This window comes from Aeoliella mucimassa (assembly GCF_007748035.1).
Lineage (GTDB): Bacteria > Planctomycetota > Planctomycetia > Pirellulales > Lacipirellulaceae > Aeoliella > Aeoliella mucimassa.
In genome coordinates this window covers 3,402,616-3,863,988 of sequence record NZ_CP036278.1, presented here as the reverse complement: position 1 = coordinate 3,863,988, position 461,373 = coordinate 3,402,616, and the positions used below count along the sequence as shown (strand labels likewise).

Genomic DNA, 461,373 nt, shown 5'->3' with positions numbered 1-461,373 from the left:
GTTCATGCGGACTTAAGTGCCCTGTGACCGCAATGCTAAGCACTTCCCACCAGTTGGAAGAGTCGGGAATCGAGATGCGTGGTCGCTCGGTTTCGTCGGGGAAGGTGGTAATTGTGTCGATGCGTGCGGTGACATCGTCCAGCAGCACGCGTAGATCGGTGCCAGGTTCTGCATCGATGAATAATCGACCTTCGCCTTGCCAACCATTCGCGTGAATGTCGCGAATGCCTTCGACACCCTCTAAAGCTTCCTCCATCGGGATGAGAATCGCACGCTCGACGTCTTTCGCGGTGCCGCCGCGATAGGTCATCGTGACTACCACGGTTTCAAAGCTGCGTTCCGGCGAGACCTCAAGCGGAATATTGTAGAGCGCCGTATAGACACCAGCGACCAGAATCGCCAGCATCATGAAGTTGGCAGCTATTCCGTTTGTGGCAAACCAGCGGATCATGAAGCAAGGCTAGTTGGTGGTGGTCTGTTCGGAATCGGGCGACGAGGTATCGGCAATCGTCGAGGTAGGATCAGCAGCCGGGATGATCTCGATCTTGGAGCCCTTCGGCGAGTACGGCATCGGAGTCGTTGCCAGCAGCATATTAGTAGGGATCGTCGAAGCGGCCACGATGACGTGCTTGGTATCCGACCAGATCGGCTTCACCTTCAGCGGTAGCAGGGTGTGCTCTTCGCGGGTGACTAGCACGACGCTATCGAGCTGTCGCACCGCCGCGCGTGGCAAGGCAACCACGTCGTGCAAGATAGTACCTTGAATCGAGGCGACCACTGGCTGCCCAATTCGCAGAGGAGGTTTCGATTGGGTGCGGCCGAACGGATCCTCTACTCTGGCAATCGCGTACAAATCGCGTGAGTTCTCGTCGAGCACCCCTTCGGTGCGTACGATGTTGCCACGCCAAACCGCGGTGTTGGTGTCTTGGATCCCATCGCGAAGCGTTACCGGCAACGGTTCGTCTTCGGGGAACTCCGGAAGATCCAGGAATGGGCGTTGATCACCGGAGATCGGGAGTCGCACTTCCACGTAGTCGATCGCGAAAATCTCACCCAGCGGGGTATTGGCTCCGGCCAGCTGTCCAATACCGATGAGCTTCGACAAGACTCGTCCGTCGAAAGGGGCCAAGATGCGGGTGCGAGTAAGATTGAGTTCCGCTTGTTCCACGCCAGTTTCAGCGAGGGCGACGTTGGCTTCGGCTTGTTCCCGCGTCGCCGTGGCTGCATCGACTTCGCCTTGCGACACGGCATTCGATCCCACGAGCTTGAGCTTGCGATCTTCCACCACTTTGGCGAGCTTCAATTCCGACTTGGCCGCTTCAAGTTCCGAGTTGGCGATGGATAAGGCGGTGTGATAATCGCGTTGATCGATTTCGACCAGCAAGTCTCCCTTGTTGAAATAAGCACCGACCTCAAAGTTCGCACTAACCGAAGTCACGACTCCAGAGACCTGAGCGTTCAAGGTCACTTGATTGTGAGCTTGCACCACTGCATTGGTTTCGATGGTCACCGGGAAGTCGACCACTTCCATCTCTTCCACACGCGACCGCAGCAACAGCTTCTTTGGTTCGGGAGCAGGTTCCTCTTCCACGTGCGACGCGAGAATCTGAAACCCAAACCACCCTGCTGCTAAGATCACGCAGGGAATCGCCACTCTGAGCAACAGCCCTGCGAGGCGGATCGGGGTGGAGGAAGTCGCTGACATAAAGAGGGCTTGCTCTAGAAGACAGTAGAGGGTGATCGTGCTGAAAGCTTAGGTCGATCGACGGAATTCGCACAGGAGGGGGGAAACGTCGTTGGTCCGCGGTCGCTGCAGCGTACCCTCCAGGCATTGGGAGGTTGCAACCGTCCGAGCGGGGGGCCGGCTGCCTGATTGGCGAGGGTAGGTACGGCGATCCGAGATTAACGATTATACCAAAGACGAAGACTGTAGTGTTGGAATCCGTCGGTATTTGTAAACCTTGCGGGTTGGTTTCAAAAGATTGTATCAATCAATCCGGATTCACCGATAGTTGGGCAGGAGTAAAATGTTCTTGTATTTCCGCTTTTTCGAGACTTGTGATGCGAAGCCCCCTGGATGCAATGGCGGCCAAAATTCTCCGCCGCGGCCAAGGGATGCTTGCTGTTTCGCTTGGCTGCTTGTTGCTAGCCGCAGTTGGATGCACCGGTCCCAGGCAATGGATTTCCAACGGATTCAAAGTCGGTCCCAATTATTGCCCACCAAGTACCCCGGTAGCACAAGGCTGGATTGATGCCGACGATGAACGGGTGATCGGCGATCCGGTCGATGCTGCCGCTTGGTGGTCGAACTCGTTTCGCGACCCTGTGCTGAACGAACTGGTCGCCGAGGCCTACTCGCAGAATCTCACGCTTCGGCAAGCCGGTAGTCGCATCATGCAAGCCCGCGCGTTGCGGGCGATTCAGATCGGCGAACTCTTCCCACAGCAGCAAACTGCGTCGGCCGATTACTCGCACAATCTCACAACCGGCTCGGGCTTCGACCGTCACTTCAGCTCCTGGCGAGGAGCGTTTCAGCTAGCTTGGGAAATCGACTTCTGGGGTCGCTATCGTCGAGCAGTCGAAGCCGCAGACGCCGACCTTGATGCAACGATGTTCGACTACGGCGACGTGGTCGTCACCCTGATCGCGGATGTTGCCTCTACCTACATCGAGATTCGTACTCTGCAGAAACGCCTGGAGTTAGTGAAGCTGAACGTCGAGAGCCAGAAGCAGACCTACGAGATTACAGAGATACGATTTGAAGGGGGCGAGTCGAGCGATGTCGACGTGCAACAGGCCAAGTCGAGCTATGTGCAAACGGCCGCGCTGGTTCCGCAGGTGGAGATCAATCTGCGACAGGCCCAGAATCGACTCTGCGTGCTGATGGGCATGCCGCCTGAGAATATCTTAGACATGCTAGGCGAGGGAGACATTCCGACCGTCGAACCGGAGATCGTGCTCGGCATTCCTGCAGCGACCTTGCTGCAACGCCCCGATGTACGTCGTGCCGAACGACTGGTCGCCGCACAGAGTGCTTTCATCGGAGTCGCGGAAGCGGACTTCTATCCTCGTATCACGCTGTCGGGCACTGTGGGGCGGAGTGCGAATCAGTTTAAGGATCTGTTCCGCAGCGGTTCGGGGTTCGGCTCGGTCGGACCGTCGGTCGACTGGAACGTGCTTAACTACGGGCGGATACTCAACAGAGTTCGCTTCGAAGACGCCCGCTTCCAGGAACTGGTGTATGCCTATCAGCAGTCGGTGTTGAATGCAAACCTGGAAGCCGAAAACGCGATCGTACGATTCTTGAAATCGCAAGAACTGCTTCGCCTGCAACTCGAAGCGGCCGAAGCCGCCGACCTGACCAACAAGCTGATTACCGAGAAGTTCGTCGCCGGCGACCAGATCGATTTCAACCGGGTGTTTGGAGTGCAGAACACCAAAACGCAGCAAGAGGTTGCCGCGGCTGCTGCCAAGGGCGAGGTCGCCCAGGGGGTGGTCGAGATCTACCGGGCGCTCGGGGGCGGCTGGCCATCGCCTTACCTGAACACCCCACCCGCGGTCCCCGCCGCACCAGTCGACACGCCGACAGATGCCGAAGAGATTCAGGTTCCCGCGGCAGAGCTGCCACCCGCAGCGGAGCCAGACCTGCAAAACCCGCTGGATCAGCTGGAGCAGTAGTAAGCGACGCTGCTTGTCGCAGGCGCAGCTTTCGCTCACTGCACTTGCAGTCGATGGTAAGTGTACTCCAGCTGCATGTTCGACCATAATGTGGTTCCGTACTTCAGGTCTGAAAGTGGAAGTGAACCAGGGATTCGACATGCATTGCGTGAGAGCGTCCATCCAGATTGTGATGTTGTTGCTAACAATGACGATTGCCAACCGAGCTATGACCCAAACCATTTCGACACCACTTAGCAATGAGCAAGTGGAACAGTTCGCCAACCTAGCTTTCTCTGGGATCACCCAGGAGTATCCGAACAAGCCATCGAACGTCATGGTCGGGGCCGAGTCGGTACTTGGCCCGAAAGCCATGCACCCGGTGTTCTATGGTTGTTTCGACTGGCATTCGTCGGTGCATGGTCACTGGATGTTGGTTCGCCTGGCGAAGGTCAAGCCCGACGCCCCGGTCGTGCCGAAGATCCTCGCGCTGCTTGATGAGCAACTCACCGAAGCGAAGCTGCTGGAGGAAGCCGAGTACTACGACCCAAGGAGAACAAAAGCTTCGAACGCATGTACGGCTGGGCGTGGACCCTTCGCTTGGCGGCCGAGCTGCGCACGTGGGATCATCCTCAGGCGAGCAAGTGGGCGGATGCTCTTCAGCCGCTGGAAACACGGATCGTCGCACTCACCAAGGACTATCTGCCTAAACTCACGTACCCGATTCGTACCGGGGTGCATCCCGATACCGCGTTCGCGCTGTCGCAGATCTACGACTACTCGCTGGTGGTCGAAGACAAGCAGCTGACCGCGTTGGTGCGAGAGTATGCGCTCACAAAGTACCAGAGCGATCACGACTATCCCGGGCACTTCGAGCCGTCGGGCGAGGACTTCTTCTCGCCGTCGTGGAACGAAGCCGATCTGATGCGACGCATGCTCCCGCCACAGGAGTTTGCCGAGTGGCTCGATCGCTTCCTGCCGGGGCTTGAATCCACCGATTCGAACGTGGCCAATCTGCTGCAACCGGTCGTGGTATCCGACGTGACTGATCCTAAGATCGTCCACCTGGCTGGGCTCAACTTGTCGCGCGCTTGGACGCAAAACGGAGTGCTCTCGGTACTGCCTGCTGCCGACCCGCGACGAACGGTACTGGCCGAGTCGGTTGACAGGCACACTCAAGGCGGACTCAAGTACGTGTTTAGTGGTCATTACGAGGGCGAGCACTGGTTGGCCACGTTTGCGGTCTATCGGTTGACGAACGTCGGCATCGCCGAGTAGCCGCGAGTGTGTCGATCGTCCAATAAACTCTTAACCTCCTATGCTCCTGTTGTGGAAGTGTAATCCTTTAGTGGTGCAGCACCACCACTCCATGGTTGGTGCCGAGTGCCAAGCTACTTCCGTCGAGCGAAGCTGGTTTCGACGAGAGTAGCAGTTCCTCCAGATGGTTTAGCGTACGTGTCGACTCGTCGGTCTGCGACACCGAGGCGAGTCGCACGTAGATGGCGATCGTCGTCCCGTCGGACTTTGGGTACTTCAACCAGTAGGCATCCAGCTCCTCACTGTACCCTGCAGTGAACTGCTCGGCGGCGAGCCATTGCTCTTGCAGCCCTTGTTTGCGAAACGCAATCAACTGCTGGTACCACTTGAGCATGTCGCCATCGTGCGTTGCCGAGTCATGGCACAGAGCGGAGTGAAACACTTGCGGGTGCGAGGGGGGCAGCGCATCGTCCCACACGTGGTGGGGGTACTCGTTTTGCCGTCCCTGATCGACGATGTCGCGCAGCTTCGGGTCTTCGAAATCCACAAAGAACGGGAACGGAGAGTCGGCCGCCACCTCTTCGCCCATGAACATCAAGGGGATGCTGGGATAGAGCATGGTAAGCGTAATCGCTGCGCGATGGTACGATTTGGAGGTTAGGTGATGGAGCCGCTTGCCTTGCGGGTGGTTGCCTACCGAGTCGTGCGTTTGCAATGCGGTGACAAACGACTCGATATAAGTGCGGGCGTGGTTGGTCGATTCGGGAGGGGCAGGCTGACGTTCGAACTTGTTGCCCGCGTAAATGAATCCATGCTGCAGCGACTGAATCATATCGCTCTGGCCATGGTAGCTGCGGGCAACCAGCCGCACTCCTATGTCGGCGACCGAATAAATGGAGTGCATCAAACAGTCGCACCAGATCGCATCGTAAGGCTCGCCCTGAACTGCTTCTCCCACCAGGCTGGGATCGTGGGCATTCGTCTCGGCGATCAGGTGAATTACTCGCTTCGCCTGCTCGGCAAAGTTGGTGGTTGCGTCCCGCAGGCTGGTGAGGAGATGCGGCGTGCTGTCGTCGATCATGAAGAACGCTGCGTCGAGCCGCAGCCCGTCGAGATGGAACTCGTCGAGCCAGTACAACGCGTTGTCGACCACGAACTGGCGAACCACTTCCGAATCGGGGCCATCGAAATTAAACGCATCTCCCCACGGAGTATGATGCTCGGCCGAGCTGTAAGGGCCGAACTGAGGAAGATAGTTCCCCTCAGGACCTAAGTGGTTGTAGACCACATCCAGCAGTACCGCGAGTCCTTGTTGATGGCACTCGTTGACGAACGCCTTCATGTCGTTGGGCGAGCCATAGGTATTGCGCGGAGCGAACAGGTTAACGCCATCGTAACCCCAGTTCCATTTGCCAGGCGTCTGGGCGACCGGCATGATTTCCACTGCGGTGGCTCCCAGCTCCTGGATGTGAGGAATCTGTTCGATCGCCGCGCGAAACGTGCCTGGTTCGGTGAACGTGCCGATATGCAATTCGTAGATCACCAGATCGCGGGTTGGCATGCCTTGCCAGGCTTGATCTTGCCAGGCGTAGCTTTGCGGATGAATCACCTCGGAGGGGCCATGCACTCCCTGCGGCTGGCTCCGCGATACCGGATCGGGATACGCCCCCGCGTCGCCCAGTTGGTAGCGGTAGGTTGTATGAGGGCCGGCCGATTCGACCGAGCCGCTGAACCATCCCGCCTGCTCACGCTCGGGCGCAAGGGGATGCGATTGCGACTTGTCGCTGTCGACGATCTTGACCGCGACGCTCGAGTGGCTTGGAGCCCAAACTCGGAACGCGGTCTGGTTATGAGTGAAAGGGAGGGCACCCTTCCACTCGCCGGTCGGTGGGGTAGGGCTTGCCAGCCCGAACCAGCGACATCCTTCCAGCACCCCGCTAGTGGCTGGCCGTTGCGCCAGGCATAAGCGGTTCTTCCAGCCCGACGTGCGATGCGACTCGTAAACGTCGTTCGCCACCGAGCGACTTGCGTTCGAAACCACGATGGCTCGATAGCCAGCAGTCAGGGCAGCGAGGTCGTTGCCCGAATCCCCTGCGAAGACGATTTCTTCCGGGGCGAGACCGCGCTGCTTGGTCCACCAGTCGAGCGCATGGGCTTTCGATACTCTGGACGGAAGTAAGTCGATCAACCCATCGTTGTTGAAGGGATCGACGCTGCCTATCACCGAGTAGGGAGCGCCGCTGGTCTCAATGGCATGAGTGACCTGCGATACGAGTTGGTCGAGCTGATTGCTATCAACATAGTAACTGAGTTTGAACGAACCTTGCTTCTCGTCTTCCTGAGGAGTCAGGCCGGTGATGGTAGATAGCCGTTCTCGCAACCGAGCGACTGGCATCTCTGCGACGATCCGACCGAGGTGCTCCTGGTAGGCGGCCACCGGTGTCCACGACCCGGTATCCGACCACGTGTAGATCGAGGTCCCGACGTCGCAGATGATTGCCGCGGGTTTCGGCAACGCGTACCGGTCCATGGCATCCAACACCGACGCCAAGTGTCGCCCGGTGACGAACAGCAGTTCGGCTTGGTGCTGTTGAAGTTCTTGCTCCAGGGTTCTCAGATCGCTCGCATTTTGCGTTTCATTTTCGAGAGGGATCAGCGTTCCATCCAGATCGGTAGCCAATAGTCGGCTGGTAATATCAGTCATCTTTTCTCGTGGTTGAAATGCAATGGCCAGTGCAACGGAGCACCGACAAGCGGGCGGGGAGCGAGGCTTCAGCACAGCAACGTAACAGGCTCTCCCAGCTTAGGAAAGGCGCGCATCGCCATCGTTCGGCAGGTAAACCAAGTTTCCGCACAACCTATCGCGATGCTCCCGTGCTAGTACTGCTTGGCTCGATGCGGAGTCGCCCCACCCATCCACCTGCGGGGGCCAGGCGAACGTGGAGCGTATCGTCGCGAGTCACACTCGCGGTGTGCTGAGCGAAATCCTCGCCGTTGCGGTCGGCATTCACTCCGTCGCCCCAGCTTTCGAGTTTGTAAGGCCCATCGGAAAGGAACGTGAGCGGCAAGTCGAGCTCACGACGATCCCAGTCGGTCATCACGCCGATGTACCATTCGTCTCCCGACCGGCGGGCGATGGCCACATAGTCGGAGAGCTTCGCGTCGAGCACAACCGTATCGTCCCACACGGTCGGCACCGCGGAGAGAAACTGCATGCACTCCGGCTCGTCTTGGTACGTCGTGGGGCTATCGGCCAGCATTTGCAGCGGGCTTTCGTACACCACGTACATGGCCAGCTGATGGCAGCGGGTGCCAAGCACCATGGGGTGGTCGACGATCCACCGCCAGTTAGTGTCGTTCGCATTGCGCATCGCGCCTGGCGTGTAGTCCATCGGACCGGCCACCATGCGAATGAAGGGGAGTATCAACTCTTGCTCAGGCGTCGTGCGTTCTTTGCCCCATTTATACTGCTCGAGCCCGTTGACCCCCTCGAAGGTCATCACGTTAGGATACGGCCGGCGGAGGCCCATCGGTTTGCACGCTCCGTGGAAGTCGACCATCAAGCGGTGTTCGGCTGCAGTGCGAGCGACTTGCCAGTAGTAATCGATCATCACCTGGTCGTCGCGTTGCATGAAGTCGACCTTAATGCCAGCGACGCCCCACTGCTCGAAGCGGGCCAGCTTGGAATCCATCTCCTTGTCGATGGCATTCCACAGCACCCACAACAGAACCTTCACCCCTTTTTGCTCCGCGTAGGCCAGGACTTCCTTGATATCGACATCGGAACGCGGCGCGGTCACATCGGTCGACGTCTTGCTCCAACCTTCGTCGAGCAGGATGTATTCAATCTTGTACTCAGCAGCGAAGTCGACAAAGTACTTGTAGGTCTCGGTGTTCACGCCAGCTCGGAAATCAACGCCCCGCAGATCGATGCCGTTCCACCAGTCCCATGAGACCTTGCCAGGCTTGATCCAGTCGGCCGAGTCGATCGCCATCGGTCGACCGAGTTGATAAACCAGCTCGGAGCGAAGAAGATCCGCATCGTCGTCGGCGACGAGCAGCACTCTCCAGGGAAACGAACGGGCGCCATCGGTCTTCGCCAGATAATCGGCATACTTCGTAACCACCTGATTGCGATCCCCTTGGAGCTCGGTTTCCAGGGGGTAGCCAGCGTATTTGCCAACCAGTCCCGGCTGACCGCTGTCGGTGCCGCGGAGGAACATGCCAGGGTAGCTAAACAGATCGGATTCGGAGATATAGACCTTCACTCCGTTCTGGCACTCCACCACACAGCCGGTCGAGCAGAACTGCTCGGGGCTTATCTCCGCGACAGGCGTTTGCTTGTAGACGCGTTCCTGATGCGTGAACATGCTTTCTTCCTCCGGGAAGTAGCACGTGCTGGAATCGGGGAAACGGAACTCGGCTAGCTCGCTTTCGACCGTGATCTGACCGGGGATGTTGGTTTGCCAGCGGTAAGCCACTCCTTCGTCGTACACGCGAAATACCAGCGTTGCCTGTTCGCTCAAATGAATCGTCGCTTGCGTGTAGGCGGTGTCGAGCGAACGATACTTGCGCGGAACCGGGAACTGGACCTTCTCTTTCTTCGATTCGACCACCACCTTGGGCTTCTGTTTGGTCTTACCAATCGCTCCCAGATCGGCAATCGTCAGATCGATGGCCGAAGGTTGCAGAACCTGCTTATCCCCTAAGTGGACGCTGTACTGGATCGGATTGTCGATCTGGAGTTCGACCGTCAAGCGATTCGATGGCGATGCGACCTCGATTTCTTCGGCAACCGAAACTTGGCTGCAGGAGCCAACGACAAGTAAATAGGTAAGCGCGATCGACGCAAGCGTTTGGGAAGACATGGCAGGAGCTTCAGGAAGGAGGGAAGCACGCACGGCTCATGCAAAGTCGAGCGGTGCATGCTGCGGTTTAGGTTGGTCGTTTAATATACCACCACCGAGTTGGAGACTGCAGTTGGGAGAGGGGGCTAGCCGATCTATCCCCCAACAGTGGTAGCTCGGCTTTTCCGGTGTCGCATGGTTGGGCGAATCGATCGGCGCGGATGTAATGGAGCTACTCGCTTCGAATCCGCGCAGGGCGGAATAGATTCCCACCGCTGGGCAAATAGATTCCCAATTTACCCACCGATGGGAAAATTGAATCCGCGCCCACACTGCAAAACCAGTGGTTTTCGCGCCTGAATAGATTCCCATTTCCCAAAACGCATCGAGTGGGAATCTATTTTCGCGGTGGGAATCAATCGCAAGTCGTTGGTAGTTATCGAGTTGCATCAACACCTCCGCGATAGTTGCCCAAAATAGATTCCCATGGGTGGGAAAGTATTTTGGGAGGGGGCCGATTGGGGATTTGTGATTGCGGATTGCGGAATGTCATCTTGAAGGAGCTTCCAACGACTGAAAGATCTCAGCCTACCGCTTACAGCCTAAAGCCTACAGCTTAGAAACCGCGCAGCAGCAAACGCCCACGCAAACGAACATTCGCCTGCTCGTCGCTGGTAATCTGACATTTAGATAGACATCACATCTCCATCAACTCCTTTCGTCAAAAAGCCAACAGCCGATAGCTAAAAGTCGACACTTTCCATTGCCTGTCCATTAGAACACCATCAGTGGCCAATTTCTAGCGAAAACTGGCAAGAACCCAAGTGTGCTTAAGGCCGAAAGTAGCACCATTTACCGGGGAGGGCAGATCGCCGTGGCTTGCTGATTTCTGGGCCTAAAATGCGATGCACTACTGAGTGAAGCGGAGTCGGATGATGCCCGCCTGTCAAAATAGGTAAACTGCGTCGGGCGTTCTTGCAGCGTGGCGATCGAATGGAGCGTTGCCCTGCAAGAATTGGCATGGGGCGGCACGTGCCGCACATTTCTGTGAGTCCGATCTGAATGCGAAACTTTCCAAAAAAACAATTTTGTTTGCCGGTTTCATGTCGGATAATGTCGCCAGCGGCTATTTGCCCTTAGCGGATTCGTGACAGTGCGGTCGTTTCTGCTCTTTTCTGGATACAAAACAGGCGCTATGGATAAAGCAACGGCAGAACTTGTCTCAAAGCTCACTGCCAGCCAAAACCGATTGCAAGGCTACATCTTCACGTTAACAGCAGATCGTGAAGCCACCCAAGACATTCTGCAATCGACCAACTTGGTGATTTGGGACAAGGCCGATCAATTCGATCCAGGTTCGAACTTCATTGCATGGGCATTTCAGATAGCTCGGCTGCAGGTGCTGGCCTATCGGAAGCGTCAAATGCGATGCAAGCTGGTATTTAGCGACGAACTGGTATCGGAGCTAGCGAAAGTGATCAGCTCCGAAGCGACCGAAGATTGGTTTGAAGTCCGGCAAGACGCGCTATCCAAGTGCTTGGCTGGAATCTCCGCCGAGCACCGCGACTTGTTTCTCCTGCGATATCGTAGCGGCTTGAAGATGCGCGACATCGCGACTCGTGTCGGAAAAACAGCCACGTCGGTCGAAAAAATGATCGGCCGACTGCGAGTCGCTTTGCTGCGTTGTGTAAAACACCGGCTGGGAGAGGAGGTATCGTCATGAGCTTTTCCCCAGTCATCCAGCGAGAACTGAATCAGCTGCTTGCAAAAGCCGTCGACTCGGAACTGGCGCCCGAAGAGCGGGAACGCCTTGAGCAACTGGTGCTGGGCTATCCCGATCGCTTACGCTACATGGTCGATTATCTGCAGCTAGAGGTTCAGCTGCAGGCGGAGGCCATGGTTCAGCAAGGAGTGGTACAAGACGATTTGGATCCGCCCCCAGTACTCGCTCCCCTGTGCCCGCTACCTGCCAAGCCGAGAAGGTGGCGGTACTTGCCCCACGCGATGATCATTGCGGTTTCGGTAGCGATCGTGCTCGGGATGATTCCACAGCCTTCGCCGCCAAAGCATCAATTCGAGTTCACACCGCCACGAATTACTCAGGTGGTTGCCACCTCCCGCCCACCAGCCCCTGTGGCCGCTCTCTCTATGCAAACCGGTGCGGTTTGGAAAGAAGAGCGTTGGGAAGAGGGAAAAATATTTCGCGAGGGAGATCGCATCGAACTCCTCGCCGGCGAAGCCCAAATTAGCATTGGGTGCGGAGCCGAAATCGCCTTGAAATCGCCTTGCGTGCTGGAGTTCGACGCCCACGACCGGGTGCATCTGGTCCGTGGCGAACTCGCGGTCCATGTCGCGGAATGGGCCCGCGGATTCACCGTGATTACCGAATCGATGGAAGTCGTCGACCTGGGGACCACGTTCACCGTTTCGGCTGGCGACGACAATCAAGACGAAACTCGGGTGATCGAAGGCCTGGTCCGCGTACACCCACGTAACAATCTTCCCAAGGAGCAGCGGGGATTGTTGGTCAGTAAGGGGGAGTCATTCGTGATCGCCCCGGATGGTGAGCATCAGAATCAGCCGCTATTGCCTGAAGTGCTTGCCGAAACATTTGATTTCTCTTCGGTCGTCCCTTATCATCCGATCACTCTTCATAACACGGGGCATGGTCTGGCGGTCGGAGACGAGGATCCGAACTGGCTTATTGTCGACGCCCCCGGCGGCGAAAGTGTGTCCCCGGAGTACGCAACCGTATGTCATCCCGATGAACGTTACGTTGCGAACGAGCCTGACTTATCGCAATGGGTCTCCGTACCAACCTGGCGGACTGCCGAACCAAATTCGAAATACACGTTTCAAACGCGGTTTGATTTAACGGGTTACAACCTCTCGACCATTCAATTATTTGGCCGGTTCTTGGCTGACAACGGCATTCAACAGGTCCGGGTGAATGGTCACGAAGTCGAAGTGCAAAGCTGGATTGATAATGTCCAGGGGCAGGAGTTTGGGCACGATCAGTTTCGTTTCGTCGACATCACCGACGGTCTCAAGCAGGGCGAAAACATCGTAGAGATCGACGTGTGGAATGGAACCTTCATGCCGGTCAGGTCGGCTAAAGACATCACTCCAAATCCTATGGCACTCCGCGTGGAGTGGTATGCGTTTGGAAAGCGAACCGAGGAGCACCCAGCGGTGAAACCTCGAGCAACTAACATGTAATCGTTTCGTCTCATTCAATATCGTTCCGTTGTGCAGCGCTCTTTTAGGAGGTGCATCTCGTCCCAATAACTTCAGAACGTGCTTCTTCGTCAGCGACTTCAGATTTTCTTTTCGGCTCAATCAGGTGGTATGCCGTTGCGAAACGACATGCTTATATTTGCTCTGGAGGACAACCTATGATTCGTATGCCAGCGGCCACGCTTGGAACGCTTCTTCTCGCAGTATGGCTCTCGCCAACCATCCATGCAGTCACAATCTATCAAGATGATTTCAGCGGCGACGGCACAAGTAGTCTCAATGGCGCCATCCCCGACGTCGCTCCCGGTGCAGAGACGTGGGCATCCGGTTCGCATTTGCTGAACAATGGTGTGCAAGACGGCGCAGGACGATTCACCTCGCTGTTGCCCTTCACTCCGCAGCAGGGGGCTGGGCTCTATACCTTGTCGGCCGACTTCAGCGTCACTGGTACGAACAATAGCTGGCTGGCGATGGGTTTTGCCGAGTCGCTCGCTCCATCCGGGGCAGGGCTCGAAGAACGCTGGCTCGACGGAAGCAACAATTCACGCCCATCACTCTGGGCGCTCATGCGAACCGCTGGTACCGACGGGGCCGACCAATCCTTCCTCGGATACGCGGGTGGTAACCACACTTTCGGCGGCGAGAACGCTCCCACCAGCAGTGCGACCTCCTTGGTGATCACGATTGATACAACGAATCCCGATTGGGAAGTGACTTGGGATTTTAATGGTGACGGAGTCGATCGGGCAGCAACCGTTTTGGCTGCCGATGTTCCAACCATCGGCTACGTGGGATTCTCTTCCACCGATGCTGCAGGTACTACTAGCATTACCAGCTTTCTGTTGGAGGGTCCTGCTCCTCCCAATCAGTGGAACGTGAATGGAAGCGGCAGCTTCAATGTCGCCGATAATTGGCTCGACGACGTGGTTCCCACAGGTTCGGCCGTGTTCGGTAGTGTGCTAACCGCCGACAATGCACCAGCAACTGTCACGATCGACACCTCGGTGTCGGTGAATTCTCTCGGATTTCAAAACGCGAACAGCTACATCCTCGAAGGACCTGGCACGCTCACCCTCAATGGCATGGCTAGCTTGGAAGCCACGCAAGGTACTCACACCATCAACGCTCAGGTGATGGGTAGCAGCGGATTAACGAAAAGTGGTAGTGGAACCATCGTCTTGGCTAACGGTTCCAACGGGTACACCGGCAACACCACCATCACCGGCGGCATCCTCGACGTCCCGAATCTTGCGGCTATCAATCAGTCGTCGGGATCCATCGACATTAGTGCCGGGGCAACGTTTCGGCTGAATGGCGACGGATAAGGTAACGGAGCGAGTGGTACCTTGAGTGAAGAAATCACTGGTGCTGGCATCTTGCGACTAGAAGGCATCGATATCAACGATCCCGAAACCGATGGACTGACGACCGAAGTCGTCTCGATCAGCAGGGCCAACAACAGCTTTAGCGGTCAAGTCAACGTTTCCGGTGGTACTCTCGCCATCTCTAACAGTGCTGCGCTCGGTACGGCCGACAATACGGCCGCTACTGGCACCCTTGTCGGTGGTGGTTTTGCCGAGAGTAAGCTGCAGCTCTCTAGCGTTACCGTAACGGATGAACGATTGGAACTCGCGGGTCGACAGCCCGACGTCACCGCTCCTCACCTCACCAGTACTGGTACGAGTGAGTGGACAGGCGACATCGTCGGCGCAGCCGGCGGAAACCAGTACAGCATCGAGTCGCAATCGGGTACGTTGACACTCTCGGGCAACATTGCCCTGCCAGATTCCACCGAGCGTTTTCTCAATCTCTCGGGCGCCGGTAACGGACGCATCGAAGGAGAGATTCTTGATCGCACCCTCACCATCGGCGATGGTGCCGAAAACGTTAACACTAGCGTCATGAAAACTGGCACCGGAACTTGGACCATCGCGACGGTTCCGCCAGCAGAGAATAGCGATCCCGACGACCTGTCGACTGCTCGCGATGGCTACCATCAGGGGCAAACGATCGTTGCCGAAGGCACCCTGGCAGTGCAAGCCACCGGTGGTGTAAATGGTGAACTCTGGAGTCGTACCATCGAGGTGCGTCAGGATGCAGTATTCGACGCGAGCAGCTTTAGCACTTATAGCTTGCAAGCGATCGACGATCCCGACGGCACGTTGTCGACCGGTGACGAGATAGGTCAAACTCTCGCTGGTAGCGGTACGATTAATGTAGGTGGAACTCTGCAGGCTTACGACGATTCCACCTTCTCGCCTGGCGATGGAGTGGGCACGCTGACGATTAATGGCAACCTTTCCTACTCTACGTTTGCCGACACGGCAGCAGGTTCGTGGAACTTCGACTTGGGCAATACCGTGGCCGCAGGCGACAGCGATCGCATCGTGGTCTCCGGGGCCACAACGATCAACGCGAGTGCGTCGAGCAATGTGATCAACGTGAACCTGACCCCTGTGGAGGGAACGCTAGCATCAGGTGCTTACACCTTGGTTCAAGCATCGAGTCTTTCGCAATCGGGCTCTGCAGGGAATGGCACCTATGTCGAGCGAGTATTCGATGCCCAAGGCAACGATATCACCGCGGGCATGCGTCAGACCGTTTCGGTAGCCAACACGAGCAATAGTGTGGTCCTGAACGTCACTGGCACGTCCGCCAACCTTAATTGGAATGGCCCTGCGAATGGCCTTTGGGACGTAAAGACGAGCAACAACTGGTCGGGCACCGGCGGTCCACAGTTCAATCAACTTGATAACGTGACCTTTGGCAATGCAACCAACAAGTCGGTGACGGTGAACTCGGACGTTGCCCCTGGTAGCGTAACCTTCAATGGCGGCGCCGGCACCACTTACACCGTGAGTGGTTCGGGAGGAATGACCGGTTTCGGTCCAGTGAACGTGCAAAGCGGAACCGTGCAGTTGAAGAACAGCGGTAATGCTTACGCGGGAACTACCACCGTGGCGAGCGGTGCAACCCTGGAAGTCGATTCGGCCACCACCGGCGATGTCGTCGTCGATGGTACGCTTTCTATCGGCGGTGCAGGCGTAACACTCGGCGGAGCACGTACGTTCTATGCCGACACGTTCGGCGGCAGCGGCAATCCTCTGAATGGCACGACGCCCGACACTTCGTTTGATGGCAAGACGTGGGTCGCCGCCCCGGTGTTCGAGGACGATGGCGATAGCGTTATCGGCCCAGACCTTGGAGCCACCGCGACATTCGGGTTCCAACCGGTCGATGGTTCGACGTATGTGCTAGAAGCATCCATCTCGAACATTGTGGGGGATGGCAACTGGTTTGGTGTTGGGTTTGCCAATGGCCAGTCAGCAGCTAGCTCCGACGCTGCCCGGTTTATCTCGGGCGACGTAGAAGGCCTGGCCTGGGCGTTGTACCGTGGTAATACCGACGGCAATCAAACGTTCCTCGGCGATGTCTCGGTCGAGCCTAACAGTGGTCTGGCTTCCCAAGCGGCCTGGGCGACCAGCGAAAACGTGGGTGGCGGCGACGTCTCCATTCGCATTTCGCTGGATACGACTGGCGGAACTGGCAATTGGATCGCCACGATGGAAGCCGACACTGGTAGCGGCTACCAGGTGATCCGCTCGGCGGAAGTGATGCTGGACGAGTCGATTACCTCGGTCGGTATTGCCAATGCGAGTACAAATGCCATTTCCGGTACCTTGGAGTCCTTCTCCTTGACCGGTACCGAGCCCGCTAACTCGAGATTGTTGGGGCAAACCCTCACGATCGATGGCGATTTGACGATGGGCACCGATGCGACCTTGGCCTTCGATTTCGCTTCGCTTGGTCAAGACTCGGTTGTGGTGTCTGGTGCGGCAACCCTCGACGGCACCGTGGAAGTGACGAAGCTCGGCGATTTCACTCCCGCTGCTGGTTCGCAGTACACGTTGTTGACTGCAGCCGAAGGCATCGCCGACCTGGGAGTCGATTACTTGCTACCCGAGGGATTCCGGATTGCGATTGTGGATACTACCGACTTGATTATGTCGTACGGGATCTTCGGCGACTTCAATGGCGATGGTCTCGTGAATCTTGCGGACTACACGGTGTGGAGAGATAACCTCGGCGCGGCCGACGAGTCGGCATTGCTCGGCAATGGCGATGGCTTAAACGGAGTTGATTTTGCCGACTACGAACTGTGGAAAGCCAACTTCGGCAATTCCATGGCGTCGGCCGGAGTGACTTCGGATCAAAATGTGGTGCCCGAACCAAGTTCGATAGCGCTGGGAGTATTGGGGCTCGCCCTGGTTGGTGTCGCTCGCCGGCGGCAGCAACGCTCTTAGTGCTCGAAGACTTGGTCGTAGGCAATGGATAGGCAGCCTGAAGCGGCGGTCGCTCCGACATAACCAAACTCGGTCGGCCGCTCCTTCAGAACAATGGCGGGCCTGGCTCGCACTCCTGTGGGGCAGTGATCTTTTTCTTGTCGTGGAGCTATACGATGAAAAGTAGGCAGAACGGATTTACATTGGTCGAACTGCTGGTGGTAATCGCAATCATCGGCATTCTTGTTGCACTATTACTGCCTGCGGTGCAGTCGGCTCGCGAAGCGGCTCGTCGGATGCAGTGTACCAACAATTTAAAACAGCTTTCCTTGGCAGCTTTGAACTACGAGAGTGCCTACGGCGAATTGCCCGCTGCAAGAATTGGCTGCGACGGCTTGCTCGCCCAGTGTAACGACATGCGTCAAACGGGTAACGTCGCAGGCGTGAATCTGCGAACCCAGGGAGCGAGCGTATTTGTGCAATTGCTACCCTACGTGGAACAGCAGGCGTTGTTCGATCTGTTCGATATCAAGAACAAAACGGTCTGGGATGCCGGCCAATGGAATGGGTGGCTGACCGACCCCAGCACGGTGACTGCGATTGGGACCACCGTGCCCGAGTTTCGCTGCCCTAGCGATGGTGAACTGAATGAGTACGCGGACTACGCGCATCAAGCTACAAATACCTCGGCACGCGCCGCCACCGGCAGCTACGCAGGCGTCGCAGGCGACGTGGGTCCTCCAAACGGTCCCGATCCATTGTTCAATGACCGAGCCGATCCACGCGGCAAGGCCTTTGATCTCAAGTGGAACAACACCGGTGTGTTTTTCTACGTGCGACGCATCAAGCTGCGTGAAATTACCGATGGTACATCGAATACCATGTTCTTTGGCGAAACCGTCGATGGTCATGGACGCCTTGCCGAAGATGGTAGCGGCGACCTGCTCGCAAGCAACATCTGGTCGAACGGCAATCGTTGCAACTCGTCGATGCGAACCACGGTGAATCCTTTGAATACGATCCCTGAGTTGGGCGAATCGATTCAAAACTCCGGAACCCGCACCCATTGCGGGTTCAACAGTCGCCATCCTGGTGGGGCGAACTTCGGCATGGGCGATGGTAGCGTTACCTATCTGACCGAAGATGTCTCGGAGGATGTCTATCGCCAGATGTCGACACGACTTTCCAATGCCGACGAGTACGTCGAGTCGGTTCCCACCTCGCCTGGACCACGCTAGTTGTTTCTCGAACTGGATAAAGCGGAAGATGATCTCTATGAATCACCTTAAGGTGGCGGTGTGTGTAGCTGTACTGTTTGTGTGCGTTGGTTGTCAGGACAAACATCCAGAAATCGTTCCTGTCTCTGGAAAGGTCACGATTGATGGACAACCACTGACCGTGGGGCAGGTGAAGATCCTGGCCAACGACCGTCGTACTGCCCAGGCAACGATTCAGTCGGATGGAACGTTCAAGATGTCGTGCTATGAGCTCAATGATGGTGCGCCGGTCGGTACGCATTTGGCAATAGTGTCGGCTGTCGAGTCGATTGACGAACGCTCCAACCGATGGCATGCTCCCAAGCGATACGCCAATAAGATTAGCTCTGAACTATGGGTCACGATTGATGGGCCTACCGATGATTTGGAAATTAAACTGACCTGGGACGGCGATAAGAACTCCGGGCCGTTTGTGGACAAGTTCTAAGATAGGACCATAGATCGATGCCTAGCGAAATCGTTTTAACCGAAGACTGTGAACCATGATCTCGATTTCCCGTTGCCGCGCCGCGTGTGTATGTTTGTCGTTATTCAGTCTGTTCGTTTGCTGCAGTGCTCAGGCTCAGACCGATCCACTTGACTATCTGCAAGTGAATCTGATCACAGACAACGATTCTGGCACGAACGAATTGGGGCGCGATCGCGTGTCGATCAACTCGACCGCCTTCAAAAACGAGTCGATGGTTACTTCGGGTAACTACCAATTCGTTGTCTATTATCGCGAAGATGGAAGGCTCATTGTATCGCGGCGTGATCTGACTGCTGCGACAAACGATTGGGATATCCGTGTTACCGAGTTCACCTCGTATAACATCAACGACGCCCATAATGTGCCGGTGCTAGGCATCGATGGCGATGGTTATTTGCACGTTGCGTGGGGCACTCATAATAACCCGTTGCTCTATACGCGAAGTACGACACCTGTCGACGGGGGTGAGCCACTGCAATTCACTGGCGACACCGTTGGCAACTCCGGTGCGCTCAATACCATGACTGGTGAGGACGAGCTGTCGACCACCTACCCTAACTTCATCCGGGTGCCAAACTCGGGAGATCTTCTCTTTAACTATCGCACGGGTAGTTCTGGCAACGGGGTCTACCGGATTGCCCGGTTCAACGACACGAACGACTCCTGGTCGTGGGCCGATCGAGTGTGGGTGGCCAATACCGATAGTTCCGGTTTGACCTACAACGCTTATCCCCACAATCTGAGCTACGACTCGAATGGCGGACTGCATGCCAGTTGGACGTATAGGTACAACAGTTCGTCGCCGACCGGGCACGTGGGATTTCAGACGAACCACAACCTGTTCTACGCCTATTCGCCAGATGATGGGGTGACTTGGTACAAGGATATCAATGGTACCATTCCCTATCCCGACGTGATCGACGAGCCGAATTCGCAGGTGATTGTCGACATCCCTGAGGGTTCGAGCCTTATCAACACTGGCACTCAGGCCGTCGACGCGTACGACCGCCCCGCGATTGCCACCTGGTGGTCCCCGGGGGCCAACGACCCGGTGCCTGATCATCGCCGGCAGTACATGTTTGTCGGCAACGATGGCAACGAGTGGTTTACCTCACGCATTACCCATCGGCGTTCCGATCCCAACACCCCCGTGCCCGAGACCCAACTCGGCAACAACCACATGGGGCGGCCCCAGATTGTTTTCGACGACTACAACCGCGCGTTCGTGGTCTACAAGGATAACGACAACGGCGGTGGTATCACCGTCGCCTACTCGCAAGCGGATTCGCGCGACGATTGGGAGTTCATCAAGCTTACAACCGACGATCTTGGCTACTTCGAGCCGACCATCGACCGCATGCAATGGGACTCGTCGCGTAACCTCCACATTCTGCAGCAGACGATCGATGGCAACAGCAGCAATGGCGGCAGTCCTATGTCGATCGTCGCATGGGACACCCAGGCGGCCTTGGGACGAGTGATTCACTGGACTGGGGCCGAAACTAGCACGTGGGATTCGGCGGCATCGAACTTCAAGCACTTTGACGATTCGACGTTGTTCGAAGCGTACGATAATGTAACCTTCGACGACGAAGCAACCGCGAGAACCATTGACTTGAGTTCCAGCATCCAAGCTGGCAAAGTGGTCGTAGATTCCACGGGGGACTATGTGTTTACCGGTAATGGTAGCCTGGCGGCAGGTAGTCTATCGGTAGTCGGCGGTGGTTCGCTGAATCTGGCGACCTCGAACAACACCTATAGTGGTCCCACGCGGGTGTCGAATGCAACTCTCACGATCACTGGCGACGCAAACGCGATGGTCAGCACCATCATTGCCGCCGATCAAGGAGTGGTAGTGATGGATGCCAGCAACGCGGCGGATATGGCAAGTGCTTTTGAAGTCTGGCCGCGTGGCGTGCTGGAAATCGGCACCGCGGAGTCGGTCGGTACGGTCTTTCCGACGAATCCTATAAGCATTCTCAACGATGGCGTAATTCGGGTGCATCAGCAAGCAAACCTGGAGAACATGTTGGGACAAGGTCGGGTCGAAGTGCTCAACAGCTCGACATCGCTGCAAAACAATGCTTTGTTTGTCGGCGAGGTATTCGTCGGTGCAAATGCTGGTGCAGAAGTGCTGAGTGCCGACGGGTTGGGTGGCTCTCAGGCTCATGTTCAGATCAATGCTGGGGGGCAGCTCCTGCTGCAACAGAGCGGAGTCTATCCGCAGGAAGTTCAACTCTCCGGCGATGGCGGTGGGCAAGGAGCACTGCAAGTAGCTTCCGATAGGTCGGTGACCCTTACCGACACAGTCTCACTCGAGGGCAGCACAAATGCGATACAGGTAGGCGAGAACTCGCAATTGATTGTCGACCGCGCGATCAACGGTTCGGGTGAGCTCATCAAACAGGGTGAGGGAACGCTGCGGCTGGCGGGCCTCAACTCCTACGAGGGAGAAACCCGTGTTCTCGCGGGTACACTCATTGTGGATGGCAGCACCGGCGTAGGACCGACCTGGGTGCAACCCAACGCCCGACTTGAGAGCGGTGGGCGGATTCAAGGTCATCTGACGATGGAGCAAGGTTCGATTCTCGAGGTCACACCATACACGAGTTTGGGCAACGGAGTGATCTACGAAGAGCGGTTTGGCCGAGACGGCTCTTCTCCGCTCAATGGTCTCTCGCCAGATACCATCTCGGGCGGCGAAGTCTGGTCGGCTCACTCTTCGATAACGAGCAACGCTGATGGGGTTAGCGTCGCGAGTGGCTCCTCGGCAACCTTGCCGCTGGAAATCGAAGAGGGGAATCGTTACGTACTCGACGCCAGCTTCCAAAATGTCTCGGGTGACGCCGATTGGTTTGCTATCGGTTTCCTGGAAGGGCTGATGGATGGAGGGGCAGGTAATGGCAACCGCTTTATCGCCGATCCAACCACTGGCAAAGCGTGGATGCTTTTCCGTGGCGATAATGGCAATGGACCGAATCAGGTGCTGTTGGGCAACGACTCCAGCGGTACCGTGGCGACCACTTCGTGGCCGACGCTCAACACCAACGGCGGCGACATGCAAATGCGCGTAGTGCTCGACACCACGGCAGGGCAGGGAGGCTATACCGCTAGCTTTTTTGCCAAGCTCCCTACGGATGTCGACTACACGCAGATTACGGGGCCATTGCAACTGCTGAGCGAAACGATTAGTGCGGTGGGCTTTGCCAACTCTCACAGCGATGTCATCGGCGATGTCGACTTCTTTCGCTTGCTCCGCGAATCCTATACGCCAGTCGCGCCCGACGCTTTCACGATCGAGGGCGATTTGACCTTACAGGAGAGTGCTCTTATCCAACTCGATCTCACCGATCCCACACTCTACGATCGCGTGGCCGTTACGGGAGCTATCTACGCCTATGGCAAGGTGGAAGTCACCCTTGCCAACGAGGCACCAACACCCACTGCTGGTGATTCCTACGACTTGTTCGATTTCACCTCCATTCAAGGTGTGTTCGAATCGCTCGCGCTCCCCGAACTGCCTTCAGGGTTGAAATGGGATAACTCGCAAGTGCTGTCCAGCGGGGTGATCGAAGTGATCGATGGGCTGCTAGGCGATTACAATGACGACAACGTGGTGAATCTCGCCGACTACACCGTGTGGCGAGAGTCTCTCGGAGCTTCGGGAGCAGGGCTCAAGGCGGATGGCAATGGCGATCTGCATGTCGACGAGCTTGATTACGAGCTTTGGAAATCGCATTTCGGCGAGCAACTCCCAGCAAATGCCGAGCAATCGGCCCGCGTACCAGAGCCAAATGCCGGGCTACTGATGGGCGGATTCGCTCTGCTCGGTGGTGGCCGACTCGCCCGCCATCGTTAATCGTAAGATACAATGGTACGACCGACCAACGGCGTTCCGCCGTTTGGAGATTCTAATAGTCACTCTACAGCAAGCTTGAACATGCATAACATGTTACGTCTATCCATTCCGATGATTTCTGCAGCGATCTTACTCTTCAGCAGCATGGCGTGTGGTGAGCAGCCTTCGCGGAACACTGTTCCTCCTCCGCCTGCAGAATTGTCGTGCGAGTTTCTAAAGCACCCCACTAAAACGGTGATCTTCGATCCGCAACCAGAGTTTGCCTGGATGTGTGGAACCGGCGAGACCGCATTCACACAGTCGGCCTATCGCGTTCAATTAAAGCAGGACAGCGCCGCCGATGATGCAGCAAGCGAGTTGCTGTGGGATACGGAGCGCGTAGCCAGCGATCAATCGATTAACGTCGAGTACGCAGGACCTCCATTGCTACCTGGTGGCAGCTACAGTTGGCGCGTCCAGGTGTGGAATAGCGAAGGACAGCCATCCGAATGGTCGAGCCCACAATCTTTCGTGATGGCGGACAAACTATCCCCAGAGCTCACATCCCGTTATCCAGTAGAAGCAACGACGGAATCTCCTGAGCAACTAAAATCGCTTGAGTCCGGTGGGGTGTTGGTCGACTTCGGCCGCGATGCATTTGGCTATCTGAAGTTGTCGTTCGAGTCGCCGGTGAAGGACTCTTTCACCATGACGGTCAATTTTGGCGAACGAATGGGCAAGGGACGAATCGATGCAAATCCAGGCGGGACGATTCGCTACTATTCAGTACAGGTCGAGGTGGAAGAGGGGGCCAGCGAAATCGAAGTCCGGCCTCCCGTCGATCATCGCAACACGCATGGCGACGCGGTGACGCTGCCCAAACAGGTTGGAGTGGTCGCTCCGTTTCGATATGTCGAATTGCTCGGTGCTCCTGATGCTTGGAAGTCCGAGCAGATATCGCGGGTGCGAATCGACTATCCCTTCGATATGTCGGCTTCGCACTTTGAGTCGAGCGATGAGGTGTTGAATGCGATATGGGAACTGTGCAAGTACTCCATTCGTGCAACTTCGTTCTGTGGGGTGTACGTCGATGGTGATCGCGAGCGCATCCCCTACGAAGCCGACGCCTACATCAATCAATTGGCTCACTACGGAGTCGATCAAGAGTACGCGCTGGCGCGCTATTCCCACGAGTACTTGATGAAGCACTCGACCTGGCCAACAGAATGGAAACAACATTCCGTACTGATAGCTTGGGAAGACTACATGTATACCGGCAACACGGAGTCCCTGCAGAAATGCTACGCTCAGCTCAAGAGCGAAAAACATTTGTCGGCCGCCGAGCGAGCAGATGGCCTGCTCGACACCTCTGGTGACGGCTATCGAGACATTGTCGACTGGCCCCAAGCCGAGCGAGATGGCTACGAAATGCTCCCGGTGAATACGGTGGTGAATGCATTCCACTTTGCCACGCTAGAGCGGATGGCCAGGATTGCCGAGGTGCTCTCGCTACCGGACGACAGCAAGCAGTTTGCAGACAAGGCGGCCGCTTTCAAGGAGATGTTTAACCGCAAGCTCTGGGATGCTCGGCGAAGGTGCTACCTCGATGGTGAGGGGAGCGAGCATGCTTCTTTGCACGCGAATCTATTTCCACTTGCATTCGAAGTGGTGCCGGAAGAGCAGGTGGCCAGCGTGGCCCGCTTGCTTGATCGACGAGGGATGCGATGCAGCGTGTACGCTGCCCAGTACTTGCTGGAAGGACTCTATCTGCATGGAGAGTCGGAGCAAGCGTTGAACCTGCTGCGTTCGGAAGACAAGCGTAGTTGGTTCAATATGATTCGAGTCGGTTCGACCATCACCCTGGAAGCCTGGGATCAGCAGTACAAACCGAATCTCGACTGGAACCATGCATGGGGTGCCGCCCCAGCGAATCTGATTCCCCGCTACCTGGTCGGTGTCCGCCCAGGGGAAGCCGGGTTCAAGAAGGTGATTATTCAGCCCCAGCCAGGGAGCCTCGAGAAGTTCGAAGCAAAAGTGCCGACCATCCGCGGCCCCGTGCAAGTGGAGTTCCAACGAACTGCTCAAGGATACACACTGAATGTCTCGGTGCCAGGCAACAGTACTGCTGATATTGGACTGCCCGAAATTGCAGGGCAACAAGTCGACTCAATTACACTGAATGGTAAGAAGGTGCAGGGAACCGAGCAGGGAGGGATCTTGTGGATCCAAGACGTTCCTCCTGGAGTCCATGCAGTTCAGGTCGGAGTTGACGACATTGCGATTCCCCAGTCGGAAGTCACCTTAAGCAGTGCAGCGGAGTAGATCGGCTACTCCTCGTCTCTTGGTGGATTGGGATGCTTTTGACGCGACTCTTTGAGTTCCGTGATCAGCGCGGCTGTTTGTTGGAGCGACTGCTGGAACGTTGCTTTCAACTCGTCAAATGTCTGAGACTGACGATCCGTGACGGTAAGTAGCGGAGCAATAGAGTCTTTCATCAGCTCAAACTGGCTCTCAATCACCCCGAGAATCGACTTAGGAACGCGATGGCTTACCGACACGCGTGTGTTGCGCGTGGGGTCGACTGGAACCGTGCTCGTGGTAAGGCTGCGCAGTTCGTTAGCCAGTTCGTGCATGGCTTCCACCGCTACGGCAACTGGTATCGCCCCTTCGGAGGGGACGGGCGTCGGTGCCGGGGTTGCCCGGTCGTTGTCGGCAAGTTCCGAAAGCGTGCGGAGTCCCGAGTCGATCGTTTTGTGGATGCCAGTAATCCCCGAGCTGAGTTGGCTCAAGCGATCGACGATCTCTTCGGCTCGCAGTTGTTCCGCTTCGTGCTTTTCACGCTCGCTGAGATCGCTTTCGCTTTCCGGAACTGCACGAGCAGAAAGTTCCGCAAAGCGGTCGATTCCATCGGCCATCGCCCGTTCGATCGCGTTAAGTCCGTCGCTGAACGAGCGTAGCTGCACTACAACCTGGCCGACTTGGTCGTCCTTGTCGATGCCCTTCATCTTCAAGTTTTCGCGGAACGTACGTTTGATGTTCTCCCAGCGAGCTGTTTCTTCCTTGGTGAGGATGCCAAGTAGCTCGCGAAGCTTCAGCAGATTCGACTCGGTGTCGGAGGTGAGGGTTTGCGCGTCGTTCTCGTAGCTCGACAGAATGAGCGACTGCAACTCCGCATCATTCATGATCGGCACTACCTTCTCGGCAATGCGATTCATATTGCGATAGGAACCTTGCAGCTTGAATGGGGGTTCGGTGCGGTAGTCGTCCGACTGGGCTGCGGAGGTGACATACTGCCGGTTCACAGCAAGAATCACATCGCGGACTCGCAGCAGTTTCTTCATCGTCGAGACGATTTCATCGAACTCTACCGAGGTGTAACTTCCCTCCAGGTCGGCCTGATCACGCTCGCCAGTTTCGGCGACTTTAATAAACGAGTAGATGTCTTTCTGGCTGCGACTCGCCAGCTTGCTGAGGGTGGGATTGCTCGAAAGGCAGTTCTCGATATAGCTCATTTCGAAGGCTTCGGCCGAATCGCCGATAATCTCTCCGAGATTGTAGATGTCGGCACGATTCGACAGCATGTCGGGAATCCGGAATCGCTCCCCACTTTCGGTGTAGGGGTTTCCGGCCATCACGACAACTACCTTACGACCTCGAAGGTCGTAGGTCCGCGTGCGGCCTTTGTAAACACCTTCGATCTTTCGGGTAGCATCGCAGAGCGAAATGAACCGCTGCAGGAACTCGGGGTTGCAGTGCTGGATGTCGTCGAGGTAGATCATCACGTTGTCGCCCATTTCGAGCGACAGGTTCAGCTTCTCCACTTCCTCACGTGCAGCGGCGTTCGGGGCTTCGGCGGGGTCGAGCGACGTGACCTGGTGGCCAATCGCGGGGCCGTTGATCTTCATGAAGATAATGCCAAGCCGATTGGCCAGGTATTCCATCAATGTGGTCTTACCATAACCAGGCGGCGACACCAGCAGCAGCAGGCCCATGCGGTCGGTGCGTTTCGATTCGCCAGCCGATCCAATCTGTTTGGCGAGGTTGTCGCCGATCAGAGGCAGATAGACTGTATCGATCAAGCGGTTGCGGACAAATGAAGTGAGCACCCGAGGTTTGAACTCGTCGAGTCGCATGTCGACGCGAGCCGCTTCGACAAGCTCCGCTTTGCGATGTTGAAAGGATTCGTAGCGAGGCACCACGTCGCGGCGGAAGTGCCCCATCTTCTTCATGAAGTGGTTGTAGTGAAGCTGATAGCCGCCCGACTTGATTACCGGATGCGCCCCGAGCATGTTCGAAAGGTCCGCGGTTACCTGCCCATCCACGATCGTATGGGCCTCGACCAGCGATTGCCCCTCGACAGTGCTGGTTGCGGACGAATCGTACTTCATGAGTACCGCTGCAATTTCATCGCGATACTCGGTGGGAACTTCGCTTGTGGGGAGGAAGGCATCGACCCAATCGCGAATCAGGGTAAACAGCGCAGACGGCGACTTTGCCAGCGATTCGACGCTGCGGCTGTAATGCACCTCGTAGTTGTGATGGCGAAGCAATCGCAGGAACTGATCGCACGCGTCCGCAGCAATGCGACTCACTGCAAAACTTGTATCGACGCGACCTTCGACCGGTTGCGTGCGTTCGGCAAACAGATAGCGGGCAGCCTCGTCCACCAGGTAGTCTTCAAACAATCGGGTGGTCGCAACAAATGCCTGAAGCTGGCCGGTCAGATCTTGGATGTAGTTGACATTCTGTCTCGATCCAGGGAATACCTCGTCGATGTACGACACGCCCCGCAGACGCGAGGCCATGAGCTTGCGTTCCGCCGAGTCCATGAAGTAGTCCCAGTACAAGCGGGCGCAAGCCCTGGCTTGGGTGTGATAGCGGAGCAGGCCAATCTGCTGATGCATCTTCAGCAGTTCATGCAAAATGGCGGACGAATCGTTGTCGGTCACGCCTTTGACGTACGACTCTTGATACCTGGGGCCCATGAATTGCTGCACGATCTTCAGCCGCTCTTCGTCGGTCGCGTGCAGAAAGGCCGCCCGCTCGTCGTCGTTACGAAGCAGATGGTCAAGCATCACGTGGGCGAGGAATTCGCCGCGGTAGACCTTGGGATTCTCCGAAATCACCTCCTGAGTCCACACATCCCGGCATTCCAGCAGCTGCTGGTCTTTGAGTGGCTCGAAGAAGTTCGTACCCGTCAGGTGCAAAGTAATTTGCTCGTCGCGTAGCACCGTCGTCAGATCAAGCGTCTGCACATTGACCGTGAATTGATGATTGCCCAGGCGAATCAAATTGTCGCCGCCGACAAATAGTTCCTTGCGATCCTTGAGCTGGCGAATCGCATCTTCTTTAACCGTTTTCAGGCGGCTTTGGATATCGTCGACCTTGACCGTATCTTCCAGCTCTTCGAGTTGGGCGATCAGGTCGCGGACCTTCTCAATCATCAGATCCGAGGCGAAGTACGAGTGAATCTCGTCGACTTCGTCGAAGTGCTCCACCCGGTTCTGGATGCCTTGCAGAATGCGTTCGGCCGCGCTCGCTAGCGTGCTCGCCCGGCGGTTGCGCTGCTCGACCAGGGCCATCTTGCGAGATTCAAACGCGTTGTAGATCTCATCGCGTTTGTCGCTCAGTTGGATGACAAACTCATCGAACTCCGCAAAGCGGCCTTCAAGTTCTTCGATCTGAACCAGGATCTTCGTTAGCAACTCTTCACACTTGGCCGGAGAATCGCACAGGTCGAGGTAGCTCACTACGCTCTGATCGAGCAGCTTCATCTGCGAACCAAACTCGGCAGCTCCCTCTACCGACATTAGTTCCTGGATTCGCGACTTGATCGAGGCGCGAGCGCCGTTGATGGTGCCGAAGATGCTGGAAATGCTGTCGATAATCGCGGTGCGATGGGTCGCATCGTCGATTTTCAGGTTGCTGACGATCTCGATCAGCATCTCGAGTTCGCGGGCCCCTTGGTCGATCTCGGCGAGCAGTGTCTTGGCGTCGGCGACACGATCGAGCTGAGCGATTTGCTCCGTCTGCTCCGCAATCCGTGTTTGGTAGGGGGCAAGTGCTGAGTCGCCGAGCAGAAACTCAACGCAACGCTCGGCAAGCCGATCCGACTGCTCGACAATCTCTTTCTCCAGCGAATCGATCAACGTCAGATCGGCGTAGCGGAGGTCGCGCAGCGAGATGGTCGCACCACGTACGGCGCGAAGATCGCCGAGTGCGGAGACAAACTCATCGATCGTCTCAAACCGCCCATGACCCACCGTGGAAAGGATCTCGTTCGCCCGGTCGCGGGTGCTAGCGGTTTGCTTGGCGGTCGCCTGGCGGACCTGACGAACCTTTTCGAACTCGTCGATGGCCGCCCCGGCGGCGGTCTGGATCTCCTTGAGAGGTTCGCTTAGTGTGAACGTCTCGGCATGGTCGATCCAGAAATAGGAGTCGAGGATGTCGCCGGTTTGCTTCGCCAGATCGATATAGAGCTCTGCGTAGGCTTGTTCCTTATCGATAAGCGATAGCACTGCGTTGCATTCGGCCATGCCGCGGACGATTTCACGATTGCCGATCTTGAAGAGCTGCGAATCGGTTTGCGTCGGCGGAACGTAGTCGATTCCCACGTAGGGTGTCTGCCAAACTTGCAGCGCGTGGTGCTTCTCGGGTTTTTCCGTACCGCGAAAGCAGACCAGTTCGCCCGCTTCGAACAGCGAGCTACCATTGCAAATGAGCGGTGTGTCGACACGTTGCTCGATGACGTTGTAACGCAACAATACGTAAACGCCGGTTAAACGGTTGTAGAAGACGTAAAGATAGTCTTCGCCATTCGGCGCCGCCACCCGGCGTTCGAACAGCATGTCGCGGGTGTCATGCTCAAACGTCTTGTGCTCGCCATTTTGCAGGTAATAGCCATTCGAGAAAATCAGCCCATGCCCGTCTGGCAGCAGCACGCACGCGTGCTCGATGGCATCGATGCGCCGGGCTTCCTGGATCTTCTCGTTGTAGACGATGTAGCGAAAGGCTTCTTCCTGATAAGGGCGGATCTTGAGTAAGATGATGTTGCCGATGATCGCGTAATAGATCAGGGCATCGTCGAGTGTCTGGTCGAGATTGTCGACCGGCTCGGCATAGATACCTGCACCCGAATCGGTGTTGTCCTCGATCTTGACCGTCAGGTCGCCGCCGACGGTTTCGACAAACACGCGATCTTCGATCGAGATATGCGGGTGGACACCACTTGAGTGCATATCGCGGGTAGTGCGGATCCACTTGAATTCGTGCTGCGGTGGAAAAGCCACTTCATGGTCGCTGCGGTTGTCGACATAGGTCAGCTGACCGTCGGACTGCAACCACTTGAAGGCCTTGATGTCGGAAGCATTTGTGCCGACGCGGAACACCATATAAAGGTGCGGTGTTTTGACGAAGAACTTCGCAAAGCGGGCGTCTTTGTAGTACTTGTAGAGTTCGCTGAACTCCCGCTCGAATCGCTCGTCTTTCAGTAGATCGAGCGACCCTTCGCGGAAAGAGTGGTCGCGAAACTCGTAGGCTGAGAAGACATCGGCCAGAACCGTTTCGCTTTTGAGCCCCATGTGTACGTTGTAGCCAAACAGAAACTGATCTCCGATCGACACCAGGTCGCGGGGAATACAGTTGTTCTGAGTGGTAATGCGCTCCGTCGCTACCAAAGTGGTAGCAATGGAGCCAAACACATCTTTGCGGGCGTCGTTTAGCTGGTCGAGACGCTTGCGTAACTCCTTGGCATGCTCGCGCAGGCGATTACGGAGTATCTCGTAGGCACCACTTTCAAGTTGCACCTCCTCAGGCGTGTCACTTGTCGGCGCAGCTTTGGACGGATCGGACGAAGCCATTGGATTGAACGCGCAGTGCTGAAAGGATCGAGGCTAGAGACAACTTTGCGAGTTGACGCTACTGTTTCGCTTTTGCCTGATTGATGCCCAACGCGGCAAGTCGTTTGTCCGACACACCGAGTTGATGAACCGTATCGAGCAAGCGATTGAGTTCGCTGCGTGTCTCGTCCGCATCGGTCATTCCAAGCATCTTCAAAATCAGTGCCGAGATCGACAGATCCTTCACGTCGTCGGGGCTTAAGTTGAATTGATCGACTAACTGCTGCGTCTTTTCCTTGAAGTATTCGGAGTTGCCATTAAAGAACGTGTTCTTCACGTCGGTCAGCACTTCGCTGTTGTGGATAAAGCGATCGACCGCTTTACCACCCTTGACCGAATCGACGATCTTGTCGAAGAACTCGCTCTCGCCGCCGACGATATCGATGCGGGCGCTCTTCAAGGCTTCGCCGACAAGTGTCGATTGGGCTTCGGCAATTTCTTGCTGCGCCTGGATGGCAGCGATCTCGATGTCCTTGTCTTTGTTCAGGCGTAGCTTGAACTCTTCGTGCTCGCGGCCGACGCCGTCGAACAACTTCATGGCCTTGGCCTTTTCGGTAATGCCGTTGGCTTCGCTGCTGAACTTCAGCTTCATCACGTTCGCCTCGGCGGTACCATCCTTCTCCTTCGCTTCGGCCATGGCACCGACGCCGGAAGCTTCGGCCATGGCTTTCTTCTCGATCACCGTGGCTTCGGCGGTACCGGTCTTCTCGATGGCATCCGCATTGGCGATCTGCACGTGCGCCTTGGCGAGACCTTCGGCCGCTTCCTCGGCGGTACGACCTTCGGCCAGCATCTTCATGGCCTGCGTCTTGCGTTCGGCAGCATTGCGTTGAGCATCCGCTTCGATCACCACCTGCTCGGCCTTCAACGAGGCCGCTTGTTTGGTCGCCTCGGCGGCCTTGACCTCGATCACCAAGTTTTGTTCGGCGGTCATTTCGGCCTTGGTCACGGTGACCTTCTTTAAACGCTCGGCAGCGGCGAATTCGTGGGTATCTTTGATCTTCTCTTGCTCTTCGACCACCGCACGTTCCACCATCACGCGCTCGCGAATCACTTCCTGGATACTGCGATTCTCGACTTCGATGGCCTTGTCTTTTTCCACTTCGGCGATGCCAACCAGACGATCGCGTTCGGTGACTTCGAGCATGCGGTCGCGTTCGACACGTTCGACCTCCACCGCTTCGGTGCGTTGCTTGTTTTTCTCAGCGACTATGATCTGGCGATCTTTGTTTTCTTCGGCGACGCGAAGTTCTTCCTCGGTTTGAATGCGAGCGGTTTCCGCTTTCAATCGCTCTTGTTCCTGCACCTTGCGGGCTTCGGCCTGTTCGCGAGCGCGGATTTCGGTCGACTCGCGCTTCATTTTTTCTTCCGCTTCAATCTGCTGACGTTCCAGATTGAGTATCACTTCGCGGGCTTCGACATCTTGCTTTTTGATGACCTTTTCTTTTTCCCGCGTGATGTCGTTTGATCGAACGTGCTCTTTGGCCGTGAGGTCGGTAATCTTCTTGATACCTTCGGCGTCGAGGATATTGTTCGGATCGAGCAATTCGACCGAAGTTTGCTCGAGATAGTCGATCGCTGCATCGTCGAGTCGGTAGCCATTGAGATCGATGCCAATGACTTTGATGATTTCCGCTTTGAACTGCTCTCGTTTGTCGTATAAGTCGACGAAGTCGAACTGCTTGCCTACGGTCTTCAGAGCTTCGGAGAACTTTGCATCGAAAAGGTCGGTTAGCGTGAGTTCGTCCGATGCGCGAGTGCAACCGATCGACTGAGCGACTTCCTTGATTTTCTCGTCTTCTTTGTCGACCCTCACGAAGAAGGCGACCTTGATGTCGGCGCGGATGTTGTCGCGGCAAATGAGGCCGTCGTTCCCTTGTCGAGCAATCTCGATGCGCTTAAGGGTAAGGTCCATGCGATCGACACGGTGCACGATGGGGAAGACCCACATGCCTTGCCCGGTGGCAACTGCCAACTGACCACCACCCGACCTCACGAGCGCTTCTTCAGGGGCAACCTTGCGATAGAACCGCGATAAGGCGAGCCCAATAATGATGACTGCCACGAGGGCAATGAAACCTATACCAATGCCTACTATTAGTGCATTGCTTGTGTCGGCGAGTAACATCATGGGATAATCTCAGTAGGTGGTTGCTTGATCTGGTAAGTCTTGGTTGCGGCATCGTAGGCTACGACCGTAGCGATGTCGCCTTTGTGAAGGGGGTCGTCTTCTGTTCGTACATCGATAAGTAGCGGGGCGGCATCGGTCTTGATGCGTGCCTGTCCCCCTTGGTCGGTGACTTCGTAAGTGGAGACTTCACAGAGTCGACCGATCAGTTTCTGGGGAGTGTATTGTTCGGTTTCGTCGAACATCTCACGCAGAGGTTCAGTAAGTCCCTTAGCCCCTAGTAGCGAGATGCCGGCATTGCGAAATACCAGGATCGCCCCGCCCCAGAACGTGAGATCTTCCGGCTGACCGTCGAAGAACACCCACAGAATTAAGGACAAGGACCACCAAAATAGTCCAAAACACGCCAGCCATATAATGATTGGAACATCGCCCAAATTCAAGAATTTCAGGACGACTAATCCCACGCTGGTGGCCGAACCCGCATGGCCATCGACGTCTACGTCGACATCCACGTCGAATTCAAACAAATCGAGGTCCGCGGCCCCAAGCAAGGCGATTAGGCCGTAAATCAAGATCAATGCCATCAGGGTCGAAGCCGGCATCACCGGCCAGGCCAGGCAGTACTCGAAGAACTGGAAAATTGCTGGATGCTCCTCTATTTGCACGAAATAGCAGCCCAAAACGTTTTATGATAACTGTTCGCCGGCCCCGGCCCAAGCTTCCCCAAAAAGAGGACGAGAAGGGTGGAAGTTTGTCAGAATCTGACTAAGCGGCTCGAGAGGGCCTTCGAGCGGAGAAGGGCAGCTGCTCTCGAGCTGCCCCCAGCAAGTTGCCAAGCCCCGGCCAACCCAAGCTGGCGATAAATGGCACTGCGGGGCTGGCCGCCATGTTGGCCGGACGACTGCGCGACTGAGGGTGCGACTGAAAGACTGAGTGGGGCGCTGGCAGATGCCCCGCAGAGCCTCCGGAGAACAGCCTCCGCGCGGCAATAGATGAGATCTGTCGGAGCGTCACTGCTGATCGAGTGCAAGGCAACTCCTCTGCATCACTTTGCAGGTTGCCTGCACAGTTCGGCATGATATCGACAGGCAGGTTGCGGGTTGCCTGCCGAATCGCACTTCGGTAGGCGGTTCTCGCTTAATTGACTTCAGAGAAGAGAACTATCCCTGTTTGGCCTTCGTAAGGTAACATGTTGAGGCCCCGAACCCACCGCCGCCTCACAGAAGCCCAGTAGGTCGGTGCCGAGACGCCAGACCGGCTCTTACGAGCCCCAGCTACGAGTGATCCTAGCTGCCAGCATCGACGTGCACTGCACCATGGGCTCCCGCCATTTACTTTCCCCCGCCGAAGGTCTAGGTGTGGCCTTACCCCACCTGTCTAAGGAATAGAAACCATGACTTCCGCCGATCAAGTGACCTACGAGTCCATCGAAGCACTCTCGCAAAACATTCAGGCCCAGAGCGAGCCGTTCCGCCAGCTGATTGCTGAGGTCGGTAATACAATCGTCGGGCAGGAGGTGTTGATTCACCGCATGTTGGTTGGATTGCTTGCGAACGGGCACTTGTTGATTGAAGGGGTACCGGGGCTGGCAAAGACAACCGCTGTGTCGTGCCTGGCGAAAGGCGTGCAGACTGGCTTCCAGCGTTTGCAGTTCACTCCCGACTTGCTACCGGCCGACTTGATCGGCACTTTGATCTACCGCCCGCAAGATCAGCAGTTCGTGGTGCAGAAAGGCCCGATCTTTTCGAACATCATCCTGGCCGACGAGATTAACCGCGCGCCAGCCAAGGTGCAGAGTGCACTCCTCGAAGCCATGCAGGAGCGGCAGGTCACCATCGGCAGCGAAACGTATCTGCTCGACGAACCCTTCCTAGTGATGGCCACGCAGAACCCGGTAGAGCAAGAAGGAACCTACCCACTGCCCGAAGCCCAGATGGATCGCTTCATGCTCAAGGTAGTCGTTGGGTATCCGAATCGCGATCAGGAACTGGCGATTCTGGAGCGGATGGCCTCGACCCGCCCGAAGATTGCCACCCAGGCGGTCGCCACCCCGGCCGATATCTTGGCAGCGCGGGCGCTGGTTGACCAAATCTATGTTGATCGCAAGATTCAGGAGTATATCGTCGACCTGGTGATCGCCACGCGCGAGCCAAAGTCATATGGTTTATCACTCGACGAGTTCATTCATTACGGGGCGTCGCCGCGGGCGACGATCAACCTCACGCTGGCGGCCAAGGCCAATGCGTTTTTGCATGGTCGGGGGCATGTGTTGCCTTCCGACGTGAAGGAAATCGCCCTCGACGTGCTTCGCCATCGAGTGATCTTGACCTACGAGGCCGAAGCCGAGGAAAAATCGGCAGACGACATTGTGCAGACCATTCTCAATGCGATCCCGGTGCCGTGATGCCGACAAGATCCAAGCGAAGGGAAGGGGTTCTCCATCACTCAACCAAGCTAACAACGAATGTTACCGCGCGAAATCATCAAGAAGATCCGACGAATCCAGATTCATACGACTCACATCGTCGATGAATTGCTGGCTGGGCAGTGGGACTCTGCCTTTCGGGGGAGTGGTATCGAGTTCGAAGAGGTCCGACCGTATCAATTCGGCGACGACATCCGCTCGATCGATTGGAACGTCACTGCCCGTACCGGTCATCCCTACGTGAAGTTGTTTCGCGAAGAACGCGAGATGGCGGTCATGCTGCTGGTGGATCAGAGTGGTTCGCAAGGCATGGGGTCGAACTGGCAAACCAAACGTGAGCAAGTGACCGAATTGAGCGCGACCCTGGCTTTCTCGGCGATCAAGGGTAACGACCGAGTTGGCCTGACGCTTTTTACCGATGGCATCGAAAAGTTTGTACCGCCCCGCAAGGGGACGCGTCATGTGTTGCGACTTATTCGCGAGCTGTTGTATTGCACTCCGATGGGAACTGGTACCAGTCTGTCCACTGCGTTAGAGCATTTGAATCGCACGATGTCGCGCCGCACGGTGGTGTTTGTGGTGAGCGACTTCCAGGATACCGGGTACGAAAAGGCGCTGAAGGTTGCTCGTAGCAAGCACGACATCATACCCGTAGTGGTCGCCGATCAGCGGGAACTCGAAATGCCGAAGGTCGGCCTGGTGCGACTTCGCGATGCGGAGACTGGCAAAGTGGTCACCCTCGATACCAATAGTCGGGCGTGTCGAGAAGCGTATCGGGAGTTCGCCGAACGCCGAATGCAGGAGCGAGATACTCTATTCCGCCGGCTGAACCTCGATCCGATCCATGTTTACACCGGCGAAGATTTTGTCGAGCCACTGCGTCGCTTCTTCCATCGAAGGGAGAATCGATCGTGAAAACTTCTCGACAAAGCATCGCTGTCCTTTGCCTCGTCTTGCTAGCTGCTGCTGCCAGTTGGAATGCGGGTCCCGCTCAGGCTGCTTCTCAAGCAGCTGGCTCGCTGGACGACGTTGCCATCCATGCGCAAGTCGATAAGTCCACCGCTCTGGTGGCCGATCCGATGGAGTTCGTGCTCGAAGTCACTGCTCCCAGTGGAACGCAAGTCCGCTTGCCCCGCTTGCCGGACAAACTCGGCGAACTCGACGTGCTGAGTCAAACTTCCGTAGAGGATATTCCCCTCGGCGATGGTTCGAACCAAAGGCTATGGAAGCTAACTGCGCTATTGGAATCGCTCAGAACCGGCGAGCAAACGATTCCGTCGCTCGATGTTCAAGTTGCTACGACTGCTCGTCCCGAGACGTTTTACGCTATGCAAAGCGAGCCGTTGGTGGTGACTATCGCCAGCTTGCTGGAAGACCAAACGGATCCCACGAAGTTGCACGATGTGAAAGACCCTGTCGATATCGAGATTCCATCGACGAACTCAGGCGGACAGATCGTGTGGTGGATTGTTGGGGCCGGCGTAGTTGGTGTCGCGGTGCTGGCAACAACGGTGCTATTGATGCGAAAGAAGACTCTCTCGCCAGCTAAGTGGGCTCTCTTGGAAATCGAGGACCTGCAGCAACTGCTGGCGGGGCCGTCGGTTGATGGTGCTCTCGTGTACAACGAGCTGGTCGAAATCGTTCGGCAGTACTTCGAGTTGCAGTACGCTCTGCCAATTCGTGCTCGTACGACGCCTGAGTTCTTGAGCATCGCGGCCCAGACGATGGAGCTTCCAGAGCATCCGGCCCAGCGACTCGAATCGCTCATGGCGATCGCCGACAACATAAAGTTCGCCCGTAGTGAAGTGGAACTGCCCGCACTGCAGCAAGCATTCGACGACGCCCGGGGGCTGATCGCCGAGTGCGAGCAGCCAATGCAGGCACAACCAACAGGAGGGCAGCATGTTTCATGATCCCTGGGTGCTCCTGCTACTACTCCTGCTTCCCCTGATCGCCTGGCGGTTGTGTGCGGGGGGGCGGAATACGGCGGTACCGTTTAGCTCTACCGAATCGCTGCAGCATCTACGCCCCACCTGGCGGCAGCGTCTCGCCTGGCTTCCTGCGGTGCTGACCTTGGCCGCTATTGCTGTGGCGATTGTCGCCTTAGCGCGTCCCCGCGAGGGTCGGGAGCAGACGGTGATCGATGCCGATGGCATTGCCATTGAGATGGTTGTGGATCGTTCGGGAAGTATGCGGGCGCTCGATTTTAAGATCGATGGCAAACAAGTCGACCGTTTGACCGCCATCAAGAATGTTGCCAGTCGATTCATCGTTGGCGACACCGATGCGGACGAGTCCGACGAATCCGATTCGCTGTCCGGCAGAGTGAGCGACCTGGTGGGGCTAATCACATTCGCGGGCTATGCCGACGCAATTACTCCGCCGACGCTTGATCATCCGTTTGTAACCAACCAGTTGATTCGCCAGGAGATCGTCAGCCAGCGATCGGAAGATGGCACCGCCTTGGGCGACGCGGTTAGCCTGGCTGTAGAGAAGCTCGCCTCGCTCGACGACCGGCAGGACGAAAAGGTGAAGAGCAAAGTGGTGTTGCTGCTCACCGATGGTGAAAACAATGCTGGTGAGGTCGATCCGCAACAAGCGGCCGAACTGGCGAAGAAGAAAGACATCAAGATCTACACCATCGGAGTCGGCACCCGCGGGCGGGCCCCAGTGCCAGTGATGAATCCCTTCACCGGGCGGCAACAGATTGAGTGGGCCGAAGTAAACATCGACGAGGACACGCTCAAGCAAATAGCCGAAGTCACCGGTGGTAAGTACTTTCGTGCTACCGATACCGAGTCGCTAACCGAGATCTATCACGAAATCGATCAGCTGGAGAAAACCAAAATCGAAGAGCGGCATTTTGTCGACTATCGCGAGCTTGCTATCCAAGGCGGATCCCTCGGTTCGTGGGCGTGTCCCCCCTTGGTGCTGGTCGCGTTGGGATTGCTCGCTTCGCGGGTGATTCTTGCTAACACCCTGTTTCGTGAACTTGCCTGACATTCCTCCCATGCTCAATTCAATGGACATCCAAATCGGCAATTCGGGCCAGCTCATCTGGTTATGGCTGCCAGCGGTCGTGGTGGTCGCCATGGTGCTGGCGGTCGTCGCCCGCAAGCGAGCCAGGGGGCGGTTTGTCACTGCGAATCTCGTTGGGCGGGTGTTTCCCGGCGGGACGAAATGGCGTAACCTGCTGGCATCGTGTCTGGTGCTGCTGTCGATGTGCTTGATGGTTATCGCACTCGTCGACGTGCGATGGGGCAAGGTGGCGCGCGAAGTACCGCAGAAAGGCATCGAGGTGATGTTCGTGCTCGATGTGTCGCGGTCGATGCTGGCCGAGGATGCCTCGCCGAGTCGGCTGGCGCGAGCCAAGCAGCAGATCATGGATGTGGTCGACGAGATGACCGGCGATCGCGTGGGGTTGGTTGTGTTTGCCGGCGATGCCAAGCAAGAGATCCCACTCACCACGCACTATGACGACTTCAAGCAATCGCTCGAAGAGGTCGGCCCGCAAAGCGTCCGCCGCGGAGGCTCGCGACTGGGCGAAGCCATTGAGGTGGCCTCGGAGTCGTTCTTGACCAAGCTGAACGCCCACAAGGCGATGGTGATCATTACCGACGGTGAAGACCAACAGAGCGATCCTGTGGCCATTGCCAAGAAGGTGCACGACGAGTCGGGCGTGCGCATCTTTACCATCGGGCTCGGCGACATGAATCAGGGCGCTCGGATTCCGGTGGCCGACAATCGTCGCAACACTTACGTGCAGTATGAAGGAGAGCAAGTCTGGTCGAAACTCAATGGCGACATCCTGCGGCAAGTCGCTGTCGAGACCGAAGGGGCTTACATTCCAGCAGGCACCAAGCAAGTCAACATGAGCCAGGTGTATCACCGATACATCGCCAGCGTGGAACAAACCGAGTTCGAGTCGGCAACCATCGAGCAGTACGAAGCTCGCTTCCAATGGCTGCTGGCTCCCGCACTGCTGTTGCTGCTGACCGAGGTGGTGATCTCCACCTGGCCTCGACGCCAAGTTGCGCAAGCCACTGCAAGCGCGGCTATGCTCGAGCGAGCCGAGTCCAGCACGTCGCAGAGATCCTCCGAAGTCAACGAACCATCGAATGCAGCGTGATCGATATGTCCACAAGAACACTCTTTATCGTCTTAGTTGTGCTACTGACTGCTGGCAGTCGGTCGGATGCGGCTGAGTTGCCTTCAGAGCAGGTAGCGAAACAGGCAGCCGAGCTGAATCAAGCGAACAAGTTGCTTGCCGATGGCGACTTGGCCGGGGCGATGGCTGGGTACGAGAAGTTGCAGGAGCTGGGCCCTCCGTCGCCGGTACTCAAATACAACTACGGCCTCGCCCACTACAAGCAGGGCGACATCGCGGCCGCTGCCGAGCAGTTCGAGTCGGTCGCCGCGGCCGACGACGATCGGCTCGCCGCTAACGCCCGGTTCAATTTGGGCAATTGCGATTACGTTACGGGGCTACAGATGGCCGAAAAGGATCGCTCGATAGCAATCGAGCGACTTCAGTCGGCGATTAGGCACTACCGTAGTGCTCTGGAGATCGATTCCACCGACGACGACACGCGGGCGAACATCGAGCTGGCCGCGCGGATGATCGATCGACTCCGCGAACAGCAAGAACAAGAGAAGCGAGAAGAACAGGAGCGACAACAGCAAGAACTGGAACAACAGGAGAAGCAAGAAGAACCGGAGCAGAAAGAGCAAGAACAACAAGAGCAAGAGCAAAACGAGTCTTCCAGCGACCAAGAAAATAGTCAGCAGTCCGACGGTCAGCAGCAGGAAAGCATGCAGCAGGAGAGTGACCAGGAGAACAAATCGCAGCCGTCGGAAACCTCGGCAAAGGAAGAGCAGCAAAACGAACAGCAGTCGCAAGACGCTCAAGAAGGAGAACAAACCAAGCAAGAAGAGTCGGCTGACCAGTCGTCGGATTCGCAAGAGGCTTCCGCCGAAGAGAACCAGCAAGCCGATTCTCGCCCTGACTCCGAGCAGAGGGCGAAGACGTCGAACAAGAAGCCCGCTTCCGAGTCGAACGAGGCGGAAGCGCCAGAGACTCAGGGCGACCAATCCGCGACGGAGGATTCCGCGAATGAGCGCAAGCAACCTCCGCAGGGCGAGCTGTCGGCTGCGGAGTCGCAGGAAGATTCGTCGAGCGAAGCTGCCGAAGGCCAGACCGTCCAAGGAGTGAAGGAAGGGGAGATGACCGAAGAAGAAGCCGAAAAAATGCTGCAAGCGATTCGCGACCGCGAAATGCTCCGCCGGCTGCGTCGTCAAGCGGCTGAGCGTGACCGCCACATCCCGGTCGATCGCGATTGGTAACGAATAGAAACCGAAGCATGACCCTCGATATGTATTACGCAAACAACATCTATCGAATCTCGGCGCTACTGGCCCTGGGGCTGGCGGCCAGCATGTTGCCCGCCTCGGCAGCCGATGTGCGTGTAGGAATCTCGTCCAAGGATACCTACGTGGGGATGCCGGTCCGGTTGCAGATTCAGATTCGCAACGCGAAGGACTTCGATCCCCCGGTGATGCCAACCGTGGATGGTGTCGAAATCCGCTCGCAAGGCGCACCTGGCAAGAGCACTCAAATTACGAGCATCAACGGAGTGACCACCCGAACTAGTTCGGTAACCTACAGCTACGAACTCACCCCGCTGCGGGTCGGGCGGTTTGAGTTGCCTGCCATTACTATCCGCGCCGATGGCGAGGAGCATCAGACTCGCAATATCGAGTTTATGGCTTCGAAAAGTGAGACCGGCGACTTGCTGTTTGTCGAGATCGCTGGCAAAGAGAAGCAAATCTACGTTGGGCAGGCGCTCGATCTCACCTTGAAGATCTGGCTGCGACCCTATCGCGACAGCGAGCGGCAGCTCACCTTGTCTGCCGGCGATATGTGGCAAATGGTCTCGCCGCGTTCGAGTTGGGGCATGTTCCAAGATCGCATGCTCGAGATGGCCCACAACCGCGAGCGGCCCGGCGCGAAAGAGGTGATTCGCAAAGACTCCGACGGCGTTGAGCATAGTTACTACTTATATCAGATCGAAGCGACCATCTATCCGCAAAGCCCTGGCAAGATCGATGCGGAGGATGTTCACGTGATCGTCGACTATCCCACCCAGCTGGGAGCGGCTCGCGATCCGTTCGGCACCTTCTTCGACGATTTGCCAGGGGGAATGCCAAGTCGAATGGGGCGAGACGACTTTCCCTCCCCCTTCGGGCAGCGACTCGTGGTGCGCTCCACTCGGCCGATCGTCGCCGACGCGGAGGTCGATCCGATCAACGTGCAACCGATCCCCAGCGAAGGCCGCCCGGATGACTATCGCGGAGCGGTTGGCGAGTACCAAATCGTTACCGAAGCTCGTCAGGTGGTCGTGAAAGCGGGCGATCCGATCGAGCTGCTCATCGGCATCGTAGGCACGGGACCGATGGAGCTGGTGCAGGCCCCACCGCTCGACGAGTTGCCAGAACTCACTGCCGATTTCAAAGTGCCACGTGGCCCACTCGCAGGCTTCGTGCAGGGTGACCGCAAACTGTTCTCCGCTTCGATTCGGCCGCGGAAAGCTGGCATCAAAGAAATCCCAGCTATTCCGTTTACCTACTTCGATCCACTGCAGCAGAAGTACGTTACCGTGCATAGCAAGCCGGTTCGTATTCACGTGAACGAGGCCGACACGTTGGCCATGGATGCGATTGTCGGCGGGCAGGCGGGGGCAGACGTACCCTCCGCGGACGATGGCATGTCGCCTGCAGACACGTCGGCGACGTTCCACAATGCTTCGGACAACAGCGTGCTCTCAAACGAATCGCCGCGCCGGGCGATTCCGTGGTCCGCCTTGGTGGTGATTGCGTTGCCACCGACGATCGTGGTGGGAATCGGAATTGCCAAGTACCGTAGCGATTGTGCGTCGCTCCTGGCTCGCTGGGGATGGGGCATGCATCGCATCGACGCTCGTTTGACGAACGCCATGACGATTCCAGAGGTGGCCGATGAACTGGCGCACTACCTCGGTGTGCGACTGAAGCTACCAAGCGGGCGCGGGGACACTTCGGCCATCCTGGGTCGGTTACGAGCCTGGGGAGAGCATTCTCTCGCGGTCCGCTGCGAACGTGTGTTTCAGGCCGCGCAGCAAGTGCACGCGAGCGGAGTCAGCCGACCGGTGCCGGTCGAAACCATCAAGCAAGAGGCACATGCAGTGGTCGCCGGGCTGCAGAGTCACTTGCTTCGCAGTCGTCGTACCCCCACGCCTGCGCGGCAGACGAAACAAAATGGCCTTTCTCCCCACCGGGTGGCCAATTTCCTGGTTCTGGCGATGGCCATGGCAGCAAACAGCCTGGCAGCCGCACCTTCAAACACGAGTCAAGCTGCTTTGCTCACGCACGATCAGCAGCTCGCCCTGTTCAACGAGGCGAACACTGCCTATCAGCAGGCCTTGCAGGTCACCAGCGACGACTCGGCCGAGGCCAAGCAAGGCTTTGCCGATGCGGCAGCCAAGTACGAACTGCTGGTCGACAGTGGCATTCGAAACAGCCAGTTGTTTACAAATACCGCGAACGCTTATCTGCAGGCGGGGGAACTCGGCAAGGCGATCGCTTACTACGAGCGGGCGCTAGCGATCGACCCCACCCATCCGACTGCGCTGACGAATCTGCAGCACGCCCGCAGACTGTTGGCCAGTCGTTCTTCAGAGTCCGCTGAAGCTACTTCGGTGGATTTGAACGATCTGCTGCCGCTCGCGAATCAGTGGTTGCTCGAGCGCATCGGTCTGCGAACGCTGGGGATGACCGCGCTGGCTGGGTGGTGCGCGCTGTGGCTCGTTATCGGCTTGCGGGTGATCGGCCGCCGATTCGCCTGGAAGTCGCTCGCGACGGTTTCGGCTTTGGTCACCGTACTGGCGGCCAGTGGCTATTTCGCCAACTGGCCTGCGACGAGTGAGTCGCAGGCCATCGTTACGGTTGCCGAAGTCAACTTGCGCGAAGGGGATGGTAATCGGTTTTCCGAGAGCGGTGCCAAGCTCTCCGAAGGAGACGCGGTGCAAGTGGTCAAGCAGCGTGGCGACTGGCTCAAGGTTCGCCAGGCATCGGGCGGGGATGGTTGGCTCCGCAGCGAACAGGTCGTCTGTCTATAGCATTGCTGGGTGGTACTCTTCCCTCGATTATTCAGTAGTCGAGTTCTGCGCTTTCTTGTAAACCACTGGTTCGTAGCGCGAACCTTTGCTGCGGCCAACGTCTCTTGCGATAGTCGTGCGTTAGCCGACTAGCGCTCTCCGCGTCATTCTTGCGCGATCGTGAAAAAGAATGTGGCTATCAACATTCGTAGCGTTCGGGCTCGCGTAATTCACATTTCAAGTGTGCCACTTAGGTGTAGGTGGATTGCACTATCTGTGGTTCGGCATGCCGATGAGTGAGTAACTCAGTAATCCGCAATTCAAAACTTTCTTCTGCTTGCATCGGGAATCCGTTCTGGTCGTTCCCTTCTGGGATTATATGATTAGTAGGCTAACCATTTGATGTCTAACTAATTAGAGGTCCCCCTTTGCTCAGGCACGACTTTACTACCGACATCGGGTACTGGTTGCACATGTGTGCCCATCGACTCGAAAGCATGATGAATGCCGAATTGTCGGAGGTCGGCATCTCGTACCGCCAGTTTCAGATCCTCGCCTGGCTCGCCTTGAAGGGCGATCTGTCGCAAGCCGAGCTAGCGCGTTGTTCGGGAGTCGAACCGTCGACCATCGTTTCGGTTGTCGATCGTATGCAGCGCGATGGACTGATTGAGCGGAAAACTTGCGAAGAAGACCGTCGGAAGTATCGCATTGTGCCGACCCCGGCCGCCGAAGACGTCTGGAAGCGGGTGCTGCAATGCAAGGATCGTGTGAAGAAGTGTGCCACCGACGGGATGTCGAAAACCGAACTCGATGGACTTCGCGACCAACTCATGCTCATCCATGAGCGGTTGGAGAAGCATCAGAACGCCAGCAAGTGATCGAGAAGTGTGCTCTCAAGAAAGAGAACCCCCGTATATGCCTTTTGTGAAGTTAATGTCAGCTATGAACTACCGATCTGTTTTGAGTGTGATAGCGTCGACCGTAGTAGTGGCCGTAGGGTGCGAGTCGTCCAACGAGTACGTCCCGCCGCCACCGCCGAAGGTCACGGTTGCCCACCCGGAGCAACGACAGGTGCAGGAGTATTTCCGCACAGTCGGGCAGACCCGGGCGGCGCAGACCGTCGAGCTTCGTTCGCGGGTGAGTGGTTACCTGGATGCCATCAAGTTCGTGGATGGTCAGCTCGTCGAGAAAGGGCAATTGCTGTTCGTGATCGACAAAGAGCCGTATGAGGCTGCAGTGCAGTCGGCCGAAGCCGCGCTGGCCAAGGCCGAAGCGAGCCTCGACCTGGCGAAGCGACAACTTGCGCGTACCGAGCCGCTCGTCAAGCGCGAATTGGACGAGGACATTGCCGACCGCGATTCGGCGATCGCCGACGTGCAAGCAGCCGAGGCCGCTCTGCGCGACGCGAAGCTCAATCTCGGATACACGGAGGTCACCGCTCCCTTCGCGGGGCGGATTGGTCGGCACCAGGTCGACTTAGGCAATCTGGTGCAGCCTGCGACTACGCTGCTGGCCACGATCGAGTCGGTCACTCCCATGCATGCTTACTACACGGTGAGTGAGGACGACCTGCTGCGATTCATGAAGATCAAAGAAGCAGGCGACATGCAGACAGCTCGCGAAGTAGAGGTCGATATGTCGATCGGCAACGAAGAGGACTACGCGTTTCACGGCCGGTTCGACTTTGGCCAGTTTGGGGTCGATCCCGGCACCGGCACGGCCGAGTGTCGCGCGGCTTTCGAAAACGAGCAAGAGAAGCTACAGCCGGGCTTGTTCGTGCATCTTCGCATTCCTGTTGGTGAGCCTCGCCCGCGATTGGTGATTCCCGAGAACGCCATTGGTACCAACCAGCGGGGCGATTACTTGCTGGTGGTCAACGACGAGAACGAAGTCGTCTTCCGCCCGGTCGAGCTGGGGGAGAGTTTGGAGAACGAGCGGGTGGTGCTCAGCGGAGTCGAAGCTGGCGACAAGGTAATCGTCGAAGGGCTGCAGCGTGCTCGGCCTGGAAGCAAGGTAGTGCCTGAGGAAAAAGGTGCCGCTGAGGCTACCACCCAAGAGGACTCATCCGCAGGCGACGATGCAAAAGCCGCGGAGCCCGCGGATACAGATGATGAGTCGGACGAAGGGGAGCCAACCCCCGCTGCTGAGTAATTGTTGCTTTAGACGCACTACCCACTGAGGTTTTTGTTAAATGCTTTCCAAGTTCTTTATTGAACGACCGGTGTTTGCCAACGTGATTGCGGTGGTCACGATGCTGATCGGTGCTGTCTGCTTGTGGGAGCTTCCCATCGAGCAGTATCCAGAGATCACGCCGCCGACGGTTCGTGTGACTACCAACTATCCAGGGGCGACCGCGAAGACGGTGGCCGACACGGTCGCCGCGCCGATCGAACAGCAGGTCAACGGCGTCGAAGGCATGCTTTACATGCAGTCGACCAGCTCCGGCGACGGTTCCTACTCGTTGACCGTGACGTTCGAAATCGGCACGAATCTCGACGACGCCCAGGTGCAGGTGCAGAACCGAGTTGCCATTGGCGAGCCGCAACTGCCCGAAGAAGTCCGCCGCCAAGGCGTTACGGTCAAGAAGCAGTCGACCAACATTATTCTCGTGTTATCGCTTACCAGCGACGATCCCGCGATGGATACGCTGTACTTGTCGAACTACGCAACGCTTCGACTTCGCGACGAGCTGAGCCGCATCAACGGTGTCGGCGAAGTCACCGTGTTCGGCACCGCGAGCTACAGCATGCGTATCTGGCTCGATCCCGAGAAGCTCAAGGCACGCAACATGACCGCCAGCGACGTTGTATCGGCTCTGGCGGAGCAGAACGTGCAAGTCGCCGCGGGACAGATCGGCCAACCACCCACACCCGATAGCCGGCAGTTTCAGTACTCGGTGCAAACTCAAGGTCGGTACAGCGATACAGAGCAGTTCGAGAACATCATCGTCAAGTCGGGCGAGGGGACTCGCATCGTTTACCTGAAGGATGTCGCCCGCGTCGAGCTCGGCAGTCAGTCGTACGATCAGTTCACCGAGAAGCAAGGCCAGTCGAACGCCAATCTGGGTATCTATCAGTTGCCAGGGGCGAACGCCCTGCAGGTGGCCGAAGACGTGAAGGCGGCCATGGAACGTCTGAAGCGTCAGTTCCCCGCAGGCATGGATTACGATATTCCACTCGATACCACCGAGTTTGTTGCCGCGTCGGTGCACGAGGTTTACAAGACGCTATTCGAAGCCGGCCTGCTGGTACTGGCGGTGATTCTGGTCTTCCTGCAGGACTGGCGAGCCATCCTGATTCCCGCGACCACGGTCCCGGTGACGATCATCGGAGCCTTTGCCGCCATGCTGATGCTCGGCTTCTCGATCAACATGCTCACTCTATTCGGGCTGATTCTGGCGATTGGCATCGTGGTCGACGATGCGATCGTGGTGGTCGAAAACGCGGTGCATCATATCGAACGCGGCGAACCCCCCAAGGAGGCCACGATCAAGGCAATGAGCGAGGTGCTCGGCCCGATCATTGGTATCACGCTGGTGCTGCTGGCGGTGTTTATTCCGGCTTCCACGCTGGGCGGCATCACCGGCCAACTCTATCGACAGTTCGCGCTCACGATTGCCGCAACCGCCTTGATTAGTGCGATTAACGCGGTCTCGCTCAAGCCAGCCCAGTGCGCGCTCTGGCTCAAGCCAACCAAGCAGAAGAAGATGTTCCTGTTCCGCTGGTTCGAAGCGGTATACAGCTTCTTCGAGCGAATCTACCTGGTGATCGTGCGACGGATCGTGAAAGCCGTATGGATCGGTCTCATGGTGTTTGCAGTGTTGCTCGGTTTGGCCGGCTGGTGGTACGTGAATCTACCCACGGGCTTTATCCCTACCGAAGACCAGGGATACATCTTCATGGCGGTGCAACTGCCTGATGCGGCATCGCAAACGCGAACGCGAGAAGTCATGGCCAAGATCGACGCCGCGCTGGCCGAAACCGAAGGGGTCTCGAGCTGGGTGACGATTGGCGGTCTCTCGCTGCTCGATAACAGTAGCGCTCCGAACGCGGGAACCGTGTTTGCCTCGCTCACCGACTTCGAGGAACGCGCGGAGAAGGGGCTGACGCAAGAGAAGATCATCGGCGAAATCCAGCAACGCGTGGGCGGCATCCGCGAAGCGGTCGCGTTTGCTTTCCCTCCGCCAGCGATTCGTGGTCTTGGCGTCCGTGGTGGCTTCGAGATGCAAGTCGAAGACCGCGGCGACGTTGGTATCGACGAACTGCAGTCGGCCGCCGAAGCAATCGTGCAGAATGCCAACTCGCAATCGGCGCTCACCGCGGTTCGTTCGTCGTTCCGTGCGGGAGTTCCGCAGTTGCGGGTTGACATCGATCGCGTGAAGGTTGAAACGTTGGATATTCCCCTGAGCGACGTGTTCATGACGTTGCAAGCCTACTTGGGATCGGCCTACGTGAACGACTTCAACAAGTTCGGGCGGACCTATCAGGTCCGGGTGCAAGCCGATCAGGAGTTTCGTGCCGAAGCCGAAGACATTCGTCAGCTGGAAGTACGCAATCGCAGCGGGCAGATGATTCCGATGAGTGCGATTGCCACCGTGCATCGTACGCTCGGCCCGCAGGTGATCAATCGTTACAACTTTTATCCTGCTGCCAGCGTGACCGGCGAATCAAAGCCGGGCCACAGTTCGGGCGACGCGCTCCGCATCATGGAAGGCTTGGCGGCCGAAACCTTGCCGGTAGGGGTCGACTACGACTGGACCGGCATGGCCTATCAGGAGAAGAAGGTGGGCGGCGAATCGATCTTCGTCTTCACCGTGGCCATCTTGCTGGTCTACCTGGTGCTCGCCGCGCAGTACGAAAGTTGGATTCTGCCGATCTCGGTGATCCTGGTCGTACCGCTCGGGTTGCTGGGAGCCGTGATCGCCGTGGCGGTGCGCGGAATGGATAACAACGTCTACACGCAAATCGGCATCGTGCTGATCATTGCCTTGGCCAGTAAGAACGCGATTCTGATTGTGGAGTTCGCTCGCGAACTGCGAGCCGATGGCAAGTCGATCCTCGAATCGGCCGTGAAAGCAGCCGGCATGCGTTTCCGCCCGATTATCATGACCTCGTTCGCGTTCATCCTGGGGGTTACCCCGCTGGTGTTTGCCAACGGACCAGGAGCGGCCGGGCAGAAAGCGTTAGGCACCGCGGTGTTCGGGGGAATGATCGCCTCGACCGTGCTCGCGGTGTTCTTTATCCCGATCTTTTACGTCGCGTTCCAGAACCTCGACGAGTTCTTCCGCGGCAGCAAAGAAACCACCAAGCAAACCGACTAGCAAGACGTTAGAATCTTGCGGTGTTGCCTGATGTTTCGCAGCCCCCGAAACTTGGGGGGCGAGTGGAAAAAGCGATCTGCAGCGAGTATCGAAGCAAGAAAGGAACCATTGCCATGCAAAGTACCGAAAAGATCACACTCAACAACGGTGTTGCGATGCCCGCCTTTGGGTTGGGGGTCTATCGTAGCGGTCCCGACGAAACTGTCGAGGCAGTGAAAACAGCCATCGACCATGGCTATCGGCTGATCGACACCGCGGCTATCTACGGCAACGAGAAGGAAGTCGGCGAGGGGGTGCGTGGTAGCACGGTTCCGCGGAATGGGGTGTTCGTGACCACCAAGCTGTGGATCAAAGACTTTGGTTACGACCAGGCACTGCGAGCCTTCGATACGAGTCAAGAGAAACTTGGCCTCGGTTACGTCGACCTTTACTTGCTTCACTGGCCGGTGCCAAAGAGCTTTGAAGCGACGATTGCTTCCTATAAGGCGGCCGAGCGGTTGCTCGACGAAGGTCGCGTGAAGGCCATCGGTGTCTGCAATTTCAATCCGCAGCATCTGGACGACTTGATTGCCGAAACCGAGGTGGTTCCCGCGGTGAATCAAATTGAACTCCACCCGTTCTTCACTCAGCAAGCCGTGGTCGAAGCCAACCAGCGACTTGGCATCGTCACTCAGGCGTGGTCGCCGATCGGCGGGGTGAATCGTTACTGGAGCGACAATCCCGATCCGGCCAAGGATCCGCTAACGCACCCCGTGATTGTCGAACTGGCAGAGAGGTACAACAAAACGCCTGCTCAGGTCATTCTGCGCTGGCAGCTCGACCACGGTTACTCGGCGATTCCCAAGTCGGCCAATCCGGGGCGAATCAAAGAGAACTTCGCGATCTTCGACTTCGCTCTGACGGAAGATGAAATCGCGGCGATCGATGCGCTTCACACCAACCAACGCGGTGGCCCCGATCCCGATGAGTTTGGCGAAGTCGCCGGCGAATAGTCGCCAACGAGTCGATTCGCCTAGCAATAGTAAAACCAAGTTACCATGGAGTAAGCAAATTTCTAACGCCGATGCATCCGCCTGTGCTAGTGAGTGTCCGCTCGATCGTTCGTATTCCGGAGCCGCCGAGGCTGCCTATCCGGCTGCGGATGTCGAGCATTACGTGCCGAGCAGTATTTGGTTGCTCGGCATTCTAAGCACGCTCATGGGGTTCGCGTCGATTTCGACCGACCTTTACTTGCCAGCGCTGCCGACGATCGCCCGCGAACTGCACACCAGCGCCGGGACGATGGAGCTTACCATTTCGACCTACTTGATTGGCTTCAGCCTTGGTCAATTGCTGTGGGGGCCAATCGGCGATCGGTTCGGTCGGCGGGGGCCGGTTGCGCTTGGGCTGGGGCTGTTCATTCTCGGATCGATGGGCTGCGCGCTCTCCACCGCTGCCTGGCAGATGATTGCTTGCCGCATCGTACAGGCTTCCGGCGCGTGCGCCGGCGTGGTGATCGGTCGCGCGATGGTTCGCGATCTCTACGAACACACCCGCGCCGCGCAGATGCTCTCGACATTGATGACCGTCATGGCGATCGCTCCCCTCCTGGGACCGGTGCTGGGGAGCGAAATCCTGCGTCATGGTTCCTGGCAGGCGATCTTCTGGACCCTGGTCGGCATTGGTACCGCCACGCTGATCGCGGTGTACACCATTCCCGAGACGCTGCCGACGCATCGCCGGCAGCCGCATCGGATTCACCGCGCGATGGCGGGATACGTGCACCTGCTTCGCGAGCCACGACTGCTGAGTCACGCGGGGGTAAGCGCGTTTTATTACGCAGGGATGTTTGCCTACATCGCGGGCACGCCGTTCGCGTACATGGAGTACTACCACATTTCGGCCCAAGCCTACGGGTGGTTGTTCTCGGCCGGTGTCGTAGGGATCATGATCGCCAACATGGTGAACGCCCGGTTGGTGCCGACCCTCGGCATCGCTCGATTGATGGCCATCGGTGCTGTCGGAGGAGCGGTGGCTTCGGTGGTGCTGGTCGCCAACGCGGTGACCGGTTTTGGTGGACTTTGGGGACTCGTGGTTCCGCTGCTGCTGTTCGTAGCCATGGTTGGGCTCATCGTGGCGAACTCCATCTCGGGCGCGATGGCCGACTTCCCCGAGCGCGCTGGCTCGGTGTCGGCTCTGGTGGGAGCCATGCAGTACGGCTCGGGCATCTTCGGCTCGGCGCTCGTGGGAATTCTTGCCGATGGCACCCCGCGGCCCATGAGCTACATCATCGGCATCTCCGCGATCGGCAGTCTGCTGTGCGCCGGCTACGTGCTGTACGCCGCGCGACTGCCGGCGAGCGAATAGGCTACCGACGGGCCATATTTGGCAGGCGTCGAATCTTTCAACGCTGCTGTCGGCCGGATCAACACCACCAGGGGGGCGGAATTTCCCTTAGGAAAGGCTAAAAGCACTGGTTTTTGAGCGTGGGAGCCCGCTTGGCAGATTTCACCGCAAGCGGCCCCCGATTTGCATTGTTGGTAGGCATCCACCGGACCATTCCGCCCGCTTACCAATGCCCCGACTCATGTCTCGACTGCTCATCGTAGACGACGATCATGCCATCTGCTGGTGCCTCAGCCGGCTCGCAGCGCGGATGGGGCACCAGACGCAAACCGCCTCGTCGGCCGAGCAGGCATTGCAATTCGTCTCGCGAACCCGCCCCGACCTGGTGCTGCTCGATCTTTGCTTGCCAGGCATGAATGGCAACCAAGCCCTTGGACTGCTACGACTGCAGGTTCCTCAGTGTCCGATTATCTTGATGTCGGCTTATTTCGAACGCGGGGCGACCCTGAGAGAGCAACCCCACGACAACGTCGGCCAGCTCGCCAAGCCCTTTACCCTCGACCAAGCCCGCCAGGCAATCACCCGCGGACTAGCCTGGGGATCCGCCCGGGCAAAGGCGACCTCCAGGTCCTGATGACGCCCTCTTTTAAGGTTCAGCATTGCCCTGGCAACCATCGCGAAGAGAGGTTACAATCAGGGTCGAATAGAGTGGTAAAAAACCACTAGTGTTCATGCCTTGTGTGAGTGCTGCCTTGAAAGTGTTGACTCCCATGTAGCGGTGGTTACACTCAGGTTGGTGTCGTCGACGAATCCTGGTGGTATCTCTGCCGGTCGACGATGAATCGGAGTATGGGGGGCGGGCGCTTGTGTATCCGTAAGTGTGGTCTGCGTGTCGATGCTGCGCGTATTGATAGTTGCTGGGGTTGTATTGCTGCTTCAGCTGGTGAGAGTCGCCCGCTTTTTCGTTTGAGGAAATCGGCCGCCATCGTTAGTGGTTGGATAGTTGCCTTTTCGCTGATGCTGTCGACTGCTTCGGCCCAAATCAGTGCGACTCCGGCCAATGGGTTCCAGGGTATCTGGTACGAAGTGACCTCTGGCGGCGGGTCCGCTCCTAATAAATACGGTGGTGGTCTCGGCACCTATCCTCAGCAGAACGCACCCATGGCGGTGTATTCGGAAGCTGCACAGAAAACATTTTTTGGGATTTCGCTCGATATCGATCCTAGTTCGACACACCGCATTGGGCATGCGATTTCTTATTACGACCACGTGACCGGTATGGTCGCCCGGCCTCAGATTTGGGTCGACACAGCGACTTCCGACGCTCACGACTCGCCAGTGTTATCGATCGACGACGAAGGGTACTTGTATTTGTTTAGCTCCACTCACGGCGAAGCACGTCGTTCCTACATCCATCGGAGCAGTGAGCAATATTCGATCGATAGCATTGATGAATTGCTCGACTACTCTGCTGAAGACATGGCTGTATTTGGCAGCACAGCCGGCGAGCCGCGGTTTAGCTATGCAGGCGGCTGGTATCTGCCGAATGCTCCAGGTGATGAGAAGTTCCTGTTGCTCCACACTCGCTATATCGATGGAGACCGCGACCTTTTTTATTCAACGTCGCCTGACGCTGATACCTGGACCACACGGCAGACGTTCTCCGAGATAGAAGCGGGGCAATACCAAACGAGTTGGGTGAAAGACGACGGACGAACGGTCGGCACCATCTTTAATATTCATCCCGAGATCGGCAATGGTTCCGACTATCGGACCGACCTCTACTATGCTGAAACAGGCGATCTTGGTGCCACCTGGCAAAATGCTGCTGGGCTCCAATTGAGCACGCCTTTTACGGAACGTTCAGCCGATGCTTTGGTGTACGACTCCGTCGGCGATGAGCGGGTGTACTTGAAGGACATTAATTACGATTCGGAAGGCAACCCAGTTATCCTGTTCGTCACATCGCCAACACACATTCCAGGCACGGAAACCAGAACTGTAAAAACCGCCTACTACGATGATGGATGGGTGATTCGCGATGTGATGACCACCGATCACAACTACGATCACGGTTCACTTTATGTCGAAGGCGACACCTGGCGGATTATCGCTCCCTTTATCGATGGGCCCCAACAGTACGGCACCGGCGGGCAGATTGGCATGTGGACCAGCGATAATCAAGGAGAGTCGTGGGTACTCGAACATCAGCTCACCAACAACGATTTATTCAACCAAGGTTACGTACAGCGTCCGCTGAACGCCCAAGCAGATTTTTACGGGCTGTGGGCCGATGGCGATGCGTGGGAACCCTCGCCAAGCAATTTTTACTTTACCACCCAAGCTGGTGATGTGTATCGATTGCCTTACGATATGACGACCGAATTTGCCCTGCCCGAGTTGATGTCGTATGGCACTCCTCCCATCTTGGCAACGGGAGCTTTGAACTTGTTGTACGATGGTATCACCATTCCCTGGCAAATCGAAAACGAACTGGTCGTAGCGGATGTTGCTGATGGCTCGCTAGAAGTACGCCTGGCAGCGACGGTGTCGAGTGCGAGCGGTGTGATTGCTGCGGATACGGGAACCACCGGCTCGGTGCGGATCTGCGATGATTCCTCCGCCTGGAACGTAAGTGGCGATCTAACGGTCGGCGATCTGGGCAATGGATCGCTTGTTGTCGAATCAGGTGGGTTATTAACCAGCAGTAGTGCGTATTTAGGGCGACAAAATGGTGCTTCGGGGTTGGTGCAAGTCGCTAGCGCACAATGGCAATCCACCGGTTCGGTCTACGTCGGCGGCAGTGACGTGGCGGGCAGTGTCGATGGTGCGAGCACACTTCGAGTCGAAGAGGATGGTCTGGTGCAAATCGCTGGTACTTTGCAAGTCTGGCAGACCGGTGCTGTCGAGCTCCACGGTGGTACTCTGCGCGTTGGAGCATTGGCAATCGATTCGACCGTCTCAGGCGACTGGCATTCTCACTTCAATTGGACTAATGGAATCTTGGAAGTGACAGAAAGCTCGCTAGTGGTGGATGCTGCGTCTACAAGTATGAACTCACAGCTCACTTTGGGTAGCGGAATGCAGCTGCATCTTGCCAATGACAACGCACTTGTCATCGGCGATCAAAATCAAGGCTCGGTCGTGGTCGACTCGGGCGGCCAAATCATTAGTGGTAGTGCCTATCTCGGTCGCCAAACGGGTGGTTCTGGAACCGTGCTAGTGACCGGCTCCGGCTCGCAATGGCAATCCAATGGTTCCGTTTACGTGGGCGGCAGCGATCTGGCGGGCAGCCTTGGCGGAGCGAGCACGTTACTCGTCGAACAGGATGGCTTGGTGCAAATTGCCGGTAATTTGCAAGTGTGGCAATCCGGCGCTGTCGGTCTTCATGGCGGCACTCTTCGAGTAGGCGGATTTGCCATCGAAACTTTGGGCGGTTCGAATCCTTCGTTCGATTGGACCAGTGGCACCCTCGAAGTAACCGATAGCTCGCTGGTAATCGACTCGGTCTCGTCAAGTCTAGGTTCGGAACTCACCTTAACCAGCGGAATGAAGCTTGTAGTTGTCAGCGAGCAAGACCTGATCATCGGCGATCAAGGCGAAGCATCACTGGTTGTTGAATCAGGCGGTAAAGTCACAAGCGGCACCGCCTATCTCGGTCGCCAGGCGGGGGCCTCGGCGAGCGTCCGTGTGACCGATTCTGGATCGCAATGGACTGCTGCGGGGGTGTATATTGGCGGTGATCAATCCAACTCGGGTGGATCCGGCGAACTCTTTATCGACTACGGCGGCGTGGTCGAGATCGCTGGTGCACTCCAACTCTGGAACAATGCATCCGTAGCCATCAACGGGGGGACGCTGATCTGCGAATCACTTACAGTCGAGTCGGGGGGAACCTTCGAGTTCAACTCTGGCAAGCTGGTGCTACCGGAGTCCACCAGATTTGCCGTTGGTGAAGCACTGGAGGAAGCCATGGGGGGGAGCTATCTGATCTCACCTGGGTGTGAACTACAAATCGATGGCACTGCTACACTGCAGTCCTCGTTCACCATCGCCGGCGGAACCCTGTCGGTAGGTGCCATCAGCAATTCGCAATTGCTTCGCTTCGAATCGGGCGTGTTGCACCTAACGCAGGATGACTTTGCCATCAGTAAGGCCTTGTTGACTAACTCCACTCGAACTGTGGAAGCCCGAGTTGGGTGAATTGATTGATGATTTTACAGCGCAAGCGGGCTTCCGTTTGTTGGTTTTCGAATACTCGGTTTTTGAGATGGCTCCCAAAGCTTTGTTTCACTCGGTACATGGTCGTTTCCGCCAAGCTTCTACGATGATAGCCCACTTCCTCTTTCCAACTCCTACGCCCCTTGCGTCGAATCTGACGAATTGCCTCGTCCCGGGGCAAAGGCTCCTCCGCAGAGTTGCCATGTTGTTTGATCTTGGCGTTGTGCTGCGGCGGAATCACCGGCTCAATGCCTTCGGATTCCAGCCCTTCATAAACCTTCCACTTGTCGTAACTACCGTCGCCGTGAAACTTTTTTACGGGCTGCTCCACCTGCTCCAGCATTTCGGGAACCGCATCGGCATCGTGGCAACTGTTCTCGGTCAAAATCTCCGCCACAATCTCGCGGGTGTCAGGATTCACCGACAAATGCAGCTTCCGCCATGTCCGCCGCTTCGACTTGCCATGCGTCCGCATCTTCCATTCGCCCTCGCCAAACACTTTCATGCCGGTGCTATCCACCACGATATCGATGTCGCCCCTCTTGTTAGCGATATCGAGCGAAACATTCAGCTTGCTGGCTCGCTTGGCGAGCGAAGAATAATTGGGAATCGCTGCCTCGACGCCCAACATCGCCACCAGCGAGCGGCCGAATCCCTCAGTCTGCCGATAGGGAAGTTTCAGCAGTTCGCGAATCGTCAGCAAGCACTCGATCGCCGTATCGCTGAAGACAAAAGGGCGACCGACTTTTGTCTGGTCGTTAGGATGTTCCCAGTTCTCCAACGCCTCGTCGCTAAACCAAATAGTGATGTTTCCACGCTCGATGAGCGACTTGTTATACTCCTTCCAGTTCGTGACTTTGTAGGTTCGTTTTTCTTTCGTAGCCATGTTCGATCTCCGTAAAAAAGGTACGTGGTTCCATTCCACGTTAGTTTTTACGGAGGTTTGTGACTAATTGTTCAACAAGGCCCATCAGTAACCAGAGTCCCTGGGGTCGTTATTACACGCTCGATGCTGATAAGCGGCTCGAGGTGGATGGAGCAACACTCGTCGAGTCAGGCGGTATTCTAACAGTCGATCAGAACGCTGCGCTCGTCACCAGCGCTCTACAAAACGACGGAGAGATTCAACTGCAAGGATCGCTGGCAAACATTCAGGCCGTCACGTTTACCAACAACGGAGTGATTCACGGACACGGGCGTATCGAAGGTAGCCTGAGTAACTATGGTTTTATCGAAGTGCTTGACGAAGCCGACGACCTGGTGCTGCTGGGGGACATCGTCAACCAAGCGGAGGGACTGTTTGCAGTTCGCAATTCCACGGTCCGTGCTTCTGGTGGACTGACCAACGAGGGGCAACTCTCTTTTGTGTCGGGCAATATCGATTGGCATGGTAATCTTTCGAACCATGGTACCATCGGCGTTTCACGCGATACACAGGTGTCGATCATTGGGGCACTGCATCAATTTGGTGCCTTGAATCTACTGGAAAACTCCCGAGTGCTGGTCTACAGCGATCTCGATGGTCCCGGCGGGACCGTGGGTACTGGTGCACTCGAAGTACTCGGCACCTTCTCTCCTGGAGCCAGCCCCGCGAGGGTAAACTTCGGCGGCGATCTTGTGCTAGGCGCGAAGACCGTGATCGAACTCGGCGGAACCGAACTGGGATCGTTCGACCAGTTGGTTGTCGCGGGCGATTTGTGGCTCAACGGCATCTTGCAGATCGATTTGATCGACGGATTCCTTCCTTCCGTGGGGCAGGTGTTCGAGATCGCCACGGCCGACATGATCCACGGCGACTTCCAGTTACAGATCTTACCGAATTGGGATGCGGTGTTGTCGCTGTTTGCATACTCTGACGATCATGCGTTCTCCTTGGTAGTGGTGCCCACCTTGCAGGGCGACTACAACGCTGATGGCTTCGTGAATCTCGCCGACTACACTGTATGGCGCGACAATCTTGGTAGATCGAATGCGATCCCGTTTGGTCTCGGCGATGGCAACGGCGATGGCCTGGTGAACCAGGAAGACTATCAAGTCTGGCGAAGCCACTTCGGTCAATCGGTCGATTTCAGCGTCACAACCAATCCGCAGCAGGTGCCAGAGTCCAGCTCTGCACTGCTGCTGTACTGCGGGGCGATGGTTGCAGCCGCGTTGCGAAGCAAGCGAGCAACGCTTCGCAATACCCGCTGCTAGTGTTGTGCTTACTAGCAATTAGCTGGCAAGACTCTATCGATACGAGTGTTGCTGCCTCGCAGCACCTTCTAAATGGCCAACTATTTTGCTTGCATCTCGGCGCCAATTTGCTCTAATGGTATCTGTACAAATGAACCTTAATGCCAGTGCTGAGAGAGAGTAAGTAAACGTATAACCAACCCTGGTTGTGCCCCCACCTGAGCGGGTGGGGGCAAAACGTCGTGAGCCTGTTTTGGAGTCGTCGATGCAACTCGTGTTACTCAAATAAGTTAGGAGAATGCCAAAACTGCCGAGGGAGTGAATAAAGCCCCCACGAATCGTTGTTCCGCTTTTTGGGGGTGGGGGCAAAATCGTAAGTCGTTATGTCCTAGTACGTCTTTCCTGAAATCCATTCCGCTGCTATATGCTGCGGAATGAAAAAGCACATTGTTTGCCTGGACCACCAGGCCCGTGGAGGTTTGGAGCAGCTAGCACGCTCAGGCGCCCGCGCGGCGCAAGTGGTGCGTCGCTGCCAGATATTATTGAAATCGGACTCGGGATGCACCGACGAAGAGATCGCCGAGCATGTGGGCTGCACGACGCGCAACGTCCGAGCCGTCCGAAAGCGGTTCTGCGAAGAGGGCGTCCAGCGGGCGGTGTACGATGCGCCTCGCTCGGGCCGCCCCCCAGAGTTCACCAAGCGGCAGCAGCAACAGGTAATCGCCCTGGCGTGCAGCGAGCCGCCCGAGGGACGGGCTCGCTGGACGCTGGAATTGTTGTGCGAGCACGCGGTGAAGGAAGGCTTCGTCGATTCGCTCAGCGTGACGGAGGTCTCGCTGTGGCTCAAGGAACACGACCTGAAGCCGTGGCGAAAAAAACTTGGTGCGTGCCCAAGCTGAACGACGAGTTCTGTGAGCGGATGGAGGACGTCCTCGAGCAGTACGAGAAGCCGCTCGACCCGAACGAGCCGGTCGTCTGCCTCGACGAGCAGCCCTATCAGAGGGTCGACGACGCGCGGCCGCCCGAGCCCGCGGCACCCGGCAAGATCGCGAAGCAGGACTACGAGTACCGCCGCTGCGGAACCTGCAGCGTGTTCGTGGCGGTCGAGCCGAAGGCGGGCAAGCGATTCGTTCAGGCCAAGCGTCACCGCAAGCGAGCCGACTTCGCCCGGTTCGTCCGCGACCTCTTGAAGCGCTATCCCGACGCAGAGCGGGTTCATCTGGTGATGGACAACCTCAACACGCACAACGAGAAGTCGTTGATCGAAACCTTTGGCGAGGAGGCGGCTCGGCCAATGCTGGAGCGGATTGTGTGGCATTTTACCCCCAAGCATGCCAGTTGGCTCAACATGGCCGAGATCGAAATCTCGGCCATACAGCGACAATGCCTGGGACGTCGGTTGGCTTCGCTCGACAAGGTTCAAAGCGAACTCTCCCACTGTTCACGCGACCGCAATCGGAAGAAAATCAAAATCAATTGGACCTTCCATCGAAAAGACGCCAAACGCGTCTTCCCTGAACTCTATAGGAAATGACTTCCGGGACGACGTACTAGGCAGTTAGAACAATCCGTTTAGCCCCCACTCGCGGTGGTGGGGGCAATTCTAAATCGAGCGGCTCAACGTGCCGCAATCGTTCCGCGGTGCTTCTGGCCGATTCAGGCATCCCCTCGGCGAATCAGGTAAGCTAAAGCCCTTTCGGAACCCCCATTCCGACGAATTGACGACGCCTGGTTTGAAGACGCTCGTCGAGCGTGATTTCAGTTGCGTAGCTTGCGTCAAACAACTTACGAAACCACTTACCAACCAACTTTGTCGAACGCACTCCTATAGGAATACGATAGCCTTGCGATACACCACACTCTGTTTGACTCTCTCTGTTTGTTTGATGGTGGCATCCTCTTTTGCGGGTGCGGAAGAACCGTTGTACGCGTACGTGGGCACGTTTAGCTCTCCGCTTCACGACCCGCTGCCGACTCAGGTCGACCTGCCCGAGGGCAATGGTCGCGGGATCCATATCTTCCGTGTCGATCGCTCGACTGGGGGACTTACCGCGGTGGGTGAATGCCGATTGGGCACCAGCCCCAGCCATGTGGCGATCAACTCCGCAGGCACGCGACTTTACACGGCCAACGAAACCGATCACGTCGGCGAGCAGCAGCATGGCACCGTGAGTGCGTTTGCCATCGATCGTGCGGATGGAAGTCTCACCAAAATCAACACGGTCAGCTCCGGCGGGGCAGGGCCCACCTACGTGAGCATCCACCCCAGCGGGCGGTACTTGCTGGTGGCCAACTACTTCGGGGGATCGATTGCCGTGGTGCCGATTCTGGCCAGCGGCGAGTTAGGCGAACCGACCGACGTGCAGGCCGCCACCGGAAACATTGGGCCGACGAAAGCAACGCACGCCCCTGAGGGGAGTTTTGCCATCAGCGGCCACGATCGGACGCACGCCCACATGATCGAGACCGATCCTTCGGGCCGGTTCGTGGTACATGTCGATCTCGGGCAGGATCGCATTTACGTTTGGCAGCTCGATCTCGAGTCGGGCAAGCTGTCGCCGGCCGAGCAACCGTTCGTCGCGTTGCCCCCCGGCGATGGTCCGCGGCATTTTTCCTTTCATTCCAACGGCCGCTGGTTCTATTCCATTCAGGAAGAAGGCTCCACGGTCACCTTGTTCGACTTCGACTCCAAGAGTGGTAGCCTGACCAAGCGACAGACCATCGCGTCGCTCGCGCCAGGATACGCGGGAAGCAACTTTTGCTCCGAGATTCTGGTGTCGTCCGATGGTAAGTTTCTGTATGCTGGTAACCGCTTGCACGATAGTATTAGCGTGTTTGCCATCGGCGAGCAGGGCGAACTGGAGTTTGTGAACTACCACTGGACTCGCGGCGACTATCCTCGGAGCTTCGCCTTCGAGCCGTCGGGGCAGTTCCTATACTCCTGCAACCAACGCGCCGATAACCTGGCCGTGTTTCGCGTGAACCGCGATACCGGCGAGCTAAAGTTCACCGAGCAATACGTACCGGTAGGTAATCCCTCGTGCATCGTGTTTCTCGATTTCGAAAACGTATCGCAACCCTCCACCAACGAGTAGCCAGCGTGGTGAACGGATCTCTTCAAATCAACCAAGCCAGCAGGTTGGGGTGTGCGTGTTGTCGCCGATGAGCGCGTGCAAACCTAGCGAGAGGATTCCATGCAAGTCAAACGCAATCGTGTGTTAGGTGGTCGACATTTCCTGGGTCTGATCGTGCTGGCCGGAGTGCTGGTGCCGCAAATTACAGTCGCAGCCGAGCGGCCGAACGTGCTTTGGATTACCAGCGAGGACAATTCCGATTTCTGGCTCGGTTGCTATGGCAACAAACAGGCCGAAACCCCTACGCTCGACCAGTTTGCTGCTGAAGGAGTGAAGTTCACGCGGGCGTACTCGAATGCTCCTGTTTGTGCGGTCGCGCGATCGACGCTGCTCAATGGAATGTATGCGGTATCGCTCGGCACGCAGCACATGCGAAGTCGCTATAAAACACCAGCCGACATCAAGCCGTATGTCACCTACTTGCGCGATGCGGGCTACTACTGCACCAACAGGTCAAAGACCGACTATAACCAGGCCGGCAAGGACGCTTCGTACTGGGACCAATGCAACGGCAAAGCCCATTACAAGAATCGTGCGGAAGGTCAGCCATTCTTTGCGATCGTGAATCTGACGGTCTCGCACGAAAGCTCGCTGTTCCCCGAGAATGTGAAAAACCGCCGGAAAAAAGGGCTAATTCCGGAATCGCCGCGGCTCGCACCGAGCGAGGTGACCGTGCCCGATTCGATACCCGACCTGCCAGAAGTCCGCGAGGATATTGCGATCTATCACGACATGATGACCGCGTTGGATCGCCAGGTCGGAGAGCTGCTAGAGGAGCTGGAAGACCGCGGATTGGCTGAAGACACCATCGTGTTTTATTACAGCGATCATGGGGGGACCATCCCCCGTGGTAAGCGTTACCTCACCGACTCCGGCGTGCGGGTACCACTGCTCATTCGGGTGCCAGAAAAATGGCAGCACCTGAGCACGCTCAAACCGAACGAAGAGACCGACGAACTCGTCGCGTTCGTCGACTTTGCGCCGACGCTGCTGAGTCTCTGCGGTATCGAACCGCCGGCAAACATGATGGGGCGGGCGTTCATGGGCGAGTACCAACAAGCAGCCCCCGAGGACGACATCGTCTTCCTGTACGGCGGTCGCTTCGATGGCATCCCCGGCATGCGTCGGGCGATCACCGACGGTCGCTACAAGTACATTCGCCGGTTCACGCCACACTTGCCTGCGTCGCCTTACAGTCTTTACACCTACTCGATGCCGTCGTGGGTTGCTTGGCGAACCGCTTGGCAACAAGGGCAGCTCACCGGCTACCACCAGCAGTTATGGGAACCCGATCAAGACGTCGAAGCACTCTACGATACCGAGGTTGACCCTTGGGAGGTGCACAACCTGGCCGGCGATGCCAACTTTGCGGACAAACTGCTGGCGATGCGGAATCGATTGAAGCAAAAGATGGTCGAGGTTCGCGACACCGGAGTGGTGCCGGAGTCGATGTTCGAAGATCTGGCGCAGGATGGCACCATGTTCGCGTATGTCCGCAGCGACGAATGTAGTTATCAGGAGTACATGGAACTGGCATTCGTTGCCAGCCAGCGCGATCCGGCATCGATCGGCGAACTAGTTGAAGCTTGCCAAGCAAAAGATCCCATCAAACGCTACTGGGGGGCCCTCGGTTTTGTCGTGCTGGGAAACCAAGCAAAGCCAGCCACCGATACGCTGCTGGGGCTATTGAGCGACGAATCGCCCGCGGTTCGCATCGTGGCCGCCCATGCGTTGTGCCGGTTGGATCACGCGCGGGGCAAGCAGCATCTGCTGAGCGAGTTTGAGAACTCACTTAGTCCCATGCAGGAAGTGTTGCTGCTCAACGCGGTGCAACACGTCCACCTGGAGCAGCAGATTCCCGATGCTTGGATGCAGCGTCAATTACAGAAGAACGCGAATCAGTACCTCCAGCGTACCGTTCAACAGATCACCGGCGGCTAGCAACCGCACTGGAAAGTGATGCTAAAGTGACCATGGTCAACGAATGAGATGCCATTTACGAATCGATAGAATAGAAGTGAGAAATGCGATGCAGGCGAAAATGCGATGGTGCTGCTTGATGATTGCTTTCACCACGATGACCACCATCAGTTGGGCGGCCGATCCGCAGGAGGAGCTACCGACTCCTCCCGAAGGACAGGATTGGAAACTCATCTGGAACGATGAGTTCGACGGCGACAAGCTCGACGAATCGAAGTGGGACATTCCCGAGTACAAGCGTCGCGCGGCTTGGTGGTCGGCCAAAGCGGTCGCCCTGGATGGCGAGGGGCATCTCGCCATCAAAACGCTGCGCGAGGGAGATCGCTATCTCAACGCCTGCATTCGCTCGCGGGATAAGTTCGAACATAAGTTCGGCTACTACGTCGCCCGCGTCAAACTACAAAAGGAGCCTGGGCACTGGACTGCGTTCTGGTTGTATAACGATAGCGTGAACAAGGTTGGCGACGACGGTCGCGATGGTACCGAGATCGACATCTTCGAGAAGATTACGCTCGACGATCAAGTGCATCACGCCCTGCATTGGGACGGGTACGGCGACGCCCACCAGAACGAGTTTACCGATGCCGAAGTGCCAGGCGTGATGGAGGGTTGGCACACGTTCGGGCTCTGGTGGAAAGCCGACGAATACGTGTTCTACGTCGATGGCAAACCAACCTGGACCACCACCGCCAGCGGTGTGTGCCAGGTGCCGCTCTACGTGAAGTTCAGCGACGAAATCGGTGAGTGGTCGAAGACCATCTCCACGGCGAAGCTGCCCGACGAATTTCAAATCGACTACGTCCGCGTTTACGACTTGGAAAAGAAGTAAGCAACGACGATCAACTGGCCGATTGCAAGGCCGCGTACTCACGACAACCCAAACGCCAGTCGGGTCGCTCCAGCGGCTTGCTGCTCGCCAGCACGCTGTACTGCGGGCGCTCGGCAGGAGTTGGGTATTCCGAAGTCGGAATCGGCGTCAGCTCGACGTCGAGACCCGCTGCGGAAAACAGTTCTTTGGCAAGTTGAAACCAGGTAGTCTGCCCGTCAGCGGTGGCATGAAACACACCGCGCTCGTTGCGCGCCAGCAGCTGAAAAATCATCTGCGAAAGATGCGGCACAAACGTCGGCGTGCACCATTGGTCGTCGACCACTCGCAGAGGAGTGTTGTTACGCCCGAGCGAGAGCATGGTGTCGCAGAAGTTGCGGCCGCGAATCGGACCATCCGGGTGTACCGAGTACAGCCCACAGGTGCGCACAATCAGGTGCTCGCGCCAGGTGGAAGCAGCCTGCTCGCCGGCGAGTTTGCTCTTCGCGTACACGCCTTGCGGATCGGGCGTGTCGTCCTCGAGGTAGGGAGTCTTTCGCTGTTTATCGCCGCCGAAAACATAGTCGGTGCTGATCTGAACCAGAGGGCAAGCAAGTTCTTCGCACACCTCGGCCAGGTTGGCCACCGCATCCGCGTTGACCGCGAAACAGTCCGATTCGTTTTCTTCGGCTTTGTCGACCGCCGTGTAGGCAGCCGTGTTGATCACCAAGTCGGGAGCCGCGCGAAGCAGGTGCTCGCGGGTCTCAGACGGTTCGGTCAAATCGAAGTCATCGCGATCAAACCCCAGACACTTCTCTCCTAAGGTAAGGGAGAGATCGGTTCCCAACTGGCCTTTCACGCCGGTCACGAGGATGCGTTGGTATGGAAGCGAGTCGATAGGAGAATCGGAAGGATTGGTCACGGCCTAGGCCTCGCTCTGGGAAAGTAGACGACGGAGATACTCGCCATAGGTGCTCTTCATGTCGGCAACTTGAGTAGCAAGCTGTTCGCGCGAGATGAAGCCTTGCCGCCAGGCAATTTCTTCCAAGCAAGCGATCTTGAGGCCTTGCCGCCGCTCGATCACGGCCACGAACTCGGCCGCGTCCAACAACGAGTCGGGCGTGCCGGTGTCGAGCCAGGCAAAGCCACGGCTGAAAGGTTGAACCGTTAGCTCGCCTTGATGCAAGTAGGTGAGGTTGAGGTCGGTGATTTCCAGCTCGCCGCGAGCCGATGGCTTTTGGTTGGCTGCGTATTCGCACACGCGGCTGTCGTAAAAGTACAAGCCCGGCACAGCGAAGTTCGACTTGGGAGTCTTGGGCTTCTCCTCGATCGACAACGCCTTGCCTTGGTCATCGAATTCCACCACACCATAACGTTCAGGATCGAGCACTTGATACGCAAACACGGTCGCGCCCGACTCTTGAGCATTGGCGTTACGCAGGAGTTGCTGAAAACCTTGGCCGTAAAAGATGTTGTCGCCCAGCACGAGTGCGGCCGGCGAGCCATCGAGGAAGTCCCGCCCAATGGTAAACGCCTGAGCCAAACCACCTGGCTCGGGTTGCACCGCGTACTCGACACGGATGCCAAACTGCTCGCCGGTGCCGAGCAGTTTTTCGAAGTGCGGAGTGTCGTGCGGAGTCGAGATGATGAGCACCTCTTTGATGCCAGCCAGCATCAGCACCGAGAGAGGGTAGTAGATCATCGGCTTGTCGTACACCGGCATCAGCTGCTTGCTGACCGCGAGTGTCATCGGGTGCAGGCGCGTACCCGCGCCGCCGGCCAGGATTATGCCTTTACGTTCAGAGCTCATCGAAAGCTGCCTTTTTTGGGGGGGGGCGAAACCGTGGAAGGTATCGAGAGCCTGTGAGCTAGCTGTTAGACTTCGGTTGGCCAAGCTGGTAGGGAGAATCTTCTTGATTCTCATGGCGGATTTCGTCGACTGGCTCGGTTTTGCCAGGCCCGGCGTACAAGCGGTTCGGCCCGTTGAACACCCAGCCCGGTTCGTCGCTGATGTTCTGGTAAGCGTGCACCACACCCGCTGGCACGATCACCGCGGTGGGGTTCGACGCACCATACACTTCGACCGAGCGATTGCCGTACGTGGGGGAGTGGGGACGGGAGTCCCACAGCCAGAGCTCGAAATCGCCAGGGCCAATAAAGGCAAAGTAGTCAGCCTGATCGACGTGCTCGTGAGGCCCCCGCGCCACGCCAGGTTCGGTCTGACTGACGTACGCCATGATCGGCGCATTGTCAGTTGGCAATTCGTCGTTGCGGAACAATTCGATCAGCCAACCGCGATGGTCGGAGAAAGTCTTCAACGATTTCGGCTCGATACCTTCGATGGGACCGTCGACGTATTTTTCGGCCGGCGTGGTCCAAGGGACATGAACCACTGGTCCGTCCTGCTTGGTCCGCAGACCGATACGCTCGCGCCCCTCGCCGCTGGTGACTTCTTCGATCCAAGTGGAGTTGGCCAAGTACCATTCGACGGTTTGGCGAATACCCTCTTCGAACGTGACCGAAGGGGTCCAGCCAAGTTCGTTGGAGATCTTCGAGGCATCGATCGCATAACGTCGATCGTGGCCCGGGCGGTCTTTTACAAACTCGATAAGCGACTCGCATGGCGAGTGCGCAAGGCCTTCGCAAAGCTCGTCGACAACACCGCAGATGGTTTTGACAACGTCGATGTTGGCTTTCTCGGCATTGCCGCCGATGTTGTAGACCTCGCCCGGTTGGCCTTTCTCGCCCAGAAGTTGCAAGGCCTTGCAGTGGTCGGTCACAAACAACCAGTCACGCACGTTCATGCCGTCGCCGTAGATCGGCAGCGGCTTGCCTTCCACGGCGTTAAGCACAATCACGGGAATCAGTTTTTCAGGAAACTGATAAGGCCCGTAATTGTTGGAGCAGTTACTAATGATCGTCGGCAGTCCGTAAGTGTGGTGGTAGGCTCGCACCAGATGGTCGGATGCTGCCTTGGATGCCGAATAGGGAGAGTTCGGTTGGTACTGAGTTTGTTCGGTAAACAGCCCAGTTGGGCCGAGCGAGCCATACACCTCATCAGTCGACACATGCAGGAAACGGAAAGCCGATTTGGCTTCGGGCTCGAGCGATTCCCAAAAATTCAGGCACTGCTTCAGCAGAACACCGGTTTTCAGCACATTCGTTTTAATGAACTCATCCGGAGCATCAATCGAGCGATCGACGTGCGATTCGGCGGCAAAATTGTACACGCGAGTGGGCGTGTATTTTTCCAGCAAATCAGCTACCAGACCAGCATCGCCAATACACCCACGTATGAAGTGCAAACGCTCTGGATAGTCACTCAAAGGGAGGGAACCTAGGTTTCCGGCGTAAGTCAATTTGTCAAGGACGACAACTTGGAAATCCGTGGATTCTAGGACCAGGCGGACAAAATTGGAGCCGATGAAACCGGCACCCCCAGTAACAATAATTGTTTGCATGTTGGGCAAGTGGATCTGTGTGATAGACTTGTAAAGTTGCAGCACGCGAAAAGCCAGCTGTAACCTGCGGACCACAAATAATGAACGCCTTATCGAATCATAACTGCACAAAGGGTAGTCCGCCAAACTGCCCGCAAACTTCTCTATTTATTATCACTTTGAGATAATTTACAGTTTTTCTATCAGTTTTTGTTGCCAAGGTTTCCCTGACGATTATACTGCGTCTTATTGTTAGTGAATTTTCGAATACACATCAATAATAACGGATTGATAATTCTCTCGGTGATATAAGCCCCTTGGAGGGGACGGAACAGATGATCATTGGGGGATGGAAGCAGGCTTACCATAAGTCAGGCGATTGACATCACACACCAGAGGGGGTGAAAGAGTCATGCATCCTAGCATACGTGGCTTGGAATCTCACGCTCTGGGCATTTTGCCATCGAGTTGATTGCGGGAGTATTGTTTGAGAGTGATGTAACAGTTGTCATTTTCGATCCTGAGTTTCCTTCTGTGTTGTACAGCGAAAGATTCGCACCTACCTGTTGGGTTCCCAACCCGACATACAACACACCTGTGAATATTTCTTAGGGGCCCAGCTCATATTGTATGCGGCTATTATTGCCGTATGTTATGCGAGCAGGAAGAAGAGTTCATGTCTACTATTGAAAAAACTGCTGAGAATCCGCGCCCAAATTGTGTCCATGAGCGTCCTCCAAGAGTGCTTTTGGCTGTCGATAATCAATCGGCGGCTGGGTCGCTTAAGGCGTTGCTGCACGAAGTGCATGGTGAGTGCGTAAGCATTCCTAAGATTAATGGGGATGCTGAGGCTGTTGGTCGGGAGTTAGGTCACTACGACGCGGTGATACTCTCTTTAACCGACGCCCATTCGAATAGTCTGATCTCCGATTGGAAGCAACGAGTCCCCGTGGCGGGGTGGTTGAATTCCACGGATAACAATGTTTCCGATGTGGTAAAGGCGTTGAAGGCGGGTGCCTTCGACGTGTATCACGGCGATTTCAGCTCCAAAGATATGGAGAGTTTGCTTTCGGAAGTGAGTACATTCCGAAAGACGAATAGTCGCTCCCTGGTTCACGAAGGTGAGTCGACCGTTCGGATTGATCGTGGTCTCAATTCTTCGCCGATCAATGGCAAGAATGGCAATAGCGAGAATGGGCATGCAAAGCCAAACTCTCCCTATATGTCAGGGCGTCGCCGAGGCAGTTCGTTCGACGGGCCATCTCAGATAGATAGCTCGCAAGAAATGATAGATCTGCGGTCGTTCTTAAGAGGAACAAGCCCAGCCATGCAGGCAGTACGCCGGCAGGTGGCTGAGGTTGCCAGCACGAATGCCACGGTAATGATCTGGGGCGAGAGCGGAACCGGCAAAGAACTTGTTGCTCAAGCGATTCACCGATTGAGCCCACGCAATGATTCGCCTTTTATTCCAGTGAATATGTCGGCCATCCCCGAAGGCCTGGCTGAGAGCCTGTTGTTTGGCCATTTGAAAGGCTCGTTTACGCACGCTACGCAAAATCAGTTGGGTTGGTGTCAGGCTGCTGATAAGGGAACTTTGTTCCTCGACGAAATTGGCGAGATGGAACTGACCCTCCAGCCCAAGTTGTTGCGTTTCTTGCAGGAAGGCAAGCTGCGCAAAGTTGGCTCACAACAAGAAGAAGCGGTGAACGTTCGCATCATTGGTGCAACCAACCGAGATCCTGTATCGATCGTCAATGAAGGGCGACTGCGGCAAGATTTGTTCTTCCGTTTAAATGTCGTCCCAATTCACTTGCCTCCGCTGCGAGAGCGTCCGGAAGATATTGCCGAACTTGCTGAATTGTTTTTGAAGCGTGCTGTTGAGAACCATAACCGTACCGTGGGTGGTTTTTCGCAGGACGCCTTGGATGTACTCGAAGCCTTCGATTGGCCAGGCAACGTTCGCCAGTTGGAAAATGCGATTGAACGGATCGCCATTTTCGCCAAAGGCGAAATCGTCGAGCCAATGGATATTCCGGCAGAGTTCCACTCTCCCAGCTTCCGTGCTAGTGTGCACTCGCCACTTGGTCTCAGCGCGACGAGTCCGATGCGGAATTACCACTCGCAAGCGACGAACGGCGGGCAGCCATTGCCGATTGCCAGTGAACGAGAGACTTCGATCGCGTTAGCGGAGTTAACACCGATTCAACGACGCGAACGAGCCGCGATCATCGAAGCACTTCAACATACTGACGGGCACGTCGTCGACGCGTCGCAGTTACTTGGTCTTGGGCAGGCGACCGTGTATCGCAAGATCAAGTTGTATGGTATCCCTCATGTTCGCAAACGCCGTAAATCACCAAGGTGATCTGCGGTTGAGCGAATACAGGCCCCGCCTTACTAATTCCCACCTTAAAATTACGCCTGCAAATATATATGTCTGACTCCCTTGCTGCCGAGCCAGAGCTGTTGCGAGATACTCCGTCCAGTCCCCCAGAACTGGATGGCTCGTCCGGCCAAGCCGACTCAACGATTGCTCCGATTGATGCCGACGCCGCTTACGATGGTGAGCCGCTTGTCATCGAACCGAAGAGTGGTTGGGTGCCGGTCGATTTTCGTGAGCTGATTCGTTATCGCGAACTGTTGTTCTTCCTAGTATGGCGGGATGTTAAGGTTCGCTACAAACAAACCGTCCTAGGGGTGGCTTGGGCGATTCTGGTTCCCATCTTCAGTGTTACCGTATTTACGATCATCTTCGGTAACTTTGCGGGACTTAAGAATACGCTACCTGAGTCGCTCATTGCTGCTTACCCAGTTTATGTGTACGCGGGGATGATGCCTTGGTTGTTTTTCTCAACCGGTATCTCCCAAGGTGGTATGTCGCTGGTGAGTCAGCAACAGTTGCTCACCAAAATTTACTTTCCCAGGCTGTTTGTTCCAACAGCTACGGTAAGTGGATCGTTGGTGGATATGGGACTGTCGTTTTGTGTTTTTCTCACGCTCATGGCAATCTATGGCGTGGCTATTTCGCCAACCATTGTGCTCCTGCCATTTCTGGTGTTGATGGTGTGGTGTGCCTCGTTGGGTATCGCCTACACGTTGTCGGCACTCACGGTTACCTATCGCGACTTTAGGTTTGTAGTGCCATTTATGGTGCAAGCCTGGCAGTTTCTGAGTCCGGTGGTGTATCCCACGACCATTGTTCCAGAGAAGTATCGACTGCTCTACGCATTGAATCCGATGGCGGGAATCATCGAAGGATTTCGTAGCGCGATCTTTGGTACAGAAGTTCCTTGGGGAATGCTGGGGATGTCGTTACTGACGACGGTAACGCTCCTGGTGTTCGGCATGCTTTACTTCCGCAAAACGGAACGACGTTTTGCTGATATTGCTTAATACGAACTGGGAGCTCTTAAATGACGCACATCAAAGATAGGTCGAGTAAAAATGTCCGGATGCTCTTTACTGGGTATCTGACTGGTAGGTCGCATAGTCACATTTGTGTAGAACTTGCCCAACATATGAATTCGCGGGACTTGAATGTTGAATTGTCAGCACCTCAAGGAAATCTTGAAAAACAAGGTTCACTGAATCTGAGATGGCAGTATTCTCCACTCGTGAACAAGCTCATCTATAGGTTTGGAGGTGATAGTAAGCAGCGAGAGCTCAGTGAACGCGCGCATGCTAGAAGGGTTAAGAAGTACGATGTGTGCTATCCCTGGGCTGGGTTTACTGTTAACTATCTGGAGAGAGTTCGACAGCGAGGTGCAATGATAGTACTAGAGTTGTTTAACTCCCATATTAACTACGCTGCGGATATATTAGCGCCCGTTTACGAGCGAGAGTCGCAGCCCTTGCCAAGTATTTATAAACATGGGATTGAAGAAGAGAACCGCAGATTAGAGCTAGCTGACGCAGTGTTCTCACCAAGTGCGTTTGTCACGAAGTCCCTTCTGGAAAATGGTGTTTCTGCAGACAAGATAATGGAAGCTAGCTATGGCTACTCGCCATCGCGAGTTCTTGCGGAAGCCGAGAGTAAATCTGGAGGTAAAAACACTGTCAACTTCTTGTTTGTTGGAAGTGTTGGTGTTCGGAAGGGCGTGCCGTATCTGTTGGATTATTGGGCCGAGGCGAAGCCAGAGAATGCAAAACTCACTTTCGTCGGCGAAATTAGTTCAGATCTGCCCGAGAAATATCGCCAGAAGCTCCATGATGATGATTCAGTGGAGTGGGTCAACTACACCACTGATATTAAGAAGTATTTCAGCGAAGCTGATGTCTTTATTTTTCCTTCTCATGAAGAAGGCGGCCCATTAGTTACTTACGAAGCAATGGCGAATGGATTGCCTGTGCTTGTGTCTAAGGCTGGTGCTGGCCGGGCAGTCAGAGATGGAATCGATGGTCTTGTAATCGACATAGATGATAAGGAACAGTGGATCGACGCTATTCGGCGGCTCAGTTCTGATAGTGAACTCAGAGAATCGATGGCTGCCAGTGCACATGAAGAAGCTAAGCACTACACGTGGACCGATGTAGCCGCGAAGAGAGCGAAACTTCTGCAAGAAGCATATGGCAAGTGGAAGGAGAACATTTCGGTATGAGCCGCCCCATTATTACTGTCGATAATCTCAGCAAAGCCTACCGACTTGGTCAGCAAGACGAGAAGTACCCTTCGTTCCGTGAAGCGTTGGTGGGGGCTGCTAAAGCTCCGTTCAAACGTTTTCAACGACTTAGCGGAAGAGGTAGTGAGGACGAACTGTTCTGGGCTTTGAAGGATGTCTCGTTTGAAGTCAATCAAGGAGATGTCGTCGGTATTATCGGTCGCAATGGTGCTGGCAAGAGTACGTTGCTAAAGGTGCTAAGCCGGATCACCGAACCGACGACCGGCCGAGCGGTATTGCGGGGCCGGGTTGCTTCGTTGCTCGAGGTCGGTACTGGGTTTCATCCCGAACTCTCCGGGCGGGAGAACATTTACCTCAATGGTTCGATTCTCGGTATGAAGAAGACCGAGATTGATCGCAAGTTCGACGAGATCGTCGCCTTCGCCGAAGTCGAGCGATTTCTCGATACTCCGGTCAAGCGTTATTCGAGCGGCATGTACGTTCGCTTGGCATTTGCAGTAGCCGCGCATCTAGAGCCCGAAATCCTGATTGTCGACGAAGTGCTAGCTGTCGGTGACGCGCAGTTCCAGAAGAAATGCCTAGGCAAGATGCAGGAAGTGTCGCAAGGCCAAGGTCGTACGGTGCTGTTCGTTAGCCACAACATGGCTGCTGTCGAAAGGCTTTGCAATCGAGGAGTGCTCCTCGCAAAAGGCCAAGTGGTATTGGAAGGTGGCACCGATGAGTGCGTGCGGCAATACATGGAGTTGCATTACGATGCGAATCGCACCTCGTATCAGGCCGACGAAAAAGCGGTTGCCGACGATGATAGTCGAGTTGTGCTCAAAGAGGCTCGGATTGAAAAGCATGCTAGCAGTTCCCCCTCCGTATTGTTGTTTGGGGAGCCGTTTTCTATCACGACGCGTTGGCATCATCGAGAGTATGTGCCCAACCTGAGTTATGGCCTTCGGGTGTTCGATACGCGTGAAAACCTGGTGGTGGTGTTGAACACGATTAGCGATAGTTCGATTGATCTGAGCGACGCCGGCGAACGCACGGTGAAATGTGCTGTTGATACAAATATTCTTCCCCCGGGCAAATATCGCATCGCGGTGGGAGCGTTTACTCGGCCTTATGGTACGGTCACTGACGTAAACGATTGCTTGTACATTGAGGTTTTGGAGACACCCTATTCTGAGGATTGGAAATTTACGGCAGCGAATCGACCCGCAGCAGCGGTGCCAGTTGCCTGGAATGTTGAATTGGAGCCGCAGCCACAGCCGTAGTGTGGGAGACCACTGACTGATTCGAACCGTAGTATTCCAGCAGGACTGCAACCCTACCGAGCCATGATTACTGAGTATCGTACCCCACTGCTTTGCCTACAGGAGTCTAACCATGCATAACGTTATTGTGCTGGGAACAGGCCGCAGTGGTACCAGTATGGTTACTGCGTGTTTCAGGGATACTGGAGCCAGTTTTGGTGATGAGTTGATCGAAGCGACTCCGGCCAATCCTTACGGCTACTATGAATGCAGAAGGATCAATACACTTAATAATAAGTTGATATTCAAGTTGCTGTATCCACCAGGCTGCTTTCACTTGCGGAAGTTTGTTTACCCCAAAACGCATGAGGATTGGAGATCGTTTTGGGCCGTGCTACCTCTGTCTGCCAGGCCGCTGGAATTGGACGAGGAGGATGATGATTTTGTGCGCAGCTTGGTCTCTCGAACTCCATTCTGTTTGAAGGATCCCCGATTCAACGCAACGTTGCCAAGTTGGATGCCTTACTTGCCTGATAGCGTGCGGTTTATCACTGTTTTTCGCTGTCCTTTGCGAACTGTTGACAGCATGTTGCGAGACGCATCCGAGACTTACTCGCCAGCCCTTCCGTTCGAACGGAATAAACTGTTGAAAATGTGGGTCCGAAGTTATGCGCGTCTGCTGAAATGGGCTCAAAACGATCCCCGTTTTCTCCTACTCGACTCGGAGTCGGTGATCAACGGAACTGGGCGTGATGCACTGGAAGACTTGGTTGAGGGGGAACTCAATTTTGATCAAGTCGATGGTTCCGTGCGAAGGTCGAAGAAGCAACAGGCAATTACCGATCCTACGGCAAAAACCGCTTTGAGAATGTATGACCGATTGCAGCAGGTTGCTGCCAGCTACCTGGAGCGTTACCAGTGCTCCAAGAAGTCAGTCGTTCACAACTAACTCTATATCGTCGATTTCCTATGCGTCCATTGATTTCAGTCATTATGCCTGTCTACAACGCTGAGCGATACGTCGCCGAAGCGGTAGAGAGCATCCTTGCGCAGACATGTGGTGACTTTGAATTCCTGATTGTCGACGATGGCTCGTCGGATCGAAGTTTAGCCATCCTGGAGAAGTACGCAAGCAAAGACAAACGCATTCGGTTGAAGTCGCGTGCGAATACGGGCTACGTCGTAGCGCTCAACGAGATGTTAGCGGATGCTGAGGGTGAATTTATTGCTCGCATGGATGCGGATGACATCTCGTTGCCCGAACGATTCGAGAAACAAATTGCCTATTTGCAGGAACACCCCGAATGTGTGGTGTTAGGGACGAACACGGTACTGGTTGATGACGGAGGCTGGGATATCCGGCCAGGCTTCCATCAATATGGCCATGAAGCGATTGACGGTCATCACCTAACCTCGTTGGGAGGATGTGTCTCGCATCCTTCGGTGATGATGCGAGCAGCAGCTGTCGCTCAGGTCGGTGGATATAGAGTTGAATGTTGCCCTGCGGAAGACGTGGATATCTTCCTGCGGTTAGGAGAAATCGGTCAGCTCGAGAATCTTACGGAGTGTCTGCTCAAGTATCGCATGCATCCTAAGTCGGTTTCGAGAACGAATGCGGCGCGGCAGCGGAATATCGTAGCGATCGCCCAGTCGCAAGCCCGTTCGCGGCGGAATCTTCCCGAAGTCTCCAGTGAACTCGCTGAGGATGTGACACTCGATCGTTATTCGTCGGAAGCGTTGAACACTAACATTAGTAGTTTCGACGTATTGGTGAATTGGGGATGGTGGGCTCTAGGTGCTGGCAATCGAAGCACCGCTGCGAAAATGGTTGCGAGATCATTAGTTCGCAATCCCTTTAGATACGATTCATGGGTTTTAGCGTTTTGCGTTTTACGAGGACGATAGCCAGGCTTGGAAAGACTTAGTCTTCAGATTTGTATGATCAGAATTTCAGTTATCACTTGTACTTACAATGGCGCTTGGTGCCTTGATCGCACGATTGCTGCGCTCGGGTTGCAGAGCTTGCCGGTGGAGCAGTGGGAACTGGTTGTCGTCGATAATGCCAGCAAAGACAATTCGGCCGAAGTTGCTTTGGAAGCCATTAAAGCGGCAGGCATCCAAGGTCGTGTGCTGCATGAAGCCCAACCTGGCAAGAGTTATGCACTTCAGAAAGCTTTTCGCGAGATTGAAGGGCGATACTTTTGCGTCGTGGACGACGATAACTTGCTTGATGCGGATTATCTGGAATCGGCTGTCCAATTCATGGACCAGAACGCGAATATCGGGATGATAGGTGGTAAGGTTCTTCCCGAGTTTGAACAAGAAGATGTCGACCTCGATGCTATCAGCCCATGGGCTAGTGGCATGCTCGCGGTGCGTGATTTTGGCGATGAAGTGGTGATGGGAAAAGCTCCTATCGGCGCCGGCATGGTCGGCCGTACACAATTGATGCAAGGCATTTACCAGCATATTGGTACACGACTCCCCGATCGTATCGGTGATGGTCCAGGTTGTTGCGAAGACCTCGAAAAAACCGCTGTCGCACGGATGTTGGGCTGGGAGGTTGCCTATGTTCCTATGCTGCAGTTGACCCATGTGATTCCAGCGAAACGCCTGGACGTGAACTACATTGAGTCGATCGTATTTGCCATGCAATGGGCGTGGGTGTGGCTCGAAATATTAAAGAAGCCCGCAACACACCGCTCGCGCGGGATTTACCTGCGTCGATCAATTGCGAATCGCCTGTATGCGTTTAGATACCGGTTGCTGAGCATGGTCTCCGCGGGGAGTCACGAGATGGGGGACTCAAAGTTCTGGTACCGCTTCTACAATGCAAGAGCCGTCGGTTATGTTTCGTTGATTAAGGAGTTTTCCGAGATCAGTCGCTTTCTCGCAAATGTCAAGAATGCCCCTGCTGAACTACGCCCCGGTGGACTATCCGGGGCAGAGGAAACTGCCAGTCCGGCTATAAGTCGTAACCCCGCAGTGGAGGCCTCCGTATGACTCCACTCGCTTACTTGGCGATGTTCGGCATCATGCCGCTTGGTATCGCTTTCTTTGGCTGGATGACCCCTCGTAAAGCTGCGGCACTTACACTGTTCGGAGCTTGGTTGTTCCTGCCAATGGCAACCATTCCGATTTCGGGCTTTCTGGACTTCAATAAAATGATGGCCGCCTGCTCGACCGTGATTGTCGGGGTGCTGCTATTCGATGCAAAGCGAGTAGCAAAGTTGCAATTTCATTGGGTCGACTTGCCGATCATCGCTTACTGCTTATGGCCCGGCGTATGCTCGGTTGCCAATGGAAATGGGGTGTGGGATGGTCTCAGCATTGTCGCGCAATATTTGGCTACGTGGGGAGGGCCCTACCTGGTGGGCAGAATGTACTTCTCGGATGCCGATGGCATTCGCTATCTCGCACGAGCTTTTTATCTGGCTGGAATCGCCTACATGCCGTTCTGCCTGTACGAAGTTCGGATGAGCCCCCAGCTGCATAGCATGTTTTACGGTTTCCACCAACATTCCTTCGCCCAAACGTTTCGGATGGGCGGGTGGCGCCCCATGGTGTTCATGCAACATGGACTCATGGTCAGCTTGTTTATGGTGCTCACCACCGTAATCGGCATCTGGCTCTGGCGCCGCAAAGAGCTTCCTCTGTTGTTTGGTTTCTCTACCAAGTACTTCTTGCCATTGATGGTGCTGACTACTGTCTTGTCGCGTTCAACAGGCGCGTTGGCCTTAGGAGTGGTTGCGATTAGTGCGCTTTTCGTGGCAAAGCACTTTGGTCCAAAAATAGTGATCTTGCCATTACTGCTGATTGCACCGTTCTGGGTGTCTGGCCGATTGAGTGGTGTATTCTCGGGCGAGATTGTCTCGCAAACAGCCGTCGCGATTACGGGCGATGCCAATCGTGGCGGATCGATGAATGCCCGGTTGGCTCAAGAAGATAAGGTTCGAGGGAGTGTACTAAGCAGCCCTGTGTTCGGATACGGACGATGGGGGAAGGGGTTAGACCAATTGTGGCTGTTAGAAGCAAGAAACCATGGCATTCCCCAAGTCGTGTCTTTAATTCTTGTGTGCAGTCTCCCCTCTCTGCTAGCGCTAATTAAAATGAGTAAAAAACAGATGAACACCGCAGGCGGGTTTGCCGTGTTGCTTGCGTTCTTGCCACTTCTTTTTTTGTTGGACTCGCTGGTGAATGGGATGGTGAATCCCCTTTACGTTCTGGCGGCAGGAGCCTCCACCTACTGCCTTTATGACTTGAAGGCGGTGGAAAGAACCACCGAGTCGAAGCACGCTTCCATTCCAAAAATGCACTTTAAAGTTGTTCGAGATTTACATCCTGGACATTCCCTATGATTTCCGCCACGCAACCTGATTGGAGCCGCGAAAGGGTGACCAAGTTCTGGCGTCCCTCGCAGCAACTTCTGCGCACTGTGCGCGGGTACCAATCAACCCAGCAAGGCGGGCCAGTCAATTGGTTGTTGAGAAAGTGGTATTTGTTGGGTCATCGTTTTTGGTCGGTGGTGTGTGGGTGTGACATCCCACTGAACGTTAATATTGCGGGTGGGCTGTTGTTGCCGCATCCGAATGGAATCGTAATTCACCCGCAAGCGGTTGTAGGTCCGAATTGTTTGTTGTTTCACCAAGTGACACTTGGAGAGGGTGGTTCGATACCTGGCTTTCCGAAGCTAGGGGGGCATGTGGATGTTGGCGCTGGCGCAAAGATACTCGGGGGCGTGATCGTCGGAGATCACGCACGTATTGGAGCAAATGCGGTCGTGCTGGAGGACGTACCTGCAGGGGCGACTGCCGTTGGCATTCCGGCGAGGATTGTGGGTGTAAGTGACTGTCCGGAGGAAAGCGTTGCCTGCGACGCCCTCTGATAAACGCATATAAACAAGTAGTACCAACTGGGTCTAACTGGTATTGAGATATGACAAACCGCGAGTTAATGCCAATTCCGGCAGGAAAAACCGTTCACACCGAACGCAATTCGTCGTCGGGCGACTACACCGCTGTGAATAGTCGTGTGGAGTTGGAGAAACCCCCTCTGCTGATCACCGTGATCAAACGCCGATGGTGGGCTTTCTTGATTGCCGCTGTACTGGCAGGGGGTGTTGCGTATTGGATTGCTGGTGAAAACAGCAAGCAAACTGCGCATGTCTCGGGAAGTCTGATTTACACGGGGCTGCCGATGCCTCCCGGCCCGCAGGTCTACCATCCACCATCGCTTCCTACCTACAAGGAAATCCTGTTCTCCGCAGAGAGCATGCAGCGATTGTCGCAAAAGCACGATTTAAACATCCCGCCAGATAAGCTGGCGAGCATGTTTCACATGAAGATCTCCAATGGATCGAGTGTGATGAACCTCGATCTAAATTGGCCGGACGCAGAGAAGGGCGTTGCGCTGGTGAACGACACCATGCAGCTGCTCATTGACGAAGCCGCTGAGCGTCGCAAGTCGATTCTTCGCGAGCACATGAAGCATGTTGAAGTTGCACAACTCGAAGCGAAGCGTCAGGTGGACGAAACCGGCGAACAGTTGCAAGCGGCCAGACGGCGCTATGACGAAGAGTTGCGATCCGGCGGCCTGGCCTCGGAGCGATACACCAGTGTACTTGCGAAAATGACCAACACTCAGGCTAGCATCGATGCAAAGAACGTCGAGAAGCTCGGCATGGAGCAACAGATTGAGCGGATTGAGGAATCTCAGCAAGCCGACGTCAACAATTATAAGGAGCAGGTGCTGGAAGCTCGCTTCGCGCAACTCCGGACATTAGGAAAAGCGTATACCAAAGATTCTGCTCGCTTTAAAGAACTGCAACGAATCTACAGTGAATTGGAGCAGTTCAAGAAAGACCAGGGGGAGTTGTCCCTGAATGAATGGGAGCAGACCTTGTCGGCCTTGGGCGAACAGGAGCTTGGACCTCTGTCGGTGGTCATGACCCCTGCGATGGCTACCTTGCAGAATTCGATTGTGAAAGACGCCGAAGCCATTGAGAAGCGGCGACTAGACATGATTCCTGTAACGAATCAGATCGCCATGCTCGAGGCACGTCTTCAAGAGTATCAAAAGGAAGCTACGGACGAAGCTGGTGGAGTGGCTGTTTCCAGTTCTTCGGAAGTCGCCGACTACGAACAATCGCTGACTGCGGCGGATGCTCGCTTGGAGTTAGTAAGTTCGCAGCTCGACAACATGAAGCAACTGGAGCAATGCCGGTCGCGTGAGTTCTCGTTGTTGGTGCCAGCCAGTCTGGAGACCGTCACGGTTGATTCGGACAAGAAGAAACTGTTCGTGATGTCGTTTGTCGCGGTGAGTTTGCTGCTGTCGGCACCAGTCGTTGGTCTCGAATGGTTGCATCAACGCGATACCCCGGTCATCGCCTTCAGCAAGCAATGGAACTTGCCTCTCATTGCAACTCGCGTGCTCGATCAAGCGATGCGTCGCGTCGAGGCGTCGTCGGATTGGCGTAATAATGAAGCGGTGCGTATGGCCGCCCTGCGTATTCAGCAATCGCTGCCTCAGTCGGCAAGCGTTGTGCTGGTGAGCAGCCTTGGTAAGTCGCCCACGCCGGCTTCGGTGTTTGCTAGCATCGCCGATTGCCTTGCCCACCGTGGTGAGCGGGTGGTGATTGTCGACGCCCTCGATCCTCGCGAGCATCGCACCAATATTGAGTCGATTAGTCTCTCGGCTCGAGGCGGAGAGATTGCCACGCAAGATGCCCATTTGCACGACAATCCCCACCAAGTCAAAGACAAAGATGGCAAGACGCTGCGACCTGGTCTCTCCGACTACTTGGCGGCCTCGTGTCACCTGAATAGCGAGCTGATTCAGTCGACGAGCAATCCGAATGTCGATCTTATTACCAGCGGCAATGCTGAGTTCCCGGTTGAAGCCATGGCTTCGAAGAATCTCACCGAGTTGCTCGACTATTGCCGTGACAGCTACAGCCTGATCATGGTGGCTGGTCCCCCTGCTGCTAACTTGGCCGACTTCCAGATGTTGGCAGCCCGAGCCGATGCCATCGTGCTAACTGCCGACAACAAGGCCGTGAAGGATCCGAGCAGCGTTGTTGCCATCCAAGACATGATCGATCTTCGGGCGCCTGTCGTCGGTATGATTGCCTAGGAGATCGATGCTGGTTTTCCACTCCATCCTGACCGCGTTTGGGCTGCTGAGCTTCTTGTTCAGTTTGCTGGCGGTATTCCTGTTGGTGGAGGTTGTCGCTGCTTGGATCTCGAGACTCCGCCAGCGAGGCGAATCGCTCGACCCTATTGTAGCGCATGGCTCGCAGCCTACGCGCTTGGCGGTGATCATGCCGGCGCATAACGAAGAAGCGGTGATCGAGCGTACTGTTTCGAAGATGCTCGAGCAACTAAACCAAGGCGATCAATTGATCGTGGTTGCCGATAACTGCACCGATCGGACTGCCAAGTTTGCGTTCCGAGCGGGAGCCGAAGTCATTATTCGCGACAATCCCGAGCAGCGAGGCAAAGGTTACGCACTGCAGTACGGGGTCGACCATCTGGCATCCGATCCCCCTGAAGTCATGGTGATCGTGGATGCCGATTGTGAAATCGTACAAGGGACGCTGCAGTCGCTCGCTCAGGCCACCGCGGCTAGGCAGTGTCCACTGCAAGCGGCCTACATCATGCCTGTGCCCGCGCAGGCGACGTTCCGCGATCGCATTAGTGCATTCGCGGTGATGCTCAAAAACGTGGTACGGCTCCAAGGTTTGGCGGCGATCGGTGGGCCCTCGTTGCTTACCGGAACCGGAATGGCTTTCCCTTGGGAACTTGCCCAACGCACTCAGTGGGCATCGGGCGACATCGTCGAAGACATGACCATCGGCATCGAGCTCGCCAAGCAAGGCGACTTCCCACGGTTCTATGCACCGATGACCATCTCGGCTCCGCTCCCCAGCACCAAGGCAGCTGCCACCACGCAGCGTACCCGTTGGGAGCATGGCCACCTCCGGAACATTCGTCGGTTCGTCCCGCAACTATTGATCTCGTTGGTCAAGCGCCCAAGTTGGTCGATGTTGCTGCTGGTCTTCGAACTCGTGGTACCTCCGCTATCGCTCTTCGCGGCGAGCCTGTTGATGTTGCTGTTCGTCGCGGGCGTAGTGGGTGTCATCGGGGCATCGCTCGTACCGCTCATGCTCTGCACGACAGCCTTCGTGGCGTTTACGCTTGCGATTATGGGCGCATGGCGGATGGAAGGTCGCAATCTCCTCTCTCTCAGCGACCTTGCGAGAGTGCCCGTTTATATTCTGGGCAAGCTGCCGATCTATTCGGCGGCCGTAAGAAAAGCCGAGACTCAATGGCATCGCACCGACCGTTCTGCGGGGCAAGTGGGTAAGCCAGCTCCTCACTTATCGAAGCAGCAAACCTTAGGTTCTGTGGATGTCATCGACTGATTCGTTGCAGATAGGGTACTTGATCAATCAGTACCCGATGCCCAGCCAAACATTCATCCGGCGCGAGATCAAAGCGCTCGAGGATCAAGGTTTCCGAGTGCAGCGATACGCCCTTCGCCCATGGCCTGGCAAGTTGGTCGATGCGCTCGATCAACGCGAGCACGAACAAACCCGTTACATCGCTACTCTCGGTGTAGCGAAGTTGCTGCTGGTGATGATCTCGACGATGTTTCGCAAGCCTGCGCGACTGCTGAAGGCTTTCTCGCTGTTACGTAAAGTCAGCCGCCGGAGCGATCGTTCGCTTTTCTATCACCTCATCTATCTGGCCGAAGCTTGTGTACTCGATAAGTGGTTGCAGAACGATGGTGTGAAGCATCTGCATGTGCACTTTGCAACGAATCCTACCGAGGTCGCCATGTACGCCCACGTGCTTGGGGACCATCCCTATAGCTTCATGGTGCATGGGCCTGAAGAGTTTGACCGCGCGGCCTGTGTCGCGTTCGACGAGAAAGCCTCGCGGGCGAAGTTCGTGGCGACTATCACCAGCTTTGCGCGAAGTCAGCTTTATCGGTGGGTTCGTTTTGAAGACTGGCCGAAGATTCAGGTCGTACACTGTGGGCTCGATCATCACTACCTTGAACGTGAGTACGAACCTCCGGTCTCGACGAATCGCCTGGTGTGTGTCGGGCGGTTGGGCGAGCAGAAGGGGCACATGACGCTGCTCGAAGCGGCTGCCATTGTCGCCCGTACGCATCCCTCGTTTGAACTGGCCTTGGTAGGGGATGGCGAGCTGCGCGGCGAAGTCGAAAAGTCGATTGCCAAGCATGGCCTGCACGAGCAAGTCAAGTTGCTCGGTTGGGCCGATGGCGAGCAGGTGCAGGAGCAATTGCGTCAGTCGACTGCGTTAGTCTTGGCCAGTTTCGCCGAAGGACTTCCGGTGGTCATCATGGAGGCCCTCGCGATGGGCCGCCCGGTGATCAGCACGATGATTGCTGGCATCCCGGAGTTGGTCGTCACGGGAAAGAATGGTTGGCTGGTCCCCGCGGGCGACGCCGAGTCGCTGGCCGCGGCCATTATGCAACTGCTGGAGACCCCGCAAGATACGCTAGTGCAAATGGGCCATCAAGCGATCGAGTCGGTGCAATCACAGCACAATGTGACGATCGAGGCCAAGAAGCTGGCCGCTCACATCCTCGCCTAGGCTGGCATCGCACCATCTCTTGCGAGATACTGGCAAGCGGAATCAATGTTGGGCTACTAGGTGCTCAGCTTCTGCCGCACCACCTATGTCCAACGAATTGTTAAGGCTTAGGACAGATAGTTTCTATTGAATCTTTTACGGTGTCACGATGAGCCTGCTTGAGTCTACGGATGTGCCTCCCGAATCGCCTGCACTAAAACCATCGAAGATGCATGTGCTGTTGTCGGTCCTTGTTCTCTTGGGGAGTCTATCACTTGCTGCTGCGTCGCTTGCCGCGTTGCTGGTGACGTGGGACGTGTGTTCGGTCATCAGCGGTGCCATCTTCTTGCCATTTCCACTCGTCGTGTCTTACTTGCAGTATCGCGGTGTTTTTGGCTACCCAGCCAAGTCGGCAATGGTTGCTGCGGGGTTTCTACTCGTTGCGGGGGGATTTTCCCTGTTTGTTTTTACTTCGCTGATGAAGGACTTTATCGTCGCAGGGGCCGAGATGTCGTGGATCATGCCACTTCTTCCGATGCTGTGTATCGGTCTGATCTGTATCGGCACTGGTTGGTTGAACATAGGCTGGGCACGCACACTAGAATCCCAACCAGAGGTGGTGGCAGTAACCGGGAAGGGGAGCGGAAAGGGACTGCTCGTTGCTGTACTGATGATGATCAGTGTGTTGCTAATGACACTCTACTTCCACTCGTCCACCCCGCCGGAATATGCGGAACACGTCGCGGCCAAAGATGTTCCATTTGGTTTGCCGAGCAATGCCCGCGATGTTTCTTATTGCCAAGGAGTACGAGGAATAATTGCCTTGGAGTTCAGCACCGACGAAGACACGTTCGTCGATTGGTTCGATTCGGGCATCGGCTCTTTGGAGTCCGAGGCCGCACACATTCCGGTGAAACCAATCGGCGACAAGTATACGATCACTCGTTACTATCGACTCACCCTGGATTTGGTCGGACCTAATTCAATCACGCTTACCGATGGGCTGTATTACCAGTGGAACAAGGAAGATCGGGGAGTCTATGCAGCCTATGACCGACAAACGGGGCGAGCCTACTATTACGCCCATTATCATTGAGCTGGCTGGTGCTGGATGATGAAGTTCTACTTTCTAAGGCTCGGTTATCCTTCCGTCGAAGTCCCTGGAGACGAGAGTGAGGGGGAAGTGTGAGCCACCAAACGTTGCGAACCTGTTCGATCTGAAGCCCGGTCATGCGTTGCTTGTGTGGAGTGAACGATTGGAAAGACCGATAACTCGATGTCTCGTTGGCGATCGATTCCACGATAGCTTGTGGGCGAGCGTGGCTGAAATTCTCCCTATGGGTGAAACGGCTCGTCGAAGAGCTCAGTCCAGACGATCTGCAGTGCTTGCGGATCCGTCTGGTGAACGATTCCGACAAGCCTATGAGGCCGACTTCGCGACGGTCCGCTTCGACTGCTGGAGTGAAAAATGGGGAGCGTGTTTCTCGCCAGGGGAATCTAGTCGAGTCACGATGTCTGCAATCCGCCTGGCCAAAGCTTCCTCGGTGCAGTTCTGATAAGCAAACTCCTTGGCCGCTTGCCCTTGCGTTGCGCAAAGCTCCGGATCGTTGAGATAGCACTGTAACTCGTGCGCCCATAGTTCGGGATCATTCGATGAGACTAGCTTTCCGGTAGTGCCATCGTGCACATAATCGACAATTCCCACTGACGAGGTCGCCAGGATGGGCTTGCCGAAGTACATTCCGGTAACCGCTGTCACATGCCCGCAACAGGTTTGTTCGCTCAACAATGGGATGGCCATGATGGTGCTTTGGGCAACAATGTGCATGACCTCAGCAAGAGGAATGTGAGTGCGAAGAATAACATTCTCCGGAAACTCCAGGCCTGACACATTCTCGGAGTGGGCAACAATCACCATCTTTAGTTCTGGATTCAGCTTGGCAGCTTCGCACAAAACGGAATAGTCGCGTCCTTGGCTACCGACAGCACAAATGTAGGGGCCCGATGGTAGATAGGAGGGGGGAGATCCAGTGAGACGAGGAGCCCCAACACCCCAGTGAACGAACTCAAGCTGGGCGGGATCGAGCTGAAAATGCTCAGCGTACAGACGTCGTTCGTAATTCGAAAATACAACTAGCTTATCGACTCGCTTGAATGCACTGCGCGCTTTTTGTAATCGTTTACCCTGTGGCAAGCGAGTAAAGTTGAACGCAAACGCCAGGTGTTTGGATTGGCTCCGCAGCAATCGCCGGAAAAACTCGCAGGCGTAGGTGTAAGATGGCCCGTGGGAAATCGTAAGGCAGTCGGATTTCCTGCTAAGAAAAGCTGCGGTCAGAGTGCCGCGCAGACGGGCGATCGGTAGCCGCTTGATCGACCGTTCCAGACGATTGAGTGGACTTGCATAAACATGCTGCCATTCGTATTCCTGCATTAGCGGAGCGAGCCGGTCCTCAATCCATCGCCACTCTGGTTTGCAGTCAGCAACATTCAGCACACGCCTAGTAGCCATGGGCTCCCCCTAATCGTGATTACTCAAGGTGTTGTTTGTCGTGGTCCGCCTATGGGTTAGAGAGAAGTTCTAGCGTGAAACAGTTCCAAGCAGCCACAAGACTAATGCTGTTCGATGCTGGTGTCTACTGGATTATTAATGAATCGGAGGAAGCCCTTCGGATATGCAGGGCACCATCGCCAGCGATTCAGAAGTGTTTACAGCAACACGATGTTTAAGCCGCTTCGAGTTACGAGGAAAATAGTCTGCTGCAGTAGATCGTCGAAGAACAGTCATGGTGACGCAAGCAAAAGAGCATATCTCGCATGGGGAATATGCGGTTTTTGGGTGTGCTGCTTAAGCTTGCACTACTCGACTAGAGAATAGCAGCAGAGGTCCGCCTGCGTGCCAACCATCGTAAGCGACGATTTCCTATGTGGGAAAGAAGCCCATCAAGAGACGCAGGCAATTCGTCCTCGGCGGGTAGCATTCAATGTCACCCAGCCGTAATGTCGTGTGAGCAACGGCCACGACGTCTTACCAATGTTATCCCCAGTTTCTTCTTGGAATTGGCCACCTTATGTGTTCTAATGAACAGGTGATGATGGCTGTCGGCTTTCAGCTATTGACTGTTGGCTTTTTGGGTGAAAGGAGGTGATGGAGATGTGATGCTTGCGATGAAATCGAATGCTTGACGACGCGCAGGCGGATGGTTGCTTGCGTGGGCGTTCGCTGCTGCGCGGTTGTCAAAGCTGCAGGCTTTAGGCTGTAAGCGATAGGCTACAGATCTTTCAGTCGCCAGTAGCTCCTTCAAGATGACATATTCGCATTCCGCATTCCCCAATCCGAAATCCACAATCCACAATCCACAATCCAAATTTGCCTCCCCAGAATAGTTTCCCATGGGTGGGAAGCTATTCTGGGCAACTATCGCGGAGGTATTGATGCAACTTGTTTCCTACCAACGACTTGCGATTGATTCCCAGCGGGAAAATAGATTCCCACTCGATGCGTTATTGGGAATGGGAATCTATTCCAGGGCGAAAACCACTGGTTCTGTAGAGTGGGCGCGGATTCAATTTTCCCATCGGTGGGAAAATTGGGAATCTATTCTCCGCCTCCATTCTGCGGGGGATGCGCAAGCTAGGTAGCGAGGTGATTACTTGTCGTACAGCTTGCCGACTTTGAACCGGGTGATTTGCGTGGCTTCCAGCCCGTTCAGCTTGCCGGCGACTCGCTTGCCCGCGCAGTGCCCGAGCAGCACGTAGTCGTCGACGAAGCCGATCGCGGTGTAGCAGTACCATTTGTCGACGTTGTCTTCGACCACCAAGCGGTGCTGCCAGGTTTGACCTTCGTCTTGCGAAATGGAAATGTGCAGCGGAGTTCGCTTGTTGCGGTACGCAGCGGCGACGTTCGCATGGTCGTTATAGACCGCCATGAGGTCGCCGGTCGAGGGGATGCGTTCGATCGACGCCGGAGAGATGGGACCAATTAAATCGGAAGATTGCAGGTCGGTCCAGGTGTCGCCTTGATCGCTGGAGTACGCGAGATACTGACAACCCGCGGAGGTGCGCATGAACATCATCAGTCGCCCGTCCTTCAGTTCAACGATTCCTGGTTCTTGGCGCACGACTGATTCATGGCCTGGCGAGTCGCGATCGACCTGGCCTTGAGAGCATCGCCAGGTGCGGCCGACGTTGTCCGACAGATAACAGACCATGTTCGCCCGTTTGTCCCATTTGCCGATTTTGCCATTCGTATGATTCGCCAACGGAACCACCAATCGCCCACTCGAAAGCTGCACGACGCGGTCGTTGTTCAAAACGTAATAACCAACCTCGCTGTCGGGAATGATCGGAACGGGCTCGCTCCAGGTTTGCGCCTCGTCGTGCGAAAAACGAACCACCGGTCGGCAGTCGGCGAGCGAGTTCTTCATGAGATAGAACAGCGCGATTTCAACGGGCTGGGTGCGAACCAGCGAGACCGACATCACGTTCATGTCGCCGTTGTTGGGGACGATTACCGTGTCGTCCGACGACCAGGTGTAGCCTTTGTCGTCGGAAATGCGAGCAGCGATATGAGCATCGGCATGATCCCCACGACCATTCGTGAAGTGAGTGTAAGCAAACAGGAGTCGACCATCAGTGAGTTCGATGAAATCGCCTTCGCTATTCCGCGGGTTCGATTCGCCTGGCGGGAGCAGGTCGATGCGATCGATGCCGTCGTCGCCAGTGACGGCGGTTTCGTCGGCTCGCAGCCCTCTGGCGGTGATTGTCCATGGAAGAACGACCAAGAAGAGAATCGTCACAACCAAAGCAAGTGGATGACGTGCGCGGCCCATGCGAGAAGCCCTATGCATACTGGAGGACGAGGTAGTGAGTGGAGGGAGGCAGGTGAACTAACGAGTGACCTCAGGCACCAAGCTTGTCGGGAAGCTGCTGAGGCGAACCAGTCGTTCAGGGGTAAGCCAGTAGTTGTGTTCGATGCGGACGCCGCCATTCAGGTCGGGGTGGTACAGGCCCGGCTGTACGGTGAATACGTCGCCGACTTGCAGCACGTCGTCCCAATGCGGATTCAACCGCGGTGCTTCATGAGGCTTCAAACCAAACCCATGCCCCAGGTGATGTGGAAACTCCCAGTCATGGCCCTCTTCTAACTCTGCTTTAACAGCGGTAAACAGATCGCGACAGCGAACCCCTTCGCGGGCTTCCTGCTCCACGTACTCCAACGCACTCAACACTCGATCGACGGCCAGTTGCTGTTTGGCTGTAGGCTGACGATCGACGGCAAACGTGCGGCAAAGGTCGCACCGATATCCACGATACACGACCGAGACATCCAGCGGAATCAGTTCCCCGCGTTCAATGGCGCGCATGCGCGGTGGACCACCGGTGGTGCCAGCTTGAAAGTCGTAGCCCATGTCGCCGAGGGGAAGACCAGCCTGCTTCGTGGCAGCTGCCAGCATTTCGGCGTAGATGTCGATTTCGCGCACTCCAGGAGCGAGTATCTGGGCCGCCCGGGCGTAGGCCGCTTCGCAGGCGCGGACCGCTGCTTTGATGAGTTCGATTTCATCAGGGTATTTCGACCGACGCATCCGCAGCAGCACAGTCGACAAATCGACTACCGCGTCGCTGCGAAACAGCGTTGCAGCCTGCATATCGCTCGCCAGACGACTGGTTCTGCGAAGGCCATCTCGCACTACCGACAGGGCGGCGGCCATCGGGTCGTCGACGGTCGTGCTCAAGTACTCCGCGTCGTAATGCCGTGCAGCGTCAACCGCTCCCTCAGGAGGATCTGTGCAGTTGGGCAGCACGATGAGCGACTGGCCAGCCGAAGTCACTACAACTACCGCCGCGTGATGAACCGCCGGCAAGTAACCGGTCAGGTAGTACACATGCTCGGGGGAGAGCACCACCATGGCATCGACGCCATGCTCCGAAAGGTGTGTAGCCAAGGTCCTCTGACGCTGTCGACACCATTCGGTACTGAGCTCAGCAGTTGGCATGCGTTAAGACTCGGCTCTGTTAAGCACTCGGGATCAAAAGGTCGTGTCCTCGAGCCGAGGCCGAAATGTCGAGCGAACACCTTCGACTGGTGGATTTCAGCTGTCTTGTACCAAGGCCAGGATCATTTCGACTTCCACCGACGAACCCAACGGCAGCTGCGCCATGCCGAGCGCGGTGCGGGCGTGCTTGCCAGCGTCGCCGAATACCTCACGAACCAGGGTCGACGCGCCGTTAATGACCAGGTGTTGATCGGTGAAATCCGGATCGGAGTTCACGTAGCCGGTGATTCGCACGACGCGTTGGATGCGATCGAGCGAGCCAACCGCATGGCGAACCATCCGCAGCACGTTCGCCGCGCACAAAGCGGCCGCCTTCGTCGCTTCGTCGGCCGACACTTGCGAGGGAACCTTGCCACAACTGACGAGCTGGTCGCCGTCGAATGGCACCTGCCCCGACGCGTAAACGATCGAGCCATCGATGGAAACCGCATCCACAAGTGCCCCTTCAGGCGTGAGCTTATCGACAGGAAAACCAAGGCTTTCCAGCCGGGCTTCGCGCGATCCTGTAGTTGCGTCCGACATTTGGCTGTATCTCCGAATGAGTGGGTGATGGATGATCGCGATAGATTAAGCGGAGATCGTGCGTTGCGTTTGTTCGCCCAGGCCTTCGATGCTAAGCCGCATGGTTTGTCCGGCGGTCAGGTACTGGGGAGGTTTCATGCCCAGGCCGACACCAGGCGGCGTGCCAGTCGAGATCACATCGCCCGGTTGCAGCGACATGAACTGGCTGAGGTAGCTCACCAGCTTGGGGACTTTGAACACCATGGTGCTCGTCGAACCATCTTGATAGCGGTTGCCATCGACTTCCAACCAGAGCGAAAGTGCTGCTGGATCGGGCACTTCGTCCTTGGTAACCAGCCAGGGGCCAAGGGGGGCAAACGTATCGCAACTTTTGCCTTTCACCCACTGCCCGCTCCGTTCGAGTTGAAATTCGCGTTCGGAGAGATCGTTGATCACGCAGTAGCCTGCGACGTAGTCCATGGCATCCTTTTCGTCGACGTACTTGGTGTGCTCTCCGATGACGACTCCAAGTTCCACTTCCCAGTCAGTTTTCTCGGAGTTGCGGGGGATCTCAACGTCGTCGTTCGGTCCACAGATGGAGCTAGTCGCTTTCATGAACACAACCGGCTCGGCTGGCAGTTCCATGCCCGACTCGGCAGCGTGGTCGGCGTAGTTCAGTCCGATGCACAGAAGTTTGCCGACATGCCCTACGCAAGGTCCGATGCGCGAATCGGAATCGAGCGAGGGGAGACTCTCCGGTTCAATCTTTTGCAAGCGATCGAGCGTTTGTTTCGACAACGTTTGCCCCGAAATATCATCCACGATTCCAGCAAGCGAGCGAGGATTGCCTTGCGAGTCGAGCATGGCAGGAACTTCCTGCCCCGGCGGACCGATACGGAGTAATTTCATGAATGATGCTTTCTACGACAAGCTGGAATGACTTGAAACCGAGTCGTTCGTCAAAACGACAGACGCGAGAGATAGATTTTTGTACTACCTTCGTGACTAGAATAGTAACTGATCCAGAGTTGGTTGTCATGAATCACCATGCCAGGATAACTGGAGTCGCCGCCCGAAGGCAAACGCACGAGCGGAACAATCTCGTCGGAATCGACTTTCAGCTCGAAAACTACCGTGTAGGAGCGGCCTTCCTCGGTCAATCGGCCGCAACCAATCCAGTGCCCCGAGGGGAGCTGAACGAAGTTGGGGCCGCCGACTCGTTGCTTGAGATCGGTCCAGGTCCACTCCGTGTAGGGTGCTTTCGACTTGCCGAGCAGCGACGTGGGGGTATCGCGATCGACTCGTTGCAGACAGAACGCGGACCCGTCTTCCGCAAAGCGAATCCGTGCTTCGGTGGGCCAGCCGGAATTGAGCAGCGAGTCGTTCAGTACGTCGTAGTGCAAACCGTCGGTGGTGCTCACCAATCGAGTGATTGGGTAATCGTCGTACGCGGAGTAAGTGATGCCGTAGCCGGTATCGCCTTGCCAGGTAACTCGCCAGAGCCAACGCCCTTGAGGGAAGATGCGCTGGGGAGTCGAGAAGGTCTTGCCATCTTCCGATACGGCAGCGAACGTGCCGGTGGAGCGTTCGCCGTTAACGGTTTGTTGACTACCAGCAATCACCAGCAGCTTGTCGTCGGCCGTGACCGAGAGTGCCGCGTCGCGCATGTCGAAGTCGTCGTGCTCGATCTTGGTAACCGTTTCCCATTTCGATCCATCGGTCGACGACACGATCCGCAACCACCCACGGTCACCAGCGTGTCCTTCGCCTTCGCGAAAACCGCAGTACCACTTATCGCGCCAGCGAATGAGGTCGGTGAATGCGCAATGGGGAGATTTATCCCAAATCAGCTTTGTATCGATGAGCTTCAGGCTTACTGCATCTTCCGCAGGTGCCTGGCTTGCGAAAGAACACCAGTTCAGGAGCGTTACGACGATGGTAAGTGTGATAGTGAGATGCTTCACCGGAATGCCATTCTATGGTTGAAGGAGGGTGCGCAGGCACGTATGGAGTGCCAAAGTGTGAGGTGGCGAATAAAAACTTCAGGAGGGCTATGTCGTCGCCATGCCGGCTTTTTTGTGTTGTCTGGCCAAATTACTTTCGTGATCGGCCCGGCCGGCGTTGTTCTGCTGGCAAGAGACCGCTTGAAACACCATGGCAAAAGCTCGTCGCTGGCGACTGGTCGAACGATTACTATCGGCGCGATGGATCGTCTCGCCATGGTGGACCAGCAAGTCGCCCGGACGCATGATTACCAGCTCTTCTTTCGAGGAGTCGTCGGGCGAGTAATCGGCAATGCCTTGCGAGAAGCCAACGACTTCGGTCGTGTGATGCGGCCGACGCCCTTTGCGGTGCGAACCTGGCACGTAGCGCAATCCACCATTCTCTTGGTCGATATCGTCGAGAGCCAACCACATGGTAAGCACTTGCGGAGGATCGAGTTGAAAGTAGTAGTTGTCTTGATGCGGTGGCGTAGCATGCCCGCCTGGCAGTTTATTGAACCACTCCGGCTTGCCCGGAAGCATCGGTTCGCCGAGCAAGGTAGTAGCCAACTCCATCCATCGTGGATGGGAACAGTAGTCTTTGAAAAACGAGTCGCGGTCCATCCGTTGCAGTTGCCGAAGCGAATCTTGCTGGCCGGGAATCTGATAAAACGCTTCACTGGGAGGCAGTGTGGGAACAACATCCGAAATGTAGCGAGCAAGATTCTGCTGCAAGAGGCTCAACTCCTCGGGGCTGAGAAAGTCTTGCAGCAACAGGTATCCATCCTCAGCGAAGGCTTGCCGTAGTTTGTCTGACATCGTCACTTCACACTCCTTTCAGGCAACGCATGGTGCTGCCTTGGAAGAAAGAAACGTCTACTTCATGATAGTCATTACTAGCCAAAGGCATTGCGCCCCGTTGCATGCGTGTCAACAGCGAGACAACCAGTTCGGCCACGTCGCGTTCTTGAATGATGACGCGGGCCATGCTGCCGCTCAGTGTACCGGTGCGACCTGCTCCACCAAAGCTCACGATCGAAAGATCTTCCGGGATCGAGAGACCTTCGTTCATCGCGCACAAATAAAGCGACTCGGCATCGGCATCCCACGGGTCAAACACCGCGGTGGGACGAAGATGTTCCGGCAGGCGAAGCAAGCGTCGGAGCGCGGATTCGATTTCCGAAGCACGCTGCGCGTTAGGGAAACCGGTGAGAGAATCGCGAGTGCCGGTGCCATAGTGAGTGCACTCGGAAATCAAGCGACCACCGCCGCGCTCGATGGTTTCGCGAAAACTGTTCTCGTACATCACCGAAGCACTACTGCGGTGACTGGCAATGTAGGCCACTCGGCGATGACCACATTCGAGCAGTTGCGTTGCTGCGAGTTCTGCAATCCGTTGGTATGGCAAAGCAACCACTGGCACCGACACCCCTTCGATCGCCCGATGTAACAGTACCAAAGGAATGCCATGGCTATGCAACTGTCGAATATGGTGGGCCGGAGCCTCGCTTGCCGTTGGCGGGGCCAGAGCGACTCCGGCAACTCGCTTGTCGATGAGTTGCAGTACGATGTCGCCTTGGCAACGCAGGTCGTTGCCGGTAGCGCACACCATGGTTTGATGATGTACCTTGCCAGCCGACTCGTCGAATCCCTGCACCAAAGCAGGGTAGTGGCCGGTGCCGAGTTCAGGCAGCACGATCGCAAACAAGTTGAGCGACGAATCGGTGGTGGTAACCGTAGTTTGCTGTTGATCCGGAACCCGGGTGACAACGGTTCCCTTGCCCGGAATCCGCTCGATCAAGCCTTCGTTCTGCAGTTCGTTCAACGCCTGACGCACGGTTCCTCGGGAAATCAAAAACTCCCGCGCGAGCGTTGGCTCCGAAGGAAGGAAGTCGCCGCCGCCGAGTGTTCCGTTGTGAATGCTCTCGGCAATATAGTGCCGCAACTGCGCATGCTTCGGCGCAGGCACTTTGGAGTTGGAACCAGGCTTGTGAAACTGATCGTTAGGCATGAAAAACTAACAGGGTGGCGGAGCCACCGCACTTGGAAGGTAGTCGGTGCCAGCAGGCTAGCAGCGACGGAAATTGCCTGTAACCACGGCACCAAACAGCACGATCGCCAAGCTAAGGTGAACGACCGAACGGCCTTCGGGCACTGCCTGCGAATTTGCGTTATCGCCGGCAATGCTCTGGCCAAACTGCGACTTCCATTGCTCGTACTGCGAGACTCCGATCGTCCCGCCTATCGCGTCGTTTGCGAGTGGTTGCTCCGAGCCAAGGTTGTCGCGCCACACGGTATAGTCTGCGAGGTCGACCTTGCCATCGTTGTTGTAATCGCCAACCAAGCCAGTGTCAGGGATCTCAGCAAACTGCATGGCAAACAGGTCGGCGTTCAGCAGTTCGAAATACAATTGAATCGACTGGCCCGACAGCGAACCGACCGACTGTCCGGAAGTCCAAGACACTTGCTGCCAGAGCTCGTCGCCAGTCAGAGTTTGCATGGATGCAAGCTCGAAACCTGGAATCACGACTCCGTTTTCATCGCGAATCTCGACCGCGATAAACCCGGTGTCGGTGGTTTGATAGTTCAGCAGCAGTTGTTCTCCCTCAAACTCAAACGTAGGGGTCGAGAACCAGCCGAGTTGGTCTTCGGCCGAAATCGACGCGATTCCATATGGGCGAAGCGTCAAACGTCGCAAACGATTGTCGCTGAGTCGATATTGCTCCGTGGAATAGGTCGACCACTCGTCGTCAGCAGTTTTCACGATTCCCCAAGCAGGCATATGGCTGCGAGTTGTATCGTACCCTTCAGGAATCCAAGGCTCAGTAAACTCACGATCCCAATGCACTCCGTCCCGACTTGTAATCAAAACCGCATCGCTCACGCCCGTCTGGCCAGGGGAAGGTTGATTGGTGCGCGTTGGGTCGAGACGCATCGGGAACCCAACGAATACGCCTTCGGCACCGGGGAGTTGTTCGATCGAGTTGGTGTAGAAGTGCTCCATATCATCTTCGTAAATGAATGGTTGGGGAGGAGTCCAGTTGATGAAGTCTTCGGAAGTGCTCATTTGGATCGCACGAACCCCATTCAGCCAAATGCGACTGAACGAACGATACACTCCCGCCTCGGCATCCCACATAGCGGTGTTTTGCGAGTCGAATTGTCCGCTGATATCCAAGGGCTCGTCTTGCATCAATTCCCAATGGATCCCGTCGGCGGACTTCATCGCGTACATCTCGCCGGTTCCTCCCAACGCTTTCCATTTTTCGTCCGCAGGAGCGTTGGGGTTCTTATCGATGAAGGGAGACAAGTTGTGCGATTGAGCGCCCTGCCAGACAATGTGGTTGTTGTCGGAGCCATCAACTTCGTACAACCCAAGTTCATGACGGGTGTAGTTGATGCCATCGTCGCTGATAGCCATCAACGTAACTTCTTGCGATCCCACGTATCCGCGATAGTAGAGACGGTACTTGTCGTCCTCGTCACGCAACGCAGTAAAGTAGGTGGAAGTTGTTGTTTCGTAGGGGCCATTGAGTTGCAGCGCAATCTCTTGGGCAACAGGGGCGTGGAGTTTGAGCTCGACGTTGTTCGACTCCGCGACCATGTAGCGGTCGACAAACATTTCGATCCGCGATCCAATATTCGGCGGAGGAAGCGGATCGGGCTCAGGCGGGGCCGAAATCCCAAAGAAACTCTCGGCGCCTTGTGTTCGGAGCGAGGCGATTTCGGTCGACGACAGGGCGCGGTCGTAAACCAGAATGTCGTCAGCGAATCCTTCGAACACCTCGTTTGTCAAGGACGTGGGAGCATAGTCTTCGCCGAAGCGGAGATTCTGATCAAGTGTAATCGCCCCCGACCCAGCGGTGGCAGACTCCCCCAGAGGACTTCCATCGAAGTAAAGCTGCACACTGCCGTTGTCGTAAGTCATCGCCAGGTGATGGTACTGGGAATCGTTGTACGCGATGTTGCGAGAAACCGAGGTGCCATTAACGATCGCCCGCAATCCAAACCCAATGTCTCCAGTCGTGTCCATGTCGAAGACAAACTCGTTGGCACCCACCGAGCCACCGTTGTAAGAGCTGAACAATCGAGTGTGATTGGCACCCAGTACTTTGGCCATGACCGACAGAGTGAAGGAGTCGCCAAGCATCGATGTGTCAGGGAGCTCCAGTGCACCGAAGGTGCTCAACCCGACTGGGAACTCAATCGCGCCGGCGCCAAAAGCAGCTTCGCCAGACTTATTGATATCGTAGATACCAAGGCCAATTGCATCCTGAGAGCCATCGCCGGTCAGCCAGTCAGCAATACGATAGTTCTCATCGGTGTCGAATCCATAGAGTACCTGTGCTGCATCAGCGGCACCCTGTGTCATTAAAAGTACGCCAAATAGGTAAACCATGGAGTACGGACGGAAGGTGCGAGCAAGCGAACGCAGACGAAGCTGCTGAACCAATCGAGAAAAAAAGGCAAAGTATGGCATCAATTCAAAGTTGCAGAACACGGTTTCGGTCATTCATTCACAATAGGAGTTGCGATAACTCCAATTCACTTGCTCGCTTGCGATTCGTTGATCGTCGCGTCGACTTCAGGCAAATGAATAGCATATAGATCGGCATCCTTCATTACAAAACGAAGAGTTACTGGTTTGTCGGAAAGTTCAAGCAGCGAAGACTTGCCTTTCCAGGTGACGACGGCATCGACCTTGTCACCCATCAATTCATCGCATTCTTCCAGCGAGAATCCAGGCAGGACTTTGCCCGCATCGTCGAGAATCTCGCAACGAACATTGCCAATCGCGGATGTCGCAAAATTGATGCGAAGTTCGGTAGGTGTACCTGCTTTGCTGAGAATCACTGGCTTTGTGGTGAACTCTCCACCTTCGGCGGAAGCGTCGATCGAGACAAAGCCATCGAGGCGAAGCGTGTAGCGACGCAGACGTGTACCTGGGCCTCGGTAGTACCCCTCCGTCATGTAAAGCGATAGCTGATTAGGCGCGTCGTCGGTGTCGGCCTCAGTCTCAACAATACCCCAGGCTGGTAGATTGTTGCGATTTACCCAGCGATTCGCTTGTTGACCAGGGCGAACGAACGCCTCGTTCCAGCGATGGAAGGTCTCGCCATCACGGCTCGACATGAACACGCAATCCGAAACACCACCTTGCGAATGATTCGAAGGGTTGCGGGAAGGATTGAAGCGTTTGGGAAGACCCACGAACAGTTGGGGGGCGCGATGATATGACACGATGCCATTGGTATAGAGATGTTGGGTAGGAGCCCCTTCGTAACTTAACCATTCAGCAACGGTCCAGTTAGTAAAATCGTCGGATGTGCAGGTCTTGATGTCACGCACTCCCTCGCGGAAGTCGCGATGGAAGTCGACATAATGCTGACGGTAGGAATCCCAGTAGGCGATGTTTAGCGAGTCGAATGCCCCATCGGTGATCACCGGCTTGCTCGATACCAGAGTCCAATGAATTGCATCCGGAGATTCATAGGCGACCAAACCACCGCGACTTCTTGTGAGTGCTTTGTACTTAGCATCAGCCGTAGCAGCAGGATTTGCATCTCTAAAGGGGGCAAAGCAGTGGGCGTGAGTTGGAGTAGCGATGACAATGTTATTGTCTTTGCTTCCATTGAACTCATGGAGTCCCAAGTTGGGCTTTACCCAATGAATGCCATCGGTACTTTCCGCGTAGCAAAACACCTCGGCATGTGGAGACTTGCCCGTGGACTCATCGAAGTGAGCACCACGATAGTACATGCGGTACTTGCCATCGTCGAAGAACACCGTGTGATAACAAGAGGTGTTGCCTTCCCATGGTTCGTCGTGGACGATGACCACTTCCTCTTCATTGGGCTTTTGAAGTTCCAGCTTCACTCCGTCCATCGTATCGATCATTTGCGAATCGACGAACAGCTCGCGTTTGCTTGTAAGGTCGGTCGGTGTGTCTGCCTGGGCGCTAAAGGGAATGACTGCCAGGGCTAACGCGACATACGCTACGCGCGCAGCGGTATCACAAAAACGTGTCATGGAATCCTCAGCAAAGATTATAGATTGGATTTATCGACTACCTCACCGCCGGCCCGAGTGCCGAGTGCGAAGTGCGTATCGAGATCGATGTCGTAACTAATCGACTGCGTGGAGCCATCGGCAAACATCACATTAAACACACCAGGATGGGCACTTCCCCAGTTTTCGTAGGGGTTGATGCCTTCGGTGTCGGGCAGGGGAGGGGAACCCGAGGAGCGAACATTATCGCCGTTGTGGCCGGTAAGCCATCCCTCGTCATCGCCGAAGTCGGGGTAGGTGGTCGTGTTCGATTCGTAGGCTTCCGGACGCACCGTCTTTTCGCCAACCATGTAGGTGTTAGAAGTACCATCCACTACCCGGCGGATCGAGATCTCACTACGCATGAAGATCATGCCGTCGAAGTGATCTTTCCCTGGCCAGCCTGCGTAGGAATCGTGATTCTCATAGGTCGGCGACATCGAAGGCCAGACCACACTCACTGAACCTACACAACCCACGTAGTCGCTACGGGCGAGTGCGCTGCCGTCGTGAATCCAGTTCTTGCCACCCAAAGTACCTTTCATACCGTACAGTCCAGGCGATCGTCGCGATGGGCAATAGAAGTGCTCAACCGGCATTTTCATGATGGAGAGCAACTCGCGACGTTTGCGAATGCCTACCGGCCAGCTTGGATCCCCTTTGCCGATATCGTGAATAGCTTGGGCTTCCATGAAAGGGAGAATGGAGAACATCCAAGCACCAGGTTGCGAACGACCATAACCTTGATCGGGGTCAGCCATCCAGCCGCTACCCCATCCGCCTGTGGGAAAGTAGCCATGCGTATCGTGGTGTTGATGGCAGGCGAGCCCTTGGTTGCGGAGTTGATTGATGCACTGAGTACGGCGGGCCGCTTCGCGAGCCGATTGAACCGCCGGAAGCAAGAGTGCGACCAGTATGCCGATGATGGCGATGACCACCAGTAGCTCAACCAAGGTGAACGCTTGGCGATTCCTCGGAGAAAGTTGGCTACGAAAGGCTTGTCGGTGGGATTCGGTAAAACGGAGTTCTTTCCGTTCGGTGTTCTTGCCGAAGTGGGGAGCTGCCATACGGGGCCCTTTATTAGGTTTCGTCCTCGCCTGTTTCTTGCAGCGCACTGGACAGCCAGTACGAACAGCCTGTATGCTACACGAACGATCGGTTGTTGCAAACATATTTATCCAAAAGATCCGGAATATTCGTCACCTTTAGCGGAGTAAGTGGACGGTATGCGAACCTTATTGAAAGCTATTTGTTCCCTGCGTTCGTCCTGCTACGAGTCGCTGGGAGCGGTCTGTGTGTCTCTACTGCTCTTGTCGATTGCCTGTATGACAGGTTGTTCAGATGGGGCTTCGCAGATCACTATGCCGGGGTTTGATCCCCAGGCAGCGGCCGCACGGGCGATCGAAGCGTACGACCAAGATAAGAATGGTTCTATTTCTAAGGCCGAAATGGCTGCGTCGCCCGCATTGCAGGGGGCAAGCAAAGAGATCGATCAGGATGGGGATGGGGCCTTGTCGTTAGCGGAGATCGAGTCGCGTGTCGAGCAATACGTTGCCTCAAATACGGGCCTTCAAAGCCTCTCGTGTAGGGCAACTGTACGTGGACGCCCTCTTGCCGGGGCAAAGGTGAAGTTCGTCCCGGTTGAGTTTCTAAACGAGGCAATTGGGCCGGCTGAGGCAACTTTGCGTGCGAATGGCTCGGGGGCTGTGATGGCCAGTGGTGGCAAATTGCCTGGGTTGTCGCCTGGGTTGTACAGGGTGGAGGTCTATGCTCCGGAAGGTTCTGGCCGAGAAATCGCCTCCGAGTACAACGCCGACTCGAAGCTCTGGTATGAGCTGAATCCTCTAGAACCCCCTGCATTAGCAGAGTTTAGTGTGGAGTTTCAGTAAATAGCCCGCTTCATCGCTTTTTTTCTAACAAACGCTTGCAAGCTCATAATGGGCATGTATCATACAGGCTGTATGCATGTGCTGTCCTGACTTGTCCGGCCTTGCTGTTCGACCGACCTGATAGCTCCACGCGAGTATTTCGGTCGCGAATCCACTTATTTTGCTGGCTGGTAGCGGTTTCGCGGCGCACATGCCATGGCATTTGAATGCCGGAGGAAGTTGTCTGACAGGAGGGGCCGGAGGTTGTATCTGGGGCCGTTTAGCTGAAATCGAGCGGTCAGGCGATCGAAGTGGTTGGGGCGAATTTACCAAGCCGAAGTTGGGCAGCGACTTATCGGCCAACGTAGAACTCGCCCCAGCCACTCGAGCTCGATTATCACCAACCTGAGGACACTTTTGACTTTCGATCAGGAACCGTTGGTTCGTTGACTTCTTGTTTTCCCTGCAACTGGAGTTGAGATCTCGTGAATTACAAACATTGGCTGCGGCCCTTTTTGTGTATTGCTTTCTCCTTGGGCGCAGTGCCGATGGCCTCGGCAACACAACTACTCTACAACTTTGAAGGCGATATCGGTACGACGGCTACCGACAAGCTTACTGGCGACGGTGTTCAGGATGGTACGTTGCTCGGCAATATTTCGCTCGTCAGCGGCCCGGAAGTTCCCTTTGGGGGGCAAGCGGCGCTGTTCGAAGTGCCGAGTGCAGTGAATCCGCCTTTCAGTACTGTGCAGGTACCAGGATCAACTGCTCTTGGGGACGTTTACACGCTGGCGGTTCATGCGAATATCAATGATCCAACTCCCTCGGCGTTTCGAATTTTCTCAAATTATCCCGGTACGGGTGGCGTTGGTGCGGACCGAATTATTTTCGATCATCAACCAACCTATTTGCGAGCGATTATCGGGGGTACTGTCATCTCGGCGCCCACGGCAACGTCTTTTCCGGACGCTGGTTATCATCACTATGCGTTAACTGTTGATAACGGAACCGCCACGATTTATATGGATGGAATGGCCCTGGGGAGCGGAGCCGTTCCCACCGGCAATGTACTAAGTACCGATTTGCTGGTCGGAGAAGATACAGGTGGTGCATCGAACGAACAAATCATGGGCAATATCGACGATATTCTGGTGATGGACGAAGCGTTAAGTGCTGCCGACATTATGCAGTTAGCTTCAGGGGCATCCGCAGCTTCAATGATTACTCCAACTGGTTTCTACGCCGCCAACTATGGCTTCGAAGGTGCTGCCCCATTGTCAGACTTGTTTGTCTCTGACGGAGTGCAGGATGCTGTGTTGACGCTGCCAATCGCGGCGACAGTGGATGCTGATCCTGCGAACGCAGCGGAAGGTTCGGGCTCGCTGTACTTGCAGGACGCCTCAACGATTGTTCATCGGTTCAGCCAAATTGAAACACCGGTATCAGGTACCGACTTGGGTAGCCAGTTTACCTTGTCGAGCGTGGTGAATGTCTCCAGCGGTGGCTATGCGAACGATGGTCTAATTCGTTTGTTTACCAACTATCCTGGCGGTGGTTCTGCAAGCAATTCGCTGATTGTGGACTTTAATCCAGACGCAGATCAGTCGGGTATTGGGATTCGTTTGCTGTTGCCCGGTTCGGGAAACACCACGGTTTACGGAGGGACTTTCAGTTACGACGAAGACCATCTGATTACCACCGTGTACGACGATGGTGAAGTAAGCATCTATCTCGATGGCGAACTAGTTGCTGAAAATATGGTTGCATCGGGAGGATTTGATCTTGGTGACACGAAGCTGCTGATCGGTGAGGACTCGGCTGGATCTGTCAATGAAAACTTGCTTGGTATTGTTGACGATGTATTGATCCTGGATCGGGCACTCACTGCAGCGCAAGTGCAGTACATGTCACTATTCGGAGCCGAGGCCATGTTAGCTGTTCCTGAGCCTTCGAGTGTTGTGATGATTGTGGGTGCCATGCTCGTTGGAGTTGTGGCAGTTCGTCGTCGCGAGAACTGTGTGTAATATGCAAGGTGGTGAACCTTTGCAGCAGGAAGCGGAGTAGAGAATCACAGGCGAGTGAACTGGAAAACTACCCTCTGGAGTTTTTGTATGTTGCGTTACCTTTTTACGTGCTTAATAGCAAGCGTGGCGATGATCGCCAGCAGTGCTAACGCCCTTGAGTTGTTTTACGACTTCGAAGGCTCAGAAACCGATACTGTGATCGACAAACTGACGACCGATGGATCGCAGAATGGAGTGATCTACCAGAATGTTGATCCGAATGATACCTTCGATCCGGCCTTTGGAAGTGAGTCGGCGTTGTTCGATATTCCTTCCCCTGGTGTTGTTGTGCCTCCCTACAGTACGCTGGAGATTCCAGATTCCACATTGGAGCCGGATTTCTCACTGACTCTAGCTGCTTTTATCAAGAACGACGAAGAAGTTCAGGACTTTACCCGTGCGTTCAGCAGTTACCGCGGTACTGGCGCGGTATCGGACAATCGCATTCTCTTGGACTTCGATTCAAGAGGTGTATCGATTCCGGGTATTCGGGCAATTGTTGGAAATACGCAAGTGCGTACCAGTGAAGTTCCCGCTGGAATAACGGATCCCGGGTACCATCACTACGCCATGACTGTCGAGCCAACCGCCGAGGGTGGTAGCGTGGTGGTCTACTTTGATGGAGCGGAAGTAGCGAGTGGTGTCGTGCCAGCTGGATACAGCAATTCCTTCAATATTCATCTTGGCGAGGATCCCCACGATGGTGGTGGTTCGGCAGCTGAGCAGCTGATTGGCAATATCGATGAAGTGCTCATGCTGGGGCGTGCTTTGTCGGCTAGCGACATTGCTACGCTCGCAAGTGGCACCGCTGTGTCCAACGTAGTTACACCGCTGGCCTCGGAGCGGGCTGTGTACTACAGCTTCGAAGGCGACTCGGGACCAACCGCCACGGATATGTTCACGCTGGATGGTTCCCAGAATGGCATCGGTCATGAATTGGCCATGGTAGACACGACTGCCGATAACGCAATGCTCGGTAGTTCGTCGTTTGCAACGCAAGACCCTCGGGTCGATAACCCCGACGTACTTCACAGTGTGATCGAAACCGAGCCAATCGGACTAATGGGCTCCGAGTTCACTTTCTCGGTAGTTATCAATCCACTGGCGGCTGGGTATTCGGGTAATCAGTACTCCCGAGTGCTCAGTACTTACGGTGGTGGTGGATCGACCTCGGGGCGGTTCATTATGGACTTCAATCTGAGTGCAGCAGATGGTAGCGATGCCATTCGTTTGTTCTTGCCCGATGGCACTCGGCTCAACAGTACTATTGTGCCGCAGGTGGGAGTCAACCAAACCTTGACAGCCGTTTACGACGATGGTGTGGTAACCATGTATCTCGATGGAGTCGAAATCGCCACGACCACGGTCGACGCGACGGCCATGGACTTTGGTGACCATGTATTGCGTGTGGGGGAAGACAACGCCGGTGGAGTGAACGAGAATTTCATCGGAAACATCGACGATGTGCTCGTGCTGCGTCGCGCTCTTTCTGGTGAGCAGGTTACTCAGTTGGCATCAAGCGGCGCAGCAGCCTTGCTGGCTGGTTTGCCCGAGCCCCTTCTCAAGGGTGACTACAACGACGACGGAATCGTGGACTTGGCTGACTACACGATATGGCGCGACAATCTGGGCTCGTCAGTCGAACTTCCTAACGATCTGACACCTGGTGTCGACGCAAGTGATTACGATGTATGGAAGCTTAACTTCGGACTCACTGGTCTTTCCGGTGCATCGATTGCCAGCGTGCAAGTGCCAGAGCCAGGTAGCGTGATGCTGCTTGCAGTTGGTGTGCTTGCAATGGCTTTGGTGCGCCGCCGTGGTTCAGCTAGCAAGAACTAGAGTCTTACTGCGAGTATGGAAAAGCATGGGGCCGTCCTTCGTGAAGGACGGCCCCTGTTTTATTGCGCCAAGCTGTATCAGCGGCTAATTGACGGACTTGAGGGTTTCGCCTTTGCGGAACCCAAGATCGGCCAGAAAGCGACTGTCGTCATTCAATCGCAGGTCGCCCTTCACCATGTTTTCGAGTAGTTCGACGGCTTTTAGGGCGAAGTGATGTTCGTCGAGTGTGATGCTGCTAATGCGACTGCTGAGGGTGCCAGTACCGCTTGCTCCACCAAAGCTAATGATAGAGAAGTCCTTGGGAATGCTCATGCCGCGTTGCAGCAGAGTAAGATAGATGGCTTCGGCGTCGGCATCCCAGGGATCGAAGGCCGCTGTGGGGCGACGATCGCCAGGCAGTGCCATCATTTTATCGAAAGCCACTTCGACCTCGTTGAGTCGCTGTGAATTGGGCGTTCCGGCTTCGGCAATCGATTGGTTGCCAATCCACACAAGCTCTTCCGGGAGACTTGCTCCGTGAGCTTCCAGGGTCTTTGCAAAGCTGTGGCGATAGCGCTCGGTCGAAGCACTGGCATGGCTGCCGATGAATGCGATACGACGATGGCCCTGTTCGAGTAGCACCTCAGCTGCTCTCTCGGCGACTGTCTCGTAGGGGATCTCAATGATCGGAGCCGTGATACCTGTAACACCACGGTGCAGTAGGACCACCGGAATGCCGTTTAACTGCAGTTGCCGAATTTGATGGGTAGGAACCGCACCGACCGTAGGAGGCGAAAGTGCAACGCCTGCAACGCGTTTGTCGATCAACTGCAGGATGATATCGCCTTGTCGGCGAACATCGTTGCCAGTGGTGCAGAAGATGGTCTGCCGCATCAGGTCGCTAGCAGCTTGTTCGAAGTGTTGAACAAGCGCTGGGTAGTGGCCTGTCTTTAGTTCCGGAAGTACTACCGTGAAGACACTGAGAGCTTGGGGAGTCGCTGATACAGTCGGAGGGACGGTGGGGCGTGAGGCCGCCGACGGCATTGGCCGTGGAGGGGCGAGTGCGCTGCTTTGCAGTACCAGCGTTCCTTTGCCTGGAATGCGTTCTACGAGACCGTCGGTTTCGAGTTCAGCAATCGCTTGACGAACAGTACTACGGGAGATCTCGAATCGTTTCGCCAGCACAGGCTCCGATGGGAGGAAGTCGCCTTTACTCAGCGTGCCAGTCGCGATCTGATCCGATATCAGATCGCGCAGCTTGGCGTACTTGGTCGTTCGCGTCGTATCCCGAAATGTGTTCGCACCCATCTAATCACCGCCGATCCTATGATTATGCCCGCAGGGGTTGCTTTGGACAGCCTGTTCGTACAATATACCATATTAATTCGGCGGTGCATGGCAGGCAAGTGGTCGGCTAGCGAGTGTCGTACTTCCGAGGCTTGTTTCCCTAGGGCTTGTGTAGGGTTTCATACAGGAGAGTACAGCCTGTATGGACAAGTGTGGTTTTAGCTGTTAGGGTGGTGCTCTACGACTGGCGAAACTCGCGAATCGCGTTTACCAAGGCGTTCTTGATGAATACCACATCAGCGCCCTGGAAAACGAGCTTGGCACCTGCCTCGGACATTTGCCTAGCGTGTTCAGGGCCTCTAGTCGTAATTGCCCAGTTCTTGCCGGCATTCTGGGCGGCTTCCACCACACGGCGCTGTGCTTCGGCAACCATCGGATGGTCCATTTGCCCGGGGTAACCCAGGCGGACCGACAGATCCGCTGGGCCGAGCATTAACATGTCGACACCATCGACCTTAGCAATGTCATGGGCAAGTTCCACGGTTTGGATGTCTTCGATTTGAATGATCACAAACGTGTTTGCATTGGCCCACTCAAGATACTCCGTCATCGGTCGACCCATAAAGTTGCTGTCGACATTCGATCCATCAAACCCACGAGAACCAAGAGGAGCAAACTTGGCCCAGCGAACCACTTCTTCCGCTTCGGCCACCGAAGTGCAGCCTGGGTACATGATGCCGTGAGCACCTACTTCAAGCAGGCGGGCCATGCGAGCGAACTCACCGCGGCCAGGGCGAACAATCACATCGGTTTGACCACCCGCGCGAGTCGCACGAATCAGCTCAGAGATATGAACTCCATTTTCACTATGATGTTCCAGGTCGAGCCAGATTGCATCGTAGTCAAGCGAGGCAGTCATCTCGAACAGGGAGGGGTCATGAAGATGCAGCGTAACGCCACATGCAGTTTCATTGTTGCGGATTCGTTCGAGAACTTTACTTTCGTGCACGGGTGATTCCTTATGTGCTCACGGCTGATGACGAACTACTGCTTAAGGAGCAATAGCTACAACTAACATTAACCAAGCTTTCACTTGACGCCAAGACGCAATCAGAGCGAATCGTTGTATCTATTTTCTGATTGTGGTTTACAACTAGGTCATGCGCAGACTTCACGTTCGATGGGTAAGTGTTTAGAGTGCTAGTCGGTAAACTGTACAAGTGGATTATTGGCTGTATAGCGCACACCGTAGGTGCAATTCAGCTTTGTGGCAACCAACACAATTCCAATTGCAATGGATAGTTATTATGGAGCTAAGTACCGTAGGGGTGATTGGCCTCGGCCTGTTAGGTCGCGGTATTTGTGCCGCTTTGGTGGGACGAGGTTTGCACGTTGTAGCCGTCGGTTTGACCGATGCGGAAGTCGATGCTGCCAGGGCGGAAGTGTTGCAAGGCATTCACGAAATGCAAGCCGAGGGAGTGATCGGTCCGGTCGACGACGAGACCATCCTTGCTTGCTTTCATGGCAGTTGTTCTATCGAGTCAGTAGCGGAGTGCGATTTTGTCATTGAAAGCGTGACCGAAGATCTAGCGATCAAACAAGAAGTCATGCAACAAGTGGAGGCCGTGGTCTCGCATGACACTCCGGTGGTCACCAATACGTCGGCGATTCCAATCGAGTTGCTTCAGTCGAAGTGCAAGAACCCCGAGCGAATTATGGGTATGCACTGGGCGGAGCCAGCCTATGCGACGCGGTTCTTGGAATTGATCCGCGGCGAAGCAACCGGAGACGATGCGTTTGAAAAAGCTGTATGGCTTGCTAATAAGTGCGAGAAGCAGGTAAGCGTTGTGCAGCGAGACGTGCCAGGCTTTATTGTAAACCGCATCGGTTATGCGATGTATCGCGAAGCAGCCTACTTGGTCGAAACCGGAGTGGCAGATCCCGAGACCATCGATCGGGCATGTCGCAATGCGATTGGTCTATGGGCTCCGTTCTGCGGGCCGTTTCGCTGGATCGATATCTCCGGAGGCCCAGCGTTATACGCGAAGGCGATGACGCCGGTGCTGCCGACGCTCAGCAGTAGTAAGGAACCGCCGGCGATGCTCACCGAAGCAGCGCGGGGTGACGCCGAATCGGATTCGGATCGGAAGGGCATTTATCAATGCACGCCCGAGGAGATTGAAGCCTGGTTGGAGCGGTTCAGGAAGCATGTTTGGGATACCTGGCGACAAGGCACCGAGAGTGGAGAGGACCAGTAAATGATTCCCCTGATTGATTCGCATCTTGATTTGGCGTGGAACGCGGTGTCGTTTGATCGCGACCTCACGGCCACAGCCGAGGCGATAAACGCTAGCGAAAGGCAATACACCGACTGTCAGGCGCGGGGCGGGGCTGTCGTAAGCTTTGAAGAAATGCGCCGTGGCGATTTGTGGCTCTGTTACGGAACATTGCTAGCTCGCAACAATGCGATGAAGAAGTATCCAGAGTCAGGTGCACTGCGGATCGATCTCGACCATCGCCAGTGGTGGGGGGCTTACTGTTCGGCACATGCCCAGTTGGCTTGGTATCGAAAAATGGTGTCGCTCGGGCATATCCGGATGATCAAAACGCGAGCGGACCTCGACGCTTACTGGAACGATCGGCAATCGCATCGCACCAAGGCACTCGGCATGGTGCTCGTAATGGAGGGGGCTGATCCGATCACCGATCGCGATGATCTGGTGGAATGGTATACCGCTGGGTTGCGGCAGGTAAATCTCGTGCACTACGGCACGAATCGTTATGCGGCCGGCACCGGGGCAGAGGGGGGCGTTACCCCCGAAGGTCGGCAGTTACTCCAGTGGTGTTCCGAGCTTGGCATGGCGCTCGACCTCACGCATCTGGCCGACCAGGCTTTCTTCGAAGCGTTGGATGCTTTCGACGGGCCGGTGCTCGCGAGTCACCAGAACGCCCGCTCGGTAGTGCCTGGCGGACGGCAGTTTACCGACGAGCAGCTGAAGCTTGTCATCGAACGACAAGGGGTCATCGGTGCGGCCTTTGACAATTGGATGCTAGTTGAAGGATGGAAGCTCGGGGTGACACCTCGCGAATCAGTAACGCTGGAGTCGGTAGCCAATCATATCGATCATATTTGTCAGTTGGCTGGCACGCACACCGCAATGGCGATCGGTACTGATCTCGATGGAGGTTTCGGCACCGAGCAATCGCCTTATGGTCTCGAGAGCATTGCCGACGTGCAGAACCTGGCGGAGGTGTTGGCCAATCGCAACTACTCCACTGAAGCCATCGAGGCGATCTTCCATGGCAACTGGTTGCGGTGGTTGCGAGCCAACTTGCCAGGCGAACCCTCGCAAGCGGCCGGCAACGAAGAGCAAACCCTCATGGAAGTGATCAGGGCCGACTCGCTCCCGAGGACCACCGAGCAGCCTCGCAAGTTAGTCGCGGTGATCGGGGCTGGTTCCATCGGTGAGCGGCATGCTCGTTGTTTTGCCAAGACCGGACGAGCTTCGATTGTGTTGTGCGACATCAACCGAGATCGCATGCAGGAGGTCGCCAGTCGGGTGGAGATTGCCTCGACGATCGACGACTTCTCTCGGCTTGCCGATTTGCCATTGGATGCAGCGGTGATCGCCACGCCGGCGCCGTACCATATACCCCAAGCCATCGAGCTACTGCAGCGGCGGGTGCCGGTGTTGATTGAGAAGCCGCTGAGCCTTACCACCGATGGCATTGCCGAGTTGGTGGAGCTAGCCGAAAAGCAAGCGGTGCCAACTGCGGTAGCCTATGTGTTGCGAGGCCATGCGGTATACGCAGCGGTAAAGGAGTGTGTACAGCGGGGCGAGATCGGCACGCCTGTCGAGTTGCTGCTGCAATCGGGCCAACACTTTCCGTTCTATCGCCCCGCGTATCGCGAAACCTACTACGCCAAGCGGGCATCCGGCGGGGGAGCGATTCAGGACGCACTCACGCATTTTGTGAATCTCGCAGAGTGGATCGTCGGACCGACCACCGCGATTCAGGCTGATGCGAGTCGATTGATGCTCGATGGCGTCGACGTGGAAGACACCGTGCATGTGCTCGCTCGGCATGGGCAGGTGATGTCGAGTCTCACGCTTAATCAGCATCAACCAGCCAACGAAACCAGCCTCTCGGTGATCGGAACCACTGGCATGGTGCGAGGCGAGGTGCATAGCAACTCAATCCACCTCGTGCATCGCCCTGACGAACCTTGGCAAGTCACGAAGTTCCCTGAGTTGGAACGCGATCATCTGTTTGTGAAGCAAGCTGACTCTTTCCTCGATCAGATCGAATTGGGAACACCTGCGGTCTGCTCGCTACTCGAAGCGGTGAGCACACTCAAAACCCAAATGGCGATCCTGCAGGCGGCCGATCATACAAGCTGGACCTCAGTGACACCTGGTAAACCCCGGGGGGCTGCTGAAATGCTGCTGTCCGAAGGTTAGGTGTTCGAAGGTTGTTTGCTACCCAGTCGCTACCCTCCAGAGATGTTTGTAACTGCTCGATGAACGATCTTGTGACTCTACCTTCCCTGGCATCTATCACGTCCATCGATGTGTCGATTGTGGTGGTCTATCTGCTGGCCATGCTCGGCATCGGTATCTATTACTCGCTGAGAATGAATAACTCCGACGACTACCTTTTGGGTGGGCGTCGGATGGCCAGCACCTCGGTAGGCATGTCGTTGTTTGCATCGATGCTCAGCACCATCTCGTTTCTCGGCTGGCCGGGCGAGATCATCCGCCATGGCCCGACGATCCTATCGCAGGTAATCGCTTACCCCATCGTGTTTGTGGTCGTGGGGTGGTTTCTGATACCACGCATCATGCGGTATCCGGTAACGAGTGCGTATGAAATACTCGAACTGAAGCTCGGCAAATCGGCCCGGTATTTGGCCTCCTGTATGTTTGTGCTGCTCCGTACGCTATGGATGGCTGTGGTGGTGTATGCCACGATTCACAAGGTGATTGTCCCAGTGTTCGATTTGCCTGCCAGTTCTACTCCTTGGTTGTGTGCAGTGCTCGGCGTGGTGACGGTGGTGTACTCCGTGCTGGGGGGACTTCGCGCGGTGGTGATGACCGATGTCATTCAAACACTCATTCTGCTAATGGGGGCAGTGGTATCGCTGGTTATCATTTCGTACAACCTCGGGGGATTGAGCGAGATCTTTCCCACGTCGTGGCCTGATCATTGGTCGGTATTCCGTGTGAACTTTCACTGGTCCGATCGCACGGTGCTCGGCTTCCTGCTGAACTTCATCTGCTGGTACATCGCAACGATGGGATCCGACCAAATGGCGATTCAGCGTTTTCTGGCGACTCCTACCGAAGTCACCGCTCGCCGAGTGCTGCGAACCTCGCTTTGTATCGATGGGCTCGTGTTCTGTTTCATGGGCTTGGTCGGACTGGCTTTGATGAGTTGGTTTACAAGTAATCCGAGTTGGCTTGCCGATGGCGAAAGCGTGTTCGAAACGCCCGATCGACTGTTTCCGCGATTTATCACCATTGGCTTGCCGGTCGGGCTCACTGGGATCGTAGTCGCCGGGTTGATGTCGGCTGCGATGTCGAGTCTGTCGTCAGGAGTCAACTCGACCGCTGCGGTGATTTCGACTGATTGGATGCAAGGCATCCTGGGATGGAAGTTGGCTCCCACCCAACAATTGGTGGCCGCAAGAGTATCGTCGGCTGTCATGGGGGCAGTCGTCGTGTTGCTATCGACCTTTATGCAGTACATCGAAGGCAATCTCTTTGAGCTGACCGTGCGGGTGGCGAACCTGATGACGGGGCCGCTCTTTGTGTTGTTCTTCATGACGATGTTCGTACCAAGGGCTAGCGCAGCTACTGCCATCGCGGCTGCGTTAACCGCGATGGGCGTGGCCGCTTCCATTTCGTTTTCTCAGAAACTCGATATCCCATTGCTCGAAGACATTAGTTTCTTGTGGATGCTCCCTGTCTCTTTAGCGATTGGTATCGTTGTTGGCGCTGTGTTGAGTCTGGTATTTCCTGCGTTACCCACCGCAGTGTCGGACGAACCATAGAGAGAGTTATTATGCAAGCAATTTCAAGCGAAAGCACCGCCAAGCTGTGCGACGTCGGCCCCTACGCCGAGTTGGCTGCGAAGCCATGCACATGGCCACAGGTGTTGGAATACGATCGACTGGCAACGCCGTATTTGGCGATTGATGGAGCGATGGTGCTGCAGAATATTCGTCGCTTGAGCGAATACTGCCAGTCAAAGGGAGTGAAGTTCCGACCTCATACAAAGACGCATAAGTCGCGCGTGTTGGCGCAGTTTCAATGCGATGCGGGAGCGATTGGACTTACGGTCGCGAAAGCTGGTGAGTTCGAGACATTCGCTAGCAGCGAGATCGATCGCTTAATCGCATATCCCGCGATTTCGCCTGGCGCGCGTCGCATTGCTGGCGATCCGCAGCAATCGGCCAGCGGCCTGTTCACGGTCGACTCGCAGCAAGCGGTCGAGTGCCTCATCGAAGCGTCTAGTAGTGCGAAGTTGCCGCTGCGGGTGCTGGTTGACGCGGATGTCGGTATGGGCCGCACCGGTGTTTCGACGCCTGCCGAAAGCCTGGCTTTGGCCGAGCAAGTCGACCGAGCGACCAATCTGCACTTGGCCGGATTGTTTGTATATCCAGGGCATGTGTGGGCACCGCCGGGTGAGCAGCAGCAGCCGCTTGAGGTGGTTGCGGACATCATCGACAGTCACCTGCAATTGTGGGCCAGTAAGGGATTCGCAGCCGAAATCGTATCTGCTGGTTCGACTCCCACTGCCTACCAGTCGCATCTAGTGAAGTCGGTCACTGAAATCCGCTCGGGCACTTATGTGTACAACGACATGAATACCGTGCGGGGCGGCTTCTGTGAATTCAATTCGTGTGCGGCCCGCGTGATAGCCACGGTGGTTAGCACTGCGGTGCCAGGCCAAGTGGTGCTCGACTCCGGCAGTAAGGCGCTAGCGATCGATCGCTGCATTCCTGCTCCCGATTCCGGACATGGCTTCCTGCCCGACTATCCCCAAGCGGTGATCACTGCACTGAGCGAAGAGCACGCGCAGGTCGCCATCGGTGAGTGCGATCGCGCGCCGAAGCTTGGCGAGCGCGTTCAGATCGTGCCCAATCATATTTGCCCTGTCATCAACCTTACCAATGAAGCGTGGTGGTTTGGCAGCGAACAATCTCCCATTGAACTACCCATCGACGCGAGAGGAAAATCACGATGAGTTCCCTATCTACTGCCACGAGTGCGGCTTCGTCGGCAACTGCTAGCCGGTCGCAGCAGCTATTAGAACGCAATAAACAATGGATCCCCGGCGGCATGGCCTCGGTCAACCGGGCAACGTCGCCTGCTATCGCTTTTGCCAAAGCAAGTGGTGCGTACATGTGGGATGTCGATGGCAAAAAATACATCGATTACCATGCTGGATTCGCACCTTACATCCTTGGCCATAGCGACCCCGACGTAAACGCGGCGGTCGTTGCTGCCATGGAGCAAGGGCTCAGCAATTATGGCTCCGGTCCGACCGAGCAGGAAGGCACCCTGGCCGAGCTGTTTCTGAAGTGCGTTCCAACGATGGAGCGAGTTCAGTTCTATAATTCTGGGTCCGAAGCCACTGCGCAGTCCATTCGTGTCGCCCGCGCGTTTACTGGTCGCGATCACGTGATCTTGATGCAAGGTGGTTATAACGGCAATCAAAACGTAGTGGCGATTAACTTGATGGACTCGGTCGAGGCTCTCGGCGGCAAACCCGTCGTGGGGGGCGAGTATCCCAAGTGCCCGATGACGGCCGGCATTCCTCAAGCCGAACTCGATTTGTTGCATCCAGTGGAGTACAACGATCTCGAAGCAGTCGAGGCGATGGTCAAGAAATACGCGATCGCCGCGTTGGTGATGGAGCCGGTGTTGCAGAACGTGGGGGTCATTCCTCCCGCTCCTGGGTATCTTGAGGGGCTGCGTCAGCTTGCCGACCAGTACGGTTTTGTGTTGGTGTTTGACGAAGTGAAAACCGGCTTCCGCGCTTCGCTCGGCGGCTACCAGGAAGTGGCCGGTGTCACGCCCGACTTGTCGACGTTTGGCAAAGCAATGGCCAACGGCTATCCAATTGCCGCCCTCGCTGGTAAGGCCGAATTGCTGGAGCTGGCAGTCGACCCCGATCCCAATCGCCGAGTATTGGTGGCTGGCACTTACAACGCGCATCCGATTCCGGTTACTGCGTCGCTGGCTTGTTTGAAGAAGCTCAGTGATCCTTCGTTGCAGCTGTACGCTCAGCTCGACCAACAGACCGAGACCCTGGTCTCCGGTATGCGCGACATCTTCAGTCGCCAAGGGGTTGAAGCCCAAGTTGTCCGTCAGGGGAGTGCCCACGTAGCGTACTTTGGCAGCCAGGCTCCGACCAATTGGTGGGAGTTGATTACGTCGCACGATTTTGCTTTTGATGCCAAGTACCGCCAGGCGTTGATCGAGCGTGGAATCTACCACTTCCCCAAACCAACCAAGCAAGGCAGCGTGAGCGCCGCGCATACTTCGACCGATATCGCCAATACCCTCGATGTGATCGATCAGGTGGTGCAATCGCTCGTTGAGCATGGAGAGTAAGTATGATTGTCGACGTCCATTCGCACGCGTGGGACATGGCTCAACATCTCACGCCCGACTTTATCAAGCAAGCAGCACGCGCCCGCGGGGGAGATACTCCCGAACTAACCACCGAGTTGGAGCACTATCGCGCGAGCCTGCCGGAAAACGAGCAGGTAACCACGATCGTATTCGGTGGCAAAGCCCGGCTCAGCGGCGTGTGGGTCGACGACGACTATGTCGCCAGCTATGTCGCCCAAGCTCCCTCGGAGCTTATCGGGTTCATGAGTCTCGACCTCGCCGAGCCGAACTGGGATCGTGAGCTTCGTCGAGGGCATCAGGAACTCGGGCTCCGCGGGGTGAAGCTCATGCCGATGTACGCAGGCTTCTCGCCCGACGATCCCGCCCTTGGTGCATTTTGGCAATACGTGCAAGAGCATCGCCTGCCAGTGCTCTTGCACACCGGCACAACGTTTGTCAGTCAGGCACCGATTCGCTATACGTTGCCTCAACTAATGGACGAAGTCGCCATTCGCTACCCGGAAGTGCAAGCCATCTTGGCCCACCTTGGCCATCCTTACGAAGGGGAGTGCATTGCTGTGATTCGCAAGCATCCCAACTTGTTTGCCGATATCAGTGCTCTTTACTATCGTCCTTGGCAACTGTTCCACAGCTTGATGCTGGTACAGGAATACGGGGTGTGGGATAAGCTGTTGTTCGGAACCGATTATCCCTTTGCGGGAGTGAAGGATACGATCGATGGATTGTATCGACTCAACGACATCACGGAAGGAACACAGTTGCCAAAACTATCCGTCGAGGCGATCGACGCGATGATCCACCGTGATTCACTCCAACTGCTCGGACTCAAGTAAGGCAATCCTATGTCGAAACCGACGGAACCCACTTCGCCATTCGATTTAGCGGGAAAGACTGCGTTGGTCACTGGAGGTAGCGGTTACCTGGGGCTCGCGTTCTGCAACAGCCTGGCGGCGGCCGGCGCTAGAGTAGTAGTCGGCAGTCGCAGTGAATCGCGAGCACAGCAAGTGGCCGACGCGTTGCAGAACCGATCAGGAGTCGAGCACCTAGGTGTCGCCCTCGATTATCGCGACGACCAGGCGATCGAGCAGGGATTTAGCGACGCAATCTCGCGCGCCGGCGCGATCGATGTGTTGGTGAACAATGGTCATATTCTCGACGCACGCGACTGGACCACTGTCGACGGACCCGGCTTCGACCAACAGATGCGAAACGCGACCGGCTACTTTTTGTTGGCGCGGTTGTTTCGCGATGCTGCGGTCGCGAAACAGATGCCAGGCAGCATCGTGATGCTCGGCTCGATGTACGGTCGCGTCGCTTCGTATCCCGAAGTCTACGACGGCATCGGCCCCGCTAGCTCGGTCGCCTACCAATGCCTGAAAGGGGGGGTCGCCCAGATGGTGCGACATCTCTCGGTGTACTGGGCCAAGGATCGCATTCGCGTGAACGCGTTGAGCCCTGGGCCGTTTCCTAATCCCGAGGGAGCCCCTGCGGAGCTAGTCGCCAGGCTCGAGCAGAAATCGCCGATGGGACGCATCGGTCGAGCCGAAGAGATTGGCGGTCCCTTGGTTTTTCTCTGTAGCGACGCGAGTTCGTACGTCACGGGGCATAATCTTATGGTCGATGGAGGTTGGACCGCATGGTAGAGCAACGTCGGCTGACAGACAAAACTCGGGCGGTATTCGAAGAGAATACGCAACTACTCCGTGAGGCCTGTCACGACTATCTACCTAGCACCTGCTTCGACTTCCACGCCCACCTGTACTATCGCGATCATGGGAGCAGCTCTCTGCCTGACCATCTCGGCAATCGTGATAGTTGGGTTGGAATCGAACATTGGCAGGCATCGCTCGACGAATGGATGGGGGAGTGCTCGCCAACCGCGGGATTGTTTTTCGCCTATCCAAAGCGTGGGATCGACATCGCCGCAGCCAACGATTTTGTGCTCTCCGAGGTCGCAAACTCCCGCGAGTCCAAGGCCTTGTTACTCGTGACGCCTAGCGACGAACGAAGAGAAGTTGAGTCGCAGATCGTCGAGCATCCGCAGTACGTGTCCGGCTTCAAAGTCTATCACTGCTATGCGGAGCGTCCGCAAACTCAAGAGGCCGAGGTGGGGGAGTTCTTGCCGGAGTGGTGTTGGGAGCTTGCCGACGCTTATAAGTTGGTGATCATGCTGCACCTGGTCAAGCAGCATGCCTTGGCCGATCGCGGAAACCAGGCGTACTTGTTGGAACACTCCGCCCGCTATCCCAACGCCCGGCTGGTGCTCGCCCATGCTGGGCGTGGATTTTGCAGCGACCACACCGTGCGTGGCGTCGCAGCACTTCGGGCGCTAACCAACGTTTACTTCGATACCTCCGTGATATGCGAAGCCCCGGCGTTCGATGCCATCCTGACTGAGTTCGGCCCAGAACACTTGTTGTTCGGTAGCGACTTCCCGGTGAGCGAGATGCTCGGTCGAGCGGTGAGCGTCGGCGACCGTTTCATTTGGCTGGACGAAACCGCGATTCAGCATTGCTCTGCAGGCGACGTGCACCCAACGCTTGTGGGAATCGAATCGCTAAAAGCACTGGTCACTGCGTTTCATCGCGCTGGACTGAGCAAGCATGAAGTGGAACTGGTGATGCAAGGTAACGCCCGCAGGTTGCTGGGGCTCGATGTGTCGTCGCCTACCGCTACGCACGATCTTTACCAGCACGCGAAGCAGTTGATTCCAGGCGGGACGCAACTGCTCAGCAAACGACCCGAGATGTTTGCTCCCAACGCCTGGCCGGCCTATTATCGTCAGGCTCAAGGATGCGAAGTGGTCGACCTCGGCGGTCGTAAATTTCTCGACTTCAGTACTTCTGGCATTGGTGCGTGCTTGTTGGGATTCGCCGATCCCGAGGTGAATGCAGCGGTGATCAACCGGGTGCGGCGGGGATCGATGTGTTCGCAGAATGCGCCTGAAGAAGTGGAACTTGCCGAACGACTGCTTGCGATCCATCCATGGGCCGAGCGGGCGCGGTTCACTCGCACCGGCGGCGAGGCAAACGCGGTGGCGATTCGTGTCGCCCGCGCATCTACCGGACGCGACCTCGTCGCGTTTTGTGGATACCACGGGTGGAGCGATTGGTACCTGGCGACCAACTTGCCAACCTCCGAGGGGAGTCAAAGCGACCGGTTGCAGCAGCATCTGTTGCCAGGGCTGGAACCGAGCGGGGTGCCAATCGGGCTGGCAGGCACCGTGGTGCCATTCGGGTACAATCAGTTGGAGGAGCTTCGGCAGATCGTCTCAACCAAAGGCGACCGCCTGGCCGCGGTGATCATGGAGCCTTTCCGCTACACCGAGCCGGAAGCAGGATTCCTATCAGGTGTGCGGACACTTTGCGACGAGTGCGGGGCTGTGCTGATATTCGACGAAATCACCAGCGGCTGGCGGTTCAACCTTGGTGGTTTCCATTTGCAAGCCGGCATCACGCCCGACATGGCGGTGTTCGCCAAGTCGATGAGCAATGGCTTTCCGATGGCTGCCATCATCGGCACGCAGGGCGTGATGGAAGCGTTTCAGCAGACGTTTATCTCGAGCACTTATTGGACCGAAGCCATTGGTCCAACCGCCGCGCTAGCGACCATCACCAAGCTGGAGCAACAGCAGGTCCACCAGCAGTTGGCCCACGTGGGGCGTGAGTTTCGTGGTCGGCTGTTGGAGCTTGCTGACCGCTACGAGTTGCCGCTACGCATCAGCGGCCGAGACGCCCTGCAGCACTTGAGTCTTGAGTGCGAACAAGCCGCGGCGGTGGGAACGCTGTTTACCGTCGAAATGCTCAAACGCGGAGTGCTAGCGGGCGCGGGGTTCTATCCCACCTTGGCCCACCGCGAGGAGCATGTCGAGCAGTTCATGCAGCAAGCCAACGATGCATTAAGCCAGGTAGCCGAGGCCTTGCGGCAAGGCGACGTCGAGCAGCGATTACCAGGAGGACCGCGGCAAACGGGGTTCGCACGGCTGGTGAGTTAGTGCGCAAATAACATGCCTGCAGCAGGCGTGAGGAGTTGGAAGAACGCACCAGGGTCGCCGCCTGTGCTTAAATTAACGTTTGTCGTCGTTCGACATGCGAATCTGAATGCGTAGCAGGGCGTGCGCCGCACTCACGCGCAAGTCGTCGTGGTCGGCCGCCAGGTATTTGAGCAACCGCTCGCGATCTTCCGGGGAACCAAGCTCGGCCAGCGTGTCGGAGAGAATCTTGGCGACTTCTTGCGACTGATCGGCACCTTGCTTCAAGGCGGTGCTGAACTTCTGAATGCTGGCCTCTTTGCCCGCTTCGATGTCGTCGTCGACTCCAAACAAGCGTGCCACTTTCCAGGCGGTAGCCATGTTGCGGGCGCCGGCCATTTTCTCGAGTTCGGTTTTGAGTTCCTGTTCGGCCGATCGCACGCCGGCGTCGATGATGATGTCGCGGACCATCGGCGACTCGTTCGATAGGCTCCACAAGGCGTAAGCCGAGCGGAGCTTTGTGATCTGGTCGTCGCTCAGCATCAGCGAGGCAAGTTGCTCCTGCAGTTGCTCGCGATTGCCGTTATCGCGCTGAACGACCGCGAGCCAAAGTCCGAACGCGTGCTCATCAGTGCCTGCTTCGCGAGTGATGGCGAGGATGCCCTGCAGTTCGCTCTCGGGCAATTGAATGTTGAGCTTCGCCAGGGTTTCGACCGCGTGCAGATGATCGGTCGCTGAGGCATCTTTGGCCACGCTTAGGATCTTGTGTTCAAAGATGTCGCGAGCCTGCGCGGAGTCGGCCATGCGATAGGCTAACCGCCAGGCGCCGATTCGCTCGGGGCTTTTCTGTCCGTTTTCTTCGAGCTCACGACTCACGGTGGCTTCGAGCGAATCGCTCTGCCCGAGGTCGAGCAGGAACTCGGCCGCATGCACGCGGACCCAGAACTTCTCGGCTTTCAGCCCCGTTTGCAGGGCCTTGATCGCCAGGTCTTGGATTTCGGCCGCCGTCCGGAGTAGTTGCTGCGAGGGCTCGGCCGCTGAGCAAATGGAACCGAGCGAGCAGAGGAACAAACTCAGAAAAACCGCACGTTTGACTCCGGGCATGGAGTGCCTCCTTCGAGTTGATGCGCGCCAGGCAGTGGGGCGTGAAAACGCATTGTGGACGAACAGCCTGTATGTGTCAATTTCGCCTGATCAGGACACGACTAGTTCCCCTTGAGCGAGCGAGAAGTTTCACGAAATGTTCGAGAAATACAATTTAGTCGACCAGTTCGTCCGGCCGGAGGTTTTTCCTGCTTTTGGGTTGAATCTCATGAAACGAACAGGTAGCGTACAGGCTGTATGGACATGGCGGAGCAGTAGTGTTCCACCTATATCCTGTCGCTACATTGGATGGTCTACAAAGGGTTCTTCATGGCTGCTTTGAGGTTGTTTCTGTTGCTGATTGTTGGCTCGTCGATCGCCCATCAAGTGTATGCCGAGGTGGTGCTGTTCGCCGACGATGCTCAGGTGAGCGAGCGAAACTCGCTGAAGCGGGTCGTCGAGCCAGCCGAGAAACTCCCGGAGCCGGTCATCCGTGGAGATCAACGTTGGGAGCAGAATCCCTACGCGTATGGTTCGTTCGCGTACGACGAAGCAGAGCAGACCTACAAGGGGTGGTACCAGTCCCTCAACGGCGGCGTCAGCATTCGCACTCCAGTGCTATACAACCTGAGCAAGGATGGCCGTGAATGGGTGCGTCCGCAACTCGGTTTAGTCGAATTCGAAGGTAACAAGGACAACAATATTGTGATGCCGCTGCAGCGTCTCTGCAGCCCATCGGTCATCAAGGTACCGGAGGAAGTCGGCGGCGAGCATCCTTATCGGATGGCTTTCTGGGACATTCGCAACGGCTCGACCTACGACGGCGGAGGCGGCACCTACACCGCCATCTCGAAGGATGGAGTGCACTGGCAGGAAGACTGCGAGTCCCCCCGGCTTGTCGCGGAGAAACGCAACGACTCGGCGAGCGACGTGCTCGACTTGATGTACGACGCGGAGCTGCAGAAGTACGTCGTGCACGCGAAGTGCTGGAAATGGCAAGGCGAGAAGGCGCTGTATCGGTTGATTTGCCGAAGTGAAAGCACCGACTTCCGCGAGTGGTCGACTCCCGAAGTGGTGTTCGATCCCCGAGCGGAGGATGAGTCGCAACCGCAAACGTATGGCATGCCGGTTTTCAAGTACGAAGGTCAGTACTTCGGGCTGCTGCGTATCTATCACAAGCCAGGCAACGAAACGATCGAGATCGAACTCGCACACAGTCGCGACGATAAGATCTGGCACCGCATCGCCCCTGGTACTGCGTTCTTGCCGGTCGGGGAGAAAGACACATGGGATGATGGAATGGTGTTTGCCGCCCCGCCGGTGGTGCGGGACGAGCAAATGGATTTCTTCTACGGCGGGTGGGATGGCCCTCACAACGTCGGCGGCCGCAAGGCCAACATCGGCCTGGCAACTTCGACGGTGGGGCGGCTGGTAGCCCTCACCCCAGAAGGTAATTCGGGCGCGGTGATTACGCAGCTTGCCGCTGGCGAGCATCAGCCCTTCTCGCTAAATGTCGACACCAAGCAAGGCACGGTGCGGGCGGCGTTGCTCGACGAAACTGGTGCCGAGGTCCCTGGCTACGGACTCGAAGACTCCCCCATCGTGCAAGGCGACCACGCGAACTACGTGCTTCGTTGGAATGGGACCGCGATCAATGCTCCGCTGCCCGACAAGGTGTTCCTCAAAGTCGAACTCTCGGGCGACGCTTGCTTGTACGAGATTCGCTACTAGCGCGGTGGCTGCGGCTTACGAAAATCCTTGATGCGGTGCAGCGTCAGGTAGTTGGCGTCGTGGTAGTTGTGGGCTCCCCCTTGGCCGTCGTCGGTCGCGGTGCGAACCACCGCAAGTAGGTCGTCGCCGTCGAAGATCCAGTCGACGTATTGATAGCCGTGGGTCAAATCGTCGTCGTCAATCACTAGTTGCTCGGTGGTCCACTCCTTCAAGTCGGGCGAGCTGACCAGTGCCAGGCGATTGCGAATCGACGAAGCCGAGCGGGTGCCTGCCAGTTCGGTGGGAACTTCGTTCACGAGCGACCAGTAGCGGTTTGTTTCGGCATCGAAGCGAATCGTGAACTTCTTCGATCCGCCAGGCAGGTCGACAAAACCAGTCTCGGGATCAAAGGCCACTCGGGTGCCATCGTCCGACACGGTAACCATGGCGGCCTTGCCGACCACGCTGTTGCCGCCGGCAACGCGGAGCATGTTGACGAGCTTGCCATTCGGCGCGACCACCAGATTGCCTTCGAGCCAGCCTCGCATGTCGCCTTGGAGCCACTCCTTATTCACCGGCAAGTAATTCGAGAAGGTCCAACTTTCGCGATCCAGCAGATCGGCGTCGAGCGGGGCCGACATCACAAACGGTCGGTAGCGCTCGCCCCAGCGACTGCCGCCGCCGGCATCTTCGATCGCCCGCCAGATGCGTCCCTCGTGCACCACCAGCGGTTGGGGAGAGCAGTGATACTCCCCCTCGGCGAGCAGTCCCGTGGCTGCGTCGTCGGGGCTGGTCCACGTGGCTCCCTGGTCGCTGCTGCGGCGAATAATCAAGTTGCCGTGATGCGCCCAAGTGCCGATCAAGTACAAGTTGTCGCGGTGCCAGAACAACTGCGACCAGAATTGTCCCTCGATCGACGCGATGCGCTTCCAGGTTTCGCCGCGATCGGTGGAGCGAAACACCCGCGTGGTCGCGCACTTGTGCTCGTTCGACTTGGGCCCGAACTCGTCGTGCGAGGCCACCAGCGTGCCATCGGGCAGTTCGGCGATGCTCGGCGAGCCAACGTACCTCCCGGTGCTGGCTGGAATGTGATCGATCACCGTGCCCGGGGGGTCGGCGAGTGTCTCCAACCAAGGGAGGCAACAAATGCAGGCAGTGATCGCGACGAGAAGGATCGGACGAGTAGGTGTCATGATGGCTAAAGCTGAAAACGAGTTTGCGAGTGATTCACGCCGCCCAGCGAGGTACGCAGAGATTCGAGTTCGCAATTCGACTCCGCACGGTCACGCGTCAGGCGACTAGCGCATTGTGAACGCGGGACGTAGCGCGCCGCCACCCCCGGTGGTGGGTGTCGCGTACCGATGGCAGCGCGGTCGTGCGAATCGAACACGCGGCGTCGCACTTGTTTACGAGATGCCGAGCTTCCGCTGGATTTGTTCGAGCGGTACCCCTTTGGTCTCGGGCACGAGGAACTGTACCCACAGTAGTTGAAGCACCATCATGCCACAGAAGAACAGGAACACCCAACCCGGAGCGAACAGGGTGACCATCTTCGGAAAGAACAGCGTCAGTAGCGCGGCGAAAATCCAGTGCGTAAAGCTACCGAGCGCCTGTCCGGCTGCGCGATGTTGATTCGGGAAGATTTCAGAGATCAGTACCCAGATTACCGCTCCTTGACCCACGGCATGCGCGGCGATGAACGCAAAGATGCAGGCCGGCACGATGTTGTAAGTCTCGGTAAAGAAGGCCCACGAGCAGAGCCCAAGGCTGCCGATGTAGCCGACCGAACCAATGAGCAGCAGTGTTTTGCGTCCTAAGCGGTCGATGAGCCATAATCCGACGAACGTGAAGATGAAATTGGTGACGCCGATGCCAATCGACTTTAGGAGTGCCGACTGATTCGCCAGTCCGGCGGCTTCGAAAATGCGCGGGGCGAAGTACAGGATCGCGTTGATCCCCGAGAGTTGATTGAAGAATGCGACAAAAAACGCGAGCATGATCGGCACTCGCAGACGGGGAGTCCAGAAGCCGTGCGTCGATTTCTGTTCTTCGTTCGAGGCAATTTCGATCTCGCCAACCAACGCATCGATTTCTTCGGCCGATGCGTCCGAGTTCACGTGCTGGAGCACTTCGATCGCCAAGTCGCGTCGATGGCGTTTGGCGATCAACCATCGTGGGCTCTCAGGCAGGCCATAGCAAAGCACCGTATAAACAATGGCGGGCAGGGCCTCGGCCCCGAGCATCCACCGCCAGGCTTCGTCGCCGACGTGTTGGATCAACCAGTTCGACAAATAAGCCATCAGGATGCCGAACACGATATTGAACTGGAACATGCCAGCCAGACGCCCGCGCGACTCCGGCGGGGCGATTTCGGAGATATAAAGCGGGGCGGCCACGGTGGAGATGCCGACCCCTAACCCGCCGATAAAGCGGGCGACCATGAACGAGTAGAAATCGGTCGCCAGGCCCGACCAAACGGCCGACACGAAATAGAACACGCCGATCCAGAACAGCGTTTTGGTTCGTCCATAGCGGTCGGTGGGCCATCCCCCGACCAGCGAGCCGACCACGGTTCCCCACAGCGCCATGCTCATGGCCAGGCCATGCTCGAGGTCCGATAGTTCCCAGAGCGACTGAATCGTCTGCTCCGCGCCCGAGATCACAACGGTGTCGAAACCGAACAAAAAGCCAGCAAACGCGGCGGTAACCGAACTACGAATGAGCGTGGACGACGAACGCATTCCAGGTTGTCCAATCAATTGCTTGGAGAAGAGGGGCCAAAGCTGTTACCCGCACACCACGCGTTACGAGGATGACCACCTGTCGAACGAATGGCGACTTGCCGCTCCACATTCACCGCGAGCGAAAAGTAGGTGACCGCTATCGTATCCGGAATGAGTCGCCAAGCCAATCGGACAACCTACCAGCCAGATGGGGGGAGTTTTCGACGCGCGCGGCGGCAAAAGAAAGTTGGTGGAGTTAAGCAGTTTGTTGTGGTTTTTGGCCACCTGGTCGGGGATAATCAGGCAGTGAACAAATGGATATGCAGTGTGTGTCGGCGAGTGCCGCCGAAAAATAAAGCCCCCACCCCAAAACGAGTTTCCCGACTTATGACGAGAAGCCTGACGATAACACGAGCTGCACGCACGAGTTACGACTCGAGGACGCGACGTAAGAATTGCCCCCACCGATCGATTTTGGCCAAGTGGGGGCAAAACAAACGACTTGCTACCACCGCTCGCAGGGGGCTATCGACGTCGGCGACGTGCGCTGGTCGAGAGGGTTCCACCAAGTACCGCCAGCAGGGTGATTGCCAGCGTCGAAGGTTCCGGCACCGTGGCAACCAAGTCGCTGAGCGAACGACTGGCGTCGCCGGCCAAGTAGTACTGCTTGAACAGAGCGAAGTCGAATTGGTTGTTCCATCCGTCGCGATTCAAGTCGCCGCGGAAGTAGGCTTGCGAGGCAGGGAGGTCGCGAAGGTCGCTATAGAGGTCCGCGTTCAGCAGTTGCCAGTCGAGTGCGTCCAAGGTGCCATCGTCGTTGAGGTCGCCTGCCAGCAAATTAGGCAGCGCTGCCGGCAACCCGGTAGCGACCACCGTGGGGACCTTCGCGTTAACGTCGAGCAACCAGTCGCGAAGCTCGTCGCCCAATTGATCGACCATCTCGGTTTCGGTAGTTGCCAGGTTAGTGGTTTCGCCGAGATCGGTAGCCAGATCGTACAGCTCGAAGCTCTCGTCTTCGTAGTTGTAGAGGAGCTTCCACTGATGGCCATCGGCATCCTGACGGAGGATCGACTGCGGGCGTTGGTTGCGACCGCTATCGAGCAGGTAGCCGGGGAAATGCCAGAACAGCGAGTCGCGGGTGAGCGAAGCCGATTCGTCGGCGAAGATTGGCATCAGGTCTTCGCCATCTATCGGGGTGTCGGCCGGCAAGTCGGCACCTGCTACCGCTGCGAACGTGGGATAGTAGTCGATGGTCGAAACAGGAGTATGGTTCACGGTGCCGGTCGGTACGACGCCTGGTTGCGACACGATCAACGGAACCCGAATGCCCCCTTCGGAGTATTCCCCTTTTTGTCCTTTCAGCGGAGCGTTCTCGGTGGCACCTTCGCTACCGCCGTTGTCGGAAGTGAACACGATCAGCGTGTTGGCTGCCAGCATCTGGCCGGGATGGTTCGGATCGGCCGTGGTGTTGAGGTACTGCACAATGCGGCCGACTCCTTCATCGACCCCCTCGACCAGCGCGGCGTAATCGTCGTCGTTGTGGTACACCCCATCGGTTTTCGCGGCGTATTTGTCGACCAGTTCGGTCCGGCCTTGACCGTCGATCGGCGAGTGCGGTGCATGGTAGGCTACGTTCATGAAGAACGGCCCGGTCGTGTGATCGGCCATGAACGCCAGCGCGGCGTTGGTGGTCGCATCGGTCAGATGCTCGGCCGGCGACGCGTACGGATCAAGCTCGGGGCCGATGTTTGGGCTGGCAAACACCCCCGTTGTGTCGGCGAAGTAGGTCGAGCCTGGATTGCCAGTACCGTTGCCGCCGAAGTTGTAGTCGAAACCTTGGGCGAGCGGGCCATTGTTGTACGTGCTATCGGGATCGCCGACGTGATATTTGCCGAAGTGGGCGGTCGTGTAACCAGCGGTCTGCAAGGTTTCGGCCAGCGTGATGGCAGTGCCAGGGATCTGATCCGATCCGTCCGGCAACCCCTGCGATGGGGCGCGAAGCGGGACGGTCTCGCCTGCAGGGCGATCGAGGCTTCCCACAGCGAACACGTTGTTGGTCGCCCGCGGGGCGTATTGTCCCGTGAGCAGTGCCGCTCGCGTGGGGGCGCAGTTCGCCCCGGCCGAGTAGGCGTTGGTGAAGGCCATACCATTGGTGGCCAAGAGTTCGAGATTCGGCGTTTCGTAGAAATCGCTGGAGTAGCCGCCGGTGCCGGCCGCGACGCTGGTGTCGGTCCAGCCGAGGTCGTCGGCAAAGATGAACACGATGTTCGGCGTCGCTGCCAAGCTCGATGCAGCGAGCAAGCCGAGTGTGCAGAACGCTACCAGGGTAGCAATGTCGCGCAGCCGCATGGCGGTCCTTTCCCATCGCGAGGTGATAAAAACACACCGAGGACCGGCGAGCTGCCCAGAACGCCCATCCCCGGTGTGTTCGCAAAGCGGCGCTCCCGACTACTTACGGCGGGCAATGCCCACCAGCACAAACGCCGCCAATCCGCTGAGCATAATCGTCGATGGTTCGGGAACCGCGGTGTTGGTCACGTCGATGCTGATGTTATCGACTCCGTTGGTCCGCGTTTGGCGATGGTAGCCGGTAAGGTCGAGCCCATCGAAGGCGAATTGCGTGCCTGCAATCGTGCCGGAGACGGTCTCGGTGCCGTTGGTGAGCGACACAAAGGTATCGGTGCCATCGGAGGTGAACGTGGCAACCAGCGAAGCGCTGCCGCTGCCGGACTCGACCAGCGTGGTGTAATCGTCGCCGCCGGCGCCGATGCTGCTGTGCACTCCGTTGGCCGACGCAGCCTGATTGATCTGCTTGCCGATGAATACCATCTGCGAGTTGGTGGAATCGGTTAGGTTGATGCCGACTCCGCGGCCGAGCTGCGTTTCGTTGACGATCAGATCGAACGACAAGGTGAGTGTCGTGTCGGTATCCACCATGACCGTGTCGGCAAATGGCCGGCTATGCGTGATGATCTCCTGGTTGCCGCCGGCGAGTTGTTCGTCGGAGTTACCCATCATCAAAGCGACGCCAGACACCACTTCGAACTCGTTGACCGGATCGTTGACCGAAGTGGTGGCCCCCCATGCGTCGCCCCAGCCGACCCCGTCGTTCTGCCCGCCGATCACTCCGTCGGTGTAGCTATCGAAATCTTCGGTGATCACCGCAGCGTTGGTCGTGGTTGCCAGCAGCAACGGCAAGCAAAGTGCGCTGAGAACCAAGTGGTGTTTCCAAGTCATTAGTCTCTCCCAGGTGAAAAGTCAGGATGCCAGTGTTCGAACCGGTGCCATCTTCGTGGTTAGCGACTGCTCCGTCGCAACAGCAGCAAACCGATGCCGAGCAATGCCAGCGTCGAAGGTTCCGGCACCGCCGAACCCGTGCCGACGGCTGCCAGGCTGGCGGCCGACATGCCGAAGTTCTGCTTCCAGGCGGTGTAGTCGCCGGTGTCGACGATGCCGTTGTCGTTGCCAGGATTGGCCAGCACCGATTCGGAAGCGCCGAGGTTGTCGCGCCAAACGGTGTAGTCGGCGAGATTCACGGTGCCGTCGCCGTTGTAGTCGCCGATCAAATCGGTCGGAGCAGCAACGAACTCGATGTAGCCGGTCACAAACTGGTTGAGCGTAGCGTCGTGGTAGGTGAAGGTCAGGTCTTCCGACTCGTCGACCGTAGTGAGAATGTCGCCCAGCTCGATAGTGGTGCCATCGTCTTCGAGGGTCGAGCTACCAAACGCGTACGATTCGCCAATCAGATTAGCTCCCACGTCGGTGCCTTGGGCTTTTTCCCAGCCGGTGCCGGCGCTTGGGCCGGTGCCTGGCCCGGCGGGGAATCCATCGGCCGACTGGTCGTTGCCTTGGATACCGGCAAAGTTCACGTCGAGATTCCCGTCGGGGCTCGCGATGTTGTAAAGATCGATGGTGATGGGGCTGCCGGTCGGGTTGACGAGCGTCGCGTTGCCATCGGGATCGATCTGCAGGTTGATCACGCTCTCGGCGATTTGTGTGACGTCGATCACCAGGTTGTCGATGCCGTTGCCGGTGGTCGACTGGTGATAGCCATTCAAGCGAACCGCGTCGAAAGTGATTTGCTCGCCGACGAACGTGTGCAAAATGGTATCGGTTCCGTTGCTCAGCGCCACCGAGGTGTCGGCTCCATCGTACTGCAGCGTCGCGGTCAGCGAGAACGTGCCGGCGGTGCCGCTGCCGAAGTTGCTGTCGCCGATGTTGCTCGAAGCTGCCTCGACCCCCAGATCGAGCAGGCCAAGGCGTTCGTTCAGGGCCTTGCCGATGCTAAAAGCGACGTCTTCGCCGTTGACGAAGTTCATGGCAATCCCGCGGCCGATCTGCGTGTCGTTCGGGCCGATGATCACATCGAGGTCGATGGTCACGATGTTGCCAGTGTCGACCGTCACAGCCGAAGTCAGCCCGCGCTGTTGGTAGTTGACGATCTGGCCGCCACTGTTGCCGTTGTAGATGGCCTGGTTGCTGATCACTTCGAAGTACCCGGTGGGATCGGCCGTGTCGCCGACGATCACTCCCCAAGGTTCGGAGAAACCAGTGCCGCCGTCGAGGCCTGCGACCACTCCATCGGCGTAGTCAAACATTTCTTCCACCACCACGACCGCTTGGGCCTGCTGGGCCATCGAGATACAAAGTACAGCGGCAAAGACTCCGGCAAAGCGACTCATGGAGCGATTCCTCCCGTTAACGGCGATGTGTTTGCGAATGCCGGCCACAAGGCCCACCATGGTGAGCATGCCGAGCAGGGCAAGGCTCGAGGGTTCGGGCACCGCGACCGACAGGAACGTGGCGAACGAGGCCCCGGTTTGCGTTTCGACAATGGTTTTGAACGCGACAAAGTCGAGCTCGTCGACTCGGCCATCGTTGTTGGTATCGCCGGCGTCAAAGCGGTCGGCCGCCGAGATGGCCGCCAGCGAGCTATAGAGATTCGCGTTGAGCACGAGCCAGTCCTGGTAGTCGACCGAGCCGTTGCGGTTGAAATCGCCAGGGCCGGCCGGGGTGACTCCCTGCAGGATGCTGACCACGGTTTCTTCATCGGCTTCGGTGTCGAAGTCGAGATCCTGGCCAACGATTTCGATGTTGCCACCAATGGCAGCGGTCACTCCGTCGACGGTGATCTTCGCAAGATGCTCGGTGACAAAATCGGCTGGACTTTCAAAGCTCTCGAACGTGGCGGTCGAGTCGCTGGAGAAGTTGATCGAGGCCCCGCTGGCAATCGGATTGCCGACGCCGGTCAGGCGGAGCGTTCCGGAATCGAGTTGCACGTTGAGGTCGATGCTCACAAACATCGACTCAAAGTAGCCACCGTTGATGAGGAGCGATTCGGTATAAGTCGCGTCGCCGTCGCCGCGGAGTCCACCACCATCTTCGAACTCGCCGAGAAACGGGTCGAAGCGGGCGAACTTCACCGAGCCTTGCGTGACCGTGATCGACAGCGGCCCTCCGGCGGTCAGCGAGTCGAGCGTGACGAACGTCATGGCGTCGAGCGCGGTGTCGCCATCGTAGTCGTAGTCGGTTTGCAGCAGCACGTCCGCGAACGGGCTGTTCACGACAAAGCTGTTTACCAATCCATCGGGGTTGATGATCATGGTGCCGCTGCTGGGGGGGACTTCAATCTGCCCCCCCGGGGTGGGATTCCAGTTAGCGGGGTCCGTAAACGAAATGCCATCGCCGAAGCCGGTCCAGTTGGCCGTGGTCTGGGCATTGGAGCTGCTGCACGCCAGAAGGCTTACCCCCAACGCGATAGTCCAAATGATTCGCGTCATCTTGTTATCCTTAGCTGTAAGGAGTTGGCAGATAGTGATTTACGCCGCCTGATGAGGTTGCGGTTCTCCCCGACCTGTGTTGGTAACCGCGGTCGTGCAGTCGTTTCGCAGTCGCTGCGCCAAGCCCGATGCACACCCAATAAAATGGCGAGCAACGCGGCTCTGTCATGCGAAATCGAAAAATCGGGAAAAACTTGCCAGGCGGGGGACGACTATTTCGCGGTTTCACGTATCAGCACACTTTTTTATGACAACCATCTGCCCGTCATCCGTTTGAATAGGTGGACCACCTACAATTTGCCGGCGGAACCACCCCCTGCGATGGAGTCGTGTATGGAGTCGAACGAGGATAAGACAGCAACCTTTGTCCGTTTGCTTCGAGCGAACGACCGGCGGTTGTCTACCTACGTGCATGCGTCGGTACCTTCGTGGGCCGATGCGGAAGACATCCTGCAGGAGACCAGCGTTCGGCTCTGGGAGCAGTTCGACCGCTTCGAACTCGGCACCAACTTCGGCGCGTGGGCGTGCACCATCGCGCGGTACGTGATCATGTCGCACCGCGAAAAGAAATCGCGCGACAAGTTGCACTTCAGCCAGGAAGTGCTCGATTTGATCGACGAGCAAATCGACAAATCGCTCGCTGAGTACGACGTGCGGCTCGAAGCTTTACCGAAATGTATTGATGAGTTGAGCGAGGGCAATCGTCAGTTGCTCGCGCTCTGTTACGATAGCGACATGAAAATCAAGGAAGTGGCCGATCTGCTGAATCGCACGGCCAATGCCACGTACCTGGCCGTTTCGCGGGTCAGGCAATGGCTTTATTCGTGCATCGAACGCCGTGTCGGTGGCCAACAGTCAGGTTAGGGATATCGCAGGCTAGGCATATGGAATCGAATCAACACAACCCGGCCGCTGGAAACTCCGACGAGCGCATGCTCGATTTGGCGCTCCGCGGCCAGCTCGAAGAGCTTTCGCCCGAAGAATTCGCCGCGCTCGAAGAGAAGCTCCGCACCGATCCGCAGGCCCTGGCCAGCTACGTAAAGCACGTGGCCGACACCGTGTCGATCGGTCAGTTGGTTTCGCCCGAAGGCAAGTTGGACCACGCCAACGAGGCCGCGACCATCGCCGGGGCAGGGGAGCGGCCGCACGAACTCCGCCCGCTGGGCCCCTCCGACCATCCCCGCGCCCGTTACATTGGTAGCATGCTGGCAGCCAGCCTGATTACCTTCCTGTTAAGCTGGGTTGCGTTTAAGGGAGCGGGCGACCCTCAGCCGATCACGCAGGCCGACCCGGGCGCGACCAATCCGACCGAATCGATTCGCGAGCTGGATTTTGTCGCGACCCTTACCGGCGCGGTCGACTGCCAGTGGGCCGGGTATCTAGAGGGTCCCAAGTATGGCGAACCGCTCGAATCGGGCCGCGAAGTAGCCCTGATCTCGGGGCTCGCTCAGCTGACGTTTGACGATGGGGCGAAGGTGGTGCTGCAGGGCCCCGCGACGTTTCGCGTCGAAGGTACCGGAGCAGCCAGTTTGACCGCGGGTAAAATGACCGCGCTGGTGCCGCGTCAGGCGGTTGGGTTCCGCATTCAAACTCCCACCGCCGAGATCGTCGACCTTGGCACCGAATTCGGCCTCGAAGTCAACGCGCAAGGCAAGACCGAGGTGCACGTATTCACCGGCGAAGTCGTGGTGTGGGATCGCGAACCGAACTCCCAGAGCACGACCGGCGTGCGACTCGAGCAGCAAGAAGCCGCGCTATTGGGCGAAGGCAAGATCCTTCCGATTCCCGTCGATTACGACGATTCGAAGTTCGCCTTTCGTGATTTCTCGCCCCGGCTTTCGGCCGAGGAACTACCCGCGATGAGTGTGACCCACGACCTGGCGCTCTGGCTGGCGGCCGACGTATTGCTGAAGACCGACGACTCGGGCCGCGTGATCGCCTGGCGCGACATTGCCACCGGCGACAACCAAACCGAAGAAGACGCCTGGCAGCACTCGCCGGAGAGTCGCCCGGAGTATGTCCGCAAATCAATCGGTGGATTACCGTCGGTTCGTTTCGATGGTAAGTCGTCGTACCTGACGACCACGCCGCTCTATTCGACGGAAGACCAAACGCTCTTCTTGCTGTTCGCCAGAGACAGCACGCCAAGCGGACGGTACCTGCGGCAACTGATCAACTACAACGGCCCCCCTTATCCGCTTGACAACGAAGAGTTGATGCGAGTGCTGCAAATCGGCGACCAGGACGTCGATGGCCAGTACTGGGCGCGTTATTTTGCCGGCGTCGGCGAAGGCAACCTGATCTACAACGTCGGCTCAACCACCATGAAGCGACCCGCGGAGCCAGGCGAACCGATACTGCTAGCGTATCGCTACGATACCGTGCACAACGAGACAAAGATGTGGATCAACGGCGAACTGCAGCAGGTCGATACCGCCCCGCGGTGGAGATCGTACACGTCGCGCAAGGTGATTGGCCGCCATCCACGGCAGGACTACTTTAGCGGCGACATCTCCGAAGTGCTCATCTACAACGGGGTGCTCGAGAACGAAGAAGTCGACGAAGTGACTGCCTATTTGACGAAAAAGTACTCTCTGAATTAGTGAAGGTTTCCTCGACAAGATTATCCCATTCACCGTTTCCTATAGCAGGCGAAGGAGTTTTGTGTCCTTCGTTTCACAGGCGCTGACGTTAACCCGATTTAACGGAGTAAACCTTTATGCGTGCTGCCACTCCAGCCTGCGGTCCACGGAACAGCGGGTTCACGCTGGTTGAACTGCTCGTGGTGATTGCCATCATCGGCATCCTCGTCGCGCTGCTACTGCCAGCAGTGCAAGCCGCGCGAGAAACTGCGCGGCGGGCCAGTTGCTCGAACAACATGAAGCAATTCGGCCTGGCGATGTTGAACTACGAGAGTGCTCAGGGGCAGCTTCCCGTGGGAGCACGCGGCGTGAATCCCGCCGACATGGAGTACGGCTTCGCCCCGCGAACCACCGTGTATACCTACATTCTCGACTACCTCGAGCAATCGGCCACGCTCGATCTCTACGATTTCAGTAAGCACGTGCAGTCGCAGCCAGCCGCGGTGCAGGAAGTATTGCGTCGTTACTACCCCGTGTTCCATTGCCCGAGCGACGAGTCGTTTCGTTTCGAGCAAGGCATCTACTCCGCCTACAAAGGCAACTACGGGGTCAACTGGGGAACCTTCTCCTACGATTGTCAGCATGGCAATCTCAATACCACCACCGGCATCACTCAACGCGGTTGTCCTGGAACCACCACGAACGCCAAGTGGGGCAATCGGGCGCCGTTCTGGGTGGAGTTTGGAGCGAAGCTCTCGCAGATCTCCGACGGTACCAGCAACACACTGTTGATGATGGAGATGGTGCAGATTCCTGAGTTTCCCGGCGACTCGGAATTCGATCGCCGGGGCCGACTATGGAACGACGACGGTGGCTGCTACCAGATCATGACGCGTTTTCTGCCGAATAGCGACGCACCCGACATCAGTCGCTGCGTGACCAACAATCCCGATTTCCCCTGCTACAACTATCAGGGAGCGAGCGGCCGCCGACTTCACGAGCTGGTGTCGCGGAGCCAACACGCAGGTGGAGTAATGACCGCGAACGTCGATGGTTCGGTGCAATTGGTGAGCGACGACATCGAGCTAATTGTCTGGCAGGCGATGAGCACCATGAATGGCGAAGAAGTGCTAGGAGACTCGCTATAATGATGAGTCGACTATTAGGCCTCACCTTGTGTGTGCTGGCGCTCGCTGGTTGCAACGGCTCGGGCCAAGGTAAGCTGCCGCTCGCTGGCTCGGTAGAGCTGGATGGGCTGCCGCTTGCCACCGGCGACATCTTGTTTACCAGCGTTTCAGGAGCCGTGGCCACCGCGTCGATCGTTGATGGCAAGTTTGCGATCCCGGCCGATCGCAGCGTTCCAGCAGGCACCTATGGCGTGCAGATAACCGGCTACGAAAAGACCGGAAAGATGATTCCCGATAGCGATGCTCCAGGGCAGATGGTGGAAGAAACCAAATCCATCGTGCCTGCGAAGTACAACATGGCTTCAGAGCTTACCCAAGACATAACCGCCGATAACGCCAGCTCGCTCGAGTTTCGACTCAGCAGCGATGGAGAGTGATTCGAATGAAGATTGAACGACTTTGCCTACTGTTTGTCTGCACGATGTTCGCCGCGCCGATTGCTTTCGGCCAGACCGCACCCGAGGAGCAGAAATCGCCGAACATCATTTTGATCGTCGCCGACGATCTCGGGTATGGCGAACTCGGTTGCTACGGGCAACAGAAAATCAAAACGCCGCGGATCGATCAGCTGGCCGACGAAGGGGTGCGATTCACTCAGTTCTATTGTGGCTCGCCGGTGTGCGCTCCGTCGCGGTGCGTGCTGATGACCGGCAAAAGCTCGTCGCACGCGTACATTCGTAACAACGGCCCAGCCAAGGAACTCGCGGGACTTAAAGAGAAGTATGGCTGGGAATTCCCGGGGCAGCGGCCCATCCCCGCCGAGGAAGTGACCATCGCCGAAGCGTTGAAGCAACAGGGCTACGCGACCGCAGCCATCGGCAAATGGGGGCTCGGTCACTTTGGCACCACCGGCGATCCTAACACGCAGGGCTTCGATCTGTTCTTTGGCTATAACTGCCAATGGCATGCTCACAACCACTATCCCACGTTCTTATGGAAGAACCGCGAGAAAGTCTACTATCCTGGGAACGATGGCAAGAGTCTGACCGGCGAGACCTTCTCGCAGGATGAGTTCACGCGAGTTGCCCAGGAGTTCATTCGCGAGCATCAACAGCAACCTTTCTTCCTGTACTTGCCGGTGATCATCCCTCACTTGTCGATTCAGGTGCCCGAAGAAACGCTCGCGCTGTACGACGGGATGCAGGAGGACGAGTACCAACACAAAGGTTACCTGCCGCATCCCAAGCCGCACGCTGGGTATGCAGCGATGATCACCCATTTGGATCAGGACGTCGGAAAGATTGTCGATCTGGTGGACGAACTTGGTCTGGCCGAAGATACCCTGATCATCTTCACCAGCGATAACGGGCCGACCTACAACCGACTGGGGGGATCCGATTCGGAGTTCTTCGATTCGGCCGCTGGATTACGGGGACTCAAGGGATCGGTCTACGAAGGTGGCATCCGCGTTCCGTTGGTCGCTCGCTGGACGGGACACACCACGCCTGGTAGCGAGTCGCCTTCGATCACCGCGTTTTGGGATCTGATGCCGACGCTCTGCGACGTGGCCGACGCCGACACGCCGGACGCTGCGAATGGCATCAGCATGCTTCCCGCCATTTCCGGTGAAGGGGACCTGGCTGAGCGCGACCACCTGATCTGGGAGTTTGCCGGCTATGGCGGCCAGCAAGCCGTTCGCATGGGCAAATGGAAAGGCGTGGTGCAGAACACGACCAAAGGCAACCGCAAAATCGAGCTTTACGACCTGGAAACCGATGCGGCCGAGTCGAACAACGTAGCGGCCAAGCATCCGAAGATCGTCAAGCAGATGCAAGAACTGCTGAAGAGCGATCGCTCGGAGTCGCCGTTCTATCCGATGGCCGCCAAGGCGAAAGCCCAAAAGTAACACCGCTTGCTGCTGGCCACCAGCCTCGACGAGCAAGTACACTCTTGAATGCTAGTCGTTGGTCGCCATCCTCTGGCCCGAGTGGCCCAGCGGGATGGCGGACCTTCTGTTTCATTGAATTCGTAGCATGAGATTCCACATGCCTAAGCTCCATTGGCTACTTATCACCACTCTGCTGTTGGGATTGCCCAAGATCAGTGCCGGTCAGCCGAACATCATTCACATCATGGTCGACGACGCCGGCACTGGCGATTTCACGCACTCGTGGGCCGACTCGCCGATTCACACGCCGAACCTCGATCAGCTGGCCAGCGACGGCATGCGTTTCACCCAGGCCTACACCGGGGCGGCCAACTGCGCACCGAGTCGCAGTTCGCTCATGACCGGTCTGCACGGCGGCCACACCTACATGCGGATCAATAGCGGTAGCAATAGCCTGCGCGACGCCGACGTCACGATTGCCGAGGTGCTGAAGTCGGCTGGTTATGCGACCGGTGGTTATGGGAAATGGGGACTTGGGGCTCCCGGATCGCCCGGCGCGCCGGAGCTACAAGGCTTCGACGACTTCGTCGGCTACTACGACCAGCGTCACGCCCACTATCACTTTCCAGATCGTATCTTCGATGCGGGCACGCCGCTGTTGATTCCGGAAAACGCGAACTTCAACGAGCCCGAAACCGGCTTGATTCCCAACGATCGCGTGCACGCCCACACCATAGTTTTCGATCGCATGCAGCAATTTGTGCGTGCGAACAGTCAGTCGGGCACGCCGTTTTACGCTTGGGGAGCGTGGACCCCGCCGCACCGTCGGAGCACGATCAACGAATCGGCTGCCGAGCCTGGTGGCTACTACGATCTGTATGCGAACAACGAAGATTGGGACGACTTCGACAAGATTCAAGCTGCGTTTGTGACCTGGATCGACGACCAGGTGGGGCAACTGCGGGCGACGCTCGCCGATCCCAATGGCGATGGCGACACCAGCGATAGCGTGCTGGAGAACACGGTAATCATTTTCACCAGCGACAACGGCGGCTGGCAAAGCGCCCACAATTGGGATCGCAACATCGAAACCCGCGACGGACAAACCGTCGATCTTCGGGGTGCAAAAGAGGGCTACTACGAAGGGGGCGTGCGGACTCCGATGATCGCCTTCTGGCCGGGAACGATCGAGGGGGGAACTACCAGTGATCAACCTGTCGCGTTCTACGACTACATGCAAACGTTTGCCGATCTGGCCGGTGTCACGCAGGTGCCGAGCAACGATGGAGTGTCGTTCGCCCCGACGCTTACTGGTCAGGGAACCCAAGCCGAACGCGATGGGCTGTACTTCGAAGGGTACGCTTACGACGCTGGACGCGTGCCGAATCAGATCGGCCGGCTCGGCGATTGGAAAATCATCCGCCGCGCGGGTTCGATTGAGATCTTCGACCTCAGTACCGATCCCAGCGAGACCACGAATCGCTACAACGATCCCGCAATCCAAGAGATCCAAGGGCAGCTGATTAGCTACATCACCCGCAATCATGTGCCGATGTCGTCGCAATTGGCCCTGGTGCCTCCCGACGTTGGTACTGGCCGGGCCGAACGCGATGGCATCGTCACCCAGGCCATCCGCCCCGCGGAGCAAACGCGTGCATGGCACGTGGATGGCAGCGGAGATCCCCGGAACTTCACCGGCGCGGTCCAAGACGAAGCCGAGGGCATCGCCCTGTACCTCGACGACCTGCACCAGTTGTACGACGTAACGCTCGATCTTACCCGCGCCGGCCAGGCGGCTCCTCTTTTGGAGCTTACGCTCAAGGGGCAGAGTGGTTTTACGTATCTGCAGGGAGCGATCGACACCGCCGCACTGACGGTGGGCAATTCCACCAGCACGAGCGTTCAGCTCGGCTACGTCGGCGACTCGCCGACGCAGGAGCAGCTGGCGGCGGACCTTGGGTCGCCTTTCACGCTGCAATTATCGTACGCCGGTGACGCGGGCCAACTGCAGTTCGATCACATCACGTTACAAGGCAAAGCACCAGTGATCGGGGCTCCGGCCGCCCTAGGGGATCTCGATGGAGATGGAACCGTAGGGGCCGCCGACTGGTTGATTTTTCGCGACAATCTTTACTCCGACCTGCGGATGTATCCCGTCGGCGAGCAGCGGGCGCGGGGCGATCTGACCGGCGACGGTCAGAACGATCAGTACGACTTTGTGCTGTTCAAGCAGATCTACGAAGGGCTGCACGGCGAAGGTTCGCTGTCGGCTATCTCGGCCGTGCCCGAGCCAGCAGGCATATGGCAGGCAGTGGCTCTGGCGATGCTTGGTTGCAGCGTTTGCGCAGTGCGTCGCACGTGGCTACGCTGCTCGTAGAGGGCTGGCTGATTAACTGCGACGCCACTTGGCACCGACCACGAACAATCCGATCGACACTAGCAGAAGGGAACTTGGTTCAGGAACCTGCGAGGCTTGCAGCAGGTTGGCAAGATCGAGCGAACCGCCATTCTCCAGCGACTCGACCAAGAGTTGCCAGTCGGCAATCGACGTGCGGTTATCGAGGTTGATATCGCCGTGCATCAAACGCTCGAGGTTCGTGCCATGCCCGGTGGTTCCCCACCCGGCAATGAACGCGGTGACATCGTCGGTCTCCCACGGTCCGGTGCCATCGCCGGCAATGATGCCATCCTGGTTGATATCGGTGGGGAGGTCGAACAAGTCGAAGACGTTTTCGAAAAAGTCGCCTCGCGCCCAGTTGGTGTACGACTGCCCTTCGATTTCGAAGCTGGTCAGCGTATCGGGACCTACGGTCGAGTCGTAGAGGCCCCACCATTCGGTGTGATGACCATCGAAGTTCTCGCCGGTGCGGAACACGGTGGAAACATCGGGGCTGCCTTGCGAAACGTGTTCGTCGAGTCCCCAGTCGGCCACCTGGCGAGGAGTAGCATCGGGGACGCCATCGCCATCGGTATCGATGGAAATGTCTTCGGTGTAATCGTGAAACAGCCAATTTTCAAACGTGACCCCAGCGGTTCCCAAGCCGTTTGCCTGAGATTGATGAATGTAGTATTTCTTCGGTTGCCAGGCATCGAGGCCGGCGATGTCGACCAACGGATCCATCGCCCGCTCGTAGGCTTCGAAAGCCGACTGCGAGGTCGCTCGGTGGTTGCTATGCCCGTACTCGCCATCGAGATCGGAAACCACGAGCACTTCGGGCTGGAAGCGGCGAATCTGCTCTGCCAGGTAGTTGGCAGCCAGCTCGCGCCCGGTTTCCGAGTCACCATTACCAAGAATTCCATCTGCCCAAATGTCGTACGTTTCGTCGACGGTGTTGGTGGGGTAGTCACGGAAACGAGCGAAGATTGGCTCGTTGCGGAATCCATAAACCCAATCGGCCGCACGAAGCTCTTCTTCTCTCCGCCAGTCGGGGGCGCCGTTCTCGGCCTGGTAGTCACCGCTGGTCATCGAGAGATGCAGCGCATTGACCTGCCGCACCTGAGTCATGTACGGGAGCACCGAACCCATGAAGATGCCTTCGTCGTCGGGGTGCGTGGAGATCACCAGCACGTCCACTTTGTCCGGCGTGGGATTCCAGTCATACACCTGAGCCTTGAGCGAGGCACTCAGTACGATGGAAAGAAACAGGGAGGAAACTAGCAGGCGAGGGTTCATCGGGACTCTCGTAGGTAAACAAAAGCCGCAAGCGAACGGATGGGTTCGCTTGCGGCGTATAGCAGGATTACAGACTCACAAGCGATTATCGCCGACGGATGGCTCCGCAGGTGGCCAGGCCAGCCAGGGCAAGCAGAGCCACCGACGATGGCTCAGGCACGGCATTGCCAGCCAGCAGCAGATCGAGATTCAGCGAACCCGACCCGGTGTAGTTCTCCACCAGCACTTGCCAGTCGTCGAGATCCACCGAACCGTCGATATTGAAGTCGCCGGAGAGTCGAGAGGACAGGTCGCCAACCAGGTAGTCGTTCACCATATTGGTCGATCCCCAATTCGAGATGAACAGCGTTACGTCCGACTCGTTGGTGACCCCATCGCCAGTCAGGTCGGCAGGACCGTAGCCCAACAGTGCATCGGCGACAAACGGATTGTCGGTCGTCAGATCGAACATCCCGTATTCAGTACCGCCAAGGCTAGTGCCCATCACGAACATGTTCATGTCGTCGACCTCACCAGCGTAGAAACTGCTGTTGCCGCCGGTGAATACTGGATCGGGTTCTAAGGCACCTGGGTCAAATGCACCGGTGTTAGCACCGAGCACGAGAGGGTTGTCGTTGCCTCCGCCGTATCCGCCAAGGCGGGCGGCGACGGCTTCGCCATCGACGTACATGATGCCGCCGGCAAAACCACTGTTGGGGTACACCACCATTACGTGCGACCAGCCGTTGTCGGTGCTATCGGTCTTGACGGCCACGCCGGAGTCGATGTTGGTGCTCGAGTAGCGAAGCACCCAAGTTCCTTCATCGCTGATAAGCAAGCCTTGCTGACTTGTATCCGCGACTACCGTTTGCTCGGCAGTGCCAAATTGAGCACTGTTCTCATCGGGATTCACCCACAGGTCGAAACCGCGACGAGTAATACCACTGTAGTCAAACGGACCGATGATTCCCGAAGTGGGAGGAACCGATTGCGCTTGCTGGCTCGATGCGGTGGTCTGGGGAAGACCCAGGCGGGCACCGATGAGCAAGTCGTTGGTGCCGTCGAACGAAACTCCGATCGGCGTGGAGTCAGCGAGTGGGCGCCCTGAGGTGCTGACGAATCGGGGGCCCGAACTCGTGCCGGGAATTGCTTTGGCGGCAACGGTGCCATTGTATTCCCAAGCGATCAGGTCATGGGCGGTCCCGCTTAGATCGCTGAAGTCAACCTCGTCGTCGTAGGTTGCTTCGTCGGCGCTATCGATTACGTAGACGCCGTTGGCGCCGCCGTCGCCGCCGCTGTTACCAAACAGGTACACACGATCGTTCGTCGTTTCGGCGACGGCCGCCCCTGCGACTGCCAGGCAACTGAGCATCGTCAGGCAAATGGCAGACGTGCGTTGCAGCGAACCGCGGCGCATTACTAGCAGGGCAACTGCTGGGAGGGCCAGAATCAGCAACGAGGAAGGCTCGGGAACCGATGTGACCGACTGTAGGCTGCCCGACACTACGTCGATCACACCAGTTCTCAAACCGGATTCACCAACCACGTGGTATTGGAACACGAGGTCCGTTGTCGGATCGGCAAAGCTTGCCTCATTCCAAAGTTCACCAAGGCTTACGGAGGTGCCTGAGTCGAAGAAGGTCGATCCCGTGAGATTCGACTCACCGATCAGGTTCTCCGTGAGAATGCCAGCTTCCGCCCAACTGGAAGCTCCGGTATCACCGAAGTTGTCCTTCCACAGGGTGTAGTCTGCCGAATCAACCACTTGGTCTCCGTTGCCATCGGCATCGAGATCGGTGCCGGTGCTACCGAGCGAATCACGCCAAATGGTATAGTCGGCGAGGTTTACGGAGCCATCTCCGTTGTAGTCTCCAGTAGTGGAGCCTGCACCGAAGCCAGTGTCGTCGAGGCTGGTCCATGTGCCGAGGGTCAATTCGCCATCGGCACTGGTGATCTGGTAGAAGTCGATGTCGCGACCGGCGCCCAGAACCACGTCCGTGGTGTGAGCCATGGTGACTTCACCAGTGGTGGTATTCACCTCCAGACGCATCGGCTCACCGGTGGTGCCGAGGTAGATCGATGGGTTGAAAATGTTGCCCTGGTTATACTCGCCGCCGCCACCGCCCCAGCGATTGATACCGATCTGCCGATCAAGGCTATCGCCGAAGCCGGTCTTGGTGACACCAAAGGCGGAGTCAACCACGACGCCGTCCATGTAGAGGTAAGCGTCGCCAAGCAGGTCGCCGTTCGCATCGGTTTGGTTACCGCCGCTCTCGAAGACCCCTTGCACGTGATACCACTGATTCGCATTGATGGGGGTTTGGAGAACAACCTGGCCATTGCTCAATCCGAAGATCATATTGCCGTCGAAAGTACGAATGCTCTCGGTGCCGGCGTAGTCGAGGATTTTGCGACCATCGCTGTAGTTTCCTAACCAGTTCACCCACACGTCCATGATGAACCCACCGTGATCGTCGATAATCGAGTTGTCGAGCAGGTCAATCGCATCGGTGGCACCATGGCCACCAGCCGAGCCGGTTAGCGACATCAACGACGAGTCGAACCCAGCGGGACGATCGTCGACAAGGGTGGTCGTTAGGTCCAACGTGGCGTTGTTGCCAGCCGAGGAGAGGTCGGTGACCGTCTCTACCGAGCCATCGGTGCTGGCGGGGAAACTGTACTCAAAAACAGGGGTAAGCTGAGCCACTGCAGTGTTGGCCAACGCTGCCAGACCCAACGCGAGGGCGAAGCAGGCAAGCTTGACACGGCGGTAGCCAACTCGGCAGCACAAGGCAACAGCAGCCATGGCAAACAGTCCCATGGTGGAGGGTTCAGGGATCGGAAGAGCACCCAAGGAAACCGATGGATTAAAAATGGCCCCTTGGTTCCAGTCGGCGGCATTGGCTCCGGCCCAGCGGTTGATGCCAATAGCGCGATCGAGGCTGTCGCCAAAGCTGCTCTTAGTGACGTTGAGTTCGTAGTCGACAAGACGATCGTTGACGATCAAGTAAGCGTTGCCCGTGAGACCACCCTCGGCATCGGTCTCATTCGTACCGGTATCGAAGATGCCTTGCACGTGGTACCACTCATCGGCTTCGATTGGGTAGCTAAGCACCACGGCCGAATCGTTGAAACCGAACTGGACGCTGCTGTCACGAGTGCGAATGAACTCGGTGCCAGCGTAGTCGATTTGCTTGCGGGTATCGGTGTAGGTGCCTTCCCACTTCAGCCAGACGTCCATCACGTAGCCACCGAAGTCGTCGATGATGGAATTCTCCAATAAATCGATGGCATCGGTCGCACCATGTCCACCAGCCGAACCAGTAAGCGACATCAACGACGAGTCGAAGCCAGCAGGACGATCGTCGACAAGGGTGGTTTCCCCATCGAGGGTTGCGTTGTTGCCAGCAGTCGAGAGGTCAGTAATCGTGAGATTGGTGCCATCGGTGCTAGCGGGGAAGCTATAGCTGAACACGGGAACCAACTCCGCTTGCGCTGGGCTGGCAATCATGGCGATTGCCGACAATGCCAGGCAAGGCAGCACGCGAGTCAGGCGGGGGAGCTTGGCGAATACCACAGTACCTAAGCCGATAAGCATCAGAGCGGTGGTTGAGGGTTCAGGGATCGGAAGTGCACCGAGGGAGACCGAGGGATTGAAGATGGCCCCTTGGTTCCAGTCGGCGGCATTGGCTCCGGCCCAGCGGTTGATGCCAATAGCGCGATCGAGGCTGTCGCCAAAGCTGCTCTTGGTGACGTTTAACTCGTAGTCGACAAGACGATCGTTGACGATCAAGTAAGCGTTGCCCGTGAGACCACCCTCGGCATCGGTCTCATTCGTACCGGTATCGAAGATGCCTTGCACGTGGTACCACTCATCGGCTTCGATTGGGTAGCTAAGCACCACGGCCGAATCGTTGAAACCGAACTGGACGCTGCTGTCACGAGTGCGAATGAACTCGGTGCCGGCGTAGTCGATTTGCTTGCGGGTATCGGTGTAGGTGCCTTCCCACTTCAGCCAGACGTCCATCACGTAGCCACCGAAGTCGTCGATGATGGAATTCTCCAATAAATCGATGGCATCGGTCGCACCATGTCCACCAGCCGAACCAGTAAGCGACATCAACGACGAGTCGAAGCCAGCAGGACGATCGTCGACAAGGGTGGTTTCCCCATCGAGGGTTGCGTTGTTGCCAGTGGTCGATAGGTCGGTAATCGTGAGATTGGTGCCATCGGTGCTAGCGGGGAAGCTGTAGCTGAACACGGGAACCAATTCCGCTTGTGCTGGGCTGGCAAACATGGCGATTGCCGACAAAGCCAAGCAAGGAAGCACGCGAGTGAATCGCGGGAGCTTGGTGAATACCACCGCGACCAGACCGATAAGCATCAGAGCGGTGGTCGAGGGTTCAGGAACCGCCACACCAAAGGCGAGGGCACCAGGGGCACCGCCATCAGCGATGAAAGCGTTTTTGAAGATCAGGAAGTCGGCAAAGTCGTTGTCGAGATCGCCATCGAGATCGCCGAGCAGATACGAATCGGTTGATTCAGGGTCGATGCCAGTGGTGAACAGACTCGCATTGTAAATTTGATAGTCGTCGAGGTCGACATCGTTATCGAAGTCGAGATCGCCCATGGCCTTGTTGAACAATTAGTCACAAACCTCCGTAAAAACTAACGTGGAATGGAACCACGTACCTTTTTTACGGAGATCGAACATGGCTACGAAAGAAAAACGAACCTACAAAGTCACGAACTGGAAGGAGTATAACAAGTCGCTCATCGAGCGTGGAAACATCACTATTTGGTTTAGCGACGAGGCGTTGGAGAACTGGGAACATCCTAACGACCAGACAAAAGTCGGTCGCCCTTTTGTCTTCAGCGATACGGCGATCGAGTGCTTGCTGACGATTCGCGAACTGCTGAAACTTCCCTATCGGCAGACTGAGGGATTCGGCCGCTCGCTGGTGGCGATGTTGGGCGTCGAGGCAGCGATTCCCAATTATTCTTCGCTCGCCAAGCGAGCCAGCAAGCTGAATGTTTCGCTCGATATCGCTAACAAGAGGGGCGACATCGATATCGTGGTGGATAGCACCGGCATGAAAGTGTTTGGCGAGGGCGAATGGAAGATGCGGACGCATGGCAAGTCGAAGCGGCGGACATGGCGGAAGCTGCATTTGTCGGTGAATCCTGACACCCGCGAGATTGTGGCGGAGATTTTGACCGAGAACAGTTGCCACGATGCCGATGCGGTTCCCGAAATGCTGGAGCAGGTGGAGCAGCCCGTAAAAAAGTTTCACGGCGACGGTAGTTACGACAAGTGGAAGGTTTATGAAGGGCTGGAATCCGAAGGCATTGAGCCGGTGATTCCGCCGCAGCACAACGCCAAGATCAAACAACATGGCAACTCTGCGGAGGAGCCTTTGCCCCGGGACGAGGCAATTCGTCAGATTCGACGCAAGGGGCGTAGGAGTTGGAAAGAGGAAGTGGGCTATCATCGTAGAAGCTTGGCGGAAACGACCATGTACCGAGTGAAACAAAGCTTTGGGAGCCATCTCAAAAACCGAGTATTCGAAAACCAACAAACGGAAGCCCGCTTGCGCTGTAAAATCATCAATCAATTCACCCAACTCGGGCTTCCACAGTTCGAGTGGAGTTAGTCAACAAGGCCATCGCCCATTATGAATGGCGAGTCGCCGTTGCCGGTGTACTCGACTACAGCACTCATGGTCGTACCATCGGCGAGCAGCACTTCGGCTTGAATGTCATTGCCCTCGAAAGGACCCTTGCGCCAGGCCGAGCCGAGCATCACGGATTGGCCGGTGGACAGCATAGTTTCGCCGGTGGTGCCTTCACTCAGGTCATCGGCAGTTTGGCTGAAGATGAGCCAGTCGTCATTGGTGTCGATGGAAGCCGATCCGTTGCCCTGGTCGTAATTCTCCGAAATCGATTGCCACTCACCACTATCGAATCGCGAAGCAGCAGACGTGAGCGAGTAGCCACGGATTTCGGTGCCGCTGCTGGTATCGTTAGTGAGCGAAATGTTGCCAGTACCACGATCGACGGTCACGACGAGACCCTTTTGACCACTGTCGCCAGGCGAAGCAAGGCCAGCAATCGTGGAAACGTCGAGCGCTTCGTTGTACACCCGCAAGTCGTCGAGCAAGCCAGCGTACGAGTCGCTGTTGCCGCCGCCACCTGCGCCGATGTGGTAGGGATTGGTGGTTGGATTGCCATTGTTACCGGTGTCGGTCGCAACGCTCACGCCGTTGATGAAGAACTCAGCGGCTCCTTCGGTCACGACCACGGCGACGTGTGCCCACTCGTCGTCGAGTAGCGGGTTAGCCAGCGTGTCGGGATTTACGTCGTAGTCTTTGACGGCAAAGGTGGTGAAACGCAGGCCAGCTTCTTCGCCGATGAGCTTCAAGCCAAAGCCATAGCCACCGCCGTCGCCAAAATAGACGCCGCCGGGCGAGTCGACACCGACCGAACCGAAGATGCGGCCGATGTTTACGCTGCCGCCGCCCCAGGTCACGCTATTCAGGTCGGGGCGTACAAACGCTGCAATCGTGAACGTCGTAAGCGATTGGAAGTCGGCTGGGTTATCGAGTCGCAACCCGAGGCCAGTGCCATCGAGCGCGAGTGCGCCAGATCCAACACGTGAGGTACCAGAGTAAGACGAGTCGGCTCCAACCGAGGTGCCATTGTTGTCGCCGCCGGCGGTGTCGAGTCCCACATTACTGGAATTATCGAACTCGTAGTGAGCTACCAACACCGCTTCGCATTGGCTAGCGCCAACTGCGAGGGCAAGTGTGAGTAGCAAGGGCGTGTAGCGAATCATTAGTACTCCCTCTCGTGAGTGAATCAAAAGTGGATGAACGAGATTTTCTTAAACGGTAGATAAGGGGAAAGTCAGGATATTGTGGGAAAGCAAAGTCGTGGGATTTTGGCCGAAATCAGCACCATGCGATCCGTGGAGTTGGGCCGGGCGCGACGTCGGTAGTGGGGGACGTTGGGGGACGCAAGATTGTGCCAGGGGTGGCACAAAGTGAGCGTGACGGGAGTCGCGACGACTCCGCGCCGAACCTTTCGTGCTGTTGTTGTAGGTAGTTAATCATGGGGGTATATCAATCAAGTACAGCAACACCGGGCAAAGCTAGGGACGTTTCAGCCCGGCCTGGTAGTGTTCTCCGATTTCTTCTGGCGTCAGTGGGCGATCAAAAATCGCCAGCTCATCAATTCCACCCCGCCAGCGTTCGGGCGGACAGTAGTCGTTCGAAGTGAGTGGATGGCAACCGATCGAGCAATTGTTTTTGCTGAGAATACCGCTAAGGTCGAGCGGCGAATCTGCAGGTAGCGGAGCGAAATCCATGACGCCATGGCCGGTAGCACGCAGCATTACGGGAACCGGACTGCCATCGATATACATCTGTGGGTGGCCCAGTTCGTTGACGGTGACCGCCACATGCGTCCAACGATCAAAAGGGATGGCCGTGGTAGAGATCGAGTCGTACACGCCATGGAAAGTAAATATCAATCCATGCCCTTCGTAATTGTCGTCGGAAGCGAATTGCGATCCTCCCACTCCCATCGCAAACCCACCCTCATCCGTCGCGTTGCGGTAGAAGCTAGAGATAATCCGCTTGGCACTCGTGGTGCTATCGTCTGTGAGCTTCACCCATGCTTCGATGCTAAAGCTCTTATTCAGTTTCAACTCGGGGAGGTCCTGTAACTGAATGCCCTGGTTATCGTTGCTAAACAGGGCATACGTATTCGAGGACTCCTGCATGTCGGTTCTTTGGTCGAGGAATACTCCGTAGTTCGGCGATGCCGAAAACTCAAGCTCCCCTTGGCTCTTCACCACCGGATAAGGTTGGTTAAACCGCCAGTAGCTCAAAGGAGCACTGTGAGTTACTGCCAATTCATACGACGATGCGGGAACCTTGCGTAAGAAAGACGACTTGTTGAATGTAATGTCGTTTACCGAGGCTCCATTGGCCGCGATTTGGCGAGCTCCCCCTTCGGTGAGTGTTTCGCGTGGCACGTTCACCGTGGTGCTGTTGGCAGCTAGCGCGACGGCTCCGTCGAGCACATGCACGTCGACGTTGCCCGACTCTTCGATGTCGACGCCGAACTCGGTGCCAAGGTCGACAATCGCACCCGCGCTAGTGGAAATCGTGAAGCCAATCGCTTCTTCCGGCACCCGGGCCAGTACTTTGCCTTTGTTGAGCAGCACTTTATTCGCCGAGAGCAAGTCCATCTCAAACGGCGCTTCGCCGACTAGGATCGAACCATCGTCGAGCAGGATCTCGACCACTCCTTGATCCAGTGCGAACTCACCAAGCGGTAGCCGCTGGTCAGCACCAATCGGACGGTTGTCGCCTGTCCAGATTGCGTTGAACGATTGGGTGACCTTGCCGTAGGTTTGTATTGCTGGGGTTGCCAGCGGGGGAGAGACCTCTGCCAGGTCGCCTTGGGACGACGATTGGCTGAGCATCGCCTGGGTGACAAACCCAATCAACACGATCACGGCCGTGGCTGCCAGCCAGACCGCGAACCGGGGAATCTCGATCGGCTGCGGCCGTCGGGGGCGGTTGAGTCGTTCGAGCTCTTGCTGGCGGAGCCGATCTTCTTCGGCTTCTACCAACGCTTGCTTCATACGACGCAGCGATTCGGCTTCGGCCTTTTTGCGGTCGGCTTCGGCCGACTCGTGAAGTAGTTCGCGAATGTTCGCTGGATCAACATCCAGTTTCAGCTCGCAAGAAGAATCCGAGGCTGCATAGAATTGGCACAGATCCCGCTGGTGGAGCTGGCTGTGGGTGCCGGAATGGATGAGCGCTACCTGGGCGAACCACCGGGCGTACGCGGGATTCTCCAGCAGCATCGATTGCAACACCGCGAACTGCGACTCGCTGAGTTGATCGTCCAAGTACCCATGGAACAGCTCAAGCACTCCATCGGGTGGCATCGGGTCGTGAATGGTTTGGCTCATTTGCTGGCCCCTCTTGGCATGTCGTCGGAGCCAAGTTGGCCATGAACACAATCGACCAGAGCCTTGCGAATACGATGCAAGGCCACGCGGACCGCGCCGGCGGTCATGCCGGTGGTCTCGGCCACGCGAGTGACAGATTGTTGTCGCAAGTATCTCATTTCAAGCAGTTGTTTCGCGCGGCCTCGAATGCGATTCAGGCAACTCTCCAGCGCAACTTGAGTGTCGCTCGCCGAAGGGGCCAGTTCATCGAATGCGGAAGTCAAAACCTCGACGACTTCGTCGTCGAAGACCAATTTGTCGCGAGAATTCGCTCGTAGCTCCTCCAACACCTTGTACCGGGCGATGCCTAACACCCAGGGCACGAAAGGTCGGGAGCGATCGTATTCTTCGAATTTCTCTGCAACCGTTGCCGCAGTTTCCTGCAGCACATCTTCCGCCTTATGGAAGTCGATTACCGTGGAGCGTATGAACCCCAGCACCACGCTGTGAGCCTGCGTCCAAAGGACGTTTAGCTCTCGACGCGATTGACGCGAGGATTCGGATTCGGATGTAGTCGTATCCCGGTGCTGGTTCATTCAGCCCACTTATCTACTCGGACGCACTAATGGAATAAGTAACTACAGGTAAGCTGCAATTAAACAACGTCCGCCTTCTCCGCCTCGAAGGTTATTTGAACCGCGGGAGCTGTCGCGTTACAAGAAAAAGCGATGAAATTTTCGCCAAAATTGCGTGAGCCCTGTAATAAAAGGACGTTTTGGGGAAATAGGCCGGCAAAAAGTTCGTGATTGGCTGAAGTGTCCCGTGGTGTTCGACAGACTTGATCTCGTTGTGCGGATGGCCGTAGTGGCAACTCGGTATCCAGTCCTGGCAAACTGAGGCGGTAAGAGATGGAAGTTAGGTTAGGGGGGCCTCCCACCTGCCAAAGCCCTCGTCGCAGCAGTGCCTGCCAGCAATGTATCGATGCGGAGTGACAACCAGCGCGGCGAAGTTGCTCGGTTGGGAGTGATCGCTCAGAGCACAACCGCTTTGATGTAGTTATGAGAGCTGAGTGAACAACCTCACTGGGCAATTCTGCAGGAGGTTGGCTAATGCGTGAGAGCTAAACGCTTCGATTTCAGCGATAGCGCAAAACATCGGCTCGACTTGCGCGGAGCAAATCGAGCCGATGAGGGGAAGTAGTGGAACTAAGCTTGGTAGCCTAGGCTCTGCGGAATACAGTAACTACGCCAAGCAGGGCGATGCCCGCCAGTAGGGCAGTCGCCGGTTCAGGCACCCGGTAGATTTCACCTGCTGCTACGGGGAGCACGGCTTTGTAGCCGGCAGTGCCGTCAATTTCGCCTTCGGTATTGGCACCCGCCGATCCATCGACTGTGAGGCCATGAATAACGATCTCACGAAATTCGAGCGGCAGTAGGTCATCGCCTACGTATTCGTTGCCGGTGACAGGACTCATGAACAGAGAGGAATCGTCGAGATCAAAGGTATCGCTGTAGATGAAAGTTCCATCTGGTGTGTTCATCGTGGTGAGTGGTAGCAGGATGTCGCCATAGGAGGGAACCCCTTCAATTACTTCAACGAAACCATCGCCATCACTGTCGTTGGCTAATGTTGGCGTCATCGAATCAAGTGCTTGGTTTCCACTCGATCCGTCGCCATCCAACAAACCATGGATGTGCATGATATGATCCATGTTTGGTTCGAGACCAATTACAGTCATATCAATAGTTAAGATCCGCGTATCGGGGTTAACTTCAAGAATTGCAGTACCAGATACACCGGAATCATTTAGCGTATTCACGTCAGCCTGATAGACGCTGTGGACCGCTTGAGCGGGGACTGCAGTCACCAGTGCGGCAACTCCAGCCAAGAGGGTAAGACTTCGCAACAGCATGAGTGTTCCTTCCAAATAGTAGAGAATCTAACAGCTACCTCAGACGCCCAGCAGATGACCGCGAGCCCACTGCCTGCCTCGCGAAATACTCTGTTAGCTGCCAATCAAGGATCAGCTTGCTTGCTCGGCTGCAGAAATAACTTTGGCGTCCTGGTGCAGTGTTCGTGTATAAGTGACTTACGTTGTCGCCAGGCAGACGGGCAGGGTGGAGCTCTAGGGGTCTTGCATCACCCATATCGCCTTGGGCCGCAACTTACATACCAGCTCGCCCGCGCAGTCGGTTCTGAGCTAGCAAATGTTTGTGCAGAGTTATTGCAGCAGTTTGGATAGAGTCGGTTGATGACGAGTTAAATCGGAGTTTGCAGAATGGCATGCTCGATCAGATATTCTCTTAAAAAATCTGTAATAGAGTTGAAGCTACGGCCATGTCGAACAGAGGCTGACCTCGAAACATACTGCCTAGCTGACCGCTCGGCGCTCAGTCCGACAGGTTCGCAACCAATCTCTCTGGCAGAGCATCGATTGCAACGGAATGGTAAGCGTAGCAGCCACCTGGTGATTACCAGGCCGGAGTTTGTTAGGGCAAGGCTTGCAAGAGAGTTCGTGTCGTGTGACAAGAAGCAAGACCATAAACCTGAGTGATGGCTAACCGCATGAGGTTATGAGTCGCTGGCCGACGCCTCCGGCTGCGGGAGGAAAAGGGGGAGGATAAAAGGGGCATTCTAATTTGTTGAAAAACTAGAATGTCCCCCTTTCAGCTGCTCGAAAGTCGTGAGCGATCGCGGAACTTTGTTCGTTTCGGGGGGTGAAACATGTCAGTGCGTCTTGCATTGGTTGCTATAAGTCTAGGAGTTGCGATTGCTGCTGGTGCGGCTCTTTTCGCACACTTCCTTTGGAAAGCGATTGATCATCCACTCTTGCAGTTAGCAATCTTTTGCTCAATAGGAGCGTTTCTAGCGTTCATGATGGCTTTTGTTACGAGTTGCACTAGACTGGCAGTCCTAGACTCGTGCTATCTTGCCGCGTTTATGGGGTTTTCGCTTTTCAGCATTCACTATTCGATACTCGATGCAAATGTGGCTCGTTTTGAGAAGTTTGGCTCAGTGTACGCTGTGGGGATAATCATCATGGTCGTCGGTGGTGCAGTCGGAAGCCTTCCAGCTGGGGTACCGCCTTCACCTGAAAAAAATCGACTGAGGATTTCGGTTATCCTAATCGCGATTTCGGGCTTGGCAGCTGTCTTGAGCTTGATTGCGATCTGTAAACATTGAGGCGCAAGAAACGGGGCAGGTCCAGTTATTGACTCGCAGTGGGCTGGATGTTTGGCGAGGCGTGTCGCGACACTCAAAGAACTGAGCAGCCAACGAACCCAAATACGGATCGGCGGTAGCGGGTAACTTGGAACGTGTGAAACAGTTTCGTTCTAGCCACGGACGCACACTGATTCTCACGGATGGGGGGCCTTTTGAGCTTCGCCCACCGATAACTGGGCGTGGTGCGTTCTGCGAAGTGGCAATTCGTGGTGCGCCCAGCTGTCGGTGCTACCCAGTTGCTCCGCGGGCTCGGCGACTCTGCCATGCTGGCTTGATTCTCACGCCGTTTTCTGGTGCTGCCCTCCCCGGGCCTGATAGCCCGAAGGTTGCCTCTTTATTGGCCACAAGCGGGAGGGGGATTTCGAATGATCTGCGGATCTCAGAGTTTCCATGGTTTTCGGCAGTGGTAGCAGTGGGAAAGTTCCGTTGCCAGCGATCGGCAGATCATTAAGCACGTCGTCAAGAAGTTTCTTATGAACAAAGAGCTGCAATGTATATTGCTTGAATGTATGCTAACAAAAGTGAATACCCCTGCAACGCCTGGTCAGAAACAAGAAAAAGAAGCGATTCTTGTGGCAATGGTTGTAAATGGCGGGACATCATGTTTGTGCTGTTCTCAGGGGGATCGTCGCGCTCAGTGCCAAGCGGTGTTTAGCTCAAAGCAGTGAGTTCCAGCAGTTCTTCGTACTGGAGGTGTTGGTCGCAACCGTGGTAAACGAAAACTGAGACACCAACAAGGTTCAGAAGGATGAAAATGTCGCTAGCGAGATTTCGCCATGTGAAGGCATTGCAGCCCTACGTTCATTTTGGGTTTTCGCCTGAGTGGAACGACGCTCGCGATGCCCCATCGTCCTTAAAACTCGCGCTAAATATGGCTGGGCTCTCACGGCTAAACGGACTGGGGCTAATCTTTCCTGTTAAGAACGTGCTGATAGATAGCTTTCGCGAGGAGGAACACCTGCTAAATCGACTGTCCTTGCTCAAGGAAGTAAGTGCTGCGGGGGTAATTGACTCAGAGATTTCGTCGATCACGCTCAATTATTTAACGTGCCTACCAGACCTCAAATACCTGTCGCTGGCGGGCACTAGTACGTCGTCCCGGAAGTCATTTCCTATAGAGTTCAGGGAAGACGCGTTTGGCGTCTTTTCGATGGAAGGTCCAATTGATTTTGATTTTCTTCCGATTGCGGTCGCGTGAACAGTGGGAGAGTTCGCTTTGAACCTTGTCGAGCGAAGCCAACCGACGTCCCAGGCATTGTCGCTGTATGGCCGAGATTTCGATCTCGGCCATGTTGAGCCAACTGGCATGCTTGGGGGTAAAATGCCACACAATCCGCTCCAGCATTGGCCGAGCCGCCTCCTCGCCAAAGGTTTCGATCAACGACTTCTCGTTGTGCGTGTTGAGGTTGTCCATCACCAGATGAACCCGCTCTGCGTCGGGATAGCGCTTCAAGAGGTCGCGGACGAACCGGGCGAAGTCGGCTCGCTTGCGGTGACGCTTGGCCTGAACGAATCGCTTGCCCGCCTTCGGCTCGACCGCCACGAACACGCTGCAGGTTCCGCAGCGGCGGTACTCGTAGTCCTGCTTCGCGATCTTGCCGGGTGCCGCGGGCTCGGGCGGCCGCGCGTCGTCGACCCTCTGATAGGGCTGCTCGTCGAGGCAGACGACCGGCTCGTTCGGGTCGAGCGGCTTCTCGTACTGCTCGAGGACGTCCTCCATCCGCTCACAGAACTCGTCGTTCAGCTTGGGCACGCACCAAGTTTTTTTCGCCACGGCTTCAGGTCGTGTTCCTTGAGCCACAGCGAGACCTCCGTCACGCTGAGCGAATCGACGAAGCCTTCCTTCACCGCGTGCTCGCACAACAATTCCAGCGTCCAGCGAGCCCGTCCCTCGGGCGGCTCGCTGCACGCCAGGGCGATTACCTGTTGCTGCTGCCGCTTGGTGAACTCTGGGGGGCGGCCCGAGCGAGGCGCATCGTACACCGCCCGCTGGACGCCCTCTTCGCAGAACCGCTTTCGGACGGCTCGGACGTTGCGCGTCGTGCAGCCCACATGCTCGGCGATCTCTTCGTCGGTGCATCCCGAGTCCGATTTCAATAATATCTGGCAGCGACGCACCACTTGCGCCGCGCGGGCGCCTGAGCGTGCTAGCTGCTCCAAACCTCCACGGGCCTGGTGGTCCAGGCAAACAATGTGCTTTTTCATTCCGCAGCATATAGCAGCGGAATGGATTTCAGGAAAGACGTACTAGGTTTCGAGACGACTGCGTAGGTGTCTTAGCGAGTCTTTCGCAACTTGAAACCTTGGTGCTAAGCGGCACGAACTTGGATGATGAGTCCGTGTCGTCGATACAGTCTGCCTTAACTAATTGCCAAGTGATTCACGATCCAGACTACTAAGAGATCGACGCGGCACGGCGACACTGCTACGGCGTCCGCTTCTCGAGTGCCACTGCTGGCTTGTCGCGGGCAGTCCTTCGAGATCGCACGGCAGAAAGAGCGGATCGCTCATGATCCGCCATGTTGCCCAATTGCCAGCAGTGGGTTGGATGCTTGGTGTGGAACGTGTGAAACAGTTTCCTTCCAGCCACGGACGCACACTTATCATCACGGATGGGGTGGCCTCTTGGGCTTCGCCCACCGACTACAGGGCGTGGTGCGTCTTGTGGAGTGGCAATGCGTGGTGCGCCCAGCTGTTGGTGCTACCCAGTTGCTCCGCGGGCTCGGCGACTCTGCCATGCTGGCTCGATTCTCGTGCCATACTCTGGTGCTGCCCTCCCCGGGCCTGATAGCCCGACCCGTGTCTCTTTATTGGCCGCAAGCGGGAGGGAAGGTGGGTGGCCTGAGTTTGCTTGGATCCTTATCACTATTCATTATCCATTTGGGTACTAGTGCTTCGTGACAGCTAGGAATTAGGGTTGGCTTTTCCGCCCATTGATGCGAGACTTCCTTGCGTTTTGCCCGTGCATTTCGACAAGGAGGTCGTCATGAGTAGAAAGAAGTATATCGTTGAACTGACCGAGGAGGAGCGTTCCGTTCTGCAAGATGTCGTGAAACGGCTCCAGGGGACCAGCCAGAAGGTGAAGCGAGCCAACATCCTTCTGAAGGCAGATATTGGGGGTGCGTGCTGGACGGACGCAAAGATCGCCGAGGCGTTGGATTGTCGCACGAAGACAGTGGAAAATGTGCGGCAGCGGTTCGTCGAGCGGGGCCTTGAGGAGACGCTCAACGGCAAACAGCGAGACAGCCCGCCCACCGAAAAGTTGCTTGACGGCGAACAAGAGGCAAAGATCATCGCCATGCGGCTGGGAGAGGCCCCGAAGGGCTACGGCAAGTGGACGCTGCGTCTCTTGGCAAGAAAGGCGGTAGAGCTAGAAATTGTCGACTCGATCAGCTACCAAACCGTGCGGCGCACGCTCAAAAAAACCGCATGAACACCAAACGCAACGTTCAATACTGGGTGATCCCTCCCGAAGCGAACGCCGAGTTCGTAGCCCACATGGAGGACGTGCTGGACGTTTATTCCCGGCCCTACGATCCGTGTCTTCCCGTCCTGTGCATGGACGAGCAACCGGTTCAACTGGTCGAAGAGATCAAAGCTCCCCTTCCGGCAACGCGTCATCACCCAAAGCGAGTGGATTACGAATACCGGCGATCGGGAGTGGCCAAAGTCTTCATGTTCGCCGAGCCACTTGCCTTGTGGCGTCAGGTCTCGGTGCGGGACAAGAAGACCAAGGTCGATTGGGCCGTCGAGATGGCGAACCTCCTGGAGGGCCGCTACGCAAAATGCGAGAAAGTGCTCGTGGTGTGCGACAATCTCAACACGCACACCATCGGCGCCTTCTACGACGCATTCGAACCGGAGCGTGCCCGCAGTCTAGTCCGCCGGATCGAATTCCACCATACGCCCAAGCACGGCAGTTGGCTGAACATCGCCGAGAACGAACTGAGCTGTCTCACCGGACAATGCGTTGCGGGGCGTCGCATTGGTAGTGCCGAGCAATTGCGCGAGCAGTCGGCCGCCTGGCACGAGGACGTCAATCAAATACAACGCGGAGTCGAATGGCAAATGAAGATCGACGACGCACGAACCAAACTGAAATCGGTGTACCCTGAAATCAAGGTGTAACAGAGCACTAGCCGAAGTCGGATTTGAAACAGTGAGGGGCGTTTTCCGCTTCCCACCTCCCCGGCCCTTAGAGGCCGACCCTCCGCCAGCGGAGGGTGAAATTGGTGTTTTTATTCTCTCCAGATTTCGCTGGGAATTGGCCACTCATGGTGTTCTAATGGATAGGTGTATTTGGTCCGTTGTTTGTGGTCAGTAGTCCGTAGTTGGAGGATGGAATGGTTTAGCTAATTCTGAATTCACTTGATTGCCAATGTCGACGCGCAGGCGAATGGTTGCCGGCGTGGGCGTTCGCTGCTGCGCGTGTGGGCAATGCGGTGGTGGGGCTGCGTCGCTGGAAGCTCCTGGACCCACCCTACCACCTTCAAGATGACATTCCGATATCCCCAATCCGAAATTCCCCAACTCCCAACGTCCAACCAAAAATAGTTTCCCATGGGTGGGAATCTATTTTGGGCAACTATCGCGGAGGTGTTGATGCAACTTGTTGCTGTCAAACGACTTGCGATTGTTTCCCACTGCGAAAATAGATTCCCACTCGATGCGTTTTGGGAAATGGGAATCTATTCGAGGCCGAAAACCACTGGTTTTGTAGAGTGTGCGAAGATTCAATTTTCCCATCGGTGGGTAAATTGGGAATCTATTCGCAAGCTGCTGCGCAACGGGAGTCTACGGGGCCTTTTTGTTTGGTTTTACTCGTCCTGGTGGGCGGTTGTTCTTGCCTTTCACCTTGGTAAGGCTGTCGCCCAGGTCGGCGCGGGCTGCCTGGCCGGCGGCTTGAAGTCGCTCGACGATTTCCGGGTGCTCCGCAGCGATGTTCGTGGTTTCGCTCGGGTCGGCCTTGAGGTCGAACAGCTCGAGGTCGATCTTGAGCTGCTTGTACCCGACCGGCGAACCGTTCGTGCCGCCGGGGCGGCCATCGAGCGAGCGATACTGGTGCGGGAAGTGGAGCTTGTACTGGCGGTCGCGGATCGCTTGGAGTTGCCCGCCGTAGTAGCAGTAGAACGCCTCGTAAGGCGACTTGGCATCGGGCTGGCCGGAAAGGAGCGGCCAGATGTTGTGCCCGTCGATGGTGCGATCGTCTGGCAGCTTAGCGTCGATCAGCTTGGCGATCGTCGGCACCAGGTCCATGGTGCTTGCCAGCTCGTCGCACTTGGTGCCGGCCGGAATGGTGTCGGGCCACCAGACGATGCAAGGTTCGCGATAGCCGCCTTCGAACATGGTGCCTTTGCCTTCGCGGAAGATGCCCGCCGAGCCGGCATGGTCGCCGTAGCTTAGCCAGGGGCCATTGTCGGAGGTGAAGACGACCATCGTATTTTTATCGAGATCAAGTTTGCGAATCGTGTTGAGGATTTCGCCGACCGACCAGTCGAGTTCCATGACCACGTCGCCGAACAATCCCGCGCCGCTTTTGCCTTTGAAGTCGTCGGAGGCAAACAGCGGAACGTGCACCATGGGATGCGGCACGTACAAAAAGAAAGGTTGCTTTTGATTGTGTTCGATGAAGTCGACCGCCCGCTGAGTGAAACGCTTGGTAAACTGCGCCTGCTCGTCGCCGGTGATGACTTCGTCGACAATATGGTCGTCTTCGTACATCGGCAGAGGAGGGTAACCCTGCTTGCGGTCGGCGGCGCCCTTCGAGAGCTTGGCATACTGTGGGTGGAGCGGCCACATGTCGTTCGAGTAGGGGATGCCGAGCCATTCGTCGAAGCCGTGAAGCGTCGGCATGAACATCGGCCTGTCGCCGAGATGCCATTTGCCGTAGATCGCGGTCGCGTAGCCTTTCGACTTGCAGAGTTCCGCGAGGGTGGTCTCGTCGGGGTTGATGCCATGGTTCGAGTTAGGCCCGAGCGCGCCGAGGATGCCGATGCGTTCGGGGTAGCACCCGGTGAGCAGCGCCGCGCGCGACGCACTGCAGACAGCCGTGGCTGCATGGAAGTCGGTAAACACCCGGCCCTCGCTCGCCATGCGGTCGAGGTTCGGGGTCGAGTAGTCCTTCGCTCCGAACGGTCCGATGTCGGCGTAGCCCATGTCGTCGATGAAGATCACCACGATGTTCGGTGGACGCTGAGCGTTGGTCGTCGAGTCGGGCGTGTCGTCGTCGGCTCGCAAGGTCGACGTGATCGAAGCAGCGAGCAATACAATCAGATGCAAACGAACAATAATTGGAAGCAGATGCGAAGATCGCATCGAGGAGGAGATTACCGAAAGCAAGCAAGGCATATTGAGGCTCATCAAAGGCAGAGGAATCGAAACAACGGATCGACCGGTGGCAATGCGCACCGGTCGATGCGGGGTGGTTCCGATTCTTGCACACTTTTGCCTGGAATGCGAAGAGATTCCTATGCGCTGCGGCGGTTTTTTCTCGCCAGGCAGTCGCTGTCAGCGAGCGCCGGGCGAGGGGACGACTCAGCCAGCGAAGTACGAACGCAGGAAGCTAGTGATGCGATACGGGCTGGCGATGCCAACAATTTTATGATCGAGGTTAATGACTGGAACATGCCGAAAACCGTGCACGGCCATCACGGTGAGCACCGCCGCGGCCGAGTCGGTGTCGTACACGAAGTTAGGATTGCTGGTCATGAAGTCGCGGACCGGCAGGTGTTTCTTCGCTTCGTACTCCAAAGCGATCTTGTCGAGCAGGTCGCGGTCGGAGAATACCCCGACGAGCTTCTCGTCTTCCTCCACCAGCAAGCAAGCAACCTGCAAGCCCGAGAGCTTCTTGACCGCCTGTTCGATGGTGGTGTCGGGCGAGACGCCGACGTAGGGGGTCGACTGAATGGCCGACGCCGGTTGGGTTGCGAGGGCTTCCTCGAGTGGATCGTCGTATTCTTTGGGGTCGTAATTCTCCAGAGGATCGTGAAATTCACCGGAGTCCGCGGGAAATGGTCGTCGCGATGTCATCGGTTAAGCTCCTTCGCGTTCGGCGGGCGGGCGGCTGCCAACTCGCTGTACCATGACTTGCTGCGGAAAATGCTCGGAGATGTACTCCATCAATCCTTTTTGCCCTGTGAGGCCAACGACTTGCCCATCGGTGTTGAGCACGCCGATGAAGCGGACGTTGTTCAACTGCATGTCTTCGAGCACCAGGGAGATGGGATCCGACTCCATGACCCAGGGCCAAGGTTTCTCGAGGTGGTTGCCGATGACGTCGTTGACCGCCTCGGGGTTGTCCGCAAGAAGCTGGGTAAGCTTGCTCTCGGTGAACATGCCAAGCGGTTTGCGGTAGATGTCGACCACGATGACACATCCCAGGCGCCGCTCGCGCATTTTGAGAATCGCATCGCGGACGGTCTCGGCCGGCCCGCAGAGAACTGGCTCACGGAGGTCCAGCTTGCTGACTGGCTCGCTTGCCATGTTTTGTCTTAATCCCATGCTCTCACCTTTCGATTGCGAACTGCCGGTGGGCAATCCTGAGATCAGGTGCTTCCTTGGAGTGATCGACTCTGCGAAACGCATGCCGGCGATTTCGACCGGCGGAATGGTTTCTCCGGTTCGTAGCCTCGGTGGTAAACCCCGTCGGGGCCAATGGGGGAAGAGCTTCCAAAGTAGTTGTGCTGTGGACTCGAAAAGGACCTCAATAAGGCTACTGCAGTATGCCCGAATTTATGCCAAATGCCAAATGCTAATTCCAACAAACATCGTGAGGGTATGGTTTGCCAACGAGTGTGCTGATGTGTCACTGAACCGTGCCGTGGCGCGCGTTAACGCACACGCAAACGGACGGTTTGATTTGCATGGGGGACAAAGTTGACTACTTTCAGATTTCCGAATAATGGCATTAGATGTGCTTGACAAAGTAGACAGCTTTTCTGCTTCGAGCCTCATCTCTTGCTCGAGCACCGTGCATAAAAACTCAGCTTGGAGGGATACGATGAATCGTGAAGTCGTCGTGTTGAGTGGAGTGCGGACCGCCATCGGCGGATTCGGCGGCAGCCTGAAGGATACCCCGCCTACGGAGTTAGCGGCCGCTTGCGTCCGCGAGGCGGTGAGCCGAGCAAATGTCCCTAAACAGGATGTCGGTCACTGCATTTTTGGCAACATTATTCACACCGATTCGCACGATCATTACCTGGCTCGAGTGGCCGGCGTGAAGGGCGGATTACCTTACGAAACCCCGGCTTTAACGCTGAATCGACTCTGCGGAAGCGGTCTGCAGGCGATTCTCACCGCAGCCCAGACCATCATGCTCGGCGATGCGGAGGTCGCCGTGGCCGGTGGGGCCGAAAACATGAGCCGTAGCCCCTACTTTTCGACCGCCATGCGCTTCGGTGCACGGATGAACGACAGCAAAATGGTCGACGCCATGGTGGGGGCCCTCTCCGACCCGTTTGAGGACTACCACATGGGTGTCACGGCCGAGAACGTGGCGAAGAAATACGCGATCTCACGAGAGGACCAAGACGCTCTGGCGGTGGAGAGCCATCGGCGTGCCGGAGCAGCCCTAAATGCAGGGTATTTTAAGGCCCAAATCGTTCCGATCGAGATTCGCGTAAAGCGCGAAACGGTGCCGTTCGAAGTGGACGAAACCGTGCGGTTCGGGCTAACCGTCGAGAAGCTCGCCAAGCTCCCCACGGTGTTCGATCCCGAAGGGACCGTGACGCCTGGCAATGCTTCGAGCATCAACGATGCGGCCGCGGCCGTGGTGGTGGCCGATCGCCAGTACGCCGAGTCGCACGGGCTACAGCCGATCGGCAAGTTGGTCGCGTATTCCTACGCGGGTGTCGACCCTCAGTACATGGGCATCGGCCCGGTGCCGGCGGTCAGGAAAATACTAGAAAAAACGGGTTTCTGCTACGACGACATCGACGTGTTCGAAGTCAACGAAGCGTTCGCAGCCCAAGCACTGGCAGTGGCTCGCGAGCTCGAATTACCGATGGATCGCACCAACCCGAATGGCAGCGGGATTTCGCTGGGACATCCCATCGGAGCAACCGGTGCCATCCTCGTTGTGAAAGCCTTGTACGAACTGCAGCGTACTGCCAAGCAGCGGGCGCTGATCACCATGTGCATAGGAGGAGGGCAGGGGATCGCGGCCATATTCGAGCGCGAATAACCGAGAGCGAATTGCAAAAAAGGCTTTTTTTAAGAGCCACAAACGAGAATCTACTTCAGCCTCAAGGAGTCAGTGATGGGAAGAGTCGACGGACGAACCGCCCTCGTGACGGGGGCCTCGCGTGGTATCGGACGAGCGATTGCTCTGGAGCTAGCTCGCGAAGGAGCAAAGGTAGCTATCAATTATTCGCACAACGAAGCCAAGGCCGTGGAGGTGGCCGACGCCGTCGCGGCGTTGGGAGGGCAAAGCATGATTGTGCAGGCCAATATTGGCAATTCGAGCGAAGCTCGAGGCATGGTTCAGCGCGTTGCCAATGAGTTCGGACACCTCGATGTGTTGGTGAATAACGCTGGCATTACCCGCGATTCGATGCTGCCAAAAATGACCGACGACCAATGGGTGGAAGTCGTGTCGACCAACCTGAATGGGTGCTTCTTCTGCACCTCCGAAGCGATTCCCATCATGACTCGTCAGAGCTATGGAAGGATCGTGAATATCAGCTCGATGAACGGTCAAATCCCGGCGATGGGCCAGGCCAATTACAGTGCCAGCAAAGGGGGCATTATTGCCTTTACGCGCACTGCGGCGGCCGAGCTAGTGCGGTCGGGAATCACGGTGAATGTCGTCTCGCCTGGCTACACCGATACCGACATGTTTAATGCGGTGCCGGACGTCATTCAGGCTCAAATTAAAGGTAAAATTCCAATGGGGCGGTACGCCCAGCCCGAGGAAATTGCCAAGGCAGTTCTGTTCCTGGTTGCCGATGGCGACTACATCACCGGGCAGCAAATCAACGTGAACGGGGGGGCCTTCATGCAGTAGCCGGAAGGTGTAGTCACACGCGGGAATACCTCAGGCGAGGGAAGTGATGCGAAGGGATTCATCGCACTTCCATGCAGGGAATGCATCCCTCGCCTGATGTTCCGCAAACAGGAGTCCAGTTGGCCGAAACAAAACTTGCAAGCGAGGCGATTATGAGTGCGAATTCCACTGAGTCGTTCAACCCGTTCGACCCGACGGGCATGCTGAAAGATGTCCGCGATGCAGGCATGCAAACGTGGGCCAAAATGATGGTCGAAGCGGTGAACACCGACGCCTACTCCGAGGCCACCGGCGCCATGCTCGACGCCTGGTTGGTAACGTCGGGGCCGTTCCGTGAAGCCACGCAGAAGGCGATGGAAAAGTCGCTGGCGGAGCTGAATATGCCCTCGCGGGAGGAGATCACCAGGCTGGCCGGCAGGCTCACCAACATCGAAATGCGGCTCGACGATTTGGACGCCAAGCTCGACGAGATGTTGCAATGCTTGCGTCCATCTTCCCCGACTCAGAACGGCTAAAGGAGCTACCGATGTCTGCGACTACCGATTCCGAATGCTCGGTTCAAGAAACGATTTCCTTTGCCGACGTGTGTGCGGAGTGGCACAAAACGTTTGAGCGTGCACAGCGATTTAATCGGTTTCTGACCACCGACGCCAAAATTGCACAAACCCCTAAGCAGTTGGTTTGGACCCTGAACAAGGCCAAGCTTTACCGGTACGTATCGCCTGTTCCGGCGAATGAGCGGAAGCCAGTTCCCCTGCTCATGGTCTTCGCCATCATGAACCGGCCTCACGTGCTTGATTTGAGGCCCGGGCACAGCTTTGTGGAATACATGCTGGCCGAGGGCTACGACCTGTTCCTGCTCGATTGGGGAGCCCCAGGGCCGGAAGACCAACAAATGCAATTCGACGACTACGCCCTGGAGTATTTGCCGCGGGTGGTCCGCAAAGTGAAGGCCCTGTCGGGCTCCGCCGAATTCAGCATGCTCGGCTGGTGTTTGGGCGCGTTGATTTCGACGCTCTACGCGGCACTACGGCCGAACGAAGGGCTGAAGAATCTAATTCTGCTGACCGCTCCGCTTGATTTCTCCGATAAAACCCAAGGGGGATTCACTCGTTGGTCGAGCGATCCTGCGTTTAACGCGGACATGATTGTCGAGAAGTTCGGCAACGTCCCCGGCGAGATGATCGATTCGGGGGCCAAGATGCTCAAGCCGGTCGAGAACTACGTCGGTAGCTACACGATGTTGTGGGATAACCTCGACAATGATGCGGCTACCGAAGCCTGGCACGCCATGAATACTTGGGTGCGGGACATCATTCCGATGGCCGGCAACGCCTATAAACAGCTGATCAACGACTTCTACAAAGAGAACCGCCTGATGGAAGATGCGTTGGTGATTCGCGGCGAACCGGTCCATTTAAGCGATATTCGGGCGAGTCTGCTGAATGTGATTGCCGAGTCGGATCACATCACGCCACCCTGTCAGTCGGAACGGATCATGGATATGGTCAGTAGTGGAGACAAGGAAGTGCTCCGCGTTCGTGGCGGACACATCGGAATCATGGCCGGCCGAGGGGCTGAAAAGAGCACCTGGCCTCATATCGAATCGTGGTTAGCGAGCCGATCAGCCTGATTTGCCTGCGTCCGCCCACTTATTGAGGGCTCGATTTATCGAGTAAGTACGTTGTTCGACTGGGGCACACTCATCGATCCCGCCGCGATTGCGTCGGTGCTGCCTGGAGAATATCAGCGATTCTCCAGGCCGGTAGCCAGTGCGCTTGGCTTGTTTCTCGAGCACTTGCCCGAAGCCCGTCAGCGGCAGATTTTGGCCGAACAACTCGCGATGTCTCCGTCGGCTACCATCTCGCAGCGGCTATCCGTGCTAGCGCGGGCGTGCCCGGTTCTCCACAAGCTGGGACAGGTGCTCGCCCGCGATTCGCAATTGGCGCAGGAATTGCGAGGGGAATTGCAACAACTCGAATCGTTACCTCCGAGCGTGCAACCCGACGACATTGAGCGAGCCTTGAGCGAAGAGCTGGGGCCGCTCGACCGCCTGGGGATCACGCTCACCCCGCCGGCGATTGCCGAGGCCAGTGTGGCCGTGGTCATTGGATATCGCCAACGCGGTATCCATGGCGACCGGCTCGGCGTGTTCAAGCTGCTGAAGCCTGGCATCGAACAGCGATTAGAGGAAGAACTTGCTCTGGCCAGCTTGGTTGGCGAGCACCTGGACGAAAAGTGTGAGGAGTATGGAATCCCTTCACTCGACTACCGGGAAACGTTTGAACAAGTACGCGACAAGTTGCAAGCGGAAGTGCACCTGGACAAGGAACAGCGAAATCTGGCCCTCGCCCACGAGTACTACGCCGACGACCCACGAGTACACATCCCAGAGCTTTACGAGAATTGCACGAGCCGCGTTACGGACATGGAACAGCTCCAGGGCATGAAGGTCACCGACTTCGAGACAGACAACCAGCACTCGCGACGAGCACTGGCGAATCTGGTAGTCGAAGCTTTGGTGGCCAAGCCGGTGCTGTCGGCTGATTGCCAGTCGCTGTTCCATTGCGATCCGCACGCGGGCAACCTCATGGTGACCGACGATGGTCGGCTCGGCGTGCTCGACTGGAGCCTGGTCGGTGTGCTCACCGAGCAGGAGCGTGTATCGCTAGTGCAGGTGTTGCTGGCCGCAGCAACGCTCAGCTCCACCGGAGTGGTGCGGGCTCTGGAGTCGATTGCAACTCGCATCGACGACGCACCAGCGCTGCACGAGGTCGCACAGCAATGGATCAAACGGGTTCGCCAAGGCGAACTGCCAGGCATGCGATGGCTCGTCGGCATGCTCGACGAAGCCTACCACTTGGCGGGTTTGCGATTGGGTGCCGACTTGGTACTTTTTCGGAAGACCCTGCACACCTTCGACGGGGTGCTAAACGATTTGAGTGGTGAAGACGATCGCCTGGACGAAGTGTTGTTCGGGCAATTCGTACAACAATTAATTGCGGAGTGGCCGCGCAGATGGGCCGTGATGCCTCACTGCCGCGACTTTGCAACGAGACTATCCAATTTTGACCTGACGCGGAGCTTGATGGAGATACCCAATACCGCAACACGCTACTGGCTCGGCCGGATTCGCGATTTGCTGTCAACTCTCCGTACGCCTCGCTGCCCAAGCAACTGAATAAACTAGGAGCTAACTGTGAAAAAACCGGTCAAGGCATTAAATCATGTTGGAATTGCCGTAAAGTCAATCGACGCCCAGCGTCCTTTTTACGAGGAACACCTGGGGGCCGAGTTTGAGTGTTACGAAGAAGTGGCAACCCAGAAGGTAAAAGTCGGATTCTTTAAAGTGGGCGACGTTCGGCTGGAATTGCTGGAACCGACTGATCCATCCAGTCCGATCGCGAAATTTCTAGAAACTAGGGGGGAAGGGCTTCACCATTTGGCCTTTACCGTGGACGATATTGAGGAGCGAATTGCCGACCTCAAAGAGTCCGGTCTGCGAATGATCGACGAGACACCACGCTTGGGTGCTCATCACATGAAGATCGCATTCGCTCACCCCAAGAGCACGCACGGCGTACTCACCGAGTTGTGCGAACCTGCTGAGTAATTGAACAAGAGCGCATGATGTGTTGATGTTCTTCCGTATCCGCAGCACCCTGCGATACGCTGGCTGCCGGTTCGGAAGCATGGCTCTACGACTCGTACTAACCAAGATGTGTTTGAACGATGGAAAACACTGAGTTTAGTGTCAGCGATGACTTTGCACCCGTAAGTTACGACGCCTGGCGGGAGCAAGTCGAAAAGGATCTTGCCGGGGCGCCGTTTGAGAAGAAGCTGGTCACTCGCACCTACGAAGGTGTGGATGTCCAGCCGGTCTACACCGCGCAGGATTGGAACTCCGCCGAAGACCCCAATGGTTTTCCCGGCTTCTCCCATTATCTGCGTGGATCCGCTCCCCTGGGGAATGCGGAAACCGGATGGGACTTGCGACAGGAGTTCAAGCACCCCGACCTGGCGACCACCAATAAGCAGATTCTGGCCGACCTCGAAGGAGGAGTGACCTCCATCTTGCTGCGGCTCGACTGTGCTGCTCGTGGCGGAACCGATGCCGACGATCCTGCGGCCGAAGAGCTGTCGGGACGCGACGGAGTGGCTGCCTATCATGTGGACGATCTTGATGCGGTGCTGAAAGACGTGGAGCTTGATATGGTGGGCCTCGCCTTGGAAGCTGGTGCGGCGTTCTTGCCGGCCGCTGCCCAGGTGGTCGCACTCTGGCGACGCCGAGGTCTGAGTGCCGAGCAAGCTTCCGGCGCGTTCAACGCCGATCCGCTGGCAGTGCTCGCCCGCGATGGTCAGCTGCCGACGACTTCGTCCGCGGCCTTGGAAGCCATGGCCGACTTGGCGAAGTGGACCAGCGAGAACTATCCCAACGTCACCGCTGTACGGGTCGGCACGGCTGCTTACCACCACGCTGGTGCGACGGTCGTGCAGGACATTGCGTTCAGCATGGCGACTGGCATCGAGTACCTGCGGTCGATGACCGCGGCTGGTATGAGCGTTGAAGACGCTGCCAAGCAAATCCTGTTTAGTATGAGTGTCGGCACGCACCAGTTCTTGAGCATCGCGAAGCTTCGCGCGGCCCGCAGTTTGTGGGCGCGGGTAGTCGAAGCGTGCGGCGGCAAGCCCGAAGCGGCTGCTATGAAACTGCACACGCGAGTCAGCAAGCGAGTGCTCACTGCCCGCGACCCTTACGTCAACATGCTGCGGAACACAGTTGCCGTGTTCGCCGCTGGTGTCGGCGGGGCCGAAGTCATTACTTCCGAACCGTTCGATGTGGTGCTCGGGTTGCCTGATGCCAACAGTCGGCGGGTCGCTCGCAACACGCTGCATGTGCTGCAAGACGAGTCGCATCTGAATCGCATTGTCGATCCGGCTGGCGGTAGTTGGTACATGGATTGGCTGGCCGATCAGTTTGCCAGGAAGGCGTGGGATCTCATGCAAGAGATCGAACGTCAGGGCGGCATGACCAAGGCCATCGAGAGTGGTTGGGTGGCCGACCAGATCGAGTCGGCATTCACTCCGCGGGCCAAGGGTATTGCCAGCCGCAAGGAAGGCATCACCGGTGTCAGCGAGTTCCCGAACGTAGCGGAAGACGCCATTGTCCGCGAAACGCCGGACCTGTCGGCCTTGCGAAAAGCGGCCTCCGACCGCTTGGCTTCCGCTCGGTACGCTGGCGACGGACTCGGCAGCCTGGCTTCGGCCAGTTGCAAGATTGCCGCTGCTTCCGAAGCGGCCGCCGCTGGAGCTTCCATCGGACAACTAGCCAAAGCGATTGGCTTCGGCGACTCGCCGACGCAGATCACGCCGGTTGCTCCCCATCCGTTTGCGGCTCCCTTCGAAGTGTTGCGAGACGCAAGCGACAAGTGGTTGGAAGAAAAGGGAAGTCGTCCCCAGGTCTTCCTGGCCAACCTGGGCCCGATTGCCCACCACACCGCCCGCGCGACGTTCTCGAAGAACTTCTTCGAGGCCGGCGGATTCGAAGTGCCTTCGAACAATGGATTCGCCGACGTGGATGCCGCCGTGGCAGCGTTCGCCGAGTCGGGTGCGAAGGTCGCTGTGATTTGTTCGTCCGACAAACTGTATCCTGAGTTCGTCCCCGACGCTGCCGCAAAGCTGAAAGCAGCCGGTGCTCGCACCGTGGTGCTGGCTGGCCACCCTGGCGAAAACGAAGCCGCTTGGAGCCAGGCAGGTGTCGATCGGTTTATTTTCATTAAGTGCGATGTGCTCAGCACGCTCGCGGATCTCTTACGCGAGGAAGGAGTGTTGCAATGAGTAACCCTGTTCCCAATTTTGCGGATGTGCCGTTCGCCGAGCGTCCGGCCACACCGGCAACGTACGACGCTTGGCATGAAGCCACTGGTACGAAAGCGGAGGATCTGACCTGGCAAACGCCCGAGCAGATTCCGGTGCGGCCGCTCTACTCCGCTGCCGACTTGGAAGGTGTAGAGCACCTGCAAACCATGCCCGGCATGCCGCCGTTCCTGCGTGGTCCTTATACCACGATGTACACGATGCGGCCGTGGACCATTCGTCAGTACGCGGGATTCTCGACCGCGAAAGAGTCGAACGCGTTCTACCGTCGGAACCTGGCAGCGGGTCAAAAGGGGTTGAGCATTGCGTTCGACCTGTCGACACACCGCGGCTACGACTCGGATCATCCGCGGGTCGCTGGCGACGTCGGCATGGCTGGCGTCGCGATCGATAGCATCCACGACATGCGGATGCTGTTCGACGGCATTCCGCTCGATCGCATGAGCGTGTCGATGACCATGAACGGAGCCGTGCTGCCGATCATGGCCCTCTATATCGTGGCCGCCGAGGAGCAAGGCGTGAAGCCAGAGCAGCTCGCCGGTACGATCCAGAACGACATTCTCAAGGAGTTCATGGTTCGTAACACCTACATCTACCCGCCTGAACCGAGTATTCGCATCATCGCGGATATCTTCCGGTACACCAGCGAGAAGATGCCTAAGTTCAACAGCATCAGCATCAGCGGCTACCACATGCAGGAAGCCGGTGCGACCGCCGATCTCGAGCTGGCTTACACGCTCGCCGACGGACTCGAGTACGTTCGCACGGGTCGTGAAGCAGGTCTGGAAGTCGACGCGTTTGCTCCCCGTCTGTCGTTCTTCTGGGCGATCGGCATGAACTACTTTATGGAGATCGCCAAGATGCGGGCTGGCCGCATGATCTGGGCGAAGCTCATCAAGCAGTTCGATCCGAAGAACCCGAAGAGCATGAGCTTGCGGACCCACAGTCAGACAAGCGGCTGGAGCCTCACCGCTCAAGACGTTTACAACAACGTGATCCGCACGTGTGTCGAAGCGATGGGAGCCACGCATGGCCATACCCAGTCGCTGCACACGAATGCGTTGGACGAAGCCCTCGCGCTGCCGAGCGACTTCTCCGCCCGCATTGCCCGCAATACGCAGTTGTTCCTGCAACAGGAAACCGACACCTGCGATGTGGTCGACCCATGGGGCGGAAGCTACTACGTGGAACGCCTGACGCACGATCTTGCTCAACGAGCCTGGCAGCACATCTGCGAAGTCGAAGAGCTCGGCGGAATGACCAAAGCCATCCAGGCAGGCATTCCCAAGATGCGAATCGAAGAAGCAGCGGTTCGCACCCAGGCTCGCATCGACTCGGGACAGCAAGTCGTGATCGGTGTGAACAAGTATCGTCCGAAGGAAGAGGAGATGCTGAAGGTACTGCACGTCGACAATACTGCAGTCCGCGAATCGCAAATTGCCAGCTTGAAGAAGCTGCGAGCCGAACGCGATCAAGTGAAGGTCGACGCCACGTTGAATGCACTTCGCGAAGCAGCTAAAGATGGCACCGGCAACTTGCTGGAGCTGGCCGTTGCTGCGGCTCGGGTGCAAGCCACGGTGGGTGAGATCTCGAATGCTTTGGAAGATGTTTACGGTCGCTATGAGGCCCCCGTTCAATCCGTACGTGGAGTATATGGAAGCGAAGTGGGTGACAAAGCACATGCGGACGAAGTTCGCCAGTTGGTAAGTGAGTTCGAACAACTCGACGGCCGCCGGCCGCGGATTCTCATCGCCAAGATGGGGCAGGATGGTCACGATCGAGGACAAAAGGTCATTGCCAGTGCGTTTGCCGACTTGGGTTTCGATGTGGACATCGGCCCGCTGTTCCGCACTGCTGCCGAGACGGCTCGGCACGCGGTCGAGAACGACGTGCATGTCGTCGGTGTCAGTTCGCTGGCCGCAGGTCACTTGACCTTGGTGCCGCTGCTCCTCGACGAACTCGCCGCCTTGGGGCGTGATGACATCATGATCGTCGTCGGCGGTGTTATTCCGCCGGAGGATTACGACGCCCTCTACGAGTCGGGAGCGGTGGCGGTCTTCGGTCCCGGAACCGTGATCGGCGAAGCAGCCGCCAAGCTGCTCCGCGCCCTGGGCAAACGGTTGGAGTACAACCTTAGCTAGCCCGACGACTGTCTGGTTACGCTGAACTTCCTGAGTTGTGATCGCGATGCTAACCAGCAGTGAATACTGGTGTCGTGATCGCAACATAGGGAAGGACCGCTGAAGTATGCAACAAGCCTCGACAACCGATAGACCTGCAATGGCAACTTCGCCACGCCGCCGACAACTGACCCTCGATGAATACTTTGAAGGTGTTATTGCGCGCGACGTCGCGGTGCTGCCGCGAGCCCTCACGCTAGTTGAGTCGACTCGCGGCGTGCACCAGGAAATGGGCGAGCAACTCATCACGCGCATCTTGCCGCACACCGGCAAGTCGATACGAGTTGGCATCACCGGTCCTCCTGGGGTGGGTAAAAGCACGTTTATCGAAGCGCTCGGCACGTACCTGGCTCGCAGCGGACGAAGGGTCGCCGTGCTGGCGGTCGACCCCTCGAGCGGCGTGAGCGGCGGAAGCATCCTCGGCGACAAGACCCGCATGGCGCACTTGTCGGCCGAACCGAATGCGTTCATCCGTCCTTCACCCTCTGCTGGAACCTTGGGCGGCGTTGCGCGAAAAACTCGCGAGACCATGCTCATTTGCGAGGCGGCTGGTTTCGAAATCGTGCTGGTCGAAACCGTGGGTGTCGGGCAGTCCGAAACCATGGTCGACGAGATGACCGATTGCTTCCTGGCACTCATGATGCCAGGCGGCGGTGACGAACTGCAGGGCATCAAACGCGGGCTGCTGGAGTTGGTCGATGTGATCGCTGTGAACAAAGCCGACGGCGACAACCGCAAGCCAGCCGAAGTGGCTGCCAAGCAATTGGAACGCATTTTGCACGCGTTGCCGTCGCAGGGAGGGGAACCTCCCACTGTGCTGACGTGCAGTGCTCGCGAGCACGAAAGCATCGACCAGGTGTGGAATGCCATCGAGCACCGGCACCAGCGGATGGAGGAGTTGGGGGCGCTCGATGAGCGTCGTCGTCGCCAGAGTTCGAACTGGATGTGGACCATCGTCGACGAGCAACTCAAGCAAGTCGTGCGGAATAATCCGGCGGTGGTCGAAATGCGGGGCGACTTAGAATCGCAAGTGCTGGAAGGTACCTTAGCACCAGAAGCTGCCGCCAGACAAATATTAGAAGCGTGCGGGCTTAAGTAGTCGAAGACTACGCCGGCCCGTCCGGAAGGATTGAATCTCCTTCCGAACGATAGGTTTTTCACTCGATTGAGAGTGACACATAAAAGGATCAACCGATGAGCATTCAGAAGAAACTGCTCGACGACCTCAAGAAACGCCGCAAGACGGCTGCCTTGGGTGGTGGTCAGGAGCGGATTGACAAGCGGCACGCCAAAGGGCTGATGACAGCCCGCGAGCGGCTTGGTATTTTCTTCGACGAGAATACCTTTCAAGAATGGGGCATGCACGTCGACCATGCCTGCCATGACTTTGGCATGGAAGGCAAATCGCTGCCTGGCGACGGTGTTGTCACCGGTGTCGGCTGGGTCGATGGTCGTCCCATCGCAGCGTATAGCCACGACGCCACGATCGGCGGCGGTGCTCTTGGCCAACGCCATGCGAAGAAGATCTGCGACCTGATGGACTACGCCATCGAAGGCGGCATGCCAGTGGTCGGCGTCAACGATTCCGGCGGTGCCCGCATTCAGGAAGCGGTCGAATCGCTGTCGGGTTACGGCCAAGTGTTCTATCGCAACGTGCAACTCTCGGGTGCGGTGCCTCAGATCGGTGTGATCGCGGGCAACTGTGCGGGTGGTGCTGCTTACTCGCCAGCGTTGATGGACTTCCTGGTGATGACTCGCGAGAACGCGAACATGTTCATCTGCGGCCCTGGCGTGATTAAGGGGGCCACGGGCGTGGATGCCACGATGGAAGAGATCGGCAGTGCAGCGGCCAACGCCACGTTGAGCGGCAACGTGCACTTTGTGGCCGACAACGACGAGCACGCCATGGGATTGGTTCGCGAACTGTTGTCGTACTTGCCGCCGAACAACTTGGAGAATCCTCCGCATCTTTACAATGATCAGATCAACCTCGACGAAGACGAGGCAATGAATCAAATTGTGCCGAAAGATGCCAAGGATACGATGGACATGTACGAAGTGATTGAGCGGTTGCTCGATCCTGGTCAGTTCCTCGAAGTGCACAAGGATTTCGCGCAGAACCTGATCATCGGCTTCGGTCGCATCAACGGCATGGTCGTTGGTCTGGTGGCCAACCAGCCAATGGTCAAAGCGGGTACGCTTGATATCGATGCCTCGGACAAAGGGGCTCGCTTCATTCGGTTCTGCAACGCGTTCAATATTCCGCTGGTCACCCTGGTCGACGTGCCTGGGTTCCTGCCTGGTGTTAGCCAGGAGCAGGGCGGCATCATTCGCCATGGAGCGAAGATGCTGTTCGCCTATTCGGCGGCCACGGTGCCAAAGATTACCGTGATCACCCGCAAGGCGTACGGTGGTTCGTACCTCGCGATGTGCAGCAGCGACCTCGGTGCCGACATGGTATTCGCCTGGCCGACTGCCGAGATTGCTGTGATGGGTGCCGAGGGTGCGGTGAATGTGCTGTACCGTCGCGAACTCGATGCGGCCGAAGACCGCCAGGCACTGCGTGCCCAGTTTGTCGAAGAGTATCGCGATCGATTCGCTTCGCCTTACATGGCAGCCTCGCACGGTATGATTACCGACGTTATTTCTCCCTGCCAAACGCGTGGAGTGGTTTCGCTCGCATTGCGAAACACTCTGCGTAAACGTGAAACCCGTCCACCAAAGAAGCACGGTTTGATCCCCCTATGATATTGAATATTCAAACCCTGATCGCGGTACTTCCCGACGAACCAACAACTGGCGAACTGCTCAAGTTTGTGGGCATGGGCATCTTTGTTGTGGTCTCGGCGTTAGCGAGCTTGGCCATCATGAGCATGGTGGTCGGCTTCGTGCTCAACGCGATGAAGAAGTCGCCGCCACCAGTAAAACCGGCCGATCCCGTCCCCGAGGAGGGGGTGCCGGAAGAAACCATGGTATTGATTGCCGCAGCGGTAGCTGCTGTGATTAGCCAACCCGCACGTATTGTCCACGTACGCGGCCTGACCCCCGACGATATGGCTTGGGCGTTGCAAGGTCGTTCGCAAATACATGCTTCCCATGCTTTGAAACCCCAGGACTCCCGATGAAGAAGCTTCGAATCACGATAGGAGATAAGTCGTACGACGTCTCCGTCGAAGTGCTTAGCGACGATAACCCCAATCCGATGTCGATGCCGCGTCCCGGCATCGCACCATCGGCCCCGATCGCACCCCCACCCACGGCTGCCGCAAGCAAGCCGACTTCCGCAGCCGCGCCCGGCGTGATCATCAGCCCCATGGCGGGCATGGTGAAGTTGATCCAGGTTCGCGAAGGCGATGCGGTCGAACAAGGCCAGGTGCTGATTTTGCTCGATGCTATGAAGGTCGAGAATCGCATTACGGCTCCTGCAGCTGGCAAGGTCAACAAGATCTTGGTTAAGGAAGGCGACAACGTTAGCGAGGGCCACGTGCTCCTCGAAATGAGCTAGGCTAGCTATGTTAGACGCACTCTATCGTTCTATAGACGCATTCAATAGTTTCACCGCGTTCGACGAAGTCACGGGCTACATGCTGATCATGTGGGTCGTATGTGGCGTGCTCATCTATTTGGCGATTGCCAAAGAGTTTGAGCCAATGCTGCTGCTGCCGATTGCATTTGGCGCACTCCTGGCTAACTTGCCTACCGCTGGCTTGCTTAATGTGCCAACCGAGGAAGAAGCTGGCGGGTTGTTCTACTACCTGTCGCAAGGCATTAAGCTCGAAATCTACCCGCCGCTCATTTTCTTAGGGGTCGGTGCGCTAACAGATTTCGGCCCGGTGATCGCCAACCCGCGAACGCTCCTGCTAGGAGCAGCCGCGCAGGCGGGCGTGTTGATCACCTTTTTGGGAGCCTACTTGTTTGGGTTCACTCCCGACGAGTCGGCCGCCATCGGCATTATTGGTGGTGCCGACGGTCCCACGTCGATCTTCCTGGCGAACAAGTTGGCAAGCCATCTCGTGGGTCCTATCGCGGTGGCCGCCTACTCCTACATGGCGTTGGTTCCACTGATCCAGCCTCCTATCATGCGGGCACTGACTTCCGAGCGCGAGCGGAAGATTCGCATGCAGTCGCTGCGTAAAGTGAGCCGACTCGAGAAATTGATCTTCGCCTTCGCAACATTGATCATCTGCATTCTGATTGTTCCTTCGGCTTCGGCCCTGATCAGCATGCTCATGCTCGGCAATATCCTTCGCGAGTCGGGCGTCGTCGATCGGTTGTCGAGAGCGGCCCAGAATGAGTTGATCAACATCGTTACCATCTTTCTTGGTACCTGCGTGGGTATCACCATGAATGGCAACACCTTCCTGCAGTCCGACACGCTCAAGATTCTATCGATGGGCATCGTTGCCTTTGGTGTTTCCACAGCGTGCGGCGTGTTGATCGCCAAGTTGATGAACCTGATCAGTCCCAAGAATCCGATCAACCCGTTGATCGGCGCAGCAGGCGTGTCGGCCGTGCCGATGGCCGCTCGCGTTGCCCAGGTCGAGGGGCAGCGGGCCGACCCGCAGAACTTCCTGCTGATGCATGCCATGGGACCCAATGTCGCCGGCGTGATTGGCACGGCCGTCGTCGCGGGGTACTTCATCGAAATGTTGGTGAACAAGTAGCAAACACACCTTTCTCTCAACCGGCCAGTCTTCGCGACGACCGTTTCAGGTTGTCGCCAAGACTGGCCGTCGTTATGCTGAGCGGCGACCTTTCGCGTTGCTACTCACTCTAGAAGCGACGCGACTCAAATAGCCAGCAAGGGAGTCGCTGATGGTTCGCTCGCCTGTCTTGTCGCTGTCGGAACCGGTTATCATTACCGCCGAGCAGCATATCCAGCTGCAGCAACGGCAGCACTCGCCCGAAGCAACCGGCACCTTCAGTTGGCTGCTCGCCGGACTCACGCTGGCAACCAAACTGACCGAATCGCGGGTGCGTCGCGCCGGACTGCTCGATGTGCTTGGCTCGGCCGAACACGTCAACGTGCAAGGCGAGATGCAGCAGAAACTCGACATCTTCGCCGATCAAGCGCTCATCTACTGCCTCGGCGCCCGCGATAGCGTCGCGGTGATTGCCTCGGAAGAAAACGAAGAAGCATTGATCTTCGAAGGGCGCAACAAAAGCGGCAAGTATGTCATCGTGTTCGATCCACTCGATGGGTCCTCCAATATTGACGTGAACGTGAGCGTCGGTACCGTGTTCTCGATACTCCGCGTGCCCGAAGGAATCGACGTGGAGACCAATGCCAAGCAGGCGGTGCTGCAACCTGGCACCGAGCAACTGGCCGCTGGCTACGTGGTGTATGGCTCCTCGACCATTCTGGTTTATACAACCGGGCACGGGGTGCATGGTTTTACGCTCGACCCCACGATCGGTGCGTACGTGCTCAGTCACGAGAACATCAAGATGCCGATCCAAGGACCCTACTACTCGGCGAACGAAGCCTACTGGGACGAATTCCCCGAGAGCTACCAGGAGTACCTTCGCCATATCCGCAGCGGCGGGCTCGGCACCCGTTATTCGTCGCGATACATCGGGTCGATGGTCGCCGATTTTCATCGCACGCTCCTAAAAGGGGGAGTATTCATCTATCCTCCCACGGCAAAATCGCCCGAAGGAAAATTGCGATTGCTGTACGAGGCGAATCCGGTCGCCTTCCTGGCCGAGCAAGCCGGCGGCATCGCCTCGAACGGATCGGGCCGGGTGCTCGATGTCACCCCAACCGAAATCCACCAGCGAACCCCCCTGGTGGTCGGCAGCCAGGTCGAGATGCAAGCATTCCAGAGAATCGTCGAAGCGACTGCCTGAAAATAGATTCCCAATTTACCCAACGATGGGAAAATTGAATCTGCACCCACTCTATAAAACCAGTGGTTTTCGTCCTCGAATAGATTCCCATTTCCCAAAACGCATCGGATGGGAATCTATTTTTGCAGTGGGAAACAATCGCAAGTCGTGTATCTGTATGGATTTACATCAACACCTCCTGTGAAGTTGCCCAAAATAGATTCCCATGGGTGGGAATCTATTTTGGGAGGATTCAAAAATGGGGGAGGGGGAATGGGAATGTCATCTGTAGGAGCGTCCAGCGACTGAAAGAACTAGCCTACCGCTTACAGCCTGCAGCTTTGGCAACCGCGCAGCAGCGAACGGCCACGCAAGCAAAACACCGCCTGCGCGTCGCTAATAGTTGGTTTGCCATTAGAACAAGCGTTGCCTCTCAATCACCTACTTACAATTAAAACCAGCAGCCGAAAGCGGATAGCCGACAGCCATAGCACCTGTGTATTAGAACACTAGTGGTGGCCAATTGCGACAAGAAACCGAGAAGAAATAAGAAGTCGTTTCACCAGATCAGGCGAGGTCTTTCTGGTCCTGACGGTAGAGAATCAGGTTCGTGATGTTGGTCGAGAGCATCGCGAGTCCCGCGACGATGGCATGCCCGCCAAGCATCAGCACAATCAGTCCCAGGTTGCCCATCTGGTGTTCTGAGGCCGCCTGCTCGAATAATTGGAGCATGGGAAGATTGGTAAGGATGACGATCAGGCAATAAATTGCCAGCACGTATCGCGTCCAGTTCCGCCCGGTCCAGATGGCGTAAGTCAGCCCCAGTGGCAAGGCCAGCCGAAACAGTTGCTGTGGGAACCCACTCCACCCAACCACGTGATTGTAGTTCACCACATCCCACACGAAGATTAACACCAGCAGGCCGGCGATAAACAGCAACGTATTCCGTCCCTTGTGCACCCGCAAAGGAACGATCGGCAACGGGGCATCTTCCGGCGATTCGTAAGGGTTCTCGGACAATGTGGTGTTCCAGTCAGGCTTGGCGTTCAGTCGCCGTAAGAAACTTGCAGGCGGCAGTAACGTGCATCGCAATTCCTGCCAGCGTACTGCATTGTAGCGGGGACTTTTGGGCTTGTCGTCCACCTCGCAGGCATTGGTCGCAACACGCGTCGTGACTTAACCCTAGTCAAGCTGCAAGCATCGCATGTTGAGAGCGGTTGCACTTGTAAGTGGATCAGGTGCTACCTGAGAAGCAACCCTACTGGCGTTTGCGAAATGGAGCAGCGAGTAATTACTACTCCGTCGCAGCTTTTCGCTGTTTCAAGTAGCTCGCGAGCGCTGGCACGGTCTCTTCGATATCTGCAATCACCAGGTTCGCGATCGCCTCCGCACCTTTGGCATTGAAGTGAGTAATGTCGCCTGGTTTGCTTGCCATCTGTTTGCTTTCATCAGGCCCTATTTTCTCCGCCAACTCTTTGCTCGACGTCTGCAAGTCGATTACGGGAACATCCATCTCCTTAGCGATCTCGAGCATCGCTTTCGCGTATTCGGAGAGTGGTCGATTGAGTGGAGTGAGGTTCTCGATGATCTTTCCTTCCGCGTCAAACGCTCGACGTACCATGGGCGTTACGAGTACCGGTACGGCTTCTATCTCGCGTGACTCTTCAATGTATCGACGGAGGAACTGCTTGTAGTCGGTCGCCGGATTGGTCGCCTCAGGACGCTCGGGGGCATGCGAGTCGTTATGCCCGAATTGGATGAAAACGTAAGTCGGCTCGGTTGCCAGGGCTTTCGTCCAACGGCCTTCTGTGATAAATGTCTTGGTGCTGCGGCCGGATGCGGCAAGGTTGATGACGTCGACGGTTCCCTGTTTAAAGCCTTGCTCAAGATACTGCCCCCAACCTCTCGTTGTGACTTTCTCAGGGTATTCACTCACGGTCGAGTCGCCAACGAGCACGATCTTTACAGGATCCGGCAAGTCGGTCGCGATCGAGTGATCGACGAGCAAGATTAGAGAGAGCGCGAAGACTAACAAGGTGGCTGTCGTGCGAACCATACTCAGCAAAGTGCGTGGGCCGTAGGTCGGGTCGCTCAGTCCCTGAGTGGAGAAGCCGTTTGCTGGTGGATTGTTCATGGCGAATTAAAGTCTCTTGCAAGACGTGCAGGTATTCGGAGAGAGTAGAGGGGACTCTGGGGTGGCATCGCTTCAACGGCAACATCAGGCGGAGCAGCGCTATACGCACCCCCCGCGTGTTAGCGCATGTTAGCTTATCGCCGTTGTGCAGCAGAGGGGCATAGATGCCATCGATTGGCGGAAAGCCTCTGGATTAGCGCACGATCACCTACCAATCCAGACTTTCCGCTTTTTGGGGCGTGATTCCATCGACCAGTGACATGAAGCTGCGTCTAATCGTAGGTGACAAGGAAAAAAAGACAAAAAAGACACTTCTGACCATATTCTGTGTAACCAATCTTCTGTTTTGAGTATTAAACAGTAGCCGACTGTGTGGGGGGCGTGTGGAGCGAAAGCACCAACCTGCCATGAGCCGCATAGCGATGCTGGTCATTCGCTATTCAGCCTGGCGGCAGGCCGCAAACTGCCGAGATTGTGCACCAACCTAGAGTCGGATTGCTTGTGTTCTAAAGGGCCCAAGCTTAAGCTATTGCGAGGACGCGAGAAGCAGGCACTTTCAAGCGTAAACTTTTCTGTATACATCTTTTCGTTTTCTTCTTTGGAGGAGCATCATGAAAGTAGTGTGGAGTCTTGCGCTCGTGGCCTGCCTGGGTCTCACGATGCAAACCGCGTCGGCCTTGGAGGGGTTCCTTTCGCCGAGCGATTCAATTCTCGCCATCGATACTGATGGCTATCAGCCGAACAGCAGTTTCCCTGCAGGCGAGGCCCCCGCCAAAGCCATCGACGGCACTCTGAACAAGTACTTGAACTTTGCTAAACTCGGTACTGGTTTTATTGTGACGCCTGCGGGCGGTAGCTCGGTGGTTCAAAGCTTGCAGCTAACCACCGCCAACGACGCCGAAGCACGCGATCCTTCCTCCTTCGAATTGTGGGGCACCAACGACGCGATTGTTAGTGCTGAGAACAGTGCTGGTTTGGACGAGAGCTGGTCGCTCATTAGCTCAGGGGCTCTCTCGCTCCCCTCCGATCGCGACACCCTGGCACCGCTAGTCGATTTTTCCAATGGCGATGCTTACACCTCCTACAAGTTGCTATTCCCAACGATCAAAGATCCTGGTGCCACGAACTCGATGCAGGTCGCAGAGGTATCGTTCTACACGGATACTTTGGGAACTAGCGCCGACGTGCTGAACGATGGCGATGCCATTATTGCTGTTGGACAATCGTGGGATAGCGATTATCCCAACCTTGAGTCGCCAGCCATGATTCTCGATGGCGATTCGAGCACCAAGTACCTGAACTTCGGTCTTGAGAACACCGGTTTCATCGTCACGCCGGCCGCCGGCCCGATGGCTCTGCAAACGTTCCAGATCACCACTGCCAACGACGCGGAAGAACGTGATCCCGTTGGTTGGGAGGTGTATGGTACCAACGACCCGATCACCAGCGCCGACAACAGCGACGGTGTCGCCGAGGCATGGGAATTGATCGACTCGGGTGCCATGGAGCTTCCGGTTGATCGTTTGAAGAAAGGTCCGTTCGTGATCGTCGATAATGATACGGCCTACGCTTCGTACAAGATGGTCTTCCCTACTCTTAAGAATGCCGGTGCCACGAACTCGATGCAGATTGCTGACATCCAGTTCTATAACCAAGCTGTTCCAGAACCCTCGACCTTGGCCCTTACGGCTCTCGGCGCGGCTCTGGCTTTGGTGGTTGCACGCCGTCGTTAATACCTGAGTGGATAGCAGTTGCTGTCGTAGCCTGAACGCGTACTGTTAAGGTTAGCCTGGGGAGGGAACGACTAGCCGCTGCACCACTATTCAACCTGGGTTCCAAACTCAGGGCGAGAACAAAACCGATTGCAGACTTGCTTGGTGCGGTCTGCAATCGGTTGTTTTTATGTAGATGCCTTCTGCGGTGAGTTGACGGAAGCACTTGTCCCGGCGATCGCTCAGAAGCTGCTCGAAGTGTTCATTCGAACTCGAGAATCGGTTGATCCACTGCCAGCGTGGCTCCCACTTCGGCGTTGACTACTTTAATGGTGCCATCGTGCTCGGCGCGAAGCACATTTTCCATTTTCATCGCTTCGACCACGGCCAAGTCCTGCCCACTCTTCACCTCTTCGCCAGGTTCGACGAGCAGCTTCGACAGCAGACCCGGCATCGGCGATAGTAGGAACTTCGACAAGTCGGGCGGCTGCTTTACAGCCATCTTGGCGAGCAATTCGGCCGCGCGGGCGGTCAGCACCATCACGTCGACCTGTGCGCCCCAATGGAACAAGCGGTAATGCAGGTTGCGGCGTTCCACTTGCAGGCAAACCGCGTTGCCGTTGATCGTGCCGCGAAACACCGGCTGACCGAATTGCCAGTCACTGAGCACTTCGTAGTGCCGGCCTTGATAGGCGACCTCGTGCCCCGGACGCCCTGACAAAGGCTTCACGTGCACTGGATGCTGTTCCTGGTTTATGATCACCACCCAGTCGTCCTGGATCTTCCGCTCGTAACCAGGCAACTGGCCACTAATCGCAGCGGCGCGGTCCATGTACCGCCGGTGAATCGTCGCGGCGGCCGCCACGAGCAAAGGTGGATCCTGATGCACGACATCCTGCGGGTTGAAGCCCTCGGGATACTGGTCGCCAATTAAGTTGGTGCTAATGTTACCTTCGCGGAACAGGGGGTGATGCACCAGCGCAGCCAGGAAGCTGATGTTGTGGGCGACGCCGCGGATACAGAACTCGTTTAATGCGTCGCGCATCGATTCGATGGCCGCGGTGCGAGTCGGCCCATACGTGATGACCTTGGCAATCATCGGGTCGTAATGCATCGAAACTTCGCTACCTTCGTAGATGCCGGTGTCGACGCGGGTGGTACTCGACTCTTGGGGAGGGCAGTAGCGTACCAGGCGTCCAATCGATGGCAAGAAGTTGCGGAACGGGTCCTCGGCGTACACGCGTCCTTCGATCGCCCAGCCTTTGAGCTTCACGTCGGCTTGCTGGAAAGCGAGTGGCTCGCCAGCGGCGACGCGAATCATCTGCTCTACTAAATCGAGCCCCGTGACGTATTCCGTGACGGGATGCTCCACCTGCAACCGAGTGTTCATTTCCAGGAAGTAGAAATTGCGATTCGCATCGGCAATGAACTCCACCGTGCCGGCCGATTGGTAGTCGACTGCTTTGGCCAGAGCGACCGCCTGGGCCCCCATGGCTGAGCGGGTCTTCTCATCGAGCAACGGCGACGGGGCTTCTTCAATCACCTTTTGATGTCGCCGCTGCAGCGAACATTCCCGCTCGCCGAGATAGAGCGTATGGCCGTGAGCATCGGCGAGCACCTGAATTTCGATATGGCGAGGCTGTTCGATGAACTTCTCGATAAACACACGGTCATCGCCAAAAGCGGTTTTAGCTTCACCTGCTGCGCGTTCAAAGCCGCTACGGCATTCTTCGTCGTTGTAGGCAACACGCATCCCTTTGCCACCGCCGCCGGCGCTGGCTTTAAGCATCACGGGGTAGCCAATCTCGCGCGAGACCTCCACCGCATGATCGCTGTCGCGAATCACCCCCGTGTAGCCAGGCACGGTGTTCACGCCGGCCTCGATGGCGATTTTCTTGGAGGTGATTTTGTCGCCCATCGACGTGATCGCGTGGGGCTTGGGCCCAATGAACACGATGCCCGCCTTATCGAGCGCCTCGGCGAACGCGGCATTTTCCGACAAGAACCCATAGCCGGGGTGCACCGCTTGGGCGCCGGTTTGTTGGCATGCTTCCACGATGCGATCGATCCGCAGGTAGCTCTCCGCCACCGGCGGCGGGCCAATCAGCACCGCTTCGTCAGCCATTAGCACGTGCAGCGCATCGCAATCGGCCTCGGAATAAACCGCGACAGTAGCAATGTCCATGCGCTGAGCGGTCTTGATGACACGACAGGCGATTTCGCCGCGATTGGCGATCAGTATTTTGTCGAACATGGTCTATAGGGGGATGTTGCCGTGTTTGCGCCAGGGATTTTCCAAGCGTTTGTCGCGGAGCATTGCCAGCGATCGGCAAATGCGCCCACGAGTCAGGCGCGGCATGATGACGTCGTCGATGAACCCTCGCTTTCCCGCGATAAACGGGTTGGCGAACTTTTGTCGGTACTCTTCGGTTAGCTCCGCAACGCGCTCGGGGTTATCCCGTTCTTCGCGGAAAATGATTTCTACGGCCCCTTTGGGACCCATCACGGCGATCTCGGCGCTCGGCCAGGCGAGGTTCACGTCGCCGCGCAGGTGTTTCGAAGCCATCACGTCGTACGCTCCACCATACGCTTTGCGGGTGATGAGCGTGATTTTGGGAACCGTGGCTTCGGCATAGGCGAACAGCAGCTTCGCGCCGTGCTTGATGATGCCGCCGTACTCTTGGGCAGTGCCTGGCATAAATCCCGGCACGTCGACAAACGTGAGAATCGGAATGTTGAAGCAATCGCAGAACCGCACGAAGCGAGCCGCTTTGATGGCCGAGCGAATGTCGAGGCAACCGGCCAGTACCAACGGTTGGTTGGCCACGATGCCGACAGGGTTGCCCTCCATGCGGGCGAAACCAGTAATGATGTTCTTCGCGTGCTCCGGTTGCAACTCGAAGAAGTCGGTGTCGTCGACGATCTTGAGAATCAGCTCCTTCATGTCGTACGGTTTCGTTGGACTCGATGGCACCAGCGTATCGAGCGACACTTCTACCCGGTCGGCAGGATCGGGCGTGGGGCGATGCGGCGGCGGCGTCCGGTTGCTGGCCGGCAGGTAATTGATGAACCGGCGGACCATGGCCAGCGCTTCCACATCGTCCTCAAAAGCGCGGTCGGCAACGCCCGACTTCGTCGAGTGAGTGATCGCTCCCCCCAGTTCCTCGTGGGTGACTTCCTCGTGCGTAACCGTTTTCACCACCTCGGGGCCGGTGACGTACATGTACGAACTGTCTTTGACCATGAAGATGAAGTCGGTCATCGCCGGCGAGTAGACCGCTCCGCCAGCACAGGGCCCCATGATCACCGAAATCTGCGGAACCACGCCCGAGGCCAGCACGTTGCGCTGAAACACCTCAGCGTACCCCCCGAGCGAGGCGACCCCCTCCTGAATGCGGGCGCCGCCCGAGTCGTTCAGGCCGATCACCGGGGCGCCGACCTTGATTGCGTGATCCATGATCTTGCAGATCTTTTCCGCGTGAGATTCAGAGAGCGAGCCCCCTAGCACGGTGAAATCCTGGCTAAACACAAACACTACTCGACCGCTTACGGTGCCATAGCCTGTAACGACGCCATCGCCAGGAATGCTCTCTTTATCCATGCCGAAGTCGGTGCAGCGATGCTCGACAAACATGTCCCATTCTTCAAACGTTCCGGGGTCGAGCAGCAGCTCGATCCGCTCGCGGGCGGTCAGTTTGCTTTTCGCGTGCTGGCGATCGATTCGCTTTTGACCACCACCCAGCTGAGCCGCTGCTCGTTTGGCTTCTAATTGTCGTACGATCTCTTGCATGTTGTCTGTGGGGGTAGGAGGTTGGTCGCCATGATAGCAAGCTCGCGGAGCGACGCCTGCTCGGCATGGTGGAATCGACGTTCTCGGGACCTATTTTTACGGATGCGGCGAATCCCTGCTATATCAGGTTGCGGGAGTGGAATGTTCGGCTATCCAATGTGTCACACGTGGCCATAACTCGCGATGGGCTCGTTGGCCGATGGCCAGACCCAAGTGTCCCGCATCGATCGACAGCGCGTCGTAACCATCGGTTCCTATCAGGTATTGTAGCGCCTGACTCGATTGTGGGGGTACGAGGTGATCGCGCGACGCGGTGATTGATAAGGTTGGTGAGCGAATATCTTCCAAACGTATCGGCGTGCTGTCGAGCATCACTTTGCCAGCGACCAGGCGATTTTCCTGATACATCCATTTCACGTATTGCCGAAATGTAGCGCCAGCCACCGGAATGCTGTCGCCAGCCCACCGTTCGAGGGCCAGCAGATTCTGCAAGTAAGCCTTCGAAGGAGGGTCGCGCGTCATTTCGAGCATGTGCTTCAAGCTGACTCGTACCGGCTTCATCAATTGGAAGCAAGATTGCAGGAACCAGCCGGGGCAGTTGCCGTACACGTCGATGAAGCGATCGACGTCAAAATACTCGGGCCGCGCCCAGAGATTCAGCAGCCCGTCGCCGGCATGGAAATCGATAGGAGTCGCGAGCAGCACCAGATTGCGGATGAGTGTTGGGCGGAGCGACGCGTACATGGCCGCCATGGTGCCCCCCATGCAATAGCCGAGCAGTGTTACCTGGTGCGATTCGGAGGTTTCGATGGTCAGTTGCACCGCATCGTCGAGCGCGCGGCAGACATAATCGTCGAGACCACGGTCGCGATCCTGGTCGGTCGGTATTCCCCAATCGATCATGTAGACATCGAAATGCTGATCGAGTAATCGTTGAACCACACTGCGGTTGTTGGGTAGATCGAGAATGTAAGGGCGATTCACCAGCGAAAAAGCGATGAGTATCGGCTCGGTCCATCGCGACGGTTCAGCGGAGCGGAAACGGAGCAATCGTTGCCCTTGCTGCTGGTGCACCACTTCGTAGTCGGTGGCGCCGGAGTAGGTTAGGTCGTGAGTGGGAGAAGAGTCGTTGGGACCGAAGTACTGTTGCCAGAGGTCGAGGGTTTGCTGCTGAACACTGGCGTGCCATTTGAGAAGCGAGGCGAACAGTTCGTCAGGAGGGATGGAGGTCATGGCGGCCCCTCCAGTCTCTTGATTCGTTGTTCGAGTCCAGTCAGACGCTTTTCCACTTCGGAAATGCGGGCAATGACCGTGTCGATATCACAGCTTTCGTTTGCGGGAGCAGCAGGAGGCTTTGCCGAGCTCTTGAGCGCAATCAAGGTTTCGATATGCAGGCGGAAGAGCTGCAAGAACGAGGGGCTTCGCAAGTACTGATCGACCATCTGCCCGGTCGATTCAATCCAAGCCTCGGCTGGATCGTCGCTGGGGCTCGAAGGGCCGGGGGCCTGACTGGCAGAACCGGTCCATTGCTGGGTGTAGAGTGCCCAGGTGTCCAAGAGTGGACGCAAAAAAGGATCAACCGAGTTGGAAGCGTCTGGGGGATCACGCATGATCGACCCTTCCATCAATGGCCTACCGAATTGTTACCGAAGCGTCGCTGTCGCTTGGTCGCGTCGCGGGCGGCGCGACGACCTCTCCCCACACAACACGTGTGTGGGGAGAAGCGCCAAGCCTATTTTATAACACGAAGACTCCACCTAGTGAGGGCTGGTGTACTCCGTGGTGTAGTTCCGCAGGGCTTTCATGTAGTTAGCACGTACCAGCTCGCTAGGATTCGAGCTATTCGCGCAACTCATGCTACCCTGAAGTTGTTGAACCGACACGTACTCTTTCTGCTCCAACCAGGCAGTCATGTCGTTCAAGATCGTCGTCAGCTGGTTGGGGCCTTTCATTAGCAGCACGCTAGCCAGCATCAGCACATCAGCACCAGCAAGCAGCAGCTTGATGGCACCTTCCATGCGATGAATGCCGCTTGTCGCTGCCAGCGAGGCGGAAACCTGATCGCGAAGGATCGAGATCCAACGGATCGGCACCCGAGCTTCGTGGCGATTGCTCAATACCAGGTCGGGGTAGAACTCCAACTCATCGAGATTGATGTCTGCCTCGAGGTATCGATTGAACAGCACCAAGCCATTCGCGCCGGCGCCCACGAGCTTTTGCGCGAAGTTTGGCAGACTGGTGAAGTTCTGTCCGATTTTCACTGCCAGGGGAATGCTAACCGACTCGCGAACCGCGGCCACCAGGTCAACATACTGACCTTCCACCTGATCGCCAGTCATGTTGACGTCGGTTGGAATGAAGTAAATGTTGAGCTCCAGGGCATCGGCCCCTGCGTCTTGCATTTCCTTGGCGTAACGCACCCAACCACCCTTCGACGAGCCATTGAGGCTGCCGATCACCGGGATCGACAGCGTTTTCTTGGCTTCTTCGAGACGCTTCAGGTACTCGTCGGAACCTTTGTCGTACTCAGGGAAGGGGGGGAGGTTTGTTAGTGCTTCGGGGTTCGAGTCGGTGTGAAAGTCGTAGAGATTCGAGATCTCGAGTTCTTCGTGCACCACTTGTTCTTCGAACAACGAAGGCATCACTACACACGAAGCGCCAGCGGCTTCGAGTTTACCCAGCATTTCCATGTCGCCGGTAAGCGGCTGGCAAGCCGCCACGGCGAGGGGATTCTTCAGGGTAAGTCCTAGGTACTGGGTTTTAAGATCAACTGCCATTGCTATTCACAGCTCCATTGAGTTCGTCCAGAATCTCGCGTTCCACGCCAGCCATTTGCTCATAGTAATGCCAGCGATCATCGATATCGCGTTGGGCCAGGTCGAACAGGTAATTTGCATGTTCGGGGTTGGTGCGAGCCAGCATGGCGAAGCGACCTTCGGTCATGGCTAGATCGCGGAACTGCTTGGTCGGCTTGCGGCTGTCCAAGCGGAACGGTTGTTTGCCCGATTGGGCTTGTCGCGGGTCGTAGCGGTACAACGGCCAGAAGCCCGACTGCACGATGTCCTTTTGATGCGACATACCGGTTTCCATGTCGATGCCGTGGGCGATGCACTGGCTGTAAGCCAGAATCAGCGACGGCCCAGCGTACGACTCTGCTTCCTGGAACGCTTTGAGCGTTTGGTTCGGATTCGAGCCCATCGCAATCTGCGCGACATAGACGTTGCCGTAAGCCACCGCGATCATGCCAAGGTCCTTTTTGCGAGCTGGTTTACCACCAGCGGCAAACTTAGCGACCGCACCTCGCGGAGTGGCCTTCGACATCTGGCCACCTGTGTTGGAGTACACGCCGGTGTCGAGCACCAGAATGTTAACGTCCAATCCCGTGGTCAAAATGTGGTCGAGACCACCAAAGCCGATGTCGTAGGCCCAGCCGTCGCCGCCGACGATCCAAACGCTTCGCTTCACGAGCGAGTCAGCGATGGCCATCATCTTCGCGGCATCGGGATGATCGGAGCCTTCCAGCTTCGAACGGAGGGTAACTACCCGCTCGCGTTGGGCGCTGATTTCGGCTTCGCTCGTCATCGGAGCGTTGCGAATCGCAGCGACCAGGTCGTCGCCAACCACCGATGCGACCTTGCCAAGTAGGTACTCAGCGTACTCGCGTTTCTGGTTGACCGCCATGCGAAGGCCAACGCCGAACTCGGCGGTGTCTTCAAACAGCGAGTTGTTCCAGGTCGGACCACGGCCGGCACCGTTCACGCTGTAAGGCGTGGTCGGCAAGTTGCCGCCATAGATCGACGAGCAACCAGTGGCGTTGCCAATCATGGCTCGATCGCCAAACAGTTGGCTCATGAGCTTCAGGTAGGGAGTTTCGCCGCAACCGGAGCAAGCACCCGAGAACTCGAACAGTGGTTGCAGAAGTTGCGAACCTTTGACGGTCTCGATCTTTGCCGCAGTGCGATCGACTTCGGGTAGCTCGAGGAAGAAATCGAAGTTCGCCCGCTCTTTGTCGAGATGCGGTTGCTTCTCTTCCATGTTGATCGCTTTGTGCTTGACGACTTCCTTGCTCTTGGCAGGGCAGACGTCGACACACACACCACAGCCGGTGCAGTCGTCGGGGGCCACTTGGATGGTCACCAAGTGGTCTACCAACTCCTTACCCTTCCACGGGCGCGACTCGAACCCTTCGGGCGTCGATCCATTGAGCGACGAAGCGGGGTACGCTTTTGAGCGAATCGCAGCGTGGGGGCAAACCAGTGCACAGAGACCGCATTGGATGCAGATGTCGGGATCCCAGATCGGAATCTCCTGAGCGATACTGCGTTTCTCGTACTTCGCCGTGTCGGTGGGGAACGTTCCGTCGATCGGCAATGCACTCACTGGCAGCTTGTCGCCGAGTCCGGCGATTAGCATCGAGGTCACGCGCTTCACGAAGTCGGTGCCGTTGTCGGCAACCAGGGCTTCGCGTTGCTTGGTGCTTGTCGCGGAAGCGGGCACGGTTACTTCGTGCAAAGCGGCCAAAGCTCCATCGACGGCTGCGTAGTTGCGTTCGAGCACCGACTCGCCGCGGGAACCGTAGGTCTTCTTGATCGCAGTTTTAATGTGATCAATCGCTTCGGTGCCAGGCAGCAGCTTGGCGAGCGAGAAGAAGCAGGTCTGCATGATCGTGTTGATCCGCGTACCCATGCCAACTTCGCGAGCCACGGTATAGGCATCGACAACGTAGAACTTCAGTTTCTTGTCGATGATCTGCTGTTGGGCTTCCTTCGGCAGGGTGTCCCAAACTTCGTCTGGCCCATACGGGCTGTTGAGCAAGAACGTTGCCCCAGGTTCAGCGACCTCGAGCACGTCCATCCGCGACAGGAAGTTGAACTGGTGGCAAGCCACGAAGTTCGCCCGATCGATCAGATAGGTCGAGTTAATCGGGCGGGGGCTGAATCGCAGGTGCGAAACCGTGACCGATCCCGACTTCTTCGAGTCGTACACGAAGTAACCCTGAGCGAACTTGTCGGTGTTCTCGCCGATGATTTTCACCGAGTTCTTGCTGGCGCCGACGGTTCCGTCGCTACCGAGCCCGTAGAACACTGCCCGCATGACGTCGTCGGGTTCGGTGGAGAATTCAGGATTCCACTTCAAGCTCAGGTGAGTGACATCGTCGACGATGCCGACCGTGAAGTGCTTCTTCGGTTCGGCCGCTTTGAGTTCGTCGAACACACTGGCGGCCATCGCCGGGGTGTATTCCTTGGACGATAGACCATAACGGCCGCCGATGATCGTAGGAATGCTCGCCAGCTTGCCCGCTTCGGACAATGCGGTGATCACATCCTGATACAGCGGTTCGCCGATTGAACCAGGTTCTTTCGTGCGATCAAGCACCGCGATCGACTTGGTGGTCGCAGGAAGCGACTCGATGAAGGCGGGCACGTCGAACGGACGATACAGCCGCACTTTCACCAGACCGACTTTCTCGCCGCTGACAACGAGTTTGCCAACCGCTTCTTCCGTAGCACCGATGCCGGAGCCCATCATTACGATCACGCGTTCGGCGTCGGGAGCACCCACGTAGTCGAACAGGCCGTACTGGCGACCGGTCAACTGACCGAACTGCTGCATCATTTCCTTCACGATGTCAGGCACAGCCAAGTAGAGCGGGTTCGAGGCTTCGCGAGCCTGGAAGTAGACGTCAGGATTCTGAGCGGTGCCGCGGAGAATCGGATTATCGGGGCTCATGCCTCGCTCGCGATGAGCGGCAATGAGATCGTAATCCATGAACGACTTGACGTCGTCCATCGAAAGCTGGGCGATCTTGTTCACTTCGTGCGAGGTTCGGAAACCATCAAAGAAGTGCAAGAAGGGAATCCGGGTTCGCAGCGTGGCCGCATGAGAAATCATGGCCAAGTCTTGCGATTCCTGTACCGAGGCCGAAGCCAGCATCGCCCAACCGGTTTGGCGAACTGCCATCACGTCGGCATGATCGCCGAAGATCGACAGGGCGTGCGTGGCAAGCGATCGAGCCGCGATGTGAAAGACCGTTGGTGTTAATTCACCAGCAATCTTGTACATCGTGGGAATCATCAACAACAAGCCTTGCGACGCGGTAAAGGTGGTCGACAACGCTCCTGCCTGCAAGGCACCATGCACCGTGGCCGATGCGCCGGCCTCGCTTTGCATTTCGATGACACTGGGAACCGTGCCAAAAATGTTCTCCCGCCCTCGAGCCGACCAGGCGTCGGACAGTTCCCCCATAGGTGAGGCGGGAGTGATAGGATAGATGGCAATGACTTCGCTGGTTTGATGAGCAACGTAGGCAGCTGCCTCGTTACCATCGAGGGTTACATATTTTGCCGCACTCACTGATAGAAACTCCTTTAATAGGTGGATGAGTCTTGCAGCAATATCAGCACGCGAGGCAGTACTGCTGACCTTTCCGGATCGAGCAGACGGGAGGTGCGAACAACCTTGGTCTACCCAAGCGGAGGCGGAATGGTTAACTCCGCACCTCCCGATTCTAACTTGCTACTTTAAGTTTAGGTACCGGCCTTCGTTGTTAACTCACTCCACTTATGAACTGCTTCTTGAAATTCATTAAGTTGCGTCTCCGAGATCTCGCGGACGCATTCAAACGTCTTGCGAAACATCTGCTCAATCCGGCGACGGAACTCTTCGGGATTACTCGACTCGGAAACGCGCAAAGCCTCTTCTAACGATTCCAGGGCCATTTGGTACTGTTGGTCGAGGGAAACACGGTGCTTACGGGCTATATCGGAAATAGTCCGTACCCACTCGTGCTGAAAATCCCGGACTTTGTCCACCCAAGCGGCTTGTGGCGTGGGAAACCCTGGCCACATCGAGCCCCAATGGCGAAACACTTCTTGCTGCATCTTCAAGTTCGACTCTGCAGCTTTCCGGAAATTATTAAAGACCTCGTCGTACACATTATCGGCGGTGTCGGTAGTCATCTTACTACCTCCTTTCTCGTGGGTACTAGGGCGTTAACCTCTTCTTCATCAATTCGAATCTTTAGCATCGGGGGACTTGTAGTTTGGCAAGCGCGAACGCACCATGTCGCCGATAACTAACGGAAGAACTTCTGAAGGATTTGTTCGTTATCACCTCCCATCTAAAATGTGACCGTGTGGCCAATCGCTAGTTGTGTGTCGTGAACGTGTTACAATTCAATTAGTTGCGAGTCTGTCGAAAACATTAAGCAACATTCAGGGTGATCGAACCATGCCCGACTCTCGATTTCAAATCAAACGATATCCCAATCGTCGCTACTATGCGAAACCGCTCAGTAAGTATGTTTCGCTACAGGAAATCGAACAATTGATTCAGGAAGGGCAAACGGTTGAAATCCGCGACAGCCAAACTGGCGAGGAGCTGACGCGTGCGGTTCTGACACAGATCATCGTCGAGCGGCATCCGGACAAAATGGAACTCTTTCCAACCGACTTGCTCCACTTCATCTTGCGGTCGAACGACACCATGTCGAGCTTCCTACGCGACTACTTTCGTCAGTCTCTCACCTACCTCGATTACCTCTATCGTCACAGCCCTGGGGCTCCTCGCCTGGCTCAACCCATGCATTGGGTGAAAACCTGGCTCGACTCGGTGGTAACCAAAGGAGGCGACCCGCAGCCGGCCTCGCCCACCGGGGATCAACTGCAGTTAACCGAGCGAATGAATCAGCTCGAAGAGCGGTTGAACGAACTCGAAGGGCGAGGCGAATAGCTTGCGGAAATCTTTTCCCTGTGGTCGCAACGCAGTCGCTTCTGTGGATGCAGATCGCAACTGCGTGTCTTCTACGTGCGTGACTCCTTGTGGTGGTTGCTTACGCAGGCGGATGCCATCCAGCATCGGCCCATAGTTCGCCGCTGACCGCCGAGTTCGAAATCATGAAGCAAACCGCATCGGCGATTTCTTCGGGGCGAATCAAACGACGCAGTTGGGTATAAGGCAGCACGTACTTGTCGAGGAACTCTTGTCCCAGTGCGCGTGCCATGGGGGTATCGGTAAATCCGGGATGGATGATGCCGCAGCGGACGCCATAGTAAATGGCTTCCTTCATCAGCGTGGCACCGGCTCCTTCGAGGCCTGCCTTGGCGACCGCGTAGGAGATTTGTCCCTTGTTTCCCTGCGACGAAACCGAGCCCAGGAACACAATGGCACCTTCCATCGGCTCATCGGGTTCCCATCGCTTCAGACCGCGACGACGACGGTCTTCGGCAATGCGAGCCACCATTTCCATCGCCCAGTAAATGGGGGCGATCAGGTTGATCTCGGTGACCTTACGGAAGTCGTCGATCGAGTAAATCGACGCCTTGCCGGTTTCCTTGTCGAGGCGAACACTCAGGTTGTCGCGAGTAATGCCGGCCGCGGGAACGCAGATTCGTACCAAGCCGTGGCGGCTGGACACCTCGTCGAACACCCGCGAGCGGAATTCACCGTCGCTAGTGTCGCCGATCATGACGTCGGCCACTTCGCGGCCGACTTCTTTGTTGATGGCTTCAGCGGTTTCGTTCACCTTATCGCTGAGATCAACCAGCACTACAGCGCGGGCGCCGCGGCTTGCGAGTTGATGAGCGACTGCCGCGCCGATGCCGCTTGCCGCACCGGTGACAATGGCAACGCGTTGGGCGATGTTCGTCGCTCCGCCTGTTTGATACGCCGGGATCTCTGCCAGGATGCCATCCACCGAAGCGGGCGTACCGTTTGTTGGTACTACCGCAGCGGGAGCTGGGGCTGGAGTGGGAACGCTCGGTGCTGGTTTGCCGACTTGCGTCGGCAGGCGTTGCCAGATGGCTTCGAAGGATCTAATCGCGGTGTCGAATTGTTGGTCGATCAACTCCTGTTGATTCTTGGCTAGATTCACCATGGCATCGGCCCAGCCATGCTGCATCTGCAGAAGAGGGGTAAGCCAGCCCTGACGTTGCTCAGAATTGCGGGGCCAGAATTGGCTCCAATCGTAGAGATACTTGCTTTGAGCCCTCATACCATCGCTGGCCGATTTGCGGAGAGTATCAAACAACTCCGCATAAGGATTACTCGGTTTTTCTTTGGCAGCCATGTCGATTCCTCCTGTACAGAACGTTTGCTGACGAGAGAGGCCTCCGCTTTAGGCGGGAGGAAATGCAAATCGCGTGCCTTACAAATTGCAACCGAATGCGTGGCAAATGCCGTGTGAGGCGTCCATTGCTGCAAGTGCGTAAAGGCCAAAGCCTTTTTGATAAAAGGGTTTACGTAGTAATTCTCCGAATGTGTGCTGAGGTCTCAAGCAATGAGTCTGCCCGGTGAGCGGAAATGACAATGTTGTGCGGCACCGCACGATTGCGGTCGCCTGGTCGGGGGTTACCACTCGCCGGTGGTGAGGTATTCGTGAATCGATTTCGCCGCCTTGCGGCCTGCGCCCATCGCCAGAATTACCGTGGCCGCACCGCTGACAATGTCGCCGCCGGCGAACACTCCCTCACGGGTGGTTCGCATGCTCTCTTCGTCGGCGATGATGTATCCCCATTTGTTCGTGTTCAGCCCGGGAGTGGTCGACTGCACCAGCGGATTGGCACCCGTGCCGATAGCGATCACAGCCACGTCGAGCGGCATCACAAACTCCGATCCCTCGACCGGTACCGGGCGCCGCCGGCCGGAGTCGTCGGGCTCGGCGAGTTCCATTTTCTGAAGTTTGACGCCGGTCAGGTAGCCTTCGTCGTTGCCGAGGAACTCGACCGGGTTGTGCAGATTAAGGAATTGCACCCCTTCGTCCTTGGCGTGATGCACCTCTTCCGCCCGCGCGGGCATTTCTTCTTCGCTACGACGGTAAACGATATAGGCGTTCTTCGCGCCGAGTCGCAAGGCGGAGCGTACTGCGTCCATCGCGGTGTTGCCACCTCCCATTACTGCGACGTTGCGGTCTCGGCACTCATAGATCGGCGAGTCGGAATGCTCGCGGTCGTAAGCCTTCATCAGGTTCACGCGGGTTAAGAACTCGTTCGCCGAGTAGACCCCACCGAGGTGCTCGCCCGGCAGGTTCATGAACTTGGGCAAACCAGCACCGGTGGCAACGAACACCGCGTCGAACCCTTCTTCGTTCTGCAATTGGTCCATGGTGACGGTCTTGCCGACGACGACGTTGGTCTCAAACTTCACGCCCATCTTCCGCATGTTTTCGACTTCGCCTTTGACGATGTCTTTCGGTAAGCGGAACTCAGGGATGCCATAGACAAGCACGCCGCCGATCTCGTGCAGTGCTTCCATCACGGTGACATCGTGCCCTTTGAGCACCAGGTCGCCCGCGCAGCTAAGCCCCGCAGGACCGCTGCCGACGATGGCCACCTTCTTGCCGGTAGCGGGAGCGCGCTGGGGCAGGCCGACTTGACCGGTCGCCCGCTCGTAGTCGGCGACGAAACGCTCCAGGTGGCCGATAGCCAGCGAGGTGAATCGCTTCGAAAGCACGCAGGCGCCTTCGCATTGATTCTCCTGCGGGCAGACGCGTCCGGTCACGGCTGGCAGTACGTTGTCTTCGCGAATCTTGGCCGCTGCTTTCAGGTATTCGCCTTCGAGCACGAAGTCGACAAACTCCCGTACTTGCACACCAACTGGGCAGCCGTGGCTGCACTTGGGGTCGGCGCAGGTCAAACAGCGTTGCGCTTCCTTCTCCGCAATCGCTGAGTCGAGACCCAAGTTCACTTCCTCGAAGTTACAGGCACGCTGCTCGGCATCTTGCTCGGGCATCGATTGCCGAGGGATCTTCATGCGTTCTTTAGGGGGCAGGCGATCAGCCATGATGGTAGCCTTGGGCAGTGAGTGGTCGGTGAGCGTATGCGATTACTTGGTTTTGGGGCCGACTTCAGGGTGTTGGTGTTGCAGTTGGCAATGCTTGATCTGTGCGACTTGCGTTTCGGGATCAGCTTCGAGGTCCGCAACCGCTTGTTGTTCGTGAGGGCGATACATTCGATTGCGCTGGGCGAGGATCGTGAAGTCGACTTCGTGGGCGTCGAACTCGGGCCCATCCACGCAGGCAAACTTGCTGGTACCACCCACCTGCACGCGACAACCGCCACACATGCCGGTGCCGTCGACCATGATGGGGTTCAAACTAACGATGGTCTTAATGCCATGTGGTTTGGTGACGTCGGCAATCGCTTTCATCATAGGTATCGGTCCGATCGCCAGCACGTGGTCGATCGTCACTCCGTTGTCGATCAGTTGTTGCAGCTTTTGGGTAACAAAGCCTTGCTCGCCATAGCTACCGTCGTCGGTCATCAAGTGCAGTTCGTCGGTGGTCGCCCGCATTTCGTCTTCAAGGATCAATAGTTCCTTGTTGCGGGCGCCGACGATCCCGATCACGTGATTGTCGGCAGCTTTCATGGCGACCGCAGTAGGATATGCAATCGCGGTGCCAACCCCGCCGCCAACTACGACTACGGTTCCGAAGTGTTCGATTTCCGAGGGTTCGCCAAGTGGTCCGACCACGTCGGCGAGTGCGTCGCCGGCTTCGAGCATGTTGATGAGCTTGGTGGTCTTGCCGACGCCTTGCACGATGATGGTGATGGTGCCAGCGTCGGGATCGGAGTCCGCAATCGTCAGCGGCACTCGCTCGCCATGCTCGGCTTCGACCCGCACAATGACAAACTGCCCCGCCTGTCGCTGGCGAGCCACACGGGGAGCCTCGATGCAAATTCGCTTGACATCAGGGGCGAGAAACTTGGCCTCGGTGATCGGAAACATGACGCTAGTGTTTGTTCGAGGGTGACTTGGCGAAAGTATGCCACCATACGGAAGCTGTTGTTGCCTAGCAACAGACCGCCTGCAGCGATACGCGGGGCTCGATAGAAAGTCCGTCTGTAAAGCCGAAGGAAAAGGTGCCAGGCGACAGTCGGCGAAGTGGCAACCATCGCGATGAACAAAAATTGATTATCGACAATTGAGTCTAAAACTCAATTATCGATTGTCGGAAACGCACGATCGCTTGGGAAGAGAGCGGTTTGATCTGTGCGATATCGCCCAGATCGCCATGGGCAAGGCAATCACGGCTCAAGTGTTCGGGCGAATTGAGCAGCTTAGGGTAGCTGGTCGGGAGCTCGACTCAGCTTTCGATCTGCTGAGAATCGACCGTGAGTAGCCGCACGCCTGCGCGATATTTGGCCGGAGTCATGTCCAAGCAGCGACGAAACACTTGAATCATGTAACTGGCCGAGCTGTAGCCGGCCATCTTGGCGACTTCGGGAATCGGGAAGTCGGTTTCTTCGAGCAAACGCTTGGCATGGTCGAGTCGCATGTTCTGCAACTCCACTGCGATGGTATGCCCAACCGCTTTGCGAAAACGGGTTTCGATGTCCCGACGAGGGCGTCCCGAGGCGTTGGCCACGTCGGCCACCGATACCTTCTCGCCGCGGGTGCTGTGGATGTACTCCAGCGCGGTGATCACCGACTCGTCGCCGATGTTGTAGGAGTTGGTCGATTCACGCTCGACCACGCGGACCGCCTGCACGGGAATCGTGATTCCCTTGCGGGGCAAGCGTCCCTTGCGGTTCATCATGCTGTTGAGTTTCTCAGCCGCCATGTACCCACCCATCACCCCGTTAAGGGCTACGCTGGTGAGTGTTGGGTAGGCAAGCTCGCAGAATAGTTCGTCGTTATCGACGCCGATCACGGCAACGTCTTTCGGAACCGACAAATCTGCCATTCGGCAAGCTTCGAGCACTTGCCGACCGCGAACGTCGTTACAGGCCATGATCGCGACTGGGCGGGGCAGGGTGGTGAGCCACTCCACCAGTTGTTCGCGTTCGAGTTCCCAGTGCAGTTCGCTATCGGCTGGGGGCTCGTAGATGTTGATCTTGAAGCCCGACTGCTTGATGTACTTGGCAAAGGCTTCTTCGCGATTCTTCGACCAGATGCGTCCGGCTACGCCGACGAAGCCGAAGTGCTTGTGATTACGTTCGAGTAAGTGATCTACGGCCAGCTTGGCGACGCCATCGCTGTCGACCGACAGGTTGGTGACCCGCGACAGTGGATTGTTGGGATCGAGTTGTCGCTCGTTCATGTCCAAAGCGATCGTGGGAAGATCGGCTTTGATCACGGCTTTTTCGAGTTCTTCGTTCTCGAGTCGGCAGATGATGCCATCGCCGTTCCAGTGACCCATTTCCGGCAACATCTGTTGGAAGTCGCCTGGATTGAGCAAAAAGCTCCAAGGACCATGCAAACTCGAAAAGCGAGCCACGCCGAGGCCGACTTGTCTGCCATACCCACGAGAGGTTTCAACTAATAAAGCTACCTGGCGAGTCTTTCGCATCCCACAACTCAAAAAGTGGTATTAGGTGAAAAATATAAATTGAATGACGGTTGCTTCGTGCTTCCGCTAGGCAAACCAGCAGCATCGCGGAGAAATATCTACATATCTAGAATGACACACGCAGGGGCCACTGCCAACCGCAAGTTGCCCTTTCGAGGAAAAGAATAGGCCAGAAATCTCCTTTTTGACCGACTGGACAGCCGGACAGATCGAAGATCATGCCGCATGGCCCCCAAAGGAACCGGATTGGGGTGCCTGTAAGGTCGGTTTTTATCAGTTCAGCACTCTTCGCGACAAGCTGCTGCGACCACTAATCTTCCAATTGTGCGGGAAACGGAAAGCCAAGTTTCTTGTCGGTAACGTTCTTCAAAGGCTTGCCATCTCGGAAGCGTCGTAGGTTATCGCAGAAAAAGTTAGTCATATCCTCGATGCGGGTCTTGCACTGTCCACCAACATGAGGAGTGAGCACCAAATTAGGTGCGGTCCACAGCCGACTGTCTTCCGCAAGTGGCTCGACTTCGGTCACGTCCAAACCGGCGCCCCATAGGTGGCCCGACTCGAGCGCATCGACCAAGTCGTCTTCTACCACGATCGGTCCGCGAGCCATGTTGATGAGTACCGAACCTGGTTTCATGCGCGCGATTCGCTTGGCGTCGAACATGCCGCGGGTGACATCGTTGAGCGGAATCGCCAAAATCACGATGTCGCAACGCGGCAGCATTTCGTCGATCTGGTCGGCGGCCAGCAGTTCGGCCACCTCTGGTGGCTTGTTCACTGGGAACCAGTCGGTCGCCAGAATCGTGGTGTTGAACACGCTAAGCACTTGGGCGAGCCGACGGCCGTTGCCGCCGAGGCCGACGATACCAACGGTGGCGTTATGCAGATCCTGCGTCGGCCGGCGGATGAATTCTCGCTTCTCCATGGCCTCGAAAAACACCGGTAACCGCCGCAAAGAACCCGCCAACAGGGCCATGGTGTGATCGGCCACCTGATTGGCCAACACGCCCGAAGCGCTGGTGACGAGGATATCCGACTTGACCACTGGCGGTTCCAGGCAGTGGTCCATGCCGGCCGCTGAGGACTGAATCCACTGCAACCGCCCGCCTGCGACAACTTCCTCCCAAGGCACCGGCACTTTGGCGTGGCCGCAGTAAATATCGGCGGTCGGCAGCAACTCGGCGATCCGCTCCTGACCGGCGTCGACAATCTCCCAATCGGGGGCGACCGCCTGAATTTGGGCGATGTGTTGCGATTCTACCGGATAGCAAAGAACGATTCGCATGGCGAGTTAATCGATAAACAATAAGGCATTTAGTTAATCACAACGGGCGACGATGCCCGACGACCATAGAAAGATGACACGAATCGGGCAGTTTGCCAACGGAGCGGCCGCCTGAGCGAATTAGCACAGAAAGACAGTGCATAACCAGTTCAGGAAAAAACTCAAGGAGTTAAATCCACTTTTCAAACATCTGTTGGCAATTTGTTGTGAGACTCGCTATCATGATGAACAGCGAAAGCCTAAGCTTGGCCAGCAACCGCTGGGGTTTTTGCTAACTGGTTGCTTTCCTTCAACTGCCCCATCAAGGTAGCTTCCGGTTCCCTCCCATTATGCAGGTCAACCTTCCAGCCGGATGACTTGTCTTTCACACACCGTATCAATTTTTAGGGCATAAGCGTGGCGAAAAACGATTATCGCGTGGGTGCGTTTGCCGTTTTGGCAATCGTTCTCTTACGCTTGGCAATCGGTATACAGTTCCTTGGCGCCGGTATCGAGAAATTCGATCCCAGCTTTAGTTCCGAGGGCTTTTTACGTGGCTCCAACGGTCCCATGGCCGAGTTCTATCAGTCGATGGCTCCGTTGCCTCACGACTGGGACACATTGGCCGAGGAACCTTGGCCCGAGTCGTTCAACTTCGACCATGAGCGTCGCTACTTTGGTGCGACGAAGGACGATCCGGCAATGATCGTGCGGGAGGTAAAGACCAAGACCGACGACCTCGGATTCATCCCCGAACCGACCGAAGCCTACGGACCCTGGATCGCCCAAGTGGCCAAGGACTGGAAGGCAACGGCCGAGCAATTCAAGAAGATTCCCGGCATCACCGACGAACAAAAAGCCGAGATCGACTCGACCTACGAAGCCCACTACCGGGCGCTGGCTTACTTCGCCGAGATGAATCGGGGAGCCTTCGAAGAATGGCACCACGAACTCGATCGTCTCGAAGATTTGAAAGAAGAGCGTAAGAACGACGACGCACCTTACATGGCCGAGCGTATTTCCGACAAAAAATCAGAGACCACCGGCAAGTGGCGCCCGCTACTCGGTGGGGTGGGGATTGAGGAAGACCTGTACAAGTCGGACCTCAAAAGCCTGCTTACCGACGAACAACTCGACAAAACGTCCGTAAAACAACGTAGCGAAGCTATTTTGAATCCACCGGCAGAAGTCAAATCCATCGATCGTGTGGTCACGTGGTTCACCCTCGGCGTAGGGGTGCTGTTGATCACCGGTTTGTTCACCCGCCTGACATCAGTAGCTGCGGCCGGGTTCTTGCTTTCGGTCATGTCAACTCAGCCCGTCTGGGTCGAGGGTGTCCCCTCGTTGGCAGTCGCGTTGTTCCCCTACCAAGGCATCGAGTTCTTCGCGTTGTTGGTACTCGCAGGGCTGGGAGCTGGCCGCTGGGCCGGGCTCGACGGAGTCCTGTTTGGCCGCAAGGAAGACAAAGAAGGCTAAGCTCCGGCTGGCCATTTTAAGCGTGGCCACTCGAAACAACATCATCGTTCCATCTTAAAACTACCGGCCACGAGCCATTTCCATTAGATCAATCGCTGGAGGTTTCAGGCGATGCATTTTACCGACGAACAAAAGAAAGAAGCCAAGCTGCACTACGACGAGACCTTAATGGTCAATCGTCGCGGATTCCTTAAAGGTATCTCTGCAGCCGCTGCAACTTCGGCCGCCGGACTCGGTGGAGCTTACTTTGCCTATGGTAAAGTCGAAGAGCCGCTACGCGTCGGCATCATCGGCACCGGCGACGAAGGCAACGTGCTGATCGGTGCGTTGAACCCCGAGTTCATCGATGTCAAAGCGATCTGCGACATTCGCCCTTCCAACGTCTGGCGTGCCTTTAATGGCGACTGGCCGAACGAAAAAGGCCAACCAGCGCGTCCCGGTTTGCTGAGCGTGTATGGCAAGTCGCGCAACTGGAAGACGGAAGACGACGCCCGCAAGGAAGTAAAGGTTTACACCGAAGGTTACAACCAGCTTCTGGAAGACGACGAAATCGAAGCGGTGATCATCGCGTTGCCGCTTTGGTTGCACGCTCCCTGTGCGATCGACGCCATGCTGGCTGGCAAGCACGTGCTGACCGAAAAGCTCATGGCCCACAGCGTGGGTGAGTGTAAGGAAATGGCCCGCGTAGCTGCCGACACTGGTAAGTTGCTGGCCACCGGCCATCAGCGTCACTACAGCGTGTTGTATGCCAACGCGGTCGACACCATTCAGCAAGGCGTGATCGGCGACATCCATCACATTCGTGCTCAATGGCACCGCACTGCCGATAGCTGGCGTCCATCGTTGCCGGAGCCGAAGGATGAGTTCTGGTATCGCGACTTCGACATCGGTCTGCGTGAACTTCGCAAGCAGACTGCCGAAGCCAAGAAGACCGGCGACAAGAAAGCCGTTGCCGCCGCGCAAGCAGCCGAGGAAGCCTTTATCGACCTGCACGGAGTGGTCTCGAAGCACAAGAGTGTGAAGAGCCGGGTCGATAATCCGAGCATCACTGGTAAGGAGAAGGAAGGCTGGATCAAGTGCCTGACTCAGCTTGATAAGATTATCGAAGATGCCGGTGTGAATGCGGCTTCGTATGGTTATCAATCGCATTCGCTACCAGGTGGCTACAATTGCTCGCCGTTGGAAGAGTTGATTCGCTGGCGTCTGTGGAACCGCACTGGTGGTGGTTTGATGGCCGAACTTGGCAGCCATCAGCTCGATGCCTCGGGCATCTTCATCTCCGCCCAGTTCAAGGGACACGTCAAGGTGCATCCGCTCAGCGTCACCGGCGTGGGTGGACGTCACCTGTATCCCGAGAATCGCGACATCGACGACCACGTCTACTGCACCTTCGAGTATCCCGGTAAGGGCTATTTCGAAGACGACGATCCGACGAGGCCGGTGGCCGATCCGAACAAGAAGGTGGTCGTCACCTACTCGTCGATCAACGGCAACGGTTACGGTGGCTATGGCGAAGTGGTCATGGGTACCGACGGTACGCTGATCCTTGAGAAGGAAAGCGAAACCTACCTTATCGGTGGTAAGAAGCCGACCAACGTAAAGGTCGATCGCGATGCGGTGGTCGACAGCTACGAAACCGGCGGCGGCGGTGCAGTGGCTGCAGCGGCCCCCAAGGACATCAGCCGCGGCTACCAGGAAGAGATCGAACACTGGGCTTGGTGCATCAAGAACAACAAGCCTGCCGAAACGCTGCACTGCCATCCCAAGGTCGCCATGGCCGACGCGATTATCGCGCTCACCAGCAACATGGCGATGGAACAGCAGCAGAAGATCGGGTTCGATCCCGCCTGGTTCGATATCGATAACGATGCTGTGCCGACCGGCCCCACGCCTCGCAAGGCGAGCGACATCGGCAAGAGCAACTTTGGTGCTCCCCAAGCTGGTAGCGACAACGTCGCCTAGTAGCCAATTGGCTCAAGCAAAGGTTGCCGTACGTCCTCCGTACGACCCCACAAGCAAACCACCCTCAGCCCGGGACGAAAGTCCCGGGTTTTTTTATGCCGACGGCTCCGCCCACGGGTTGTACGAACCAAAATGCCAGAGGTGGCCTTCCAGGTCGTAGCAAGAGTAATGCCGACCACCGTAATCTTGATCAGTCGGGGGCATCACCACCTTTGCACCTGCTGCTACCGCGCGAGCGTGATGGGCGTCGACATCGTTCACTACCACGTACGCGCTCTGAGTGCACACTCCACCAACGGCCGAGGGTAGCTTTTGGAGACCATCAAGCTCGGTGTTGCGCACCGAACCGAGCATGATCATGCCATCCCGGTAAGTAAGTTGTGCGTGATCGATCTTGTGGTTCTCACCAGGCACGACCAGGTGCTGCTTAAATCCAAACGCCTTGCACAGCCATTCGATAGCAGCAGCGGCATCGTTGTATTTGAGCGTCGGAACGATCGGCGAAGGCATGGCAACTCCTGTCGCAATGGTGGTGGGGGGAACACAAACAATACATCGCCGCCTGCGGTGGCAATTGGCCATGTTCACTGTAGGGTTAGCCGCCATTTAGTCAACTCGACAGCACGTTTCGAGCATTGGTCTCAGTCTCAATCTCAAACGCTATCCACTGGACAGATGAATTGCGCTCCGCGGGTGGCTTCGCAACTTCTGCAATCAGTGCGCGAGTGATAAGATGCGAACAGTGCTTCTCAGCTGTTTCTTAATCTTTAGTGGCTACGGTCGATGAATCGATTTTCTCTTGGGTATCTCTGGTCGCTTCGGCAGTATCTGATTGCCGCGCTGGCGATCGTGGCGATTGTGGTTCATCTGGTGCTTCGTTTCGGCCCGAGTGCCGACACTGAGCTTGCGAAATGGCCGCTGCTGGTTGCCTTGGGGCTTGGTGGTATTCCGTTGGTTGGGGAGCTGCTTGGCAAACTCTTTCGCGGCGAGTTTGGATCGGACCTGCTGGCGGGCATTTCGATTCTCACCGCAACCGTGCTCGGCGAGTACCTCGCTGGAACGCTCGTGGTGCTAATGCTCTCAGGTGGCGAGGCCCTCGAAGCCTTCGCGGTACGCAGCGCTTCGTCGGTGCTGGAAGCCTTGGCAAAGCGGATGCCAACCGTCGCACATCGCAAGAGCGAATCGACACTCGAAGACATCCCGCTCGACGCGGTGGTGCCAGGCGACGAGCTGGTGGTGCTGCCTCACGAGATCTGCCCGATCGACGGAGTGGTGATCGAAGGCCATGGGGTGATGGACGAATCGTACCTGACCGGCGAACCCTACATGATGTCGAAAACACCAGGGGCCGAAGTCCTTTCGGGCGCGGTGAATGGTGAGTCGGCCCTCACGATTCAGGCAACCAAGCTGGCGGTCGATTCGCGTTACGCGAAGATCATGGAAGTGATGCAAACCACCCAGCAGCGGCGGCCCAAGCTCCGCCGACTCGGCGACCAGCTTGGCGCCTGGTACACCCCGCTGGCGCTGGCAATCGCCGGCATCGCCTGGGCGATCAGCGGCCAGCCGGTACGATTTCTGGCGGTGCTGGTCGTGGCGACTCCCTGCCCGCTATTAATCGCGATTCCGGTCGCTATCATCGGCGCCATCTCTCTGGCGGCGAAGCGGGGTATCGTGATCAAAGACCCCGTGGTGCTCGAACGCATTGACTCGTGCCGCACTGCGATTTTTGACAAAACAGGGACTCTTACCTATGGTCGGCCACAGTTGACCGAACAAATCATCGCCGGCGATATCAAGCGTAGCGAACTATTGAGTCTGGCTGGCAGCGTCGAGCGGTACTCGAAGCACCCTCTGTCGCAAGCCATTGCCGAGACGGTTCGCAAGGAGCAAATCGCACTCCGCGAGGTGCATGAAATCAGCGAACGCCCCGGCGAGGGGCTCCGCGGTCGGGTTGGAAACCACAACGTGTGGATTACCAGTCGTAAGCTTTACGCGAAGGCGGATCCGCAGGGGGCCGAACAACTGCCTGAATCGATCGGCGGAACCGAGTGCGTGCTCGTGGTCGACGACAAGCTGGCGGGCATTTATCGTTTTCGCGACGAGCCGCGCCGCGAAGGGGCGCAGTTCATCCACCACTTGGAGCCGATGCATCGCTTCGAGAAGGTGCTTTTAGTCTCTGGCGATCGCTCGTCGGAGGTCGAACACCTGGCCGAGCGGGTCGGAATCTCGCAAATCTTCGCCAGTCAAAGCCCTGAGCAAAAGGTGGCCATCGTCGAACAGGAGAACGCCAAGGCGAGTACCATGTTCGTGGGCGACGGAATCAACGATGCCCCAGCACTACTGGCTGCGACGGTCGGCGTGGCCATCGGTCAGAACAGCGATGTAACGACCGAAGCGGCCGGCGTGGTGATTCTCGATAGCTCGCTCGAGAAGGTCGACGAGTTCATGCACATTAGTCAGCGGATGCGGAAAATCGCCCTGCAGAGCGCCATCGGTGGCATGGCCTTGAGCGTAGTTGGTATGGGATTCGCCGCGGTGGGATTGCTACCACCCGTTGCGGGTGCGGTGTCACAGGAGATCATCGACGTGCTGGCGGTGCTCAACGCGTTGAGGATGTCGCTGCCGCCGAAATCGCTCACCGACTTCTAGTTTTATCAGCGTAATCAGGATCGGAGGGCGCTACCAAGGCCAACGATTACCAACTGGCAGGTGATTAACCAGCATCCGAGCCCAATAGAGATGCACCAACAAGGCCATGACCGCCAGCAAGCGAGCGGCCCATCCCGGTTGCATCCCCGCCCGTGCGCAGAAAGTGATGCCGATCACGAATACCGCTATCGCGCAAGCCAGGCTTGCTTCGTCGAGTGGTTCGGGTCCACTCGCTGTGTGACCTGGTGCGATCAGCATGTAGAGTAGATGGGCGACCGCTGCATAGATCGCCGCAGTCCATCCTGCGTGGAGGTTGTTCGTTGCTGGAGCCATGGCGTTTGGACAACGCTGCGGTTAGGGAGCGATGCCAGGAGCCTCTTCGAGTCCCCATTGCTTGTTCGGTTGCGGGCCAAGAGTGAAATCGAGCTGGCCTCCTTGAACGACGTCGCGATGCGATAGCCAGCAACGATTAAGCGGCGAAGCATTCCACTCTGTATTTTGAATGTAAACGTTCTCCGCAGAATTGTGTTGCGTCGTGATCGTCAGCTGATCGCCATCGTAATACCGGCGATCAAACTGAATCGTGACCCGATCGAACAAGGGGGACGTTAATTCGTAGATCGGATCGACCGAGGCTCCACCGTCGACCTCGAACAATCCGATGGCCATCAACACTCCTAGGGCACCCATTTGACCCTGGTCCTCGTCGCCATTGTAACCAGCGTAGGGAGTGGTGCCCGCGAACGCTTCCAGTTTAACTTTGCGAACCCATTTTTGCGAAAGCCAAGGGGCACCACAGTAGTTAAACAAATGGGCCATCGCCGTGCCGGGCTGGTTGTCGTAGTCCACCAAGCGGCTCGCGTGCTCGCCATGTGGAGCCTGGTAGTGTTGGTCTTCGCTCGCTTCGAACGAGTGGTTCAAAAAGTCGCGATAGGCTTCGGGACCGCCAAACATCTCGATAAGTCCCGCCATGTCGTGCGGAACGTAGTTCGAGTAGATCATGCTATTGCTCTCGCAAAAGCCTTTGGTGCTGGCTCCCTTGGCAATCGGCTTGAAGTCGGCAATCCACTCGCCGGACTTTTCACGAGGCCGCATTAGCTTGCTCTTGGCATCCCAAAGTTTGCGGTAGTTCTGCGATCGCGTAGCGAAGAACTCGTAGTCGTCCTGCTTGCCCATGCCTTTGGCGAGTTGAGCCAGGCACCAGTCCTGGTAGGCGTATTCGAGAGTCATGGCTGCTCCGTCGCGATGGCCCCCTTTGCCTTCCACTCCTTCCGGAACATAACCCCGCTCGACGTAGTACTTCATACCGCCGCCGGTTGCGGGGTGGTCGTCTTCGTAGCCAGCGTGGTCGCGGATGCCCCCTACGAAGGCATTCTTCCGCAAGCCTTCGTAGGCGGTTTGCGCGTCGTACCCACGAATACCTTTGTTGTATGCACAGGCAAAGAACGACACCGCGGGATCGCCGATCATCACGTAGGTGTAGTTGCCGCCGGACGGTCCGCGGGGGATGAGTCCCCCATCGCGATACATGTCGACCATCGTCTCGCAGGTGCCATCCATCACTTCGGGATACACGAGCGACCACAGGATGTTGATCGACCAGTGACTTCCCCACAAAGCGTCGAAGTTGTAGTGGGGGAATAGCGGCTTGCCATCCGCGCCGAGTCGCTTGCGACGCACTCTGGGCTCGCTACCAGTCATGTCGCAATAGCTACCATCGACATCGCTTACGATCCTGCGACCGAGCAGCGCATGCCAGAGGTCGGAATAGAACTTCACCCGCTGTTCGGGCGTGCCGCCGGTGATTTGAATGCGGCTGAGCCATTGGTTCCACTCTTGGTCGGACTCACGCCGGACGCGGTCGAAGTCCCAATGCGGTAGCTCGCTTTTCAGGTTTTTGCGGGCTCCATCGATGCTGGTGTACGACAGCGCCAGCTTCATCTGCACGGCTTCGCCTTCGCTGGTAGTGAACTTGACTGCCGCGCCGGAGTTGGGGCCATCGACCATGTTCGACTCGCCAAGTAGCTTGCCATCGCGCCAGCCAATGAGTTGGCGGAAGGGTTTATCGAACTGGGCGACAAAGTAAACGTAGGTATCTTTCGGCCGGCGATCGGTTCCTCCCATCAACACGCGACCGGTGATTTCGCGATCGTTCACCTGCTCGATACGCGACGTGATCATCGGCCCGTGGGCGAGGAACGCTCCGGTGTCGAACAACACGTACGTGTCGTCGCTCGCAGGAAACGTGTATCGGTGCATCCCCACTCGGCACGTCGAAGTGAGTTCGGCCGTGATCTTGTACCTGTCGAGCACCACCTTGTGGTAGCCAGGGCGAGCGACTTCGCTGTCGTGGGAGTATTCCGACTGGTAGGCGTTCATTCCTTTGTGCCCTTGGAACTCGCCGACGGTCGGCATTACGGGAATGCCGGCCAACTGCCAGGCGTGGATGTGACTGAAGCAGCGAATCTTCTTATCACCGTACAAGTATCCCGATTTCCAAGTCCCTTTGGTTTGCGTATCGGGACTCAGGTTCACCATGCCGAACGGGCGGCAAGCACTCGAAAAGTAAAACCATCGCGAGTTGTGGGTGTCGATCTGAGGATTCACCAGATCGACGGGGCGTTCGTCCGCGGCGATCGCCTGAGTGCTGGTGGAGGCAAGTACCAGTAGTGTGCAAATTAGGTAAGTCTTGGGAGGGAACATCGTGAGCACTCGGGGAGAAGGAAAGGGTGATTCGTTGAGGTTAATCGCGGGCGCGAACGCTCACAAGTTCGCTATCCGGCAAGATGAGCCTGGTTGTAAGAAACTCGGCAGTTGTTGTGCCGATTCGTGGAATAGCGGGTGTCCGAGTTTCGGACTCGACAAACAGCTCACCGAGTGCAAATGCGTACCTGAGTGCACGACCGCGCACGCAACCGACAGCTGTAATGGAGCGACTGGATTCTTGCAGCGGATCGCTTAGAGTCCAGCAATTGAACTCAATGGTCCCACCGCGGCCGTGGAATGTTGCGACAGCGGATACTTGGCCAGTACGGCTAGCAGGTCGTCGAGCGTGACCGCATCGACCGCTTGGAGATCGTCGGTGATCGAGCGATACTCGCGTCGTTGCAGCCAGTTGCCGCCGACGCTGAACAGTCGGCTGCGAGGGCGTTCGTTGCCCAGTACCACCCGAGCCTTCACCTTGTTCTTGGCTTGCTGCAGTTCTTCTGCTTCCAGCCCTTCGCGTTCAACCTTCTCGTAAATCGCTTGCAGACGCGCCAGGTTGTCGGCCGTGTCTTCGGGTTCGCAGGCCAACCAAGTGTAGAACATGCCAACGCCCTGGTACTCGTAATGTCCCAGGCTAGCGCTCTCGACCAGGCCGGGATCGACCAGATCCCAGTACATGCGACTGCCGGAATCATCTCCGATGACGGTTGTCAGCAACTTGGCAGCAAAGCGATCGTGGTCACCTGCCGCGGGACCGTTTCTCAGTTGTAGTACGTACTCTTGCGTGCAGGTGGAGTTCACTTTGCACTCGCTAAGCGGGTGCAACCGCGCGGGCGGCACCACTCGCTCGGCGCCGCTTGATTCCCAGGCACCGCAAAGCTCTTCGACCTGTGCAACCAGTGCGTCGAAGTCGACTTTGCCTGCCGCGGCGATAAACAGATTGTCGGCAGAGTAGCGATCGCGATGGTAAAGCAGCATCTGCTCGGGGGTCAGTGCGGTGACACTTTGCTCGCTACCGATCACGCTATTGGCAATCGGATGATCACCGAAGCAGAGTTGTTTGATGCGATCGTCCATGCCGTAGGGTGGTTGGTCGAGATACATTTGAATCTCCTCGACAATCACCTTCTTTTCCATCTCGAAGTCGCTCTCGCGAAGACTTGGCCGCATGATGTCGGCCAGAATGTCGAGCGCAGCCGACTGGCACTCGGGCAGCACCGAGGCGTAATAAACCGTGCTCTCTTCGCTGGTGAACGCGTTGTAGTGGGCGCCGATTTCGTCGAACTCGCGATTCACATCGTCGGCACTGCGTCGCGGAGTGCCTTTGAAGACCATGTGCTCGAGAAAGTGGCTGATGCCAGCCAGCTCGCTGGTTTCGTCGCGCGATCCTGTGCGCACAAAGAACCCCAGCCCCATCGAGAGGGCTTCGGGATTGCACTCGGCCACGATCTCCAGGCCATTCTCAAGTCGGTGACTACGAAACTCCATCAGGTAGCTCCAACGGCTGGGGACCCAAGGTCAAGGCGGTAAACGTAAGGGGAGGGTTCTCGGCGAGGAACGCGTTGATGCTCTCGGCAGTCAGTGCATCGACCTTGGCCGAGACTTCCGACAACGGTCGCACTCGCTGCAAGTGATACCAGTCGCGAGCCAGCGAGCCCGCCCGCGACGAGGTCGACTCCTGCTGCATGATCAAGCTGCTCTTGATGCGAGCCTTCAGACGGTCGAGTTCTTCGACCAGCACCCCTTCGCCCAGGCGGACGAGTTCGGCGTGGGTCACGTCGAGCGTTTCCTGCGCGCGTTCGGCGGTGGTGCCTGCGTAGCAGTACACGGCCGCCCGGTCACGCTGAGTGTTGAGCGAAGCATAGACGGTATAGCAGAGGCCGCGCTTCTCACGCACTTCGCTAAAGAGTCGCGAGCTCATGCCGCCCGACAGCACGCCGACGGCCGACCAGGCCTCGAAGTATTGCGGGTGACGGTATGGGATCGACGGAAAGGCAAGTCCGATGTGCGATTGATTCGACTCGTAAGGCAAGTAAGTCGTTGTGGGACCAGGCACTTCGGTGATTGGTGTTTCGGCTGGCTGTGGTTGCCAGTCGCCAAACAGCTCGTCGACCGAGTCGGAAACTTGCTGCCAATCAAAGTTGCCGGCGACGCCGAGGATGGCATCGCGAGGGCCATACTGCTTTGCGTAAAACTGATTCACGTCATCGATCGTCAGCGAGTTGAGCGATTCTAACTCGCCGTGGCTGGGGCGTCCCCAAGGGTCCGCGTAATGGCGGCGACGCAGCTCGGACATGAGTTTCTGGCCGGGCTCGTCCTCAACGCTACGGATTTCTTGGATGCAAACCGCTCGACCTGCTTCCAGTTGGTCGGCAGGCATATGAGGTCGGCGAACCACGTCGGCGTAGATTCCCAGGGCCGCCAGCAGGCTTTCGCTGGTGGTTGCAGCGCTGAAGCTGGCCTGCGACACTCCCACCGACTCGTGGCGTTCGACACCGAGGTTCTCAAGATCGTTAATCAACGCGCGGCTGTCGCGGTCGCCTGCGCCGCGTAGCATCATCTCGCAGGTCAGGCTGGCCAAGCCTGCTTGCTGGCGATCGTCGTGACGACAGCCCGCGGGCAGAAGCAGCGAAAAGGCTGCTGATTGAAACGATGGCTTCGGTTCGCCAATGAGTACAAGACCGTTATCGAGTTGATAGATGTATTCGGCAGGCACCGGCAAACCAAGGTTGGGAGACATAGGAGGAACACAATCGCCAAGTTGCGGCAGCCTGTTCCGATGGCTATCGCGGCTCTTGTGAGAGTTGCTCGGAGATGTCACCGCCAGAGTTGCAAGCACGCCTGTGCGGCACGCACTAATGTGGTCCATCGCCGGGCAGAGGGCAAGTGCCACCCAGGCGAGGGCGTTGCTAGCTGAGGGCCATTTCCACGGTCTTGTAGATGGTCTTCGTCCGCTTAAATCCGAGTCGCTGGTATAAGCGAGCCGCGCCGACGTTCTGCGAAGTGACTTCCAGATACACCTGCGGCAGGCCAACTTGCTGAAAGCCCAGCAGTGCGGCGCTCACGAGCGCGGCACCCAGGCCGCGATGGCGATGTTGGGGCACGACGCCGACGTTCTGAATTGCCCCATATGTGGCATCGTACCGCGATCCTTGAATCGTTGCGCAAGGCTCCCAGCCACCACGTTGATCGTAACTGGCGATTAGCCAAGTCGCCTCGGCAATGAATCCGCGGCCCGCGCTAATGTCTTGCATCAGCTTCCGGCATCCCTCGGGATTCCCCAAACAGGGAAACAGCTCAGCATCCATTTCGCAGTGGAAACTCAGATACTTTGCCTCGGCGTGGTCTTCCAACAGGGCAGGGCACCAGGGGACCAAGCGGTAGTCTTTGGGCAGTCGCGGTGCGAGGGGCGGGCGTCGACGCAGATCGACTTCCATGCGGTGCCGCTTGATATAGGTAACGCTCATATTCGATGTTCGCCAGGCCGTTCCAAAGGAAAACGGCCACAGGGATCCGAGGGGAGAAAGCAGCGAAGGCAACATGCGACCTAACTCCTGCACGGCGTGCCGCGCAACTGGGGTGGAGAGGTACGCGAACCTGTCCTTCGCTCTCGTTGCCGACGCACTCGTACGCTGTGGCCTCTGCAATTTAGCGTTGAGCGGGACCAAGGTCAAACTTTTCGCTGGCACGGAAATCAGCTCAAACCGCGGGATTTGTGAGGTTTTAACGAGTGTGCATCGGATGCCGGCATGCGGTTGGCCGCGAGCCTTGTGGCAATCCGTTGCTTGGGAAGTTCTCCGTTGACTTGAATGGCGACCCGCGTATAGATTTTGATATATCAAAAACTCGCCAAGCGCAAGCGATTAAACAAGTTAGGCCCATGGGTTTTGACCCGTCCAAATATGCTCTGCCGCTGTTCATGGCCATGCTGGCCGTGATCGTGCTGGCTGCGTCGGGTTGCGACGGCCCCGCGAGCCAAGCGGCGAGCCAGCCACCGACCTTCACCGGCGAACGTCCCCTCAGGGTGCTATGCACAACCAGCCAGGTGGCCGACGCGGTGCGTCATATCGCCGGTCCAGCGGCTGAGGTCTCGGAGCTGATGGGCCCGGGGGTCGACCCTCACCTGTTCCGCCCACGGCCGTCGCACGTGTTGAAGCTTGAGCAGGCCGACATCGTCTTCTACAGCGGGCTGCACCTGGAAGGGCGGATCGTCGAAACGCTCAAACAACTCTCCGAACGCAAACCGGTGATCGCGGTGACCGACCGCCTGGTCAGCACTCACGACCCGCGTTTGCTTTCGCCGCCGGAGTTCGAAGGGATGCACGACCCCCACGTCTGGCACGACGTGAGTTTGTGGGCGGATTGCGTCGCCTACGCGGCCGAGAAACTTGCAGAGTTCGATCCCGCGCGGGCGGAGATCTACCAGGCGAATGCGGACGAGTACGTCGGACAGCTGCGTATTGTCGATCAACTGGTGCGAGATCAGCTACTGGCGATTCCCGATTCGAAGCGGGTGCTTGTGACCGCCCACGATGCGTTTGGCTACTTCAGCAAAGCGTACGACATCGAGACCATCGGGCTCAAAGGCATCAGTACCGACGATCAGGCCGACTTCGCTCACCTCGACGAAGTGCGACGATTACTCGTGGACCGCGAAGTGCCGGCGGTGTTCGTGGAGTCGAGTACCTCGCCCAGGTTGGTGCAAAAGCTCATCGAAGAGTGCGCTTCGGCCGGGCATGAGGTGCACGTCGGCAAGGAGCTTTACTCCGACGCCATGGGCCCTAAAGGCTCCGGCGCGGACGAGTACATCGGCATGATTCAGGCGAATGTTCAATCGATAATAGCAGGATTGACGGGAGAGAATAATCGCCATGGTGAGTGAGAATCGCGACGCAATCGCTGCGTTGCCTGCCAGCAAGATCGCGCTCGAAGTGCACGACATGACCGTTGCCTATCGACGCAAGCCGGTGTTGTGGGATATCGATCTCACGGTTCCGGAGGGCAATCTGGTGGGCATCGTCGGCCCGAATGGGGCGGGCAAGTCGACGTTCATCAAGTCGGTGCTGGGATTGGTGAACCTGGCGAGTGGCAAGGTCGAAATCTATGGCAAGCCGTACCAGGAGCAGCGACACCTGGTGGGATACGTTCCCCAGCGCGAGACCGTTGATTGGGACTTTCCTGTCACGGTGCTCGACGTCGTGCTGATGGGCACCTACGGTCGACTCGGCTGGTTTCGCCGCGCCGGCAAGGCGGAGCGAGCACTGGCCCTCGAGTGCTTGGAGCAGGTGGAACTGTCGGACTTTGCCGATCGACAGATCCGCCAACTTTCAGGCGGGCAGCAACAGCGGGTGTTCCTCGCCCGGGCGCTGGCGCAGGATGCGAAGGTGTACTTCATGGACGAACCGTTTGCCGGCGTCGATGCGGCCACCGAAGCGGCCATTCTGCGGTTGTTGCAGAAGTTGCGTTCGGCCGGCAAAACCGTGTTTGTGGTGCATCACGATCTGCAGACCACCCGCGAGTACTTCGACTGGGTGGTGTTGCTCAACTTGCGACTGCTGGCTTGCGGTCCGATCGAAACGACATTCACGAATGCAAACCTGCACAAGACTTACGGCGGACGACTAACGATTCTCGATCAAGCCGCCGAAGCGGTCCGTCGTCAGGCGCCTGAATAAAGGGCCAGCTGACAAACGGTGTTCGAGTTCCTCCAACCCTAGTTTCTGCCGTGTTCGATTCGATTGTCTACAAAGTGATGCTTGGGGCCTCGTTGCTGGGGGCCGCTTCGGGCTTTGTCGGTACGTTTGCCGTGTTGCGTCGCCGGGCGCTGGTGGGCGACATGTTGGCCCATGCTTCGCTGCCGGGCATCGGATTGGTGTTCATCATTTGGCAAACCCGCGAGTTGCTTCCGCTTTCACTAGGTGCCTTGGCCACTGGTCTGCTCGGCGTGGCCTGCGTTGCGGGCATTGCTCGGTGGACCCGCACCGCCCCCGACGCAGCGCTCGGCATCGTGCTGAGTGCGTTTTTCGGGGCCGGCGTGCTGCTGATGACCATCATCCAGGCGACTCCCGAGGGAGATAAAGCGGGGCTCGATTCGTACCTGTTTGGAGAAATCGCCAGCTTGCGTTCGCGCGACGTCACCATCATTGCGGCGACTGGCGGGCTGCTCCTGGTGTTCGTGATCGCGCTCTACAAAGAGCTGAAGGTGTCGTCGTTCGATACCGGATTCGCTGCCGCACAAGGATGGCCCACCTATGCATTGGATCTGGCGATCATGGCGGCCATTGCGGTGGTGACCGTCATCGGACTGCCGATCTGTGGGGTGATTCTCATGGCGGCCATGCTGATTACGCCGGCCGCTTCGGCCAGATTCTGGACCAATCGCTTGACGCCGATGTTGGCCATCGCGTCGTTGTTCGGAGCCCTCGCGGGGGCGCTAGGATGCCTGTTGGCTGCGCCGGGCGTGTTCAAAGCCCTGGGCATCCACTGGCTAGAAATCGGCGGCATGGTCCATCTTCCTCCCGGCCCGCTGATCGTACTGGCCGGTTCGGCGCTGCTGATATTCTCGATGCTGGCCGCCCCCGAGCAAGGCATCGTTGCCCGCTGGCGTGGCCGCCGCAGGATGCAACGCATGATCGCTCGCGACCACCTGTTACGAGCGATGTACGAACTTTCGCCTCGGCCGGAAGACGCGCGGCCGTGGATTGAACTCGACAAGCTCACCAACTACGGCGGCTGGACCGACCACACCGTGCATGCCAAGGTGCGCGATGCCGATCGGGCCGATTTGATCGAGCGCGATAACGATCGTATTCGCTTAACGCCCGATGGGTACAGCAAGGCCGCCGAACTGGTGCGGGCGCATCGGTTGTGGGAACTCTACATGGTGGGCGACTGGGACCGATCGCCGGAGCGGGTGGATCATTACGCCGACGACATGGAACATCTGTTGCCGCCGGAAGTGATTGAGGAGCTGGAACAAAAACTGCGTGCTGAGGGACGTTTGCCTTCCGATTTGCCAGGCGAGGTGCCGCGTTCGCCGCATGTGCTGCGTTCGCGAGGGGGGAACCAATAACCGTGGAAACTCTCGCCTTGATCAATCCGTTCGCGCCCGACACGTTTCCGATGGTGCTCCGCTTGATGACGGTTGCCGTGGTAGTGAACGTCTCGTGCGCGCTGGTCGGTTCGTTTTTGGTGCTCCGCCGCATGAGCATGATGGGCGACGCCTTGTCGCACGCGGTGTTGCCGGGGCTCGTGATTGCTTTCCTCTTCTCCGGTAGCCTGGGGATTGGGCCGATGTTTATCGGTGCGGTCGTGGCCGGCATGGCGACCACCTACCTTACGCAAACGCTGCACAACTACGGGCGTTTGACTACTGATGCGGCGATGGGGGTGGTGTTTACCTCTCTCTTCGCCCTCGGGGTCGTGTTTCTCAAGCTATTCGCTTCGCACGTTCATCTGGATGCCGCGTGTGTGTACGAGGGATCGTTGCTCAAGGTGCTGGAGACCATCGAAATCGGCGGCCTGCAGTTGCCGCGGCAGTTGCTGATTGCGGTGCCGGTGCTGGTGGTGAGTGTCGGCGTGATTGGTCTCTTGTGGAAAGAACTCAAACTGACCACATTCGACGCGTCGCTGGCGACCGCGATGGGCATCTCGGCTCCCGTGGTGCACTACACGCTGATGACGCTGGTCGCTCTGACCGCGGTCGCTTCGTTCCAGGTGGTGGGATCGATTCTTGTGATTGCGATGCTCATTATTCCCCCAGCGACCGCCCAGCTATGCGTCGAACGACTGAGCCATATGGTGTGGCTCTCGTGCCTGCTCGGCGCCGCGGTCGCGGTTTGCGGATCGGTGACCGCGGTCTACTTCGATGTGTCGCCGCCGGGAACGATGGCCGTGTACGCGGGGCTGTTCTACGCGATGGCCATGGTGTTCTCGCCGACCAATGGTGTGCTGTCGCGGGCGTGGTTCCATTATCAAACCGCCAGTCGCATCGTCCGCGAAGACCTGCTGGCCATGGTCTATCGCGTGGAGGAACTCGACAACACTCGGCACTTGAAACGGGAAAGCGCCGTGGAAGCGGTCGGCGGAGGACTGGTCGCCCGTCGCGCCCTTCAATCGCTGCTATCTGGTGGAGAGATGACCGATGGTCCCGAGGGAATCGCTTTGACCGAATTGGGACGCGGGCAGGCGGCCACCATGGTGCGGACGCATCGCTTGTGGGAAACCTATCTCGTGGAAGAGCTGAACTTGCCGCTCGATCATGTGCATGAACCAGCCCACCGGATGGAGCACTTTATCGACGACGAAATCCGCGAGCAACTCGCCGAACGATTACCCGAGGGGGCCGAAGATCCCCACGGCCGCGAAATTCCCGAACCATAGCGTTCAAGAGTCCGAAGCTCTTAGTGCCAGAGCGAGCCGACCACTGCGTAGCCGACGAAGATTAGGTAGAGCAGCAGTAGCAGTAGTGCTTTTCCTCGTCCCAGTTGCCTGCGATACCACAGCACCAGCAGGGTGACCGCGGTAAGCACCCATAACAGCAGTCGCAGGCCGACCAGGCCGGGTATTGGTTCGCCATCGGGCGAGAGCAGCACCGGTTGCCAGCCAACCAGGTACGAGTTCACGAGCAGCGGAATCGACAGGCAGACGCAGATGTCGAAGATGTTGGAGCCAAACGCGTTGGAGATCGCGCCTGAGTCGTCGCCCCGCATCGCTGCGCCGATCGAGAGAAACGTATCGGGCACGCTCGACACGGCGGCCGCCAGGATGACCGCGACAAAGAAGGTAGGCACCTGCAGGTGCTCGGCCGTGGCCCTGGTGAGGTCGACGAGAAAATAGCAAGCGATGGCCGCAACCATGGTAGCCACTGCGACAATCGCCCAGGCGGTAACGTGATTCATCCGTAGTTGCACCGCACCAAACAAGCAGCTAGCCAACTGAGGCGTTTCTTCCTGCTCTTCGGCCAGTTCTTCCGCCAGCTCTGCAGCATCGAGGTTTTGCCGATGCCTCCAGGTGTCGCGGGCCAACTGGGCGACGTACACCAAGTACAAGCCGAGGAAGATCAAAGCGTGCCACCAGCTCATTTGCGGTTCGTACAAGAACAAAATGAGCAGCATTTCGCAAACGAGAAACCAAATGCCGTCGCGAGCGAGCACTTCGTTGCCGACCTCGACGTACGGTTGCGACTTGCGCCGGAACGAAACCACCAGTCCTACCGCTGCTGGGATGAGAATCATGTTGTAGACTGCGCTACCCGCACAGGTGGCAATGGTCGAGCCATAGCCTTCGGCCCCCACCGCGGCTGCCTCGCCAGCGTCGACCGACGACACTGCGACCACGACGAAGAAGATGCCGCTAAACAACTCGGGCATGCTGCTGGCAATCGCGTCGAGCGTTGCCCCTCGAACCGAGCCCGGGATGCGGAGCGCGGTGCCGATCCACTGCGCGGCTTCGGCAAAGGGATCGCACGCCTGCCAGATGACGATGGCAATCATCACGCCCGAAGCGAGTAGCACACCTAGTTGCCAAGCCGCCAGCCAGCACCCCACGAGCGCGGCAAGCGTTACCAGGGCAATGGTGATGCCTGTGAAGTCAAGTTGTGGTTTCGCTGGTGACTGCATTGGTTTTGTCTGAGTTCGACAATCGGCGGGCTTCGCTCAAAGCGGAAGAAAACAAACCCGCCGGTACGGCGACCACTCCCAACCCTCCCATCAACACGAAGAAGGTAAAGATGCGGCCGCCGAGAGTAATGGGGTAAATGTCACCATAGCCGACCGTGGTTAAAGTGACGATCGCCCACCAAAGACTGGTGAAAATCGAGTCGAACACTTCCGGCTGAGCGGTGTTTTCAAAATAGTAAATGCCTACTGCGGAGATATAGAACATCATCGAAGTGACGATCGAAAACAAAATGAGTTCTTCTCGAATCAATCCAATCGCGATGCTAAATCGCTTCATCGCCTGGTTGTATCGCAACAGCTTGAACAACCGGAACGCTCGCAGCAATCTCAACACTCGCAACGACCGCAGATCCACTCCTCCAGGCAGGTAGAAGGGTACTATAGACGCAAAGTCGATTATGCCAAAAAAGCTAAACATGTACTTTAGCTTGTTATCCGCTACCCAAACTCTGGTCAGGTACTCCAGCGAAAAAATGCAGACGGTTACGCTCTCAATGATGCGGAGCACTCGGTGGACATGTGGTGGTAAGTCGGGAAGCGTTTCGATAGAGAACGAAAATAGCGAAACAATAATCAACACCTGCACGGTTAGATCAAACCACCAACCAGCCGATGTGTCGCTATCTTCCACAATTGCTTTGAGACGCATGTGTCGCTCCCCCCGATACTAAGACGATTGCTCTGGGTATGTCCTCTTATTACTTCTCGATCAAGCCGCGTAGCGTGCGTAGATTCACCACATCGAAATCCTCGCCCAGGTCGCTCGTGCCTTTCGGGGTTTCGAGGTACATCGGTACTTTCTTGAACCGGCGGTCGTTTAGCAGATGACGGAACGGCTCGAGGCCCATCTCGCCTTCGCCGATGTGAGCGTGGCGGTCTACTCGCGAGCCAAGTGGTTTCAGGCTGTCGTTCAGGTGGAACGCCTTGACCATCTTGTAGCCGACGGTCTTGTCGAGTTCGCGAATGGTCGCCAGGTATTCCTTCTTGGTCTCCATCGCGTAGCCGGCCGCGAACACATGGCACGTGTCGAAGCAGACCCCCAGACGGTCGGGATCGCGAGTCTTTTCGATGATGCCCGAGAGGTGCTCGAACCGCCAACCGAGATTCGACCCCTGCCCAGCGGTGGTTTCGAGCAGCACCTGCGAGCCGATGCCTTTGGTCTGCTTGTGGACTTCGTTCAGTCCATTGGCGATGCGGCGGATGCCTTCGGCTTCGGTGCTGGTGGTGAACGCTCCCGGGTGGGCGACCACGTAGGGGATGCCGAGCTTGTCGGCCCGCTGGAGTTCGACCACCAGTGCGTCGATCGACTTCTTCCACAGCTCGTCGTCGGGGCTGCCGAGGTTAATCAGGTACGAGTCGTGGGCGATCGGATTCGTGATGCCAAGCTCGGCGAGGGTCGCCTTAAACCGCTCGGCCTCGGCGTCGGTAAGTTCCTTGGCCCGCCATTGGTTGTTATTCTTGGTAAACAGCTGAACGCACTCGCAACCAGCCCGGCTGGCCGCCTCAACGGCTTTGTAATAGCCGCCGGCAATCGACATGTGGGCACCGAATAGGGGCATTTGAACCTTTCCTAGCTTGTCGTTTCGTCCTTCGCCATTCGGACTTCCCTGGGTGGCTCCCCGTTGAACACTCGCGCGGGGTGACCTAAAATCCGAGTCCCAACCAACTTACACTATCCACCCTGCAGGCGAGAACTTCCCTATGCAACGCACGCTTATTCTGCTTAAGCCCGACTCTGTCCAACGCCGTTTGATGGGCCGCATCATCTCGCGGTTCGAGGACAAGGGACTCTCGTTCGTCGGCATGAAGCTGATGCAGGTCACGCCTGAGCTGGCCAAGCAGCACTACGCAGAGCACGTAGAGAAGGCCTGGTACCCGACGCTCGAGTCGTTCATCACCGGTGGCCCGATCGTGGCCGCGGTGCTGGAAGGTCTGGAAGCCATCACCGTGGTCCGCGACATGCTGGGTGCGACCAGCGGGTTGAAGGCCGCCCCAGGCACCATCCGCGGCGATTTCAGCAGCAGCCGCCAGATGAACCTGGTGCACGGCTCCGATGGTCCCGAAGCGGCCGAGCGGGAAATCGCCCTCTACTTCACCCCTGAAGAGCTGGTGGACCACACCCCGACGATCGCCACCTGGATGCGGGCAGCCGACGAATAGTCGCCCCGCGGGGCAACTTGGTAACTGCGGTGGCCTCGGTATTCCGATTTGCGTAGCATAGATCGTAAGGAGGAATTGCCATGTCCAGCAAAGTACAAGAGATTCTCGCCAAGGTTGAAGAACTGACCGAAGCGGAGCGCGCCGAGCTTGTCAGTAGTATCATGACTGCCAAGCCAAGCCATGCTGCGCAAACAGACGAACAACCTAAAAGATCAGTCTTAGACGGCTTTAAGGAACGCGGGATGATCGGCTCGATTACCGACGCCCCTCCCGATTGGTCGACGAATCCAAAGTACATGGAAGGCTTCGGTAGCCATGAAGCTGAGTAAGCCGGTACTTGTGGACACAGGTCCTATTCTCGCACTTTACAATTCCGGAGATCCAGCGCATCAAGTCTGCTACGATGTGTTCGATGCCTTACCGTTTGGGAAAGCCTACACTTGCTGGCCAGTTGTAACCGAAGCGATGTACATGCTGAGGAAACAGCGCAGCCAACAACAAGACCTGTTTCGAGCGATCATCTCAGGCGACTTCAGCTTGCTTCCGCTAACCGAAGCAGATCTCCCCGAAATCAGCTCGATTTTTGCCAAGTACCACGACCAGCAGCTTGATCTGGCGGATGTCTGCCTGCTGCATTTGGCCAATCGGGAATCAATGGATACCGTGTTCACGGTCGATCGTCGGCACTTTCAACTGCTACAGAAAGCAGATGGTAGCCCACTGACGCTTCTGCCCGAACAGCTTTAGCCACCCGGTTAACGCTTGGCCGCTTCGCGGTGGGCGTTTAGTTCGTAGCGTTGGATTTTGCGGTCGAGCGTCGAGCGTTCGATGCCTAGGATCGAAGCGGCTTTGCTCTTGTTCCAGCCGGTTGATTCGAGTGTTGCCAGGATGTGCTGCTGCTCCATTTCGGCCAGCGAGCAAGGCACGAAACCGTCGCTTGGCAAGTTCGCCGAGCTTCCACCGGTCTCGGTGTCGCCTGCGGTTTTGAGCGTCGAGAGAATCAGGTCGTCGTGGTCGATGAACTCGCCGCGGGCGAGCACCACGGCTCGCTCGATCACGTTTTTCATCTCCCGCACGTTACCCGGCCAGCGGTAATGTTGCAGTTCCTCAAGCGCCCGTGGGGTGAAATCGCGGATCCGGCGGCCGGTTTCGTCGTTGTAGCGATGCAGGAAGTACCGCGCTAGCTCGGGGATGTCCTCGGGCCGCTTGCGGAGCGCGGGCACGATGATCTCGAGCACGTGCAGGCGGAAGTACAAGTCGCGGCGGAAACGTCCCTCCATCACCTCTTTTTCGAGGTCTCGGTTCGTTGCGGCAATCACACGAACGTCGGCCTTAATGGCTTCGCTGCCGCCGACGCGTTCGAACGGATGCCCTTCGAGCACACGCAGGAACTTGGCTTGGATTGTGGGGCTCATCTCGCCGATTTCGTCGAGCATGAGCGTCCCTTTGTTGGCCGATTCGAACTTGCCCAGCTTGCGGTGCGTCGCACCGGTAAAGGCTCCCTTCTCGTGGCCGAACAGTTCGCTTTCGAGCAGCGTTTCGGAGAGCGCCGCGCAGTTCAAGCAGACGAACGGCCCTTTTTTCCGCGGGCTTGAGTAGTGCACCGCTCGGGCGACCAGTTCTTTGCCTACGCCGCTCTCGCCGCGGATCAGCACTGTCGAACGGCTGGGAGCCGCTCGCGCAATCTGCTGGGCGACGCGGTGCATCGCTTCGCTGCCGCCGACGATTTCGCTCTGCACGCCGAGTTGTTCGCGGAGCTGAACGTTCTCGTCGCGGACCCAATTCAGGTTCTCGGCCAGCTCTTGCCGGCGATCGAGGTTCTGCAGGGTCATCGATACCGTGTCGGCCACGGCCAGCGAAAACTCCAAGTCATCGGGATCGAGCGGACGCGCGGCATCCGTGGAATACAAGTGCAGGATGCCCAGCACGTTGCCATCTTGCCGGATCGGGGCGCAGATCACGCTGGTCGCCAGGATGTCGCCGCTCGAGTCGCGGGCGCCGAGTTGGCTGTCGTCCATCACGTTGCGAGCGAGCACGCCCTGACCGTCGCGCATCACGGTCGAGGCCAGGAACTGGCTGACTCGGTGATACCGGTGGGCCGACTCGCTACGCGAGGCGATCACTTCGAGCGTTTCGAGCGTGCGGCCCCCTTCGTTGTCGCGTCCCCGCAGCAGCAGGCCGCCGGCGTCGATCTGGGTGCTCTCAAACAGCGCGGCCATGGCCGAGTTGGCCAGCGACACCACGTCGGTGGTTTTGGCCAGCTCGAATGCCAGTCGGCAGAGCTTGGTCGCGGCTCGGCCCACTTTAGGGGTCGCGGGTTGGTCGTCGTGGCTCGAGGCCTCGAGAAACCGGCTCTGGTCGCGGCGGTGGGTGATTTGGGTCGGTTCGACCGGCTCGAACACGCTTTCGTCGTCATCATCGTCCGACAACGCGCTGCGGCTCTCGTCGACTGGCCGCGATGTCCGCAGCACGCTCGTGGGGTCGGGAAACGCGTGCGACAGGTTGTCGACAAACGCCAGGTGCGAGTTGCCGATGCGGATGATGTCGCCCGGTTCCAGGGGGTAATCCGCAGAGATTACGTCGCCATCGACCTGGGTGCCGTTGCGGCTATCGAGGTCGCGCAGGGTCCACTGCTGCTGAATTTGGAAGATTTCCGCGTGATTTCGGCTGCAACGCTCGTCCTTCACCACGATGGCATTCGTTGGCGCCCGGCCAATCGTTACCGATTCCCCCTCAACAAGGCGAAAAACATCGGTCCATTTGGAGCCTTCGCGAATAACCAAGTACGCGGTCATCGAATAATCATTGAATCCATATGCCAGGGCGGGATGGTCAGCCGGACTGGGCTGTGGCAAACAGCCTTCCCCCGCTAGGTTTTCACCTAATACAGCCTATTCCTACTATACCTAGATCATCAAGTGTAAATGAAGCCGGAAATGCCTAACTGGCCGTAACTTAGGGAGTTTTTACTGCTTCTACGAGCCTTCGGACGCTCGAGATCGGTAGTTACCGCATGCCGGATCGCTTGCAGGACATATCGATCGACACCATTCACAGCCTCTGAATAGGCGAAACCGATTGCGAGAGCACGACTTAGCAAGTATTTTGATATAGCCGGAACCGCCCGAGCCCTTTATTCTGCTTACTTCAACTGATGCAAGCTTTGCTGCCTGCCAGTTGGCCAATATAGGCCCATTCAGGTTGGTCGGGAGACCGGTCTAACCATTCCGCCAGATTCGCGACAAACGGGAGAGTAAACATGTCCTTAGTGCTCCGCATCAGCTTTGCCAGTACGTTGGCTTCCTTGCTGCTGCTAACTTGCCAGCCAGCCTTTGCCGGCGGCTTCGTCCGTCAAAATGCAGTGGGTGGCGTGTCGATCGATGCCGAGGGTGTAGTTTCGAACCCCACGGTTGGCGACCCCGAGCGTCTGGCCGCTGTTCGCGAGACCGGACTCGACCAGGTGCCGACCGACATTGCCGAAGCCAGCCCGCTGCGATTCATCTCGCTGCGTCAGGTCGAAGCGATCATCGCCGAGAAGAAGGAAGCCGGCCTGCCAGTGCCCGACGAAGTGATGCTGCTGGGCGGCCTGCAACGCGTGCAGTACGTGTTGGTCTACCCCGAGCTGAAAGACGTGGTGCTCGCCGGACCTGCCGAAGGTTGGCGCATCGATGAGCTGGGCAACGTGGTTGGTCAGAACTCCGGCCGTCCCGTGGTCGCCCTCGACGACTTCATGGTCGCCATGCGTTCGGCACTGGCCAACCCAGGTCAGGGCATGAGCTGCTCGATCGATCCCACTCCCGAGGGATTGGCCAACGTGCAGAAGATGGTGGGAAGCCTCAACGCGAACGCTGGCCCCGAGCGGGCTGCCAACGCCATTGCCGAGGCCATGGGTTATCAAACCATCTCGGTTACCGGCGTTCCCCAAACCTCGCACTTCGCCCGTACGATGGTGGCCGCCGACTTCCGCATGAAGCGTCTCGCCATGGGCTTCGAGCCCTCGCCGGTGAATAACATGCCGAGCTACCTGCAGCTGCTCGGCAAAGGCCGCGGTCGCGTTTCGCAGAACATGCTGCCCCGCTGGTGGCTGGCTCCCAACTACCAACCGGTGCTTCGCGACGAAGCCGGGCTGGCCTGGGAAATCCGTGGCCAAGGCATCAAGTGCCTGACCGAGCAAGACTACGTGAATGCTCAAGGCGAAAAGACCCAAACCGTTGCAGCCGGCGGTCCTGCCAAGAAGTGGGCCGACACCTTCACCGACAAGTTCGAAATACTCGCCGACCAGGACTCGTCGTTCGGTCACCTGCGGAACGCGATGGACCTGGCCGTGGTGGCCACGCTGATCGTTCGCGAAGGCATGGCCGAGCAAGTTGGCCTCGATATGCCTTGGATCAACGAGAAGTACGAACTGGCCGAGTTCAACGCTCCCAAGCGCGTGGCCACGCAAACCTCGTTCATCAAGGCTGGCCGCCAGTGGATCATCAGCGCGTCGGGTGGTGTGCAAATCATCCCCGCCGAGATCCTGGCCGAAGACGAAACCGTCGCCACGATCGACGAAGTCGCTGGCCAACAAGATCGCGTTGCCAACAGCAACACCTGGTGGTGGGACGCGAAATAGCTCTTGGCCACAAGCCTTTAGCGTTAGGCTGCAAGCGACAAGCTGCAGCGAATCGAAAACAGAAAGCCCCGGTATTCGTACCGGGGCTTTTTTTATGGCTGCATCTCAAAACGCAGCACTTTGCCGGCTTCGATGAACCCCGCCTGCTTGCTCGGATTTTGCTCGTAATTGGCCACCCTATGTGGTAGGGTAGTGTACTAGTGAATAGGTGGTGTTTCCAGTAAAGGAGATTTTGTTGTGAGCCGTCTGATCAAATGCCCCCAGGGGGCTTTTCGAAATGCAACTTACGTCGAACCAGCATCGTGCAAGGTGTTGCGAGCATGGTACTTAGCGCAAATGAGGGTGCCGTAAGAATTGCCCCCACCAATCGATTTTCCGGCAAAGTGGGGGCAAAACGACGAGTGCCAATCGACGAGGCAGCCTGGTCGAACCACGATACTTCTGGCAACTGTCGACGAGCGACGGTCATCTGGCCGCAGCCCGCGTGCGATGGCGCGTGCTTCGTTAGGCATTGGCATCGCACTTGCTTTTATTAGCACTCGTGAAAGCGACAACGCCTGGAGGACTCGCATCGAGAGTCTTCCGCGTGGTCCTGTCGTCCGACCCCGCATTTGGCTGGTTGCCCGACTGGCAACCTGGTGCGTGCGCGGTCAGCGACACCGATGGTCTCGATGTTTCAGGAAGGTGAAAAGGAAATGAGTACCGAAAAAACAAAACCAACCACGACCGATTCCGGCTGCCCGGTGATGAGCGACGAGCATTCGCTGACCGTCGGGCCGGACGGACCGATCCTGCTGCACGACAGCTATTTGATCGAGCAGATGGCCAACTTCAATCGCGAACGGATTCCCGAGCGTCAGCCGCACGCGAAAGGTTCCGGCGCGTTTGGTTATTTTGAGGTAACCAGCGACGTGAGCGAGTTTACGAAGGCAGCGGTGTTTCAGCCGAGCACGAAGACCGACGTGCTCATCCGCTTCTCGACTGTTGCCGGCGAGCGCGGCAGCCCCGACACCTGGCGCGACCCACGTGGCTTCGCCCTGAAGTTCTATACGAGCGAGGGCAACTACGATATGGTCGGCAACAATACGCCGGTGTTCTTTATTCGCGATCCGCTGAAGTTCCAGCACTTCATCCGCTCGCAAAAGCGCCGGCAAGACAGCGGGCTCCGCGATCACGACATGCAATGGGACTTCTGGACCCTGTCGCCCGAGTCGGCCCATCAGGTCGCCTGGCTGATGGGGGATCGTGGCATCCCCAAGACCTGGCGGCATATGAATGGCTACTCGAGCCACACGTACATGTGGGTGAACTCCGCCGGCGAGCGGTTCTGGGTGAAGTACCACTTCAAGACCGACCAGGGCATCGAGTTCTTCACGCAGGACGAAGCGGTCGATATGGCCGGGCAAGATTCCGACTATCACCGCCGGGATCTGTTCAACGCGATCAAGCAGGGGGATTACCCTTCGTGGACGCTGAACGTGCAGATCATGCCGTTCGAAGAGGCGAAGACCTATCGCTTTAACCCGTTCGATCTCACGAAGGTCTGGCCGCATGCCGATTACCCGCTGCAAGAGGTCGGTAAGCTGGTGCTCAACCAGAACCCGGTCGACTTCCACACGCAGATTGAGCAGGCCGCGTTCGAGGTGAACAACTTCGTGCCTGGCATCGGCCCGAGCCCCGACAAGATGTTGCTCGGGCGGATCTTCTCGTACGCGGATGCCCACCGCGCCCGACTCGGCGTGAATTACAAGCAGATTCCGGTCAACAAGCCGCGCTGCCCGGTGCATAGCTACAGCAAGGATGGGGCGATGCGGGTGGAGCCGGCGACCGACCCGGTGTACGCGCCGAACTCCAAGGGGGGACCGGCCGCCGATGGCGAGCGATACCCCGAGAACGCAGTGTGGGCGGCCGACGGCGAGTTCGTGCGGGCCGCTTATACCAAGCGGGCCGAGGACGACGACTGGGGGCAGGCCGGCACGCTCGTTCGCGAAGTGATGGACGACGCCGCGCGGGACCGTTTGGTGTCGAACGTCGTTGGGCACCTGAACGAGGGCGTCGGCGAGCCGGTGCTCAGCCGAGCGTTTGAGTACTGGAAGCACATCGACTCCGCCATCGGCGAACGAATCGAGGCCGGCGTGAAACAAAAGTAATCGCCACCCACAGCGCGACGTCGACTAGCCCGGGGGCGTCCCCGGGCTGGTTGTGCGAAGCATTGCTACTCCGGCAATTTCGCAAGCGGCAAGCGGGCGAAGAACTCGCCGATGTACCGCAGGTGCTCCATGTGGGCGTCGCCATCGTCGCCGCGGGCGCCGAGCAGTTCGAACTGCCCGCGCTTCGCCTGGCGATAAAACTCGATGGTCCCCAGGCCGGTTGCGTCGGAAGGTTCGGCCGTGAGTTCAAGGTGCGCGAGCAGTTCGTCGCCCGTCTCGACGGTGCTCTCGTACGTCGGAGTCGGCACCTCGGAGTGAGTAAACAAGAAGGTTTTTTGCTTTTCGACCGCCAGTTCGGCAAAGCGTTTGTAATCAATTAGCTGCGAATCGTCAGGCGTTCCATCGTCGACCGTGGAAGCGTAAAGCGAATCGGCCGCGAGAATCGCATCGATCTGCTCAAAATACTCCGGCTGCTTCAGCAGCTCACGCACCGCCCCGTAGCCAGCACTAAAGGAGGAGATCGCCAGTTGATCGAGAGTTGCCTTTTCGCCGAACTCCGGTTGCTTGCGAAGTTCGTTATGAATGTCGTCGAGCAGTTTGCCGAACAGCTTTGGATCGGAAAAAGGAGTGGAATACGCCCGCGACAACCCGTTGTAATTCACGGTGACGATCACCGCGTTGAGCTTCGCCTCGAGCGCGTTGTTCCACACCACCGGTGGATGCCCATGGAAGTGAATCAGCAGGTCGTATTTCGCATCGTCCCGCGCCACGTAGGTGTCGGGGATGAAGAGCTTCCAACCAGTCGTGCCGAGGTCCAACGCCCGCCCGGTCGCTTCGGCCAGGGTAGGGCGGGGCTCTTCGGCTACCGCTGAAACCATCACCCCACAAAGGAGAGCGACCACGAGCAAACATCTCATCGCAAAGCAAGCACCAAGCACTGTCCGCGCCGGCAAGTGGAGTGAGTGTCGGAGCGTCATACGGCTTTCGTGTCCAGTGGAGGTGCTGCTAATTTGGCTGACAGATGTTAGCCGCGACCAACTCGGGCGAGCACCGTCTCGACGGTTTGTCGTAGCACGTTGCCGCTGTTGCGGAGGCCTTGCATTTCCTTCGGCCAAAGTTCGACCTCAAGCCGATCGATCACACCCTTGCGACCAACCACGGTCGGCACCGACAACGCAACGTTACGAATGTTGTAGCATCCGTTTTGCACGCTCGAAACCGGCAGCACCTGACGACTGTCGAGCGCGATGGCCTCGATCACGTCTTGAATCGCAATGCCGACTGCAAACCCAGCACCACCTTTGCCGCGAATCACCTCAGCACCGCTTCCTTTGGTGCGAGTGAACAACTGGTTCGCCAGGTTGGCGTTCCAGCCAGGGTACTTGTCGATCGGCAACCCGGCGATGGTAGCACTCGACCAGATCGGCACCATGCTGTCGCCATGCTCGCCGAGAATGAGCGACTTCACCTGAGTCGGGGGAGCCTTCAGCTCCTGAGCGATCAGGCTGCGAAAGCGAATGGTATCGAGCTGTGTGCCGAGGCCAATCACTTGCGTGGCCGGCAAACCGAGTCGATCGGCCGCCAAGTAGGTGAGCACGTCGACCGGGTTCGAAACCACCACCACAATCGCGTCGGGCTTCGGCCCGGCTTGTTTTACCCCTTCGAGGATCGTCATGAACAAATCGACATTGCGATTGATCAGATCGAGCCGGCTTTCGTCCGGCTTACGACGCAGACCCGCGGTGATGCAAATCACATCGCTGGTGGGTATGTGCTCGTAGCTGCCGGAGTTAATCACCTGATCGGCCACGCTCGGCCCGCCATGAAGCAGGTCGAGCGCCTGACCAGCAGCCAGCTCGACGTTGACATCGAGCAAGCTGATCTCGCGAACGATGCCGCCGGTTTGCAGCGCAAAGGCAGCACACGAACCAACGAGTCCACCACCGCCAATAATGCTTACTTTCATCTCCAAGATCCGTTGTTGAATGTCATGATTCGCGTGAGGAAACGATGAACGAAAACCGCAAAGCGTCGCTCGGTCGCGAGCTACTTTGCCAAGGCTTCCATCACTCGCTGGGTAATCAGTTGCACCATGGCTTCCTGATCGGCAGCGGCTGGGCTAGCTGGTGCCGGTGCGGGGGCTGGCGTTGCCGGCGCGGGCTTGCTGGCGGGCATCGGGGGGGGAGCGGGGAAACCGCGGCGCTCCACTCCTGCATCGTGCCAGCTCTCGCGGAAGATGTCGTTCGCGCAGATGTCGCAATTCTCGAACTCCTTGTGCAACCGTGGGTCGTCAAAACCCCACTTCTGCTTCAGGTCGAGCAGTTCCTGCGACTTCTCTTGATTCAGGTACGACACGTTGCCCACCTGCTTGGCGAGAATCAGGATGCGGCAGTAAGCGTCGAGAATCTCAGTCCACCAGTACGCCCGCTCGACGTTTTCGCCGTAGCTGACCGTGCCATGGTTGGCGAGCAGAATGACGTTCGTGTTTTTCACGAACGGCAGAATGGTCTCGGCAAATGCCTGGCCGCCAGGGGTTTCGTACTTGGTGATCGGCACGTCGCCCAGGAACACTTCGACCTCAGGCAGAATGCACTGCGGAATCGGCTCGCGAGCTACCGCAAAAGCGGTTGCGTGTGGCGGGTGGCAGTGCACCACACTTTTGACGTCGGGCCGGGCCTTCATGATTTCGATGTGCAGCAAGGCTTCGCTCGAACGCTTCTTGTTGCCCGAAAGCTGGTTGCCTTGCATATCGATCAGGCAGATGTCGTCGGGCTTCAGGAAACCCTTCGAGTGCATCGTCGGCGTGCAAAGCACCTCGTTTTCGCTAACGCGGTAGGTAATGTTGCCATCATTGGCAGCCGCGAATCCCTTCTTGTAGATGCGATCGCCGATTTCGCAGATTTCCTGCTTCATCCGGTGGATATTCATCATGATAGGCCTCAAAGTCGGGAGGGTGATTGTGAGATGTATGAAGTGTCTTGGTTAGTCGGCGAGCGTCGTCGCAGCGGAGCGGTTAACGATCGAACCGCAACGTGTCGAGAATCGCCGAGTTGTAAGCATCAACAGGTTTCGTCTGGGGGCGGAACGGTTGGGCCGCTTCGCCACTTTCGCTCAAGGCGATCAACGAACCGAGGCCCGCCCCGTGGTAGTCCCACACCACCAGTTCCTCGCCGGCTGGCTCCGCGTTGGTGCGAAGTTCGTCGAGCGTCATGGGAATCGCCAAACGCAGCGATCCGCCCGCGAGATCCGGGTGGCTGCGACTGAGCACGACGTTTCCGATGACTTTGGCAATACGCATGGCAGTGTGTGGGATGGAGGGGGACGCGCGGTTTATTGCCGCACTAAGGTGATTTGTTTTTCCTTCAAATGGTCGACCACCGCAGGGGTGACGATCGCCTTGTAACCGACCTGCACCGCCGCGACTCCTTGTAGCTTGCCTTCCAAGGTGGCCAAGGTCACAAGCCGATCGGTGATCGCCAGGGTGGTCGTCGCAGAAGCCGCGGCAGGCGAAGCGTTGTCGCCATAGCCGGCCGCACGAAGTCGCCGGACGACTTCGCTCACAATCCATTCGAGTTGTTCTTGAGTGAGTGTCACTTAATCGCAAATTCCAATGACGGTCCAGCGGACTGGGGTGTTATCGTTATGCAAGTTCTCTCGCGAGTAGCGACCATCGCTGGTGATCACCACTTGGTCGCCATGGCCGGCGCCGTAGCCGGTGTCGATCGCCAGCAACGGGTGGCCGTCGGGCGACGTGCCATCGGGGGCGTACGGTTGCACCACGAGCATCCGCACGCCTTCGAGCGAAGGGTGCTTAACCGTAGAGGTCGCGGATCCAACAACCGTGGCTTTGAGCATGGGACTTGTTTCCTATCAACGACCAAGGATGTGCAGGTCGTCGATCAGCGAGCAACGTCGCTCGCGGGTAAACGTGATCGGCGTGGTCACTCCCTCGCCAGTCGGGGTGGCAATGGAGAACGAAAGGTACCCTTCGCCACCCAGGCCGAGCGACGCGGTGGAGGGGCCGTTTTTCACGAACAGAGTCGTGTCCATCGCACGACCCATCATCGTCATGTGGCGAACATTGTTCGTGTGGATGATGGCCGTATGACGGAAGCCGTGCTCGTAGAACTTGGCCTTGGCGATGCACTCTTCAATATCGCGGCAACGCACGAACGGCACGAAGGGCATCATCTGCTCGACTGGCACAAACGGGTTGGTTTCGTCGGTCTCGCCAAACAGCAATTCGGTATCCGCGGGCACTTCGCGTCCTGCGGCGCGAGCCAGCACGGCCGCATCCTGGCCGATGAACTCCTTCGCCGGAACGTCGTGTCGATGCGCGCCCTCGCCGACCGTGGTGATCGCCGCGGCGGTAAGTCGCTCGATTTCCATGGCCGTCAGTCGCACCGCACCAGCCCGCTCCATGGCGTCCATCATCGGATCGAAAGCCGCTTCGGTGCAGAACACTTCCTTCTCGGCAATGCACAGCAGATTGTTGTCGTAAGCCGCCCCTTGGATGATCGAGCGAGCAGCCCGATCGAAGTCGGCCGTGGCATCGACCACCACTGGTGGGTTGCCTGGACCAGCGACGACCGCTCGCTTGCCGCTATTGAGTGCCGCGCGGGCGACCGCGGGGCCACCCGTGACACAAATGCAGGCGATGTCGCGGTGGTGGAAGATGGCGTCGGCCGACTCAAGCGTCGGCTCGGCAATCACGCAAATCAGGTTGTCGATGCCCAGGTCGGCAGCAATTGCTTGATTGAAGCGACGTACCCCTTCGGCGGCCACCTTCTTACCGCTTGGATGCGGGTTGACCACCAGGGTGTTGCCGCCAGCGATCATGCTCACTGCGTTGCCGGTGATGGTCGGCAGCGAGTGAGTGACCGGCGTGATGGCACCGATCACACCGAACGGCGCCCGTTCGATCACCGCCAGGCCGTGGTCGCCGCTGAAGACTTCGGACTTCAGGAACTCGACGCCAGGCGTGCGTTCGCCGAGCGTCTTGAGTTTTTCGATTTTGTGTTCCAGCCGCCCGACACCCGTTTCGTTCATCTCCATGGTGCCGAGTTCGACGCACTGATCAATCGAAATGCGGCGAATATGATCGATAATTCGCTTGCGATCTTCAATCGTCCGGCGGCTAAGTTGGTCGAACGCTTCGTTTGCAGCGGCTACCGCTTCGTCGACACAGGTAAACACACCGTGACGGCCGAAGTAGCCATTCGTGCTCGTGGCCGCCGGCAGATTGCCGACTTCGGCGAGCACTTGCGCAACCACATTGCGAAGCGTTTGTTCGTCGATCTGCATCATGATAGGGAGAGCTTTGGGGTCGGAGGCGGGGGAGATGTTTATTGCTGGTCGAAGACCGTGTTCTGCTCGACAACCACGCGGTCGACGATACCAATCACGACGGTGTCGATCGGCAAGTTCTTGGTTTCGGGCGTCAAGCGAGCACTGGAACCCTGGGTAATGAGTACCATGTCGCCTTGGCCAACTCCCAAGGTATCGACAGCAACGAACGTACGACCGGCGCTAACCAGATCGGTACGATTCGTGGAATCGAGGCGATACGGCTCGACCATCAGCAGCTTGTGGCCACGCAGGGTATCTACCTTCTGCGTCGATACCAGCGAGCCAATCACTTTGGCGAGAAACATTTCCGGAGCCTCAATGGAGTTTGCTTTAAACTTGCCCGAGCAGGTCACGCACCTGCCGAGCGACTATCAATTCTTCGTTGGTCGGAACAATCCAGATTTGCGTGCGACTTCCCTCGGCATGAATCGAGCCTTCGCTTCTTGCTTCGGCGTTCTTCGCTTCGTCGAGCACGATGCCCAACTCGCTCAGGTTCTGGCAGACCGCGCGACGGATGTCGTGCCCGTTCTCACCAATGCCGCCGGCAAAGGCCAGCACATCGGCTCCGCCGAGTTCCACCAGGTAAGCGCCGATGTAATGCCGAACGCTCGTGGTATAGACATCGATCGCCAGTTGAGCCCGCTGGTCGCCTGCCTCGGCCGCAGTGGCCAAGTCGCGAACGTCGCCGCTCGTGCCGGAAAGGCCTTGCAGTCCACACTGGTTGGCCAGCAGTTCCAAGGCCGCCGGCAGGGTGGTATCGGTGCGTTCCATCAAGGTTGGCAGAGCAAACGGGTCGAAGTCGCCTACCCGATTGTTCTGTGGCAATCCCGATTGCGGACTCATGCCCATCGACGTGGCGACACTCTCGCCGTGGCGAATGGCACACACACTGCTCGAACCACCCAAGTGGCACGAAATCACTCGCAGCTCATGGTTGCCGGTCAGTTCCGCGACACGGCCGGCCACGTAGCGATGACTCGCGCCGTGAAAGCCATATCGCTTGATGCCGTATTGGTCCGCCCATTCGGTCGGAACCGCATAGTGTTTCAATCGCGGAGGGATGGTCTCGTGGAAACCAGTCTCAAAAGCCGCCACCAGGGGGATATGCGGCAGTGCTTCGTTCATCTGCCGCATGGCCGCAATGTACGGCGGGTTGTGAGCCGGTGCGACGGTGGCCACATCCTCCATGGCCACCAGCACATCGTTATCCACGCGTCGCACTCCACCCACTCGACCGCCGTGTACCGCTTTGAATCCAATCGCGGTAACCTCGTCGGCCGAGGCCAGGCAACCTTGTTCGGCATCCGTGAGTTGAGCCAAACATTGCTCAACCGCCACGGCATGGTCGGGGGCCACGATCGTCAAATCGCGACGTGTGCCATCGATCTCTACAAAGGCCGAACTTTGCTCCGCGCCGATGCGTTCCACACCACCGCGTGCAAGTTGGCGCTCGTCGTCCATGTCGAACAAACGATACTTAAAGCTGGTGGAGCCTAAGTTCGCGATTAAAACCTTCATGGTTCTTGCGCCTGTGAGAGGGAGTGAGTTCCTTGTCCGCAGTTACTACTGATTAGCTGAAGTAAGCCGAAATCACACCATCCGAAGGACGGGCAATAATATGGCTCGAAATCAACTCGCCAACCTGGCTGGCAGCAGCCGCACCAGCTTCGACAGCAGCACGCACGCTACCAACGTCGCCGCTGACAACCGTGGTGACCAGGCCACCGCCGAGGTCGACGCGCTTTTCAACCGTTACGTTGGCTGCCTTGGCCATGGCGTCGGTCGCTTCGACCAACGGAACGAGCCCCTTTGTTTCAACGAGTCCAATAGCTTGTTGCATGGTAGACCTTTCAGTCAATTTATGAGGTGTATTCTTAGTGGTGGTTGGTTCTGGTTAGCTCTTGGCTGCCGGCTTCTTCTTCAGAACGTTGTCGACGTCTTCATGCGGGCGGGGAATCACCTGCACGCTGACGACTTCGCCAATGCGTCCCGCAGCGGTCGCACCAGCGTCGGTAGCAGCTTTCACCGCAGCGACATCGCCGGTAACGAACACGGCAGCCAGGCCGGCGCCGACTTTATCCCACGACATGAAGCTGACGTTTGCTGCCTTGAGCATTGCGTCGGTTGCCTCGACCAACGGCACGAAGCCCTTGGTCTCGATCATGCCGAGCGCTTCCACTGTTTTAGCCATCGTTGTTGTCCTCGTTTGAAAAAGGAAAAAGGTTGCTTGGTTGGTTCAATAAAACACGTATTCAACATGGCGGGTGACTCTGTGGTGAGTCAGCGAGCCTCGAAATCAAACTGCTTAATGCTTCGACTGGCAACTGCAAGGTTCTTGCTTTTCGAGTTTCACACTCATGGCATGGTCCAGGTCGGCCGCGTTGCCTTCGTCGGTATCGATGTGCACTTCCAGTTTGCTGGTGTCGTCGGCGCGAACCAGCAGGTCTTCCAGCAGCATGGAGCACGACGATTCAATTCGCAGGTTCATGCGGTCGCCATTCTTGACGCCGTAGAACTCGGCGTCGCGCTGATTCATATGCACATGGCGTTCGGCGCGAATCACCCCCTCGGGCAACTCAACCACCCCCGCGGGGCCGACCAGCACGCAGCCGGGAGTTCCTTCGATCTTGCCGCTCGCCCGCACAGGCAAGTTAATGCCCAGGGAGATGCCATCGGTAAACGCGAGTTCCACTTGGCTGAACGATCGGGTAGGGCCCAGCACGCGGACACTCGGAAGCATCCGCCGGCGGGGGCCGACCACCATCACGGTTTCTTCGGCAGCGAAGAAGCCATCCTGGTACAGGTCCTTGGCCGGCGTCAGCGTGTGCCCAGGGCCGAACAGAGTTTCAACGTGCTCGTCGGTCAGGTGGACATGGCGGGCCGAAACACTCACCACCAGGTTGGGTTCCACCGCGGCGCCGGTCGACACCTTGTCGCAACCACACGAAGGAGGAAACGAAAATTGGCGTTGAACGATCTCGCGGACGATACGCTCGACTTCGCTGCGGGGGAGGGTGGCGGTGCTCATCGGCGTAGGTTCTATAGAGAGGAATCGGCCTGCGTCGCAGCGCGGCCGTCGGTGACGGGATGACTGTCGGCCGCCAGCTCGTCAGCCAGTGATAGCTGGACGCCGGCCGATGTGATAGTTTTCTGCCAGGATTCTTCCACCTGGCTGTCGACTACCACGTGATCGATTTCATGGAGGTCGCACACCTTAGCAATGCTCTGGTGCCCGAATTTGGTGCTATCGGCCACCAGAATCACCTGATCCGCCGCCCGAATCATCGCTTGCTGCGTCGTAGCGGTCATGTGATTGCTGTTGTAGAGCCCGGTATCGGTCACTCCGGCAGCGCTGATTACGGCCGTCCGAACCCTAAGGGAACTTAGCATCTGCTCGGCGTACGTGCCTAAAAGCACACCGGAAGTACTTTGCAGGTAGCCGCCCACGACGATCAGCCCGACCTCAGGCCGGGAACTGAACAGATTGGCCACCGGAAGTGAGTTGGTGACCACCTGCATCGGCGTGCCGGTCATCAGGCGAGCGAGCTCGTAGGTGGTGCTCCCCCCGTCGAGCAGCAGGGTATCGACCCCCCCGATCAGGGAGGCCGCTACGCGAGCAATCGCCCGCTTTTTGCCCCACTGTGCTTCCTGACGGCTCTGGAAGTGAGCTAGCTGCGGCTTGGGCCCCGCGTAAAACGCCCCACCATGGGTGCGCCGGGCCATGCCTGTTTTCTCGAGATAATCGAGATCACGCCGCACGGTGGACTCCGAAACGTCGAGCGTCTCCGCCAAGTCGGGAAGGGAGGCAAACCCTTGCCGGCGGACGATCTCAAGCAGTTTTGTCCGGCGTTCAGTCACCATCGGTGCGAAGCAATGAGTAGGAATGTTCCAAGCTGAAGATAAGTATTGCTTGCAAGATGAGAGATGTCAATCATATACGTGAAAGAAATCTGTCACCTAAACAGGCGTGCTGTTCGCCGCATGTCGGTGCTGGACAAGGAGTCAGGGTCAATCGATAGTGGAACCAGAGACATCTGGAGCAGAACTGTACCAGCCGATTCCCAGGTCCTCAGGATGTTCGACGACCCCCTGCACATCAGAATTAAACAAGCCCATGAGCAATAAGCTTCGAAAGTTGTTGAAGCTTCTGATCGCAATCTGCTTTGGCGGCTTGTTGGCTGCCAGCCTGGTGCTAGTTTCACTGCACTTTCGCAACGGTGTGATGGATCGAATCGAAGATCACTTATTGGCCCATCAGGCGGAGCTGCAGGGAGCGGTCGAAGCCGTATTTCGAGATTGCGATGCTGGGAGCCGAGTTCCCAGTGCAAAGCTGCCTGAGGTATTTAAGATCACTGAGATTCAAGAGGTCTTTGTGGAGTCGGACCATTTGTCGCTCGTCGTGTCCCACAATCCCGATACGACACGTGGTTTTCGGGTGTGGTTTAACGAGCAAAGCGTCGACTATCAGGACCAACCGACCAATGCGCCCGGCGTTTACCGGTTCCGCTACTGCAACGACTATCCCGATTCACCCAGTAATCGATTTCCTTAGAACCGATCACTCACTTAAGGCAATTAACGATGCGCTTTAAATTTGGTCACGTTCTGTTACTGATGACATCGATGGCCACTGGGGGCGCAGTGTTTTCGTATTTCATCGCGCATACGGATACGGCACCAACTATCAAATCATTAGGGGAAGAAGGTTATCGTAGCGCGTGGGCTACCATTCGCACGGGTGGAGCAATCATGGGTGCGATGTGCTTTCTTAGCGTGATGCGGGTCATCTCGAAGGCCGAGAAAGCGAAATCGGAAGCAGCTCAGAGGAGTGGCCACAAGATCTCATGAGTTGTTGCGAAATGCGCAACTCCGAGTTGTCCAGTCGCTTCATTTTATTTGGCCGAAGTTTGGCCTTTTGGCCTATCTTGCCATGGTTACTTACTTGGACGTGGTAGCAGCTGTGATAGACTTGTAGGGTAAATCGCGTGCTACGTTTGCCAAAGTGTAACGATCACTTGAACCACTGAAGCTGGGAGGGGAGCGATGAATCAGGAACTCTTAAACGAAGCAAAGGCCCTGCGTGACTCATGGCTATGGCTATTGATTCTCGGGGTGGTGCTGGTGCTAGGTGGAGTGGCCGCGATTGCTACGCCGCTACTGGCGACCGTAGGGGTTGTATCGTTGCTTGGTATTCTCATGATCGTAGCCGGTGTGGCGCAGATCGTCAGTGCGTTCCATTGCCGAGGTTGGGAAGGCGTGCTGCTCCATTTGTTGGTGGGCATCCTCTACTCGGTTACCGGTTTCTTTGTGCTTGAGAATCCCGGCAAAGGCGCTGCTGGGCTCACGCTGCTGATGGCGGCCTTCTTCTTGGCCGCAGGAATCATCCGGATCGTAGTAGCGCTGAAAGAACGTTTCCCTGGCTGGGGATGGACGTTATTGAATGGAGCAGTCACCGTGCTGCTCGGGCTGATCATCTGGCGTCAGTTCCCCGAGTCGGCCCTGTGGGTCATTGGACTATTGGTCGGCATCGACCTGATGATGAGCGGTTGGGCATGGATTATGTTCGCTCTGGTCTTCCGTAAGTTGCCAGTGGACGACGACACCCCCACGCTGCCGAGTGCCTAAGGCTGGCACTCAGCAGGCGAGGTGCAGTGCGTCGGAGGGCGACCATCGCGCGATGGTCGCTCTGGGTGCTGCTAGGCTTCGCCACCTTCGGTGGGAGCCGACATGTGCTTGGCAATGTAGGCAGGCTCGCCCATGCGTTCGAGCAAGTCGAGTTGCAGCTCGAGCCACCCCATGTGCCCTTCTTCGTCGAGCACGATTTTTTCGAACAGGCTGCGCGAGCCGATGTCGCCAGCTTCGTAAGCTTTCTTGGCGGCGCCTGTGTAAAAGCAGATCGCTTCCTTTTCGTCTTCGAGGTCGAGCTTGAACATCTCGGCCAGCGACTTCGCCACCACTGGCGTCTTCTGCATGGTGAGTTCAGGCGTGCCTTTGAGGAACAAAATGCGATCGAGAAACGCCTTGGAGTGGCCGAGCTCTTCGGTCATTTCTTCGCCCATTTGGGCAGCGAGGCGGTCGATGCCCCAATCGTCGAGCACGCTGCCATGCAGTTGGTACTGGTGGGCGGCGGTCAGTTCCATCGAGAGGGCGGTCTGCAAGTCGGCGAGTACTTCGGGACTAGCTGGCATACGATAACTCCTTCTATGGTCTTTGGAGAGTCTGAGTCCTTTAAAAATCGGCTAGCTTTTCCAAGTCTAGGCCTTGGGTGCAGGCGATTCAATTGTCAGCCGGCTTTCAGGGGCCGTCTATCTGCTGGCTGTGAGCAACCTCTATCCCTCGACGTGTGGTTGGCTTCACCATCTGGTTTTGAACCGACGCTGTCCCCCTGATGAGGGAATATGTCGGTGGTTACCTTGAGGGGCCGCACCGACTTGGGGCAGGTCCTTATCGGGATCGCATGCTGGAGACTTTCCAGGTTTTCACGGTACCGACCCGCAAGTTTCCCGCGAGTCACTTCTCGTGATCGCCGATGCGGTTGTGCCGGATCTTCCGGGTAAAGCAAATGGTGAAGCAAAGAGATATGTCGCCTCGATAGGTGTGAATTAGGAACCTACAATTTCGGGTAGGGGTTAGATGTGGTGCCAGCGTCAGCGGCGAGGGACTTAGATTTGCCTTCGGTAATGTGCGAAATACCCCCGCACGGCTGCTATTTCGTCTATCCTGGAGCCTTGCGATTCGCAGATCGCTCCGGTCTAATTGCTTGTTTTGCAGGATATATTTGCATCCCAGGGTATTGAATAGCCATGTTGATTCGTCTGTTTTGTCTTGCCAGTTGTGTGCTTTCTGCCGCGTTCGTCGAAGCCGACGAGATTCGCGACATGCAAACTCAAGCCATCGAAACCAAGCACTGCGACGCAGTGCATTGGGGAGTCGACAGCAGTCGTTACAGTTCGTGGACATCGCATAGCAATCGCTTGATTCCCGTCTACGCATTTGGCACCAAGGGAGCCGGCGAAGGAATCGACCTCGATAGCTACACCGGCGAGAACAGCCCGTACCGCGACCCTCAGAAGGTTCAGCATCTCTATCAGAGCGATGTGCAAACTTCGCTCGATAGCGAAGCGACCTACATGGATCAAACCAATATCTTTGATCTCGAACTCGCCGCGGTCGAAGCGGGCAAGAAGCATGTGTTTCTTGTTGTGTTCGATGGCATGGACTGGCCGACCACTCGCATCGCTGCGATCTACAACGAGCAAAAGGTGAGCTACGACGAAGGTCGAGGCACCGGCACTCACTTTCAAGAGTATCAGGCGGGGGGAACCACCCAGTACGGTTGGATGGTCACGAGCCCCTATCGCGATGGAGCGCAGGTGGATGTCAACTCGCAACGCGTAAAGAATCCCGGCAGCGGGTTGCCAGGCGGATACAACGCCCAGATTGCTGGTCGCTACCCGTGGAGTCTTGCGACCGTGCCCGAGTACCTGATTGCCGGTCCGCGCGACGCCCTGGTGCGTCATGCCTATACCGACTCGGCAACTTCGGCCACGAGCATGAACTGCGGCGTTAAGTCGTACAACGGAGCAATCGGTGTTACTTACGAAGGTCGCCCCCAACCGAGTGTAGCCCACCTTGCTCAGGCTGCCGGCTATAAGATCGGGGTTGTCACCAGCGTGCCAATCAGCCATGCGACCCCTGCGGCTACCTACTCTCACAACGTGAGTCGTAACGATTACCAAGACATCACCCGCGACTTGCTGGGACTTCCTTCGGTTAGCCATCCCGAGCAAGCCCTTCAGGGAGTCGATGTATTGATCGGCGCCGGCTTTGGCGTCGATACCGATAGCGACCGTGGCCAAGGCGAGAATTTCGTGGTTGGTAACAAGTACCTGACCGACCAGGATCTTAAAGCAATCGATATGGATCATGGTGGTAATTACTCGGTGGCCCTCCGCACCGAAGGGGTCGCCGGCAAAGACACGCTGACCGCTGCGGTAAACAAGGCGATTGAGAACAAGACTCGCCTCTTTGGTTTCTACGGCGTCTACGGCTTCGGCGGTTCGAACGATGGCCACCTGCCTTACGCCTCGGCCGACGGAGCTTACGACCCCGCGCCAGGCGTGAGCGGCGGGCCGATCGAATACAGCGAGGGCGATGTGCAGGAGAATCCCAAGCTGGCCGAAATGACCACCGCTGCTCTCGCCGTGTTGGAGGCCACCGACAAGCCATTCTGGATGATGGTGGAAGCGGGCGACGTCGACTGGGCAAACCACGACAACAACATCGACAACTCGATCGGCGCCGTGAACTCTGGTGACGCTGCGGTGAAAGTGATTACCGACTGGGTCGAGAAGAACAGTAGTTGGGAAGAATCGGTACTGATTGTCACTGCCGATCACGGGCACTACATGATGATCGACCACCCTGAATTGCTGATTCGCCCCACGCAGCCGGTCACCGAATCGACTGACGAATCGAGCAAATAAGCGAAAAAAGTTCTCTCGTGTTGCAATAACCAATCCCCAGGCTGGCAAACCATTCAGCGAGCCAGCAGGGGATGGAACTGCTGTAACTCGAGGAATATCGCTATGCAGTCTCGATCTGCTGCGGGGTGGTTGTGCCGGGTGTATCCGCATAATCCGCTCTATCTTGTTAGTGCTGCGCTCGTTCTGTACGGCATCCACCACGCATCGTCCGATGGAGGATTGCAGGTTAGTAGTCTCAAAACCTCGTTGTTGTTTGCCTACGTATTGATGTTGGCCGCCTCGGGGTGGTTGGTCGTGCGGTTCGGTCGAATGTGGGAAGATGCTCGCACCATTCTGCTGGTGGTGTTGCTCATGTTCATGGCCATCTCCACCAGCTATGACCTGCTGTGTCTGAATAACCCAACATCCGGCGGGCAGTGGTTGCTCGTTGCCTTTGTGTTCTGCGCGGTGGTGGTCGAGGGAGTACTCGCGGGACTGCGGATTCGCTTGCCGCTGATCTATCGCGGCCCGTTCTATGTGCAGTTGGCCTTGCTGTTTGCATTCCCCGCGGTGCTCGGGCGGTTGTCGATTGATGGCCACGAAGACCAAATGTGCGTCGGAGTGCTTGCGTTTAGCGGTGCCTCGGCGGTTTCGCTGCTGCTGTTGTTGCCCGCGATTCGCTGCAAGACGCTGGCCGATAACCGACACGGAACGCCATGGCTCTGGCCTTACTACCCGTGGTCGATCTTCGTGATGATGGGGCTCGCCCTGGCGGTGCGGTTGTGGATGCTCAGCGTGTCGTTCACCGACGCACGCGGCCTGTCTCCCGCGTTTCATCCCTACTTTCTGGTGCCGGTGCTGCTGGCGATCGCGGTGCTGTTGCTCGAGTTCGGGCTGGTGCACCGTCGGATCGGCCTGCAACGCGCCGCGCTGCTGATGCTGCCATGCATCGCACTGCTGTCGTTTCCAACGCAAGTTTCGCCTGCGCAGGCGTTGTCGCTGCGTCATTTGCAGCATGCCTTGGCAGCTCCTCCGTTGCTTACCGCCATTTGCATCGCTGCGATCGCCCTGGTTGCGATGCTCCGCCGAGCCTCCGGCGCCCGCATCTTGGCCATGGCGAGTCTCTTGTTCCTGGCCTGCTTGGATGCCGAGACCCTCACGTTCCACCAACTTCATGTTCCGCAATGGTGGTTCTTGATGCTTGTGTTCGTCGCGCTCATCGCATTCGGCCTCTGGAAAGCCAACTCGCTGCTGCTGTCGGCCGCGGGGGCCTTGGCCTTGGTGTTGCTGGCAACTTCGTTCGAGCAACGCTGGGTGAGCGAGCAGCAAGGCTGGCGCGGGGTGGTGCTTTGGTCGGCGTGGAGTTTGATGTTGCCGCTCGTGTGCCGCGATCTGTTTGCAAAGCTCTTGCGACTGATCGGGCCAATACTGCTGGCCTTGGCGGGTAGCGTGGTGGTGCTCGATCCTCCTCCACCTTGGGTCGCCAGTTTGTCGCATACCGTGGAGTGGCTGCTGGCGGGCATGTTGGTCCTCGGCATCGCCTACCTGATGGTCACGCGCATCCGGTGGCAGTTGTTGCCGATTGGGTGGTTGGCCCTGTTGCTCTTGGCTTGCGCGAGTCGGGGGATGCTGCTGGAGATCGAGAACGAAAAGCTGCGGCAAGGGCTCGTCTGGTACGCGGGGGGATGCGCGGTTTTGCTGGCTGCGGTGATGTTGAGCTTTTGGAAAGCAGGGCTGGGTAGCAAGATCGTCGCCTGGTTGGTGCACGAGCCCGCGACTCCCGACCCATAGCACGAGCACTAGCGGGTCTATTGCTCGCAAGCGGCAGGCCGTACATTGGTAGAAAGTCAATCGAACCGCCCGGGTGCGTCCCGAGCGGCTCAACTGCCCTCTTCGCACGCTTTCTAACCACCGTGAGTAGCCATGACTGCTTTTCCTGAGATCGAATCGATCGCTTACGAAGGTCCCGACAGCCTGAACCCGCTGGCGTTCCGTCACTACAATGCCGACGAAGTGATCGAAGGCCGCACGATGCGCGAGCACCTGCGTTTTAGTGTGGTGTACTGGCACACGTTCCGCGCCACAGGTGCCGACCCGTTCGGCGCACCGACCATGCAACGTCCCTGGGACGACGGAAGTGAGTCGATTGAGAATGCCCAGAACCGAGTGCGTGTTGCGTTTGAGTTTTTTGAGAAACTGGGAGTCCCGTATTACGCGTTCCACGATCGCGATATCGCACCCGAAGGCAATTCGCTGAGCGAGTCGCACAAGAATCTCGACGCGATCGCTGCGGTGATGAAGGAAGAGCAACAGCGTACCGGCGTCAAGCTGTTGTGGGGCACGGCCAACATGTTCTCGAACCCGCGTTACATGCACGGGGCGGCAACCAGTTGCAATGCCGAAGTGTACGCGTACGCGGCCGCGCAAGTGAAGAAGGCGCTGGAGATCACCCACGAACTCGGCGGCGAAGGCTACACCTTCTGGGGTGGTCGCGAAGGCTACCAGTGCTTGTGGAATACCGACCTGAAACGCGAGCAGGAACATCTCGCCCGCTTCCTGCACATGGCGGTCGACTACGCGAAGCAAATCGGCTTTACCGGGCCGTTTTACATCGAGCCGAAGCCCAAGGAACCGACCAAGCATCAATACGACAGCGACGCGGCCGCCTGCTTGAACTTCCTGCGTCAGTTCGATTTGATGGATCACTTCAAGCTGAACCTCGAGACGAACCACGCCACTCTGGCCGGGCACACCATGCAGCACGAACTCGAAGTCGCCGGATCGGCTGGCGCGCTTGGTTCGATCGACGCCAACACCGGCGACTTGTTGCTCGGTTGGGATACCGACCAGTTCCCGACCGACATTTACGTGACCACGCAGTGCATGCATTCGATTCTTAAGTATGGTGGGCTTAAGACCGGCGGCGTGAACTTCGACGCCAAGGTGCGCCGGGAGAGCTTCGAGCCGATCGATTTGTTCTATGCTCATGTCGGTGGGATGGATGCCTTCGCTCGGGGGTTGAAGATTGCCGCCGCAATGCGTGCGGATGGACGACTCGAGCAGATGGTCGCCGATCGCTACGCGAGCTGGAACAGCGGACTCGGTGCGGAGATCGAAGCCGGCCAGCACACGCTCGAATCGCTCGAGAAAATCATGCTCGAAAAAGGCCAGGCGGCACCGAATCAAAGCGGCCGCCAAGAGCTGTTTGAGAACGTGATTAACCAGTACATGTAACAGTCGTGCGTTGATTTTGTTTCTTGCAAGCGAGTGGTCCGTCGCGATGGACCACTCGCTTTTTTGTTTCGATCGATTGTGTGGTTTATTCAGAAAGATTTTCACTCTCCTGCAACACGCGGTTATACTTGCGGCCCACCAGCGGCAACTCGCCTGCCCTCGTTTGTTTCCATGGAGAATGTTTCATGCGGTCTTCTCTAACGGTTCTGCTCTGTTCTGTTGCTCTGTTTTCGTTCGGTAATCCTTCGATAGCGGACGAGCCACGCGGCTATACGATTCCGACAATCAATCTCGCCGATCAAACCGAGCGTCAGGTAATCGTCGATCGGGAGCCAGGTCAGTACCTGGGGCATCCGACGACGTTGTTGCTCGAAGATGGCAAGACCATCCTGTGCGTGTACCCCAAAGGCCATGGCCGAGGGGCGGTGGTTTACAAGCGAAGCTCCGACGGCGGGCTCACCTGGTCGGACCGGCTGCCGACCCCCAGTTCGTGGGCCACCAGCCAAGAGGTGCCGACCCTGCACCGAGTGGTCGACGCCGAAGGAACCAAGCGAATCATCATGTGGTCGGGCCGCTACCCCGCTCGCTTGGCGGTGTCGGAGGACGACGGCCAAAGCTGGAGCGAACTCAAGCAAGTCGGCGATTGGGGCGGCATCGTAGTCATGGGCTTTGTCGAACCGCTGGCCAAGCCGGGCCATTATCTGGCGATGTTCCACGACGACGGGCGGTATTTCACAAAAAGTAGTCAACGGGCTAATCCGGTGGAGTTCACGCTTTACAAAACGTTGTCGACCGATGGTGGGCTCACCTGGTCGGATCCGATCGCGGTGCAGCATGATTCCAAGGTGCATCTGTGCGAGCCGGGCTGCATCCGCTCGCCCGACGGAACGCAAATGGCCGTGCTGCTTCGCGAAAATTCTCGTCGTCGAAACTCATATGTAATTTTCTCCGATGATGAAGGGGAATCGTGGACCGAGCCGCGCGAGCTACCAGCCGCGCTGACCGGCGATCGCCACACCGGCAAGTACGCTCCTGACGGTCGGCTGTTCATTTCGTTTCGCGATCAAACCCACGACAGCCCGACGAAGGGGGATTGGGTCGCCTGGGTCGGTACCTACGACGACATTGTCGCCGGTCGCGAAGGGCAGTATCGCGTGCGGTTGATGGACAACCATAAGGGCGCCGACTGCGCCTATCCCGGCGTCGAAGTCTTGCCCGACGGGACGTTTGTTACCACCACTTACGGGCACTGGACCCCCGGCGAGCCGCCCTACGTGTGCAGCGTCCGGTTGAAGCTCGAAGAGCTCGATTCGCTGGCCAAAGAGCAGCAGAGCGAGTAACCCCCGCCGTGCGGCGCCGCACACATGCGGTCGTTCCGCTTGCCATGCTGATTGTTTCCCAATTTTCCCACGAGTGGGTAAATTGAATCGGCACTCACTCTGCAAAACCAGGGTTTTCGAGCCCAAATAGATTCCCCATTTCCCAAAACGCATCGAGTGGGAATCTATTATCCCGCTGCGCACTTATCGCAAGTCGTTGGTACTTCAGTAGTTACAGCAACACCTCCGCAATAGTTGCCCAAAATAGATTCCCATGCGTGGGAAAGTATTTTTGGGAGGGGAGTCTGGATTGCGGATTTCGGATTGGGGAATGCGGAATGCGAATATGTCATCTTGATGGAGCTTCCGGCGACTGAAAGATCTCAGCCTACCGCTTACAGCCTAAAGCCAACAGCTTTGACAACCGCGCAGCAGCGAACGCCCACGCAAGCTAACATTCGCTTGCGCGTCGATGCAGTTATTCGATAGAACTTACAATCGGCTAAACCACTCCATTCTCCAACAACGAACAGCGAACCACAGACAACGGACAACTCTATACCTGTTCATTGGAGCACCATAGGTGGCCAATTCCCAGCGAAAAGTGGAGCATCCCCCAAAAAATTGTTAAGCCCGCAGCCGAAGGCGTAGGCTAGCGATGCTGACGAAGAGCTAGTCTTGAAGTCTCACGCAGAGTCGCGGGGCGGGGAACACAAGTACTCCCCCGTCACCTAACCAGTTGCCCCACCAAGCAGGCTCACGATCGCTCCTCCGGCCAGCCAGGCGAGTGACACGTACGCCAGGCCGGTGAGCAGGCGGTCGCCGAGGCTTGGTTGCGACATGTGCTCGTGCTCGTGCTCGTGCTCGTGGCCTTGGTGTTCCTGTGCCTGATCATCGTGCTGGTGCTCATCCTGTTCGTGCTCGTGGTGCATTGCGTGGGCCGAGGCTTTCGATTTCAACCACACAAGCACTCCCGTAATCACCAGGAATGCAACGTTCAGAAACAGCGTGTAGTCGATCTTAAAGCGTTCCATCGGTTCGACCGTTTGCCGAGTTCCCCCTTCGGGCAGCATGCCGGCGAGTCCAAACCCGTAGTGTAATAGCAGCGAGGCGGCAACCAACGCGACGAGGAACACTCCGAGTATGTAGAGGGCCATGGTCCAGCCGTAGTACTTGGCATTGATACGGAGCACGGGGAATACCACCAGGTCGCTGAAGATGAACGCCATGATGCCGGCGAAACTCACCCCATTGGCGAGCAGCAGCGAAGCGAGGGGGATGTTGCCCATCGAGCCGATAAAGGTCAGGAAGGCGGCCAGCGGTCCGACGAGGGTTTGCAGCAGTACTTGCCAGAACGCAGGATCGTTGTCGCCGCCGGCACCGACGAACAGGGTGGTGAAGAACGATTGCGGCACAAAGGCACTGATAATGCCGGCCACGGTGAATCCGAACGTCACGTCGCGCCAGACCATGCCCCATTCCATGAAGTACTGACTCGCGACCCGTTGCCAACCTTCGCGGCTGGTGATTAGTTTCTTCCAGTCTTCGGTTTCGTGTTGCTCCTCGTCTTCGCCCATCCGCTCCCGGGCTTGCTTTTCCCAGGAGTCGGGGAGCGTCAGTTTCACCAGCACCCACATGAGTAAGATCAGTAGGATGCCGCCGATATACTCGCCGACGACAAATTGCCAGCTTAAAAAGATGGCAATGATGATTCCCAGTTCGATTACCAGATTCGTTGACGACAGCAAGAAGGCGAGCGAGGGGACGAGTCCCGCTCCCTTCTTGAACAGCGACTTCGAAGTCGCCAGTGCAGCAAAGCTGCAGGAACTCGAAATGAATCCAGAAAACGTGGCCAGTCCTACGCTGCGGGCGCCGGCCTTGCCCATCGCTTGCTTCATGCGTTCGCGGGTGACAAACACCTGGATACAACTACTCACGATGTATCCCAGCACGAACGCCCACATGGCCATCCAGAAAAATCCCAGCGATGTTAATGACGCGTTACCCCAATTGGTGAGAAAGGACTGCATGCTACCTTCGTACGGATTCTAGGCTCTCATTTCTTTTTTCCTGCGGTAGTATTGCAGTCAAGTGACGCACGACAACCTTGCAGGCAGGCGCAAGCGTCGCATGCATCATGTAAAAGATGGATCGTGCACTTAGGAATCAGCAGAGGATATCCGCAGCAATGGCCTTCATCGCCATCGCTTAGTAAGTGATGCGAATCGAGTGTTCGACGGGCACCACGCTTTCGCCGGCCGACTTGCGAAGGGCTTTGTCGACGGACACCAGTTCCTTTACCAGCGCGTCGAAGTCGGTATCCACGCCCTGACGTTTCCAATCGGGGATCGAGTGCAGCATGTCCTTCATCATTGGCGTCTCGTAACGCTGTTGACGCAGTACCGCTTCGTGCACCTGGTGGAACGGTTCGGAGAAGGGGTTGTTAAGGAACTCGGCCGCCAGGTTAATGCCGGACGCGAGTTGTTCGCGTGTGAACTCCTTGGTTTCCTTGCCCCATTGCACTTGCACTTGCTTCGCGTCCGCAGGAATGTTGCTCACGACCAGCGTCAGGCGATTGAGCTCCTGGTTGAAGGGGAGGAACTCGATGACGCCAGTGGTGGCTTCGGGTTTGGCGGGGTCGCCAGTGAAGCAGAACGGGTAGCGAGTCGACTTCAGGCTCACGGTTCCGTCCTGCACGTTCAGCACCTGATGGCCATCGGTCGCGGTGGCCTCGGCAGCTTCGAGATCGATGGTGATCGTGCCGATGTTGCCATCGCAGCCAAGGGCCTTGAGCATGGCGTGGGCCATCAGTAGGTGCCCCGCCTCGCGGGGGTGAATGCCATCGTCGCCGAATAGGTAGTATTCCTTGCCATATTTCTGCTTCATCGCCTGCATCACCCGCATTCCCTCGGCATGCAGGTTGGCGAATTGCACTCCTTCGGCCTCGGCTACCGTTTGGGCCGCGGCGGTCAGGTCGGCCAGCGTGTGATTGTATTCGTCGGCCGTGATAGGGTGGAACCAAACCCCTTTGAACGAATCGGAATCGACCGGGCCAGGCGAGCCGACCACGATCTGACGCACGCCGGCCTGTTTGAAGGTCTGCACCACCTCGGTGAGGGCCGCGCGGTACTTCTCGATCTGCTCAGGATTCGAGGCCGAGTAGCCTCCGTCGTTCATGCCGTAGCACATGGTGGCGACGGTCGACTCAAAAGGAATCACGTCGTTTTCCATCCGCTCGGCGAATCCCCACGAAGTCTCCCCGCCCCAGCCAAACTGCGACGATTGAAGCTTGGCTGCCGGCTGGCAGGCGAGGAAATACGTTTCCATGTAGGCCGAGTAGATCTTTTGCTCGGTGATCGAATCGCCACAGATCGCGATATGATCGCCCGACTTCAGCTCGACCGGCTGCTCCGCACCCGCGCTATTCCACAGACCGATGCAGACCACTACGAGCAATAAACGGAAGAGACGCATGATAAGGGAACTCCATGAAAAGTAGTTCGAGCAGACTTGTCCTTAGGGGGCCAGCACCAGCAGTGGGCCCCTTAAGATACCTTAAGGGGCCGCAACGGTTACTTTTTACAGCAAACCGTAAGCAAATAGCGACCCCTCGGTCATGCTCGCTGCGATACCAGCGAAAGGCGAGCTGCAGGTATTCAACGCATGATGGATGGAGCAGAGGTGCTCCGCTGCAATAACTGGGAGCAGCGGGGAGATGGGGAGATTGTCATGCTGCAGTGAGGGAGTAGAGCTGTTTCGACCTGCTCAGCTAGCTGCTAGATTGATGATAGTTGGCGCTCTTCAGGCACTCGCGATACTGATTCTGGACTTTACTGATGACTCGCAGAATTGTCAGCACCGAGGATACTTGCGGCGGTAATCCTCGGGTGGAGGGAACTCGCCTCACCTGCGCGAACATCGTGCAGACGCTGACGTTTGGAGAAATGTCACTCCGCGAGTTTTTGACTGTCTACGACTATTTAACGCGTCAAGATGTTGCTGAGTGTGTGGAGTATTGTGCGGCGAGAAAGTGCATAAGCGACAGGGTCGTCTCTTATTGCCAGCAATGCTCCCTCGATGAATCGACTGCAGTTGGTCAAGAAGCAGAAGAAGGGGGACTGCAGTGGGAGGACGAAGAAAAGCTGGATATCTGGCTACATGCATGTGAGCTGCTTAGAGACCTTTGATCCCCACATACTCTCAGGGAACAGCGAAATCGCGTCGATAAGCCCAGCCGTTTCACCTTGCAGTGTTTCGGATATGGCCACGACTTCACCGGACTCGCATCATCACGAGTCCGGTGAGTCGATCTTTTCGTGGTTGGAAACCCAGGCGGCGACCAATCTGGCTCGACCGGTTACTCGCAGGTCAGGCGATTGGTGGTGTTCACCAACTGCTTCACGGTGTCGGTAATCGGTTTGGCGAGAGACTCCTCGGTGATATCGCCAGCCTCGTTAAACACCTTGTGAGCTTCCGACACCGCCATTTGGCTGGGGATCACGTGCACGCCGATGTTGCTGAGCAGCGTCCGCAGGTGCACTAGCCCGCGGAGTCCGCCGAGTGCGCCGGGCGAGGCGCTCAGGATGGCGGCCACTTTATTCGTGTAGGCGGCCAGCCGGCCATCTCCCTCGCGGGGGCGCGAGACCCAGTCGATGGTGTTCTTGAGGAGCGGGGTGATCATACCGTTGTATTCAGGGCAGGCGATCAGCAGGGCGTCGTGCTGCTTCATCAGCTCGTACAGTTTGTCGGCCGCTTCGGGGTAGCCATGCTCTTCTTCGAGATCGCCATCGTAGAGCGGCATTTCGTAGTCGCGCAGGTCGACCAGCGTGACTTCGGCTCCTTGCTCACGGGCGAGCTTCGCGGCGTAGGCTACTAGTTTCTTGTTGTGAGAATCTCGGCGGGCGCTGCCGGCAAATGCCAAAATCTTGGCCATGACTTCCTCTTCGGCGGGATCGGTGGGCGATGGGGGGGGAGTGTTGCCTCGCTCCTGCGAGGACCTTCTAATCGTGTGCAGGGATTGTAGTCGCCGAGGGGCAAAGTGGGGAGAGTTGCTTCCCCTGATCGGGCGAAATAACCAAGCGGGTGTCGTGCGAACTACAGGAGATGGGGCAACCAACGCGGAAGGCAGCAGATTATGACGGAGCAGCAAACGCCATCACTCGAGTCGCGATTCACGGGAACGCTATTGGGCTTGGCCGTGGCCGACGGCTTGGGGGCGAACTTCGAAGGCCATGCGCCGGAGCGAATCGCCAAGCGGTATCGCACCGCCGACGAGCTGATTGACAACCCACCGCCAGGGGAGCTGTGGTACACCGACGACACGCAGATGATGATCGGTGTTGCCGAAACGCTGATCGAGCGGGGTGAAATCGACGAGCCGACGCTCTGCCGCCGGTTTGCCGAGAATTACCTGCCGCAGCGTGGTTACGGGCGCGGCGCCCGCGTGATTATCGAGGCCATTCAGCTGGGGCACGACTATCGGTCGTTGGCGGCCAGCTACTTTCCCGGCGGGTCGTTCGGTAACGGGGCCGCCATGCGGGTGGCTCCGGTTGGCTTGATGTTTCGTGACGATCCAGAGCGGCTTTGGCAACAAGCAGGCGTGTCGGCGATGCCGACCCATACGCATCCGCTGGGGATTGAAGGAGCCCAGGTGCTAGCCCTGGCGGTGGGGCTCGCGAGCCAGGCCGACACGCTCGACCGCGACGTATTTCTCAACACGCTGGCCGACCATTGCGTGTCGCTGGAGTATGGCGGTCCATTACGACGGGCGAGCGACGTCCACCGGGCAGTGGACATCGGTCAGTTTGGCAATGGCATCGAAGCCAACTCGTCGGTGGTTACCGCGATTGCCTCGTTTGCCTTCACGCCCGATTCGTACGGGGCGACGATTGCGAACGCGATCATGCTGGGGGGCGATACCGATACGATTGCCGCCATGGCGGGAGCGATCAGCGGGGCTTACCTCGGTGTCGAAGCGATCCCCCGCCATTTGCTCGACGCCCTGGAGGACCGCCGGCAAGGGCGGACTTACATCGCCGAGCTGGCGACCAAGCTCTACGAGGTTTATCAGTCGCAGTGCAAAGTGAACTGAGGGTTTAAGGTCGATTGTGGAAGACTGCGCAGCTTGGAGAAAGCAAGCGGTTTTCTGCCAAGCTTGCTGAGGAGGAGAGCGAATAAGCTGACTGGCCATTTGCCTGCAAGGCGTGGGGTGGCGAGCGGTTTCTGTCGTTTTTTGCCAAGCTATCCAGCGCCAGGTCGAATCGCTTTCGTTCGTTTCTTTGTTGCATAGGAGCGTAGGATGCCCACCACCATCGCCCGGCCGGTTACCACTCAAGCGTCGTCCACCCGAGAGTCGAGTCGACGCGTGCGACCTTCGAAGGTCGACCCGGCGACCGCCCGGCCGTTTACTTTGGACCAAGAACTCAAGCCGTTTGGCCGCTGGGTGTCGGAGCCGTTGTGGGTGCCGCCGAAAGACGATCACGCGACACTGGCCGAGACGATGGTCCGCGAAACGTGGCCCTTCGCTTCGCAGGATACACGGTGGGCGGCAGTGCTCGCAAAGCATGCCGACCGCTTCACGCAGGTCCGCGAGCTCGATCTTTATCAGGCGTCGATTCGTTTGCCAAAGGGGCGGTTCTTCGTGACCGTGACCGAGCAGAAAGACTTCGACAAAATCACCGACAAGATTCCCGCCTGCGTTCAGACGCGGCTCGACGAGTTTCTGGCTGGCCCAGGCAAGCAGCGAGGCGTGAAAGTCTACTACTTCAAGCCGCTGTGCGTGGAAGCCGACGACCAGCTGATACTGACTACTCGCGACGATTTGCTGCTCGCCATCGACAAGGTAAAGAAGGAAGTGTTCGCCGAGTACGCTCGGCAGGCGGTGTATCAGCGGGCGACGCAGGCGGTGATGGCCGGTGGCAACGTCGCGCTGGCGTTGCCTCGTTGGCTGGTGAACTACTATGTTCGCCGCAAACAGCAAGCGATCGACGCCTACCAGGCCCGGCTCGAGTTCAAGCGTCGCAAGACCGCGCTCCGCGCTGCCCGAACCTACCAAAAGCTGCGGACCACGCCGTGCAGCTTCGACGACATGCTCGAGCTGACCTCTCCGCTGAAACGCGACGAGGTGATCAATCAGTATTGCCTGGAGCAGGAACTCTCGCACATTGAACGCGATCAACTGCTAAGCATCGCTGCCGGCTCGCTCCCTTGGTTCGTGACCCTATCGCTGTCGGTTGCCTATCTCACGACGCTCACCCTGACGATCACCACTCCAGTGGCGGTGTGCGACCCCGCGTTTGTCGCCGAAATGCCCGGTGCGAAGGGCGAACTGCTGAAGATCGGCCATTTCGACGAAGTCGCCGGCGTGACGCACATCGAAATCTAGTCGCTCGCAGTAAGCCAGCTCCAGTGCGCGAACCCAATCCACGGGGCGCTGTCCTACGTCGTTAGAAGCATCACTTCCCCCGCGAGCATCTCTATGAACGCAGGGTGGGAGGTTGTTTGTACCGTGTTCCTCAAAGCGGAGTCTATCGTGCTAGCGTCTGTCGTAAAACTTGTGGCGAATCCGAATCCGGGTGAGTAACCCTGTCTGTTTCCACGCGTTGAACGATTGCGCCATAAGTACCTAGCTCTAATTTGAGAGAACCAGATTGATGAAGGTCACAGAAAACAACACCCTCGAGACGAGTGTCGCCGCACGCGTTGCAGGCGAAGACATCAAGGTCGGCGATCACGTTGCCATTCTGCACGAAACCGTGGAGTTCCCCTCGTACTTGTGGGGGGCTTCGGCCATTTCACTCGAGGCCGAAGAAGCGGTGCGAGTGCGGGTGTTGCCGCAGTATCCAGGACGATTCTACAAGGTGATTGGAGTCTGCTTGCCTTTTGTGTACGCCAAGGGCCACGAAGGGGGAGTCATCGGATTCGACACTCGCCAGCAGCAGTTGGTGCGGATCGATTCCAACATGGCCCGCGAGGTGCTGCGGGAACTTCGATCGAAAAAGAAAAAGAAGAAGTAACACGCGGGCGGGGTATGTCCGCGGGTGAATGACTAACGAACTCCGGCCGCCAGGCGAATGCTTGGTGGCCGGAGTCTTCTATGGTTGGTACTCTCGTGCAAGAGATCTATAGCCGCCAGCCGGCCAGTTCCGCTTGCCAGCTTTCTGCAAACGCTGCGGTTGAGACACTTGCTGGCTCCCACCATGATCCTTGATTCGCAGCGGCCGACAACGCGGTCTTCGCCGCCGCATGCCAGTAGTAGGCTCCGTCGTCGTACCAGAAGTGAGGGCCGAGCGAGTGAGGCTCGCCCTCTTCGCCCAGTTCTAGCCCACACCGCGCAGCGAGTGAGCCGCTGAACGAAGCAATCGCGGCAATCGTTTGCTCGCGACGCTCTGCAGTCGACTTCTCTTCGTTCACGTAACAGTGATAGCCGAGTAGTTCGTACTTGTCATTGATTGCGATCAACTGGCGGGCGAACACGTGGCCTTGCGAATCGCGGACGTAGATCACCTGCTTGTTCGCGTCGGCCGCGTTCGCGAGTACCGAATGCTGGTTCTCTCGGCCTAAGCTCAGACAGGATCCAAAGTAGGTTCCCATTAGAAAGATCTCCATCGGGTCGTGCGAGATCTCCAGCTGGTACTTCTCGCCGGCAATCACGACACAGCGGTGGTCGCCGGCGAGCCAGTGGTCGATGTTGATTCCTCGGCGGCGCGCCTTCTTGAGCCACGGCTGATTGTGCGTGAGCTTGCGTTTGTAGTCCCGCCCGTGCACTTCATGGGCGGCGAGCAATTCCGCCAGCAATTGTTGCTCTTCGTCGCACATCCCATTGTGCCAGTGGAGGTATTCCATCACGCGCCGCAGTCGCTCGTCCTTTAGGCGGCTGGAAAGCTGAGGGCCGAGCGATGCTTGTGCGACCGTGCGAAGCTGCTCCCGCAGCAATTCCAAACTCGCGTGCACTACCGACACTTGCACTCGCCGTAACGCTTTACGCTCGTAAGTGTCATTGGTTTGAGGTGAGTGTTGCAGGTGATGAAGCCGCGCGAGTTGGGCCTCGGTGGCCAGGCCATCGTCGTGCAGTTGGCGAAGATAGTGCAGCTCGCGCTGCCGCTTATCGCCTGCCTGATCGCATCGCACCTGCTTCAGCAAGGCGGCTGGTTTGCCATCGGTCGAGCGCGGTAAGGCTTGCAGCTTGTCGCTCCACGCCTGCAGGGCCTCGGCTGCCAAGCCCCGCGGTACCGCCGCTTGGTCGCTCCAGGTGTAGAGCACGCGCTCGCGATGAAATACTTCGAGACCCGGGAAAACGAAGTCGTGCAGTACGGTCCAGATCAGCTTGCAGATTCGCGGAGTTCGTACGGCCTTGGGGAGCGATGCCACCCAGTTGGCAAATTGAAATAAGCTGTCGTACCGCTCAGAGGTTTTGCGATTGTCGACAAACACGTACAGTTGCGACCTGGCTTGCGTTACCCCCGCGGACTCGAGCGTAACGATCAACCGGCGGAGGCGGCCGATGTCGAAACGTGGCTCATAGATATAGTGATCGAGCGACACATTCAGCGCCCAGGCAATGTCGTCGAGCGACCGTCGCGCGGCAAGCTGCTGGCAGACGAAGGTAATTTGTTCGAACGCCCGCGAGGGAAGTGTCTCCATCGCTCGTAACATGCGTGCGTAGCCCGGAGTCTTGCTCTCCGCAATCAGCTCGTTCACCAGGTACGCAATGTTGCCCTCGTTGTCCTTCTGAATCCAATGGCTTAGCAAGCGTTGGGGGAGGGGGGCGATGGCGTTATCGTTGGCCACGATCGTAGCGACGGCCGCAACCACGCGATGCTTGCTGCGAACGCCGACTTCGCGGAGTGCTTGTCGGCAGCGGACGATGTTCTGTTGCAGCACGCTAAAGAGTGTGTGCTTCTTAAACGGGAACGCCAAGCGGGCGCGGAGAATCAGATCGTGACCAAGCTGAGTCGTCCAGATTTGCAGCTCGTTTTGTAGTTCACGTCGGTTCTCGGTCAAGCAGCGGTTTTGCCAAATGTGCAGCTCGCCGAGCGTACGGCGAAGCTGCTCGCAAAGTTCGGTGTCGTGATCGTCGAGCGTTATCACGGCCAGCGTTTGGGTAAACCGTCGGCAAGCACACTTGCCCGCCAGCCAGAACACGATGCGGGCGATCCACTGGTACTCTTCGAGCAGCGTGCTAGGGGATTCTTCGAGCATATCAGCCAGCGTGCGCTGTTGCGACTCGTCGAGTAACCAGGGCGAGCTGCTTGTGAGCTGCGCGGTGTTGGCCATCCGTTTCCAGGTGTGCAGTTGATGTAGTCGGCGTTCGAGATGTTCGACCTCGGCGGCTTCAGCCTGGTGACGCTGGTTACGGCGACCGCTACGGAGCTGGTGGTCGACTAGTCGCCGCCAGTTCGTGAGGGCACGACTAGCCGAAACAAGCGTTGCTTCCGAAAGTTCTTCGTAGGCCGAAGCTGGGAAGCCGAGGCTGGCGAGGTTCGTTGGATGCTGTGACGGATCGTCGACGTGACTCAATTGCCGAAACATGTTGCCCGAGTCGACGTTGCCGCGGACAAGCAGCAAGCGACCATCGGGCGAAGCAAACACGCGGGCATTGAGCTGCCGTGCCCGCCGACGATCGTGGGTAATGCGGGTGCGCGCCGATCGGCGCACGCCCGAACGTGTGTAGGGAGTGTGCATGGAATTGCCATGGAGTTATCGCAGGATCGCAGCAGCGCGCAGCAAGGCATTGGCCTCGCGGAGGCGGCGATGCGAGGAAATTCACCGGGGACGCTACTCAAACAACGAGTCGCGTCCCTAAGCAGGGGTGAATGCCACTGACGGGCGTAGCGATAAAAAAAGCATGGCAGTAATTCAGCACTCAGCGTCAAAGAGAACTAACAGAGAATTGGGACGATTGCGGAACAGACACCCGCTCTACCCGCTGGGTTCACCGATTTCGTCGAGTACGAGTGATTGCCCGAACCTTTGCTGTGAGTGCGCCCTGCTGGTCGGTCGGCGGAAGTCGCTTCCGCTTTTCCTGTTCCCGATTCCGCCTGAGCGACTCGCTGCCGACGTGAGGAGAGCAGGGGGTAGCGGGTTTCCCTAGCGCGATGGTACTGGAGTAACCGGATTTCTGGCCCTCTGAAGCGGAGAATAGTCGTTACAGCAGTCGCAACCTGTTCGTGAGAATCCCCGCGTGGATTCCTAGGAAACCGGAGGCCGATGGTTCATAATAACGTACATAATTCGGGCGATAGTAGTTTGTTATTTGGCTAGAGTTGCAATCCATGTCTTCAGCGTTCGGGCCGATGGCCTCTCAAGTTTCGGGACCTCACGTCACCCAGGCGAGCTTTCAGGAGTTCTCGCAGGATATCCTGCACAACCTGTTCGAGCTGCACGCCCGGCATGGAGAGATTGCTGCCATCGAAGAGGGGACTCAGCGGATCGTCTTCCTGTTCGATCCAGCGCTGAATCAGCAGGTGCTGAGCGATACGAGTACGTTCGAGGCCCGGTTCTTCGCGTTGCGGGGGCCTAAGACCTCGTCGCAGCGACGGGTGACCTCGGGACTTCTGGCGATGAACGGCGACCAGCATCGTCGCAATCGTCGAATGCTGAAAGACGTATTCAGCTTGCAGGCCATTGCCAGCTATGGCGATACGGTCACCCACCTGATCGATCGGCACATGGCCGATTGGCGCGTCGGACAGCAGACCGACCTCAACGAAGAGATGACGCGCCTGATGCTCAGCATCACCAGCACCATCTTGTTTGGTCTGGAGAACTTCGATCAAGCGTATGAGCTTGGTGAGCTGATTGCCGAGTGGGTTGCACAGAATCACAAGGTCGGCACCGGAGCGTTGGTGCCGAGCGACTCGTTCAGCACCGGCTACGAGACTCTGTTGGCGACCGCCCAGAAGCTCGAAGCGAGCGTGCTGCAGATGATCGAGCAGCATCGCCGCCAGGCAACCGTCGGCAAAGACATTCTCTCGATCCTGATGGCCAGCCACGACGACGAAGGTGGACTGAGCGAGGAAGAGTTCGTGGGGCAGACCTGCGTGTTGTTCGCAGCCGCCCATATGACAACCGCCCATTCGATGACCTGGATGCTCACGCTCCTGGCGCAGCACCCGCGTGTCGCCCAGCAGTTGTACGATCAGATCAACGACGATGGAACGCTGGTCGAGCCAACCAACGCCAGCGAGCTGCCGCTAATGGAACGCGTGATCAAAGAGAGCATGCGAATCCTGCCCGCCTCGGCTTACTCACAGCGCGTTGCCGCGCAAAGCGTGCAAGTCGGTCCGCTGCACGTATCGCGGGGCACCCCGATTGTGTTCACCCCGCTGGTGACGCATCGGTTGGAGCATCTTTATGCTCAGCCAAATGTGTTTGATCCTGATCGTTGGTTGACACTGAAGCCAAAGCCTTACACCTACATTCCATTCGGCGGCGGCAATCGTTTGTGCATCGGAGGCCCTCTGGCGCTCGAGATTATTCGTACCGCGATTCCACGCTTCTTGAGCAAGTATCGCTTCGAGATCGAGGCCAATGCCACCGTGGATGCTGAAGTGCAATCGACCATGCTGCAACCCTCGCATGGAGTGCCGGTCACGCTGCATCCGGCCGATGGTCGGTTTACGAGCGTGCCGCTAAGCGGCAATCTGCCGGAGCTGGTCGAGATGCCAGAGCCTGAGTCGCTGGAAGTCGCTCCACGCAAGCCTCGCTAGCCTCGTTAGCTTCGCTCTGCATCCATCGTACCCCATTAGTGGTACTCGCCTCGCAGGGGGCCGCTGGTACAATTCAGGCTGCTAGTGCGCGCCTGCGTCTACTGGTATTTCGTGGGCGCTGGGTACCCTCTATTGCGATTTCACGAGGAGCGAAAGATGCGAGTTGCCATTCGCCGTGCGACATTGATGGTAGTGCTGGCGGTCATGATAGCGGGGTTCACGGTGCCATCGTCCGCGGTGGCCCAGCCTGGCAACCGAGGTCCGCAGTCCGGCGACGCGGCTCTGGAGAAAGCCCCGCTGCCGGTCGATGAGTTCGAGAAGAAGGCCCTCGAAGTGTTGGCCGAGATCAATGCCAACGAGAAGTACCTGAACGTGCCTGAGAACGACGGCCGCATGCTACGGATCATGGTGCAATCGATGGGCGTGAAGCACGCGGTCGAGCTTGGCACCTCGACCGGTATCTCCGGAATCTGGATTGGGCTCGGGCTCAAAGACCATGGCGGCAAGCTTACCACCTACGAGATCGATCCAGGACGCGTCGCCACGGCCCGCAAGAACTTTGAAGCCGCTGGTTTGTCCGACGTGATTACCGTGGTCGAAGGAGACGCCCATCAGGAAGTCACCAAGCTGTCGGGCACGATCGACTTTATTTTCCTTGATGCCGACAAGGAAGGGTACATCGATTATCTCAACAAACTGATGCCGCTGTTGCGTCCCGGCGGCGTGGTTGTTGCGCACAACATCAATCCCCGCATGGCGCATCCACCGTTCATGAAAGCGATCACGGAAGACCCGAACCTGGAGACCGTGGTCCGCGGAGGGATGTCGATCTCGCTCAAAAAGAAGTAAACCGATAGGCCGCTAACGCGCCCGCACAGCAGCGGGTGATTGTGGTATTGCTATTTCGCAAGGCTCGTCGATCGTTGGTCGGCGAGCCTTGTTGTTGGGTATCACGGTTCCCAGCCCCGACAGCACGTTTTCGAGTAGCGGCCGCATTTGGCTGATTTGCTTCAATCGGATCGCCAGGTTCCAGAGCCCTTCGAACTTCTTCCAGCCTGCCGAGTACGCCGCATGACGGGCGCGGGACGAGAGCGTACTCTTGGTTCCGGCAGCCGACAGGATGTTGCGCCAGGTGTAGAACTCGCGGTAAGAGTTCCAATAGCCTTGTTCTAACGCTTCGGGCGACATCTTCGCGGGACGGTAGACCGTGTGGCGGGTGTCGTAGCGATTCCAGTCGCGGTGCAGCAGTCGTCCTTGCTGCTCGATCTGCTGATACAGTCCGGTGGAAGGGTAGGGCGTCATGATGTGGAAAGTGGAAGTCTCGATGCCCTGCTTCACCGCCCAGTCGACCGTGCGGCCAAACACCGACGAGTCATCGTCGTCCATGCCGAACACGAAACTGCCGTTGATCATGACTCCCGCGTCGTGAATCCGCTGGATGGCTAGCGCGTAGTCGCGATTCAAGTTCTGCCGCTTGCCATGCTGTTGTAGATTACTGGTGCTGAGCGTTTCGAAGCCGACAAACAAACTCCGCAGCCCTGCGTCGGCTGCTTTCTCCAGTAGATCCGGGCGTAGCACCGAGTTCACCGTGGCCGCGGCCTGCCAGAGTCGCCCCATGCCGAGCATGGCATCGAACAGCGCTTCGGCGAACCGACGATTACCAAACAAATGGTCGTCCAAGAAGTAAAGGTGCCGGCCCGGCAAGCGATCGATCTCCGCCAGCGCCGCGTCGACGGTCTGCGTGTAGAACGACGAACCACCAGCGAAGAACGCATCCTTGTAGCAGAAGTCGCAATGGTGCGGGCAGCCTCGCGTGACGACGATCGAGTTCGGCACCAGATAGAGATGTCGCTTGATCAGGTCACGACGAATGTTAGGCAGCTCGGTCAGCGAGCGAATGGTCGATTGGTAGCGCGGCTTCGGTTCTCCTCGGCGGAAGTCAGCAAGGAACTGCGGCCAGGTGTCTTCGTCTGGTCCTAGGAAGATAGAATCGGCATGCATCGCGGCTTCGTCGGGTAGCGAGGTCACGTGCAAACCACCCAGGCACACATACGCCCCACGGCGACGATAGTGGTCGGCCAACTCATAGGCTCGGTAGGCCGAAGTGATGTACGCTTGGATCACTACGAGGTCGGGTTCGTCGTCGAGACGCACACGCTCCACGTGTTCGTCTTCGAGTGTCACCTGGTCGTGCTCGTTTAAGTAGCCCGCCAATGTGGCCAACCCCAACGGGGGAAACAAGCTGTATTTCACCGGGCGGAACAACGGGCTCGTGGCTTCGGTCAGCGCCGGTAAGATCATCTTGACCTTCAACGGTTGTCCGCTGGGTGCGCGATGGGCCATGGCTTCCCTTGAGTGGAATGCAGGTGGTGATGGGAGTGGAGTTTTCGCTCAGCATCCACAGCACGGCTTCGAGCAAGTGTGTCGCATCGGCACACCCAGCCGTTCCGAATCGCGCTGCTAGCACGTAAAGTACGGCTCGATCGTGGGAATTGTTTGTCTTTCAAGCGGAAAAACAGGGGTGCGGAATTCGAGTCTTGGAGGAACAGTATTTGCACCTAAATCTTGTTTCGACTTTCTATCGAGAGTTGGCCTTGTAGGGGCACCAGCATTTCGGCCAACATTCTAGGTGAGAGCCTGGCGATAAGGACTGTGGTGATTGCAGCTCCGTCTTTCCATTAATACAGAGATGAGGATGAACGATGCCGGTTCGGAACATTGACAAGATTTTCAATCCTAAGAGCGTCGCCGTGATCGGCGCCAGCCATAAGCCGGACAGCATCGGCCATACCGTGGTCAAGAATATGGTGGACGTAGGCTTCGAAGGCGAACTCTACCCCATCAATCCCAAGCACGAGAGCATCTGCGATCGCCAGTGCTACAAGAATGTCGGAAGTTTGCCGACCACGCCCGACCTGGCAGTCATCTGCACCCCCGCGGCCACCGTGCCGGGGCTGGTGCACGAGTGCGGACAGGCTGGCATCCGCGGGTTGCTGATTCTCTCGGCCGGTTTTCGCGAGATGGGTGAGGAGGGCCGCAAGCTCGAGGATCAACTGCGCCAGGCCGCCAGCGAGTACGACGGCATGCGAATCGTCGGCCCCAACTGCCTGGGTATCATGTCGCCGCACGTGAAGCTGAATGCCAGCTTCGCCAACGCCACACCGGCGCCGGGCCGGGTGGCTTTGATTTCGCAGTCGGGCGCGCTGTGTACCGCGATTCTCGACTGGGCGCGGCAAGAGCATGTCGGCTTCTCGCACTTCGTGTCGCTTGGTAACACACTCGATGTGACCATCGGCGACCTGATCGACTACTTCGCCACCGATTCGTGGACCGAGTCGCTCATTCTGTACGTCGAGTCGATTACCGAAGCCCGTGAGTTCCTATCCGCCGCGCGGGCGTTCTCGCGCAATAAGCCGATCATCGCCTACAAGGCGGGGCGGTTCGCCGAATCGGCCGAGGCTGCCGCGTCGCACACCGGGGCGATGGCCGGCGTCGACACCGTGTACGAGGCCGCGTTCAATCGGGCGGGCATCGTTCGCATTACCGAAATGAGCGACATGTTCGACTGCGCCGAACTGCTCGCTCGTCAGGAACCTCCCAAGGGACCACGCCTGGCGATTCTCACCAACGCTGGCGGCCCGGGCGTGATGGCGACCGACGCCTTGCTCGACCGCGATGGGGTGCTCGCGAAGCTCAAGCCCGAGTCGATTGAGAAACTCAACGAATTCCTGCCGGCCGCGTGGTCGCATGGCAACCCGGTCGACGTGCTGGGCGACGCCTCGCCTGAGCGACTTGGCAAGGCTTTGGATATTGTCGTCGCCGACGAGGGAGTCGACGCGGTGCTGGTGGTGTTTGCCCCGCAAGCGATGAGCAAGCCGCTGCAAGCTGCCGAAGCGGTGATTGAAGTCGCTAAGAAAACCAAGAAGCCAGTGCTCACCAGTTGGATGGGCGGGGTCTCGATGGCCGAAGCGATCGATCGCTTCAACCGCTCTGGCATCCCCACCTACGCGGCCCCTGAGCCGGCCGTGCGGGCCTTCATGTACCTGGTGTCGTACGCCCGCACGAAGGAAGTGCTGTACGAAACACCCCGCGAGGTGCCGGTTGGCTTCCGACTCGACCGCGGCAAACTCCGCGGAGTGTTCGACACCATCCTCAGCGAAGGCAACGACACGCTGACCGAAAGCACGTCGAAGGCGTTGCTCGAGTCGTACGAAATTCCGGTCGCCAAACCGTACGTTGCTCGTACGGCCGAAGACGCGGTGAGCCTGGCCGAGCGGCTTGGCTATCCCGTCGTGCAAAAGATTCTCTCGCCGGAGATCACGCATAAAACCGATGTCGGCGGCGTCGAGTTGTCGCTCGCTACCGCGGAAGAGGTGACCGCGTCGTTCAATCGCATCGTCGGCAAAGCGGCCGAGCTACGCCCCGACGCCCACATCGAGGGTGTCACCGTGCAGAAGATGATCACTAGCCCGGTTGGCCGCGAGCTGATCGTCGGTGCCCGCCGCGACGCGGTGTTTGGCATGGTGCTGTTGGTCGGTGCTGGTGGAACCTCGGCCGAGCTGTTCAAAGATCGGGCGCTCGAGCTACCACCGCTTAACGAACGACTCGCCCGCCGCAGCCTCGAGGCACTCAAGTCGTGGCCGCTACTCACCGGCTACCGTGGCCGCCCGCCGGTGAATATCGATCGGCTGATCGAGGTGCTCATTCGGCTGTCGTACCTGGTGGCTGATTATCCGGAGATCAAAGAGTTCGACGTCAATCCGTTGCTGGTCACTCCCGACGACGTGATCGCGCTCGACGCCCGGGTGATTCTCGACCACGACATGATCGTCAATCCGCCGAAGCGGTTCTCGCACCTTGCGATTCGTCCCTACCCCGAGGAGTTTACCCGCCGGGTCGAGATGAAGGATGGCCGCCAAGTGTTGCTGCGGCCGATCAAGCCCGAAGACGAACCGATGTGGCACGACATGCTCGCCAGCTGCTCGAAGGAGTCGATCTGGTTCCGCTTCCGGTACCTGTTCAAGAAGAGCACGCACGACATGGCCACCCGGTTCTGCTTTATCGACTACGATCGCGAAATTGCGATCGCCGCCGAGATGGAAGAGAACGGGCAGCGCAAACTCGTCGGCGTTAGCCGATTGGTGCCCGATGCCGATTGCATCAACGCCGACTACGGGGTGCTGGTCGCCGATCCGTATCAAGGGCAGGGGCTCGGTTCGATTCTCACCGACTACTGCCTGGAGATCTGCACCAACTGGGGCATTCGCACGATCGTAGCCGAAACCGCCCCGCAGAACCAGCGGATGATCAGCATCTTCACGAACCGCGGCTTCAAGCTGAAAAGCTCGCCTGGCGACGACGTGGTGCTCGGCGTGAAGGAAATGGTAGAAGAGATGGCCAGCAGCAAGGCATAACTCGCCATTGTCACCGACTTTCTCCCCCCGACCCGCGACAGGCCCCCCGGCCTGTTGCGGGTCTTTTTTATGGAGAGCGCCGACACCTGCCGCGAGTGCCTCTTGCCGTATGTTGTGGGGAACGAGTAATCTCTGGTGATTGGGAACCAAGTCGGCCGTGTGTGTGGTCGGCCTAACGAAGGGGAGGGGAGTGCGGCGTGCCGTTACCGATGGAATTGTGGCTAATTCATCCCGAGGAGCAGGCGATCGATGCCTTTGCGCAGCGGTTCGCTGGTCTTCCCTCGGTCCGCACGATGCAGTCGACTTTTGAAGAACTCGCTCCGCACGACTGCTTTGTAACCGCGGCCAACTGCTATGGCATCATGAACGCCGGTATCGACGCGGCCGTGGTGCGGAAGCATGGTAGCGAACTAGCCACCCGCATTCAGTATCGCATTCTCGACGAGTTTCTCGGTGAGCAACCAGTCGGCACCGCGATCATCGAACCGACCGGCAGCACCGCCTACCCGTACGTCTGTCACGCCCCCACGATGCGGACGCCAGGCTCGATTGGCAACACCGACAATATCTATCGAGCCACGTTTGCCGCACTAACCGCAATCTATCGGTACAACACGCAGCATGGACACCCGATCGAAACCGTGGCCCTGCCTGCCATGGGCTGCGGCTTCGGCGGTGTCGACTATTCCGAGTCGGCACGCCAGATGGCCGCCGCGTACAAGCATTACCTCGACCCGCCTCACCGACTCGATTGGAACACCGTGATCGAACGAGAAAAACGCATTACCTACGATGGCGATCAGAAAGTTGTCGGTCGATCCAATCAAAAACGAAGCGAATAACCAGCCTCGCGTCTTAGTATTTGCAGCTCTGCTGCTCGAGGAAGTTTCTGGCCACGGATGAACACGGATATGCACGGATTGGTACGGATTGGTACGCGGCATCTAAGGGCTCTATCGCGTTAATCGGATGTTCGTAGTATCCTCGCGTTGTTTACGACGAGCAAGACGGCCGACGGCCGCTTCGGTGAAACGCCATTGCCCTTCATGGAGGAATGCATGATTTCGATTGCCCGCTGCCTCGGCCTCGTTACGGTGGTTGCCTTATTGCTGGGCATGCCTGCTGTGGTTGGAGCCGAGTTTGGCAGCCTGTTAGATATTCCCACCTTCGTGTTTATTGGATTGGGGACGCTGGCCATTGTACTGATCGGCAGCGAGCCAAGTGGCTGGGGTGGCACTTGCCGAGTGTTGTTCTATAGCCAAGCTGCTGCTGGCGAGAGCGACTACCATCTAGCGGCTTCACAGTTCCGCCTGGCCAGCCGAGGGGCCATCGCCTGTAGCGTGCTGTATTTCTTGCTAGAAGCCATGGCCATCTTGAGCGATATGTCGGACCCTGCCAAAATCGGCCCCATTATTCGCCTCTGCCTGCTCGGCCCACTCTACGGGCTCGCGCTCTCGGAACTTCTGCTCCACCCGATGGCCGTGGCCATCGAGACAAAGTGGAAGCGAACGAAGGCTCTGTAGGCTCCGTAAGCGTGGGGGCTCTCGACCCAACTGGGGGGTACTGCATCGGAGTGGCTAACATTCGGTGCCTTGATGTCCGTGTGGATGTGGTCACGGAGGATCACGGATCTGCACGGATTGGTTATGCGCTTTTTGGGTTAGCCCCGGCGACAACTGAAAGTGCCGGAGCTTGCCAGTTGGCGGTGGTGGTAACTTTCGTTTCACATCGCTAGCTTCCGCCTGCGGCGGCGGGCTCAACGATTTGTCGGAATGTTCCAGATTGTACTGGGAAATGGCCACTGAGAGTGTTCTAATGGACAGGTGTTTTAGGGCTGTCGGCTTTCAGCTATCGGCTGTTGGCTTTTGGATGAAAGGAGGTGATAGAGGTGAGATGATCGTCTGAATATCAGACCCCTAGCGACGCGCCGGCGGATGTTTGCTGGCGTGGGCGTTCGCTGCTGCGCGCGTGTCAAAGCTGTAGGCTTTAGGCTGTAAGCGGTAGGCTGAGATCTTTCAGTCGCCGGAAGCTCCCTCAAGATGACATTCCGCATTCAGAACACCCAACTTCCAACCCCCAACTACCAACCAGAATAGTTTCCCATGGGTGGGAATCTATTTTGGGCAACTATCGCGGAGGTGTTGATGTAAATCCATACAGATACACGACTTGCGATAGTTTCCCACCGCGAAAATAGATTCCCACTCGATGCGTTATTGGGAATGGGAATCTATTCGACGCCGAAAACCACTGGTTTTATAGCGTGGGCGAAGATTCATTTTGCCCATCGGTGGGTAAATTGGGAATCTATTCGTTCGCTGCATGCATCGCCGCCGGATGGGTTACAGTTCGTCGTGCCATTCCATGAGCGTTTCGAGGTGCACTTCGATGCAGTCGGCCAGGACTTCGGGGTTGTAGCCCCCTTCGAGTACGCTGACCAGGCGACCGTCGGCGTGGGTCTCGGCGACTTTGAGCACCGCGCGGGTGAGCGTTTGGTAATCCTCGGTCTCGAGGCCCAATGCTCCGACCGGGTCGAGGTGATGGGCGTCGAAGCCCGCGCTGATGATCACCAGCTGCGGTCGCATGCGTTCGGCCAGCGTTTCGAGCGCTTTAGTGAAGTGGTCGATGTAGTCGGTGCGCGACGTGCCGAGTTCGAGCGGCACGTTGAGCGTGGTGCCGAGCCCGTCGCCTTTGCCGGTTTCGTCGGCCGCGCCGGTGCCGGGATAGAAAGGCCAGCGATGAATCGAGAGAAAGCCAACCTGAGGATCGTCCCAAAAAATGTCCTGCGTTCCGTTGCCATGATGAACGTCCCAATCGATCACGAGCACGCGTTCGATGTCGAGTTGGCGGGTTGCCATCCGCGCGGCAGTGGCGACGTTGTTGAACAGGCAAAACCCCATCGCCCCGTTAGGCAATGCATGGTGCCCCGGCGGGCGAATCAGGCAAAACGCTTGATGATCCTCGCCGGCGACGACCCGCTGAACCGCATCGCAAGCAGCCCCGGCCGCCAGCATGGCGACGTCGGCCGAGCGGTCGCTCACGTAAGTGTCTTGCTCGATCCATCCACCCCCTTTACTGGCAAACTCGCGAACCATGGCAATGTGCGAACGATCGTGCACTTGCGCCAGCTGAGCAATCGTGGCCGGCTCCCAGCTAGGACGGCGACAGTGAGGTCCCAGGGCGACGAAGTTCATATGACGCACGATCGGCAGCAACCGCCCGGGATTCTCGGGGTGGGTGTTGCCGGTTTGGTGTTCCTGGAACTGGGGATTGTAGTAGAGGAGCGTCATGGTGTTGCCTGCAGGAGAGGGCCGCAACGCAGCAAGCTTCGGCGGCGGCTTGTTCAAAGTAATGCAGGCAGCAGCCGGGTGCAATGTGGTTTGCTGCGAGCGAGCCGGCGGTTACCGCGTTTTCAGGAGCATTTCGATTTCGCTTGGTGACAACGCGCCATGGTAGATGCGGAAATCGTCGACTTTGCCAGTTAGGTAAGGATCGGAATATTGAGAACGACCAATCCAGTTTTGCGAAGTATTCCCTAATCGATACGGAGGAAAATGAATATCGTCCCGCACTGCAACCGCCTGCCCATCGACGTACAGCGTCGCGGTGCGATCGGATAGAGTGACCGCGACATGCACCCAGCGATGCAAAGGCAGGGGAGAAGGGGATTCGACTACTTGCTCGTTATGGTAATAGACCGTGCTGACAGCGAAGCTGCACTTTCCGTTCGCATTCGAAGGAGTGAGGTACATGGAGAAGCCTCGGTCGTCGCCGAAATCAAAAACCCGCGACCAGGTTGCCTGCTCGTCGACCTGCACCCAGCAAGCGATCGTAAAGTCGCTCAACTGGCTGACCACCCCGGTCGGCAGCTCAACGTAGTCGTCGACTCCGTCGAGAGCGACTGCTTGACCGGATAAACCAGCGACAAGTTTAGCCCCGTGCATTACATAAGATGGACTGTCGGCTTGTGACTCGCGATGCTCGTCGAACTCGTACCGCGATACCAGAGTCGGGGCTGTCGACAGGCATACGACCTCGGAACGTGAGACCGGAACCCCCTCGACGATAGCTTCTACGTAATAGTAGTAAGTTCCGCGCGGCAAATTCGAATCGGTATAGGTAAGTGGATCATGGATATCGCTGGCAATCACGTTGAAAGGACCCTCGGGCTGAGTAGCTCGCGAAAGCTGATACGACGTCGAGTTGGCCGCTCCCCACCACGACAGTTCCACGTTATGCGAACGCAACCTTGCGGTGAGGCCGCTTGGGCGGGGCGAAGCGACTTGCGGATCGATAGTTGCAGTAAGGGTGCCGAAGCCGGGTTGATCGAAGGTCGACGCGTGACCTCCAGCTCCAGGTTCGGGGCGCAGTTTGGCCGCGTACTGAGAACTATATGGAGCAGCGATGCCAAGACGATGGACGTAATGATTCACAACCAGTTCGTATCCCGCTCGAAGATTGCCGCGACCGTTGTCGGAGATGGTTGCCTGCTCACGATGGTCGCCGCGCTGGCCGGTACCCCAAGCGTAGGGGACATAAGGAACTGGTTGGTTGAGGTTGTACTTGGCAACGTACTCCGCGCCGGCCAGAAAACGGTTGTTGCGATAGCCATACAGATCGTCGCCTTGGTGCCATGCGGTTTCGCAGATGGGGCCAAGAAGCGCGATGCCAAGGGTGGAATGCCCTTGGTCGCGACCGGCCTCTTGCCATTGGCCAAGATTGCCGGGATGCACGTAGTAAATGGCTTTGTCGAGTGCGCCGTTGCCGCGGCCGTGAAACAGGTATTGCATGGCTTCGTCGTACAAGTCGCGACGGTCGCAGAGAACGCCGATGGCTTGAATCGACGCAATGTTACAGAGATCCCAATTCGCCCAGTAGTTGGTAATAGCCGCCTCGTTGTGTTCGGTGAGGAATTGATGATTCATCGGGTAGAACACTTCGAGCATCATCTGTTGAAACCGGCCGAAGTCGTCGTGACTCCAACCGGGATAGGTTCGCATGATTTCTGCCGCGTTCGCAAATTGATAACCATAGATTCCCGCAGCCAGGAACCGATCGGAGTTTCCGCGGATGTGTTTGAGTGTCGAAGACCAGCCATTAAGAATCTCGACTGCTTTGTCAGCATAGGCTTTGTCGCCTGATACCTTCCAACGCAGCGCCAAGCAATAGGTTGCGTGCATGTCGTTGAATAGCACCGGAAAGTTCTGCCCAGGGCCTCCTCGAACGATGGTCTCCGTGGGGCGAGGTTGCCAGTTGAGTTGGGCGTGGCGGCTTTGCTCCAAGACTTGCCAACCTGCCAGCCAGGGTTGCTGGTTGTCGGCCAGTTTGGATCGCATGCGGGCGAAGTCGTCTTCGGTGTGAAGCAGACCGGGATGATTGAAAGCAGGGGGAGAAGTTGGTTCGATGGCAAACGCTTGAGTACTGGCAAGCCAGAGACAAAGCAGAAACAGAGAGTGCAGGGGGGAGGACATGGAACTTGCTGGAATCTGTCGACGGAATGGAGGGGCTACTGGCATTATACCTTGTACGAAAACAGGTGCATTGTCAGACGAAACTCCTACGAGCGCACAAAGAAGCCCGGCGGGCGGCCTTGGCCACCCACCGGGCTGGGAGTCTGCAACTTGGTTGACTTTTGCTTGTTACTGCAAGTGGTTAGGAGCCTATCGCTGCGTAACGGTCGACGAGTCGGCACCGCTGCGGACCGCTGGGTTCAGGTCGAACCGGTCGAGGTTCATTACCTTGTTCCAGGCAGCGACAAAGTCGTGTACGAACTTCTCTTCGGCGTCGTCGCTGCCGTACACTTCGGCCAGCGATCGCAGTTGCGAGTTCGAACCGAAGATCAAGTCGACGCGGGTGCCGGTCCACTTGAGTTCGCCCGAAGCACGATCGTATCCTTCGAACACGTTTTCGTCGTCGGCCGACTTCTTCCATTGCGTGCCCATGTCGAGCAGGTTCACAAAGAAGTCGTTGGTCAACTTACCAGGAGTCTCGGTAAAGACGCCCAGGTCGGTGTCTTCGAAGTTCGCGTCGAGCACACGCATGCCGCCGACGAGCACGGTCATCTCCGGAGCGGTCAGGTTTAGCAGGTTCGCACGGTCGACGAGCAATTGTTCGCCGGGGCGAGTGTGACCTTCCCGCATGTAATTGCGGAAACCATCGGCCGTGGGCTCAAGCACCGCGTAGGCTTCGGCGTCGGTCTGCTCTTGAGAAGCATCGGTACGCCCAGGCGTGAACGGCACTTCCACGTCGTGGCCGGCATCCTTGGCTGCTTTTTCCACGGCAGCACAACCGCCGAGCACGATGACGTCGGCCAGCGAGATCTTCTTGTCGCCCGACTGCGAGCTATTGAAGTCCTGCTGAATCTTGGTCAACACCTTGAGCACCTTCGACAACTGGGCGGGTTCGTTGACTTCCCAGTTCTTGGCCGGAGCCAAGCGAATGCGGGCACCGTTGGCACCGCCCCGCTTGTCGGAGTCGCGATAGCTAGCGGCCGAAGCCCAGGCGGTCGAAACCAAATCGGAAACCGACAAGCCCGATTCGAGAATCTGCGACTTCAGAGCAGCAACGTCGTTATCGCTAACTACTGTGTAATTCACTGCGGGCAGAGGATCTTGCCACAGGAAGTCTTCGACCGGAATCTCTGGACCCAAGTACCGCGACACAGGACCCATATCGCGATGCGTCAACTTGAACCAAGCCTTGGCAAACGCCTTTTCGAACTCTTCAGGATGCTCGTAGAAGCGTTTCGAGATCTTGGCGTATTCCGGATCGGTCTTCAGCGCGATGTCGGTGGTAAACATCATGGGAGCATGTGTCTTCGATGGATCGTGTGCATCAGGCACGGTGCCATCGCCGGAACCATCGACAGGAGTCCACTGCTGAGCGCCGGCTGGGCTCTTGGTGAGTTCCCATTCGTAGCCGTACAGGTGTTGGAAGTAATCGTGCGACCACTGGGCGGGCGTGGTGGTCCAGGCACCTTCGAGACCGCTGGTAATGGTTTGATCGCCGTTGCCTTTGCCGAGCTTGTTGTGCCAGCCGAGCCCCTGCTCTTCGATGCCGGCACCTTCGGGCTCGGGACCCACGTACTTGGCGGGACTTGCCGCCCCGTGAGCCTTACCAAAAGTATGACCACCCGCGATGAGGGCCACGGTTTCTTCGTCGTTCATCGCCATGCGGCCAAACGTGAGGCGAATCGCCTGGGCGGCAGCCATCGGATCGGGCTTGCCTTTGGGGCCTTCGGGGTTCACGTAAATCAGGCCCATGGTGGTTGCCCCGAGGGGGGTATCGAGATCGTCGCCACCTTTGTAACGCTCGGTGCCCATCCATTCGCTTTCAGGTCCCCAGTAAACGTCTTCCTGCGGAACCCAAACGTCTTCGCGGCCGCCAGCGAAACCGATGGTTTCAAAACCCATCGACTCAAGCGCGCAGTTTCCAGTGAGCACCATCAGGTCGGCCCACGAGAGCTTATCACCATACTTTTGCTTGATGGGCCAAAGCAACCGACGAGCCTTGTCGAGATTCGCGTTGTCGGGCCAGCTGTTGAGCGGCGCGAAGCGTTGCGTTCCGTCCGAGGCACCACCTCGACCATCCGCCACGCGATACGTACCGGCGCTGTGCCAGGCCATACGAATGAAGAACGGGCCGTAGTGACCATAGTCGGCTGGCCACCAATCCTGCGAATCGGTCATCAGCGCTTTGATGTCCTTCTTCACTTCAGCCAGATCCAACTTGCTAAACTCTGCGGCGTAGTCGAAGTCGGGACCCATCGGATTGCTGAGCGGCGAGTTCTGGTGAAGAATCCGCAGGTTCAGCTGATTCGGCCACCAGTCGTCGTTGGTCATATAACCAGTCGACGTGTTGCCATGCATGCCGATCCCAGCGGTGCTTGGACTATCAACGGCAGTCTGCTGGGCCGAAGCGGCCATGGCGGTGAAGCTTTGCAACGCGCCGGTAATCGGGCACCGACTTGGTGCTTGTGCCAACTGCTCACTGTGTTGCACAGGGTGGGCGCTCAACGACGCTGCCACCTGAGTCTGAGGCTCGTCTGCCTGCGCCATGCCATTGGCAAGTAACGCGGCCGCGAGCACGAACGATCGCACTTTCATATCTGACCTCCTGGATAGAACCCCATAAAGAAATACAAGCTGGAGAGGCGAGCCTACGTGTCATAGCCCATTTCCTTCCTCCTCGGGGGAGTATATCCCTGGTGATGCAATGCGCCCAATGCATAGCTATAATAGATGCAATGCACATCATGCATGATAGTTTAGGGAACCTACCAACATGGACATCGAACAACTTAAGCAGTTTTTGCAGGTTGCCCGGCTTGGCAATATTACCAGGGCTGCCGAGGAGCTCGCCATCTCGCAACCGACACTCAGCCGGTCGATTCAACGACTGGAAGAAGAGTTCGGCCAGCCGTTATTAGAGCGTAAGACTCGCGCGGTGGCACTCACCGATGCAGGTGTATTGTTGAAAAGTCGCGCCGAGCAAATCATCGGCATCCTCGACGATACCAAAGCCGAGATGACCGACGACGGGCGGAGCGGTCGATTGCGCATCGGGGCAATTCCCACGATTGCGCCCTACTTTCTGCCAGACTTTCTCCGCTATTTCCGTGAGCAGTTCGCCGAAGCGGTGATGATTGTGCAGGAAGAAACTACCGACAACCTGCTGGCGTCCTGCAAACAAGGAGAGGTCGACTTGGCGATCTTAGCGCTGCCGATTGCAGCGAAGTACGTCGATACCGAAGCACTGTTCGACGAAGAATTACTGTTAACGATGCCGGTCGGACATCCTTTGGCAACGAAAAAGAGAGTGGTTGTCGACGATGTCGAGCCGTACCCGTTTGTGTTGCTGGGGGAAGCACACTGCTTGACCAGCAGCGTGGTAAGTTCGTGCCGCCAACGATCGTTTCAGCCGGTAGCGGTCGAACGCACCAGTCAGCTGGCAACCGTGCAGGAACTGGTATCGCTAGGGCATGGCGTGTCGATGATTCCGAAGATGGCGCACCGCTGCGACGCTTCGAAAACCAGAGTCTATCGTTCATTCGATGGTGCAAAGCCGAAGCGCACCGTGGCCATGGCCTGGAATCCTTACCGATTCGAGAGTCGGCTGCTGCTAGCCTTGCGTGATAAGCTGCGTGAATACTGTAGCGAACATTATTCGGCGTGATCCTCTCGACTCTCTCACCCAAAGATGCTTTGCAAACTAGACACTTGGCAAGTAAAGTGGCCCCAACACAGGACTTTGTGAATCTGACTGATGGGGAAAACGCCTTCACTTTGCTGCTTTCGCGAAACTTAGGCAGCTTAGGTAGTTGCCGCACTTGTGAAGTGAGTAGTCACGCCCTATACAGTCAGGGTTACTTTGACCAACGTTGCCAGTTCCAATCCTTCAAAAAAGAATCAGACCACCAATCTAGCCTATGCCCAGCGACCAGAAACTCCGTGAAGAAGTTGATTACCTTGGCCGTGAATTTGGCGATGCATTTGCTCGCTTCGAAGGCGCTGAGGCCTTTGAGTTGGTCGAAGCCGTGCGGGCCGAAGCCCGGCGATTTTGCGATGGCGACGAAACCGCCGGCGAGCAACTTGCCGAACGGCTGGCTGGGCTCTCGCTCGATCAAATTCGGATTGTGGTCAAGGCCTTCAGCCTTTTCCTTGAGTTAGCCAATCTGGCCGAAGACCGTCAGCGGATGCGAGTGCTCCGCGAACGGGCGAGCGAGTGCTATCCCGGTCCCTATCACGAATCGGTGCGTGCCGGTGTAGCGACGCTTAAGGATCAAGAGTTTTCCGCCGAAGAGGTACAAGCCGCGCTCGAAAAGATTGATATCGAGTTGGTATTCACCGCGCATCCCACCGAAGCGAAGCGACAAAGCCTACGTTCGAAGCTGCGTTTGATTCGCCATCTGCTGGCCGATCGCGATGCGGGCAATCTATCGCAAGGCGATGTGAAAGCGATTGAAGAGAAGATCAAGCTGGAGTTGCTCAAGCTCTGGCAAACCAACCTCGTCCGCCCGATGCGTCCCACTGTGTTGGAGGAAGTGCGCCGGGGGCTGGCGATTCAAGAACCATTATGGCGAACGGCTCCGCGAATCATTCGCGACCTCCGCGACGCGATCACCGAATACTTCCCCGACCAACCGGTTACTGTGCCGCGCGTACTGCGATTTGGTAGTTGGATGGGGGGCGACCGCGACGGCCATCCTCACGTAACTTCCGACATCACTTTACAAACCGTGTTGTGGCTGCGTCATGCCGCGGTCGAGGCCCATCTCGATACCTGCAAGCGATTGCTTGAATCGCTGAGCATGGCATGCAGTCACACACATAGCTGCGACGATTTGCTTACTCAAACGGAGTCCGCTTGCGAGAATTGGCCAGCCTTACAGGCCGAACTCGAAGGACTTGCACCGGAGGAAGGCTACCGCCAGTGGCTGCGCGTGATTTGGTGGCGACTCGAGCAGACCCGCGCGCTTGGTCTCGAAGGACCTTGGCCCGATGGTGCCTATGTGTCGTCGAAGGAGTTGGCCGCCGATCTGGAGTTGGTGAAAAGTGCATTGATTGAGACTGGCAATGTCGAAATCGCTAGCTCGGAGTTGCAGGCGTGGCTCGATCAGATCACGGTTTTCGGATTGCACTTCGCCCGGCTCGACATTCGTCAGCATTCCGAAGTCTATAAGTCGGTAATCGAAGAGATTTGGCGTGCTACGCGACTGATCGGCGATGGCGAACTGACTGAAGAACGCCGGATGGAGGTACTGCAACAAACATTGCCAGTCGCCCCGAACCTGTCGCCGGTCGAGGTGTCGAGCATCGCCCGCGAGACGCTTCAACTGTTCCGCGTGCTCCGTCGCATCGCTCGCCGATTTGGCATGGGACCACTCGGCATGCATGTAGTAAGCATGACCCACAACGCGAGCGACTTGCTCAATGTTCTCTGGTTATGGAAGTGGTCGGAGCGTGTCGACGGAGGCCATCCCAGTGACCCGGAACTGCGACTGCCGATTGTGCCGTTGCTCGAAACGGTTTCCGACCTGCAGCATGGATCGCAAGTGTTGCGCGATGCTCTGGCAGTCACCGAGTATCGCGAGCATGTTCGTGCACTCGGCGATCAGCAAACCGTGATGGTTGGATACAGCGACAGCACCAAAGATGGCGGCTATCTGGCTGCGAACTGGGCACTGCAACTTGGTCAGATCGAAGTGTTCGAAACCTGTAAGCAACTCGGCGTGCACGTTGGATTCTTCCATGGCCGTGGTGGCTCGCTCGGCCGCGGCGGCGGCCCCACCGCCCGCGCGATTCTTTCGCTGCCAGGCGAAACGTTCGACGGCTCGTTGCGATTGACCGAGCAGGGCGAGGTGTTGGCCGAACGATACGACGACACGCTGGTTGCCTATCGGCATCTGGAGCAGGTGTTCTGGAGCACGCTCATGGCAGCAACGCACGATTATTCAACCGACCAGATCGACGTCTGGCGAGGCTTCGGCGAACGCATGGCTCAATGCTCGCTCAAGGCCTATCGGTCGTTGATCGAGCAGCCCGGCTTTGTCAGCTTCTTCCGCAATGCGACGCCGATCGACGGCATCGAACGGTTGCAAATCGGCTCGCGCCCCGCGAAACGCAAGGGGAGCGATCGGATCGAGGACCTTCGAGCGATCCCATGGGTCTTCTCCTGGACGCAGTGCCGATGCTTGCTGCCTGCTTGGTACGGAATGGGAACCGCGGTCGCTGAGGAATTAAAAGATCCAGAAGCAACCGCCAAACTGCAAGAGATGTACCGCAGCTGGCGTTACTTCCGTGCCATGGTCGACAATGCGGTGCTGGCAGTGTCGAAGGCCAACATGCCGGTGTTCCGTCGCTACGTCGCATTGGCAATGGAGTCGGCCGCCGACCCCGAACCAATCGAGCGGATCGCCGAGGCAATCTATGCCGAACACCAACGCACCCGCGAAGCGCTGGAAGTGATCACCGGCAGCGAATCCTTACTGCAAGACATTCCTTGGCTGAAGCGTTCGATCACGGTGCGAAACCGGTACGTCGATCCGCTGAACTTCATCCAAGTCGAACTGCTCCGCCGAACCAAGCTGAAAACAACTGACGAAGCCGCCGTCGAGGAACTCGACCGGGTGAGTCAGCTAGCCATCAAAGGCGTGGCAGCCGACATGCGAACTACCGGCTAACGACCGACAATCAGCACCGTCGACGGGGGGGGGACGGACGAGGTTCCCACTAAGTTACCGGCTTGGTAGAATACTCGGCTGCGGACTTTTCGCCATCGGCCAAGAGTCCCTTGCCCATGGCAACGAAGCGTTGCCCCCGTAGCTCAGGGGATAGAGCATCGGTTTCCTAAACCGTGTGTCGCAGGTTCGAATCCTGCCGGGGGCGTTTGGGTCTAGTGCATCACGCGGTTGCTGTAGAGCGGCAGGTGGCGGTAGTAGACCTCCAGGATGTAAATCGACAGGCAGGTGGTGTAGAGTCGGCCGCCTGCGGTGCCATGACGGTCGCCCGCTTGAGTCCAGCTGCCACGTTCGCGGCCCGTTTTTTCTTGCTTGCTGGGGAGTAATTCGCGCATGATGCCGTTCCACTCTTTCCAGGGCTCTCCCTCCATGTGATGCATCACCTGCGTCGCATAGTACCAGTGATACATATTGCGTTCGTTCCACTCCGGTAAGAAGCCTCGCAGATAGCTCACTCCGTCTACAAGGCGATGATCGTCTCGAGACCATCCCAGGTACTGCCGGCAAAGCAAGCCTTCGGCTGTCATCGCAGGGGTCACACTTTGGTTGGGTTGGTAGGAATAGCGACTGCCATATTCGTGATCGAAGCTGTTCAAGTAATTTCTTAGGTTCTCGAACGTGTCGCTAGGGACTTCGACGCCAGCCATCCGGGCGCTCTGCAGTGCCATCGCAAACCAACCGGTCACCGAAAGGTCTTCATCGGTTCCGGGAGTGTAACGCCAGCCCCCTTTCTTGGTTTGAATCTTTACGCAGTAGTCCACCGCTTTTTGGGCGGGCTTACGAAGTTCGTAGTCGCCTGTCATGGCATAGAGTTCGCATAAAGCCATCGTGCACTGGGCGTGGGTATACAGGCGGTCGTTGCCGACTTCGCCATAAAAATGCCCATCGTCGTGCTGTTGTGAAAGGAGCCAATGCCAGCCTCGGGCGACAACTCGGTAGAAAGGATCTTCGGGCGGCGATTTGTGAGTATGTCCATGCCCTTGAAAGGCGAGTAGCGCCATGGCGGTGGCCGCCTCGAGGTTCTCACGGCTAGTCGCCCCACCACGATAGGGGCCCTGTAAACTCCATGAACCATCACGTCGTTGATTGCGGGCGAGCCACTTGAGTCCCTCGATCACGGCGTTCTCGGTGCCAGATGTTCCACCGGTGGCTGCCAGCATCGCTTCGCGCATGCCAGGCTCACGACCTTTTAGCTCCAGTCCGACTGATATCGAAGGAGTATCGCTCCCCAGCACCAGTCCGTTGGGTTGAATCGCAGTCAGATCAGGCATGCTGAATGGGTTTTCGACCACCGGCAAGTCCTGCGGCATGATTTCGTCGGTCTGAAGCTCCAGGTCGGCGGTGGGAGTAAGATCGGGAATCGCATCGAGATCGGCATCGATGTCGTTTTCACCAAACTCCGCCACCAAGACGAACGGGCTATCCTCCACTACCACCATGGCCAATAGGCCAAGCACAATGAAAGCCACCATGTGTATTGCCGCACTCAAAAGCCACGGCGGGGCACCGCGAATCACCGAGCCGAAGTCGAACAGCGGTTCGACCAGGGCAGGGGGCTCCTCGGAATTGGGGTCCATGGCCGAAGCTGGCCGCCGGCCAGGAGGGGTGATATCAGAGTCGATCGCCGACGGCAGCTCAACCAGGTCGAGATGGGCATCGGCGGATGGCATAGAAATATACTCAGAAATTGCGAGGGTTTAGGCGAACCACGAGCCAACCGAAGGGTCTCTATAGGAAACCTATCGACCACGAGGCGAGCCGGCAACCAAGTTGCCAGCACCAGCGGGTCGAAACATCGGAGAAAGTTCCCCCTGACGATCAACCAATATATATTTCGGCAAGAATCGCTCAGGCATTCCCATTTCGATGGACGATACGCTTTATTTGTGAGGTAGTATTGCTGGTGGACGCCCCCCTTTGCCGGAGTCGGCCACACACGATATACTCTTTACTTCCCGGTCAGGGCAAATAGCCCAGTAACTGACCCGCAGGAACAAATGTCGCGGGGTGGAGCAGCCAGGTAGCTCGCGAGGCTCATAACCTCGAGGTCGTCGGTTCGAATCCGGCCCCCGCCACTTTTTCTAAACCCAAGCCAAACCTGGACTTAGGTTACCCGGCCACGCGAGCCGGAGCGGCCCTTTGCCGAAGCCAAAGAGGGAATGCTAAGAGGGATGTTGCACAGACATCCCTCTTTGCGCCCTCTGCAACTGCAAAGGTCGTCCCCATGCCCCGCCTTTTTCACCGGCCGCCGAAGTACCGTTTGCACAAGACGACCAAGCAGGCCGTCGTATCTTTTTTCGGCAAGCACATCTATCTTGGACCGTACGGCTCGCAAAAAAGCCATCAGCGATACCAAGAAGTGCTGAAGGACTGGGAAGCGGCTCGGCACCAGCCATCTGAACAGCGGCAAACTGACGAACTCCCCCTGGAGCCCGCCGAGAAGCTCGTGCTGAGCGTTACTCCAAACATGCTGCGAGAGAAGCGGCTTGCCGGTTCGCCCATCACCATCAGCGAGCTTATCTACGTCTACCGGCAACACACCCACGAGTACTACCGCAAAAATGGCGAGGTGACTCGCGAGGCGGGGGCGATCGACGACGCCTTGCGTCTGCTTCGAAAACACCATGCAACAACCTACGTTGCCGAGTTCGGTCCGCTTGCTCTCGATGAATTGCGGCATGCCATGGTTAGAGAGCTGGATTGGTCGCGGAAGTACATTAACAAGCAGGTCAATCGAATCAGGGCGATGTTTAAATGGGCATCGTCTAAAGAGATCGTCGATGCCGCCGTGCCTGTAGCCTTGCAACAGCTTGCAGGGCTAAAGAAGGGAAGAACTAAGGCGAGGGAAACTGAACGCATCACGCAAGTGGACGATGCTGTGATCGATGCAACGCTTCTACATCTCCCCCCGATGGTAGCCGATATGGTTCGCTTTCAGCGTTTAACGAGCGCCCGACCTGGGGAAGTATGCAGTCTTTCGCCAGGCGATATTGATCGTTCGGGGGAAGTGTGGATTTATCGACCAGCGGAGCATAAGACGGAGCATTTCGAAAAGGACCGAGTTGTAGCTATCGGTCCTCAAGCTCAAGCCATCTTGAAGCAGTACTTAGGTAGGTTAGAGACCGACTATTGCTTTTCGCCTGCGGAGTCGGAACGGATGCGACGAGCCTTGGCGACAGCTCGACGCACAACGCCACTCTCTTGTGGCAATCGTCGAGGCACCAATCGCAAGACATCGCCCAAGCGATCGGCCAACGATCGCTATACAACCGCCAGCTACCGCCGGGCCATTCATCGAGCCTGTGACAAGGCAGGTGTCGATAAGTGGTCGCCAAATCGCATCCGCCATACCGCTTCAACAGAGATTCGAAAGCGGTTTGGAATCGACGCGGCAAGAGCCGTTGACGGACATGGTTCGACTAGTACTACCGAAATCTATGCAGAGCTAGACCTGCAAAAGGCGATCGAGGTAATGCGAGAGATTGGTTAGAGCCCTGCTTCGTCGAGAGCAGAATCAATTGCACCACACAGGTCATCCACTTCTTGGGGTGTTTCCAAGACGGGATTGCCGATAAACCGCTCCAGTGCTTCCAGGGAAGCAAAACGAATCCCCCCAATCATGACGGTATCCAAACGTCGGCCCCGAGCCCCTTTGGTAGCCCACCGATAGAGCGTTGAATAGTGAATCTTTTTGCCTCCTCTTTTGGGCAAGAGATTCGGTAACGCCTTTAGTGGGATCAGTCGATTCGGATCGGTAGTTCGATTTGTCATGATATGTTCGTCCATGATTGGGGGATTGAGACGGAAGAGACCAAACAACACTTGTTGATCTGCAACGAGAACTGGCACGAGTCAATCTGTGGTTTCGTGGACATCGACACCGAATCCGGCCCCGACACACGAAGGCCAATTCTTGCATACCCACAGAGTATAGTTGGAGTCCCATTTCATTTGAGTTGACGGGTAGCACTCACCACATCGTATGCAAAACACCTCGCAGGCACGCTTGGGAGGACGATAGGGGTCTCTGTAATCGGGGGCTGATGACCGACGGAGACCCCGTCTATGCTTCTTGTAGTGACGAGCCTTTGCTTGTTTTCTACTGCGTTTACTTGCCATCGCACGAGTCCTTTCTAGTAACAAAAAAAGAGTGTTAGTAATCAATCGCCGTAGAGGGTTCCACGCCGAGTTCCAACGCTTTGCGATCGACTTCAATCGCCATATTGCGCTTGCCGACTCCGCCCTGCAGATCAGCCAGGACTTCGCGGAAGAATTGCTCGTTGTCTTCGATCACTTTCGAGATGCGGGCATACATGCCGATGAAGATGCCCACGACCTGGGCTATCTGCTTGCTTGAGTCAATGTGACCTTTGGGGAGTGCGGTGAGATCTGCTCCCACTGACAAACCGGTCCAGTCCTTAAAGCGTTCCCGCATGAGTTCCCAATCGGTGTGGTTGGGAGTGCTTTTAGGATGCTTGCGATTCACTGGGCCGTCTGTGAGTCGCAACCAATCTTGAGTGAGCTTGCTGATGATGGCTGAGCGTTTACTGATCCAGTCGTCGACCGTATCGACTCCGAACTGAGTTAGCTTGGCACGCCGCAGCTGTATCTCGATGCGGATTGCTGCTTCTGGCAGTTTTCCCCATCTGCGACTGATAAGCAGGCCACGCTTGTAAGGATTGTGCGAGGTCTCTTCCAGCTTGTCGTATACGACGAGGCGCAGAGGTGATTTGCCAATGGCAAAGCCGGTTGGTTTGCGGGCGGCCAGGTGCTCACTGGCGAATCGCAAATCATGGTACGCTTGGCGGTGTTTTGCCCGCGTGACCATATGCCCTTCTTTGAAGGCATGGTACAACGAATCGATGGCAACACCTGGGAGGTCAACAGCCGCATCGACTCTAGAGAGGGCGTGCCGGTGAATCTTGCTTCCGAGTGCCTCAAATAGTGCTTGCATCTCCCGCCAAGTATCCAGGAAGCCCAGCCTCATTAGAGTCGCCGAAGTGGCTTGGGCCGTGGCGTTAGGCGTATGACCTTCGCACTTGTCCGAATCTCTCAGCAGAAGCTCAATGCCTTGTCCGCTTTGGAGCTTCCACTTAATGGCCAATGCCCGGTTGCCACCTCCTAAACGACCGCCCTGGGGAGCCACAACAAGCCGGTGGTCTCCAAGATGGAGAACGTCGTTGTTTGGTGGAGTGCCACGTTTAGGATCAGAACGCTCTCTCGATCTTGCGGATGCCTGTGCTATTTCGAGTTGTTTCTTTAAGGCATCGAAGTCTTCGTACTCGACCCAGAAGCTAACCGTGAGATAGTCTTCACCGCCGGTAGTGAGGTTCTGCCAGGGGGTGATACTAGCTGCCCCCTGGCTGTCTTCCCATTCGCCAGGATCGAACGAGAGGTCGGCGTCCGATAGATAGGACTGCTGCGCAGCCGTGTTGTCGCCTTCGGCGGGGACTGGGGGACCCCCCGCCGTTCCCCCAGACCCCCTTCCCACCACCTCTTCTCTGTGTTCCTGGGGCGGGTGAGGGTTCTGTCCTCCGCTGACGGGAGCCGGCTGCGCCGGCCCCCGCTCCGCGGCGGCTTGGGACCGCCGGCGCGGAGCGGGGGTCGGCGAGCCTTGGGAGTCGTGTTCAGATTGATTCGAGCTGTTCATGCCCGAATCGTAGATAAGTTACCGTGCACAACCCCGGATAGTTTCTATCCAGTTTTTGTCCGGGGGCGCTAGCATGCTGAGTTTCGACAAGTACTGACGGATCATTCGGCCGAAATCGTCGTTGGTTTTAGATAAGCAGAGTTCTGCAATGTCGTCTGCACGGCTTTCACTCAGGTCAATACACAGTTCTTTTAGTTCGCCAGCATCAGGGCGGTCATCTATCAAATTCGTAATGCCTGCCACCCATGCACTACAGATGCCCAACGCGGCAGTGTTCTTTCTCGGCTTCCTGAATGGCGTGCTAGTTTTCCAGACTCGCACCATTGGTTGCCGATCGCCCGGCTGCTCCTCCACCCACTTCTTGACATACCGCATGCGTGCGGACGTGTGATCTAGTCGTACCAAGGCTTCTACTGCATCGGCTGCTGCAGCCCCTCCCTCTTTTACTCGTTTTAGTAGCTGTGGTACTTCGCAGCCATACACGAGCCAGCACGGAATCCAAATCCACAGATAGAACGCAAACGCAGGAGGGATATCGTTGTCGTCGTTTGCCTCTTCTTCCATCTCAGGCAACTCCAGCAGGCTAGCAAGAGCGTCGGAGACGTCGTCAGCCTTGTCGTACGACATTGGCGTTAGGAGGCCGACCAACAAGGCGAAAAGTTCCCGCTGTGCTTCCTCCGTACCGGTTTGGGGATTTCGCAGTAGTTTCAAAAGTGCGCGTGCTTCGTCCCCCTCTTCCTCTCCGAGCAGCCCCCTGAAGAGTTGTTTTTCTAAATAGGCAGGGTGGGTATAGAACTTGAGCCAGTCGGGGTGGTCGGTTGGGGGATCGCCAGTAAACAGCCCCGTTCTTGATTGTCGATCGGCGAGGAACGCGTCAACTTCCTCCACGCTATCCATGCCAAGAAGAGCCAAGCCACTCGCCAAAAGGCTCCTCCCCTTCGCAAACTCGCTGCAAAGTGCTCGGGTGTCCCTGATTCCGTTCATTGTATTTCTTTCCTTACAGCTGTAGATATTTCAGCTCCCTACCCCTTCTACCATGCAGAAGAACCGATTATGCGTTTATTTCCTCACTAACGGCTAACAGTCCGCAGGTGGCAGGCTGGGGATTGCCAGGGTTTTGCTATTTCCTTCAAAGCAGCTTACCAACGATGAAACCAGAGTCGAGATAGCCGATGTTACAGTACATGACAGGCCTCCTGCCGTCATGTTGTCCAGCAAAATGCGTAACAGCTCGCTTTTTGCATCTTGATTTAGCATTTCGTATCCCTGTCTGTACATTTCCCGGACACGGATGTCCACTAGCGGCCGAAATGGCTCTATCAAATCATCTGAGAGGCAGAACATGTTCCCGCGGTTTGAATGCTTGAGGCCTAAGCTTGGATGTAATCCAGCTCCAACTAATGAACGACTTATTGCGGCACGAAGAATTGCATAGCCGTAATTAAGGAATCCATTGACTCCCGAGCTTTTCGGATCACGACGAAAAGGTTCGGAATCCAGGGCTTCGGAATCGTCTGCATTTAGCCAATTCGCCCAATATACCTTGGCGCCCTGAGCCTCCACATTCGTGGTATCCCCGGAACGGACTTGTCGACTCAGTGCGAGCAATTTCTTGTGAGCAGGTTGCGAGGGGCTCAGTGCACATGCCTGAGCTCTCAACTTCGCGACTATGAGTTGCTTCCAGAGTCGCTTTTTTAACGGTTGAGATGCGGCGACTTGGTCGTTAAGCCGCCATACAACTTGAGTGTGACTTGAGAGCGGCAGGAGCATTGCAAGCGGCTGATGATCGTTTCCGCATAAAATGACAACGGCATCTTCATTTGCAAGATTAGTTAGCGCTTGATGAGTATATGTCGCCTGTGGATGTGACACGACTACCACCCCCACCTCTGAACATGGCACCTGGCCGAGAAGCTCACCCTCATGTTTTAACACAAGCTGCTTGTGACGAACTGATAGATGCGCAGCTTTTTGGGAAATCTCTACAGTTCTTTTCATTGTTGTCAGCCCTAACGATTAGCAAAAGATGGCATTCCTGAAAGCCACACTTTCACATTAGTCAGCCGACATGGCGAAATCCAATGAACTACTTGTAACAAACTACTGTATGCGCACAAAAAAACGCCCCAAGAAGGGGCGTAGAAAGGTTGCGGATGAACCGCAGCGCCTTGCGAGCAAAAGCCTTACTATGATTAGTGGCAATCGCCGCTCGGATACATTACAAATATTATTGCGTGGTGTACATTTAGAGTCAACCGTCTTTTCCAGGGGGATGTGAATTGTCTGCGAAGATAGAATGTGAGCAGTTGCTTCATTATGGGCTGGGGATTGATGCCGGTTGTGGCTCGGTCGGCTGGGCCATGGTATTGCTTGATAAAGATGACAATCCGGTCGGCCTCCATTCTTTGGGAGTCCGTCGGTTTGAGGCCGGAGTCGAGGGCGACATTTCACGGGGGCGTGAGGAATCAAAATCGCAGGCCCGCCGGTTAGCACGTGGGCCTCGGCGAAATACTTGGCGTCGACAATGGAGGCTGAGTAAGGTCTTTGGTGTCCTTCAAGGGGGCGGATTGTTGCCTGTTGCTGAATCAACCGACCATGACTCTCGCCACAAACTGCTTTTATCCCTTGATAGCCAATTAGTGGACGATTTGAAACTCATTTCGGATCGTCGTACTGCACACGTCGTTCCTTATACGTTGCGCGCAAGAGCACTAGATGGCCCATTACCGCTCTATGCTTTGGGGCGAGCCTTTTACCACTTGGCACAACGTCGCGGCTTTCTTTCGAACCTCAAAGCTGGAAGGGGCGACGAGGAAACCGGCAAGGTAAAGCAAGGGATTTCACAACTAAGCAAAGATATGGAAACCTCCGGGGCGCGAACCCTGGGCGAACACTTCGCCGGACTTGATGCCGACGAGCAGCGTATTCGCCAACGATGGACTTCGCGACAGATGTACCAGGATGAATTTGAGGCTATCTGGCGGACTCAGATTAAGCACCACCCCCATGTTCTTACCCAAAAGCTAAAGGAAGAGCTTTCCGAGGCTATTTTCCACCAGCGGCCCCTTAAGTCGCAGCGACACTTAATTGGCAAATGTGATCTGGAGCCTAGACGTCGGCGAGCTGCAATCGCGAGTTTGCCGTATCAACAGTTTCGCGTACTCCAAAGGGTTAATGATCTCCGGGTAGAATCCGAGCTCGACTTGCCACGCCCACTAACCCACGACGAACGGGAGCAACTACTAATCCGCCTCACTGTCGAAGGCGACTTGAGTTGGAACGAAGTTAAGAAAACCCTCGGCCTGCGCACAACCAAGAAACAACCAGTTAAATACACATTCAATTTTGAAGGAGACGGAGAAAAAAAGTTAATTGGGAATCGTACCGCCGCTAAGTTTTCCGAAGCACTCGGGCAGCCCTGGGACGATATGGATGAACCCACTCGCACGCGTTTAGTAGATAGCGTGTTAACATTCGAGGACGAACAACCGTTGCTGCACCATCTGCAACAGCATTGGCAGTTTGGAGAGCAACAGGCCGTAGCAGTGGCAAATCTTACGCTAGAAGCTGGTTATGGAAACATATCTCGCCGGGCTATCAATAAGTTACGCCCCTTGATGGAGCAAGGCCAGGCCTACTCAACGGCTCGCCGTCAGATCTACCCCGAATCCTTCGAGGCCCGGCCCCCCGAGGAACGGCTTCCGCCCTTTTCTCAAGTAGCTCCCACTGTTCGCAATCCTACGCTAGCTCGGGCCATGGCGGAGCTTCGTAAGGTCGTCAATGCCTTAGTGGCTCAGTATGGAAAACCGCGTTTTATCCGCATTGAGCTGGCTCGCGATCTGAAGCGGTCGCGTAAAGATCGTCAGCAATTCACCGATCAACGCGACCGCAATACTAAATCTCGGGACGATGCCCGTAAACGCCTACTCGATCGAATGGGAAAGGCGGCTGGCGAACAGCTTAATAAGCCACACAATATTCTCAAAATCCGTTTGGCCGAAGAGTGCGGGTGGGTGTGCCCTTTTACGGGCCGCGGAATCGAAATGGAGACACTAGTCGGAGATTCGCCCCAATTCGATATTGAACACATCATTCCTTACAGTAAAAGCCTCGACAATTCATACATGAATAAGACGCTTTGCTATCATGAGGAAAACCGTCATGTTAAGCGGAATCAGACACCGTATCAGGCCTACCACTCAACAGAGCAGTGGGAAGATATCATTGCCAGGGTGAAGCATTTCAAAGGCAGTGCTGCCAATGCAAAGTTGGCAAAGTTCTTAGCTGATAAACTGCCCGAAATGGATGAGTTTGCCGAAAGGCAACTTAGTGATACCCGCTATCTATCTCGTGCGGCGACCGATTACTTAGCTACTTTGTATGGTGGCCGTGTTGATGGCGATGGCAAGCTACGCGTGCAAGCCTCACCCGGGCGATTAACTGCAATTCTCCGCCGGGCATGGCAATTGAATCGCATTGGTTATGGAGATCCCGAAGATGGCGACCAGAAAGACCGAGCCGACCATCGCCACCACGCTATTGATGCATTTGTGGTAGCGGTTACGACCACAGCCACCGTACATGCAGCAAATCGGGCAGCTTCACGTGCCGAGTCCTACTATGCCCGTGATCTGTTAGAAAATATCGATCTCCCCTGGGAGGGCTTTGATTGGAAAAACCTAGCCGATGCCGTGGACAATATAGTCGTGTCATCCCGTGTAAATCGAAAACTCAATGGAGGCCTTCACAAGGACACGATCTACAGTAAGACCTATGAAGTGGTTGATATCAAGAAACCCGACACGACCAAAACAGTCCATCATGTTCGGAAACCGCTCGAAGCCATGTCGCTTGGCGAAATTGAGGCCATAGTCGACCCTGCAGTTCGGCAAGCGGTGCTAGACAAGCTTGAGCGCCTTGGTGGCGATCCCAAAAAGGCATTTGCCGATCGCAACAATCATCCCTACCTGACAACCAAGAACAAACGACTCATCCCGATCCATCGAGCCCGTATTCAAACGAGCGTCACCACCATAGCCATCGGTAGGGGAAGTCGCCAACGGAGAGTAGCTGCGGGAGATAACCACCACATGGAGATTGCCGCCGTTCTTGATAAACAAGGAACCCCCAAGAAATGGGAAGGGCACATTGTCTCTCGTTTCGAAGCAGTCCGTCGACATACGGCTGGGGAACCGGTAGTGAGAAGAGATCATGGACCGGGGAAAAAGCCGGTATTCTCTCTGGCCAATGGCGAGCATGTCTTGTTGCCCGGAGAAGGGGACACCGAACCGCAAATACTCCGAGTCTCCGTAATTTCAGGCCAACAAATCGAGTTTGTGCCTCACAGCGATGCTCGTCCCATTACCATTCGAAAGAAGATACCAGGGGCTCGTATTAGGGCTTCGGTCGATAAGCTGCGCCAAATGGGGGCAATGAAGATTGCGATCTCGCCGCTGGGGAAATGGACGCCCGCTGGCGATTAGTTGGTTTTTGGGTTGCCGGAACCGATGTATCCGAGCAGCGACAGCCAATCCAACCACAGCTAAAATGTTTTCTGAGCCCTTAGTGGTTTGCTAAGACATCATTTTTTGGATGATCGCCAGCGAGCGTGCATTGCATTCTACGGTGATGATCGTAGAATGCAATGGGGACTAAAATGTTTACCAGTGCCATGGTGGTGTTGAGCCGAAACCCAAAAAGGATTTGTCATGATTGAAACTCGCAAGTCTTCCATCGCTGTGGCGCATTGGAGATGCGCAGTGAAGTCTTGCTCAAACCAGCTAGACATCAGCATGGATGAGCATTCGCACCAGGAGTACGTCGAAATACAGAGCATTCCCGACACACAGCTATCCAGTGGTCTGCGATAGCCCAAGACTTTCGGACAGCGGCGGGGGCTATTTTCTATTACGCCGCTACGGCCGGGGCGTATTCGGCTTCGAATGCTTCGGGGGTTTTATAACCGAGCGACTGGTGGAGTCGCTGGCGATTATAGAACACGTCAATGTACTTGAACACGCTCAGGCGTGCTGACTCAAGGTCGGCGTACTCATAGTGCTTCGTCCACTCATGTTTCAGACTCCAGAAGAACCTCTCGGCAACCGCGTTGTCGTAGCAGTTGCCCCGGCGGCTCATCGAACACTCGATGCCAAGTGTCTGCAAGGTCCGTTGATAGCTCTCACTCGTGTACTGACAACCGCGATCACTGTGATGCAGCAGTTCGCCAGTACGTGGTTGTCGTGACTCGATGGCTTGACGTAACGCATCGCTCACCAGCGGGGTGGCCAGCGAATGACTCATCGACCAACCTACCACCTTGCGGCTAAACAGATCAACGACGACCGCCACGTACACCCAACCAGCCAGCGTCGGCAAGTACGTGATGTCGGTCACCCATTTCTGGTTCGGACGCTCCGCATCGAAGTCCCGATCCAAGACGTTCGGCGCTTGCTGTTTGGACGGATCCGCCTTGGTCGTCGTCGGCGTGAACCGCTTACGGACTCGGCTTTTCAGGCCCATTTCTTTCATCGCAGAAGCCACCGTGTTACGACAGGCCGTCTCCAACTCCTCGTGTTGCTGGAGTTCGTGAGCGATCTTCTGGGGACCATAGATCGTGTCGCTTGCCTCGAAGACCTGCCGTACGGACTCGTGAATCTTGGCCGTCCGCTCGGAGCGTTTACTTCGCGGACGGTCGACCGAGTCGTAGTAGCCCGATCGACTGACCTGAAGGAGCTGGCACATCAGGGCCACCGGAAAGGAGTCGCGGTGCTCGCTAATCCAGGCGTACTTCATGTCGACTCCTTCGCAAAGTACGCCGTGGCTTTTTTTAGGATTTCTCGTTCCAGTTCGGTCCGCTTGAGTTGTTTGCGGAGCCGAGCGATCTCGGCTCGCATCTCCTCGACCGTGGCGTCGTCACCGCACGGCTCCGGCGGGGGAGCCAATTTGGCGTGCCAGGCCCGCAGCGTGGCATCGCATACCCCCACCGCCTCGCAGGCTGCCTTGAACGAATAACCTTCCTCAACTACCAGTCGCACCGCGTCTCGCTTGAACTCATCGCTATACGTCGGCCGCTGCCGCTTCGCTTGCTCGTCCATATTTCGGACCTCCTATGGGAACCATTATTCCGGCTCCCGCCACTGTCCGAAAGTCTTGGGTTATCGCAGTCCTAAGAATGAGATGATGGAAACTGGTTCACTAAGTCGCCTAATGCGGTTGTGTTGGTTTTTGCACAATTGCTGGAACAGTCTCTGGAATTAGCTTCGCAACTGCTGAACTCAGTGATTAGGCTAGAAGATCTGAATGGCAGGATTCTATGAGTATGGTGCCAATTCTCTATGCCCTTATCCAAGTACCGAGCTATGTGGCTGGTGGCGATGTTCGATTTGCCGGTTACCACCAAATCGGCCCGCAAGGCGTATGCCGAGTTTCGGCGGACACTGCTTGAGCGGGGGTTTACCATGCTGCAGTACTCGGTTTACGCCCGGTATTGTGTGAGCGAAGAGGCAAGCGAGACCCACCGCCGCTATTTGTCGCGGACCTTACCCAGCGAGGGTCAGGTCCGTTTTATGGCGATTACGGACCATCAATTCGGAAAAATGGAGGTCTATTTTGGAAAAAAAAGGGCCACGACCGAGCAACCTCCTGATCAAATGCTCCTTTTCTAATTGCGTTTCTCGACGTAACTGCCGGTGGGGTAGGGGGGTAGGAATCAGGTGAAATGTATCCGAGCGGCGATTCCTCACCAACCACAGCGTCCCAGAACCGGTACTCGCAGATCTACCGAATGTACCCAAGTGACACTCTCGTGGTACAGGTGCAGTCGTGTACGTTCCTCGCTTCCCCCTTTGGCTCCTCCCGATATGGCAACACCTACCAAAACCCGACAAACATTGCGTCTACTTGCAATCGCGCAAAGGGGGAAGTAAGATCAAAAGACATCGGCAAAACAAGGTGTTTTTTGAATTCGCGGGATTAGCCTCATAACCTCGAGGTCGTCGGTTCGAATCCGGCCCCCGCCACTTCAACGATCGGTACTGAAACGCACCGCTTCGCAACTTCACGCATAAGCCCAGGTCCTGCCTGGGCTTGCGTCGTTTCTGGAGTCTCAGTGCGAGAGGATGCGTGCAGGTGCTGCGTTGGTTTCTGCGCCGTTTGTGCGTCTGCTTCTGCGCTGAGGCCCGCCCCCTTGTCAAAGTCGAAGTCGGTAACCTGAAGATAGTGCTTCAGTGCCACTTTCGGCGTGTTCCCCATCCAAGCCGTTACGACATGGATCGGGTGCTCGCGGGCCAACTCTGTTTCTCGACTCGACCGCATCGATTGGAACAACTTTGGCCAGGGCGAGACCCCCTCTCGTGAGATGATCCGATTGAACTGTGTCCGAAGGTTGCAGTTTCTCCACCCTTCCGGCGAATCAGCAGACTTTCGAAGGTCGCCAGGCACGACATACTCCGCATTGGGCTCAGCCGCCTCCCATGCTTCCCGGAGTACCTCTACAAGTTCTGGAAAAAGCGGAATTGTCCGCTGTCCTTTTCCCCTGTGCTCGGTCTTCGGGGAATCGACAGTAATCCGGTTCTCCGGCCAGTTGATAGCCGCCCAGCGGAGCGAAAGGACTTCGCTCGGGCATCGCAGCCCTCCGTATCGGCTCAGCGCGATAATCAGGCGCCAAGTCAGGTCCGATGAGGCTATTAGTTTGTCGGTTACTTCACGCGTGACAAAATGTTGCCGCTCCACTGGTTGAACGGCGATAGCGGATACTCCAGCGAAGGGATTCTCTGACACGATGTTCCTTCGTACGGCGTCGCGAAAGATCATTCGTACTACTTGCAGTCGTTTGTGAACCGTAGTCGGCGCCAAGCCTTGCTCGATCAAGTAGAGTTTGAAGTCCTCAGCGTCTCCCTCATCGATGTTAGCCATATCACGTTGCTTGCCGAAGCACTTCGTGAGGTTATTGATCGCATGTCGCCAGATGACCCTGGTAGCGGGCTTTACATCGGTCCTTCGTTCGACGTAGGCAGTAAGGTACTCATCAAGTTGAGCACGTTGTTGTTGCTCAGGGGGCTCAATCAAGCCGACCCGAGCCAGCTTGTCTGCCAACCCCCCGCGGCCGAGTTCCGCAACCCACCGGGCGGTGTCATTGTCCAAGGCGTAGCCCATCGTCTTGGACGCGACTAACTGCTCAATCCGGAATTTCACCTGTTCAGCGGCACGCAGAGTCACCTTGCCCAAATAAATCGTGCGTCTCGTTTGTTTCTGAAAGGGGTCCACAAACTGGACACGACGCTTGCCACTCCTATCGGTTGTTACACTTGCCATTTACTCAGCTCCTTGAAATATGTTCTATCGATCTAATTCTTGTTAAGCGTGTTGGTCAGGTGTCGACGTTGACAAAACCGCCTGTATATCGGGGAACGGGGTAATTGTGTCAGCAGGACAGGAGTCTGTGAGCACAAAAGCTCTTGTGGGGCGTCCGCCTTTCTGTCCAGGAGGTTTAATCTCCCAGCTTCCTAATCCTCCATCAACTAGTTTTCCGAGGGATTGCTTTGCCGAATCAGCGTTGGCCCATTGTCGCGAACCACGCATTAGTTCTCGTGGGGTGGTGATTGCCAGATTGTGCTCCTCTTGGAACAAGCTGTTGATTTGGTGCGAGTCCTTGGTCGCATCCCTACAGCCGTGTGGAGTGGCGGGCGCCTTCTGTCCCGTGCGACGCGGGAACACAGCGAGGCCGTGTTTGTTCGCGTAAAATTGTGCGGCTTCCACGACACTTGTTAACACAACCTCGGCGTTCTGTGATTCTTGAGGAGTTGTGTAAATGTCGACCGGTAGGGGCTCTTGGATCGTCAGGTCGCGCATTTGGCACCTCCTTCCGACGAAGCAGATACAAGGCGGTGGAGTTCCGCGACAGAGTACCGTACAGAGCGACCGAGCCGGACACAGGTGATCTCACCGCTTGCGGTCATAGTCCACAGTTTCCGTGGACTGATCGACAGGGCTTCAGAGGCCTGTTTGGGGCTCAAAAGGGTTGGCGGAGCCAGTTCCCTCCCAATCTGGTAGGGATTTGAAAGACATGCGGGGGAGTTCATATTACTCATTCCTAAAAAGGGGGAAATTGGCGACACACGTCGCCTCCACCCTTGAGCGGTCACGAGCAATCGGAGACGATCTCGAACAGCATGGTGTGCTGTAAGTTCTTGCGGGGTAATGGTTTAGGGGGAATTGGAAAAAACTTTGCCGGTCACGTAAGAAGTTGTGACCGGTCACAGGGACTACCTGAAATGCAGAGTCCACTTGTTATGCGAGACGTGTGTTTTACTTTGTTTGTTCCATTTTCTTATACGCTTCGAGCTTTTTCCAAGCGTCGGTTTTGTGGACCGTTCCTTTTGCGCAACCGATTAGATCGGCCCAGCCCTGGAGTGATAATTGCCGTGCTCGATCGTGGTCCTTCGAGATCATGGCCCACATCTTCCTGTTCACATTGAGTTTGGAGTTCTTGCGGCGAGTCCCGACGCCTTTTGTGGCAGCCGGCCGACTCGCTTTCGTCGCGGTTTGGGCCCATTGCCCGAAGTCCAAGGACCTTGGATCGCGTACATACGATGGGTGTTGGCTGAAGTCGACATTACTTTGTCGTAGCTGGTTCTGTACCCACACCATCAATCCCTGTGGACAGTGTTTCAACTCATCGCCAAATAGCTCGACCCATCTTTGCACCCATCTCACGTCCGACCAGAGCTCTGAGAGCCACAGTCTGTCCGCCATATTTACATCAAGCAGGTGGATGAAGCCATTTCCTAACCGCAGCCATAGTCGGTCGACAGAGTTTGCGAGCTGATGTCGAAGGGGGCTGTCGACCGTGTTTTCGAGCCAAGACTGAAGTGTGGCGTTCAGGTCGCGTAAATCATCAGCAAGCATCTCATAGGCTAGCGGAATGAGCGACGACTTCTCGGTGTCGAGCTGTTTAAGGGCTTCCTTTTCACGCTTGAATCGCAAGTCAACTAAGCTCTTAACAATGGTGTTCTTGAGTTCGTTGCGTTTCCACCACTCATCTGCAGCGTCAATGGTGAGCAAATGCTCCGCGCCCTCTTGGACGATATGCAGCCGCCTCGGCCCTGGTTCACACCATAAATCGACATCTCCTTTATGTTCGTATACTTCAACAGTTTGGGTTATCCACGATTGGGCGTCGTCCAGATCACATGGAGCAACGGGGTCGTCCTCTTCATAGCACCACCCCGAGATTGAGGTGTCAACGAGAACTTCGATACTCCATGGAAAAACTTCGTCATTGACGTGCGAGTCGAAGAGTTGCAGGAACAATAGACCATCGAATAATTGGTTCGCGGCATGAATAGGATCGATAGGCTTCTGCTTGCTAGCCCGATCTTCTACGTCGTTCAGCAACTGAATGACGTGATCACAAAAGATTGCGGACCAATCGGAACGGATTTCAGATGCTTGTCGATTTGGCACTTTGAGCCTCCATTCATCTTGGACTCCATAATGTAACGCATAGGAGTCACTCCCATCACTTCGCGCCTGCCTGGAAAATAATAGAAGAAGTCAGGGGTGCACGTCGATTGGTTAGTATACCTCTCAGTGTCGAATTTTTCGCTCTCGATCAGCACCTTCACAAGGCGAAATCTGGTGAAGGGGCATGACGGGCGTAGGGAGCGGAAAAATGGAAGTGAAAACGAGTGGCTCGGCCAGGTGTTTGTGATGTGTTCCGGTCGACCGGGCCAGCTGCTGGCCAGTCAATGAGCACTAGTACGTCGTCCCGGAAGTCATTTCCTATAGAGTTCAGGGAAGACGCGTTTGGCGTCTTTTCGATGGAAGGTCCAATTGATTTTGATTTTCTTCCGATTGCGGTCGCGTGAACAGTGGGAGAGTTCGCTTTGAACCTTGTCGAGCGAAGCCAACCGACGTCCCAGGCATTGTCGCTGTATGGCCGAGATTTCGATCTCGGCCATGTTGAGCCAACTGGCATGCTTGGGGGTAAAATGCCACACAATCCGCTCCAGCATTGGCCGAGCCGCCTCCTCGCCAAAGGTTTCGATCAACGACTTCTCGTTGTGCGTGTTGAGGTTGTCCATCACCAGATGAACCCGCTCTGCGTCGGGATAGCGCTTCAAGAGGTCGCGGACGAACCGGGCGAAGTCGGCTCGCTTGCGGTGACGCTTGGCCTGAACGAATCGCTTGCCCGCCTTCGGCTCGACCGCCACGAACACGCTGCAGGTTCCGCAGCGGCGGTACTCGTAGTCCTGCTTCGCGATCTTGCCGGGTGCCGCGGGCTCGGGCGGCCGCGCGTCGTCGACCCTCTGATAGGGCTGCTCGTCGAGGCAGACGACCGGCTCGTTCGGGTCGAGCGGCTTCTCGTACTGCTCGAGGACGTCCTCCATCCGCTCACAGAACTCGTCGTTCAGCTTGGGCACGCACCAAGTTTTTTTCGCCACGGCTTCAGGTCGTGTTCCTTGAGCCACAGCGAGACCTCCGTCACGCTGAGCGAATCGACGAAGCCTTCCTTCACCGCGTGCTCGCACAACAATTCCAGCGTCCAGCGAGCCCGTCCCTCGGGCGGCTCGCTGCACGCCAGGGCGATTACCTGTTGCTGCTGCCGCTTGGTGAACTCTGGGGGGCGGCCCGAGCGAGGCGCATCGTACACCGCCCGCTGGACGCCCTCTTCGCAGAACCGCTTTCGGACGGCTCGGACGTTGCGCGTCGTGCAGCCCACATGCTCGGCGATCTCTTCGTCGGTGCATCCCGAGTCCGATTTCAATAATATCTGGCAGCGACGCACCACTTGCGCCGCGCGGGCGCCTGAGCGTGCTAGCTGCTCCAAACCTCCACGGGCCTGGTGGTCCAGGCAAACAATGTGCTTTTTCATTCCGCAGCATATAGCAGCGGAATGGATTTCAGGAAAGACGTACTAGTACTGCATCATCAGGTTCTTGCAACCCTTGTATTCGACTATGGAGACCTTGATTCTCCACCCAAGAGGGTTTGCACGAGAATCGATCGAGTTGAGTGTTCTAAGAGTGTTGGAGTGTTCGTCGCGTGGCTTCAAATCTTGGCCACCTTTGAATTGAGAGTAATTGTACAGGTAATGCAAGTTCTGGACGGGGGCTGGGGCCAAGTATGTTGAGCCCGGTCCACTACAATCGAGATACATAAGGGGTCGGGAGGACGTTCACTGCCCATTCGAAGCCGGGAGAATCTGCTACAATCTTCTCGCACATTCCGCTGGCGTGTTGCGGCCTGACCAAGCCGACTTTGTTGGCCAAGGAATAGTGTACCAATTTAGAAGAGCTACTTGGGTCCACCGAATAGCCGAAAGACGCGTCTCGCACTGCAATCGTGGTGTTTTTGGGGCAGTGAAGTGGTCTGTTCGTGCCAGAAACTGTGTGAATGCCCCGAGTAGCCAACAATCCGGGCAATCGACTGTCAGTTTCATCTTTTCCCCCGAATTCACCAGGGGCTGCGAAGTCGCTAGTACAAGGACCGCTGAATTCGCACGAACAGCTTCAGTGTTCAAGATGACCTCTGCGTTGCCGAGAGGGATCCAGTACTGATAATGAAGATGGTGCCGTGACGGTGTGAAGTGAAAGGCGACGAGGTTGTCTGGGAGGTGCTACCGCGCAGTGCCTGATTTTGGTATTGTTGTTCAGTCATCGTAAGCCAAATCCAGCTGGTCGATTGGAATTGCAAACAAAACCTATTTGGAAGGATTCTTGTGGATGGAGGCGGCGGAGCGACTCGGCGTCGCTCCGAACGAGTTGCGGAGCTGGGAACGCAGCGGCAAGATCGTCTGGTCGTATCGCACCGTGAGCGGCTACTTCGTGTGCACCATGCCGCTGCTCGATGACTGCTGGGGGGATTACAAACAGAGGCCAGCCGCCCTGGAAGCTCAGCAAACTGATGTGGCACTGGCATGCCAGACACTCCCTTTTCCGTAATTTCCACGAAAAATTCTGCACTCACTTTGAGGTGGCTCGATGGATGTCTTCGACCTTCACAAGCATGTGGTCGACGACTATGCGAATTATACCAACAGCTTCATTCGCATCTCGGACGAACGTATCGCCAAAGCAGTGCAGCAGGATATCTCAGAGGGCCTGCTCTGGCCTGAACCCCTGTTGCAACTCAACCCGTCGTTTGCTTCAGGCAAGCGGATTGATCAGCTCATTTCCGAAGGTCTGCTGCACGAGGACTGCGGCCGCATCTTCCGTATCAAGCGAGACGATAATGATATGGGTCGCGAGCTAAGGCTTCACATCCACCAGGAACAAGCCATTCGCAAAGCAGCCGCTGGCGAGCCCTACGTACTTACGACTGGTACCGGCTCGGGAAAAAGCCTTTCCTACATTGTCCCTATCGTAGACCACGTACTTCGTTCCGGGAGCGGGAGTGGCATCAAGGCCATCGTTGTCTACCCGATGAATGCATTAGCGAACAGCCAACGCGAGGAACTAGATAAGTTCCTCACGCGTGGATTTGGGGAAGGCCAGCAGCTGGTGACCTTCGCTCGCTACACCGGACAAGAGGGCGAACAAGAACGGGAACGAATTCTCAATCACCCACCAGACATCTTGCTCACGAACTATGTGATGCTGGAACTCATCCTGACCCGCATCGAAGAGCGTCGACTCGTCGAGCAGGCACGCACGCTACGTTTTCTCGTGTTCGATGAACTGCACACATACCGGGGAAGGCAGGGAGCGGACGTGGCAATGCTCGTCCGCCGTTGCCGCGAAGCTTTTCAAAGCCAATCGATGCGATGCGTGGGGACTTCGGCCACGATGGCCTCGACTGGCGACTCGGTCGAACAGGCCCGCGTCGTCGCCACGGTTGTCTCGCAGATTTTCGGTGAGGAAGTCCCGACTGAAAACGTCATCGGAGAGACGCTCCGCCGCACCACGAACGAGTATGATTTCCAATCCCCCGATATTGTCTCCCGCCTTCAAGCGACCATCGAGTCCCCATCTAAACCAGACACGGAGTACGACGCTTTCCGTGAGCAGCCGCTCGCTTCATGGATTGAAGAGACCTTCGGACTGAGGAGAGAAGAGGGGACTGATAAGCTGGTCCGGCAAACGCCACAACCCTTGAAAGGTGATACCGGCGTCGCCACCAAGCTTGCCGAGCTGACCGGCTGCAATGTTGAGGCCTGCGAGGCTGCTTTGCAGACCTATCTGTATGCGGGGAGCGAATGCCGCGACCCCGAAACGAACTTTCCCGTGTTTGCGTTCCGCCTTCATCAATTCATTACGCGTGGCGATACGGCATGGGCATCACTGGAAAGCGAGGACGAACGCATCATCACTTTACGCGGCCAGCAATTTGTGCCGGGTGACCGGAACAAAGTCTTGCTCCCACTAGTCTTCTGTCGGCACTGTGGGCATCCCTACTATCGAGTCGACCGACCTACTCACGGCCAAGAGAGCCCCGTTGTTCCACGAGAAGACTTTGGCCGCACCGTAAGTGTTAACGTTGAATCAGGATACCTCTATCTCTCAGCGACGAACCCCTGGCCCGAAGACGCCGCCGAGTGGGTCAGCCGGGTACCGGAGGACTGGGTAGAACAGCGACGGGGTGGTCCCGTAATCAAGCGAAACAAACCGGTCCCGGAATTGATGTCGCTGGGTACCACTGGCGAACCAGAGCCCAATGGCCTGCGGGTCGCATTTGTCAAAGCCCCCTTTCAGTTTTGTCTCAATCCAGAATGTGGAGTGGCTTACAACGCTCGTCAGAGTTCCGATGTTTCGAAACTTGCCACTATTGGGGTGGACGGGCGAAGCACCGCTACAACCATTCTCGCCCTTTCGACCATACTCAAGCTGCGGGTCGACGAGTCGCTCGACTCGGAAGCCAAAAAGCTTTTGAGCTTCACCGACAACCGCCAAGACGCGTCCCTGCAGGCAGGTCACTTCAACGACTTTGTGGAAGTTGGGCTTATTCGTTCGGCTCTCTATCGAGCGATGACGAGAATCGGCGAAGAAGGCTTACGATACGACGATTTGGTCCACCACGTGGAAAGGGCACTGGACCTCCCAGCACACCTCTTCGCCAACGACCCCGAATTACGCGGCCCCGCTCTCGAAGAATCGCGACGGGCACTACGTTCGGTGCTGGCCTACTACCTCTATCGAGACCTGGAGCGTGGCTGGCGGGTTACTTCACCAAACCTTGAGCAATGTGGCCTGCTCTTTATTGACTATCTGGCACTCGACGAGGTGGCTGCCGACAAAGAGACATGGGAATCGCCTAACTCCCACGCGGTGCTTGCCGCTGCTTCGGTCGAGCAACGGATAAAAGTGATTCGCGTTCTTCTCGACCACTTGCGAAGAAGCCTCATCATCAAGGAGGACTCGCTAAACTTCAACTACCAGGAACGCATTAGCGACCAAAGTCGCCAACGTCTCCGCGAGCCGTGGGTGATTGAAATCGCTGGCGACATGGTGAAGGCAGGAGTGGCGTGGCCACGCTCTCGCATGGACCGCGAGAGACAGGAGGACTTGTGCATCTCACCACGCAGTAACTTTGGGCAGCTACTGAAACGGGAGCTACCCAACCTGGGAGAATCTTTGCGACTTGAAGACCTGGGGGACATCATCCTCGCGTTGTTCCGTTGTCTCAAGCCTTGGGGATTGGTCGAAGAGGTTCGCTCACCTCGTGACGGAAGTCAAGTTCCGGGGTACCAACTTCCCGCTTCGGTAATGCAGTGGAAGCCAGGCGATGGTTCACAGCCGATGTTCGACCCGCTTCGCATTACGCATCAGAGCGAGACCGACAACACGGGCAACGACTACTTCACCGAGCTGTACAAGAGTTTTGCCGATTTGGGCTCGGGGCTCGAAGGTCGCGAGCACACGGCACAAGTGCAGGCGGATGTTCGGCAGGAGCGAGAAGAGCAGTTCCGCCGTGCGGAGCTACCGATTCTGTTCTGTTCGCCAACGATGGAACTCGGCGTCGACATCGCTCAATTGAACGTCGTCAATATGAGGAATGTCCCGCCGACCCCTGCCAACTATGCCCAGCGGAGCGGACGAGCGGGCCGCGGTGGACAACCCGCGTTGGTCTACACATACTGCTCTGGCTTCAGCCCTCACGACAAGTACTACTTCCGGCATCCAGAGCGGATGGTCGCCGGAGCGGTTACCGCCCCGCGGCTCGACCTGTTGAATCGTGATTTGGTGGAGGCTCACGTCCATGCTACCTGGCTCTCGGAGGCCAAACTCAATCTCGGCACGACGCTCGCTGAACTTCTCGTTGTGAGTGAGGAAGACTTGTCACTCCCGCTCAACGATAGAACCAAGGAGGTCTTGGTAGACGCTGGTCCGAAATTGCGTGCCCAGCAGAGAGCCAGGAGATTGCTGGAGAGCATCGGGCCGGAACTCCGCGACGCTCCCTGGTATCGCGACGACTGGCTTGACGATGTGCTCACTAGGTTACCGCAGCGATTTGATGAAGCCTGCAATCGCTGGCGAAGCCTCTACAAAGCGGCCGTCCAGCAACGCCAGCACCAGAACCGTATTATTGGCGACCATTCACGCACCCAAATCGACCGTGACCGAGCCAAGCGGCTGCGTGCTCAAGCCGAGACGCAAATCGCTCTACTCACCAACTCGCAGAACGCTTTCGAAGGAGACTTTTACAGCTACCGCTATTTCGCCAGCGAAGGCTTCTTACCCGGATACAACTTCCCTCGTCTTCCGCTTTCGGCATTCATACCAGCTCGGCGGGGCCGACGAGGTAAAGATGAATTTCTTTCGAGGCCACGATTTCTTGCTATTTCGGAATACGGTCCGCGAGCAGTTATCTACCACGAGGGCTCCCGCTACCGCATCAACAAGGTGAACCTCGCCTTTGATGAGGATTCGCAGGAAATCACGCAGTACGTGATGAAGGTTTGTTCCGACTGTGGGTATGGGCATTTCATCGAGAGCGGGCCCGGCGTCGACAACTGTGAGAATTGCGGACGACCTTTAGAACCGACCGACGAGATTCGCGACATGGTTCGGCTGCAAAACGTCACCGCCAAACGTGCGGACCGCATCACATCAGACGAAGAAGAGCGGCAACGAGTGGGCTACGAGATTCGTAGCACCTTCCGCTTTTCTACTGTCAACGGCGAGCCAGACTTCCGCAAAGCGGAAGTCAAAATAGGCGAGGGTCGAGTCGCGACGATGAGGTATGGGGATGCGGCGGAGATTTGGCGAATCAACGTGGGGTGGCGAAAGCGAAGGCACGAGAACGAGCATGGCTTCCTGCTCGATGTCGAGCGGGGCTATTGGGCCAGCAATCGGGACGTGGAGGACAACGACACCGAAGACCCGATGAATCAAGCCCGCGTGAAGCGGGTCGTTCCCTACGTGCAAGACAATCGCAACGCCCTTACTTTTGAGTTGGAGACTCGCCAGAACGTGGAGTTCATGGCGACGTTGCAGGCTGCTATCAAGCAGGGCATCCAGCAGGTCTATCAGCTGGAACCCAACGAACTGGCCGTCGACCCGCTGCCGAGCCCCGACGACCGACGGATTCTGTTCTTCTATGAAGCCTCCGAGGGGGGTGCGGGGGTTCTCCGCCAGGTTGCCGAGGAACCGAACGCACTCGCCGAAGTGGCCCGTGCTGCGTTGAACGTCTGTCACTTCAACCCGGAAACCGGTGAAGACGAAGGGGGCGACGACTGCGAAGCAGCCTGTTACGACTGCTTACTCGAATATGGAAATCAGCCCGACCATCGTAGCATCGACCGGTCACTTGTCGCGAACCTTCTACTTGAGCTGACTCAGGCGGTGACCGAGGTCTCGGGTTCCCGACGCACACGGGCGGACCACCTCGATGAACTTATGCGAGCATGCGACTCGCAACTGGAACGACGCTGGCTGCAGCAGGTGCATCAATCGCAGCTCCGTTTGCCGACGCATGCACAGCACCTTATTTCTTCGTGCTCTACCAGGCCCGACTTCTATTACAACGGGGTGAACACGGTGGTTTACATTGACGGCCCCGTCCACGACGAGCCTGACCAAAAAGCAGAAGACGAAGCTATCACCGACCGGCTGATGGATGCCGGTTACCTCGTCATTCGGTTCCACCATGCGGCCGATTGGAATGCCATTTTCGACCAGTATGCCGATGTCTTCGGCCAGCGGAGGGGAGTCTGATGTCAACAACCTTTCCCCCAGGAGCCTTGGTGAAGGCACGTGGTCGAGAATGGGTCGTCTTGCCCGACTCGGGCGACGAGGTTCTGCTGGTGCGTCCCATCGGCGGCTTGGACGATGAGGTAGTTGGAATCTGTCGAGCTATCGAACCGGTAGACTCGGCGAGTTTCTCGCTGCCGGACCCAACTAAACCGGGCGACTTCAATTCTTGCCGATTGCTGCGTGACGCGGCTCGTCTCTCCACCCGTTCGGCCGCCGGTCCCTTCCGTAGTTTCGGCAAGATAGCTGTCGACCCGCGGCCCTATCAGCTAGTACCACTTTTGATGGCAATGCGGCTCGACCCGGTGCGGCTCCTCATTGCGGATGACGTCGGTATTGGTAAGACCGTTGAGTCCTGCCTCATTGCCAAGGAGCTGCTAGAGCGAGGGGAAGTAACGCGGCTCGCTGTTCTCTGCCCGCCCCACCTGGCCGAGCAGTGGCAAAAAGAAATGGCGGAGAAGTTCCATATCGACGCCGAGCTGGTACTTAGCTCCACGGTGCAACGACTCGAACGGGGACTGCAACCAGGCGAGTCCATCTACCAGCGGTACCGGCACATCATTGTATCGACCGACTTTATCAAGTCGCACCGACGACGTGACGACTTCATTCGCGAGTGTCCCGAACTGGTCATCGTCGACGAAGCCCACACCTGCACATTGACCGGCCGCGTAGGCCAGGCACGCCAGGCGAGGCACGAGCTTATCAAAGCGGTCTCCGAATCGGACGACCGAAACCTCATTCTCGTGACCGCTACTCCGCACAGTGGTAACGAAGACGCATTTCGCTCTCTGCTGTCGCTTATCGACCCCAAGTTTCGCGAACTACCGCACGACTTGGAGTCCGACTCACGTTCATCGGTTCGTGCCGAGCTAGCCAAGCACCTGGTCCAACGGCTTCGCGGCAACGTCATTGAGATGGATAAGAAGCTGGAAACCGACACCTCGTTCCCCGAGCGGGAAGACGCTGAAGAGAGCTACAAGCTCAGCGAACCGTACAAGAAGCTCTTTCGCAAAGTGCTTGATTTCGCCAGCGAGCTGGTGAGCGATGAGTCGGGCAGCAAGAAGAACCATCGTGTCCGTTGGTGGTCCGCTCTCGCACTGCTTCGGGCCATGGCGTCGAGTCCCGCTGCAGCTGCTGCAACACTTCGCAATCGTGCTGCCACAGCCGATGCAGAAGACGAAGCCGACGTGGAAGAGTTGGGCCGCAGAGCGGTGCTCGACCAGGAAGAACTCGAAATCACCGAGGTCTTCGACATGACGCCCGGCGGTGCTCCTGCTGATGCGGAAGAAACCGCGACAAGCGAACGCCTCAAGCGACTTGCTCGCGAGGCAGAAAAACTATCTGGCAAAGACGACGCCAAATTGCAGAAGGCAATCAAGCTCATCAAGAAGATTGTCAAGGACGGCTACAACCCGATTATCTTTTGCCGCTTCATCGATACAGCTGATTATATCGCTGCTCAATTACGCGATGCACTCGGCAAAGTTGAGGTAGCGTCGGTCACCGGTACGCTTCCCCCCAAGGAACGCGAGGACCGCATTGAGAAACTAGGAGAGCATGAGCAGCGGGTCCTCGTTTGTACTGACTGCCTTAGCGAAGGCGTTAACCTGCAGACGCTCTTTGATGCTGTGGTCCATTACGACCTCTCTTGGAATCCAACTCGGCACGAGCAACGCGAAGGACGTGTCGACCGTTTCGGACAGTCGAAAGATAAGGTGCGCGTGCTCACGTACTTCGGTGTCGACAACCAAATCGATGGCGTCGTGCTCGACGTCCTGCTGCGAAAGCACAAGAAAATAAAAAGCGACCTCGGCATCTCGGTTGCCGTTCCCGGCAGCAGCGAGGAAGTCATCAAAGCCTTGTTCGAGGGGATGGAACTCCGCGGCGGTTCTGAACCGACGCAGCAGCTTTTCCTGCCGGGCCTCGACCCCATTAAGAGCGAACTGCACGCCAAGTGGGAGGACGCTCGCGAGACCGAAAAACGCTCTCGCTCTCGCTTCGCTCAACACGCCATTAAAACCGAGGAGGTCAAAGCCGAACTCGATGCCATTCGCGAGGCGATTGGGGCGGGACCAACGGTGCAGCGATTTGTTCACGATGTGCTTCACCTGGCAGGCGTGCCTCTCTCGCAGAAACCCAAAGAGTGCGTCCAAGTCGCCGTCTCCAACGAAACCCCTCGTGCTCTACGTCACGCCATTGGCAGAGACAACGACTTCTTGGGTAGGTTTGACCTCCCCGTCGATGAAGGAGTGCTTTACCTCAGTCGCACGCACCCCATCGTCGAAGGACTCGCTTCCTACACGCTGGAGACCGCTCTCGACGACGTTCAAGCCGAAGGGGAACGCGTTATCGCTCGCCGTTGTGGAGTCACCAGAACCGATGGCGTCACCGAGAAAACCTCACTATTAGTTGTGCGACTCCGTTATCACTTGAAGGTGAAACGGCGAAGCACCACTTCCACAGAGACGCAGGATGCTCCGCTTTTGGCCGAGGAGGTGCTGACGCTTGCGTTCACTGGTTCCCCCAGCGAGCCGCAGTGGCTTTCCGAGGAGGAGTCCAAGAGTTTGCTGGACATGAAGCCAACCGGGAACCTTCCCGAGAACCTCGTCAAGCAGCAACTCGACCGGTTCATCGGTACGGTCGATTCCCTACGCGACCGGCTCGATGACGTTGTGACCTCACGGTCTGAAGCCCTGAAGGACGCCCATACCCGCATCCGCAAGTCAGCCAAGATGACCGGCAGCGTGGAGGTTACTCCGACTGGCGAAGTCGACATCCTCGGCTGCTTCATCCTGCTCCCCGAAGAGAACTGACCCAAGGCAAGACTCGCCCCCGTAGGAAAAGAATCCAGTAGCGAAAGAAAACAGTGGCGAAGCGTAATCAGCAGTTTCAGACCATCCGTACGGAAGGAGCCATCCTTCCACCGGACATCCTCCGCCTCGTCGCATCGCTGAAGGTCGATGGAGCGACCCCCGACGCCTACCATCTCCCACCTGGCAGCAAGCTCAACGAAGCCATCAGCCAATCGTGGACGTCGCTCCTCAATCACTGGCAAGCGTTTCAAGAAGCACGTGAGGACCTTCCCGAGAGCGATGAAACCGGCACTTCTGTTACCAACCAGCGTTGGCTACTGCCCCTCTTCAATGAACTCGACTATGGCCGTTTGGTGACAACAGCGTCGCCGGAAATCGAAGAGCGGGTCTACCCCATCGAGCGGTTCTACAATCACACGCCAATTCACCTCATAGGGTGTAAGCTGCCGCTAGACCGCCGCACGCGAGGGGCTCGTGGGGCGGCTACCGCCAGCCCCCACTCCATGGTGCAGGAGTTTCTCAACCGTAGCGAAGAGCACTTGTGGGCGTTCCTCTCGAATGGTCTACAGCTACGCATCCTGCGAGACAATATCTCGCTCTCGCGACAAGCGTTTGTCGAGTTCGACCTCGAAGCGATGATGGAGGGCGAGGTCTATGCTGACTTTGCTCTGTTGTGGCTGCTATGCCATCAATCTCGGGTTGAATCGGACAAGGCGACCGATTGCTGGCTAGAGAAGTGGAGCCACTTGGCCCGCGAGCAAGGTACGCGAGTGCTGAACGACCTGCGGGTCGGTGTGCAGAAGGCCATTGAAGCCTTAGGGCGGGGCTTTATCGGCCATCCTCGTAACGACCGGTTGCGTGAGAAACTCCGCACAGGTTCGCTTTCGACGGATGACTACTATCGTCAGCTGCTTCGCACGGTCTATCGGCTGTTGTTCTTGTTTGTAGCTGAAGACCGGGAACTGCTTCATCCGCCCGATGCGGACCCTGCTGCGTGCAACCTTTACGATACGCATTACTCCACGCGTCGCCTGCGAGAACTCGCCCACAAGATTCGTGGCTCGAAGCATGCCGACCTTTGGCACTCGTTATCGCTCGTGTTTGATGCTCTCGGTCGCAACGAGGGTTGCCCACAGTTGGGTCTGTGTGGCTTGGGGTCGTTCTTGTGGCGGTCATCCACAACGGCAGACATTCGCGGGCCGCAAAATCATGCTAATGAGAATAGTGAAGCCGATGCAGAGCCAGCTCTCATCTCAAATGACGACTTACTGCAGGCCGTGAGGGCTCTTGCCTATGTTGAGCAGGACCGAGTACTTCGCGTTGTCGATTACCGCAACCTCGGTTCGGAGGAACTCGGTAGCGTCTACGAATCGCTCCTCGAACTCCATCCGGTGATGAACGCCGAAGCCAAGGCATTCGACCTGTCCACGGCAGCGGGAAACGAACGAAAGACAACCGGTTCCTACTACACGCCAGATTCGCTGGTACAGTGTCTGCTCGACTCAGCCCTCGACCCGGTGGTGGAAGACCGACTTAAGGGGAAGAAAGGTGAAGCGGCCGAACAGGCTATTCTTGAATTGAAAGTTTGCGACCCTGCCTGCGGTAGTGGCCATTTCTTAATTGCCGCTGCCCATCGTTTGGCTCGTCACTTGGCCCGTGTGCGCACAGGAGAAACCGAGCCAAGCCCCGACGACTATCAGCATGCCTTGCGAGACGTCATCGGCCGTTGCGTTTACGGCGTTGACATTAATCCAATGGCCGTCGAACTATGCAAAGTCAGCCTCTGGATGGAAGCCATCGAGCCAGGGAAGCCGCTGTCGTTTCTCGACCATCACATTCAATGCGGCAACAGCCTGCTTGGGACAACTCCTGCTCTCTTGACTGAAGGCATTCTCGACGATGCGTTCAAGCCCATAGATGGCGACGTGAAGGAATGCTGTGCGGAGTTGAAGAAGGAAAACAAGCGGGAGCGGAAAGACTACAAAGAGGGATTACGCGACTTTGCCGTGGCGTTCAACCTGGGTAACTTGCTCTCTGTGCTGTCACAGATCGATACTTGTGACGACAATTCGATAGAAGACATAACTGCCAAGCAGCGGAGATATGAGGAATTCGTTCGCAGTGCCGATTACCTCAATGCTCGACTATTGGCCGACCTTTGGTGTTCAGTGTTTGTCTGGAAGAAAGACAAGTCCGACCTTGGCAAACTCTGTCCGACCGAGCGGGACTTCCGCCGCGCGCAGGCCAATCCCCATAGCCTCCTAGCCAGTGTGCGGGATGAAGTCCAACGACTGGCCGATCAGTACCAGTTTATTCATTGGCATTTGGCGTTCCCGGATGTATTCGTGTTGCCTAGCAATGCGGCGAAGGCGGAGAACGAGCAGACGGGGTGGAGTCGCGGGTTCGATGTGGTATTGGGCAATCCGCCTTGGGAAATGGTTGAAGTTGAGTCGTTAAAGGAAGAGGAGTCAGATGGTGAAGATATGGTTGAGGCCAAGGCCCGAATAGAGCGAATTCGCTGTACGCACGGAACCCAAAAGTTTACATCCGAGAGCAGCAGATACCCATTCACCTCAGGAGGGAGAAAGAACCTTTACGCACTTTTCGTAGAACTCGCTTCAACTGTTACTGCGGATTCGGGGCGAGTCGGCCAAGTCGCTCCGACGGGTGTTATACAGGAAGACCCCGCCGAAAAACTGGCGCGGCATTTGTTCAGTTCTCAAGCAGTGGCGAGCATTTACGAATTTCAGAATAAGCGATCCGCACCATATGAGGGGAAATGGTTCGAGGACGTCCACCCACAGTACCGCATCTGCCTGTTAACATTGGCTCGCAAGTCTGAACGAACGCGTTTTGTCTTCGACTTGTCAGACTTAAGCGAGCTTCGTGACCCGATAAGGCAGTACTCTCAGACTTACGAAGAAATTGACAGTTTCTGCGCCGGAAAATTCAAAGTTCCAATGTTTCGGAATTCCAGAGAGGCAAACGTGTGCTCAATCGCCTATCACAATGGAGAGGTACTTGGGCGCTTATCGCAGGGAAACCAACCAAAATTGCGCTCAGGACTCATCTTCAACTTCGGAAGGAAGGAAAAAGCCGAAAAGGTCGCCTTCGCTGACACCGACTTGGGTTTTGTCCAGGTTTACGAGGGCGAGTACCTCCATCAATACAACCACCGATTCTCAACGTCGAACGGCGAATCGTCTGAAAGAACATCAAACGCTGAATTAGAGAATCCACAATTCAAGATTGCCACCAAGGATGCGCTTCCTCGCCAATTCACCAAGGAGCGCCTTGAGTACGTCGCAAAGCGAAACGTCGATTGGATTGTATGCCTGCGGCGGCAAGCAAGAAGCACTGATAGCTTCATTTCGATCTCGACTGTGATTCCACCAGTGGCGGTTGAGGGAAGTCTGACGGCTTTCTTTGAACAGCCCGCCAATGCTCGAATTGCAGGTTCGCTCGCCGCAAATCTGAATTCGTTCGTAGCCAATTTCATACTCTCCCTGAGGCAATCTGGACCAAACGTGAATAAAGGGGTTTATGAGCAATTGCCACTGAGTTCTCACTTTGAAACTCATGAATCTCTGGCAAGTTGGTGTCAGTTAACGGCTTTGGAGTGGTTCACACCGCGTGTTCTCGAACTGACGTACACGGCATGGGACTTGGAAGCGTTTGCGTGGGACTGCGGTTACGACGGTCCGCCGTTTCGCTGGGATGAGCAGCGTCGATTTCTGCTGCGGTGCGAGCTGGATGCCGCCTACTTCCATCTCTATCTCGGGACAACCGATGAATGGGGAGTCGACAATCCTGAACTCCGCGAGATGTTCCCCACACCTCGCGACGCCGTCGACTACATCATGGAAACCTTCCCCATTGTAAAACGCAAAGACATCGCCCGCACAGCGGACGCTGATGGCGGCGATAATGCTGCACAAGGGGGCCGATACATCACGAAAGAGACCATTCTCGACATCTACGACGAAATGGCCGAAGCCATCCGCACCGGCCAGCCCTACAAGACCCGTCTCGACCCGCCACCCGGCCCACCAACCGACGCCGAAGGCAACTTCATCCCCATGGCCGAGTGGGACGAGAACAACTGGCCCTCGCATATTCATCAGCCTCGCGAATCTGCTGTCGTGTTGCCAGTAGCAGCTTCGGCAACTCGTTTGGAACGTGGCCGAGCCGTGCTCGATATACTGCTTCTACTCGAAGCGTGGGGCACAACGGTCTCGACTTCAGCACTGGAGCCCGCATTGGTGCTAATGCGGAACGACGTAGCGAGGACAACCCTCGCCAGCCAAGGTGCGGCATTCGCTCCGACGGACGCACTTTCTGAAGAGCCACAGTTTGTGCGAGGGCTGGACTTGATTTACCAAGGCATGGAAACAAATGGGGCCATTCGGCGAGTCGGACAGTCCGGCTTTGAGTTAGCGGATAGCCAGTTGCTCGCTGATGCTCCCGCAGCGGACCGTGCACGAGCAGCCGAAACATTGCAGGCAATCCAAACACTGAGCGATTTACGTACGTTACCCCAGGTGGTCGCATCAATTACTAATGAACGATTCGATGTTACTGTTTGACGAACCGGACGATGTCTTGCGTCCGGCAGAAGACCGCCAAGCCCCTCTGTTATGGGTTCGGCGGCTAGTGGTAGTTGAACGCCTTGCACCCGACGCAGAGCCGATTCGCGACGTGGAGTTTCGTCGGGGCCTCAACATCGTCGCCACTGCACGCCCAGAGGCATTGACGGACGGTCCTGTGGGGCACAATGTCGGCAAGACACTGCTAACGCGGCTCTTGCGGTACTGCCTGGGTGAACAGCACTTTGCACGGGAAGCCGTCCGTCCAGCTATTGCTAGAGTTCTTCCCAGTGCACACGTAGTCTGCGAAGTAATAATTGATGGGGAATGCTGGATTGTCGCTCGTCCGATTGGGGGTGACCGCTCTTCGGCTTCACAATGTCTTCGAGCGGATTCTTGGAAGGCAATTGTCCAGGAAGGAGCAGAGACTGAACGCTACGCGACATTTCTGGATGCAATTGAGCAGGCAACCGTGTCTCGGTTTGGCGACACTTCGTTGCCACATGTAAATCGACCGATTCGATGGTTGGATGTGCTCGCTTGGATGAGTCGCGACCAGTACTGCCGGTACCGCCATCCGCTGGAATGGAGGTCGACTTGGACCGAATCGGGGACTGCCGACCTGCACAACGAAGACGCAAGTGTGGTGATTCGCTTATTGATGGACTTACTCGACGACGAGGAGTCTCGTCTCATCCAGCAACATAAACAGCTACTAAAAGACAAGAATGACAAGGCGGCCGAGGTATCGCGGCTGGAACAGCACTTGTCGCAGACTCGCCGGTTTCTGAAAGAGCGTCTGCACGTCGATACAGACACGCTTGCCGATGACTTGTTTGGCGAGATTGCACGAGGCCAAGCTGAGGGCACGAAAACTGGCCTTCAAAGGCAATTGAAGAACCTCGATGATGATGCGGACTGGAACGACTTCTTGGATGAAGTTGAAGCGGCCAGACTGGCAGTTGCGAAGAAGGAGCAAGAGATTGCCACACGATTGGGAGACCGACAGGTTGCAGAGGGAGAATTGAAGCAGCACGAAACCGCATCGAGCGACGAATTGGCTGCATCTCTTGCTGATTTCGCAAATCCGTGCCCACTTCCGGCCACTGGGTGCCCGCTCAAGAATCCTGCGCAGCAACCGGGGACGATAGACCCATGGAGGAAGTCACGCATAGAACAAGCGACTCAGCATCTCCAATCACTTGACCAGGAGATTGCCAGTCTAAATGACCAGAAAACCGCCTTGATAGCTCAACGCGACGAACTCAACACACATTCTTCACAGCGGCAAGCCGAACGACGACGTCAGGAGCAACAACTGCGAAGCCAACTATCGGTTGTTGAAGCTCTCATTATAGAAGCAGAGGACTATGTCACCTCGCATCGAAAATTACAAACCGCGACAGGTGGTCTGGCTCGACTCGAACGGCAGTTAGAGCAGTCTCGTGAATCGCATCATTCGGCCCGCAATCAGGTTGCTCAACGACGCTCACTGCTTAATGTCCACTTCAATAGAGCGTTGCAGGCTCTTGTCGCGGTTAACGTAAAGGGAGACGTCTCACTCGATATGCGTGGACTACATCTGTCCTTTGGCGAAAACGAGTCGGCATTGGGAGAAGCACTTGCAACTTCCGAAACGGTTTTGAGTCTTGATATCGCCTGCCTAAGTGCGGCAATCGGCGGATTAGGCTTCTTGCCGCGATTCACAATTCACGACAGTCCGCGCGAAGCTGACTTGGAATCGCATATTTACGCCCGGCTTTTCGTGTACTTGAAGTCCCTGGAAGATGCATTCGGGACAAGTGAACCATCATTCCAGTATATCGTCACAACAACAACTCCCCCGCCGACCGAATTGGAACAACTGCCCTATTTGCGACTGGTTCTGGATGGTCGAGAGAACGATGGGCTGCTTCTTCGGAGGAGGTTTTAGGCTGTGTTGTCATTGAAGGAGACTTGAACGATGAAGGTGCGGTATATTCACGAGTCACCGCTATCTGGCGGCGGAAAACAAATGTCCAATGTCATGTGGGAGGGCAAGTGGCCGATAAAGCATGGCGAGCTGCCAAGCGACCATCCATGCCTTGTCCAATCCGAGTCCTTGGAAAGCTTTATGCAACGTGGTTATTGGGCAAGTACATTTCCAGAGGGTGACGGAATTACTGTTGATGCCAGATTAGGGCAATCGGCGGGAAAGGTTATTCGTGACATCGAGGAATGCTTTGGTTGGGAGGTGATTGGCTCTACCACAAGGAAAGCCCAATGAGCATGATTACCTGCGAGCAATGCAAGAGAGTCTGAGACGCCAGCAGGGCACCGACATGTCCGCACTGCCTTTCGATTTCGTGGCAGGCGGAGCCAGATATGATCCGCCCAAAGCACGACCTAGGGCAGTTCCCGTGGGCTCGGTCGAAATTCAGGTATGTGGTAACGCCAGACGTTGTTGCCAGGAAGAGTGATTTCTTTGACTACGCTGCCAAGCATGGGGCCTGGTACTTCAGCACCGACGACAATGCGTACTGCCATATCACACAAACGCCGCTGATTTTAATACCTGGGGCAGGAACCACTGCGGGGAACCCACAGCCCACCATTGCGATGGACCATTTGGTCATTGCTAAAGCAGATTCAGAGACGCACGCGTACGCAGACGATGGAACCCGACTTAGCAGCTTGATTGCAGTAGGGAAGCTTCAGCCACTTCTTGACTGCGAAGTAGCCGGATGCTTCAATCTCGCGGTTCCAGGACAGCTGAGATGCAAACAGCACGAATGAACAACCTTACAAGCGGCACAACTTTATCGCAATCACCTTGCGACAAGGACCTACTGAGGACGTTGAGCGATGAAAATCGAAACCATTCTTGATCAAATCGACTTGGGCTCCATGGCACTCCCAGAGTTCCAGCGAGGCTATGTGTGGAACCGCGACCAGGTCCGCGGGCTGATGTACTCGCTTTACCGCAAGCATCCCGTTGGGAGCCTGCTGGTATGGGTAACGAAAGCTGAGTCGGCGACTTCACGTGGGGACCAAGAGTTGACTCCGGGAACGGTAAAGTTGCTTCTTGACGGGCAGCAGCGAATTACGTCGCTATATGGGATTGTCCGCGGCCAGCCGCCTAAGTTTTTCGATGGCAACGTACAGGCGTTTACGGGACTCTATTTCAATCTGGAAGATGAGACCTTCGAGTTTTACTCTCCAACCAAGATGAAAGACGACCCTCGCTGGTTGAGTGTTACTGAGGTGATGTGTGATGGTGCGGGTAAAACGATGCAGAAATTGCTGCAAGTCCCCGAGTTTCAAGCAGATATCTCGACTTACCTTAACCGAGTCAACGCTATTGAGAACATCAAGGCGATTGACTTGCACATGGAAGAAGTCACCGGTGAAGACAAAACGGTGGACGTAGTGGTCGACATCTTCAACCGCGTGAATAGTGGTGGAACCAAACTCTCCAAGGGTGACCTGACTCTGGCAAAGATTTGTGCTGAATGGCCCGATGCTCGCGACGAGATGAAACAGCGGCTCACAAAGTGGCAAAAGGCAGGCTACCAATTCAAACTCGACTGGCTGCTGCGAAATATCAATGCCGTGGTGACCGGCGAGGCTCTGTTCACAGCAATGAGAAATGTGGACGCTAAAGAAGTCCGAGATGGGCTGGATACGACTGAAAAGGTAATCGACCGATTGCTCAACCTCATTGCTAGTAGATTGGGCTTGGACCATGACCGTGTGCTGGGGAGTCGTTATGCGATTCCGCTTATGAGTCGTTATCTAGTTCAACGAGGTGGCAAGCTTCCAAACCAGCAGGAGCGGGACCAATTGCTTTACTGGTACGTCCACACGATTCTTTGGGGAAGGTACTCTGGTTCAACAGAAAGCAAATTAAATACTGACCTGGAAGCGATAGAAGATGCAAGTACAAATGACTCCGCCGGAGCTTTGAAGCGGCTGATTGAGAATCTTCGGCAAGAGCGAGCTAATCTGGCTTTACACGAGAGTGACTTCAGTGGGTCTAGCAAGGGCAACCGGTTCTACCCGATGCTGTATATGATGACCCGTGTACTTCACGCTCGTGATTGGGGAACAGGTGACGAGTTGACTAATCACCTACTTGGTCACCTCTCTAGACTAGAAGTCCACCATATCTTCCCGAAAGCACTGCTGTATGCGCATGGATACAAGAAGCGGCAAGTTAACGCCATCGCAAACTTCACCTTCCTAACACAAGAGACCAATCTTGAAGTCTCTAAAAAAGACCCGGGGCTGTACATTCCAGCCTACGAAGAACGCACTCCCGGAGCTATTGCTACGCACTGGATCCCCATGGACCCTGAGCTGTGGAAAGTTGAGCACTACTTGGATTTCTTGAAAGAGCGAAGGAAACTTTTAGCGAAGGCGGCCAATGACTTTCTAGAACGGCTGTCCGCTGGCAGCATGCCTACTGTCATAGAACCAGAGGATGCTAACTTCGTCGAGCGTGCAGCCGCCTACGTTCCTGGCGGAATTGATGATGATGAGGAAGAAGAACGGCTTGTTCGCTTCAATGCTTGGGTTCAGAAACGCGGGTTGCCAATTGGTGAACTCGCGTACGAGCTTATCGATGAAGAGACTGGAAAGCCCATGGCAGTGCTAGACCTTGCCTGGCCTGATGGCTTGCAAGAAGGGCTTAGTCAGCCAGTCTGTCTGTTGATAGGCGAAGGAGAAGACGTAGAGGAGGCTGCGAGCCAGGGAGGCTATCGCTTCTTCTCGTCAGTTAATTCTTTCCGTAAGTACGTGAGAGAAGTAGTACTTGCCGAAGCTGAATTGGAGGAAGCTGACGCGTGAAGGATTCTTCGTTGACCTTCGATATAACACACAGAAAGTGACCCGGCCCGATTGGTCCGGCTTGGGCACTACTACCGAAAGACTAGCAACCGCTGATGCTCGAAGGAGCCATCTCGGCAAGCGACGAGAGAATTGGAGCTATCGGCGTCCGCATGGGCGGCCGGCCCCTGACGGAGTTCGCGTTTTTTGGGGACAGGGTATACCCTGCCTAAAAAGGTAGTTTCCTAGCGTTCCAAGTGGATCAGAGTGGGGGGGCAAGGTCACCCATAATCGCTGTAGTGGCGTCAATGAGGCTGCCGGGTGTAACTACGGTTTGGCCTGACCGACAGAAAGTTCACTGTTATGGGGTCTTCCGGCGAGGTGTGTGCATTAAAATGGGCCCGAAGGACCCTAGAAACCACAATTTGGTATAGGGTTCGGATGTGCAGTAAGCTTATGTGCATATGGTGGCGTTCCGATGGGCACCGAAGTGATTCGGTAGTGTATTCGTGCAGAGATGAATCAGTCCCGAGTGGACACCTGGGAAGTGGGACTGCAGCTGGCAAATGTGGGCGAGATGGACGCCAGAATGGGAGGCTTAAGGGGCTCGATGGCCGGGAGCCTCCCTGAGGCCCTGAGGGGGCTCAGGATCGCCGAGGTGGGGGACGGTTGTCCACTGTGGCGCAAGCAGAAAGACCCCGCCAGCGGGCGTGCTAGCGGGGTCTGAGGGGAAGTGAGGTTATCTGGGGACACTAGTCGGTGGCTATCTCTCCCACGAATGGGGCTGTCCAGCCAGAATACCCATTTCCGACGCCAACTCGTGAATGACGCCATCAAGGTAGATCGCTTGTCCGGTAGTGCACCGGCCCCAGAGTTTTAGGCCAAACAGTTCACCAGTGATCTCACCCCGCTCGGAGAGTTTTTCGGCGAGCCAGTTGGACACTATCCAGTGCTCGTAGGCTTCTCGCTGGGTGGGTTCGGCATCGACTGCTTCGCATAGCGTGCGAAAGTCTTCGGCAGAGGTTATTGGTGTGCATTGCTCTGCTTCCAAGTCGACTGGCTCTCCGATCTCAGCAAGCAGGCTATCACGATAGTCGGCCACGTTGTCAAACTCTGCTTGGGCCGTGCACGGCAGGCTAGCAAACTCGGAGTAGATGGCTTGAAGTCTTTCGACATACTCGGCGGGGATAGCGTAGGGCTCGCCCTGGCTGTCCCAAGCGACCATTGCACCTGTTTCAAGCCAAGCCGATTCGTAATCATCAGTCGAGCACAATGGTAGAACGTCAGTCTCCCAACTGTATTCTGAGCCGTTGAGGCTCTCCGGATGGCTTACAAAGTGATGCACCAGGCATGATGCACAGTAGCAAACTTCCCGTTCCACCAATCGGCGGCATATTCGCTGGTTGACACAATTTGTGATATCGTGGGTCATAGCTTTCGGTTCCTGTGAGGGTTTGCGGAAGTTAGCCCCGGCTCGTGTTGGCGCACGAGCCAGGGGCGTCTAATTGAGAAGACTACTTGCCACGTGATAAGGGCATGATTACCCCTACCGCTTTAGGGCGGTCGATCGTCTCGGCTTTGATGACGATGGGCGATTCACCATCGATCGGTACAAAGAACTCCACGCCACGGCTGTCATCCGTAGTGGCTATTTTCGCAAGTGCGGCACAAACTTCGACCACGTATCGGGGGTCAAGCGTAATCGCTACATATGCTTCCCGGCTGGTGGTGATTTTCGCATTGCCTCTGAGCTTCTGCGCCGGGGCTGTGAGGGACGAGTCGAAGTCTCGCGAGGGAATCACGTCTCGCCAGGCGGGGAATCGCCCTTCCAGAGTCTCGACCGTTATGCTCGATTGCCCGGCTTTGCTGAAAGTCGTCGCGGTGAGGGTGCCATTCGTCGAGGGTTCATCGATAGCTACGCGGCCGAGACTTGGATTGCGTTTGCTGACGGGACCAGCTGCCTTGTCGATGGCCTTGCACGCGTCCGCTGAAATGGTCGCGGCATAGCAATCGACGCGATTGCTCTCAGGCTTGTCGACATCGTCCCATTCAACAGCGACTAGCTTTCGACCGTCGGTCACAACGGCGTGAGCGGTATCGCCAACCCGCTCTAATCTGATCCCCGAAAGGGCATAGCGGGTGCTTTCATGGTCGCAAAGTGGGGTCAAGGTCGACAAGGTTTTCGCAGGGATAATCATCTTAGTTTGTCGTCATGTGTAGTAGTTGGGGGGAAGGCTCCCTGAACGCTGGGTAGCCCGGGTAGCAAGCCTTAACGCTCGCGGTTTTCCAGGTAGGCAAGTAGTGCGATTAGCACGATACAGGCCAGGGTAATTTCGAGTCGCATAGCGATACCTCTGGGAAGAGAACGAATACTCAGCAGCCACTCTGCCGAGGTGCAAGGCCATCCTACGCACCTTGCAAAAGTGGCAAGCGGAAAAGATATCCAACCCACACCAGAGGTCGGAAAGCCGTTGCAGCGTGAAGCGTCAGAGGTCTTAGGTGCCAGGGGAGGGATGCTGGCTAAAGGTATGCTCAGAGTCGAGCTAAGGGAGAAGGTCTAGAAGAGAAATCTCGGCGTGCTTTTCGCACGCGTAAGGTTCGCCTGATTTTTTTTGATGTTGCGACCACAGATAGGTCACTTCAGTAGGTCGGCCCATCACGGGTTCGCGGGTTCTAAGGTCCTATTATAAATAATAGGACCCTTGACCCGTGACCCGTGACCTTATGGGCAAAAAGTTTCACTGGACTACACCGGACTACACCGGTCTGGACCCATGAATGCGATGGTGGAAATCGCTTCGTAACTTCTTCCATTGGCATGAACCGATTCACGGCTACGCCTTGATGCAGTCGACTGTTCGAGAGTTTACGGACTCTAGTTGATTCGAGGCTAATTGGAAACTTTCTCGCGGTCTCCCCTTAACATCGATAAGAGTCACCTCAATTATGCCAGCAGTCTTCAACTTGGTTAATGCATCTGTTGTCCGACTGCCATTGAGTCTCGATGTGTTTTTGAGAAAATTCTGCGTTGGGACAACTCCTTTAGTTAGTTCGGGATCCCCCAGGATGTTTATTAGTGTCCGCATGTCGGGTGTAAGGCCGTCCGCGTCGCACACGTCGTCAAACACCGAATCGTTCTCGTCGACTACCGAAACTTGCCAGTCGCCGCCCGAACGCCGTTCGTCGGTAATCCAGCCCTCGTTAATGCTCACTCGATAGGTACCACTATGCCCCGCCGAACCCCCGACCCCCATCAGCAGCTCGTGCTGACCATCATTACGATAAACACCCGGCCGATTGAGGATCACCCATTGTCGGGCCCATTCCACATAGCCCGCGCCACTAAGATTCGACAAGTGAACGGAAGCCGACTTCGACCGCCCCGCCCCCTTCGTAAAATGATGGCAAAGAGCCATCGTGCAGCCCCGGTAATAACCAAGGGCGTTATAAGTGGCCAGTGCCGCGCCCGTACGGTTCAAGTCTTTCGCAGCATCGCCCGCTAAGCCCGCCCCGACCGATAGATAGGTCGGGTCAAGCAAGCAATAGATGGCCCCGTATTTAGCTATTAGCTCGGCGAGGGCGGCCATTTGCTCCGGGCGATCACCCCGAGGCACCTTGGGGGCGATGATAAAATCGCTGCTATAGTCGAGACCATAGGCGTTGCAGATGGAGCGAGAGTTTTCTTGCAGCCGCGAACGACCCGATTCGCCCGAGCAGAAAATCACCGGGCCCGTCTTGAGCACCTCGAACTCGTTGAGGAAGGGGGTCCCCGTCGCGATAGCAATGCAAAGGTCGAGCGAGATATTTGTCTTTAGCGTCTTCGAGGGCCCGCCGATGATATGGCAATCGCCCGCGCACAATACCCCGTCGACAATCCAGGTAACGGGCCAGCTCTGTTCCATGAACTCGGTTTGCGGGAGAGCTTCAAGCGACCACTTGGCCGCCGGCTTCGCTGGCGTGGCGGTCCCTTCCTCATCCTCTAGCGGGGGCAGGTCGTCGAACGCCTCGGCGGCTGTGCAAACCGGTTGCATCGTTTTGGCCCCCTCCCATTTCCGCTCTAGCTCCGATTGCTCCCAGGGGCCGAGGCATTTGTTGTCGTTGTACCAGTCGATCAGCTCCCACGATTGTTCGGCGTTCAGTCCCATACGGCGAATCTCGCACAGGGCGTGCATGGTGTCGTAGCTCCCGTGCTGGCCGTCGATGGCGTCGGGGAGCTCGGCCAGCTTGTTGCGATAAGCCTCTAGCAGATACTCCGACACGTCCTCGACTTCGAGCTCAGCCGTCGACCCCTTGTCGTTGTTCGCCCCGCTCGATAGCAAGCCATACCACTTGTCTACCGCCGCTTGCGCCGGCACGCACCCGACGAACTCGGGGTCGACCAGCGTGCCAGTGACGGCGAAGTAACGACCTTGGTCGTACATTTCGACGACCCCGTCCGCGTAAGCTTTGCGGCAACCGCGATCGCCGGGGAGTTTCGCCTCGCAGAATATCTTCACCCCGGTACCGCTCGGCGATATTTCGGCATAGCTGCCGAACTCTTTGATAATGTCCGCGGCCCAGAGGGAGACCTCGCCCGTTGCCGGGTCGACGCAGTTATCGAGGTCAACCCCGCAAAACGGGTCGTCGGCCGTGAACACGGACCCCAAACCGCTAAAGCTCGCCCCGTGTTGCTTGTAGTAGGCAATTGCGTCGGAATAGGTCGACCAGTCGGCCGGGTTGGTGGTGCTCGCTTTGCCGCCACCGACGCAATAGGGGATTTTACGGCCCGACTCGTCACGCCACAAAATCCAGTGGGGCGTCTCTTTCAAGTCGGTGGGGAGGTTGTCTAGTACGTCGTCCCGGAAGTCATTTCCTATAGAGTTCAGGGAAGACGCGTTTGGCGTCTTTTCGATGGAAGGTCCAATTGATTTTGATTTTCTTCCGATTGCGGTCGCGTGAACAGTGGGAGAGTTCGCTTTGAACCTTGTCGAGCGAAGCCAACCGACGTCCCAGGCATTGTCGCTGTATGGCCGAGATTTCGATCTCGGCCATGTTGAGCCAACTGGCATGCTTGGGGGTAAAATGCCACACAATCCGCTCCAGCATTGGCCGAGCCGCCTCCTCGCCAAAGGTTTCGATCAACGACTTCTCGTTGTGCGTGTTGAGGTTGTCCATCACCAGATGAACCCGCTCTGCGTCGGGATAGCGCTTCAAGAGGTCGCGGACGAACCGGGCGAAGTCGGCTCGCTTGCGGTGACGCTTGGCCTGAACGAATCGCTTGCCCGCCTTCGGCTCGACCGCCACGAACACGCTGCAGGTTCCGCAGCGGCGGTACTCGTAGTCCTGCTTCGCGATCTTGCCGGGTGCCGCGGGCTCGGGCGGCCGCGCGTCGTCGACCCTCTGATAGGGCTGCTCGTCGAGGCAGACGACCGGCTCGTTCGGGTCGAGCGGCTTCTCGTACTGCTCGAGGACGTCCTCCATCCGCTCACAGAACTCGTCGTTCAGCTTGGGCACGCACCAAGTTTTTTTCGCCACGGCTTCAGGTCGTGTTCCTTGAGCCACAGCGAGACCTCCGTCACGCTGAGCGAATCGACGAAGCCTTCCTTCACCGCGTGCTCGCACAACAATTCCAGCGTCCAGCGAGCCCGTCCCTCGGGCGGCTCGCTGCACGCCAGGGCGATTACCTGTTGCTGCTGCCGCTTGGTGAACTCTGGGGGGCGGCCCGAGCGAGGCGCATCGTACACCGCCCGCTGGACGCCCTCTTCGCAGAACCGCTTTCGGACGGCTCGGACGTTGCGCGTCGTGCAGCCCACATGCTCGGCGATCTCTTCGTCGGTGCATCCCGAGTCCGATTTCAATAATATCTGGCAGCGACGCACCACTTGCGCCGCGCGGGCGCCTGAGCGTGCTAGCTGCTCCAAACCTCCACGGGCCTGGTGGTCCAGGCAAACAATGTGCTTTTTCATTCCGCAGCATATAGCAGCGGAATGGATTTCAGGAAAGACGTACTAGGTTGTTTGTTGGCGATGTAGTCATCGATGTGCTCAGTGTGCTAGGAGGTGAGGTGGATAGGAGCAATTTGGAGTGGCTGGAGAATTGCGTTGGTAGGGGGCGGTTCCCTGCTACGCTCCAACGGTATTTCCTGTCTTCACAAGTTTCCCGTCCGGTCCCACTAGTGGGCACTTAGCCAAGACGTGATCGATGATGTCTTGGCCGTAAATGAAGTTCTTGCGACCGACTCGACGAACCGGAAGTCCCTGACGCCGCATGTTTCGAATGGCAGTCGTATTGAGGTCGAAGTAGCACCTAAGCGTGTTTTGGTCGTAGAGAGCTTTTGGCTGAACAACGGTGGAAGTGGGATAAGGGTACTGGGGTGAAGAAGCACGCACAGAAACTGTCCTTTGTCAGTAGTTTAGAAACGCCGCTCACGTCGTCGCGACATTAAATAATATACTGTACAAGCAGTCACTGTTCCGGCAGCATTATCTTGCAGCCGTGTTGCGAGTTGTGTGTTTCTGCAGTTGTTTTGGGGACACTCCATGTTCTTTCTTGCACCACCGCCGTAATCGAGTCTCGAAAGCTGGTCGTGATAGACCCTGCATTTCATTCTTCCATTGTGGATCTTGTTTTAGTTCGAGATACAGCGTTTTCATGCAAGGATGGGGAGGGGGAGCTATATAAAGGGAAATCGCATGCCCTAGCAGATCTTGCTGCCTTTGCTTGCGAGAGTTCGTGTGTTCTGTCGTTATCGAAGGTACCGCAAGATGCAAGTTTTTCCGCGCGTTTTTACTTGGCAAAATGTCGAAATTATACAAATTGGTCTTCGAGCGGACCTCTCCAGGTCGGCTGATATCGGATACCTGCTGGAGCTCTTCAGATGAGTCGTCGTCGAAACGAAAGACACAAATGGCAAGTGTTATCTGTGGTGATGAGTGTGTTGGATGCAGGCTAGTACGTGCTTGCTGTGGAGGATGTCTCAGGATACTGAAGAACTCACATCCCTCGGCATGTGCCTGATCATCAGCCAAAGTGTCGCATCCTAGTAATCTATAAACCGCCACAGGATCACTCAGCAATTTTATGAAATCCATTATTTGTTGATTCGGTGGCTGTTTATGGTGATCTTCAGACGGTTCAACATCTCCAGTATTGCAGGCATCGGGAATGCTCATTGGTATTCTTTTATTCCACGGTATAGAGTAGGGAGTTGACCATGAGATACAATATGTGGTGGTATCGGGGCGTTCGAAAGGCAATCTATAGGAGAATGCATGTGCTAGCTTCCTGAATTTTCCAGAAGTCTGCTCAGAGCTAGCAGGGGATTAGCTCGGAGGAATTGTAGAGTTAGGGGCCGAGAGCCAAGCAGTTCTCACAAACCTCTGTGAGTTAACGGTGCCTTCCATGCGCTGCTGGATTGGAGGTTCAAATCGATTGTTCCCACGGGTGTCTCATGTGCAACGTGAGCTATAGAAAGTTGAGATAGCAGTCTGTGCCACCTAGTTGTTCGAGATCAAAACCGAGAAAAAGTGGAGCTTGAAGTTGCCAGTGCAACTTGCTGATCGCTGGCGATTATGTTTGGTTTCGATCGTTTGTCGGCGGATGGCACCGCAGCGGTCGCCAATACCGACGCGCTGGAGCTCGACGGCCAACTTACTAAGGTCGATGCAACTGCTGCAAGCATCGAACGGCCGCAAGGGGTGACGACAGGGGCGTACGCCCCCGGGGGCGAAGCCGACGGGGGCCGGGCTGTGAGGTGGTCGTCATTCCCGCGATCGCTTTCGCCTCCTGCAGTCGGTGGCAAAGATTGTGGTAGTGGTTGTCACCCAGGAGCAACAAGTTCTAGTATGTGCACGCTGATCGCCTGGAATGTGCTTTTCTGCACACTCGCCTGTATTGCTTGTCTAGCTGGAAAGTCTGCGGCAATCCGAGCTTCCTGGCATCCTGGCCAGTGATGAGAGCAACATATGGCTGAGACTCCCAGGTAGCTCGCGAATATGTGGGAACGGTGATGTGTTGCCTTGATCTCACTCTCTCACAGCGGGCAACTCGCCTGCAAAAATGAAGAATCGATGAATTAGCCTTTTCTTTTTAGTTCTTCCGTACGAACTGTCTCTGTGATGGCAATTGAAGGTGCGAGTGGGATGTTCATCATTGGTTTAGGCTACTGCTGGTTGGTCTGAGTTACCTGGCGGAATTTAGGGCCACCTCGCATACCTACACGGTTAGGAGAAGGCACAGTGTTAAGAGTCTGTTTGATATTGATTCTGAGTGTGTTTGCTGGTGCGGCTCGTGCGCAAACTGTATTCAATTTTGACGACGGCACACTACAGGGGTGGACAAATAACCTCCCGGACGGAGCTTCTGGCGAAGATTTCGCAACTTGGAACTCTGCTCTCGATACCAATGGTGGTCGCACAGTTGCATACTCAGGCAATTATCTTGTCCTTGAAGGCGATTATGGGAATCGTGATGCCAGCGATATTAATGTGAAAGTACTGAGTTCTCCAATAATCGACCTTCAAAACTCTTTTGGAGTTTCTGTCTGGACGCTAGGCGGCACGGGAGCGGTGGATACCCCTACTTGGAGCAATTATGATTCGCTACCGACTGTAGCGGGCGAAGACTTCATGGGAATTGCCTTGCGTCGCGTAAGTGATGGCGAGTATTTGCTTTTTGACAATAGATCAGCTTCAGGGCAATCCGATCGATCGGTGAACTGGCTCGAGCTTGGATGGGACGCCAGCACCGTTCGGGATGCCACAGCCAGCGATAGTCCCAACGAGACGTACCAGATTGATTTAATCGATACTTATTCAGGAGGGTGGGGCTGGATTGCCATGGATGAAGCAACCATCACCGAGCTTGCCGGTCCCACGTTGCAGATTAGTCGCCTTGACGGGACAGTTCGGCTGGTCAATGGCACCGAGCCCACACAGATGCTGGCCTACGACTTGTATTCGCCAGCCGGTGCTTTCAACACTTCAGGCTGGACTCCAATTGCTGGCAATTATGACGCACAGCCTGCGGGGAATGGATCGGTAGACGTTGACAACACTTGGACAATTACCTCTGGCACCCCGATCAACCTGGCAGAGGCGGAATTCGACCCGAATGGTGGCGTAGGAGCGCCTTTGGCTGCTGGTCAGCCTGTCGTTCTTGGCGCAGCGTGGACTCCCTCGCCATACGAAGATGTCGAAGCCGACATTCTGTTGGCAGACGGAACCATTTTGCCAGTCATTGTGGAGTATATCGATGGCGTCGCGCTAGAGTTTGGAGACCTGACTGGCGATGGCAATATAAGCAGCGCTGATTGGTCCGCTTTTAAGCAGCAGCAGTTCTCCAGCCTCGACGGACTCAGTCTGGTGCAGGCCTATCAGGCAGCAGACTTAAATTTTAATGGAGTGCATGATTTGGGAGACTTCGCCCAGTTCCGTCAGATTTACGATCAAGCAAACGGTGCTGGTGCATTTGAAGCTTTGGCAGCCTCGAGTAAGTCGGTCCCGGAGCCTGCAGCCTGGCTGCTCGTCTGTTGCGGTTGTGCTGTTTCGGCGGCGTTTTCTCGGAAGGCTCGGCGATTATTTTACTGCTTGACGTTGGTATTTGTTTGCCGGGCGGGCCGTTCCTATGCAGATGATGTGCGCTTTGGCTTTGACGATGGCAGTCTGCAGGGGTGGACGATGACGATGTCATCGAGTACTGGTTCCGGGGCTGCTAATTTCGCTGCCTGGGATACCAGTGCCGACACCAACGGTGGACGTACTGTGGCAGCCTCGCCCTACCATATGGTGGTATCTGTTACGGACGGTGGGAGCTTTCTCGACGCCCGCGACAACGCTCACGACACGTTGGTAGTAACATCGCCTCAGTTTGGAATCAGCGGCAGTTCATCGATCTCGCTGCAGTTACTGGGGGGCGTCGGTGGTGATGATGGCATACCGGCCAATCTTGGCAGCCTCCAGTCAAGTGCCACTGAATCGGGCTTCATGGGTGTTGCTCTGCGACGGACGAGTGATAACGCCTACCTGCTCACCGGCAGTCGAGTTTCAAATGGCCAAAGCAACAATAGCGGCTGGCAGGGAGTGAACTGGGATGCGGCTGCGATAGCAGCAGCTACCAGTGGAGACTCACCTAACGAGACCTATGTTATTGACCTGGTGGATACTTTCGTTGGTGGCTGGGGCTGGATCACTATGGATTCGGTGGAGGTGAATAACTCTAACTTCGTGCTCGACGATACAAAGGTGTTTGGCATTAATGTCGACACCACGACGGGAAGCATCACATTGTTTAACAACTCATCGGCTGCTGTAGCTATTACGGGCTATGAAATCCTCAGCTCAGCGGAGAGTCTCGATGCCGATGCGTGGTTTAGCTTCGCCGACAATCCTGCGCTTCCGACTGGGGGTGGCGATGGCAACGGATGGGAAGAGAACCCAACAAGCGGAGCGGGGCAATTGACTGAGTGGTACTTGGGCGATGGCACTGGCGCTGGGGCCGAGTATGTGCTCGCGGCAGGCCAGTCCATTGGCATTGGCAATGCGTACGATACGACGGTTGACGTCCATGACTTGCAGTTTTCCTTTAGCACTGCCGACGGTTTGGTATTCGCGGCTAGCGTTTTCTACGACGGAGTGCTGCCCGAACAACCGAAGCTCTTGGGTGATTACAACGGGGATGGCATAGTTAACCTGGCCGACTACACCGTGTGGCGAGACAACCTTGGATCCACCACAGTCCTGGCAGCCGATGGAAATGGAAACGACGTCATCGACGCCGGTGACTATACTGTGTGGAAAGGCAACTTTGGTAAGTTGAATAACAGTCCTGTGCAGGGTAGTGTGGCAAATCAGGCTGTTCCCGAGCCCGCTGCCTGGGGCATTCTACTTGTAGCTGGGGCAGCGGTTCTCGTCATTAACCGCAAACGGGGCATTAAGGCTCCCCGGCTAGCAGTGTTGATCCTTGTTGGATTGCTGGTTGCAGCACGGGCCGTTTCGGCGAGTGAGCTCGATCGGCACTACAAATTTGGAGACGATGGCCAGGAGAAAGCTAGCGTTAACATCACAGCGGGTAGTGGCATTGGCAACGTCACTTCCGGATCGACTCTGGATTCTATAGGCCCTAGCGGCGCCTACCTCGATCTTAAGGTGCAAGGTAATCCGAGCTACATCGACGTCTCCGTGACATCTTCAGGTCTATCGCAGGTACGCCCCGCTGCTACAAGTGACAGCCTCGGCATTCGCTTTGATGGTACTGGCGACTTTCTTTATACCAGTTCGCTGAATGCTCCATCGAATTCACTGAGCGATTCTTCAATGGGAGGTCCTCTCGACTACTCTGGTATCACGAACCGAGGCATGCAGCTATGGATCTATCCCGATTCGTCCAATACAAATTCTTGGCAAGACGTTGTACTTGACAGCAACCAGCATGGCATCCGCATCAGTGATGAGGGCACCTGGGTTATGCGTTACAATGGTACGGATGTCGACTCTGGCGTAAGCGTTGATTTCGACAACTGGAGCCACGTGATGGTAGTCCGGCCCTACGGTTCCAGCGGCAGCGACTCCGGCAGCCGAATGTATGTGAACGGGGTGGCCGTAGCAGCCCGGCCTGGCGGATATGATAGTGACGACCCCACTGTGTTGACAGTTGGAGCCAGCACCGCGGACGGTTTCGATACCGTCATCGGCCAGGAGAATCAGTTCGTTGGGGTACTGGACGATCTGCAGATGTTCGTTTTAGGCGAGTCGATAAACTCCCAACGGGACTACGGCCAGTTCGACTTACTCTCCGACAACGCATTTGCAGTCGAACTTTCAATTTCAGGGCTGACCGGAATTGCAGGCGACGTCAACCAAGACTCCGTCGTCGATCAGCAAGATGTGGCTGCACTTGTTGCCGGATATCGCAGTGTAAACGTGGTGGATGGTATTGTGGTTGGTGATATCACCACTCTCACTCACGGAGATCTGAATCTCGATGGCCGCGTTTACTTGGATGACGTGTTCATTCTTCATCAGGCTCTACTAGATTCGGGTGCCGCAGGTTTCGACTTCGGTTTGCTGGGCGATAGTACCTCAGTTCCTGAACCGACTGGTATTGCAATTCTGACGCTGCTGGCTGGTTCGATCTGTCTGAGTCGCAGCGTAAAAGGGCGTCGAAACTCGCTATCTCAGTACTGTGAGAGCCATGACATTTAATTACTCCACAATAGTTATCAAGTTGTTGGTGGTTTCCTCGCTACTTGGCTCCGTTGGGTGCAGTGAGCGCCCGACTGGGAGTTCAAAGCCCACCTGGAGGCCTCATGAAATGGCAACCGAGATATTCGAGCGGCTGGATCGGGATGGTGACGAAGTATTGTCCGAAGCCGATCTAAAAGCGTCGCCCAGCGTCGCCGTAGTTGTACCTTTGGCGGATTCTAACGGCGACGGACAACTTGATAGGGAAGAACTCTCTGCAAGATTTGAACAATACCTAACAAGCAATCTAGGTTTGGCACAAGTCAGACTCAAATTTACTTGTAATGGGCGCCCGCTGCCGCGAGTCAAGGTGACATTAACCCCCGGTGTCGCCTTGGAGCACACCCTCACAGCGGCGACCGCAATCACCAACGATGAGGGGGTCTGCTACCCAAAAATAAGTGGATCGGACATCCCCTGTGTACTGGTAGGTCAATATACCGTCTCGGTGCTGTCGGATGAGATTGATTTACCTGCCAAATATAACCAGTCCACACAGCTTGGTCTGGAAGTATTTCCCGACTCCGAAAGAGCAGAAGACAGCTGCACCTACGAGTTTAGCCTCTCCACACGATAACCCCCGCCTACAAGGAATCCCGATTGCAAATGGTGAATACACAAGCTATGTCCCTTAAAAAAGCATTTACGCTGGTTGAGCTGTTGGTCGTAATTGCAATTATTGGTATTCTGGTTGCCCTGCTTCTGCCAGCAGTTCAGGCGGCACGCGAAGCGGCCCGCCGATCGCAGTGCCAGAACAACCTTAAGCAAATAGGCTTGGGCGTGCTCAATCACGAATCTGCCCATCGTCACCTGCCCACTTCTGGGTGGGGGTGGCGCTGGCACGGTGACCCGAATTCTGGCTACGGTGAGAAGCAACCGGGGGGCTGGGGATTCACCATACTTCCTTATATTGAACAGACGGCGCTGCATGACCTTGGAATGTCGTTGTCGGGGAATGCCAAAGACCTGGCGCTCAAGGAAATGGTCGAAACGCCGATCACAATCTACAACTGTCCCTCTCGCCGCACCTACCGCCAATACCCCGTCGACCGAAACAGCTATCTCGCCTACAACATTCGCTCCTGCACTGAAGGCGATTGCATGGTGTCACGAACCGACTATCGTGCCAATGCTGGTTCCATCAACGCCTACACCTACACCGAAGGTCCCAGTTCCGAGTCGGGCATCGACACTCATACCAAGAACTTCAACTACAAGTTCAACGGTGTAAGCTATTACCGTAGCGAAGTCCGACTCGCCCAGATCACCGATGGAACGAGTAAGACCATCTTTGTCGGTGAGAAGTACATCGACGCCGATCACTATGACACGGGGGCGGTCAGAAACGACGATCAAACACCATTCGTTGGATACGACCGCGACATTTGCGGTTTCACAGCCGATGGTTCGGATATAGAGTCGTTGTTGCCCCAGCGAGACCGTGCCGGCCTAACGCTCGAGTGGCACTTTGGCAGTGCTCACTCTGCAGCCTTCTATGTTGTTAACTGCGATGGTTCTGTCCAAGCCCTCGAATACGAAATAGACGGTGATGTATTTCGAAAGCTAGGCGGACGCAACGACGACGGCGATGAACTCTACAAACCCCCTACACCACGGTAGGTGGTCAATCTGTGTTAGACGATGTACTCTTTTTTCTTCAGAGAGGTGACCTAATGATAGTTCGGATGTTCCTAGGAGTACTCATCGCGGTCACGTCGATTTCCGTCGACGCCGCGACAATCAGCTTTAACTTCGACGATGGTACCCTGCAGGGGTGGACTAACAATGTACCTGTGGGAACTTTGGGCGAAGACTATGTGGCTTGGGATACGGTGGCGGACACTAACAGTGGCCGTACTGTCGCTTATTCGAGCGACTACATGCTCTTGGAAGCTGAATATGGAACTCGCGATGCTGGCGATACGGCTATCAAAGTGGTGAGTTCTCCAGTGATCGACACCGATATGCCATTTAGCGTCTCTGCGTGGACTCTTGGCGGTACTGGGGCAATCGAAACCCCAAGCTGGACGGATAACTCGTCGCTTCCCACTGCCGCCTCAGGCAGCGATTTTATGGGAATCGCGCTCCGCCGAGTAAGCGATGGACATTACTTGCTTTTTGATCGTCGCTCTGGATCTGGGCAGTCCAATCACTCGTTAAACTGGCTCGAACTGGGATGGGATGAGAGTGTCGTAGCTTCAGCCATTGCTTTAGACAGCCCCGACGAGACCTACCAGATCGACCTGATAGACGCGTATTCTGGCGGCTGGGGGTGGATAGGAGTGGACGAGGTGACCATCAATGTAGTGCCCGAGCCCTCCTCGATAGCGTTAGTTGTCTTGATGATCGGTCTGGGGCTTATTGCGTGTCGCCCGCTCGCCCGCAATCGCTATAAACAACATTCAAATGCTAGCACTGACTGAGTCGCCGGGCAGCGAGATGAGGCAATCACCCCCATAGGAAACTACGGGGGTGATTACATATACCGAGGTAGTAAGTTCATCAACAAGTTGAGTCACATCAGAATCGGACATTTACTGTGAAAAGCTTCCCGTCGAAGGTGAAACTTAGTACTACTGGGCACAGAAGTTGATTCTGCTTTCATCTTGAATAGGAGCGCACTAGCATTGTTTGCACGTAATTCAGAAGAGACAACAGCTTCGAGGGATTTAAACTTCGTGAAGCATTGGGTCAACATCTATCCACGGCTGCGGACCTATGTGATTGCCCTGCTGCAGGATGTAAACGATGCCGAAGACATTCTTCAGGAAGTCAGTTTGGAGGCCATCAAGAGTTACTCAAGCTTCGACCCAAGCCGTTGCTTCCAGAAATGGTTGTTTGGAATCGCTCGCAACCGAGTACGCCGCTACTATCGCAGCAAAAAACAGAATAGCAATTTGATTTTCGATACCGACACGATGTTATTGCTCGAGGCCGGAGTGGAACACAGCCAAGATCAGTTGGAAGCTCAGCGACAAGCTTTACGGACCTGCATCAGGCGACTCTCGCAACATTCGCGCTATCTTCTCAGCCTTCGCTATACTCAAAACAGATCAGCCGAATCGATTGCCGCCGATTATTCTTGTAATGCTAACACGGTCTATCAGCGACTTACTCGTATACGAGCTAAACTACGGGCATGCGCTCACCGTTACTTTGAACAGCAGGGGGCATGACGCCATGTGTTCTCCAGAAGAACTGTTTTCGGCTCGCCTCGATGGTCGCCAACTCTCCGACGAGGAAGCAATCGAAGTGCGGAAATGGATCGCGGCTGACGTTCGCAATGCAGCCCGAGCTGTCGAGCTATCCAATCTTCATAGCCTCCTGGACGAGTCGTTAAGCATACTCTCAATTGGCATGTCCGATGTGCTTCCCGAGCAGGAGGCTAAGCAACTGCTTGACAAGGCACTCCAAGGGATGGAGTTGGTCAAGTCAAGGCAGGCCAAGGCTAGCCCTGTCGGACTGACTTCCTATACTATCACCTGGATCTCATTGGCGGTGGCTGCGTCACTACTGTTGGTCGTTGGATCCCTTCTCTATTACAGCGACGATCCGCAACTCGCCAGCAATGATACAGCAACAACCCCGCTTGCCCCCCCCGCTCCTATCGAAGCTCGCACTTATTCGCCGTCCGAAGGAACGGCCATAATTGAAAATCAACAGGTAGATGATCCTGATGTTTCGCCCATTGCCTTGATTGATACCCGTATCGGCGATATCTGGGATTCATCTCCACCAATCCAAGGAACAGGGGTTCTTTCCGGGACGGTTTATCAATTGCAGAAAGGTTTGGTGCGAGTGCGAATGCCTTCCGGCACCACTGTCGTCTGTGAAGCTCCATGCGTTTTTTCCTTTGCCGACACAGAACACTTGAATTTAATGAACGGTAGAGTTGCTATTGAGACAAGTCAGGCACACGATATCACCGTGCATACTCCGGAGGAGACAATTAGAGATATTGGCACAGAGTTTGGTGTTGGACTCGGACCTGATCGCCGCCTCGTGGTCGCCGTATATAATGGTGAGGTGGTCGTCGGCGATGAGGGGGAAAAACAGGTCAGACTGCCCAGGGGAATGGTTGGTGACTTTGCCACCGGCACGGTTAAATCACATACCGCTAGTCGAACTATATCGGACGACCGCCAATTCGTTCGCGACAGTGAAATCGAACTGATCGAAGAAGCGCGTCACGGTTCTCAAGAAGCTGCTCAACTGCTTGAGTGGTACCGACGGCGGCGAATTGGCGGTCTGGTTGCCCATGCCACGTTTAGTAATCCTGTCCGGGGACATCTCACGAGCGTAGGAATGCATCCACCTCGTGCCGATGGCGATGTCAGGATGAACTACAAGCGAAATGTCGAGGGAGTTTACATAGGATCAGGGGGGGCGGTTTTTCTGGATGTGATGATCGCTAAAGGGGGACGTGCTGCTTCAACTGGATTGCTAAATCCTAGCGAACTTGTTGGTGCTGACGCGACTGAAATGTGGCTCACTTGGAAAACTCAGTCACTGAGCCCTATGACTGGGCGGTTCGCCGGCCTTTCGTTGATGTATGGTGATGTGGACCGCAATGAGGAGTCGGTGATTTTTGGTGCCACCGATGATTCTGATAAGTTTGTGATTGCTACCTATATCGGTTCGAAAAGGGAGCGTCACCTGTTTTCTAAGAGCACCCAGAGTCAATCTTTCCAGTCGGGCACCATTGACCAGGGCGTGCATACTTGGGTTGTTTGCATCTCGTTTCAAGAAGGCAATGACCGCATTCGCACTTGGCTCGATTGTCCATTGGACCGGGTTGATGTGACGCCTCCGAGTATGGATGTCACCGCCAATGATGTTCAATTCGACCGTATCCGATTGGCCAATGCAAAGGACGCCCCCGCATGGTTCTATGCGGACGTGGTCTTGGCACGCTCACTTGATTCAATCAAAGAGTGCTTGATTCCTCCAGAACCTCCTGCTCCAGCTATCTCGCACTGAGTTCGGGGTAGTCTACCAGGCCTCAAAGGTGATCACTTATCGAAACTCCAACCCCAAACAACGATCTGAATCGATGCTGAAACAAGTTGTCCTTGACGGTCGGGTGCTTATGGTTGTGCCCCAAGTCTCTCGTATTGTTCTCCTGCTAACCACCTTCGGCCTTGCAGGGTGTCTACCCACTGCATCAGGAGTGGAGATTGATACTCTGGAGATCTTTGATCGAGTCGGCGATGGTTATGTGATGGTGGCTGCTCACCGCGGCGGTTACATCGCTAACGGCTCTGTGATGTATCCTGAAAATTCGTTGGCTGCCATTCAAAACTCAATCCGGCTTGGCGTCGACATTGTAGAAATCGACATCCGCATGACCGCAGATGGCGGACTTGTAGCCATGCATGATACCAGTGTTAACCGCACGACTACGGGAAGTGGCAATGTCTCGTCGTTAACGTTGGAACAGGTATTCAATCTGCGTTTATTAGGTCCAGATGGCGAGGCTAGCAATGAGCTAGTGCCTACCTTGGAGCAAGTGATGCGGGCAGCGAATGGGCACGTGATGGTTAATCTAGACAAGGTGGACATCACGAATGCGGAGCTAATGGCGCGCGTGATGAACGTGCTTCGCGACACCGGCACAGTGGACCATGCTATTTTTAAAGGGGGAGCGACGCCTGAGCAAGTCGCGGCAGTTCGACAGCAATATCCGGACGACACCATCATCTATATGCCGATCGTCAGCAACCGGAATGAGGCCTCACTGCTATCCACCTTAAACAGTCATACTCCGCCCGCTGTGGAGATTATCTTTAGCAACGATGAAACATCGATGCTCAGCAAAACTATACTAAGCACTGCCGAGCAACTCGATACGCACCTCTGGATTAACTCACTTTGGGCAAGCTTGGATGGGGGACACCACGACGCCATCGCAATTGATGGAGATGCCGATGGATCATGGGGATGGCTCGTTGATAAGGGGGCAACCATCATTCAAACGGACAACTCTGCTCAACTGTTGAAGTACCTAGAGAAGAATGGTCTGCGAGAATACCAGCATCGTCCCGTTATCGATGTACTGGGAGACTTCAATGGTGATGGCGTTGTGAATTTATTAGATTGGGATCCTTTCGTCGCTCACCAACGGACCGAGTTGTCACACCTCTCTTCTGACGAAGCGATGCGAGCTGGTGATCTCAATGGCAATGGCCTACATGATCTTGGCGACTTCGCCAAGTTTCGCTGCTTGCTGGAAGCCGCCTCACAGCATGCAGCCTTCCGGAGTGAATCTACGGATGCAACTGCCGTGCCCGAACCCTCGAGTTGGTCTTTGCTGTTCTGCATCACTTGTTATCTTTCGATGGCATTGTGCCACATGCGGTTGTTCGATCCTGTCAGCAAGTAGTCGGGCATGGTTCGAGTGTTGAAAGGGGGATTTTTCTTCTGTCAGGCAGCTGGAAAATGTCGTCTTGATGCCTAAGCGATAAAGTCGACCGTGCGATTGCAGCAGTACTCAAGCTGATCACACGGACAAAAGATTCCAGGGGACTGGAGTTATCAAAGACGTAACCGCTCAAGCCACATTCATAGCACTGTCCCAGCAGGGATACTTCTCCCCTATTGGCATTGAGCCGATCTCACAAGCAGTCAGGATCCTTGAGGTTTGTCAACTGAGCACACCAACGATGTAATTGTCGTTCGGCTGCGGAATAAGATCCGATTTAACTTCTACGACGCATGATCTGGCTGAGGTTGGACCAGTTTCAGCGAGTTAGCGGTCTGACCGAGCCGCAGAGTTGGCTGGCCGGCGTCAACACCTCTGCGGCTATTCTGGGAAGCGCCCCGCCGGCAAAGTTCTATGCCTGCCGGAATTTCCTTCGACAGCAGGGACACTCACCGTCAAAGCCATGCACCAGTGCGGTGAACGCCGTTGGCTGGGGCTGCGATATGATCGCTTTGAACGCGAGTGGGCCCGGTGGGCATAGTGCCGGTAGGTGACGCCACCGACTGAATGCCCGAGAATCTCGATCGAAGATTAAGGCATGTGCTCGTCGTAGTACGTCGTACAGGTCTTCCTCAGGTCCTTCAGGACCCAGAGCTTCTCTTCGCCCGTCTCGACATCGTGTTTCGGCTTGACGCCCGCCAGGGTACAGAGTCGTTGAAACTGCTCGTTTGGGCGAGAACTGCCGCAGTCGAATACTGACTGCCCCGGCTGGAGCACCTCCGGGCGAAGGCTCTTGAGATGCACGTTCACCACTTGGTTCATCGGTCGATAGAACTGCTTCTTCGTTTTTACACGTCGGTAGTAGAGCCAGCCGTAGCGAGAGTCTTTGCCTTGGCCGTTCGGTGGCTCGGGGCGCCACAGGATGGGATCGTGGAAGGCCGCGGTATTAAATACCGTTCCAGTGTCGACACCATAGTTGAAGAAAAAGCCAGGGCGGCTCGCCAGTAATGGCCGACTGTCAGCGTTTGCTTCCAACCCCGCGGCCGCTCAAGCTCGTACGTCGCAAAGTAAAGAGCATTTAGATCGGCGTCGTAAGATAATGACGTCCGGCGACGTTACGCTGCGGCTTCGGCTTTGGGAATCTCGGCAGCTTCTCCAGATAGTCCTGCTCCCAGGCCCATGACAGGATCACCCGCAAGTTCTCGCGGGACTTGTTGGCCGCGCGTCCGGCATTCGATCCGCCGTTTGCGGTTGCCTTCTCGTGGACCCAGTCGAGGAATTCTCGCAGGTGGCTCCTGCCGATCTGATCGACATCGACTCCTTTGCCCCAGGAGGCCCACTTGGTGACGGTGCCCCGGTACTCCTTGCAGGTGCCGGACGAGAGCTTCTTGGCGGCCAGGTATTTGGCGGCGACGGGTTCAAAGCTGTGAGACATGGTGACAGCTCCAGACCGTCGGCACATGCTTCCTTCTTGGCTCCGCCAGCCGATGGCCAAAATCGGCCTCCTGCTGAACCTCCTGTCACTCTGGGGTGACGTCAGGCAGCTGACGCCAGCTGCACAGATGACCCCATTTTAGTCTGGGAAAAGTGCAAAGTGTGCGAGTTGGCGACCGGGTGAACTTGCTGAGACCGATGCAACCTCAATCAATTAGCGAGTTGTTGAAATGAGCGAATTGGGATCCAACGCCAGCGGTCGTGACGAGCCTCGTGAGAGTGCGTTGGCGCCGCTTTCACATGCAAAATGTTCGATTCTTATGAAATCGACCATTGAGGCAGGAACCATCGCAACCCTTGCGGCCACATGTATTGGCATCGATAATACAGCCATAGTAAATTGGATACGTATACGCTATCCCGTTCCCGGGAGATCAAGTGCAGGCTGGCGGCGTTAGCCAGGGCACTTCATCAATCAAGTTGATGTGTGGTGTGTTCGGGGGGGCCATCAGGCCCTGTGAACTAAGGGCTCGCCTCTGTTTGAATTCGGTCGGGCTGTGAGATCGATGCTCTTGTGCAGTAGCACGAAGCTGATCAATAGACGGCTCGCACTACCGAAAGCGAGAGAGGGGCGGGCGGTTGCCCGCCTAACGCACAAAGAAAACATGAGGCGCCGAAGAAAGCGTCCGTCGATTCTTCCCTTGCAGCAGTAAAGGAACTCGAAGCGTTTCTCGCATCGCCTTTGGCAAAGCAACGCGATAGCAGCGGTGCTGCGAACTACTCGACCTCAAAGAGTGAATCAATCGTACTGGCCGCGTTTTGCAAAAGTCTGCAATACCCCCCAATATCCAACTAGGGCAAGCGAATTACCTATAACGCGCGTGTAGATTCTGCTACTTCCAGGAGTTAAAGCATGAGTACACCGTTGGCCTCAACAGAAACTCCAGATCCCACGAACAAGGGGCAGCGTCTGCTTCCCAAGTTGTCCCTACGCGGGATGATTGCTGCGACAGCATTCATAACGATGGGGCTGGCCTTGTTCGTGCAGCACCAACATTTGACACAGGCACAGGCGTCTTTGTCTCGATATGAAACTACGCACGTGCCCACGGCAGTTCCTCGTGGTCAGTTCCGCGTGATCGCACAGTCCGTTTTGGATACCGATCGTGTGAAGCTAATGGCGTATCGGGTCGAAAGTGTCGATGAGCATTTTGCGACGCTAAGGGATGGTCACGGAGACCGCAACGGCTGCCATTCCGAATACGACCCCAATACCAATCTCCACGTTACCGAAGTAACCGTGTTAGTCGATCACGTTGATTCGCGTCAATGTGTGATGATGTTGCCCAAGGTTGGAGGCGCGCACGGACACATAGTTGCGACTGTAGGAGATAGCTACACACTCGATGATGACCTAACCATTCATGATGTTGGTGGCGTATATAACCGTGCCGAGAGCGTGAACCTGTATCAGTGGGACGGGAAATCGTATTCCTTATCCCTGAAATAGATGAAGCTATAGTTCTGGATGCTCGACCGGAGCTGCAGCTCCACTTCTGTCACAATGAAGCTCTGATTGTCCGCAGTCGAGCGCCATTCAAACGGAGAGCTCACACCGTCTCGCTGAAGTACATAGCGTTCGCTAGTAAGTATGCACTAATGAACAATAATGAGAGAATCTGGTACATTACAGCGATCGCAGCATTGTATCTTGTGCTGTGTTCCATATCACTTGTGCGTTACGCCGCGATTGACATTCGCGGTGATGCAGGCACCGTGTCTGCCGTGCCCCAACTGCTTTGCTTGGGAATGGCGCTATCCGCAGGGGCATATTTCATCAGACCGCAACTGGGACACAAGGGACTGATCCTTTTCACCGTTGGTGCGTTGATTGCCGCTGGTGAGGCAAACGCAACAGCCACCTTCTTCCACTTGGTCATGCTCTCCCTCCTGATGCTACCCTACATCACCGCAAGGGTTCGCCAGCGTGCCCCCCACCAGACAAGACCTGCGGCTTCCCGAGGACAATGAGCAACCGCCTCCCAATAACTGTTCGTGAATCCTATTCGTCTACCGCGAAATAAGCGGTGACAGGAGCAATCCACTCGCACGATGATTCATGCTAAGTCTTTGGCGGCTGGCTACCACCACTAGCCACAGGTACGTCATGAATCACGGGTACGACTTTTCTCGCATCGATCGTGGTAGGGAACGACCTGCTGGCTTTGGCTAGATTTGGTAGACCAGAACGCAACGGCTGGAACTGCTGACTCTGGCAATCGTCGGCTTTCTTGTTACCTCTACATATTTTTCGGGCAGGCATTGACGTCGAGTTCAATAGACAGTATTGTCTAGTTAAATCGACATGTAATCTGGTAAGGAGTCAATGTGATGGCCCGCCCCGCTTCCCGATATCCAACTGAATTAGAGCTGCAGGTGCTCAAGATCCTGTGGCGCGATGGCGAATGCCCCGCAATGGATGTGCGTGATTCGCTTGCAGAGGAAAGGGATCGCGACATTGCCCGGACCTCGGTTATTACGACTTTGAATGTGATGGTCGACAAAGGGCTCGTGAATCGCCGCCAAAAGGGCCGCGCGCACCTCTTCTCGCCGGCCGTTTTGCAGGACGAGGTTTCGCAGGGGATGCTTGGTGACCTGCTTGACCGGGTTTTTGACGGCTCTGCCGAGGCGCTGCTGTTGAACTTATTAGAGTCCGAGCACGTCGATGAGGATGAGCATCGCGCTTTACGGCGGCTCATTAATCGCAAACGACGGGAAGGTGAGAAATGAGAGTCCCAACGTTACTCGACCCGAACACGTCCGCCTGGTTAGTCGAATCGCTTGCCCATACGCTTTGGCAGGGCACGCTGGTCGCCGGGCTGGCCGTTTTGGCCACAGCAGTCTTGCGGAATCGGTCGGAGCAGTCCCGCTACTGGATGCATTGCGGGGCGATGCTTCTAATCGCCGCTTGTCTGCCACTCAATCTATGGCTACTTGAACCGAGCAATCGAAATGAAACGTCTGGAGTTGGGCAAGGAACCCAAGTAGGGCTGGCTCGTTCAAACCCTCCCCTAGTGGAAGCCGAGTATCTGCGAAACACTACCACCGCCGAGGCATCTCACAACCCCATCGTGGTGGGATCGCCCACAGAGGAGTCGATGTTGCCGGTAGCCATATCTTCGCAGCCGATACTCGATCAGACAGCGCCCTGGGAGAGGGTGTCGGCGTGGCTTGTCTCTCTATACATTGCAGGCCTTGCGGCCATGGTTTTGCGTTTGCTATTCGGGCTCTACGGTAGCCATCGAATCCGCGCAACAGCCCAGCCGATCCGCGACGATATCTTGCGAGAGTTGGTCGGCCGACTTAAAGAGCGACTCCGACTAAGAACAGTCCCGTTGATCGCCTATTCGGCTCGTGTCACCACCCCGCTCGTCGTCGGTGTGGTTAAGCCAGCGATCCTCTTGCCCGCTGCAATTTTTAGCAACTTGACCACGGAGCAGGTCGAATCGCTGCTGCTGCACGAATTGGCCCATATTCGCCGCTACGACCATCTCGTCAACCTGCTGCAGCGAGTGGTCGAAACGCTGCTGTTTTTCCATCCCGCTGTGTGGTGGTTGAGCCATAAGATCAGCGTCGAACGCGAACACTGCTGCGACGACTTGGCGATCCGCTGGGGAAGCGAGCCGTGCGACTACGCCGAATCGCTAGTGCGGGTGTCGGAACTCCGACTGCAATCCGCTGGGCTGGGCGTTGCGAGCGCCGCCACCTTGGCCGCTAGCGGCGGACGACCAAGCCGATTACATAGCCGTGTGCTGCGTGTGCTAGGCATGCCGTTGCCGGGGCCAAGCATCGGACTCTCGCGTTTAGTGTTAGCGTTGCTACTCACCGTGGGACTGGCGGCAGTCGTAGTACTTGCCGCCGCTCCGCCCAAAGACGCGCTCAGCGAGATTTCGTCGGAGTTGGCGTCTCTTAGTCATCTCGACCAGAGGCGAATCAATGAATGGTCGGAGCAAGTTATCGCAGGCGGTCTCACCGAAGAGGAGTTCCTCCAGCGGCTAAAACAAATTGGCTCGCAATCCGTACGCGGGGTAATTCCGCTGATGAGCTCAGCACCAGAAGACGTCTTGGCGGTAAAGGGAATCGAGCAGTTTCTGGACCATCGCACCGTCGTGGACTATCTAGCAGCGATTCTTACCGAATTATCAAATCAGCCGCCGCACTTCAAACCCAACACACGCCATTGTTGCTTGATCCTTCTTGGTAAGAGCGGCCGCCGTGAGCACGTCGACCTCATCGCGAAGTTCCTTGCTGACAACCCCATTTCTGCGGCGCCGGCTCTTGGCTTGGTAGGCGGCGAAGAAGCCAGGGATCACCTGATTCGCGCCTTCAATCGCGTGCCGATGGAGCAATGGTGGATTCTAGCCCGTGCATTGCGGCAAATCGGCGACCCGGCTGCCGTGCCTGAGCTAAAGCGGCGACTCGCGATGCTAGCCCCTCCCCCGAGCGGCGAGTTTCCACAGATGACCGTCAAGTCGTATGTCGACACGTTCATAGACGCCATACGAACCCTGTCGGAAGAATCGATGCCGACGCCTATCGTATATTCGCAAGGACAGCACTTCCGCTACCCCTACGATGGGCCGGGAACGCCGAAAACCTTCTCGGTTGATCCGCCGCGGAACCACTACGTGAAACTTCCTGAGGTGGATCCGAACACTGAAACCGGAAAAGCGGCGATCTGGGATGCCATGAAAGCCGAGACCAAAGGGCCAGGCTTCACCCTAGACGGCGAAGAAGTGGTGCTACTGAACGGACTCAAAGCGATGCCATTATGGGAAGACGGGCCACCGTACCCCACCACCATGCATGATTGGCTAGGCGAGACGTCGCACTCCAAGCTGCTTGTGCTTGCGAAACGCGAAGCACGCGAAGGCCGCGTCACTGTACCGGAAAACGGACTCCTTCTGGCGGTTGACCCAAATGACCGACTCTATGTATTGCACCTGGAGCAGAAGACGCCCGAGTTCGAGTACGTCATCGGTGTTCGTCCTCTCGATCCGCTGCGGCAACTGGTGAGTTCCGAGAAAACACTTACGCCCATTACCGAATGGCTAAGCATGACTCTTTACGATTTGGAGTCCCGGGAAATGGACGGCGCGCTCAACCTCAATCGCCGCCAAAGTGTCACCATGACCGAGCAACTGTGGCGCGGTCCGGGAAGCGACGCCGTAATGGTCACTGAATTCGTGGCGGACAAGGTCGCCCTGGCCATCCCCGGTGCCGATCGATTCGTGCTGTGCAATGTCGACCGTAACGCGACCGCTTTCGATGTCATTCATCGGTTGTCTATTGCTTGTAGCGAAGACTCCCTGCCAATCATCCAACGACACAAAAAAGTACACGAAGATGGGGGTGTCTTTCACGTTTTCGACCACCTCACTCAGGGGCTTAGCTTTGCGTTCGCTGCACAATTACCCAACGGTGTCCCCGTGGCCGGGCAGTTAACTATCGAAGAAGTGGATCACGAGAACCAGGCGGTCAAAGTACGCTACCGGGTACTCCGAAGAGACATCACCGCACAACTGCTCTCGCCCGATGCGCAGATCTACCCCGACGTATTCATCGCCGGGCCGGCAGACGGCTTCACTCAAGAGCAGATGCTCGGCTGGGTAGAGGCTCGATGGCGTCGCGAGTATCCGGAAATGTCGTTTCAATTGCTTGATTCGGGTACACCTAAAGAAATCAAACCACACGACTGGCTTACGATGCGAGTCAGATATGCCTACTCGTGGAATTCGACCCCCTCCGATCGTAATATGGAGCATCGCTACTACACCTTCACGAAGAAAGGCGAATTTGTCCGTTCCGACATGATCACGCTTGCAAGTGAAGATACAGCAGCTGACGACGCAGGGATCGCTTGGGGGGAAGCAGTTGCAGGATTCCGGATTGGCGTCAAACTGGTGAACACGGCGACAGAGAAGCATTGGTCGCCAGGTGCCTACATCTCCTACCAGCTTTGGCTTAATAACGACTCCAATACGGCACAGACGGTTGCTGACTACCTTCCCCTCCTCGGCTGGTCTCCAGACCTACGTGACTCCGAGGGACAGCAAGTCTTCCTGGGACCTGAAGTGAATACTCCCGTTGAGGCTCGCTCAACAAGTCTTGCGGCCGGTGAGTCCGTAAAGATGGGCAAGCTTTCGTTTACTCTGCCCAACCGCTTGACCTCTGGGCTATACACTCTACGGCAGGCTTATCGTGTCGAGTGTGACGGCGAAACGGTAGAACTAGTTAGCGGTGTGCTGCCGCTGGCAGTCAAAGAACTAGGTTCTCTTGCCGGCATTCCCGAGTTTTCCCAACTTAGGATCGACATGCCCGAAACGCAGCTCAAAGAAATCATAGCGCGGCATGATCTGGATGTTCAAACTCTGGTGAGCAATCAAGGCCAAGCCACCAACTACACCCTAACGACCCCACGTGGGGAAAGCGTGATCGTGATGTTCCGCAACGGCGTGTGCAGCGGTATCCAGCACTTGCGGGACCAATCCCGAGATAATGAACTGGTGGATGAAACGAGTGATGATCCCGACGATCGAAGTGAGCCAGAAGTCGCAGAGCCTGCCTCCGCCGAACAGTTCCAGTGGATCGAGCGTTTCGCGCGCTTGCCCGCCGACGAGCAAGCGGAGGGACTACCAGCTTTCTACGCCGAGTTAACGCCGGGAGTGCTCAACCCGATGATTGAGGGGATTTTGAGTAGTTATCCGCATGACATCCTCAATCCTCACCAGGACGGGGACGCGTACGATGGCGACACGCGACAGTGGGCGCAGCAGCTGGAAAAGGCCTCCAATGAAATGAGTGTCAAAGCCGTGGCCGATAAGTTGGAACTCCCCGTTTGGATTCGGGTGGCGACACGAGCAAGAGCCTTGCGTCTGCTCGAGCGGCATCCAGAAGTGACGGACAAGCTGATCGAGAGCGATCTGCAGAAGGGTGGCAAGGATGAAGTGGAACGGGCAGCGGCGATTATCGTCTCGCTACAGCTGCAAGGTTTTAGTGGGCGACTTATCGAGCTATGGCTGGAGGGCGAAGAGGCTGCGCAGCCGGCGTGGAACGCCCTGGTGTTTCTGCGTGATCCTGAAATCATCGATCGCTTGCTTGAACGAATGGAACAGGACCCCTCGTTCATCACTCGTTGCTCCGGGCTGTTTCAGGGGCCGCTTGCCGACAAGGCTGCCGAGCCAAAGTTACTCGACCTGCTGAGCTCAACCGATTCTGAGATTCGCTTTCACGCTGCCGATGCGTTGCAGCATTGCCGCGACGCCAGACTCGCCAAGCCGGCAGAGCGGATGGCGACGGAGGATGATGAACGGCTACGGCTTATCGCCGCCCAACTCGTCTCCAGCCTGCCAGACGCGGCTTTTGCTGAAGTTCGGGACCAACTCCTGACGCTCTTGCACGACGATTCAGACGAAGTGCGTTTCAAGGCGCTGCATGGATTCGCGGGGCGGAAAGATCGCGCTGCCGGACAGGCAATTCTCGAAGCGCTCCAGCGCGAGGAATTGAACGAACAGTACAAGGCTTGGGTAATGCAAGCAATGTCGTCGCTGACGGGTGAGTCCTGGAGCTACAATCTGCATCGCTGGGGACCAGGGACCCCGGAAAACCGGGAAGCGATCGCACGCTTGGAGGCATGGATTGCAGCGCATTGAACAAACATTGACCAAAGAGCTATTACTCATGAGAGCCCAGGATCAGCAGTCCCTGCCTGAATTAGATAAGTCAAAAGCAAGCAACTCACTTAAGAGACGACCTCTGCCTGGACTATGGCTAGCGGTAGGAGTGGCTATCGGCAATCTTCTATTTGTCTCAATGCTCAGTGGGGACATCGCAAAGGGGGCTCTTATGGGAGCTGCTGCAGGTTTCTTAGTGATGCTCATCTACAGTGTTGTCCCAGGGGGGAAGGCCAATGAGTGAGGCGAACAAGTCGCTAAAAGTAGAACGTTTTTTACCCGTGGTTGTTATTATTACTCGCCCGATTACCTGCACATCTGATGCTTACCGCTAGCGTTCGCTTATCTTCGCCTTCCGTGAGAGGAATTGCATGAAACGGCATACGAGAATCGCTGTAGTCCTTCTAGCTATTTTGGTAGCAATCGGGGGCCTCAGGCTCTTGGCCAGGAGACTTCCCGTGAATCTTGATGGCCCCGAGTACCGTAACCTCTTGGAATGTGCGGAGAATCAAAAGAAACTCTACCAGTCCATTGAATGGGAGTTGCAGAAGAACGGCAAATTGCCCGACCAAGATTTTCAGATTGATGGCTTTCGGGCAAACGATGTCTGGAAGTGTCCGGCCTGCGGAAAAGGCTATGTACTTCACCTGAAAGATTACGGCAATCCAGATGCCGCCCTCATTACCGATGAGCGAGAGATGCACTCGACAAAGTTCATGTGGTTGTTCAGAGGGCTGCATCCTCATGTCCAGACCATGGGCGACGGTACTATTCAGCTTTTCAAAGGAGGAAGGTTCCAGACCATGGGCTGCGGTTAGAACAACAAGTAGCGGGCTCGGATGGACATCACGCCCCTTTCTTCAAGCTGTAAGCCAGTAGACGCACCGAATGAACACCCGGTCTCAGAATCGCTGGACCGATGGATGCGGTAGGCATTCCGCGAGCACTGAAACGTCGCTCCCAGCGTTCACCAGCAGCCTTTGTGTTGCAGCGGTGCACGTACCACGTTCAATTTGAAACTCATCGAATCCGCAGAGGTTGGACCAACCGCGGCATCTTGGCCATTCCCCAAACTGAACGAGGTGGCCGCCACCTCTTCGGATTGAGCTCTTCCATGAAATGTCCTTTGAAACGAGAGCAGTGGGCACAGGTTGTTCTGTGCCACGCATTCTAATCCGAAGCGGCGCAAGCATCCGGGGGCAGCGAGTGGGCGGGAATCTTAGCGGCTAGAGTCTAGGCAACACAGAAATTGCAAAATCCTGCGCGCTGAATTCATTACACCGTTGGCAGTCTGAAATTGCTGGTAAACGTTGAAGAACCTTAAGTCTGATGAGAAACAGTCTGCTGCTCATTGCTGGAGGATGCTGCGATAATCGCCATAATTCCATGTCTGATTCCCTCTGGTAGAGTTTGCCAGATTTGCAATAGCTGGACGAGTTGTTGGTCGGTATCAGTCTTTCGGAAATCAACTGCGTCGTATTTTACGTTGCGTTGATCAGGAGATGCTTCTTTCTGCGGGAAACTGTCGGTTTGTTCGAATCCGGCCCCCGCCACTTTTAAGTTGTTTGCTGGCAACGGTTTACACCTTTGCCCGGGACGTCGCCCTCCCTCTTTGGGCTCTTTGCAGCGACGTCTGCCTCCCTCTTTAAGGGTCTCTGCGGGTGCGGTAGTTGGTTCCGCAATTGGCGTAAAAACGTGGTTCTGCACGACTGCTGACGAATTAGAACCGCCGACACTAACCAATGACTTGCGAGACGAGCTGCCTCAGAGTCGTTGGTTCGACTCACACGGAGCTCACAGCATTCAGATCTTGCCATTCAGTGGCAATTCCGTCCCGGAAGATGTTGAATTCGACGCTGGAGGAGGAATGGCGAACAGCAATATACACGCCGAGCTTCTTGAGTCGGAACGTCGGAGAGCTTAGTGAGCTGATCGACGAGGCGACTCAGTGAATCGTCATTTGAGAACAGGCCGAGCAAGGCGAGGACGCACCAGCAGCTGCGAGTGATGGCATCGAGGCCGCTTAGACGGTGGGCTGGTCGCCAACATGTTGAGCAGGGCGGCCCCGCCACTCAGGCGGGCGAGCGGAGCCGCTTCCCGAAACCAGTCGCTGCTGAGATGGTGACAACCGTTGGCCGTTTCAGGGGTTGGAATTCAGTGAGGGGGGTCCAAACGCCGTCAAGTACGACGTTCCTGAACTGGCGATGGCTGGGCGACGAACACTAGGTGGATTTGATCACCCCACATTGCAACAGGCGTTACCGTTTTCTGTTAGGACTTCTAGCACGACTGCTCACAGTGGGACTTGTTCTCCATGCGTGGTTTGAAGCGGCTAGGATCCTGAAATACTCGCTGACGTTCCTCGTGCTCTAACCATTCCAGTGTACCTGGGATCATAATGACTCGACTATTTGAACCTTGGCTCAGGCACTCCCCCGATTCACCGTCGGGCGATCTCATCGGAAATGTCTGCCGTTGACCTTCCCGTATCGCTCGATTTGTGAAAGATCTCTGTCAAAGTTCCCCCGATCTGCTCGGTACGTGCCATCGCTTGCTCGAGGCTGTAGCTCTCGCCTTCGCAAGAGATATTGATTATTCCCCCCGCGTTGATGACATAATCCGGAGCGTAGAGGACTTCCCGGCGAGCTAGCATCGCTGCGATCCCAGGCTCAGCGAGCTGATTGTTTGCGGCCCCCGCTACGATGGATGCCTTGAGGCGTGGAACTGTTTCTGAGCTTAGAGCCCCGCCGAGTGCACATGGAGCAAAGACGTCGGCATCAGTGTCATAAATTGCTTCTGCTTCTGTGGCAGTAGCAGAAAACTCGCGACAAGCTTGCTCGACGCGTGGTTGATTGATGTCGGTGACAATGAGTTGTGCACCGGCCTTGTGCAAGTATTGGCAGAGCGCATAACCAACATTCCCCAATCCTTGAACGGCAACCGTTGTGCCAAACAGTTTAGCATACGGATCATAAGGGCGATCGTGACGGAAGGCAACTGCTGCCTGTAAGCCGCAGAAGACGCCATAGGCAGTTACCGGAGAGGGATCTCCGCTGCCTCCCATGCTGGTTGGTAGCCCAGCGACATATTGCGTCTGGTCCCGAATGCAAACCATGTCATTGACCGACATGCCAACGTCTTCCGCAGTGACATACCTGCCACCGAGTGATTCGACACAACGACCGAATGCTCGCAGCAGGTCTTCAGTCTTTTCTTCCCGTGGATTGCCCAGGATGACTGCTTTTGCACCACCGTACGGAGTACCCGCGACAGCATGCTTGTAGCTCATCCCCTGAGACAGCCGTAGTGCATCTGTCAATGCTTCTTCTTCGCTCGCGTACGACCACATGCGACACCCGCCCAGCCCTGGGCCGTGTGTCGTGTTGTGAATTGCGATGAAGGCTCGGAGTCCAGACACCGCCTCCTCGCAGGAGACAACCAGTTCATGGTCGTTGAATCCCGCCGTACTGCGACACGATATTTCCCTCACTGAAGGATCTAAACCGACAGAACGGGAAAGGGCTGACTTATGCAAAGCAGTCGCCTTTGGCTAAAGCAAATAGAGTGATGAAAAAGTCCTGGACTAACCGCCAGCAAAGCTCTCGACGAAGGGTTTCCCGCCGTCCCAGGTGAGATTGATTTCTAGGTCTTTAGTGGCCCCAGAAATCTCGATCACTACATCCGATGTGCTTGGATTGGAATACTTCTTGGGTGCGTGCCACTTCTGACGCCTACCGGGCACTACTTCAAATGCTGTGATGGTCACCCGGTGCGAACCTGAAACGCATCCATCGCCCTCTTTGTAGGTCATCAGTTCAAAGTGTCCGTTCTCGTCCAGTTTTCCGAATGCAGGACGCGCCCCAGTAGGCATCACTTGCAAGGAGCCAAGCGATAGGGGCTGGCCGTCAATTAGCACTTGTCCGGAGACAGGCACCAATCCTGACTTGTCGCTTCCGCATCCCGCGGAGACCACGCAGATGGCGATGTAGAAAGCAATAAGTCCTGTTGGACGAGTGAATGTGCACATAGCAGTTAGTCTCAGATGGATGAACTGGAACCGCCCCAAATTGGAGCTTCGAGGCTAGCGCGGTGCAGGCGTGGAATCGTAGACTACGCCTTCCAGGTCGCCATTGGCACGCGTAGACAGGGTCCGGTAGGTCCAGATATCGATTTCGTCGACCAAGAACTCTACGTGACCATCACCAAACGCGAACGAACCTCCGCCCGGGTGACGGCTGGCAAAACTACCATTTGTCTTGTACCCATACTCCTCATAGAGGATTCCATAGCCGGTGGGTGTGTTCAAAGGGTTTTCTGTTGACCTCAGGCTGTCTTGGTGTCGGGCGGCGGCAGTCCAACGATTCGAGGTTGGCTTCAGGTGACCATCGATAGTTTCCCCCACATATAGGGTTCGACTCATCCCATCGGTGACCTGTCTCCGCTTGATCTTCCGAGCGTATAAGAACATCCCGGTATTGTCTGCTTTCACGGCAATGGGATCCAAGCCACCGCTTGGACCCGTCGTGCCCATGCACAACGCGTAGCTGCCGACGGCTTCCGGTCCCTTACTCCAGTCGACTACTGAGGGCCTGAAGTCGGATGGGCAGTTGTAGGTTACCACCGGCGTTGCCACCGCCGTACGATTCGCAGGAAGGTGAGTATCTTCGCCGAGCAGTTCAGGACGACCAGGATTGTGCCAGAAGCCGTTCTCAAAATCGATGGAATCGTAAAGCGCTGTTAGCTCCAGCTGCGGCAGGATCTCCACGAATCCGCTGTACGACTTGTTGAGCTCGCAGTTTGCCGTGGGTAAACCGGCCTTGGCTGAGGCCGATTGCGTGCCTGGGTCGCAGCCCACTCGGCCTCGCGGGTAGTGCTTGCGAGAGGACTCGTAGAGGTCGATCGCCAGTACGATCTGCTTGAGCTGATTGGTGCACTGAGTCCGTCGCGCAACTTCTCGAGCCGCCTGCACTGCCGGCAGCAGAAGTGCAACCAGGATCCCAATAATGACTATCACCACAAGTAGTTCGACTAAGGTGAAAGCCTCGCGTCGGGAAGGAGCCCGATTCATAGTTCGAATCCTTTTGCTATTCGTCTTTTTCTAGAGAGGAAGCAGTCTGCCGCCAACGTTTTGTAACGGCCTGTCTCATTTCGCATCGTCCAACGGCACCACGACGATTCCGTACATATTCGACATCGCCCATTGACCGAGTTTTCGATTCCTTATGTAACCCTCGGTTCCGTTCGGCCCCAGCGTGACGGCGCCGGCATTGGGATACTCGCATCGCCATACCGAGAATTCACGGTCGATGTTGTCGCCCGGCCCAATGCCGTTCTGCTTGCCATCCCGATTCTCATCCAGCCCAACCAGGTCGCCCGTATTCTCAAACGTAGTCATGAGCCATTCAGGAGTTGGTACACGCGGGTCCAATAGTATGTAGACAGCGCTAGGTTCCGCCAGTTCGAGGATGATCTTCAGCTCGTCTGTTAGCTTGTCGGAGTTGAAGGTCTTCACCAGGTCGCCGCCAATCAGATACGAGGGCATACCGTCGGCAGTCACTCCGTTCCATTCGTGTACACGATCGACGAAGGCGAAGGCCTCCTCATGCATGCCACGGGGAATAATCTCGTAGAAACCAAAGAAGTCGTTTCGCTTGATGCTGTCGCGCACCGACGTGATCACCGACTGTAGCGGCGCGCCATCCTCCCCATGGTCGAGTGTGGGCTGCTGCACTTGGACGATTCGCGAGAGAGTACCCTCCTTCGATATCAGTACCGCCTCGCCAGCCACGAAACGCTTCACCACCCAATCGTCTGCTGGCTCGCCTGAGCGATGAGCATTAATTGATTTCAGATCGACCTCGCCGTCGAACACTACAAGGTTTGTGTCGCCGTCGTTCACATTGACGGAGAAGGAAGTGCCCAGGTCGACTATTTCGGCACTGTCCGACTCCACTCGAAATCCTTCGGCACCCTTCGGCACGTCCACCTTCATGCCACCTTCCATCAGTCGCACGCGATCGACGGACACAATCTGCATTACGAGGGGCGAGTTCAAAACAGCCGACGTGCCGCTCGTGAAATCCAACTTCACGGCTCCCCCCTTAAGGAAGAGCGTATCCCCTTGAAGCACCTCATCCTTATTGGCCACGCCTATGCGGCCTAGGGTCCACTCGGGCTGCTTCGTCAAAGGTGTAATCCTGCAAACCAAGGCAACAGGAGTCACCGGGACGTCAGGCGGGATCGAGTTGTTGTTGGCCAGATTGGCCGGCTCCTGATACCACCACATCACACTAGCGCCGCCGATCGCAACAAGCAAGCACGCCGCCGTGCACAGTTGCCAGAGATTTCTCGTCGAGACTCCACGGTGCTCCGTGCGGATGTCTGATAGCAGTGAGGAATCGAAGCAACTCTCGTGGTAGTTCTCTTCGGAGCTTCGCAGTCCGATCTCGAGTTCCGAATGCACAGAGACGAGCCGATAGTATTCTGAGCGAGCCTCAGCCGACGACGAGAGAATGGAGGACAATTCCTGCACTCCACCTTCCGACAAGGACTCATAGCACTTGGCCAGGGTCAAGTCCTGCAGACGCTGGCTGTTGAATTCTGGTGTTGTTGATGGCACTCCCATCTATCTACCTCCCATCCAATTGTCGTTGGGAACGCTCGATGCAATCGCGCAACAGCTGCAAGCTTTTACCCAGAATCTTGTAAACCGTGCTTGCTGGCCTTTGTGTCTTGGCAGCTATTTGCTTAACGGTGAGTTCGTTTCGATATCGATCCTCGATTAACTCACGTTGCGGTCCAACCAATCTGTCGACGCACCCCTGCAGCGAAGAATGGCCTCGGGCTCCCAATTGAACGTCGCCACGTATGCTGTCCTCGGTCAGCTGATGCATGGCTTCTTCACTGAACCAGAGGCGGCTGTTTGCAGCTCGGCTGCGGTGGCTGCGGATATGGATGGAAGCAAATCGAATCGCCCAGGGCATAAAAGGCTGGCTTCGGTCGTAGACTTCTCGCTTGCGCCAGAGAGCCATATTGACCTCTTGCAGCACGTCGTCCGCATCCACCTGATGTGGGATGAGACTCACTATGAACGTTCGCAACGCACTCTGCTTCGCCGTCAGAATCGCGACGAATTCGTCATCACTCGACGACATATTTCCTATGTTCAAAGCAGACTCCACATCGGCAGCCAACAGTCGAAAACGGCGAGAGAGGGCTCTCTCGCCGGAAAATCCCACCTTACGCTAGACCGCCTACATGAACTTGCGGGAGAGGGCCGACATTTGCCAAAAAAACCACAGAAAAACCGAAAATGTACCCCGCAGCCTCCTTTGCCGCTTGAGATTGTCCGCAGACTGAAACCAACCACTGGCGGGGCAAATTAGACTAGCAGGCAAAATTGGATTTTGTTTTCAGTTTTGGCGGTAAAAAAACCTGCCTCGCCGCAAAGTCCTGTACGAGCACTGGCGTGGGAAGGTACCTGGGGCTGCTCTGTTTCGGGCTCCGGGATATTGCATCCACTACCATTTGTGGATCTGTGGATAGGTGGCCACAGCAATCCCCCCGGCGAGTCGGCCTGAGGTTATGTCGAGCCGGCAGTGCTCCGGTGTAATTGGCAAACGGCGATCTGTGCTGGGTGATTTTTGTTTTCACCTTCGAGCACTTGGCCGCATAAGTACAGTTCATTCCCGCATCAATGGAGTCCATCTATGAGCCGGCATCACTTAGGTGCAATCTTCGGTGTATTTGCACTGCTGCAAATCATGACTTGTAGTCCCGCTTGGGCAGCGCCGCCGTCCTACGAGTCGGAGGTACTCGGCGACAATCCATTCTTGTACTACCGCTTCAACGAAGCGAGCGGCACCGTGGCCGACGACGCCAGTACGAACATGTTCGACGGCACTTACATCGATGGTCCGACTCTGGGCGTGGCCGGCATGGGCGCGGGTAGCGACACGGCGGCCTCGTTCTCGGCAGGGGCGAGCCAGCATGTAGCGGCCCCAGCGGCGTCTAGGTCGTTCTCGTCGATGCTCGGCAGTTCCTCCTTCGAGTTCGTCTTCAGTTCGACCAACACCACCAGCACTGCCATGCTGTACGGTGTAGGCAACGACGGAAGCAACACCTTTTCGCACATCGCGTTTAACGATGGTGCACCGGGAGTGATGCGACTCTACATGCGTGATGAAGATAACCAGGACATCGGCGGCTACTTCGATGCCTCGAGTATCCTTGACGGGTCCTACCACCACGTCGTCTGGACTCACGATATGACCGGTGACTCGGCCGCGAGTCGACTGCGGGTCTATGTGGACGGTCTGCCGGTGGACCTGACCTTCAACGGCGGGCAAGAAGACCTGGTCGATAACTTCGCAGCCGAGTACGAGTACGACCCCTACTTTGCCGCGCGTAACGCACGCGGAACGCTCGATTTCGCCTATAACGGCGATTTGGACGAGGCGGCGCTCTACGGTTCGGTCCTTTCGCCACTCGACGTGCTGGGGCACGCTACAGGGTTAGGTATCTCGACTTCCGACTACTGGACACTCGACAGCGGCGGCAGCTTCAACACCGACTCGAATTGGAGTGGCAATGCCGTGCCCACCGGCTCCGCGTTGTTCGCCGGCTCGCTTACAGCGGCCAATGCGCCGGCCGTCGTCACGCTTGATAACGCCGTATCGCTCGACAAACTGCAGTTTGCGAGCCTCGAAAGTTACGAACTCGCCGGACCGGCGGCGCTCACGCTCACAGGGGGCGCGGAGCTTGCCGCTTCGGCCGGCACGCACACCGTTTCCGCCGATGTCGCTGGCACATCGGGCCTAGTGAAGACCGGCGGCGGCGCCGTGCGGCTGCTGGGCGCCAAGTCGTACACTGGCAACACCGACGTGCAGCAAGGCACGCTGCTGCTGAGCGACTTCGATGCTATCGACAACCAAAACAGTGCCTCGCTAAACATCGGCAGCGGTGGCCGCGTGGTGGTCGAAGGAGCCGCCAGCCCGCTGGCCGCGCAGCTCACCGGTACCGGTACGCTTGGGTTCGATCTTCCGGCGGGGCAGTCCACCACCTTCAGCAGCGGCAACGCCAGCTTCAGCGGGGCTATCGAGCTATCGGGGTCGTCGACGCTGGTAGTCGGTCACAACGACGCCCTCGGCGCCGGTGGCACCGAGGCCTCGCGCACGGAAGTGGCCGCTAATAGCGAAGCCAAAGTCGTGCTCCCCGGCGGGGTTACTGTTCAAAATGAGGCCTTGATCATCGGCTCGAACGGTTCCTCGTCCGGCACGGGAGCCTTGGTCAGCAATGGCGACAACACCTGGAACGGTGTGGTCGTCGCCCAGTCAGGAAACTCGGCCAATTATCACTACTTTGAGTCGAACGCGGGAACGCTGACGCTTCGCGCGATCCACCCCAATGCCGACCTGGGTAGCAACACTCAAAAAGACGATCACTACTTTATCTTCGATGGCGATGGCGACTTTGTGATCACCGAGCGGATTAGCGACGCGGAAGTTATCGTCGATACCGACACCGTCATTCCGGGCAGCATCGAAGACACGCGGGTCTACAAGCGCGGCGCCGGCACCATGACGCTGGCCTACGCCACCACCTCGGCCGACGACTACTGGTTCGGCTCCACTTACGTAGAGGAAGGAACCTTGGTCGTCTCCAGCGATGGTTTCGATAACGGCGAGTTGCGAAGCCAGTATATCGAGATCCAGGATAACGCCACGCTCGATCTCTCGGCATTCAATGAGTACCGGCAGCAGGTGGGCCAAGTGATTCGGGGTGGAGGCACCATGAAGGTCGGCAATCAACTTACCATGTACAACGATGGCGACTTGCACATCGAAGGCCGCGGTGGGCCCGGAGAAATCGAGACCTTCACCGTCTCGGGTGGCAATGTGGTGCTCAACTCGGAGGGCTCGGGGGGCGAATGGGATTTCGCCGTAGGCAATACAGAAGATCCGTCCGGCGACCTGATGTCGATTCCCGATGGAACATTTTCGACCAGCGGTGCCGCGAGCATCACGCTGAATGTCTATCCGGCAAACGGTCACTTGGACGCTGGCCGGTACACGATTGTGTCACACAACGGTGGCCCCGTGACTGGCATGAACGGTGTGACGGCCCGTATCACGAGCCCTACTGGAACACCGCTCGCGACTCGGCCTGGCCTCTCGGTAGCTGTCGACGGAACGCAGAGTGGCAAGATCGAGGTGGTCGTCACCGGTGAGGAAGGTTCCATCACCTGGGCCGGCACCAACGCCTCGCCAGTATGGGATGTCGACAACTCGACCAACTGGGCGGGGGGCGACAAATTCTACGATGTAGATCAGGTGACCTTCGACGATACCGCCGAGCGTACCGAGGTGTCCATCCCGAGTGGCAGCAGGTACCCGGGAAGCATCACCTTCGCGAACGACACCAAGACTTATCGGCTGAGTGGTACTGGCACTGTCCGCACGCACGGCGACTTGAACATCACCGGTGCGGCCCCCGTCATTTTTGCCTACAACCGCGCAGGTAGGATCGAGGGCGTTACGACCGTCGAGAGCGGCAGCGAACTTAGAATCGAGGGTTTAAGCACCGATAACTTGAATAACTCGGGTATCCTCACGCTGGGCGCCACTCAAGAGAAAGATGTGTTGCAACAGAACGGCACGCTCTCGGTCGGCAGCAACGGCTACCGCGTGATGGCCTTCGAGGCCGAACAGTACCAATCCGACGGCCTGTACGAGACCGCCGCGCCATTCTGGACCATTTCGGCCGACGCGGGCGCATCGGGCGGGCAGGCACTGCTAGCGCTACCCGACGAAGCCAACGAAACCAGCAACAGCAACAGCGCGCAAAACTACGTCACCTATTCCATGCAGTTCGCCGAACCGGGTGAGTACCAGTTCTTTGTGCGGGCTCGTGCCGAAGACGCCGGCAGCGATGGCACCCTGAACGACGACGGCTTCATGCTGCCCCTAATTGATCTCGATGGCGATCGACCCACGTACACTAGCAATAATAAAGCAGTGCACCTGGGTACCACGTCGGTCCTCAACGAGGAAGGTGGTAACGCCGGCTCCGACGCCACGGCCTACGACTGGTACCGTACCACATCCACGTACTTCGACCACATCACGGTCACCGCCGACGACATCGCCAACGGCGTGGTGTTCGAACTGAATGTCGCGACGCGTGAGGGGGGTATGGTGATCGACAAGATTGCGTTTGTTGCCGACCCCGACTTCGGCACCGATGCGAACTTCGGCACCCTGACCGACGCCGACCTTGACGCGGTATCGACCATGCTGACTACGGTGCCGACAACGTTTACCACCGAGGCAAACCGGCTGAATGTGTACGATGAATTGAACCTGATTGGCGACGACTCGGTGCTGAACATGCGAATTGGCTCCGCCAGCAGCTACGACATAGTGCAGGTATATGGCAATCTGGCCGCCGACGGCACGCTGAACGTCGGCAGCGTCGGCGACGTGGTCGAGGGTGTGGCGGGCGACATCTTCCCGATCCTCGGTTTTGAAACGTTCAGCGGGGCCTTCGACACGGTGAACCTGCCCGCCCTGGCCGCCGGCTTGGCCTGGGACGCCTCGAACCTGTTTATAACGGGCGAGCTGTCCATCATCGCAGCGGCCGGTCTGCCTGGCGACTTCAATAATGATGGCATGGTCGACCTGGCCGACTACACGGTTTGGCGGGATAACCTTGGTGCCGACGAGTCCGTATTGCCGGTCGGCACTGGTGACAATTCCAGCGTTGTTGACGCGGGAGACTACCTGCTCTGGAAAAATAGCTTCGGCGCCACGTTGAGTACATTGAGTGCTGCGGACAGCAGCGTTGTCCCCGAGCCCGCCTCGATTGCCATGCTGGCAACCTTGCTGCTGGGCGTGGTCTATGCCAGAGCACGCAAGTAGACGCATCGTCAGAGTGGCGACCGGCGTGCGTAGGGCAGCTCGCTCGTCGGTCGCCGCTCGACAGACGACAAATGTTACTCGAGTCATGGGCATCGAAACCGAACAGAATACGCAACAGTACATGACGATACCTAGCTGGAAGAGAGCGATCGCGATTGCGACCATGGTCATGGCCATCTCGGTTGCTGCAATCGACCTGTCGGTTGCCGAGAGGATTCATGTTTTCCTGGTCGGAGGACAGTCGAACGCCGACGGTCGCGCGCCCATCAGTGGACTTCCCGCCGAGCTACAAGGACAGCAGTTGGATGTGCCTTTCTACTGGGGCGAAGCGGCTGCCAATGGAGTTACCAACACGGACGATATCGAATTGAACTACGCTTTCCTGCGACCAGGCAGTTCGAGGACCGGCGGTTTTGGACCGGAGGTCACTTTTGGACGCGCGATGGCGGACTACTACGCCGCGAGAGGCGAGAAAGTCGCTCTCATAAAGCATGCTCAAGGTGGCACCACTCTCTCCAGCGATTGGCTAGCGGGTGGCAACGGTACCACCACCGACGATGGTGGAGTCTATCAGGTGTTCCAGTATGTCGTCGCCACGGGGTTTGCTGAAATTCAGAACGGACTACCCGGCCAAGACACCGGTCCTGCTCCCCGGCTGGTGGCTCCCAGTCTTCTCGCCGCAGAGAGTGCCGAGGAGCAAATCGAGATATCCCTCGACGGCATGATCTGGATGCAGGGCGAGAGCGACGCCGTCGCGGACGCAAGCCTGGCTTACGAAGACAATCTTCGCGATTTTATCAGCGACGTCCGCACCACCTACGGAGCGGACCTTCCCATTGTGATTGGCCAACTATCGAGTAATCAAACGAGCCTGAACAGCACGTACCGAGAGCAAATCCGAGCGGCACAGGCGGCCGTCGCGTTCTCGGAGCCGAAAACTGCGCTCGTGTATACCGACGATTTCGCCCTGCAGGGCGATTTCCTCCACTTTAGTGCCACCGGTCAGCACGATTTGGGCTATGCCTTTGCCACCGCGATGCAACCGCTAGTGGTGCCCGAACCGTCGGGAGTGGCGCTAGCCATCCCAACGATGGTCCTGGCCCGCTGGATGCGCGGCCAAGGACGTAACCACACAACTGCCGCTTGCGGCCGCACGAGAACGGAAGAATTGCCATGACTATGAGCCTACGAGTCCACCCGCCGCGGCTGCGACGGATCGGCCGAAGTCGCTCACGCGGCTTTACGCTCGTCGAGCTACTGGTGGTGATTGCCATCATTGGCATTCTCGTGGGCCTGCTGCTGCCTGCCGTGCAGTCGGCTCGCGAGTCGGCACGGCGTGTTCAGTGCCAGAACAATCTCAAACAAGCAGGGCTCGCCCTGCTAGGGTATGAAGATACTCACGGGGTTTTGCCCCCCCGGATGGTCGGACCCAACACATCGGCACCTGCGCGCGTGAGTGGATGGGTGTTGCTTTGCCCCTACATGGAACAGCAAGCCTTGTACGACCAGATCATGAGCGTCGATCCCATACCCGCGCCGTACGACAGCACGTTTGCCCCCTTCAATGTGCAGATACCCGGCCTGCTATGTCCTTCGGATCAAAGCGGCCAGGGGTCGATCCAATACCAAACTGCACACTCGAACTACCGTTTCTCCATCGGCGACACCATTGCAGAGGCCCCTTTGGGCGACAAGCCGCGGGGCATCATGAGCAATGGCTCGAAAGTTGCCCTTCGGCAGATCACCGATGGCACATCGAATACCATCGCCGTCTCGGAACGTATGGTGCTGAACGACTCGAAGGATGTTCGGCAAGATTTGGCTTTCAATGTGAACCTGCGGCAGCAAGGCCCGATCATCTGCCTGTCGTTTGCAAGCGGTGGTCAGTTCAAATTCGACCGTGTCAGCTCGATCGAAGACCCAGGCAATTGGCTGGGGAAACGGTGGAACGATGGCATGGCCTATTACGCCACGTTCCAAACCGTCCTGCCCCCCAATTCTCCCGCCTGCCAGGAAGGATCGTTCGACGGCCATGCTGGGCTGTTCCCGCCAAGCAGTGGTCACGTGTCGGGCGTCAACGCGGTATACGTGGATGGGTCGGTACATTTCATTGAGGAAGGCATCGACACGGGTAATCTCGCTGCAAAGGAAGTTGCCAGTGGCCCCAGCCCTTACGGCGTCTGGGGGGCCTTAGGCTCCAAGGCCGGCGAAGAAGTGGGCGACAACGCACCCACCACTACAGGTAGTCCAACAGATCCTCGCTGATCCTACGATGGCTATAGACCTTGCCTCGCCGTCACCATCGCAGGTTGCTAGAAACCTATAGAAAATAGAATGTCTCGATTTCGCACATTTGTCTTATTAACGCTGATTTTCGGCAGCGTCGCCGGCTGTGGAAACAAGAACGATGGCCGCCCGCAGCGAGTGCCTGTCTCCGGTCGGGTTTTGCTGGATGGAGAAGCGGCCGCCGAAGCAATGGTCGTGTTTTATCCTAGCAACGGTAGTACTCCTGCTGCACAAGGCAACACCGACGCTGAGGGCAATTTCACACTCTCCACCTTTGATGCCAAAGATGGTGCCGTGCCCGGTTCCTACCTCGTACTAGTCAGCAAGAAGCATTCGGACAACGAATTGACGGGGGCCGAGTCGCGAGAGTACTTCGCCCGCACCGGCTCCCCACCGCCACTACCGACCTACCGCGACTTGCTGCCGGCAAAGTTTGCAAGCCACGAGACGACTGACCTTATTGCCGAGGTTATGGCAACGGGCGAAAACAATTTCCACTTCGAGCTGAAGTCCAACGACTAGCTACAAGCTCTCTGACATGGGACGGTGGCATGCCATTCGTTGAAGCAGAGCATGAAATGACGCCGAATTGTAATTGGGTGTTTCGAACCTTCAGACGGGCTACCAAGCCCGCTCCATTCTCCATCTCAACAAGAGGATTCCTACTGATGCTGCGTGCATTCTTGCTGACCCTACTGACGACATTCGCGACCGTAGCACACGCTGACGAACCGGCCACCGGTTCGACCGAGACGTCGCTTAAGATTGGCTCTCCTGCACCACCGCTCGATATCGAGCACTGGCTAAGCGACGCCAATGGAAAGTTCGAGCCGGTTACCGAATTCGAGCCAGGCAAAGTCTACGTCTTGGAATTCTGGGCGACTTGGTGCGGGCCCTGTGTAAAAGGAATCCCACACCTGGCCGAGGTGCAGTCGAAATACGCCGACCAGGGCGTCATGGTAATCGGAGTGAGCCGCGAGGATCTTGATACCGTGAACGCGTTTCTCGATCGAGAAGTTCGCACCAGTACCGATCATCCGGCTACCGATGCTGAAGCCAATCCGCAAACCTACGGCCAGCTTACCAGCGCCTATTGCCTGGCCACCGACCCCGATGCATCGACCCACGACACCTATTTTCGTGCGGCGGGTCAGGCCGGTATTCCCTGTGCATTCATCGTAGGCAAGGACGCCAAGATCGAGTGGGTCGGTCATCCTTCGAAGATGGACGACGTAATCGAACAAGTGCTGAGCGACAGTTGGGACCGCGACGCGTATATCGTCAAGTTCAACGTGGGGGTGCTCTCCAACAAGTTATCTGCCGTCACACGTGCGGCGATCAAAAACGGCGACCATGGCCAAATGCTGGAGCTTCGCGAAAAACTCAACCAGATCGACATGGGCGAAGCCTACGCACCTACGGTCGAGGAGCACGTGAGGAAGTTAACCACCATCATCGATCTGCACGACAGGATGGAGGATCCCGAAGGGACCATAGCGAAGCTCCAAGCGGGCGATTTAGACGGCATGGAGGTGACGATGCTCGCAAATCGTCTGCAGAAACACGCGCGAGAGGGAGAAGCCTTTTCGCCCGAATTGGCACGGGCTTTGGCCGATTTCCGCCAAAAACAGGCGGCCACTTCAACGGTAGGTAAATCCAAGGCAATCTGGCTGGAAGACAGCGGAGACTTATACTACCTCGCCGGAGATCTAAAATCAGCGATCGAAGTTACTAAGAAATCGGTAGCAGAGTGCGACACACTCGTTGCAGAACTTCAAGCCGAGGAGGGAGTCGAGGATAAGGATAAAACCACAGCTAGATTGGTCTACCGCCGCAAATCGACAATGCGACAACTGAAACGGTACGAAAAAGAGAAGGCGGAAGCCGACGAGCAGCAAGAAGCAGGCTAGCTTATTGTCAGGTTCAGCCAAGTATGGCCCTCTCACAATGGGTAGCTGCGTGGATTCGGGCAAGCCTGCGAGTCATCTAGCTAGGCGTTTTTCACCTCGAACTGAGCTCAATTGCCTAGCTTCGGTGTTTGGGAGCTTGAGTAGTCGATTGGGGGTGAACTTCCATTGGCTAGACCCGGTATGAGTGTCGCGTCAATTGGCATCGAATTCATCCGCTTCTGTAGCTGAGTGATGCCAATTAGTGCGGGCGGTTGAGTCGTCCGACGCGGCTGAGGGTGTCATGGAATGTAAGGAGGTGTGCCCCTTCAGTGGAGACCTCTGTAGATAGGCGGAGCTGTTCTTTCTCACAGACTCCAGATGTTTTTGCGTTCTACGTTCGTGGGTTGCTTCGTATTCCTGTTCTCATAGCGGGTGGTGCTTAACAGTTAGACCCAACTGGGGCAGTATGCCGATGAATCAAGGCAATACGCCAAAAGAGACATGGAAAGATGGTCGCCGCTGCTCAGCTGCTTCCTACACCACCGGTAGCTACCGCCGTGCAATTCATCGTATCTGCGACAAGCACGACCTTGAAAAGTGGTCACCGAATCGTATCCGCCATACAGCGGCGACTGAGATTCGCCAGAAGTTTGGCCTAGAGGCCACCCAAACGGTTTTGGGACATAGTAATGCGGTGGTCACAGAAATCTCTGCCGAGCGGGACTTAGCTCTGGCGGCGGCGATCGCCGCCCAATTGGGGTAGGTGGTACCAATGGGCGAGAACACCCGACCTCTGCGTTTCGATTTGAATTCGAGGGACCACTGCACGCGTAGGTGACGAGCCAGAGGTTGTTTTCACCTCCGTAGATAGCTGAGAGTCACACCAGCGGCCGGTTGGTCCAACTTCAGCTTGCTGGCTTCCAGCTTATAGCCAGCGTGGGATTTCCAGAACATTAGGCGTCGTCTATTTGAGGAATCTGTTCGAGTGCCGGGCATCGTGTTCCATTAGTTAGAGTCGAGTTGCATTCGCCAACTCCAGCGATGACGAACGCTTGCCAGTACCTCTGATCGAGCCGTTGAGTTGTGTTCTTCGTCGGCGATAGGCAGCGACCGAGTGTATCCAGGCGCAGAATCCCTCCTGTATGCCGGCGACAGCAATAGCAGCAGCTCATCTTCCGGGGGCTTGGTGGGCTCGTCGGGCATTGATGCTTCACTCGCGGCCAGAGTGCCAGCCGAATACTGCGATTGTTCTATCTCCAAAGAAGCAAATGCCAGATCGGCGATCCGAAGCGAGGTCTGCCTCGCGACGACGTCAGATGCCAATTGCGCAATTGGGGGTGCCGGAGCAATCACTACTGCGTAGTCCTCCACTTCGCCGTCGGCGGCTATGCCGGCTGGCAGCTCCACGCCGCTGGAACTGATGCGAAAACGTGCGAACGTACTCCCCATGACTGTTGTTTCCGGCACGTCGAATGACAGTGTATTGTCCCCGACGGTCACAGGGACGTTCTCGAAAACTCGTTCCGCTACGGCATCGAACTCGCCATTGCCGTCGAAATCGATCCACGCATCCAGCACACCATCAGCACCTTGCACATTAACGGTTGCCATGGCGTCGGTCTGGCCGATTTGGACTGGAGAAAGTAATACTCCATCATCGCTCGTCGAACTACTGGCGTCGTCGCTCGGGGTGGCATCATCCTCATCGGCACGCGTCGCTCCCAGGCGGGGATCGTTCTCCGTGACTCGCGAATGGCGTGGGCCATCTTTCGCACTGGAGGTGGAGTACGTGTCAGGGGCATCGCCAAAGTCGCCACCCATTTCATTGCTAACGAGTATGAAATCCAACTTCGAAGGAGAGGAGACCATGTAGTGGCCTGCTGACATCGTAATCGTAAACGGCTCGTCGAGTTCAGCAAGCGTATCGTCTATGGCAGTCACCTGGATGGTGAGTGATCGCTCGCCTGCAGGAATCGTTACTAGTGCGGTGGAACTCGACGTGAGCTGCGCTCCATCGAGCAGGTAGTCGACTCCTGCAACTGCGATACCATCAAGTCGTAGTTGAACGGTTAAGTCTTCATTCAGATCGCCGTCGCGGGTGAAGACCAATGACGCCATTCCATCCTGTTCGGCGAGCGTGTCGCCGGATGTAGTCATCGTGACTTGTGGAACGTTCAGGTAGGCAACGATCGAGGAATCTTTGCTGGTGAGAATGTCTAAATCGCCGTCGTTGTCGATGTCCCCTGCAAATAAGAGGGTTGGGAAGTATCCATTTATGTAGCGGGGTATGAAGGAAGGAGTCGTACCGCCGAGGTTATCCCGCCAGAGAGTGTAGTCGGCAAGGTTCACTGCGCCATCTCGGTTGGCGTCTGCAAGCAGTTCTGACTCGGAGGAATGGCCAAATTCCGCTTTCCAGATGTCGTAGTCCTGTAGATCGACCGCACCATCATTGTTGAAATCGCCAGTGAGCTTATTCTCGAACAGGCTGCTTGCACTCGCACCGTAGACTGGATCGAGATCTCCATCTCCATCAAAGTCGTACGCGGCAACACTGTAAGCCCGGTAGAATCCCAACGCGAGATCATGCTCAACAAAGCCTGTATCTTGCTGTTCATGCCAGTGCAACGATCCAGAACTACCAGACCGGGCTGCCATGACATCAAGGTCGCCATCTCTATCCAAATCAACCACGGAGAAGTGGCTATCGGTATTGGAGAGTAGGGTGCGAGTAAATCCACCTGTGGAGTCATTCATCCAGATCGCAATGTACTCGATACGTGGCGGAAAGAAACCGCCGCCTCCTCCGACGAGTACGTCCAGATATCCATCTTGGTTTATGTCAACAACGTCGAACTCGGAGATCGCTATCGGTTCAGAAGCGAGTTGCTTGCGAACAAAAGTTAGGTTGTCGCTGTTCTCCAGTAACGAGATCGTGGTAGTGGGGGACTGGGATTCGCGGAGAACGATGTCGATATCGCCATCGGAATCGAAGTCCATTGGCTCCAATTCGAGCATGTTCCTGTCGCTGGTGTAGAGTAGCTGATACGTGAAGTTGTTTTCACCATCGTTTAGCAACGCGCCAACCCATACAGTGGAGTTCACGTAGAGTACATCGAGATCACCATCGCGATCGAAGTCGAGTACTTTCAAGTCACGAACGCTACCCATATCGCTCGCCAGAATATGTTGCTTCCACAGGTCATTCGACTGGGCTCCCGGATTCTCAAACCAAATTAATTGCCCTGCGTAGTCGACAGCTACGAAGTCCAAGTCACCGTCTCGGTCGAAGTCAATGGGAACCAGGTCAAATAGCGAGTTGCCAGTTTCTAAAAGCACTACTTCGTTGAAATGCCCCGGTCCAGCACCAGGGGGTGAGATGACAAGTTCGTAGTCTTCCACCTCGCCATCAGCAGCCGCGCCGGCGACTCCCAGCCCACCCTCAGAGCTAAGCCGGAATCGGGCGTGAGTTGCCCCCGATAGTGCCCAGGCGGGAGTTTCGAACAGCAGCACGTTCTCCCCTTCGACAACCGGGTGGCTAGTGAAAATCTGCTCTTGTAGTCCGCTCCAGGAGCCATCGCCGTTGAAGTCGATCCAGGCATCCAGTCGTGCTCCTGCTGGTGCATTGGATACAGTAACCGTTACGGTCGAGATGAGGTTACCCACCTGCACGATATCGAACACCACTCCATCGTCGCCAGAGTCACCTGCAGCCGCAGCGGTGTGGGAACCATAAGTGTCGATGCTGCGAGTGACGCCCAGCATCGGTCCAACCGCAATATGGGCGGGGCCATTCACCAACGGGCCAACAGGGTAGGGGATGGGAGCGTCGCCATAGTCGGCAATCGCTGTCGAGTTAAGGATTGCTCCAATGGCGGTACCAATCACGACGGTTTCCGCCACCTCGTCCAGGCTGTCGGCAAACGGCTGCAACATCAGGTCCACGTAGGAGCTACCAGCGGGGATGGTCACGACCCCCAGGACCCCATCCCAGCGATCAGCTCCTTGAACTACGTAGTCATCCGCGGTGGCGGTGCCGGTGATCTGGAAGGGAATCGAGAGTGGGTGATTAACTGCACTAGAGACGGAGAGTCGAACGATCAGCGGTTCACTGCCTTCCTCGACGAGTGCGGGCGAGACAAGTTCGTAGCCAATCGTCAATGGTTGGGTATAACTCCATAACCCGTACGGGTATCGGCTCGCGGCAACGAGATCGATGGTACCATTCGCGTCTATGTCGCCAGCGACAATCGACGACACGTTCGTCGAGGGAGTAGCAATTACCCGTCGCGTGAAGTTCGAGAATCCATCGTTTTGATACCATACGAGTGGTTGACTGGAATTGTTGAACGCTTCAGCAACATCGATGTCGCCATCGCCATCGAAGTCGACTACCACAAGCGACTGCCTCGCATTGTTTGTGTCGTCGAGTACTAGACTTGTGTAGTTGGAATCTCCGTCGGCAAGTAAGATCCTTAGTTCGCCGGTCGACGATAGTAACAAATCGTCTAATCCGTCGCCATTGAAGTCGGACACTGCGAGTGCCCGGGCTTTGTAGCTATTCAAAAGGCGTTCGGAGAAGGTGCCATCGCCGTTGTTGCGAAACCAGAAGGTATCGGCAAAAGTCGTGCTCCCCGTAAGTACAAGATCGTCTTTGCCATCCAGATCAACATCGGTCGCAACGAGATCCTTCGGTTGCGGATTCGTGGTGCCGCCCACATCACCAACCACCGATTGGGAAAACTCACCGTAACCTAGGTTCTCGAACCATAAAATGTCTCCGTAGGTCCCCGTGGCAGCAATGTCCAGTCGGCCATCGCCGTTCAGATCAACAATCGCGGCCGCAATCGCGCCCGATAAACTCGTGGTTAATCTGTGAATCGTGAAACTGGCCAGCCCATCGTTCTCTAGCCAAGCGACGGTGGAATTGTATGTGGTGACCAGATCGATATCGCCATCACGATCCAAATCGGCCAGTTCGATCGAGCTTCCTTCTAAACTAAGTTCATGCGGAATGAAGTCCGCTTCGCCGGTGTGCTCGAACCACCAGAGATAGCCACTGTGATTCGTGCCGATGATATCCAGATCGCCGTCGGTATCCAGATCCACTGTTTGCATTACGCTTGGCAGCGAGGAGTTCGTGAGCTCGGCAATCTTGGTATTGGAATCAAATACGCCGGTCGTCTCAGCTGGCGGGCGGATCTCGACTTGATAGTCCTCCACTTCGCCATCGGCCGCAACGCCAGTGACCCCCAGCCCCCCCGTGCTACTCACCCGGAAACGGGCGTAGGTGGTGCCAGACTTGGCAGTAAGGGGAACCGGAAACGTGAATTCATTGTCACCAACGACAACAGGCTGACTGTCGAGTATCTGGTCTAGGCTTCCCCAGTGGCCATCGCCGTTCCAGTCGACCCAGGCGTCGACGAAGCCGGAGCCATTCTGCACGTTGACAGTAACGGAATTGGTAAGCTGCCCTACGCGAATGGAATCGAATGTCACGCCATCGTCGTCGGCCCCGTCGCCATCGGCGGTGGGAGAGGGGTGGCCGTCGGAATCCAGATCAAGCGAAGCTCCCAGGCGGGGCGAGTCAGGTCCACCCTGGCTGTGAGCGGCGCCATTGTCACCGGCTAGCGTGGGGTACATCAGAGGAGCGTCGCCATATTCTCCGCCTAGTTCCTCACTGATCACCGTCCACTCAGCAGTAACTTCTCCCTGCAGACGGTAGCCCTCTCCGGCCACTGCAGCTAAGCGTATTACTTCGTCTAGCTCCGGCAGTTCGTCGTCTATTAGGTTCACCGTCACAACAGCGAACGTCTGGCCAGGGGGAATCACTACGCTTCCCACCGATCCAACTAGTTGGCTGTGGCCAGAGATAAAGTAATCCGTCCCGTGTAACGCTGATCCTGACAACTCGAAGGAAATCGTCGATGGCTGGTTTCTTTCACTCTCGATCTCGAAGCGGAACATTTGTACCGACCCATTGCTCTCTTGAAGACTGTTCTGTTCAAAGGTGGCATGGACAGAGTAGACATTTTCGTACCACCCAAAACGGTTATATTCCGCACCTGCGAACGCAATATCAAGATCGCCGTCACTGTCCAAGTCAGCGACAATCGGCCAAGCGGAAGCAGCCCGGTCTTCGATAGTAATCTGCCGAAACCCTTGGTTTCCGTCGTTTCGGTACCAAACAAGAGCTCGATTTGTTGAGCGTCCAGAGGGAATCCATGCGACAATGTCGAAGTCGCCATCCCCGTCAATGTCAGCCGGAACGTAGAGGGTACGATAGTACCCCTCGCGCGCATAGATGGTAGTGGCGACAAATTGCTGCTCGCCAACGTTCTCGTACCACACCAAGAGATTGTCGAAGTTGCCAGAACTATCCTTATACAAGGCGGATGCCAATACATCCATGTCGCCATCGTTATCGATGTCGACGGAGTGGACATAATAAGCTGAGTAATGATTGCCAATCGAGTGGCTTTGAAACTGCTGTTGGCCATCGTTCTCATACCACACGATCCGACCAGACCAGATAGATGCCAGCAAGTCTAGGTCACCATCGCCATCGATATCGGCAGCGGAGAGACTAGTTGGACCTCCCACACTGTCATCGATGGTGTGTTTTGCTGGATCCGAGTCCGGCGCAAACTCATACCACACTAACGAATTGGTAACCGACTCGAATCCCACCACATCCATATCTCCGTCTTGATCTACATCATTGGGAGAGAGGTAGCGCAGTTCGTCCTCGGGAGAGAACCAGATGTTCTCGACGAACTCCCCTGCGACATTTGAGAGAACTTTGTACTCCGGTTCATTTGAGACGGAGATGATGAGATCGTAGTCGCCATCAAAATCGATATCTGTCGGCAAGAGCAACGAGATCTCAGAAGACGATTGAGTCACTGCATGTTCGACATAGGACCGGTCACTAGTCAACTCGTACCACACTACCACATATTGGTTGCTTGCTAGTTGCTTAGTAGTGAGGAAATCTAGATCACCATCATTGTCTAAGTCGATGGGAGTGCTGGAGGGAAGAAAGCTTTCATCATTTGAGAAGTCTTGATAGGGCGCAAACTCACTGCCGACGTTAGGTGGCTGAATTTCGATGGCGTAGTCTTCCACTTCCCCATCGGTGGCGGGCCCCGCAAAGCCTAGTCCACCAGCGGTGCTCAGGCGAAAACGGGCGAAGGTGATCCCAGACACAGCCGAAACCGGCACGTCAAAATAGAGAGTGTTGTCACCCAACGCGACTTCTTTGCTGGTGAAGATTCGCTCCCCCGGATCCGCCCACGATCCGTTGCCATTGAAGTCGATCCAAGCGTCGAGTTTGCCGGCAGCGCTCTGGACATTGACTGTTATTGCCGCGGCTAGTTGCCCAACGCGAATAGTGCCGAAGGTTACACCGTCCTCGTCCTCTCCATCGCCGTCGGCGAGTAGCGACTGAACACCGTCTTGTTCGCTATCGCGCAGCATCCCGAGTCTCGGTTCATCCATGGAGGATTCGAAATGCCACGCTCCTTCGTTGAAAACGGTTGGAAAGGGGGCTGGAGCATCTCCAAAGTCTGCCGACGTGTAATTGACAACCAAGAACGTCTCGTCAATCGAAGGTTCTATAATCGGAAGAGCATTTCCGCTTCGATCAGTGATTAGCGCATTCATCGCTAATTCCAAACCTGCTTCACCATTATAGCCCGCTAAGTTGCCCCTTCCGAGTTCGACATCAAATAGCCTGGGGCTGACCTGGATCACATTAGTAGCAACTGCTAATAAGCCACCACTTGCTGTAAAGTCACTAACATCAACACCTGTCACATCTTCCGAAAACTCAACTCGAAACCATAGCGAGTCTGCTGCCGTTGGGTTGCGACTACCTTCGAGCCTACGAATGGAAGTCAACGTTGGCGGGTGCTCATCCGGCCGCAACGAAATCACGTATACAGCTCCGTCCGCGAGGCCAGCGGTATCATCAGCAGTTGCGCCTACGGCAAATTCGGGCGCGCCGTCCTTATCCAAGTCGCCCAGCAAGGAGACAGCGCTACCAAACTGGTGCGAAAGAGAGCCACCCGAATCAAAAACTGGCCCACCAGGAAAGCCACTGCTAACTCTTATTAACTCACGTATCTCACCTGTTGTTTGCAGATACGCGACATACACAGCACCTAGGTAGTACGAGTCACCTATTAATAAGTCTTGCACTCCATCACCATCCAGATCACCAGGAGCAGCCAGTGAACTGCCTAGTCGTCCCAGTCTTCCAGACGGGCCGTTTGGTTGTGACGGAAACCCTTCACTGCCATCCCTCACAAGAGCCCTACTTTGACGAACAGTGCCATCAGTGTTTAGTGAAATGAGATAGACATTTCCTTGCCAGGGAGCGATGGTGTCTTCCAGATCTGCACTCACGGCGATCTCCCTGAATCCATCTCCGTCGATATCACCCAAAGACGCAATCGAGGATCCAAAGCGACCGCCGTTCGTTAGATCAGGACCTCCATCAGATTCGCTATAAATCTCGGTGTAGGATGTGACCGTGCCGTCAGCAGCCATGAACAAGATGTAGAAGCCTCCTGTCTTAGCGTCTCCCTCACCATGTTGTGCGGCACCAACTGCCAGATCAATCACGCCATTTCCATCTAGATCACCAATAGCTGCTAGCGATGACCCAAATCGTTCTCCACTATGTAGACTTGGCCCCCCTCCAACTTCACTTGCGATCTTCTGAGATCGCTTCAGCACGCCACTCTGATCCATGAAGAGAATATGTACGGCTCCCGCATCAGTGCTTCCGACATCGTCGCCACTTGCCCCGACTGCAAGTTCGCTGATGCCGTCACCGTCTAAGTCTCCAAGCGATACAATCGCAGAACCGAAGTTATCGCTTGCCGAGAGAGTAGGACCGTTGGGTGTCCCAATTGTAACTGTTGTGCTTTCTCGCACAGTTCCAGACGGGTTGAGCAGCAACACTTGAACTGCACCGTAGGCTGTGCCACCGTTGACGTAATTGGTATGGCCGACTGCCATATCGGGAACTGCATCCCCATCAACATCCCCCAATGCGGCGATTGAAGCCCCGAAGTACTGTGCATTTTCGGGCAGGGGTACTCCCGACTGACCGAACACAAGCTTCTCGTAGCCTGCAAATCCTGTCTCCAATTCACTGATTCTCAAAACTGATACGCGGTAATCTTCAACCTCGCCGTCGGAAGCTTCACCATGCGGGTTACTAGCAGTGAAGTCTGTGCTGATTCGCAATCTAACATATGACTCTCCAAACGGGGCCGTGGCTGATAGTGGAGGAAACTGAAGCGCTAAGAGCGATGCAGAGTCTGAACTCGGCACGATAAGTGAAGCTCGTTCCGTAGCGTTATCGAAGCCACCATCCTGGTTAATGTCGATCCAACCATAGAGCATGGCATCTTGCCCCGTCTTGTTGGTAGCATATACGTGCACAGTTGGAGTTGTACCAACAGTAAACACCAAGTCTCTATCAGGATCGAACACACCGTTCTCGTCATCCACGCCGGGCGTACTAAAGAGGTCATCTCCATTCGCAGTGATACTTGGTGATCCATCGACCTCCGAATCGACTCCCGCCCCCAAATAAAGCGTGGTAGATGAGTTGTCGGTAATGTGCCGAGCCCCATCGTCCGCCAGCAGCGTGGGGTAGGGCGCCGGGGCGTCGCCGAAGTCGGCGGCCAGCAACTGGCGGCTTTCTAGCTGTTCAAAGCCGAGTTGTCGTCGCAGTGCGGTGAGCGATTTGCGTTGTCGCGATGCCCGCTTCGCGGTACGCCGCTCCCGCTGCCAATTGCTTCGCCAATCCATGAACGGGGCCCCTGGTAAAAAATCGTGATGCTAGCCAGCGGCCACTGTCACCCGCTGAGGGGTGGGGACGCATAAACTCACATTCTAATCCAAGGCGGCCGCAAATGCCTACATTCGTTCTCCTTCGCCCCGCCCCGCTCAGTCCAGTAAAACACTTATATCCGGATGGTAAGTGGTAGATAACTGCTGGTTCTGTGGATTTGCAATCTGGACAGCTTGGGTTAATTTGGAGAGGAACATTGCTCCATAGTATTCCCGACCGCAATTCAGGCTGGCTCGAGCTGAATCGACTTGATCCGGACCCTCACCGCCCGAATTCTCCTGTGGTAACAGCAACCTGGGAGCAAAGTCTGCTTTCTAGTCGATTACAATCCTCAGTCGGTGAACTCACAGCGGTTGCATCGACCGACGCGGCTGAGGATTTCTGGGAACTGAAGGAGGTGGGCCCGGCCAGTGGAGGGCTTTGTGGATAGGTGGAGCTGTTCTTTCGTACTGAGTTTGGCCTCAACGCGACTTATCGTTATTAGTGGACCTCCCAAGACATGGCTGCCTTTCTTTCATATACCAAACTGGTCCAGTATGCTCTGTGCAACACGAACGGCCTCACGTTGCTCACTTGCGGGTCGCTTCTGGCTGGGCTTGGGTGCGGAGGTAGCATTGATGAAGCGACTGCAGGCCTCACGGCTGGTAAATCGCCGTCCGCCAATGAAAACGCTTTCTATCGCGACTCCTCTTGTCCCCTTAAGCAACCATCGCCAGAGGGTAGGCTTGCTCGGCAGGGTAGCAAATACGAGCTGAGCCTGGCCGACGGAAAGCATGTTCTCTTTTTCAGTATCGATCATATCTCTATTATCCAACCGATGGGGTTAGAACCCTCGCCTTCAGGCGAAACCTTCAGGTTCATATACTACTTGGATGGATAGTTACCGGATTGGAGCACATAGCCGCTTTGATTTGAAATACCATTTCGTGTGGGTCACGAAGTACCGCAAGGCGATCCTGAGAGGTGACGTCGGGGTACGGGTGCGTGAAATCGTGCGTGAGGTGTGTCGGACCAACGATATTGAGATACTGCAGGGGGCGGTCTCGGCCGATCATGTGCATGTTTTGTTGTCATGCCCTCCGAATCTCTCGCCCAGCAAGATCATGCAGTATCTCAAGGGCAAGAGTTCGCGAAAGCTTCTGATGGAGTTCCAGCATCTGCAAAAGCAGTACTGGGGGCGTCATTTGTGGGCCCGCGGGTACTTTGTGGCGTCTAGCGGAAGTGTGACTGAGGAAGCGATCACCGCGTATATCCAGGGTCAGCGGGGAACGGAGCCCAGCGACGGGGAAGATAACTTCCGCGTAACGCCTTCGTGAGTGAAGGACTTCAGTCCGTAGCTCACGAACTCTTTCCAAACCTACCGGCTTCTAGCCGGTAGTAGTTCAGTCCATGCCTGAAGAATAGGCATGCCCCCGCCCCAATCATTAGGCAATGCCTCAGTGAGAAGGCTTTTCCATAATAGCCTGTCATCACCCAAGAACTCCAACCATTGTCTTCGCTCTTCACCACTTGGAAGTGGAAACGTATCGCGAGAACTGTGCACATTCCTAAGCAATACACACACCCTTCTACCGATAGAATCCCCATTTCAATCCATCGAACAACGTCTTCCTTGAACACAAATGCCTATCCTTACTACCCCCTCTTGAGCAATGTGAAACACCCCAGCAGAAGACAATACCAATCTTCGCCATTGCAAAATGAGCCCCATAGGCCTGCTTTACGTGCCGCATTTGTGTTTTGTTTGGTTGGACGTAAGACTGCAACTGCCGCTCGTGGAGCTCGGCACACTGTCTATGAACTCGTTAGAAACACGTTTCGAGGCAATCAAGCTCGCTGAACAGGCATTGGCCTGCAAGGAGTGGCCAGTACTGACGGATCATTTTTGTGTGGAAACGTTATTGAACAGGACTGGACGGGACGAACTCGTGACAGATCTGCCACTATCTGTAACAATCTCGTTCAATCGGTAAGCGGAGGACTTACGGAGATCGCCGTGTAGAGTAATGACTAATAATAGCCAGGCCTTCGAGTGCCACGACCCTATCGTATGCACGCCGTAAGCTACTTGAGACGTTCATATGGGTGAAATCGATTCAAATCACGACGAAGACGACGCCCTTTCAATTAGCGATCGTTTCTACCGGGCCGTGTACGATCTGACGCCGGTGATGATGCACTCGATGAGCGCCAAAGGCGTACTCGTGCACGTCAATGACTACTGGCTCCAAGTGATGGGCTACAAACGGGAGGAGGTTATCGGCCGCCACGGGCCCGACTTCCTTACCGAGGCTTCGCGGGAATACGCCAGACGGATCGGCATCCCCAAGACACTAGAGCAGGGGTATGTCCGCGACGACCCCATCCAAATGGTCAAGCGCAACGGCGAGGTGATCGATGTTTTGGTTTCGGCCGTCATCGAACGGGGGCAGCAGGGCGAGCCCATCCGCTCGTACGCGACGATGGTCGACGTCACCGGGCAACGCCGAGTGACCGCGGAACTCCAGTTCCGCAATGCCATTCTCAAGACTCAGCAGGAAATGTCGCTCGACGGCATCCTGGTCGTCGATCCCGAGAAGCGGATCGTCTCGCATAACGACCGCTTCGTCCAGATGTGGGGCCTCCCCCAGGAGGTGCTCGCTTCCGGTCAGGACGAACGGGCCGTGGAGCACGTGCTCGATCAACTTGAGCACCCCGAAGAATTCCTCGCCCGCGTCGCCGAACTCTACGAGCGGCCGATGGACTCGTCCTTCGATGAGATCCACCTCAAGGACGGTCGCATCTTTGATCGCTACAGCTCGCCGATGGTCGGGGAGGGCGACTGCCTCTACGGGCGTGTGTGGTATTTCCGAGACATCACCCGCCGGCGGACCGCCGAGTCGGCCGTCCGAGACAGCGAGGTCCGGCTGAAGAAGCTGCTCGATTCGGCGATGGACGCGATCATCACGATCGACGGGCAACGCGTGGTTCAACTGTTCAACGGAGCCGCCGAGCAGACCTTTGGCTGCGCCGCCGAGCAGGCGATGGGATTACCGTTTAGCCGCTTCGCCTCGGATTCGCTAGCTGCGATTCTGAACGACTACTACGGCGGCAGCGACCTCGCCGCGAAGGACGCGCTGTGGTTCCCCCCGGGGCAGACGGCAATGCGGGCCGACGGGAGCTCGTTCCCCATCGAGGGAACCTTATCGCAGTTCGTCGCCCACGGCGAGACGTTCTGCACGATTATCCTTCGCGATGTCAACGAACGCCTGAAGGCCGAGGAGCAACTTCGCGAATTGCGATTCGAGAAGCAACTGTTAGAGGAAGAACGCGACGCGGCGGTCGGGTTCGAGGAGATCATTGGCGTTTCGCCGACGATGCGCAAGGTGCTGAGCCAGCTGCAAAAAGTTGCCGCCACCGACGCCACCGTGCTGATACTAGGCGAGACCGGCACAGGCAAGGAGTTGTTAGCGCGGGCTATTCACCGCAAAAGCAATCGGGCCGACCATGCCTTGGTGAGTGTCAACTGCGCGGCGCTCCCTACTGGCCTGATCGAAAGCGAACTCTTCGGACACGAGAAGGGCGCTTTCACCGGCGCGCTGTCGCGGAAGATCGGCCGCTTCGAGATGGCGGACCGCGGCTCGCTGTTCCTCGACGAGATCGGCGACCTGCCACTCGACCTCCAGGCCAAACTGTTGAGAGTGCTACAAGAGGGGGAGTTCGAACGTCTGGGCGGCACGGAAACGATACGGGTAGACGTCCGAGTGATCGCCGCCACTCATCGCGATCTGGAACATCTCGTCGCGGAAGAGAAGTTCCGCGAAGACTTGTACTACCGGCTCAATGTCGTGCCGCTCGAGGCGCCTCCGCTCCGCGACCGCCCCGGCGATGTGCCGCTGCTGGCCAACTATTTTGCGATGCACTTCGCCGCCAAGGCGGGCAAACGCATCCAGTCGATCGCCCGCGATACGGTCCATTCATTGACGTCGTACAGCTGGCCTGGCAATGTCCGGGAACTCCAGAATGTCATCGAGCGAGCGGTCATCCTTTCGGAGGGAGAAGAGCTCGAGTTGGCTCAATGGCCGCCATCGAAGCTGGGGGGCGCCGAACGCCCCAAGCTTAAGCGTCTGGAGGACGTTGAGCGGGGACACATCCTCAGTGTGCTCAAGCAGACTGAGTGGCGGGTTAGCGGGGAGCGGGGTGCCGCACGCATACTCGGGCTCAAGCCGACCACGCTGCAGTCGCGGATGAAGAAATTAGGGATCGAGCGCGATGCCCAGGATTCCGATTAGCTCGGCGGTACACCGCCTTTTCCACTCACACCACGGCTAGGCACGGCTTTTGCCCTAGAGGATCTTTCGCCACCGCAAATTGCGATGTTCGTGCAAGGACTATGCATCAGCTTCGCTGCAGTAAACGGGCTTTCCAGCCCATCGCAGCGCCAACAATCGATTAGCGACATGCTCCGTATTTCTGAAGTGGAATCGACAATGCACTCCGTGGTGCTGCAGTTGGAAGGGGCGATCAATGGGGAGTGGCTCGAGGAACTAGCCCGGGTCATCGCGACGCACCAGGCCGCCAGCAAGGCCATCCAGCTCGATTTGACAGGCGTTTCCAAGGTCGATATGGCTGCAGTGGAATACCTTCGTCGAACCATCGGCGTCGACTACACGATCGCGCGGGCCTCGATGCTGCTGGCGGAACTGATCACGCCGCAGCAGGACGACACGGCCCTGGACACCGACGGAGACAATCTCTTAGACACCGAGTTTCCGTGAACCTCCGCTAGTTTCCGCCCGTGTTGCGCGCCGTTGCAGCGAAACTCAGCCGCGGTTGATCACATTAAGCCGGCCTCACCGACACGATATTTCGTAAGGCTTACGAAATATCGTCAGTTCCCTGGCAATCTTATGCAGACTTCGATCACGCAAAATGTCTTTTTTGCGAACAACACCTGGCATGTCAGCCAATCGGTGTAATTCAAGGCAACTAAAAGCAATTGGCACAAGCCTTGCGATTGATGGGAGGACGGCAGGCCGATAGCTACGGGCAAGTATTGCCTTTCCGGTCGGCGCCGTCATGCAGCTCAACGGACCCAGCACTCCCTCCCCCCACTAGTTCAGCCCATCTGCCAGAGAGGAATCGAAATGCGTACGCACTCCAAAAGAGGTTTGTTTCTTGCCAGCGTGTGTGCCCTATTCGGCACGGCTCAAATCGGATCGGCCCAGACGATCCGCGAGATCAATGGCACCGACGCCGCTAGCATCCAGGATACCGTCGACCTTTTCCGTGCTGACCTAGGCGACCAGAACTCGCCGGCCCCGGTGAACAACATTGGCGGCCGACGCGAAATCAACTGGGACGGCGCGCCCGATAGCGTGAGCGACCCGAACCTCTTCCCAGGTGACTTCTTCAATGCAGACTTCTCCCCGCGGGCCCGCGGCATCGAGTTCGTACCAACCGGTGAGACGACCGGCTTTCAGCTCAGCGCCACCGAAGCCAGCGGTGAGTCTATCGAGTTCGGATTCGACGCTGGCTTCACAACGTTCAGCCCCGAGCGGCTTTTCACGCCCATCGGCGACACGACCTTCGATGTCCTGTTCTTCGACCCGGCCGACCCGAGCACGCCGGCGCTCAGCACCGGGCTGGGGGTCGTTTTCACCGATGTCGAGGACGTCGACAGCACGTCGATGACGTTTTATGACGCCTACGACAACGTGTTGCTGACGCGTAGTGTGCTCCCCGGCAGCAACGCCGGACTGTCGTTCCTGGGCGCGTCGTTCGACGAGGCGATCGTCGCCCGCGTGTCCATCATTGGCGGATTGGAAGCTTTCGATTCGGTCGTCATGGACGACTTTATCTTCGGCGAGCCAGTCCCCGTATCCGTGCCCGAGCCGGCGTCGGTAGCGCTGCTGAGTCTAGTGGGGCTGGGGGGGCTGATCATTCGCTTGCGAGCTCACTAACAGGAAGCGGCACTCGACCATTGTATCGCCGCCTCTAATCACCAGTGCACGTTTGTAAGCCCACCGATTGAAACAGTAAATGCGTCTCGACACTCTATTGGCCCTTACCGCAGTGCTAGCGCTGTTTGGTGTGGCCACCCCATGCTCAGCCTAGACGGTTCCCGAGCCGGGTTAGCTGGCCATGCTCTGCCTGTCGGTGGCCTTGCCGGCAGCCGACGTATCACTTGGGAGTGTCGGGAGCCGGGAAAAAGTCGTCATGCTCCGATCTCCAATTTTGCTACCCACGAGATTACAATCGCACTGCTGCGTTAGCCAACGGCGTTAGCAGGTTCCTGTTCCAACAAGGTAAGCAATGATTTCCATACCTACACGATTCGCCGCGCTGCTTGCGACGATCACGTCCTTCGCAAGCGTAGCAAACGCCCAGTTCACGGTGTTCACTGACCAAGCCGCTTGGGAATCAGCCGTCCGGGGGATCGGTCTGAAACCAGCTATTGAAACTTTCGACGGGCTGTCGGCCTTCGACCTGCAGCCCTCCACTGGGCTGCTGCCGGTGAACGACGACTTTGGCATCCAAGTGACCGGGGTCGACAGCGGCGACGCAGACGACGCGTTCATCGACGCGGGGCAATTCCACGGCGAGATCTTCCCATTGACCGAACACGCCAGCTACGACCATGTGTTCAACCGGCCGGTCCGGGCGTTTGGTCAGTTCTTCGACGGAGCCGCGTCGGGGCTGGGCATCAAGATTTCAACACCGGATGGTGACATTGCCATCAAGGACTTCTACTCTGGGTTCGAGGATGGCTTTCTTGGCTTTGTATCGGATAACGCCTACGACCGGGTCAGCATCATCGGCGGCGACATTGACCCCTTGGGTACGTCTGTCGGAGAGATCTACGAAGCCCTGGATGTGTCGTATTCTCGCGCTGGATTGCTCCAAGGCAAGTCGGTCCGATTTCAGCTAGTCGTCAATCAGGGTGGAGTCGACGAGTTCTTCTCCGAGACGGTTGACCGGGTGGTCAACGACGAAGTCGAGTTCGACAACATCAGCGAGCTGCAGTTCTTTGAACCCGACGGCGAATCCAACTTGCGCGCCGTGAACCTTAGCTTCGACGTGACCAGTGACGACTCGATTGTGTTTGATTTTTCGAAAGGCGGCAGCGGGCAATTCTCGACCCGCGACTTCAACGGCTACGTCTTTTCCGACGCGGCCGAAAACTTGCCCCCGATCATCGGGGTCAGCATCGATCCTTCAAGCACATTCGGGCTCTCGCCGGACGACATCCTTTTCACCGAGGATGAGATCCGGATTGATGTCTCCGGCCTGAGTCGCACCCCGTCCACAACGGCGGTGCTGCACCTCGAGTTCGGCCTCGAGCAGACCCTCCTGGGTGACTTCAATTCCGATGGCATGGTCAACCTCGCCGACTACACCGTGTGGCGAGACAACCTGGGGGGAAACGACTCGACGCTGGGAGGAAACGGGGACAACACGGATGGTCTGAATGTGGTCAATGTGGCCGACTATCAGGCGTGGAAGTCCAACTTCGGACAGGGGACGTCGGCGGCAATCATCCAGGGCAACACTGCCACGGTGCCCGAACCTGGGGCTCTCGCCCTACTATCCGTCGTGCTTGGAGGCTCATGCTGGACGATGCGGCGACGGGGTGTACGGCGCCGCAGATGTGGTTTGTTTCCAACGAGCCGTACGAGCTAGGCTCGTCGGGGTGCGAGCGTTCAACGACCTGTCAGTCTCCGGTGAAATCATCTCTCGCGCCACGCCCGACAGCACCTTCGAACTCAACCAAGACCCCCAGAACCCCGACTCCAATTTATTCGGCAGCTATCGGCTGGACATTCGCACGCAGTTCAGCGAGATCGCCGAGCCGACATCCCTCTCGCTGCTGGGAATGGGCGGCATGACGGCCATGCTGCCTCGTCTGCTTCGATTTTCCTCACCATCTGATAATAAAGCACAACCATACATAAGATTCCTATTGCAACTGTTTCAATGCTTGTTGCCTGTGCCGCACACGCCCGGGCAGTGGTCTTGCTCTAGATCGACTTCGGCTCGTAAATCCAATCACCTTCACCTTCACCTTGACCGCCACCGACGGCGCATCCCTCACGGCCGTGTCTGGCACCTCGTTCAACGAAGTCTATCTAAAAGGCTTCTACGACTCAGTGAAAGCCTCGGGCGGGTTGAGCAGTATTTTCGTTTCGAGCGATTTCGTCTCGTTTCTGAACTCGGACAGCGCGACTCTAACGTCCCTCTTCCGTTCATTCGGTGCCCCTGGCCTGAACATCTTCGACTTCGTAGACAAGGGGGATACCGCTGACTTCACCGTCGGCGAGAAGGAGTTCGCCTTGTTCGGTCACCTGGTCGCTCAACGCCGAAGCCGACAACGACATGCTCGACGCCTACAACGCCGGCAGCCGGGGCGGCGACCTTTTCTTCCTAGCTGACGCTGTGGGTGACTAGCTCGTCATAGAAAGACTCTCGATTCGAGTCTTTCCAAATGAGCTTAAAGCAGCCATGGAACTGGCGCGAGCGCTCTAGCAGAACTTATCCACAGGAAGATTCGATCATTCCATCGTCGCTTTGCAGTTCCCAACATTCCCCATTTGGCTTTTCCCTCACCGGTGGACGTTGCTAGACCCCTGACAAAAAGTGCATAAGCTTGCAATCGTGCAAAGGGGGAGTGAACTCAAAAACCATCCGCAAAACAAGATCTGTTTAAATCTCGGGATTGGCCTTATAACCTCGAGGTCGTCGGATACGAGTGTTTTGGAGTTAGCCCCTCCCCCCCCCGGGGGGGGCATCCGAAACTGAATGTAAGCCGACAGGCCAGTCGGCCGTTTTATTTAGCGACAATCCCACAAAGGAGTATAGCGCAAGTCGCAAACCTTGGGGGGCAAAAGGGAAGTATGCCCGTGGGATGGTCGCTGGCAATTTGTTCCCAGGCCTCAGCCATTGCTTTGGTTTTATATGCCAATGGGTTCGTCTATACCTTCGCGGTGGGATCCTACAACCTTGCTAATCGACGTCAATACTATACTGGTTGGCCAGAAACTTGCTTATGCTTTGCATCTGCATGTCGGAGAGCGCACTGTTGTAAATGAGTACTTCTGCAAGCACTCCAGAAAACGTTTGATAGTGAACTTCGCTGGGATGCCTGCCAAGGACTTTGCGCGAGAGAATAGCTATAGGTGCATCGGCAACTACCGATTGTTCAAGCTGACCATTCAGGGTTAAGGTTGCCTGTTGGTTCTTCAAACTGTACCGATAAGCCACCACAACCGGCTGGTCGCACCCCAATGGTGTAATGCTGTCACACCTGGCGGTACTGAAGACCGTCATCGGGTCTTCCTTGTCGTGGCCTGTAAAGACAAAGCCCACGAAGGAGACGCTAGTTGGCGGTTGGCGGTGGTTTAAGTAGGCTTGCAGATGGAGCACGCCGGATTCGGGAAGCTCTTTGCGATAGACAACATGCCGTTCGGGTGGTCCATTGTAGTTGATTAACTGCATAATTTGTCTCTTGGACCTATCCACCGACACCACAAAGAATAGGGTTTGTTCGTTGGTGGTCTCCATCGGAGTCGTTAAGAGGAACGTCCCATTGCCCTCGAAACAAACCCCAGGTTTTCCATTGAGAGCGTGCGGACTCCAGGAGGGACGGAAATCAAGAGTTGGTTGCAGAGCGTCGTCGTGCACTTGATTGTCGCCAATCAGCAGATCTTCCCATGCAGCCACATGGCCAGTCTCGTCCAGGCTTACTTGTTTATCGGCAGCCAACCACAGGGCAAGATTATCCGCAATCGGTAGTGTGGGTAAATCATTGGGCGGGATCGAAGGATGAGGGGCGTGTACAAATCGCGCCTCGTTGGCTTCGAATTCCCGTAAGGTCGTGCCCCCGATTTCAAAGTGTTTTGCTTCTGAGCTAGTCAAGCGGACGACTTCCCCCGTAGGAACTCCATTCCGGTCTATCGAATGGGTGGCGACCTCCCCATCAAACACATGGACTTCCGAAGAGCCCCGCTCGTCGACCGAAACGCCGAACTCCGTCCCCAAGTCAATCGTTACCGAACTGGGAGTGGTTACCGAAAACCCGATGGCCGACGGAGGAATCGAGGCAGCCAGGTTCCCCAAGCGAAGCAAGCAACTTCGACTATCCTTGAGGATTAAATCACAGGGGCCAGCCAGCGTCACACGGGCACCACTACCAAACACGATGCTCAAATTGCCCTGCTCCACCGATAGACGCGATCCGGCAGCCAGGTCGGCCCCGCGTTCTAGCGGTGTTTGCCCCTTAGTCCAAACGCAGTTTTCCACGTTCCATACCGTACCGACACTGGAATTGGCGTCTGCCAAGATGGCGGCATTTATCCTCGGTCCGCCCGGCTCGGTCGCGGGAAGGAGGCGGTTAGCTGATGCTTGTAGGGGGGGATTAGGCGTGCCAGGATTATTGTCACCACGCAGTACAAAATAGCTGGCAACCGCCAACAGAATCGAAGCCGCAATCGTCGCTAGCCACGTGATAGGCGATTTCTTGAAACTTCTCCGGTCATCGACAAGGGGAGTGCATAAGAACCGCGAGACATCATCGTCTAAGCATAGCTGATGCAAATCCTGCTCGATGCGCAACTGAGCGACAAAGGCTCGCAGGTGGTCACTATCGTTCTTTAACCATTGCTCGACGCAGCGGTAGTGGTCTTCATTACGAACGCCGTCTACAAAATCGGCGACAACTTTGTCTTGTTTCGAATCACTCGGCATACTCTGCCCCCTCTAATTTACGCTGGACGCAGTCGGCCAAGAATTGCCGGGTGCGGTGAAGCGCTACGCGAACGCCACTGGAGGTTAGCCCCAACCGGTCAGCGATACGATCGGTATGCAAGTCGCGGAAATACCTCATCTCTACAAGTTGACGGTTGCGATCCGTCACGTTTCCTAAACACTTCCGGAGGGCATCGAGTCGATCCTCCTGGGGGCTTTCGGTCCGTTCGAATTCCGCAGCAATGGCGTCCATCGTTTCGGGACTGAAGCAGGCCGCTGTGCGCTTTTGCCGTTTGTAGTATCGCAGAACCTCAAACCGAGCAATGGAAAGCGACCACCTTAAGAACGACTGATCGCACCCTTGAGGGTCGAATTTGTCGAACTTGCGGGCGCAGGTTTCGGCCACCAGTTGTACTAGATCGTCGACGTCATGCACGTCGGTCACCATACCTCGAATGAACGAAGCAATCATCGGCTGGCTTCGCATCCAAAGTCTTGCCAACTCTCCCAAGCGGTCGCACTCTTCGTTTTGAAGTGATTCTTGTGCCATATCGCACTCTGATTTGTGAAAAGTCGCCCTGCGAGGCGTACCCAAGCTACAGACTTCGCCATTACCTATTAAACCACTCTTGCAGTGCCTGGCGTTTCATGAAAGCCGCCAATACGTGGAAAAAGTTGTCGGCTCAATCGCATTCTGAAATGAGAGCACCCAAAAACAGGAAAATCCAAGTGTTCTTGAAACGGAGAGGGATTAAGAGGTGGTTATAGAGGTACCGCAAGACGGTTAGCTTGGAAACTTCTGTCTCTTTTTCGCCCTTCTCGGTGAGTGGTCGTTGGTAGGGCCACAGGCGAGGTCTATTCCTGTTCTCTTGTCTCTTCATTGTCTTCATATGGAACAACTTCCCATGACTTTTTGGAAAAGCTGGTGTCCTTGGTGGCTGACTAATCAATTGACAGCTCCAGTAGCGGTGACAATCCGTTTCTGTTGTGTGATTGGCATTGTTGTGTTGTTGGAGACCTCGGTTCTGGCGGACACGCAAGTCGACCGTCTGTACCGTATGGGGGACGATGCCAGTGAAACGGCGGCTTCCAACGGCGGAACCGTCGCCCTGACATTCGACAGCATTGGCACCGTGTTTTCCGATGGCGATCTGCAGGACCTAGCCGCCACAGGAACTCCCACCTATGTCGACATCAGCAGCGATCGCCCGCTGCCGGCCGACGCATCAAACGTGTTCGCCATCTCCTTTAACGGTGTCGATACTTACTTGGCCGGGGATCCGCTCAATCTGCCATCTACGTCGGCAGCAAATGTTAACGCGTCTAGCCCGATTCTTGGTAACTACGATGGCCTTGTCGACCGTGGATACCAGTTCTGGGCCAAGCCCGACGCCAGCGGCATCGGCAATTACCAGCAAGTGGTAAGCGATGGCGGACGGCATGCGGTCAATGTCAATGGGGATGGCGAGTGGGTAGCAGTCTACAATGGCTCCTATGTAACCTCCGGAATCTTGGCATCGACCACAGAGTGGACTCATCTGATGCAGGTGCGCCCAAGTTATGAGACGGGCAGCATTATGTACATCAATGGCCTTGCAGCCGTCACCCAATCGGGAGGCTATGCGTCGAGTGCAAGTGGTTACCTGACGGTCGGATCGAATGCCGAAGGCACGGGAGGTTACTACGCTGGCTTGGTGGATGAATTGGAGATGTTCGTGCTTGGCGACAACGGTATCATTAGTTCGGAATTTAACTATGCAACCGACAACGACTACTTCACCGAGGTGTTTTTGCCTTCAGCCAGCTCGCCTGGCTACAGTGCTGGAGAAGCATGGATCGTCGGCGATGCCAACTTCGACGGCACCGTGAACGACGACGACGTAAACGCCTTCCTCGATGGCTGGCTTAGCTCGAATGAAGACAGAGTCACTGGCAATGGCGGAGCAGCTGGCGACTACCTTTCGATAGGTACTGGCGACTTCGATCTCGATGGCGTCACCGATCGGGACGACTGGTTCATCCTTCGGCAGGCTTATCTCGCGGCAACGGGTTCCGAGCTCTCGCTACCGATTAGCGTTCCCGAGCCTGCCAGCGCATGCATTCTTGGTATCGCATTGGGCGGCCTGGCCCTGTGGCGGAAGAACTCGGCCAAATGGTCAATCGCTGCGTTGTTTCTTGCCCTGCTTGCGATGACCGGCTCCACCGCGTCGGCACAGGTCACCATTACCCACGACGGGCAGAACGATCCCTGCAACGTTTTCTTCACTAACGTTACTCCCTTGTCATCCTATACCACATTTTTTGAAGGGGATGCTTCGAACGTGGCACAAGGTCGTGGCTCGTCGTTTTTTGCCCCCGATACAGGTGACGCCAATACCGGGTGGAGCCTGGATGAAATCACGGTTCGTTGGGATGACAACGGCAACCGGTATCCAGCAAGCGACCTTGGGGTGCGTTTGACGATCGTCCAATGGCCAACAACCGACCCAGCAGATTTTTCAACTTCCCCGACCGATGGGCAACTCCCCGGCACGATCATCTATCAGCAAACGGGCACCCTGCCAACCCTTACTCCTCAGACGGACCTAGTTGACGGCGACCGCTTGCGGTTGACGCTCGATTCGACTGTCTTTCTGCAACAAAACGTTCCCTACGCCTTTCTCGTCGACTTCGATCCCACTACGGGAACGAAGGACAACGAGAGTGTTCGCTTAGAGATCACAAACTCCTCAGGAGTTGTTCCAGGGCATTTATGGGCGGTTACTCAAGATGCAGCAACAGGAGAAGTGTTGACGTCGGGGGCAAATACCGGTCAGGACTTGGCCTTCTACCTGGGGGGCACCGCGACCGCCGGAACGACAGTACTACCCATACTGACTATCGATCGCGATAGCGGAAACATGACTCTCCGCAACGACACGGCTGAGGACTACTCGATGGTCTCTTACGACTTCCTTGCGACGACCATTGGCCGCTTTGATCAAGCCGGTTGGTCGACTATCGAATCGCAGGGACTCGACACCGACGACACATGGGTCAAGTTTACCGCCCCAGAGAGCGTGTCGGACCTTGCCGAAGGTACATTCGGCGAATACACGCTTGTGTCGGGCGGCGAGATCAACTTTGGTAACGCCTGGCAAAAGAGTCCCGTCGAGGATGTGGTGCTCACGATTCAAGATATCGATGGCAACGACATTTCCGTGGTGGTCGAGTACACCGGAAATGGCGGGAACGCATTTGCCTTGGGTGACTTCGATGTGAACGGCACCGTGGATGCACTCGATTGGGCTATCTTGCGTGACAATCTGTTGGCCGATGTCTCTTCGCTGGAGACTTTCGACGCCTATTTCCAAGGGGATCTCAACGCCGACGGGGTAGTGAACGTGTTCGATTTCGCAGAATTCAGGACCTCCTTTGAACTGGAGAACGGAGCCGGTAGCTTTGCACAAATGGTTAGTAGCGTGCCCGAACCGAGCAGCTTGCTGCTGATGGCTGCCGCCTCGTGTGTGGCCTTGATTGGGCGGCGTAGTGCCCGTTTGCGGGCTGGCGTTGCTTTGCTGCTAGCCCTCGTAGCCGGAGCAATCGCTGCCCCGTCCGCGCAGGCTCAGAATCTGATCACCAACGGTGAGTTCGTGATTACCTACAGCGGCACGATTCCAAGCGAATGGCGTACACGTCCGCAAGACAAAGACCAGAGCGGTGGTGTCGCCCCGGGCTCGGATTCGGCGCCGATCACTTGGACCAACGGAGCTACCGCCACCGGCTTGCCAGTCGGAGAGGTCATAACGCTACCCGGCTGGGGCGCAGTGAATAACGTCGGGCAAGGAGCTACTCTCAACCACCTATCCAACGAGTATCCCTCATCGCAATCCGACGGCGACGACCTAAACGCGGTGGCACTAATCCGTTACAACGACGACGCCTACTACACACAGACCATTCCAGCGGCGTCGCTGATGCCGAACACCACCTACACGCTCTCTGCAGGGTTAGGTGGCAGGGGACAGACGGACGACACGTGGGTCTCCAACCTGCGAGACGCGGCGCTCATCGGACTGTTTGCAGGAGGCAACGAGGTGGCGTCGGTCGATTTCTCAGTAGTGGACTCTAAGCCACTAGACTCTGCTGACCCGTTGGATAATTTCTCAGTAATCTACACTACCGGGTCGGTGGTCACTGACCTTGAGGTTCGTTTGGGCAGCCGCGACGCCGGCATCGGCGGCAACGCCCAATTGTTTGGGTTTGACAATGTCGAGTTTTTCGCGGGGGTAGTCCAAGATCCCCTGAAACTGAACCTTGTCGTCGACATGACCAACGGGCATGTCCGCATCGATGGGGCAACAGAAAACGATCTAAGCATCAACTATTACCAAATCAGCAGCAGCAACTCGCTGCTACTAGAGGGAACGTGGAACAGCCTGCAAGACCAGGACATCGAAGGCAATGGCCAGTCAACCGATGGCAACGGCTGGGAGGAAGCGGGCCAATCGAGTGGCAACGGAATTGCCGAAGCTTACCTTCAGGGGGATTCGCTAATCGGTATGGGATCCTCCTTTGCCAACCTGGGGAGCATTTTCGACTACGAGGCGGGATTCTCTCCTGTGGGCGACTTAACGTTTTCCTACCGGCTTGCCGATGGCATCATCGAATATGGCAATATCTCGGTGGGTACGGTGACACCACCTACCAACATTGTGGGCGACTACAACGGCGATGGAGTGGTTAACTTAGCTGACTATACCGTGTGGCGTGACAACCTAGGTGGCAACGCATCGACTGCGTTTGCCACCGACACACGCGACCCGGCTAACACGGGCCCCATCGGTGTCAGTGATTACGCCACGTGGAAGAGCAACTTTGGAGCCAGTGCGAGCTCCGCTAGCGCGGCGCAACAAGCCGTACCAGAACCTTCGGCAATCGTCCTTATTAGCCTCTTTTGTGGTTTGTGTGCGGTTGAACGACGTAGGGCTTCAGGCAAGTAGCCAGATCAGTGGCAGCTGACGTGGTGCTCCCCTGCTGTTGTGGGGGAGCGCTACGTTATCACAATTTCAGTATTCAATATTACCGGTGTTGCTACACCCAAAAAAAGAGCTCATCGAGTTGGGTGTCAAGTATCAATGGAGGAAAACGTGCGATACTTCAGATCGAGGAACGCTTTCACGCTAGTGGAGCTTCTAGTTGTCATTGCAATCATTGGCATCTTGGTCGCTCTGCTATTACCAGCCGTTCAGGCGGCTCGAGAAGCCGCGCGGCGAAGTGCCTGCCAAAACAACGTTAAGCAGTTGTCGCTCGCTGTTTTGAATTTTGAGTCACAGTACGGGCGACTCCCCGAAGGTGCTTTAGGGCGACCGCCGAAAGACGTGAACCACGCGTACCCCCAAGTTCAGCCCCGCACTCCATTCATTGCGTTTATTTTTTCGTTTATCGAGCAGAATGAAAGAGCCGACTTGTGGGACCCCGACAAGGACAGTTACAGCCAAGATATCGCCACTCATGGTCCGTTAGCGGTGATGCATTGCCAGAGTGATCAGCAAATCCTCTACCCCACCAAGCAGGATGCCAAAGGCAACTACGGCATTAACTGGGGCGAATGGACCTACGGCCAACAGCTAGCGCCCGATCCGACCGACCGCACTCAAGTAATTGACAAGACCAAGCCTTACGCACCGTTCTGGCTGGAGTATGGCGCTAATATCGCCCACATTACCGACGGCACGTCCAATACGCTGTGCATGATGGAAATGCGACAAGCTCCGACCACCGATTCCGGCACCCCGACTTTTGATCGTCGCGGCCGGATCTGGAACGACGATGTCAGTTCGTACCAGATAACGACTCGTTACGAGCCAAACTCTACGACTCCAGACTTTGCCGCCTGCCCGAGTAGCGCCAGTGAGGTGCTGCGGATGGCGGAGGACGGAATTCCCTGCACCAGTAACCCCGGCAATGCGGCGAACACGGGTTACATGTCGGCTCGGAGCCTACACCCCGGTGGTGTCATGGTGTCGTTCATCGATGGCTCGTCTCGGTTTATCTCGGACGACATCGACTTGACCGTTTGGCGGGCCTACTCGACCAAGTCGAGGGGGGAGGTCACTGACACACTATGAACAAACGCAATCATCTTGATGGAGCTACCTTTCGCCGCTTGCTGCTTCTGCCCCTCGCGATGCTGTTGGTTGTTGGCTGCAAGTCTGAGTCATCTGGCCTAGCCGTCACTGGTAGCGTCACCTTGGGCAGCGATCCATTACCAGTCGGCACGATCTTCCTTCACCCACTACAAGCAGGAAAAGGAGTGGTGGCAGACATCGTGGAGGGGCGATTTGAGATAGCCGCTTCGGAGGGTTTACAAATCGGCGAGTATCGGGTGGAAATCTACTCCGAGAAGGCAACCGGCCGGCAAATCCCGAACCCCGATGCACCCGACCAGATGATGGAAGAGACCAAACAGATCATTCCCCGCCGATACAACACCGAGTCCGAATTGACGGCGAAGATCACCGACAACACTTCTGAGCTGGACTATGAACTCTGAGTCAACTGCTTCCTCCATCGACCTTACACGGACCTGACCGAACGCATCACTGGAGGAAGACAACTTCCGGGTGATCGGCAAAACGACCTGCAAGACTTCCTGCTATCCAAGCAAGCCCTTAACACTACTAAACGTCCAGAGACACTCGGTTCCACCGCGCCCGAGCCGTCGACGCTGTCCATTGTTGGCACTTACACGATTGCTGTTGCTTGGAGCAGCATATGCAGGCGAAAGTGTTGCTTAGATTCCTTCGAAAGTGAACTTCATGTGTGATTTGTCTATACGCCCCTACCAATTGCTCATCGCGGCTGCTATTAGTTGCGTTGTGATGTCTACACAAACGACAGTAATTGCTGGAAATGTCGAAGCTTCAGCTGCGTTTGGTCAGGCAACGATGGCGTTTGATGGTAGGACATTAACCGTCTCCACGGGAGTTGTGTTGCGCGAATGGCAGATTACCAACCATGGTCTGGCCACGACCCGTGTGCTGTATGGCAATGCCAAACAATGGTCAGAGGCCTCACCCTGCGAAACAGACTGCGACTGGTCGCTAGGCAATCTAGGGGAGGGGCACCTTAGGTCGCTCTCAGCACAGCAGGACAACGACGAGGGCTTTACCGATGATCATCTTCAGGTGGTCGCCGTGTTTGAATATCCCACTAGCCATGTCGCGGTGCGTTACGTCGTGTGGGCCTATCCCAACGCCCCCGGCCTGCGCACTCAGCTACAACTGAAGGCGTTACCTGGATACGAACCCGCCGGCGGTCCATGGACTCCGCAGATTGTAGAGACATTCACGGCCGCCCCCCTAATGAGACACCGGACTGCTTTTGGCTTGATGCAGGGGATTAGGACCACTAGTCGATCAGGACTACTTGAAGAGCAGTCGATTTCGCCACTGACATCCACCATTAACTGGGCTAATGGCGTCGTGATGGGTAACGCTGACGGGGGGGCAATTCTTATCAAAGAATCGAACAAGCACACCCGACTTAGCGAGAACAGCGACCTGGCGACCGGCGGGTTCGATTTTGTCGGAAACCAAGTGGCAGTCACAGGTGCCGGAAATCTTCCTAGCGACCTATCCACCAGCGACTTCTGCACCTGCTGGGCAACCTGGTTAGTGCTGTTCGAAGGGAATGATATTGACGCTCAGTTAGCGATCAAGCAGTTTGACCGCCGCCGATTTCCAGTGGATCCCGCCCGCGATATTTACATCCTGGCAAATACATGGGGCACCGAAGACCTCCGCCCCGAGTGCCTGCATGCAGCACGGGAAGAGAACGTCCTGCGAGAACTCGAATCGGTAGCCGACCTTGGCATCGACGTCCTGCAAATAGACGATGGCTGGCAAACGCCGGAATGGACCACCGCCGCCACGGCCAAGCAGGTGCAAAGGGGAAAGGAAGCGGCCGACAGGTTTGGAAACTATCCGGTTTACCCCGAGGGGTGGTCTCGTGTCCAAACTCGGGCCAAAGAGTTGGGAGTGAAACTTGGGCTATGGGCCGCTTGGACCGCCCCGATTGACGCCCTGGAGTCGAATTGTGATGCGGGAGGGTTCGAGTATTTCAAACTCGATTTTGCCCATCTCGACACAAAAGCCCGGTACGATGGCCTCGCCAGCAAAGCTCGGCAACTTATCGAGCACTCGGGATATCTGGCCAGCGTGAATTGGGACGTCACCGAGACCGCCCCCCGCATGGGTTATTTTACCGGTCGCGAATATGGCAATATTTATCTGGCGAACCGTAAGACTGCGACTGTCCGGAGTGATGTGCAATACGTACCGCATTGCGTCTTGCGCGATGCCTGGCACCTGTCAAAGTATGTGAATCTGAACAAGTTTCAGGTAACAGTGCAAAACGTAGACAACGTCCGCGAAGGGGCTCCGACCGACGCCGGCCTGCACTCGCATAGCTACGCAGTGGCCATTTCTCTCATGTCGAGTCCTATTTTCTTTCAGGAAACGCATTACTACGAAGGTGCTGCCCGCGACGAAATACGAAACCTGCTTGCCATTTACAAGCAACACCGCGAGGCCATGTACCAAGGTTATGTGTTTCCTATCGGCGACGAGCCCGACAATGCAAGTTGGACTGGTTTTCAGAACCATAATACTGAAACCGGCGAGGGCTATCTAACCATCTTCCGCGAGCGACTCAATGACTCGCCTCAGGAGAAGATTCAGTTGAACTTCCTGGATGGTAAACAATTGGAGTTCGTCGATTTGCTCACGAATAAAACGTGGACACAAACCGTCGGCCCTGAGGGAGAAATCGAGTTGACCATCCCCGACAGCCCTGGTTTCTTGTTCCTCAAGTACGAATCGAAGTAGTCCCATGAATCTTCTTGGATTGTCCCGCATTGTTAAATGCGGTGTGTTGCTTCTCACAGTGCTCTTGGCCGGCGTCTGTTCGGGTGACGAGCATGTGAATCTCATCTACATACTTGCTGACGATTTGGGCTATGGCGATTTGGGGTGTTACGGGCAGCAGAAAATACAGACTCCCCACCTCGACCGGATGGCCGCAGAAGGGTTGACGTTCACCCGGCACTACGCGGGCGGCCCCGTCTGCGGTCCCTCGCGAGCCTGCCTGATGACGGGCCAAAGCCAGTCGATTGGCTACATCAAAGGGAATCCCGGCGGCAACTGGCGCCGCGAGAACCTCCGCGACGAAGACATAACCATCGCCGAGAAAATCCGCGAGGCGGGGTATCAAACCGCCTGCTTTGGCAAGTGGGGCTTAGGGCCACAACGCAAGTCAGGATATCCCACGCGACAGGGCTTCGACCGCTTCGTGGGGTACGACACTCACGTAGCGGCCCACAACTACTATCCCAAGACCCTCTGCGAAGATGAAGGGAAAATGCAGCTTGCTCCAGGACAGTACAGTCACGATGTATTCGCCAACTTGGCTTTGGAGTATGTTGCCCGAGATCATAATCAACCCTATTTTCTATACTTGGCGTATACCATCCCTCACGCCCCATACAATCCGCCAGACCTTGGTCCCTACGCCGATAAAACCTCGTGGCCAAACCATGCAAGAGAGTACGCTGCGATGATCACGCGGATGGATAGCGACATCGGGAAGCTGCTTGATGTGCTGCGAACAACAGGACGCGCCAGCAATACCTTGGTGATCTTCTCCGGCGACAACGGCCCCCAATCCAATTATGAAAAAGGGCCAAACACCATGACAAAGTTCTTCGATAGCAATGGGCCGCTCCGTGGCATTAAACGCGATGTCTTTGAGGGGGGCGTGCGCGTGCCGATGATTGCCTGGCAACCGGGCGTTGTTTCCCCTGGACGAAGCGACCACGTCTCTGGCTTTCAAGACATAATGCCCACGTACTGCGAACTCGCGGGAGTCGACCCCCCAGCGGCATCGATGGTATTTCCCTTGTGCCAACACTCCATGGCACGCCAGAACGGCAGGAATCTCACGATTTTCTCTACTGGGAATTCATCAACATGTTCCGCAACGGTTCGGGGGCTGCACGGCAAGGCTTGCTGGATGTCGCCAACGACGTCAAGGCCATTCGCCAAGGGAGCTCAAGCCCACTTGCACTCTATGAGTTAAGTAAGGATGGTGAAGAGTCAACCGACTCCAGCCGGCAACATCCTGAACTCCGCCAGTCTCTCGAAAATCGAATGAATGATAGTCGCACACAAAGCGAACTCTGGCCTCTCAAGATGCTCGAAAACAGCGGGCAACGTTAATCGCCGTGATGCATCGGATGGCGGGGCCGAGCGGCGGGCCGCCTATTTACCCAGCACGGCTAACAGCGACGGGTTATCCTGGCCAACTCCTTCACCTACAACGTTCACATCAACATGTTTGCATCCCCCTCATCCAAGCTTGTGAGACACCTTCGCATGCAAAGGCATGTTTTGGGGATACCGATGGTGAGATTTCTTGCCGCGCTATTGCTATTGGCGGCTTCCGCAACCCATGCAGCCGAACGCCCCAGTGTCCTCTTGATTCTGGTAGACGACCTAGGATGGGCGGATGTCGGGTACAACGGTGCGAGCTACTATCTAACACCGAATATCGACGCTTTCGCGCAGCGGGCAACGGTCTTCAATCGATCGTACGCGATGCCGACCTGCTCGCCCTCGCGGGCGAGTCTGTTTACCGGGCTTAACTCGCCACACACAGGCATCTACCACGTCGAGGCATTTGGTGGCAAAGGCAGTGAGCAGGATCGGCGGATTATCCCCGTGAAATCAAAGCTCTATTATCAACAGCCCATCACCATGCTGGCAGATTCGCTTGCGGAAGCGGGCTACGCGACCGGATACGTTGGTAAGTGGCACGTTACGCATGACCCGACCCATAATGGTTTCACCTTAAACGCCGGAGGATGGGGAAAGGGGCATCCCCCAAGCTACTTCAGTCCTTACAAGAACCCAAAGCTTGTAGACGGCCCACCGGGCGAGTACCTGCCGGAACGCCTGATGAAAGAGTCGATTGCGTTCATTGAACGAAACAAAGAACAGCCATTCTTCTTATGCTACGCACCGTATTCGGTTCACCGGCCACTGCAGGCCCGCGAAGCGGATATTCAACGATTCAAGGAAAGGAGCAAGGAGCCGGCTCGGTACAATCCAACCTACGCGGCGATGATCGCGGCATTGGACGATGCGTTTGGAGGAGTCCTCCATGCTGTTGAAGAACTGGGGCTTGCCGAGAACACGGTCATTATTTTCACTTCCGACAACGGAGTGAATGGACTGAGCGGCGATTCCACTCCACTACGTGGCCACAAGGGAACTTGCTACGAAGGGGGTGTCCGAGTCCCCACGATGGTGTTTTGGCCGGGCCATTCTCGGGCGGAACGCACCGATGCGTTGATCGACATCATCGACTGGTACCCGACCTTGCTGGATATGACTGGTTCCGGAAAGCCTGATCACCAACTTGACGGACGGTCGCTCGTGCCGCTGCTGAATCACGAAACAGACTTAGTGCGCGACGCCATCTACTGCCACATGCCCTGCTACAACGGCCAGCCCCAAAGCAAACAGGTTTGGCAGACTCCGTACAGTGCCATTACCCAAAGTCGATATAAACTCATCTACAGCTACGAGACCCACGAGGCTCAATTGTACGATTTGGAAAACGACCCGGGTGAATCCATCAACATGGCCACGTCTTATCCCGAAATCGCGCGGTCGCTAAAAAGCGAACTCGAAGATTGGCTCCGCGCTAACCAGGCTCCTTTGCCCCGTTCCAAAGACACTTTTCAATAGCCAGTGAAGCAGTTTACCCAGCCCTCGCAGTCACTCCACAGGCCCTTAGTCAGGTGCCCCCTTGTAGCGAAACTCGAACAGACAGCCGCTCACCAGGGCGTGCCTTAGGGACTTCTCGACCACCGCGGCCAAGATGTCAAAACTCTTCCGCTTGTCGACCGGCGTGGTCGCCACCCACAATTTCACTTCCGACGCTGGCACTATCTGCCCTCGCGTTTCAGTTGCAGCACCAGTTCCGCCACCTAGGTGATCGCAGCTAAGCTATCTAAGCCTGCCAAGTCTCGCTGTTATCGACTGATGAAGCGACAGATCCACATTATCCGGTACCACCAGCGAATGTGTGTCGATCGCACAATGCTCAGCCCCCTGCTTGGATCTGACTTGCGGGCAAGAATGACCAGTCTAGTTGATGCGAGGCTAGACAGCGACACGCGGTACTTGAGCTCTGCTACCTGGGACGTTTGTAGATGAACGATGTTCGCTTGGTTCGGGAAGAAAGCGAACACGCGGCGTGCGTAACGGAAACAATCCACGGTGCATGAGGTACAAGCGATGGCCACTGCAAACTCCGAGGCTGGCCGCTAGGTCCTTAGGTATTCACAACTTGTTGGCAGTTGGATGCACTCCCGAGCAGAAACCAATAGGCAAAGGATCGGAAGGAGGCTAACAGCTCTCGTTGGCGTCAAGGGTTGCGGGCTAGACTGGCGTTGGAGGCTCGAACTCGGGGGGCACAGTGCTGGTGGCAGGCTAGGAATGGAATGAAGTAAGCATGGGATGGCGTTGGTATCGCGGCAAGAGGATTAGACGCGAGATCGTCGGGAGCGATTCCATGGTGGTCCGACCCGATATTGGATCTACCCTTTTGGGTCTTAGCAGGAAGTCTCAATATCCGACATCGTTTCACATAATCTTTGGAATATGCAATCAAATGCTTGCCAGCCGCCCCCTGGAGTCTGCTTACCGACTGAGTCGCTGAAGATTCCTCGTCGCGACGCCGTTCAGTATCTTTCCGTCCCACTAACCGCTTGATAGACGATTCCCTTGTTGTGCTGCCGCTTGACTCGATTGTGAACGCTTTTCGAGGCGAAACGCTGGTGGCCGCACAGTGCTGCCCTTATTGCTGTGCGACCACCAAGCACGCAAACACCACTAGACCAGAGTGCGACGCACTCCAACAACAATGATGCCCATGATCGATGCAACGAGCAGCGTTGAAGGTTCGGGAACCGCATTGTTGGTTCCGACTAGGCTGTTTGGCTCCGTGGCATAGTTCACCCAGCCCTGTACGACGGAGCCGTCGGAGATGACGTACTCAAAGAGAAGGTCCTCAGGACCAGCGACACCGCCACCGTAGAGATCCCCCAGTGAGATTGGAGACGCGTCAACGGCGATGGTTGATTCGCCTTCGAGGTAGTACTCGGCAACATGTATCGAGCCTGGGACCGCTCCTTCTTCCCAGCCGTTGCCCGATCCGTCCCCGACGGGAAATCCAGCCAGGTTTTGACTTGCAATGCTTTCCCAAGCACTGGTAGTCGACTCCCCAAAGTTGCTCTTCCACGTATTGTATTGCGCGATTCCAATCTCACTCCCCGAAATGTCCGTGGAGTAACTAACGCCATCTAACAACGCCCACGCGCTAGGCGCGAACACGTCCAGGTCGTAGCTGGCCGCATTTAACGTGTGGTAGCCATTCGAATCGTCGAAGTATCCGAGTGCAAAGTTCAGATCCCTGCCTCTGTCGTTGGCACCGTATCCTTGGAATGTATATTCAGTGAAAAGCGAATAAGTCTCGCTAAGCGTCTGATAAGTCGACGCGTCGGTAAACGCAAAGCTCGCACCGAGCGTTTCATTGTTAAGCCTTGAGAAAGACGCGTGCAAGGCGGTTTGGGCTTTGACGGCCCAGTCATCTGCTTGGGGGAAGCCGGTTGTACCAGGTGATTCGAAGCCGGGATTGAGAATAACGGCACACGCAGGCGACGCCGGCAACAGTGCGATCAGACTCAGGCAGAGAGTCGCTTGCCACAAGCGAGACTTCCGGACGAGCAGCAGCACACCTACCGAGGCGAGCAGTGCCAAGCTGGTCGGTTCGGGAACAGCAGACGTTAATGCGGCGAAGGCTCCCAGCCCATTTTCTGCGTCGTACACAGACGTGAATAGTGAGTAGTCCTGCAGCAGGTTGTAGCCGTCGCCATCGAGGTCGCCCATCTGGTATGCCATGACTGCGGACATCCCGGGATTAACGACTCCCTGGCCCGACTTGAACAGAGTCCAGTCGGCTGCGTTGATCATGCCATCGTCGTTGAGGTCCCCCAGCTTGACGTCTCCGGTGTACTCCACCGAAACGCTGACCGGCATAGATTCGCCATTCACGTCGATCATCAGGGTGGCTTGCACATCTTCCACCGGGGTCCTGATCCAAGGCGTGCCCAGGTCAACCGGGGTTGTGCCGATGGTGCCTCCGTCGCCAGAAATCGCTTACTCGCTTAGCTCCGTATTGCTGAGGTCGCTGACCACGTTCCACAAGTCGTCCGTGTCCACCGAGCCATCGCCACCGGGGGAATTGTCGTAGTTACCGGTGATAGTGGTCCAATTCGCCGTGTTGAACGATCCGCCGGCGGAAGAAAGTGTGTAACCCACCACGCCATCAACTGACGAGACGTTGCTCAGCGAGACTTCGCCCGTTGTGCGGTTGATAGTGAGCTGCGGGGCGCCAGCAGGAACCAAGCCAACTTCAATCGGATCGGTTGCAATAGTCAGCGGCCCATAGACCCGATCGAACGCATTGGTCTGAGCCTGCATGCGAAGCACCCCCACCATGTTGTAGAAATGCTCTGGCGAGATGCCGGTAACCAGAACCTCATCAGCCGGAGCGTCGTAGTTATGGTTGTCGATCCACAGTTTATAGTTGACCTCGCCGAAGGATGATTGGTTGGTCGTGTCGATCTCGACGATTAGCTCGTGCAGGCTGGTGTTTGTGCGGACTATACTGTCCAGCTTATCGCCAAGGGTATCGGCCCCGTAGTTGCTCATCCCAGCCGGCCGGCCGAGCTTAAAGAGCTCCCGGCCGGGGCTTTCCTGTGTGCCGTCGAACAGGGACACGCCGCCCCAGAAGCTCGTGTTGCCGACAACCCGTTGGTAGGTCATCCGCATGTAGGTCACTTGATTTGAAATATCCACCGGACTCGCGAGTTCGCGCCAGCTCGCCTGGTTGTATTCTACTAACACTCGTGATTCCTCTGCCTGCAGATATTCCCACTCGTCCCCTGTGGCCCAGCCAACTCCCGAATCAGTGGCAGTAAAGTCGTCCGAGGCAATAATGACCGCGTTGGCAGTCTGATGAGAAGCAACAGCCAAAGCCGCGACGAGTGCAGCGGCAAACAGTGTTTGTTTTCGCATGTGTCGTTCCATAGTGTGGTAAACCTCCGATAAGGCACGAGTGGTGGTAGAATCTTTCCAGATCACGGTACTGGAGTTCGTTGCCGGCGCGACTTCATAAGAGCCGCTTTCTCTTAGCGGCTTTCGTGTCGCGCGGAACATAAGCCATCGCAAAAGAGTTTGAATCACGGAGCAATCCCCTAAGTACAATTTTCAAAGACAAGAAGCGAAACAAGATATCTCGGTAGCACCTAACAGCACTCCTGAATCGGGGACGCATTGCGCACCGCGAGCATGATCGACGACTCAGATTGCGACGGACGATATGTGGTATTGGGAGGAGGGGCGGTCGCACAATCATGGTGGTGCAGTACTTCGTCGGCACCTGCAACACGTATGTAGAAAGCGACCTCGTCGACCGCTGCACTTACTCGCGCAGCGGCACGTCTATCTTTATGTCCAAAAGCTTTGCGCCTTTCTGGACTTGGATTTCTTGTGGCTTGTATTTAGGGTCTACCCAGGTAATCTCTCCAAAGGGATCCGGACTCGCGGGATTTGGTTGCCCTTTGTCGCACTGGACTTGCATCAAATAGCTGCCCGGCAAGAGCCCGTCGCCTGGGGCGTAGGTCGAGGCAAGAAACGAACCATCCTCCTTGAATTTCCCACGCCCGGGCCGTTGGCCAGAGTCGCTTTCGCCCACGGGTTGGAAGATCACGACGCCTGGTCCTGGACAAGGCCCTCCGTCGAACGTTACGGTGCCGCCAACCGGAACCGTCGGGTAGTTGTTTCCAGAGCAGCCCGCAACGCCAAGCAACATCACCCCGAGGAGTTGACAATACTGTGTGTGCATTCTCCTGTACGCTCTTATGCGATTAATCGATCCAAGGCATGGCACAATCATGGTTATTTGTTGATCAGATCTCCGGAGGCCCGCGAACCCATGGCGTTGTAGACGAAGTAGTCGATATCCTCCTGTAGGAAGGTACCGCTACCGTCTCCCATCGCGACGTTCACCCCGCCGGCATGAAGGCTTTTGTATCCGCTGGTCCTCCAATAGTTGTCCCCGGTCCCGTCGTCCGATTCGCGAGTGTTGATTGGTATATGAGTAGAGCTGACAGTGAAATTGTCACAGAATACACAGTTCCAACCGCAATCCTTGGGAAGAAACTCTCCTAGCAAAATGGTGTTCGAGACGCCGTCCGTTACTCGCCTGAGCGGCACCCCCTTGTGGCTGCGGCAGATCAGTCCCACGCAGATATCGTTCTCCGGACAAGTCTGAGAAGTGAAGCAACTGGAAACGTAGCCCAGCGTTGGCCGCAAGATGGTGCCAAAGTTACGACCCATGCAGACCCGAGGATCGTCTCCAAACTCACACCGATCTGGGAGCGTGGGCCCCATGCAGCCGGTGTACCATAACCCTTGTGCGACGGAGGGGTTGGTGCTGTGGTTTGCTACACTGGAATTCCATTTCGAGTTTTCGAAACGCCGGAAGATAGGCTCCGACGCGTACTCGTCACTCGGGCAAATGAAGTCACCTACGATGGTGTTTGCAATGATGTCGCGGTTTGGAGAGACATTAAACCGCTGGGTAAAATCGAGCGAGTCGACCAGATTGGTATGTTCCATAAACGGCAAACACTCGGTAAGCCAGTTGCCATTCTTATCGCTGCGGTAATTTGAACCCGGCGGAAGAGTTTCGTAGGTCGACTCGTAGTTGAGAGTCGCCAAGGCCAATTGTTTGACATTGTTCAAGCATTGGGTCCGCCGTGCTGCTTCTCGCGCCGATTGGACAGCAGGTAACAGCAAGGCAACCAGGATGCCGATAATTGCTATCACGACTAGCAGTTCAACAAGAGTAAACCCCCATCGCGCACGTCGCATCTTGGCACAGGTAAACGCGTTGAAAGAGAAAGATCGCCTGATCATCATGGATAAACCTACGGGATATTGACAGTAGCTAGCTGTCAATGAGGAGGGTGAGAAGATCATTGTTCGGGTTTTCTATAGCAATCCGAATGAACCATCGAATCTCAGTATTTCCTGAAACTCATGCTGAATTTACCGTGTGGAGTTTTGGTTCCTTGCCTTGGTATGTATTAAGCAGTTCACTCAGGTAGTTGATGCTGCTCTCGGCTTGCTCTACCGTGCCGCACTCCACGCTCAGGACGATGTCGCGGGGGGCAACTCGGCAAATGTCAAGGATTCGCTCCCAGTCAATCACACCTTCGCCGCAGGCGCAACCCACGGGAGTACCTGTGACCTTGCCGCGGGTCTCTTCGGAGTGTTGAACGGAGATATCCTTGGCGTGCAGGTGAACCAGACGGAAGGCAACCGAAGTTAGCCACTCGTAGGGGTCGTGCCCACAAAGGTACGAGTTGCCCGTATCGAAGTTGATGCCAATGGCTTCCGAATCCACCAACGCGTAGATTCGGTCGACCCCAGCGGGGTGTTTCGAATATTGCTGGTGTGGCTCTAGGCCTATGCTGATACCTCGGGCTTCGGCAACTAGCGCCACTTCCTGCAACGAGTATCGCATGAGCGCAAAGTCTTCGTCTTCTGTGGTCCAGGGAGCCTTGGGGCCTTCGTCGGTATTGACGACGGGTGCTCCGCACTCGGCTGCATAGCGAACCGCTTGCTTCAAGTACTCGACACTCGCTTCCGGTTTGCACAAAGGGGCATGAGCCGACAGTCCCGAAATGCCAATGCCCGCTTTTTCGCAAGCACGACGAATGCGATACGGGTCGTCCAGCATCGAAACACTATGGAAGTAGCCCGCTTCGCTCAGCAGCTCTCGTCCCCAATGAACCATAGGCTCGACGTAGTCGTATCCCAGCTCGGCTGCCTTTTCGACACCCCATTCAAACGACTTGTCGTGATGGCGAACAAACTCCATGTTGATGCCTAAACTGAGTTTGCCCATGTGATACCCTTTTGTGTTCCAGTTGTTATGCCAAGTGCTTTTCGAGTTGACTGCTAGCCCTTGAGAGTCCACGGTGCACGCAGCGGTCGACTTATCATGTCCATTGCCTGGTTACTGCCCTCGGTGATCTGCTGCTTGATCGGGTCCCAGGTTATCCGTTCGCCTGTACGCACCGCGATGTCACACAGGTGACTGATCGTGTCTGAACGCACCGCATCCTGAATATGGCTGTGCGTGGTTTCTCTCGATCGGATGCAATCAGCAAAATTAGCAACGTGCTGTGCGGTGCTATGACTATGGTTGTTAGATGGCACGCCGTCTGGCTTCCACTCTTGGGGGGATGTACGCAATGTACCGCGGGTTAGCTCAACCTTGCCCTCGACGCCGATGAACTTGGTGCTGTTGTCACCGGTGGTGATAGTAATCTTGACGCCGTCGCTCATCTGCAATGTCATGTTCCAATCGACCACCGTATTGTATAGGCCATCGGTGGGAACTACTCCCGAGCCCTCGATGGTGTAAGGACCGGCCATGTCGCCGTCGTAGCACCACACCAGGATGTCGAGCGGGTGCGCGCCCCAGCCACCGAGGTAGCCAATCGAATAGTCGTAGCACCAGTAGCTCCCCCCGCTGGCTCTGCATCGATCCTTCGTATAGGTCGCCATCGGAGCGGGGCCAAGCCACCTGTCGTAATCAAACCCCGACGGCACAGGTTCCTCGGCAGTGGAACCGCCCCGTTCCCCATTAGGAATCTTGACCTCGATGGCTTTCAGTTCGCCCAGCTTTCCGGCCCGCACGATCTCTCGCCCCAGTTGCTGATGAACGGACTCGCGTTGCTGCGTACCGTACTGAAAGACTCGCTTGTTGCTGCTGAACACTTGTTGGCAGAGTAAATCCTGCTCCAGACAAACTCCAAGCGGCTTTTCGACATAGACGTCTTTGCCCGCGTCAGCGGCCATCAACGCGATCGGAACATGCCAGTGGTCTGGCGTCGCGATGATGACCCCGTCGATGTCTTTTCTATCAAGCAGTTTGCGAAAGTCTTGATAAGCTTCTCCGCCGATCTGTTTGGCTGCATTCTCACGTCGGTACTCGAAGCAGTCGGCAACAGCCACGCTCTGCACCCCAGGGAGGTTACGCATGGAGTTCAGTATCTGCGTGCCCCTCACTCCGACGCCGATGTGCCCCAAATTCACTCGTTCGATTGTAGAGCTACTCTCCACCTTTCCAAAAGCGGAGGCTGGCAGAAAGGCAGGCCTGGCAATCGCCGCCAACCCACACTTGATAGCCGTACGCCGTGAGAGTCGATGTTCATACATGCTAAACCCTACTTATGATTAAATGCCAATCGAATAGTTATTGTTGTTCGGGTGTTGCTTGTGACGGCATCGCTTCACCGATGGCAGCCCAGTAAACGCCCCGCGTCAGCAACGACTGGAATCCCTGGTTGTCCATCTCGTTTGCATCGTGCCCCAGTAGAAGAGTGAAGCTGCGTCCCTTGCCAAAGTTGCTAGCAAATGCCACAGGAGCGTTGTGCCCCCCCGGAGTTAGTGGCGAACTGGCCGTTGCCAGCACCGTTGTCCCCTCCTGGATGCTTGGTTGCAGCCACAATTCTCCATAGTACTCGAAGCTTTGAAGCCCTTGCGTGATGAGGTGAGTGTCATCTGCAAAGTCGACCGTGAAAGTGTGCTGCTTATCGTGCCTCGTCTGGCCCACTTTCCAAGTGGCTAGCGTCATCTCGTGATACTCTTCCCACTGGGGAAAGGAAGCAGAGCCAGCATGTACAACTACGTGACCACCCCCTCGCCTTACGAACTCCATGTAGGCTTCTTTCGCAATGGGGGGCCAATTAGATTCTCCGGTAGAATGTGTACTGTGTGCATTCCAGTTACTAACAATAGCCTGGAACTTGTTTAGGCTCTCGGAGGTCAGTTGCTCGGGGTGTTCAGTAACTTCGACGGAAAATCGCTTAGTGTCCTCAAGGATGGCCTTGAGTTTCGGAGTTGTCATCTGCCAGTTGTGGTTGTTTTGTCCGCTAAGCAACAGCACGCGAACAAGCCCGCTGCAGGGCGATTCACCCATAGCAATTGGACCAGTTGCCAGTAACACCAAGCAGACCAGCGCACTGTAGGCTTTATGACGCATCCTATCCTCAGCCATTATGATATGGCGGGTGAGAGACAAGTCTTACTCTTGAAAAGAAACCGCTGTAAGGAAGCTTGATTGATAAGCCACTGGAGACTAATTTTATTGCGAATGATCTTGGGTGAAATGGATTATTCCTTACTGAAGAATTTTATACTCCTCCTATTCTCCGCATTATGAATGGCCGCATTCCCATATTTACGGTGCAAGATGAAAAGTACCGAGCTGATTCCTGTCGGCCACTGGAACAGGCAGCAAACGCGGACGAGATAAATTTGCATGCGGTAGCCCACGGTCACTATCCGGGGCTACGGTTGTCAAAAAACGTGCTGCCGGGGCTCAAGACCATCGGATTCTGGGATGCCCCCAAGCAACAGAAGTGGCGACTCGACTGGCATCAAAATGAGGGGGTTGAAATTTGCCTGCTAGAGCGGGGCCATCTGGACTTTGCCATCGAGGGGCAGGATTTCCAACTGCAGCCGCTTGATTTGACGATCACACGTCCATGGCAGCGACACCGTTTAGGTGACCCAACAATTGGTCCTGGTCGCTTGCATTGGATGATTATTGATCTGGGAGTACGTCGTCCCCACCAAAGTTGGGTGTGGCCTAAGTGGATAATTCTTGCTCCCCGCGACTTGGAAGAGCTTACTACGTTGCTACGTCAGAATGAGCACCCTGTCTGGCAATCGGCCGAGGCCGTAGGCAAGTGCTTCGCTCGGATCGCACGCAAAATCGAGCAAGGCACACAATCTGAACGAGTAGATGTCTCATGGATTCAACTACTTATTAATGAACTTTTAATGCATGTCCTCGAGTTGCTGCGCAGCCGTCATGTCCAGAAGGACGCGAGTCTTGCTGAAACCCAACGAACCGTGGAGCTGTTTTTGGAAGACCTCCGTTCTGACCACCTCAGCTTGGCAAATGAGTGGACTCTTAGATCGATGGCCGCAGAATGTGGCTTGGGAGTGACACAGTTTACTGAGTACTGTCGAACACTAACCAATGCGACCCCAGTTCAGCACATGAATCGATTAAGGCTGGAAGCAGCCGCTGAACTACTCAGCCAGCAGCCCCATTTGACGAATGTTCAACTTGCTGAACAATTTGGTTTCAGCTCACCTCAATACTTCGCCACGGTGTTTCGTCGCCACTACGGCTATCCTCCTCAGCAACACGCTAGCCAGGTTCTCGAGTAGGTGCGATTTCTAGACGGAAGTGAGTTGCAGTGAGGCCAGGGCGCTGATGGCTAGAACGCTACCTGTGACTGCAATTACGTGATGTTTGGTTCTCAGTCTACACAAGTCTAACGATTGAAGTATCAGTGGAATTATGTAATCGAGATGGAAGTGTTATCGTATAAACCAAACGTAATGAATTATTTTGGGAGATCTGGAAAGGGCCTGTCTCCAAAGCGTGAGCTGTCGCCTGTTTAGGTCGCTATAAGGATTTTAGACGAGTAGAGTACGCGACAGCTATAGTAATGCTGCACAGTTACCAATTGTTGACAATTGTCTGAACTGAGTCAGCTTGCATCGTCTTCAGCAACAAGCGTGGAATCAGTGGCGTACCGGTTTTCACCCCAACCACATCCGAAGGGGGATCATTCTCCTTCTGAAATTCGCGAAATCCTGACAGGCCACCTCGGCTAGTTGGTTGCCATTGGCAGATTGCTCAGGTTCAAGCCAGCTGTGTGAACCAGTGTTAAACAGTTTCGAATCTCTCGTGTAGCCTCCTTACTGGGGTGTAGTCCGCCTGCTCTATGGCTGCGAGAAGCAGCTCAAAGACTTCTTCGTTTGAGCTGCACTCCGGCCAGTACCCACTCTCGTCGGCGATTCCTTAGTATCGGACTCGCTCACGTAGAAAGGTGCGGAACTCTTCAACATCAGTAATTATGCAAGCGGCCGAGCGATGGTTTGATTGCGAAGGTAGTCGTTGAAGGTCTCCGGCGAGTTGACCCCACCACCGACGCCGCTCAAGTTCACTCCCCCGTAGGGCAGTCCGTAGGCAAACACGTTGTGGGCATTAATCCAGCTATTGCCGGCGATCACCTTCTCAGCGAGCTGCGATGCGCGGGCGTGGTCTTGGCTCCAGACACTATTGGCCAGTCCATAAGCAAGCTGGTTTACCCTGCTTACCGCCTGCGTCTCGTCGCTGAACTTCACCACGTAGGCGGTAGGGCCAAACACCTCTTCGCGGTAACATACATTGTCGTCCGAACCGGTAAGCAAGTGGGGGCTTACAAAGTAGCCGCCTGCGGTGACCTCTGGCCTTTCCATTTCGATCACTGCGGTGGCACCAGTGGCAATGCCTTTCTGGTAGTAGTCTTGGACACGATCGAGCTGAGGCTTCGAAACAAGCGGCCCCATCTGCGACTGCTCGTCCATGCCGCATGCGATCTTGGTGTGCGACAAGACCTCACGAGCTTGATCGATAAAGTCGTCGTACACACTCTCGTGCAGAAACCATCTGGTGGCAGTGCAGCAAACCTGTCCGGTGTTCAAGGTGATAGCGTTGGCCAAGCTTGCCGCTGCAGCGGGAATATCGGCATCCTGTAGCACCAACGCGGCACCCTTACCGCCGAGTTCCAGCTTGCAGGGGACGAGTCGCTCTCCGCAGATGCGACCAATTAGTTTGCCAACCGTCGTCGAACCGGTGAACGACATACGTTTCACCAGTGGGTGCTCGGCAAGAGGCTGGCCACACGCCTGTCCGTAACCGGTCAGAATGTTGGTGACGCCGTCGGGAATGCCAGCTTCTTGGGCAAGGTGTCCGATGTAAAGCGTTGAAAGGGGAGTAACTTCGGATGCCTTGACCACAACGGTATTACCAGCAGCCAGTGCTGGAGCGGCCCCCCAGCAGAAGAGGGTGAATGGGAAATTCCAGGGGAATATGAACCCACTCACGCCATACGGAGCGCGATGAACGCGAGCTTCCATCTGCTTGATGGCCAGGGGAGTGTCGTAGGTCGCTTGAACGCTTAAGTCGGCGAAATAACGCAAGCATTCGGCGCCGAAGGGAATATCGAACCCACGAGCGTTGTTAATAGGCTTGCCGACGTCGATCGACTCAAGCTGGGCAAGCACTTCGGCGTGCGACTCGATGAGATCGGCCAGTCGATGCAAGTAGACCGCCCGCTCGCTCGGCGATAGTGCCGACCAGCTAGCGAACGCTTGGTGGGCGGACTCGACCGCCGAGTTCACATCGGATGCATCGGCCGCGCATACCCGGGTGACTACCGCTCCTGTCGACGGGTCGACCACCTCCACCTCACCGGCTGAGGTGGTCTGCCAATTGCCGCCGACGAATGCAGGAATGCGATCTTGGCTGAGAAAGCTCTTGACTCTTGGCTCTGGTTGAACAGTGCTCATGATGGCATTTCTTGTGAGAGGAGGGGAGTGAATTGATTTAACGTGCGTAGCTAAGCTCGGTAGCGGACAACTGGGAGTCGTCCGCCAGACTTCTTTTGGGAGGAATCTTCAGCTTCTGCAGTTCGCTATGATAGGCGGACACCGCTTCCTCAGGAGTGATGTCGCCATCGACGATCGTTCGCAAAAAACGCACAAAGGTGAGAGGATGTTCGGCATCCTTGATTTTACGACCGTACAACGCGACCCGGGCGCCGTATTTTTGGGCTTCGGCCAACTGCTTGAAGGCGTCGTAGGTTGTGCCGCTTCCACCACCGAGGATGCCGACGATCAATTCTGGATCATAGGCGGCCAGTTCTTCCATCGGTTGCGGTCCAAAGTAGGGGATCTTCAGGAACTTGGGCCAGTGCGCCCGCGAAACGCCTGCCAGAGCACGGGTTAGTGAATCGTTCACGAACTTTGGGATGTCGGTTGCCGACAATCCGCAATCGTTCATGTTCGGTGCGAAGACCTCCAGGAAGTATTCAAAGCCACATTCAGCCGCTTCCTGGCGAAACTCACGAAATGCGGCCAAGCTGGCGTAATCGGCATCCAAATCGTTGTTGAATGTGATGGAGTACAACCCCAGATTCACCACCGGTTCTGTGTTGCCGGAAGCGGTAAGACTGCCATATTGCGCCTCGTGAAGATAGCTCGACCGAAAGGGGCGCGAAGGGTGGTCGCGATAGTCTGCGACACGGCTGATCCAAACGTCGGTCGTATCGTTCGCGCGTATGGCGGGTGTGACAGGACTGGCGTCGAATAGCCGTTCCCGGTGGGCTAGTACGCTCATCACTGAATTCGACGCTAGCAAGATGTCGATATAGCCGCTGGCGACTATCTCACGCATTTGCTGCATGAATTCTGGCATTGAGTAATAACGCTGCTTGTCCCCCTGAGGATAAGGGGCACCGGGACTAGCGATTCCCCAAGCCATGTCCGCGTCCTTGGCATCGGCCAGGATAAAGTCGTTTGCTGATGGATTCCGACGCAGGTTGTCGAGTTTGTGTTCGAGTGTTTTCAATGCGATTCCTTCATCGATTCAATTTTACCCATGGACCATCTCTCTAGAAAGTCGACGAGTTGCGACCACTCTCCGCTTTGCGCATGGCGAACATAGTATCCAGAGCTGTCGCACCAGAGTAGTAGCCTATCCTGGGGCGTGAGTCACAACAACAGTCCAGTTGGGAATCCAGCGATTACCGACGATGTGTTTACGGTTCGCATTGGATTTTGACGATTGGTTTAAGCTGCGTGATTCCTGCCTCACGCAATTGGTGCGGCAGGTCTTGGGTTTCTTGCCAATCTTCAAAAGTGTTTCCTTCGAGTTGCAGGTCTGCGGTGGAGGTCACTAGGATGCCAGGCATGGTGCACTTTGCAATGTGGTTGTTGGTCACGCGAATGTCACGATGCGCGCCGGCGGGGGCCAGGCTTCCATTTCCGGCGGGAGCTTCAATGCGAACCGCGATACCCTGGCAATCGGTAATCGTGTTGTCTCGGATCACGAGGTTGTTACTGCTGCCTGCTTCGAGCCACCAGTATTCGGGCGACACCAGGATGGCCGACATCCAACAGCCTTCCATGCGGTTGCCGCTGATCTCCCCATTGCTGGCTTTGATCAAGATGCCACGCGAGCGGTTAAATCCGAAATGGCAGTTCTTCACCGCAAATCCATTGCCGATGCGATTCGCCGGGCAGACGACTCCGCCACGGTCGATGTCGACTTGGCTGTCGAGGGTGATCGTATATGCCTTTTCGAGTCCTTCACCACTCTGAAGTCGCGGGTGCAGGTTCTGCTGTGCCAAGTATTGTTGCTCCTCGTCGCGAATCGAACCAGCGGCCACCACAGCAATGGCTTTCGCATCGGGTAAGCGTACTCCGTCAAAGAGTACTAACTCGACGGGATCGCCCGGCTCGATGTTCATCTCCCCTTTGGCAAGCACCCGCAGTGTCTCTCCCGAAGAGTTCATGATCATATGGTAATCGCCACAGATGTTGATGCAGTCGTCTCCCATAAAGCGGGCGGAGCAGTTTAGGTATGATGGTCCGCGAATCGCATGCTTGCTATGGAAAGCGTCGGCATCCAGCGAACGCAAGCGAGGCGACTCGCGTTGCTTCAGGTCGTCGTTCGGCGAACGACGATCGATTCGACATTCGGAGTAAACGCTGCCATCGCAGTTGTATTCCAGAAACCCAAAGCAGTTCGACGCGTAGAGAGCGATTTGTTCGAGTCGCACATTCACGTTGCCATTGCACTCGACTGCGTGCGGAATACTCCCGTGCGGTGCATTCTCGGAACCGATGACAATGAGATCGCCTACCTGCTCGGGGTTACGATCATGGTTGCCAGGACATGTCAGGCGGAGATGCCGGGCGTCAATCACTTCGATCTCACTCACATAATGATCTTCGCAGCGAAGCGTACGGGTGTCAGCCCGAAAGATCTCGTACTTGAAGTTGCGAACCGTCTCGGCAGGCGGGTATCCCTCGAACAACTCGATGTCATACGTCTGGCGATCGGCTGAAATGGCAGTGATGCGGCCCTGCGTATAGGGAAGCGGATCGTAATCAATCACCAAGCCACGCAGCGTGACGTTTTTGCAATGCGAAACCGTCACCGCGCGGGTTGTCTCGGTGCAAATCATCTCCACCCCGTCGGCAATCACCTCTACATCCTGCAGTTGGTGAAGCACCAAATGCTGGTGATTCCTGGGAGTAACTCGGTAACGCCCTGGCGGAATCACGATGCGGCTCTGCCCCTCGGCGATAGCCTGGTCGACATACCCCTGCAGGTCGAAGGGAGTTCCCACCTCAGCCTCCGCGGCGTTGGCTCGCATCCAGGGGCAACAAGCCACCAGTGTAATAAGCAGCAAGAGATACTTGTGAAGCTTGAAACCTGTGCGGAATAGCTCGTTTGTTGGGTGGGTGTGCATAGTCGGTAGCAATTCAGAGAAGTCGTCTGTAAGGGGAACCTACCTCTCTTGTAACATAGCCCCGATGGGCGAGCGATAGATTCCCAATGTTCCCACCGATGGGAAAATTGAAGCTCGCGCCAACCTTTAAAACCAGGGACTTTCGCGCTCGAATAGATTCCCATATCCCAAAACGCATCCGATGGGAATCTATTATTGGACGCATCGATGCGCGTAACTGGTTATAAGGCAATGGGTTGCAATCAAGACCGACACGTCAGTCTCAGAAATAGATTCCCATCGGTGGGAATCTATTATTGGGGGAGCTAGAGGAGTCTCGCCCACAGAGGGAGGACGACGAGAGATACCCCCAACCTACCGCGCAGCAGCGAACACCGACTGCCTCGGCAACGCCAAGCGCCGTACATAAAAAACAGCAAGTTTTCAAAGAGCCTGTAGCTTCAGGTGTAAACGGATGAACAGTAGGTTATTGGAGCATGTTTTGTACAGATTGCAAGGGTGTTTTCGACAGGAAATCTTGGTCCAGAGTTACCATTGAGGCATTGCATCGCGTGAGGGCAGGGGGATCTCCGTGTGGCCGGTATAGAGGACACGTCCTTGGTGCCGCAAAGCACTTGGTGGATGATGTACTCATTTGACGTGCTGTCGCTTCACTAGTTGTGCAACTTGCAGCTAGGAATGAATGCGCTCCAGAACAATCGCTTCGGCTTCTTGCAAGCACTTCATCACGGCAAGCTGATTGCGACAGCGATCCAGATTGTGTTGCGGATAATCGATTTTGTAATAGGAGTCTCCCAAGAGGTAATCGGTGAGAAAGCGAGTTGCCATGATCAACGGCATATAGGTAGGCCCAATAGCCAGAGACTGCAGTTCGAAGGGTTTCAGCACGCCTCGGGTTCCCTCGACAAATCCACTCACTGCCGCCCGAAGGCGATCTGTGTCAACTTCGACCTTGCTCAAGTCGGTTTCATCTTCGGCTGCCAGGCAAGCGGATGTGCGAACAAGGTCGCCGAGGTCGTAGAGTGCCAGTCCTGGCATCACCGTATCGAGGTCGATGACGCAAGCTGCTTCGCCAGTTTCGTTATCGAGCAAGATGTTGTTGCACTTGGTGTCGTTGTGGGTCACCCGCAATGGTACACGCCCCGCATCGATCCAGTGCTGAGGTTGTTGTAGTAGATCGGTGTGCTTCTGGATGACCTCGACTTCGCACTGCACCTGTTTCAGTCGGTCGGCTCGATCCTCGATCACTGCTTCGGAGAGCTGTGCTAAACGACTTGGTCCGTGGTGGAACTTTGCAATGGGTTCCGTGAGTTGCTCCATGGGAAAGTCCACTAAGCCGGCCAGAAAGTCGCCAAAGCCCAAGCCTGCCTGGTAGACTTCCTGCGTCGAGGCAACGTGACCAGCCGAGTGAGTGTTGGCAATGAACGGACACATTCGCCAGTACTCGCCTTGACTGGTCGACAAATAAGGCTCTCCCTCGTTGGTGGCGATCAGTTGTAGTACACGACGAGTGAGCGGATGATAACCTGTGGATTGCAACTTGCCATGTAAGTAGTCGGTTACCAACTTGAAATTGTGCATCAATCCCTGGGGATCAGGGAAAACGCCGTGATTGATCCGTTGCAACACGTAATGAGTATTGTCGATAGCATCGACCATGTAAGTGTCGTTGATGTGTCCCTCGTCGATGGATTGCACCCTGACTGCAGGAGCTGTAATGGCGAAACTATTGGCTATATCAATCGTGGACGACATAAGCATCAAGTTCCGTTCATTTCGGTGGATGGCTGAGGCGGGTCTTCTTCGATGGCCATCAGTCCTGCTGCAAGGATTGCCAACAGGATACCAATGGCTCCAGCACTGCTGGGAGAGGTGCCCAGTAGCAGCATCGTTAACAGGGCCGTGATGACTGGGGCTCCAGCATTAATCAGGGGAGAGACTACGATTGCCTTGCCATAGCGATAGGCATAAACCAGCAGCAACGCCCCCAAGGAGTTCAGAAGCTGGATCACACACGACAAGCCGAAACCATCGAAATGCCAATTGGCCTGTCGAGGTGCGTCGGTCATCCACCAAGCCACGGGTGCTAGTGCCAAGCCAGTGAGAGCCATATAGAAGAAGATGGACTCGGCTCGCATCGAGTTATTGGCGAATGAGATTACATAACCTTGAATCCCCCAGGCCAGTAATACTCCCAATGCAAAGAGAATCCATGTTGCTTGCGTGGAGTGCTGCGAGTCTGCTTCGCCGAGATTCAGCAAGACTCCGGCCACGGTGGCCAGGGCGATACCAATCCACCCGGGCAATCGAACCTTCTCGCGTGAGATTAGGGCTGCTAGCAAAATGGTGACTAAGGGACTCAGTGCGATGAAGGGAAATACAAGATAGCCGGGGGCCATGCTGGGAACCGTTTGGAAAAGTAACAATTGGCCTCCGGCACCTAAGAGCCCAATCGATACGCCAAGCACGATCGACCTTGGATCACAATCAAGCTTCCAGCGAGCGAGAATCAACGCAACGATGGCAGGAGGAATCATGGTGAACGACCAGGCAACATAGCCTAGTGTTTCTGGGAAACCATTGTCGGCCGGTTTGTTGATAAAGGCACCCCAAAGCCCCCACGCGATCGTGGTGACCACTGCGAATACCAACCAGAGTCTGCTTGTGAGCATGTGCATTCGTGTATTGCCTACGAGAAGAGAGCCCTTTTAGGAGAGCGGTAGCGCATAGCTGGCGACCGCAACAGAGCACTCACTTGAATTGCCATAGTATTGGATCGGTTGATGAGTCGGGCGAAAGCCTAACGACTCGAACAACCGCAGTTTGTCGGAGTCCACCCCATGAAACACAATCTATGTGTGAATCGAATCGTTCCCTTCGCGAACTCGTTGAATGGCCGACTCCACCAGTTCCTTCATGAGTGCAGGATGATGTTGCACGAATTCCGGCATCGCATAGCAGTCGATGGCAAACGTCTGGCGAGTAAATGGCGAAAGCTGGCGCATCGCGCACACGCCGACGATTCGCCCGCATTCGTCGCGAATTACCTGGCTTGCGTCATGCAAGCGATCCTGATCGACAATCGCTTGACGAATCACAGTGATAAAGGTCCGTTCCAGCTCCGGTCCGAGATGGACGTCCCACGAAGCCAGCTTCAGTTGGTAGTCGTCTTCAGGACACAAATTGCAGAGCAGGAAGAGCGCAGGCAGATCGCCTGCGTTCACTGGACTGATGGTGAGTTTCGCTCCTTTGGCGAGATACGCATGCTGAATATCGGCGACGCATTGATGCTGGGCGGTCGCAAGTTGTGTGGCGGAATCGTTCGCCTGCGTGCAAGAAAGCTGCCGCAGAGGTTCGTTGATGGCCATCAACCAGTCGACTGTGTCGGCAAGTCGCTTTTCGCCAAGCACCGCGTAACCGAGCCGAGAGTACATCGAGTGCGCAGCACGCTCTCCTTGATTCAAGCGGTGCAACTTGTCGTCGGTCGCCAGCACAACGACGCCCGCGCCCTGCTGCAACGCCCGCTCGGTTACCTGTTCGGTGACCAAGGATCCAAGCCCCAGCCCTCGATGCGACTCGATCGTACGGATATGCGCTAGTAGAGCAACCCAGGGATAGCGAGTGGACTGAAAGGTCGATCCATGGGCGACCAGCTGGTGGGTAAGATCGTCCCATACCAACGAGAACGTGCCAAAGGAGTCTGGGTAGACCTGTAGATACTCTCCTTGGATTACCGAAGTCCAGTCGGTACCTTTGGGAACTAGAAGTTGGTGAATAATATTCGAGAGGATCTGCAGGCTATCGACCCCGGCGTGCTGAGCTACTGCACGCAGCACGTCGGTACCGGAACCAGTGAAGACACGGCCCTCGACCTTGGTTCCCAATTGAGAGTTGCTAAGTGCAATGCTTTGCGTTTGAACGAGCGACACCCTAAACCCATTGCCTGTTCGCTGGATTCACCGAATCGAATACAAGCCTACTCTGCTCTGATCAACTCGAGCCAGCCGAAACGCTCAGGCACGTGAGCCGTGGATTGCAAGGTCGGGTGCCAAGCGAGAAACACTCCGTTGGCTACGTCGTTGCGATACAAATTAGCCCGCCAGCGAGTTCCCACTGAAGGGGGATCGGAGGTGATGGATGCAATGGGAATCCGTGCTTCCACACGGAAGATGTGTGCTTCCTCATCCACTGTTACGCGCGACTCCATGTCGCTCGACCACTCCAGTCGCTTCTCGGATGGGCTCACACTCAAATCAAGTTGCTCTCCGTTGGGAGCCCATTCGTATTCTTGATAGATTTCGGGGTGCTCTGGATCGGGAGCGAGAAATAGCTCGACCACATCGTCGTTCCACAGCCCATGGCGTTCCTCGTTTGCAGGTGTCTCGGCTGTGGTTAACTTGCTGTACGGGGCCTCGTACCCAAGATACAGGTAGTTGTCGGACCACAGGGCACGAACGCTCGTGCTCAGGTCGGTGCGCACGGAAACGTTCTTCAGCGTGTATTCCAGGCGTTCGATTGGTACATCGTCCCATGCCTGATCGTTCAGGTGGCCATCCAACTCGAAGTCGTCCTCAATGCGCACGGCCTTGAGCGTACGTGGTGGCATGCTGCTGGCGAACATTCGCTGCGCATTGTCGAAATAGACTTTTCGCTGCACTGCGGCAGGGATATTGATACTATCGATCGTCCATGAGCCTTGAATCGGAGTCATATGCTTCCAATTCCGATCGTCGGTTTCAAAGAACCGATAACACTTGCGATAGAAAATCACCGCATCTTGATCGGTGGGACGTTCATCATCTCCCGCTGAGCCAAGAATCATCCGACCATAAACCATGAAGTCGGTGCCAAAGAGAATGCGATCTTGATGCTTCACGAACATCTGGCGGAGCTTCTCTGGATTCGATCTGCCAATCTCTGGAATACGCGCTGCGATGTCGCACATGTAGTTCGGATACTTGTCGAGATGGCGACTGACCCAATCGATATCTTCTGGATTGTTGCCGAAGTGCACGCCAATGAATGTCGTTTGTGGGTGTCGCTCAATAATGTGGAGAAACTGCTCGAGCACTTCTTCGCGAGAAGGGTACTTGTCAGGATCGCCAAACCACCAGCCAGGATGATCTCTTAGCTCTTCCCAGCGTTCGTTGGTTTCGTCGTACGGTTCCCAGAACGCTTTGGGATCGCCGACATGGATGGAGACCGGCATCTGGAGTTCACCACAACGTTTCCATACTGCATCGAGCTTTGGATCATCGATGCGAACTAACTTGCCGTTGCCGTCTCGCACGGTTAGGCCCAGGCGTTTGAATTCCTTGAGGCCGGCCGCTCCGGCCGCATAGGCTTTATTGACTTGCTCGACGGCTCGTTGGCTCCAGTCGTCGTTTTCGAAGCCGCTGTAATCGAGCAGCATGTCGTACATAAAGAGATCCGGGCATGTTTGCTCGCCGACGGCTTTCTTTTGTTCAAAAGCTGATGTTGCGCCCTCTTGCGAGGTGAGCGTGCCTGAACCAAGCTCCATGGCAGTACCTACCCCGACTGCCTGGAAGATGCGTGCTGCCCGCTCGAACCGCTCTGGTTGTGCTTCGATATGGGTATGAACGTCGACGATGCGCTGTTCGTCTCGCCAGACCGAGGCCTGCAGGGCGTCCGCCCGCGGATCGGTTTCCGCAGCCAGGGCGTTACTGGTATTCCAGCAGAGAAGAGCACACAGGAGCACGCTATTGGTTTTCGTTGTGATCATCGTTGGAGGTATCCGTATCGAATCGAGTGACCATCGCTTTGATGAGTGCCAAAAGTTAAAAGAACTGTTACAGAGTGCCGCTGCCCATCGCCAGGTGTCTGGCGAACCACACTCTGTAACAGTTGTAGGTTTCCATCGTACAATAAACGCGGTTGCGGGTGTTGCCTGGCAAGCCCGTCGGTTGGGAATTAGCTCACCGCTATTTTCGCCGCGCGACGCACCAAGTGCTAACCAACAACGCCATGAGTAGTAGCGAAGAAGGCTCAGGAACCGCGGTAGCAGAGGTAGCGATATCGATACCGAGTCCAAAGTTAGCCTTCCAGGTGGCGTATTCTTCCGCGTCGATCGTTCCATTGCCCAGTGTGTAGCTGCCAATTGGCAAGTCCGATTCAGGAGCGCCGAGATTGTCGCGCCACACGGTGTAGTCGCCCAAATTCACAAGTCCATCGCCGTTGAAGTCGCCGGGCAGCGTGCCAGCGACCACCGCTAGCTCACCATTCACGAGCAGATTGCTTATGTCCCAAGCCAGTCCAACCGGCAGCGTCGGCAGAGTTCCAATGGAGAAGGAACCACTGGCCATTCCTTCCTCGAAGAGGAACAAATCGAACACGTCGCCTTCGGTTGCAGTTAAACCAACACTTCTGGCAGCAATGTTGAGCGTTCCATCGGCAGTGAACATACCACTCACGTCGATCTGATCGTGGAAGTCGGGCGAACTAATTCGCAAGGTGAGCGACGACCCCGCGTTCATGTCGAAATCGCCATCGACGTTCAGCACACTCGGTGGCGAGTAAGCTTCGGCAAGCAGAGCCATGCTATAGTCCTGGCTAGCGTTGAGTCCCCAGTTGTTCACCACGAGTCCATCGGGATAGGCATCGTTCGAGCGATTATTATCAAGATCCCACTTGAACGCGTAGGTGCCGCTCGAACCTGATTCCAAGGCGATAAAATAGTCTCCGGCCGGTAGCGTGATCGGCGAAGACAGGCCTAGCTGCCATACGTGGTCGCCGGTGTAATCAGATCCCGTGGAGACATCCACCACCATGTCGGCGACCACCTGCGTGGCTGTTTCGATATCGTAGTCGGCTTCGTCCGTAGAGAGCGAATCGTTCATCGAATAGAAGCTGACCGTGAAGTCGTCGGCATTGGTTCGGAAGTCCTGTCCTCCGAACAAGATTGCGGCAAAGGTTGTTTCGCTGTCGAGCTTAAAGCTCTGGCGATGAACTCGGTCGCTTCTCACATCGGCTTCGTCCCCTTCAAAGTCGGGAGCAAATGTGGAGAACACCGGTGAGTCCGACCAAGGTACATTGCTGGTCAGAGTCATCGCACCCGTTTGGGCACCAGTTAATGAAAGCGAACCGGAATTACTAATGGTTCCCGTCGTCGCCGATGCTAGCTGAAGGCTGCTTCCGGAATCAATCGTGGTGGTGCCGGAGTAGTTGTTTCCGGTGTTGGCTAGGGTAACTTGGGCAGCCCCTGTTACATTTACGCTGCCGGATCCAACGATTCCTCCTGTTCCCGAGAAGGTATACGCCTTGGTTGAGTTCGCAAATGTCACCGATCCAGCAAAACGAGATCCATCGACGGTTACGTTTGTGCTGCCAGCGGCGGAGTCGTCGAACGTCACTTGATCGAGATCGCGGAATTGCTGATCACCTTGTTGCCAGTTGTTTGTCGTGGCAATGTCCCACACGCCGGAGGTGGCACCACTCCAAGTGCGGTTGGCTTCCTCACCAGTGACCGTAAGATTCACCTGCCCTGCGGTATCGCCGCTAACGGAAACCGTTTGCCGTGTGTTGAGTGGAGTGCCATTGGCATCCGTAATCTGAGCGGCAACGCCGTTCATGGCGGTATTGGTTGCACCAGTATGAGCTACAATGGTGGTGCTTCCTTGGTCAAGATGTCCCGCACTGGGAGTGACATTCACCATCATCGATGGCGAGCCGGACGCGGTAAATGTCCCAGAGACGGCAAGTTGGTCACTTTCTGGAGACACCGAGTTGCCAATATCGAAGCTCCAGGCACCTTCGGTTCCAATGGTGGCAAAAGCGCCGAGAGTTACGTTGCCATTCACTTGCAGCGTTCCCACCTGGCCATTGCTGTTTCCAGGTGAAAGCGAGCCATCGTCGTATAGGGCCAAGGTATTTGCTGCAATGGTTCCCGAGCCACGAAGGGTCTGCCCAATCTGCTGCGAATAGGTGTTGAAGGCCGTTACGTCGAGCGTTCCGCCGCTATGGACGGCTATGTCACGGCTGTGCAACTCACCCACATCAGAAGCAAGTGGGTCGTTCACCACCAGTGTTCCTTCTTCGATAACAGTTGGTCCAAACCACCAATTGTTCGAGTTCGTATTGTCGGCATCGGTGCCGGTGTTGATGGTAAGTGTTCCAGTTCCCCGTTTTGTAACCGCTACATCGTCTCGGTTGCTAAAGGAGACTACACCTGAATCATCGATACTCGAGTCGGAGATGTGCCCTGCAATCACGGTATCGCCCGCACCAGAGAACACGAAATCAATGTCGTGGCCATTATCCTGGGCGTACAACTGTTGCAGGGTGAGTGTGCCCGAGGTCGATTCAATATGGTAGTTGGCGGAGTTGTTATTGTCCCCAGCATTGTAGGTCGAGCCACCACGTATGATGCCATTCCAGGCGTTGTTGCCGGAACTCGATAGTGCGACATCGTCGGTGATGCGACCACCGAAATCGAGGAACTCATCGGCGATCGAAATGTTTCCAGTGAGTGAGAGTGTGCCCGATTTTCCATCATCGATTACCGTGCGGTACTCGAAGCTACCTCCCTCGCCGAGTGCGCGTTCATTGGAAATTTCTAAGGTCCCCCCCTCGACTCGTACAATCCCTGTAAAGGTGGAGTTGCTGCGGCTCACGGTCACTTTGTCGGCCGCATTTGTTGCGTCCAGGCTGTCGGTCATCCGGAGGATGCCTGCCCCAGTGAGTTCCGAGGAGAGAGTTCCGCTAACCCCAGGATAAAGGTCTACTGCTGCACCACCGGCGATGTTCAGTGGAATGGCGGATTGATTATCGATGGCAGCAAGACTATCGATCGACAAAGTGCCTGCTTGAACAACGGTTGTGCCGGTGTAACTCTTGGCACCAGAAAGCCCAAGGGTTCCGTTGCCAGTTTTCATTAGTCCAACGTTGCCTGCGAGGTCGGTGGACAACAGATGGGAGCCGAGTGGAGTGAACACCTCGTGATCACCGGTGAGAGTTATTGTGCCCGAACCTGCGACGACATAGGAGCTGTTGTTTTGAAAAGTGAGGCTGTTGAGCGACGTAGGGGTGTCGACTGTGATCGTCGCCGGAGCGTTTGCGGAGGATAATGCCGAACCGAAAATAGCATCGTCGGTCGGAACCGTCCCTTGAGTCCAATTGGCCGCGTCATGGAAACTGCCATCTCCGTCGACGCTCCAAACATTTTCATAGTCGGCACCGGTGATGAGTGCCATGCTGAATTCCAAGCCGGCATTACCCGCATTCAGATTCACCACACCGCGCCCCGCTGGGTAGGGATCGCCGAACACGATATCCCACTTGAAGGGATAAGTGCCGCTGGCACCGGAGTCGACAGCCATGTAGTAGCTACCTGCTGGTAAGGTGACCGCACTGTCGAGACCAATCTTCAGCACGTGATCGCCAGAGAAAGCGGTGCCATTCGACACATCGACCAGGAAGTCAGCGACAACCGGTGTGAGACTATCGGTTTCGTAGTCGCTTTGTTCCGACGAGTTCGGGTCGGCGATGGAATAGAATCCAATCGTGAAGTCGTCGGCCTCGGGATTGAAGTCTTGACCACCAAACAGAATGGAATCGAAGGTCAGCGAACTGTCGAGTACAAAGCTCTGACGGTGTTTCCGGCCGTTTTTCACATCGGATTCGTCGCCATCGTACACGGGAAAAGCAGTTTGCAGAACGTTGGATGCTGAGGTCGTGGGCCATGCAACATCGTTGGTAAGGGTCACCGCGTTTGCTGTAGAAGTAAGCTCGGCGAGTGCGAAAAACGCCGCGAGCCAAGTTGCCGAGACAATAAGGCGTCCAAACATGCTATGTGATCTCCGAAGGGGATAAGTCGGGGAGTGGACAGAATGATTCAATGAGTGCGGATCTGATTGCGAGTGATTTCAAACAGTGATTAACAAGGCTTCGGGGGTGAATGTGCGCGAACAACGTACTACGCGATACAGTACCTATTGGCCATCGGTGGAAAGCTTGAAGTCGGCTGCATCGGTTCCGTCGGGGCCGATGTCGATCGTGAGTTCGCTTCGATAGTTGTACCGTTCGGGAAACTGCTCCTTTTGCATGCCGACGGGCGAGTCGCTGGCTACTGGCGACTCGGGGCTGTACGAGTAGATGCGGATGCGATGACTTCCAGGAACCGCGCCCGACTCACCATGAATAGTCTCCAGGGTGTAATGTCCTGATTCGTCGCACCGACCAACTGACCCAGGTCCAGGACTATCGCTCTCGCTAGCTATTGGCTGGTAATTCACAATCGTCCCTGGAATCGGTTTGCCATCGAGGGTTACGACGCCAGAGACCTCAACCAGGTCGTAGGATTTCGAATCGCAACCTACGAGGGTAGCCAGGATCACGGTGGTGATGCCGGCAACCAAGTAGCGAGAGATGTTTTTAGCAGGGTGAGTCATGATGTGAGTGCTTGCTAGTTAGCGAGAGGGGCGGGTGGGGGCGGAGAGATCTGCCCCTTCATCGGCGATCATGGCCCAGCTGGCGAAGATGTTGATGTCGACATCGGGCTGAACGGTCTTTACCGAGCCATCGCCGTAGACGAATTGAATCCCTCCGCCTGCGTGCATGCTGCCCCAGGAGCGTTTGCACGTATTGACGCCACCCCCTCCGATTTGCACGCATCGTTCGTAGTCGGGGATCAAGGTGCGACTCTCCACAAACGCACTTGATTGGTTGTACGAAGTGTACGCATAGGCCCAGAATGTTCGTCGACTCTGATAGGTCTCCGTGTGGTACTCTCCGGCCATCATGGTTTTTGAAGTGCCATCAACGATCTGAGCGATCTTTACGGGCTTTAGATTCCTCGATCCTGAGGCTCCCTCCACCACGCAGTGCATAATTCCGCGTGACCAAGTTGGCATGGTCTCTTGATTGGCTTCTTTCGAGCTATTTGCGTCGTCCCAGTAGTCCCAACCTTCACGGCCAAGAGAGTGACCGGATACCGCCCGATAGGACCCCGGCGCCCAATCCAGCTGATAGCCAGGTCCACTTTCAGGCTTGGCAATCTGTGTGGTATTGATGTCCGAAGGGCAAGCAAACGACGAGACGAGCGACTCTCGCAGAACACGGTTGTTCTCATGAGACAAGTGAACCGTCTCGTCCCACTGATCGTGGAGTGCGGTAAGTTCCATGTAGGGGAGCAAGCTTACCGTCCACGTTCCGTAGTAGGGATTTTCGATCGCTAACGAGTGCGTGATCGATCCCGCCGGGTAGCGTTGCTTTGTCGACTCGTAATTCAAGGCGGCCAGCCCGATTTGCTTCAGGTTGTTACTGCATTGGGACCGTCGGGCCGCTTCGCGTGCGGCCTGAACCGCAGGTAGCAATAGCGCGACTAGAATGCCAATGATTGCAATTACCACCAGCAACTCCACCAACGTGAAGCCGCGGTCCTTCGGGCGGCGCGACCGGCCTAGGGTCGTAGGTTTGTTGGTTCCTTGCATTGCGCAACGCTCCATTGCATCTCAACGGGTTAACGTGTTTCATCGAAACTGAACCACGCTGGCTCAATTCCACTCGAGGTGAGCTGCGCCGCTCACGAAGCGAGTCTTCTATTAACGCTCAATCAAGCTAAGACCGCACACACGATTTCAATTGGCGATTGAGTGTGTACGACCTCTTTCGATGCGGAATTCAAAACAGCACATGTCTATCGGTTGCCCGAAGAGTTGTGGTGCTGCCTGTAGTTCCGCTCCGCCCTCCGCGATTGGTAGGCCCGTAGTACGAACCGCCAGGTTGTCTGCCAAGCTTAGATATAGTGGGGTTGCTGGCCCCACTCATTCAGAACAACAAAAGGCGGGGTCTGAGTGCTCGTTGTTGCCGAAAGCAAACAACAAACGCTCAGGGGTTACGAGTATTGAGCGACAGTGGTTCGACCTGTCACAGGATTCTTGGATTTTCGGTAACTACGGGGCTAAATCACGCAGCAACCAATCGATCGCTTGCTGATTTCCCTCGTCGGAAGGATCGGAGATTACTTTCAATGATTCGGATGCCCGAGAGGAACGATAAGCATCCTGGACCAGCTTCCATTTGTCAGAATCTGCGTGATTTGTAATCAAGCAGGTATCGTACGGTGCTCCCAGAGCCATCAGACCTGGGAGTCCGAGATACTTCACACTGCCTGGTACAAAATCGGGGGCCACGACGGAAGTGACTTGACCAAAGTCAAAGTCACCAGCATCGATTACCGCGCGCTGCACCAACTCACCCGCCTGCGATCGAGCTGCGGCCACCCAATGCCCGGCGCCATGCATGCCGACCAAATAGATCGGTTGCTTCGAGGGATTCAGATCTCTGGCATACGCAATCGCGGTGAGGATATCGTGTACCCGCTGGCAGAACAGGGGATGATTATATCCATACATATAGCCGCTGAACGATCCGTTCGGCGGCAAATCGTACGCAGCTTGATAGCGTTGTCGGCTGATCGATCGGCCATCGGGCGTGAAGTCGCCTTGTCCATAGAGGTCGATCGCCAGCACCGTGACTCCATTATCGAGCAACTGCTGTACTTCTGACGCAAGTGATCCGTTCGAATATACCGACTGCTTGCCTTGTCGACTGATCCATAGGGCCAAGCGGCCGCTCGACGTTTCGGGAGTTAGCATGAGAGCCGGCACCTGTTCGGAGTGCTCGGTGTTATGCAGTAACATCAGCGACACGGTATGTTGATCGGCCGTGGTGTCGCGCTGGTCCACTGGACGCACCACTCCGGTTCCTGGTACATCGCGTCCCAGGATGACCTGCCAGCCGCCGCCAATAAGTTGGCGAAACTCATCGAGCGATTCGGCATCGGTCGGCAATACTTTAGCAATCTGTTCGTGAGTCTGCTGCCACATTTGCGCGAGGAGTTTGCCTTGGTAGTTGTCGACCGGCGGCGGGGCGGGATGCTCCTCGGTCCAGACCGACATCTCATTCACGGTGAGTGGTTCGAAAGGCCCTTCGACGATCGGTGTCTCCTGCTGGAGGTTCAAGTGCTGGTTGAACCACTCGTACATGGCTCCCCGGCTAACGTAGTTGTAGTTGTGGGGAAACTGAGGATACGCCCACGCTTTCACCGCCTGCTCTTTGCCGTATAGCCGGTAAATCTGTTGAAGCTGGGGGTAGCCATCTTCGAGCAAGGTGCGAGTCCAGTCGTCGGCGGTCAGTAAACCCAATGGGCGGGGAGCCATTAGCCCGGCGAACTCCACGTTGCCAGACTCAATCCGCAGATACGGCGCGTTCTCGCAGGTGCAGCCTCCCTGCATGCCGGTCGATACCATCACGGCCGGCAACGCCACGGTCGGTCGCTCGTCGATGGCGCAGAGGATAAAGGTCTGGGTGCCGCCGCCGCTGGCGCCGGTCACGCCGATCCTCTCTGCATCCACATCCTCCAGGCTTGTCAGCCAATCGAGCGCTCGCAAGGAATTGTACGTCTGCACCCCCATTTCGTTCTGCAGTCGCAATTCCGCTTGAGGGCTGGCCATGCCCCAACCATCGTCGCGGCTTGGATTGCCGCGAATCCCCGAGCGATGGGAGAGCTGATTGCTGTCTGCGTAACCAACCATGTCGTAATGAAATACCACGCAGCCCATGCGGGCCAATTGCACGCAGCGGGCCTGCAGAGGGTATCGTCCACTCACGTCGTGCTGTTCTTGCCCGGTTTCGAGTGCTTCGGCCATTTCAGCTTCCGACAACTGCATGAAACGACCGTTCGTCCAATGTCCGTGCGGGCAGAGCACACCTGGGTAAGGCCCCTTGCCATCTTTAGGTCGGTAGAGATTACCCGTGACCAAATGCCCGGGATAGCTTTCGAAGTGCACCTTTTCAATCGTGTAGCCTGGACGCTCCACTTTGCCATACACCTGAGCATGGGCCGGAGTTTGTTCGGGCATGGGCCACAGACCTGTGGCTACCAGGATCGAACGCTTTACTTGCTCGCGACGCTGCTTCCACTCTTCGAGGGAGCTGGGAGGAGTGAAGCTGTAATCGGGATGTTCGTAGCTGCGAAGCTTCTCCAGGCGGTGGTCCGACGGAATCTGGTCCTGACGAGTCGATGCCAGTGCCGAGCGTTGGGCAGCAAGTTTGTCGAGTTCCTGATTACTCATTGCCTTGGCAACGACTCCGTACATCGACCGCTGAACCCCCAAGTACGCGGACCTCACAGGTCCAAGCACCACCGTACGAGGCTCGGCGACCTCCATTACCCACACGGTATGTTCCTGGTCGAGTTCGTTGCCTGGACCAATGCCTAGTTGGTTGAACGAATCGGGAGGCAAAGGCCCTTCGTCGAGGGCGACCTGCATCTCTGTTTCGCGGAACTGCTGCAAGAGCCATGGCTGTGGATCGCACCGTGAATCCCACAGCACGTATAAATAGCAAGGCTTGGCCAGCGTCACACTAAGTTCGTAGTCGTCCTTGTATTTGTCGTTATTAAAAGGACGAATGTAGTCGCCACCGAGCAACTGGTTGGGAAGCCCTCCCTGGTCGATGCCATTCCACTCGTGTACTCGATCGACGTACGCCCGCGCGTCCTCTTCAAAACCACGATACAAGACCTCGTAGAAGTCCTTGCACTCGGTGATTCGCATGTTATCCCACACAACGGCTATCACATGCGAAGAGGCGGTCGGCTGGTTTTGCGTCGGCTTCGCGACCCACCCGCGAGAGTGACTTTCGCGACCAATATGGCCGATACGTTCCACCTGCTGATTCTGATCGACCCGCACCCCTTGGCCCTCGGTAAGCAATCCGACATTTACCAGGGCCTTCGAATCGCGTTCGAGTCGCACTTGACCGCTAAACACCACAACGTCGGTGCCGCCCTGCGCGTCGACCTCCACACCAAATTCGGTGCCGAGATCAACAACATCTAAATTGGGGGTAATCACCTTAAAGCCAATCGCACCTTCCGAAACGGTGGAAGTGACTTGTCCATGGTTGAGTTTCATCAGTAACGGAGAAACGAGTTCGACTTCGGTTCTTCCACCGAGTAATACGGTTGCTCCAGATGAGAAGACGAGTTCCAATTCCCCGGACTCAATACTTACCACTTGCTTGGACAACTGCTGTCCCACCACGATTTGTGGGTCGCTGGATGCGAATGTCACGTTGTTCGCACCCGAGACAGTCGCCAGCGTAGGGGCGGAGCGCGATTGCCAGAGAGCGGCCAGTCCGGCAACGAAGAGAAGCGAAGCTGCCAGTACAGTCAGACCGATGCTTCGAAAACTCCAACGAGAGTGTTTCGTTGATGCGTCGATGGAGCTTGCATCCCCATGGATTTGCTCTGATTCAAAGTCGCAAGAAGCTGGCTGCTTGTACTGCCATTGCAAGGAAGTATGTATGAGCACTTGTTCCACGTACGCCTGGCGGTGCTGCGCGTCGGCTAGAAGCTCAAGCTCAAGTTGCTTGCGAGTCGAGGCGTCCAAAGGATCGTCCACGAGCAGTTCGAAGAGCTTGGTAAGATCCGCAGGGCGAGAGTTGTCGGAAGGCGAAGTCATTTGGCGACCTCCGCTGCCATTTTTCCCTGAATACAGCGAGCCAGGTCCCTGCGAATCCGATGCAGCCGGGAAGTGAGGCAGGTAATGCTCTCGCCAAGCTGCTTGGCCAGATCCGTTAGCGATCGCTCCCCTTCGTACCGCTCTCCTAGCAATTGCTTCTGATCTTTAGATAGACGCTCTACGCACCCCTGCAAGGCTTCGAGCGGCGAGTCGCCAGCAAGTGGGCTCTCAGTAAACGTCTCGTGCAGCATCGCCAGCAGCTTCTCGTCGAAGATCAGCCGCGAGCGGGATAGACTCGCACGATAGGCACGCACTCGGTTATATGCAAATTGATAGGCCCAAGGCATGAATGGCCGTGAGGGGTCGTAGCTATCGGCATTCTCCCACAAGCTCAGATTGGTTTCCTGAAGTACGTCATCCACATTCGGCCCAGGGCCGAGCTGCGTATAAATATAGGCGTACAATCGCTGCTGGGCGCCGGTGAGCCGATTGATAAAAACCCGGTGCTTGTCGGACTCGGACAAATCCTTCACTCCACTCGATGGGAATCTCAATTGCTCTTATCGCGCGAAATGCGCTGTGGAGGAAGCACGGGTGCCAGTTTGCCGAATGAAGCCGAAATCAGCCTGTGGGCAAAGGTTGCAGCCGCAGTTCCCTACTAGGTCATTGAGCAATCAAGGTCTGATTGTCACCAAATTTATTGGTAAATACTAAAGATCTCTCCATCTGGGGTTCAAACAGCTCCGACGCTCGAAATACTTCGCAGAATACAGAATAAGGACCTTTTGGCAAGGTTCTGCGAGTTTAGCCGCAGCAAGGAATTGGAGCACGATCTGGCGGGACGATTAGAACCTTTGCCGGGCGCACTGATCGATGGGGGAGGGGACGCGGGCGGAGTACATGGCTCCCGCGGGAGCTTCCCATATGGCTACTGCAGCCTGATCTTCCTCTTGTTTTCCAGATTAACACAGGACGGTTGTGCGCTGCAATTTTGTGATCCGAAGGAGTGCTTTGGCCATGACAGGTAGTGGGTATGCTGAATTCGATGACTTGCCTTAGTGGGGCGCAACAAAAGTCATGATCTTTCGCAGGGATCCCGGGGCATCAGTTTTCCAGTCGGTGCCTGCGCTCGGCGATCGATCCGTCATAGAGTTGAGAAATGCAGGAGAAGCTGGGCAATATCAGATACGCCGGTCTTTGGCGGCCATCATACAGGCTGAACGTTTTTGCTGTGTAAGCGTCACAATTGTGGGCAGTTTGCTTAAGCTGCGTACTTTTGCCAGTAGTCTTCCCAGCAGCCGCGTTGGCTGAGGTAGAGGGCGCGGAGGTGGCACACGGCGTTTGAGCCGTGCTGGCTCCAGCGCATGCCGCTTTGCTTCAAGCGCCCCGCCACGACGGTTTTGCACGCGCTCTCGACCGGGCCGCTGCCGATCTGCCAGCCGTGGGCCACGTAGCGGGGGTAGTTCATCTTGTGCTGGTGGTTTTGGAAGTATCGCAGGCAGGTCGTATAAGCTTCGCGTTGAGCGGAAGACCAGTTGGTCTTCTCCAGCGACTGCAACATCCACACGATGCTCAAGCCTCCTTGGTGCTTCAGCCGGTGACACCACGATGCCAACTGAGCAGTGCGATGCTCCTCGTCGTCCGGATAGAGCGACTGGCTTAATTCCACCAGGTACTCACTCGCGTGCCAGAAGTCGAGGATCCGCTCCGCACGCGGGAAGTGCACTCGCAAGAACTCTTCTAAACCAGCACCGCCATCCGAGATCGCGATCTGCTGCTCTGCCTCGTCCCACCCAACCGCGGCGGCTTGGCGACGCAGTTGCCGCCCAAGTTCCGGGAGTTCATAAAACCCCGATAAATACCGCACCGAATGCGGGTCGGGCGAGCGAGCATCCTGCTCGCTGTTTATGTTGTAAATCATGCCGACGTACGCCATGCGGCCCTCGGCCTGCGCGCCACGAGGGCCTTGCTGTCGCACGCCTGTGGCGTCGAGACTCACGTACGCGCACGTCTTGCCATGCGCGTCGCGTTGCCAGGCGAACGGCTCTGTGTTGCCAAACGTCTCGCCTGCGGCGAGTAACGTTTGGAGACGCTCGCCAGCGTCTTCGGTGACTCGCTCGACGGTCGACTCGCTGACCTTCAGTCCACACAGTTTACGAAGTGTCACTTCGCTCGACTGAGCGAAGCTCGTTTGCACGCCGGTGATGCTCACCACTTGGGCCGCGGCCGGACTAAACTTTCGCTTGCCGAGTCCCAACGTTTTGTCCCGCGGAAACAATCCGTGACGGCACCGGCGGCAGTGGTAGTAGTGACGCCTCACTTGCAGTGGGCCGAGCAGGCTATCGACCCACCGCGAGCGAACGTTCACGCAGCGGGCGTCGCCATTGCAGGTCGGGCAGACGCAGCTAGCTTTCTCGTACCCGTCCCTTTTTTTGTCGCTCGTTGGCGACTGTTTCCAAGGCCTTGGCTCCGAGTGCATGCACTCGGTCGCGGAGGTCGAACTCCGTTTGCCCAAACAGATTCGAGTCGTCCTTGTCGTGCAACAACTTGGCCATGCGACGAATGTCATCGTCGCAAGCCTCCTTTAGAAGCTCGTAAGTCCGCTGCTCCTCTTCGTTTAGCTCGATTGGCTCACGCGGCGAATAGGCCATGATCATCTCCTGGCGTGTGGCAAAATAGGAAGAGTCACCCGGCACAATATATTAGAACCGATTTCATGCCTACTTTCGAGACGCTTACACGTTTTTGCTGATCGAACCAGTTTGTGCTAGGAATTGGCCACCGATAGTGGTCTAATGGACAGGTGTGTGTGGCTCTCGGCTGTTGGTGTTTTGGTGATTGGAGGTTTGCGAGATGTAACGAGTGCTTTCCTGTCCGACTTCTAGCGACGCGCCGGCGAATGGTTGCTTGCGTGGGCGTTCGCTGCTGCGCGGGTGGCAAATCGGCCGCCGGGCTGACTCGCTTCAAGTTCCTGGACCCACGCTATTGACTCTTCCAACTCCCAGCTTCCACCCCTCAACTCCCGACTCAAAATAGATTCCCACCCATGGGAATCTATTCTGGGCACTTTCGCTGGAGGTGTTGATGTAAGTGGATACTGGCAAACGACTTGCGATTGGTTCCCGCTGCGAAAATAGATTCCCATTCGATGCGTTTTGGGAAATGGGAATCTATTCATAGCCGAAAACCACTGGTTTTCCAGAGCGGACGAAGATTCAATTTTCCCATCGGTGGGAAAATTGGGAATCTATTCTCTCCGCTTCGCGAGTCGCTCGTATTAGCCTGAAAGAGTGAACGCGAGACGTTGCGCCCAGATCTCATTAGGGACGATGGCTCTGGGGTGCCGGACGGTTGCTTTCGCGCCCTCCGCGATTGAAACATTCTAGCTGTGTCCACAAGTCTGATTTGTGCGATCGGGAAACCACAGTTATCGGATGATTGCAAAGTTTTTGCAGAGTCTGGTGTTACTGAGATCGAGTAAAAGACTTACCAAGCACTGCCAGCAAGCGCAAATGCGCTATGCAATCGATGAAGGGGTAGTGCGTAAACACCGTGCGAAGGTTGCGTTCTGAGCAGCACTGACTCAGAATACCGGTGATGCAGTCAACCAGCAAATGAATTGCGTCTGGTTGTTTTACTGCACTGACATTGCCTAACTCTTCTATCTACTCGGCCAGCAACGTGGCCTGGGTAATCAGGGGGACGAGATCATATGCGAAGTAAACGCCCTTCGGCGCGAGGGCGCCGTTACGCCCGGAAAGCCTTCCAGTCGCAGCAGCCATCACGAAGCAGCCGTCGCAGGAAACGCGGAAAACGCCAGCAGCTGTCTCAACAGAAGCGTCATTGGCGACGACGGAACAAGCTGGGCGTCGAACAGTTGGAGTCGCGCATCGTGTTGTCGGGCGATCCACTGTACGGATTAGGGGGGACCGGCGTATTCGAACTTGAGCAGTATATTGCATCGCAATTCGTGAACGAGGTGGTCGTTGGCGATATCGATGCGGACGGCGACCTCGACATTGTGGCTGGCACCAGGAGCGGGGATGACAATTTCATTCTGCTCAATGATGGGTTGGGGAATTTCTCGACTTCGTCCCACACGCTGGGCGACGGGAGTGTCGAGCACATGGTGCTGGGCGACCTCGACGACGATGGTGACCTGGATGTCGTGCTGAGTTCCGGCTCTTCAACCAATAACGGAAGTTCCGTCTGGCTAAACGATGGAGCCGGGCAGTTCACCGCAACTTCGCAGATCTTTCTGTCCAATGCACTCTCTTTGGGAGACCTGGATAGCGACGGTGATCTCGATGTCTTCATTGTCAACGGCTATGCTCCCAAGCAGGTGTGGCTAAACGACGGGGCAGCCAACTTTACCGATAGTGGACAGGCGCTGGGAAACGAAGCATCGGATCGTGGGTTCGCCGTCGATCTCGGCGACATTGATGGCGACGGCGACCTGGATGCCGTGGTAGCCAACTACCGCGACCCCAATACGGTTTGGATTAACGACGGCACGGGAAGCTTTACCGATAGCGGGCAGCGTCTGAAGTTGGATGGCTCGGAGAGCGATTCAGGCAGCGAGGATGTCCAACTGGGAGATTTGGACGAAGATGGTGATCTCGACATCATTTTTGCGAACTCTCGCTACCCTGACACCAATCGCACTTGGTTAAACGATGGTACAGGCACGTTTTCCGTCGGCGTCGACTTTGCCGATATGGCCCGCAGCCAGGCGGTCGCTTTGGGCGATGTGGATGGCGATGGCTACCTCGACGCAGTCGTTAGTGCCACTTCGCTAGGAAGTTATTTGAACGATGGGGCCGCCAACTTCACACGCGACACGCCATGGTTGGGGGTGTACGACAATCTGAAGGAATTGGCGCTTGGCGATTTCGACTCCGACGGTGACCTGGATGTTGTGGCCGCTTCGAGCGCGTACGAGGTTCGAGGCGGGGGTGTAGTGATATGGCGTAACGCCGACGGCAACCTCGCGGTTCAAACTTCTACTACCGCCTTCGAAGTCGAACCGGGATCCACGGAGACGATTGAGTGGAGCTTCACGGTAACGAATCTTGGCCCGCACACTGTTACAGCCGCCGAGGTAGTTGACACGTTCGCTGCCGAACTAACGGGAGTACAACTGACGCATGTGATTGCGAGTGGCCCTGGAAACACCTCGACGTTGACGCCGGGAACGCTGACCAGCCAGTTGGTGGATGCCCCCACAATCGCCGCTGGCGGATCGATCACCTATCGATTGACAGGCAGCTACACGGCATCGCTCGAATCGCGCGGACGGGCGGCCATCCATACGGCTACAGCCAGCCTGCCGGTCGGTCAAGTCGATCACACGCCAAGCAACAACCGTGCGGTACTGTACAACGACGTGGCGGAGTTGGTCGAAGGCACCGGACTATGGGTGCCGCAAGAATCGGAGGTGGTTTTGCCCACCGCCCGCAGCGTAGAGTTGGTCGATCTCGATTCCGATGGTGACCTCGACGCTATTCTGGGTACTTCGTATGTCATGCTCAACGATGGCACTGGAAAGCTAGAGTTGGTGCAGACGATCACTGGCTCCGATTTTGCTGCCAGAGACATTTCGGTCGGCGATCTCGATGGAGATGGCGACGCTGATCTATTCTTCGCCAACTTGGACTCGAATTCCTACGATTCTGCGAATAGGATTTGGCTGAACGACGGGCATGGATTCTTTTCCGATTCTGGTCAGCGGATCGGTAGTGGTAGGACAGACGTCACGGCTCTGGCCGACATGGATGGCGATGGGCATCTAGACCTATTGTTCGATGCCGTAGATGGTGGTTTTGAAATATGGCTGAACGATGGCGATGCCCATTTTGCTTACGAGCTAACTGCCGGTACCAGCCAGATTGCTAAGATTGCCACAGGCGATTTTCGTCGAGATGGCTTAGCCGATGTTGTCACACTCGATTCGAACCTGAACGTGCAGGTATGGTCGACGTTTGCCGATCTCGAATACCTCGGCCTCCAACAGACTCTGTCGGTCATCCAGCCGGCGGACTTCGGAGTTGCTGACGTCAACAGCGATGGATTGCTGGATATTGTTGTCTCAGGCAACTCGCCGGAAAACGGGCGTGTGTTCCTGAATAGCGATGAATGGGGCGGATTCTCGACGATTCGTGCTTTTGCTGGCTCGATCGGTGCCATGGCATTCGGTGATGTAAATGGCGATGGAAGTGTTGACGTGATGATTCATAGCTACGGTACCACTCAAGGGCTGTGGCTGAACGATGGCGAAGGCCGATTCACAATTGCACCCAGCACCACCGCGCCTCTCGGGGGGGGGACGTTGCGTTGGGCGACCTGGATGGTGATGGTGATCTGGATGCGCTGTTTGTTAGCACTACTTATATGGCTTACGGACGGGTGTACTACAATGCCGATACCGAAGTGGTCGTGCAGGTATCGCCCACACAACTTAGCGTTATGCCCGGTTCGTCAGAGGACGTTTCCTACGAAGTAACCGTGAGCAACCGTACGCCCCACGAAGTACAGGGAGTGGAGGTTGAACACACGCTCTCCGCCTTATTAAGCAATGCTCAGTTGGTGGGTGTGGTTGTCTCTTCTGGCAGTACGAGTTCCGCTACTTCGGGAGCACTCTCTTCGAATTGGGCTGATACAGTCACACTGGCGGCTGGTGGCAGTATTACCTACCAGATTAGCGCGACGGTAAATCCTTCCGACTCAGACGCATCGTCTGAGGTGCTTCATTCGGCCACGGCGCATTCGCCTGCCGGGCTGATCGAATTCACTGAGGCCAATAACAGGGCAGCACTGAAGAATCGACAACACGCGGCTACGGCAGGAACCGGGATCTTCTATGCCGATGTACTGAACGAGCTAGCCCTTGGCGGCGAGATGGTTAAGCTGGGGGACCTGGATGGCGACGGTGATCTGGATGCCTTCCTGGGAGATCCTGCAGGCACGCATCGGGTATTCCTGCAGGACGCTTCGGGCCGATTTGTGCAAACCGAGCAGGTGTTCAATAGCTACGGCAACTCAGATCCCGAGGAGCCGCGAGAACTCCAGTTAGAAGACATCGACCAGGATGGCGATTTGGATGTTGTGGTTACAGGCCCCGTATTGCAGGTGCTGCTGAATCGTGGAGATGGACAGTTCGACGCCGGCACCCAGCATCTTGTATACCTCGGCAATACAGATCTGTCAGACATCGATGGCGATGGTGATCTGGACCTAGTGACCAATTCTTCGAGTTGGGGCGGTGAGACTAGAAACGTCATCTTCCTCAATGATGGCTATGGGAACTTCGTTGACAGTGGTAGGTGGCTGAATACTTCAAACACCTTGGTTGGTCTCGCTTCTGGCGATTTTGACGGCGACGGCGACATCGATCTGGTAAGCCTCGACTACGCAAACGGGCGTGTGTGGCTAAACAACGGTTCCGGGCAGTTCACTCGCACCTCCCAGATGCTGGGAGAAAACGACTCTCCGGCGGATGTCCAAGTGGGCGATCTAGATGGTGACGGCGATCTGGATATTGTCTTGGCTGCCCGGTTTGGCCGCAACCGCGTGTGGCTTAATGATGGTTCCGGCACGTTTGTGGAAGGACAAACGCTGGCGCTTAGTAATATCGACCAGGAGCAGATTGGTATCGGCGATATTGATGGCGATGGTGACCTGGATGTGGCGATGCGTGCTATTGGTGGCAATGGGAACCTTGTCGTGTGGGTGAATGACGGTGCGGCCAATTTCCAGCCCACGTTGCCTCTGCCGTCCGATGTGGAGGTCACTGGCTTTGACATGGCCGACATCGATGGCAATGGTTCCATGGACTTCTTTGTGCTCCTCGCTGGCGAAAGTCCCGGATCCAATGTTTGGCTGAATTCGGACACCGATTTGCGAGTTCAGCTCTCGCCGCAGACCGGATTCGAAGTAGGATCCACCCAGTCGGTCAGCTATACTCTGACTGTTGATAATCGGACATCGCACGGTGTGAGCGGCGCCGAACTGGTGTCGTTATTCGGGACCGGTCTGACGGACGTGGTGCTTAATAGTGTCACCGCGACTGGTGGTGCTTCGAGTTCTCTCTCCAGTGGCCCGCTGGGAACCTCGCTTACCGACACGGTGGACCTGCCTGCAGGTTCGTCCATTACTTATGAGATTGCTGGCACGTTGACGGTGCCGCACTCGGTCAGCGGAGCAGTCGACGTGGTCGTCGCAAGTATCACTCCGCCAGCTGGAATGGTCGACGGCAATCTAAGCAACAACTCCGCAGCGTCTCGCAACTGGGTCGACCGTCCGACCCGACCGAGTGCAGGCGTATTCGTGCAAACTCCGCAGGCCTTTGACAGCTTCACCGTCGATGCGCTCGCCTCGGCCGACTTAAACTTCGACGGTTACGACGATTTGGTGGTCGGCACCAATGCCACCTACACTCGTGTCCTTATTTCCGATGGTACAGGCCAGTTTGTCGAGTCTGAGCAACAGTTGCCTGGTGGAGCCACGGAGGCTGTAGCTATCGATGATGTGGACGGGGATGGCGATCGCGACATCATCATTGCGCACACCAACTCTGGCACTCGAGTCTGGCTGAACGACGGCGCTGGCCATTTTACCGACAGTGGTCAAACCCTGGGCGGAACCTATCAGCTCTCCCTCGCCACGGCCGATCTCGACAATGATGGCGATGTGGATCTGATTACTGGAGGAGCTCAGAACAAGGTTTGGTTGAACGATGGTCTCGGAGGCTTTACTGCCTCGGCCGAGCTAGGTGATAGTCGGGCCTATGACATCGACCCTGGTGACATCGATGGTGATGGCGATACGGACCTGATGATCGTCGGATACGACAATAGGGCCGTATTCTGGATAAACGATGGAAACGCTGGTTTTGTTGCTAGTCCAAATTACATTTCGAATGTGCTATACGGTGGTGCTCTGCACGATTTCGACGGCGATGGCGATTTAGATGCGGTACTGCTCTCGAACAGCACTAGCCATTTAATCTGGCTGAACGATGGCGATGGGGTGTTCACAAGCAGCGGAGCTCAAAACGGTCTGTACGCCAGGGGCTACAACGTCCAACTCATCGACGCCGAAGGCGACGGCGATATGGACTTCCTTTACACAACGTATAGCGATTCCAGCTCTGACGAACTAGAAACACGACTTCTAATTAATCAGGGCGACGCCACCTTTGTTGTAAGCTCACAATTCCTGGGAGATACCCCTAACGCCGCGTTGGTGACTGGTGATTTCGATGGCGATGGCGACAGTGATATCGCCGTGGGACGCGTGCGCGACAATCGGATGGGAGTGTTCTTGAATGCGGACACCGACCTGCTGGTGCAAGTGTCCCCGACACAGCATCTGGTCGAAGCCGAAGTTGCGACATTAGTCAGCTATGAGATTACAGTCACCAACTTCGGGCCTACAGATATTGTGGGGGCCTCACTGACGCACGAATTGACCGATGCACTCGAAGACGCCTCGATCACTTCTATTAGTAGGGGGGAAGGCGCGGAGACGAGCATTGCTATCGGTACGTTCGTCGATGTCTTCTCTGGTTATGTCGATTTGCCGGCGGGGGCAAGCATTACTTTCACCGTCGAGGCAATGCTGACCGTTCCGTCGAGCTTTGCACCGATAGTCACCAGCACGACTGAGGTGACCGCACCAACAGGAATCCTCGAAAGCTACACGGCGAACAATCGTGCTCAGGGAAGTGGATACGCGCCAGCCGTGATACCCGTAAGCAGCGGACGTTTTGTCGATACGGGACAGTCTATACGGACCTATGGAGAAGAGGTAAAGCTTGGTGACCTGGATGGCGATGGCGACCTCGATGCCATCGTGATTGCGGACGATAACACTTATCATCGCGTGTTGCACAATCGAGGTGATGGCACCTTTGACGAGGTGCAGCAATTTGGGGTGGAGATGTCGCATGCGATCACGCTGGTTGATATCGATAGCGATGGCGATCTGGACGCCGTGCTTAGCGGTCGTCAACGAGATGGGAGCGTGTGGTTGAATGATGGAACTGGCTTATTTCAGGAAGGCCCGGCCATCTTCGTTAATCCTGCGTCTACCGGCGATGCTCTACCCGTATTTGGCGATCTGGATGGCGATGGCGACTTGGACGCGTATGTCGCTCGCAGCAATAATCAGCCCAATGAGATCTGGTTGAATGATGGTTTAGGGAATTTTGTCGACTCCGGACAACGACTTGGCAGTTCCAATAGCCGGGACGCTACGTTGGCGGACTACGATGGCGATGGCGACCTCGACGCATTTGTGGCTAATTATGGTACGAACTATTTGTGGACAAATAACGGGAGCGGTAGCTTTACCCTATCGGGCTATGCGCTTGGCTCCGGAAACTCGTTTGCCGTGTTTGCGGGCGATTTCACTGGCGACGGTGTGCTGGAAGTGCTGTTTGGCAATACCGGTTCAGCAAGTGTTCTCTTGGTAAAAGCAGGACGTGTTTACACATCCAAGCCTTTACCGATTGGATCGACCAGCGACATCGACCTGGACGTGGCCGATCTAGATGGCGATGGGGATCTTGATGTGTTGCTCGCCGCTAGCGACCAGGTTCTGATGAATGATGGCGATGGTAACTTCGCTGCCGAGTATTCCTATGATTTCCCTAATATCTATGTCGCTTTGGGCGATCTGGACGGCGATGGCGATATTGATGCCTATTTCACCGAATCCAATAACAATAGCGATACTGTTTGGCTCAACGCTGAAACGGATGTTAGGACCTATTTCACCCAAACACCCGATACCGAGACGGTTATTCCTGGAGCGACGCTCGACTACACCATTGTCGTAGAAAATGCAGGTACTAACCCGGTGTCGGCTGCTACGGTGCTTCTGACACTGCCCAAACCGGTGGTTTCGGCATCTCTCACGTCGGTAACACAGGCCGACGGAGCGACATCGACCTTGACTCCCATTGCCGACTTGGAAGTTGTTCAATTGAACGACACGGTCGACTTGCCGATCGGCGGAAAGGTGACGTACCAACTAACGGTCACATTATCGAGCGATCTGACGGACTATGTATCACCTTCGGCTGTTTCGAGCATCACGGCCGACGTGAAACTGCCCTCCGGCCAAATCGACGCCAATCAGGTGGACAATGCAGCAGCAGACCAGAACCTCATTCGCTTCGAAACATCGCTCGGTTCCGGGGTGTTCCAGGACTCTGGTCAGCGACTCGGCGACTTTCAGAGCCAAGCTGTCGTGACAGGCGACGTCGATGGCGACGGAGATATCGATGCAATCGTCGCCAACGACGGCCAAGCAGGCAATCGATTGTGGCTGAACGATGGTTCCGGCATGTTTACCGACAGCGGTCAGATGCTGGGCAATTATCAGTCGACTTCTCTTGCCATTGGCGATGTGGATTCCGACGGGGACTTAGACCTGCTGATTGCATATAGCGGCTTTGGAAGTGCACAGCCTTCATTGTTTCTCAATGATGGCGTGGGAAACTTCACCGTTGTCGATCAAGGTCTTACTACCAAGTCAACTGGTTTGGTTGCGCTGCTTGACTTGAATAACGATGGTGCACTCGATGCGATGCTTGGGAGTGGGATCTATCTGAATAATGGATTAGGGTACTTCACGCAGGTGGTTGCCTCAAATGGCACTCCCTCATCGTATGGCGATGTCGACGGCGACGGCGACCTGGATCTACTGAATGGGTACCGCCTGCAACTGAATCGCGGAGATGGATCTTTCGAGCCCGCCGTGCAAATCACCAATTCGGCCAGTGCCACGGCCCTATTTGATGCCGACGGTGATGGTGATCTCGACATCATCTTCGATACCGGTTCCAGCAATACGGTGTGGCTGAACGATGGAAATGGCAGCTTTACCGACTCCGGTCAAGTGCTTGCATCGGAAGGAGCCAATGACTTCGAAGTGGGCGATATCGACGGCGACGGTGATTTAGACATACTTCAGTCGGGCGACGACTACTCTGGCGAACCTATTACAAAGATTTGGTTGAATGACGGCGCCGGCGTCTTTGCCGTCAGTCCGCAGGTATTCCCCACGGATGGAATCGTCGACACCGCCTTGGCCGATCTGGATGGCGACGGCGACCTGGACGTCTTCATGGTAAGCGAGGAAGGTGCCAATCAGGTTTGGCTTAACCCTGCGGCCGATACGTTGATCGATCTCCGTATCGAGCAGCATACTGGCGACTCTCAGGTCGATCCTGGTCAACAGGTGACGTACGTGTTCACCGTGCACAACGACAGCGTGATTGATACACAAGGGGCCATGGTCGAATACCTGGCTGGGCAATATCTGCTGGATGTTGAATTGATAAGCGTGACCGCTACCGGCACCGCCGAATCGAGTCTTGTTCCTGGCACCCTAATGGGCAACCAGTTCATCGACACCACGAACCTACCTGCTGGCGCATCGCTCGAGTACGTAATCCGCGGCACTGTTGCTCCCGCTGGCACCCCCGGCTTGTCTGAGAACTATCGGATCGAACATAAAGTAAAGGCCTCTGCACCGGCCAATCAATTTGATCCCTATCAGGCCGACAATCTCACTTCGAACGTCGACATTGTCACTCTGTCTGGAAGTGGTGGGAGCGGCTTATTCGTCGAGTTGCCACAATCGATCGATACGGAAGATGCGGTCGACGTTGAAATGGGCGACCTGGATGGCGACGGCGATCTGGATGCTATCGTCGTCTACAATAGCTCCGCTAGCGAAGTCCTGCTTAACGATGGAGCGGGCAACTTCTCCGTGGCGACAACTTTGTTCGTGCCCGAGCAGAATCTCCGAGGCACTTCGCTGGCCATGTCGGACTTGGACAACGACGGCGACTTGGATGTCGTGATCTCGACCTATTATGGATCCGGGAGTGGCGTGTGGCTCAACAATGGCGACGCCACCTTCGAGTTGAGCACGCCTAGCTTCCCAGGTCAAGCTGAACCGGCAAGCATTACCTTCGTCGACATCGACAACGATGGCGATCCTGATTTACTGACCGGTTCTGCCTGGTATGCCAACGATGGAACAGGGACTTTTTCCACCAATTTCGAATACCTTCCGAACAGCACTTATGATTTGGCATTGGGCGATATGGATGGGGATGGTGACCTCGACGCGCTCGGCTACTACTATCAGATGCAATACGATGGAATCACCGGTTTCTCGAGCGTTTACGATCGATGGCCCGATTCCGGCAATTGGGTTGTTGGAGACTTGAATGGTGATGGAAAACCCGACGCTATTCGGTATCGCACGAATGCCCAAGAGGTATGGATCAACGATGGCAACGGCCGCCCAGAACTCTACCAACAAATCGAATCTGCACCAGGTGCTACGGAAGTTCGATTCGTAGACGTCGATGGTGATGACGATTTGGATCTGGTATCACTTGAGTTAAATTCGTTCATCCGGATACGTCTCAACGACGGCAACGCCAACTTTGTCGATACAGGACTAAAGTTTGCTTCCACTGACACCGAGCGGTTTTCGATTGGCGACGTGGATGGCGACGGTGATCTCGATGCTTTGACGGTCGGACCAACTGGTATGCAGGTGTGGACGAACTTGGCGGCCGACGAACTCGCCAACTTAACAGTGGATGTTCAGAGCGGAGGAACCTACGCGAGTGCCGGCGATACAGTTACCTACACGGTGACCGCATCGAATCCGAGTAAGGTGGATATTCTCAATGCAACGATCACTACGGAATTCTCCCACTCGGTGGAAGAGAGTCGACTAGTGAGTGTGTTGCTAGCTGGAGGAGCAAGTGGGCCAATTTCTCTCGGTACCTTCAATGGGGAGTTTGTTAGCGAGGTCGATATGCCGGCTGGCTCTTCCATCACTTTTGTGATTGAAGTCGACTTGCTTGCGGCCGGAACCCCCATGCAGCCTGCGGTCTATGGATTCGGTGCTTCGGCAAGCATTACTACGGAAGATGGATACGACGCTGCTCCGGGAAACAATACGTCGTACGATGTAGATATCATTGGTCCCAAGGTGACCGGCGGGACGGGCAAGTTCTCTGTCGCTGATGAGGTAACCCTGCCCACCGAATCGTATGTGGCGGATATGTCTCTAGGGGATGTCGATGGCGACGGTGACCTCGATGTGCTCGTTGTCTATTCATATAATGGCGGCGCCATCCTGACTAACGATGGGGCTGGCAACTTCACTGTCAGTTCTGTTCTTGCGGGCGAAAACATCTATACCGACGGACGCACATCGGCGCTGGCTGACGTGGACGGCGATGGCGACCTCGATGCGTTTGTGCGTACCAAGTGGTTTATCAACGACGGTACGGGTAGCTTTACTAATGCTGGGCATTACGTACCGGATTCCGCAGTTTTCGGAGACGTCGATGGTGATGGCGACATCGACGCGATTGCCGAGGGGCGAGTCCGTTTCAACGACGGGACTGGAGTCTTTTCCGAAGCTAGTCCTATGCTTGGATCAGGCAATCTCTTGCCCCAGTTGGCCGACCTGGATGGTGATGGAGACCTGGACGCCCTATACGGTGGTGCCTATGACGATAGAGTCGTCTGGTTGAACAACGGCGAAGGTCTCTTTACAGCAACAACTCAGACCCTCGAATCTGGATTGAGGCGTGGCTTTGACCTTGGCGATTTAGACAACGACGGTGACCTTGATCTGTGGATGGTGTTCGATGACTTCAATCGCGTCTATCTGAACGACGGAAATGCAGTCTTTACGCCCCTCGACCAGGAGATACCGCGGACTAACTACAATACCTCTGTGTCGTTGACCGACATCGATGGCGATGGCGATCTGGACGCACTTACAACAGTTCACGATGTGGCGGGGGTGAATTCGGTATTTGTGAACGATGGCAATGCCAGCTTTACTGAATCGACCGGCATCTTCCATCCTCAAAGCCTAGGCGTTCTCGCTGTTGGCGATCTTGACAACGATGGCGATGTCGATGCGATATTTGGCGGGAACCGCACTGTTGCTTCGATGCTCAACGGCGATGTCGACCTGGCTGTCACACTCGAGTCGCCCGGCGAAACGGTCAAGCAGGGAGACATCGTCGACTATACGCTCACGGTTACCAACAATGGTCCTCTCCACGTCACGGGGGCGGAGCTGCAGTTGCTCTTCGATTTGCCCATCGCAGATCTCACCGTTGCTGGAGTTGAGACCACCGGGGCGAGCTCTAGCGCCGGCGCTACCATTGACGTCGCCGAGGGACGACTCACCGACTTGATTAACATTCCAGTTGGTGGAACGGTCACCTATACCCTGCAGGCAGTGGTGGCTGCCAATGATGGCAGCTTCAGCCGGGAGCACGAGCACTTCTCCGCGCGGGCAATCATCACGCCGCCCACGGGGCTGTTTGACGCCGTGCCGGAGAACAGTTTTGCGGTGCAACAAGATCAGCTGCAGGTGGTATCAGAAGTTCCCTCCGGTATTTGGGTCGACAGCGGGCAGCAATTCACTCTCACTGGTGGACTTGCGATAGCCGCTGGCGACCTGGATGGCGATGGTCAACGCGACCTAGTCATTGGATACGAAACTGGCGCGCAGGTGTGGTGGAACAACGACGGCACTTTCGTGGCTGGACCCATCATTAGCGACCGAGTGACCTCGCAAGTCGCAGTGGGAGATTTCGATGAAGATGGTGATCTGGATGTCGCCATCAAAACCAACGAAGGACGCACTTTCTTTGCCAATGATGGCTACGGGAACCTGACGAAGTACTTTGTCTTCGGTGGAAACTATTCCTCCTTCAGTGAGTTTACCGACGTCGATGGGGATGGAGATCTGGACTTTTACGACGACGTGACTCAACTAAACGATGGGAATGGGTACTTTGTCGCTGCCGACAATTCTCACGATGGCGCCTCCCAGCATTTGTTTGGCGACTTTAATGGAGACGGCGACCTTGATTTGTACACCAGCCAAGGAACTTTCGATAATGTTGGACACGGGTTCTTTCAGTATATCTCCGGCTATGCCTGGAGCGAAAGTTTCAATAACGCTCAATTGGGCGACATGGATGGCGACGGCGATCTAGATGCCGTGATTGCTGTGAGTGGCGCGAACCGTGTCTGGCTGAACGATGGCAGCGGTGCTCTGGTCGATAGCGGCCAACTACTAGGTAGCGCCGTGAGCAACAATGTCAGCCTGGCCGACTTCGATGGCGACGGCGACCTGGACGCCTTGTTTGCCAATGGAGGAAGCGCCAACGTTTTGTGGTTGAATGATGGCCTTGGCAATCTCACGTACTCCGGAATCGAGTTCGACGAAGGAACGACCAACAGTTTCGCCATTTCCGACTTCAATGGCGACGGTACCCTGGACGTGGTGTCGGTGAACAGTGATGGCCCAACTCGACTGTATCATGGCATCGATATCCGCACCCAGCCCGATTTGTCGATTTCTCTTACGTCCAGCCAAGTGGCAGCGGAACTTGGTGCTCGCCTCTACTACACCTTGGTGGTGACTAACAATGGTCCAGTTCCCGTTAATGGTGCCACGATCACAGCGCGTTTCGATCGAATTCTGCAAGACTTTGATATCGACTCGCCTGTTGGGACGGGAGGTGCGGCGAGCGATCTAGTGGAAGGGGCTGCGGCTGGTGAGTTCATCGCTACGGTGGACCTGCCCGTGGGGGCCTCGCTCCAGTACATTGTCTCAGCCATTCCTAAGGCCGACGCCGTATTCCTGGCCACCGACTCGGTGCTTTCTGCATTGGCGAGCGTGTCGGTTCCGGAAGGATTTGTTTCCGATATTACGCCCGACAGCAATGCTGCCTACGACAACGACCTAGTGGTGCTGCCCAATGCTGAGGGTAGCGGTACATTCAACATCACTTCCTTGGGCCTGCCTGTCGACCGCATCGAAGATGTGGCTCTTGGCGACGTGGATGGCGACGGTGACCTCGATGCGGTAATCACCCGCGGCACGTGGTCCGCTGGCGATTCGCGGAATGCGAATGGAGTCTGGCTGAATGACGGCCATGGAAACTACGTCGACTCGGGGCAGGAACTCGGTACGTCGCGCACGTTCCAGGTTATGCTGGCTGACTTCGATGGCGATGGCGATCTCGATGCACTATTTGGGAATCACTCCTCGAACAGTATATGGTTGAACGACGGCTCCGGCGTGTTCACCAATTCAGAACAGGTGATTGGGCACAATACAACCTACTCCATAGCGATCGGAGACCTCGACGGCGACGGAGACGTGGACATCTATGAGACCGACAGTAATGCGTATCGAAATTACCTGTGGATCAATGATGGCACTGGAGTCTTCACATCACGAACTATCAGTCTGCCCCCATTGACATCTTCTCGAGCAGCACTCGGTGATTTTGATGGTGACGGTGATCTCGATGTGCTCCGCGTCGGCATCCGAGGCAATAGCCAGGTGATGCTAAACGATGGCTATGGAAATTTCTTAGTTGAGGGAGGAATCCTGACCGAACACGGTCAATTCGTTTCGGCCGTTGGCGACTTAGATGGGGATGGCGACCTGGACGCGGTTATTACCATCGAAGTGACTCTGTCGAATGGAGATACGGAGGATCACATCCAGGCCTACCTCAATAATGGAACTGGCGAGTTCACACCTTATGGAGACAGTTTTGACGCCCGTGCCGTAAGGGAGCTGGAGCTGGTCGACATCGATCACGACAACGATCTCGACCTGGTGGCTGGCGTTGTAAGCGCAAATATCAACTACGTTAGAAATGCCGAAACCGTGTGGCATAATGACGGCTCTGGCAAATTCACCGCTGCCGGAAACGCGATTAATTTGCAAACCGGATATAGCGTCAGTGTCGCAGCTGGAGATGTGGATCAGGACGGCGATCCCGACATAGTGTTCATCAACGACTACCGCCCGCCCCAATTGTGGCTAAATAGCAACGCGACGGACTTGGCCGTTGAGTTTCTTTCTGGACCTCAAGCTGCGAAGGTCGGCGAAGCCGTTGAGTATGAGGTCCGTGTAACCAACCATGGTTCTGTCCGTACCATCGGCGCTGATTTCAGTAGCACGCTGTGGCCCCTATTTGTAGATGCTCAAATTGCCGACCTGCAGTATAGTGGCGATGGCTCCTCCACGCTTGAGATTGGGGCAGTTGGTAACTCGTTGCAAGCCGAACTGTTCCTCGATCCGGGGGAGTCGGTCACGTTTGTCTTGAAAGCCACCATTGCTTCCGGTCAGCAGGTTCTCAGTGCAACCAACTCGATGGCTGCTTTGAACGTGCAAGTAACTCCGCGTAGTGGAGAGGTTGATAGTGAAAACGCGAATAACAAGTCGGTCTTCCAAACCGTGATCGAAGTGGCAGCCACCTCGGGAACCGATTCATTGGAAGATAGCGGACAACAACTCGGTTTTGGCTTTGCGACCGACGTGGCTTTGGGCGACATCGACGGCGACGGTGATCTCGATGCTCTCATCGCCGACCGTCTCAATGGAAACTACCTCTGGCGTAACAACGGACACGGCGTCTTCGAAGTCGTGGGGCAACCCTTTGGCGGTGAAGACACAGTTGCTGTTGCCTTGGGAGATTTGAACGGCGATGGGCGTCTCGATGCAGTGGTTGCAAATCGCAATCAGTCGATCGCAGTGTACCGCAACTCGGGCAATGGAAACTTCGTTTTGATGGGCAGCTATGAGAACGTTGCCGACTATCGTGATATTGCAGTGGCCGACTTCGACAACGACGGACTGATCGACCTGTTTATTGATGTTGATGGTGAGAATGTTGTCTGGCGAAATGTTGGAAACGGGATCTTCGATCCGCAACCGGCCCTGGTAAGCTCACACTCCAGTAGTGTGGCTTTGGGCGATGTGGATGGCGATGGCGACATCGATGCGGTGGTTGCCAACGAACAAGGCGAAGCCAACCGACTGTGGATCAACGACGGAACCGGCCAGTTTGTCGATAGTGGCCTCCAGTTGGGCGAAGGTGACAGTGTGCATGCAGCGTTGGCCGATCTCGATGGCGACGGGGATCTGGACGCCGTGATTGCCAACCAGTCAGGCGACCATCAGATCTGGTTGAACGATGGCTTCGGCGACTTCGGGCTGGGCGACTCGCTGCTTAACAGTGTCGGTTACGTAGCCAGCCTGGCGTTGGGGGACATGGATGGCGACGGTGACATCGATGTGGTCATTGCCACCTCTGGTTCCGCTGGGAACTTGGTCTGGATGAATCACGGGGATGCAACGTTTGAAGACACTCCGGTGGAATTCGGCAATGCGTCAACCTTTGCCATAGCACTGGGCGATCTCGACGCCGATGGCGATGTTGATGTCGTTAGCGCCAACGCTTTTGGACCAGGCAGCCAGGTCTGGTTGAACCAGTTGACTCTCACGCCTGAAATGGCCGCCTTCAACGGTAGCGGTCGAGTTGACCTGGGAGACTACACGATTTGGCGAGACCATCTGGGCGCAACCGTGGAGCGAGGCACCAGCGGCGATGCAGATGGCAACGGCATAATCAACCGAAATGATTATGAAATCTGGAAAGCACTGTACGGTACCACGGTTGCCACTCCAGTAGCCAGTGCGGTCATCGCACCGAACGAGTCGGCATCCCAGACGCCGAACTCGGAGGCGGTCGACTCCAACGCTTCGGCTCCGGACTCGATACCGAACGATGCGACGGGTGACGTGGCAAACTCGTCCTATTCCACGGACTCCACCCAAGATAACCAAGAAGTATCCCCGAGTCCTACGTACGTTCGTTCGAAAGCCAAAAGTGATAAAGACTCCAGAGAGAGCTTGCTGCTACAGCGGCGTCGGCAACAACCAGCGGAACGCGATTCCGTCTCTGAAGATGCGGCAGCCGCCAACGCAACGGCTCCAGGCTTGGTGGAGAACGAGGCCACGGCTGATGCGGCACTCTGGTTCTATTCCACGGACGACACCCGGGATCATGAAGCTTTGTTGCCGCGTCGCTCGCATGATCGCATGGAATTAACCAGCGATAACGACTCCAGCGAAAGTGTGCTGCTATTGCGTCGTCAGCACCTAGTTGTGGAACGCGCTTCCGTCTCCTCTTCAACCCTCAAGGACCGTACGGAAACAGACGAACAACGCGCCATAGACGAAGTATTTACCGAGTTGGGTAGTCCCTTGCTCCACCGCCTGGGGGACCGTGACCGTAAGTAGTAGCAATGCGCTCCGCCGGCAGCCGCCGGTACCATCGATGATCGACATCGTGAGGCGACTAGCCACCTTTCCCCAATTCTGATCCAGGTGGATCAGAGTTGGAGTAGGTAGAACCAGTCTATCGCTTCGATATCGTATTTGGTTATCGGCTGGTTATTCAGAATCACTGCCAGTGATTGGTTTCCTCACCGAGTCTCCGGTCATGAAAGTGATCCACTTACCATCTTCGCCGAGCATAGAAGATGTAACAATGATGTGATCGGGCGTTTTGAATTCGTAGGCATCGCGAAACTTTGTGAGCTTCCCTGGTGCCATGAAGTTCGGTCCCTCGGCTTCGAGTGTAAGCTTGCTGCCTGACTCATCGACCGTACCTTCGTAGATCCACATGTGGTTCATCATGGAGTCGACCCACGTGCCAACGTACTTCTTTTTGGAAGCGTCGTATCCGATTGTTTGCAGGCCTTGCATCGAGTCGCCTTGGATCGTACTTTTCATCTCGTTGACGACCCAGAACTCTCCAATCATCCGGGACTTGATAGTTCCGCTGCATTCCATCGGAGGCTGGTCCGGTCCTATTGATCCTTTCGACGTGGTGGTCCACTCGCCTGCAAATTGCTGAAGCCACTGGTGCTCCTTCTCTGGGCCAGGGAATTCAGGCGGCTCCTGAGCTATGGTTAGTGCAGTGACGAGACAGGCTACAATAAGAGCACTTAAGAATGTGATGGCTCGGTACATCTGTTTGGTCCTTTTATTAAGTACGGAATACACAATAGTTCAAGGATAGTCGACTAGTCCGGAGGAAGATCGATGGAGGGTATCGCGGTACTGACGTTCTTGGAAATGTCGGCCAATGGAAACAAGGGGCGGATCTCGGCAGTTCCTCTTCGTGTGCCGGGAATGCGGGCAGCAATCGCTATCGCCTCGTCCAAGTTAGCGACACGGATCAGGAAGTAGCCTCCAAGTTGTTCTTTCGTCTCGGGAAAGGGGCCATCGATTACCTCACGTTGCTGGTTGCGAATTCGTACGCAAACTGCAGTATCTGGCGGTTGCAGCGGTGCTGCTGATACGAATTGACCATGCTCATGCAGTTGATGACAAACATCAACGGACTCAGCCAACGCGGGAGCGTGCTCTTCGGAAGGCCAAGCTCCCTCTTCTGCATACATCAGCAGGATGTAGTCGCGGGATGATTGGCTATCGCTTGCCAGTTGACTGCTATTTCCAGTGGGCAGCGATAACGCATCGGGTAGCGCCAGCAAGGGCCGAATCTCAATCGTTCCTTTGGTAACTGGCGGCAGTCGGCAGGCGATTTCAATCGCATCGGCCAACGTATCGACTTCGATGATATAATAGCCACCAAATTGTTCGGTTGTTTCTGCGTACGGACCGTCGGTAATCTGACGCACACCGTTACGAACGCGCACGCATGTTGCTGTTGTTACCGAATGCAAGGGGGACGAGTCGATCCATTCTCCTTTCGCTGCCAATTCTTCGCTGATTGCCATTGATTGGTGGATGCATTCCGTTCTCTCCTCTTCTGTCCAACAATTCTCGGCTCCGTAGATTAATAGCATGTATCTCATCCCGTCTCTCCTACTCATATCTCAGAGAATCTCTGTGCTATCTAGAGGGGGGTGTTTCTAATCCAGTGTGGAAGTCTAGGAGACAAATGCCTCCCAGCAAACGTTTAGCCCTAATCTATGAATCGCTGTCAACTCGTGTCTTGGGGGATTGCGTTAAGAATATATATCAGGTCTCGAGTGATGCCTTTGATATGTCTTGCCCCAGTGCAAGCCTGAATATTTCTGGTTGTCTCAAGCCGAGTGCAATCCACGCGATGACTCCAATCACGACCGGCACGAAGAATGGTTCTCCAACCCGAACATGAGTCGCTGTTGCTCCTCCCAAATAGGCCGCCAGCATAATGGCCCCCACAAACGCTGTGCGTGGGATGAGATATAGAATCGCGATGGCAACTTCGACAATGCCGATGGTGAACATCACATCTTCGGACCAGCCCATCTTGGAGAACATCTCTGCTTTCCCTTCCCAGTCAGTGAACTTGCCCATCGCGCTTGCCATAACAAGAAAAGCGGCCAGCAGTCCGCTAAGGACCCAGCCCGTTGTCTTGAGCTTTTTCGATTCTTTCATCTTTACTCCGTTTGTTTGTAAAATATGCCTGGGCCCAGCTCAGCGTGAGTCCCTAGAGGGCAGGCTTAGGGTATGTTTGCTTCGACCAGCGAGGCAAGTTGCAGCAGCGATTCTTGCCAGCCGAGGTAGCACATTTCTGCAGGAATGACTTCTGGCAGGCCTTCGTGATAGATTTCTATGGCGGTACCACAGCTTACTGTTTGTAAGCTGATGGTCTTGGTAGTATTGGCACTCCATCCGGGAGCATCGAATGTGTCCGAGATTCTAATGAACTGATCGGGAACTAGTTCAATAAACTTGCTTTCGAACGAGTGGCTGTGCCCTGTTCCGAAGTTGGTAAAGGTCATATGGTAGCTACCACCTTCTCGGGGGTCGATCCGATCGATTCTTCCCAAAAAGCCATGTGGCGGTAGCCATCGGCACAACGCGTCTGGGTCGAGAAACGCCTTGTAAACACGTTCGGCGGGTGCTCGGAGTACGCGGTGAAGACGGACAGCGTTGGATGGATCGGCCACGGCAGCATGCTCCAGATGGGGAATCGACGTTTGAAATAATGCGTATTCTCCCCTTAGTCGAATAGGGATGTGATAGATCGACAGTTCGGCAAAAAAAGTTTGGATAATTATCCGAACACTATCTAGAGCGTATCAGACGCCATGCGTCGTAGTTTCGTTTCCAAGAATCGTCGTTCAGGCTCCTGCTGGGCTAGTTCCAGGGCGCGACGAAAGAAGTCCACCGCTTCGCTCTCGCGCCCGGCCCGACAAAGCAATTCTCCACATGTCGAATGCAAGAGATGGTAGTGCTTGAGATCGCCGCGATCGATAATTCCATTGACGATCGCTAGCCCTGCTTCGGGCCCGTCTCGCATAGCAATAGCCACAGCCCTGTTCAGCTGCACGATCGGTGAAGGGTTGGCTCGCAAGAGAATATCGTACAGAGAGATGATTTGGGACCAATCCGTGTCGGCCGCTGAGGGTGCATCGGCGTGAACTGCCGAGATGGCGGCTTGTATCGTGTATACTCCAAATCGACGTGAAGCAAGCGAGCGATCGATGAGTTGCTTTCCTTCATCAATAAACGGTTGGCTCCAAAGCGTGCGGTCTTGATCCTCCAGTAGAATGATGTCTCCGTTCGTCGATATGCGTGCTGTGCGACGCGATTCATGCAAGAGCATCAAAGCCAATATTCCCAACACTTCCGGGTCGGGAAGTAGCTCCAACATCAGGCGGCCTAGTCGGATGGCTTCGCTGGACAGGTCGGTGCGAGTCAGCGACTGACCTGAGGTGGCGGAATATCCTTCGTTAAAGACAAGGTAGATAACGCTGAGAACTGAGTCGAGGCGTTCGGGAAGATCGGTGATGGAAGGTACAACAAATGGTATCCCCGCATCACGAATCTTCGCTTTGCCACGTACGATACGTTGCGCCATGGCCGACGAACTGGTGAGAAACGCCCTGGCGATCTCCTCGGTGTTCATCCCGCAAACTTCACGTAGGGTCAACGGGATCTGAACTTTCGGGTCGATAGCAGGGTGGCAGCATGTAAAGATAAGGCGTAGGCGATCATCTTCAATCTCCTGATCGTTGATCGCGGCATTAGCCTCTGCGACTTGTTCCAATCGAGCAGCAACGTGGGGAGCCAGTTCATGGAACCGCGAACGCCGGCGAACGGCATCAATCGCTTGGAAACGCCCCGTGGAGATGAGCCACGCCCGCGGGTTCTCTGGCACCCCCTCCAGTTCCCATTGTTGCATCGCGGTGGCAAATGCTTCGTGCATCGCTTCTTCAGCAAGATCGAAGTCACGAAGTAGTCGCACCAACGACGCAAAGACTCGCCGCGATTCTGCGGTATAGATCTCTTGGATCTGTTCTTTCAGGTGTGGCTGTCGATGGATGGACATGGGAAAGATTGTCGCATTCCGTGAGAATAAGAGCAATTATGTCGATTCCTGCTCGGTGCAAGCAGTTCGGTGATTACCCCTTCATAATGCGCTGAAGACTGAACGATCTGAAACTACCATCCACTCGTATTTAGCGAAGCGGCACGCTGTAATCCTCAGTACATCGTAATACACGGAATACGTCACCAGATGACGCCCGAGATATCCCAGGTGCCGAGCCCAGAGAAACAAACTCGACCCTGCGGGGAACTGCGGTATTGGACGGAGTAGTGAACTGCAGGATGGGGAAGCCGTTTTAGGACGCCAAATCCGGCTTGTATTCTGCCTGTTTTGGGGACGCCTACGCGGTCCAGATCCTGCTATAGTAATTGTCAAAGCAAGTACCGCCGAGTTGCCGAAAGGGGCTTGGAGGAGAGGGGCGGTGCTCAACAATCACTATTGTTTAGGATATATTTACAGGCGTCGGCCGCTCACCCTGTTTTCCCTTGCCAGCGGAAACGTTGCGTTGAAGAGTCTGTGTATAGCGGCCAATCGTTGTCGGGAGTAAGCACGAAGTCTTATGCCGTGCTTGTTCCTCCGATATTTACATACGCCATTTCACCAGTAGCTGTGAGTTTACCTGATGCGATATTCCGCCATTTGCTTCATTTGCGTCTTGAACTTGCTGCTGTCTGTAAGAATCGGGTTCGCCGAACCGATTGAAGAGCAGCTTGCCCTGGCAGGCGAGAATGTTGGGCAGCTGAAGAAGGCCCTCAGCGAAGTACCCGAGGACCAACGGCGTGGTATGGAGTTTTTGATTGCCAACATGCCCGAACGCGACTTGCAGGCGTTATCTTCAGAGTTCCTGTTGGAGAACGTCTCGCTAGCCTATCGCGCTTGGCGCGAGGCCCCTTGGCATTCGCAAGTCGACGAAGCGTTGTTTCTGAATAACATCTTGCCTTACGCCAGCATCAACGAACGCCGCGATCGTTGGCGGGCGGATTTCTACGAGAAGCTTCGGCCTCTGGTGAAAGACGCAAAATCGCCCGGCGAGGCGGCGGCCATTCTCAACAACGAGATCTTTAAGATGTTTAACGTTCGGTATTCCACGAAGCGAGCGAAGGCCGACCAGAGCCCGCTGGAAACGATGGAATCGGGCCTAGCCTCCTGCACCGGATTAAGTGTGCTGCTAATCGACGCCTGTCGAGCGGTAGGAGTACCAGCTCGTTTTGTGGGAACGCCCTTGTGGAGCGACGGTAGCGGTAACCACTCGTGGGTAGAAGTGTGGGACGACGGGTGGCATTTTACCGGGGCCGCCGAACCTGCGGAGATGGAGCTTGATAAAGGTTGGTTCGTTGATCGAGCCGGTCGTGCGGTACGGGACACTCCGAGGTATGCCATCTACGCGACGAGCTTCAAGCGAACTCCGCTGAACTTTCCTTGCATATGGAACCGCCGTATTGACTACGTTCACGCCTTAAATGTCACCGACCGTTACACCGCTGGTAAATCTGAATTGCCGGATGGCCACGCCTACGCACGGTTTCAAGTCAAAGGGACAAGCGGTGACCGTGTCGCCTGCAAGATCCAACTGCGTGATGCGGAAGGAAAAGTCTGTTTCGAAGGCACAACGCGCGACGAACGATTCGATGGCAACGATCACCTCACTGCGGTGCTCGCAAAGGGAGAAGAGTTCACGGCCACCGTGCAGCATGATGGCCGCGAACTGACTCAGCAGGTGACGATTGGCGAGGACGAGCAACTGTTTACGCTTGACCTTGGGGCAAGCGACGCCGAGTAGGAGACCATCAGAACCGATAATCTGTTTGCCGAGCTCAAAGCATTCCTGCTTTGCTAGACGTAGCAATGCGGTGATATCTCCGACTATGCGTCATCTCTCCGCCAGCGAAAAAAGCGGCAGACGCAAGCCCCGATAGCGCACCGTGGAGAGTCGTGGTTCTCACAGAATGGTAACTAGAACGCTCGTGATTCGCAGGGCCTGATGGCTTGGTTCTGACCAACCTTGCGATTCGGTCATCAAAAGACAAAGACTCGAAGCGGCTCAGCCGACCTCGAGTCTTTGCCATTTTACAGGTTGTGAGTAAGTCGAGTGGTATGTCGATAGTGACAGCAAGTGTTCGACGAGTTACTGGCCTTGCCCCCCTCGTTGTGTGCAACACGCGGTGGGTGCAAGGAACCCTAGGGACGCCGCGCCCGTGCTGCCCACAGGGCGCAGCACCCTAGAGATAATAGAACAATGCTGCCTGGCTCTGGCACAGGGGCCACGAACGAACCAACGATGTTGTCCAAGATGGCCACGCCTGAGGTGCGGTAGGCGGAGAAGTCTTGTGGCATTGCGAAGTAGACACGATCGCCGCCGAGCACGTTTCCGCTTCCGGTCATTTGACCAGCTTGCCAGGAGGCGATGAAAACGTTCTGGAAATCAACGTTGTTCCGCACGCCAATCGCGATTCCATCGCCCATCACGGATCCTCCATCAGGCAGATCGGAGTCGGCCGAGGGATTGTACTTGCTCAAACCCGAAATCGGTGGCGATCCTGGTCCACCGTCCAGGTGATCGTCGTGTGTGGGAACTCCCGCAAAGTAGGGGTGAACCTCCGTGGTGCCGGGAGGAGCGGAAATATCAAAGGCATAGTCCTCTTGCATGTTGCCGGTGTCCACATAGCTCCAACGACTGTTTCGAGTGATCCAGCCGTTCCCCAAAATCACCGGAACTTGCACGGAATCCCAGGCAGCCACTTCTTCAGGGTTGCTCGCATAGTTCCCACTGTTAGTATTGCGACTTACGATTACCAGGTCGGCCTGGTTAAGTGCGTCGACGTCGGATGCGATAGTATCCAGTGAATCGTAAGCCGCAGTTGTTACCGTATGCCCCAGAGTATTCTGCAGGTGGGCAATGAGGTCGCCGTCTCTGGCGGCGTCTTGTGTCGCCAGCACGATCGTGCCAGCAACTGTCGACCGGCTGATGCCGATCGACAGGCTCGCAATGGCGAGTAACAGATAGAAGGTGGTTTTCATTAGTCGCTACATCCCAGATCTGATGAACCATAGTGAAAAGAGTGAATACAAGTCAACTTCTTGTCCGACAGTTTCTTGCTTCCTACGCAAACGTTCGCAGTGCCTTTAGCCGCGCTTTGTGCGACCGATCACCGTGAGAGCTAGCGATGCCAGAGCCAGCAGAGCCATGGCTTGGGGTTCAGGCACAACGCTGTTACCAATGACTCCCTGCACAGCGCCGGCAGTGGCACCAAAGTTGCTTTTCCATATTTCGTAGTCGCCAGCGTCGACAACATTATTGCCGTTGCCAGCATTGTTGATGACATCCTCGTTAGCGGTGCCTAGGTTATCTCGCCATAAGGTATAATCGCCGAGGTTGACGATGCCATCGCCGTTGAAGTCGCCAGGTTGGTCGATCAAGGGCTCCACGTCGCCAACACGAATCACTGCATTGGCGACCCGAATAGCCGCATCTCGATCCGAGTTAGCGACCAATAAGGCTAGGTCGGCTGTAGGATCGATAGTTGCAACATCCGGGAAGATCGTTCCGAGCAAGAGTCGCTGCCCTGGACCGAGCACTCGCCTGCTGTCGGGATTTACTTCGGCCAGTTGTGTGCCGGCGTCTACCAGTGTTTGGTTGGCGACTTGCCAGGCACTGCCGAGCTCGTCCCAACCAGCAGCATTCAGGGCGCCGGCCACTGAGGTGAGCTGATACGAATCGAAAGGTACTGTGTAGCGAGAATCGTTTCGCAGTTCGGCCATGCCATCATCGGGATCGATTGTCAGCACGAGGTTGTTGTAGAAGTCGCTTTCGAGTTCTACGATTCCCTGAAGCGTCTCACCATCGGTGGTGTTGTAGGTAAAGGTCAGATCGTTGCCCGGGCGGGTGCCAAACGGCAAGCTATTGATCTCGCCTTGATAAGGAGTGCCAAGCGACACCTCTGCACTCTGCGATACCGTCAGCCCACCAGCGGAGGATTTTAGCTGCGCTAACTGAGAGGACGAGACATTTGCTTGATTCCAGCCACTTGCGGTCGGCAAAGGAGTCCAAGCACCAGCACTGGGATCCAGCCATTCAGCATTGGACGTTATTTGGTAGCCGTTGATCGACACACCACCTGCCGTTCCTGAGATGATCGAAAGTTCGCCATTCTCAGGATTGACGCGCAAACGTAGTGTTTCGGCAAGTTCTACTTGACCTCGCTGGCGGCCGCTGCCGGTATCGACCGTTTTCAGACGGAACGTCTGCCAGGCTGGCAATTCATCGATACCGGTCGCTTGGATAGTATTGATGTTCGACTCAATAAAGTCGGCTTCAAACAGATCCCAGGTATCGCCGACCGAGGCCGACTGCCCTGCGTTGAAGTTCATGGTAATCTGCCCACCCAAGGCGGCTCCACCGGTGACCTGCATCAATGGCACGCCCGAAGCAGTCACGCTAGGAGAGTAGTTACTATACTGGCCGAGCACGAGCGTTCCCGCACTGATGGTGACAGCAGTACTGGTGAGTGTGGTAGTGCCATTCAGATGGGCGATTCTCGTGGCGGTAATGTTACCACCCGAGAGATTTACCGTGCTTCCGATGTGCCCGATGAGCTCGACACTAGTAAGAGTTCCGCCTGAAACATTCAGAGTGCCGGAACCGGCAAGACCGACATCGATACGGCCGGTTGTGCCTGATTGAGCTTGTACGTCAAGGCTACCGCCCTGCATGTTGAGCGTGCCCGCGCTATCGGCAACATCGCCAAGAATCAGACCTCCGGGCGAGTAGGGGGTGGAGTTAAGGGTGGCAATTCCCGTGAGCTGGGTTTCGCTACCGATCACGGCGATATCGCCAGGCAAAAATCCTGGCACACCGAGATCCCAGTTGCTGTCCTGATTATAGGAGCCGTTGTCTGGCCCGATCCAGTAGATGGGAGTCTGGGCGAAGCTGGAAACTTGTTGTAAGGCCAACAATAGTGCCCCGAGAACTAACGCTCTCGGGCGGATTGGAATGGTTGTTAACATGGTCTTTTGGGCTGTAGTCGAAGGAGGCAGAGGGAACAGTAAGCAGATCAACAATAGGGGAATGGTTGGTTCACCCCTTATGCTTGACACTTCCCCAGCGACGAGCCACCATGCCGATCATGCCCAAGAGGAACAGCGACATCGCACCTGGCTCTGGTACAGCAGACCATGAGGCTTGCGCTGCGAGTGCCGGACCGGCCGCATTTTTCCATTGATTGAAGTCAGCAAAGTTTACGGTGCCATCGGCATTCAAGTCTCCAACGCTACGCATCGTAGCGGCATTGCCGAAGTTGTCGCGAATCAAATTAAAGTCATCGAGGGTGACCTGGCCATCAAGATTCACATCGCCATTGAGCACCGGGAACTCTTGGCTCAGGATGTTGTTGAGGATAGGCAGACCACTATTCCGGAAATTCACCAAGTCTTCAGGAAGAGCATAGAAGTAGCGATTGCCTCCGAGGGTGTTACCGCTACCAGTTACACTACCTGCTTCGTAGCTTGCGATGATGATATTAGGAGTCGTTGGGTTGTTTCGCACCCCAATGATTTCTCCTGATCCAAGCAATGTCGTGCCATCAGGGATATCGGCGCTCGAAGTCCAGTCGTATTTTGCGATTCCCGAGATCGGGGGGCTAGAAATCAAGTCCCCCATATCCACGTCGAGATTAGAGAACAGAGGATGGGTTTCTGTCGTGCCGATAGGGTCTGAAATGTCTCCATTGTAGTCGACCTGGATCGCATCGGTGTCAACCCACATCCAGCGGCTTGTTCGAGAGATATAGGAATTGCCAAGTAGTACTGGAACAGTAAGACTATCCCATGCAGCCACTTCAGTAGCATTCGTTGCGTAATTTCCACTGTTGGTGTTACGCGTGATGATCACCATATCGGCAGCATTCAGTGCATCGACGTCGCTCTGAGTAACATCGAGTTCCGCGTAGGCGCCGACGGTTACAGAGTGTCCCAAGTAGTTTTGCAGGTAGTCGACCAACGGTTGGTCGCGAGCGGATTCCGATGTCACCACGACGAAATTAGCCGCCTGGCAAAAGGAAGATATCGCGAAGATAGCAAGGGTTAGTAATGCGAAGGGAGTCGGTCGCATGATAGGGTCCTTTGAAAAGAGGTTCTAAAGCTGAATCGTTAAGGGAGTCTGTGTCGTGCGGTGTTGGTGGTCAATTCTTGCGGTTGTCTTCCACAAAGGGTTTACCACCGTCCCAAGAGAGTTCGATGTCCGAAGCAGTACCGTCAGGACGGATCTCAACGGTTACTCCTCCATCGAACGTGGAGTACTTCTTCGGAGCATGCCATTTGTTATGCCACCCATCGATCGATTCCACCGCGGTAATCATCGCTTTGTGGGTACCTGGCATCGTGCCATCGTTGTCGTCGTAAGTCATTAGGGTGTACTCTCCTGCTTCATTGAGTTCACCATAAGCGGGACGCGAGCCCTCTGGCACCACTTGCACACGGCCGTGTTGCAAGGGTTGGCCATCGATCAATACACGTCCCGAGACTGGAACGCGTCCTCCTTCGTCGGAGCAACCAAGTTGCACCGCCAGAAAGAAAGCAAACAGGAAATGGGCAATACGCACCGCCATGGCACCACCTAATCAACAATAGAAACGAGTATCACTAGAAGTTGTCGGACGCTCCTCGGTCTAGCGAGCCAGGTTCAATGGCTCTTGCTTACCGTAGTCGCCAGCAATCGTCGAAAGGGCCTGATACACATCCAGGCCAATCTCTTCGGCGATGAACTCGACGTGGCCGTCGCCAAAACCGAAGTTACCGCCGCCAGGATGGAAGCTGCGAAAAGCACCATTCGTGATATATCCAGTCGAAAACCAGCTGCTGGTAGCGGCCAGATCCAATTCCGCGGGAGTGTTTAGCGGATAGCAAGTCGTACGCATCGAGTCGATATACCGCGATGCAATGATCCATCGATTGCGACCACTAAGCTGGTCGCCCCCCGAGGCTTCGCCGACGAAAAACGTGTTGCTCAAGCCATCGGTGATTTGCTTTAAGGCACGTTGTCTACCGGTGTACTGGAACGCGCCCGTGTTGTTCCACTTTACGTTGCCACCCCGCGAGGAATAATCGGCAGTATCTGCGGGCCCTTTGGTACCCATCGTCATCGCGTAGCTACCTGTGGCAAAAGTTACGTTGGGCCCTAAATGGGTATAGAGCGGCAGCGCTTCGTCGCTGGGGCAGCGATAAACATCAACGGTGGTCTGTAGTAACTGGATGTTTTGTGGTTCACGGAACCACATGCGAGCGTACATCCGGTCTTCTTCTGGATTGAACCGGAGGGTTTCCTCCGGAAATGGGGGAGTCGTAACCAGTTGATTGAAGAGTGCTTCCTGCTCGAGATTCGGTAGAATAGCAAAGAAGCCGCTGATGGAGACTTCGGCATTGTTCAAGCTGGCATCGCAAGCATTTGCCGGTTGATTCGCACTGCCACTATCGCAACCCAATCGCGCTGGAGGAAGCTTGCCTCGCTGGTCGGCATACTGCAGGAAAGCGAGCACGTGCTGTTTCTCTTTGTTCACACACTCCGCCCGGCGGGCAGCTTCGCGAGCTGCCTGCACGGCGGGTAGCAGAAGTGCTACGAGAATGCCAATGATGGCAATCACTACCAATAGTTCCACCAGGGTGAACGCGGTGCGTCTAGTACCGACTTTTACTAAGTGATGGTGAAGAAACCTCATCCTGTGCCTGCCTGTTGCGTGGTGGATCAACTATTCCGATTTGCGGTCCAAGCCTTGGGAAGTCGCTGATCGAAGCGAGAGAGATGTACCCACAAAGTGGGCTGCTTGACGGTGGCTACGAATCTCGTCGACCGACAATGCGTGGTCGTAAACAGCGAGTTCGTCAATCTGTCCATAAAACGAACGTTCAAAGCGGGTGTCCGATATCTGCCCGATCACTGCACTCAGATTGCCAGGCAGGTTAGTATCATCCTCAGCTTGGCTAACGAGCTCTCCATTAAGATAAACGCAGAGCTTCTTGCCTTGCTTTACACAAGTTACGTGTTGCCATTCGCGAATCGTATAGTCTCGATCGGAGAAGCTGGAAGTTCCCCCTACACAATCCGCGGGACTGCGATGCACCGAACGAATCCTTCGCGGTTGCATGAGGCCAACTTTACCCGAGAAGCCTCCCAGCTCGATCAATAGTCCATGCTGTGAAACGGGGTTATCGTTCCAAGTGGTCATCATCTCTCGGCGCCCCATCTCGGGGACCAGGAAGGTAAAGATCGTTGCGGTATGGAAGTGACTGGGATTTACCCAAAACTCGATGGAGTAATCACCGGGTAGCGCCGAAGTGATTGGTTTGGTAGTGCAGAGGAATCGCTGGTGTCCCGCGTTTTCGTCGAGCGGAAAGCTCAGGAAGCGGTTGCCGGTAAGCCCATCGATGCAAACGTCGCCATAGACTCGTAGGGCATAGTTATCCTGCACGGTGTTCTCAATGAGCCCACCAATGATTTGCTCGAATCGCCAGTAGGCGATCGGTTTAGCGGCCAGCACCTGTTCGATGTAGTCATTTGTAACAACAAGCTGACCACCTTTTCGGAACTCCGAAGCATCGAACATGCCCCGGTTGGCAGCACCTTCGGTGAGCTTAATATAGTTCGCGTCGGTCACGCCCATCGAAATCGAGGTTCCTTCCGGCACCACGTAGGCCCCATCGGAGCGAACGTCGGCATCGGCGGCCATATTCCACAGGCTTTCTACGCTAGCGACCCCACGAAATACATGCACTTCGCACAGTCCACCGAACGCGAGCACTCCGACTTCCGAACCTGGCATCAAATTTACTTCTGCGTAGGGAAGGTCTACCACCAAGGGTTTAGACGCGCTGGTCACATTCACCAGCATCTGCCCGTGACGCAAGGCAGGTAACGCTTCGGAAGTAACGACGATGCCTGCGGGGCCCTCTATTTGGATGCTTGCTTCCCAGTTGTCAGCCACTACTGCAAATGTTGCAAACCCCTCTAGCAATTCCAGCGACTCCCCCCGTTCGACATTGCCGGGATTGAATACTTTGGAGTCCCCGGTAGCGTTGCCCCACACACATCGGGAGGCTTTCGTAAGATGCACGCGAAGATCTCTGGCTTGCAACGGTATCGCTGACGTTTGCCAGTTACGAGCTTCTTCGGCCGCCGAGGGGCCATTAGAACGTGCAAGTCTCTCGCCGGTATTGGCCCAATTGTTTCTGCCGGCGGTGTAACCAACCACTCCGACAACCAGCAGCAACGAAACTGCCAAATAGTAGGGATATTTGCCGATGAGAGTCCGGCATTTGTGTTGCCAGGACGTGTGGGGTGCAGGCTTAACTGTATCGGCCGAGCTCTCATCCTCGCACGCAGCACAGGAGTCAACGTGCAGGTTCATCCCACTGCTTGATTGCAGAACTTGCCGCAAGTCGACATCGAGCATCCACGCCCGGGCGTAGAGTTCCCGAGCCTCGCTATCGTGCTCGAGCAGCCACTGGAGTCGCATCAATTGACTATCGTCGGCCCGTCCGGTCATGGCCAACTCAAGCAATAGGAAGAGTTCGTCTTGATCCTTGTAATTATCCATCGGCCATTCCTCGCGAAAGCATCGAGGAAATGCAAGACTGCAGCGACTTACGCAGACGCGCGAGGACCATTACCATGGCCGCTTCTGACTTTCGCTCTTGCTTCGCCAGGTCGCGGATGGAGACACTATCGGAGTAGCGAAGCCGGAGTACCCGTCGCTGCTTATCGGCCAATTTGCTCAGGCAATGCAGCAGACCTTCCATGCGTTCGGACGGAGGCTGCTTGATGTCGAGTGTGGCGTACGTTTCGGCCATTAGTTGCATGACGGAGTCATCGAAAAACACGCGTTGACGACCCGATTGCCGTTGGAATTGTTTGATTTTGTTGTGGGCAATTGCCAGAGCCCAGTTGACGAAATTGGTTCCCTCTTCAAACTCATCGAACTTATTCCACATCACGATGGTTGACTGCTGGTACACATCTTCCGCGTCCGCAATGTTGTGCAGCATCGAATAGATGAAGCAAAACACACGGTTTCGGCTCTCCGTGACCATTCGGGAGAATTCCGCGATTCTGTCTTTTTCCAAGCCACTCATTGGTTGATTAAGTGCAAGCAGGCACTGTTTCCATTTGCGAAGTGTTCGCAAGGTGAGAAAAGTTACCGCCCTGGCAACGCCAGCAGATGCTGGTTCTCGTACAGACTTATCGCTGGTCGCTAGCGATTGATAACGCGAAAACTTTAAGAAACGCGAAATCTCCGTTCGAGCGTTCGGCTACAAATGCCGACATGACGACAACGTTCTCTTGTTCTCACCTTGCCTTGTTTTCCAAGCCATGCTCTCCCTGTTGGAGTTCAGGCCGATGCGTCGCAAGAATCGGTGTCGCCATGGGGGAGAAGCAGCTGATCACAGTCTGACATTTGTGGTTGACAAAACCCAGGGTACCGCCCAGCAGTGGCAATTTACTTGGGGGGAAAGTTGGCAGAGACGACTTCGGTTAGATAGGTGCTCCCCACTGGCCAGGATGGGAGACACGTAGCACTCTCCACAGCGGGATAGGCGGGCGAAACATTTTGGCATATGGCCCACTTTTTGCTAGGAATTGGCCACAGGATGTGTTCTAATGAACAGGTGTTGTTTGGCTGTCGGCTATTAGCTATCGGCTGTTGGAGTTTTTAGTGATTGGAGGTTTGGGAGATGTGAATGCTTGTTTGAATGGCAGACTAATAGCGACGCGCAGGCGAAGGGTTGCTTGTGCGGGCGTTCGCTGCTGCGCGCGTGGGTATGATCTTGATGGGGCTGCGTCGCTGGAAGCTCCTGGTCCCATCCTACGGCCTCTTCCAACTTCCAACTTCCAACCCAAATATTTTCCCACCGATGGGAATCTATTTTGGGCAACTATCGCGGAGGTGTTGATGCAACTTATTTTCTACCAACGACTTGCGATTGATTCCCACCGCGAAAATAGATTCCCATCCGATGCGTTTTGGGAAATGGGAATCTATTCGAGGGCGAAAACCACTATTTTTGTAGAGTGGGTGCGGATTCAATTTTCCCATCGGTGGGTAAATTGGGAATCTATTGCCCAGCGTTGGGAATCTATTTGCCGAGCGATGGGAATCTATTTCGCCCAGGCGAGGAGCTTGGTTGTGGAATGGGGGCGACTGGCAAGCGGCAAGCAAAGCAAGTCAAAGGAATACCGAACACCGACTCGTGTTCAACCGACTTTTACGATGCCGAGACGAGTGAGAAAGCAAAGATGGGCTTGGGCGGGGCAAAAGGGAGCCGTTCGGAGTTCGCTGGTTCGATCATTCACTGCGGCGAATCTGGATCTTCGTGTCGGTAGTCACCTGATCGCGAAAGGAGCACGGATAGAATCCGTTGCTTTGCGATTGCACTATCGCATTATCTCCGACGGGGACGTCCTGTTCGGAGTAGTTGAGAATCGGCGCTATCAAATACATTCGAGCGACGTACGGCGAGGACCTGCCTTTCGTGATTGGTCAGTTGTCGGCCAACCAAACCGGAACCCGTGGTTCGGAACTAGATCGAGAGCGGATTCGCACCTAAAACCTCAACGGACAAAGCACTTTATTGGGAGTTGTGCTTGGCTGTCTCCCTAACATTGGTTCTGCTACCAGGTTGAGTAGCTGGGGCAGGGGAGTAAAGCTGAGAAATGGAGAACAACTCCGTTGCAGAGTCGGCTAGGTTTTGTGCATAATGCACTGCATGAGCACCGTAGGCGACCCACTTCATCGTTCGGCAATTCGGCACTATGTTGTCGACGGATTGCTATTGGAGGTCTTCCGGCGCGATTTGCCCGCTGGATCGCGGCTGATTGTGCAGCAATTGACTTCGAAGTTTGGAGTTAGCTCTACGCCAGTTCGCGAAGCACTGGTGGAGCTGGAGTCGATCGGCATCGTTGAGTTTGTGCACAATCGAGGGGTGATGGTCCGTCCGTTCGGGCCGCGGCAGCTTCGCGAGATCTACCAACTACGAAAGATCCTAGAGATCGAAGCCGCCCGCGGAGCGAGTGGACATATTGATCTGCACGAACTCTCGGAGCTAGACGACCAGTTTGCCGAGCTGCAGAAGTGTCCTATTTCGCAGAAAGAGCAGAAAGACTGGTCGGAACGCGAGATGGCCAGCGATCGTCACCTGCACGAACTGGTAGCCACGCACTGCGGCAACAGCCGACTATCCGAAGAGCTGCGTCGCTACAATCGATTGATGCAAGTGATTCGCGATATCGTCGGAAATCAGCGACAAGCTCAAGAGTTGGCGATCGACGAGCATCGTAAGATCGTCCGCGCCCTGGCCGACGACAATGTGGAACAAGCGGCCGCTGCCATGGCCGAGCACATCGATCGCACCGCGAAGTCAGCAGAGCACGTCTTCTTTGGCGACGAACAGGCGTAGTGGTCCCCACGCAATCGCCGTGTCTTATCGGTTAGTACGCACTCTCTCGCTTCCGCCAGAGACCTTCCTTCGAGAAGTGTGGTTCAGGCATGACCGTTGCTTCCGACGATTCGGATGAGAGGGTTGATTGGCCATAAAAAACAGCTTGCTCATCTAGGTCGGCGAGCACCTGCAGGCCGATCGGAACCCCGGTCGCCATGCGTTCTTTGCGAATCAACCATTCTGGTTCGCCTGGGTAGAGAACCTTACTGCCTGGCTGCGTAGGGGGTAGATCGTTCCATTGCTCGATCATGCTTGTCAATCGGTCGCAGAACGACTGAAGCGGTACAAACCGGGCAATATCGATTGCTCCGATCAATCCACCGAGATACCTACGCTCGTCGGGATTGCCATACATTTTCGAGATGTCAGGTCCAAAGGGAGCACCGCTGAGCAGCGAGCAAAGGACATCGATCATCAGGCCTAGTCCGGAGCCTTTGTAGTCGCCCATCGGATGCAGCGCAGCAACTTGTTCGGCCGTGTTGGTGTCGTGTCCTTCTTTGTCCACCGCCCAGCCGAGTTCGATGGAAACTTGCTCCTTGGCCGCATTCGCTACGGTATTCCAAGGTACGCGGCTCGTCGCCATGTCGAGGCACACGTACGGGTGATCCTGCGAGCGTTCCCCATCGATCGACATCGGTGCACAGATGCAAAGCGGATTGGTTCCGCAGAAAGGCTTTTTGGCTCCATAGGGTAGCACTAGCGAGTCGACATGCGTGAACACCATCGCTATCATCCCCGCCCGAGCGATCTGTTCGCCGTAATAGGCTAGCGATCCGCAATGGCTGGAATTTCGCACCGCCACCCAGCCAGCGCCACCGTGCTGGGCGATTTCAATCGCCTGCTCGGCCGCGCGATACATTACCAGGTGCCCCAGGCCATGGTCGCCGTCGAGCAGTCCCGATGCAGGGCTTAACTGATCGGTTTGCATTTTTGGAAGCGGGTTGATGCTTCCATGGCGGAGGCGGTTCAGGTAGTGAGGAACTCTCGCTACCCCATGCGAGTCGATGCCGCGCAGATTTGCCTCCACCAGGATCGTAGCCGCCAGCTGCGCGTCGCCATCGGGCAGGCCGGCCGAACGGAAGAGCCCGCTTATAAATCGGGTGAGGGCCAGATGATCGACACACCGGGACTTGGTGATAATCTGCGGCATCGACAAAACCATGGGGACCAAAGAAATTGCAATCGCTTGGATGCCAATCGGCTCAATATTGTGCATAATACACAATCGATTGGCGTGTAGCAAATGTCGCCTGTAAAATCACCACGTTGCTGGCTAATCTGGAGCTTTCTCTCCTTTCCAAAGCCTGTCGGCGAGAAGCTGGCCGGCTCGATATGCGGGCGATGTCGCCAATTTTGTGGGAACGCTAGCTATGAAGCTTCAAGATAAAGTGGCCATCATCACCGGGGGATCCAAGGGAATCGGCCTGGGTTGCGCCCGCGTGTTTGGTAAGCATGGAGCTCGCGTGGTGATCGCGTCACGCGGCAAAGAAGCAGGCGAAGCCGCCGTGGCCGAGTTGGCTGCCGACGGGATCACCGCGCTGTTCGTAGCGACCGATGTTGCCAAACCAGCGGAAATGCAGCACCTAGTTGAGAAAGCGGTCGAAGAATTCGGTCAACTGGACTGCTTGGTGAACAACGCTGGCTGGCATCCTCCGGCGATGTCCATCGATCAAACGAGTGTGCAGGAGTTCGAAGAACTGTTGCGGTGGAATCTCACCAGCACGTTTGCCGGCTGTAAATTTGCGGTTCCGCATCTGCGAAAGACCCGCGGTAGCATCATTAATATGTCGAGCGAAGTGGGACTGATCGGGCAGGCCGCTGCGCCGGCTTATGTTTCATCGAAGGCGGGGCAGGTTGGTTTGACCAAGGCCCTCGCCATAGACCTGGCTGCCGATGGAATTCGTGTGAATGCTGTTTGCCCAGCAGGAGTGATGACTCCACTCATGCAGGAATGGGCAGACACGGAATACGATCCCGCAGCGGCGCTGCGTTGCGTGGACAGCTGGCACTTGCTGGGGCGGATGGCAACGGCCGACGAGATTGGCGAAGTCTGCGCTTTTCTCGCTTCAAGCGAAGCCTCATTTCTTACGGGGCAGGCGATCTGCCCCGATGGCGGAGCGGCGTTGGGGTACCGTCGTTAACAGCTGCCGACGTGTTAAAAGAGTCCTTAAAAGCGTCTCTCGACTACTTCACGCGCGAGTGTTCCTCGCTGCTCGAAGCGACGGTTGTTTTGCGCCGATGGTAGCAATTGGAGGAAATTAAGATTTTGTGAGTGTGCGTACTTGACACACCGGTCGTAAATTATGCATAATGCACAAATCGTTGAGGGGAAACCCCTTTAATGTGTCCAATGCTACTGGCAAATGCAGCGTGTGCCTACCTTTTCGGGCGCTGGAGGGGCTGCGTTTGTGTTGCTGATTCTTGGTCTTCTAAGAATCAGGAGAGAGAGTCATTCGCTGACTTGCGACGGGTAACCCAGCTAGCGACAAGCATGCTGCGTGAGACCATCGCAAGTGAGCCAAGGCCGAAGGCAACGTCTCGTCGGCCAACCAACTATTCTGCCAGGCGAAGTAGGAGATTGGTTCATGATTGCTTTCCCACCTGGGGGTATGTCGGAATGTCGTTCCGATGCTTTTCGTTCCGCCCAGCCATGTAATCTACAAGTGTTGCCGCCTGACTGATTTGCGAGTCGATCGCCTGCGGGCGATTGCTCCACGCGATCGCGTGGAGAGGGATTGTACCATAGCTAGTCTGGTTGAGGGGACTGCCAGAGAGTTGCCATGGTGCCAGAGAGGAATGCCACATTTCGCGCCTGGCTTGAAGGTCGCATTCGACAGACCAGAGGCCTTAGTTCTTGAGAGACGAGCCACACACAATCTTATCGAAATAATCGATTGACACATCCTGTGCTGAGGGAGACCTACTGTGATGCATGCTTTAACTGTGGGCGGCGGATGCGATCGGACGACTGCCAGATCAAAGGCAAGTCCAGTTTATCAGCTTAGTCTGGTTGTAATGACACTCGCCTTGGGGGGAGTCCCTACGGCCAAGGCCGCATCGGTAAGTTGGGGGGCTGCTTTCGAGCTAGTATCGGTCGACGATCTCGATTTTAGCGACACACATATTCTAGCGACAAACGGAGGCAACGACGTCGGCGTGCAAGTGGCTGGCGTTACCTTTGATAACTACATCAGTCCCAATTTTAGTTCTGTATCGGGAGAACCTTCATGGTTGACGACCGATCCTGGGGATGGCGACTTCTTTAGCTTCAATATCGCCGGAGTCGATGTCTATAACACCACGACAGGCGATGATGGGCTCGACAAGATCTTGGCGACCCATATGTATGGAGACGCACCGCTCACGGAGTTGAATCATACGATTCATGGACTAACGATCGGGGAAACTTATAAAGTACAAGTCATTGGGTCGGCCGACGATCGTGGTGTGTGCTGCGATAACTTCGTGACCCACGTTGATGGTGGCGATAGTGCGGGAGGAGTCACCATCCACCGCCTCTCCGATCTCGATGCTGATACGGTGAGCCATGTGACTATGGCAGTCGGCACCTTTACAGCCGATGCCACCACACAGCAATTTTCTACGATTGGACAGACCTCCGATGGCACCCCGTTTGGAGCCAATGAGGGATTAGGGGGATTCTCAGCGGTCATCGTGTCGTCCGATTCTCCATTCGGCTCTGCGAATGTAGTGGCGAACATCGATCGCAGCACCGGAGCAATCACACTCACGAACACTTCGACGATCGGCACCGCGAACATTCTCGCCTATTCGCTTACTTCCGCAGCAGGGGCGTTTGATCACACGGAGTGGAAATCGATTGCGGAGAACTACGACGTCGATGGCCCGAATACTGCCGACGCTGGAGCCATGATGGGAAGTGTGGATGTCGACAATGCGTGGACCATCTACTCGGCGGCGGGAGACGACACTGATCTGAGCGAAGGAGAATTCTCGGCTGGCGACGGTGGTGCCATCGCGCCTGGGCAGTCGGTCAGCCTTGGCAATGTCTGGCGACAAACTCCGTACGAAGACGTGACCGCCGAGCTTCTGTTCGACGATGGAACCATCCGTACGCTAGCGGTTACCTACTCGGGCGATGGCATCGTCGCGGGTGACTTGGACGGCAACGGAGTGATCGATGCCTTAGACTGGGAGTCTTTCAAGTCAGGACAAGGATCAAACTTTGCCACGATGAGCCCTGCTCGGGCGTATCAGCTCGGCAATCTCCAGGCAGATAACTACCACGATCTGCACGACTTCGCATTGTTCGAAGCCGCCTACGATGCGGCGAACGGTCCGGGAGCTTTGGCTACGCTCGTGTCAGGGGTTCCTGAACCATCGTCGTGTGCATTGCTTCTACTCGTCGCCGCAGGCGTGTGCCTGGGCAAACTCCACCGCCGACGGCTGCAAGTGCTGGCAGTGGTGGCTGCTGTTCTGCTGGTGATTCCTTCCTCGGCTTCTGCAGTCACCGTGCATTGGGGACCCGCGTTCGAACTCACTTCAGTCGACGATCTCGACTTCAGTGGAACGAACATTCGAGCCATCAACGGTGGCAACGACGTCGGCATCGAAATCGGTGGTGTCTCTTTTGACCATTACGAAAGCCCTGATTTCGGAGCCATCACCGGTGAACCCTCTTGGTTTACCACCACAGTGAGTGGTGGTGCTTTCAACGGCTTCGCCCAGTCGACGCTCGATGTCTACAGTCCTACTACTGGTGACGCTGGCCTCGACGTTTTGCTGGGTGCACACGCTTATGCCGATCCACCACTCACGGAACTAACCCATGTGATTAGTGGGCTAACCGTTGGCAAATCGTACCAGGTGCAAGTCATCGGTCAGGCCGACAACCGGGGCGTGTGCTGCGACGATTTCGTCACTAATATCGACGGCGGCGAAGCAGCAGGCGGGGCGACCATTCACCGCTTTGTCGATCTCGATAGCGATGACCTCAAGCACGTAAGCACCGTGTATGGCACGTTTACCGCCGATGCTACGTCGGTGGAGTTTACCACCACGGGGCAAACCTCCAACGGTTTGGCCAGCGGTGCGAACCAAGGGCATGGCGGTTTTAGCGGGCTGATTGTCTCGGAAGTCGAAACAGCCAAAGTCTTCCGGATGGGGCTTGAAGTTAATACGGCCACCGGCAACATCCAACTCGTCAACAACACAGATGCAGCGATCGATTTCGATAGCTACCAGATACGCAGCGCCGGAACTGCACCGGACTACATCGGTTCGTTGAACGAAGCTGGATGGTTAAGCATCGCGGAACGCCCCTCGCCGATTGCAGGTTTTCCCCAGTCGACCGGCGGCGGTCAGGGCTGGGAAGTCGGTCCGTATGCGAGTGCCAACGAACTGGTCGAGTGGTACTTGAACGACGAGGGTAGCGAGTCGAGCCTGGCAAGTGGTGCCTCGATCAATCTCGGTAGTGCGTTCGATACGAGCGTGGGTGTGGAGGATCTCGAGTTCTTCTACAAGCTGCCGAGTGGTGCGATCGTGGTTGGGCTTGTGGACTACTACAGCGCAGCGGCAATCGCTGGCGACTACAACGGAGACAATATTGTGAATCTTGCGGACTACACGATTTGGCGCGACACGCTAGGATCAAGCACCGACTTGCGTGCCGATGGCAATGGCGATTCGGTGGTCGATGCCAGCGACTACACGGTTTGGAAGGACAACTTTGGAGCCACGGCCAGCTCTCTCGATGGCTTAACAAGCCCAGCACCGACAGCGGTGCCTGAACCTGGTGCATGGCTCTTAATGTTGATTGGCTTGGCAGCAGTCATCACTCGTTACCGATGTTTCGAGTCGCGTGAACATGCATTCGTGTCGTCGGCACCAAAGGCATTAATTCTTGCTAGCGGAGCGTTGATCATCGCCTGGGCGACTCTGGGCAGCACCGCCCAGGCGATGGTTACCAACGATCGTGAATACTGGTTTGGCGAAGATGGCCTGGAAGGGGCTTCGCAAGGAGCCATCATCGGCAGTAGCAATAGTGGTGGTCTCGCGACAGGCTACACTGCCGATAGCAAAGGTCCTTCGATGGCCTACCTCGATCTGCTACAAGCCGGCGACCCGACCTACGAAAATGTGGGACCCAGCGGACTCTCGCGGCCCGGCGTCGCAGGCACGCAGTACGGCGCCCGTTTCGATGGCGAAGATAGCCTGCTGACCGGTAAGCCGCTCAATCGTCCCGACGAACTGGCATTACTCGTGCAGCCCTCGCTGTACCCGATCGACTACACCGGCATCACTTCGCGCGGTGTGCAATTGTGGGTCTATCCCGATAGCGAATCACTTGGCACCGGTGCACAGACTCTCGTGTTCGACACCCAGGTGATGGGGGGGCCACAGATCTCGGCCGATGGCAAATGGACACAGGGCAACAGTCAACACACGGCCGACAACTTCAATGGTTTCGGTGCAGTGCCTGGCGATGTGAGTGTCGTAGGTGACACTTGGCAGCATCTAATGCAGCACGTTTATAACAAAGGCGACGAGAATGCAGCTCGCATCGTTTCCGGATCCGGAACAATGAATCACATTGCCGTGGTGTACGTCGATGGAGTCGCTGTGTCGGCCAACGCAGACAATATGCCAGCGGGATTCGATCTAACTGCCCAAGGCTTTAGTGGCGATCTGATCGTTGGGGCCGAGGACGATGGCGAGGGTGGCTACAAGAACCACTTTGACGGAGTGATTGACGACCTTCAGATGTACGTGTTCGGCAACAACGAAACTGGTTCCTCTGGGGTGCTCTCCGATGGAGAGGACTGGGGCACGTTCGATCTGTTTGCCGACAATGATTGGATTGCCATGGAGATCGCCAACAGCGTGCCAGGCGGAGTGCTGGAACCCGGCGACGTGAACAAAGATGGCGAGGTCGATAGCCTGGATGTCGATGCGTTTGTTCTTGGATGGAAATACGAGAACGTGATGACCGGAGCCCATAGTGTGATGACCGTTGGCGACTGGAACACGTGGGATAAAGGCGACATGAACCACGATGGAATCACCAACCTGGCCGACGCGTTCATTCTGCACCAGGCACTTGTCGCCAATACCGGTGTGGGACTCGACTTTGGACTGTTGGCCGATACGACGGTTCCAGAGCCCAGTTCCGTGGTGCTACTTGCCATCGGCGCTGTGATGATGGCTTGGGGCCGCCAACGCCTGGTACGTCGTTGAGAACGACTCGTACTATCGAATTACTTGCAGTCCAAAAGACATTTGATGATTCATGGTGAGAGTCCTTGGATGGGGTGAACTTTGCAGGTTTTGATTGCATTACGATCGATGCCTAGGGTACGCTTACCAGCCATAGAACCCCTCGACGAAAGTGAGGATACTTTGCCGTTTACACCGCAATTAGTCACGAACCGCCGCGTGCTGTGGATGGTTCTACTGACCATCACTGCGTCGCTTGTAACGAACCAATCGTCGGCACAAAGCCCAGTTGCTGACGAGCAGGTCGACGCAGAAAGCGAACCGAAAGAGTGGTGGCGCGAAGCCCGGTTCGGCATGTTCATCCACTGGGGCTTGTATAGCGCTGCGGGGGGCGAATGGCAGGGCAAGCGGAATTCCAGCATCGCCAGTTGGATCGCCCATGAGTTCCGTATTCCCTCCGAGGAGTACGAAAAGGAACTCATGCCTCAGTTCACGGCCGAGAAGTTCGATCCCGATCAGTGGGCCCGCTTGGCGAAGACGGCGGGCATGAAGTACATGGTGGTCACCGCGAAGCACCACGAAGGGTTCTGCTTGTACGACAGCGAGCTTACCGACTACGACTCGGTGCACTCGGCGGCCGGGCGAGATGTGATTCGGCCGATACTCGAGGCCTTTCGTAAGCAAGACATCCACGTCGGCCTGTACTACTCGCTAATCGATTGGCATCATCCCGGCTATCCCGTGCTCGGGGACCCTCTGCATCCGATGCGAGAAAACGAAGCGGTTCGCTCGCAGCCTAGAGATTTTGATGGTTACGTCGACTATCTTCACGGACAGGTCGATGAGTTGATGACCAACTACGGACCGATCGACATCCTCTGGTGGGATTACAGCTACGGCAGGATGAGCGGCGAGACCTGGCGCGGCTCCGAGCTTATCGAGAAAGTGCGCGCCCGCCAGCCAAAGATCTTGATGAACAACCGGCTGGTCGCGCTCGATGGAAGTTACGTGGCCAACGACGACAAGTTCGGCGGCGATTTCCAAACCCCTGAGCAGTTTGTACCACCGCAGGGCATCCCCGGTCTCGACTGGGAAACCTGCATGACCATCAACACCACTTGGGGCTATAAGCCCTACGACCACGACTTCAAGTCGAGCCGGCAGTTGATCCACACGCTGATCGAAACCGCCAGCCGCGGTGGCAACTTGCTGCTGAACGTAGGCCCTCGCCCCGACGGAACGATCCCCGAGCAACTCGTAGAGCGGCTCGAAGCGATGGGTGCGTGGCTCAACGTCAACGGCGAAGCTATCTACGGAACCACGGCCAGCCCCTACAAACGCTTGCCTTCGTGGGGACGCGTGACCACTGGAAAGCAGCAAGGCGGTATCACGCCGGTCTACCTGCATGTGTTTGACTGGCCAGCGGACCAAAAACTGCAAGTGCCAGCGCTGGAGTCGCCGGTAAAGAGAGCCTATCTACTGGCCGACGTTAGCAAGGAACCGCTTGAGGTACATAGCGATAAAACCGGCCTGTGGGTGAAGCTGCCGGCGGAACCACTCGACGATAGCGCCACGGTCGTGGTACTCGAAGTCGAAGGCAAGCCAATCGCAGCACCGTTTCGCGTCCGCCCTGGCGAAGGGGGGCGCCTCGTGCTGCAAGCGATTGACGCCGATTTGCATGGCGAGAAAATCCGCTGCGAAGCAGGAGATCATAACACTGCGAGCATCGGATGGTGGACCGAAGCTGAGGACTGGGCGAGCTGGCCGTTGCAGCTAGCGGAGCCGGGCGCTTATCAGGTGAAAGTCACCTACGGATGCGATGCGAACCAGGGAGGAACCTTCACCGTCGCAGTCGGCGACGAGCAGCTGCAGGCGACTGCGAAGCCGACCGGCGGGTGGTTCCAGCGGTCGACCGAGTCGGTCGGTACCCTCGCGCTGCCCGCAGGCGTGTCGACGCTTTCCATCAAAATCGAACCGCCACGCGATATTGCAGTGCTCGATCTTGTGGGCATCGAGTTGGTACGCGTTGTTGAGACCGAGAGCACGCAAGCCGCAGCTGAGTGGACCAATCCGCTCCAGAAGCAAGGGTACGTGAACTCTCCGCTCGTGGAAGTCACTCCGTTTGTCTTTCGCAACAAACTGTATCTCCTGGAATGCTGGCGAAGCGACTGGAGTTGGCCGGGGCAGCCTAGCGATTCCGCGGGCAGCGGTCGCGAGATGTGGATCGCAGAGCTACCAGCTGGCCCTGAGCAGTACGAGCAGCGCAAGTACTTAAGCCGAGCGTTGCCTTGCCATACGCTAGGTTCGGCCATGGTGTGGGACGATCGCGTCTACGTGTTCGCCGTATCGCCGCATCATGCGGAGGGTCGAAAAGAAGTTTTCATGACGTCGT

General features: G+C 56.4%; 308 protein-coding genes, 2 tRNA genes and 1 pseudogene (2 of these 311 cut by a window edge). 158 read left to right on the top strand and 153 right to left on the bottom strand.

The features are described 5' to 3' along the window. Positions 1 to 451, bottom strand: partial view of an efflux RND transporter permease subunit gene (locus Pan181_RS15145; protein ID WP_145247787.1) — the 5' portion only. 2,744 nt of this gene lie to the left of the window's left edge; 451 of the gene's 3,195 nt are visible here — the first part of the coding sequence; it begins with the start codon at positions 449 to 451; the stop codon falls past the left edge of the window. 9 nt (positions 452 to 460) lie between these two features. Continuing rightward, complete coding sequence (locus tag Pan181_RS15140; protein WP_145247785.1) at positions 461 to 1,705, bottom strand: efflux RND transporter periplasmic adaptor subunit; 1,245 nt, start codon at positions 1,703 to 1,705, stop codon at positions 461 to 463. Positions 1,706 to 2,082: 377 nt separating this feature from the next. On the opposite strand from Pan181_RS15140, the gene Pan181_RS15135 reads away from it, so the two are divergent. Together Pan181_RS15135 and Pan181_RS27050 are read left to right on the top strand one after the other, a co-directional pair. Further along, on the top strand, positions 2,083 to 3,678 hold the full coding sequence (locus Pan181_RS15135) for an efflux transporter outer membrane subunit (protein ID WP_197528382.1): 1,596 nt from the start codon (positions 2,083 to 2,085) through the stop codon (positions 3,676 to 3,678). Continuing rightward, a pseudogene (locus tag Pan181_RS27050) lies at positions 3,590 to 4,935 on the top strand (DUF2891 domain-containing protein). Before Pan181_RS15135 ends, Pan181_RS27050 begins: the two are co-directional and overlap by 89 nt. Before the next feature lie 67 nt (positions 4,936 to 5,002). On the opposite strand, the gene treZ reads toward Pan181_RS27050, so the two are convergent. Both treZ and Pan181_RS15120 read right to left on the bottom strand, forming a co-directional pair. After that, complete coding sequence (gene treZ, locus Pan181_RS15125; RefSeq protein WP_145247781.1) at positions 5,003 to 7,618, bottom strand: malto-oligosyltrehalose trehalohydrolase; 2,616 nt, start codon at positions 7,616 to 7,618, stop codon at positions 5,003 to 5,005. A gap of 154 nt (positions 7,619 to 7,772) precedes the next feature. Further along, a complete protein-coding gene (locus Pan181_RS15120) occupies positions 7,773 to 9,782 on the bottom strand; it encodes a glycoside hydrolase family 97 protein (protein ID WP_145247779.1) in 2,010 nt (669 codons plus the stop codon). A 1,174-nt stretch (positions 9,783 to 10,956) separates the two neighbouring features. Between Pan181_RS15120 and Pan181_RS15115 the strand changes: the two genes are divergently transcribed. From Pan181_RS15115 to Pan181_RS15080, 8 genes are all read left to right on the top strand, one after another. Then, on the top strand, positions 10,957 to 11,484 hold the full coding sequence (locus Pan181_RS15115) for a sigma-70 family RNA polymerase sigma factor (RefSeq protein WP_145247777.1): 528 nt from the start codon (positions 10,957 to 10,959) through the stop codon (positions 11,482 to 11,484). After that, positions 11,481 to 12,980, top strand: coding sequence for a FecR domain-containing protein (locus Pan181_RS15110; RefSeq protein WP_145247775.1), 1,500 nt, complete (start codon positions 11,481 to 11,483; stop codon positions 12,978 to 12,980). Before Pan181_RS15115 ends, Pan181_RS15110 begins: the two co-directional genes overlap by 4 nt. A gap of 176 nt (positions 12,981 to 13,156) precedes the next feature. Then, positions 13,157 to 14,323, top strand: a complete 1,167-nt coding sequence (locus tag Pan181_RS15105; RefSeq protein ID WP_145247773.1) for an autotransporter-associated beta strand repeat-containing protein — start codon at positions 13,157 to 13,159, stop codon at positions 14,321 to 14,323. A 21-nt stretch (positions 14,324 to 14,344) separates the two neighbouring features. Continuing rightward, a complete protein-coding gene (locus tag Pan181_RS15100) occupies positions 14,345 to 17,302 on the top strand; it encodes a PEP-CTERM sorting domain-containing protein (protein ID WP_145247771.1) in 2,958 nt (985 codons plus the stop codon). A 155-nt stretch (positions 17,303 to 17,457) separates the two neighbouring features. Further along, the gene (locus tag Pan181_RS15095; protein WP_145247769.1) at positions 17,458 to 18,519 is read left to right on the top strand and encodes a DUF1559 domain-containing protein; all 1,062 of its coding nucleotides are present in this window, start codon (positions 17,458 to 17,460) and stop codon (positions 18,517 to 18,519) included. A gap of 37 nt (positions 18,520 to 18,556) precedes the next feature. Then, positions 18,557 to 18,985 (top strand): hypothetical protein, encoded by a 429-nt coding sequence (locus Pan181_RS15090; protein ID WP_145247767.1) that lies wholly within the window; start codon positions 18,557 to 18,559, stop codon positions 18,983 to 18,985. Positions 18,986 to 19,040: 55 nt separating this feature from the next. Continuing rightward, positions 19,041 to 22,886: a BNR repeat-containing protein gene (locus Pan181_RS15085; RefSeq protein ID WP_145247765.1), complete on the top strand. Its 3,846-nt coding sequence runs from the start codon at positions 19,041 to 19,043 to the stop codon at positions 22,884 to 22,886. A 90-nt stretch (positions 22,887 to 22,976) separates the two neighbouring features. After that, positions 22,977 to 25,187, top strand: coding sequence for an alpha-L-rhamnosidase-related protein (locus Pan181_RS15080; protein WP_197528381.1), 2,211 nt, complete (start codon positions 22,977 to 22,979; stop codon positions 25,185 to 25,187). Between the two features lie 5 nt (positions 25,188 to 25,192). Here the strand turns inward: Pan181_RS15080 and Pan181_RS15075 are convergent, their stop codons facing one another. The 3 genes from Pan181_RS15075 to Pan181_RS15065 form a co-directional block, all read right to left on the bottom strand. Further along, on the bottom strand, positions 25,193 to 30,724 hold the full coding sequence (locus Pan181_RS15075) for a DNA repair ATPase (protein WP_145247761.1): 5,532 nt from the start codon (positions 30,722 to 30,724) through the stop codon (positions 25,193 to 25,195). A gap of 58 nt (positions 30,725 to 30,782) precedes the next feature. Continuing rightward, positions 30,783 to 32,828 carry a flotillin family protein gene (locus Pan181_RS15070; protein ID WP_231943603.1) on the bottom strand — a complete coding sequence of 682 codons (2,046 nt, stop codon included), beginning with the start codon at positions 32,826 to 32,828 and terminating at the stop codon, positions 30,783 to 30,785. 62 nt (positions 32,829 to 32,890) lie between these two features. Continuing rightward, entirely contained in the window at positions 32,891 to 33,559 is a 669-nt protein-coding gene (locus Pan181_RS15065) for an OB-fold-containig protein (protein WP_197528380.1), read from the bottom strand. A gap of 728 nt (positions 33,560 to 34,287) precedes the next feature. Between Pan181_RS15065 and Pan181_RS15060 the strand changes: the two genes are divergently transcribed. From Pan181_RS15060 to Pan181_RS14990, 14 genes are all read left to right on the top strand, one after another. After that, positions 34,288 to 35,298 (top strand): AAA family ATPase, encoded by a 1,011-nt coding sequence (locus tag Pan181_RS15060; protein WP_145247757.1) that lies wholly within the window; start codon positions 34,288 to 34,290, stop codon positions 35,296 to 35,298. A 60-nt stretch (positions 35,299 to 35,358) separates the two neighbouring features. Next, positions 35,359 to 36,234 (top strand): DUF58 domain-containing protein, encoded by an 876-nt coding sequence (locus tag Pan181_RS15055; protein ID WP_145247755.1) that lies wholly within the window; start codon positions 35,359 to 35,361, stop codon positions 36,232 to 36,234. Continuing rightward, the gene (locus Pan181_RS15050) at positions 36,231 to 37,232 is read left to right on the top strand and encodes a hypothetical protein (RefSeq protein WP_145247753.1); all 1,002 of its coding nucleotides are present in this window, start codon (positions 36,231 to 36,233) and stop codon (positions 37,230 to 37,232) included. Before Pan181_RS15055 ends, Pan181_RS15050 begins: the two co-directional genes overlap by 4 nt. Continuing rightward, complete coding sequence (locus Pan181_RS15045; RefSeq protein ID WP_145247751.1) at positions 37,222 to 38,319, top strand: VWA domain-containing protein; 1,098 nt, start codon at positions 37,222 to 37,224, stop codon at positions 38,317 to 38,319. The genes Pan181_RS15050 and Pan181_RS15045 overlap by 11 nt, the downstream gene beginning before the upstream one ends. 10 nt (positions 38,320 to 38,329) lie before the next feature. After that, positions 38,330 to 39,448: a VWA domain-containing protein gene (locus Pan181_RS15040; protein ID WP_231943602.1), complete on the top strand. Its 1,119-nt coding sequence runs from the start codon at positions 38,330 to 38,332 to the stop codon at positions 39,446 to 39,448. 5 nt (positions 39,449 to 39,453) lie between these two features. After that, positions 39,454 to 40,662, top strand: coding sequence for a prolipoprotein diacylglyceryl transferase (locus Pan181_RS26165; RefSeq protein ID WP_197528379.1), 1,209 nt, complete (start codon positions 39,454 to 39,456; stop codon positions 40,660 to 40,662). A 17-nt stretch (positions 40,663 to 40,679) separates the two neighbouring features. Then, positions 40,680 to 43,472, top strand: coding sequence for a BatD family protein (locus Pan181_RS15025; protein ID WP_145247745.1), 2,793 nt, complete (start codon positions 40,680 to 40,682; stop codon positions 43,470 to 43,472). Between the two features lie 407 nt (positions 43,473 to 43,879). After that, positions 43,880 to 44,329, top strand: coding sequence for a MarR family winged helix-turn-helix transcriptional regulator (locus Pan181_RS15020; RefSeq protein WP_145247743.1), 450 nt, complete (start codon positions 43,880 to 43,882; stop codon positions 44,327 to 44,329). Between the two features lie 64 nt (positions 44,330 to 44,393). Further along, positions 44,394 to 45,602: an efflux RND transporter periplasmic adaptor subunit gene (locus Pan181_RS15015; RefSeq protein WP_197528378.1), complete on the top strand. Its 1,209-nt coding sequence runs from the start codon at positions 44,394 to 44,396 to the stop codon at positions 45,600 to 45,602. Between the two features lie 40 nt (positions 45,603 to 45,642). Further along, the gene (locus tag Pan181_RS15010) at positions 45,643 to 48,771 is read left to right on the top strand and encodes an efflux RND transporter permease subunit (RefSeq protein ID WP_145247739.1); all 3,129 of its coding nucleotides are present in this window, start codon (positions 45,643 to 45,645) and stop codon (positions 48,769 to 48,771) included. Positions 48,772 to 48,884: 113 nt separating this feature from the next. Then, the gene (locus Pan181_RS15005; RefSeq protein ID WP_145247737.1) at positions 48,885 to 49,763 is read left to right on the top strand and encodes an aldo/keto reductase; all 879 of its coding nucleotides are present in this window, start codon (positions 48,885 to 48,887) and stop codon (positions 49,761 to 49,763) included. Continuing rightward, positions 49,696 to 51,117, top strand: a complete 1,422-nt coding sequence (locus tag Pan181_RS15000; RefSeq protein ID WP_197528377.1) for a multidrug effflux MFS transporter — start codon at positions 49,696 to 49,698, stop codon at positions 51,115 to 51,117. Before Pan181_RS15005 ends, Pan181_RS15000 begins: the two co-directional genes overlap by 68 nt. Positions 51,118 to 51,337: 220 nt before the next feature. Continuing rightward, positions 51,338 to 51,730 (top strand): response regulator, encoded by a 393-nt coding sequence (locus tag Pan181_RS14995; RefSeq protein ID WP_197528376.1) that lies wholly within the window; start codon positions 51,338 to 51,340, stop codon positions 51,728 to 51,730. A gap of 383 nt (positions 51,731 to 52,113) precedes the next feature. Next, positions 52,114 to 55,299 (top strand): BNR-4 repeat-containing protein, encoded by a 3,186-nt coding sequence (locus tag Pan181_RS14990; protein ID WP_197528375.1) that lies wholly within the window; start codon positions 52,114 to 52,116, stop codon positions 55,297 to 55,299. Here the strand turns inward: Pan181_RS14990 and Pan181_RS14985 are convergent. After that, entirely contained in the window at positions 55,262 to 56,203 is a 942-nt protein-coding gene (locus Pan181_RS14985) for an IS5 family transposase (protein ID WP_145244898.1), read from the bottom strand. The two genes, Pan181_RS14990 and Pan181_RS14985, sit on opposite strands and share 38 nt — an antisense overlap. Before the next feature lie 59 nt (positions 56,204 to 56,262). Here Pan181_RS14985 and Pan181_RS14980 point away from each other — a divergent pair, with 59 nt between their 5' ends. The 6 genes from Pan181_RS14980 (at position 56,263) to Pan181_RS14955 (ending at position 63,432) form a co-directional block, all read left to right on the top strand. Continuing rightward, positions 56,263 to 57,510, top strand: a complete 1,248-nt coding sequence (locus tag Pan181_RS14980; RefSeq protein ID WP_145247730.1) for a hypothetical protein — start codon at positions 56,263 to 56,265, stop codon at positions 57,508 to 57,510. Between the two features lie 413 nt (positions 57,511 to 57,923). Continuing rightward, complete coding sequence (locus Pan181_RS14975; protein WP_145244956.1) at positions 57,924 to 58,388, top strand: helix-turn-helix domain-containing protein; 465 nt, start codon at positions 57,924 to 57,926, stop codon at positions 58,386 to 58,388. Then, positions 58,376 to 59,023 (top strand): IS630 family transposase, encoded by a 648-nt coding sequence (locus tag Pan181_RS14970; RefSeq protein WP_145244957.1) that lies wholly within the window; start codon positions 58,376 to 58,378, stop codon positions 59,021 to 59,023. Before Pan181_RS14975 ends, Pan181_RS14970 begins: the two co-directional genes overlap by 13 nt. 310 nt (positions 59,024 to 59,333) lie before the next feature. Then, complete coding sequence (locus tag Pan181_RS14965) at positions 59,334 to 60,584, top strand: lactonase family protein (RefSeq protein WP_231943601.1); 1,251 nt, start codon at positions 59,334 to 59,336, stop codon at positions 60,582 to 60,584. Between the two features lie 99 nt (positions 60,585 to 60,683). After that, positions 60,684 to 62,564: a sulfatase-like hydrolase/transferase gene (locus tag Pan181_RS14960; RefSeq protein ID WP_145247729.1), complete on the top strand. Its 1,881-nt coding sequence runs from the start codon at positions 60,684 to 60,686 to the stop codon at positions 62,562 to 62,564. Between the two features lie 118 nt (positions 62,565 to 62,682). Next, positions 62,683 to 63,432, top strand: coding sequence for a glycoside hydrolase family 16 protein (locus Pan181_RS14955; protein WP_197528374.1), 750 nt, complete (start codon positions 62,683 to 62,685; stop codon positions 63,430 to 63,432). Positions 63,433 to 63,442: 10 nt separating this feature from the next. Here Pan181_RS14955 and rfbD read toward each other — a convergent pair whose 3' ends face one another. The 3 genes from rfbD to rfbB are packed head-to-tail and all read right to left on the bottom strand — an operon-like array spanning position 63,443 to position 66,869. Next, positions 63,443 to 64,330: a dTDP-4-dehydrorhamnose reductase gene (rfbD, locus tag Pan181_RS14950; protein WP_145247725.1), complete on the bottom strand. Its 888-nt coding sequence runs from the start codon at positions 64,328 to 64,330 to the stop codon at positions 63,443 to 63,445. A 3-nt stretch (positions 64,331 to 64,333) separates the two neighbouring features. Then, positions 64,334 to 65,218 carry a glucose-1-phosphate thymidylyltransferase RfbA gene (gene rfbA / locus Pan181_RS14945; protein WP_145247723.1) on the bottom strand — a complete coding sequence of 295 codons (885 nt, stop codon included), beginning with the start codon at positions 65,216 to 65,218 and terminating at the stop codon, positions 64,334 to 64,336. Positions 65,219 to 65,276: 58 nt separating this feature from the next. Continuing rightward, complete coding sequence (gene rfbB / locus Pan181_RS14940) at positions 65,277 to 66,869, bottom strand: dTDP-glucose 4,6-dehydratase (RefSeq protein WP_197528373.1); 1,593 nt, start codon at positions 66,867 to 66,869, stop codon at positions 65,277 to 65,279. 655 nt (positions 66,870 to 67,524) lie between these two features. Here rfbB and Pan181_RS14935 point away from each other — a divergent pair. The 13 genes from Pan181_RS14935 (at position 67,525) to Pan181_RS14875 (ending at position 83,406) form a co-directional block, all read left to right on the top strand. Then, on the top strand, positions 67,525 to 69,213 hold the full coding sequence (locus tag Pan181_RS14935) for a sigma-54 interaction domain-containing protein (protein WP_197528372.1): 1,689 nt from the start codon (positions 67,525 to 67,527) through the stop codon (positions 69,211 to 69,213). 68 nt (positions 69,214 to 69,281) lie between these two features. Beyond that, the gene (locus Pan181_RS14930) at positions 69,282 to 70,241 is read left to right on the top strand and encodes an ABC transporter permease (RefSeq protein WP_145247719.1); all 960 of its coding nucleotides are present in this window, start codon (positions 69,282 to 69,284) and stop codon (positions 70,239 to 70,241) included. Between the two features lie 20 nt (positions 70,242 to 70,261). Then, a complete protein-coding gene (locus Pan181_RS14925) occupies positions 70,262 to 71,446 on the top strand; it encodes a glycosyltransferase family 4 protein (RefSeq protein WP_145247717.1) in 1,185 nt (394 codons plus the stop codon). Beyond that, positions 71,443 to 72,729, top strand: coding sequence for an ABC transporter ATP-binding protein (locus tag Pan181_RS14920; RefSeq protein ID WP_145247715.1), 1,287 nt, complete (start codon positions 71,443 to 71,445; stop codon positions 72,727 to 72,729). The genes Pan181_RS14925 and Pan181_RS14920 overlap by 4 nt, the downstream gene beginning before the upstream one ends. Before the next feature lie 112 nt (positions 72,730 to 72,841). Next, positions 72,842 to 73,657 carry a hypothetical protein gene (locus Pan181_RS14915; protein WP_145247713.1) on the top strand — a complete coding sequence of 272 codons (816 nt, stop codon included), beginning with the start codon at positions 72,842 to 72,844 and terminating at the stop codon, positions 73,655 to 73,657. Further along, entirely contained in the window at positions 73,627 to 74,613 is a 987-nt protein-coding gene (locus Pan181_RS14910) for a glycosyltransferase family 2 protein (RefSeq protein ID WP_145247711.1), read from the top strand. Before Pan181_RS14915 ends, Pan181_RS14910 begins: the two co-directional genes overlap by 31 nt. A gap of 33 nt (positions 74,614 to 74,646) precedes the next feature. After that, positions 74,647 to 75,711: a glycosyltransferase gene (locus tag Pan181_RS14905; RefSeq protein WP_145247709.1), complete on the top strand. Its 1,065-nt coding sequence runs from the start codon at positions 74,647 to 74,649 to the stop codon at positions 75,709 to 75,711. Continuing rightward, a complete protein-coding gene (locus Pan181_RS14900; RefSeq protein ID WP_145247707.1) occupies positions 75,708 to 77,066 on the top strand; it encodes a hypothetical protein in 1,359 nt (452 codons plus the stop codon). Before Pan181_RS14905 ends, Pan181_RS14900 begins: the two co-directional genes overlap by 4 nt. Continuing rightward, the gene (locus Pan181_RS14895; RefSeq protein ID WP_145247706.1) at positions 77,063 to 77,593 is read left to right on the top strand and encodes a serine O-acetyltransferase; all 531 of its coding nucleotides are present in this window, start codon (positions 77,063 to 77,065) and stop codon (positions 77,591 to 77,593) included. The genes Pan181_RS14900 and Pan181_RS14895 overlap by 4 nt, the downstream gene beginning before the upstream one ends. A 50-nt stretch (positions 77,594 to 77,643) precedes the next feature. Further along, the gene (locus Pan181_RS14890; RefSeq protein WP_145247704.1) at positions 77,644 to 79,839 is read left to right on the top strand and encodes a GumC domain-containing protein; all 2,196 of its coding nucleotides are present in this window, start codon (positions 77,644 to 77,646) and stop codon (positions 79,837 to 79,839) included. Positions 79,840 to 79,846: 7 nt separating this feature from the next. Next, complete coding sequence (locus Pan181_RS14885) at positions 79,847 to 81,130, top strand: glycosyltransferase family 2 protein (RefSeq protein WP_145247702.1); 1,284 nt, start codon at positions 79,847 to 79,849, stop codon at positions 81,128 to 81,130. A gap of 37 nt (positions 81,131 to 81,167) precedes the next feature. Beyond that, positions 81,168 to 82,331 (top strand): glycosyltransferase, encoded by a 1,164-nt coding sequence (locus Pan181_RS14880; protein WP_197528371.1) that lies wholly within the window; start codon positions 81,168 to 81,170, stop codon positions 82,329 to 82,331. Positions 82,332 to 82,479: 148 nt separating this feature from the next. Then, the gene (locus Pan181_RS14875; RefSeq protein WP_145247700.1) at positions 82,480 to 83,406 is read left to right on the top strand and encodes a hypothetical protein; all 927 of its coding nucleotides are present in this window, start codon (positions 82,480 to 82,482) and stop codon (positions 83,404 to 83,406) included. Positions 83,407 to 83,730: 324 nt separating this feature from the next. On the opposite strand, the gene Pan181_RS14870 is transcribed toward Pan181_RS14875, so the two are convergent. The 12 genes from Pan181_RS14870 to Pan181_RS14820 all read right to left on the bottom strand — a co-directional run bounded on the left by Pan181_RS14870 (position 83,731) and on the right by Pan181_RS14820 (position 97,961). After that, positions 83,731 to 84,819, bottom strand: coding sequence for a glycosyltransferase family 4 protein (locus Pan181_RS14870; RefSeq protein ID WP_145247698.1), 1,089 nt, complete (start codon positions 84,817 to 84,819; stop codon positions 83,731 to 83,733). A 601-nt stretch (positions 84,820 to 85,420) separates the two neighbouring features. Next, positions 85,421 to 85,702 carry a hypothetical protein gene (locus Pan181_RS26160; RefSeq protein WP_197528370.1) on the bottom strand — a complete coding sequence of 94 codons (282 nt, stop codon included), beginning with the start codon at positions 85,700 to 85,702 and terminating at the stop codon, positions 85,421 to 85,423. A 255-nt stretch (positions 85,703 to 85,957) separates the two neighbouring features. Next, entirely contained in the window at positions 85,958 to 87,139 is a 1,182-nt protein-coding gene (locus tag Pan181_RS14865; protein WP_197528369.1) for a sialidase family protein, read from the bottom strand. Positions 87,140 to 87,196: 57 nt separating this feature from the next. Further along, complete coding sequence (locus Pan181_RS14860; RefSeq protein WP_231943600.1) at positions 87,197 to 88,252, bottom strand: M24 family metallopeptidase; 1,056 nt, start codon at positions 88,250 to 88,252, stop codon at positions 87,197 to 87,199. A gap of 147 nt (positions 88,253 to 88,399) precedes the next feature. Further along, a complete protein-coding gene (locus Pan181_RS14855; RefSeq protein WP_145247692.1) occupies positions 88,400 to 88,885 on the bottom strand; it encodes a RidA family protein in 486 nt (161 codons plus the stop codon). Between the two features lie 45 nt (positions 88,886 to 88,930). Further along, positions 88,931 to 89,773, bottom strand: coding sequence for a fumarylacetoacetate hydrolase family protein (locus Pan181_RS14850; RefSeq protein ID WP_145247690.1), 843 nt, complete (start codon positions 89,771 to 89,773; stop codon positions 88,931 to 88,933). Positions 89,774 to 89,823: 50 nt separating this feature from the next. Further along, complete coding sequence (locus Pan181_RS14845) at positions 89,824 to 90,828, bottom strand: sialidase family protein (RefSeq protein ID WP_145247688.1); 1,005 nt, start codon at positions 90,826 to 90,828, stop codon at positions 89,824 to 89,826. Positions 90,829 to 90,915: 87 nt separating this feature from the next. Then, a complete protein-coding gene (locus Pan181_RS14840; protein ID WP_145247686.1) occupies positions 90,916 to 91,665 on the bottom strand; it encodes a phytanoyl-CoA dioxygenase family protein in 750 nt (249 codons plus the stop codon). A gap of 7 nt (positions 91,666 to 91,672) precedes the next feature. Then, the gene (locus tag Pan181_RS14835; protein WP_145247684.1) at positions 91,673 to 92,857 is read right to left on the bottom strand and encodes a GntR family transcriptional regulator; all 1,185 of its coding nucleotides are present in this window, start codon (positions 92,855 to 92,857) and stop codon (positions 91,673 to 91,675) included. Between the two features lie 57 nt (positions 92,858 to 92,914). After that, positions 92,915 to 95,245 (bottom strand): LamG-like jellyroll fold domain-containing protein, encoded by a 2,331-nt coding sequence (locus tag Pan181_RS14830; protein WP_197528368.1) that lies wholly within the window; start codon positions 95,243 to 95,245, stop codon positions 92,915 to 92,917. Between the two features lie 146 nt (positions 95,246 to 95,391). Beyond that, on the bottom strand, positions 95,392 to 96,876 hold the full coding sequence (locus tag Pan181_RS14825; RefSeq protein ID WP_145247680.1) for a glycoside hydrolase family protein: 1,485 nt from the start codon (positions 96,874 to 96,876) through the stop codon (positions 95,392 to 95,394). A 17-nt stretch (positions 96,877 to 96,893) separates the two neighbouring features. After that, positions 96,894 to 97,961: a DUF1559 domain-containing protein gene (locus Pan181_RS14820; protein ID WP_197528367.1), complete on the bottom strand. Its 1,068-nt coding sequence runs from the start codon at positions 97,959 to 97,961 to the stop codon at positions 96,894 to 96,896. 228 nt (positions 97,962 to 98,189) lie between these two features. Between Pan181_RS14820 and Pan181_RS14815 the strand changes: the two genes are divergently transcribed. From Pan181_RS14815 to Pan181_RS14805, 3 genes are all read left to right on the top strand, one after another. After that, positions 98,190 to 98,783 carry an EF-hand domain-containing protein gene (locus tag Pan181_RS14815; RefSeq protein WP_145247676.1) on the top strand — a complete coding sequence of 198 codons (594 nt, stop codon included), beginning with the start codon at positions 98,190 to 98,192 and terminating at the stop codon, positions 98,781 to 98,783. A 464-nt stretch (positions 98,784 to 99,247) separates the two neighbouring features. Beyond that, positions 99,248 to 100,786: a LamG-like jellyroll fold domain-containing protein gene (locus Pan181_RS14810; protein WP_145247674.1), complete on the top strand. Its 1,539-nt coding sequence runs from the start codon at positions 99,248 to 99,250 to the stop codon at positions 100,784 to 100,786. A gap of 87 nt (positions 100,787 to 100,873) precedes the next feature. Continuing rightward, on the top strand, positions 100,874 to 102,664 hold the full coding sequence (locus tag Pan181_RS14805; protein WP_145247672.1) for a LamG-like jellyroll fold domain-containing protein: 1,791 nt from the start codon (positions 100,874 to 100,876) through the stop codon (positions 102,662 to 102,664). A gap of 84 nt (positions 102,665 to 102,748) precedes the next feature. On the opposite strand, the gene Pan181_RS14800 is transcribed toward Pan181_RS14805, so the two are convergent. Both Pan181_RS14800 and Pan181_RS14795 read right to left on the bottom strand, forming a co-directional pair. After that, on the bottom strand, positions 102,749 to 103,951 hold the full coding sequence (locus tag Pan181_RS14800) for a GntR family transcriptional regulator (protein ID WP_145247670.1): 1,203 nt from the start codon (positions 103,949 to 103,951) through the stop codon (positions 102,749 to 102,751). A gap of 217 nt (positions 103,952 to 104,168) precedes the next feature. Next, positions 104,169 to 104,939 carry an HpcH/HpaI aldolase family protein gene (locus Pan181_RS14795; RefSeq protein WP_261342230.1) on the bottom strand — a complete coding sequence of 257 codons (771 nt, stop codon included), beginning with the start codon at positions 104,937 to 104,939 and terminating at the stop codon, positions 104,169 to 104,171. Between the two features lie 298 nt (positions 104,940 to 105,237). Here Pan181_RS14795 and Pan181_RS14790 point away from each other — a divergent pair, with 298 nt between their 5' ends. The 8 genes from Pan181_RS14790 to Pan181_RS26155 are packed head-to-tail and all read left to right on the top strand — an operon-like array spanning position 105,238 to position 116,569. Then, on the top strand, positions 105,238 to 106,188 hold the full coding sequence (locus tag Pan181_RS14790) for a 3-hydroxyacyl-CoA dehydrogenase family protein (protein ID WP_145247666.1): 951 nt from the start codon (positions 105,238 to 105,240) through the stop codon (positions 106,186 to 106,188). Continuing rightward, a complete protein-coding gene (locus tag Pan181_RS14785; protein ID WP_145247664.1) occupies positions 106,189 to 108,393 on the top strand; it encodes a membrane dipeptidase in 2,205 nt (734 codons plus the stop codon). Between the two features lie 59 nt (positions 108,394 to 108,452). Next, positions 108,453 to 109,985, top strand: coding sequence for a sodium:solute symporter family transporter (locus tag Pan181_RS14780; RefSeq protein WP_145247662.1), 1,533 nt, complete (start codon positions 108,453 to 108,455; stop codon positions 109,983 to 109,985). Positions 109,986 to 109,996: 11 nt separating this feature from the next. Continuing rightward, positions 109,997 to 111,181 carry an alanine racemase gene (locus Pan181_RS14775; RefSeq protein WP_145247660.1) on the top strand — a complete coding sequence of 395 codons (1,185 nt, stop codon included), beginning with the start codon at positions 109,997 to 109,999 and terminating at the stop codon, positions 111,179 to 111,181. Beyond that, positions 111,178 to 112,554 (top strand): aspartate aminotransferase family protein, encoded by a 1,377-nt coding sequence (locus Pan181_RS14770; RefSeq protein WP_145247658.1) that lies wholly within the window; start codon positions 111,178 to 111,180, stop codon positions 112,552 to 112,554. Before Pan181_RS14775 ends, Pan181_RS14770 begins: the two co-directional genes overlap by 4 nt. A gap of 2 nt (positions 112,555 to 112,556) precedes the next feature. Beyond that, on the top strand, positions 112,557 to 113,408 hold the full coding sequence (locus tag Pan181_RS14765) for an amidohydrolase family protein (RefSeq protein WP_145247656.1): 852 nt from the start codon (positions 112,557 to 112,559) through the stop codon (positions 113,406 to 113,408). Between the two features lie 9 nt (positions 113,409 to 113,417). Beyond that, complete coding sequence (locus Pan181_RS14760; protein WP_145247654.1) at positions 113,418 to 114,218, top strand: SDR family NAD(P)-dependent oxidoreductase; 801 nt, start codon at positions 113,418 to 113,420, stop codon at positions 114,216 to 114,218. After that, a complete protein-coding gene (locus Pan181_RS26155) occupies positions 114,212 to 116,569 on the top strand; it encodes an aminotransferase class III-fold pyridoxal phosphate-dependent enzyme (RefSeq protein ID WP_197528366.1) in 2,358 nt (785 codons plus the stop codon). Before Pan181_RS14760 ends, Pan181_RS26155 begins: the two co-directional genes overlap by 7 nt. Positions 116,570 to 116,641: 72 nt before the next feature. Here Pan181_RS26155 and Pan181_RS14750 read toward each other — a convergent pair whose 3' ends face one another. Next, positions 116,642 to 117,649: a hypothetical protein gene (locus tag Pan181_RS14750; RefSeq protein WP_145247652.1), complete on the bottom strand. Its 1,008-nt coding sequence runs from the start codon at positions 117,647 to 117,649 to the stop codon at positions 116,642 to 116,644. A 309-nt stretch (positions 117,650 to 117,958) separates the two neighbouring features. Between Pan181_RS14750 and Pan181_RS14745 the strand changes: the two genes are divergently transcribed. Beyond that, on the top strand, positions 117,959 to 119,359 hold the full coding sequence (locus tag Pan181_RS14745) for a glycoside hydrolase family protein (RefSeq protein WP_145247650.1): 1,401 nt from the start codon (positions 117,959 to 117,961) through the stop codon (positions 119,357 to 119,359). Here the strand turns inward: Pan181_RS14745 and Pan181_RS14740 are convergent. From Pan181_RS14740 to Pan181_RS14720, 5 genes are all read right to left on the bottom strand, one after another. Then, on the bottom strand, positions 119,356 to 120,531 hold the full coding sequence (locus Pan181_RS14740; RefSeq protein WP_197528365.1) for a sialidase family protein: 1,176 nt from the start codon (positions 120,529 to 120,531) through the stop codon (positions 119,356 to 119,358). The two genes, Pan181_RS14745 and Pan181_RS14740, sit on opposite strands and share 4 nt — an antisense overlap. A gap of 213 nt (positions 120,532 to 120,744) precedes the next feature. Further along, entirely contained in the window at positions 120,745 to 122,079 is a 1,335-nt protein-coding gene (locus Pan181_RS14735; RefSeq protein WP_145247648.1) for a sugar porter family MFS transporter, read from the bottom strand. A gap of 507 nt (positions 122,080 to 122,586) precedes the next feature. Further along, entirely contained in the window at positions 122,587 to 124,410 is a 1,824-nt protein-coding gene (locus tag Pan181_RS14730; RefSeq protein WP_145247646.1) for a sulfatase-like hydrolase/transferase, read from the bottom strand. Positions 124,411 to 124,509: 99 nt separating this feature from the next. Beyond that, the gene (locus tag Pan181_RS14725; RefSeq protein ID WP_145247644.1) at positions 124,510 to 125,298 is read right to left on the bottom strand and encodes a PEP-CTERM sorting domain-containing protein; all 789 of its coding nucleotides are present in this window, start codon (positions 125,296 to 125,298) and stop codon (positions 124,510 to 124,512) included. Positions 125,299 to 125,357: 59 nt separating this feature from the next. After that, entirely contained in the window at positions 125,358 to 127,841 is a 2,484-nt protein-coding gene (locus tag Pan181_RS14720; protein WP_145247642.1) for a PEP-CTERM sorting domain-containing protein, read from the bottom strand. 333 nt (positions 127,842 to 128,174) lie between these two features. Here Pan181_RS14720 and Pan181_RS26150 point away from each other — a divergent pair, with 333 nt between their 5' ends. The 6 genes from Pan181_RS26150 (at position 128,175) to Pan181_RS14690 (ending at position 135,815) form a co-directional block, all read left to right on the top strand. Beyond that, positions 128,175 to 128,705 (top strand): sigma-70 family RNA polymerase sigma factor, encoded by a 531-nt coding sequence (locus Pan181_RS26150; RefSeq protein WP_197528364.1) that lies wholly within the window; start codon positions 128,175 to 128,177, stop codon positions 128,703 to 128,705. Positions 128,706 to 128,725: 20 nt separating this feature from the next. After that, on the top strand, positions 128,726 to 130,444 hold the full coding sequence (locus tag Pan181_RS14710; RefSeq protein WP_197528363.1) for a FecR domain-containing protein: 1,719 nt from the start codon (positions 128,726 to 128,728) through the stop codon (positions 130,442 to 130,444). A gap of 116 nt (positions 130,445 to 130,560) precedes the next feature. After that, entirely contained in the window at positions 130,561 to 131,571 is a 1,011-nt protein-coding gene (locus tag Pan181_RS14705) for a DUF1559 domain-containing protein (protein WP_145247638.1), read from the top strand. Continuing rightward, positions 131,571 to 131,987 (top strand): hypothetical protein, encoded by a 417-nt coding sequence (locus Pan181_RS14700; protein WP_145247636.1) that lies wholly within the window; start codon positions 131,571 to 131,573, stop codon positions 131,985 to 131,987. Before Pan181_RS14705 ends, Pan181_RS14700 begins: the two co-directional genes overlap by 1 nt. 5 nt (positions 131,988 to 131,992) lie before the next feature. Further along, on the top strand, positions 131,993 to 133,456 hold the full coding sequence (locus Pan181_RS14695) for an arylsulfatase (RefSeq protein ID WP_145247634.1): 1,464 nt from the start codon (positions 131,993 to 131,995) through the stop codon (positions 133,454 to 133,456). Positions 133,457 to 133,595: 139 nt separating this feature from the next. Beyond that, positions 133,596 to 135,815 (top strand): sulfatase-like hydrolase/transferase, encoded by a 2,220-nt coding sequence (locus Pan181_RS14690; protein WP_197528362.1) that lies wholly within the window; start codon positions 133,596 to 133,598, stop codon positions 135,813 to 135,815. Positions 135,816 to 135,827: 12 nt separating this feature from the next. On the opposite strand, the gene Pan181_RS14685 is transcribed toward Pan181_RS14690, so the two are convergent. Together Pan181_RS14685 and Pan181_RS14680 are read right to left on the bottom strand one after the other, a co-directional pair. Next, a complete protein-coding gene (locus tag Pan181_RS14685) occupies positions 135,828 to 137,111 on the bottom strand; it encodes a PIG-L family deacetylase (protein WP_145247630.1) in 1,284 nt (427 codons plus the stop codon). An 85-nt stretch (positions 137,112 to 137,196) separates the two neighbouring features. Next, positions 137,197 to 141,735 carry a LamG-like jellyroll fold domain-containing protein gene (locus Pan181_RS14680; RefSeq protein WP_145247628.1) on the bottom strand — a complete coding sequence of 1,513 codons (4,539 nt, stop codon included), beginning with the start codon at positions 141,733 to 141,735 and terminating at the stop codon, positions 137,197 to 137,199. A 67-nt stretch (positions 141,736 to 141,802) separates the two neighbouring features. On the opposite strand from Pan181_RS14680, the gene Pan181_RS14675 reads away from it, so the two are divergent. Then, positions 141,803 to 142,744 carry an IS5 family transposase gene (locus Pan181_RS14675; RefSeq protein WP_145244898.1) on the top strand — a complete coding sequence of 314 codons (942 nt, stop codon included), beginning with the start codon at positions 141,803 to 141,805 and terminating at the stop codon, positions 142,742 to 142,744. Here Pan181_RS14675 and Pan181_RS14670 read toward each other — a convergent pair. The 6 genes from Pan181_RS14670 to Pan181_RS14645 all read right to left on the bottom strand — a co-directional run bounded on the left by Pan181_RS14670 (position 142,741) and on the right by Pan181_RS14645 (position 151,485). Beyond that, on the bottom strand, positions 142,741 to 143,925 hold the full coding sequence (locus Pan181_RS14670) for a LamG domain-containing protein (RefSeq protein WP_145247626.1): 1,185 nt from the start codon (positions 143,923 to 143,925) through the stop codon (positions 142,741 to 142,743). The genes Pan181_RS14675 and Pan181_RS14670 overlap by 4 nt on opposite strands. 315 nt (positions 143,926 to 144,240) lie before the next feature. Next, the gene (locus Pan181_RS14665) at positions 144,241 to 146,076 is read right to left on the bottom strand and encodes a LamG-like jellyroll fold domain-containing protein (RefSeq protein ID WP_145247624.1); all 1,836 of its coding nucleotides are present in this window, start codon (positions 146,074 to 146,076) and stop codon (positions 144,241 to 144,243) included. Continuing rightward, a complete protein-coding gene (locus tag Pan181_RS14660; protein WP_145247622.1) occupies positions 146,073 to 146,651 on the bottom strand; it encodes a sigma-70 family RNA polymerase sigma factor in 579 nt (192 codons plus the stop codon). Before Pan181_RS14660 ends, Pan181_RS14665 begins: the two co-directional genes overlap by 4 nt. A 623-nt stretch (positions 146,652 to 147,274) precedes the next feature. Further along, complete coding sequence (locus Pan181_RS14655; RefSeq protein ID WP_145247620.1) at positions 147,275 to 147,967, bottom strand: PEP-CTERM sorting domain-containing protein; 693 nt, start codon at positions 147,965 to 147,967, stop codon at positions 147,275 to 147,277. A gap of 2,418 nt (positions 147,968 to 150,385) precedes the next feature. Continuing rightward, positions 150,386 to 151,033, bottom strand: a complete 648-nt coding sequence (locus tag Pan181_RS14650) for an IS630 family transposase (RefSeq protein ID WP_145244957.1) — start codon at positions 151,031 to 151,033, stop codon at positions 150,386 to 150,388. Next, on the bottom strand, positions 151,021 to 151,485 hold the full coding sequence (locus tag Pan181_RS14645) for a helix-turn-helix domain-containing protein (RefSeq protein ID WP_145244956.1): 465 nt from the start codon (positions 151,483 to 151,485) through the stop codon (positions 151,021 to 151,023). The genes Pan181_RS14650 and Pan181_RS14645 overlap by 13 nt, the downstream gene beginning before the upstream one ends. A 781-nt stretch (positions 151,486 to 152,266) precedes the next feature. Here Pan181_RS14645 and Pan181_RS27125 point away from each other — a divergent pair. Further along, positions 152,267 to 152,713: a helix-turn-helix domain-containing protein gene (locus Pan181_RS27125; RefSeq protein ID WP_145246110.1), complete on the top strand. Its 447-nt coding sequence runs from the start codon at positions 152,267 to 152,269 to the stop codon at positions 152,711 to 152,713. Beyond that, positions 152,710 to 153,408, top strand: coding sequence for an IS630 family transposase (locus Pan181_RS27120; protein WP_145246109.1), 699 nt, complete (start codon positions 152,710 to 152,712; stop codon positions 153,406 to 153,408). The genes Pan181_RS27125 and Pan181_RS27120 overlap by 4 nt, the downstream gene beginning before the upstream one ends. Positions 153,409 to 154,074: 666 nt before the next feature. Here the strand turns inward: Pan181_RS27120 and Pan181_RS14630 are convergent. The 3 genes from Pan181_RS14630 to Pan181_RS14620 form a co-directional block, all read right to left on the bottom strand. Further along, complete coding sequence (locus Pan181_RS14630) at positions 154,075 to 155,628, bottom strand: sulfatase family protein (RefSeq protein WP_231943599.1); 1,554 nt, start codon at positions 155,626 to 155,628, stop codon at positions 154,075 to 154,077. Between the two features lie 186 nt (positions 155,629 to 155,814). After that, positions 155,815 to 156,309, bottom strand: coding sequence for a CBS domain-containing protein (locus Pan181_RS14625; protein ID WP_145247616.1), 495 nt, complete (start codon positions 156,307 to 156,309; stop codon positions 155,815 to 155,817). A gap of 3 nt (positions 156,310 to 156,312) precedes the next feature. After that, complete coding sequence (locus Pan181_RS14620) at positions 156,313 to 156,780, bottom strand: CBS domain-containing protein (RefSeq protein WP_197528361.1); 468 nt, start codon at positions 156,778 to 156,780, stop codon at positions 156,313 to 156,315. A 499-nt stretch (positions 156,781 to 157,279) separates the two neighbouring features. Between Pan181_RS14620 and bktB the strand changes: the two genes are divergently transcribed. From bktB to fbp, 14 genes are all read left to right on the top strand, one after another. Further along, positions 157,280 to 158,461 carry a beta-ketothiolase BktB gene (gene bktB, locus Pan181_RS14615; RefSeq protein WP_145247612.1) on the top strand — a complete coding sequence of 394 codons (1,182 nt, stop codon included), beginning with the start codon at positions 157,280 to 157,282 and terminating at the stop codon, positions 158,459 to 158,461. Positions 158,462 to 158,536: 75 nt separating this feature from the next. Beyond that, entirely contained in the window at positions 158,537 to 159,283 is a 747-nt protein-coding gene (fabG, locus tag Pan181_RS14610; RefSeq protein WP_145247610.1) for a 3-oxoacyl-ACP reductase FabG, read from the top strand. A gap of 152 nt (positions 159,284 to 159,435) precedes the next feature. After that, positions 159,436 to 159,798, top strand: coding sequence for a hypothetical protein (locus Pan181_RS14605; protein ID WP_145247608.1), 363 nt, complete (start codon positions 159,436 to 159,438; stop codon positions 159,796 to 159,798). An 11-nt stretch (positions 159,799 to 159,809) separates the two neighbouring features. Then, positions 159,810 to 160,916 (top strand): alpha/beta fold hydrolase, encoded by a 1,107-nt coding sequence (locus Pan181_RS14600; RefSeq protein ID WP_145247606.1) that lies wholly within the window; start codon positions 159,810 to 159,812, stop codon positions 160,914 to 160,916. 51 nt (positions 160,917 to 160,967) lie between these two features. Beyond that, entirely contained in the window at positions 160,968 to 162,464 is a 1,497-nt protein-coding gene (locus tag Pan181_RS14595) for an AarF/UbiB family protein (RefSeq protein ID WP_145247604.1), read from the top strand. An 18-nt stretch (positions 162,465 to 162,482) separates the two neighbouring features. After that, positions 162,483 to 162,896, top strand: a complete 414-nt coding sequence (mce, locus tag Pan181_RS14590; RefSeq protein ID WP_145247602.1) for a methylmalonyl-CoA epimerase — start codon at positions 162,483 to 162,485, stop codon at positions 162,894 to 162,896. A gap of 119 nt (positions 162,897 to 163,015) precedes the next feature. Then, positions 163,016 to 165,121, top strand: a complete 2,106-nt coding sequence (locus tag Pan181_RS14585) for a methylmalonyl-CoA mutase family protein (RefSeq protein ID WP_145247600.1) — start codon at positions 163,016 to 163,018, stop codon at positions 165,119 to 165,121. Further along, a complete protein-coding gene (gene scpA / locus Pan181_RS14580) occupies positions 165,118 to 167,301 on the top strand; it encodes a methylmalonyl-CoA mutase (protein WP_145247598.1) in 2,184 nt (727 codons plus the stop codon). The genes Pan181_RS14585 and scpA overlap by 4 nt, the downstream gene beginning before the upstream one ends. Positions 167,302 to 167,440: 139 nt before the next feature. Continuing rightward, positions 167,441 to 168,439, top strand: coding sequence for a methylmalonyl Co-A mutase-associated GTPase MeaB (gene meaB, locus Pan181_RS14575; RefSeq protein WP_145247596.1), 999 nt, complete (start codon positions 167,441 to 167,443; stop codon positions 168,437 to 168,439). A gap of 95 nt (positions 168,440 to 168,534) precedes the next feature. Then, positions 168,535 to 170,088, top strand: a complete 1,554-nt coding sequence (locus Pan181_RS14570; RefSeq protein WP_145247594.1) for an acyl-CoA carboxylase subunit beta — start codon at positions 168,535 to 168,537, stop codon at positions 170,086 to 170,088. A gap of 2 nt (positions 170,089 to 170,090) precedes the next feature. Continuing rightward, positions 170,091 to 170,465: a hypothetical protein gene (locus tag Pan181_RS14565; protein WP_145247592.1), complete on the top strand. Its 375-nt coding sequence runs from the start codon at positions 170,091 to 170,093 to the stop codon at positions 170,463 to 170,465. Continuing rightward, positions 170,462 to 170,845 carry a biotin/lipoyl-containing protein gene (locus Pan181_RS14560; protein WP_145247590.1) on the top strand — a complete coding sequence of 128 codons (384 nt, stop codon included), beginning with the start codon at positions 170,462 to 170,464 and terminating at the stop codon, positions 170,843 to 170,845. The genes Pan181_RS14565 and Pan181_RS14560 overlap by 4 nt, the downstream gene beginning before the upstream one ends. A gap of 7 nt (positions 170,846 to 170,852) precedes the next feature. Next, entirely contained in the window at positions 170,853 to 172,004 is a 1,152-nt protein-coding gene (locus Pan181_RS14555) for a sodium ion-translocating decarboxylase subunit beta (protein WP_145247588.1), read from the top strand. 151 nt (positions 172,005 to 172,155) lie between these two features. Then, positions 172,156 to 173,190, top strand: coding sequence for a class 1 fructose-bisphosphatase (gene fbp, locus Pan181_RS14550; RefSeq protein WP_145247586.1), 1,035 nt, complete (start codon positions 172,156 to 172,158; stop codon positions 173,188 to 173,190). Between the two features lie 546 nt (positions 173,191 to 173,736). Here the strand turns inward: fbp and Pan181_RS14545 are convergent. Beyond that, a complete protein-coding gene (locus Pan181_RS14545; RefSeq protein WP_145247584.1) occupies positions 173,737 to 174,189 on the bottom strand; it encodes a hypothetical protein in 453 nt (150 codons plus the stop codon). A 274-nt stretch (positions 174,190 to 174,463) separates the two neighbouring features. Next, positions 174,464 to 175,303: a rhamnogalacturonan acetylesterase gene (locus Pan181_RS14540; RefSeq protein WP_197528360.1), complete on the bottom strand. Its 840-nt coding sequence runs from the start codon at positions 175,301 to 175,303 to the stop codon at positions 174,464 to 174,466. A gap of 611 nt (positions 175,304 to 175,914) precedes the next feature. Here Pan181_RS14540 and Pan181_RS14535 point away from each other — a divergent pair. Further along, positions 175,915 to 177,036, top strand: coding sequence for a PEP-CTERM sorting domain-containing protein (locus Pan181_RS14535; protein ID WP_145247582.1), 1,122 nt, complete (start codon positions 175,915 to 175,917; stop codon positions 177,034 to 177,036). Positions 177,037 to 177,277: 241 nt separating this feature from the next. Here the strand turns inward: Pan181_RS14535 and Pan181_RS14530 are convergent, their stop codons facing one another. From Pan181_RS14530 to Pan181_RS14500, 7 genes are all read right to left on the bottom strand, one after another. Further along, a complete protein-coding gene (locus Pan181_RS14530; RefSeq protein ID WP_145247580.1) occupies positions 177,278 to 179,269 on the bottom strand; it encodes an acetyl-CoA carboxylase biotin carboxylase subunit in 1,992 nt (663 codons plus the stop codon). A gap of 3 nt (positions 179,270 to 179,272) precedes the next feature. Continuing rightward, positions 179,273 to 180,805: an acyl-CoA carboxylase subunit beta gene (locus Pan181_RS14525; protein ID WP_145247578.1), complete on the bottom strand. Its 1,533-nt coding sequence runs from the start codon at positions 180,803 to 180,805 to the stop codon at positions 179,273 to 179,275. A 123-nt stretch (positions 180,806 to 180,928) separates the two neighbouring features. Continuing rightward, positions 180,929 to 182,038 (bottom strand): alpha/beta fold hydrolase, encoded by a 1,110-nt coding sequence (locus tag Pan181_RS14520; RefSeq protein WP_145247576.1) that lies wholly within the window; start codon positions 182,036 to 182,038, stop codon positions 180,929 to 180,931. After that, on the bottom strand, positions 182,035 to 182,415 hold the full coding sequence (locus Pan181_RS14515) for a hypothetical protein (protein WP_145247574.1): 381 nt from the start codon (positions 182,413 to 182,415) through the stop codon (positions 182,035 to 182,037). Before Pan181_RS14515 ends, Pan181_RS14520 begins: the two co-directional genes overlap by 4 nt. Positions 182,416 to 182,562: 147 nt before the next feature. Continuing rightward, on the bottom strand, positions 182,563 to 183,582 hold the full coding sequence (locus Pan181_RS14510; RefSeq protein WP_145247572.1) for a dihydroorotate dehydrogenase-like protein: 1,020 nt from the start codon (positions 183,580 to 183,582) through the stop codon (positions 182,563 to 182,565). Further along, positions 183,572 to 187,159, bottom strand: coding sequence for a pyruvate:ferredoxin (flavodoxin) oxidoreductase (gene nifJ, locus Pan181_RS14505; protein WP_145247570.1), 3,588 nt, complete (start codon positions 187,157 to 187,159; stop codon positions 183,572 to 183,574). Before nifJ ends, Pan181_RS14510 begins: the two co-directional genes overlap by 11 nt. Before the next feature lie 173 nt (positions 187,160 to 187,332). Further along, positions 187,333 to 187,764: a hypothetical protein gene (locus Pan181_RS14500; RefSeq protein WP_145247568.1), complete on the bottom strand. Its 432-nt coding sequence runs from the start codon at positions 187,762 to 187,764 to the stop codon at positions 187,333 to 187,335. 271 nt (positions 187,765 to 188,035) lie between these two features. Between Pan181_RS14500 and Pan181_RS14495 the strand changes: the two genes are divergently transcribed. Then, positions 188,036 to 188,536: a polyhydroxyalkanoate synthesis regulator DNA-binding domain-containing protein gene (locus Pan181_RS14495; RefSeq protein WP_145247566.1), complete on the top strand. Its 501-nt coding sequence runs from the start codon at positions 188,036 to 188,038 to the stop codon at positions 188,534 to 188,536. Positions 188,537 to 188,636: 100 nt separating this feature from the next. Here the strand turns inward: Pan181_RS14495 and Pan181_RS14490 are convergent, their stop codons facing one another. From Pan181_RS14490 to Pan181_RS14470, 5 genes are all read right to left on the bottom strand, one after another. Then, positions 188,637 to 189,872, bottom strand: coding sequence for an SDR family NAD(P)-dependent oxidoreductase (locus tag Pan181_RS14490; RefSeq protein ID WP_197528359.1), 1,236 nt, complete (start codon positions 189,870 to 189,872; stop codon positions 188,637 to 188,639). A 281-nt stretch (positions 189,873 to 190,153) separates the two neighbouring features. Next, complete coding sequence (gene gltA, locus Pan181_RS14485) at positions 190,154 to 191,584, bottom strand: NADPH-dependent glutamate synthase (protein WP_145247564.1); 1,431 nt, start codon at positions 191,582 to 191,584, stop codon at positions 190,154 to 190,156. A gap of 42 nt (positions 191,585 to 191,626) precedes the next feature. After that, positions 191,627 to 192,529 (bottom strand): sulfide/dihydroorotate dehydrogenase-like FAD/NAD-binding protein, encoded by a 903-nt coding sequence (locus Pan181_RS14480; RefSeq protein ID WP_145247561.1) that lies wholly within the window; start codon positions 192,527 to 192,529, stop codon positions 191,627 to 191,629. A 358-nt stretch (positions 192,530 to 192,887) separates the two neighbouring features. After that, a complete protein-coding gene (locus tag Pan181_RS14475) occupies positions 192,888 to 194,093 on the bottom strand; it encodes an AraC family transcriptional regulator (RefSeq protein ID WP_145247559.1) in 1,206 nt (401 codons plus the stop codon). Between the two features lie 310 nt (positions 194,094 to 194,403). Then, complete coding sequence (locus Pan181_RS14470) at positions 194,404 to 195,375, bottom strand: D-2-hydroxyacid dehydrogenase (RefSeq protein ID WP_145247557.1); 972 nt, start codon at positions 195,373 to 195,375, stop codon at positions 194,404 to 194,406. A gap of 549 nt (positions 195,376 to 195,924) precedes the next feature. Here Pan181_RS14470 and Pan181_RS14465 point away from each other — a divergent pair. Both Pan181_RS14465 and Pan181_RS26585 read left to right on the top strand, forming a co-directional pair. Beyond that, complete coding sequence (locus Pan181_RS14465; protein ID WP_145247555.1) at positions 195,925 to 196,830, top strand: DoxX family protein; 906 nt, start codon at positions 195,925 to 195,927, stop codon at positions 196,828 to 196,830. Positions 196,831 to 196,941: 111 nt separating this feature from the next. Next, entirely contained in the window at positions 196,942 to 198,792 is a 1,851-nt protein-coding gene (locus tag Pan181_RS26585; RefSeq protein WP_231943598.1) for a Gfo/Idh/MocA family protein, read from the top strand. A 93-nt stretch (positions 198,793 to 198,885) separates the two neighbouring features. Here the strand turns inward: Pan181_RS26585 and Pan181_RS14455 are convergent, their stop codons facing one another. Next, positions 198,886 to 199,302 carry a VOC family protein gene (locus Pan181_RS14455; RefSeq protein WP_145247553.1) on the bottom strand — a complete coding sequence of 139 codons (417 nt, stop codon included), beginning with the start codon at positions 199,300 to 199,302 and terminating at the stop codon, positions 198,886 to 198,888. A 273-nt stretch (positions 199,303 to 199,575) separates the two neighbouring features. Between Pan181_RS14455 and Pan181_RS14450 the strand changes: the two genes are divergently transcribed. Next, positions 199,576 to 201,441, top strand: a complete 1,866-nt coding sequence (locus Pan181_RS14450; RefSeq protein WP_145247551.1) for a heavy metal translocating P-type ATPase — start codon at positions 199,576 to 199,578, stop codon at positions 201,439 to 201,441. Between the two features lie 30 nt (positions 201,442 to 201,471). Here Pan181_RS14450 and Pan181_RS14445 read toward each other — a convergent pair whose 3' ends face one another. The 5 genes from Pan181_RS14445 to Pan181_RS14425 form a co-directional block, all read right to left on the bottom strand. Continuing rightward, the gene (locus Pan181_RS14445) at positions 201,472 to 201,774 is read right to left on the bottom strand and encodes a hypothetical protein (protein WP_145247549.1); all 303 of its coding nucleotides are present in this window, start codon (positions 201,772 to 201,774) and stop codon (positions 201,472 to 201,474) included. A 21-nt stretch (positions 201,775 to 201,795) separates the two neighbouring features. Beyond that, a complete protein-coding gene (locus Pan181_RS14440; protein WP_145247547.1) occupies positions 201,796 to 204,144 on the bottom strand; it encodes a GH92 family glycosyl hydrolase in 2,349 nt (782 codons plus the stop codon). A 255-nt stretch (positions 204,145 to 204,399) separates the two neighbouring features. Then, entirely contained in the window at positions 204,400 to 205,635 is a 1,236-nt protein-coding gene (locus Pan181_RS14435; protein ID WP_145247545.1) for a M16 family metallopeptidase, read from the bottom strand. Beyond that, positions 205,622 to 206,887 carry a M16 family metallopeptidase gene (locus Pan181_RS14430; protein ID WP_145247543.1) on the bottom strand — a complete coding sequence of 422 codons (1,266 nt, stop codon included), beginning with the start codon at positions 206,885 to 206,887 and terminating at the stop codon, positions 205,622 to 205,624. Before Pan181_RS14430 ends, Pan181_RS14435 begins: the two co-directional genes overlap by 14 nt. A gap of 169 nt (positions 206,888 to 207,056) precedes the next feature. Beyond that, positions 207,057 to 207,614: a GNAT family N-acetyltransferase gene (locus Pan181_RS14425; RefSeq protein ID WP_145247541.1), complete on the bottom strand. Its 558-nt coding sequence runs from the start codon at positions 207,612 to 207,614 to the stop codon at positions 207,057 to 207,059. Between the two features lie 413 nt (positions 207,615 to 208,027). Between Pan181_RS14425 and Pan181_RS14420 the strand changes: the two genes are divergently transcribed. From Pan181_RS14420 to Pan181_RS14405, 4 genes are read left to right on the top strand one after another with little or no spacing between them, the layout of a single operon-like run. Next, positions 208,028 to 209,029 (top strand): metal ABC transporter solute-binding protein, Zn/Mn family, encoded by a 1,002-nt coding sequence (locus tag Pan181_RS14420; protein WP_145247539.1) that lies wholly within the window; start codon positions 208,028 to 208,030, stop codon positions 209,027 to 209,029. After that, positions 209,019 to 209,822, top strand: coding sequence for a metal ABC transporter ATP-binding protein (locus tag Pan181_RS14415; RefSeq protein ID WP_145247537.1), 804 nt, complete (start codon positions 209,019 to 209,021; stop codon positions 209,820 to 209,822). The genes Pan181_RS14420 and Pan181_RS14415 overlap by 11 nt, the downstream gene beginning before the upstream one ends. A gap of 50 nt (positions 209,823 to 209,872) precedes the next feature. Then, positions 209,873 to 211,219 (top strand): metal ABC transporter permease, encoded by a 1,347-nt coding sequence (locus Pan181_RS14410; RefSeq protein WP_145247534.1) that lies wholly within the window; start codon positions 209,873 to 209,875, stop codon positions 211,217 to 211,219. A 2-nt stretch (positions 211,220 to 211,221) separates the two neighbouring features. Next, positions 211,222 to 212,529, top strand: coding sequence for a metal ABC transporter permease (locus tag Pan181_RS14405; RefSeq protein ID WP_145247532.1), 1,308 nt, complete (start codon positions 211,222 to 211,224; stop codon positions 212,527 to 212,529). Between the two features lie 20 nt (positions 212,530 to 212,549). Here the strand turns inward: Pan181_RS14405 and Pan181_RS14400 are convergent, their stop codons facing one another. The 3 genes from Pan181_RS14400 to Pan181_RS14390 are packed head-to-tail and all read right to left on the bottom strand — an operon-like array spanning position 212,550 to position 215,386. Beyond that, positions 212,550 to 213,767: a sodium:calcium antiporter gene (locus Pan181_RS14400; protein ID WP_145247530.1), complete on the bottom strand. Its 1,218-nt coding sequence runs from the start codon at positions 213,765 to 213,767 to the stop codon at positions 212,550 to 212,552. After that, positions 213,739 to 214,476, bottom strand: a complete 738-nt coding sequence (locus tag Pan181_RS14395; protein WP_145247528.1) for an ion transporter — start codon at positions 214,474 to 214,476, stop codon at positions 213,739 to 213,741. Before Pan181_RS14395 ends, Pan181_RS14400 begins: the two co-directional genes overlap by 29 nt. Before the next feature lie 49 nt (positions 214,477 to 214,525). After that, the gene (locus Pan181_RS14390) at positions 214,526 to 215,386 is read right to left on the bottom strand and encodes a deoxyribonuclease IV (RefSeq protein ID WP_145247526.1); all 861 of its coding nucleotides are present in this window, start codon (positions 215,384 to 215,386) and stop codon (positions 214,526 to 214,528) included. Positions 215,387 to 215,528: 142 nt separating this feature from the next. Between Pan181_RS14390 and ndk the strand changes: the two genes are divergently transcribed. The 3 genes from ndk (at position 215,529) to Pan181_RS14375 (ending at position 216,734) form a co-directional block, all read left to right on the top strand. After that, positions 215,529 to 215,987 carry a nucleoside-diphosphate kinase gene (gene ndk / locus Pan181_RS14385; RefSeq protein ID WP_145247525.1) on the top strand — a complete coding sequence of 153 codons (459 nt, stop codon included), beginning with the start codon at positions 215,529 to 215,531 and terminating at the stop codon, positions 215,985 to 215,987. 80 nt (positions 215,988 to 216,067) lie between these two features. Next, on the top strand, positions 216,068 to 216,316 hold the full coding sequence (locus Pan181_RS14380) for a hypothetical protein (RefSeq protein ID WP_145247523.1): 249 nt from the start codon (positions 216,068 to 216,070) through the stop codon (positions 216,314 to 216,316). Continuing rightward, positions 216,303 to 216,734 carry a type II toxin-antitoxin system VapC family toxin gene (locus Pan181_RS14375; protein ID WP_145247521.1) on the top strand — a complete coding sequence of 144 codons (432 nt, stop codon included), beginning with the start codon at positions 216,303 to 216,305 and terminating at the stop codon, positions 216,732 to 216,734. Before Pan181_RS14380 ends, Pan181_RS14375 begins: the two co-directional genes overlap by 14 nt. A gap of 8 nt (positions 216,735 to 216,742) precedes the next feature. On the opposite strand, the gene Pan181_RS14370 is transcribed toward Pan181_RS14375, so the two are convergent. Next, entirely contained in the window at positions 216,743 to 218,782 is a 2,040-nt protein-coding gene (locus Pan181_RS14370; protein WP_145252229.1) for a sigma 54-interacting transcriptional regulator, read from the bottom strand. Between the two features lie 464 nt (positions 218,783 to 219,246). On the opposite strand from Pan181_RS14370, the gene Pan181_RS14365 reads away from it, so the two are divergent. Both Pan181_RS14365 and Pan181_RS14360 read left to right on the top strand, forming a co-directional pair. After that, entirely contained in the window at positions 219,247 to 220,602 is a 1,356-nt protein-coding gene (locus Pan181_RS14365; protein ID WP_145247519.1) for a DUF1598 domain-containing protein, read from the top strand. Positions 220,603 to 221,297: 695 nt separating this feature from the next. After that, a complete protein-coding gene (locus tag Pan181_RS14360; RefSeq protein ID WP_145247517.1) occupies positions 221,298 to 222,752 on the top strand; it encodes a catalase in 1,455 nt (484 codons plus the stop codon). A 65-nt stretch (positions 222,753 to 222,817) separates the two neighbouring features. On the opposite strand, the gene Pan181_RS14355 is transcribed toward Pan181_RS14360, so the two are convergent. The 13 genes from Pan181_RS14355 to Pan181_RS14295 all read right to left on the bottom strand — a co-directional run bounded on the left by Pan181_RS14355 (position 222,818) and on the right by Pan181_RS14295 (position 231,962). Further along, complete coding sequence (locus Pan181_RS14355; RefSeq protein WP_145247515.1) at positions 222,818 to 223,669, bottom strand: hypothetical protein; 852 nt, start codon at positions 223,667 to 223,669, stop codon at positions 222,818 to 222,820. Between the two features lie 107 nt (positions 223,670 to 223,776). After that, positions 223,777 to 224,718 carry a lactate/malate dehydrogenase family protein gene (locus Pan181_RS14350; protein ID WP_145247513.1) on the bottom strand — a complete coding sequence of 314 codons (942 nt, stop codon included), beginning with the start codon at positions 224,716 to 224,718 and terminating at the stop codon, positions 223,777 to 223,779. A gap of 80 nt (positions 224,719 to 224,798) precedes the next feature. Further along, positions 224,799 to 225,683 carry a class II aldolase/adducin family protein gene (locus Pan181_RS14345; RefSeq protein ID WP_145247511.1) on the bottom strand — a complete coding sequence of 295 codons (885 nt, stop codon included), beginning with the start codon at positions 225,681 to 225,683 and terminating at the stop codon, positions 224,799 to 224,801. 82 nt (positions 225,684 to 225,765) lie between these two features. Further along, on the bottom strand, positions 225,766 to 226,050 hold the full coding sequence (locus Pan181_RS14340) for a EutN/CcmL family microcompartment protein (RefSeq protein ID WP_145247509.1): 285 nt from the start codon (positions 226,048 to 226,050) through the stop codon (positions 225,766 to 225,768). Between the two features lie 32 nt (positions 226,051 to 226,082). Next, positions 226,083 to 226,346: a hypothetical protein gene (locus tag Pan181_RS14335; protein ID WP_145247507.1), complete on the bottom strand. Its 264-nt coding sequence runs from the start codon at positions 226,344 to 226,346 to the stop codon at positions 226,083 to 226,085. Continuing rightward, on the bottom strand, positions 226,347 to 226,607 hold the full coding sequence (locus Pan181_RS14330) for a EutN/CcmL family microcompartment protein (RefSeq protein WP_145247506.1): 261 nt from the start codon (positions 226,605 to 226,607) through the stop codon (positions 226,347 to 226,349). It lies immediately after the preceding gene. A 15-nt stretch (positions 226,608 to 226,622) separates the two neighbouring features. Next, on the bottom strand, positions 226,623 to 228,056 hold the full coding sequence (locus tag Pan181_RS14325) for an aldehyde dehydrogenase family protein (RefSeq protein ID WP_145252227.1): 1,434 nt from the start codon (positions 228,054 to 228,056) through the stop codon (positions 226,623 to 226,625). Positions 228,057 to 228,097: 41 nt separating this feature from the next. After that, positions 228,098 to 228,406, bottom strand: coding sequence for a EutN/CcmL family microcompartment protein (locus Pan181_RS14320; protein WP_145247504.1), 309 nt, complete (start codon positions 228,404 to 228,406; stop codon positions 228,098 to 228,100). A gap of 25 nt (positions 228,407 to 228,431) precedes the next feature. After that, complete coding sequence (locus Pan181_RS14315; protein WP_145247502.1) at positions 228,432 to 229,619, bottom strand: acetate/propionate family kinase; 1,188 nt, start codon at positions 229,617 to 229,619, stop codon at positions 228,432 to 228,434. Between the two features lie 52 nt (positions 229,620 to 229,671). Then, complete coding sequence (locus Pan181_RS14310; protein WP_145247500.1) at positions 229,672 to 229,941, bottom strand: BMC domain-containing protein; 270 nt, start codon at positions 229,939 to 229,941, stop codon at positions 229,672 to 229,674. A 54-nt stretch (positions 229,942 to 229,995) separates the two neighbouring features. After that, positions 229,996 to 230,292 (bottom strand): BMC domain-containing protein, encoded by a 297-nt coding sequence (locus Pan181_RS14305; protein WP_145247498.1) that lies wholly within the window; start codon positions 230,290 to 230,292, stop codon positions 229,996 to 229,998. Between the two features lie 114 nt (positions 230,293 to 230,406). Continuing rightward, complete coding sequence (gene pduL, locus Pan181_RS14300; RefSeq protein WP_145247496.1) at positions 230,407 to 231,129, bottom strand: phosphate propanoyltransferase; 723 nt, start codon at positions 231,127 to 231,129, stop codon at positions 230,407 to 230,409. Between the two features lie 11 nt (positions 231,130 to 231,140). Beyond that, positions 231,141 to 231,962, bottom strand: coding sequence for a DeoR/GlpR family DNA-binding transcription regulator (locus Pan181_RS14295; RefSeq protein ID WP_145247494.1), 822 nt, complete (start codon positions 231,960 to 231,962; stop codon positions 231,141 to 231,143). A gap of 253 nt (positions 231,963 to 232,215) precedes the next feature. On the opposite strand from Pan181_RS14295, the gene Pan181_RS14290 reads away from it, so the two are divergent. Both Pan181_RS14290 and Pan181_RS14285 read left to right on the top strand, forming a co-directional pair. Continuing rightward, positions 232,216 to 232,653, top strand: coding sequence for a hypothetical protein (locus Pan181_RS14290; RefSeq protein ID WP_145247492.1), 438 nt, complete (start codon positions 232,216 to 232,218; stop codon positions 232,651 to 232,653). A gap of 491 nt (positions 232,654 to 233,144) precedes the next feature. Beyond that, on the top strand, positions 233,145 to 233,726 hold the full coding sequence (locus Pan181_RS14285) for an HdeD family acid-resistance protein (RefSeq protein ID WP_145247490.1): 582 nt from the start codon (positions 233,145 to 233,147) through the stop codon (positions 233,724 to 233,726). 71 nt (positions 233,727 to 233,797) lie between these two features. Here Pan181_RS14285 and Pan181_RS14280 read toward each other — a convergent pair whose 3' ends face one another. Next, a complete protein-coding gene (locus tag Pan181_RS14280) occupies positions 233,798 to 234,289 on the bottom strand; it encodes a bacterioferritin (protein WP_145247488.1) in 492 nt (163 codons plus the stop codon). Positions 234,290 to 234,904: 615 nt separating this feature from the next. On the opposite strand from Pan181_RS14280, the gene Pan181_RS14275 reads away from it, so the two are divergent. From Pan181_RS14275 to Pan181_RS14260, 4 genes are all read left to right on the top strand, one after another. Continuing rightward, entirely contained in the window at positions 234,905 to 236,587 is a 1,683-nt protein-coding gene (locus Pan181_RS14275; RefSeq protein WP_145247486.1) for an alkaline phosphatase, read from the top strand. 102 nt (positions 236,588 to 236,689) lie between these two features. Further along, positions 236,690 to 238,357 (top strand): hypothetical protein, encoded by a 1,668-nt coding sequence (locus Pan181_RS14270; RefSeq protein WP_145247484.1) that lies wholly within the window; start codon positions 236,690 to 236,692, stop codon positions 238,355 to 238,357. Between the two features lie 132 nt (positions 238,358 to 238,489). Continuing rightward, the gene (gene xylA, locus Pan181_RS14265; RefSeq protein WP_145247482.1) at positions 238,490 to 239,800 is read left to right on the top strand and encodes a xylose isomerase; all 1,311 of its coding nucleotides are present in this window, start codon (positions 238,490 to 238,492) and stop codon (positions 239,798 to 239,800) included. 185 nt (positions 239,801 to 239,985) lie between these two features. Continuing rightward, the gene (locus Pan181_RS14260; RefSeq protein ID WP_145247480.1) at positions 239,986 to 241,140 is read left to right on the top strand and encodes a sialidase family protein; all 1,155 of its coding nucleotides are present in this window, start codon (positions 239,986 to 239,988) and stop codon (positions 241,138 to 241,140) included. 710 nt (positions 241,141 to 241,850) lie between these two features. Here the strand turns inward: Pan181_RS14260 and Pan181_RS14255 are convergent. Beyond that, entirely contained in the window at positions 241,851 to 243,149 is a 1,299-nt protein-coding gene (locus Pan181_RS14255; protein WP_145247478.1) for a permease, read from the bottom strand. 178 nt (positions 243,150 to 243,327) lie between these two features. Then, positions 243,328 to 244,593: an SGNH/GDSL hydrolase family protein gene (locus Pan181_RS14250; protein WP_145247476.1), complete on the bottom strand. Its 1,266-nt coding sequence runs from the start codon at positions 244,591 to 244,593 to the stop codon at positions 243,328 to 243,330. 362 nt (positions 244,594 to 244,955) lie between these two features. On the opposite strand from Pan181_RS14250, the gene Pan181_RS14245 reads away from it, so the two are divergent. Beyond that, a complete protein-coding gene (locus Pan181_RS14245) occupies positions 244,956 to 245,306 on the top strand; it encodes a DUF433 domain-containing protein (RefSeq protein ID WP_145247474.1) in 351 nt (116 codons plus the stop codon). A 170-nt stretch (positions 245,307 to 245,476) separates the two neighbouring features. On the opposite strand, the gene Pan181_RS14240 is transcribed toward Pan181_RS14245, so the two are convergent. Next, positions 245,477 to 246,052 carry an NADPH-dependent FMN reductase gene (locus tag Pan181_RS14240; protein ID WP_145247472.1) on the bottom strand — a complete coding sequence of 192 codons (576 nt, stop codon included), beginning with the start codon at positions 246,050 to 246,052 and terminating at the stop codon, positions 245,477 to 245,479. 201 nt (positions 246,053 to 246,253) lie between these two features. Here Pan181_RS14240 and Pan181_RS14235 point away from each other — a divergent pair, with 201 nt between their 5' ends. The 3 genes from Pan181_RS14235 to Pan181_RS14225 all read left to right on the top strand — a co-directional run bounded on the left by Pan181_RS14235 (position 246,254) and on the right by Pan181_RS14225 (position 249,134). Then, the gene (locus Pan181_RS14235; protein WP_145247470.1) at positions 246,254 to 247,210 is read left to right on the top strand and encodes an ADP-ribosylglycohydrolase family protein; all 957 of its coding nucleotides are present in this window, start codon (positions 246,254 to 246,256) and stop codon (positions 247,208 to 247,210) included. Positions 247,211 to 247,417: 207 nt separating this feature from the next. Beyond that, positions 247,418 to 248,503: a hypothetical protein gene (locus Pan181_RS14230; RefSeq protein ID WP_145247468.1), complete on the top strand. Its 1,086-nt coding sequence runs from the start codon at positions 247,418 to 247,420 to the stop codon at positions 248,501 to 248,503. Positions 248,504 to 248,771: 268 nt separating this feature from the next. Continuing rightward, positions 248,772 to 249,134, top strand: a complete 363-nt coding sequence (locus tag Pan181_RS14225) for a hypothetical protein (protein ID WP_145247466.1) — start codon at positions 248,772 to 248,774, stop codon at positions 249,132 to 249,134. 106 nt (positions 249,135 to 249,240) lie between these two features. On the opposite strand, the gene Pan181_RS14220 is transcribed toward Pan181_RS14225, so the two are convergent. Continuing rightward, a complete protein-coding gene (locus Pan181_RS14220; RefSeq protein WP_145247464.1) occupies positions 249,241 to 251,802 on the bottom strand; it encodes a hypothetical protein in 2,562 nt (853 codons plus the stop codon). A gap of 611 nt (positions 251,803 to 252,413) precedes the next feature. On the opposite strand from Pan181_RS14220, the gene Pan181_RS14215 reads away from it, so the two are divergent. Then, positions 252,414 to 253,829 (top strand): cytochrome P450, encoded by a 1,416-nt coding sequence (locus tag Pan181_RS14215; RefSeq protein WP_197528358.1) that lies wholly within the window; start codon positions 252,414 to 252,416, stop codon positions 253,827 to 253,829. Positions 253,830 to 253,985: 156 nt separating this feature from the next. After that, positions 253,986 to 254,678, top strand: coding sequence for an O-methyltransferase (locus tag Pan181_RS14210; RefSeq protein WP_145247460.1), 693 nt, complete (start codon positions 253,986 to 253,988; stop codon positions 254,676 to 254,678). A gap of 12 nt (positions 254,679 to 254,690) precedes the next feature. Here Pan181_RS14210 and Pan181_RS14205 read toward each other — a convergent pair whose 3' ends face one another. Then, positions 254,691 to 256,172 (bottom strand): B12-binding domain-containing radical SAM protein, encoded by a 1,482-nt coding sequence (locus Pan181_RS14205; RefSeq protein ID WP_197528357.1) that lies wholly within the window; start codon positions 256,170 to 256,172, stop codon positions 254,691 to 254,693. A gap of 359 nt (positions 256,173 to 256,531) precedes the next feature. Between Pan181_RS14205 and Pan181_RS14200 the strand changes: the two genes are divergently transcribed. From Pan181_RS14200 to Pan181_RS14190, 3 genes are all read left to right on the top strand, one after another. Beyond that, on the top strand, positions 256,532 to 259,243 hold the full coding sequence (locus tag Pan181_RS14200) for a bifunctional acetate--CoA ligase family protein/GNAT family N-acetyltransferase (protein WP_145247458.1): 2,712 nt from the start codon (positions 256,532 to 256,534) through the stop codon (positions 259,241 to 259,243). A 209-nt stretch (positions 259,244 to 259,452) separates the two neighbouring features. Further along, a complete protein-coding gene (locus Pan181_RS14195) occupies positions 259,453 to 260,085 on the top strand; it encodes a macro domain-containing protein (RefSeq protein ID WP_231943596.1) in 633 nt (210 codons plus the stop codon). A 216-nt stretch (positions 260,086 to 260,301) separates the two neighbouring features. Further along, a complete protein-coding gene (locus Pan181_RS14190) occupies positions 260,302 to 260,766 on the top strand; it encodes a hypothetical protein (RefSeq protein WP_145247454.1) in 465 nt (154 codons plus the stop codon). Positions 260,767 to 261,585: 819 nt separating this feature from the next. Here Pan181_RS14190 and Pan181_RS14185 read toward each other — a convergent pair. From Pan181_RS14185 to katG, 3 genes are all read right to left on the bottom strand, one after another. After that, positions 261,586 to 262,533, bottom strand: coding sequence for a histone deacetylase family protein (locus Pan181_RS14185; protein ID WP_145247452.1), 948 nt, complete (start codon positions 262,531 to 262,533; stop codon positions 261,586 to 261,588). A 111-nt stretch (positions 262,534 to 262,644) separates the two neighbouring features. Further along, positions 262,645 to 264,714 carry a LamG-like jellyroll fold domain-containing protein gene (locus Pan181_RS14180; protein WP_197528356.1) on the bottom strand — a complete coding sequence of 690 codons (2,070 nt, stop codon included), beginning with the start codon at positions 264,712 to 264,714 and terminating at the stop codon, positions 262,645 to 262,647. A gap of 189 nt (positions 264,715 to 264,903) precedes the next feature. Continuing rightward, entirely contained in the window at positions 264,904 to 267,168 is a 2,265-nt protein-coding gene (gene katG, locus Pan181_RS14175; RefSeq protein WP_391483998.1) for a catalase/peroxidase HPI, read from the bottom strand. Positions 267,169 to 267,526: 358 nt separating this feature from the next. Between katG and Pan181_RS14170 the strand changes: the two genes are divergently transcribed. The 3 genes from Pan181_RS14170 (at position 267,527) to Pan181_RS14160 (ending at position 271,629) form a co-directional block, all read left to right on the top strand. Then, on the top strand, positions 267,527 to 268,417 hold the full coding sequence (locus tag Pan181_RS14170; protein ID WP_145247446.1) for a LysR family transcriptional regulator: 891 nt from the start codon (positions 267,527 to 267,529) through the stop codon (positions 268,415 to 268,417). 253 nt (positions 268,418 to 268,670) lie between these two features. After that, positions 268,671 to 271,424 (top strand): phosphoenolpyruvate carboxylase, encoded by a 2,754-nt coding sequence (gene ppc / locus Pan181_RS14165; protein ID WP_145247444.1) that lies wholly within the window; start codon positions 268,671 to 268,673, stop codon positions 271,422 to 271,424. Positions 271,425 to 271,556: 132 nt separating this feature from the next. Further along, a tRNA-Arg gene (locus Pan181_RS14160) sits at positions 271,557 to 271,629 on the top strand. Between the two features lie 7 nt (positions 271,630 to 271,636). Here Pan181_RS14160 and Pan181_RS14155 read toward each other — a convergent pair. Next, a complete protein-coding gene (locus Pan181_RS14155) occupies positions 271,637 to 273,151 on the bottom strand; it encodes a prenyltransferase/squalene oxidase repeat-containing protein (RefSeq protein WP_231943595.1) in 1,515 nt (504 codons plus the stop codon). Between the two features lie 331 nt (positions 273,152 to 273,482). Between Pan181_RS14155 and Pan181_RS14150 the strand changes: the two genes are divergently transcribed. Next, a tRNA-Met gene (locus Pan181_RS14150) sits at positions 273,483 to 273,556 on the top strand. A gap of 149 nt (positions 273,557 to 273,705) precedes the next feature. Next, complete coding sequence (locus tag Pan181_RS14145) at positions 273,706 to 274,971, top strand: tyrosine-type recombinase/integrase (protein ID WP_145247442.1); 1,266 nt, start codon at positions 273,706 to 273,708, stop codon at positions 274,969 to 274,971. Here Pan181_RS14145 and Pan181_RS14140 read toward each other — a convergent pair. The 4 genes from Pan181_RS14140 to cas1 form a co-directional block, all read right to left on the bottom strand. Continuing rightward, complete coding sequence (locus tag Pan181_RS14140) at positions 274,968 to 275,267, bottom strand: DUF1580 domain-containing protein (RefSeq protein WP_145247440.1); 300 nt, start codon at positions 275,265 to 275,267, stop codon at positions 274,968 to 274,970. The two genes, Pan181_RS14145 and Pan181_RS14140, sit on opposite strands and share 4 nt — an antisense overlap. Before the next feature lie 367 nt (positions 275,268 to 275,634). After that, positions 275,635 to 277,131, bottom strand: a complete 1,497-nt coding sequence (locus Pan181_RS14135) for a hypothetical protein (protein WP_145247438.1) — start codon at positions 277,129 to 277,131, stop codon at positions 275,635 to 275,637. A gap of 18 nt (positions 277,132 to 277,149) precedes the next feature. Beyond that, entirely contained in the window at positions 277,150 to 278,115 is a 966-nt protein-coding gene (locus Pan181_RS14130; protein WP_145247436.1) for a hypothetical protein, read from the bottom strand. Between the two features lie 93 nt (positions 278,116 to 278,208). After that, positions 278,209 to 279,129 (bottom strand): type II CRISPR-associated endonuclease Cas1, encoded by a 921-nt coding sequence (gene cas1 / locus Pan181_RS14125; protein ID WP_145247434.1) that lies wholly within the window; start codon positions 279,127 to 279,129, stop codon positions 278,209 to 278,211. A gap of 281 nt (positions 279,130 to 279,410) precedes the next feature. On the opposite strand from cas1, the gene cas9 reads away from it, so the two are divergent. Further along, on the top strand, positions 279,411 to 282,614 hold the full coding sequence (gene cas9, locus Pan181_RS14120) for a type II CRISPR RNA-guided endonuclease Cas9 (RefSeq protein ID WP_145247432.1): 3,204 nt from the start codon (positions 279,411 to 279,413) through the stop codon (positions 282,612 to 282,614). 424 nt (positions 282,615 to 283,038) lie between these two features. Here the strand turns inward: cas9 and Pan181_RS14115 are convergent, their stop codons facing one another. Further along, the gene (locus tag Pan181_RS14115; protein WP_145247430.1) at positions 283,039 to 283,923 is read right to left on the bottom strand and encodes an IS3 family transposase; all 885 of its coding nucleotides are present in this window, start codon (positions 283,921 to 283,923) and stop codon (positions 283,039 to 283,041) included. After that, positions 283,920 to 284,225: a transposase gene (locus Pan181_RS14110; RefSeq protein WP_145245198.1), complete on the bottom strand. Its 306-nt coding sequence runs from the start codon at positions 284,223 to 284,225 to the stop codon at positions 283,920 to 283,922. Before Pan181_RS14110 ends, Pan181_RS14115 begins: the two co-directional genes overlap by 4 nt. A 240-nt stretch (positions 284,226 to 284,465) precedes the next feature. Here Pan181_RS14110 and cas2 point away from each other — a divergent pair, with 240 nt between their 5' ends. Then, complete coding sequence (gene cas2, locus Pan181_RS14105; RefSeq protein ID WP_231943594.1) at positions 284,466 to 284,795, top strand: CRISPR-associated endonuclease Cas2; 330 nt, start codon at positions 284,466 to 284,468, stop codon at positions 284,793 to 284,795. A 313-nt stretch (positions 284,796 to 285,108) separates the two neighbouring features. Here the strand turns inward: cas2 and Pan181_RS14100 are convergent, their stop codons facing one another. The 6 genes from Pan181_RS14100 to Pan181_RS14075 all read right to left on the bottom strand — a co-directional run bounded on the left by Pan181_RS14100 (position 285,109) and on the right by Pan181_RS14075 (position 290,005). After that, the gene (locus Pan181_RS14100) at positions 285,109 to 286,443 is read right to left on the bottom strand and encodes a tyrosine-type recombinase/integrase (RefSeq protein WP_145247428.1); all 1,335 of its coding nucleotides are present in this window, start codon (positions 286,441 to 286,443) and stop codon (positions 285,109 to 285,111) included. A gap of 42 nt (positions 286,444 to 286,485) precedes the next feature. Next, entirely contained in the window at positions 286,486 to 286,980 is a 495-nt protein-coding gene (locus Pan181_RS27040) for a bifunctional DNA primase/polymerase (RefSeq protein ID WP_145247427.1), read from the bottom strand. Then, the gene (locus tag Pan181_RS26795; protein ID WP_145252219.1) at positions 286,968 to 287,210 is read right to left on the bottom strand and encodes a helix-turn-helix domain-containing protein; all 243 of its coding nucleotides are present in this window, start codon (positions 287,208 to 287,210) and stop codon (positions 286,968 to 286,970) included. The genes Pan181_RS27040 and Pan181_RS26795 overlap by 13 nt, the downstream gene beginning before the upstream one ends. A 226-nt stretch (positions 287,211 to 287,436) precedes the next feature. Further along, positions 287,437 to 288,594: a hypothetical protein gene (locus Pan181_RS14085; protein ID WP_145247426.1), complete on the bottom strand. Its 1,158-nt coding sequence runs from the start codon at positions 288,592 to 288,594 to the stop codon at positions 287,437 to 287,439. Between the two features lie 311 nt (positions 288,595 to 288,905). Beyond that, on the bottom strand, positions 288,906 to 289,553 hold the full coding sequence (locus Pan181_RS14080) for an IS630 family transposase (RefSeq protein ID WP_145244957.1): 648 nt from the start codon (positions 289,551 to 289,553) through the stop codon (positions 288,906 to 288,908). Beyond that, positions 289,541 to 290,005 carry a helix-turn-helix domain-containing protein gene (locus Pan181_RS14075; RefSeq protein ID WP_145244956.1) on the bottom strand — a complete coding sequence of 155 codons (465 nt, stop codon included), beginning with the start codon at positions 290,003 to 290,005 and terminating at the stop codon, positions 289,541 to 289,543. Before Pan181_RS14075 ends, Pan181_RS14080 begins: the two co-directional genes overlap by 13 nt. Before the next feature lie 832 nt (positions 290,006 to 290,837). On the opposite strand from Pan181_RS14075, the gene Pan181_RS14070 reads away from it, so the two are divergent. The 7 genes from Pan181_RS14070 to Pan181_RS14040 all read left to right on the top strand — a co-directional run bounded on the left by Pan181_RS14070 (position 290,838) and on the right by Pan181_RS14040 (position 308,550). Then, the gene (locus Pan181_RS14070; protein WP_145247425.1) at positions 290,838 to 291,074 is read left to right on the top strand and encodes a hypothetical protein; all 237 of its coding nucleotides are present in this window, start codon (positions 290,838 to 290,840) and stop codon (positions 291,072 to 291,074) included. A 39-nt stretch (positions 291,075 to 291,113) separates the two neighbouring features. After that, positions 291,114 to 296,285: a DEAD/DEAH box helicase gene (locus Pan181_RS14065; RefSeq protein WP_145247424.1), complete on the top strand. Its 5,172-nt coding sequence runs from the start codon at positions 291,114 to 291,116 to the stop codon at positions 296,283 to 296,285. Further along, complete coding sequence (locus Pan181_RS14060) at positions 296,285 to 299,137, top strand: helicase-related protein (RefSeq protein WP_145247423.1); 2,853 nt, start codon at positions 296,285 to 296,287, stop codon at positions 299,135 to 299,137. Before Pan181_RS14065 ends, Pan181_RS14060 begins: the two co-directional genes overlap by 1 nt. Before the next feature lie 53 nt (positions 299,138 to 299,190). After that, entirely contained in the window at positions 299,191 to 303,723 is a 4,533-nt protein-coding gene (locus Pan181_RS14055) for an Eco57I restriction-modification methylase domain-containing protein (RefSeq protein WP_145247422.1), read from the top strand. After that, positions 303,710 to 305,656, top strand: a complete 1,947-nt coding sequence (locus tag Pan181_RS14050; RefSeq protein WP_145247421.1) for a hypothetical protein — start codon at positions 303,710 to 303,712, stop codon at positions 305,654 to 305,656. The genes Pan181_RS14055 and Pan181_RS14050 overlap by 14 nt, the downstream gene beginning before the upstream one ends. A 30-nt stretch (positions 305,657 to 305,686) precedes the next feature. Further along, complete coding sequence (locus Pan181_RS14045) at positions 305,687 to 305,989, top strand: hypothetical protein (protein ID WP_145247420.1); 303 nt, start codon at positions 305,687 to 305,689, stop codon at positions 305,987 to 305,989. 578 nt (positions 305,990 to 306,567) lie between these two features. Then, positions 306,568 to 308,550, top strand: a complete 1,983-nt coding sequence (locus Pan181_RS14040; protein ID WP_145247419.1) for a GmrSD restriction endonuclease domain-containing protein — start codon at positions 306,568 to 306,570, stop codon at positions 308,548 to 308,550. A 742-nt stretch (positions 308,551 to 309,292) separates the two neighbouring features. Here the strand turns inward: Pan181_RS14040 and Pan181_RS14035 are convergent. The 6 genes from Pan181_RS14035 to Pan181_RS14010 all read right to left on the bottom strand — a co-directional run bounded on the left by Pan181_RS14035 (position 309,293) and on the right by Pan181_RS14010 (position 315,680). Beyond that, the gene (locus Pan181_RS14035; protein WP_145247418.1) at positions 309,293 to 309,754 is read right to left on the bottom strand and encodes a hypothetical protein; all 462 of its coding nucleotides are present in this window, start codon (positions 309,752 to 309,754) and stop codon (positions 309,293 to 309,295) included. Positions 309,755 to 310,043: 289 nt separating this feature from the next. Continuing rightward, positions 310,044 to 310,727, bottom strand: a complete 684-nt coding sequence (locus tag Pan181_RS14030) for a hypothetical protein (protein ID WP_145247417.1) — start codon at positions 310,725 to 310,727, stop codon at positions 310,044 to 310,046. A gap of 636 nt (positions 310,728 to 311,363) precedes the next feature. Next, positions 311,364 to 313,337, bottom strand: a complete 1,974-nt coding sequence (locus tag Pan181_RS14025) for an AAA family ATPase (RefSeq protein ID WP_197528354.1) — start codon at positions 313,335 to 313,337, stop codon at positions 311,364 to 311,366. A 37-nt stretch (positions 313,338 to 313,374) separates the two neighbouring features. Beyond that, positions 313,375 to 314,022 (bottom strand): IS630 family transposase, encoded by a 648-nt coding sequence (locus tag Pan181_RS14020; protein WP_145244957.1) that lies wholly within the window; start codon positions 314,020 to 314,022, stop codon positions 313,375 to 313,377. Next, positions 314,010 to 314,474: a helix-turn-helix domain-containing protein gene (locus Pan181_RS14015; RefSeq protein ID WP_145244956.1), complete on the bottom strand. Its 465-nt coding sequence runs from the start codon at positions 314,472 to 314,474 to the stop codon at positions 314,010 to 314,012. Before Pan181_RS14015 ends, Pan181_RS14020 begins: the two co-directional genes overlap by 13 nt. Positions 314,475 to 314,990: 516 nt before the next feature. Next, positions 314,991 to 315,680, bottom strand: coding sequence for a hypothetical protein (locus Pan181_RS14010; protein ID WP_145247415.1), 690 nt, complete (start codon positions 315,678 to 315,680; stop codon positions 314,991 to 314,993). Positions 315,681 to 316,778: 1,098 nt separating this feature from the next. Here Pan181_RS14010 and Pan181_RS14005 point away from each other — a divergent pair. From Pan181_RS14005 to Pan181_RS13975, 7 genes are all read left to right on the top strand, one after another. Beyond that, complete coding sequence (locus Pan181_RS14005; protein ID WP_145247414.1) at positions 316,779 to 320,708, top strand: hypothetical protein; 3,930 nt, start codon at positions 316,779 to 316,781, stop codon at positions 320,706 to 320,708. A 109-nt stretch (positions 320,709 to 320,817) separates the two neighbouring features. Next, entirely contained in the window at positions 320,818 to 321,324 is a 507-nt protein-coding gene (locus Pan181_RS14000) for an EF-hand domain-containing protein (RefSeq protein WP_145247413.1), read from the top strand. A gap of 29 nt (positions 321,325 to 321,353) precedes the next feature. Next, entirely contained in the window at positions 321,354 to 322,367 is a 1,014-nt protein-coding gene (locus Pan181_RS13995; protein WP_145247412.1) for a DUF1559 domain-containing protein, read from the top strand. A 53-nt stretch (positions 322,368 to 322,420) separates the two neighbouring features. Further along, on the top strand, positions 322,421 to 323,170 hold the full coding sequence (locus Pan181_RS13990; RefSeq protein ID WP_145247411.1) for a PEP-CTERM sorting domain-containing protein: 750 nt from the start codon (positions 322,421 to 322,423) through the stop codon (positions 323,168 to 323,170). A 204-nt stretch (positions 323,171 to 323,374) separates the two neighbouring features. Then, positions 323,375 to 323,923 carry a sigma-70 family RNA polymerase sigma factor gene (locus tag Pan181_RS13985; protein WP_197528353.1) on the top strand — a complete coding sequence of 183 codons (549 nt, stop codon included), beginning with the start codon at positions 323,375 to 323,377 and terminating at the stop codon, positions 323,921 to 323,923. A 4-nt stretch (positions 323,924 to 323,927) separates the two neighbouring features. Next, positions 323,928 to 325,727: a FecR domain-containing protein gene (locus Pan181_RS13980; protein ID WP_197528352.1), complete on the top strand. Its 1,800-nt coding sequence runs from the start codon at positions 323,928 to 323,930 to the stop codon at positions 325,725 to 325,727. Between the two features lie 28 nt (positions 325,728 to 325,755). Further along, positions 325,756 to 327,129 carry a glycerophosphodiester phosphodiesterase family protein gene (locus tag Pan181_RS13975; RefSeq protein WP_197528351.1) on the top strand — a complete coding sequence of 458 codons (1,374 nt, stop codon included), beginning with the start codon at positions 325,756 to 325,758 and terminating at the stop codon, positions 327,127 to 327,129. Positions 327,130 to 327,759: 630 nt separating this feature from the next. Here Pan181_RS13975 and Pan181_RS13970 read toward each other — a convergent pair. Both Pan181_RS13970 and Pan181_RS13965 read right to left on the bottom strand, forming a co-directional pair. Then, positions 327,760 to 328,203, bottom strand: coding sequence for a hypothetical protein (locus tag Pan181_RS13970; protein ID WP_145247407.1), 444 nt, complete (start codon positions 328,201 to 328,203; stop codon positions 327,760 to 327,762). A 43-nt stretch (positions 328,204 to 328,246) separates the two neighbouring features. Continuing rightward, the gene (locus Pan181_RS13965) at positions 328,247 to 328,603 is read right to left on the bottom strand and encodes a site-specific integrase (protein ID WP_197528350.1); all 357 of its coding nucleotides are present in this window, start codon (positions 328,601 to 328,603) and stop codon (positions 328,247 to 328,249) included. A 912-nt stretch (positions 328,604 to 329,515) separates the two neighbouring features. On the opposite strand from Pan181_RS13965, the gene Pan181_RS13960 reads away from it, so the two are divergent. The 4 genes from Pan181_RS13960 (at position 329,516) to Pan181_RS13940 (ending at position 337,153) form a co-directional block, all read left to right on the top strand. Then, positions 329,516 to 330,112 carry a hypothetical protein gene (locus tag Pan181_RS13960; RefSeq protein WP_145247405.1) on the top strand — a complete coding sequence of 199 codons (597 nt, stop codon included), beginning with the start codon at positions 329,516 to 329,518 and terminating at the stop codon, positions 330,110 to 330,112. An 881-nt stretch (positions 330,113 to 330,993) separates the two neighbouring features. Continuing rightward, complete coding sequence (locus tag Pan181_RS13950) at positions 330,994 to 331,392, top strand: BlaI/MecI/CopY family transcriptional regulator (RefSeq protein WP_145247403.1); 399 nt, start codon at positions 330,994 to 330,996, stop codon at positions 331,390 to 331,392. Then, positions 331,389 to 336,314 (top strand): M56 family metallopeptidase, encoded by a 4,926-nt coding sequence (locus Pan181_RS13945; protein WP_145247402.1) that lies wholly within the window; start codon positions 331,389 to 331,391, stop codon positions 336,312 to 336,314. The genes Pan181_RS13950 and Pan181_RS13945 overlap by 4 nt, the downstream gene beginning before the upstream one ends. A gap of 479 nt (positions 336,315 to 336,793) precedes the next feature. Further along, positions 336,794 to 337,153: a hypothetical protein gene (locus tag Pan181_RS13940; RefSeq protein WP_145247401.1), complete on the top strand. Its 360-nt coding sequence runs from the start codon at positions 336,794 to 336,796 to the stop codon at positions 337,151 to 337,153. Between the two features lie 502 nt (positions 337,154 to 337,655). Here the strand turns inward: Pan181_RS13940 and Pan181_RS13935 are convergent. The 6 genes from Pan181_RS13935 to Pan181_RS13910 all read right to left on the bottom strand — a co-directional run bounded on the left by Pan181_RS13935 (position 337,656) and on the right by Pan181_RS13910 (position 343,528). Next, on the bottom strand, positions 337,656 to 337,910 hold the full coding sequence (locus Pan181_RS13935) for a hypothetical protein (RefSeq protein WP_145247400.1): 255 nt from the start codon (positions 337,908 to 337,910) through the stop codon (positions 337,656 to 337,658). Positions 337,911 to 338,775: 865 nt separating this feature from the next. Beyond that, positions 338,776 to 339,753, bottom strand: coding sequence for a Glu/Leu/Phe/Val family dehydrogenase (locus Pan181_RS13930; RefSeq protein ID WP_231943863.1), 978 nt, complete (start codon positions 339,751 to 339,753; stop codon positions 338,776 to 338,778). Between the two features lie 165 nt (positions 339,754 to 339,918). Beyond that, positions 339,919 to 340,362 (bottom strand): hypothetical protein, encoded by a 444-nt coding sequence (locus Pan181_RS13925; RefSeq protein ID WP_145247399.1) that lies wholly within the window; start codon positions 340,360 to 340,362, stop codon positions 339,919 to 339,921. A 54-nt stretch (positions 340,363 to 340,416) separates the two neighbouring features. Then, the gene (locus Pan181_RS13920) at positions 340,417 to 341,403 is read right to left on the bottom strand and encodes a DUF1559 domain-containing protein (protein ID WP_145252215.1); all 987 of its coding nucleotides are present in this window, start codon (positions 341,401 to 341,403) and stop codon (positions 340,417 to 340,419) included. Between the two features lie 75 nt (positions 341,404 to 341,478). Further along, the gene (locus Pan181_RS13915; protein WP_145247398.1) at positions 341,479 to 342,960 is read right to left on the bottom strand and encodes a FecR family protein; all 1,482 of its coding nucleotides are present in this window, start codon (positions 342,958 to 342,960) and stop codon (positions 341,479 to 341,481) included. 4 nt (positions 342,961 to 342,964) lie between these two features. Then, positions 342,965 to 343,528: a sigma-70 family RNA polymerase sigma factor gene (locus Pan181_RS13910; RefSeq protein WP_197528347.1), complete on the bottom strand. Its 564-nt coding sequence runs from the start codon at positions 343,526 to 343,528 to the stop codon at positions 342,965 to 342,967. Between the two features lie 516 nt (positions 343,529 to 344,044). Here Pan181_RS13910 and Pan181_RS13905 point away from each other — a divergent pair. The 6 genes from Pan181_RS13905 to Pan181_RS13880 all read left to right on the top strand — a co-directional run bounded on the left by Pan181_RS13905 (position 344,045) and on the right by Pan181_RS13880 (position 353,191). Then, a complete protein-coding gene (locus Pan181_RS13905) occupies positions 344,045 to 348,253 on the top strand; it encodes an autotransporter-associated beta strand repeat-containing protein (protein WP_145247396.1) in 4,209 nt (1,402 codons plus the stop codon). Positions 348,254 to 348,338: 85 nt separating this feature from the next. Next, positions 348,339 to 349,430 (top strand): sialate O-acetylesterase, encoded by a 1,092-nt coding sequence (locus Pan181_RS13900; protein ID WP_197528346.1) that lies wholly within the window; start codon positions 348,339 to 348,341, stop codon positions 349,428 to 349,430. Further along, positions 349,427 to 350,518 (top strand): DUF1559 domain-containing protein, encoded by a 1,092-nt coding sequence (locus Pan181_RS13895; protein WP_197528345.1) that lies wholly within the window; start codon positions 349,427 to 349,429, stop codon positions 350,516 to 350,518. The genes Pan181_RS13900 and Pan181_RS13895 overlap by 4 nt, the downstream gene beginning before the upstream one ends. 69 nt (positions 350,519 to 350,587) lie before the next feature. Further along, complete coding sequence (locus tag Pan181_RS13890) at positions 350,588 to 351,061, top strand: hypothetical protein (protein WP_145247394.1); 474 nt, start codon at positions 350,588 to 350,590, stop codon at positions 351,059 to 351,061. 146 nt (positions 351,062 to 351,207) lie between these two features. Next, positions 351,208 to 352,449, top strand: coding sequence for a peroxiredoxin family protein (locus Pan181_RS13885; RefSeq protein WP_145247393.1), 1,242 nt, complete (start codon positions 351,208 to 351,210; stop codon positions 352,447 to 352,449). Between the two features lie 451 nt (positions 352,450 to 352,900). Continuing rightward, on the top strand, positions 352,901 to 353,191 hold the full coding sequence (locus Pan181_RS13880) for a tyrosine-type recombinase/integrase (protein WP_197528344.1): 291 nt from the start codon (positions 352,901 to 352,903) through the stop codon (positions 353,189 to 353,191). 242 nt (positions 353,192 to 353,433) lie between these two features. Here Pan181_RS13880 and Pan181_RS13875 read toward each other — a convergent pair whose 3' ends face one another. Together Pan181_RS13875 and Pan181_RS27035 are read right to left on the bottom strand one after the other, a co-directional pair. Continuing rightward, the gene (locus Pan181_RS13875) at positions 353,434 to 362,253 is read right to left on the bottom strand and encodes an FG-GAP-like repeat-containing protein (protein WP_145247391.1); all 8,820 of its coding nucleotides are present in this window, start codon (positions 362,251 to 362,253) and stop codon (positions 353,434 to 353,436) included. 557 nt (positions 362,254 to 362,810) lie between these two features. Further along, positions 362,811 to 363,071: a DUF1580 domain-containing protein gene (locus Pan181_RS27035; protein WP_391483997.1), complete on the bottom strand. Its 261-nt coding sequence runs from the start codon at positions 363,069 to 363,071 to the stop codon at positions 362,811 to 362,813. 97 nt (positions 363,072 to 363,168) lie between these two features. Here Pan181_RS27035 and tnpA point away from each other — a divergent pair, with 97 nt between their 5' ends. From tnpA to Pan181_RS26570, 6 genes are all read left to right on the top strand, one after another. Next, positions 363,169 to 363,612, top strand: coding sequence for an IS200/IS605 family transposase (gene tnpA / locus Pan181_RS13865; RefSeq protein WP_145247389.1), 444 nt, complete (start codon positions 363,169 to 363,171; stop codon positions 363,610 to 363,612). Positions 363,613 to 364,377: 765 nt separating this feature from the next. Then, a complete protein-coding gene (locus Pan181_RS13860) occupies positions 364,378 to 366,567 on the top strand; it encodes a sigma 54-interacting transcriptional regulator (protein WP_145247388.1) in 2,190 nt (729 codons plus the stop codon). A gap of 168 nt (positions 366,568 to 366,735) precedes the next feature. Beyond that, the gene (locus tag Pan181_RS13855) at positions 366,736 to 367,053 is read left to right on the top strand and encodes a hypothetical protein (protein ID WP_145247387.1); all 318 of its coding nucleotides are present in this window, start codon (positions 366,736 to 366,738) and stop codon (positions 367,051 to 367,053) included. 369 nt (positions 367,054 to 367,422) lie between these two features. After that, positions 367,423 to 368,238: a PEP-CTERM sorting domain-containing protein gene (locus tag Pan181_RS13850; RefSeq protein ID WP_145247386.1), complete on the top strand. Its 816-nt coding sequence runs from the start codon at positions 367,423 to 367,425 to the stop codon at positions 368,236 to 368,238. Positions 368,239 to 368,590: 352 nt separating this feature from the next. Beyond that, positions 368,591 to 369,958 carry a PEP-CTERM sorting domain-containing protein gene (locus tag Pan181_RS13845; protein WP_145247385.1) on the top strand — a complete coding sequence of 456 codons (1,368 nt, stop codon included), beginning with the start codon at positions 368,591 to 368,593 and terminating at the stop codon, positions 369,956 to 369,958. A gap of 383 nt (positions 369,959 to 370,341) precedes the next feature. Then, entirely contained in the window at positions 370,342 to 370,707 is a 366-nt protein-coding gene (locus Pan181_RS26570) for a hypothetical protein (protein ID WP_231943592.1), read from the top strand. Positions 370,708 to 371,278: 571 nt separating this feature from the next. Here Pan181_RS26570 and Pan181_RS13840 read toward each other — a convergent pair. Further along, complete coding sequence (locus Pan181_RS13840) at positions 371,279 to 373,018, bottom strand: FecR family protein (RefSeq protein ID WP_145247384.1); 1,740 nt, start codon at positions 373,016 to 373,018, stop codon at positions 371,279 to 371,281. Next, positions 373,008 to 373,568: a sigma-70 family RNA polymerase sigma factor gene (locus Pan181_RS13835; protein ID WP_145247383.1), complete on the bottom strand. Its 561-nt coding sequence runs from the start codon at positions 373,566 to 373,568 to the stop codon at positions 373,008 to 373,010. The genes Pan181_RS13840 and Pan181_RS13835 overlap by 11 nt, the downstream gene beginning before the upstream one ends. A 418-nt stretch (positions 373,569 to 373,986) precedes the next feature. On the opposite strand from Pan181_RS13835, the gene Pan181_RS13830 reads away from it, so the two are divergent. The 6 genes from Pan181_RS13830 (at position 373,987) to Pan181_RS13805 (ending at position 384,810) form a co-directional block, all read left to right on the top strand. Beyond that, positions 373,987 to 378,000 carry a PEP-CTERM sorting domain-containing protein gene (locus Pan181_RS13830; protein ID WP_231943591.1) on the top strand — a complete coding sequence of 1,338 codons (4,014 nt, stop codon included), beginning with the start codon at positions 373,987 to 373,989 and terminating at the stop codon, positions 377,998 to 378,000. Positions 378,001 to 378,135: 135 nt separating this feature from the next. Further along, a complete protein-coding gene (locus tag Pan181_RS13825) occupies positions 378,136 to 379,128 on the top strand; it encodes a DUF1559 family PulG-like putative transporter (protein ID WP_145247381.1) in 993 nt (330 codons plus the stop codon). Beyond that, entirely contained in the window at positions 379,125 to 379,553 is a 429-nt protein-coding gene (locus tag Pan181_RS13820; RefSeq protein WP_145247380.1) for a hypothetical protein, read from the top strand. Before Pan181_RS13825 ends, Pan181_RS13820 begins: the two co-directional genes overlap by 4 nt. A 328-nt stretch (positions 379,554 to 379,881) precedes the next feature. Continuing rightward, a complete protein-coding gene (locus tag Pan181_RS13815) occupies positions 379,882 to 381,888 on the top strand; it encodes an alpha-amylase family protein (protein WP_145247379.1) in 2,007 nt (668 codons plus the stop codon). A gap of 4 nt (positions 381,889 to 381,892) precedes the next feature. Next, positions 381,893 to 383,137, top strand: coding sequence for a sulfatase-like hydrolase/transferase (locus tag Pan181_RS13810; protein ID WP_145247378.1), 1,245 nt, complete (start codon positions 381,893 to 381,895; stop codon positions 383,135 to 383,137). Positions 383,138 to 383,460: 323 nt separating this feature from the next. Then, positions 383,461 to 384,810: a sulfatase gene (locus Pan181_RS13805; RefSeq protein ID WP_197528341.1), complete on the top strand. Its 1,350-nt coding sequence runs from the start codon at positions 383,461 to 383,463 to the stop codon at positions 384,808 to 384,810. Between the two features lie 45 nt (positions 384,811 to 384,855). On the opposite strand, the gene tnpB is transcribed toward Pan181_RS13805, so the two are convergent. The 7 genes from tnpB to Pan181_RS13770 all read right to left on the bottom strand — a co-directional run bounded on the left by tnpB (position 384,856) and on the right by Pan181_RS13770 (position 393,250). Beyond that, positions 384,856 to 384,996 (bottom strand): IS66 family insertion sequence element accessory protein TnpB, encoded by a 141-nt coding sequence (gene tnpB, locus Pan181_RS13800; RefSeq protein ID WP_197528340.1) that lies wholly within the window; start codon positions 384,994 to 384,996, stop codon positions 384,856 to 384,858. Positions 384,997 to 385,959: 963 nt separating this feature from the next. After that, on the bottom strand, positions 385,960 to 387,213 hold the full coding sequence (locus Pan181_RS13795; protein WP_231943590.1) for a PEP-CTERM sorting domain-containing protein: 1,254 nt from the start codon (positions 387,211 to 387,213) through the stop codon (positions 385,960 to 385,962). Positions 387,214 to 387,285: 72 nt separating this feature from the next. Continuing rightward, entirely contained in the window at positions 387,286 to 388,206 is a 921-nt protein-coding gene (locus Pan181_RS13790; RefSeq protein WP_145247374.1) for a hypothetical protein, read from the bottom strand. Between the two features lie 882 nt (positions 388,207 to 389,088). After that, on the bottom strand, positions 389,089 to 390,174 hold the full coding sequence (locus Pan181_RS13785) for a DUF1559 family PulG-like putative transporter (RefSeq protein ID WP_145247373.1): 1,086 nt from the start codon (positions 390,172 to 390,174) through the stop codon (positions 389,089 to 389,091). A gap of 58 nt (positions 390,175 to 390,232) precedes the next feature. After that, positions 390,233 to 391,105 carry a sugar phosphate isomerase/epimerase family protein gene (locus Pan181_RS13780; protein WP_145247372.1) on the bottom strand — a complete coding sequence of 291 codons (873 nt, stop codon included), beginning with the start codon at positions 391,103 to 391,105 and terminating at the stop codon, positions 390,233 to 390,235. Between the two features lie 53 nt (positions 391,106 to 391,158). Then, the gene (locus Pan181_RS13775) at positions 391,159 to 392,424 is read right to left on the bottom strand and encodes a Gfo/Idh/MocA family protein (protein WP_145247371.1); all 1,266 of its coding nucleotides are present in this window, start codon (positions 392,422 to 392,424) and stop codon (positions 391,159 to 391,161) included. Between the two features lie 37 nt (positions 392,425 to 392,461). Beyond that, complete coding sequence (locus Pan181_RS13770) at positions 392,462 to 393,250, bottom strand: ThuA domain-containing protein (protein ID WP_197528339.1); 789 nt, start codon at positions 393,248 to 393,250, stop codon at positions 392,462 to 392,464. A 176-nt stretch (positions 393,251 to 393,426) separates the two neighbouring features. Between Pan181_RS13770 and Pan181_RS13765 the strand changes: the two genes are divergently transcribed. Further along, the gene (locus Pan181_RS13765; protein ID WP_145247369.1) at positions 393,427 to 394,449 is read left to right on the top strand and encodes a helix-turn-helix transcriptional regulator; all 1,023 of its coding nucleotides are present in this window, start codon (positions 393,427 to 393,429) and stop codon (positions 394,447 to 394,449) included. Positions 394,450 to 395,142: 693 nt separating this feature from the next. On the opposite strand, the gene Pan181_RS13760 is transcribed toward Pan181_RS13765, so the two are convergent. The 14 genes from Pan181_RS13760 to Pan181_RS26145 form a co-directional block, all read right to left on the bottom strand. Then, a complete protein-coding gene (locus tag Pan181_RS13760; RefSeq protein ID WP_145247368.1) occupies positions 395,143 to 396,621 on the bottom strand; it encodes an aldehyde dehydrogenase family protein in 1,479 nt (492 codons plus the stop codon). A 37-nt stretch (positions 396,622 to 396,658) separates the two neighbouring features. After that, the gene (locus tag Pan181_RS13755; protein ID WP_145247367.1) at positions 396,659 to 397,681 is read right to left on the bottom strand and encodes a hypothetical protein; all 1,023 of its coding nucleotides are present in this window, start codon (positions 397,679 to 397,681) and stop codon (positions 396,659 to 396,661) included. A 190-nt stretch (positions 397,682 to 397,871) separates the two neighbouring features. Further along, entirely contained in the window at positions 397,872 to 399,530 is a 1,659-nt protein-coding gene (locus Pan181_RS13750; RefSeq protein WP_197528338.1) for a right-handed parallel beta-helix repeat-containing protein, read from the bottom strand. A 732-nt stretch (positions 399,531 to 400,262) separates the two neighbouring features. After that, positions 400,263 to 401,288: a phosphotransferase enzyme family protein gene (locus Pan181_RS13745; protein WP_197528337.1), complete on the bottom strand. Its 1,026-nt coding sequence runs from the start codon at positions 401,286 to 401,288 to the stop codon at positions 400,263 to 400,265. A 62-nt stretch (positions 401,289 to 401,350) separates the two neighbouring features. Beyond that, complete coding sequence (locus tag Pan181_RS13740) at positions 401,351 to 402,262, bottom strand: DMT family transporter (protein WP_197528336.1); 912 nt, start codon at positions 402,260 to 402,262, stop codon at positions 401,351 to 401,353. 180 nt (positions 402,263 to 402,442) lie between these two features. Beyond that, positions 402,443 to 403,474: a GNAT family N-acetyltransferase gene (locus Pan181_RS13735; protein ID WP_231943588.1), complete on the bottom strand. Its 1,032-nt coding sequence runs from the start codon at positions 403,472 to 403,474 to the stop codon at positions 402,443 to 402,445. A 92-nt stretch (positions 403,475 to 403,566) separates the two neighbouring features. Further along, positions 403,567 to 405,333, bottom strand: a complete 1,767-nt coding sequence (locus tag Pan181_RS13730) for an amidohydrolase family protein (RefSeq protein WP_145247362.1) — start codon at positions 405,331 to 405,333, stop codon at positions 403,567 to 403,569. A 199-nt stretch (positions 405,334 to 405,532) separates the two neighbouring features. Continuing rightward, on the bottom strand, positions 405,533 to 409,393 hold the full coding sequence (locus Pan181_RS13725) for a beta strand repeat-containing protein (RefSeq protein WP_145247361.1): 3,861 nt from the start codon (positions 409,391 to 409,393) through the stop codon (positions 405,533 to 405,535). 144 nt (positions 409,394 to 409,537) lie between these two features. After that, on the bottom strand, positions 409,538 to 409,996 hold the full coding sequence (locus tag Pan181_RS13720) for a hypothetical protein (RefSeq protein WP_145247360.1): 459 nt from the start codon (positions 409,994 to 409,996) through the stop codon (positions 409,538 to 409,540). An 18-nt stretch (positions 409,997 to 410,014) separates the two neighbouring features. Then, positions 410,015 to 411,037: a DUF1559 domain-containing protein gene (locus Pan181_RS13715; protein WP_197528334.1), complete on the bottom strand. Its 1,023-nt coding sequence runs from the start codon at positions 411,035 to 411,037 to the stop codon at positions 410,015 to 410,017. 462 nt (positions 411,038 to 411,499) lie between these two features. Then, positions 411,500 to 415,075 carry an alpha/beta hydrolase family protein gene (locus Pan181_RS13710; protein ID WP_145247358.1) on the bottom strand — a complete coding sequence of 1,192 codons (3,576 nt, stop codon included), beginning with the start codon at positions 415,073 to 415,075 and terminating at the stop codon, positions 411,500 to 411,502. After that, positions 415,072 to 415,608, bottom strand: coding sequence for a sigma-70 family RNA polymerase sigma factor (locus Pan181_RS13705; RefSeq protein WP_197528333.1), 537 nt, complete (start codon positions 415,606 to 415,608; stop codon positions 415,072 to 415,074). The genes Pan181_RS13710 and Pan181_RS13705 overlap by 4 nt, the downstream gene beginning before the upstream one ends. A 728-nt stretch (positions 415,609 to 416,336) precedes the next feature. Next, entirely contained in the window at positions 416,337 to 417,443 is a 1,107-nt protein-coding gene (locus Pan181_RS13700) for an ISKra4 family transposase (protein ID WP_231943587.1), read from the bottom strand. Positions 417,444 to 417,480: 37 nt separating this feature from the next. Beyond that, positions 417,481 to 417,726, bottom strand: coding sequence for a hypothetical protein (locus Pan181_RS26145; protein WP_197528331.1), 246 nt, complete (start codon positions 417,724 to 417,726; stop codon positions 417,481 to 417,483). A gap of 1,061 nt (positions 417,727 to 418,787) precedes the next feature. Here Pan181_RS26145 and Pan181_RS13695 point away from each other — a divergent pair. Both Pan181_RS13695 and Pan181_RS13690 read left to right on the top strand, forming a co-directional pair. Further along, positions 418,788 to 421,577 (top strand): FG-GAP-like repeat-containing protein, encoded by a 2,790-nt coding sequence (locus Pan181_RS13695; RefSeq protein WP_145247356.1) that lies wholly within the window; start codon positions 418,788 to 418,790, stop codon positions 421,575 to 421,577. Further along, positions 421,466 to 435,250, top strand: a complete 13,785-nt coding sequence (locus tag Pan181_RS13690; RefSeq protein WP_145247355.1) for an FG-GAP-like repeat-containing protein — start codon at positions 421,466 to 421,468, stop codon at positions 435,248 to 435,250. Before Pan181_RS13695 ends, Pan181_RS13690 begins: the two co-directional genes overlap by 112 nt. Positions 435,251 to 435,403: 153 nt before the next feature. Here the strand turns inward: Pan181_RS13690 and Pan181_RS13685 are convergent, their stop codons facing one another. The 5 genes from Pan181_RS13685 to Pan181_RS13665 all read right to left on the bottom strand — a co-directional run bounded on the left by Pan181_RS13685 (position 435,404) and on the right by Pan181_RS13665 (position 439,301). After that, complete coding sequence (locus Pan181_RS13685; RefSeq protein ID WP_145247354.1) at positions 435,404 to 435,985, bottom strand: DUF1579 domain-containing protein; 582 nt, start codon at positions 435,983 to 435,985, stop codon at positions 435,404 to 435,406. A 53-nt stretch (positions 435,986 to 436,038) separates the two neighbouring features. Next, positions 436,039 to 436,833: a YciI family protein gene (locus tag Pan181_RS13680; RefSeq protein WP_145247353.1), complete on the bottom strand. Its 795-nt coding sequence runs from the start codon at positions 436,831 to 436,833 to the stop codon at positions 436,039 to 436,041. A gap of 166 nt (positions 436,834 to 436,999) precedes the next feature. Continuing rightward, complete coding sequence (locus Pan181_RS13675; protein ID WP_145247352.1) at positions 437,000 to 437,401, bottom strand: DoxX family protein; 402 nt, start codon at positions 437,399 to 437,401, stop codon at positions 437,000 to 437,002. A 65-nt stretch (positions 437,402 to 437,466) separates the two neighbouring features. Beyond that, the gene (locus tag Pan181_RS13670) at positions 437,467 to 437,916 is read right to left on the bottom strand and encodes an SRPBCC family protein (protein ID WP_145247351.1); all 450 of its coding nucleotides are present in this window, start codon (positions 437,914 to 437,916) and stop codon (positions 437,467 to 437,469) included. A gap of 122 nt (positions 437,917 to 438,038) precedes the next feature. Beyond that, positions 438,039 to 439,301 (bottom strand): RNA polymerase sigma factor, encoded by a 1,263-nt coding sequence (locus Pan181_RS13665; protein WP_145247350.1) that lies wholly within the window; start codon positions 439,299 to 439,301, stop codon positions 438,039 to 438,041. A 622-nt stretch (positions 439,302 to 439,923) separates the two neighbouring features. Between Pan181_RS13665 and Pan181_RS13660 the strand changes: the two genes are divergently transcribed. After that, positions 439,924 to 441,081, top strand: a complete 1,158-nt coding sequence (locus Pan181_RS13660) for a transglutaminase-like domain-containing protein (RefSeq protein ID WP_145247349.1) — start codon at positions 439,924 to 439,926, stop codon at positions 441,079 to 441,081. Between the two features lie 398 nt (positions 441,082 to 441,479). On the opposite strand, the gene Pan181_RS13655 is transcribed toward Pan181_RS13660, so the two are convergent. The 7 genes from Pan181_RS13655 to Pan181_RS13625 form a co-directional block, all read right to left on the bottom strand. Then, positions 441,480 to 442,319 (bottom strand): PEP-CTERM sorting domain-containing protein, encoded by an 840-nt coding sequence (locus Pan181_RS13655; RefSeq protein ID WP_145247348.1) that lies wholly within the window; start codon positions 442,317 to 442,319, stop codon positions 441,480 to 441,482. 105 nt (positions 442,320 to 442,424) lie between these two features. After that, positions 442,425 to 444,251 carry a hypothetical protein gene (locus Pan181_RS13650; protein WP_145247347.1) on the bottom strand — a complete coding sequence of 609 codons (1,827 nt, stop codon included), beginning with the start codon at positions 444,249 to 444,251 and terminating at the stop codon, positions 442,425 to 442,427. A gap of 124 nt (positions 444,252 to 444,375) precedes the next feature. Next, complete coding sequence (locus Pan181_RS13645; protein WP_145247346.1) at positions 444,376 to 445,407, bottom strand: PEP-CTERM sorting domain-containing protein; 1,032 nt, start codon at positions 445,405 to 445,407, stop codon at positions 444,376 to 444,378. Positions 445,408 to 445,477: 70 nt separating this feature from the next. Beyond that, positions 445,478 to 445,903: a DUF4198 domain-containing protein gene (locus Pan181_RS13640; protein ID WP_145247345.1), complete on the bottom strand. Its 426-nt coding sequence runs from the start codon at positions 445,901 to 445,903 to the stop codon at positions 445,478 to 445,480. A gap of 60 nt (positions 445,904 to 445,963) precedes the next feature. Beyond that, positions 445,964 to 447,010, bottom strand: coding sequence for a DUF1559 family PulG-like putative transporter (locus Pan181_RS13635; RefSeq protein ID WP_145252211.1), 1,047 nt, complete (start codon positions 447,008 to 447,010; stop codon positions 445,964 to 445,966). A 30-nt stretch (positions 447,011 to 447,040) separates the two neighbouring features. Further along, the gene (locus Pan181_RS13630; RefSeq protein WP_145247344.1) at positions 447,041 to 448,885 is read right to left on the bottom strand and encodes a LamG domain-containing protein; all 1,845 of its coding nucleotides are present in this window, start codon (positions 448,883 to 448,885) and stop codon (positions 447,041 to 447,043) included. Beyond that, positions 448,878 to 449,378 (bottom strand): sigma-70 family RNA polymerase sigma factor, encoded by a 501-nt coding sequence (locus Pan181_RS13625; RefSeq protein WP_261342228.1) that lies wholly within the window; start codon positions 449,376 to 449,378, stop codon positions 448,878 to 448,880. Before Pan181_RS13625 ends, Pan181_RS13630 begins: the two co-directional genes overlap by 8 nt. A gap of 1,674 nt (positions 449,379 to 451,052) precedes the next feature. On the opposite strand from Pan181_RS13625, the gene Pan181_RS13620 reads away from it, so the two are divergent. Further along, positions 451,053 to 451,742, top strand: a complete 690-nt coding sequence (locus tag Pan181_RS13620) for a GntR family transcriptional regulator (RefSeq protein WP_197528329.1) — start codon at positions 451,053 to 451,055, stop codon at positions 451,740 to 451,742. A gap of 31 nt (positions 451,743 to 451,773) precedes the next feature. Here Pan181_RS13620 and Pan181_RS13615 read toward each other — a convergent pair whose 3' ends face one another. Continuing rightward, complete coding sequence (locus Pan181_RS13615) at positions 451,774 to 452,934, bottom strand: Ldh family oxidoreductase (RefSeq protein ID WP_197528328.1); 1,161 nt, start codon at positions 452,932 to 452,934, stop codon at positions 451,774 to 451,776. A 220-nt stretch (positions 452,935 to 453,154) separates the two neighbouring features. On the opposite strand from Pan181_RS13615, the gene Pan181_RS13610 reads away from it, so the two are divergent. The 3 genes from Pan181_RS13610 to Pan181_RS13600 form a co-directional block, all read left to right on the top strand. Then, positions 453,155 to 453,925 carry a glucose 1-dehydrogenase gene (locus Pan181_RS13610; RefSeq protein WP_145247340.1) on the top strand — a complete coding sequence of 257 codons (771 nt, stop codon included), beginning with the start codon at positions 453,155 to 453,157 and terminating at the stop codon, positions 453,923 to 453,925. 874 nt (positions 453,926 to 454,799) lie between these two features. Further along, complete coding sequence (locus Pan181_RS13605) at positions 454,800 to 459,002, top strand: PEP-CTERM sorting domain-containing protein (RefSeq protein ID WP_197528327.1); 4,203 nt, start codon at positions 454,800 to 454,802, stop codon at positions 459,000 to 459,002. Positions 459,003 to 459,164: 162 nt separating this feature from the next. After that, on the top strand, positions 459,165 to 461,373 hold the 5' portion of the coding sequence (locus tag Pan181_RS13600) for an alpha-L-fucosidase (RefSeq protein ID WP_197528326.1). 614 nt of this gene lie beyond the right edge of the window; 2,209 of the gene's 2,823 nt are visible here — the first part of the coding sequence; its start codon is at positions 459,165 to 459,167; the stop codon falls past the right edge of the window.

Excerpts from the sequence above, each read along its gene's own strand:
- Pan181_RS15140 (WP_145247785.1), bottom strand. The coding sequence starts at position 1,705 with ATGTCAGCGACTTCCTCCACCCCGATCCGCCTCGCAGGGCTGTTGCTC.
- Pan181_RS15135 (WP_197528382.1), top strand. The coding sequence starts at position 2,083 with ATGGCGGCCAAAATTCTCCGCCGCGGCCAAGGGATGCTTGCTGTTTCG.
- treZ (WP_145247781.1), bottom strand. The coding sequence starts at position 7,618 with ATGACTGATATTACCAGCCGACTATTGGCTACCGATCTGGATGGAACG.
- Pan181_RS15120 (WP_145247779.1), bottom strand. The coding sequence starts at position 9,782 with ATGTCTTCCCAAACGCTTGCGTCGATCGCGCTTACCTATTTACTTGTC.
- Pan181_RS15115 (WP_145247777.1), top strand. The coding sequence starts at position 10,957 with ATGGATAAAGCAACGGCAGAACTTGTCTCAAAGCTCACTGCCAGCCAA.
- Pan181_RS15110 (WP_145247775.1), top strand. The coding sequence starts at position 11,481 with ATGAGCTTTTCCCCAGTCATCCAGCGAGAACTGAATCAGCTGCTTGCA.
- Pan181_RS15105 (WP_145247773.1), top strand. The coding sequence starts at position 13,157 with ATGATTCGTATGCCAGCGGCCACGCTTGGAACGCTTCTTCTCGCAGTA.
- Pan181_RS15095 (WP_145247769.1), top strand. The coding sequence starts at position 17,458 with ATGAAAAGTAGGCAGAACGGATTTACATTGGTCGAACTGCTGGTGGTA.
- Pan181_RS15090 (WP_145247767.1), top strand. The coding sequence starts at position 18,557 with ATGAATCACCTTAAGGTGGCGGTGTGTGTAGCTGTACTGTTTGTGTGC.
- Pan181_RS15085 (WP_145247765.1), top strand. The coding sequence starts at position 19,041 with ATGATCTCGATTTCCCGTTGCCGCGCCGCGTGTGTATGTTTGTCGTTA.
- Pan181_RS15080 (WP_197528381.1), top strand. The coding sequence starts at position 22,977 with ATGTTACGTCTATCCATTCCGATGATTTCTGCAGCGATCTTACTCTTC.
- Pan181_RS15075 (WP_145247761.1), bottom strand. The coding sequence starts at position 30,724 with ATGGCTTCGTCCGATCCGTCCAAAGCTGCGCCGACAAGTGACACGCCT.
- Pan181_RS15060 (WP_145247757.1), top strand. The coding sequence starts at position 34,288 with ATGACTTCCGCCGATCAAGTGACCTACGAGTCCATCGAAGCACTCTCG.
- Pan181_RS15055 (WP_145247755.1), top strand. The coding sequence starts at position 35,359 with ATGTTACCGCGCGAAATCATCAAGAAGATCCGACGAATCCAGATTCAT.
- Pan181_RS15045 (WP_145247751.1), top strand. The coding sequence starts at position 37,222 with ATGTTTCATGATCCCTGGGTGCTCCTGCTACTACTCCTGCTTCCCCTG.
- Pan181_RS15040 (WP_231943602.1), top strand. The coding sequence starts at position 38,330 with ATGCTCAATTCAATGGACATCCAAATCGGCAATTCGGGCCAGCTCATC.
- Pan181_RS26165 (WP_197528379.1), top strand. The coding sequence starts at position 39,454 with ATGTCCACAAGAACACTCTTTATCGTCTTAGTTGTGCTACTGACTGCT.
- Pan181_RS15025 (WP_145247745.1), top strand. The coding sequence starts at position 40,680 with ATGACCCTCGATATGTATTACGCAAACAACATCTATCGAATCTCGGCG.
- Pan181_RS15015 (WP_197528378.1), top strand. The coding sequence starts at position 44,394 with ATGAACTACCGATCTGTTTTGAGTGTGATAGCGTCGACCGTAGTAGTG.
- Pan181_RS15010 (WP_145247739.1), top strand. The coding sequence starts at position 45,643 with ATGCTTTCCAAGTTCTTTATTGAACGACCGGTGTTTGCCAACGTGATT.
- Pan181_RS15005 (WP_145247737.1), top strand. The coding sequence starts at position 48,885 with ATGCAAAGTACCGAAAAGATCACACTCAACAACGGTGTTGCGATGCCC.
- Pan181_RS15000 (WP_197528377.1), top strand. The coding sequence starts at position 49,696 with ATGCGCTTCACACCAACCAACGCGGTGGCCCCGATCCCGATGAGTTTG.
- Pan181_RS14995 (WP_197528376.1), top strand. The coding sequence starts at position 51,338 with ATGTCTCGACTGCTCATCGTAGACGACGATCATGCCATCTGCTGGTGC.
- Pan181_RS14990 (WP_197528375.1), top strand. The coding sequence starts at position 52,114 with ATGCTGTCGACTGCTTCGGCCCAAATCAGTGCGACTCCGGCCAATGGG.
- Pan181_RS14985 (WP_145244898.1), bottom strand. The coding sequence starts at position 56,203 with ATGGCTACGAAAGAAAAACGAACCTACAAAGTCACGAACTGGAAGGAG.
- Pan181_RS14975 (WP_145244956.1), top strand. The coding sequence starts at position 57,924 with ATGAAAAAGCACATTGTTTGCCTGGACCACCAGGCCCGTGGAGGTTTG.
- Pan181_RS14960 (WP_145247729.1), top strand. The coding sequence starts at position 60,684 with ATGCAAGTCAAACGCAATCGTGTGTTAGGTGGTCGACATTTCCTGGGT.
- Pan181_RS14955 (WP_197528374.1), top strand. The coding sequence starts at position 62,683 with ATGATTGCTTTCACCACGATGACCACCATCAGTTGGGCGGCCGATCCG.
- rfbA (WP_145247723.1), bottom strand. The coding sequence starts at position 65,218 with ATGAGCTCTGAACGTAAAGGCATAATCCTGGCCGGCGGCGCGGGTACG.
- rfbB (WP_197528373.1), bottom strand. The coding sequence starts at position 66,869 with ATGCAAACAATTATTGTTACTGGGGGTGCCGGTTTCATCGGCTCCAAT.
- Pan181_RS14935 (WP_197528372.1), top strand. The coding sequence starts at position 67,525 with ATGTCTACTATTGAAAAAACTGCTGAGAATCCGCGCCCAAATTGTGTC.
- Pan181_RS14930 (WP_145247719.1), top strand. The coding sequence starts at position 69,282 with ATGTCTGACTCCCTTGCTGCCGAGCCAGAGCTGTTGCGAGATACTCCG.
- Pan181_RS14925 (WP_145247717.1), top strand. The coding sequence starts at position 70,262 with ATGACGCACATCAAAGATAGGTCGAGTAAAAATGTCCGGATGCTCTTT.
- Pan181_RS14920 (WP_145247715.1), top strand. The coding sequence starts at position 71,443 with ATGAGCCGCCCCATTATTACTGTCGATAATCTCAGCAAAGCCTACCGA.
- Pan181_RS14915 (WP_145247713.1), top strand. The coding sequence starts at position 72,842 with ATGCATAACGTTATTGTGCTGGGAACAGGCCGCAGTGGTACCAGTATG.
- Pan181_RS14905 (WP_145247709.1), top strand. The coding sequence starts at position 74,647 with ATGATCAGAATTTCAGTTATCACTTGTACTTACAATGGCGCTTGGTGC.
- Pan181_RS14900 (WP_145247707.1), top strand. The coding sequence starts at position 75,708 with ATGACTCCACTCGCTTACTTGGCGATGTTCGGCATCATGCCGCTTGGT.
- Pan181_RS14895 (WP_145247706.1), top strand. The coding sequence starts at position 77,063 with ATGATTTCCGCCACGCAACCTGATTGGAGCCGCGAAAGGGTGACCAAG.
- Pan181_RS14890 (WP_145247704.1), top strand. The coding sequence starts at position 77,644 with ATGACAAACCGCGAGTTAATGCCAATTCCGGCAGGAAAAACCGTTCAC.
- Pan181_RS14885 (WP_145247702.1), top strand. The coding sequence starts at position 79,847 with ATGCTGGTTTTCCACTCCATCCTGACCGCGTTTGGGCTGCTGAGCTTC.
- Pan181_RS14880 (WP_197528371.1), top strand. The coding sequence starts at position 81,168 with ATGCCCAGCCAAACATTCATCCGGCGCGAGATCAAAGCGCTCGAGGAT.
- Pan181_RS14875 (WP_145247700.1), top strand. The coding sequence starts at position 82,480 with ATGAGCCTGCTTGAGTCTACGGATGTGCCTCCCGAATCGCCTGCACTA.
- Pan181_RS14870 (WP_145247698.1), bottom strand. The coding sequence starts at position 84,819 with ATGGCTACTAGGCGTGTGCTGAATGTTGCTGACTGCAAACCAGAGTGG.
- Pan181_RS26160 (WP_197528370.1), bottom strand. The coding sequence starts at position 85,702 with ATGGGAAACTATTCTGGGGAGGCAAATTTGGATTGTGGATTGTGGATT.
- Pan181_RS14865 (WP_197528369.1), bottom strand. The coding sequence starts at position 87,139 with ATGGGCCGCGCACGTCATCCACTTGCTTTGGTTGTGACGATTCTCTTC.
- Pan181_RS14855 (WP_145247692.1), bottom strand. The coding sequence starts at position 88,885 with ATGTCGGACGCAACTACAGGATCGCGCGAAGCCCGGCTGGAAAGCCTT.
- Pan181_RS14850 (WP_145247690.1), bottom strand. The coding sequence starts at position 89,773 with ATGAAATTACTCCGTATCGGTCCGCCGGGGCAGGAAGTTCCTGCCATG.
- Pan181_RS14840 (WP_145247686.1), bottom strand. The coding sequence starts at position 91,665 with ATGTCAGACAAACTACGGCAAGCCTTCGCTGAGGATGGATACCTGTTG.
- Pan181_RS14835 (WP_145247684.1), bottom strand. The coding sequence starts at position 92,857 with ATGCCTAACGATCAGTTTCACAAGCCTGGTTCCAACTCCAAAGTGCCT.
- Pan181_RS14830 (WP_197528368.1), bottom strand. The coding sequence starts at position 95,245 with ATGGTTTACCTATTTGGCGTACTTTTAATGACACAGGGTGCCGCTGAT.
- Pan181_RS14825 (WP_145247680.1), bottom strand. The coding sequence starts at position 96,876 with ATGACACGTTTTTGTGATACCGCTGCGCGCGTAGCGTATGTCGCGTTA.
- Pan181_RS14820 (WP_197528367.1), bottom strand. The coding sequence starts at position 97,961 with ATGGCAGCTCCCCACTTCGGCAAGAACACCGAACGGAAAGAACTCCGT.
- Pan181_RS14805 (WP_145247672.1), top strand. The coding sequence starts at position 100,874 with ATGTTGCGTTACCTTTTTACGTGCTTAATAGCAAGCGTGGCGATGATC.
- Pan181_RS14800 (WP_145247670.1), bottom strand. The coding sequence starts at position 103,951 with ATGGGTGCGAACACATTTCGGGATACGACGCGAACGACCAAGTACGCC.
- Pan181_RS14790 (WP_145247666.1), top strand. The coding sequence starts at position 105,238 with ATGGAGCTAAGTACCGTAGGGGTGATTGGCCTCGGCCTGTTAGGTCGC.
- Pan181_RS14785 (WP_145247664.1), top strand. The coding sequence starts at position 106,189 with ATGATTCCCCTGATTGATTCGCATCTTGATTTGGCGTGGAACGCGGTG.
- Pan181_RS14780 (WP_145247662.1), top strand. The coding sequence starts at position 108,453 with ATGAACGATCTTGTGACTCTACCTTCCCTGGCATCTATCACGTCCATC.
- Pan181_RS14775 (WP_145247660.1), top strand. The coding sequence starts at position 109,997 with ATGCAAGCAATTTCAAGCGAAAGCACCGCCAAGCTGTGCGACGTCGGC.
- Pan181_RS14770 (WP_145247658.1), top strand. The coding sequence starts at position 111,178 with ATGAGTTCCCTATCTACTGCCACGAGTGCGGCTTCGTCGGCAACTGCT.
- Pan181_RS14765 (WP_145247656.1), top strand. The coding sequence starts at position 112,557 with ATGATTGTCGACGTCCATTCGCACGCGTGGGACATGGCTCAACATCTC.
- Pan181_RS14760 (WP_145247654.1), top strand. The coding sequence starts at position 113,418 with ATGTCGAAACCGACGGAACCCACTTCGCCATTCGATTTAGCGGGAAAG.
- Pan181_RS26155 (WP_197528366.1), top strand. The coding sequence starts at position 114,212 with ATGGTAGAGCAACGTCGGCTGACAGACAAAACTCGGGCGGTATTCGAA.
- Pan181_RS14750 (WP_145247652.1), bottom strand. The coding sequence starts at position 117,649 with ATGCCCGGAGTCAAACGTGCGGTTTTTCTGAGTTTGTTCCTCTGCTCG.
- Pan181_RS14745 (WP_145247650.1), top strand. The coding sequence starts at position 117,959 with ATGGCTGCTTTGAGGTTGTTTCTGTTGCTGATTGTTGGCTCGTCGATC.
- Pan181_RS14740 (WP_197528365.1), bottom strand. The coding sequence starts at position 120,531 with ATGACACCTACTCGTCCGATCCTTCTCGTCGCGATCACTGCCTGCATT.
- Pan181_RS14735 (WP_145247648.1), bottom strand. The coding sequence starts at position 122,079 with ATGCGTTCGTCGTCCACGCTCATTCGTAGTTCGGTTACCGCCGCGTTT.
- Pan181_RS14730 (WP_145247646.1), bottom strand. The coding sequence starts at position 124,410 with ATGCGGCTGCGCGACATTGCTACCCTGGTAGCGTTCTGCACACTCGGC.
- Pan181_RS14725 (WP_145247644.1), bottom strand. The coding sequence starts at position 125,298 with ATGACTTGGAAACACCACTTGGTTCTCAGCGCACTTTGCTTGCCGTTG.
- Pan181_RS14720 (WP_145247642.1), bottom strand. The coding sequence starts at position 127,841 with ATGACGCGAATCATTTGGACTATCGCGTTGGGGGTAAGCCTTCTGGCG.
- Pan181_RS26150 (WP_197528364.1), top strand. The coding sequence starts at position 128,175 with ATGGAGTCGAACGAGGATAAGACAGCAACCTTTGTCCGTTTGCTTCGA.
- Pan181_RS14710 (WP_197528363.1), top strand. The coding sequence starts at position 128,726 with ATGGAATCGAATCAACACAACCCGGCCGCTGGAAACTCCGACGAGCGC.
- Pan181_RS14705 (WP_145247638.1), top strand. The coding sequence starts at position 130,561 with ATGCGTGCTGCCACTCCAGCCTGCGGTCCACGGAACAGCGGGTTCACG.
- Pan181_RS14700 (WP_145247636.1), top strand. The coding sequence starts at position 131,571 with ATGATGAGTCGACTATTAGGCCTCACCTTGTGTGTGCTGGCGCTCGCT.
- Pan181_RS14695 (WP_145247634.1), top strand. The coding sequence starts at position 131,993 with ATGAAGATTGAACGACTTTGCCTACTGTTTGTCTGCACGATGTTCGCC.
- Pan181_RS14690 (WP_197528362.1), top strand. The coding sequence starts at position 133,596 with ATGCCTAAGCTCCATTGGCTACTTATCACCACTCTGCTGTTGGGATTG.
- Pan181_RS14685 (WP_145247630.1), bottom strand. The coding sequence starts at position 137,111 with ATGAACCCTCGCCTGCTAGTTTCCTCCCTGTTTCTTTCCATCGTACTG.
- Pan181_RS14675 (WP_145244898.1), top strand. The coding sequence starts at position 141,803 with ATGGCTACGAAAGAAAAACGAACCTACAAAGTCACGAACTGGAAGGAG.
- Pan181_RS14670 (WP_145247626.1), bottom strand. The coding sequence starts at position 143,925 with ATGATTCGCTACACGCCCTTGCTACTCACACTTGCCCTCGCAGTTGGC.
- Pan181_RS14665 (WP_145247624.1), bottom strand. The coding sequence starts at position 146,076 with ATGAGCCAAACCATTCACGACCCGATGCCACCCGATGGAGTGCTTGAG.
- Pan181_RS14660 (WP_145247622.1), bottom strand. The coding sequence starts at position 146,651 with ATGAACCAGCACCGGGATACGACTACATCCGAATCCGAATCCTCGCGT.
- Pan181_RS14655 (WP_145247620.1), bottom strand. The coding sequence starts at position 147,967 with ATGCTGTTGCGAAGTCTTACCCTCTTGGCTGGAGTTGCCGCACTGGTG.
- Pan181_RS14645 (WP_145244956.1), bottom strand. The coding sequence starts at position 151,485 with ATGAAAAAGCACATTGTTTGCCTGGACCACCAGGCCCGTGGAGGTTTG.
- Pan181_RS27125 (WP_145246110.1), top strand. The coding sequence starts at position 152,267 with ATGAGTAGAAAGAAGTATATCGTTGAACTGACCGAGGAGGAGCGTTCC.
- Pan181_RS27120 (WP_145246109.1), top strand. The coding sequence starts at position 152,710 with ATGAACACCAAACGCAACGTTCAATACTGGGTGATCCCTCCCGAAGCG.
- Pan181_RS14630 (WP_231943599.1), bottom strand. The coding sequence starts at position 155,628 with ATGCCTTGCTTGCTTTCGGTAATCTCCTCCTCGATGCGATCTTCGCAT.
- Pan181_RS14625 (WP_145247616.1), bottom strand. The coding sequence starts at position 156,309 with ATGACATCGCGACGACCATTTCCCGCGGACTCCGGTGAATTTCACGAT.
- Pan181_RS14620 (WP_197528361.1), bottom strand. The coding sequence starts at position 156,780 with ATGGGATTAAGACAAAACATGGCAAGCGAGCCAGTCAGCAAGCTGGAC.
- bktB (WP_145247612.1), top strand. The coding sequence starts at position 157,280 with ATGAATCGTGAAGTCGTCGTGTTGAGTGGAGTGCGGACCGCCATCGGC.
- fabG (WP_145247610.1), top strand. The coding sequence starts at position 158,537 with ATGGGAAGAGTCGACGGACGAACCGCCCTCGTGACGGGGGCCTCGCGT.
- Pan181_RS14605 (WP_145247608.1), top strand. The coding sequence starts at position 159,436 with ATGAGTGCGAATTCCACTGAGTCGTTCAACCCGTTCGACCCGACGGGC.
- Pan181_RS14600 (WP_145247606.1), top strand. The coding sequence starts at position 159,810 with ATGTCTGCGACTACCGATTCCGAATGCTCGGTTCAAGAAACGATTTCC.
- Pan181_RS14585 (WP_145247600.1), top strand. The coding sequence starts at position 163,016 with ATGGAAAACACTGAGTTTAGTGTCAGCGATGACTTTGCACCCGTAAGT.
- scpA (WP_145247598.1), top strand. The coding sequence starts at position 165,118 with ATGAGTAACCCTGTTCCCAATTTTGCGGATGTGCCGTTCGCCGAGCGT.
- meaB (WP_145247596.1), top strand. The coding sequence starts at position 167,441 with ATGGCAACTTCGCCACGCCGCCGACAACTGACCCTCGATGAATACTTT.
- Pan181_RS14570 (WP_145247594.1), top strand. The coding sequence starts at position 168,535 with ATGAGCATTCAGAAGAAACTGCTCGACGACCTCAAGAAACGCCGCAAG.
- Pan181_RS14560 (WP_145247590.1), top strand. The coding sequence starts at position 170,462 with ATGAAGAAGCTTCGAATCACGATAGGAGATAAGTCGTACGACGTCTCC.
- Pan181_RS14555 (WP_145247588.1), top strand. The coding sequence starts at position 170,853 with ATGTTAGACGCACTCTATCGTTCTATAGACGCATTCAATAGTTTCACC.
- fbp (WP_145247586.1), top strand. The coding sequence starts at position 172,156 with ATGGTTCGCTCGCCTGTCTTGTCGCTGTCGGAACCGGTTATCATTACC.
- Pan181_RS14540 (WP_197528360.1), bottom strand. The coding sequence starts at position 175,303 with ATGAACAATCCACCAGCAAACGGCTTCTCCACTCAGGGACTGAGCGAC.
- Pan181_RS14535 (WP_145247582.1), top strand. The coding sequence starts at position 175,915 with ATGAAAGTAGTGTGGAGTCTTGCGCTCGTGGCCTGCCTGGGTCTCACG.
- Pan181_RS14530 (WP_145247580.1), bottom strand. The coding sequence starts at position 179,269 with ATGTTCGACAAAATACTGATCGCCAATCGCGGCGAAATCGCCTGTCGT.
- Pan181_RS14525 (WP_145247578.1), bottom strand. The coding sequence starts at position 180,805 with ATGCAAGAGATCGTACGACAATTAGAAGCCAAACGAGCAGCGGCTCAG.
- Pan181_RS14520 (WP_145247576.1), bottom strand. The coding sequence starts at position 182,038 with ATGACCTCCATCCCTCCTGACGAACTGTTCGCCTCGCTTCTCAAATGG.
- Pan181_RS14515 (WP_145247574.1), bottom strand. The coding sequence starts at position 182,415 with ATGCGTGATCCCCCAGACGCTTCCAACTCGGTTGATCCTTTTTTGCGT.
- Pan181_RS14510 (WP_145247572.1), bottom strand. The coding sequence starts at position 183,582 with ATGGCAGTTGATCTTAAAACCCAGTACCTAGGACTTACCCTGAAGAAT.
- Pan181_RS14500 (WP_145247568.1), bottom strand. The coding sequence starts at position 187,764 with ATGACTACCGACACCGCCGATAATGTGTACGACGAGGTCTTTAATAAT.
- Pan181_RS14495 (WP_145247566.1), top strand. The coding sequence starts at position 188,036 with ATGCCCGACTCTCGATTTCAAATCAAACGATATCCCAATCGTCGCTAC.
- Pan181_RS14490 (WP_197528359.1), bottom strand. The coding sequence starts at position 189,872 with ATGGCTGCCAAAGAAAAACCGAGTAATCCTTATGCGGAGTTGTTTGAT.
- gltA (WP_145247564.1), bottom strand. The coding sequence starts at position 191,584 with ATGGCTGATCGCCTGCCCCCTAAAGAACGCATGAAGATCCCTCGGCAA.
- Pan181_RS14480 (WP_145247561.1), bottom strand. The coding sequence starts at position 192,529 with ATGTTTCCGATCACCGAGGCCAAGTTTCTCGCCCCTGATGTCAAGCGA.
- Pan181_RS14475 (WP_145247559.1), bottom strand. The coding sequence starts at position 194,093 with ATGCGAAAGACTCGCCAGGTAGCTTTATTAGTTGAAACCTCTCGTGGG.
- Pan181_RS14470 (WP_145247557.1), bottom strand. The coding sequence starts at position 195,375 with ATGCGAATCGTTCTTTGCTATCCGGTAGAATCGCAACACATCGCCCAA.
- Pan181_RS14465 (WP_145247555.1), top strand. The coding sequence starts at position 195,925 with ATGGCCGAGTTCTATCAGTCGATGGCTCCGTTGCCTCACGACTGGGAC.
- Pan181_RS26585 (WP_231943598.1), top strand. The coding sequence starts at position 196,942 with ATGCATTTTACCGACGAACAAAAGAAAGAAGCCAAGCTGCACTACGAC.
- Pan181_RS14455 (WP_145247553.1), bottom strand. The coding sequence starts at position 199,302 with ATGCCTTCGCCGATCGTTCCGACGCTCAAATACAACGATGCCGCTGCT.
- Pan181_RS14450 (WP_145247551.1), top strand. The coding sequence starts at position 199,576 with ATGAATCGATTTTCTCTTGGGTATCTCTGGTCGCTTCGGCAGTATCTG.
- Pan181_RS14445 (WP_145247549.1), bottom strand. The coding sequence starts at position 201,774 with ATGGCTCCAGCAACGAACAACCTCCACGCAGGATGGACTGCGGCGATC.
- Pan181_RS14440 (WP_145247547.1), bottom strand. The coding sequence starts at position 204,144 with ATGTTCCCTCCCAAGACTTACCTAATTTGCACACTACTGGTACTTGCC.
- Pan181_RS14435 (WP_145247545.1), bottom strand. The coding sequence starts at position 205,635 with ATGGAGTTTCGTAGTCACCGACTTGAGAATGGCCTGGAGATCGTGGCC.
- Pan181_RS14430 (WP_145247543.1), bottom strand. The coding sequence starts at position 206,887 with ATGTCTCCCAACCTTGGTTTGCCGGTGCCTGCCGAATACATCTATCAA.
- Pan181_RS14425 (WP_145247541.1), bottom strand. The coding sequence starts at position 207,614 with ATGAGCGTTACCTATATCAAGCGGCACCGCATGGAAGTCGATCTGCGT.
- Pan181_RS14420 (WP_145247539.1), top strand. The coding sequence starts at position 208,028 with ATGGGTTTTGACCCGTCCAAATATGCTCTGCCGCTGTTCATGGCCATG.
- Pan181_RS14415 (WP_145247537.1), top strand. The coding sequence starts at position 209,019 with ATGGTGAGTGAGAATCGCGACGCAATCGCTGCGTTGCCTGCCAGCAAG.
- Pan181_RS14400 (WP_145247530.1), bottom strand. The coding sequence starts at position 213,767 with ATGCAGTCACCAGCGAAACCACAACTTGACTTCACAGGCATCACCATT.
- Pan181_RS14395 (WP_145247528.1), bottom strand. The coding sequence starts at position 214,476 with ATGCGTCTCAAAGCAATTGTGGAAGATAGCGACACATCGGCTGGTTGG.
- Pan181_RS14390 (WP_145247526.1), bottom strand. The coding sequence starts at position 215,386 with ATGCCCCTATTCGGTGCCCACATGTCGATTGCCGGCGGCTATTACAAA.
- ndk (WP_145247525.1), top strand. The coding sequence starts at position 215,529 with ATGCAACGCACGCTTATTCTGCTTAAGCCCGACTCTGTCCAACGCCGT.
- Pan181_RS14380 (WP_145247523.1), top strand. The coding sequence starts at position 216,068 with ATGTCCAGCAAAGTACAAGAGATTCTCGCCAAGGTTGAAGAACTGACC.
- Pan181_RS14375 (WP_145247521.1), top strand. The coding sequence starts at position 216,303 with ATGAAGCTGAGTAAGCCGGTACTTGTGGACACAGGTCCTATTCTCGCA.
- Pan181_RS14370 (WP_145252229.1), bottom strand. The coding sequence starts at position 218,782 with ATGACCGCGTACTTGGTTATTCGCGAAGGCTCCAAATGGACCGATGTT.
- Pan181_RS14365 (WP_145247519.1), top strand. The coding sequence starts at position 219,247 with ATGTCCTTAGTGCTCCGCATCAGCTTTGCCAGTACGTTGGCTTCCTTG.
- Pan181_RS14360 (WP_145247517.1), top strand. The coding sequence starts at position 221,298 with ATGAGTACCGAAAAAACAAAACCAACCACGACCGATTCCGGCTGCCCG.
- Pan181_RS14355 (WP_145247515.1), bottom strand. The coding sequence starts at position 223,669 with ATGAGATGTTTGCTCGTGGTCGCTCTCCTTTGTGGGGTGATGGTTTCA.
- Pan181_RS14350 (WP_145247513.1), bottom strand. The coding sequence starts at position 224,718 with ATGAAAGTAAGCATTATTGGCGGTGGTGGACTCGTTGGTTCGTGTGCT.
- Pan181_RS14345 (WP_145247511.1), bottom strand. The coding sequence starts at position 225,683 with ATGATGAATATCCACCGGATGAAGCAGGAAATCTGCGAAATCGGCGAT.
- Pan181_RS14340 (WP_145247509.1), bottom strand. The coding sequence starts at position 226,050 with ATGCGTATTGCCAAAGTCATCGGAAACGTCGTGCTCAGTCGCAGCCAC.
- Pan181_RS14330 (WP_145247506.1), bottom strand. The coding sequence starts at position 226,607 with ATGCTCAAAGCCACGGTTGTTGGATCCGCGACCTCTACGGTTAAGCAC.
- Pan181_RS14325 (WP_145252227.1), bottom strand. The coding sequence starts at position 228,056 with ATGCAGATCGACGAACAAACGCTTCGCAATGTGGTTGCGCAAGTGCTC.
- Pan181_RS14320 (WP_145247504.1), bottom strand. The coding sequence starts at position 228,406 with ATGTTTCTCGCCAAAGTGATTGGCTCGCTGGTATCGACGCAGAAGGTA.
- Pan181_RS14315 (WP_145247502.1), bottom strand. The coding sequence starts at position 229,619 with ATGAAGGTTTTAATCGCGAACTTAGGCTCCACCAGCTTTAAGTATCGT.
- Pan181_RS14310 (WP_145247500.1), bottom strand. The coding sequence starts at position 229,941 with ATGCAACAAGCTATTGGACTCGTTGAAACAAAGGGGCTCGTTCCGTTG.
- Pan181_RS14305 (WP_145247498.1), bottom strand. The coding sequence starts at position 230,292 with ATGGCTAAAACAGTGGAAGCGCTCGGCATGATCGAGACCAAGGGCTTC.
- pduL (WP_145247496.1), bottom strand. The coding sequence starts at position 231,129 with ATGAGCACCGCCACCCTCCCCCGCAGCGAAGTCGAGCGTATCGTCCGC.
- Pan181_RS14295 (WP_145247494.1), bottom strand. The coding sequence starts at position 231,962 with ATGGTGACTGAACGCCGGACAAAACTGCTTGAGATCGTCCGCCGGCAA.
- Pan181_RS14290 (WP_145247492.1), top strand. The coding sequence starts at position 232,216 with ATGAGCAATAAGCTTCGAAAGTTGTTGAAGCTTCTGATCGCAATCTGC.
- Pan181_RS14285 (WP_145247490.1), top strand. The coding sequence starts at position 233,145 with ATGAATCAGGAACTCTTAAACGAAGCAAAGGCCCTGCGTGACTCATGG.
- Pan181_RS14280 (WP_145247488.1), bottom strand. The coding sequence starts at position 234,289 with ATGCCAGCTAGTCCCGAAGTACTCGCCGACTTGCAGACCGCCCTCTCG.
- Pan181_RS14275 (WP_145247486.1), top strand. The coding sequence starts at position 234,905 with ATGTTGATTCGTCTGTTTTGTCTTGCCAGTTGTGTGCTTTCTGCCGCG.
- Pan181_RS14270 (WP_145247484.1), top strand. The coding sequence starts at position 236,690 with ATGCAGTCTCGATCTGCTGCGGGGTGGTTGTGCCGGGTGTATCCGCAT.
- xylA (WP_145247482.1), top strand. The coding sequence starts at position 238,490 with ATGACTGCTTTTCCTGAGATCGAATCGATCGCTTACGAAGGTCCCGAC.
- Pan181_RS14260 (WP_145247480.1), top strand. The coding sequence starts at position 239,986 with ATGCGGTCTTCTCTAACGGTTCTGCTCTGTTCTGTTGCTCTGTTTTCG.
- Pan181_RS14255 (WP_145247478.1), bottom strand. The coding sequence starts at position 243,149 with ATGCAGTCCTTTCTCACCAATTGGGGTAACGCGTCATTAACATCGCTG.
- Pan181_RS14250 (WP_145247476.1), bottom strand. The coding sequence starts at position 244,593 with ATGCGTCTCTTCCGTTTATTGCTCGTAGTGGTCTGCATCGGTCTGTGG.
- Pan181_RS14245 (WP_145247474.1), top strand. The coding sequence starts at position 244,956 with ATGACTCGCAGAATTGTCAGCACCGAGGATACTTGCGGCGGTAATCCT.
- Pan181_RS14240 (WP_145247472.1), bottom strand. The coding sequence starts at position 246,052 with ATGGCCAAGATTTTGGCATTTGCCGGCAGCGCCCGCCGAGATTCTCAC.
- Pan181_RS14235 (WP_145247470.1), top strand. The coding sequence starts at position 246,254 with ATGACGGAGCAGCAAACGCCATCACTCGAGTCGCGATTCACGGGAACG.
- Pan181_RS14230 (WP_145247468.1), top strand. The coding sequence starts at position 247,418 with ATGCCCACCACCATCGCCCGGCCGGTTACCACTCAAGCGTCGTCCACC.
- Pan181_RS14225 (WP_145247466.1), top strand. The coding sequence starts at position 248,772 with ATGAAGGTCACAGAAAACAACACCCTCGAGACGAGTGTCGCCGCACGC.
- Pan181_RS14220 (WP_145247464.1), bottom strand. The coding sequence starts at position 251,802 with ATGCACACTCCCTACACACGTTCGGGCGTGCGCCGATCGGCGCGCACC.
- Pan181_RS14215 (WP_197528358.1), top strand. The coding sequence starts at position 252,414 with ATGGCCTCTCAAGTTTCGGGACCTCACGTCACCCAGGCGAGCTTTCAG.
- Pan181_RS14210 (WP_145247460.1), top strand. The coding sequence starts at position 253,986 with ATGCGAGTTGCCATTCGCCGTGCGACATTGATGGTAGTGCTGGCGGTC.
- Pan181_RS14205 (WP_197528357.1), bottom strand. The coding sequence starts at position 256,172 with ATGGCCCATCGCGCACCCAGCGGACAACCGTTGAAGGTCAAGATGATC.
- Pan181_RS14200 (WP_145247458.1), top strand. The coding sequence starts at position 256,532 with ATGCCGGTTCGGAACATTGACAAGATTTTCAATCCTAAGAGCGTCGCC.
- Pan181_RS14195 (WP_231943596.1), top strand. The coding sequence starts at position 259,453 with ATGGAATTGTGGCTAATTCATCCCGAGGAGCAGGCGATCGATGCCTTT.
- Pan181_RS14190 (WP_145247454.1), top strand. The coding sequence starts at position 260,302 with ATGATTTCGATTGCCCGCTGCCTCGGCCTCGTTACGGTGGTTGCCTTA.
- Pan181_RS14185 (WP_145247452.1), bottom strand. The coding sequence starts at position 262,533 with ATGACGCTCCTCTACTACAATCCCCAGTTCCAGGAACACCAAACCGGC.
- Pan181_RS14180 (WP_197528356.1), bottom strand. The coding sequence starts at position 264,714 with ATGTCCTCCCCCCTGCACTCTCTGTTTCTGCTTTGTCTCTGGCTTGCC.
- katG (WP_391483998.1), bottom strand. The coding sequence starts at position 267,168 with ATGGCCGCTTCGGCCCAGCAGACTGCCGTTGATAGTCCAAGCACCGCT.
- Pan181_RS14170 (WP_145247446.1), top strand. The coding sequence starts at position 267,527 with ATGGACATCGAACAACTTAAGCAGTTTTTGCAGGTTGCCCGGCTTGGC.
- ppc (WP_145247444.1), top strand. The coding sequence starts at position 268,671 with ATGCCCAGCGACCAGAAACTCCGTGAAGAAGTTGATTACCTTGGCCGT.
- Pan181_RS14155 (WP_231943595.1), bottom strand. The coding sequence starts at position 273,151 with ATGCCATCCGCCGATGCCCATCTCGACCTGGTTGAGCTGCCGTCGGCG.
- Pan181_RS14145 (WP_145247442.1), top strand. The coding sequence starts at position 273,706 with ATGCCCCGCCTTTTTCACCGGCCGCCGAAGTACCGTTTGCACAAGACG.
- Pan181_RS14140 (WP_145247440.1), bottom strand. The coding sequence starts at position 275,267 with ATGGACGAACATATCATGACAAATCGAACTACCGATCCGAATCGACTG.
- Pan181_RS14135 (WP_145247438.1), bottom strand. The coding sequence starts at position 277,131 with ATGAACAGCTCGAATCAATCTGAACACGACTCCCAAGGCTCGCCGACC.
- Pan181_RS14130 (WP_145247436.1), bottom strand. The coding sequence starts at position 278,115 with ATGAACGGAATCAGGGACACCCGAGCACTTTGCAGCGAGTTTGCGAAG.
- cas1 (WP_145247434.1), bottom strand. The coding sequence starts at position 279,129 with ATGAAAAGAACTGTAGAGATTTCCCAAAAAGCTGCGCATCTATCAGTT.
- Pan181_RS14115 (WP_145247430.1), bottom strand. The coding sequence starts at position 283,923 with ATGAAGTACGCCTGGATTAGCGAGCACCGCGACTCCTTTCCGGTGGCC.
- Pan181_RS14110 (WP_145245198.1), bottom strand. The coding sequence starts at position 284,225 with ATGGACGAGCAAGCGAAGCGGCAGCGGCCGACGTATAGCGATGAGTTC.
- cas2 (WP_231943594.1), top strand. The coding sequence starts at position 284,466 with ATGCCCTTATCCAAGTACCGAGCTATGTGGCTGGTGGCGATGTTCGAT.
- Pan181_RS14100 (WP_145247428.1), bottom strand. The coding sequence starts at position 286,443 with ATGGCAAGTGTAACAACCGATAGGAGTGGCAAGCGTCGTGTCCAGTTT.
- Pan181_RS27040 (WP_145247427.1), bottom strand. The coding sequence starts at position 286,980 with ATGCGCGACCTGACGATCCAAGAGCCCCTACCGGTCGACATTTACACA.
- Pan181_RS26795 (WP_145252219.1), bottom strand. The coding sequence starts at position 287,210 with ATGAACTCCCCCGCATGTCTTTCAAATCCCTACCAGATTGGGAGGGAA.
- Pan181_RS14075 (WP_145244956.1), bottom strand. The coding sequence starts at position 290,005 with ATGAAAAAGCACATTGTTTGCCTGGACCACCAGGCCCGTGGAGGTTTG.
- Pan181_RS14065 (WP_145247424.1), top strand. The coding sequence starts at position 291,114 with ATGGATGTCTTCGACCTTCACAAGCATGTGGTCGACGACTATGCGAAT.
- Pan181_RS14060 (WP_145247423.1), top strand. The coding sequence starts at position 296,285 with ATGTCAACAACCTTTCCCCCAGGAGCCTTGGTGAAGGCACGTGGTCGA.
- Pan181_RS14050 (WP_145247421.1), top strand. The coding sequence starts at position 303,710 with ATGTTACTGTTTGACGAACCGGACGATGTCTTGCGTCCGGCAGAAGAC.
- Pan181_RS14045 (WP_145247420.1), top strand. The coding sequence starts at position 305,687 with ATGAAGGTGCGGTATATTCACGAGTCACCGCTATCTGGCGGCGGAAAA.
- Pan181_RS14040 (WP_145247419.1), top strand. The coding sequence starts at position 306,568 with ATGAAAATCGAAACCATTCTTGATCAAATCGACTTGGGCTCCATGGCA.
- Pan181_RS14035 (WP_145247418.1), bottom strand. The coding sequence starts at position 309,754 with ATGGTCGCTTGGGACAGCCAGGGCGAGCCCTACGCTATCCCCGCCGAG.
- Pan181_RS14030 (WP_145247417.1), bottom strand. The coding sequence starts at position 310,727 with ATGATTATCCCTGCGAAAACCTTGTCGACCTTGACCCCACTTTGCGAC.
- Pan181_RS14015 (WP_145244956.1), bottom strand. The coding sequence starts at position 314,474 with ATGAAAAAGCACATTGTTTGCCTGGACCACCAGGCCCGTGGAGGTTTG.
- Pan181_RS14010 (WP_145247415.1), bottom strand. The coding sequence starts at position 315,680 with ATGAGCATTCCCGATGCCTGCAATACTGGAGATGTTGAACCGTCTGAA.
- Pan181_RS14000 (WP_145247413.1), top strand. The coding sequence starts at position 320,818 with ATGGCAACCGAGATATTCGAGCGGCTGGATCGGGATGGTGACGAAGTA.
- Pan181_RS13995 (WP_145247412.1), top strand. The coding sequence starts at position 321,354 with ATGGTGAATACACAAGCTATGTCCCTTAAAAAAGCATTTACGCTGGTT.
- Pan181_RS13990 (WP_145247411.1), top strand. The coding sequence starts at position 322,421 with ATGATAGTTCGGATGTTCCTAGGAGTACTCATCGCGGTCACGTCGATT.
- Pan181_RS13980 (WP_197528352.1), top strand. The coding sequence starts at position 323,928 with ATGTGTTCTCCAGAAGAACTGTTTTCGGCTCGCCTCGATGGTCGCCAA.
- Pan181_RS13965 (WP_197528350.1), bottom strand. The coding sequence starts at position 328,603 with ATGTCTCACAGCTTTGAACCCGTCGCCGCCAAATACCTGGCCGCCAAG.
- Pan181_RS13960 (WP_145247405.1), top strand. The coding sequence starts at position 329,516 with ATGAGTACACCGTTGGCCTCAACAGAAACTCCAGATCCCACGAACAAG.
- Pan181_RS13950 (WP_145247403.1), top strand. The coding sequence starts at position 330,994 with ATGGCCCGCCCCGCTTCCCGATATCCAACTGAATTAGAGCTGCAGGTG.
- Pan181_RS13945 (WP_145247402.1), top strand. The coding sequence starts at position 331,389 with ATGAGAGTCCCAACGTTACTCGACCCGAACACGTCCGCCTGGTTAGTC.
- Pan181_RS13925 (WP_145247399.1), bottom strand. The coding sequence starts at position 340,362 with ATGTGCACATTCACTCGTCCAACAGGACTTATTGCTTTCTACATCGCC.
- Pan181_RS13920 (WP_145252215.1), bottom strand. The coding sequence starts at position 341,403 with ATGAATCGGGCTCCTTCCCGACGCGAGGCTTTCACCTTAGTCGAACTA.
- Pan181_RS13915 (WP_145247398.1), bottom strand. The coding sequence starts at position 342,960 with ATGGGAGTGCCATCAACAACACCAGAATTCAACAGCCAGCGTCTGCAG.
- Pan181_RS13905 (WP_145247396.1), top strand. The coding sequence starts at position 344,045 with ATGAGCCGGCATCACTTAGGTGCAATCTTCGGTGTATTTGCACTGCTG.
- Pan181_RS13900 (WP_197528346.1), top strand. The coding sequence starts at position 348,339 with ATGGGCATCGAAACCGAACAGAATACGCAACAGTACATGACGATACCT.
- Pan181_RS13895 (WP_197528345.1), top strand. The coding sequence starts at position 349,427 with ATGACTATGAGCCTACGAGTCCACCCGCCGCGGCTGCGACGGATCGGC.
- Pan181_RS13890 (WP_145247394.1), top strand. The coding sequence starts at position 350,588 with ATGTCTCGATTTCGCACATTTGTCTTATTAACGCTGATTTTCGGCAGC.
- Pan181_RS13885 (WP_145247393.1), top strand. The coding sequence starts at position 351,208 with ATGCTGCGTGCATTCTTGCTGACCCTACTGACGACATTCGCGACCGTA.
- Pan181_RS13880 (WP_197528344.1), top strand. The coding sequence starts at position 352,901 with ATGAATCAAGGCAATACGCCAAAAGAGACATGGAAAGATGGTCGCCGC.
- Pan181_RS13875 (WP_145247391.1), bottom strand. The coding sequence starts at position 362,253 with ATGGATTGGCGAAGCAATTGGCAGCGGGAGCGGCGTACCGCGAAGCGG.
- Pan181_RS27035 (WP_391483997.1), bottom strand. The coding sequence starts at position 363,071 with ATGCTTTCCGTCGGCCAGGCTCAGCTCGTATTTGCTACCCTGCCGAGC.
- tnpA (WP_145247389.1), top strand. The coding sequence starts at position 363,169 with ATGGATAGTTACCGGATTGGAGCACATAGCCGCTTTGATTTGAAATAC.
- Pan181_RS13860 (WP_145247388.1), top strand. The coding sequence starts at position 364,378 with ATGGGTGAAATCGATTCAAATCACGACGAAGACGACGCCCTTTCAATT.
- Pan181_RS13855 (WP_145247387.1), top strand. The coding sequence starts at position 366,736 with ATGCTCCGTATTTCTGAAGTGGAATCGACAATGCACTCCGTGGTGCTG.
- Pan181_RS13850 (WP_145247386.1), top strand. The coding sequence starts at position 367,423 with ATGCGTACGCACTCCAAAAGAGGTTTGTTTCTTGCCAGCGTGTGTGCC.
- Pan181_RS13845 (WP_145247385.1), top strand. The coding sequence starts at position 368,591 with ATGATTTCCATACCTACACGATTCGCCGCGCTGCTTGCGACGATCACG.
- Pan181_RS13840 (WP_145247384.1), bottom strand. The coding sequence starts at position 373,018 with ATGCCGAGTGATTCGAAACAAGACAAAGTTGTCGCCGATTTTGTAGAC.
- Pan181_RS13835 (WP_145247383.1), bottom strand. The coding sequence starts at position 373,568 with ATGGCACAAGAATCACTTCAAAACGAAGAGTGCGACCGCTTGGGAGAG.
- Pan181_RS13825 (WP_145247381.1), top strand. The coding sequence starts at position 378,136 with ATGGAGGAAAACGTGCGATACTTCAGATCGAGGAACGCTTTCACGCTA.
- Pan181_RS13820 (WP_145247380.1), top strand. The coding sequence starts at position 379,125 with ATGAACAAACGCAATCATCTTGATGGAGCTACCTTTCGCCGCTTGCTG.
- Pan181_RS13815 (WP_145247379.1), top strand. The coding sequence starts at position 379,882 with ATGTCTACACAAACGACAGTAATTGCTGGAAATGTCGAAGCTTCAGCT.
- Pan181_RS13810 (WP_145247378.1), top strand. The coding sequence starts at position 381,893 with ATGAATCTTCTTGGATTGTCCCGCATTGTTAAATGCGGTGTGTTGCTT.
- Pan181_RS13805 (WP_197528341.1), top strand. The coding sequence starts at position 383,461 with ATGGTGAGATTTCTTGCCGCGCTATTGCTATTGGCGGCTTCCGCAACC.
- Pan181_RS13790 (WP_145247374.1), bottom strand. The coding sequence starts at position 388,206 with ATGCGAAAACAAACACTGTTTGCCGCTGCACTCGTCGCGGCTTTGGCT.
- Pan181_RS13785 (WP_145247373.1), bottom strand. The coding sequence starts at position 390,174 with ATGATCTTCTCACCCTCCTCATTGACAGCTAGCTACTGTCAATATCCC.
- Pan181_RS13780 (WP_145247372.1), bottom strand. The coding sequence starts at position 391,105 with ATGGGCAAACTCAGTTTAGGCATCAACATGGAGTTTGTTCGCCATCAC.
- Pan181_RS13775 (WP_145247371.1), bottom strand. The coding sequence starts at position 392,424 with ATGTATGAACATCGACTCTCACGGCGTACGGCTATCAAGTGTGGGTTG.
- Pan181_RS13770 (WP_197528339.1), bottom strand. The coding sequence starts at position 393,250 with ATGCGTCATAAAGCCTACAGTGCGCTGGTCTGCTTGGTGTTACTGGCA.
- Pan181_RS13765 (WP_145247369.1), top strand. The coding sequence starts at position 393,427 with ATGAATGGCCGCATTCCCATATTTACGGTGCAAGATGAAAAGTACCGA.
- Pan181_RS13760 (WP_145247368.1), bottom strand. The coding sequence starts at position 396,621 with ATGAGCACTGTTCAACCAGAGCCAAGAGTCAAGAGCTTTCTCAGCCAA.
- Pan181_RS13740 (WP_197528336.1), bottom strand. The coding sequence starts at position 402,262 with ATGCTCACAAGCAGACTCTGGTTGGTATTCGCAGTGGTCACCACGATC.
- Pan181_RS13730 (WP_145247362.1), bottom strand. The coding sequence starts at position 405,333 with ATGATCACAACGAAAACCAATAGCGTGCTCCTGTGTGCTCTTCTCTGC.
- Pan181_RS13725 (WP_145247361.1), bottom strand. The coding sequence starts at position 409,393 with ATGTTTGGACGCCTTATTGTCTCGGCAACTTGGCTCGCGGCGTTTTTC.
- Pan181_RS13720 (WP_145247360.1), bottom strand. The coding sequence starts at position 409,996 with ATGACTCACCCTGCTAAAAACATCTCTCGCTACTTGGTTGCCGGCATC.
- Pan181_RS13715 (WP_197528334.1), bottom strand. The coding sequence starts at position 411,037 with ATGCAAGGAACCAACAAACCTACGACCCTAGGCCGGTCGCGCCGCCCG.
- Pan181_RS13710 (WP_145247358.1), bottom strand. The coding sequence starts at position 415,075 with ATGACTTCGCCTTCCGACAACTCTCGCCCTGCGGATCTTACCAAGCTC.
- Pan181_RS26145 (WP_197528331.1), bottom strand. The coding sequence starts at position 417,726 with ATGGCCTATTCGCCGCGTGAGCCAATCGAGCTAAACGAAGAGGAGCAG.
- Pan181_RS13695 (WP_145247356.1), top strand. The coding sequence starts at position 418,788 with ATGCGAAGTAAACGCCCTTCGGCGCGAGGGCGCCGTTACGCCCGGAAA.
- Pan181_RS13690 (WP_145247355.1), top strand. The coding sequence starts at position 421,466 with ATGGCTTACGGACGGGTGTACTACAATGCCGATACCGAAGTGGTCGTG.
- Pan181_RS13685 (WP_145247354.1), bottom strand. The coding sequence starts at position 435,985 with ATGTACCGAGCCATCACATTCTTAAGTGCTCTTATTGTAGCCTGTCTC.
- Pan181_RS13680 (WP_145247353.1), bottom strand. The coding sequence starts at position 436,833 with ATGAGATACATGCTATTAATCTACGGAGCCGAGAATTGTTGGACAGAA.
- Pan181_RS13675 (WP_145247352.1), bottom strand. The coding sequence starts at position 437,401 with ATGAAAGAATCGAAAAAGCTCAAGACAACGGGCTGGGTCCTTAGCGGA.
- Pan181_RS13665 (WP_145247350.1), bottom strand. The coding sequence starts at position 439,301 with ATGTCCATCCATCGACAGCCACACCTGAAAGAACAGATCCAAGAGATC.
- Pan181_RS13660 (WP_145247349.1), top strand. The coding sequence starts at position 439,924 with ATGCGATATTCCGCCATTTGCTTCATTTGCGTCTTGAACTTGCTGCTG.
- Pan181_RS13655 (WP_145247348.1), bottom strand. The coding sequence starts at position 442,319 with ATGAAAACCACCTTCTATCTGTTACTCGCCATTGCGAGCCTGTCGATC.
- Pan181_RS13645 (WP_145247346.1), bottom strand. The coding sequence starts at position 445,407 with ATGCGACCGACTCCCTTCGCATTACTAACCCTTGCTATCTTCGCGATA.
- Pan181_RS13640 (WP_145247345.1), bottom strand. The coding sequence starts at position 445,903 with ATGGCGGTGCGTATTGCCCATTTCCTGTTTGCTTTCTTTCTGGCGGTG.
- Pan181_RS13635 (WP_145252211.1), bottom strand. The coding sequence starts at position 447,010 with ATGAGGTTTCTTCACCATCACTTAGTAAAAGTCGGTACTAGACGCACC.
- Pan181_RS13630 (WP_145247344.1), bottom strand. The coding sequence starts at position 448,885 with ATGGATAATTACAAGGATCAAGACGAACTCTTCCTATTGCTTGAGTTG.
- Pan181_RS13625 (WP_261342228.1), bottom strand. The coding sequence starts at position 449,378 with ATGGTCACGGAGAGCCGAAACCGTGTGTTTTGCTTCATCTATTCGATG.
- Pan181_RS13620 (WP_197528329.1), top strand. The coding sequence starts at position 451,053 with ATGAGCACCGTAGGCGACCCACTTCATCGTTCGGCAATTCGGCACTAT.
- Pan181_RS13615 (WP_197528328.1), bottom strand. The coding sequence starts at position 452,934 with ATGCCGCAGATTATCACCAAGTCCCGGTGTGTCGATCATCTGGCCCTC.
- Pan181_RS13610 (WP_145247340.1), top strand. The coding sequence starts at position 453,155 with ATGAAGCTTCAAGATAAAGTGGCCATCATCACCGGGGGATCCAAGGGA.
- Pan181_RS13605 (WP_197528327.1), top strand. The coding sequence starts at position 454,800 with ATGACACTCGCCTTGGGGGGAGTCCCTACGGCCAAGGCCGCATCGGTA.